415 protein-coding genes, 7 tRNA genes, 9 pseudogenes and 1 riboswitch are annotated in these 413330 nt (G+C 68.8%); of the genes and pseudogenes, 213 read left to right on the forward strand and 218 right to left on the reverse strand.

The annotated features are described in order from the left end of the window. The first annotated feature begins 293 nt into the window (after positions 1-293). From ACTMTI_RS04615 to ACTMTI_RS04625, 3 genes are read left to right on the forward strand one after another with little or no spacing between them, the layout of a single operon-like run. Complete coding sequence (locus ACTMTI_RS04615; protein ID WP_441118352.1) at positions 294-1679, forward strand: alpha/beta fold hydrolase; 1386 nt, start codon at positions 294-296, stop codon at positions 1677-1679. Continuing rightward, a complete protein-coding gene (locus tag ACTMTI_RS04620; protein WP_441118353.1) occupies positions 1676-2173 on the forward strand; it encodes an RNA polymerase sigma factor in 498 nt (165 codons plus the stop codon). The genes ACTMTI_RS04615 and ACTMTI_RS04620 overlap by 4 nt, the downstream gene beginning before the upstream one ends. Then, positions 2161-2640 (forward strand): SRPBCC family protein, encoded by a 480-nt coding sequence (locus ACTMTI_RS04625; protein WP_441118354.1) that lies wholly within the window; start codon positions 2161-2163, stop codon positions 2638-2640. The genes ACTMTI_RS04620 and ACTMTI_RS04625 overlap by 13 nt, the downstream gene beginning before the upstream one ends. Before the next feature lie 209 nt (positions 2641-2849). On the opposite strand, the gene ACTMTI_RS04630 is transcribed toward ACTMTI_RS04625, so the two are convergent. Then, entirely contained in the window at positions 2850-3080 is a 231-nt protein-coding gene (locus ACTMTI_RS04630; RefSeq protein WP_441118355.1) for a hypothetical protein, read from the reverse strand. A gap of 323 nt (positions 3081-3403) precedes the next feature. Next, entirely contained in the window at positions 3404-3637 is a 234-nt protein-coding gene (locus tag ACTMTI_RS04635; RefSeq protein WP_441118356.1) for an ATP-binding protein, read from the reverse strand. Between the two features lie 303 nt (positions 3638-3940). Here ACTMTI_RS04635 and ACTMTI_RS04640 point away from each other — a divergent pair, with 303 nt between their 5' ends. Continuing rightward, positions 3941-4216 carry a hypothetical protein gene (locus ACTMTI_RS04640; RefSeq protein WP_441118357.1) on the forward strand — a complete coding sequence of 92 codons (276 nt, stop codon included), beginning with the start codon at positions 3941-3943 and terminating at the stop codon, positions 4214-4216. Positions 4217-4483: 267 nt separating this feature from the next. On the opposite strand, the gene ACTMTI_RS04645 is transcribed toward ACTMTI_RS04640, so the two are convergent. The 5 genes from ACTMTI_RS04645 to ACTMTI_RS04665 form a co-directional block, all read right to left on the reverse strand. Beyond that, positions 4484-5827, reverse strand: a complete 1344-nt coding sequence (locus ACTMTI_RS04645; protein WP_441118358.1) for a tyrosine-type recombinase/integrase — start codon at positions 5825-5827, stop codon at positions 4484-4486. Between the two features lie 160 nt (positions 5828-5987). Further along, a tRNA-Ser gene (locus tag ACTMTI_RS04650) sits at positions 5988-6074 on the reverse strand. Positions 6075-6084: 10 nt separating this feature from the next. Next, positions 6085-6522, reverse strand: coding sequence for a tRNA adenosine(34) deaminase TadA (gene tadA / locus ACTMTI_RS04655; RefSeq protein WP_441118840.1), 438 nt, complete (start codon positions 6520-6522; stop codon positions 6085-6087). A 31-nt stretch (positions 6523-6553) separates the two neighbouring features. Continuing rightward, entirely contained in the window at positions 6554-7030 is a 477-nt protein-coding gene (locus ACTMTI_RS04660) for a tRNA adenosine deaminase-associated protein (protein ID WP_441118359.1), read from the reverse strand. A gap of 17 nt (positions 7031-7047) precedes the next feature. Then, entirely contained in the window at positions 7048-7563 is a 516-nt protein-coding gene (locus ACTMTI_RS04665) for a tRNA adenosine deaminase-associated protein (RefSeq protein WP_441118360.1), read from the reverse strand. A gap of 147 nt (positions 7564-7710) precedes the next feature. On the opposite strand from ACTMTI_RS04665, the gene upp reads away from it, so the two are divergent. The 6 genes from upp to ACTMTI_RS04695 all read left to right on the forward strand — a co-directional run bounded on the left by upp (position 7711) and on the right by ACTMTI_RS04695 (position 11773). Next, on the forward strand, positions 7711-8349 hold the full coding sequence (gene upp / locus ACTMTI_RS04670; RefSeq protein WP_441118361.1) for a uracil phosphoribosyltransferase: 639 nt from the start codon (positions 7711-7713) through the stop codon (positions 8347-8349). Positions 8350-8550: 201 nt separating this feature from the next. Continuing rightward, complete coding sequence (locus tag ACTMTI_RS04675; protein WP_441118362.1) at positions 8551-8772, forward strand: hypothetical protein; 222 nt, start codon at positions 8551-8553, stop codon at positions 8770-8772. A 97-nt stretch (positions 8773-8869) separates the two neighbouring features. Further along, entirely contained in the window at positions 8870-9028 is a 159-nt protein-coding gene (locus ACTMTI_RS04680) for a hypothetical protein (RefSeq protein ID WP_164904046.1), read from the forward strand. Beyond that, positions 9025-9555, forward strand: a complete 531-nt coding sequence (locus tag ACTMTI_RS04685) for a PH domain-containing protein (protein ID WP_441118363.1) — start codon at positions 9025-9027, stop codon at positions 9553-9555. Before ACTMTI_RS04680 ends, ACTMTI_RS04685 begins: the two co-directional genes overlap by 4 nt. Before the next feature lie 96 nt (positions 9556-9651). After that, a complete protein-coding gene (locus ACTMTI_RS04690) occupies positions 9652-10998 on the forward strand; it encodes a helix-turn-helix domain-containing protein (protein ID WP_441118364.1) in 1347 nt (448 codons plus the stop codon). 100 nt (positions 10999-11098) lie between these two features. Further along, positions 11099-11773: a FadR/GntR family transcriptional regulator gene (locus ACTMTI_RS04695; RefSeq protein WP_441118365.1), complete on the forward strand. Its 675-nt coding sequence runs from the start codon at positions 11099-11101 to the stop codon at positions 11771-11773. Positions 11774-12138: 365 nt separating this feature from the next. Here ACTMTI_RS04695 and ACTMTI_RS04700 read toward each other — a convergent pair whose 3' ends face one another. Together ACTMTI_RS04700 and ACTMTI_RS04705 are read right to left on the reverse strand one after the other, a co-directional pair. Beyond that, positions 12139-12975 (reverse strand): SDR family oxidoreductase, encoded by an 837-nt coding sequence (locus ACTMTI_RS04700; protein ID WP_441118366.1) that lies wholly within the window; start codon positions 12973-12975, stop codon positions 12139-12141. Next, positions 12972-13259 carry an antibiotic biosynthesis monooxygenase gene (locus ACTMTI_RS04705; protein WP_441118367.1) on the reverse strand — a complete coding sequence of 96 codons (288 nt, stop codon included), beginning with the start codon at positions 13257-13259 and terminating at the stop codon, positions 12972-12974. Before ACTMTI_RS04705 ends, ACTMTI_RS04700 begins: the two co-directional genes overlap by 4 nt. Positions 13260-13321: 62 nt before the next feature. On the opposite strand from ACTMTI_RS04705, the gene ACTMTI_RS04710 reads away from it, so the two are divergent. Continuing rightward, the gene (locus ACTMTI_RS04710) at positions 13322-13804 is read left to right on the forward strand and encodes a MarR family winged helix-turn-helix transcriptional regulator (RefSeq protein ID WP_441118368.1); all 483 of its coding nucleotides are present in this window, start codon (positions 13322-13324) and stop codon (positions 13802-13804) included. Positions 13805-14008: 204 nt separating this feature from the next. On the opposite strand, the gene dnaN (ACTMTI_RS04715) is transcribed toward ACTMTI_RS04710, so the two are convergent. The 3 genes from dnaN (ACTMTI_RS04715) to ACTMTI_RS04725 form a co-directional block, all read right to left on the reverse strand. Further along, complete coding sequence (dnaN, locus tag ACTMTI_RS04715) at positions 14009-15106, reverse strand: DNA polymerase III subunit beta (RefSeq protein WP_441118369.1); 1098 nt, start codon at positions 15104-15106, stop codon at positions 14009-14011. Positions 15107-15227: 121 nt separating this feature from the next. Continuing rightward, on the reverse strand, positions 15228-15881 hold the full coding sequence (locus ACTMTI_RS04720; protein WP_441118370.1) for a LuxR C-terminal-related transcriptional regulator: 654 nt from the start codon (positions 15879-15881) through the stop codon (positions 15228-15230). Further along, the gene (locus tag ACTMTI_RS04725) at positions 15878-17308 is read right to left on the reverse strand and encodes a sensor histidine kinase (protein ID WP_441118371.1); all 1431 of its coding nucleotides are present in this window, start codon (positions 17306-17308) and stop codon (positions 15878-15880) included. Before ACTMTI_RS04725 ends, ACTMTI_RS04720 begins: the two co-directional genes overlap by 4 nt. Before the next feature lie 109 nt (positions 17309-17417). Between ACTMTI_RS04725 and ACTMTI_RS04730 the strand changes: the two genes are divergently transcribed. Next, entirely contained in the window at positions 17418-18323 is a 906-nt protein-coding gene (locus ACTMTI_RS04730) for an ABC transporter ATP-binding protein (protein ID WP_441118372.1), read from the forward strand. After that, positions 18320-19051, forward strand: a complete 732-nt coding sequence (locus tag ACTMTI_RS04735) for an ABC transporter permease (protein ID WP_441118373.1) — start codon at positions 18320-18322, stop codon at positions 19049-19051. The genes ACTMTI_RS04730 and ACTMTI_RS04735 overlap by 4 nt, the downstream gene beginning before the upstream one ends. 2 nt (positions 19052-19053) lie before the next feature. On the opposite strand, the gene ACTMTI_RS04740 is transcribed toward ACTMTI_RS04735, so the two are convergent. Further along, entirely contained in the window at positions 19054-19968 is a 915-nt protein-coding gene (locus ACTMTI_RS04740; RefSeq protein ID WP_441118374.1) for an SMP-30/gluconolactonase/LRE family protein, read from the reverse strand. 55 nt (positions 19969-20023) lie between these two features. Between ACTMTI_RS04740 and ACTMTI_RS04745 the strand changes: the two genes are divergently transcribed. From ACTMTI_RS04745 to ACTMTI_RS04755, 3 genes are all read left to right on the forward strand, one after another. Continuing rightward, entirely contained in the window at positions 20024-20455 is a 432-nt protein-coding gene (locus ACTMTI_RS04745; RefSeq protein WP_441118375.1) for an Lrp/AsnC family transcriptional regulator, read from the forward strand. 9 nt (positions 20456-20464) lie between these two features. Continuing rightward, the gene (soxR, locus tag ACTMTI_RS04750) at positions 20465-20971 is read left to right on the forward strand and encodes a redox-sensitive transcriptional activator SoxR (RefSeq protein WP_441118376.1); all 507 of its coding nucleotides are present in this window, start codon (positions 20465-20467) and stop codon (positions 20969-20971) included. A gap of 401 nt (positions 20972-21372) precedes the next feature. Next, on the forward strand, positions 21373-21825 hold the full coding sequence (locus ACTMTI_RS04755) for a GtrA family protein (protein WP_441118377.1): 453 nt from the start codon (positions 21373-21375) through the stop codon (positions 21823-21825). 82 nt (positions 21826-21907) lie between these two features. Here ACTMTI_RS04755 and ACTMTI_RS04760 read toward each other — a convergent pair whose 3' ends face one another. Then, entirely contained in the window at positions 21908-24412 is a 2505-nt protein-coding gene (locus ACTMTI_RS04760; RefSeq protein WP_441118841.1) for a replicative DNA helicase, read from the reverse strand. A gap of 286 nt (positions 24413-24698) precedes the next feature. Between ACTMTI_RS04760 and ACTMTI_RS04765 the strand changes: the two genes are divergently transcribed. Together ACTMTI_RS04765 and ACTMTI_RS04770 are read left to right on the forward strand one after the other, a co-directional pair. Continuing rightward, on the forward strand, positions 24699-26000 hold the full coding sequence (locus ACTMTI_RS04765) for an MATE family efflux transporter (RefSeq protein WP_441118378.1): 1302 nt from the start codon (positions 24699-24701) through the stop codon (positions 25998-26000). 239 nt (positions 26001-26239) lie between these two features. After that, positions 26240-27712 (forward strand): APC family permease, encoded by a 1473-nt coding sequence (locus ACTMTI_RS04770; protein WP_441118379.1) that lies wholly within the window; start codon positions 26240-26242, stop codon positions 27710-27712. Here the strand turns inward: ACTMTI_RS04770 and ACTMTI_RS04775 are convergent. From ACTMTI_RS04775 to rpsF, 7 genes are all read right to left on the reverse strand, one after another. Further along, the gene (locus tag ACTMTI_RS04775; RefSeq protein WP_441118380.1) at positions 27709-28452 is read right to left on the reverse strand and encodes an amino acid ABC transporter ATP-binding protein; all 744 of its coding nucleotides are present in this window, start codon (positions 28450-28452) and stop codon (positions 27709-27711) included. The genes ACTMTI_RS04770 and ACTMTI_RS04775 overlap by 4 nt on opposite strands. Before the next feature lie 67 nt (positions 28453-28519). Next, the gene (locus ACTMTI_RS04780; RefSeq protein ID WP_441118381.1) at positions 28520-29359 is read right to left on the reverse strand and encodes an amino acid ABC transporter permease; all 840 of its coding nucleotides are present in this window, start codon (positions 29357-29359) and stop codon (positions 28520-28522) included. Beyond that, a complete protein-coding gene (locus ACTMTI_RS04785; protein WP_441118382.1) occupies positions 29356-30198 on the reverse strand; it encodes an ABC transporter substrate-binding protein in 843 nt (280 codons plus the stop codon). Before ACTMTI_RS04785 ends, ACTMTI_RS04780 begins: the two co-directional genes overlap by 4 nt. A 309-nt stretch (positions 30199-30507) precedes the next feature. Continuing rightward, positions 30508-30954, reverse strand: a complete 447-nt coding sequence (gene rplI / locus ACTMTI_RS04790; protein WP_441118383.1) for a 50S ribosomal protein L9 — start codon at positions 30952-30954, stop codon at positions 30508-30510. A 14-nt stretch (positions 30955-30968) separates the two neighbouring features. Further along, entirely contained in the window at positions 30969-31205 is a 237-nt protein-coding gene (gene rpsR / locus ACTMTI_RS04795) for a 30S ribosomal protein S18 (protein ID WP_020543048.1), read from the reverse strand. A 63-nt stretch (positions 31206-31268) separates the two neighbouring features. Then, on the reverse strand, positions 31269-31832 hold the full coding sequence (locus tag ACTMTI_RS04800; protein WP_441118384.1) for a single-stranded DNA-binding protein: 564 nt from the start codon (positions 31830-31832) through the stop codon (positions 31269-31271). 78 nt (positions 31833-31910) lie between these two features. Further along, positions 31911-32201 (reverse strand): 30S ribosomal protein S6, encoded by a 291-nt coding sequence (gene rpsF, locus ACTMTI_RS04805; RefSeq protein WP_026214314.1) that lies wholly within the window; start codon positions 32199-32201, stop codon positions 31911-31913. A 198-nt stretch (positions 32202-32399) separates the two neighbouring features. Between rpsF and ACTMTI_RS04810 the strand changes: the two genes are divergently transcribed. Then, entirely contained in the window at positions 32400-32708 is a 309-nt protein-coding gene (locus ACTMTI_RS04810; RefSeq protein WP_441118385.1) for a hypothetical protein, read from the forward strand. A 46-nt stretch (positions 32709-32754) separates the two neighbouring features. Here ACTMTI_RS04810 and ACTMTI_RS04815 read toward each other — a convergent pair whose 3' ends face one another. Then, positions 32755-32934, reverse strand: a complete 180-nt coding sequence (locus ACTMTI_RS04815) for a hypothetical protein (RefSeq protein ID WP_441118386.1) — start codon at positions 32932-32934, stop codon at positions 32755-32757. A 74-nt stretch (positions 32935-33008) separates the two neighbouring features. Here ACTMTI_RS04815 and ACTMTI_RS04820 point away from each other — a divergent pair, with 74 nt between their 5' ends. Further along, a complete protein-coding gene (locus tag ACTMTI_RS04820) occupies positions 33009-33752 on the forward strand; it encodes a deoxyribonuclease IV (RefSeq protein WP_441118387.1) in 744 nt (247 codons plus the stop codon). 63 nt (positions 33753-33815) lie between these two features. On the opposite strand, the gene ACTMTI_RS04825 is transcribed toward ACTMTI_RS04820, so the two are convergent. The 4 genes from ACTMTI_RS04825 to ACTMTI_RS04840 form a co-directional block, all read right to left on the reverse strand. Continuing rightward, positions 33816-34880, reverse strand: a complete 1065-nt coding sequence (locus tag ACTMTI_RS04825; protein ID WP_441118388.1) for a mannosyltransferase family protein — start codon at positions 34878-34880, stop codon at positions 33816-33818. Then, the gene (locus ACTMTI_RS04830) at positions 34877-36199 is read right to left on the reverse strand and encodes a glycosyltransferase family 87 protein (protein ID WP_441118389.1); all 1323 of its coding nucleotides are present in this window, start codon (positions 36197-36199) and stop codon (positions 34877-34879) included. Before ACTMTI_RS04830 ends, ACTMTI_RS04825 begins: the two co-directional genes overlap by 4 nt. After that, the gene (locus ACTMTI_RS04835) at positions 36196-38679 is read right to left on the reverse strand and encodes a transglycosylase domain-containing protein (protein WP_441118390.1); all 2484 of its coding nucleotides are present in this window, start codon (positions 38677-38679) and stop codon (positions 36196-36198) included. The genes ACTMTI_RS04830 and ACTMTI_RS04835 overlap by 4 nt, the downstream gene beginning before the upstream one ends. A gap of 235 nt (positions 38680-38914) precedes the next feature. Beyond that, positions 38915-39301 (reverse strand): DUF5318 family protein, encoded by a 387-nt coding sequence (locus ACTMTI_RS04840; RefSeq protein WP_441118391.1) that lies wholly within the window; start codon positions 39299-39301, stop codon positions 38915-38917. A gap of 134 nt (positions 39302-39435) precedes the next feature. Between ACTMTI_RS04840 and ACTMTI_RS04845 the strand changes: the two genes are divergently transcribed. Further along, the gene (locus ACTMTI_RS04845; protein ID WP_441118392.1) at positions 39436-40020 is read left to right on the forward strand and encodes a helix-turn-helix transcriptional regulator; all 585 of its coding nucleotides are present in this window, start codon (positions 39436-39438) and stop codon (positions 40018-40020) included. Between the two features lie 13 nt (positions 40021-40033). Next, entirely contained in the window at positions 40034-41113 is a 1080-nt protein-coding gene (locus ACTMTI_RS04850; protein ID WP_441118393.1) for an inositol-3-phosphate synthase, read from the forward strand. A 73-nt stretch (positions 41114-41186) separates the two neighbouring features. On the opposite strand, the gene idi is transcribed toward ACTMTI_RS04850, so the two are convergent. Beyond that, positions 41187-41771, reverse strand: a complete 585-nt coding sequence (gene idi, locus ACTMTI_RS04855; RefSeq protein ID WP_441118394.1) for an isopentenyl-diphosphate Delta-isomerase — start codon at positions 41769-41771, stop codon at positions 41187-41189. An 81-nt stretch (positions 41772-41852) separates the two neighbouring features. Between idi and ACTMTI_RS04860 the strand changes: the two genes are divergently transcribed. Further along, on the forward strand, positions 41853-43139 hold the full coding sequence (locus ACTMTI_RS04860) for an MFS transporter (protein WP_441118395.1): 1287 nt from the start codon (positions 41853-41855) through the stop codon (positions 43137-43139). On the opposite strand, the gene ACTMTI_RS04865 is transcribed toward ACTMTI_RS04860, so the two are convergent. Further along, entirely contained in the window at positions 43119-44519 is a 1401-nt protein-coding gene (locus ACTMTI_RS04865; protein WP_441118396.1) for a CCA tRNA nucleotidyltransferase, read from the reverse strand. The genes ACTMTI_RS04860 and ACTMTI_RS04865 overlap by 21 nt on opposite strands. Positions 44520-44748: 229 nt before the next feature. On the opposite strand from ACTMTI_RS04865, the gene ACTMTI_RS04870 reads away from it, so the two are divergent. The 8 genes from ACTMTI_RS04870 to trxA all read left to right on the forward strand — a co-directional run bounded on the left by ACTMTI_RS04870 (position 44749) and on the right by trxA (position 53640). Next, positions 44749-45195, forward strand: a complete 447-nt coding sequence (locus tag ACTMTI_RS04870) for an aminoacyl-tRNA deacylase (protein ID WP_441118842.1) — start codon at positions 44749-44751, stop codon at positions 45193-45195. Between the two features lie 50 nt (positions 45196-45245). Further along, a complete protein-coding gene (locus tag ACTMTI_RS04875) occupies positions 45246-47357 on the forward strand; it encodes a DUF6049 family protein (protein WP_441118397.1) in 2112 nt (703 codons plus the stop codon). Beyond that, positions 47354-48964, forward strand: a complete 1611-nt coding sequence (gene murJ / locus ACTMTI_RS04880) for a murein biosynthesis integral membrane protein MurJ (RefSeq protein ID WP_441118398.1) — start codon at positions 47354-47356, stop codon at positions 48962-48964. The genes ACTMTI_RS04875 and murJ overlap by 4 nt, the downstream gene beginning before the upstream one ends. 152 nt (positions 48965-49116) lie before the next feature. Further along, the gene (locus ACTMTI_RS04885) at positions 49117-50628 is read left to right on the forward strand and encodes a protein kinase family protein (protein WP_441118399.1); all 1512 of its coding nucleotides are present in this window, start codon (positions 49117-49119) and stop codon (positions 50626-50628) included. Between the two features lie 15 nt (positions 50629-50643). Next, on the forward strand, positions 50644-51279 hold the full coding sequence (gene sigM, locus ACTMTI_RS04890) for an RNA polymerase sigma factor SigM (RefSeq protein ID WP_441118400.1): 636 nt from the start codon (positions 50644-50646) through the stop codon (positions 51277-51279). Beyond that, entirely contained in the window at positions 51269-52189 is a 921-nt protein-coding gene (locus ACTMTI_RS04895; protein ID WP_441118401.1) for an anti-sigma factor family protein, read from the forward strand. The genes sigM and ACTMTI_RS04895 overlap by 11 nt, the downstream gene beginning before the upstream one ends. A 193-nt stretch (positions 52190-52382) precedes the next feature. Continuing rightward, positions 52383-53315, forward strand: coding sequence for a thioredoxin-disulfide reductase (gene trxB / locus ACTMTI_RS04900; protein WP_441118402.1), 933 nt, complete (start codon positions 52383-52385; stop codon positions 53313-53315). 10 nt (positions 53316-53325) lie between these two features. Continuing rightward, positions 53326-53640 (forward strand): thioredoxin, encoded by a 315-nt coding sequence (gene trxA, locus ACTMTI_RS04905; RefSeq protein ID WP_441118403.1) that lies wholly within the window; start codon positions 53326-53328, stop codon positions 53638-53640. A 101-nt stretch (positions 53641-53741) separates the two neighbouring features. Here trxA and ACTMTI_RS04910 read toward each other — a convergent pair whose 3' ends face one another. Then, entirely contained in the window at positions 53742-54359 is a 618-nt protein-coding gene (locus tag ACTMTI_RS04910) for a GNAT family N-acetyltransferase (protein WP_441118404.1), read from the reverse strand. Positions 54360-54514: 155 nt separating this feature from the next. Between ACTMTI_RS04910 and ACTMTI_RS04915 the strand changes: the two genes are divergently transcribed. The 3 genes from ACTMTI_RS04915 (at position 54515) to ACTMTI_RS04925 (ending at position 58835) form a co-directional block, all read left to right on the forward strand. Further along, the gene (locus tag ACTMTI_RS04915; protein ID WP_441118405.1) at positions 54515-55861 is read left to right on the forward strand and encodes a PLP-dependent aminotransferase family protein; all 1347 of its coding nucleotides are present in this window, start codon (positions 54515-54517) and stop codon (positions 55859-55861) included. A gap of 444 nt (positions 55862-56305) precedes the next feature. Beyond that, positions 56306-57262, forward strand: coding sequence for a D-alanine--D-alanine ligase family protein (locus tag ACTMTI_RS04920; protein WP_441118406.1), 957 nt, complete (start codon positions 56306-56308; stop codon positions 57260-57262). Positions 57263-57788: 526 nt separating this feature from the next. After that, positions 57789-58835: a threonine aldolase family protein gene (locus tag ACTMTI_RS04925; RefSeq protein WP_441118407.1), complete on the forward strand. Its 1047-nt coding sequence runs from the start codon at positions 57789-57791 to the stop codon at positions 58833-58835. Positions 58836-59584: 749 nt separating this feature from the next. On the opposite strand, the gene ACTMTI_RS04930 is transcribed toward ACTMTI_RS04925, so the two are convergent. From ACTMTI_RS04930 to rpmH, 8 genes are all read right to left on the reverse strand, one after another. Further along, positions 59585-60547 (reverse strand): ParB/RepB/Spo0J family partition protein, encoded by a 963-nt coding sequence (locus tag ACTMTI_RS04930; RefSeq protein WP_441118408.1) that lies wholly within the window; start codon positions 60545-60547, stop codon positions 59585-59587. A gap of 430 nt (positions 60548-60977) precedes the next feature. Next, a complete protein-coding gene (locus ACTMTI_RS04935; RefSeq protein ID WP_441118409.1) occupies positions 60978-61913 on the reverse strand; it encodes a ParA family protein in 936 nt (311 codons plus the stop codon). A gap of 137 nt (positions 61914-62050) precedes the next feature. Continuing rightward, positions 62051-62722, reverse strand: a complete 672-nt coding sequence (gene rsmG / locus ACTMTI_RS04940) for a 16S rRNA (guanine(527)-N(7))-methyltransferase RsmG (protein ID WP_441118410.1) — start codon at positions 62720-62722, stop codon at positions 62051-62053. Between the two features lie 330 nt (positions 62723-63052). After that, on the reverse strand, positions 63053-63541 hold the full coding sequence (locus tag ACTMTI_RS04945; RefSeq protein WP_441118411.1) for a Jag family protein: 489 nt from the start codon (positions 63539-63541) through the stop codon (positions 63053-63055). 20 nt (positions 63542-63561) lie between these two features. Next, a complete protein-coding gene (gene yidC, locus ACTMTI_RS04950) occupies positions 63562-64512 on the reverse strand; it encodes a membrane protein insertase YidC (protein ID WP_441118412.1) in 951 nt (316 codons plus the stop codon). Positions 64513-64516: 4 nt separating this feature from the next. Continuing rightward, positions 64517-64795, reverse strand: coding sequence for a membrane protein insertion efficiency factor YidD (gene yidD, locus ACTMTI_RS04955; protein WP_441118413.1), 279 nt, complete (start codon positions 64793-64795; stop codon positions 64517-64519). Then, the gene (gene rnpA / locus ACTMTI_RS04960; RefSeq protein WP_441118414.1) at positions 64792-65133 is read right to left on the reverse strand and encodes a ribonuclease P protein component; all 342 of its coding nucleotides are present in this window, start codon (positions 65131-65133) and stop codon (positions 64792-64794) included. The genes yidD and rnpA overlap by 4 nt, the downstream gene beginning before the upstream one ends. Before the next feature lie 83 nt (positions 65134-65216). Further along, the gene (gene rpmH, locus ACTMTI_RS04965) at positions 65217-65354 is read right to left on the reverse strand and encodes a 50S ribosomal protein L34 (RefSeq protein ID WP_043614899.1); all 138 of its coding nucleotides are present in this window, start codon (positions 65352-65354) and stop codon (positions 65217-65219) included. A gap of 486 nt (positions 65355-65840) precedes the next feature. On the opposite strand from rpmH, the gene dnaA reads away from it, so the two are divergent. The 10 genes from dnaA (at position 65841) to ACTMTI_RS05015 (ending at position 78361) form a co-directional block, all read left to right on the forward strand. Next, positions 65841-67382: a chromosomal replication initiator protein DnaA gene (gene dnaA, locus ACTMTI_RS04970; protein ID WP_441118843.1), complete on the forward strand. Its 1542-nt coding sequence runs from the start codon at positions 65841-65843 to the stop codon at positions 67380-67382. A gap of 534 nt (positions 67383-67916) precedes the next feature. After that, positions 67917-69056 (forward strand): DNA polymerase III subunit beta, encoded by a 1140-nt coding sequence (gene dnaN / locus ACTMTI_RS04975; RefSeq protein ID WP_441118415.1) that lies wholly within the window; start codon positions 67917-67919, stop codon positions 69054-69056. 46 nt (positions 69057-69102) lie between these two features. Then, complete coding sequence (gnd, locus tag ACTMTI_RS04980; RefSeq protein WP_441118416.1) at positions 69103-70047, forward strand: phosphogluconate dehydrogenase (NAD(+)-dependent, decarboxylating); 945 nt, start codon at positions 69103-69105, stop codon at positions 70045-70047. A 62-nt stretch (positions 70048-70109) separates the two neighbouring features. After that, positions 70110-71354 (forward strand): DNA replication/repair protein RecF, encoded by a 1245-nt coding sequence (gene recF, locus ACTMTI_RS04985; RefSeq protein WP_441118417.1) that lies wholly within the window; start codon positions 70110-70112, stop codon positions 71352-71354. After that, a complete protein-coding gene (locus ACTMTI_RS04990) occupies positions 71344-71844 on the forward strand; it encodes a DUF721 domain-containing protein (RefSeq protein WP_441118418.1) in 501 nt (166 codons plus the stop codon). Before recF ends, ACTMTI_RS04990 begins: the two co-directional genes overlap by 11 nt. A 402-nt stretch (positions 71845-72246) precedes the next feature. Continuing rightward, complete coding sequence (gene gyrB, locus ACTMTI_RS04995) at positions 72247-74190, forward strand: DNA topoisomerase (ATP-hydrolyzing) subunit B (RefSeq protein WP_441118419.1); 1944 nt, start codon at positions 72247-72249, stop codon at positions 74188-74190. Between the two features lie 21 nt (positions 74191-74211). Further along, positions 74212-76710, forward strand: a complete 2499-nt coding sequence (gene gyrA / locus ACTMTI_RS05000; RefSeq protein WP_441118420.1) for a DNA gyrase subunit A — start codon at positions 74212-74214, stop codon at positions 76708-76710. Positions 76711-76713: 3 nt separating this feature from the next. Next, a complete protein-coding gene (locus ACTMTI_RS05005) occupies positions 76714-77406 on the forward strand; it encodes a DUF3566 domain-containing protein (protein ID WP_441118421.1) in 693 nt (230 codons plus the stop codon). Positions 77407-77540: 134 nt separating this feature from the next. Beyond that, a tRNA-Ile gene (locus tag ACTMTI_RS05010) sits at positions 77541-77614 on the forward strand. Between the two features lie 333 nt (positions 77615-77947). Beyond that, a complete protein-coding gene (locus ACTMTI_RS05015; RefSeq protein WP_441118845.1) occupies positions 77948-78361 on the forward strand; it encodes a class I SAM-dependent methyltransferase in 414 nt (137 codons plus the stop codon). A gap of 55 nt (positions 78362-78416) precedes the next feature. On the opposite strand, the gene ACTMTI_RS05020 is transcribed toward ACTMTI_RS05015, so the two are convergent. From ACTMTI_RS05020 to ACTMTI_RS05045, 6 genes and pseudogenes are all read right to left on the reverse strand, one after another. Beyond that, entirely contained in the window at positions 78417-78908 is a 492-nt protein-coding gene (locus ACTMTI_RS05020) for a tyrosine-type recombinase/integrase (RefSeq protein WP_441118847.1), read from the reverse strand. Next, positions 78887-79327, reverse strand: a pseudogene (locus tag ACTMTI_RS05025) (phage integrase central domain-containing protein); the annotation flags it as partial. The pseudogene ACTMTI_RS05025 and the gene ACTMTI_RS05020, both read right to left, overlap by 22 nt. Before the next feature lie 36 nt (positions 79328-79363). Continuing rightward, a complete protein-coding gene (locus ACTMTI_RS05030) occupies positions 79364-79768 on the reverse strand; it encodes a hypothetical protein (RefSeq protein ID WP_441118422.1) in 405 nt (134 codons plus the stop codon). Beyond that, positions 79669-80307, reverse strand: coding sequence for an AAA family ATPase (locus tag ACTMTI_RS05035; protein ID WP_441118849.1), 639 nt, complete (start codon positions 80305-80307; stop codon positions 79669-79671). The genes ACTMTI_RS05030 and ACTMTI_RS05035 overlap by 100 nt, the downstream gene beginning before the upstream one ends. After that, positions 80304-80804: a bifunctional DNA primase/polymerase gene (locus tag ACTMTI_RS05040; protein ID WP_441118423.1), complete on the reverse strand. Its 501-nt coding sequence runs from the start codon at positions 80802-80804 to the stop codon at positions 80304-80306. The genes ACTMTI_RS05035 and ACTMTI_RS05040 overlap by 4 nt, the downstream gene beginning before the upstream one ends. A 97-nt stretch (positions 80805-80901) precedes the next feature. Continuing rightward, positions 80902-81214: pseudogene (locus ACTMTI_RS05045) on the reverse strand (bifunctional DNA primase/polymerase); the annotation flags it as partial. Positions 81215-81722: 508 nt separating this feature from the next. Here ACTMTI_RS05045 and ACTMTI_RS05050 point away from each other — a divergent pair. From ACTMTI_RS05050 to ACTMTI_RS05060, 3 genes and pseudogenes are all read left to right on the forward strand, one after another. Continuing rightward, a complete protein-coding gene (locus ACTMTI_RS05050; protein ID WP_441118424.1) occupies positions 81723-82538 on the forward strand; it encodes a CPBP family glutamic-type intramembrane protease in 816 nt (271 codons plus the stop codon). Positions 82539-82562: 24 nt separating this feature from the next. After that, positions 82563-82921 (forward strand): annotated as a pseudogene (locus ACTMTI_RS05055) (ISAzo13-like element transposase-related protein); the annotation flags it as partial. Positions 82922-83112: 191 nt separating this feature from the next. Then, positions 83113-83652 (forward strand): hypothetical protein, encoded by a 540-nt coding sequence (locus tag ACTMTI_RS05060; RefSeq protein WP_441118425.1) that lies wholly within the window; start codon positions 83113-83115, stop codon positions 83650-83652. A gap of 232 nt (positions 83653-83884) precedes the next feature. On the opposite strand, the gene ACTMTI_RS05065 is transcribed toward ACTMTI_RS05060, so the two are convergent. Both ACTMTI_RS05065 and ACTMTI_RS05070 read right to left on the reverse strand, forming a co-directional pair. Further along, the gene (locus ACTMTI_RS05065; protein ID WP_441118426.1) at positions 83885-84268 is read right to left on the reverse strand and encodes an SCO4402 family protein; all 384 of its coding nucleotides are present in this window, start codon (positions 84266-84268) and stop codon (positions 83885-83887) included. A 10-nt stretch (positions 84269-84278) separates the two neighbouring features. Next, positions 84279-84443 carry a hypothetical protein gene (locus tag ACTMTI_RS05070; RefSeq protein ID WP_441118427.1) on the reverse strand — a complete coding sequence of 55 codons (165 nt, stop codon included), beginning with the start codon at positions 84441-84443 and terminating at the stop codon, positions 84279-84281. A gap of 9 nt (positions 84444-84452) precedes the next feature. Between ACTMTI_RS05070 and ACTMTI_RS05075 the strand changes: the two genes are divergently transcribed. Continuing rightward, positions 84453-84881 carry a CPCC family cysteine-rich protein gene (locus tag ACTMTI_RS05075; protein WP_441118428.1) on the forward strand — a complete coding sequence of 143 codons (429 nt, stop codon included), beginning with the start codon at positions 84453-84455 and terminating at the stop codon, positions 84879-84881. Between the two features lie 447 nt (positions 84882-85328). Next, entirely contained in the window at positions 85329-85706 is a 378-nt protein-coding gene (locus ACTMTI_RS05080; protein ID WP_441118429.1) for a hypothetical protein, read from the forward strand. Between the two features lie 234 nt (positions 85707-85940). Here ACTMTI_RS05080 and ACTMTI_RS05085 read toward each other — a convergent pair whose 3' ends face one another. Next, positions 85941-86828: a LysR family transcriptional regulator gene (locus tag ACTMTI_RS05085; protein WP_441118430.1), complete on the reverse strand. Its 888-nt coding sequence runs from the start codon at positions 86826-86828 to the stop codon at positions 85941-85943. Positions 86829-86920: 92 nt separating this feature from the next. Between ACTMTI_RS05085 and ACTMTI_RS05090 the strand changes: the two genes are divergently transcribed. Both ACTMTI_RS05090 and ACTMTI_RS05095 read left to right on the forward strand, forming a co-directional pair. Further along, complete coding sequence (locus ACTMTI_RS05090) at positions 86921-87823, forward strand: DMT family transporter (RefSeq protein WP_441118431.1); 903 nt, start codon at positions 86921-86923, stop codon at positions 87821-87823. Continuing rightward, positions 87820-89034, forward strand: coding sequence for an MFS transporter (locus tag ACTMTI_RS05095; RefSeq protein WP_441118432.1), 1215 nt, complete (start codon positions 87820-87822; stop codon positions 89032-89034). The genes ACTMTI_RS05090 and ACTMTI_RS05095 overlap by 4 nt, the downstream gene beginning before the upstream one ends. Positions 89035-89282: 248 nt before the next feature. Here ACTMTI_RS05095 and ACTMTI_RS05100 read toward each other — a convergent pair whose 3' ends face one another. After that, positions 89283-89744, reverse strand: coding sequence for a winged helix-turn-helix transcriptional regulator (locus ACTMTI_RS05100; protein ID WP_441118433.1), 462 nt, complete (start codon positions 89742-89744; stop codon positions 89283-89285). A 96-nt stretch (positions 89745-89840) separates the two neighbouring features. Between ACTMTI_RS05100 and ACTMTI_RS05105 the strand changes: the two genes are divergently transcribed. Both ACTMTI_RS05105 and ACTMTI_RS05110 read left to right on the forward strand, forming a co-directional pair. Continuing rightward, on the forward strand, positions 89841-90503 hold the full coding sequence (locus ACTMTI_RS05105) for an NADPH-dependent F420 reductase (RefSeq protein ID WP_441118434.1): 663 nt from the start codon (positions 89841-89843) through the stop codon (positions 90501-90503). A 424-nt stretch (positions 90504-90927) separates the two neighbouring features. After that, complete coding sequence (locus ACTMTI_RS05110; RefSeq protein ID WP_441118435.1) at positions 90928-92883, forward strand: endo-1,3-alpha-glucanase family glycosylhydrolase; 1956 nt, start codon at positions 90928-90930, stop codon at positions 92881-92883. A gap of 74 nt (positions 92884-92957) precedes the next feature. Here the strand turns inward: ACTMTI_RS05110 and ACTMTI_RS05115 are convergent, their stop codons facing one another. The 3 genes from ACTMTI_RS05115 to ACTMTI_RS05125 form a co-directional block, all read right to left on the reverse strand. Further along, positions 92958-93191 (reverse strand): hypothetical protein, encoded by a 234-nt coding sequence (locus ACTMTI_RS05115; protein ID WP_441118436.1) that lies wholly within the window; start codon positions 93189-93191, stop codon positions 92958-92960. 142 nt (positions 93192-93333) lie between these two features. Beyond that, entirely contained in the window at positions 93334-94284 is a 951-nt protein-coding gene (locus tag ACTMTI_RS05120; RefSeq protein WP_441118437.1) for an endo alpha-1,4 polygalactosaminidase, read from the reverse strand. Between the two features lie 307 nt (positions 94285-94591). Beyond that, the gene (locus ACTMTI_RS05125; RefSeq protein ID WP_441118438.1) at positions 94592-95350 is read right to left on the reverse strand and encodes an IclR family transcriptional regulator; all 759 of its coding nucleotides are present in this window, start codon (positions 95348-95350) and stop codon (positions 94592-94594) included. Between the two features lie 96 nt (positions 95351-95446). Between ACTMTI_RS05125 and ACTMTI_RS05130 the strand changes: the two genes are divergently transcribed. From ACTMTI_RS05130 to ACTMTI_RS05140, 3 genes are all read left to right on the forward strand, one after another. Further along, positions 95447-95851, forward strand: coding sequence for a hypothetical protein (locus ACTMTI_RS05130; protein WP_441118439.1), 405 nt, complete (start codon positions 95447-95449; stop codon positions 95849-95851). 82 nt (positions 95852-95933) lie between these two features. Continuing rightward, positions 95934-97493 (forward strand): serine hydrolase domain-containing protein, encoded by a 1560-nt coding sequence (locus tag ACTMTI_RS05135; protein WP_441118440.1) that lies wholly within the window; start codon positions 95934-95936, stop codon positions 97491-97493. A 142-nt stretch (positions 97494-97635) separates the two neighbouring features. Further along, the gene (locus ACTMTI_RS05140) at positions 97636-98421 is read left to right on the forward strand and encodes a MerR family transcriptional regulator (RefSeq protein WP_441118441.1); all 786 of its coding nucleotides are present in this window, start codon (positions 97636-97638) and stop codon (positions 98419-98421) included. 208 nt (positions 98422-98629) lie between these two features. Here ACTMTI_RS05140 and ACTMTI_RS05145 read toward each other — a convergent pair whose 3' ends face one another. Further along, positions 98630-98923 carry a type II toxin-antitoxin system Phd/YefM family antitoxin gene (locus tag ACTMTI_RS05145; protein ID WP_441118442.1) on the reverse strand — a complete coding sequence of 98 codons (294 nt, stop codon included), beginning with the start codon at positions 98921-98923 and terminating at the stop codon, positions 98630-98632. A 72-nt stretch (positions 98924-98995) separates the two neighbouring features. On the opposite strand from ACTMTI_RS05145, the gene ACTMTI_RS05150 reads away from it, so the two are divergent. Then, on the forward strand, positions 98996-99547 hold the full coding sequence (locus ACTMTI_RS05150) for an MFS transporter (RefSeq protein ID WP_441118443.1): 552 nt from the start codon (positions 98996-98998) through the stop codon (positions 99545-99547). After that, positions 99532-100065 carry a hypothetical protein gene (locus ACTMTI_RS05155; RefSeq protein WP_441118444.1) on the forward strand — a complete coding sequence of 178 codons (534 nt, stop codon included), beginning with the start codon at positions 99532-99534 and terminating at the stop codon, positions 100063-100065. Before ACTMTI_RS05150 ends, ACTMTI_RS05155 begins: the two co-directional genes overlap by 16 nt. Before the next feature lie 138 nt (positions 100066-100203). Here the strand turns inward: ACTMTI_RS05155 and ACTMTI_RS05160 are convergent, their stop codons facing one another. Then, positions 100204-100380, reverse strand: coding sequence for a hypothetical protein (locus ACTMTI_RS05160; protein WP_441118857.1), 177 nt, complete (start codon positions 100378-100380; stop codon positions 100204-100206). Between ACTMTI_RS05160 and ACTMTI_RS05165 the strand changes: the two are divergent. Both ACTMTI_RS05165 and ACTMTI_RS05170 read left to right on the forward strand, forming a co-directional pair. Next, positions 100339-100572 (forward strand): annotated as a pseudogene (locus ACTMTI_RS05165) (NAD(P)-binding domain-containing protein); the annotation flags it as partial. The gene ACTMTI_RS05160 and the pseudogene ACTMTI_RS05165 overlap by 42 nt on opposite strands. A 28-nt stretch (positions 100573-100600) precedes the next feature. Beyond that, positions 100601-100942 (forward strand): hypothetical protein, encoded by a 342-nt coding sequence (locus tag ACTMTI_RS05170; RefSeq protein WP_441118859.1) that lies wholly within the window; start codon positions 100601-100603, stop codon positions 100940-100942. Positions 100943-101027: 85 nt separating this feature from the next. Here the strand turns inward: ACTMTI_RS05170 and ACTMTI_RS05175 are convergent, their stop codons facing one another. Further along, positions 101028-101636, reverse strand: coding sequence for a TetR/AcrR family transcriptional regulator (locus ACTMTI_RS05175; RefSeq protein WP_441118445.1), 609 nt, complete (start codon positions 101634-101636; stop codon positions 101028-101030). Positions 101637-101716: 80 nt separating this feature from the next. Between ACTMTI_RS05175 and ACTMTI_RS05180 the strand changes: the two genes are divergently transcribed. Next, positions 101717-102919, forward strand: a complete 1203-nt coding sequence (locus ACTMTI_RS05180) for a DUF418 domain-containing protein (protein WP_441118446.1) — start codon at positions 101717-101719, stop codon at positions 102917-102919. A 10-nt stretch (positions 102920-102929) separates the two neighbouring features. Here the strand turns inward: ACTMTI_RS05180 and ACTMTI_RS05185 are convergent, their stop codons facing one another. Both ACTMTI_RS05185 and ACTMTI_RS05190 read right to left on the reverse strand, forming a co-directional pair. After that, complete coding sequence (locus ACTMTI_RS05185) at positions 102930-104216, reverse strand: M1 family metallopeptidase (RefSeq protein WP_441118447.1); 1287 nt, start codon at positions 104214-104216, stop codon at positions 102930-102932. Then, positions 104213-108046 (reverse strand): Pls/PosA family non-ribosomal peptide synthetase, encoded by a 3834-nt coding sequence (locus tag ACTMTI_RS05190; RefSeq protein WP_441118448.1) that lies wholly within the window; start codon positions 108044-108046, stop codon positions 104213-104215. Before ACTMTI_RS05190 ends, ACTMTI_RS05185 begins: the two co-directional genes overlap by 4 nt. A 204-nt stretch (positions 108047-108250) precedes the next feature. Here ACTMTI_RS05190 and ACTMTI_RS05195 point away from each other — a divergent pair, with 204 nt between their 5' ends. The 3 genes from ACTMTI_RS05195 to ACTMTI_RS05205 all read left to right on the forward strand — a co-directional run bounded on the left by ACTMTI_RS05195 (position 108251) and on the right by ACTMTI_RS05205 (position 110203). After that, the gene (locus ACTMTI_RS05195; RefSeq protein WP_441118449.1) at positions 108251-108418 is read left to right on the forward strand and encodes a hypothetical protein; all 168 of its coding nucleotides are present in this window, start codon (positions 108251-108253) and stop codon (positions 108416-108418) included. Between the two features lie 110 nt (positions 108419-108528). Further along, a complete protein-coding gene (locus ACTMTI_RS05200) occupies positions 108529-109323 on the forward strand; it encodes an SDR family oxidoreductase (RefSeq protein ID WP_441118450.1) in 795 nt (264 codons plus the stop codon). Positions 109324-109516: 193 nt separating this feature from the next. Further along, a complete protein-coding gene (locus tag ACTMTI_RS05205; protein WP_441118451.1) occupies positions 109517-110203 on the forward strand; it encodes an L-2-amino-thiazoline-4-carboxylic acid hydrolase in 687 nt (228 codons plus the stop codon). Positions 110204-110224: 21 nt separating this feature from the next. Here the strand turns inward: ACTMTI_RS05205 and ACTMTI_RS05210 are convergent, their stop codons facing one another. From ACTMTI_RS05210 to ACTMTI_RS05220, 3 genes are read right to left on the reverse strand one after another with little or no spacing between them, the layout of a single operon-like run. Beyond that, positions 110225-110587, reverse strand: coding sequence for a hypothetical protein (locus ACTMTI_RS05210; RefSeq protein WP_441118452.1), 363 nt, complete (start codon positions 110585-110587; stop codon positions 110225-110227). Next, positions 110581-111021, reverse strand: a complete 441-nt coding sequence (locus ACTMTI_RS05215) for an acyl-CoA thioesterase (RefSeq protein WP_441118453.1) — start codon at positions 111019-111021, stop codon at positions 110581-110583. The genes ACTMTI_RS05210 and ACTMTI_RS05215 overlap by 7 nt, the downstream gene beginning before the upstream one ends. Before the next feature lies 1 nt (position 111022). Continuing rightward, the gene (locus ACTMTI_RS05220) at positions 111023-111655 is read right to left on the reverse strand and encodes a TetR/AcrR family transcriptional regulator (protein ID WP_441118454.1); all 633 of its coding nucleotides are present in this window, start codon (positions 111653-111655) and stop codon (positions 111023-111025) included. Positions 111656-111770: 115 nt separating this feature from the next. On the opposite strand from ACTMTI_RS05220, the gene ACTMTI_RS05225 reads away from it, so the two are divergent. Together ACTMTI_RS05225 and ACTMTI_RS05230 are read left to right on the forward strand one after the other, a co-directional pair. Beyond that, positions 111771-112760: a pirin family protein gene (locus tag ACTMTI_RS05225; RefSeq protein ID WP_441118455.1), complete on the forward strand. Its 990-nt coding sequence runs from the start codon at positions 111771-111773 to the stop codon at positions 112758-112760. Between the two features lies 1 nt (position 112761). After that, a complete protein-coding gene (locus tag ACTMTI_RS05230; RefSeq protein WP_441118456.1) occupies positions 112762-113094 on the forward strand; it encodes a tetratricopeptide repeat protein in 333 nt (110 codons plus the stop codon). A 60-nt stretch (positions 113095-113154) separates the two neighbouring features. On the opposite strand, the gene ACTMTI_RS05235 is transcribed toward ACTMTI_RS05230, so the two are convergent. Continuing rightward, positions 113155-114360 (reverse strand): cytochrome P450, encoded by a 1206-nt coding sequence (locus ACTMTI_RS05235; RefSeq protein WP_441118457.1) that lies wholly within the window; start codon positions 114358-114360, stop codon positions 113155-113157. A gap of 32 nt (positions 114361-114392) precedes the next feature. Then, on the reverse strand, positions 114393-114989 hold the full coding sequence (locus tag ACTMTI_RS05240) for a TetR/AcrR family transcriptional regulator (protein WP_441118458.1): 597 nt from the start codon (positions 114987-114989) through the stop codon (positions 114393-114395). 92 nt (positions 114990-115081) lie between these two features. Between ACTMTI_RS05240 and ACTMTI_RS05245 the strand changes: the two genes are divergently transcribed. After that, positions 115082-115327 (forward strand): hypothetical protein, encoded by a 246-nt coding sequence (locus ACTMTI_RS05245; protein ID WP_441118459.1) that lies wholly within the window; start codon positions 115082-115084, stop codon positions 115325-115327. Positions 115328-115610: 283 nt separating this feature from the next. On the opposite strand, the gene ACTMTI_RS05250 is transcribed toward ACTMTI_RS05245, so the two are convergent. The 4 genes from ACTMTI_RS05250 to ACTMTI_RS05265 form a co-directional block, all read right to left on the reverse strand. Then, positions 115611-116894 carry an MFS transporter gene (locus ACTMTI_RS05250; protein ID WP_441118460.1) on the reverse strand — a complete coding sequence of 428 codons (1284 nt, stop codon included), beginning with the start codon at positions 116892-116894 and terminating at the stop codon, positions 115611-115613. A 19-nt stretch (positions 116895-116913) separates the two neighbouring features. Then, entirely contained in the window at positions 116914-118386 is a 1473-nt protein-coding gene (locus ACTMTI_RS05255; protein ID WP_441118461.1) for a DNA-3-methyladenine glycosylase 2 family protein, read from the reverse strand. A 226-nt stretch (positions 118387-118612) separates the two neighbouring features. Beyond that, positions 118613-119260: a class I SAM-dependent methyltransferase gene (locus ACTMTI_RS05260; RefSeq protein ID WP_441118462.1), complete on the reverse strand. Its 648-nt coding sequence runs from the start codon at positions 119258-119260 to the stop codon at positions 118613-118615. Between the two features lie 38 nt (positions 119261-119298). After that, a complete protein-coding gene (locus tag ACTMTI_RS05265) occupies positions 119299-119937 on the reverse strand; it encodes an FMN-binding negative transcriptional regulator (protein WP_441118463.1) in 639 nt (212 codons plus the stop codon). A 34-nt stretch (positions 119938-119971) separates the two neighbouring features. On the opposite strand from ACTMTI_RS05265, the gene ACTMTI_RS05270 reads away from it, so the two are divergent. Further along, positions 119972-121300 carry an aminotransferase class I/II-fold pyridoxal phosphate-dependent enzyme gene (locus ACTMTI_RS05270; RefSeq protein ID WP_441118464.1) on the forward strand — a complete coding sequence of 443 codons (1329 nt, stop codon included), beginning with the start codon at positions 119972-119974 and terminating at the stop codon, positions 121298-121300. Here the strand turns inward: ACTMTI_RS05270 and ACTMTI_RS05275 are convergent. Beyond that, complete coding sequence (locus ACTMTI_RS05275; RefSeq protein WP_441118465.1) at positions 121206-122618, reverse strand: MFS transporter; 1413 nt, start codon at positions 122616-122618, stop codon at positions 121206-121208. The two genes, ACTMTI_RS05270 and ACTMTI_RS05275, sit on opposite strands and share 95 nt — an antisense overlap. 780 nt (positions 122619-123398) lie before the next feature. Between ACTMTI_RS05275 and ACTMTI_RS05280 the strand changes: the two genes are divergently transcribed. Continuing rightward, a complete protein-coding gene (locus ACTMTI_RS05280; protein ID WP_441118466.1) occupies positions 123399-124271 on the forward strand; it encodes a hypothetical protein in 873 nt (290 codons plus the stop codon). A 123-nt stretch (positions 124272-124394) separates the two neighbouring features. Here the strand turns inward: ACTMTI_RS05280 and ACTMTI_RS05285 are convergent, their stop codons facing one another. Continuing rightward, positions 124395-125045 carry an HNH endonuclease family protein gene (locus tag ACTMTI_RS05285; RefSeq protein ID WP_441118467.1) on the reverse strand — a complete coding sequence of 217 codons (651 nt, stop codon included), beginning with the start codon at positions 125043-125045 and terminating at the stop codon, positions 124395-124397. 548 nt (positions 125046-125593) lie between these two features. Here ACTMTI_RS05285 and ACTMTI_RS05290 point away from each other — a divergent pair. From ACTMTI_RS05290 to ACTMTI_RS05300, 3 genes are read left to right on the forward strand one after another with little or no spacing between them, the layout of a single operon-like run. After that, a complete protein-coding gene (locus ACTMTI_RS05290) occupies positions 125594-126973 on the forward strand; it encodes an FAD-binding oxidoreductase (protein ID WP_441118468.1) in 1380 nt (459 codons plus the stop codon). Between the two features lie 48 nt (positions 126974-127021). Then, a complete protein-coding gene (locus tag ACTMTI_RS05295; protein WP_441118469.1) occupies positions 127022-127849 on the forward strand; it encodes an FAD binding domain-containing protein in 828 nt (275 codons plus the stop codon). A 9-nt stretch (positions 127850-127858) separates the two neighbouring features. Next, complete coding sequence (locus ACTMTI_RS05300; RefSeq protein ID WP_441118470.1) at positions 127859-130570, forward strand: molybdopterin-dependent oxidoreductase; 2712 nt, start codon at positions 127859-127861, stop codon at positions 130568-130570. A gap of 42 nt (positions 130571-130612) precedes the next feature. Here the strand turns inward: ACTMTI_RS05300 and ACTMTI_RS05305 are convergent, their stop codons facing one another. After that, positions 130613-131290, reverse strand: a complete 678-nt coding sequence (locus ACTMTI_RS05305; protein ID WP_441118471.1) for a macro domain-containing protein — start codon at positions 131288-131290, stop codon at positions 130613-130615. 315 nt (positions 131291-131605) lie between these two features. Between ACTMTI_RS05305 and ACTMTI_RS05310 the strand changes: the two genes are divergently transcribed. After that, positions 131606-133222, forward strand: a complete 1617-nt coding sequence (locus tag ACTMTI_RS05310) for an ADP-ribosyltransferase domain-containing protein (RefSeq protein WP_441118472.1) — start codon at positions 131606-131608, stop codon at positions 133220-133222. A gap of 582 nt (positions 133223-133804) precedes the next feature. Beyond that, positions 133805-134641 (forward strand): M23 family metallopeptidase, encoded by an 837-nt coding sequence (locus ACTMTI_RS05315; protein ID WP_441118473.1) that lies wholly within the window; start codon positions 133805-133807, stop codon positions 134639-134641. Between the two features lie 284 nt (positions 134642-134925). Here ACTMTI_RS05315 and ACTMTI_RS05320 read toward each other — a convergent pair whose 3' ends face one another. The 3 genes from ACTMTI_RS05320 to ACTMTI_RS05330 all read right to left on the reverse strand — a co-directional run bounded on the left by ACTMTI_RS05320 (position 134926) and on the right by ACTMTI_RS05330 (position 138209). Next, positions 134926-135330: a hypothetical protein gene (locus ACTMTI_RS05320; protein WP_441118474.1), complete on the reverse strand. Its 405-nt coding sequence runs from the start codon at positions 135328-135330 to the stop codon at positions 134926-134928. A 191-nt stretch (positions 135331-135521) separates the two neighbouring features. Next, positions 135522-136910, reverse strand: coding sequence for a serine hydrolase domain-containing protein (locus ACTMTI_RS05325; protein WP_441118475.1), 1389 nt, complete (start codon positions 136908-136910; stop codon positions 135522-135524). A gap of 123 nt (positions 136911-137033) precedes the next feature. Beyond that, positions 137034-138209, reverse strand: coding sequence for an MFS transporter (locus ACTMTI_RS05330; protein ID WP_441118476.1), 1176 nt, complete (start codon positions 138207-138209; stop codon positions 137034-137036). A gap of 136 nt (positions 138210-138345) precedes the next feature. Between ACTMTI_RS05330 and ACTMTI_RS05335 the strand changes: the two genes are divergently transcribed. Further along, positions 138346-138510 (forward strand): hypothetical protein, encoded by a 165-nt coding sequence (locus ACTMTI_RS05335; protein ID WP_441118477.1) that lies wholly within the window; start codon positions 138346-138348, stop codon positions 138508-138510. A 10-nt stretch (positions 138511-138520) separates the two neighbouring features. Here the strand turns inward: ACTMTI_RS05335 and ACTMTI_RS05340 are convergent, their stop codons facing one another. The 4 genes from ACTMTI_RS05340 to ACTMTI_RS05355 form a co-directional block, all read right to left on the reverse strand. Then, complete coding sequence (locus ACTMTI_RS05340) at positions 138521-139735, reverse strand: cytochrome P450 (RefSeq protein ID WP_441118478.1); 1215 nt, start codon at positions 139733-139735, stop codon at positions 138521-138523. 173 nt (positions 139736-139908) lie between these two features. Beyond that, positions 139909-140361: an iron chaperone gene (locus ACTMTI_RS05345; RefSeq protein WP_441118479.1), complete on the reverse strand. Its 453-nt coding sequence runs from the start codon at positions 140359-140361 to the stop codon at positions 139909-139911. Between the two features lie 100 nt (positions 140362-140461). Continuing rightward, entirely contained in the window at positions 140462-141073 is a 612-nt protein-coding gene (locus ACTMTI_RS05350; RefSeq protein WP_441118480.1) for a glyoxalase, read from the reverse strand. 78 nt (positions 141074-141151) lie between these two features. Beyond that, positions 141152-141508, reverse strand: a complete 357-nt coding sequence (locus ACTMTI_RS05355) for a VOC family protein (protein WP_441118481.1) — start codon at positions 141506-141508, stop codon at positions 141152-141154. A 177-nt stretch (positions 141509-141685) separates the two neighbouring features. Here ACTMTI_RS05355 and ACTMTI_RS05360 point away from each other — a divergent pair, with 177 nt between their 5' ends. The 6 genes and pseudogenes from ACTMTI_RS05360 to ACTMTI_RS05385 all read left to right on the forward strand — a co-directional run. After that, a complete protein-coding gene (locus ACTMTI_RS05360; RefSeq protein WP_441118482.1) occupies positions 141686-144499 on the forward strand; it encodes an ATP-binding protein in 2814 nt (937 codons plus the stop codon). Between the two features lie 252 nt (positions 144500-144751). Beyond that, positions 144752-145318 (forward strand): RNA polymerase sigma factor, encoded by a 567-nt coding sequence (locus tag ACTMTI_RS05365; protein ID WP_441118483.1) that lies wholly within the window; start codon positions 144752-144754, stop codon positions 145316-145318. Beyond that, complete coding sequence (locus ACTMTI_RS05370) at positions 145311-146348, forward strand: CU044_5270 family protein (protein WP_441118484.1); 1038 nt, start codon at positions 145311-145313, stop codon at positions 146346-146348. Before ACTMTI_RS05365 ends, ACTMTI_RS05370 begins: the two co-directional genes overlap by 8 nt. Positions 146349-146419: 71 nt before the next feature. Further along, positions 146420-147265 carry a hypothetical protein gene (locus ACTMTI_RS05375; protein WP_441118485.1) on the forward strand — a complete coding sequence of 282 codons (846 nt, stop codon included), beginning with the start codon at positions 146420-146422 and terminating at the stop codon, positions 147263-147265. 168 nt (positions 147266-147433) lie between these two features. Next, positions 147434-147769: a hypothetical protein gene (locus ACTMTI_RS05380; protein ID WP_441118486.1), complete on the forward strand. Its 336-nt coding sequence runs from the start codon at positions 147434-147436 to the stop codon at positions 147767-147769. A gap of 61 nt (positions 147770-147830) precedes the next feature. Next, positions 147831-148698 (forward strand): annotated as a pseudogene (locus tag ACTMTI_RS05385) (IS5 family transposase); the annotation flags it as partial. A gap of 50 nt (positions 148699-148748) precedes the next feature. Here the strand turns inward: ACTMTI_RS05385 and ACTMTI_RS05390 are convergent. From ACTMTI_RS05390 to ACTMTI_RS05400, 3 genes are all read right to left on the reverse strand, one after another. Next, positions 148749-149591 (reverse strand): calcium-binding protein, encoded by an 843-nt coding sequence (locus ACTMTI_RS05390; protein WP_441118851.1) that lies wholly within the window; start codon positions 149589-149591, stop codon positions 148749-148751. 810 nt (positions 149592-150401) lie between these two features. After that, positions 150402-150548 (reverse strand): hypothetical protein, encoded by a 147-nt coding sequence (locus ACTMTI_RS05395; RefSeq protein ID WP_441118487.1) that lies wholly within the window; start codon positions 150546-150548, stop codon positions 150402-150404. A 348-nt stretch (positions 150549-150896) separates the two neighbouring features. Next, on the reverse strand, positions 150897-152072 hold the full coding sequence (locus tag ACTMTI_RS05400; RefSeq protein ID WP_441118488.1) for a glyoxalase superfamily protein: 1176 nt from the start codon (positions 152070-152072) through the stop codon (positions 150897-150899). A 395-nt stretch (positions 152073-152467) separates the two neighbouring features. Between ACTMTI_RS05400 and ACTMTI_RS05405 the strand changes: the two genes are divergently transcribed. Beyond that, the gene (locus ACTMTI_RS05405) at positions 152468-152890 is read left to right on the forward strand and encodes a hypothetical protein (protein WP_441118489.1); all 423 of its coding nucleotides are present in this window, start codon (positions 152468-152470) and stop codon (positions 152888-152890) included. Between the two features lie 121 nt (positions 152891-153011). Here the strand turns inward: ACTMTI_RS05405 and ACTMTI_RS05410 are convergent, their stop codons facing one another. From ACTMTI_RS05410 to ACTMTI_RS05425, 4 genes are all read right to left on the reverse strand, one after another. Next, entirely contained in the window at positions 153012-154082 is a 1071-nt protein-coding gene (locus tag ACTMTI_RS05410; protein WP_441118490.1) for a hypothetical protein, read from the reverse strand. A 221-nt stretch (positions 154083-154303) separates the two neighbouring features. Further along, positions 154304-156094: an FtsX-like permease family protein gene (locus ACTMTI_RS05415; RefSeq protein WP_441118491.1), complete on the reverse strand. Its 1791-nt coding sequence runs from the start codon at positions 156092-156094 to the stop codon at positions 154304-154306. A gap of 5 nt (positions 156095-156099) precedes the next feature. Further along, a complete protein-coding gene (locus tag ACTMTI_RS05420) occupies positions 156100-156840 on the reverse strand; it encodes an ABC transporter ATP-binding protein (RefSeq protein WP_441118492.1) in 741 nt (246 codons plus the stop codon). Further along, the gene (locus ACTMTI_RS05425; protein WP_441118853.1) at positions 156837-157349 is read right to left on the reverse strand and encodes a PadR family transcriptional regulator; all 513 of its coding nucleotides are present in this window, start codon (positions 157347-157349) and stop codon (positions 156837-156839) included. Before ACTMTI_RS05425 ends, ACTMTI_RS05420 begins: the two co-directional genes overlap by 4 nt. A 309-nt stretch (positions 157350-157658) precedes the next feature. Between ACTMTI_RS05425 and ACTMTI_RS05430 the strand changes: the two genes are divergently transcribed. Further along, positions 157659-158717, forward strand: coding sequence for a TolB family protein (locus ACTMTI_RS05430; RefSeq protein WP_441118493.1), 1059 nt, complete (start codon positions 157659-157661; stop codon positions 158715-158717). 120 nt (positions 158718-158837) lie between these two features. Here the strand turns inward: ACTMTI_RS05430 and lgt are convergent, their stop codons facing one another. Next, positions 158838-159668 (reverse strand): prolipoprotein diacylglyceryl transferase, encoded by an 831-nt coding sequence (gene lgt / locus ACTMTI_RS05435; protein WP_441118494.1) that lies wholly within the window; start codon positions 159666-159668, stop codon positions 158838-158840. 112 nt (positions 159669-159780) lie between these two features. Between lgt and ACTMTI_RS05440 the strand changes: the two genes are divergently transcribed. Next, the gene (locus ACTMTI_RS05440) at positions 159781-160917 is read left to right on the forward strand and encodes a sensor histidine kinase (RefSeq protein WP_441118495.1); all 1137 of its coding nucleotides are present in this window, start codon (positions 159781-159783) and stop codon (positions 160915-160917) included. Next, a complete protein-coding gene (locus ACTMTI_RS05445) occupies positions 160917-161549 on the forward strand; it encodes a response regulator (protein ID WP_138715474.1) in 633 nt (210 codons plus the stop codon). Before ACTMTI_RS05440 ends, ACTMTI_RS05445 begins: the two co-directional genes overlap by 1 nt. A 170-nt stretch (positions 161550-161719) precedes the next feature. Here the strand turns inward: ACTMTI_RS05445 and ACTMTI_RS05450 are convergent, their stop codons facing one another. Beyond that, on the reverse strand, positions 161720-162499 hold the full coding sequence (locus tag ACTMTI_RS05450; RefSeq protein WP_441118496.1) for a L,D-transpeptidase: 780 nt from the start codon (positions 162497-162499) through the stop codon (positions 161720-161722). Positions 162500-162686: 187 nt separating this feature from the next. On the opposite strand from ACTMTI_RS05450, the gene ACTMTI_RS05455 reads away from it, so the two are divergent. The 3 genes and pseudogenes from ACTMTI_RS05455 to ACTMTI_RS05465 all read left to right on the forward strand — a co-directional run. Next, the gene (locus ACTMTI_RS05455; RefSeq protein ID WP_441118497.1) at positions 162687-163547 is read left to right on the forward strand and encodes a hypothetical protein; all 861 of its coding nucleotides are present in this window, start codon (positions 162687-162689) and stop codon (positions 163545-163547) included. A 528-nt stretch (positions 163548-164075) separates the two neighbouring features. Continuing rightward, the gene (locus tag ACTMTI_RS05460) at positions 164076-164723 is read left to right on the forward strand and encodes a hypothetical protein (protein ID WP_441118498.1); all 648 of its coding nucleotides are present in this window, start codon (positions 164076-164078) and stop codon (positions 164721-164723) included. A gap of 30 nt (positions 164724-164753) precedes the next feature. Further along, positions 164754-165065 (forward strand): annotated as a pseudogene (locus ACTMTI_RS05465) (IS701 family transposase); the annotation flags it as partial. 39 nt (positions 165066-165104) lie between these two features. Here ACTMTI_RS05465 and ACTMTI_RS05470 read toward each other — a convergent pair. Continuing rightward, positions 165105-165533: a hypothetical protein gene (locus ACTMTI_RS05470; RefSeq protein ID WP_441118499.1), complete on the reverse strand. Its 429-nt coding sequence runs from the start codon at positions 165531-165533 to the stop codon at positions 165105-165107. Between the two features lie 374 nt (positions 165534-165907). Next, on the reverse strand, positions 165908-166246 hold the full coding sequence (locus ACTMTI_RS05475) for a MiAMP1 family antimicrobial peptide (RefSeq protein WP_441118500.1): 339 nt from the start codon (positions 166244-166246) through the stop codon (positions 165908-165910). A 941-nt stretch (positions 166247-167187) separates the two neighbouring features. Between ACTMTI_RS05475 and ACTMTI_RS05480 the strand changes: the two genes are divergently transcribed. The 6 genes from ACTMTI_RS05480 (at position 167188) to ACTMTI_RS05505 (ending at position 174332) form a co-directional block, all read left to right on the forward strand. Continuing rightward, a complete protein-coding gene (locus ACTMTI_RS05480; protein WP_441118501.1) occupies positions 167188-170661 on the forward strand; it encodes a WD40 repeat domain-containing serine/threonine protein kinase in 3474 nt (1157 codons plus the stop codon). Positions 170662-171004: 343 nt separating this feature from the next. After that, the gene (locus ACTMTI_RS05485; RefSeq protein ID WP_441118502.1) at positions 171005-171376 is read left to right on the forward strand and encodes a replication initiator; all 372 of its coding nucleotides are present in this window, start codon (positions 171005-171007) and stop codon (positions 171374-171376) included. Between the two features lie 113 nt (positions 171377-171489). Continuing rightward, positions 171490-171810: a type II toxin-antitoxin system Phd/YefM family antitoxin gene (locus tag ACTMTI_RS05490; RefSeq protein ID WP_441118503.1), complete on the forward strand. Its 321-nt coding sequence runs from the start codon at positions 171490-171492 to the stop codon at positions 171808-171810. Then, complete coding sequence (locus ACTMTI_RS05495) at positions 171807-172217, forward strand: type II toxin-antitoxin system VapC family toxin (protein WP_441118504.1); 411 nt, start codon at positions 171807-171809, stop codon at positions 172215-172217. The genes ACTMTI_RS05490 and ACTMTI_RS05495 overlap by 4 nt, the downstream gene beginning before the upstream one ends. Before the next feature lie 396 nt (positions 172218-172613). Beyond that, positions 172614-173168, forward strand: coding sequence for a hypothetical protein (locus ACTMTI_RS05500; RefSeq protein ID WP_441118505.1), 555 nt, complete (start codon positions 172614-172616; stop codon positions 173166-173168). 282 nt (positions 173169-173450) lie between these two features. Continuing rightward, positions 173451-174332: a hypothetical protein gene (locus ACTMTI_RS05505; protein WP_441118506.1), complete on the forward strand. Its 882-nt coding sequence runs from the start codon at positions 173451-173453 to the stop codon at positions 174330-174332. Positions 174333-174508: 176 nt separating this feature from the next. On the opposite strand, the gene ACTMTI_RS05510 is transcribed toward ACTMTI_RS05505, so the two are convergent. Continuing rightward, positions 174509-174652 carry a hypothetical protein gene (locus ACTMTI_RS05510; protein ID WP_441118507.1) on the reverse strand — a complete coding sequence of 48 codons (144 nt, stop codon included), beginning with the start codon at positions 174650-174652 and terminating at the stop codon, positions 174509-174511. A 64-nt stretch (positions 174653-174716) separates the two neighbouring features. Here ACTMTI_RS05510 and ACTMTI_RS05515 point away from each other — a divergent pair, with 64 nt between their 5' ends. The 4 genes from ACTMTI_RS05515 to ACTMTI_RS05530 all read left to right on the forward strand — a co-directional run bounded on the left by ACTMTI_RS05515 (position 174717) and on the right by ACTMTI_RS05530 (position 176793). Then, positions 174717-175199, forward strand: a complete 483-nt coding sequence (locus ACTMTI_RS05515; RefSeq protein ID WP_441118508.1) for a hypothetical protein — start codon at positions 174717-174719, stop codon at positions 175197-175199. A 66-nt stretch (positions 175200-175265) separates the two neighbouring features. After that, the gene (locus tag ACTMTI_RS05520; RefSeq protein ID WP_441118509.1) at positions 175266-175694 is read left to right on the forward strand and encodes a DUF6086 family protein; all 429 of its coding nucleotides are present in this window, start codon (positions 175266-175268) and stop codon (positions 175692-175694) included. A gap of 84 nt (positions 175695-175778) precedes the next feature. Next, on the forward strand, positions 175779-176294 hold the full coding sequence (locus ACTMTI_RS05525) for a hypothetical protein (RefSeq protein WP_441118510.1): 516 nt from the start codon (positions 175779-175781) through the stop codon (positions 176292-176294). Positions 176295-176358: 64 nt separating this feature from the next. Further along, a complete protein-coding gene (locus tag ACTMTI_RS05530) occupies positions 176359-176793 on the forward strand; it encodes a hypothetical protein (protein WP_441118511.1) in 435 nt (144 codons plus the stop codon). Positions 176794-176962: 169 nt separating this feature from the next. On the opposite strand, the pseudogene ACTMTI_RS05535 reads toward ACTMTI_RS05530, so the two are convergent. Next, positions 176963-177161 (reverse strand): annotated as a pseudogene (locus tag ACTMTI_RS05535) (ISAzo13 family transposase); the annotation flags it as partial. A gap of 205 nt (positions 177162-177366) precedes the next feature. On the opposite strand from ACTMTI_RS05535, the gene ACTMTI_RS05540 reads away from it, so the two are divergent. After that, entirely contained in the window at positions 177367-177642 is a 276-nt protein-coding gene (locus tag ACTMTI_RS05540; protein ID WP_441118512.1) for a hypothetical protein, read from the forward strand. 515 nt (positions 177643-178157) lie between these two features. On the opposite strand, the gene ACTMTI_RS05545 is transcribed toward ACTMTI_RS05540, so the two are convergent. The 4 genes from ACTMTI_RS05545 to ACTMTI_RS05560 form a co-directional block, all read right to left on the reverse strand. Beyond that, the gene (locus tag ACTMTI_RS05545; protein ID WP_441118513.1) at positions 178158-179063 is read right to left on the reverse strand and encodes a S41 family peptidase; all 906 of its coding nucleotides are present in this window, start codon (positions 179061-179063) and stop codon (positions 178158-178160) included. Between the two features lie 22 nt (positions 179064-179085). Beyond that, on the reverse strand, positions 179086-179250 hold the full coding sequence (locus ACTMTI_RS05550; RefSeq protein WP_441118514.1) for a hypothetical protein: 165 nt from the start codon (positions 179248-179250) through the stop codon (positions 179086-179088). A gap of 328 nt (positions 179251-179578) precedes the next feature. Next, positions 179579-179962 carry a hypothetical protein gene (locus ACTMTI_RS05555; protein WP_441118515.1) on the reverse strand — a complete coding sequence of 128 codons (384 nt, stop codon included), beginning with the start codon at positions 179960-179962 and terminating at the stop codon, positions 179579-179581. A gap of 1301 nt (positions 179963-181263) precedes the next feature. Then, complete coding sequence (locus tag ACTMTI_RS05560) at positions 181264-182079, reverse strand: class I SAM-dependent methyltransferase (protein WP_441118516.1); 816 nt, start codon at positions 182077-182079, stop codon at positions 181264-181266. 271 nt (positions 182080-182350) lie between these two features. Between ACTMTI_RS05560 and ACTMTI_RS05565 the strand changes: the two genes are divergently transcribed. The 6 genes from ACTMTI_RS05565 (at position 182351) to ACTMTI_RS05590 (ending at position 186253) form a co-directional block, all read left to right on the forward strand. After that, a complete protein-coding gene (locus tag ACTMTI_RS05565) occupies positions 182351-182557 on the forward strand; it encodes a hypothetical protein (protein WP_441118517.1) in 207 nt (68 codons plus the stop codon). 272 nt (positions 182558-182829) lie between these two features. Further along, on the forward strand, positions 182830-182979 hold the full coding sequence (locus tag ACTMTI_RS05570; RefSeq protein WP_441118518.1) for a hypothetical protein: 150 nt from the start codon (positions 182830-182832) through the stop codon (positions 182977-182979). 500 nt (positions 182980-183479) lie between these two features. Beyond that, a complete protein-coding gene (locus tag ACTMTI_RS05575) occupies positions 183480-184862 on the forward strand; it encodes a replication initiator (protein WP_441118519.1) in 1383 nt (460 codons plus the stop codon). Next, the gene (locus tag ACTMTI_RS05580; RefSeq protein WP_441118520.1) at positions 184859-185059 is read left to right on the forward strand and encodes a helix-turn-helix domain-containing protein; all 201 of its coding nucleotides are present in this window, start codon (positions 184859-184861) and stop codon (positions 185057-185059) included. Before ACTMTI_RS05575 ends, ACTMTI_RS05580 begins: the two co-directional genes overlap by 4 nt. After that, a complete protein-coding gene (locus tag ACTMTI_RS05585) occupies positions 185059-185787 on the forward strand; it encodes a hypothetical protein (protein WP_441118521.1) in 729 nt (242 codons plus the stop codon). Before ACTMTI_RS05580 ends, ACTMTI_RS05585 begins: the two co-directional genes overlap by 1 nt. Further along, positions 185759-186253, forward strand: a complete 495-nt coding sequence (locus ACTMTI_RS05590) for a tyrosine-type recombinase/integrase (RefSeq protein ID WP_441118522.1) — start codon at positions 185759-185761, stop codon at positions 186251-186253. The genes ACTMTI_RS05585 and ACTMTI_RS05590 overlap by 29 nt, the downstream gene beginning before the upstream one ends. A gap of 57 nt (positions 186254-186310) precedes the next feature. Here ACTMTI_RS05590 and ACTMTI_RS05595 read toward each other — a convergent pair. The 3 genes from ACTMTI_RS05595 to ACTMTI_RS05605 all read right to left on the reverse strand — a co-directional run bounded on the left by ACTMTI_RS05595 (position 186311) and on the right by ACTMTI_RS05605 (position 187265). Continuing rightward, positions 186311-186386: transfer RNA gene (locus tag ACTMTI_RS05595), tRNA-Ala, on the reverse strand. Between the two features lie 15 nt (positions 186387-186401). Continuing rightward, the gene (locus ACTMTI_RS05600; protein ID WP_441118523.1) at positions 186402-187130 is read right to left on the reverse strand and encodes an HAD-IA family hydrolase; all 729 of its coding nucleotides are present in this window, start codon (positions 187128-187130) and stop codon (positions 186402-186404) included. 15 nt (positions 187131-187145) lie between these two features. Beyond that, positions 187146-187265 (reverse strand): DLW-39 family protein, encoded by a 120-nt coding sequence (locus ACTMTI_RS05605; RefSeq protein WP_020542320.1) that lies wholly within the window; start codon positions 187263-187265, stop codon positions 187146-187148. Between the two features lie 695 nt (positions 187266-187960). Here ACTMTI_RS05605 and ACTMTI_RS05610 point away from each other — a divergent pair. From ACTMTI_RS05610 to ACTMTI_RS05620, 3 genes are read left to right on the forward strand one after another with little or no spacing between them, the layout of a single operon-like run. Next, positions 187961-188176 carry a heavy-metal-associated domain-containing protein gene (locus tag ACTMTI_RS05610; protein ID WP_441118524.1) on the forward strand — a complete coding sequence of 72 codons (216 nt, stop codon included), beginning with the start codon at positions 187961-187963 and terminating at the stop codon, positions 188174-188176. Next, positions 188173-189159: a hypothetical protein gene (locus ACTMTI_RS05615; RefSeq protein ID WP_441118525.1), complete on the forward strand. Its 987-nt coding sequence runs from the start codon at positions 188173-188175 to the stop codon at positions 189157-189159. The genes ACTMTI_RS05610 and ACTMTI_RS05615 overlap by 4 nt, the downstream gene beginning before the upstream one ends. 29 nt (positions 189160-189188) lie before the next feature. Further along, positions 189189-191402, forward strand: a complete 2214-nt coding sequence (locus tag ACTMTI_RS05620; RefSeq protein WP_441118527.1) for a heavy metal translocating P-type ATPase — start codon at positions 189189-189191, stop codon at positions 191400-191402. Here the strand turns inward: ACTMTI_RS05620 and ACTMTI_RS05625 are convergent. Both ACTMTI_RS05625 and ACTMTI_RS05630 read right to left on the reverse strand, forming a co-directional pair. Further along, entirely contained in the window at positions 191395-192609 is a 1215-nt protein-coding gene (locus tag ACTMTI_RS05625) for an MFS transporter (protein WP_441118529.1), read from the reverse strand. The two genes, ACTMTI_RS05620 and ACTMTI_RS05625, sit on opposite strands and share 8 nt — an antisense overlap. After that, entirely contained in the window at positions 192610-193050 is a 441-nt protein-coding gene (locus ACTMTI_RS05630) for a carboxymuconolactone decarboxylase family protein (protein WP_441118530.1), read from the reverse strand. Positions 193051-193117: 67 nt separating this feature from the next. Here ACTMTI_RS05630 and pdxR point away from each other — a divergent pair, with 67 nt between their 5' ends. Then, the gene (gene pdxR, locus ACTMTI_RS05635; protein ID WP_441118531.1) at positions 193118-194521 is read left to right on the forward strand and encodes a MocR-like pyridoxine biosynthesis transcription factor PdxR; all 1404 of its coding nucleotides are present in this window, start codon (positions 193118-193120) and stop codon (positions 194519-194521) included. Here pdxR and ACTMTI_RS05640 read toward each other — a convergent pair. Continuing rightward, positions 194477-194995, reverse strand: coding sequence for a universal stress protein (locus ACTMTI_RS05640; RefSeq protein WP_441118532.1), 519 nt, complete (start codon positions 194993-194995; stop codon positions 194477-194479). The genes pdxR and ACTMTI_RS05640 overlap by 45 nt on opposite strands. Positions 194996-195124: 129 nt before the next feature. Here ACTMTI_RS05640 and ACTMTI_RS05645 point away from each other — a divergent pair, with 129 nt between their 5' ends. From ACTMTI_RS05645 to ACTMTI_RS05655, 3 genes are read left to right on the forward strand one after another with little or no spacing between them, the layout of a single operon-like run. Next, on the forward strand, positions 195125-198331 hold the full coding sequence (locus tag ACTMTI_RS05645; protein ID WP_441118533.1) for a BTAD domain-containing putative transcriptional regulator: 3207 nt from the start codon (positions 195125-195127) through the stop codon (positions 198329-198331). Between the two features lie 24 nt (positions 198332-198355). Beyond that, positions 198356-198517 (forward strand): hypothetical protein, encoded by a 162-nt coding sequence (locus ACTMTI_RS05650; RefSeq protein ID WP_441118534.1) that lies wholly within the window; start codon positions 198356-198358, stop codon positions 198515-198517. A 49-nt stretch (positions 198518-198566) separates the two neighbouring features. Next, entirely contained in the window at positions 198567-201158 is a 2592-nt protein-coding gene (locus ACTMTI_RS05655) for a LuxR C-terminal-related transcriptional regulator (protein WP_441118536.1), read from the forward strand. Here ACTMTI_RS05655 and ACTMTI_RS05660 read toward each other — a convergent pair. Then, the gene (locus ACTMTI_RS05660; protein ID WP_441118537.1) at positions 201155-201874 is read right to left on the reverse strand and encodes a hypothetical protein; all 720 of its coding nucleotides are present in this window, start codon (positions 201872-201874) and stop codon (positions 201155-201157) included. The genes ACTMTI_RS05655 and ACTMTI_RS05660 overlap by 4 nt on opposite strands. A gap of 63 nt (positions 201875-201937) precedes the next feature. On the opposite strand from ACTMTI_RS05660, the gene ACTMTI_RS05665 reads away from it, so the two are divergent. Next, the gene (locus ACTMTI_RS05665; protein ID WP_441118538.1) at positions 201938-202540 is read left to right on the forward strand and encodes a cadmium resistance transporter; all 603 of its coding nucleotides are present in this window, start codon (positions 201938-201940) and stop codon (positions 202538-202540) included. A 12-nt stretch (positions 202541-202552) separates the two neighbouring features. Here the strand turns inward: ACTMTI_RS05665 and ACTMTI_RS05670 are convergent, their stop codons facing one another. From ACTMTI_RS05670 to ACTMTI_RS05700, 7 genes are all read right to left on the reverse strand, one after another. Then, positions 202553-202729: a hypothetical protein gene (locus ACTMTI_RS05670; RefSeq protein WP_441118540.1), complete on the reverse strand. Its 177-nt coding sequence runs from the start codon at positions 202727-202729 to the stop codon at positions 202553-202555. Positions 202730-202772: 43 nt separating this feature from the next. After that, entirely contained in the window at positions 202773-203048 is a 276-nt protein-coding gene (locus ACTMTI_RS05675) for a hypothetical protein (RefSeq protein WP_441118541.1), read from the reverse strand. Further along, positions 203048-203392 carry an ArsR/SmtB family transcription factor gene (locus ACTMTI_RS05680; RefSeq protein WP_441118542.1) on the reverse strand — a complete coding sequence of 115 codons (345 nt, stop codon included), beginning with the start codon at positions 203390-203392 and terminating at the stop codon, positions 203048-203050. Before ACTMTI_RS05680 ends, ACTMTI_RS05675 begins: the two co-directional genes overlap by 1 nt. A gap of 78 nt (positions 203393-203470) precedes the next feature. After that, positions 203471-204814, reverse strand: a complete 1344-nt coding sequence (locus tag ACTMTI_RS05685; RefSeq protein WP_441118544.1) for a hypothetical protein — start codon at positions 204812-204814, stop codon at positions 203471-203473. 49 nt (positions 204815-204863) lie between these two features. After that, on the reverse strand, positions 204864-204986 hold the full coding sequence (locus ACTMTI_RS05690) for a hypothetical protein (RefSeq protein WP_441118545.1): 123 nt from the start codon (positions 204984-204986) through the stop codon (positions 204864-204866). Between the two features lie 22 nt (positions 204987-205008). Continuing rightward, positions 205009-205404, reverse strand: a complete 396-nt coding sequence (locus tag ACTMTI_RS05695) for a hypothetical protein (protein WP_441118546.1) — start codon at positions 205402-205404, stop codon at positions 205009-205011. Between the two features lie 2 nt (positions 205405-205406). After that, positions 205407-205805 (reverse strand): hypothetical protein, encoded by a 399-nt coding sequence (locus ACTMTI_RS05700; protein ID WP_441118548.1) that lies wholly within the window; start codon positions 205803-205805, stop codon positions 205407-205409. A gap of 261 nt (positions 205806-206066) precedes the next feature. Here ACTMTI_RS05700 and ACTMTI_RS05705 point away from each other — a divergent pair, with 261 nt between their 5' ends. From ACTMTI_RS05705 to ACTMTI_RS05715, 3 genes are read left to right on the forward strand one after another with little or no spacing between them, the layout of a single operon-like run. Then, positions 206067-206426, forward strand: coding sequence for a hypothetical protein (locus tag ACTMTI_RS05705; RefSeq protein ID WP_441118549.1), 360 nt, complete (start codon positions 206067-206069; stop codon positions 206424-206426). A 46-nt stretch (positions 206427-206472) separates the two neighbouring features. Next, positions 206473-207630, forward strand: a complete 1158-nt coding sequence (locus ACTMTI_RS05710; protein ID WP_441118551.1) for a sensor histidine kinase — start codon at positions 206473-206475, stop codon at positions 207628-207630. Positions 207631-207652: 22 nt separating this feature from the next. After that, positions 207653-208294, forward strand: a complete 642-nt coding sequence (locus ACTMTI_RS05715) for a LuxR C-terminal-related transcriptional regulator (protein ID WP_441118552.1) — start codon at positions 207653-207655, stop codon at positions 208292-208294. On the opposite strand, the gene ACTMTI_RS05720 is transcribed toward ACTMTI_RS05715, so the two are convergent. Then, positions 208295-208726, reverse strand: a complete 432-nt coding sequence (locus ACTMTI_RS05720) for a VOC family protein (protein ID WP_441118553.1) — start codon at positions 208724-208726, stop codon at positions 208295-208297. 31 nt (positions 208727-208757) lie between these two features. Between ACTMTI_RS05720 and ACTMTI_RS05725 the strand changes: the two genes are divergently transcribed. The 5 genes from ACTMTI_RS05725 (at position 208758) to ACTMTI_RS05745 (ending at position 211958) form a co-directional block, all read left to right on the forward strand. Beyond that, positions 208758-209552, forward strand: coding sequence for an MBL fold metallo-hydrolase (locus tag ACTMTI_RS05725; RefSeq protein WP_441118554.1), 795 nt, complete (start codon positions 208758-208760; stop codon positions 209550-209552). A 36-nt stretch (positions 209553-209588) separates the two neighbouring features. Next, entirely contained in the window at positions 209589-210176 is a 588-nt protein-coding gene (locus ACTMTI_RS05730) for a PadR family transcriptional regulator (protein WP_441118555.1), read from the forward strand. Positions 210177-210284: 108 nt separating this feature from the next. Continuing rightward, entirely contained in the window at positions 210285-210662 is a 378-nt protein-coding gene (locus ACTMTI_RS05735; RefSeq protein WP_441118556.1) for an SgcJ/EcaC family oxidoreductase, read from the forward strand. Continuing rightward, a complete protein-coding gene (locus ACTMTI_RS05740) occupies positions 210659-211000 on the forward strand; it encodes a hypothetical protein (protein WP_441118557.1) in 342 nt (113 codons plus the stop codon). Before ACTMTI_RS05735 ends, ACTMTI_RS05740 begins: the two co-directional genes overlap by 4 nt. A gap of 10 nt (positions 211001-211010) precedes the next feature. Beyond that, complete coding sequence (locus ACTMTI_RS05745; protein WP_441118558.1) at positions 211011-211958, forward strand: GNAT family N-acetyltransferase; 948 nt, start codon at positions 211011-211013, stop codon at positions 211956-211958. Here ACTMTI_RS05745 and ACTMTI_RS05750 read toward each other — a convergent pair. From ACTMTI_RS05750 to ACTMTI_RS05760, 3 genes are read right to left on the reverse strand one after another with little or no spacing between them, the layout of a single operon-like run. Continuing rightward, positions 211945-212316: a Rieske (2Fe-2S) protein gene (locus ACTMTI_RS05750; RefSeq protein ID WP_441118559.1), complete on the reverse strand. Its 372-nt coding sequence runs from the start codon at positions 212314-212316 to the stop codon at positions 211945-211947. The genes ACTMTI_RS05745 and ACTMTI_RS05750 overlap by 14 nt on opposite strands. 45 nt (positions 212317-212361) lie before the next feature. Further along, entirely contained in the window at positions 212362-213717 is a 1356-nt protein-coding gene (locus tag ACTMTI_RS05755; RefSeq protein WP_441118560.1) for a sensor histidine kinase, read from the reverse strand. A gap of 8 nt (positions 213718-213725) precedes the next feature. After that, positions 213726-214397, reverse strand: coding sequence for a response regulator transcription factor (locus ACTMTI_RS05760; protein WP_441118561.1), 672 nt, complete (start codon positions 214395-214397; stop codon positions 213726-213728). Between the two features lie 123 nt (positions 214398-214520). Here ACTMTI_RS05760 and ACTMTI_RS05765 point away from each other — a divergent pair, with 123 nt between their 5' ends. Then, positions 214521-215003, forward strand: coding sequence for a hypothetical protein (locus tag ACTMTI_RS05765; RefSeq protein ID WP_441118562.1), 483 nt, complete (start codon positions 214521-214523; stop codon positions 215001-215003). On the opposite strand, the gene ACTMTI_RS05770 is transcribed toward ACTMTI_RS05765, so the two are convergent. Both ACTMTI_RS05770 and ACTMTI_RS05775 read right to left on the reverse strand, forming a co-directional pair. After that, a complete protein-coding gene (locus ACTMTI_RS05770; protein WP_441118564.1) occupies positions 215004-216080 on the reverse strand; it encodes a hypothetical protein in 1077 nt (358 codons plus the stop codon). A 92-nt stretch (positions 216081-216172) separates the two neighbouring features. Further along, positions 216173-216619, reverse strand: a complete 447-nt coding sequence (locus tag ACTMTI_RS05775; protein WP_441118565.1) for a YtxH domain-containing protein — start codon at positions 216617-216619, stop codon at positions 216173-216175. Between the two features lie 210 nt (positions 216620-216829). Between ACTMTI_RS05775 and ACTMTI_RS05780 the strand changes: the two genes are divergently transcribed. Together ACTMTI_RS05780 and ACTMTI_RS05785 are read left to right on the forward strand one after the other, a co-directional pair. Beyond that, positions 216830-217366, forward strand: coding sequence for a peptidylprolyl isomerase (locus ACTMTI_RS05780; protein WP_441118567.1), 537 nt, complete (start codon positions 216830-216832; stop codon positions 217364-217366). Between the two features lie 146 nt (positions 217367-217512). After that, positions 217513-218379 (forward strand): rhomboid family intramembrane serine protease, encoded by an 867-nt coding sequence (locus ACTMTI_RS05785; protein WP_441118569.1) that lies wholly within the window; start codon positions 217513-217515, stop codon positions 218377-218379. 291 nt (positions 218380-218670) lie between these two features. Here ACTMTI_RS05785 and ACTMTI_RS05790 read toward each other — a convergent pair whose 3' ends face one another. Then, positions 218671-218916: a cell division protein CrgA gene (locus ACTMTI_RS05790; protein WP_441118570.1), complete on the reverse strand. Its 246-nt coding sequence runs from the start codon at positions 218914-218916 to the stop codon at positions 218671-218673. Between the two features lie 145 nt (positions 218917-219061). Here ACTMTI_RS05790 and ACTMTI_RS05795 point away from each other — a divergent pair, with 145 nt between their 5' ends. Genes ACTMTI_RS05795 through ACTMTI_RS05805 form a run of 3 tightly spaced genes read left to right on the forward strand, consistent with a single transcriptional unit; the run spans position 219062 to position 220447 of the window. Beyond that, positions 219062-219715 (forward strand): class E sortase, encoded by a 654-nt coding sequence (locus ACTMTI_RS05795; RefSeq protein ID WP_441118572.1) that lies wholly within the window; start codon positions 219062-219064, stop codon positions 219713-219715. A 1-nt stretch (position 219716) separates the two neighbouring features. Further along, complete coding sequence (locus tag ACTMTI_RS05800; protein WP_441118573.1) at positions 219717-219875, forward strand: hypothetical protein; 159 nt, start codon at positions 219717-219719, stop codon at positions 219873-219875. Then, on the forward strand, positions 219872-220447 hold the full coding sequence (locus ACTMTI_RS05805) for an anthranilate synthase component II (RefSeq protein WP_441118574.1): 576 nt from the start codon (positions 219872-219874) through the stop codon (positions 220445-220447). The genes ACTMTI_RS05800 and ACTMTI_RS05805 overlap by 4 nt, the downstream gene beginning before the upstream one ends. A gap of 131 nt (positions 220448-220578) precedes the next feature. Here the strand turns inward: ACTMTI_RS05805 and pknB are convergent, their stop codons facing one another. From pknB to ACTMTI_RS05840, 7 genes are all read right to left on the reverse strand, one after another. Continuing rightward, complete coding sequence (pknB, locus tag ACTMTI_RS05810; RefSeq protein WP_441118575.1) at positions 220579-222432, reverse strand: Stk1 family PASTA domain-containing Ser/Thr kinase; 1854 nt, start codon at positions 222430-222432, stop codon at positions 220579-220581. Between the two features lie 84 nt (positions 222433-222516). Further along, a complete protein-coding gene (locus tag ACTMTI_RS05815) occupies positions 222517-223887 on the reverse strand; it encodes a serine/threonine-protein kinase (RefSeq protein WP_441118576.1) in 1371 nt (456 codons plus the stop codon). Between the two features lie 21 nt (positions 223888-223908). Next, positions 223909-225369 carry a peptidoglycan D,D-transpeptidase FtsI family protein gene (locus tag ACTMTI_RS05820; RefSeq protein WP_441118578.1) on the reverse strand — a complete coding sequence of 487 codons (1461 nt, stop codon included), beginning with the start codon at positions 225367-225369 and terminating at the stop codon, positions 223909-223911. Beyond that, positions 225366-226784: an FtsW/RodA/SpoVE family cell cycle protein gene (locus tag ACTMTI_RS05825; RefSeq protein ID WP_441118580.1), complete on the reverse strand. Its 1419-nt coding sequence runs from the start codon at positions 226782-226784 to the stop codon at positions 225366-225368. The genes ACTMTI_RS05820 and ACTMTI_RS05825 overlap by 4 nt, the downstream gene beginning before the upstream one ends. After that, positions 226785-228083, reverse strand: coding sequence for a Stp1/IreP family PP2C-type Ser/Thr phosphatase (locus ACTMTI_RS05830; RefSeq protein WP_441118582.1), 1299 nt, complete (start codon positions 228081-228083; stop codon positions 226785-226787). It lies immediately after the preceding gene. Continuing rightward, positions 228080-228550, reverse strand: a complete 471-nt coding sequence (locus ACTMTI_RS05835) for an FHA domain-containing protein FhaB/FipA (protein ID WP_441118583.1) — start codon at positions 228548-228550, stop codon at positions 228080-228082. The genes ACTMTI_RS05830 and ACTMTI_RS05835 overlap by 4 nt, the downstream gene beginning before the upstream one ends. 17 nt (positions 228551-228567) lie before the next feature. Then, positions 228568-229308, reverse strand: coding sequence for an FhaA domain-containing protein (locus tag ACTMTI_RS05840; RefSeq protein ID WP_441118585.1), 741 nt, complete (start codon positions 229306-229308; stop codon positions 228568-228570). A 201-nt stretch (positions 229309-229509) separates the two neighbouring features. Here ACTMTI_RS05840 and ACTMTI_RS05845 point away from each other — a divergent pair. Continuing rightward, positions 229510-229592: transfer RNA gene (locus ACTMTI_RS05845), tRNA-Leu, on the forward strand. 348 nt (positions 229593-229940) lie between these two features. Here ACTMTI_RS05845 and ACTMTI_RS05850 read toward each other — a convergent pair. Together ACTMTI_RS05850 and ACTMTI_RS05855 are read right to left on the reverse strand one after the other, a co-directional pair. After that, positions 229941-230960 carry a hemolysin family protein gene (locus ACTMTI_RS05850; RefSeq protein WP_441118587.1) on the reverse strand — a complete coding sequence of 340 codons (1020 nt, stop codon included), beginning with the start codon at positions 230958-230960 and terminating at the stop codon, positions 229941-229943. Next, entirely contained in the window at positions 230957-232315 is a 1359-nt protein-coding gene (locus tag ACTMTI_RS05855; protein ID WP_441118589.1) for a hemolysin family protein, read from the reverse strand. The genes ACTMTI_RS05850 and ACTMTI_RS05855 overlap by 4 nt, the downstream gene beginning before the upstream one ends. Positions 232316-232822: 507 nt before the next feature. On the opposite strand from ACTMTI_RS05855, the gene ACTMTI_RS05860 reads away from it, so the two are divergent. Continuing rightward, positions 232823-233875 (forward strand): LCP family protein, encoded by a 1053-nt coding sequence (locus tag ACTMTI_RS05860; RefSeq protein ID WP_441118591.1) that lies wholly within the window; start codon positions 232823-232825, stop codon positions 233873-233875. 94 nt (positions 233876-233969) lie between these two features. On the opposite strand, the gene ACTMTI_RS05865 is transcribed toward ACTMTI_RS05860, so the two are convergent. Further along, positions 233970-234623 (reverse strand): GOLPH3/VPS74 family protein, encoded by a 654-nt coding sequence (locus ACTMTI_RS05865; protein WP_441118593.1) that lies wholly within the window; start codon positions 234621-234623, stop codon positions 233970-233972. A gap of 23 nt (positions 234624-234646) precedes the next feature. Here ACTMTI_RS05865 and ACTMTI_RS05870 point away from each other — a divergent pair, with 23 nt between their 5' ends. Then, the gene (locus tag ACTMTI_RS05870) at positions 234647-235267 is read left to right on the forward strand and encodes a TenA family protein (RefSeq protein WP_441118595.1); all 621 of its coding nucleotides are present in this window, start codon (positions 234647-234649) and stop codon (positions 235265-235267) included. A gap of 4 nt (positions 235268-235271) precedes the next feature. Next, the gene (locus tag ACTMTI_RS05875) at positions 235272-236150 is read left to right on the forward strand and encodes an Fpg/Nei family DNA glycosylase (RefSeq protein WP_441118597.1); all 879 of its coding nucleotides are present in this window, start codon (positions 235272-235274) and stop codon (positions 236148-236150) included. A 147-nt stretch (positions 236151-236297) separates the two neighbouring features. Here ACTMTI_RS05875 and ACTMTI_RS05880 read toward each other — a convergent pair whose 3' ends face one another. Further along, on the reverse strand, positions 236298-237674 hold the full coding sequence (locus ACTMTI_RS05880; RefSeq protein WP_441118599.1) for an MFS transporter: 1377 nt from the start codon (positions 237672-237674) through the stop codon (positions 236298-236300). 77 nt (positions 237675-237751) lie between these two features. Between ACTMTI_RS05880 and ACTMTI_RS05885 the strand changes: the two genes are divergently transcribed. The 3 genes from ACTMTI_RS05885 to ACTMTI_RS05895 all read left to right on the forward strand — a co-directional run bounded on the left by ACTMTI_RS05885 (position 237752) and on the right by ACTMTI_RS05895 (position 240007). Beyond that, the gene (locus ACTMTI_RS05885; protein ID WP_441118600.1) at positions 237752-238186 is read left to right on the forward strand and encodes a winged helix-turn-helix transcriptional regulator; all 435 of its coding nucleotides are present in this window, start codon (positions 237752-237754) and stop codon (positions 238184-238186) included. Further along, the gene (locus tag ACTMTI_RS05890; RefSeq protein ID WP_441118601.1) at positions 238183-238506 is read left to right on the forward strand and encodes a rhodanese-like domain-containing protein; all 324 of its coding nucleotides are present in this window, start codon (positions 238183-238185) and stop codon (positions 238504-238506) included. Before ACTMTI_RS05885 ends, ACTMTI_RS05890 begins: the two co-directional genes overlap by 4 nt. A gap of 59 nt (positions 238507-238565) precedes the next feature. After that, positions 238566-238679, forward strand: a riboswitch (TPP riboswitch). Continuing rightward, a complete protein-coding gene (locus ACTMTI_RS05895) occupies positions 238670-240007 on the forward strand; it encodes a purine-cytosine permease family protein (protein ID WP_441118602.1) in 1338 nt (445 codons plus the stop codon). Its footprint overlaps the riboswitch before it by 10 nt. On the opposite strand, the gene ACTMTI_RS05900 is transcribed toward ACTMTI_RS05895, so the two are convergent. Next, positions 239967-240545 carry a methylated-DNA--[protein]-cysteine S-methyltransferase gene (locus ACTMTI_RS05900; RefSeq protein ID WP_441118603.1) on the reverse strand — a complete coding sequence of 193 codons (579 nt, stop codon included), beginning with the start codon at positions 240543-240545 and terminating at the stop codon, positions 239967-239969. The two genes, ACTMTI_RS05895 and ACTMTI_RS05900, sit on opposite strands and share 41 nt — an antisense overlap. 97 nt (positions 240546-240642) lie before the next feature. Here ACTMTI_RS05900 and ACTMTI_RS05905 point away from each other — a divergent pair, with 97 nt between their 5' ends. Then, positions 240643-242580 (forward strand): PAS domain S-box protein, encoded by a 1938-nt coding sequence (locus ACTMTI_RS05905; RefSeq protein ID WP_441118605.1) that lies wholly within the window; start codon positions 240643-240645, stop codon positions 242578-242580. 187 nt (positions 242581-242767) lie between these two features. Continuing rightward, on the forward strand, positions 242768-243202 hold the full coding sequence (locus ACTMTI_RS05910) for an ATP-binding protein (protein WP_441118606.1): 435 nt from the start codon (positions 242768-242770) through the stop codon (positions 243200-243202). Here the strand turns inward: ACTMTI_RS05910 and ACTMTI_RS05915 are convergent. From ACTMTI_RS05915 to ACTMTI_RS05940, 6 genes are all read right to left on the reverse strand, one after another. Beyond that, positions 243186-243827 (reverse strand): YidC/Oxa1 family membrane protein insertase, encoded by a 642-nt coding sequence (locus ACTMTI_RS05915; RefSeq protein WP_441118607.1) that lies wholly within the window; start codon positions 243825-243827, stop codon positions 243186-243188. The genes ACTMTI_RS05910 and ACTMTI_RS05915 overlap by 17 nt on opposite strands. A 76-nt stretch (positions 243828-243903) precedes the next feature. Further along, a complete protein-coding gene (locus tag ACTMTI_RS05920) occupies positions 243904-244104 on the reverse strand; it encodes a DUF6412 domain-containing protein (protein ID WP_441118609.1) in 201 nt (66 codons plus the stop codon). Beyond that, positions 244101-244271 (reverse strand): hypothetical protein, encoded by a 171-nt coding sequence (locus ACTMTI_RS05925; protein WP_441118611.1) that lies wholly within the window; start codon positions 244269-244271, stop codon positions 244101-244103. The genes ACTMTI_RS05920 and ACTMTI_RS05925 overlap by 4 nt, the downstream gene beginning before the upstream one ends. Positions 244272-244359: 88 nt before the next feature. Beyond that, positions 244360-245280, reverse strand: a complete 921-nt coding sequence (gene pheA / locus ACTMTI_RS05930) for a prephenate dehydratase (protein WP_441118612.1) — start codon at positions 245278-245280, stop codon at positions 244360-244362. Between the two features lie 64 nt (positions 245281-245344). Beyond that, positions 245345-245767: a DUF4446 family protein gene (locus tag ACTMTI_RS05935; RefSeq protein ID WP_441118613.1), complete on the reverse strand. Its 423-nt coding sequence runs from the start codon at positions 245765-245767 to the stop codon at positions 245345-245347. A gap of 22 nt (positions 245768-245789) precedes the next feature. Further along, positions 245790-246995 carry a glycosyltransferase 87 family protein gene (locus tag ACTMTI_RS05940; protein ID WP_441118615.1) on the reverse strand — a complete coding sequence of 402 codons (1206 nt, stop codon included), beginning with the start codon at positions 246993-246995 and terminating at the stop codon, positions 245790-245792. A 58-nt stretch (positions 246996-247053) separates the two neighbouring features. Between ACTMTI_RS05940 and ACTMTI_RS05945 the strand changes: the two genes are divergently transcribed. Continuing rightward, entirely contained in the window at positions 247054-249489 is a 2436-nt protein-coding gene (locus tag ACTMTI_RS05945; protein ID WP_441118616.1) for a hypothetical protein, read from the forward strand. Positions 249490-249682: 193 nt separating this feature from the next. Here ACTMTI_RS05945 and mptB read toward each other — a convergent pair. The 3 genes and pseudogenes from mptB to ACTMTI_RS05960 all read right to left on the reverse strand — a co-directional run. After that, a pseudogene (gene mptB / locus ACTMTI_RS05950) lies at positions 249683-250765 on the reverse strand (polyprenol phosphomannose-dependent alpha 1,6 mannosyltransferase MptB); the annotation flags it as partial. A 160-nt stretch (positions 250766-250925) separates the two neighbouring features. Further along, complete coding sequence (locus ACTMTI_RS05955; RefSeq protein WP_441118618.1) at positions 250926-251654, reverse strand: glycosyltransferase; 729 nt, start codon at positions 251652-251654, stop codon at positions 250926-250928. A gap of 133 nt (positions 251655-251787) precedes the next feature. Beyond that, a complete protein-coding gene (locus ACTMTI_RS05960; protein WP_441118620.1) occupies positions 251788-252135 on the reverse strand; it encodes an STAS domain-containing protein in 348 nt (115 codons plus the stop codon). A 328-nt stretch (positions 252136-252463) separates the two neighbouring features. Here ACTMTI_RS05960 and ACTMTI_RS05965 point away from each other — a divergent pair, with 328 nt between their 5' ends. Continuing rightward, the gene (locus tag ACTMTI_RS05965) at positions 252464-252772 is read left to right on the forward strand and encodes a hypothetical protein (RefSeq protein WP_441118622.1); all 309 of its coding nucleotides are present in this window, start codon (positions 252464-252466) and stop codon (positions 252770-252772) included. On the opposite strand, the gene ACTMTI_RS05970 is transcribed toward ACTMTI_RS05965, so the two are convergent. Together ACTMTI_RS05970 and ACTMTI_RS05975 are read right to left on the reverse strand one after the other, a co-directional pair. Then, positions 252762-253871: a sensor histidine kinase gene (locus tag ACTMTI_RS05970; protein WP_441118623.1), complete on the reverse strand. Its 1110-nt coding sequence runs from the start codon at positions 253869-253871 to the stop codon at positions 252762-252764. The two genes, ACTMTI_RS05965 and ACTMTI_RS05970, sit on opposite strands and share 11 nt — an antisense overlap. After that, positions 253871-254563 (reverse strand): response regulator transcription factor, encoded by a 693-nt coding sequence (locus ACTMTI_RS05975; protein ID WP_441118854.1) that lies wholly within the window; start codon positions 254561-254563, stop codon positions 253871-253873. Before ACTMTI_RS05975 ends, ACTMTI_RS05970 begins: the two co-directional genes overlap by 1 nt. A 137-nt stretch (positions 254564-254700) precedes the next feature. Between ACTMTI_RS05975 and serS the strand changes: the two genes are divergently transcribed. Next, on the forward strand, positions 254701-255963 hold the full coding sequence (gene serS / locus ACTMTI_RS05980; RefSeq protein WP_441118625.1) for a serine--tRNA ligase: 1263 nt from the start codon (positions 254701-254703) through the stop codon (positions 255961-255963). Here the strand turns inward: serS and ACTMTI_RS05985 are convergent. Both ACTMTI_RS05985 and ACTMTI_RS05990 read right to left on the reverse strand, forming a co-directional pair. Then, a complete protein-coding gene (locus tag ACTMTI_RS05985) occupies positions 255947-257263 on the reverse strand; it encodes a hypothetical protein (protein WP_441118626.1) in 1317 nt (438 codons plus the stop codon). The two genes, serS and ACTMTI_RS05985, sit on opposite strands and share 17 nt — an antisense overlap. 179 nt (positions 257264-257442) lie before the next feature. Continuing rightward, positions 257443-257646, reverse strand: coding sequence for a cold-shock protein (locus ACTMTI_RS05990; RefSeq protein WP_043619750.1), 204 nt, complete (start codon positions 257644-257646; stop codon positions 257443-257445). A 251-nt stretch (positions 257647-257897) separates the two neighbouring features. Between ACTMTI_RS05990 and ACTMTI_RS05995 the strand changes: the two genes are divergently transcribed. Beyond that, positions 257898-258668 (forward strand): HAD family hydrolase, encoded by a 771-nt coding sequence (locus tag ACTMTI_RS05995; RefSeq protein ID WP_441118627.1) that lies wholly within the window; start codon positions 257898-257900, stop codon positions 258666-258668. Here the strand turns inward: ACTMTI_RS05995 and ACTMTI_RS06000 are convergent. Both ACTMTI_RS06000 and ACTMTI_RS06005 read right to left on the reverse strand, forming a co-directional pair. Continuing rightward, positions 258665-259180, reverse strand: coding sequence for a bacterial proteasome activator family protein (locus tag ACTMTI_RS06000; RefSeq protein ID WP_441118629.1), 516 nt, complete (start codon positions 259178-259180; stop codon positions 258665-258667). The genes ACTMTI_RS05995 and ACTMTI_RS06000 overlap by 4 nt on opposite strands. A 5-nt stretch (positions 259181-259185) precedes the next feature. Further along, positions 259186-260142 (reverse strand): NAD(P)H-quinone oxidoreductase, encoded by a 957-nt coding sequence (locus tag ACTMTI_RS06005; protein WP_441118630.1) that lies wholly within the window; start codon positions 260140-260142, stop codon positions 259186-259188. Positions 260143-260257: 115 nt separating this feature from the next. Here ACTMTI_RS06005 and ACTMTI_RS06010 point away from each other — a divergent pair, with 115 nt between their 5' ends. Further along, positions 260258-262060, forward strand: a complete 1803-nt coding sequence (locus ACTMTI_RS06010; RefSeq protein ID WP_441118631.1) for a nucleotide-binding protein — start codon at positions 260258-260260, stop codon at positions 262058-262060. Positions 262061-262154: 94 nt separating this feature from the next. On the opposite strand, the gene ACTMTI_RS06015 is transcribed toward ACTMTI_RS06010, so the two are convergent. Next, positions 262155-262241: transfer RNA gene (locus tag ACTMTI_RS06015), tRNA-Ser, on the reverse strand. A gap of 24 nt (positions 262242-262265) precedes the next feature. On the opposite strand from ACTMTI_RS06015, the gene ACTMTI_RS06020 reads away from it, so the two are divergent. Beyond that, complete coding sequence (locus tag ACTMTI_RS06020; protein WP_441118632.1) at positions 262266-262619, forward strand: STAS domain-containing protein; 354 nt, start codon at positions 262266-262268, stop codon at positions 262617-262619. Between the two features lie 32 nt (positions 262620-262651). On the opposite strand, the gene ACTMTI_RS06025 is transcribed toward ACTMTI_RS06020, so the two are convergent. The 5 genes from ACTMTI_RS06025 to ACTMTI_RS06045 form a co-directional block, all read right to left on the reverse strand. Then, complete coding sequence (locus ACTMTI_RS06025; protein ID WP_441118633.1) at positions 262652-263500, reverse strand: NUDIX domain-containing protein; 849 nt, start codon at positions 263498-263500, stop codon at positions 262652-262654. A gap of 12 nt (positions 263501-263512) precedes the next feature. After that, entirely contained in the window at positions 263513-264250 is a 738-nt protein-coding gene (locus ACTMTI_RS06030; protein WP_441118634.1) for a M15 family metallopeptidase, read from the reverse strand. A gap of 104 nt (positions 264251-264354) precedes the next feature. Further along, entirely contained in the window at positions 264355-264591 is a 237-nt protein-coding gene (locus ACTMTI_RS06035) for a hypothetical protein (protein ID WP_441118635.1), read from the reverse strand. Continuing rightward, entirely contained in the window at positions 264588-265010 is a 423-nt protein-coding gene (locus ACTMTI_RS06040; RefSeq protein WP_441118636.1) for a hypothetical protein, read from the reverse strand. Before ACTMTI_RS06040 ends, ACTMTI_RS06035 begins: the two co-directional genes overlap by 4 nt. Then, on the reverse strand, positions 265007-266812 hold the full coding sequence (locus tag ACTMTI_RS06045; protein ID WP_441118637.1) for an MDR family MFS transporter: 1806 nt from the start codon (positions 266810-266812) through the stop codon (positions 265007-265009). The genes ACTMTI_RS06040 and ACTMTI_RS06045 overlap by 4 nt, the downstream gene beginning before the upstream one ends. A 100-nt stretch (positions 266813-266912) precedes the next feature. Between ACTMTI_RS06045 and ACTMTI_RS06050 the strand changes: the two genes are divergently transcribed. The 3 genes from ACTMTI_RS06050 to ACTMTI_RS06060 all read left to right on the forward strand — a co-directional run bounded on the left by ACTMTI_RS06050 (position 266913) and on the right by ACTMTI_RS06060 (position 270022). Beyond that, positions 266913-267473, forward strand: a complete 561-nt coding sequence (locus tag ACTMTI_RS06050; protein WP_441118638.1) for a TetR/AcrR family transcriptional regulator — start codon at positions 266913-266915, stop codon at positions 267471-267473. A gap of 154 nt (positions 267474-267627) precedes the next feature. Beyond that, complete coding sequence (locus ACTMTI_RS06055) at positions 267628-268935, forward strand: glycoside hydrolase family 6 protein (protein WP_441118639.1); 1308 nt, start codon at positions 267628-267630, stop codon at positions 268933-268935. A gap of 106 nt (positions 268936-269041) precedes the next feature. Further along, positions 269042-270022, forward strand: a complete 981-nt coding sequence (locus ACTMTI_RS06060) for an LLM class flavin-dependent oxidoreductase (RefSeq protein WP_441118640.1) — start codon at positions 269042-269044, stop codon at positions 270020-270022. Positions 270023-270025: 3 nt separating this feature from the next. Here the strand turns inward: ACTMTI_RS06060 and ACTMTI_RS06065 are convergent, their stop codons facing one another. The 3 genes from ACTMTI_RS06065 to ACTMTI_RS06075 form a co-directional block, all read right to left on the reverse strand. Beyond that, positions 270026-270481: a hypothetical protein gene (locus tag ACTMTI_RS06065; protein ID WP_441118641.1), complete on the reverse strand. Its 456-nt coding sequence runs from the start codon at positions 270479-270481 to the stop codon at positions 270026-270028. Continuing rightward, positions 270465-271232, reverse strand: coding sequence for a PAS domain S-box protein (locus ACTMTI_RS06070; RefSeq protein ID WP_441118642.1), 768 nt, complete (start codon positions 271230-271232; stop codon positions 270465-270467). Before ACTMTI_RS06070 ends, ACTMTI_RS06065 begins: the two co-directional genes overlap by 17 nt. A 67-nt stretch (positions 271233-271299) precedes the next feature. Continuing rightward, the gene (locus ACTMTI_RS06075) at positions 271300-271686 is read right to left on the reverse strand and encodes a hypothetical protein (protein WP_441118643.1); all 387 of its coding nucleotides are present in this window, start codon (positions 271684-271686) and stop codon (positions 271300-271302) included. Positions 271687-272044: 358 nt separating this feature from the next. Between ACTMTI_RS06075 and ACTMTI_RS06080 the strand changes: the two genes are divergently transcribed. Genes ACTMTI_RS06080 through ACTMTI_RS06090 form a run of 3 tightly spaced genes read left to right on the forward strand, consistent with a single transcriptional unit; the run spans position 272045 to position 277502 of the window. Continuing rightward, positions 272045-273826, forward strand: a complete 1782-nt coding sequence (locus ACTMTI_RS06080; protein WP_441118644.1) for a putative Ig domain-containing protein — start codon at positions 272045-272047, stop codon at positions 273824-273826. 14 nt (positions 273827-273840) lie between these two features. Further along, a complete protein-coding gene (locus ACTMTI_RS06085) occupies positions 273841-277206 on the forward strand; it encodes a putative Ig domain-containing protein (protein ID WP_441118645.1) in 3366 nt (1121 codons plus the stop codon). A 17-nt stretch (positions 277207-277223) separates the two neighbouring features. Then, the gene (locus tag ACTMTI_RS06090) at positions 277224-277502 is read left to right on the forward strand and encodes a hypothetical protein (RefSeq protein WP_441118647.1); all 279 of its coding nucleotides are present in this window, start codon (positions 277224-277226) and stop codon (positions 277500-277502) included. A 144-nt stretch (positions 277503-277646) separates the two neighbouring features. Here ACTMTI_RS06090 and ACTMTI_RS06095 read toward each other — a convergent pair whose 3' ends face one another. Continuing rightward, a complete protein-coding gene (locus ACTMTI_RS06095) occupies positions 277647-280877 on the reverse strand; it encodes an ATP-binding protein (protein ID WP_441118649.1) in 3231 nt (1076 codons plus the stop codon). A 108-nt stretch (positions 280878-280985) separates the two neighbouring features. Between ACTMTI_RS06095 and ACTMTI_RS06100 the strand changes: the two genes are divergently transcribed. From ACTMTI_RS06100 to ACTMTI_RS06110, 3 genes are all read left to right on the forward strand, one after another. Further along, on the forward strand, positions 280986-281747 hold the full coding sequence (locus tag ACTMTI_RS06100; protein ID WP_441118651.1) for an SDR family oxidoreductase: 762 nt from the start codon (positions 280986-280988) through the stop codon (positions 281745-281747). Next, the gene (locus ACTMTI_RS06105) at positions 281747-282178 is read left to right on the forward strand and encodes a nitroreductase/quinone reductase family protein (RefSeq protein WP_441118652.1); all 432 of its coding nucleotides are present in this window, start codon (positions 281747-281749) and stop codon (positions 282176-282178) included. Before ACTMTI_RS06100 ends, ACTMTI_RS06105 begins: the two co-directional genes overlap by 1 nt. 112 nt (positions 282179-282290) lie before the next feature. Further along, a complete protein-coding gene (locus ACTMTI_RS06110; RefSeq protein WP_441118653.1) occupies positions 282291-283355 on the forward strand; it encodes a serine hydrolase domain-containing protein in 1065 nt (354 codons plus the stop codon). A gap of 157 nt (positions 283356-283512) precedes the next feature. Here ACTMTI_RS06110 and ACTMTI_RS06115 read toward each other — a convergent pair whose 3' ends face one another. From ACTMTI_RS06115 to ACTMTI_RS06130, 4 genes are all read right to left on the reverse strand, one after another. Then, positions 283513-285084 carry an MDR family MFS transporter gene (locus ACTMTI_RS06115; protein WP_441118655.1) on the reverse strand — a complete coding sequence of 524 codons (1572 nt, stop codon included), beginning with the start codon at positions 285082-285084 and terminating at the stop codon, positions 283513-283515. Positions 285085-285306: 222 nt separating this feature from the next. Further along, positions 285307-286812, reverse strand: a complete 1506-nt coding sequence (locus ACTMTI_RS06120; protein WP_441118656.1) for a carboxylesterase/lipase family protein — start codon at positions 286810-286812, stop codon at positions 285307-285309. 164 nt (positions 286813-286976) lie between these two features. Further along, complete coding sequence (locus ACTMTI_RS06125) at positions 286977-287615, reverse strand: TetR/AcrR family transcriptional regulator (protein ID WP_441118657.1); 639 nt, start codon at positions 287613-287615, stop codon at positions 286977-286979. Further along, the gene (locus ACTMTI_RS06130) at positions 287593-288624 is read right to left on the reverse strand and encodes a hypothetical protein (RefSeq protein ID WP_441118659.1); all 1032 of its coding nucleotides are present in this window, start codon (positions 288622-288624) and stop codon (positions 287593-287595) included. Before ACTMTI_RS06130 ends, ACTMTI_RS06125 begins: the two co-directional genes overlap by 23 nt. Before the next feature lie 657 nt (positions 288625-289281). On the opposite strand from ACTMTI_RS06130, the gene ACTMTI_RS06135 reads away from it, so the two are divergent. Continuing rightward, entirely contained in the window at positions 289282-290307 is a 1026-nt protein-coding gene (locus ACTMTI_RS06135; protein ID WP_441118660.1) for an ATP-binding cassette domain-containing protein, read from the forward strand. Next, positions 290304-291140: an ABC transporter permease gene (locus ACTMTI_RS06140; protein ID WP_441118661.1), complete on the forward strand. Its 837-nt coding sequence runs from the start codon at positions 290304-290306 to the stop codon at positions 291138-291140. Before ACTMTI_RS06135 ends, ACTMTI_RS06140 begins: the two co-directional genes overlap by 4 nt. Positions 291141-292835: 1695 nt before the next feature. Here the strand turns inward: ACTMTI_RS06140 and ACTMTI_RS06145 are convergent. Beyond that, positions 292836-294206: pseudogene (locus ACTMTI_RS06145) on the reverse strand (ATP-binding protein); the annotation flags it as partial. A 741-nt stretch (positions 294207-294947) separates the two neighbouring features. On the opposite strand from ACTMTI_RS06145, the gene ACTMTI_RS06150 reads away from it, so the two are divergent. The 3 genes from ACTMTI_RS06150 to ACTMTI_RS06160 all read left to right on the forward strand — a co-directional run bounded on the left by ACTMTI_RS06150 (position 294948) and on the right by ACTMTI_RS06160 (position 299280). Further along, complete coding sequence (locus tag ACTMTI_RS06150) at positions 294948-296936, forward strand: sugar transferase (RefSeq protein WP_441118663.1); 1989 nt, start codon at positions 294948-294950, stop codon at positions 296934-296936. A gap of 810 nt (positions 296937-297746) precedes the next feature. Further along, on the forward strand, positions 297747-298100 hold the full coding sequence (locus ACTMTI_RS06155) for a hypothetical protein (protein WP_441118665.1): 354 nt from the start codon (positions 297747-297749) through the stop codon (positions 298098-298100). An 895-nt stretch (positions 298101-298995) separates the two neighbouring features. Next, complete coding sequence (locus ACTMTI_RS06160; protein ID WP_441118861.1) at positions 298996-299280, forward strand: hypothetical protein; 285 nt, start codon at positions 298996-298998, stop codon at positions 299278-299280. Positions 299281-299382: 102 nt separating this feature from the next. Here ACTMTI_RS06160 and ACTMTI_RS06165 read toward each other — a convergent pair whose 3' ends face one another. From ACTMTI_RS06165 to ACTMTI_RS06180, 4 genes are all read right to left on the reverse strand, one after another. Continuing rightward, positions 299383-300039 (reverse strand): 4a-hydroxytetrahydrobiopterin dehydratase, encoded by a 657-nt coding sequence (locus ACTMTI_RS06165; RefSeq protein WP_441118667.1) that lies wholly within the window; start codon positions 300037-300039, stop codon positions 299383-299385. Positions 300040-300256: 217 nt separating this feature from the next. Beyond that, positions 300257-300655 carry a hypothetical protein gene (locus ACTMTI_RS06170; protein ID WP_441118668.1) on the reverse strand — a complete coding sequence of 133 codons (399 nt, stop codon included), beginning with the start codon at positions 300653-300655 and terminating at the stop codon, positions 300257-300259. A 155-nt stretch (positions 300656-300810) separates the two neighbouring features. Beyond that, the gene (locus tag ACTMTI_RS06175; protein ID WP_441118670.1) at positions 300811-301389 is read right to left on the reverse strand and encodes a 2'-5' RNA ligase family protein; all 579 of its coding nucleotides are present in this window, start codon (positions 301387-301389) and stop codon (positions 300811-300813) included. Positions 301390-301404: 15 nt separating this feature from the next. Then, positions 301405-301848 carry a hypothetical protein gene (locus ACTMTI_RS06180; RefSeq protein ID WP_441118671.1) on the reverse strand — a complete coding sequence of 148 codons (444 nt, stop codon included), beginning with the start codon at positions 301846-301848 and terminating at the stop codon, positions 301405-301407. Between the two features lie 785 nt (positions 301849-302633). On the opposite strand from ACTMTI_RS06180, the gene ACTMTI_RS06185 reads away from it, so the two are divergent. From ACTMTI_RS06185 to ACTMTI_RS06195, 3 genes are all read left to right on the forward strand, one after another. Further along, complete coding sequence (locus ACTMTI_RS06185; protein ID WP_441118673.1) at positions 302634-302828, forward strand: hypothetical protein; 195 nt, start codon at positions 302634-302636, stop codon at positions 302826-302828. Positions 302829-302971: 143 nt separating this feature from the next. Further along, positions 302972-303334, forward strand: a complete 363-nt coding sequence (locus tag ACTMTI_RS06190; protein ID WP_441118855.1) for a DUF4189 domain-containing protein — start codon at positions 302972-302974, stop codon at positions 303332-303334. Between the two features lie 232 nt (positions 303335-303566). Next, positions 303567-303746 (forward strand): hypothetical protein, encoded by a 180-nt coding sequence (locus ACTMTI_RS06195; protein WP_441118674.1) that lies wholly within the window; start codon positions 303567-303569, stop codon positions 303744-303746. Here ACTMTI_RS06195 and ACTMTI_RS06200 read toward each other — a convergent pair. Continuing rightward, a complete protein-coding gene (locus ACTMTI_RS06200) occupies positions 303736-304179 on the reverse strand; it encodes an HIT family protein (RefSeq protein ID WP_397057548.1) in 444 nt (147 codons plus the stop codon). The genes ACTMTI_RS06195 and ACTMTI_RS06200 overlap by 11 nt on opposite strands. 161 nt (positions 304180-304340) lie before the next feature. Here ACTMTI_RS06200 and ACTMTI_RS06205 point away from each other — a divergent pair, with 161 nt between their 5' ends. Both ACTMTI_RS06205 and ACTMTI_RS06210 read left to right on the forward strand, forming a co-directional pair. Beyond that, the gene (locus ACTMTI_RS06205) at positions 304341-304502 is read left to right on the forward strand and encodes a hypothetical protein (protein ID WP_441118676.1); all 162 of its coding nucleotides are present in this window, start codon (positions 304341-304343) and stop codon (positions 304500-304502) included. Between the two features lie 56 nt (positions 304503-304558). After that, a complete protein-coding gene (locus ACTMTI_RS06210; protein WP_441118677.1) occupies positions 304559-305158 on the forward strand; it encodes a GNAT family N-acetyltransferase in 600 nt (199 codons plus the stop codon). A gap of 190 nt (positions 305159-305348) precedes the next feature. Here ACTMTI_RS06210 and ACTMTI_RS06215 read toward each other — a convergent pair. Together ACTMTI_RS06215 and ACTMTI_RS06220 are read right to left on the reverse strand one after the other, a co-directional pair. Continuing rightward, positions 305349-305421, reverse strand: a tRNA-Arg gene (locus ACTMTI_RS06215). Between the two features lie 297 nt (positions 305422-305718). Next, positions 305719-306948, reverse strand: coding sequence for an RNA-guided endonuclease InsQ/TnpB family protein (locus tag ACTMTI_RS06220; protein WP_441118679.1), 1230 nt, complete (start codon positions 306946-306948; stop codon positions 305719-305721). A 137-nt stretch (positions 306949-307085) separates the two neighbouring features. On the opposite strand from ACTMTI_RS06220, the gene ACTMTI_RS06225 reads away from it, so the two are divergent. From ACTMTI_RS06225 to ACTMTI_RS06235, 3 genes are read left to right on the forward strand one after another with little or no spacing between them, the layout of a single operon-like run. Then, positions 307086-308339, forward strand: coding sequence for a sensor histidine kinase (locus tag ACTMTI_RS06225; RefSeq protein ID WP_441118681.1), 1254 nt, complete (start codon positions 307086-307088; stop codon positions 308337-308339). 40 nt (positions 308340-308379) lie between these two features. Next, complete coding sequence (locus ACTMTI_RS06230) at positions 308380-309009, forward strand: response regulator (RefSeq protein ID WP_441118683.1); 630 nt, start codon at positions 308380-308382, stop codon at positions 309007-309009. Positions 309010-309027: 18 nt separating this feature from the next. Further along, positions 309028-309357, forward strand: coding sequence for a hypothetical protein (locus tag ACTMTI_RS06235; RefSeq protein ID WP_441118685.1), 330 nt, complete (start codon positions 309028-309030; stop codon positions 309355-309357). 66 nt (positions 309358-309423) lie between these two features. Here ACTMTI_RS06235 and ACTMTI_RS06240 read toward each other — a convergent pair whose 3' ends face one another. Further along, the gene (locus tag ACTMTI_RS06240) at positions 309424-309612 is read right to left on the reverse strand and encodes a hypothetical protein (protein ID WP_441118686.1); all 189 of its coding nucleotides are present in this window, start codon (positions 309610-309612) and stop codon (positions 309424-309426) included. A 93-nt stretch (positions 309613-309705) separates the two neighbouring features. Here ACTMTI_RS06240 and ACTMTI_RS06245 point away from each other — a divergent pair, with 93 nt between their 5' ends. The 4 genes from ACTMTI_RS06245 to ACTMTI_RS06260 are packed head-to-tail and all read left to right on the forward strand — an operon-like array spanning position 309706 to position 312464. Continuing rightward, positions 309706-309981: a hypothetical protein gene (locus tag ACTMTI_RS06245; RefSeq protein ID WP_441118687.1), complete on the forward strand. Its 276-nt coding sequence runs from the start codon at positions 309706-309708 to the stop codon at positions 309979-309981. 4 nt (positions 309982-309985) lie between these two features. Beyond that, positions 309986-310717: a prolipoprotein diacylglyceryl transferase gene (locus tag ACTMTI_RS06250; RefSeq protein ID WP_441118688.1), complete on the forward strand. Its 732-nt coding sequence runs from the start codon at positions 309986-309988 to the stop codon at positions 310715-310717. After that, positions 310714-312231: a radical SAM protein gene (locus ACTMTI_RS06255; RefSeq protein ID WP_441118689.1), complete on the forward strand. Its 1518-nt coding sequence runs from the start codon at positions 310714-310716 to the stop codon at positions 312229-312231. Before ACTMTI_RS06250 ends, ACTMTI_RS06255 begins: the two co-directional genes overlap by 4 nt. Then, on the forward strand, positions 312228-312464 hold the full coding sequence (locus tag ACTMTI_RS06260; RefSeq protein ID WP_441118690.1) for a hypothetical protein: 237 nt from the start codon (positions 312228-312230) through the stop codon (positions 312462-312464). The genes ACTMTI_RS06255 and ACTMTI_RS06260 overlap by 4 nt, the downstream gene beginning before the upstream one ends. A 52-nt stretch (positions 312465-312516) precedes the next feature. Here ACTMTI_RS06260 and ACTMTI_RS06265 read toward each other — a convergent pair whose 3' ends face one another. Genes ACTMTI_RS06265 through ACTMTI_RS06275 form a run of 3 tightly spaced genes read right to left on the reverse strand, consistent with a single transcriptional unit; the run spans position 312517 to position 314670 of the window. Beyond that, positions 312517-312981, reverse strand: coding sequence for a MaoC family dehydratase (locus ACTMTI_RS06265; protein WP_441118691.1), 465 nt, complete (start codon positions 312979-312981; stop codon positions 312517-312519). A gap of 10 nt (positions 312982-312991) precedes the next feature. Further along, complete coding sequence (locus tag ACTMTI_RS06270; RefSeq protein ID WP_441118693.1) at positions 312992-314188, reverse strand: TolB family protein; 1197 nt, start codon at positions 314186-314188, stop codon at positions 312992-312994. Next, a complete protein-coding gene (locus ACTMTI_RS06275) occupies positions 314185-314670 on the reverse strand; it encodes a SigE family RNA polymerase sigma factor (protein ID WP_441118694.1) in 486 nt (161 codons plus the stop codon). The genes ACTMTI_RS06270 and ACTMTI_RS06275 overlap by 4 nt, the downstream gene beginning before the upstream one ends. Before the next feature lie 221 nt (positions 314671-314891). On the opposite strand from ACTMTI_RS06275, the gene ACTMTI_RS06280 reads away from it, so the two are divergent. Beyond that, a complete protein-coding gene (locus ACTMTI_RS06280; protein ID WP_441118696.1) occupies positions 314892-316073 on the forward strand; it encodes an AAA family ATPase in 1182 nt (393 codons plus the stop codon). A 103-nt stretch (positions 316074-316176) separates the two neighbouring features. On the opposite strand, the gene ACTMTI_RS06285 is transcribed toward ACTMTI_RS06280, so the two are convergent. Beyond that, positions 316177-316968, reverse strand: a complete 792-nt coding sequence (locus ACTMTI_RS06285; protein WP_441118698.1) for a MauE/DoxX family redox-associated membrane protein — start codon at positions 316966-316968, stop codon at positions 316177-316179. Positions 316969-316973: 5 nt separating this feature from the next. Then, positions 316974-317921, reverse strand: coding sequence for a hypothetical protein (locus ACTMTI_RS06290; RefSeq protein WP_441118699.1), 948 nt, complete (start codon positions 317919-317921; stop codon positions 316974-316976). Positions 317922-318138: 217 nt separating this feature from the next. On the opposite strand from ACTMTI_RS06290, the gene ACTMTI_RS06295 reads away from it, so the two are divergent. Beyond that, entirely contained in the window at positions 318139-318630 is a 492-nt protein-coding gene (locus ACTMTI_RS06295) for a SigE family RNA polymerase sigma factor (protein ID WP_441118701.1), read from the forward strand. On the opposite strand, the gene ACTMTI_RS06300 is transcribed toward ACTMTI_RS06295, so the two are convergent. Continuing rightward, positions 318627-319178: a MarR family winged helix-turn-helix transcriptional regulator gene (locus ACTMTI_RS06300; RefSeq protein WP_441118702.1), complete on the reverse strand. Its 552-nt coding sequence runs from the start codon at positions 319176-319178 to the stop codon at positions 318627-318629. The two genes, ACTMTI_RS06295 and ACTMTI_RS06300, sit on opposite strands and share 4 nt — an antisense overlap. Before the next feature lie 101 nt (positions 319179-319279). Here ACTMTI_RS06300 and ACTMTI_RS06305 point away from each other — a divergent pair, with 101 nt between their 5' ends. After that, the gene (locus tag ACTMTI_RS06305) at positions 319280-319840 is read left to right on the forward strand and encodes a YceI family protein (RefSeq protein ID WP_441118704.1); all 561 of its coding nucleotides are present in this window, start codon (positions 319280-319282) and stop codon (positions 319838-319840) included. A gap of 165 nt (positions 319841-320005) precedes the next feature. Next, a tRNA-Ser gene (locus ACTMTI_RS06310) sits at positions 320006-320094 on the forward strand. 88 nt (positions 320095-320182) lie between these two features. On the opposite strand, the gene ACTMTI_RS06315 is transcribed toward ACTMTI_RS06310, so the two are convergent. The 4 genes from ACTMTI_RS06315 to ACTMTI_RS06330 form a co-directional block, all read right to left on the reverse strand. Then, positions 320183-320773 (reverse strand): tyrosine-type recombinase/integrase, encoded by a 591-nt coding sequence (locus ACTMTI_RS06315; RefSeq protein WP_441118705.1) that lies wholly within the window; start codon positions 320771-320773, stop codon positions 320183-320185. A 76-nt stretch (positions 320774-320849) separates the two neighbouring features. Next, complete coding sequence (locus ACTMTI_RS06320) at positions 320850-321239, reverse strand: hypothetical protein (protein ID WP_441118706.1); 390 nt, start codon at positions 321237-321239, stop codon at positions 320850-320852. A 138-nt stretch (positions 321240-321377) separates the two neighbouring features. Further along, positions 321378-321686 (reverse strand): hypothetical protein, encoded by a 309-nt coding sequence (locus tag ACTMTI_RS06325; RefSeq protein ID WP_441118708.1) that lies wholly within the window; start codon positions 321684-321686, stop codon positions 321378-321380. A 215-nt stretch (positions 321687-321901) separates the two neighbouring features. Further along, entirely contained in the window at positions 321902-322504 is a 603-nt protein-coding gene (locus ACTMTI_RS06330; protein WP_441118709.1) for a hypothetical protein, read from the reverse strand. 272 nt (positions 322505-322776) lie between these two features. Between ACTMTI_RS06330 and ACTMTI_RS06335 the strand changes: the two genes are divergently transcribed. The 4 genes from ACTMTI_RS06335 (at position 322777) to ACTMTI_RS06350 (ending at position 324843) form a co-directional block, all read left to right on the forward strand. Further along, positions 322777-323055: a hypothetical protein gene (locus tag ACTMTI_RS06335; RefSeq protein ID WP_441118711.1), complete on the forward strand. Its 279-nt coding sequence runs from the start codon at positions 322777-322779 to the stop codon at positions 323053-323055. Then, complete coding sequence (locus ACTMTI_RS06340; RefSeq protein ID WP_441118712.1) at positions 323046-323441, forward strand: type II toxin-antitoxin system VapC family toxin; 396 nt, start codon at positions 323046-323048, stop codon at positions 323439-323441. Before ACTMTI_RS06335 ends, ACTMTI_RS06340 begins: the two co-directional genes overlap by 10 nt. Positions 323442-323627: 186 nt before the next feature. Next, positions 323628-324152 (forward strand): orotate phosphoribosyltransferase, encoded by a 525-nt coding sequence (gene pyrE / locus ACTMTI_RS06345; protein ID WP_441118714.1) that lies wholly within the window; start codon positions 323628-323630, stop codon positions 324150-324152. Between the two features lie 136 nt (positions 324153-324288). After that, a complete protein-coding gene (locus tag ACTMTI_RS06350) occupies positions 324289-324843 on the forward strand; it encodes a DUF6461 domain-containing protein (protein ID WP_441118716.1) in 555 nt (184 codons plus the stop codon). A 45-nt stretch (positions 324844-324888) separates the two neighbouring features. Here the strand turns inward: ACTMTI_RS06350 and ACTMTI_RS06355 are convergent, their stop codons facing one another. Beyond that, positions 324889-325470 (reverse strand): helix-turn-helix domain-containing protein, encoded by a 582-nt coding sequence (locus ACTMTI_RS06355; protein WP_441118718.1) that lies wholly within the window; start codon positions 325468-325470, stop codon positions 324889-324891. A 74-nt stretch (positions 325471-325544) separates the two neighbouring features. Here ACTMTI_RS06355 and ACTMTI_RS06360 point away from each other — a divergent pair, with 74 nt between their 5' ends. Next, complete coding sequence (locus ACTMTI_RS06360; protein WP_441118720.1) at positions 325545-326873, forward strand: erythromycin esterase family protein; 1329 nt, start codon at positions 325545-325547, stop codon at positions 326871-326873. 42 nt (positions 326874-326915) lie between these two features. Here ACTMTI_RS06360 and ACTMTI_RS06365 read toward each other — a convergent pair whose 3' ends face one another. Beyond that, positions 326916-327440 carry an SET domain-containing protein gene (locus ACTMTI_RS06365; protein ID WP_441118721.1) on the reverse strand — a complete coding sequence of 175 codons (525 nt, stop codon included), beginning with the start codon at positions 327438-327440 and terminating at the stop codon, positions 326916-326918. A 168-nt stretch (positions 327441-327608) separates the two neighbouring features. On the opposite strand from ACTMTI_RS06365, the gene ACTMTI_RS06370 reads away from it, so the two are divergent. Beyond that, the gene (locus tag ACTMTI_RS06370; protein ID WP_441118722.1) at positions 327609-328127 is read left to right on the forward strand and encodes an SH3 domain-containing protein; all 519 of its coding nucleotides are present in this window, start codon (positions 327609-327611) and stop codon (positions 328125-328127) included. A gap of 84 nt (positions 328128-328211) precedes the next feature. Here ACTMTI_RS06370 and ACTMTI_RS06375 read toward each other — a convergent pair whose 3' ends face one another. From ACTMTI_RS06375 to ACTMTI_RS06385, 3 genes are all read right to left on the reverse strand, one after another. After that, entirely contained in the window at positions 328212-328580 is a 369-nt protein-coding gene (locus ACTMTI_RS06375) for a VOC family protein (protein WP_441118724.1), read from the reverse strand. Between the two features lie 17 nt (positions 328581-328597). Beyond that, the gene (locus ACTMTI_RS06380) at positions 328598-328975 is read right to left on the reverse strand and encodes a VOC family protein (protein WP_441118726.1); all 378 of its coding nucleotides are present in this window, start codon (positions 328973-328975) and stop codon (positions 328598-328600) included. 138 nt (positions 328976-329113) lie between these two features. Beyond that, complete coding sequence (locus ACTMTI_RS06385) at positions 329114-330238, reverse strand: S1 family peptidase (RefSeq protein WP_441118727.1); 1125 nt, start codon at positions 330236-330238, stop codon at positions 329114-329116. Positions 330239-330420: 182 nt separating this feature from the next. Between ACTMTI_RS06385 and ACTMTI_RS06390 the strand changes: the two genes are divergently transcribed. Beyond that, positions 330421-330921, forward strand: a complete 501-nt coding sequence (locus ACTMTI_RS06390) for a hypothetical protein (RefSeq protein ID WP_441118728.1) — start codon at positions 330421-330423, stop codon at positions 330919-330921. Here ACTMTI_RS06390 and ACTMTI_RS06395 read toward each other — a convergent pair. The 9 genes from ACTMTI_RS06395 to ACTMTI_RS06435 form a co-directional block, all read right to left on the reverse strand. Beyond that, positions 330915-332048 carry an MFS transporter gene (locus tag ACTMTI_RS06395; RefSeq protein WP_441118729.1) on the reverse strand — a complete coding sequence of 378 codons (1134 nt, stop codon included), beginning with the start codon at positions 332046-332048 and terminating at the stop codon, positions 330915-330917. The genes ACTMTI_RS06390 and ACTMTI_RS06395 overlap by 7 nt on opposite strands. A gap of 98 nt (positions 332049-332146) precedes the next feature. After that, complete coding sequence (locus ACTMTI_RS06400) at positions 332147-332614, reverse strand: MarR family winged helix-turn-helix transcriptional regulator (protein WP_441118730.1); 468 nt, start codon at positions 332612-332614, stop codon at positions 332147-332149. Positions 332615-332677: 63 nt separating this feature from the next. Further along, on the reverse strand, positions 332678-333472 hold the full coding sequence (locus ACTMTI_RS06405) for a putative hydro-lyase (protein WP_441118732.1): 795 nt from the start codon (positions 333470-333472) through the stop codon (positions 332678-332680). Continuing rightward, positions 333469-334434, reverse strand: a complete 966-nt coding sequence (locus ACTMTI_RS06410; protein ID WP_441118733.1) for a biotin-dependent carboxyltransferase family protein — start codon at positions 334432-334434, stop codon at positions 333469-333471. The genes ACTMTI_RS06405 and ACTMTI_RS06410 overlap by 4 nt, the downstream gene beginning before the upstream one ends. Next, the gene (locus tag ACTMTI_RS06415; RefSeq protein ID WP_441118734.1) at positions 334427-335041 is read right to left on the reverse strand and encodes a 5-oxoprolinase subunit B family protein; all 615 of its coding nucleotides are present in this window, start codon (positions 335039-335041) and stop codon (positions 334427-334429) included. Before ACTMTI_RS06415 ends, ACTMTI_RS06410 begins: the two co-directional genes overlap by 8 nt. Before the next feature lies 1 nt (position 335042). Then, positions 335043-335822, reverse strand: coding sequence for a LamB/YcsF family protein (locus ACTMTI_RS06420; protein ID WP_441118736.1), 780 nt, complete (start codon positions 335820-335822; stop codon positions 335043-335045). A 22-nt stretch (positions 335823-335844) separates the two neighbouring features. Beyond that, entirely contained in the window at positions 335845-337119 is a 1275-nt protein-coding gene (locus tag ACTMTI_RS06425; protein ID WP_441118738.1) for an MFS transporter, read from the reverse strand. 368 nt (positions 337120-337487) lie between these two features. Next, positions 337488-337721, reverse strand: a complete 234-nt coding sequence (locus ACTMTI_RS06430; protein ID WP_441118740.1) for a hypothetical protein — start codon at positions 337719-337721, stop codon at positions 337488-337490. Positions 337722-337793: 72 nt separating this feature from the next. Next, positions 337794-338303: a VOC family protein gene (locus ACTMTI_RS06435; protein WP_441118741.1), complete on the reverse strand. Its 510-nt coding sequence runs from the start codon at positions 338301-338303 to the stop codon at positions 337794-337796. Positions 338304-338363: 60 nt separating this feature from the next. Here ACTMTI_RS06435 and ACTMTI_RS06440 point away from each other — a divergent pair, with 60 nt between their 5' ends. The 6 genes from ACTMTI_RS06440 (at position 338364) to ACTMTI_RS06465 (ending at position 344643) form a co-directional block, all read left to right on the forward strand. Beyond that, complete coding sequence (locus ACTMTI_RS06440; protein WP_441118743.1) at positions 338364-338819, forward strand: MarR family winged helix-turn-helix transcriptional regulator; 456 nt, start codon at positions 338364-338366, stop codon at positions 338817-338819. Positions 338820-338878: 59 nt separating this feature from the next. Next, positions 338879-339067: a hypothetical protein gene (locus ACTMTI_RS06445; RefSeq protein ID WP_441118744.1), complete on the forward strand. Its 189-nt coding sequence runs from the start codon at positions 338879-338881 to the stop codon at positions 339065-339067. 126 nt (positions 339068-339193) lie between these two features. After that, entirely contained in the window at positions 339194-340612 is a 1419-nt protein-coding gene (locus ACTMTI_RS06450; RefSeq protein ID WP_441118745.1) for a xylulokinase, read from the forward strand. Positions 340613-341075: 463 nt separating this feature from the next. After that, positions 341076-341753 (forward strand): DUF998 domain-containing protein, encoded by a 678-nt coding sequence (locus ACTMTI_RS06455; protein WP_441118746.1) that lies wholly within the window; start codon positions 341076-341078, stop codon positions 341751-341753. A gap of 56 nt (positions 341754-341809) precedes the next feature. Beyond that, complete coding sequence (locus ACTMTI_RS06460; RefSeq protein WP_441118748.1) at positions 341810-344272, forward strand: nitrate- and nitrite sensing domain-containing protein; 2463 nt, start codon at positions 341810-341812, stop codon at positions 344270-344272. After that, a complete protein-coding gene (locus ACTMTI_RS06465; protein ID WP_441118750.1) occupies positions 344269-344643 on the forward strand; it encodes a DUF742 domain-containing protein in 375 nt (124 codons plus the stop codon). The genes ACTMTI_RS06460 and ACTMTI_RS06465 overlap by 4 nt, the downstream gene beginning before the upstream one ends. 423 nt (positions 344644-345066) lie before the next feature. Here the strand turns inward: ACTMTI_RS06465 and ACTMTI_RS06470 are convergent, their stop codons facing one another. The 6 genes from ACTMTI_RS06470 to ACTMTI_RS06495 form a co-directional block, all read right to left on the reverse strand. Next, positions 345067-345639 (reverse strand): GTP-binding protein, encoded by a 573-nt coding sequence (locus tag ACTMTI_RS06470; protein ID WP_441118752.1) that lies wholly within the window; start codon positions 345637-345639, stop codon positions 345067-345069. Next, positions 345620-345982, reverse strand: a complete 363-nt coding sequence (locus tag ACTMTI_RS06475; RefSeq protein ID WP_441118753.1) for a DUF742 domain-containing protein — start codon at positions 345980-345982, stop codon at positions 345620-345622. Before ACTMTI_RS06475 ends, ACTMTI_RS06470 begins: the two co-directional genes overlap by 20 nt. Further along, positions 345979-346386, reverse strand: a complete 408-nt coding sequence (locus ACTMTI_RS06480; protein ID WP_441118755.1) for a roadblock/LC7 domain-containing protein — start codon at positions 346384-346386, stop codon at positions 345979-345981. The genes ACTMTI_RS06475 and ACTMTI_RS06480 overlap by 4 nt, the downstream gene beginning before the upstream one ends. A 13-nt stretch (positions 346387-346399) precedes the next feature. Then, entirely contained in the window at positions 346400-348502 is a 2103-nt protein-coding gene (locus ACTMTI_RS06485) for a sensor histidine kinase (protein ID WP_441118757.1), read from the reverse strand. A 164-nt stretch (positions 348503-348666) separates the two neighbouring features. Continuing rightward, positions 348667-349524 (reverse strand): PrsW family intramembrane metalloprotease, encoded by an 858-nt coding sequence (locus tag ACTMTI_RS06490; protein WP_441118758.1) that lies wholly within the window; start codon positions 349522-349524, stop codon positions 348667-348669. Continuing rightward, the gene (locus ACTMTI_RS06495; RefSeq protein WP_441118759.1) at positions 349521-351158 is read right to left on the reverse strand and encodes an FAD-dependent oxidoreductase; all 1638 of its coding nucleotides are present in this window, start codon (positions 351156-351158) and stop codon (positions 349521-349523) included. The genes ACTMTI_RS06490 and ACTMTI_RS06495 overlap by 4 nt, the downstream gene beginning before the upstream one ends. Before the next feature lie 327 nt (positions 351159-351485). Here ACTMTI_RS06495 and ACTMTI_RS06500 point away from each other — a divergent pair, with 327 nt between their 5' ends. After that, positions 351486-352106, forward strand: coding sequence for a hypothetical protein (locus tag ACTMTI_RS06500; RefSeq protein WP_441118760.1), 621 nt, complete (start codon positions 351486-351488; stop codon positions 352104-352106). 32 nt (positions 352107-352138) lie between these two features. On the opposite strand, the gene ACTMTI_RS06505 is transcribed toward ACTMTI_RS06500, so the two are convergent. After that, the gene (locus ACTMTI_RS06505) at positions 352139-354175 is read right to left on the reverse strand and encodes a glycosyltransferase family protein (protein WP_441118762.1); all 2037 of its coding nucleotides are present in this window, start codon (positions 354173-354175) and stop codon (positions 352139-352141) included. A gap of 52 nt (positions 354176-354227) precedes the next feature. Then, positions 354228-355358: a non-hydrolyzing UDP-N-acetylglucosamine 2-epimerase gene (wecB, locus tag ACTMTI_RS06510; RefSeq protein WP_441118763.1), complete on the reverse strand. Its 1131-nt coding sequence runs from the start codon at positions 355356-355358 to the stop codon at positions 354228-354230. Positions 355359-355413: 55 nt separating this feature from the next. Here wecB and ACTMTI_RS06515 point away from each other — a divergent pair, with 55 nt between their 5' ends. The 6 genes from ACTMTI_RS06515 (at position 355414) to ACTMTI_RS06540 (ending at position 362967) form a co-directional block, all read left to right on the forward strand. After that, positions 355414-357084: a glycosyltransferase gene (locus tag ACTMTI_RS06515; protein WP_441118764.1), complete on the forward strand. Its 1671-nt coding sequence runs from the start codon at positions 355414-355416 to the stop codon at positions 357082-357084. A 133-nt stretch (positions 357085-357217) separates the two neighbouring features. After that, positions 357218-358465 carry a nucleotide sugar dehydrogenase gene (locus tag ACTMTI_RS06520; RefSeq protein WP_441118765.1) on the forward strand — a complete coding sequence of 416 codons (1248 nt, stop codon included), beginning with the start codon at positions 357218-357220 and terminating at the stop codon, positions 358463-358465. A 19-nt stretch (positions 358466-358484) separates the two neighbouring features. Next, positions 358485-359573, forward strand: coding sequence for a glycosyltransferase (locus ACTMTI_RS06525; protein ID WP_441118767.1), 1089 nt, complete (start codon positions 358485-358487; stop codon positions 359571-359573). Between the two features lie 33 nt (positions 359574-359606). Continuing rightward, complete coding sequence (locus tag ACTMTI_RS06530) at positions 359607-361403, forward strand: DUF4434 domain-containing protein (protein WP_441118768.1); 1797 nt, start codon at positions 359607-359609, stop codon at positions 361401-361403. 47 nt (positions 361404-361450) lie between these two features. Next, positions 361451-362116 (forward strand): NUDIX hydrolase, encoded by a 666-nt coding sequence (locus tag ACTMTI_RS06535; protein ID WP_441118770.1) that lies wholly within the window; start codon positions 361451-361453, stop codon positions 362114-362116. Positions 362117-362235: 119 nt separating this feature from the next. After that, complete coding sequence (locus ACTMTI_RS06540; RefSeq protein ID WP_441118771.1) at positions 362236-362967, forward strand: class I SAM-dependent methyltransferase; 732 nt, start codon at positions 362236-362238, stop codon at positions 362965-362967. 27 nt (positions 362968-362994) lie between these two features. On the opposite strand, the gene ACTMTI_RS06545 is transcribed toward ACTMTI_RS06540, so the two are convergent. Then, on the reverse strand, positions 362995-363648 hold the full coding sequence (locus tag ACTMTI_RS06545) for a GNAT family N-acetyltransferase (protein WP_441118773.1): 654 nt from the start codon (positions 363646-363648) through the stop codon (positions 362995-362997). A gap of 109 nt (positions 363649-363757) precedes the next feature. On the opposite strand from ACTMTI_RS06545, the gene ACTMTI_RS06550 reads away from it, so the two are divergent. Continuing rightward, positions 363758-364663, forward strand: coding sequence for a glycerophosphodiester phosphodiesterase family protein (locus ACTMTI_RS06550; RefSeq protein WP_441118774.1), 906 nt, complete (start codon positions 363758-363760; stop codon positions 364661-364663). A gap of 3 nt (positions 364664-364666) precedes the next feature. Here the strand turns inward: ACTMTI_RS06550 and corA are convergent, their stop codons facing one another. Next, the gene (corA, locus tag ACTMTI_RS06555; RefSeq protein WP_441118776.1) at positions 364667-365776 is read right to left on the reverse strand and encodes a magnesium/cobalt transporter CorA; all 1110 of its coding nucleotides are present in this window, start codon (positions 365774-365776) and stop codon (positions 364667-364669) included. 358 nt (positions 365777-366134) lie between these two features. Here corA and purD point away from each other — a divergent pair, with 358 nt between their 5' ends. The 5 genes from purD to ACTMTI_RS06580 all read left to right on the forward strand — a co-directional run bounded on the left by purD (position 366135) and on the right by ACTMTI_RS06580 (position 372519). Beyond that, positions 366135-367349 carry a phosphoribosylamine--glycine ligase gene (gene purD, locus ACTMTI_RS06560; RefSeq protein ID WP_441118778.1) on the forward strand — a complete coding sequence of 405 codons (1215 nt, stop codon included), beginning with the start codon at positions 366135-366137 and terminating at the stop codon, positions 367347-367349. After that, positions 367346-368182, forward strand: a complete 837-nt coding sequence (locus ACTMTI_RS06565) for a phosphoribosylaminoimidazolesuccinocarboxamide synthase (RefSeq protein WP_441118780.1) — start codon at positions 367346-367348, stop codon at positions 368180-368182. The genes purD and ACTMTI_RS06565 overlap by 4 nt, the downstream gene beginning before the upstream one ends. A gap of 78 nt (positions 368183-368260) precedes the next feature. Then, a complete protein-coding gene (gene murA, locus ACTMTI_RS06570; protein ID WP_441118781.1) occupies positions 368261-369526 on the forward strand; it encodes a UDP-N-acetylglucosamine 1-carboxyvinyltransferase in 1266 nt (421 codons plus the stop codon). A gap of 201 nt (positions 369527-369727) precedes the next feature. Further along, entirely contained in the window at positions 369728-371017 is a 1290-nt protein-coding gene (locus ACTMTI_RS06575; protein WP_441118783.1) for a GTP cyclohydrolase IIa, read from the forward strand. 563 nt (positions 371018-371580) lie between these two features. Beyond that, positions 371581-372519: an EamA family transporter gene (locus ACTMTI_RS06580; protein WP_441118784.1), complete on the forward strand. Its 939-nt coding sequence runs from the start codon at positions 371581-371583 to the stop codon at positions 372517-372519. Here the strand turns inward: ACTMTI_RS06580 and hisC are convergent. Continuing rightward, a complete protein-coding gene (gene hisC, locus ACTMTI_RS06585) occupies positions 372516-373574 on the reverse strand; it encodes a histidinol-phosphate transaminase (protein WP_441118785.1) in 1059 nt (352 codons plus the stop codon). The two genes, ACTMTI_RS06580 and hisC, sit on opposite strands and share 4 nt — an antisense overlap. Positions 373575-373694: 120 nt before the next feature. Between hisC and ACTMTI_RS06590 the strand changes: the two genes are divergently transcribed. Continuing rightward, positions 373695-375074: an ATP-binding protein gene (locus tag ACTMTI_RS06590; RefSeq protein ID WP_441118786.1), complete on the forward strand. Its 1380-nt coding sequence runs from the start codon at positions 373695-373697 to the stop codon at positions 375072-375074. A gap of 56 nt (positions 375075-375130) precedes the next feature. On the opposite strand, the gene ACTMTI_RS06595 is transcribed toward ACTMTI_RS06590, so the two are convergent. From ACTMTI_RS06595 to fbaA, 3 genes are all read right to left on the reverse strand, one after another. Then, entirely contained in the window at positions 375131-376414 is a 1284-nt protein-coding gene (locus ACTMTI_RS06595) for an adenylosuccinate synthase (RefSeq protein WP_441118787.1), read from the reverse strand. Between the two features lie 107 nt (positions 376415-376521). After that, positions 376522-376932, reverse strand: a complete 411-nt coding sequence (locus tag ACTMTI_RS06600; RefSeq protein ID WP_441118789.1) for a DUF3151 domain-containing protein — start codon at positions 376930-376932, stop codon at positions 376522-376524. A gap of 34 nt (positions 376933-376966) precedes the next feature. Continuing rightward, positions 376967-377989, reverse strand: coding sequence for a class II fructose-bisphosphate aldolase (fbaA, locus tag ACTMTI_RS06605; RefSeq protein WP_441118790.1), 1023 nt, complete (start codon positions 377987-377989; stop codon positions 376967-376969). A gap of 109 nt (positions 377990-378098) precedes the next feature. Between fbaA and ACTMTI_RS06610 the strand changes: the two genes are divergently transcribed. Beyond that, on the forward strand, positions 378099-378809 hold the full coding sequence (locus ACTMTI_RS06610) for a DedA family protein (RefSeq protein ID WP_441118791.1): 711 nt from the start codon (positions 378099-378101) through the stop codon (positions 378807-378809). 52 nt (positions 378810-378861) lie between these two features. After that, complete coding sequence (locus ACTMTI_RS06615; RefSeq protein ID WP_441118792.1) at positions 378862-379278, forward strand: hypothetical protein; 417 nt, start codon at positions 378862-378864, stop codon at positions 379276-379278. On the opposite strand, the gene pyrE (ACTMTI_RS06620) is transcribed toward ACTMTI_RS06615, so the two are convergent. Next, positions 379275-379808 (reverse strand): orotate phosphoribosyltransferase, encoded by a 534-nt coding sequence (gene pyrE / locus ACTMTI_RS06620; RefSeq protein WP_441118793.1) that lies wholly within the window; start codon positions 379806-379808, stop codon positions 379275-379277. The two genes, ACTMTI_RS06615 and pyrE (ACTMTI_RS06620), sit on opposite strands and share 4 nt — an antisense overlap. Positions 379809-379969: 161 nt before the next feature. On the opposite strand from pyrE (ACTMTI_RS06620), the gene ACTMTI_RS06625 reads away from it, so the two are divergent. Together ACTMTI_RS06625 and ACTMTI_RS06630 are read left to right on the forward strand one after the other, a co-directional pair. Then, entirely contained in the window at positions 379970-382285 is a 2316-nt protein-coding gene (locus ACTMTI_RS06625; RefSeq protein WP_441118795.1) for a sigma-70 family RNA polymerase sigma factor, read from the forward strand. A 187-nt stretch (positions 382286-382472) separates the two neighbouring features. Next, on the forward strand, positions 382473-383792 hold the full coding sequence (locus tag ACTMTI_RS06630; RefSeq protein WP_441118856.1) for an NYN domain-containing protein: 1320 nt from the start codon (positions 382473-382475) through the stop codon (positions 383790-383792). A gap of 137 nt (positions 383793-383929) precedes the next feature. Here ACTMTI_RS06630 and ACTMTI_RS06635 read toward each other — a convergent pair whose 3' ends face one another. Then, positions 383930-384559, reverse strand: a complete 630-nt coding sequence (locus ACTMTI_RS06635) for a response regulator (RefSeq protein ID WP_441118796.1) — start codon at positions 384557-384559, stop codon at positions 383930-383932. A gap of 3 nt (positions 384560-384562) precedes the next feature. Beyond that, the gene (locus ACTMTI_RS06640) at positions 384563-388738 is read right to left on the reverse strand and encodes a HAMP domain-containing protein (protein WP_441118798.1); all 4176 of its coding nucleotides are present in this window, start codon (positions 388736-388738) and stop codon (positions 384563-384565) included. Positions 388739-389209: 471 nt separating this feature from the next. Between ACTMTI_RS06640 and ACTMTI_RS06645 the strand changes: the two genes are divergently transcribed. Continuing rightward, positions 389210-390403: a PP2C family protein-serine/threonine phosphatase gene (locus ACTMTI_RS06645; protein WP_441118800.1), complete on the forward strand. Its 1194-nt coding sequence runs from the start codon at positions 389210-389212 to the stop codon at positions 390401-390403. Positions 390404-390556: 153 nt separating this feature from the next. On the opposite strand, the gene ACTMTI_RS06650 is transcribed toward ACTMTI_RS06645, so the two are convergent. From ACTMTI_RS06650 to rho, 3 genes are all read right to left on the reverse strand, one after another. After that, the gene (locus tag ACTMTI_RS06650; protein ID WP_441118801.1) at positions 390557-392323 is read right to left on the reverse strand and encodes a S9 family peptidase; all 1767 of its coding nucleotides are present in this window, start codon (positions 392321-392323) and stop codon (positions 390557-390559) included. A gap of 144 nt (positions 392324-392467) precedes the next feature. Continuing rightward, entirely contained in the window at positions 392468-393511 is a 1044-nt protein-coding gene (locus ACTMTI_RS06655; RefSeq protein ID WP_441118803.1) for a putative RNA methyltransferase, read from the reverse strand. A gap of 175 nt (positions 393512-393686) precedes the next feature. Beyond that, positions 393687-394790: a transcription termination factor Rho gene (rho, locus tag ACTMTI_RS06660; protein ID WP_441118805.1), complete on the reverse strand. Its 1104-nt coding sequence runs from the start codon at positions 394788-394790 to the stop codon at positions 393687-393689. A 392-nt stretch (positions 394791-395182) separates the two neighbouring features. On the opposite strand from rho, the gene ACTMTI_RS06665 reads away from it, so the two are divergent. From ACTMTI_RS06665 to ACTMTI_RS06675, 3 genes are read left to right on the forward strand one after another with little or no spacing between them, the layout of a single operon-like run. Next, positions 395183-395326, forward strand: a complete 144-nt coding sequence (locus ACTMTI_RS06665; protein ID WP_441118807.1) for a hypothetical protein — start codon at positions 395183-395185, stop codon at positions 395324-395326. A 10-nt stretch (positions 395327-395336) separates the two neighbouring features. Further along, positions 395337-396077: an MBL fold metallo-hydrolase gene (locus ACTMTI_RS06670; RefSeq protein WP_441118808.1), complete on the forward strand. Its 741-nt coding sequence runs from the start codon at positions 395337-395339 to the stop codon at positions 396075-396077. Positions 396078-396129: 52 nt separating this feature from the next. Next, complete coding sequence (locus ACTMTI_RS06675) at positions 396130-396618, forward strand: NUDIX domain-containing protein (RefSeq protein ID WP_441118810.1); 489 nt, start codon at positions 396130-396132, stop codon at positions 396616-396618. Here ACTMTI_RS06675 and ACTMTI_RS06680 read toward each other — a convergent pair. Beyond that, the gene (locus ACTMTI_RS06680; RefSeq protein WP_441118811.1) at positions 396577-398478 is read right to left on the reverse strand and encodes a sensor histidine kinase; all 1902 of its coding nucleotides are present in this window, start codon (positions 398476-398478) and stop codon (positions 396577-396579) included. The two genes, ACTMTI_RS06675 and ACTMTI_RS06680, sit on opposite strands and share 42 nt — an antisense overlap. A gap of 62 nt (positions 398479-398540) precedes the next feature. Between ACTMTI_RS06680 and ACTMTI_RS06685 the strand changes: the two genes are divergently transcribed. Further along, positions 398541-398963 (forward strand): hypothetical protein, encoded by a 423-nt coding sequence (locus ACTMTI_RS06685; protein ID WP_441118812.1) that lies wholly within the window; start codon positions 398541-398543, stop codon positions 398961-398963. On the opposite strand, the gene ACTMTI_RS06690 is transcribed toward ACTMTI_RS06685, so the two are convergent. Beyond that, entirely contained in the window at positions 398956-399306 is a 351-nt protein-coding gene (locus ACTMTI_RS06690; protein WP_441118814.1) for a hypothetical protein, read from the reverse strand. The two genes, ACTMTI_RS06685 and ACTMTI_RS06690, sit on opposite strands and share 8 nt — an antisense overlap. Before the next feature lie 73 nt (positions 399307-399379). Between ACTMTI_RS06690 and ACTMTI_RS06695 the strand changes: the two genes are divergently transcribed. Further along, the gene (locus ACTMTI_RS06695) at positions 399380-399907 is read left to right on the forward strand and encodes a DUF6886 family protein (protein WP_441118815.1); all 528 of its coding nucleotides are present in this window, start codon (positions 399380-399382) and stop codon (positions 399905-399907) included. On the opposite strand, the gene ACTMTI_RS06700 is transcribed toward ACTMTI_RS06695, so the two are convergent. From ACTMTI_RS06700 to xylA, 7 genes are all read right to left on the reverse strand, one after another. Beyond that, the gene (locus tag ACTMTI_RS06700; RefSeq protein WP_441118816.1) at positions 399873-400844 is read right to left on the reverse strand and encodes a ketopantoate reductase family protein; all 972 of its coding nucleotides are present in this window, start codon (positions 400842-400844) and stop codon (positions 399873-399875) included. The genes ACTMTI_RS06695 and ACTMTI_RS06700 overlap by 35 nt on opposite strands. A gap of 20 nt (positions 400845-400864) precedes the next feature. Beyond that, positions 400865-401593: a glycosyltransferase family 2 protein gene (locus tag ACTMTI_RS06705; protein ID WP_441118818.1), complete on the reverse strand. Its 729-nt coding sequence runs from the start codon at positions 401591-401593 to the stop codon at positions 400865-400867. 60 nt (positions 401594-401653) lie between these two features. After that, positions 401654-402193, reverse strand: coding sequence for an AAA family ATPase (locus ACTMTI_RS06710; protein ID WP_441118819.1), 540 nt, complete (start codon positions 402191-402193; stop codon positions 401654-401656). Further along, positions 402190-403791 carry a lysine--tRNA ligase gene (gene lysS, locus ACTMTI_RS06715; RefSeq protein WP_441118820.1) on the reverse strand — a complete coding sequence of 534 codons (1602 nt, stop codon included), beginning with the start codon at positions 403789-403791 and terminating at the stop codon, positions 402190-402192. The genes ACTMTI_RS06710 and lysS overlap by 4 nt, the downstream gene beginning before the upstream one ends. Positions 403792-403916: 125 nt before the next feature. Beyond that, a complete protein-coding gene (locus tag ACTMTI_RS06720; RefSeq protein ID WP_441118821.1) occupies positions 403917-405017 on the reverse strand; it encodes a Gfo/Idh/MocA family protein in 1101 nt (366 codons plus the stop codon). Beyond that, complete coding sequence (locus tag ACTMTI_RS06725; protein ID WP_441118822.1) at positions 405014-405757, reverse strand: sugar phosphate isomerase/epimerase family protein; 744 nt, start codon at positions 405755-405757, stop codon at positions 405014-405016. Before ACTMTI_RS06725 ends, ACTMTI_RS06720 begins: the two co-directional genes overlap by 4 nt. Continuing rightward, on the reverse strand, positions 405754-406905 hold the full coding sequence (gene xylA, locus ACTMTI_RS06730) for a xylose isomerase (RefSeq protein ID WP_441118823.1): 1152 nt from the start codon (positions 406903-406905) through the stop codon (positions 405754-405756). The genes ACTMTI_RS06725 and xylA overlap by 4 nt, the downstream gene beginning before the upstream one ends. A gap of 89 nt (positions 406906-406994) precedes the next feature. Between xylA and ACTMTI_RS06735 the strand changes: the two genes are divergently transcribed. Continuing rightward, entirely contained in the window at positions 406995-408107 is a 1113-nt protein-coding gene (locus ACTMTI_RS06735; RefSeq protein ID WP_441118825.1) for an ROK family protein, read from the forward strand. 53 nt (positions 408108-408160) lie between these two features. Continuing rightward, entirely contained in the window at positions 408161-408601 is a 441-nt protein-coding gene (locus ACTMTI_RS06740) for a GNAT family N-acetyltransferase (RefSeq protein ID WP_441118827.1), read from the forward strand. An 80-nt stretch (positions 408602-408681) separates the two neighbouring features. Here the strand turns inward: ACTMTI_RS06740 and ACTMTI_RS06745 are convergent, their stop codons facing one another. The 3 genes from ACTMTI_RS06745 to ACTMTI_RS06755 form a co-directional block, all read right to left on the reverse strand. Continuing rightward, positions 408682-409668 (reverse strand): exo-alpha-sialidase, encoded by a 987-nt coding sequence (locus ACTMTI_RS06745; RefSeq protein ID WP_441118828.1) that lies wholly within the window; start codon positions 409666-409668, stop codon positions 408682-408684. A gap of 65 nt (positions 409669-409733) precedes the next feature. Beyond that, positions 409734-410615, reverse strand: a complete 882-nt coding sequence (locus ACTMTI_RS06750) for a dihydrodipicolinate synthase family protein (protein ID WP_441118829.1) — start codon at positions 410613-410615, stop codon at positions 409734-409736. Between the two features lie 46 nt (positions 410616-410661). Then, complete coding sequence (locus ACTMTI_RS06755) at positions 410662-411339, reverse strand: GntR family transcriptional regulator (protein ID WP_441118830.1); 678 nt, start codon at positions 411337-411339, stop codon at positions 410662-410664. 169 nt (positions 411340-411508) lie between these two features. On the opposite strand from ACTMTI_RS06755, the gene ACTMTI_RS06760 reads away from it, so the two are divergent. Next, positions 411509-412846: an MFS transporter gene (locus ACTMTI_RS06760; RefSeq protein WP_441118832.1), complete on the forward strand. Its 1338-nt coding sequence runs from the start codon at positions 411509-411511 to the stop codon at positions 412844-412846. 68 nt (positions 412847-412914) lie between these two features. Then, positions 412915-413241 (forward strand): hypothetical protein, encoded by a 327-nt coding sequence (locus ACTMTI_RS06765; protein WP_441118833.1) that lies wholly within the window; start codon positions 412915-412917, stop codon positions 413239-413241. The last annotated feature ends 89 nt before the right edge of the window (positions 413242-413330 follow it).

The raw sequence follows: 413330 nt of genomic DNA on the forward strand, positions 1-413330 counted from the left end.
CGGGATTCCGGCCTCGCATAGAGCGTCGTTCACCAGGTGTTTGCTGCCGCCGATGAGCGCCGCAATCTCGGCCGTGGTCGTGTGTTGGTTTATGTAGAGACGGAGGAGATCGCTTCCCGGGATCAGAGTGATCGTTTCCCAGGCGGGCGCACGGGCTTGGGAGATGTGCTGTGTCGCTCCTGCGGCAGAGGGGATCTTCCGCGTTCCACGATGTGATCTCCATCACCCATGGAACCTGGGCCAGGACGGCGTCCTCTTCCCGGCGACATCCCAGCACCACCGAAAGGGTCACCGTGACCAACGCTCCCCCCTTCGACCCACTCACCCGCCGGGCCGGGCAATTCGCCATCATGTTGCTCGGCACCGACGCCATCCTCCACCTGTACTGGCTGACCGGGGCGACCTGGCCGTTCCGGGACCAACGCGCCCTGTCCCTGGCAGTGCTCGGATACCCCGCGCCGTTCACCGCGAGAGTCCTCCTGCCGCTTGCCTTGCTGCTCACCACGGCAGCACTCGCGCTGTGGTGGCGCCTGCGCCACGGACGGGGCGGCGTTGCGGGCAGACTTGCCCACCTGGTCGCCCTCGCGGTGGCCGTTATGGCGACCGCCCAACTCCCCTTCCGCACCGACTGGGCGCTCGGGTTCGGCAGCCCAACCGCCGGGCAGGCTTTCTACTGGCTCAACCTGCTGCTGTACCTGCCCGCCTGCGCCGCACTCGCCCTGGCTGCCTACCGGATCGCCCGGCACGGGATGGTGAAGGGCCAGTGGGCGCACCGGCTGGCCCTCGGGCTGCCCCTGCTGCTCACCTCGGGCATCGCGTTCGCCGCCTTCACGTTCTCCCCCGGCTCGGGCACCTACCCCGCCCCGCCCGACGCCAGGTCAGCGTTCCTGGACACCGGCCTGGCCCGCTTCCACTACCTGCGGGAAGGCTCCGGCCCGCCGCTGGTGTTGCTACCCGGCGGGACCGCCACCACCTATGCGTGGGAACCGGAGCTGAAGGCCCTGGCCGCGAGCCACACGGTGTACGTCGTCGACCTTCCCGGGCAGGGATACACCCAACTGCACGATCCCGGCTTCGCCTACGACCTGCCCGCGATGGAAACCGCGATCGGAACGTTCCTCAACGCGGCCGGCCTGGCTCGCACGGACCTTGCCGGGCACTCCTGGAGCGGGGGCTGGGCCCTGTCGTACGCCCAGAGCCACCCCGAGCGTGTGAACCGGCTCGTGCTGCTGGCCTCCTCCGGCCTCGATGTGCCCGACATCTTCAGCTGGGAGATTCTCAAGATCCCGGTGATCGGGGAACTACTGGTCAACTTCGGCTATTCCGAAGAGGCGGTGCGCGCGAGCGTCCCGGGCCTGTTCGCCCACCCGGAACGCGCCACCCCCGAGCTGGCTGAGGCGTTCTGGCGGCCGTTCACCGCCACGGAGAACCTCAGATCGGTGTACGAACTCGAACGCGGTCTGGACTGGCGGCGCACCCAGAACCGGATGGCGAACACGACCCATCCGACGCTGATCGTGTGGGGCGAGCAGGACACCATCCTGCCCTCCTGGCAGGCCGCCCGGTTCGCCAAGCTGATGCCCAACACCGAGACGCACGTCCTCGACGGCTGCGGACACGCCATCACCCTCGACTGCCCCGACGAGGTGACCTCGCTCATGAAAGCCTTTCTGTCGTGACTCCCGTCGACATCGAGCTGGTCCAGCGCGCCCGAGGCGGGAACACCCTCGCCATGGCCGAACTCCTGGACCTCCTCGCGCCATACGTGGCACGCGTCTGCGGCCCGATCGCGTTGTCCAGTGGTCCCGACGCCGCCCAGGAAACACTCATCGCGGTGTTCCGGGGCCTGCGCAACCTGTCTCGCCCGGAGGCCCTGCACGGCTGGGTGCGTGCCATCGCGGTACGGGAGGCGGTGCGCATCGCCCGCCGCGATCGCCGCACCGAGGTTGCCGACCTCACCGAGGTGCCCGCCCGGAACGACCCGCTCCTGGCCTCCGACATCCACGACACCCTGGCGCGGCTGTCGCCCGAGCACCGCGCGATCCTGGTCCTGCGTGAGATCGAGGGACTCGACGAGGAGAGCGCCGCGGCACTCCTCGACATACCGAAAGGCACCGTCAAATCACGGCTCGCCAGGGCGCGAGCGAGTTTCCGGAAGGCATGGTCGTCATGACCGAACAGTGGCCGATCGCCCATGTGGACGAGATCGCGCGCTTCCGCGCGCTTGCGGCGGGTGTGTACGGCGCGGCGGTGACCGAACGAGTCATCCCAGCCGCGTTCGAGGCGGTGTGGCGGCTCGTCTCCGACTTCGAGGGGACATTCGGGCTGATCGAACCCGACATGCGACGTGTCCGTGTGACTATCCACGAGGGGGACCGGATCGAGCTCGACGCCCGCAGCCGCTGGGGTTTCCGGGCTCACCTGGTGGGGGTGCACCGGCCTGGCTGGTTCTGGGCGCAGAGCCGGTTTCTGCTCATAGGGATCGCCTGCGCGCCGGAACCCGGCGGCGGCACCCGGATGGCGCTCACCGGAGGGGTACGCGTTCCGGGGCGGGCCGCTCTGGTTCCGCTTGGTGTCCGTAACGCGGCGACAGCAACCCTCGACCGCTTGGAGCGGCAACTCGCCCAGAACAGCCGATGAGTGACGGTCTCTACCAAGCCGGCCAGCAGCACGAATTCGTCCTAGGAGCGTGATCGCGCATGTCCCTCAGCCGAGCCACGCCAACGCGCTGCAGTGCTCCGCCATCTCAAGAACGGCCCTGGGTGGGTGTTCACGCCGTCTGGCGACCAGGCCGGTGTGCACCGCTTTTCGTTGAAGATCGCTTCCCGACTCGTTCCTGTCGACAACGCTTAAGACGATTCGCCGCGCACGTTGTAGCTTCGATCTGCGGCAGCTCGCCCGGGATTCGGATCGGGGCGCCGGCCCTTGTCGGTCACGTCTCCCTCCCTGCCAAAATGGACAGAGGCTGCAAACGGGCATGAAACTGTCTGATCGCCCGGCCGCCGGATGCGGCTGATGTACTCCGCCAGTTCGGCGCTGTTGGTGCGATCGACCTCGTTATCGATCGCGATCAGGCTCACGCCGGGAAGATGCTGATGGGCCAGCATCAGTGACCCTGGAGAAGCTCCCGCTGAGCGAGGCAAAGACTCCCCGGAGGCATCCATGCGCGCACCATAAACCTTCCGCCGTGACGCCGATACCCCGCCACATTACGGATTCGGCAACCTCTGTTGAGCGGGCACGTTGACACCCGCGGCGGATTGGCGACGCACGTGCAGGCTTAGCAAGGAGCCTCGGCCGGTCTGCTCCAGGACGACCGCATCGCAAAAACGCTGGATCACCCACAAGCCGAACCCATGCGAGGCGGTCGAGTCGATATCGGCGCCAGCCAGATGGCCGGGAGTCAAGCGGCCCCGCGGTCGAGGACTTCCACGGCTATCCCGTCTCTGGTCCTGCGGGAGGTGACCATCCCCGCCTTGCCGCCGTGGTCTAAAACGTTGGTGACCGCCTCATTGACCGCCAACACCAGATCGTCCAGCCGATGGCCGCGTAACCCGCTGTGGTGGCCGTGGATGCGGACCAACTCCCGGATCAAACCCAGATCCGGGCTGATAGGACAACGTACCTCGAGCTCCACACGCATGATCGTCTCGAACCTGAGCCTGGCGGTCGCCGGCCTCGCTAAGAAACCAAAACGAGCCCTGCCGCTCTATGCGGCAGGGCTCGTTCGGTGCGGGCTGGCACTAGCTCGCGTGATCCATTGCGGCCTGTGGCGTCCTTATGGCGATTTCATGGCGGCTCGGATCATCATGAGGTCTCGATGCACTACGGCCGACCGTCCGAGCGTCCCCCACTCACGCCCCGGAGCCACGTTCACGGAGTGGAGGACGACAAGCCGAATGCTTGCAACCTCACGCAAGCATTAAGGAGAGGACCTGTCATGCTACGCAAGCCCACACAAGCCCTGGCCGTTCTCATCGCCGCAACGGCAGCCGCGGTGAGCCTAACCGCCGCTCCGGCCAGCGCCGCGCAGCCCGCCCTCACCTCCCCCGTCGCGCCTTCCGGGTGGGTCCACAAGAGCGACCACACGTACAAGTCAGACTGCGAGCGCCACGGGCAGTGGGAGTGGAGGTACAACGGCGCCATTGACTGGAACTGCCACGTCGTCCATTCCGGGTCGGCCCGCTACTACCAGCTCTTGGTTCTCTACCCCTAACAGTCACCACCTCAATATCACGATGCCGGGGCGGCCTTCGGGTCCGTCCCGGCATGTTTCGACAACGAGGTGAGACGGACCCGCCTGACCGCTCGCTCCGCCCATCTCCCCTGGCAGAACCGGAGCGTTGCCCCAATCCCCTTCCAGGGCCCTGGACCCGGCCGCCGCAGCGCCAAGGGGCGCCCTGGCCACCCTGAACAGCGGATCGTCAAGGCGCCTGGGCGGATGACCCGTGATCTACTGATAGGTCACATTTGAAGCCACGACCTAGGCCGGGATGGCGTGCAGGAGATTGGCCACGGCCTTCTTCTCCTTCTTGGTCTTCTTTCGCTTCTTCGGCTGGCGGCCGCCCATCACGGCGTCCAGGATGTTGGCCGCACGCTGGTCTGCCTCCGGCGTCAGGTGCCCGTAGATGGCGCTGGTGACGAGCACTGAGGCGTGGCCGAGGCGGCGGCTGACAGTGTCCATGGAGACGTTGGCCGCCAGGAGTTCGGTGGCGTGGAAGTGACGCATCTTGTGCAGCGTGGCCGCGGTGATGACGCCAGATTCTTGCGCCAGATCGACGACCTTGGTCCAGGTGCGTGACCAGCCGTTGGAGTGCAGGATGCCGCCCCTGGGCGCGGTGAACAGCAGCCCCTGCGGCGGTAGGTCCTCCATGCGGCGCTGCAGCATGAACAGCGCGCTCTTGGGGATACGGATGGTCCGCAAGGCGGTGTCGGTCTTGCCGTAGTTGGCTCGGTACAGCTCACGCGGCTCGCGCCGCTCCTTGATCGCCCCGGCCACGGTAAGCAGGCGCCGCTTGAGGTCGATGTCGCAGCGCCGCAGAGCGGTCAGCTCCCCGAAGCGCAGGCCCGTGGCGATGGCCAGCGTGACGAGGTCGCCGGCGAACTCGCTCACCTGGTAGGCGAGCGCGATCCAGTATGCGATCTCCTCGGCGGTCGGCACCTCGTCGCGCGTCACGGCGCGCACCGACTTTTCCGGAAGCCGAACGCTGTCGCAGGGGTTGGCGTCGATGAGGCCCTTGACGCTGGCGTAGGCCAGGGTCGGGGAGATGATCCCGCCGTGGATGTTGTGGATGGTTTTGGCGGAGTACGGGACCAGCTCACCCTTGACCTGGTGCGTGCGCCCCTGCATCCAGGTGACCCATGCCTGGTCGACGTCAGCGGTGTATTCGGTGACAGGCAGCCCTCCGAGCGGGCCGACGCGGGTGCCGTCCTCCAGGGTGACGATGGCCGTACGGACGTGCCGATCGAACTGGCGCCGGTAGCCGATGCGCTGCACTTCCTCGGCCGGGTGGTTCGGCTGGTTCAGATACCGGTCGAGGACCTCGCCCAACGTGGGGACGTCGGCGGACTGCTCGCACCGGCCGCGGCCGGTCGGGGCGGGCTCGGTCTCGGGCCGCTGGTCGATGCAGATGCCCCTGCAGCGCTTGGGATAGCCCGCCGGACGGTTCTCTTCGGCCAACTCGACGAGGTTCTTGAAGTGCTTTGCGATCGCGTGCAAGTCGCACGTTTCGCTGTCACGTCCGTTCTCGCGCTTGCCGTCGATGTACCAGACGACGCGGTAGCTCATGCGCCCCTTGACGCCCTTGCGCGGTTCGATCGATGCCATTCTCTGGCGTTCCTTCCGGGTCGGAAGGTGAGCGACCACCGCCACCGGGAGACCGTCTGCGTGATCACGGCTGAGGGCTGATGCCCCCAAATGCCCTCATGATCTTGGCAGACGAAGGGCCTCCGACCTGTTGATGCAGGTCGGAGGCCCAATTTAGCGGCGGTGGTGGTGGGATTTGAACCCACGGATGAGTTGCCCCATCACACGCTTTCGAGGCGTGCGCCCTCGGCCACTAGGCGACACCACCGCGCACGAGCTTACCGGATCCTTCGAGTGGCGAAGAACTGCTTTAGTACGGCGGAGCACTCCTCCGCCAGTATCCCCATGACGACCTCGGGCCGATGATTGAGCCGGCGATCGCGTACGACGTCCCAGAGCGAGCCCACGGCCCCGCCCTTCTCGTCGACGGCGCCGTACACGATCCGATCGACCCTGGCCAGCACCGCCGCCCCCGCGCACATCGTGCACGGCTCCAGCGTCACCACGAGCGTGCAGCCGCTCAGCCGCCACTGCCCGCGCCGCGCGGCCGCCCGCCTGAGCGCCAGGACCTCGGCGTGCCCGGTGGGATCGGCGGAATATTCCCGGTCGTTGCCCGCTGCCGCCAGGACCTCGCCGTGCGGGTCGAGCACCACCGCACCCACGGGGATCTCCTCCCTGGCGGCCGCCGCAACGGCCTCCGCCAGGGCCAGGCGCATGGCCTCCTCGTAGGTCACCGGTCTCGCGGGGTCACCGCAACCGGTCGAGCTCGTCGGCGAACGACAGCCGCTCGGCGATCACCGACAGGATGTCGGCGGGCAGCATGCCCTCTTCCATGCTCAGCTCGAGCAGCTCTTCGGAGGTCACGCCCAGGTCGCTGAGCAGCTCGAAGTCGCCGGCCGGGCGTACGCCGAGGCCGTTGCTCTCCTTGTCGGGCGTCACTCCGGCGAACTCGGCGAACAGCTCGCCCAGACTGTCGGAAAGAACGGCATGCGCGTCCGAAAGGAACACGCGCGGCTCCTCCTCGTCCCGGTATCGGGCGATGGCGAACCACTCGTCCTCGACCTCGACGCAAAGCAGGGCCAGCTCGTCACCCGTCAAGCCCAGCGCCTCCGTGACGGCGTCACCCAAGTCGTCGACGATCTCGGCGTCGCTGAGATCGACCTCGGCACCGCTCCAGCCGTCGGAGGTCCTGACAAAAGCCGCAGAGAAGGTGTTGGACGCCATGTCCGCGCTCCAGGGGGTTAGCCGAAGACCGACTCAATGGCACGCTCGAACGGCTCGGAGAAGCCGAGCCGCGCGGCGATGCTGGACAGCACATCTTCGGGCAGCAGATCGATGTCGCCGGAGAGGATGCCCAGCTCCATCTCGTCCAACCCGAGATCGGCGAAGATCGACAGATCTCCGGCCGGGAGCACGGTCTCCTCATCCTGGAGGATCTCGTCGAGCTCCTCCTCGTCGGGCACGGGCACGTCCAGGTAGTCGAGCACCTGCTGGGCCAGCGGGAAGTCCCATGAGGCGGCGATGTCGGACAGGAACACATCGACCCGATCGCCCAGGACCCGCAGCGCCACGAAGAACTCGTCCCCGACGGCCACCAGGCCGATCGTGCCGCTCTCGCTGGGCTGCTGGCGCAGGGCATGGATCAGCCCCTTCAGGTCGGACGTGAGCGCGCCAGGCAGCAGCTCGGCGTCCCACCTTTCATCCTCGCGATAGACCACGATGGCGAAGTCAAGAGCGTCTTCGTCTGTCATCGCCATCCCCACCCGATTTCTGACACGACAGATATCACCAAGGCCCAATCGTTCCAGAACCGGGCACGATGCGTGTGCCTCTCCGACCAAATTGTGATCAAAACCGATACCGTGAGGTGCCGCCGTGTACCCCACAAGATAGCGTTGTCCTCTATGGAGACCCTCGTCGTCGATCATCCGCTCGTGGCGCACAAGCTCACCACACTGCGCGATGTCCGCACCGATTCACCTACCTTCCGCAGGCTCGCGGACGAGCTGGTGACGCTGCTCGCGTACGAGGCCACCCGCGACGTGCGCGTCACCGACGTCACCGTCGAGACGCCGGTCGCCCCCGCGAACGGCGTGCACCTGGCCAAGCCATATCCGCTGGTCGTGCCCATCCTGCGGGCGGGGCTCGGCATGCTCGACGGCATGACCCGGCTGCTGCCCACGGCCGAGGTCGGGTTCCTCGGCATGATCCGCAACGAGTCGACGCTGCAGGCCGAGACGTACGCCACGCGGCTGCCCGACGACCTGTCCGGGCGGCAGTGCTTCGTGCTGGACCCCATGCTGGCCACCGGCGGCACGCTGGCGGCGGCCGTGCAGTTCCTGTTCGACCGGGGGGCCGTGGACGTCACTGCCATCTGCCTGCTGGTCGCGCCCGAGGGGCTGGCCTACATGGACAAGGTGTTCGCGAACTCCGGCAAGCCGATCCGTGTGGTCACCGCCGCGCTCGACGAGCGGCTCAACGAGAGCGGCTACATCGTCCCCGGCCTCGGTGACGCGGGCGACCGCCTCTACGGCGTCGTCTGAAGCGGGTTCTCTCAAGCGGGTCGTCTGACGGCTGCTGCCGTCTGACGTGCTGCCGTCCGAAGCGGAAGCTGTACGGGGTCCGTCCCAGAAGCCCTCTTTCCATCACACAGGGTGGCCTCTTCGTTACATACTGTGGTTGGGTGGGTACGAAGAGACATGAAGGCAACTTCCGCATGCGCGTGGGGGAGCACGATGAGCGACATGCCCGGTGCAGAGGCCAATCCGAGTCCGTACGCGGTGGTGGAGGCGGTGCTGCGCGAGGAGTTCGCCGGCGTCCACTCCACGACCACGGTAACGCGCTGCGTCGAGGCGGCGCACTACGGCGCGCTGGAGGTCACCGGCTACGCCCATCCGAGCCTTGTCGAGCGCATCGCGCGCAAGCACCTTCACGTCCTGGCTCTGGTGGCCAGTGAACGTGGCTAAGCAAGATCAAAACTAACTCGCCAAGTCACCTTTACCCCGGCATCCGGGTGGGTAATGTATACGGCGGGTGGTGTGGGTAAGTGGCACGGAGGCGACGGTGCAGGTCAAAAAAGTCCTCACATACGGTGGTATCGCATTTGTGGCGTACTACCTCTTGGCTCGACCAGCTGACGCCGCTGACGCGGTGAAGGGGGCGTTCGACACGGTGTTCAACGCGGCCGACTCGCTGGCCCAATTCGTGAACAACCTCTCATGAGACTTGTGACCCACGGGGACTCCGCCCCGGCGTCGGTCAACCGCTACCTCCTCCCCCACGAACAACAAGTCCTCATGGTGCGGCGGCACCCTGCCATCCTGCTTCGCCCCGTCGCCGAAGTGTTCGGCGGCCTGATCATCGCCGGACTGCTCAGCAGGTTCTTCGGCGGAGGCGAATCGGGTGGCACGGCGCTCGTCGTGGTCTGGTGGCTGTGGCTGCTGCTTCTGATCCGTTTCGTATGGAAAGTCGCGGAGTGGTCGGTCGATTACTTTGTGGTGACTTCCAAACGTATGTTGCTGACTACTGGACTGATCACGCGCAAGGTCGCGATGATGCCCTTGGGCAAGGTCACCGACATGAGCTTCCAAAGATCTCTGCTTGGGCGCATGCTCGGTTACGGTGAGTTCATCCTGGAGTCGGCCGGTCAGGACCAAGCCCTGTCCACGGTGGAGTACATTCCGTATCCGGAGACCTTGTACCTCGAGGTCTGCCAGATGCTTTTTCCCAGCGGCGACAGCGACGATTAATCTCCCCGCGGCAAATTCTGCACGCGGGGATACCAGATTCGGCTACTTCATGCAATCATTGCGTGTTGTTGACCCTTCCCCGCCTTGAGAGATGAGATGCCGAGTCAGGGAACCATCGGTGACCGCGTCCGAGGATTGCGGCTGAACAGGCGGATGTCGCAGGCCCAACTGGCCGGACCCGACCTGTCTGACAGTTATGTCTCGCTCATTGAGTCGGGCAAGCGCACGCCGACTCCTGTCGTGGCCAGGTTGCTGGCGGAGCGGCTCGGGTGCACGACCGAGTTCCTTCTGCACGGCATCGAGCCTCGCCAGCGCATCGACACCGAGCTCGGGCTGCGGATCGCCGAGCTCGAGCTGCAGCACGGCGATCCGGCCGTCGCCGCCGACCGGTTCACGGAGATCGTGAAGGCGGCCGACGAGGAAAACGCCATGCTGACCGCGCACGCGCGGTTCGGCAGGGCGCGCGCCCTCGAGGCCCAGGGTCGTCTCGGCCAGGCCGTGGAGGCGTTCGAGCGCCTGCGCAGGGAGGCCGCGGCTCACCCCGAGCGGCTGGCCGACCTCCCGCTCACCATCGCGCTGAGCCGCTGCTACCAGCGGGCGGGCGACCGGCTGCGCGCCCGTGACCTGGCCTCCCACGCACTGGAGCAGGCCGAGCGGCTGTCCATCACCGAGGGCGAGATCGCCATCGATCTGGCCGCCGCGCTGGTCGAGTCACGCAGCGAGCGCGAGAGCGACTCCCCCGAGCTCGCCTACGTCCAGCGCGTGCTGGAGGTCAGCGGCGTTCCGGTCAGTGTGGACCGTTCCCGTGAGATCAAGGCTCTGTGGCACGCGAGCGCCGCCGCCGCGGCCGGCGAGGACTCCGCGCTGGCCGTGCGCCTGGCCGACGATGCGATCATGGCCGGTCGCGAGGCGCGGCTCGCGCTGCAGCTCGCCAAGGCCGCCATGCACTGGGCCAGGATGGCCGCCGCGCCGATCGACGAGGCCGAGCGGCTCATCACGGCCGCGTCCGGTGTCTTCGCCGCCCTCGCAGGCGCCACGCGCGAGCACGGCGAGAGCCTGATCGTGCACGCGCGGGTCCAGCTGCGGGCCGGTGACCTCACCCGCGCGGGTGAGCTGGCCGGTGCGGCGCTGGAGCTGTCGTCCGACCATTACTCCGGCACGACTCCCGCCGAGGCCCGCCTCGTGCTGGCCACCGTGGCGCTCGACCGGGGCGGCGACGCGTCCACAGAGCTCAGCACGGCTCACCAGCTGCTCGACACGCTGGGCCGGCCGGTGTTCGGCTCCGACAGGCGGGCCGCCCGCTGCTGGCGCGAGCTGGGCGACCTCTATGGCAGGGTCGGCTCCACAGCGCAGCAGACGGCCGCCTATCGTAAGGCCCTGGAAGCCGCCGGAGTTCGCTCTGCCATGGCAGGAGTCACGGTCGGCGCCGACGTTTCCCGCTGAGCCTCCAGGAACGCCAGATTTGCTGTTTTGAGTCTGGAATAATTAGGGTCGACCAGTCATTGACTCATAGGATGATTGGTTTCCCCGGAGGAGGCGGACTGTGAGTCTGCGTACGGCGCAGCGGGCTTCGCTTGTCGACCAGGTGATCGACCAGCTCAAGGAGCAGATCACCTCAGGGTCGTGGCAGATGAACGGCAAGATTCCGACCGAGACCGTGCTCGCCGAGCAGCTCGGAGTGGGGCGTAACACCGTTCGTGAGGCCGTACGCGCGCTCACGCATGCCGGGCTGCTCGAATGCCGTCAGGGGGATGGCACTTACGTCCGCGCGACCAGCGAGCTGTCCGGCGCGATGCTCCGGCGGTTGAAGCAGGCAGAGCAGCTGGAGATCCTGGAAGTACGCCGCGCGCTCGAGGTCGAGTCCGCGCGCCTGGCCGCTACCCGGCGCACGGACGAGGACATCATCCGCATCGAGGCCGCGCTCGCCGAACGGGACCGAGCTTGGGAGCTGGACGACCCCGACTCCTTTGTCGAGGCCGACCTGGCCTTCCACATGGCGGTCGCGCACGCGACGCACAATCTCGTCCTCATCGACCTGTACGAGGACTTCTCGGCGGCGCTGCGGGCCAGCATCACGGCCGCGGGAACGTCGCTGAACAAGAGCTACATCCCGCATGACGCGATCGCCAGGGCCATCGCGGCCGGCGACGCGACCGCCGCCGAACGGGCCGGGCATGCCTGCATGGAGCACATTCTCATCGCCCTCACCGAGTCCTGAGGTCCATCCAGCCGCCGGGCCGCCTTGTCGGCAGCCGCGCGCCGCACTGCTCGCCGCCGCCGCCGAGACGCACGGCCAGAGAGGCGGCGGCATGCCAGGGGTCACCGGCCTGCTGAGGCGTGCTGCTCGACATCGGCTTGCGGCCGTCCGCCTGTGGACGACGTCTGGCCACCGGTCGCGCCTGGCCATGCGACCAGGCGTGCCCATGGCCGGCAACGCTGCGGCCGGCCCGCCGACATGGCCGGGCATGCCGGCCAAGCGTGCCAGGGTCGCACACGCGGTCACGACCCCCAGGTGTGCAGGGCCGCCCGTCACTCTCACCGCCGGCGCTTACCCGCTCAGCGGGGCCCCGGTAGCACCCGCCGTTATGACCGCAGCCGGTCGGCGTGGTCCCGCGCGAAGTCGGCGAACGACCTGCCGGGACGGCCCATCACCTCCGTGAACGCCGGGGTGGTGTAGTCGCCCCACCCCTGCGCGTACGCCGTGAGGTATTCCCCGGTGACCGCGGCGATCCACTCCGGCAGCCCGGCCGCCAGCATCGAACGGCAGGCGTCGTCCGGCGTGACCGGCTGGTAGGCGATCGGCGTGCCGAACACCTGCTCCATCTCCGCGGCGGCGTCCCGTAGTGAGATGCTGGCCGGGCCCGTGAGAGTGTAGGTCTTGCCCTTGTGCGGCGTGGGATCACGCAGGACCTCGGCGGCGAAGTCGCCGATGTCACGCACGTCGATCAGGCCCAGCTTGCCTTCGCCTGTCGCGCTGTAAAAGGTGTCGCCATTCACCGAGCCGAAAAGGTTCTGCATGAAAAAGGCCGGGCGGATGATGGTCCAGTCGAGTCCCGAGGCCGCGAGCTCGACGTCCGACAGGGCGTGCAGCCGGCCGTTACGGGTGGGCGCGTCGTGGGCGGCGCCGATGGCCGACATGCGCACCACGTGGCCCACCCCGGCATTCCTGGCCGCCCAAACGGCGTTCATGCTGGCGTGCGGAGCCTGCGGGCCCATCGCGGTCAGCAGCCACAACGTGTCCACGCCCTTGAACGCCTGGTCGAGCGTGGCCGGGTCGTCCAGGTCGCCGACCGCCACCTCCACGCCTGACGGCGCCTTCGCCGCGTCCCGCACCAGAACCCGCACGTCGTCCGTGCCCGCCAGCGACCGCAGCACGGCGCTGGAAACGGTGCCGGTGGCACCAGTGATCAAGATGGTCATTGCGTTGTCCCCTCTTCCATGGAAACGAGCTCGTCGATCAGGTCGAAGAAGGCCCGGATGCCGGGCAGGTTGGCACCTTTGGCGCGGGAGGCAGCGAAGTCGGCGGCCGAGCGCCATTCCACGATGTCCAGCCATTCACCGTCGGACACGCGGACCAGCTTCGCCCCCAGGAATCCGGCCCGGTCGGCCTGGAAGTCCGCGATCATTCCCGGTCGGGCCGCCAGCAGCTGGCCGGCCCGGTCGGGAGAGACCCGGAACCTGGTGAGTTCCACCGTCGTCGTCATGCCACTACGATATAGTATGAACTAGTGACCATCAAACTTAGTGACTAATTGGAGAGTGTGAGGTGCGCAGGAGCCAGCGCAAGCAGGAGGAGCCCGATCTGGGCATCCTGTCCAGCCGAACCCTTTTCGGCCTGCAGCGGGAGCTGTTCAAGCGGCTGTCCGAGCAGGGGCATTCGCAGCTCAGGCCGCGGCATGGTGCCGTGATGGCATATCTGGACGAGGAAGGCAGCCGGGCCACCGACCTGGCCGCGCAGTCCGGGCAGCACAAGCAGGTGATCGGCACACTGGTGGACGAGCTGGTCGAGCTCGGATACGTGGAACGACAGCCGGATCCGGCCGACCGCCGGGCCAAGCTGATCGTGCCCACCGAGAAGGGCCGAGATCAGATGGCCAAGTCGGACGCCGTTCTCGTCGAGATGGAGGCGGCACACGCGCGAGCCGTAGGCGAGCAGGCATACGCGGACTTCAAGCGCGTCTTCAAACTGATCGTCGAACGCCAGACGACCACGGGCCAAACCGATTCGTCCACCGCGCCTCCGAAGTGACCCCGCCCCCTGGGGTGACGCACCCCGACCGCAGCCGGCCGGCGCTCGCAGGATAGGCGCCGGTGCCCGTTAGAGAGAGGCACAGGTGCCCGTACGCCGTTGCGGCGGCCGGCCCTGTGCGGGTCAGAGGGCGTCTCCCTGGAGGCCCTCAGCCCCGCACGATGGATGGCGCCCCCTTGGCCCCGCCGTAACAAAAAGAAAGATCTACGGCTGGCGGAGGGACATGACCAGGTAGCGGAAGGCGGAGGCGGCGTCGCCGGGGACCTCCTGGATGAGGGCGGGCCTCGTCGGCGACTCCATGTTGATGCGGGCCAGCTCGCTCTCGATCCCCGTCAGCCCGTCGAGCAGGAACTGCGATTGGAACGCGATCTCGATGTCGTCACCACGTAGCTCGCACTCGACCACCTCGGCCCCGCGCCCGATGTCGCCGCCACCAGCCTGGATCAGCACCTGGCCCTGTGTGAACGACAGCCGGATCGCGGTGTTGCGCTCGGCCACCAGGGCGACTCGCTTGATCGCGTTGACGAACGGCACCACCGCGACGTCAGCCCTGATCGACCAGTCGCTGGTCAGCCTGGCGCGATAGTCGATGAACTGCTCGTCCAACAGCCGCACGGTCGTGCTGCGCCCGACGCTCTCGAATCCGGCCACGCCGTCGCCCATCGCGATCGACACCTCGCCGCCGCGCAGGGACTTGGCCACCTCGACCAGCACCCGCGCCGGCACCATGGCGGAGACGGCGAAGCCGGGACTTGCCGGCCGCCAGGCGAAGTCGCGGGCGGCGATGCGGTAGCGGTCGGTCGCCGCCATCGCCACGGACTCGCCCTCGATGTCGACCCTGATGCCGGTGAGCATCGGGAGCGTGTCGTCGCGGCTGGCCGCGGGCGCGACCTGGCCGACGGCGGAGGCGAAGACGCCGCCGCCGATGGCGCCGATGCTGGGCGGCATCGCAGGCATGGTCGGGAAGTCCTCGACCGGCATCGTGATGAGCCCGAACTCGGCGCTCCCGCAGGTCAACACCGCCTCGGCCCCATCGGTGACGATCTCCACGTCGTCGGCGGGCAGGCTCCGGCTGATCTCGGCGAGGAGCCGGCCCGGGATCAGCACCCTGCCCTCCTCGGCCACGTCGGCGTCGATCATGGCCCGGGCGGAGACGTCGTAGTCGAACGCGGACAGGCTGAGCTCCTCGCCTGCCTCCAGCAGCAGCCCGGACAGAACGGGCACCACAGGGCGGCTGGGCAGGACTCGGGCAGCCCACGCCACCGCATCTGCCAGTACATCGCGGTTAACCCGGATCTTCACCTGTTACACCCCTTCGTCGCGCCGTGCCTCTATGAAAATAGCCGAGGCGACCGACAACACCGGGCGCGTTCAGCCGCGGCCGCGAGGGCTTCCCGTCAGCCGGTGCTATGAGCGCTTCCCGTCAGCCACGGCTGTTGAGGTAGGCGAGCACGGCCAGCACGCGCCGGTTGTCGTCGTCCGAGGGCGCGAGGCCCAGTTTGGCAAAGATGTTGGCGGTGTGCTTGGCCACGGCGCTCTCGCTGAGATAGAGCCGCTGGGAGATCGCGGCGTTGGACCGCCCTTCCGCCATGGCCTCGAGCACCTCCCGCTCGCGCGGCGTGAGCGCGGCCAGCGGCTCGTGCCTGGCGTTGCTGGCCAGCAGCTTGGCGATCACCTCCGGGTCCATGGCGGTGCCGCCCGCGGCGACCCGGCGTACCGCGTCGATGAACTGCTCGGCGTTGAAGACCCGGTCCTTGAGCAGATAGCCGATCGCACCCGAGCCGTCGGCCAGCAGCTCGCGGGCGTACAGCTGCTCGACGTGCTGGGACAGCACGAGGATGGGCAGCCCCGGCACCGACTTCCTGGCCGCGAGCGCGGCCTGCAGGCCCTCGTCGGTGAACGTCGGCGGCAGGCGCACATCCACGATCGAGACGTCGGGGCGCAGCTCGAGCAGGCCCTTCAGCAGCTCGGGGCCGGACTCCACGGCGCCCACGACCATGAAGCCATGGGCCTGCAGCAGGTGGACGAGCCCGTCTCTGAGCAGGTAGAGGTCTTCGGCGATGAGCACGCGGTTCATGAGCACCAGGGTTTGGTCGGGGTCGCTTCCGCCATCCACTGCTCCCGGTTGTGGGTCGCGGGGATGCGGATGGCCATGGCATGCATGGTAAGCCCGAGCGCGATCATGCCGATGATCACCGGCCAGTGCCAGACCTCGGGAAGGTGCAGCGCGAGGAACCAGGACTTCTCGTCGAAGTCGATCACCTTGAAGATGGCCGGCACGAACCCCTGCGGGAAGGTCGGGCACCAGGCCGTCGCCCACAGGAACGTGACCAGGATCGCCTTCCGGCGGGGGAGCTTGGACAGGTTGCCCGACCAGTGCTCCGGCAGCGCCCTGGGCATCTCCATCATCACCGTGGTGGGGCCGCCGGGCGGGCTGTTCAGCGCGAGCACCCCGTCGAACGCGGACAGCCGCCGTTCGATGCCGGCCAGGCCGCTGCCCTTGGCCGGGTCGGCGCCGCCCATGCCGTCGTCGGTGACCGTGATGCGCAGGTCGGCGCCGCTGGAGCTGATGTCCACCGTCGCCGACCGGGCGTCGCCGTGCCGGGCGGCGTTGGAGAGCAGCTCGCTGACGGCGAAGTACGCCGCCGCCTCCACCGGCGGCTCGGGCCGATGCGGCAGGTCCACCTCCACGGTGACCCGCAGCGGGCTGTCCATGGCCAGCGCGCGTACGGCGTCACCGAGCCCGCGCTCGGCGAGCACCGGGGGATGAATGCCGCGAATGACCCGGCGCAGCTCGGACAGCGTCTCGGAGGACGCCTCCCTGGCCTTGGCCAGCAGCGCCTTGGCCGACGCGGGATCGTTGTCGACGAGTTGCTCGACCGCGCCGAGCGTCATGCCGATCGCCACCAGCCTGGCCTGCGTGCCGTCGTGCAGGTCGCGCTCGATCCTGCGCATCTCGGCCGCCTGGGAGTCGGTCGCCAGGTTGCGCGTGCGCTTGAGGTGGCTCACCTGGCCGGCCAGCCGGCTCGCGGCGGTCGCGCCGAGCAGCAGATCGCTCCAGAGCGCGTAAAGGCGCAGGCCCTGCGGGGGGAGCAGGATGAACAGCGGCAACAGCGCCACCTTCACCAGGGGGTCCAATAACAGCCAGAGATCGTCGCGCCAGGTGGCCGGGTCGCTGATCAGCCACTTCCAGCGATCGTTCCAGGCCGGAATGCGCGGCGATCTGTAGAGGGTGCGGTCCGAGCGGTACATCCCGTCCGCCTGCGGCACCGGTGGCGGGGGCTTGGGCAGGTACGGGGCCTCGATCGGGAGGTCCGTCCACGCGCGCATCAGCCGCCTGTTGAGCTCGGCCAGCCTCCGGACCATCCGGGCCTGCGGCGGGAACAGGAAGACCATGCCCATCGCCACCGACAGGACCAGCATGACGACGGACAGGAGGATCATCGGCACCTCGACGACGAGCAGCGCGAGAAGCACCGTGATCTGACCGAACCTCCGAAGCATGCCTTCAGTGTGCGACAGGGGACCGTGCAGGGTCACTGCACCTAGGTACACCCTTGCCGGGCATCTAGTCGGATTCCGCCGTACCTCCGGCGTTCCTAGCGTCGATGCCATGAAAATCATCGAGGTCAGGAACCTGCGGAAGCGGTATCCGAACCACCTGGCGGTCGACGACGTGTCGTTCGAGGTCGCCGAGGGGGAGATCTTCGGCATCCTGGGCCCGAACGGCGCCGGCAAGACCACCACCGTGGAATGCGTCGCGGGCCTGCGGGCGCCGGACGGTGGCACCGTACGGGTTGCCGGGCTGGACCCCCAGCAGGACCGGGACGAGCTGCGCAAGGTGCTCGGCATGCAGCTCCAGAGCGCCGCCCTGCCAGAGAAGATCAAGGTGTGGGAGGCCATGGACCTCTACGCCTCCTTCTACCCCGACCCGGCCGACTGGTCCGAGCTGGTGGAGCGGGTCGGGCTCGGCGGCAAGCGCGACACCACGTTCAAGAAGCTCTCCGGCGGGCAGCGCCAGCGGCTGTCCGTGGCGCTGGCGCTGGTCGGCAAGCCCCGGGTGGCGGTACTCGACGAGCTGACCACCGGGCTGGACCCCCAGGCCCGCAGGGACACCTGGGAGCTGGTCGAGCAGGTACGCGATTCCGGGGTGACGATCGTGCTGGTCACCCACTTCATGGAGGAGGCCGAGCGACTCTGCGACCGGCTCGCGCTCATCGACGCGGGCAAGGTGGCCGCCACCGATACTCCCGCCGGTCTGATCGCGCAGGTGGGCGGGGAGCAGCGGGTGCGGTTCCGGCCGTCCGTGCCCGTCGACGACGCCGTGCTGCTCGCCCTGCCCGAGGTGCGTGAGGTCAGCAGGAGCGGCGGCCACGTCGTGGTGAGCGGCTCCGGCAACCTCGCTCCCGCGGTCACCCTCGCCCTGGCCCGGCACCAGGTCGTCCCCGAAGACCTGCGCACCGAACAGGCCACGCTCGACGACGCGTTCCTCGCACTCACCGGAAGGAAGCTCTCGTGAAGAAGATCCTCATCGTGGAGGCCAAGCTGCACCTGCGCGAATGGCCTTTCATGCTGTTCACCATCGGGCTCCCGGTCGGCCTCCTGGTCGTGCTGGGACTCAGCATCCCGATGATGACGAAGGTCGGGAACGCCGGCGACCGACCCGTGGACACGCAGATGCCGAGCATGATGACGCTGCTCGCGCTGCTGGTTCTCGCCTGCAACGTGGTGCCCGCGGTGCTCACGACCTACCGCGAGCAGGGCGTGCTCAAGCGGATGTCCACCACGCCCGTGCACCCGGCGCGGCTGCTGGGCGTGCAGCTCCTGATCAATCTGGCCGTCGGCGCTGTGTCCACGACCATTCTGATCGTGGTCGGGGCTCTGGTGTTCGACTCGCCGGCTCCCCGGCAGTGGGTGGGGTTCGTCCTGGTCTTCCTGCTCGGCAGCGCCGCGCTGATGGCCATAGGGCTGGTGATCGCGGCTTTGGCGCCCAACGGCAAGGCCGCCCCGGGGATCGGGTCGGTGGCGATGTTCCCGCTGATGTTCCTGGGGGGCATGTGGGTGCCGCGCGATGTCATGCCGGAGGGGCTGCGCGCGGTCAGCGACTACTCCGTCGCGGGGCCGTTCGCCCAGGCGCTCAAGGACACCTGGGCGGGGCAGGCCCCACAGCTCCTGCACCTGGCGGTGGTGGCCGCCGGGCTGCTGATCTTCGGCGGGCTGGCCGTGCGGCTGTTCCGGTGGGAGTGAGGCTAGCGCCCGGCCCAGACCGGGCGCGCACCGGTCACGTTGGTCATCAGCGAGTAGAGCGAGGTCGAGGCAGCGATGAACATCCTGTTGCGCTTGAGCCCGCCGAACACCAGGTTGGCGGTGAACTCGGGCAGCTTGAGCCGGCCGATCAGCGTGCCGTCCGGGTCGTAGCAGAGCACCGCCTTGCCGGCCGCGGTCCAGATCCGTCCGGTGTCGTCCAGCCGTATCCCGTCGAAATTGTCGTCCTCGCCGCCCACGGCGAAGACCTTGCCGCCCGCGAGCGTGCCGTCGTCACGCACGTCGAACACCCGCAGATGCCGCTCCCTGGTGTCCGCGACGTAGAGCCGGCGCTCGTCCAGCGAGAAGGCCAGGCCGTTGGGCCTGACGAAGTCGTCGGCCACGACGCGCACCTCGCCCGTCACCGGGTCGGCGCGGTAGACGTGACAGCCGTCGATCTCCTGCTCGGCGGCGAAGCCCTCATAGTTGCTGAGGATTCCGTAGGGCGGGTCGGTGAACCAGATGGAGCCGTCGGAGCGGACGACCACGTCATTGGGGCTGTTGAGGCGCTTGCCTTCCCAACGATCGGCGATCACCGTGATGGAGCCGTCGTGCTCGGTACGGGTGACGCGGCGGTTGCCGTGCTCGCAGGAGATCAACCGGCCCTCGCGGTCGAGCGTGTTGCCGTTGACGTAGCCGGACGGCTGGCGGAACAGCCCGACCGCGCCGCTCATCTCGTCCCAGCGCAGCATCCGCTCGTTGGGAATGTCGCTCCAGACCAGGAACCGGCCGGCGGGGAAGTAAACAGGGCCTTCCGCCCAGCGGGTGCCGGTGTGGAGCACCTCGACCCTGTCGTCTCCGCCGATCGCGGCGAACCGCTCGTCGAGCACCTCGAACTCAGTGGGAATCGTCTCCGTCATGCGTCCACCATACGCTGTTCGGTCATTCCGACATAACACGAGATATGATCCTTTGGTGGATGATATCGACAGAATGCTGATCGGTCTGCTCCAAGAGGACGCGACACGCTCGTACGCCGTGCTCGGCCAGGCGGTCGGCCTGTCCAGCGGGGCCACGCACGAGCGGGTACGCAAGCTGCGCGAGCGCGGCGTGATCAAGCGCACCACGATCGAGGTCGACCAGGCCGCGCTGGGCCGGACGGTGACGGCGTACGTGCTGGTCGAGGGCAGCACGTGGATGGGCGACAGCTCCGATCGGCTGGCGGCGATCCCCGAGATCGAGGAGGCGCACGTCATCGCCGGTCCCGCGTCGATGCTGCTCAAGGTCCGTACGGCCGGTACGCGCGACCTGCAGGACGTGCTGCGGCGGGTGTTCGACGTGGAGGGCGTGACCGGAACGCAGACGGTCGTCGTGCTGGAGACGTTCTTCGAAAGAACCCTCAAGTAAGCTTCAGGAATGACCAAGGTCGCCTGGAACACCAAGGAACTCACCGTCGGCCAGCTCGCGGAGCGCAGCGGCGTGGCCGTCTCGGCCCTGCACTTCTACGAGGCAAAGGGGCTCATCGAGAGCCGGCGCACCGCCGGCAACCAGCGCCGTTACAGCCGGGACAGTCTGCGCAGGGTCGCGTTCATCAGGCTGGCGCAGCGCATCGGCATCCCACTGAAGACCATCAAGGACGCCCTGGCCGAGCTGCCGGACGAGCGCACCCCCACCCGTAACGACTGGGCCAGGCTGTCGGCCGCGTGGCGGGGCGAGCTGGACGACCGCATCGAGCAACTGCAACGGCTACGCGACGACCTGACGGAATGCATCGGGTGCGGCTGCCTGTCGCTGGATCGGTGTCCGGTGGCCAATCCGCACGACCGGCTGGGCGATGAGGGGCCGGGCGCGCGGCGCATCGACACCCACCTGTGCCCGCCGCAATCCTCGCCCTGCTGCGTCCCCGCCGCCACGACCGGGTGATCGGCCCGCAGCTCCCCTTCGCCCGCCTTCGATCCCCAGCCGCGACGACACCACCGAGACCGAGCCGCCCTTCCGCCATGGGAACCTCGCGACCGCGACGCGCCTCGACCACGTCTTGTCCCGCCATATCCGGAGCGTACGGATCTGCGGCCCCCACCCCACGGATCACAAAGTCCCGTAAGCCCGACATCGCAGAGCGTTGTCAAAGCACATGATCACGCGGATTTGTCGCCAGGTACGGTTCCAGCCGGACAAGCCGTGTCCGTCAGTCTTGCTACCAGGGTGTTCGGCTGGTGAGAAGATCGGGGGTGCTCCGAATAGCAAACGCAGTACTCGCAAGATTACCGGAACCGCTGCACGCACTTGCGCTGAAGCACCGTGAACTGCTGAAGTTCGCGGTGGTGGGTGGAACAGCGTTCTTCGTGGACAACACGATTTTCTATGGGCTGAAGCTGACCATTTTGGAACCGAAGCCGGTGACCGCGAAGATCATCGCGGTGCTCGTGGCGACGATCGTGTCCTACGTGTTGAACCGCGAATGGTCGTTCCGGACCAGGGGCGGCCGTGAGCGCCGTCACGAGGCGGCGTTGTTCTTCCTGGTCAGTGGCGTCGGTCTAGTGCTCAGCTCCGCGCCGCTATGGATCTCCCGGTACGTATTTCGCCTGGAGACCCCGGATGTGAGCCTGGTGACCCAGGAGATCGCCGACTTCATGAGCGCGCAGATCATCGGCACGCTGATCGCCACGGTCTTCCGCTTCTGGGCGCTCCGGAAGTGGGTCTTCCCGGACGAGAAGGCCGAGTCCGGCAGCGTGCGGCCGGCTCCCACTCCCGATTCCACGGAGGAGGCGGCTTGATGGCAGCGAACCCAGAAGCCGTTTCGGCGGTTGGACTGCTTCATGCCGCCCTCACGGAATCGCGGATCCTACAAGTTGAGCCTCAGTGCTGGGCCATGTCCACGAAACGACTGTAATGACCCTGGAAGGCCACCGTCACCGTGGCCGTGGGGCCGTTACGGTGCTTGGCCACGATCAGGTCGGCCTCCCCCGCCCGCGGCGACTCCCGCTCGTAGGCGTCCTCTCGGTGCAGCAGGATCACCATGTCGGCGTCCTGCTCGATGCTGTTGTGGACTGATATGCCGTTGGCCACGAAGTTGTGCGTGCCGAGCACAGTGGCGTCGTATACCGGCTGCTCGCCGAGGGTTTCCACCGAGTCGATCTCGTCCCAGAAGACATCGTTCGTTGCCAGCATCTCCAACTGGGCATCATCCAGAATTGCGGCTACTCTCCCTAGCCGCGCCCGGCTGGGCGCATGCTTCCGCAGGGTGCTTCCACAGAACTGAGTACCGCGCTTGGCCGCGAACGCCCGATGGGGCACGCCCTTCTCCGTCAGCACATCACGGACGTGTGCCCAGACTTCCCGGGGAACGGTGTCGAGATTGGTGTTGCCGCTGAGCGTTCGCAGCATAGCGACGCAGCGGGTGGCCTGCTTGGACCGCTCGCCATGCACTCCCACCTCGTCCAGGAAACGCAGCTGGTTCTCCGCCCCGTAGATATGCAGCTGGTAGCACACCCGATGGTCGCCCTTCCGGGTCTCCTTCACACGGGTCATCACGTTGAAGCGCAGCAGCAACCGGGCGACGTCATCGACCAGTCGGCGACTCGTTGAAGCGTAATAGACCCGCGCCTGGCGAACCTTTTCGTCCCACCAGACGCACCCGTCGGTCGCCCACAGGTGTCGAAGGAACAGCGCAATCTGCCCCGTTGGGAGCGAAAAAACATCGTCCGGAACGGACTTCTCGTGACTCCGGAGGCCGAAGTGCTTGGCGGCCTGCGTCATCGTCTCCAGGCATGCTTCGTCAACGCTCGCGTACCGGATCGGCCGCCCCTTGACGAACGAGCCATCACCGATCATGTGCGCGAGCATCACAACCTCATCATCCCGCCAGGCGCGGCACTTCTCGGGACCCGGGACATGGCGCGGAATCGCCACCCGCGTTCCGAGCTGGAGCTCCGCCAGGGGACGCCAACCGTCGTAGGTCAGGAAGGGATGGTTGGCTGACGCCTCGACCTCACGGCCGGACTTCAGCCGCAGCCGGAAGACCTCCTTTACCCCACTGGGGAAGACGTGCGTCATGATGCGCGGCACGAGTCGTAGATTCTCGTCAAGGGACCACACGGGGATGTCGCGCGCACCGGACTCCAGCATTTCGCCCAGTGAAACCTCTGCACCCGTATCGGCTCTTAGGATCCGGGTGTCCGCGGTCAGGCAACCCGACTCGCGCAGGTCGCTGACCGCCGGACGCTTGTCTGTACGCTGCTCGGGACCACGGTTGAGCTGGGAGATCGCGATGACGGGGACCTCGAGCTCCTTGGCCAGCAGCTTGATCGCACGAGAGATCTCCGAGACCTCGTTCTGGCGGCTCTCGGTCTTCTTCGGCGAGCTCATCAGCTGGAGGTAGTCGATGACCACGAACCTCAGGTCGTTGCGCTGCTTGAGCCGCCGGCACTTGGCCCTGATCTCCATCATCGACATATTGGGCGAGTCGTCGATGAACAGCGGCGCCTCCGCGACCTCGCTCATCCTGCGGGCCAGGCGGGTCCAGTCGTCGTCGCCCATCGTTCCCGACCGCATGGCGTGCAGCCCGACCCGGGCCTCGGCGGACAGCAGACGCATGGTGATCTCGTTACGGGACATCTCCAGGGAGAAGATGACCGTGGTCATCCCATGCTTGATCGCCGCAGAACGGGCGAAATCCAGACCTAGTGTGCTTTTTCCGATGGCGGGCCGGGCGGCCACGACGATCATCTGGCCCGGGTGGAGGCCGTTGGTGAGCGAGTCGAGGTCCTGGAAGCCGGTGGGCACGCCGACCATCTGGCCGCCCCGGCTGCCGATGGCCTCCAACTCGTCCAGGGCCCCCGGCATGATGTCGGCCAGGGGCGCGTAGTCCTCGGAGGTGCGGCGCTCGGTGACCTTGTAGATCTCCGCCTGGGCGCGGTCCACGAGGTCGTCGACCTCTTCGTTCTGGCCGCCGTAGCCGAAGGAGACGATGCGGGTGCCGGCCTCGATGAGGCGGCGCAGGATGGCCTGCTCCCTGACGATCTTGGCGTAGTAGCCGGCGTTGGCCGCGGTGGGGACGACGGCCGTGAGCGTGTGGAGGTAGGCGGCGCCGCCCACCCTGGCCATCTCGCCGCGCTTTTGCAGCTCGTCGAAGACGGTGACGGCGTCGGCGGGCTCTCCCCGGCCATAGAGGTCGGTGATGACGTCATAAACCATCTGGTGCGCGGGGCGGTAGAAGTCGTCGGAGCGCAGGATCTCCACGACGTCGGCGATCGCGTCCTTCGACAGCAGCATGCCGCCCAGCACCGACTGCTCCGCCTCGATGTTGTGCGGCGGGGTGCGCTCGAAACCCGGGCTTGCGCCGGTTTCTTCGTCAATGCTCACCGCGCCCCCTCGTACAACCTTGCAGGCGGTCGCACCACCCCCACTTGTAGTCGACCGGTGTGACAGTTTCGCGGAGTCGGGGGTCCTTCGGCAACGTGGCCTGTGGACAACGCTGTGGTCAAGCTGTGCACTACTGCCCCCAGGGTGTGAAAGGCCTGTGGACAGTACCTGGGGATAACTCTTGCCGATATCCACCGAACCGCACCTGACCTGCTAGAACGCTATCCACCGGCTGTGGAGGAAAGAAAGTTTGGCCGACACGCCGTGTAATGGCCATAATGGACGAATGCCCATTACATCCAGAGATCGGGAGATTCTCCGGCTCGCCGTGCCCGCGTTCGGGGCGCTGGTGGCCGAGCCGCTCTTCCTGCTCGCCGACTACGCGATCGTCGGTCACGGGATGGGCACCACAGCGGTGGGCGCGCTGGGGGTGGCGGGCACCATCCTGGCCACGCTCGTCAACCTGTGCGTGTTCCTCGCCTACGGCACGACGGCGTCCGTGGCGCGCCAGACGGGCGCGGGCAATCACACGCGGGCCATGCGCAGCGGGGTGGACGGGATCTGGCTGGCGCTCGGCATCGGCGTGGCGCTGATCGTCGCATGCTGGCCGCTGGCGCCGGCCATCGTGGAGTTATTCGGGGCGAGCGCTGGTCAGGCCGCGCAGGCGGTGACGTACCTGCGGATCAGCCTGCTGGGCGCGCCGGGGATGCTGGTCGTACTGGCGGGCACGGGCGTGCTGCGCGGGCTGCAGGACACCGTCACGCCGCTGGCGGTGGCCGTGGGGTCGTTCGTGCTGAACGCGGCGCTGAACGCCTGGTTCGTGCTGGGGCTGGAGTGGGGCATCGCGGGGTCCGCGTGGGGCACCGTGCTGGCGCAGACGCTGGGTGCCGCCGTCTACCTGGTGGTGGTGGCCAGGGGCGCGCGCCGGTCGGGCACGCCGCTCACGCCCGATCTGATCGGGATCAAGCGGGCGGGCACGGCCGGGTTCGCGCTGCTCATCCGCACGGTCTGCCTGCGGGTGGTGCTGATCGTGGGCACCGTGGTGGCCACCAGGATGGGCGAGGCCGAGTTGGCCGCGTACGCCATCGCCACCCAGGTGTGGACGCTGCTGGCCTTCGCGCTGGACGCGATCGCCATTGCCGGGCAGGCCATCACGGGACGCGCGCTCGGCGCCGGAGACGTCGCGGCCACCAGGGCCGCCACCAAGCGCATGGTGCAGTGGGGCGCCTGGTCCGGTCTCGCGCTCGGCCTGCTCGTCGTCGCCGCCAGGCCGGTGCTGCCCGGGCTGTTCGACGCCGATCCGCTGGTCGCCGAGCTGCTGCTGGCCGTGCTGTGGCCGGTGGCGCTGTTCCAGCCGGTGTGCGGGGTGGTGTTCGTGCTCGACGGCGTGCTGATCGGCGCGGGCGACCAGCGCTATCTGGCGTGGGCGGGGGTGTGGACGACGCTGGTGTACCTGCCTGCCGCCTTCCTGGCCGCCGACTTCGGCGTGGCCGCCCTCTGGTGCGCGCTCGGCGCGTGGATGATCGCCCGCCTGGTCACCCTGGTACGCCGCGCCGCCGGCACTGCCTGGCTGGTAACCGGGGCGTAGGCCACTGGACGTGGCCTACCGTAGGTGCAAACCTCGCAACCTGCGGCAAGCCGCTGAACGCGGCCTTCCGTAGGTGCAAACCCCGCTACCTGCGGTAAGCCGCTGAACGCGACCTACCGTAGGCGCAAACCCCGCTACCTGCGGTAAGCCGCTGGACGCGGCCTACCGTAACCTTCCCGTGCTTGCTGTTGTCCAAGTGGTGAGACATTGTGGGCGAGTTCCCTGAGGCGGGGTGTTCCTTGTCCACGATTCTTCGACGACTTTCTCCTTCGGAGGCGACCGGACTGCGCACCGGCGCCCGGCACAGCCTGGCCGAGCACTACCGTCCGGCTGACCTGATCGTGCTCGGGCTCGGCGTGACGATCGGCGCCGGCATCTTCTCCATCGCCGGCCGGCAGGCGGCCACCACGGCGGGTCCCGGCGTGATCCTCTCCTTCATGATCGCGGGGATCGCTTGCCTGCTGGCCTGCCTGTGCTACGCCGAACTGTCGTCCACGATGCCGACCTCGGGCAGTGCCTACACCTTCACGTACGTCATCTTCGGCGAGGTCTGGGCGTGGATCATCGGCTGGGCGCTGATCCTGGAGCTGCAGTTCGCCGCCGCCGTCGTGGCCAGGGCGTGGGGTGAGATCGCGGTCGGCGCCCTCGTGAACGCCGGCGTACGCGTGCCGAACCCGGAGCTCGTCGCCGACGTCCTCGTGTTCGTGATCCTGGTGCTGCTCACCGGCATCGTCGCGCTGAACGCGCGGGTCGGGCTGCGCGCGCTGTGGGTCATGGTGGCCGCCAAGCTGCTGGCCATCGGCGCGGTCATCGTCGTCGGCATGTCGCACATCCGCGTGGCGAACTTCGGCGACTTCTACGTCCCGCCCAAGACGCTGCCGACGGCGCCGGTGACCGTTCTGGAGATGTTCTTCGGGGAGGGCCAGGCCTTCGGCTGGTTCGGGATCTTCGCGGCGGCCTCGGCCATCGCGTTCGCGTACATCGGGTTCGACGTCGTGGCGACCGCGGCCGAGGAGACCGTCAACGCGCCGCAGGCGGTGCCGCGGGGCATGATCCGCAGTCTGGTGATCGCCACCATCATCTACATCGCGGTGGCCCTGGTCATGGTGGGCATGGTCTCGTACACCAAGATCTCTGTGGAGGCGCCGCTGGCCAGCGCGTTCCGCGCGGCGGGCGTGGGCTGGATGGCACACGTCATCGACGCCGGCGCGGTGCTGGGGCTGACGACGGTGATCCTGGTGCTGATCGTGGGGCAGACGCGGGTGCTGTTCTCGATGGCCCGCGACGGCCTCATCCCCCGCGCCCTGGCCGTGGTCAGCCGCCGCTACCACACGCCATCCCGGGTGACACTGGTGATCGGGGCGATCGCGATCGTGCTGGCGGAGTTCGTGCCGGTGCTCACCCTGCAGGAGCTCGTGGTGATCGGGACGCTGTTCGCGTTCGGGTTCGTGGCGGCCGGGGTGATCGTGATGCGGCGCCGCATGCCGGACCTGGAGCGCGGGTTCCGGGTGCCGCTCTCGCCGCTGCTGCCGGCGCTCTCGCTGCTCGCCACGCTCTGGCTCATGGTCAACCTGCGGGTGCTGACCTGGGCGTACTTCGTTCTGTGGATGGCCTTCGGCCTGCTGGTCTACCTCGTGTACGGCCGGCGCCACAGCCTCCTGGCCCGCCCGCGCTTCCCGGTCGAACACATGCGGGGCAGGCACCGGCGCTAGAACCGCCCCGATTCGAGCACGCTGCGCAGGAACTCCCTGGTCCTGACGTTCTCCGGCGCGGTGAAGATCTTCTCCGCAGGGCCCTTCTCGAGCAGCACGCCGCCGTCGAGAAAGCACACCGTGTCCGAGATATCGCGGCAGAAGCTCATCTCATGGGTCGTGAGGATCATCGTCATGCCGGAGTCCTTGAGCTCCCTGATGATCCCCAGCACCTCGACCACCAGCTCGGGGTCGAGCGCCGAGGTGACCTCGTCGAGCAGCATCAGCCTGGGCTGCGTGGCCAGCGCCCTGATGATGGCCACCCGCTGCTGCTGCCCGCCGGACAGCTGGTCAGGGTACGCCCGCGCCTTGTCCGCCAGCCCGAACCTGCCCAGCAGCTCGTGAGCCTGCTCCTCCGCCTGCTCCCTGCTCACCTTGTGCACCCGGCGGGGCGCGAGTGTGATGTTGTCCAGCACCGTCATGTGCGGGAACAGGTTGAACGCCTGGAACACGATGCCGAGCCGCTTGCGCACGTCGTCGACGTCCACGCGGGGATCGGTGATGTCCTCGCCGTCGAGCAGGATGGCGCCGTCGTCGACCGTCTCCAGCAGGTTCACGCAGCGCAGCAGCGTGGACTTGCCCGAGCCGGAGGCCCCGATCAGGCTCACCACCTCGTGCGGGTGCACCTCCAGGTCGATGCCGCGCAGCACGCTGTGGCCGTGGAAGTTCTTCCACACCCCATCGATCGTCAACAAGGTCATGCGCCCTCCTTCGCCGGGCCCATGACCCTGACAGGGCTGTGTCTGATTGTTCGCTCGCTGCGCTCACTCATGCGCCGCGCCTCCTGCGCGTACGGGCGGCCAGGTGGTCGGTGAGCCTGGCCATGGGGATGGTGAGCAGGATGAACAGCAGCGCCGCCGCCAGGTAGGGCGTGTAGTTGAACGTGCTGGTCACGTGGATCTGCGCCTGCCTGAGCGCCTCCAGCGGGCCGATGGTGGCCACCAGCGCCGTGTCCTTCTGCAGCGAGACGAAGTCGTTGAGCAGCGGCGGCACGACCCTGCGGGTGGCCTGCGGCAGCACCACGAACCGCATGGTCTTGCCGTGGCTCAGCCCGAGCGAGCGTGCCGCCGCCACCTGGCTCGGATGGATGGATTCGATGCCGGAACGGAACACCTCGGCCACGTACGCGCCGTAGGAGAGCGTCAGCGCGATGATGCCCAGCGTCGCCAGGTCAGAGGGGATGCCCTGGAGCCGGAGCGCGGGCAGCCCGAACCCGATCAGGTAGATCACCAGAATCGTCGGCACGCCGCGGAAGATGTCGGTGTAGAGCGTGGCCAGCGCTCTGATCGGAAAGAACGCCGGCGTCTTGATCCCCCTGGCCAGCGCCACCGCCAGCCCGACCACCAGGATCAGCACCTCGGCGATCAGGAAAATCTTGACGTTGAGCAGGAACCCGCTCAGCACGTCGGGCCACGCCTTGGCGAACTCCTCCGGGTCGAAGAATTTCTCCTGCACCCGCGGCCAGCCGGGCGAGTTCGTCACCACCCACACGACCAGGACGATGAACACCACCGTCGAGGCCGTCGCGATCGAGGTCGAGCGGCGGGCGCGCGACCTGCGGATCCGCTCCCGCGCGACCTGCCGCTCGGACTTGACCCACTCGCTCATCGCAACTCGGGGGCGCCCGCGGCCGAGCCGAGCCACTGCTGCTCGATCTTGGCCAGCTCACCCTTCGACTTCAGCGCCTCCACGGCCTTGTCCACGCAGGGCTTGAGCGCGCTGCCCTTCTCCATGACCAGCCCGAACTCCTCCGGCGCGCCACCCGTCGAACTGAACTGCCCCACGATCTTGGAGTCCTCGACCTGCGCGGCGGTCACGTAGAACGCCGTCGGCAGGTCCACGACGAGCGCGTCCACCTGCTTGTTCTTCAGGGCGTTCACGGCGTCGATCTGCTCGTTGTAGACATTGGGGTCGGCAGCCGGCTTGATGACGTCCTTGACGGCGCTGAACGAGGTCGTCCCCACCTGCACGCCGATCTTCGCGTCCTTCAGCTCGGCCAGAGTCTTGGCCTCGGCGTACTTGCCACCCTTGACGGCGACGATGGCCTGCTGGACGGTGTAATACCCCTTACTGAAGTCGACGGCCTTGGCCCGCGCAGGAGTAATCGACACCTGATTGATATCGAAATCGAACTGCTTCTCCCCAGGCGCGAATGCCGAGTCGAACTTGACCGTGGCCCACTGGACTTCGCTGCGGTCAAAGCCCAGCTCGCCGGCCACGGCGAACGCCACCGCACTCTCGAACCCCTGCCCGTTGCTGGGGTCGTCGTCCTTGAACCACGGCTCAAAGGCCGGCTTGTCGGTGCCGATGGTCAACTTGCCGGGGTTGAGGAGCTTGAGCTGCTCCTTGGTGCAGGCTGTGGACGAGGTCGGACTGGCCGTCGTCGTGCTCGCCGTGTTGTCGACGGGTGCACAACCAACAACCGCCACGGCCAGCGCGAGCAGCATGAGGGGACGGGCCATGGCCAAGCCTCCAGGGGGAAACATGCGAAAGAACGACGGCATTCTACGCGGGCCCGGCTTGGAAGCAGCTTCCGAGGGTGCCCCTAACCACGGCAAACGGCCAAGATGAGCTCGCGTAACGGCGCCCAGCCGGTGAAGGGTCAGAGGCCGTTTCCCTGGAGGGCCATCAGCCGAAGTGCGGCGGGGGTCGGCCACGGCAGCGCGTGAAAAATGGAAAGCCCGGGGTCGGCCACGGCAGCGCGTAAAGAATGGAAAAGCCCCCCTCCGTACGGAGAGGGGCTCTGATCACAGAGATCAGCCAGCAACAACCTCAACATCCACCGAAGCAGACACTTCCGGGTGGAGCTTGACGGTGATGCGGTGGGAGCCGACGTTCTTGATCGGGTTGACGATCTCGATGCGGCGACGGTCGAGCAGCGGGCCGCCGGCGGCCTTGACGGCGTCGGCGATGTCGCCCGTGGTGATCGAGCCGAACAGGCGGCCGGACTCGCCCGCGCGGGTGGTCAGCCGGACGCGCAGGGCGCCGAGCTGGCCGGCGACCTCCTTGGCGGTGCCCATGTCGCGGATCTCGCGCGCGTCGCGCGCCTTCCTGATGGTCTCGATCTGCTTTTCGGCCCCGCGGGTCCAGCGCATGGCGTAGCCGCGCGGGATGAGGTAGTTGCGGCCGTAGCCGTTCTTGACCTCGACGACGTCGCCGGGGGCGCCGAGGCCGGAGACCTCGTTGGTGAGGATGAGCTTCATATCGACAGGCCTCCTTAGCGCGCGGTGCTCGTGTAGGGCAGCAGAGCCACCTCACGGGCGTTCTTGATCGCGGTCGCCACGTCACGCTGGTGCTGGGTGCAGTTGCCCGTCACCCGGCGCGCACGGATCTTGCCGCGGTCGGAGATGAACTTCCGCAGCAGCGCCGTGTCCTTGTAGTCGACGTAGGAGATCTTGTCGTGGCAGAACAGGCAAACCTTCTTCTTTGGCTTGCGCAGTGCCGGCTTTGCCATCGTGGTGCTCCTTTCAGAGCCCCGCCTTCCGGGCGGGAATGGACTCGGACTGATGGACAGGATTTAGAAGGGAGGCTCGTCGCTGAAGTCGCTGCCGCCGCCGCCGAAGCCGCCACCGCCGCCACCCTGCTGGCCGCCGCCGTAGCCGCCGCCACCGCCGCCGCCCTGGAAGCCACCGCCCTGGGGCGGGGCGGGCGACGCGGAGGCCCACGGGTCGTCGGCCGGGCCGCCGCCGAAGCCGCCACCGCCGCCACCCTGCCGGGAGGTGCGGTTGACCTTGGCGGTGGCGTTACGCAGGGACGGGCCGACCTCGTCGACCTCGACCTCGTAGACCGTGCGCTTCTCGCCTTCCTTGGTCTCGTAAGACCGCTGCTTGAGCCGCCCCTGAACGATGACCCGCATCCCGCGCTGGAGGCTCTCGGCGGCGTTCTCCGCCGCCTGCCGCCACACGTTGCAGGTCAGGAAGAGGCTTTCGCCGTCCTTCCACTCGTTGGTCTGTCGATCCATGAACCGCGGAGTGGACGCGATGCGGAATCGAGCCACGGCTTGCCCCGTCGGGGTGAAGCGCAGCTCCGGGTCGTCGACGAGATTGCCGACGATGGTGATTACGGTGTCGCCTGCTGCCATGGCTAGCGCTCGCCTTCCTGCACGCCTTCGCTTGGGTTACGGCTCAGAGTACGGGTCTCCCCCGACAAAAGCCGAGGGTTAGTGCACGTCCGGACGCAGGACCTTGGTGCGCAGGATGCCCTCGTTGAGGTTCATCTGCCGGTCGAGCTCCTTGACCGTCGCGGGCTCCGCGGACAGGTCGATGACGGCGTAGATGCCTTCCGACTTCTTGTCGATGTCGTAGGCGAGCCGGCGACGACCCCAGACGTCGACCTTCTCCACGGTGCCGCCGTCGTTGCGGACCACGGTGAGGAACTGGTCGAGGGACGGCGCGACGGTGCGCTCATCGAGCGAAGGGTCCAGAATGACCATTACTTCGTAACGACGCATGCGGGACTCCAACCTCCTCTGGACTTTTGCGGTCACGACACTCTGCCGTGACAGGAGGACGCTGACGCTTGACCGGGGCGCCCCTTTCGGCGCCGCCGGGCGATGGATCATCCATCACAACGCAGCGTGCCCAGGTTACCAGGCACGAGTAGGTGGGAAGGCCTTTAAGAAACCAAGGGGGTGGTGGGATTGCCACATGTGCTTCAGCCCTCCGAAAGGGAGCGGTTCAGGCTCAGGCTCAACACGGACGGACGTCCCCACCCGGTCGAGAACCTCCTGGCCGTCGCCACGCTGGTGTGCGGCGTGGTGGCGTTCGTCTCGACATTCTGGGTGGCCGCGCACGCCATCTCGAGCTGGTTCGGCACGCTCGGCTTCGGCGTCGGTCTCTACTCTCAGTACGTCTCGGCGACCACGCCGCAGCGCACACTCAACATCGTCGGGATCGTGGGATCGTTCGTGGGGGCCGCGCTCGGCATCGCCCACGGCGGTTTCCTCCCCCATCCATGAGCGACGGCCCCGGCTCGCATGAGCCGGGGCCGTTCGTCTATGCCGTTCACCCGCCGATGTGCAGGTCTATTCCGAGCAGGACGAGGAACCAGAGGAACACCGCGAGCAACGCCTCGGCGAGGTCTCTGAGCAGCCCTGGCGTGATGTAGTCGTACAGCCAGGCGACGTAGATGCCTACGATGACGTAAATCAAGACGATCAGCGCTCGTAAGCGCCAGCGGCTCATGTTGTTTTCTCCTCATGTAGGGGGCGCCTGCCGACTTCCCTAGGGCGCCCCGCACAAACGGTTAAGCTCCTGACATGCTGCGAATCGGAGCTCACGTCGACCAGGACGACCCCGCCGCTCACGCCGAGGAGGTGGGGGCCGAGGTGGTGCAGTTCTTCCTCGGCGATCCGCAGGGCTACGACAAGCCGGTGCTGCCGGCCAAGCCGGTCGAGGGTGTGGACGTCTACATCCACGCCCCTTATCTGATCAACGTGGCCACCACGAACAACCGCATCAGAATCCCCAGCCGCAAGCTGCTGGAGCAGCACCTCAAGGCTGCCGCCGGGCTCGGCGCCAAGGCTTTGATCGTGCACGGCGGCCATGTCAACAAGAACGACGACCCGCAGACCGGGTTCGACAACTGGCGCAAGGTGTTCGAGCGCATGGAGTGCCCGATCCCCGTCCTGATCGAGAACACCGCGGGCGGCGGCAACGCGATGGCGCGCAAGCTGGAGCGCATCGCCCGGCTCTGGGACGCGCTCGACGGGTTCGACGTGGGTTTCTGCCTCGACACCTGCCACGCCCACGCGGGTGGTGAGGAGCTGATCGGCCTGGTCGACCGGGTCAAGGCCATCACCGGCCGCATCGACCTCGTCCACTGCAACGACTCGCGCGACGAGTTCGACTCCGGCGCCGACCGCCACGCCAACCTGGGCAAGGGGAGGATCGACTCGGAGCTGATCCTGGCGGTCTGCCGGACGGCCGGGGCGCCGATCGTGGTGGAGACGCCCGCGGAGGGCCAGGCTGAGGACATCGCGTTCCTGCGGAAGAATCTCTAGAGATTACACACAGCCTGTGGATAACTTCCCTGGATTACGGAGACGCAGAAGTGGGTATAGGGACTAGCCCGCCCACGCTCCGCTGAGGAAGCGGGTGGCGTTGACCAGCATGAGCGGCCCGGAAATCACGGCATAGAGCGCGATGACCCACGCCCGCCTGGTGGCGACCTTGGCCATCAGCACCCACAGCGGAAACCACAGCAGCAGCGAGCGCGGGATCGACAGGTAGTACGCCGACGTCATCAGCGCCGCAGCCTGCGTCCCCGTGTAGACGAGCTCGCTCCACCTGCGCAACATGAGCAGCCAGACCAGGACGGCGACGGCCACGACGGCTCCGGTGATCTCCATGCGGAAGGCCACCGCGAAGTCGTCGGCGCCCATGGCCGAACGCCAGGTCGTCTTCCACGCCTCCCACGGCCACTCGAACTCGCGCCCCCAGCCGGCCTCCTGCGCGTGCTTCCAGGCCAGCCAATCGCCCGACCGGCTGTAGTGGTAGTACGAGTACGCCACCAGCGGCGCGAACGGCACCACCAGCCACCCGGCCCGCCGCGGCGACTCCTTGCTCGCGAAGAACTCCACGACGAGTGCGACCGCGAGGAACAGCCCGGTGATCCGCACGCAGGAGGCCCCCGCGGCCAGCAGCACGGCTGCCGACCACTGCCCCCGCCTGGCGGCGAGCCAAGCGGGGATGGCGAAGGCCAGGAAGAGCGACTCGCTGTAGCCCGCGGCCAGGAACACCGCCATCGGGAAGGCCAGCAGCGCCAGCACCGCCATCCAGCCGTTCGCGCCTTCGAGCTCGGCCAGCCTGGCCAGCGACACCATGGCCACCGCGCCGGCGACCAGCGAGATCAGCAGTCCGGCCGCCGACCAGTCCGGCACTACGAGGTGCACCAGCCGCAGTATGGCGGGCAGCCCGGGGAAGAACGCGGGTAATCCCTCGTCCACCGGCTTACCGGGCTCGCCGTCGTAGCCGTACTGCGCGATCGTGATGAACAGCCCGGCGTCCCACTTGCGCCACTTGCCGGCGTACTCGCCCAGCGTCACGCCGAGCAGCGTCGCAACCAGCAGTCCGGCCCGCGAGCCGAACCAGAGCAGCAGCGCGTCCCGGGCGGCCGAGCGAGTGATCATCGCCCGACGGACACCAGCGTGAACCGGTCACGAGCGTCGTCGAAGACGCCGCCGACCTGGTCGTCGATGTCCGCCTGCCGCACCACGTCCTTGTCGGGACGCAGGATGTCCCGCACCACGAACGCCATCATGATCCCGATCGTGATGATCCGTCCCCAGACGGCGGTGAAGTATGTGTCGTCACCGATGCCCAGATCGTTCCTGCTGAGCGGCGGCTGGGAGAGCAGATAGAGCCAGATCGCGGCGAAATACCAGATCTCGGCCAGCTGCCAGAGCGCCAGCGGCTTCCAGTTGGGCCTGGCCAGCACGGCGAACGGCACCAGCCAGAGCACGAACTGCGGCGACCACACCTTGTTCGTCATCATGAACGCGGCCAGCGCCAGGAAGCAGATCTGCGCCAGCCTGGGCCGGCGCGGCGCGGCCAGCGTGAGCACGGCGATGCCCAGGCACAGGACGCCCAGCGACACCATGCCCAGCGTGCTGACGTCGCTCTCGCCCAGGATGGGCCAGCCCTTGTTCTGGAAGAACAGCCACGGCGATCCCCAGTCGACCCCGCGTTCCTGGGAGAAGACGTAGAACCTGCGCCATCCCTCCCAGGCGAAGATCATGAACGGCGCGTTGACCACGATCCACGTGCCCGCCGCCGCCGCCATCGTGACCAGGAACGGCCGCCATCGCGCGGTACGCAACGTGAGCAGGAACAGCGCGCCCACGAACATCAGCGGGTAGAACTTCGTCGCGATCGCCAGCCCCAGCAGCACCCCGGCGAGGACCTGGCGGCGCCGCCCCCAAGCCAGCAGCATGCCCATCGACAGCGCACCCGCGACCAAGTCCCAGTTGATGTACGCGGCCAGCACCACGGCGGGCGAGATCGCGTACCACAGCGCGTCCCACCGCCTCGTGGGCCCGGCCACCGCGGCCATCAGCAGGACACCGATCACCAGGCAGATGCCGAGCAGGATCACCGTCAGGTCGTAGAACCTGACCGCCTGCGCGACCTTGTCGACCTCCAGTGCCCGGGCGATCCAACTGATCACCTGCATGACCTCGCCCAGCACGACCGGGTATTCGACCTGCTTGTCGAACGGCACGTGGGCGAAGTAGGGGTTTTGGGTCGCCAGCTCCCTGTCGAAGTAGAGCGGGTAGATGTCGGTGTAGCAGAAGTTCGTGTACGTCGTGACCTGGTCGTTCCAGCCGCCGGTGCGGCACGGCAGCCGCACCACGTACGCGAGGGTCGCCCCCAGGGCCGCGATCAGCCCCAGGGGGAGGAAGGGCACCGCACGCGCCATCAGCGGGACGCGTACCTGCGTGCTGGTCAATGGTCCTCAGGTCTGGTGGACATCGGCTCCCGTCCTGAGGGCCTCGGATCCGGAACGTTGCCGCCGCCGCCGGACACGCCTCCGTCGCTGGAGGTCTGGGGGAATTCGGGGCCGCCGCCGAGGTCGTCTTCGTTGGTGGGCACGTCATCGTTGGTGGTCTCGTCGTCGCACGGGGCGATGAGGCAGTCCTGGTCGACGCCCTGGTCCTCGTCGAACGGGTTTTCCTCGTCGAACGGGTTGTCGCTCGGGGTGGGCGACGGCGTGGGAGTCGGGCTGGGCACGATGTTCTCGGGCAGCCCGATCTCGGCCCTCGCGGGGAACTGCTCGATCGGCTTGCCCTCGTGCGCGGCCAGCATGAACTTCTGCCAGGTGATCGTGGGCGGGCCGGCGCCCTCGAAGCCCAAGCCCACCTCACGGGCGGCGCTGTAGGGATTGTCCCCGTTGTACTTCGGGTGCGGCTTGCCGTTGGGCGTGGTGGGGCAGGCCGAATTACTCAGGGGCCGGACGACCTTGCCGGTCTTCGTCACGCACTGCTCACGGTAGAACCCGACCGCGGCGGAGAGCTGCGGCGTGTAGCCGACGAACCAGGCGCCGTTCTCGTCGTTGTTGGTGCCGGTCTTGCCGGCCGCCGGCCGGTTGCCCAGGCCCTTGCCCCGCGCGGTGCCGCTCCTCAGCACCTCCTGCATGGCCACCGTGGCGTCGGCGGCGACCGCGGGGTCGATGACGCTCTTGGCGACCTTCACCTCGGGGTAGACGACCTTGCCGTTCAGCTTGACGTCCTTGACCACGTGGTAGCGGGTGTACTTGCCGCCGTTGGCGAAGATCGAATAGCCGGCGGCCTGCTCGACCACGGTCACCGGTGCGCTGCCGATGGCGAACTGGTAGTGGTGCTTCTTGACGTCCTCTTCCATGCGCGCCTGGTTGAACCCGGCCGCCTCGACGAGGTTCTTCACATCGTCGAGCTGGTTGGGCAGCGCGAACGCCATCGACACGAACGCGGTGTTGACCGACTCGGCGGTCGCCTTGACCACGTCCACGGCCCGGCCGACGTTGTGGCTGTTCTTGATGCCGCCCGCCTGCTGGCCGGGGAGCTCCTTCGGGACCGTCTCGTTGCCCGGCACGTAGCTCTTGAGCGAGTATCCGGCCTGCAGCCAGGCGGCCAGCACATAGGGCTTGAAGGCGGATGCGGCCTGCTTCTTGGCGTCGAAGGGCTCGTTGAACTGGTCCTTGACGTAGTTCGAGCCGCCGTAGAAGGCCACGACGCGGCCGTTCCTCGGGTCCACCGCGGCCAGGCTGCCGTGGAATTCCTTCGACATGTTATTGCTCTTCATCGTGCTGGTCACCGCCTCGCGAGCGGCCCGCATGAGCTTCTTGTCGAAGGTGGAGTAGATGTCGAAGCCACCGCTCCGGACCTCGTCGGGGGTGAGCAGCCCGCGCTGCTTCAGCTCCTCCAGGACCTGCATCACCATGTAGCCCTTGGCGCCGCCCAGCTCGTTATTGTTCGCGTCGTTCTCCAGCTTGGGGAACTTCGCGGTCTGCGGGAGATTGCCGTATTTCTCCGGCCATACCGCCGCCATGTTCCTGATGACGTCGTTGAAGCGGCTCCTGAGCGCGGGCTCGTCGGCTGCCCAGCCCGGCTGCTGGATCCGCGCGGCGAGATAGGCGCCCTGCTCGGGGGTCAGCTTCGCGGCGGTGGCGTTGTCGCCGAAGTACGCCTTCGCGGCGGCCTCGACACCCCAGGCCCGGCCGAAGTTGACCGTGTTGAGGTAGGTCTCGAGGATCTGGTCCTTGGTCATGGTGTCGTCGAGCTTGACCGCGACGAAGATCTCATCGATCTTGCGCTTGATCGAGACCTCCTGGCTGAGGCCCTTGAAGTAGTTGCGGGCCATCTGCTGGGTGATCGTCGAGGCGCCCTGCAACTGCTGCCCGGTCGCGGTCATCCACAGGGACCGGGCCATGCCGGGGATCGAGATGCCGGAGTCCTCGTAGAAGGTCTTGTTCTCGATGGCGATCGTCGCTTCTCTGACGTTCTCGTCCATCTGCGCGAGCTTGACGATCTCCCGCTTCTTGCCGAGATGGGCGATCACGCTGCCGTCGCTGTAGTAAATGGTGCTCTGCTGCGCGGTGGCATCGTCCTGGGTGAGCGTGGGCACCGTGGTGTTGGCGTACGCGACCATGATCATGCCGAACATGCCCGCCGAGAGGACCACGATGGCGGCCACGACGATCTTCCAGCTCGGCACGAACCTGCGCCAGCCGCCCCCGGCCTTCTTGGCCGGCGGCCCAGGAGGCTCCGGCGGCCCGCCGCTCTCTTTTCTGCGCGAGCGCCGCGGCCCCTCGCTGACCATGGTCTCCTGGTTACTCACCGTGCGCGGATCCTGGCGGGCGCGCGAGCGCGAGCGCGGCTGCGGCTGCTCGCCGCGCGGCGGCAGAGGATTGTCGCGCCGGGTGGGCGCATCGTCGTACGGCTGCGCGGGCATGGCGCCCGTCTGCTCGAAGGCGGCTTCCGGACGACGCGGCGGCTGAGCCGCCGCTCCCCCGCCGGATTCGCCGGTTTGAGGGGGAGGGCCTTGGGGCACAGAACGGGATGAGCTGGAGCGACGGCGCCTTCCCGGGCGTGGCGTCCCCTCATTCATGCTGTTACTCACACGTCCTCGCATCGTCGTCGGAACAGAAACGGCGGTTGGGCGTGAGGTTCCTCGCCGCCCTCGGTCTTCACGCTTGGCCGACGAGGTCAGGCGGTCCGTTTCCGAGGACGTACGAAACCGTCAGGTAGTTCCAGGAACAACCTTGGCAGACCTCGACGACGTACACCCGGAACTCATCGTAATCATGGGCCATGGCCGCGACTTCCGATGCGACCTTTGCCTGACCGGCATGCCGTCCGAGGGAGTCCCCGTAGACGTAGGTCACGTTGGTGACGTTCTCCTTCTCGCAAACCGGGCAGAGGCGTTCGGTCGGCTCGCCGAAGTGCTGCGCCGCGCGAAGGAGGTAAGGCTGTGCGTCACAGACGTCACCGCGCGAGGTTCGCCCGGTACGCAAGGAGCGGACCACCGCCTTCTTCGCAAGGCCGTAATCCACCACCCTTCGCTGTGACCACATGAGCGTCAGACTACGGCGTTTTAACGGATCATCCCAACGCCTTGGCAAATCCACTGATTGCAGCCATATAGCGGGGCGACGTATCCTCAAGATGTATCGGCTCGATACATCGACGCGAGAGGGGGGCGGTTCCCATGGCCGGCGGGCAGGGCAGGGTCTTGGAACTGGCCGTGCTCGGGTCGCTGCATGAGACCCCGCTGCATGGCTACGAGCTGCGCAAACGACTCAACGCCTTGCTGGGGATGTTCCGCGCGTTCTCCTATGGGTCGCTTTATCCCTGTCTGCGATCGCTGCTGACCCAGGGCCTCATCGCGGAGGAGCAACCCGCTCCCACCACGATCGTGGGCGGCAGATCGAAGATCGTTTACAAGCTGACCGCGGAGGGCAAGGAACGCCTGCAGGAGTTGCTGACGCAGGCCGGGCCTTCCGCTTGGGAGGACGAGAGCTTCGGTGTGCACTTCGCGTTCTTCCGGCACACCGAGGCCGAGGTTCGGTTGCGCATACTCGAAGGCCGCCGTAGCCGGCTTGAGGAGCGGCTCGACGCCGTGCGGACGGCACTGGCGCGCACCAGGGAGCGCCTCGACAGTTACACGCTCGAGCTGCAGCGTCACGGGCTCGAGTCGGTAGAGCGCGAGGTGCGCTGGCTGAACGAGCTGATCGCAACGGAGCGTCGGGCCTCGGAAGGGCCCGAGAGCAACACCACGTCAACTGATGAGTAAGGGAGCGAGTGCGATGGGTTCGGTTCGCGTGGCCATTGTCGGTGTCGGCAACTGCGCGTCGTCGCTGGTCCAGGGCGTTCACTACTACAAGGACGCCGACCCGGACACACGGGTCCCGGGCTTGATGCACGTGAAGTTCGGCGACTACCACGTCGGTGACGTCGAGTTCGTCGCGGCATTCGACGTGGACGCCAAGAAGGTCGGGCGCGACCTTTCGGAGGCGATCGTCGCCAGCGAGAACAACACCATAAAGATCACGGATGTGCCGCCCACGGGGGTGACCGTCCAGCGCGGCCATACCTTCGACGGCCTGGGTGAGTTCTACCGGGAGATCATCGAGGAGTCCGACGAGGAGCCCGTCGATGTGGTCCGGGTGCTCCGTGACAACCAGGTCGACGTCCTGGTCTCCTACCTGCCGGTGGGCTCGGAGGAGGCCGACCGCTTCTACGCCCAGTGCGCCCTGGACGCCAAGGTGGCGTTCGTGAACGCGCTGCCGGTCTTCATCGCCTCCGACCCGGAGTGGGCGCAGAAGTTCACCGACGCCGGCGTGCCGATCGTCGGCGACGACATCAAGTCGCAGGTCGGCGCCACGATCACGCACCGTGTGCTGGCCAAGCTGTTCGAGGACCGCGGGGTGGAGCTGCTGCGCACCTACCAGCTCAACTTCGGCGGCAACATGGACTTCATGAACATGCTGGAGCGCAAGCGGCTCCAGTCCAAGAAGATCTCCAAGACGCAGTCGGTCACCTCGCAGATCCCGCACGAGATGGGCAAGGCCGACGTCCACATCGGCCCGTCGGACCACGTGCCGTGGCTCGACGACCGCAAGTGGGCCTACGTCAGGCTGGAGGGGCGCTCGTTCGGCGACACGCCGCTCAACCTGGAGTACAAGCTCGAGGTCTGGGACTCGCCGAACTCGGCCGGCATCATCATCGACGCGGTACGCGCCGCCAAGATCGCCCTCGACCGGGGCATCGGCGGGCCGATCCTGTCGGCGTCCTCGTACTTCATGAAGTCGCCGCCCGAGCAGTTCTCGGACGACCACGCTCGGGAATACGTCGAGAAGTTCATCAGGGGCGAGGTCGAGCGCTGAGCACCTGAACCACGGCGCCGCGCCCATGCCTGGGTGCGGCGCCTTCTCACGGGCGAGCGCCCGGCGGCGGGCCTTAGAGGCGGGCGGCCGGGGGCAGGTCGGTGGCAGGGGCCGGTTGCCAGGTCAGCGGGTCCGAGCCGAGCTCGGCCAGCAGCGGCACCTGCTCCCGGCACCAGGGCGAGATCGCCAGCAGCCCGTTCTGGACGCCTTCGGCGAACTCCTTCCACGGCATCCACCGCGTCTCCCCCACCTCATCGGGATTGGGCACGGCAGGGGTGTCGGCCGTGACCCGGTAGACGGGGCAGAGCTCGTGCTCGACGATGCCGTTGGCCATGACGGCGCGGTAGGAGAAGGCCGGGAGCATCAGGTCGGCCCGGTCGACGGCGAGCCCGAGCTCGTACGAGAGCCTGCGCAGGACCGCCCGGTCCAGCGCCTCCCCCGGCAGCGGGTGACCACAGCAGCTGTTGGTCCAGACGCCCGGCCAAGTGATCTTGTGGTCGGCCCGCTTGGTGAGCAGCACGCGGCCTTCGTGATCGAAAACGTAGCTGGAGAACGCCAGGTGGAGTGGGGTCTCGCGACCGTGCACCGACGTCTTGGGCGCGGTGCCGAGCGCGTGCCCGTCGCGGTCGACCAGCACAACGTGTTCCTCGATCGTCACGCTATGAAGCGTACGAGACGGTGCCCACTGCTCGGAACCTCGGCCGACCTGTCCGCCATCCTAGAGGGCTAGGCTGGCGGCGTGTCATTCGTCGCCGATCTCCGCGTGGTCCTGCGAGGCAGGGACTTCAGACGGCTGTTCAGCACGCGTCTGGTCTCCCAGTTCTCCGACGGGATCTTCCAGTTCGGCGTCACCGGGTTCGCCTTCTTCAGCCCCGAGAGCCAGACGACCGCGCTCCAGGTGGCCGTGGGGCTGGCCGTGCTGCTGCTGCCGTACAGCATCCTCGGGCCCTTCGTCGGGGTGTTCATCGACCGCTGGTCGCGCCGGCAGATCCTGATGGTGGCGCCGCTCGTGCGCGGCGCCCTGCTGCTGATCGCCGCGGGGCTGGTCGCCGCCGACGTGCCCGACGCGGTGTTCTACGGGGCGGCGCTGGCCGTGCTGGGGGTCAACAGGTTCTTCCTGGCCGCGCTCGGCGCCTCGCTGCCGCACGTCGTGCCCGCGGAGCGGCTGATGGCCGCCAACGCGGTCACGCCCACGTCGGGCACGGTCGTCACGTTCGTCGGGGCGGGAGTGGGGTTCCTGCTGCGCGAGGTGTTCGGCGGCCAGGACTTCGGCGTGGCGCTGCTGCTGGTGATCTCGGGCGTGGTGTTCGGGCTCAGCGCGCTGGTCGCCCGGACGATGGACCGGCAGCTGCTGGGGCCCACGTACGACCCCAAGAGACCGCAGGCCCGCCAGGCCGTGCGCAACGTGCTCGTCGGTCTGGCCGACGGCGCCAAACACCTGGTACGGCACCGTACGGCGGTCGCCACCATGGGCGCGATGGCCGCCCACCGCTTCTTCTACGGCATGGCGACCGCGCTCGGCATCATCCTCTACCGCTACTACTTCACCGACGGCGACGCCGACCTCGCGCTGCGCGGCGTCGGGGTGGTCGTGGCCACCTCCGGCGTCGGCTATTTCCTGGCCGTGATCATCACCCCTTACGCGACCGAGCGGTTCACGATCGAGCGCTGGGTGCCGATCGCGCTGTCCGTGGCCGGAGTGCTGACGGGCGCGCTGGTGCTGCCGTTCCAGGAGTGGGGGCTGCCGGTGGCCGGGTTCGTGCTGGGCGTGGCCGGGCAGAGCGTCAAGATCTGCGCCGACACCACGGTCCAGCGCGACGTCGAGGACATCTATCTGGGCCGCGCGTTCTCGATCTACGACATGCTCTTCAACGGCATGTACGTCCTCGCCGCGGCCCTGTCGGCGGCCATCCTGCCGGCGAACGGCAAGTCGTACCTCGCCGTCGTGATCATCGCGGTCGGATACCCCGTCGCGGCGCTCCTCTACCGGATGATCACAACGTCGTCACGCGCCCACGTCGTTTGACCTGGCCCACTCCAGCAGCGCCGCGGTGGCTTCCTCCTTGCCGAGCATGCCCTTGTCGAGCCTGAGGTCGAGCAGGAACTTGTAGGCGCGCCCCACCACCGGTCCAGGGCCGATGCCGAGGACGCGCTGGATCTCGTTGCCGTCGAGCTCGGGCCGGATCTTGGCCAGCTCCTCCTCTTCGGCCAGCCGGGAGATGCGCTCCTCGAGGTGATCGTAGGTACGCGCGAGCGCGATCGCCTTGCGCTTGTTGCGCGTGGTGCAGTCGGCCCTGGTCAGCTTGTGCAGCCGGGTCAGCAGGTGACCGGCGTCGCGTACGTAGCGGCGCACGGCGCTGTCGGTCCACTCCCCGGTGCCGTAGCCGTGGAAGCGCAGGTGCAGCTCGACCAGCCGGGCCACGTCGGCCACCACGTCCTTGGGGAACTTCAGCTCGGCCATGCGCTTCTTGGTCATCTGGGCGCCGACCACCTCGTGGTGGTGGAACGACACCCGCCCGCCCACCTCGTGACGGCGCGTCTTCGGCTTGCCGATGTCGTGCATGAGCGCCGCCCAGCGCAGGACCCGGTCCGGCTTGCCGTCCTCCTCCTGCGCGATGGCCTGGTCGAGCACGGTCAGCGTGTGGTCGTAGACGTCCTTGTGCCGGTGGTGCTCGTCGATCTCCAGGCGCAGTCTGGGCAGCTCGGGCAGCACGTGCGCGGCCAGCCCCGTCTCGACCAGGAGTCGCAGCCCCTCGCGCGGGTAGACGCCGCAGATGAGCTTGTCGAGCTCGTCCCTGATGCGCTCGGCGGAGACGATCTCAATGCGCTCGGCCATCGCGGTCATGGCGGCCACGGCCGCCGCGTCCACGGTGAACCCGAGCTGTGAGGCGAACCTGGCGGCCCGCAGCATGCGCAGCGGATCGTCGTCGAACGACCGCTCCGGCGTGCCCGGGGTGCGCAGCCGCTTGGCGGCCAGGTCCTCCAGCCCGCCGTACGGGTCGGCGAACTCGTGCCCTGGCAGGCGCACCGCCATCGCGTTGACCGCGAAGTCGCGCCGCTCCAGGTCGGCCTCCAGCGTCTCGCCGTACATGACCTCGGGCTTGCGCGACTTCGGGTCGTACGATTCGCTCCGGTACGTCGTGATCTCGATCAGCCAGCTGCCTTTGCGCAGGCCGACCGTGCCGAAGTCGATGCCGATCGTCCATACGGAGTCGGCCCAGTCCCTGACGATCTCCAGCACCCGTTCGGGGCGGGCGTCGGTGGTCAGGTCGAGATCGTTGCCAATGCGGCCGAGCAGGATGTCGCGCACGGGACCGCCGACGAGGGCCAGCTCATGGCCCTTCGCGACGAACAGGCGGCCCAGCTCATCGGCCACCGGGGCGATCTTGCGAAACAGATCGGTCATGGCCTGCTGCTGGCTTTCGGTCAGAGTTGAGTCGGACAAACCGGGTCGGTCCTTTGTCATTCCGGAACATATCCCCCGAGCCACACCAGGTCCGGGTTACCGTCGGTCAAGGGACCGTCGGGGGCAATGGCATCGAGGCAAGGAGGCCTATATGAAGGACGCCCTCGCGATCCACCGCTGGCTCCTCGCACACCAAGTCCACCATGAGATCGTACGCCTTCCGCGTCCCATGACTTGCGCGGAAGAACTGCCTGAGACGCTCTCCGCGGCACCGGAGAGGTGCTTGATGGTCACGGTGTTCGAAGTCGCCACCAGGGTCGGCCGCGAGGCCGTCATCGCGGTCGTCTCCTCCGTGGCGGCTCCGCCGCGGCCGGAAGCCGTCGGTGGAGCGCTCGGTGTGCGCCAGGTGCGGCCTGCTCCTGCGCACGTCGTCAACGCGGCGAGCGACTACGCCGACGGGCTGGTCTGCCCGCTGCTGCTGCCCGAGTCGCTGCCGATGTTCATCGACGACCGGGTGTCGGCGGACACTGAACCCGTCTTCACCACCACCGGCGAACGTCACACCGCACTGTCCATTCACGCCCTCGACCTGCTGGCAATCCTGCCGGGCAAGACGGTCGACCTTCGCGGCACACGCCTTAGAGGATCACGTGAGGCGGTCGCGGGGCGGCACTGAACCCGTACGATTGCGGGCGTGCGTCGTCGTACTCCAGCTCGGACATCAGCGTGATCCGTAAGGCCACGCTGCTCGCCGTGCTGTCCGCCGCGTTGCTCGCCCCCACGGTGGTGGCGGCGGCGCCGGACCCTGCTGCCGCAAAAACGGGCACGCAAGCGAGCAGGCTACCGTTCACCGTCACGATCACCTCGATCTCGCCGGACGTGCCGAAGAGCATGACCGACGTGATCAAATTCACCGGTACGGTCCGCAACGACAGCGGCGCGCCGCAGACCGGCCTGCGGGTGCGGCTGCGCTACACGCAGCAGAGGTTCACCGACCGCGCGTTGATGGCCGCCTACCAGACCGACCAGAACCCCGCGACGCTTCCGGCGACCCCCTCGGACTCCTCGGCCATGGACCTCGAGCCGCTCGCTCCCGGCGCCCAGGCGCGCTGGGAGTTCACCGCGACACCCGTGCAGATGGGGATGCGGACGTTCGGCGTCTACCCGATCGCGGTGGACGTGTCGCAATACAGAGTTTCGCTGGCGGCGCAGCGGACGTACCTCACCTACGCGCCGCCCACGCAGCCGAAGCTGCCGAGCAACAAGCTGGCCGTCGCGCTGCCCGTCATCGACCAGCCGCACCGGGCGACCGACGGCAACCGGTTCGTGGATGACAAGTTGAGCCAGGCCATCACCGGCAAGGGCCGCCTGGCCGACCTGGCCCTCATCGCCCAGGCCGCCCCCAAGCAAGTTACGTGGTTCTTCGATCCCGCGCTGCTGGACGACGTCAGCACGATGCGCGAGGCGTACAAGGTCAAGACCAAGCACGGCGACGAGGACAGACCGGCCAACGCCGCGGCCGGGCAGTGGCTGACGACCATGAGCACCGCGCTGGCCGCCTCGCCCGTGGTCGCGGTGCCGTACGCCGATCCCGACGTGGCAGCGCTGGCACATCAAGGGCTGGACGCTCTGCCCAACCGGGCGATCCAGCTCAGCGCGCAAAAGGGCAAGGCGCTGCTCAACCGCGACGTGAAGACCAACATCAACTGGCCGCCCGCAGGTCTGCTCGACCCTGACGCGCTCGACCTGCTCTCGGTCGCCGACACCAAGGTCGACACGGTCCTGCTCAACTCCACCAATCTGCCGCCGCAGCCGCCCGTCGCGTTCACGCCCGACGCCGCCGCCACGCTCGACTCGGTGAACGGGCCCGTCACCGCGCTGGTCGCGGACGCCGAGCTGAGCCGCCTGTTCGAGCCGACGACCTCCACGTCCATGCTGCTCAGCACGCAGCGCTTCATCGCCGAGACCGCGATGATCGCCGCCGAGCCCGGCCAGACCCGGCCCAGGTCGCTGGTCGTCGCCCCCTCGCGGCACTGGGATCCCAACCCGAAGCTCGTCACCGGCCTGCTGAAGACCGCGGACAGGCTGCCGTGGCTGGAGCTGACGCCGCTGGAGTCCGTCAAGCCGGGCAAGGCACCCGTCCCGCGCGCCGGCCTCACCTACTCCCAGGAGAACCGCAAGGAGGAGCTGAGCGAAAAATACCTGACGCCGGTCAAGGACGTCAGCTCCAAGGCCCAGCTCACCGCTCTGATCACGGCGACGCGGACACCGTCGGCCTTCGACGCGGCGGTGCTCAGGCTCACCTCGTCGGCCTGGCGCAACCGCACGCGCGTGGGCCGCTCGGTGACCAAGCAGGTGACCACCGCCGTCTCGGACCAGATCGACCAGATCGAGATCTCGGGTCCGGACCGGCCGCGCACGATGGCCGGCAGCAACGGAGTGGTGCCCATAAGCGTGCGGAACCTTCTGAAGGTCCCCGTCACCCTCTACATCGACGTCAAGTCGAACAACCGCAAGCTGCTGCAGGTCAACTTCCAGCAGGAACAGCCGCTGACGATCGGCCCGGAGCAGAGCGGGACGGTCAAGGTGCCGATGAACGCCAGCATCAGCGGCGGTGACGCGACGGTGACCGTCCAGCTCAAGACCGCCGACGGGCAGCCGTACGGCAAGCCGCAGCGCCTGACCATCCGCACCACCGGCTACACCGGCATCGCGTTGGTGATCGTCGGCGCGGCGCTCACCGTGATGCTCGCCGCCGTGGTGACGCGGATCCTGCGGCGCAGGTCGGAGCGGAAGGTCGCGCGGGCCGTCAAGAACCGGGAGAGTGAGACCGTATGAGCCGCATGCTGCGGGCCAGCGCCATCATGGCGGCGGGCACGATGGTGTCCAGGGTCACGGGGTTCGTGCGGACCATGGTGCTCGCGTACGCCATCGGCACGAGGGCGCTGGGCGACGCCTACAACGCGGCCTACGCCATCCCCTACAGCATCCTGGACCTGCTGCTCCTGGGCGTGCTGAGCAGCGTGGTGGTGCCCATGATCATCCGGGCCCAGCAGCACGACGCGGACGGCGGCCGGGCCTACGAGCAGCGGCTGCTGACGATCTCCACGGTGGCGCTGGTCGCGGTGGCGGTGGCCGGGGTGTTCGCGGCGCCGCAGCTCATCAGCCTCTACACCGACTGGGAGCCGGGCAGCACGAAGTTCGAGGTCGCGGTCATGCTGGCCCGCTTCATCCTGCCGCAGCTCGCCTTCTTCGGGGTCGGCGCGGTGGCGGGCGCCATTCTCAACACGCGCGACCGTTACGGCGCGCCCATGTGGGCACCGGTGCTCAACAACGTGGTCGTCATCTGCGTGTTCCTGGCCTATGTCGTGGTCATCCCGACCGGCAGGGACGACGTCGAGAAGGTCGGCACCGGAGAGCTGGCGCTGCTCGGCCTGGGCACCACGGCCGGCATCGTGGCCCAGGCCGTCGTCCTGATCCTGGCGCTCAGGCGGGCCGGGTTCTCTTTCGTGCCGCGCTTCGACGTGCGCAACGCCCGGCTGGGCGAGATGGCCAAGGCCGGCGCCTGGACCATCGGCTACGTGATCGTCACCCAGCTCGGTTTCCTGCTGACGACCAACCTGTCCAGCGGGGCGGGCGACGTGGTGGCCGGGCACGGCATCAGCGCGTACACACTGGCGTTCCAGCTGTTCCAGCTGCCGTACGGCGTCATCGGCGTCTCGGTGATCACGGCCATGCTGCCGCGGATGAGCAGGGCCGTCGGGGAAGGCCGCTTGGACGACGTGCGCAGCGAGTTCGGGTCGTGCGTGCGGCTCATCTGCGCGCTCATGGTGCCGGTCTCGCTGCTGCTCATGGTGCTCGGCCCGGCGATCACCGTGCCCATTTACGGACACGGGGCCAACACCGTGCCCGACGCCATCTACATCGGCAACGTGCTGCAGGTCTACGGGCTGGCGCTGGTGCCGTTCGCGGTGTTCCAGCTGCTGCTTCGGGTTTTCTACAGCTTCGGCGACACCCGTACGCCGGTTTTCGTCGGCGCGGGCACGACCGTGGTCAACGCGCTGCTGATGGTGCTGTTCACCATGGCGCTGCCCGCCCGTTACACGGTGATGGGGCTGGCGCTGGCGTACGCCATCGCGTACGGGCTCGGCGCGGTCACCGCCTGGTGGCTGGCCAGCCGCCGGGTCCATGGGCTCGGCGGCTGGACCATCGGCATGGCGCTCACCAGGATGTACCTCGCCTCGATGCCCACGGCCGTGCTCGCGCTGGCCTCGGTCTGGGTCGTCACGCAGATCTTCGGCGGGCTCGGCTTCGTCAACTCCTTGATCGTTCTGGCCATCGGCGGCGGCCTCGGATTGCTGCTCTACCTCGGCGTCGCCCACAGAATGCGCATCCCGGAGGTCAACTCCATCGTTGGGATGGTCGCGAGACGGGTAGGTCGGTAAAGAAACTCGGCACTACGATGGAGCCCGACACGCGCGAATGGAAGCAGGAGGGGCGTGGGCGGATCCACCCGGCATAGCGTGCCTTCGTGGGACACCACCACGCAGGTGAGTCGAGTCATGAGAACGCCCGATCGGCCAAGCGGAGTGAGCCTGTGAGCACGTCGGCCGTCGAACCCGGCACCCGTCTTGCCGAGCGCTTCAGGCTTGAGGACCGCGTCAGCGAGTCAGACGGCGCGACCCTGTGGAAGGCCATCGACGAGATCCTGGCCCGACCGGTGGCCGTGCACACCTTCGCGCCCGATTTCCCCCGCGTCCACGAGGTCGTCACCGCCGCCCGCGCCGCGAGCAGGCTGACCGACCCTCGGCTGACGCAGGTGTTCGACGCCGCCGAGGACGACAAGCACGCCTACGTCGTCAGCGAGTGGGTCACCGGCGAGACGCTGACCGACCTGCTCGCCTCGGGGCCGCTGGAGCCGGAGCGCGCGGCCGGGCTGGTCGCCGAGGCGGCCGAGGCGCTCACGCACGCCCACGAGGCGCAGCTCTACCACCTGTGCCTGCGCCCCGCGCATCTGGTGTGGACGACCGGCAACACGGTCAAGGTCCTCGGCGTGGCCGTCGACGCGGCGATGTACGGGCTCACCACCGACCAGCCCGCGCTCGACGACGCCGAGGGGCTGGGCCGGCTGCTCTACGCCGGGCTGACCGGACACTGGCCCGGCGATGAGGAAGAGGGCGGGCTGCCCGCCGCCCCCATGACCGACGGGCACTTCTGCACGCCCCGCCAGGTCACCGCCGGTGTGCCCGGCTACCTCGACGCGGTGACCGTACGCGCGTGCCTGCCCGAGTCGCGCAGGGGCCACGGCGCGCTGTCCAGCCCGTCCGAGGTCGCCGCGGCGCTGGCCGACGTGGCCAGGCCCATGCCGATTCCGATCTCCTACCCCTCGACACCCGCGGTGGCCTCCGCCTCGCACACCGAGGGCCTGGACATCGCCCATCGCCAGAAGCTCACCGTTCCCCCGCCGCCACCGCCGGTGCAGCGCCGGCCGCCGAGCAACGGCAGCACACTCAACCGGGTGCTGATGACGCTGGTCGTCCTGCTCGTCATCGCCGCCGTCGGCGTCGGCGCGTGGACGATCGGCCGCAGCCTGGGCAGCCCGACCACTCCCGAGGCCAAGACCGCCAGCCCGAGCGCCTCCACCTCGACGTCGGCGCCCGTCCAAGTGATCAAGCCGCAGAGGGCCCAGGATTTCGACCCGCTCGGCGACAAGAAGGAGAAGCCCGAGAAGGCCGCACTGGCCATCGACGGCAAGCCGAGCACCTTCTGGGAAACCGAGGGCTACACCAGCGCCGAGCTCGGCAACATGAAGAAGGGCGTCGGCCTGCTGCTCGACATGGGCAAGTCCGTCCAGATCAGCGACGTGGTGGCTACGCTGTCCAACGCGGGGGCCGCGACCGTCGAGCTCAAGGTGGGCGACTCGCCCGATCTCGACGCGCTGAAGACGGTGGCGACCGACAAGGACGCGGCGGGCAAGACCACGTTGAAACCTGATCAAGCAGCAACCGGCAGGTACGTTTTGATCTGGTTTACGCGTCTTCCGGCAGAAGCGGGGGAGTTTCATGGCACCATCTATGAAGTAGTGGTGCACTCTCCCGGATCGGCATAATCAGGAATCTCTCTTGTGAACTCCCCACCCGAGACACCCTCAGCAGCGGAGCGGCCGGCGGTCACAGACGCCGAGCTGCTGACCGCGCACATCAACGGGGATCCTCACGCCTTCAGTGAAATCGTCAAACGGCACCGCGACCGCATGTGGGCGGTCGCCCTCCGCACGCTCGGTGACCCGGACGAGGCCGCCGACGCCGTGCAGGATGCCTTCGTCTCCGCATATCGCAAGGCCGCCACGTTTCGCGGCGAGGCGGCCGTCACGACCTGGCTTCACCGCATCGTGGTCAACGCCTGCCTCGACAGGATGCGCCGCAAGTCCGTCCGGCCGGTGGCCGACGACGAGCTCATCGAGGCCGCCGAGCGCGAGACCCCGCTGCCTGACCAGACCCTCGAGCGCGAAGTCTCCATGGAGGTTTCGGCCGCTCTCAAACTGCTGCCCCCCGACCAGCGGGCGGCATTGGTGCTTGTCGACATGATGGGATATTCCGTCGAAGACGCAGCTCACGTGCTAGAGGTCCCCAGCGGGACGGTGAAGAGCCGGTGCGCCCGCGGCCGCGCGAAACTTGCCCCAATTCTTTCGCATCTGCGGAACCGAACGGACCTCAATCGCGTCTCATCCGCGAAGGGAGCAGAACTTCGTGACGGGTGATACGCACTACGATCTGGAAATCCTGGCCGAGCTGGCCGAGGGTCTCCTAGACGCCGCCACGGCGCGCCGGGTCCGCGAGCATCTCGCGGTCTGCGACCCATGTGGGGAGCTCCTGGCCGACCTGGCAGCGGTTCGCGAGGTGCTCGCGGCCACGCCTACACCGGCCATGCCGATGGGCGTCGCACTGCGCATTGACAAGGCCCTGGCGGCCGAGGCTGAGTCTCGGCGCGGAGGTGTCGGCCTCGTGGAAGCACCCGACTGGGATGAGCTCATGCGGGACGCCCCGTGGGAGCGGCCAGTCGAGGTGCCCATGCGATCGGCGGCCGATCCAGAAGAAGCCGTCCCCGAGCCCGTACGCCTCGGGGTGGTCTCTGATGACGGCATCATCGTCCCGGCCCGGCGCAGGTCCTCGCACCGGCGCCGATGGGCGATGCCCGCGGTCGCGGCCGCGGCGGCCGCCGCGGTGGTGGGCACGGCAGCCTTGGTCTCGACCAGCCTGCTCGCCTCCGGAGGTGATGGCGGCAGCGCGCCACCGCCTCTCGCGCAGCCTTCCGAGACGGTGCCCAAGACCCCTCTGAAGGCCAAGGCCAAGGCCATGCCGTACCAGCTGACCGACAGCGGCTACAACTACAGCAACAATGAGCTGCGACAGCCGCTGGAGAAGTTCTTCGGCTTCGCCCAGGCCCGGGGCGGCGACGCCTCCAGTGCCGACCAGGCCGCCAAGTGCGCGAGCAAGGTCGCCACTCGGAGCAAGCTCGCCGTCTTCGCGGTCGACCAGGGGCAGTACAACGGGCAAGACGCCCTCATCGTCGCCTCCTGGAAGAACGAAGCGGCCAAGAAGATCCGCATCGACATCGTCGACCCGTTCAACTGCAAGAACCTGCGCAAACCCACTCTGGGTCGCTGGTAGGCCCCTACTCCAACGTCAGAGCCCGCTTCGGCGGGCTCTTTCGTTTGTCCGGCGTCGCGGATGACGTGGCGAAAGAGCCCGTGCGGACACCGGCTCTTTCGCCTTGTCGTGGCGTTGTGGGTAGGGCGGGGAATCACGGCGGCCTAGGATCTGTTGACGCCGGTGCAACGACAGACGAGGAAGGCGTGGAGCGTTGAGCGACGTTCGTAACGTGATCATTATTGGATCCGGCCCAGCTGGCTACACCGCGGCCGTCTACTCCGCGCGCGCCGAGCTCAAGCCGCTGGTCTTCGAGGGCTCCGTCACAGCGGGTGGCGCGCTCATGAACACCACCGACGTGGAGAACTTCCCCGGTTTTCCCGACGGGATCATGGGTCCTGACCTGATGGACAACCTGCGCAAGCAGGCCGAGCGGTTCGGCGCCGAACTGGTCGCCGACGACGTCGTCGAGGTGGACCTCAACGCCAATCCCAAGGTCGTCAAGACCCACACCGACATCTACTACGCCAAGTCCGTCATCCTGGCCATGGGCTCCGGCTACCGCGAGCTCGGCCTGCAGAACGAGAAGCGGCTGTCCGGCCACGGCGTGTCCTGGTGTGCGACCTGTGACGGGTTCTTCTTCCGCAACAAGGACATCGTGGTCGTCGGCGGCGGCGACACGGCGATGGAGGAGGCCACGTTCCTGACCCGGTTCGGCCGCATGGTGACGGTGGTGCACCGGCGCGACACGCTGCGAGCCAGCAAGATCATGCAGGAGCGGGCGTTCGCGAACGAGAAGATCCGCTTCGTCTGGGACTCCGAGGTCGTCGATGTGCTCGGCGACACCAAGGTCGAGGCCGTGAAGCTGCGCAACGTCAAGACCGGCGAGGAGTGCGAGCTGGCCACCGACGCGCTGTTCCTGGCCATCGGCCACGACCCGCGCACGGAGCTGGTCAAGGGCCAGATCGACCTCGACGAGGACGGCTACATCAAGGTGGCCGCGCCGACCACGGCGACCAACATCGACGGTGTTTTCGCCGCTGGTGACGTCGTCGACCACACCTACCGCCAGGCCATCACCGCGGCCGGCACCGGCTGCGCGGCCTCGCTCGACTCCGAGCGCTGGCTCGCCAACAACGAGAAGTAAGGAGCGCACCGTGAAGGCTGTCACCGACGCCACTTTCGCCGCCGAAGTCCTCAAGAGCGACAAGCCTGTGCTGGTCGATTTCTGGGCCGAGTGGTGCGGCCCGTGCCGTCAGGTCGCGCCCATCCTGCAGGAGATCGCCAACGAGCACGGCGACAAGCTGGAGATCGTCAAGCTCAACATCGACGAGAACCCCGAGGTTCCACGCCAGTACGGTGTGCTCCAGATCCCCACGTTGAACGTCTACAAGGGTGGCGAGGTCGTGAAGCAGATCATCGGCGCCAAGCCGAAGGCCATGCTGCTCCGCGAGCTCGAGGGCATCATCTAGCTCGTCCATCGCGGCGCGCTTCCGCCCGGCAGAAAGCCCCTCACGGTCTCCGCGAGGGGCTTTCGCATGTTCAGTGTGCTCTGGAAAGCTCTCAGGGGTCCTCAGACGGGACGTAGAGCGCGTTCCGGGCTCATGGAGCCGAGGAGCCGCTCCAAGGCCACCTCGACGTCCTCGCGCCACGAGACGGCGGTCTTGAGTTCCAACCGGAGCCGCGGGAATCGCAAATGCGGACGAACCGTCTTAAACCCGACAGAAAGCAAGTATTCAGCCGGAACTACGCAACTAGGTTCTTCCCACTTAAGGTCCCCAAAAGCTTCAATCGCCTTGACCCCACGCCGCGTCAGGTCTTTGGCCACGCCCTGGACCAGCATTCGCCCGAGCCCGCCACCCGAGAACTCGGGAATGATGTGGGCCGTCATCAGCAGCACCGCGTCGGCGCTGACCGGTGAGGTGGGAAAGGCCACCGAGCGCGGGGTGTAAAGCGGCGGGCTGTACATCACGAACCCCGCAGGCACCCCGTCGACATAGACGATTTTCCCGCAGCTCCCCCATTCCAGCAGCGTGGCGGAGATCCAGGCCTCCTTCTCCAGCCCAGGGTCCCCCGACTCCACGGCACGTTCCCCGCTGAGAGGATCGAGCTCCCAGAACACGCACCTACGGCAGCGCCGCGGCAGATCTTCAAGATTGTCCAGGGTTATGTTGACCAGCCGGCGCGACAACTACGGCCCCTATCGTTGACCCGGAAAAGCGCGCGAAAACCGCGTCCCCAACTGGCATGGTAGCTCAGTGAAGATGGAGCCAGCGGACACCACGACGGTCGAGCCCGGTCACGTGCGACATGTCGGGCTGGCGTAATCTGGTATTTCCACGCGATATGACACCTAGGAGGTGGGCCGTGACGGAAGAGCTGGATCACGGTCAGACACCCGCGACCCAAGGGTCGCGCATCGACGCCTACGTCGATCGGTATGCCGCGCGAGCTACCGGGATGGTCGCCTCCGAGATCCGAGCTCTCTTCGCCGTCGCGTCGAGGCCCGAGGTGGTCTCGCTCGCCGGCGGCATGCCGTACGTCACGGCTCTTCCCCTCGACATGGTCGGCGAGCTGGTCTCCGACCTCGTCACCACGCGCGGCACCGTCGCGCTGCAGTACGGTTCCGGCCAGGGTGACCCGCACCTGCGTGAGCAGATCTGCGAGGTCATGCGGCTGGAGGGGATCCACGCCGGGGCGAACGACGTGGTCGTCACCGTCGGTTCGCAGCAGGCGCTCGACCTGATCACCCGGATCTTCATCGACCCGGGCGACGTGGTGCTCGCCGAGGGTCCCTCGTACGTGGGGGCTCTGGGTACGTTCGCCGCCTACCAGGCCAAAGTGGTCCACATCGCCATGGACGATCAGGGCATCGTGCCCGAATCGCTGGCTCAGACCATTTACGCGCTGGAGACGGCGGGGGCTCCCATCAAGTTCCTCTACACGATCCCGACCTTCCAGAACCCGGCCGGCGTCACGCTGAACATCGCCCGCCGCCAGCAGGTGCTCGACATCTGCCAGCGGGCCGGGGTGCTGATCATCGAGGACAACCCGTACGGGCTGCTCGGCTTCGACGGCGAGCCCATGCGCGCTCTGCGGGCCGACAATCCCGATGGCGTGGTCTATCTGGGGTCGTTCTCCAAGACGCTCGCCCCCGGCTTCCGGGTCGGCTGGGCGCTGGCCCCGCATGCCATCCGAGACAAGCTCGTGCTCGCCATGGAATCGGCCGTGCTGTCGCATTCGTCCTTCACCCAACTGGCCGTGGGCCAATATTTGGCCACGCAGCCGTGGCAGGAGCAGATCAAGTCGTTCAGGGAGCTCTACCGGGAGCGCCGCGACGCGCTGCTGGACGCTCTCGAGTCCCTGATGCCGCCCGAGGTCACCTGGACCCGCCCGGGCGGAGGGTTCTTCGTCTGGGCGTCCCTTCCCGAAGGGCTCGACTCGAAGGCCATCCTGCCGCGGGCGGTCGCGGAGCGGGTGGCGTTCGTGCCGGGGACGGGGTTCTTCTCCGACGGCAGCGGGGCCCGGCACATGCGGCTGTCCTTCTGCTTCCCCGAGCCGGATCGCATCCGGGAAGGTGTGCGGCGGCTCGCTGGGGTGATCGAGCAGGAGATGCAGCTGCGGGACACGTTCGGGACGGGCTCGGTACGCGATCACCTCGGCGTGGACACGCCCGGGCCGGATCTGGCCTAACGGATTTTCGCGAGATTCGACGTCGCCCGGTGACCGGCGTTACTCCGGTCACCGGGCGACGCACCCTCATCCCTGGCGCCGCATTACCGTGACGGCCGTTGACGCCGCACCATCATGGGCGCGATGCCGCCGTGATCGTCGCGCGGGCGCCATCGCACCATCGTCGGCGCGGAGCACGCTCCCCCGCGGGCTCGTGGACACCGTGCGCGCATCGACGTGCGGGCGCGACCACAGCTTGTCCACCACCATGATCGCGCGAACACATCAGGTCCCATCGGTGAGCCGACAGCGTGGATAGACAGGAACCTCTTGACGGGCCGGCACCGTCGCCGAGCAGCGCTCCGATCCCTTCTGGGCAGAAACGCGGGAGAAACCACCTCACGTACACCATTCACCCCCGACGCCGGTACGGTTGGACAGCGTGCGATCAGCGGAGGAGTTGTGATGAGCGATCTGGGCCACGTGCTTGTGCTGGCCGGAGGCCTCTCCTATGAGCGGGAGGTGTCTCTGCGCTCGGGTCGCCGAGTGAGCGAGGTGCTGCGCGCGACAGGCATCGATGTGGAGGCCAGGGACACCGACGCCTCCCTCGTGCCCTCCATCCTTGCCGACCCACCGGACGCGGTGTTCGTGACCCTGCACGGCGGCGCCGGTGAGGATGGCGCGATCCGCTCCGTTCTGGAGCTCCTCGACGTCCCCTACGTGGGCGCCGACCCGGACGCCTGCCGCGTGGCGTTCGACAAGCCGACCGCCAAGGCCGTCGTCCGCTCGGTCGGGCTGTGCACGCCGGAGTCGGTCACCCTGCCGAAGGAGACGTTCCACGACCTCGGCGCCACGGTGGTGCTCGGGCGCATCGTGGAGCGGCTGGGCCTGCCCCTGTTCGTGAAGCCCGCCCGTGGCGGCTCCGCGCTGGGCGCCTCGATCGTACGGACGGCGGGAGAGCTTCCCGCCGCGATGGTCGGCTGCTTCGCCTACGGCGACACCGCGCTGATCGAGCGCTACGTCGAAGGCGTGGAGGTGGCGGTCTCGGTGGTGGACCTCGGCAACGGCCCGGTGGCGCTGCCGGCCGTGGAGATCGTGCCGGACGAGGGCGTGTACGACTACGCGGCCCGCTATACGGCCGGGCACACCGAGTTCTTCGCCCCCGCCCGTCTGTCGGCCGCGGCGGCCACGGCGTGCGCCGAGACCGCGGTGACGGCCCACACCGCGCTCGGTCTCCGTGACATCTCCCGTACGGATCTGATCGTCGACGCCGCGGGAGTCCCGCACTTCCTTGAGGTCAACGTGGCCCCCGGGATGACGGAGACCTCGCTCCTGCCGATGGCCGCCGAGGCTGCCGGACAGGATCTCGGCAACCTCTGCCGCACGCTTCTCCAGAACGCCGCCGCCCGTTCCCGTACCTGACCGCGCACCTCCTCCGGCGCGTCGCCGTCCGGCCCTTGCGAACGTCGCCAACCGCTGCCGCTCCTCACCTCTCCAGCGCACCGCCAACCGTTCACTCGACAAGCCGCCGCCGGCTCGTGCGCGCCGTCGGCCCGCTCCTGTCGCCCTTCCCCATCGGCTGTCACCGTCGCCACACCATGGCTCACGGGCACTGGCACTGGCACGGGGCAGGGGCACGGGGCACGGGCGTGACCGTCGCCCTGCGCCGTCCTGGCTGGCTTGCGTCGATTCACCAACGGCACGGGCGCGCGCAGGAGGCTTCCGCAGCCGACGAGCCCGACGCACCCGCAGTCGGTCCGGACATCGTTCAGGGCCGGCCGCAACGCCTGCGTGGATCGCGACGCGCGTCGCCGTAGGGGCAGATCGCCACCGCTCGAGCGAGACCGTTGCGCCGATCACCGCCGCCCGCACCGTCTCCTGACCAACCGGCGGCGTGTGTCGGGCGGGGACCGGCTACCGGGAAAGGCGGTGAAAGTAGCCTTACAGCGTGCTGATCAATTCGATGTATCCAAAGAGTTTCGCCAGCGACAACCACGCAGGCGTGCACCCGGCCATCCTCGAAGCCATAGCGGCGGCGAACCACGGAGACGCGCCCGCCTACGGAGACGACAGTTGGACCGCCGCCTTCGATGACAAGATCAAGGAGGTGTTCGGCGCGGAGGCGGAGGGGTTCGCGGTGCTCAACGGAGCGGGCGCCAACATGGTCGGTCTGGCCCTCATGCTCGGTCGCTACGACGCCATCATCTGTCCCGACAGCGCCCACATCGCCACCCATGAAGCGGGAGCAGCCGAGCGCCTGCTCGGCGTGAAGCTGATGACGGTGCAGACCGAGCACGGCAAGCTCCGCCCAGGCGACATCGAGGCCCGCTTGGGCGGCGTCGGCAATCCGCACGAATCGCAGCCGACGGTCGTCTCCATTTCCCAGGCCACCGAGCTCGGCACGTGCTACTCCCCCGACGAGATCGCCGCGCTCGCCGAGGCGGCGCACGCGGCCGGTCTGCGCCTTCACGTGGACGGCGCACGACTCGCCAACGCTGCGGCCTTCTTCGGCTGCGACCTGAAGACCATCACGACGGATGCCGGGGTGGACGTGTTCAGTTTCGGCGGCACCAAGAACGGCGCACTGGCCGCCGAAGCCGTGGTGGTCCTCGATTCTTCGCTGACTGGCGCCGTTCCCTTCCTCCGCCGCCAGTCCCTCCAGCTCGCCTCGAAGATGCGCTTCATCTCGGCCCAGCTCTCGGCTCTCCTGACGGACGACCTTTGGCGCAGGAACGCGACGCATGCCAACCAGATGGCCACCCGCTTGGCCGACGGCATCGTAGACCTGCCCAGCCTGTCCCTGACTCAGCCCGTCGAGTCCAACGCCGTCTTCGCCGCCCTCCCACCCGCCGTCGCGGAGACGCTGCGGCGCCGCTATCAGTTCCACTACTGGGATGAGTCGGCCGGCATCGTCCGCTGGATGACCGCCTTCGATACCACGCCCGGACACGTTGACGACTTCCTGGACGACATCCGCAAGGCAGCCACCATGTAGTTTCACGCAAGCTCTCGGCACCGTTTCACGTGAAACACGTCGCGGTCAGGTTCACTCTCCCCCGCCACCGGGCGCCCGCTCCCCCACCACCCCCACGCGCGACGCGCGGTGCCCGACGCCCGGTGCCCGACGCCCGACGCGCGGTGCCCGACGCCCGGCGCCATGCGCCATGCGCCATGCGCCATGCGCCATGCGCGACATGCCAGGCCCGACAGGCAGCGCCCGATACGCAGCGCCCGATGCACCACGCCTGATGCACGACGCTCGACACGCCACGCCCGACACGCCGCGCAGGGCCCGACACGCAGCACTCAACGCGCGGCGCGCGGCGCACGGGTGCCCGGCGCACGGGTGCCCGGCACACGGGTGCCCGGCGCACGGGTGCCCGGCGCACGGGTGCCCGGCACACGGAGCCCACCCGTGACGCTCGACGCACCCAAGCGTGACGCTCGGCGGCACACGACGCCCAGCGCCCACTCAGGACACCCATGCAACACCCATACGTTCGGCACGCGACGACCGGCAGCGGGCCGCCCGGCACGCGGCATGCGCCATCCGGGCGCACACCGCCACCAGGGTTGAGCAGCGAACGGCGGCATGGCCAGTAGTTCTGTCACAAGCCCGGTTTCACGTGAAACAAGGGCGCCGCCTCCGAAGGTCGGCGACAGGGCGCGCCTCTGCGGACGCATGAGCCGGGAGCGCTTGTTTCACGTGAAACATGAGGAGCCGGTTTCACGTGAAACGGCGGATCAGTCGCCCGCTTCTCGCATCGCACGGACCGCCTCAGGCGCCATGGTGCCGATGATGCGTTCAAGGTCGTCGATGGTGGCGAACTCCACCACGATTCGGCCCTTGCGGGCCCCCAGGTCGACTTTGACCTTCGTCTCGAAGTGATCCGAGAGACGGTCGGCGAGGTGGGTCAGGCCGGGCACCGAAGGCTTGGCCCCCTGCCGTTTGCGGGGCGCCGTCTTGGCGGCCTTGGCGCTCCCCATGGAGACGATCTCCTCGACCTCCCGGACCGAGAGGAGCTCAGCGACGATTCGCTTGGCGAGCTGAATCTGCTCCTCGGAGGACTTCAGGCCAAGGAGCGCTCGGCCATGGCCGGCGCTAATGACGCCCGCGGCAACCTTGGGCTGGATTTCGGGCGGGAGGTTCAGGAGGCGGAGAGTGTTGGTGATGTGGGAGCGCGATCGGCCTACCTTCTCGGCCAACTGGTCGTGCGTGGCCTGGAAGTCGTCAAGGAGTTGCCGGTACGCCGCGGCCTCTTCAAGAGGGTTCAGCTGCTCGCGCTGAAGGTTCTCAATGAGCGCGTCCCGGAGGAGATCGGTGTCCTGCGTGTTGCGGACGATCGCGGGGACCAGGTCAAGCCCTACCTGCTGGCACGCGCGCCAGCGCCGCTCACCCATGATCAGCTCATACTGCCCACCACCGACCGGTCTGATCACGATCGGCTGCAGCAGGCCTACCTCATGGATAGAGTCCGCCAACTCTTTCAGCCGCTCTGGGTCGAAGATCTTACGCGGCTGCCGCGGGTTCGGGACGATCGCATCGAGAGCGACCTCCTTGAAGTACGCGCCGGCAATCGGCTTCGGGCCGGTCTCCCCCGTTGATCCATTGGCCGGGCCCGCCACCGCTCCCGTGCCATCAACGATGGGACCGGTCGGGATGAGCGCCCCGAGTCCCTTGCCCAATCCCCGCCGCTGCTGACTCACTGCGTCTCCTCATCCACCCCGGCTGATTCCGGTCACTCCAGGAGAGGTTACCGTCGTGGGCCCAGCAGGGTGCCCCCTCGCCGCACACCTGTCCCCTTGGATTTACCCCGACATGGTCACAAACCTGCCCAACCCGCGAATGACCGACTTCCGGCCTCGGGCTTGCGACCGCTCTTCGGAGGGTGCGGCGTATCAGCGCGGCGAATGAACGGCCCTGACTCGGTCTTACGAGCGCATAGTTTCAGCAGCGGCGCTCGCGAGCGCATCGCAAAGGGCGAAGCGTCACGCCCACGCCCAAAGCTCGGCGGGAACGGGCCGGCGTATGGGAGGGCGGCAAGTTGTCTGGCAGCACCCACAGGCCCATGATCTCCACGCAGGGGACCAACACCCAGACCTGTGAACGCAAGGCGACCCAGGAACGAGGAGCAGGTCAGGCCACGTTGGCGCGGTGCGCTATCTCGCGGGCCGCGTCCATGTAGGCCATGGCACCGCTGGAGCCCGGGTCGTACGTCATGACCGACTGCCCATAGCTGGGCGCCTCCGACAGGCGGACGCTGCGCGGGATGACCGTTTTGAGCACCGTGTCACCGAAGTGCGCCCGGACCTCCTCCGCGACCTGGGACGCCAGCCGGGTGCGGCCGTCGTACATCGTCAGGACGATGGTGGAGAGCCGCAGCGTCGGGTTCAGGTGGGCCTTGATGAGGTCCACGTTCCTGAGGAGCTGGCCGAGGCCCTCCAGCGCGTAGTACTCGCACTGGATGGGGATCATGACCTCCTCCGCGGCCACCAGGGCGTTGACCGTGAGGAGACCGAGGGAAGGCGGGCAGTCGATGACGATGTAGTCGAAGTCGATCGAGTCGTACGCCGCCAGCGCCCGACGCAGGCGAGCCTCCCTGGCCACGAGCGAGACCAGCTCGATCTCCGCGCCCGCCAGATCGATGGTCGCCGGCGCGCAGTAGAGGTTCGGCATGTCCGGGACCTGCTTGACGATGTCCGCCATGGGCAGATCATCGACCAGGACCTGGTAGACGTCCGGGACGTCGCCACGGTGCTCGGTCGCCAGCGCTGTGGAGGCGTTGCCCTGCGGGTCCAGGTCCACCACGAGGACACGCTGGCCGTTCATGGACAAGGCGGCGGCAATGTTCACCGATGTGGTGGTCTTGCCTACGCCCCCCTTCTGGTTGGCCACCGCGATCACTCTGCACTTGGACGGTCGAGGCCAGACCCCGTTGCCGTCGCTGGGGGCCTCGCCGGACTGGGCGGCCGTCTGGGTTGCGGATGTTTCACGTGAAACCACTGAGCTGAGCGCCTCTCGTACCAACGGCGAATCACCGGGGTTCAGGGGGGTCGGGGTCACGATGGCCATCCTTTCAACCAGTGGTGTGCCGGTGCCGGGAATTTGCTGTCGCGACACGCCCATTTCGGGCCAGCCAACCCCGGTCGGGCTCTCGGCAGGACGGTTGCCCGGCCATCCAAGACCGCATGACGCGACTGGCACAACCGTCACCTCCTTCGTCGCCGCCTGGCTCGCTCCGGAGCGCGACCCGCTACGACCCGAACCAATGTTGCAGGCGGCTCGACCTTACCGCGCCCGACGGTCACAAGCTCAGCCGTTCGCGCTCCGCTGTCGCGCAATTCGGCTTCCGCCTCGGCCAGCTCCTCCGCGGCCCGCTCCCCCTTCATGGCGATCAGCTCGCCACCCTCGCGGAGCAGTGGCATCGCCCATTTCAGGAGGCGGTCGAGCGGCGCCACCGCGCGGGCGCTGGCGACGTCGAACTCGCGCTTGCCCGCCAGCTCCTCCGCCCGCCCGCGCAGCACCTCGACATTGTCCAGTTTGAGCGCCTCGACGCACTCCTCAAGGAAGACGGTGCGGCGGAGCAACGGCTCCAGCAGCGAGACCGTGATGTCGGGTCGCACGATCGCCAGCACGAGCCCCGGCAACCCGGCCCCGGACCCGATGTCCACCAGGCGTACGTCCGGCGGCACGATCTCGGCGACCACCGCGCAGTTGAGCAGGTGACGATCCCAGATCCGCGGCACTTCCCTCGGCCCCAGCAGCCCTCGGACGACGCCGGGACCAGCCAGCAGTTCGGCGAACGCGTTCGCGCGAGCCCAAGCCTCCCCGGCGAAGACGTCCCGCGCTATGTCCGGCGGCGCCGGAAGCTCATCGCTCACTGATCGGTGGCCCTTTCTTGGTGCTGGGGGTCGTAGCCGGGCATGGATCGCTCCGCAGGGGATGGCCCTACCTACCCAAGGCTAGATGTGCGATCACAGGGGAAGACTAGCGGGCTAGGTCTGAAAGAAACCTTGGAGCGCGCCGCCGGGAGGGCTACATGATGCCGCCCATTCCGACGCCGTCCAACGGCACGCGGCGGGGGATCGATAGCGATTAATCTCACATCTCACGTACGGAGCGCGTACGAGGATAAAGGGGATAAAACGCGAGAACGGCCGCCTACCGCGCTCTCAGGCGGGCAGACGGCCGCATCGGATGGCAGGCCCTGCTCAGGCAGGCAGGATCACCACGTACCGGTGAGGCTCCTCGCCCTCGGACTCACTGCGGAGCCCGGCGGCCGCCACCGCGTCGTGGACGATCTTGCGCTCGAAGGGCGTCATGGGCTGCAGCGACTTCGGCTCGCCCCGCTCCTTGACCTGGTTGGCGACCTCGGTGCCGAGCTTGGTCAGCTCGATCCGCCGCCGCTCGCGGTAGCCGGCCACGTCGAGCATCAGCCGCGACCGCTCCCCCGTCTGCCGGTGCACGGCCAGCCGGGTCAGCTCCTGCAGCGCCTCCAGGACCTCTCCCGCCGGCCCCACCAGCTCCGTGCTCTTGAGTCCCACGACGGAGACCAGAGCCCGGTCGCCTTCGACGTCCATGTCGATGTCGCCGTCGATGTCGGCGATGTCGAGAAGGCCTTCGACATAGTCGGCAGCGATCTCGCCTTCCTGCTCCAGCGCACTGAGATCAGGAGCCTTCTCCTGCTCGGCCTCGGTCATGGCCGGCCTCTCCTTCGTGTTCACGACTTCTTGCTGCCGGTGCGCTTGCTGCGGGACTGGCGGCTCGGCTGCTGCCTAATGATCTTAGGCTCTGGCGGCGGCGGGGGAGCCTGCTCTTCCGGCGCGGTCTTGCGGAGCTTGGCGATCAGACCCTGCTTCGGCGGCACGGGGATCACGTTGCCCTTGGCGTCGTACTGGGGCATCGGGTGCCGGCTGTAGAACCAGTGCTGCTGGCCCAGCGTCCACACGTTCGTGGTCACCCAGTACATGATCAGACCGAGCGGGAAGTTCAGGCTGAAGAAGGCGAACAGCGGAGAGATGTACATCAGGATCTTCTGCTGCTGCGCCATGGGGTTGTCCGGCATCTGGGCCATGGAGCGGGTGACGCTCTGCCGGACGGTGAGGAAGGTCGTCAGCGAGCTGATCGCGACGAAGATACCCAGGACCACCTTGGTCTGTACGACACCCGCGTCGAAGCTCGCGATGTCCGCCGAGGACATGAAGAAGTTGGCGGGCAGCGGTGCGCCGAAGATGTGCGCGGCCCGGGCGCTGTCGACCAGCTCCTGCGTCATGCCGTACTTCGGATGACCATTTGCCATGTTCTGGAGCACGGTGAACATGGAGATGAAGATGGGGAACTGGGCCACGACGGGCAGGCAGCCGCCGAGCGGGTTGGCGCCGGCTCCCTGGTAGAGCGCCATGACTTCCTGGTTCATGCGCTGCTTGTCGTTCTTGTAACGCTTGCGCAGTTCCTGCACCTTGGGGGCGAGCTCCTGCATCTTCCGCGACGAGCGCATCTGCTTGAGGAAGAGCGGGAAGATCAGGATCCTCATGAACACGGTAAGCGTGACGATCGTCAGCGCCCAGGTCAGCCCGCTGTCCGGGTTGAGGACCGTGCTGTACGCAGTATGGATCCAGATGATGACTTGGGCTACGGCTTGATACAGCCAGCTCAGCCAGGACAGCTCCACCGAGCTATCTCCCTTGCGTTTCGTGAGACCGGACCGGGCGTGGGGGCACCGGGTCTATACCTCCGGGATGGAATGGGTGGCACCGCCCGATGCGCCGGACAGTCAGCCATGTGCCGCGCAATGCTCCATGCACGGCAATCGCTTCGAGTCCGTATGCGCTGCACGATGGGTAGAAACGGCAGCGCGGACCGAGCATCGGGCTGATGAACGCCCGATAGAACCGGATCGGGATGATCAACACCCGAGCAGCGAGGCTCGGCACCCCTTGCGCCTGCTCCGTCATTTTTGTCCACCCGTCGAGGACTCGCGCCGCCTGAGCAAACGATCCAGCGCTGAATCGAGCTCGGCGGCCAGGTGCTCGAATCGCGCGGACGCGGCCGGTGGATTGGCGCGTACCACAAGCAGGCTACCTCGCGGCAGCCGGTCGAGACGGTCCCGCATCAGGTGTCGGAGCCGTCGCTTGACCTTGTTTCGGGTAACGGCGCCACCGATGGCCTTGCTCACCACGAAACCCACCAGAGGTGCCTCTTCCCCAGAAATGTTGAGATGCACCACCAGCGTGGGACGGCCCGCGCGCTTGCCGCGCCGGACCGCCGCCTCGAATTCTTCCCCGCGTCGCATGCGGGATTTATGGGACAGCACCGTATACGCCTAACGCCCGCCGGCGAGGTGCACCGGCGGGCCGACTATCGGGCGCGGGACGATCAGGCCGACAGCTTCTCGCGGCCCTTACGGCGGCGAGCGGCGAGGATGGCGCGACCGGCCCGGGTGCGCATCCGCAGCCGGAAGCCGTGGGTCTTCGCGCGGCGACGGTTGTTCGGCTGGAAAGTACGCTTGCTCACGGGTGGGCTCCAGGCTTGAAGGTGCGCCGCAGGGACGCTTAAGACACATGGATGGGCCTGCCAAAGAAGCGAGGGCACGCGAAATAGCCGTCGCGTGACAAGCCGACCGTCGTACGTTACGGGGGAAGTGCGCCCCAGGTCAAACTGGACCGGTTATCCACTGATCCACAGGCCGGTTTTCCACCGCCTGGCGCCGTCCACAGCATGTGCACCCGGGTGCCACTACGCTGTGGACAACGTCTTGAACACAGCTGTGCACAAGGCTACTGTCGGCCCTTCCGGACCCGCCGAAACACTGTGCACAGCTTGTGGAGATCCTGTGGAGGGCCTGGGCATGAAGCTCGGCCGGCACGCTGTGGACGATGAGGCCGCCGAGTAACCGGGCGGCCCCACCATGTGGATAAACGATCGCGGGGGGCCGCGAGAGGGAGTAGGGGGAACCGCACTGTGAACAGTGTCGACCTTGGCGCGGTATGGGCGAGGGCCCTGGGCAACTTCCTCAATGAGAACGTGCCGATCCAGCAGCGCACGTGGCTGTCGATGGTGCGCCCGATCGCCCTGGCCAACGACACGATCGTGCTCGGCGTCCCCAACGACTTCCTCAAGGATCTCATCGAGGGCAAGCTGCGCTCCCTCGTGGCGCACGCGCTGTCCCAGGAGCTCGGCCGGACCATGCGGCTGGCCGTGATGATCGATACGACGGCGCCCGAGCAGCCTCCGGGAAGCCCTCATCAACAGCCTGTGACTCACAGTTATCCCCAGGGTGTGGAGAGTCAGCTACGTTATTCACAGCCTGCGCAACCGCAGCACCAGCAGGCATCGGAGCCTCCGCAGTTCTATTCTCCACAGCCGGAGGCGGACCGGATATCCACCGAATATCCACAGCCGGGCTTCGGTTTTGAACAGGCGCAGCCGTACTCACAGCCTGTGGAAAAAGCGCCGGAACCGGCGCCGAACCGGTGGGAAGCCAAGAGCAACAAGCCCAGCGAACCGGCCAGGCTTAATCAGAAGTACACATTCGAGACATTCGTCATCGGCGCCAGCAACAGGTTCGCCCACGCGGCGGCCGTGGCCGTGGCGGAATCCCCGGCGAAGGCGTACAACCCGCTCTTCATTTACGGAGATTCCGGGCTGGGGAAGACGCACCTGCTGCATGCGATCGGGCATTACGCACAGAGCCTGTACGACGGCGCGCGGGTCAGGTACGTGAGCTCCGAGGAGTTCACCAACGACTTCATCAACAGCATCCGCGACCACAAGGCCGACGGGTTCCGCGGCCGCTATCGGGCGATCGACATCCTGCTTGTGGACGACATCCAGTTCCTGGAGGGCAAGGAGCAGACGCAGGAGGAGTTCTTCCACACCTTCAACACGCTGCACAACGCCAACAAGCAGATCGTCATCTCCAGCGACCGCGCGCCCAAGCAGCTGATCACGCTGGAGGACCGGCTGCGCAATCGGTTCGAGTGGGGTCTGATCACCGACGTCCAGCCGCCCGAGCTGGAGACCCGGATCGCCATCCTCAGGAAGAAGGCCATCCAGGAGGGCCTGGCCGCGCCGCCCGAGGTGCTGGAGTACATCGCCAGCCGCATCTCCACCAACATCCGCGAGCTCGAGGGCGCGTTGATAAGGGTCACCGCGTTCGCCAGCCTCAACAGGCAGGGCGTGGACCTGCAGCTCGCCGAGGTGGTGCTGAAGGACCTGATCACCTCGGAGTCCGACACCGAGATCACCATCGCCGCGATCATGAGCGAGACCGCCAACTACTTCGGCATCAGCATCGACGACCTGTGCGGCACCTCGCGCAGCCGGGCGCTCGTCAACGCCCGGCAGATCGCCATGTATCTGGCGCGGGAGCTGACCGAGCTGTCGCTGCCGAAGATCGGTCAGCAGTTCGGCGGCCGCGATCACACCACCGTGATGCACGCCGAGCGCAAGATCAGGTCGCTCATCGCCGAGCGCCGGTCGATGTACAACCAGGTCAACGAGCTGACAATGCGGATCAAGCAGACACAGCGTGGATCTTGATAGTCATGCACAGCCTGTGGAAAACACTGTGGACCAGCGGAAACGCCGGAAGAGCGCGGCCGTACGCACTGCAATGCCGTGAAAAATCCACCCACAAGGGCTGGGGACAACGGTGGGGACATCCCCGCGAGTTCTGGGGATGAGCAGTGGATAACGTGTGGACAGCCTGTGAACAGCCGATCTGGGGCTCCAGAAGGGTCCTTTTTACCCCGTGGATAACCTGTGGAAACCTCGTGGATAACCCCCGGTTCCCGGTGGATGAGCGCACCATGATCTGGGGACGGCCTGTGGGCGAAGATTCGTCATCCCCAGGCGGCGGAGTTACCCCCAGGCTTCACCCACACCGGCAGTGGATGAAAACATGGCGGTTGACCAGCCACAACGCTGGTTGTCCACAGTTCCCACAGCCCCTAGTGTGATGACCTCTTATCTCTCTTACTAAGAAACTCAAAGACCCATAGAGGGGTTCTCCCGGAGCCAAGGTGCGGGAGAGTGGATCCTTGAATCAGCGACGAACCCAGGAGGCCGATCACCGTGATGTTCCGAATCGAGCGGGACGTACTCGCTGAGGCGGTGGCATGGACGGCACGCAGCCTCCCGGCGCGCCCGTCGGTGCCCGTTCTCGCCGGCATGCGCCTGGAGGTCACGGAAGAGCAGCAGCTGAAGCTGTCCGGATTCGACTACGAGGTCTCGGCGGAGGTGACGCTCGAACTCCACACCGGTGAGCCGGGGGTCGTCCTGGTCTCGGGCAAGCTGCTCGCCGAGATCACCCGAGCCCTTCCCGCACAGCCTGTGGATTTCGTGGTGGACGGCGCCAAGGCGGTCGTCACGTGCGGCAGCGCGCGATTCACCCTGTTGACCATGCCTGTGGAGGACTACCCGTCGCTCCCGGCCATGCCGCCGGCCGCGGGCCGGGTCGGCGCCGACGTGTTCGCCTCCGCCGTCGCCCAGGTAGCCGTCGCCGCGGGCCGGGACGACACGCTGCCGATGCTCACCGGCGTGCGGATGGAGATCGAGGGCGACACCGTGACCCTCGCCGCGACCGACCGCTACCGGCTGGCCGTGCGGGAGCTGAAGTGGCAGCCGGGGCAGCCCGACTTCGCCGCCATCGCCATGATCCCCGGCAAGACGCTCGCCGACACGGCCAAGGCCCTCGGCACGACCGGCGCCGAAGTGGAGATCGCGCTCAGCTCCGTCGGCGGCACCGGCGAGGGCATGATCGGCTTCTCCAGCGCGGGCCGGCGGACCACGACGCGGCTGCTCGACCCCGAGTTCCCCAAATACCGCTCGCTGCTGCCCACCGAGTTCTCCGCGCGCGCCGACTTGTCCACAGGGTCGTTCGTCGAGGCGGTCAAGCGAGTGGCCCTGGTCGCCGAGCGCAACACCCCCGTACGGCTGGCGTTCAAGAGCGGGGAGGTCGTCCTGGAAGCGGGCAGTGGCGACGAGGCGCAGGCCGTCGAGGCGCTGCCGGTGGATTACGACGGCGAGGAGATGAACATCGCTTTCAACCACCAGTTCTTGCTCGAAGGGCTCGGAGCCATCGACTCCGACATGGCACGGCTGCAGATGACCACATCGACGAAGCCCGCTATCCTCACCGGCGGAAAGCCTGTGGAAGACGGAGCCGTCACCGACTACCGTTATCTGATCATGCCCATCCGCCTGTCAGGCTGAACCTGTCATCGGGGATGATGGAAGCCTGACAAGGGGGTAGGACAACATGCAGATCGGCATGGTCGGACTGGGCAAGATGGGCGGCAACATGGCCGAGCGCCTGCGCCGCGGCGGTCATGAGGTTGTCGGCTACGACCGCGATCCGGCGATCAGCGATGTGACCAGCCTGAAAGACCTGGTCGGACGGCTTCAGGCACCACGCGTGATCTGGGTCATGGTCCCTGCGGGCCAACCCACCCAGTCCACGATCGACGACCTCGGCGAGCTGCTCGACGCGGGCGACATCGTCGTCGACGGCGGCAACTCCCACTACGTGGACGACCAGAAGCACGCCGCCGAGCTGGCCGGGAAGGACATCGGCTTCATCGACTGCGGCGTCAGCGGCGGCGTCTGGGGCCTGGCGAACGGCTACGCGCTCATGTGCGGCGGCGACCGGGCCAATGTTGACCGGCTGATGCCGATCTTCCAGACGCTCAAGCCCGAGGGCGAGGACGGCTTCGTGCACGCCGGTGAAGTCGGCGCCGGGCACTTCGCGAAGATGGTCCACAACGGCATCGAATACGGCATGATGCAGGCGTTCGCGGAGGGCTGGGAGCTGCTGGAGGCCTCCGACATCGTCAAGGACGTCAAGGGCTCCTTCAGCAGCTGGCGCACCGGCACCGTGATCCGCTCCTGGCTGCTCGACCTGCTGGTGCGGGCGCTCGACGACGACGAGCACCTCGACCAGCTCCGCGGCTACGCGCAGGACTCCGGCGAGGGCCGGTGGACGGTCCAGGCCGCTGTGGACCACGCGGTCCCGCTGCCGGTCATCACCGCCGCCCTCTACGCCAGGTTCTCCTCGCGGCAGGACGACTCCCCCGCCATGAAGGTCGTCGCGGCGCTGCGCAACCAGTTCGGCGGCCACGCGATCACCTCGACGGAGGGCAGCACCGGCAAGGGCGCCGACGCTCCGGGCGCGGACGTGACGCCTCTGCGCGAGAGCGAGCGCTAGTTTTCCACAGGATCGCATGCCGGTGACCCCGGTGGCCGTCGGAGCCCACTAACCTTCGTGGGGTGCATGTCGCCCACCTGTCGCTGACCGACTTCAGGTCCTACGCCTCCGTGGAGCTCGGCCTCGAGCCGGGCGTCACGGCGTTCGTGGGACCCAACGGCCAGGGCAAGACCAACCTGGTCGAGGCCCTCGGCTACGTCGCGACGCACTCCAGCCACCGGGTGGCGAGCGACGCTCCGCTCGTACGCCAGGGCGCGACGCGGGCGATCATCCGCTGCGCCGTCCACAGGGACGACCGGCGGGCGCTCATCGAGCTGGAGATCAACCCGGGCCGGGCCAACCGCGCGCGGCTCAACCGCTCCCCCGTGTCGAGAGCGCGCGACGTCGTCGGCCTGCTGCGCACGGTGCTGTTCGCGCCCGAGGATCTGGCGCTGTCCAAGGGCGACCCGGCCGAGCGCCGCCGCTTCCTCGACGACCTGCTGGTGGCCAGGGCGCCCAGGTTCGCCGGCGTCCGCGCCGACTACGACCGGGTGCTGAAGCAGCGTGGCGCGCTGCTGCGTACGGCCGCGCAGGCCCGCAGAGGCGCCAGGAGCCCCCGGCGGGCGGAGAGCGACAGCGCGTTCACCGCGGCGGGCGCGGGCGACGTGCTGAGCACTCTGGAGGTGTGGGACGCCCACCTCGCGAGGCACGGCGCAGAGCTGCTGCGGGCGCGGCTGGAGCTCATCGAGGCGCTGCGTCCCCTGGTGGCCGGGTCCTACGCCGCGCTGGCCCCGGCGAGCGCTCCGGCGACGCTGACGTACCGCAGCACGTTGTCCACAGGTGGGGATGCGGACGAGGGTGCCGCCGAGCACGAAGCCCCCGGTGGGCAGGGATCTTTCGATACACAGACGTTATCCACAGACTTGGGGAAAACCCTTGAAGAACGTCTGCGGGAGCGGCTACTGGAGGTCCGCTCGGCAGAGCTGGAGCGCGGAGTCACGCTCGTCGGCCCGCACCGCGACGACCTGCTCCTCGGCCTCGGCGATCTCCCCGCCCGCGGCTACGCCAGCCACGGCGAGTCCTGGTCGTTCGCGCTGGCGCTGCGGCTGGCCGCGTACGACCTGCTGCGGGCCGACGGCGGCGACCCGGTGCTGATCCTCGACGACGTGTTCGCCGAGCTCGACAGCCAGCGCAGGCGCCGGCTCGCCGAGATGGTGGCGCCGGCCGAGCAGGTGCTCATCACCGCCGCCGTGCCGGACGACGTGCCCCGTGAGCTGACCGGGGCGCGATTCGATGTCGCAGAGGGGAGCGTGACCCGTGTCCGTTGAGGACGACCCCACGGCCAAAGGCGTCGCCATGGCCAGGGAGAAGCTCGCCCAAGCCAAGGCCGACGCGGCCAAACGCGGGCAACTCCCCCGGCGTGAGCCCAGGCGCAGGGCCGCCGGGCCACGCAGAGAAAACGGCGACCCCCAGCTTTTCGGACGCGCGATCGCCGATCTGCTGGCCGATCGCGGCTGGGAGCGGTCGGCCGCGGTCGGCGGCGTGTTCGGGCGCTGGGCCGACATCGTGGGCGCTGACCTGGCGGCCCACACCAAACCCCAGTCCTTCGAGGACGGCGAGGTGCTGATCCTGGCCGACTCGACCGCCTGGGCGACGCAGGTCCGGCTGCTCGCGCGCACCCTCGTACGCAGGCTGAACGAGGAGCTCGGGGACGGCACGGTCAAGAAGGTCAAGGTCAAAGGGCCGCAGAACGCGCCGCGACCTTCAGGTGGCTTGCGGGTGACCGGAAGCCGCGGCCCAGGTGACACCTACGGATAGCCGCGTCCAGCGGCTATCCGCAGCAGGCGCTTCGCGCCGCTACGGATAGCCTCGTCCACCCGCACCCGCAGCAGGCGCTTTTCACCGCTGCGGTTAGGCGCGGGGGGCGATCAGACCGCCGCAGAGGCGATAGGCCCCCGTTCCGGAGGGGGGATGCTTGCCTGGGGGGCAAATCGAGCTAGAGAGCACCACAGGCGCGTTCATTGCCACCGCGGGCCTCCGGAGGCGGTAGAATGCAAAAGGATTCCGGACACGTCCGCTTGCGTGTCACCCCGGCAGCAAGCCGACTCCCCTGGGTGACCGCGCATCGGGGCACTCACGACGGTGACGGGCACGGCAGGGGCAGCTTTGCATTTCGAAGGGCCTCCCCCGCCGCGTGTCCGCGGCAGGAGGATTTCGCAGTTGTCCTACGACGCTAGCTCAATCACCGTACTCGAAGGGCTTGAGGCGGTTCGCAAGCGCCCGGGTATGTATATCGGCTCCACCGGGGAGCGCGGCCTGCACCACCTGGTCTACGAGATCGTGGACAACGCGGTGGACGAGGCCCTGGCCGGTTACGCCGACAGGATCGACATCACGCTGCTCGCCGACAACGGCGTACGCGTGATCGACAACGGCCGCGGCATCCCCACCGGCATTCACCCGGTGGAGAAGCGCTCGGCCGTCGAGGTCGTGCTGACCACGCTGCACGCGGGCGGCAAGTTCGACAGCCAGTCCTACGCGGTCTCCGGCGGCCTGCACGGCGTCGGCTCGGCCGTCGTCAACGCGCTGTCCACCGCCATGGACGTCGAGGTCAAGCAGAACGGCCACTACTGGCGCCAGCGCTACGAGCACTCCAAGCCCGTCGCGCCGCTGGCCAAGGGCGAGGGGACCGACGAGACCGGCACCACGATCACGTTCTGGCCCGACACCGAGATCTTCGAGACCACCACCTGGAACTACGAGACGCTCTCGCGGCGCTTCCAGGAGATGGCCTTCCTCAACAAGGGCCTGACGATCACGCTGACCGACGAGCGTCCCGACCACGTCAACGGTGAGTCGCACCGCGTCGAGTACTACTACGAGGGCGGCCTGGCCGACTTCGTGCAGCACCTCAACACCAAGAAGGAGCCGGCGCACGCGTCGATCATCTCCTTCGAGGAGGAGGGCGACGGCATCGCGGTCGAGATCGCCATGCAGTGGAACAACTCCTACTCGGAGTCGGTCTACACCTTCGCCAACACGATCAACACCGCCGAGGGCGGCACCCACGAGGAGGGCTTCCGCGCGGCGCTGACGACGATCGTCAACCGCTATGCGCGCGAGCAGAAGTTCCTCAAGGAGGGCAAGGACGACAACCTCAGCGGTGAGGACGTCCGTGAGGGGCTGACCGCGATCATCTCGGTCAAGCTGTCCGACCCGCAGTTCGAGGGCCAGACCAAGACCAAGCTGGGCAACACCGAGGCCAAGTCGTTCGTGCAGAAGGCCTGCAACGACCACCTGCGCGACTGGTTCGAGCGCAACCCCGGCGAGGCCAAGGACATCATCAACAAGTCGCTGCAGGCTTCGCGCGCCCGCATCGCCGCCCGCCAGGCACGCGACCTGACCAGGCGCAAGTCGTTGCTCGAATCGGGCAGCGGCCTGCCGGGCAAGCTGGCCGACTGCCAGTGGAACGACCCGGAGAAGTGCGAGCTGTTCATCGTCGAGGGCGACTCGGCCGGCGGCTCGGCCAAGGGCGGCCGCGACTCGCGCTTCCAGGCGATCCTCCCGATCCGCGGCAAGATCCTCAACGTGGAGAAGGCGCGGATCGACAAGGTCCTCAAGAACAACGAGGTCCAGGCGCTGATCACAGCCCTGGGCACCGGCGTGCACGACGAGTTCGACATCGCCAAGCTGCGCTACCACAAGGTCATCCTCATGGCCGACGCCGACGTCGACGGCCAGCACATCAACACGCTGCTGCTGACGTTGCTGTTCAGGTTCATGAGGCCGCTGATCGAGGCCGGCCACGTCTACCTGTCCTGCCCGCCGCTCTACAAGATCAAGTGGGACCGCAAGGGCGAGGACGCCTCCTACGCCTACTCCGACAGCGAGCGCGACGCGGTCATCGCCGAGGGCATCGCGAACGGCAAGCCCGACCCACGGCCGCGGGACAACGTACAGCGCTTCAAGGGTTTGGGCGAGATGAACGCGGGCCAGCTCTGGGAGACCACGATGAACCCGGAGACCCGGCTGCTGCGCCAGGTCACGCTCGACGACGCCGCACAGGCCGACGACCTGTTCAGCGTGCTCATGGGCGAGGACGTTGAGGCCAGGCGCGACTTCATCATCCGCAACGCGCGCGACGTCCGTTTCCTCGACGTTTAGCCAGAAAAAGGATCATCACCTGTGACGGACGTGAACACCACTCCCCCGGCTGACCGCATCGAGCCCGTAGACATCCAGTCCGAGATGCAGCGCAGCTACATGGACTACGCGATGTCGGTCATCGTGTCCAGGGCGCTGCCGGACGTGCGCGACGGGCTCAAGCCGGTCCACCGGCGGGTGCTCTACGCGATGTACGACGGGGGCTACCGTCCCGACCGCGGCTACTTCAAGTGCGCCCGCGTCGTCGGCGACGTGATGGGCACCTACCACCCCCACGGCGACACCTCGATCTACGACGCGCTGGTACGCCTGGCGCAGCCGTGGTCGCTGCGATATCCGCTGGTCGACGGACAGGGCAACTTCGGCTCGCCCGGCAACGACCCGGCGGCGGCGATGCGCTACACCGAGTGCAAGCTCGCGCCCATCGCCATGGAGATGCTGCGGGACATCGACAAGGACACCGTCGACTTCCGTCCCAACTACGACGGCAAGTCGCAGGAGCCCGACGTCCTGCCGGCGCGCTTCCCGCAACTGCTGGTCAACGGCTCGGGCGGCATCGCCGTCGGCATGGCCACCAACATCCCGCCGCACAATCTCCGCGAGGTGGCGGCGGCGGTCAAGTGGTACCTGGAGAACCCCGAGGCCAGCGACGAGGAACTGCTCGAAGCCTCGATCAGGCTGGTCAAGGGGCCAGACTTCCCGACGAAGGCGCTCATCGTGGGCCGGCGCGGGATCGAGGACGCCTACCGGACCGGGCGCGGCTCGATCACCATGCGCGCCGTGGTCGAGGTCGAGGAGGACAAGGGACGGCAGGCGCTGGTCGTCACCGAGCTGCCCTACCAGGTCAACCCCGACAACCTCGCCCTGAAGATCGCCGAGCTGGTGCGTGAGGGCAAGCTCACGGGCATCGCCGACGTACGCGACGAGAGCTCCTCGCGGGTCGGACAGCGCCTGGTGATCGTCCTCAAGCGGGACGCGGTCGCCAAGGTCGTGCTCAACAACCTCTACAAGCACACCCAGCTCCAGGACACCTTCGGCGCCAACATGCTGGCGCTGGTCGACGGCGTGCCCCGCACGCTGCGCCTCGACCAGTTCATCCGGCACTATGTGACGCACCAGATCGAGGTCATCGTCCGCAGGACCCGTTACCTGCTGCGCAAGGCCGAGGAGCGCGCCCACATCCTGCGCGGGCTGCTGAAGGCCCTGGAGCGGCTCGACGAGGTCATCGCGCTGATCCGGTCCTCCGACTCGGCCTCGCACGCCCAGCAGGGCCTCATGGGGCTGCTGGAGATCGACGAGGTGCAGGCGCAGGCCATCCTGGACATGCAGCTGCGCAAGCTGGCCGCTCTGGAGCGGCAGGCCATCCAGGACGAGTTCGACTCGCTGATGACGCAGATCGCCGAGTACAACGCGATCCTGGCCAGCGAGGCCCGCCAGCGGGAGATCATCAACGAGGAGCTCGCCGAGGTCGTCGGCCGCTACGGCGACGAGCGCAAGACCGAGATCATCGCCTACGACGGCGACATGTCGGTCGAGGACCTCATCGCCGAGGAAGAGGTCGTCGTCACGATCACCCGCGGCGGCTACGCCAAGCGGACCAGGACCGACCTCTACCGGGCCCAGAAGCGGGGCGGCAAGGGCGTACGCGGCGCGCAGTTGCGTCAGGACGACATCGTCGACCACTTCTTCGTGACCACCACCCATCACTGGTTGCTCTTCTTCACGAACAAGGGCCGGGTTTACCGGGTCAAGGCGTACGAGCTGCCGGACGCCGGGCGCGACGCGCGCGGCATGCACCTGGCGAACCTTTTGGCCATGCAGCCCGACGAAACAGTCATGGAGGTTCTCGACCTACGCGACTACGACGTCGCCCCTTACCTCGTCCTGGCCACCCGCAGCGGCCTGGTCAAGAAGACGCGCCTGGCCGAATACGACTCCCCCAGGTCGGGTGGTCTGATCGCGATCAACCTGCGGGAGGACGACGAGGTCATCGGAGCCCGCCTGGTCTCCGAGACCGATGACCTGCTGCTGGTCTCCAGGGGAGCCCAGTCGATCAGGTTCACCGCCTCCGACGAGGCACTCCGTCCCATGGGGCGGGCGACCAGCGGTGTCATCGGCATGAGGTTCCTCGAAGGTGACGAACTTCTTGCCATGAATCGGCTCGCCGATGGTCAAGATGTGCTTATCGCCACGAAGGCTGGGTACGCAAAACGGACGCCAGTGGAGCAGTATCCAGTTCAGGGCCGCGGCGGTAGAGGGGTGCTGACGGCGAAAATCGTGAGTGCCCGTGGCAAGCTGGTCGGAGCAGTCATGGTCAACCCAGAGGACGAGGTTTTCGCGATCACGTCCGCCGGCGGGGTGATCCGGACGAGTGCCGGCGAGATCAAGCAGTCCGGCCGCCAGACCATGGGAGTGCGATTGATGAATCTCGCTGAAGGCGACAGCGTGGTGGCCCTCGCCCGAAACGCGGAGTCGATGGAGACTTCTGTGGACATTGAGGAAGACGGGGGAGGAGAGTAGTCCATGAGCGCCCAGGGTGGCCCCGCCAGGACAAAGGCGGCTTCGGGCAACGGACAGCAACCGAAGAAGCCCGCAGAAACCGAGATTTTCAACCCGGTAGACGACGGCCAGGACACTTCGCCCGCGCAGGGCAAGGCCGTCCCGGCCAAGGAGGCCGCGCAGCAGAGCCGGGGGCAGGCGCCTGCGCCGGCTGGGCCTCCTGCTCCGCCTGCGGAGGGCAATGACACTGTTCGCGTCCGCCCTTCGCTGGCCACCGAGGCCCCGCCCGCCATCGAGTTGCCGAAGAAGAAGTCGTCGAACGCCGGCGGTGGCCGGCTGCCCCGCAAGGCCCACCTGGTCCTGCGCCGCGTCGAGCCGTGGTCGGCCATGAAGTTCAGCTTCGTGGTCTCGCTGGTCTGCTTCGTGGTGCTGTTCGTGGCGGTCGCAGTGCTGTACGGCGTGCTGTCCGCCCTGGGGGTGTTCGACTCCATCGTGGAGCTGGTCAACCAGCTCGGCCAGGGCGAGCAGGGGCAGAGCTCGATCCCGATCGACATCGCCTCCTGGTTCGAGCCGGTGCGGATCCTCGGATACACCGCGCTGATCGGTGCGGTGAACGTGGTCCTCATCACGGCTCTTGCCACGCTGGGGGCAGTCATCTACAACATCGCCTCTGACCTGGTCGGAGGCGTTGAGGTGACCTTCAGCGAGGCCGAATAGCCGCGGTCGGCGAGCGCTCGCGCCGTGCTCGGGGGTTGAGTACGGCGCGAGCAGCACGCTGGAGGCGGTAAGCTTTTTCTCGTCGAACAACCGGTTCGCCTCCAACCTGCGGATGCGATAACGTCGGTGTGCGCGGGGCTATAGCTCAGACGGTTAGAGCGCTTCCCTGATAAGGAAGAGGTCCCAGGTTCAAGTCCTGGTAGCCCCACCCAGTTGACCAGCGAAAAGGCCGCTTTCCGATCTTCGGATAGCGGCCATTCTGCTGTCTGCGTGTCTATCTGCGTGACTGCCGTTCCCGACTCGGTCTGTCGTGAGGATCTTCTGTAGTCCATCATGGCCCGATGAGCGTGCGCTATGACGATGTGATCGGCCCCCTTCGAACGGCCTACGACGGCGGCGCCAAGCGTCGTGACGGCAGCGGCAAGCCGCGGTGGAAGCTGGCGGAGCGGGCAGCGTTCCTGAGCCGTGTCCGAGACAACGACGGCAGGCAGATGCTGGAGATCGGTGCCGGAACAGGCCCTTTCAGGACAGCGGCTTGGATGTGGTCGCTGTCGACCTGTCGCCTGCGATGGTGTCGCTGTGTCGAGAGAAGGGCCTTGAAGCTCATGTCATGGACTTCCTGCATCTCGACTTCGCGCCTGAGTCGTTCGATGCGGCGTACGCACTGAACTGTCTGCTGCACGTGCCCAACGGTGATCTACCGGCGGTGCTGGAAGCTGTTCACGCACTTCTGCGACCTGGCGGACTGTTCTTCCTTGGCGTTTATGGCGGTGGCACCTTGCGCGGAGAAGGTCCCTTTGACGGGGACGACCACGAGCCTCCCCGGTTCTTCTCCTTCCGCAGCGATGAGGAGATTCAGGAGTTCGCGAGTCGGTTGTTCGAGATCGCGGACTTCCACATCGTGGGGTCGGATGAACTCCGATTCCAGTCACTGACGCTGCGTCGTTCGCGGTAAGCCATTGCGATGGCCAGACCCGCACATTCATGCGGGACTGGCCATCGTTCATCGTTCATGTGTCAAAGATGCGGTCCATGACCACCGCTCCCCCTTGGAGGACGGGGCGGATCTGCTTCCGGTAGACCAGCTCCGTTACCGCCGTACTGCTGTGCCCGACCAAGCGGGAGATCTCCTCCAGGGGCGTCCCGTTGTCGGAGAGCAGGGATACGAAGCTGTGCCGCAGCTCTCGGGGCGTCCACTCCGCAGGCTTCAAGCTGGTGTGCTTGATGACCCGGCGGAACGCACGCCGGACGTTAGCCGCGTCCAGCTCGGTTCCGGCGTTGGACGCGAACACCAGGCCGTGCGCTGACCAGGCATCGCCCTGCTCCTTCTGCTGGACTTCCTGTTGCTCGATCAGCACGTCTACGCACCGTTTGGGGAGTGCGAGAGTGTGCCGTGACTTGCGGGTCTTGGTGTCTCCCCCGTTCCGTACGGAGCGCCCACACGGCGACGTACGGCGGTATCGGTGGGGTGCCGTCGAGGTTACCCGCGAGGTCCACGTGATCCCATCGGAGCGCGCGAAGCTCCTTCGTGCGCGCTCCGGTCAGGAGAGAGACCACGATGTAGGCGTACAGGTTCTTGCCCTCGGCGGCCTTGAGCACCTCTTCGGCCTGAGCCATCGTGAGCGCCTTGGACGGGCGCCCTTCCTTGCGGGACTCGGCACAGTTCAACGACATTCCGGCGGACCTTGTCCCGCGCCATGGCGCGCTTGATGATCCGATTCAGACACGAGTGGAGCCGTGCCACGGTGCTCGTGCTGTGCGTCTTGGCCTTGCCTGCCAGCCACTTATCCACATCCTGTGCGCTGAGATCACGGAGCTTCCGTTTCCCCAGTGCCGGGATGATGTGGGTCCTGACCAGGGTCGTGTTCGTCGCGACGGTGCTCGGGCCCAGCCCGCTGAGCCCGTAGGCCAACCAGTCGTTCGCGGCTTGAGCGACGGTGGACTCCCCCGGCTCTGGTCAGAGGCGGTTTGGGGACAGCTGGGGACAGCCGACGCCTTCGGCGATGTCCTTGGGTGGGCTGTTCGGGTCGCTGCGCAGGTAGCGGGCGATGGCCGCGCGGGTCTCCCCGAGATGGTGATCCTCGGGCGGTCCGTCGAGTAGGTGCCAGGTGCCGGTGTCGGCTTGGCAGGACAGGGCGGGTTCGGCCTCTTCCACATCCCTCCCTGTGATGTGGAGCACGCCGTCGGCGGTCCCTCGGGCGCGCCTGAGCACCAACGTGGAGTCAGCGGCACCGGCCAGGCCGTTGGTGCCGGAGACCTGTTCTAGGAAGTCGTCGGAGCCCATCTTGCGGACGTGGTGCACGAGCACGACGGCGACGCGGAAGGTGTCGGCAAGGCGCTTGGCGTACCCCCATCGCGGCATAGTCGGCGTCGTAGGCCGATAGGCCGGGCAGGGTGGTGCCGCGTACCTTGGCGAACACGTCGATGACCACCAGGCGCGCCGACGTTGCGCTCCAGCCAGCGCGCGATGTGCTCAGCCCCGCCGGTCGGCAGGGTCGGGCACGAGGTGGCCAGCGTGAGTTGAGCGGGCGCGGGCTGGCCGTGCAGGATCTTGGCCATGCGGGACTGGAGACGGCGCGGGGTGTCCTCCAAGGCGAGGTAGAGCACCGGGCCGGGCTCCACCGGGATGGAACCCAGGGCCTTGGTCCCGGCGGCGACGGCGATAGCGGTACTGAGTGACAGCCAGCTCTTGCCGACCTTGGGCGGTCCGGCCGGCAGGGTGAGCCCTTCGGCGATGATGCCGGGCACGGCGTACTTGGTCTCGGGGAAGGTCATGGACATAAGTTCGTCGGCGGTCCACGAGGTGCGGAACGGCACCGCCGGCGCATCGGGCAGGTTGGGCGCGTGGACGGCATCACCACGGACGAGGTGCAGGTGAGAAGGCCGGTCAGAGCTGTTCATGCGGCTACCGTTCGCGGCCTGCGGGCACCGGCCTTGAGCCCTGAGGCGATGGTCCGAGACGCTTCGCCGTACGGCTGGCCGACGCCCTGAGCGGCGTTGAGCAAGAGCGCGGTCACCTCGTGCTCGGACAGCGCGCCACCGGCCACGAGCTGACCCAGCGCGACGGAGGCGCGGTAGAGGGCGACGTTGTGGCCGTGCTCGGGTGAGCTGGTCACGCGCCCCAACTCGCCGTTGATGGCGGCTTGCAGGTAGGCCCTGTGCCGTTCGGTGTTGGCCAGGTCCACCAGCACCGGGCGTTGTGCGGGTAGCGGGGCCGGGGTGAGCAGGTCCGCCAGCCAGGGCGGCAACGGCGCGGGAGGGGCGGCGTTGACCACGTCGTAGGTGCCGTTGCCGTCGCTGGCGATCACGGAGCTGCCGGGGCCGACGACGTACCCGCCATTGGCGCGCGTGTCGATCAGCCAGGCCAGGCCACCGTGTGAGCCTTGGGTGTTGCCCAAGCTCAGGCCGTCTGGGGCTATGTATTACAGGTGCGTTCCTCCCCGGCGGGTGCGGACTTGGAAGGTCTCCAGCGGGAGGCCAGCCGTGCTGTTCGCAGATCGCGGCCAGCACATCGGAGCCGTCGCCAATGCCGGACCGGTCCCACTCGGGCGTCGGCCTCTCGCCGGGCTTGGGTACGTCGAGGTCGAGCACCACGAGCCGGGCCGGGCCGGTGGCGATGCCGACGTTGTACGGCTGACGCGCCCAGATGGCGCGGATGGCGTCGGGGTCGGTGGTGTTGCGTTCCTTCCATGGCCAGCCCCTTGAGCGGCTCCTTGCCGCCGGGCACGAGCGGGAAGACGGGCCAGCCGCGCGCGGCGGCGGCCAGGGCGTAGCGGAGTTGGTCAGTGCGCATCGGCGGTGGCCACATCACTCCCGGTGGGCGGCGAATGGAAATCCCGGTAGACGGCCTCTTGCACGCTGGGGTGCCGATTCAGACCAGGCTGACCTGATCATCGACCCGCACCGCCGTCAACAACCCCTCCACGGAGAGCACCATGCCGCGTTTCGATGCCGTGGGGCCCGACGAAGGAGGTCCTGCGGCTCCGATCGCCCCCAGCCACGTCCCAGCTGTTGAGCGCAGCGAATATGTCCGCGCGGCGCGGACAGAATGTCAATGGCTCGCACGGATCTGAATGTCAGTGACCGGAGCGCTGTCGTCTGCGGTGGTCTGCCATACGGTCTCGGCGTCCGGGGCTGCGTCGCCCTACAGCAGCTCCTGGAGATAATTCCGATCCCCGTCGAACCCGCGACGCGGGAGCGACCCGATAGCTCCCGCCCGGTCCGCACCCACCGTAACCTGCGCCTTTCACGGCGACTCGAAGCCGTATCAGGGCGATGTCAGCTCCGTGTTGGGTCGCGGGGCCACCATTCTCGGCATGGATACAGCAATGCGGCCCCCGGCCGACACCCAAGGCGTCCGGCCGAAAGGCTTCGTCGCGAAGCTCCTCGCCGACCGTCACTCCGTCCCGTTCTCCATCGCACTGCACCTGGTGCCCGGCGCGGTCATCGTCGCCGTGTACGCGTTCATCGCCGCCCCCCTGGTCCGGGCGATGGACTTCCCGATCTTCCTGGCCTGGGCCATCGCCCTCGCGGTTGTGCTCTTCCCGCTCCAGCTCTTCCTGCTGTGGCTGGGCAAGAAGCAGACCGGCCGCTTCACGATGAAGGGCATCGTCCACTACCGCGACAAGCCGGTCTCGCGCGGCAAGGCCTTCTGGCTCGGGGCCGCGTGCCTCGTGTGGATGACCGTGGTCTCGCTCTCGCTGACCCCGCTGGACAACATCGTCTACGACTGGTTCTTCACCTGGGTGGACTACCAGGGCGCCGGCCCCGACGGCACCGCCTACCTCCAGGGCTACTCGCAGGAGCTCGTGCTCACCACGCTGCTCATCTGCGCGCCATTCACCGGCTTCACCCTGCCCCTGCTCGAGGAGTACTACTTCCGCGGCTTCCTACTGCCCCGCCTCCCGCAACTCGGCAAGTGGGCCCCGTTCTTCAACACCTTCTTCTTCTCGGTGTACCACTTCTGGGCCCCTTGGACGGTCCTGTCGAAGCTCGTCTTCCTCTACCCGGGCATCTGGCTCGCTTGGAAGAAGCAGGACATCCGCATCTCGATCGCCATGCACCCCGGCTCGGCGCTGCTGATGACCGTGGTCGGCGTCATCGCCCTCGCCTCCGGCGCCTACTCGATGTAAGACCACCCAAACGAGGCGTGCCGTCCGCTGGCCGAGGGCCGGATGCATCGCTCCGGAGCGGGCCGCAAGCGCGCGAGCAGGTCGACCCCGGGCCGCCCACGGCGCTGGATGCGCTGGTGGAGCCGGTCACTCGGGGCGATCCGGAGTCGCCGCTGCGCTGGACGGCGTGGTCGTTGAACACGCTCGCCACCGAGTTGACCCGCCAGGGGCATCCGGTCAGTGACGACACCGTGCGGCGACTGCTGATCGAGGCGGGGTACTCGTTGCAGGGCAACGCCAAGGTGCTGGAGGGCAACCAGCAACCGGACCGCCATGCCCAGTTCGGGTGCATCCATTCCCAGGTGACCGCCTCCATGGCCGAGGGCGAGCCGGTCGTGTCGTTATCTTGGGTGACTCTTGGTAGTCAGGCATGTTTGGTAAGTAAGGTTGGCGCCTGTACTAGCCTCACAGATATCTAGGGGTCTTCAGGCATGTCAGGCATGTCAGGTGCTCTGCGCCCTTCCTGGCCGGGCGCGGGCGGGATCCGGTTCGGACAGATCGGACCTGGACCAGCAACCCCGAGGAATGCACCCGCATGACAACCAGTGCTCAGCAGCTGATCGAAACGGCACGTCTCGCACCGCTGGCCGGCCCGTTCGACTGGGAACAGGTCGAGCACCGGCTCGGGGCGCCCGTGCCGCAGGACTACCGCAAGCTTCTCGACGCAGGGGGTGGCGGACTCTGGCTGGACTACTTGAGGCTCTACGTTCCGGCGCCCGGCCCCGGTCTCAAGCACGTCGATCTCGAGCGGTCGGGGCTGGAGTTCGAACAGCTCCAGGACCTGTTCGAGGACGAGGTCGTGGGACCGCCCGACGATCTCGACCCTGATTCCAGGCTGCTGCCCTGGGCCTCGACCGGCACGGGGGTCACGCTCTATTGGCAGGTCTCACCCGAGGCGGCGGCCGATTCGTACCCGATCCGGGTCTCGGACCGGAACGGCGACGTGTGGGAGAGGTACGACCTGCTCACCACCGACCTTCTCCTGGGAATCGTCCAGGGCGAGGTGCACAGTGAGCTGCTCAACGAGTCGTGGATGGAACGCGACGTGCTCTTCAAGCCCTACGCCGACGAGTAGCGCGGTTCGGGCCCTGCTCTGAAACTGCGGCAGCTTGCAACCTCACGCCTTTCGACCATCCACCTGCGCGCCGAACGCGAGCAGCCTCTCTCTGCGATGAACGCCGCCTTACCCTGCTCGCGGTGACGGCGCGCGAACCGGTCGGAGCCTGACGCTCCCATGTGCAAGGGGGCGGCCGGTTGATACCTCGTCGTGGCTCTGGGGCGTCTTGGAGCCGTCGTCACATGTGCTGTCAGTCGGACGACAAAGCTGTGTGGGCAGCCTCAGCCGAATACAGGACATTGATCCATCCAGGATGGTCGAGGTAGGCGTTGTCCGGAGCGGCGGGGCCAAGGTCATCGAGGACGCGTAAGAGGGCGTCCACGACCGTCTGCACGAGGTCGGCTTCTCGTTGATCAAGGAAAAGGTGTGGGATCAGTGCTCGTGCGCCGTGTTGGTCGATGAAGGTGTCGTCGATGAGCCAGTGCACGGCAGCGGTGAGGTCCGGCCATCCTTTCCCGAATCGCCAGTGTTGGTCCTGGTAGGCCCGGTCACCCAGGGCTCGTAGTGCCTCGAGCACGTCCTTGCGTCGCTCTGGCCACTGCACCCGCTGTTTGCCTGGATGTTCTTCCTCCACGGGTGCCAAGCTACTGCGGGCTTGTCGATGTCCCGTTGTCGTGGGCGTGGTGGTCGGCGATGATGGCCTCTTCCAGTGGGGAGCTCCAGCCCTTGACCCCCAGGGCCTTGGCCTGCTTGCCCTTCGGGTGGACGAGGCGCGGGAAGATCGGGTGGCGGGGGGTGCTGCGGGTCATAATGGGCCAATGACTGCCGCCGACCATCCCACTCTCGATGAGATCAAGAAGCGGAGAGACTGGATCTTGACATTGGTGAAGGCCGGCGGACGTCAGGCCCTGCTGTCTCTACCGCAAGGCGAATACACGTGCCCATGCTGCTTTCACCCGACCTTGCGTATGCGTGGCTACTTTGAGTTCTGTGAAGAGTGCGACTGGGAAGATGATGGCCAAGACGACCATGATGCGGACGTAGTGCGCGGCGGTCCCAATGGCTCTCAAAGCCTGACCGAAGCCAGACGCATCTATTCGTGCGTATCACCGTTTGCCGCCGTTAGAACCATGACGGCAACACCTCCGAACATCTTCGGTCGCCACCAAGATCACCTGTCACCAGGTGACAGAGATCAGTTCACATCGACAGCAGGCGACCCTCCAAGCGGGCCCGGCCAATCTTAAGGTGAACGTTGCAGGGTTGCCTCGCTTGAGGCTACTGCTCGGCCCGTAGGCATGGCTGAGCCCCGCGAGGGCTGTGTCGCAGCGGATGAGGCGTGAGCTCCGGCGGTAGGCCGATCCCGTCCGGGAGGCGGTGATTCGGTCACTGACCTCGAGCGGCTGCACTCGGCCTTGCCGCTCGGTCAACCACAGGGCCGGGTGGTCCGGGGCGCCGAAACCGCGGCCGGATGTTCGCCACGTGATCCTCGACCGCCTCCCCCACCCAGGGAGGTGCTGACCAGCCGTTTCGGCGTCGAACGCATCGCGTGCAATGAACATCCCCTCAATGGTCGGATCCTAAGTGTGTGTGTCTAGGCGGCGAATACTGGGTGTCATGCCTTTTGTCATGGCGGCTGGCTGGTCCAAGATCGGGGATCGAGCGGCGACTGATCCGCTCAGCTTGAAGGGGGAATGATGAAGAAACTGATCAAGACGGCAGTGGTCGGCATCGGTGTGGCGGCGGCGAGCCTCGCTCTCGCACAGCCGGCCTCGGCCGCCTCGTTCAGCTGGAACGTCGGCGACGGCGTCGTCACCTACGACGACGGTGCGGACAGCATCTGCGCCCGGGCGTACACCGGCGAGGGCTCGCGCTGGGTGGAGGTGTCGCTGGCTCCGGTCAACGGGGGAGGCCCCTCGTACACCTGGAGGGACACCACCAGCACCTCCGGCCCCACGTGCCGGAGCCTGGCCACCGCTTACGAGGACACCTATTACCGCGCCACGGTCAGGACGTACTGGGGCGAGCGGGGCACCATCGTGCCCCGCGGTAGCAAGACCTTCTACAGCTAATCGCGCGGGCGGCGGCGCGGCAGCGCGTCGTCGCCAACGCCGCCCTCAAAGCTCTCTCTGCGAAGTGAGCGTTCACACAAGCCGAAGGGATGGGCGAGGGTCGGCGTCACCGAACATGAGGCGTAGGCGGGGAAGCCCTCGATCCAACGGATGTGCTGTCCAGCGTCGGCGTCGAGCACCGCAGAGAGGTCAGCGGCATCCTCGCCCCATCCCGCCGCATCGAGGTGAATGTCCTCAGGCTGCCGCGGCTTGGAGCGCGGCCAGGAGTCTGGCGAGAGGGAGATGGGCCGCCGACGTCTCCCGGATGGCCGCCTGGATCGTCCGTACGGGCTCCGGCCCGCGCACCCTGCGGACCACGACGCCGGGATGGCGGTTGGCCAGCCCCATCCTCGGGATCAGGCCGACCCCGAGGCCGGCGGCGACGAAACTCTGCGCCGTCGTGTAGTCGTCGCTTTCGACGACGACCTGCGGGGTGAAGCCGGCAGAGGCGCAGCCGGCGAGCAGGACGTCCAGGCAGGGCCCGGGTGACTCGCTGCCCACCCACGGCTCGTCCGCCAGCTCGCCCAGGTCGATGACCCGGCTGCCCGCCAGCCGGTGTCCCCTGGGCAGGACGGCATGGTACGGGTCATCGAGCAGGTGGATCAGGCGGACGCCCCCGTGTGAAACCTCGCGAGGAGCGACCACGATGGCCAGGTCGGCCTCGCCCCGCGTCACCTCCGGCAGCGGGTCGCCGGGATCGGTCACCCGCAGATCGATGCCTACGTCCGGGTGTTCCCGGCGGAAGCCGGCCAGGGCGGGTGCCATCAGGGTGGCGCCCGCGGTGGCGAAGTAGCGGATCACCAGCCGTCCCGCGCGCCCGGCACGCAGGTCGGCCAGCGCGGTCTCGGCCTCGGCCAGTTGCCTGCCGATGACGGCGGCGTGCTCGCTGAGCAGTCGCCCGGCCGCGGTAGGCCGGACGCCGCGGCCGGCGCGCTCCAGCAGCACCATCCCCGCCTCCCTCTCCAGCACCGCCACCTGCTGGCTGACGGCGGAGGGGGTGTAGCCGAGGTTGGCGGCCGCGGCGGTGACCGATCCGCTGGTGATGACCTCGCGCAGGAGTTGCATCCGTCGCACGTCAAGCATGTAGCCCAGCTTAATGGTCCGCCATAAATCTTCACTTGTCCTGCGAGGTTCTCTTCGGGCAGCCTTCCTCGTGGAACGGGGGAGGAAGAACAGTGACCAGACGATCGTCGGCGCGGATGGCCGTACTCGCACTGCTGTGGGGGTCGTCCTTCCTGTGGATCAAGCTGGCGCTGGACAACGGGCTCACCCCGGTGCAGATCACCGTCATCCGGGCCGCGCTCGGCGCGGCCGTCCTGCTCGGTCTGGCCCGCCTGGCCCGGCAGCGCCTGCCGCGGGACCCCTCGACGTGGGGACACCTCGTGGTGGCCGCCTTCTTCTGCAACGCCCTGCCGTTCTTCCTGTACGCCTTCGGAGAGCAGAGCGTCGACTCGGGGGTGGCCGGCGTGCTGAACGCGACCACCCCGTTGTGGTCCCTGCTGATCGGGCTGCTCATCGGCACCGAGCGCGGGCTGCACCCACTGCGGCTGACCGGGCTGCTGATCGGATTCGCCGGCACGTTGCTGATCTTCGCCCCCTGGCGCCAGAGCGGTCTGCTGAGCTGGGGAGCCCTTGCCCTGCTCGGCGCCTCGGCCAGCTACGCCGTCGCCTTCGCCTACATGGGACGCAAGCTGACCGGCAAGGGCACCGAGCCGCTGGTCCTGTCCGCCGCCCAGCTCCTCACCGCCACCGGGCTGAGCGCCCTGGCCCTGCCCACGACCGACACGGCTGCGACAGATCCCAACTCGACCGCTGTGCTCGCCGTCGTCCTGCTCGGCGTCCTCAGCACCGGGATCACGTTCTACCTCAGCTACCGGCTCGTCGCCGACGAAGGCGCCACCAGCGCGGCCACGGTCGGCTACCTCCTGCCGATCGTCTCCGTCGCGCTGGGGACGATCGTCCTGGGCGAAAGACTCGGCCTGCGCGTCCTGATCGGAATGCTGGTCATCCTGTCCGGTGTGGGCCTGGTCCAGAAGTACGGGCGCCCCTCCGTCGCAGAGGATGTTCCAGTCAAGTGATCACGGATTCCCCGTGGCGGACGCCCGACTTTCGCATCTTGTTCACCGCGACGGCGCTCAGCCAGCTCGCCGCCAACATCGGCTACGTCGCCATCCCGCTCATCGCCGTGACCGCCCTCGACGCCCGGCCCGGCCAGGTCGGGACACTCGCCGCGCTGAGCACCATCGCCTTCCTCCTCATCGGCCTGCCGGCCGGAGCATGGGTGGACCGCATGCGTCACCGGCGCGTGCTGATCCTGGCCGACCTGGCCCGGGCCGTGTTGCTCGCCTCCATCCCGCTCGCTTGGTGGGGGGACGTCCTGACGTTCGGGCAGTTGTTCGCCGTCGTTCTGCTGACCGGCGGCGCCACCGTCTTCTTCGACGTCGGCTCCCAGAGCGCGCTGCCGCGACTGGTCGGCCGGGACGGCCTCGTACAGGCCAACGCCGCCGTGATGACCCTGATCGCGGCCGGCAACGTGGCCGGGCGAGGCGCGGGCGGCGGGCTCGTCCAGTTGCTCACCGCGCCCGTGGCCGTGATCTGCGCGGCAGCCGGTTACCTGGCCTCGGCCCTGCGGCTCACCGCCCTGCGCCACACCCCTGCCGCGCCGGCCGCCGAGCGGCCCGCCCGGCTGGGCGCACAGATCGCCGAAGGGCTACGGCACGTCCTCGGCCACGGCGAACTACGCGCCCTCGCACTGACCGCCGCGCTGACCAACCTCGGCTCACAGATCATCAACACCGTGCTCCCGATCCTGTTCGTCGGCGACCTCGGCCTGCCGGCAGGAGCGCTCGGACTGTTCTGGGCAGCCGGTGGAGCCGGCCTGCTGCTCGGCGCCCGGTGCGCGCGGCCGATCGCCGAGCGCCTCGGCCACGGCCGTGCCCTTGCCCTGGCCGGTCCGCTGCTGGCGCCCACGGGGTTGCTGGTGCCGCTCATCGACCGCGGCCCCTGGTTGTGGCTGGCGGGAGCCGGCTGGCTGCTGGCCATGACGAAGACGGGCATGGACAACGTACTAGGCGTCAGCCTGCGACAGCGGATGACGCCCGACGCCCTGCTCGGCCGCATGAACGCCACCTTCCGTTTCCTGCTCACCGGCGCATTGGCGGTCGGCGCCACCGTGGCAGGCGTGATCGGCGAACTGGCCACCGTGCGTGTCACTCTCTGGGTGGGTGGGGGGTTCCTGGCGGTCGCCTTCCTGCCGGTCTTCCTCTCCCCGCTGCGCGCCCGCCGCTGACTGCCGGCCGGGATCCAGGTGCTGATCGCGCACAATGTACGTCCGCCCGACCGCTTCTCAGCTCCCTGCGTGATCCGACCTTCTCGGGCCGCTCCCAACTCGTCCGTCCACTGAGCATCGGCGGTCGAAGCGCCGGGCGCTGTCCATCGCCGATCTCGGCCTTACGGACTCAGCCTCGCGGTGCACGCCGAGCTGCTGCGCAACCCCAAGCGGCTGTCCGGTGAGCACGGTCACGACCACGATGATGGTCAGTCTGACAGCATCGCCGAAGACGCCGATGGACCGGGACTGGAGCGACTCGGACCGTCAGCGGGCTCCTCGGTGGCATTGTTTTTCGACAGCGTGCGCATGCCCTGCGATTGAGCGTCAAGAAGCTGCTCGCCGTACTCGATCGCCCAGGCGCCAAGGGCCTTCATCGGGCCATTGACCAGGCTTTCACCCAGTAGGGTCAGTCCGTACTCGACGCGCGGCGGGCCTCCCGAGTAGGTACGGCGGTCGATCAGACCATGGGCGAGCAGGCGGCGCAGCGTCTCGGTCAGCACCTTGTCGCTCATACCGCCGATCGTGGCACGCAACTCGTGGCGCCGACGTGGCCCTGGACGAAGCGCGGCCAGTACGACCGGATCCCACATGTGTGCGAACAGGTCGGTCGCCGCACGCAGACGACAATCGGCGACGAACTCGCCATGGTGAGATCCTTGATCGCTCATTCTTGCCATGGTCCCACGCTCGTTACGTACCGATCGGTGCATATCGCCGTCCTACGGTTGCTGTCGACCTATCCATCAGGAACGGAGGGCGGGACCATGCGCATCGGGATTTTGGGAACCGGGACCTTGGCGGAGGCGCTGGGCAGTAGCTGGGCGCATGCCGGACACGAGCTGACGATCAGTGGACGCTCGCAGGACAAAGCCCAGGCACTCGCCGAACGGTTGGGTGGTGCGGCACGTGCGGCAAGCCCACGGGATGCTGTCACCGAATGTGACGCCGTACTGCTTGCTGTGCTGTGGGACGGTGTGCGAGACATTCTGCGCAGTGCGGGCGCAGCAGAGGGGACGCTTGATGGGACACCGCTCATTGACCCCACCAACGCGGTAGAACACGGCGTCGGCGTCCTGTTGACCGAACCCGGCAGTTCGGGGGCCCATCAGGTTGCCGAGCACGCCCCGGGAGCGCAGGTCGTGAAGGCTTTCCATCTCTTTCCCGCTGAGCAATGGACTCGGTCTCCCGACAGCGGCGAGGCACCCGTGACCGTGGCGATGTGCGGCGACGATCCGGCAGCACTTCGGATCACCGGCCAACTTGTGCGCGACGCAGGAGGCGTACCGGCCGTATTGGGTTCGCTGGCCCGGGTCCGTCAACTCGAGGAAATTGCGGGCTTCGTCATCGGGCTCGCATTTGCCGGAATCGACCCTGCCTCCGCAGTACCCCGCGTCCTCACGAGTGGAGCCAACAACGCTGCAGGCTAAGCCCGTCATCCGCCCCTGGTCATCGCAAGGTCACCACCCCGGCACTCGTTCGGACGTAGAGCACGCCATCGCCAGGCAGCACGGCCAGGCTCCTCCTCGCGCTGGAGTCCGGCGGCGACCTCGGCCACGATGACGTCGCTGATCTCCAGGAGACGTGCCCCGGCCGCAGGTCAAAGGCCTCCAGCACGCACGGCATGGGGGCCGAGGAGGGCCGGTCGGCGGCGTCGCTGGGGGTGGTGGGTCATCCGTGCCGCGTTGGACCAGCCGCGTCCGTTGCCTCACCGCCCGTGGACCGAAGAAATTGGCAGCGTTCCAATAGGTGATTTTTCCGGAAAGCAAGTACGGGTGCTTGATCTTGCTTCATCCTTGGCCACGCCAGGCGACTCCGCCTCGTCGGAGCCGTGCCGAGAGCCAAGGGAGTTCCATGGTCAACCGATATCGGACACTGCTGACGGCAGTGGTGACCCTCGCCACGCTGGGAACCGTCGCCGTCACCCCCTCGCAGGCGTCCGCCGTCGCGCCGGTCAGCGTGACCTTCGCCGCCGCGGAGGACGTGTTCATCAGCCAGGCCGAGCCCGCCAAGAGCTTCGCCACCGCGACGTGGCTGAGCGTCTGCGGCTCCGCCTGCAGCGGCGCCACCGCGGGGCAGCGCATCGCCCTGGTCCGCTTCAAGGTCGCCGGCATCCCGGAAGACGCCGAGGACGTCAAGGTCACTCTGGACGTCGTCTCGGCCAGGACGACCGACACCACCATCTCCGCCCGCCAGGTGTCGGGCACGTGGAGCGAGGCCGCCACCACCTGGAACACCCGGCCGACGGTCGACGAGACCGCCGTCGGCTCGCACACGGGCTTCACGGCCGGCGCGACGGCCAAGCTGGACGTCTCATCGGCCGTCGAGGGCGACGGCACCTACGCCTTCGCCCTCACCGGGACGGCCGCCACCACGACCGTCCTGATGTCCTCGCGCGAGACCGGGAACCGCGGTCCGAAGCTGACCGTCACCTACACCGAGGGAACCGGGAGCGAGCAGACCGACGGGCCGCTGCCGTTCACCCCGGCCGGTACGGCGGCGCTGCGTGCTTCAGGCAAGAAGGTGTTCGCGCACTACTTCACCCCGTACCCGCTCTCGCTCGACAACCAGGCGCCCGCGAGTGACTACTACGCCAGGAACTACCTCAAGCCGGAAGGCGAGAGCGGCAAGCATGCCGCGTACGGCGGGTTGCTCCGCGACCGGCCGCTGGGACGCGACCCGATCACCGGCGACTACGCGCTGGCTGACTTCAAGACGGAGGTGAAGCAGGCCATCGCCGCGGGACTGGACGGCTTCACCGTCGACATCCTCTCCGTGACGAGCGCGCACTGGACGCGGGTGCAGAACCTCATCAAGGCCGCCGAGGCCGTGGACCCCGGCTTCAAGATCGTGCTCATGCCGGATACGAACGGGCTGGCCTCGGTGGACAGCGCCACCCTCGCCACGGCCATGGCCAAACTTGCCGCGTCGAAGTCGGTCTACCGGCTCGCCCACAACCGCCTGGTCGTCGCCCCCTTCAAGGCCGAGGGCCGCACCGCCGCCTGGTGGTCCGACTGGATGAAGACCATGGAGACCGAGCACGGGATCAAGGTAGCCCTGGTGCCCTGCTTCCTCGACTTCAACAGGTACCGCGACGCCTTCGCCTCGATCAGCTACGGCTTCTCGAACTGGGGCAACCGCAACCCCGCCGGCAACGCCGGCCTGGGCACCAACATCGACCGCGCCCACAGCATGGACAAGATCTGGATGCAGCCGGTGTCCGTCCAGGACGAGCGTCCCAACCAGGGCATCTTCGACGAGGCCGGCAACACCGAGAACCTCCGGGCCTCCTGGAAGGGCGCGATCGACGGCAAGGCGGACTGGGTGCAGCTCACCACCTGGAACGACTATTCGGAGAACACCCAGTTCGCCCCCTCCAGGAACGCGGGCTGGACCTATCTGGACATCAACGCCTACTACCTGACCTGCTACAAGCTCGGCTGCCCGAAGATCACGAACGACACGGCGTACCTCACCCACAGGATCCAGCCGGTCGCGGCCCAGCCGACGTACGCGCAGACCAAACTCATGAAGCTGCGCAGCGGCAGCACGGCGGCCCGCGACACGGTCGAGGTGCTCACCATGCTCACCGCGGCGGGCAAGGTGTCCGTCACGATCGGCGGCACGACGCAGACCTACGACGCGCCCGCGGGAGTGTCCGCCAAGACGTTCCCGCTGAAGGCGGGCACCGCTTCGGCCACCGTGTCCAGGAGCTCCACCACGGTGGCGAAGGTGGTCTCGCCGTACGCGATCATCGCGACGCCGTACGTACAGGACCTGCACTACCGCGCGGCGTCGAGCGAACGCTGACACAGGACGCCAGATCCCCAGCCTGGTTGGGGATCTGACTCCCGCCTGCAGGAGCTGTAGTGGGGCGCAGGCGGTCAAGCCTCGATCGGCCCAGGCCGCTCTTCATCGCTTGTGTTCCAGGAGATGCGCCGGCAACGCGGACGCTGCCGGGTTGGTCGGGCTGGGCGCCCGGCCGACCAGAACCACGGTTCTTGCCGGGTCGGCTGGCGGATCTTCACCCGGGGCAGATCCGCTCGTTCGGCGATCTGGCGCGGCAGATCGGCGCCATCGAGCGTGAGGTAGGCCAGATCCAGCTCGCGCGCCAGCAAGGCGTCGAGCAGGCCGGCAACAAAGGCGTCTCGGACGGAAATCTGAATCCCCGGCCGCGTGTGGTGGAAGCCGCCAGCTCGGCGGGCAGGTCTACGCCGGCCAGGGGCTGGATGGTGGCCCAGCTCCGAGCGGGGCCTCCGGTCACCTACACGGCTTGTACGGCTTGTCGTACAGCGAGTAGTCGGACGGCTTCTTCAGGGAGTTGAACTTCAGCTTCTTCGCCTTGCCGCAGAAGCTCGCCGGCGAGGTTTCGTACTCCACCTGGAAGACCGGCTTGCCCGCCTTGACGAAGGCGCTCAGCTCGGAGCACTCGTCGAACTCGAAGCACTGCTCGTTGATCGCGTAGTCGAAGCTCGACACCAGCTCGTCGACCTGGCTGAGGTCGTTCTTCAGCGCCACGGACAGGCCCTTGCTGTGCGCCAGGTCGGCCAGGGCCCGGTTGTAGATGAGCTGGGTCGCGGGGCTGATGGTCCAGCCGGTGACCTTCTTGCCCTCCTCGTGGGCGTTGACGACGTCGAACTCGACCCCGTCGAACCCGGCCTGCACGCACTTGTCGACGCGGGCCGCCATCATCTTCAGCAGGAAGTCCCGCTGGCCCTTGTCGTTGTTGATGTTCGCCCAGCGCTCGTTGGGGAACTCCGGGCTGAACGGCTTGCCGAGCAGCGAATTGCCGTGGCTCGCGTGCCAGTCGGTGAACTGCTTGTAATCGGGACGGAACTCCTCGATCGAGCCGGCGTCGATGTAGCAGATCGCCTTGGCGCCCCGGGCGTGGATGGCCTTGACGGCCGCCGTGTTGAGCGTCTTGTTGTTGCCGGTGACCTCCTCGGCGGCGTACAGGTCGATGTCGAAGACGGTAGGCCGCACGCAGGCGCCGCCGCTCTGCGGGACCTCGCAGATGTCGACGTTGATGCCGCCGGTCGAGGCGTAGGCCGGGTTGCCCTGGAGCTGGTACTGCCAGCGGCTCTCCACCGGCGGACGCCAGATCGCCGCCGACTCCGATGCCTGGGAGGGGGCCGCGAGGCCGAGCGCGGCAGTCGGCATCAGGGCCGTGACCACGGCGAACCGGGTTAAGAGCGTTCGGAGACGAGTCAACACAATCACCCTCTATTCCGTATTGCGGAATGGAATTCCAGCGACAAGGAAATCGGTGAGCCAGCAGGTTGTCAACCCATCACTTGATCTTGTTACTGCCGGTAACCGTGGCACACGTCGCGAACTGTAGGCTTCCGTATTACGGAACTTCTGTCCTTATAGCGGACGAGATCATTATACTCGTCCGCGCGCGGCGGATCACGCCCGCCGTGCTCTGCGGAGGGGTGAGCCTCGCCGGCTGCGCCTGGTGCGCGGTAGGGGTTGGCGGGCAGGCGGGTGACGGGGGAAGGGCAGCGCCACCGGCGTGTCAGACCTGCTCGGCGACCGCTCGCCGCAGGCGGTGGCCGACCTGTTCCATCCTGGCCGCGGACATGCGGTCCTTGATCGCCGTCACGCTGACCGCCGCGACCGGCGCGTTCCTGCCCATGAAGACGGAGGCCGCCACGCACCGTACGCCCGGTTCGTTCTCCTCCAGGTCGAGCGCGTAGCCGCGCTGGCGCACCTGGTCGAGGTGAGTGGCCAGCTTGGCGGGGTTGGTGATGGTGTTGCGGGTCCTGCTCGCCAGTGGGCCGAACCGGTCGGACCAGGCCCTGATCGCCTCGTCTGTCGGGTATGTCCAGGCCAGCAGAGCCTTGCCGACGCCCGTGCAGTGGGCCGCGTCGCGGCCGCCGATCACCGAGGTCATCGTTATCGTCCGCACAGCCTCAACCTTGTCCAGGTAGACGACCTCGCCGCCGTCCAGCATGGCCATGTGCACGGTCTCGGCGAACTCCTCGCTCAGCCGCAGCAACAAGGGGCGCACGAGGCTGCGCAGGTCCATCGTCTCGTAGAACCTGAAGGCCGTGGCCAGCATCTCGGTGCCAAGGAAGTACGGCCCGCCGGGTTCTGGCTGCGCGGCGAACCCGCGGTGCTTCAGTGCGCCGAGCAGGCGGTGCAGTGAGCTCTTGGGCAGGCTGAGCCGGGTGGCGAGTTCGTCGAGCGTAACGCCCCTGCTGTGTTTACCGATCTCCTGCAGAATCAGCAGGGCACGGTCGACGCTCCCCACCGGGGATTGGGCCTCGGTCACCACCCTCTCCTCTCTGTTCCGCCTTACGGAATGCTAGCGCGTATAACGGAACCAAGAGCGCCCGCCCGCGGTCTACCTCTGGTCCGAGATCCCCAAGTGGGCGCGCCGCAGCCGCTGGGACGTGGTCGGGACGCCATCGAGGGCGCGTTCTCCGGCGGCCGCATGGACGGCCTTCCGGAGGCGTTCGCGCTCGCCATCAGCACGCCCGAGCCGCCGGTCGGACGCTTCTCCGACATCCACCGCCGCGCCCCCGGCCTGGAGGACGCGCAGGCCGGTCAGGATCTCGCCGGCCTCGGCCATGTTGCGTGCGAACCGGCCGAACTTCGTCGTGGTCAGTACCACCTGCCGCCCCTGACGGCCGCCGCAGCGGAGGTGACCGCGGCGAGCGCGTTGTCCAGCCCGAGCCGTGTCGTGCCGGAGAACGATCACCCGACGGGGACGGCGTCCTGCTCCCGAAGTTGTCCCAACCCCGAAAGTAGTTGTGAGCTAGATCACGGTTGAGGTTGACCTTGGGTCAGGGTGGAAGCTCGTCGCAGCGGCACGACGCCGACCGGACATAACAGATTTAAAGGAGCAAACCACCATGTCCATCGCCCTTTCCGGCCAGGACAAGAGCACCCTGCGGACCGCCGCGTACGGCGCCGTATCGCTGATGGCCGCCGCCACCGGCTCGCCCCACAAGGCCGCCACGAATGCCTCCATCGCCCTGACGTCGGCGACCGGTCTGGTCGGGCACGTGCTCGCCGCGAAGGCCAAGGACATCGAACTGAAGGGCAAGACCGTCGCCGAACTCGCCGACCGGGTGCTGCCGGCCCTGACCGCAGCCATGGAGCTGCTCGGCAAGCAAGCTCCGGCAGAAGCCGACAACTTCCGCGGCACCATCCTCCTCGCCATCGAAGCCGCCCAGGTCCACCAGGACAAGCCCAGCACCACCACGGCCGAGATGGCCCGCAAGATCACCGCCGCCCTCGACGCCGCCGGGATGGCCACTGCGGACAGCGGGGCTGCGTCGGCGGCTGCTTCCGGGCAGGATCGCCCGGAGCTGCAGAAGGCGATCGAGGAGATCGTCGATTCCGGTTTCGTCGGGGTGTCGCTGCGCGTGCACGATGAGCGGGGCGAGTGGGTCGGCAGCGCCGGGGCGGCCGAGCTGGGCGGGACCGCGAAGCCACCGACGAACGGGCATGTCCGGATCGGCAGCAACACCAAGACCTTCACCGCGACCCTGGTGCTGCAACTGGTGGCCGAGGGCAAGGTCGGGCTGGACACCCCGGCGGCGGACTACCTGCCCGAGTTCGGGCTGGACGAGCGGATCACGGTGCGGATGCTGTTGCAGCACACCAGCGGGGTGTTCAACTTCAGCGGCGAGGTCTACGACGACGGGACGGTCGTGCCGGGGATCCCCATCCCCTACGGCACCACGGGCAAAGAGTGGGTGGACAACCGGCTCAAGACCTACCGGCCGCAGGAACTGGTGGAGCTGGCGTTGTCCAAGCCGGCGCGGTTCGAGCCGGGGACGGGCTGGAGCTATTCCAACACCAACTACGTGCTGGCCAGGCTGCTGATCGAGAAGGTCACCGGGCGTTCGGTCGCCGAGGAGATGCAGCGGCTGATCCTGGGGCCGCTCGGGCTGTCGGGCACTGTGGTGCCGGCCGCCTCGCCGGAGATCCCCGAGCCGCACGCCCACGCCTACTACCGGTACGAGGACGCCGGCCAGCAGAAGACGATCGACATCACCCGCCAGAACCCCTCCTGGATCTCCAGCGGCGGCGACATGATCTCGACCACCCAGGACCTCCACACGTTCATCTCCGCGCTGATGGGCGGCAAGCTCCTGCCGGCCCCGCTGCTGGCCGAGATGTGCACCCCGCACCCGACGGGCATCCCGAACATGGACTACGGCCTGGGAGTGTTCGTGGTGAACACGGACGGCGGCGGCACCGTCATCTCCCACAACGGCGCCGCCGTGGGCCACGCGGCGCTGATGTACAGCACACCCGACGGCAGCAAGACCCTGACCGCCGCGCTGAACTGTGTGGACGACGCCGACCTGTCCATCGCGACAGCTTTCCTGAACGCCCAGCAAAGGCTCGTCAACGAGGTGTTCTGCGGTGGGCAGGCCGATCCGGCTCAGCCGGCGGACTGAGCACCGGTGACCCGTACGCCTCGAAGGGCGACCCCTTCCGGTCGTGCATCAGGTAGAACGCGGACCGGGGCCACGCCGAGCTCAACGGGCTCGGCTGTGGCGTGTGTAGTCGCCGAGCTCGAGCACAAGGCAGGCTGAGCAGATGAGGAACGGAGTCACGATCGGGCAGGCGGCGGCATTCGTCGGCGTCACGGTGAAGACGGTGCGGCATTACCACAAGCTCGGCCTGGTCGAGGAGCCGGAACGCGACAGCTCCGGCTACCGGCGGTACGGATCGGCCGATCTGTTGCGGCTGGTGCAGGTCCGGACGCTGGCCGCCGCCGGGGTGCCGCTGGCCGAGATCGGGCCCCTGCTCGACGCCGATGCCGCGCTGTTCGCCGCCGCACTCGCCGACGTCGAGCGGCAGCTCACCGAACGGATCGAGGAGTTGACCGCGCGACGTGACACGCTGCATCGGCTCGCCGATGGTGACCGGGCTCTGCTGCCCGACCGCGCTGTGGCGCTGCTGGAGCGGATGCTCGGCCGCGGATTCCCCGCGGACGAGGTGGCGGCCACCAGGGAGGGCTGGGTGCTGGCCAGGGCCCTGGTCCCAGAAGGCTTCGACGACTACCTCACCCATTTCGAGCACGCCCTCGAAGACACCCGGCTCGTCGCCTTGACCAAGCGCGCAGCCGAAGCCGCGGCCTGGGAACCGGACGACCCCCGCATCGCCGAGCTCGCCACCGCCGCGGCCGACCACTACCTCGCCAACCCCGCACTGCTGAAGACCGTGACCGGCTTGCAAGCCCGCACCGAGGCCGCGGCCCGGTACACGCTGATCGCCCACCACGGCGAAGCACAGACGCCGGCCGCGGCGCGGCTGGCCGCGCTTTTCGAGACCAAGCTCCGCGCCGCCGGCATCCATATCCCCAGACCAGACTCCCACTGACCGCGCCGTGCTCCGGTCCTTCGGCCCGGCGACCGGCCGGGGCCTGCCCACGGACACCGCTGGAGCGACTGCACGGTGTCACGCCGGGGGGTGCCGCCCACGATCAGTACCGTGTCCAGGGTCGGGGCGCGGATCAGAACAGCGTGTCGCGAGAGCGCGATGCCTTGTCGACCTACGTCTTCGACGCCCTGGGTGCCTCAGAGCAGATTCAGCAGGAGGCGTCGCCCGGCGGACTGTCCTGTGCCGCGATGTCCAAACGGCGTGGCGGCGCAGCAGGCGGTGGCCCGGCCCGGTCGAACGACGACCGCCCCAGGGTGATGACCTGCTCAGCGCCGCTGCCGTCCATCGCCTGAAGCCTTTCCAGATCGGCGATCGACACCAAAGCGACCACCGGCTTGCCATGTCGGCTGAGCACGATCCGCTCGCCGCCGTAGGCCACCCGCCCCATCAGCTCGGCCAGCTGGGCGCGCGCCTCGGTGAAGGGCACTGCCTCGGCATCCATGTCTGCACAGTACTGCAGTTCCGTACAACTCGGCATTGTACATTTTTGAAAAAATGTACAATAATCGCGATCATGAGTGAGTCACTGTGCCGCAACCGCGACTTCGTCCTGCTCTGGAGCGCCACCTTGGCCTCGACGCTGGGCTCCCAGGTCGCCTCCGTCGCCTACCCCCTGCTGGCGCTGGAGCTGACCGGTTCGGCCGGCCACGCCGGGCTGATCGGCTCTGCCGCGATGGCCGCCGGCATCGCGCTGCGCCTGCCGGCGGGCGCCCTGGTCGACCGGTGGGATCGGCGGCGCACGATGCTCAGCTGCGATCTCATGCGAGCCGCTCTTCTCGCCGCCACCGTCGCCGGTTCGCTGCTCGGGTTGCTCGACTGGCGGATGCTGCTGGCCGCGGCTGTGATCAGCGGCGCCTGCGGGGTGTTCTTCCAGCCGGCGGAGACGGCGATGCTACGGCGCGTGGTTCCCGCCGAGCACCTGCCTCAGGCCCTCGCGCACAACGAAGCCCGCCAGTACGGAGCCTCGATCGCCGGCCCTCCGCTGGGCGGCCTGCTGTTCAACCTGGGGAGAACGGTCCCTCTTGCCGGAGAGCTCCTGGCTTACCTGCTGTGTTCTCCGCGCTGACCTTCACCGCGATCGTCGCCGCCCGGCAGAGCGGCGCCGCACCGGCCGATGTCGGCCTGATGATGGCGATCTCCGGCGCCGGGGGACTGCTGGGCGCGCTGGCCGCCCCCCGGCTGCAGCAGCGCAGCCCGGCGGCGGTCGTCCTGGCGATGTTCTGGGTCGCCGCCGCGGCCATTCCCGCGATGGCCGTCCATCCCACCGCCTGGGCCATCGGACCGCTGCTGGCCGCGGCGTTCTTCCTGGCCCCGGCGGCCAATGCGATCTTGTTCACCTACCAGATGACCATCACGCCCGACCACTTGCAGGGCCGAGTGATCAGCAGCCTCGCCCTCATCGGCAGCGCGGTGACCCCGGTCGGGCCGCTCGCCTCGGGACTGATCCTGGACCGCTGGGGCGTGACGGCCGCCCTGCTGTCGATCGCGTCCGTCATGGCGGTCGTGGCTTTGGGCGCCACGTTGAGCCGCACCATCCGGCATCTGCCCCCGCTGGCCGAGGCCGAGGCCGTGGCTGCACGTTGAGCGATGCCCTGCGAACCATCCTGGATCACGGAGTGGTCCTCGATGGGGAGGCGGCCGACTCCAGCGTGGTGGAGTCGCATCCCTGATAGGGCCGAGACACACGCCGTTCGGTGGCATCTAGCTCCCCAATCAGCACGCTCACTCCCTCTTGACCTTCATATCGGTGTGAACGTTGAGGATTCTGCCATGACCACCAACCCGCTCGAGGAAGAGCACATGATGCAGAATCGCGATGCCGCCCACACTCCCGTGACGGTCATAGGCCTGGGTCTGATGGGCCAGGCGCTGGCCGGAGCGTTCCTGCGCGACGGGCACCCCACGACCGTGTGGAGCCGCACGGCAGCTAAGACTGAACAGCTCGTCGCTCAGGGCGCGAGGCTCGCCGGCTCGGTCGGCGACGCCGTCGCGGCCAGCCCGCTCGTGATCGTCTGCGTCTCGGATTACGACGCCGTGCACGAACTCCTCGATCCGCTGGGCGAGGTCCTGGACGGTCGGGTCCTGGTGAACCTGACTTCCGGTACGTCACCAGGTGCCCGTGAGACCGCCGAGTGGGCGGCGCGGCGGGGCGGCACCTTATCTCGACGGCGCGATCATGGCCATCCCTTCGGCCATCGGCACGGCGGACGCCGTCATCCTCTACAGCGGGCCGCGGTCGGCCTTCGACCTGCACGAGCCGGCCCTGAGGAGCCTGGGCGCGGGAACGACGTACCTTGGCGGCGACCACGGCCTGTCGTCGCTGTATGACGTGGTGACCGCACTGCTCGGCCACGAACAGGCAAGCGCTGCCGACATCCACGCAACCGCCCAGGAAGGCCTGCGGCTGGTGCGCGAGAAACGCGAGATGCTGCTCGCCCTGCTCGCCGCCAACCGAGAATAGGAAACAGGCCGGTCGGCCTCACCGCCACGTGGTGTTCACGACAACGGGCTGCGGGACGGATCCCCAGGACGGTGCCGCCGGGAGGTCATGACGTCGCCGGGCCGAGTCCGATCGCGGGCAGGATGGCCTGGTCGACGATGGCTTCGAGGTCGGCGTCGCTCGGGAGCGCCCCGGTGTCGATGAGGCGCTTGGTGACGAGGGCCTCGCCGATGTCGACCACGACCGGCGTGAGCAGTTCGGCGGGGAAGCGGCCGCGTTCGGCGTAGTGGTGCAGCACGGTGCTGGTGAACGTGCCGCCCCGGTGGGCGAAGACTCGCTCGAACAGCGCCTGCGACACCTCCGGAGTGCGCTGGGGGTCGGTGAGGATGGCCGAGACCGCGCGGCCCGCCGGACTGAACGCCCAGTCGACCATGAGCTTGAGTGCACGGACCAGGTCGCCGCGCAGGTCGTCGGCTCCCGGGGTCGGCTCCTCGACCGGGTGCATGTGGTAGAGCGCGTCCAGGAGCACCTCGATCGGGTCGGACCAGCGGCGGTACAGCGTTGTGCGGGGCGTCGCCGCCCGCCTGCCGATCCCGTCCATGGTCAGGCGCCCCACCCCGACCTCCGCCACCTCTTCCAGCACGGCGGTGTGGATCGCGTTGATCAGCTCCTCGCCGCGCCGGCGGGTCCGTGTGTTGTGGTCGCCCATCGTCATCCCCGCTTGCTTAGGTACACGGCTGTAGCTTATCGTGTGCCGCATAAGCTACATCTGTGTATCTAATTTCAGGGATAGCCATGTCCATCGCTCCGCCGGCTCCTGCTCAGGGGGCCGTGCCCATCGCGCACCGGTCGCTCGCGCCCGATCTCGCGCGAGGATTGATGCTGCTGCTCATCGCCGTGGCGCACGCGCACATGTACCTGTCCGGCCACCAGAGCGGCTTCCGTGGCTACGCCCTCGACGGCAGCGCCGTCGACCGGCTGGTCGCCGGGGTCCAGATCCTGCTCGTGGACGGGCGTGCGCTCCCCATGTTCGCCGCTCTGTTCGGCTACGGGCTCGCCCAGCTGACGAACCGGCGGCTCGCCGCGGGCCGGAGCTGGCCGCAGGTGCGGCGGGTGCTGCGGCGCCGGAGCCTGTGGCTGCTGGCGTTCGGGTTCTGCCACGCGCTGCTGCTGTTCTTCGGCGACATTCTGGGGGCGTACGGGCTGGTCGGGCTGGTCCTCGTCGGGTTCGTCCGGCGCGACGACCGGGCCGTGTTGCGGGCCGCAGGCGCCGGGCTCGTCCTGCACGTCGCCGTGGTGGCCGCGTTCGGACTGCTCACCGTCTCCGCGCCCAAGGGCGACACGCCTGCCGCGATGGCCGACCCCATCGAGGCGACGGTGATGCGGCTGATCGGCTGGATCGCGATGACACCCACGTACTTCGCCGCGAGCGTTGTGTCGGCGTTCCTGCTCGGGATCTGGGCGGCCCGCCGGCGGCTGCTGGAGGAGCCCGCCGCGCACCGGGCGCTGCTCTCCAGGGTCGCGGTGGGCGGCCTGGGCGCGGCGGTCGTCGGCGGGGTGCCGCTGATGCTGATCGACACGCAGGTCTGGGCACCGCCGACGGCCGTCTCCGTGTCCATGTACGTGCTGCACAGCCTGACCGGCATCGCCGGCGGTCTCGGGTACGCGGCGGTAGTCGGGCTGGTGGCGGGGCGCACGGCTCCCGGCCCGGTGGTCAGGGCGCTGGCCGCGTGCGGGCAGTGGTCGCTGACCTGCTACCTGCTGCAATCGGTGGTCTTCGTCGCGGTGTTCGCGCCGTACCTGGGAGGTCTCGGCCCGCGCGTCGGCGACGCCGCCGCCTCGGGGATCGCCGTGATCACATGGTTGAGCACCGTGGCGCTCGCCGCACTGCTCGCGCCGCGCGGGCTAAGGGGGCCGGCGGAGACTCTGCTGCGGCGGTTGACGTACGGTCATCGCGCCGCGAAGCGCAGCGGTCGCGGGGCTGGGCATGGAAATTAGTCGCAGGGAATCAATGGCGCGGCGACGGGCCCAGGGGAGGAAGCGGCTTGTCATGCAGCCAGGCGGACAGCAGCGGTCCGACCGGGCGCGAGGTGTGCCGCTGGACGTGACCCGCGAACTCCTGAGTAGTGACGCTCCCGTGCCGGCGCTCGGCGGTCCAGGCGCGCAGGGCGAGGAAGAAGACCTGGTCGTCCAGGGCACGGCGCAGAGCGTGCAGGGTGAGTGCGCCCCGCTTGTAGACGCGGTCGTCGAACAGCACCGCCGCGCCGGGATCCGCCAGGATGAAGTCCTGCGGGAGCAGCGCGAGCCGGTGGTGCCAGCGCCTGGCGTGGTCGTCGGCGGGCGGGCCGCCCGAGGCCTCCGACCAGAGCCACTCGGCGTAGGTGGCGAAGCCCTCCTGCAGCCAGATGTCGCGCCAGCGGGCCACGGTGAGGCTGTTGCCGAACCACTGGTGCGCCAGCTCGTGCGCGATCAGGCGTTCGCACCCGCGCACGCCGTCGACATGGTTCCGCCCGAAGATCGACATGCCCTGGGCCTCGACCGGGATGTCCAGGTCGTCGTCCGTCACCACGACGGTGTAGCCGGTGAACGGATAGGGCCCGAACAAGTCGGCGAACAGCGCCATCATCTCGCCCTGGCGGCCGAAGTCGTGCCGCACGCGCGTGGCGAGGCGCGCCGGATGGGCCAGGCGGGTTCCGGCGACCTCGGAGAGCTGGTAGCGCCCGATCTGCACGCTCGCCAGGTAGCTCGCCATGGGCTCGTTCTGCTCGTAGATCCACGTCGTGGTCCCGGCGGCGCGGCGCGTGGCGACGAGCACGCCGTTCGCGATGACCTGGTACGGCGACGCGGTGGTCACAGAGATCCGGTAGGACGCCTTGTCGCCGGGCCGGTCGTTGCACGGGAACCAGGAGGGCGCGCCGATCGGCTGGCCGGCGACGAGCGCGCCATCGGTCAGTTCCTCCCAGCCCAGGCCGCCCCAGGGGCTCGGCACCGGTACAGGGCTGCCCGAGTAGCGCACCTCGACGAGGACGTGCGCTCCCGCCGGCAGCGGCCTGGGCAGGGTCACGCGGAGCTTGCCCTGGCCGTGCGAGTAGCGGGCCGAGCCGCCGTCCACGGTGACGCCCGAGACCCGGAACCTGCCGAGGTCCAGGTCGAGGGCGTTGAGGGGTTCGGCGGCGGACACCGTGAGCCGGGCCGTGCCGTCGAGCCGGTTGGCCGGGACGCGGTATTTCAGGGTCAGGTCGTAGTGCGAGACGCCGTACCGGTGGTCGCCGTGCTGTGGGAAATAGGACGTCATCGCCACGCCGTGATGGGGTTGCCGAACCACCGGGCCCGGTCTGGCACGATCTCGCCGCGCATGACCAGCGAGGCGGGCCCGATCGTGGTGTCGGCGCCTACCCGCGCGGCCGGCAGCACCACGCCGTGCGGGCCCAGCGTCGCGCCGGCCTCGAGCGTCACCGTGTCCATGCTCATGACTCGGTCATGGAACAGGTGGGTCTGCAGGACGCAGCCCCGGTTGACGCATGCCCCGTCGCCGAGTGTCACCAGATCCGCCTCGGGGAGCCAGTACGTGTCACATGTGACCCCATGTCCAATGCGTGCCCCGAGTGAGCGCAGCCACACGTTCAGTGGCGCGGTGCCCAGCCAGGGCCGCGCGAACCAGGGCGCGGCCAGCACCTCGACGAAGTTGTCCGCCAGCTCGTTGCGCCACACGAACGAGCTCCACAGCGGCTGGTTCCCGATCCCGATCCGGCCGACCAACGCCCACTTGGCGGCCGTCGCGACGGCCGCCGCGGCCACCCCGGCGGCCAGCATGACCACGCCGCCCAGGGCGGCCGCGGCGGCGAAGCCGTACCGTGCCGCGAGCCCTTCGAAGGCGGCGGCGACCAGGACGGCGAGCGCGACCGCGCACATCGCGGGGACCACGCGGAACGCCTCGACCAGCGCGCGGGCCGCCTTGTATCGTGCGGGCGGGTTGTAGGTCCGGCTCCTGTCGGCCTCTTCGGCGGTGCGGCGCAGCTCCATGGGAGGCATGCCCACGTACGAGGAGCCGGACTTGGCCTTCTTCGGCGCGGCCGACAGCACCCCGACCAGGCCGTCCTTGGGCACCTTGCGGCCGGGTGCGGTCATCCCGGAATTGCCCAGGAAGGCGCGCTTGCCGATGCGCGCCGACGCGATGTGCATCCAGCCGCCGTCGAGCTCGTAGGGGGCGACCATCGTGTCGTCCGCCAGGAAGGCGCCGTCGCCGACCGACGTCATCGTGGGCAGCGCGAGGACCGTGGAAAGCTCGACGCCGCGGCCCACCTTCATGCCGAGCGTCCGCAGCCACGCGGGGGTCAGGACGCTCGCGTACAGCGGGAAGAGCCAGACGCGCGCCGAGGCCATCAGCCGTCCCGTCGCCCAGGCCTGCCACGCCTGGCGGCTGTGCACGGGGTGGTGCCCCGGGCGCAGGCGCAGCCCGAGCAGCCGCACGCTGACCAGCGTGATCAGGGCGAAGGCCGCCATACCGGTGATCGTCGCCAGCGGCACACCGGTCAGGGCAGCGGCGAGGGCCTCGCCGAGCGTGCGGGCGTCCCGGGCGAACGCGGCGAGCACCGCGAGACCTGCCCCGGCCGCGACCGCGGGGAGCAGGCTGAGCGTGATGGCGGTCAGGACGTACATCGACGCCCAGAAGCGCGAGCGGGCGGCTCGCTCTCCCGGCTTGCGAGACTTGCCCTGCCTGAACGCCGGCGCGCCGGCCCAGAGCTCGCCCGAGGGTACGGTGCCGACGACTGCCGATCCCGGGGCTATCCGGGAGTTCTTTCCGATCCTCGCGCCGGGCAGCAGCGTCGCGCGGGAACCGACGGTGGCGCCGGCGCCGATCCGGATCTCGCCGATGTGCAGCAGGTCGCCGTCGTACCAGTGGCCGCTGAGGTCGACCTCCTGCTCGACCGACGCGCCCCGGCCCAGCCTGAGCAGTCCCGTGACGGGCGGGGGCGAGTGCAGATCGGCGTCCGCGCCGACCTGGGCGCCGAGCAGCCGGGCGTACCACGCCATCCAGGGCGCGCCGGCCAGGTCGGGGACGCCGAGCCTGGCCGCGAACTGCTCGGCGAACCACAGTCTCAGATGTACGCTGCCACCGCGCGGATGGCTGCCCGGCCGTACGCCGCGCAGCAGCAGCCGGGCGAGCGCCGCGGACAGGCCCATCCGCCCCATGGGGGTGACGAACGCCAGCGCGCCCAGAGCCACCCACCACCATGACAGAGCCGGTGCCCACGGCGGCGCGAGCAGGTTGTTGAGCGCGGCGAGCAGCACGATCCAGCGCATCGCGCCGACGGTGAGCAGCGGGACCATGAGCAAGGACTGGATCAGGGCAGCGCGCCGGGGCATGGGGACCACGGGCGGTCGCGCGGGCTCGCGTTCACCTCTCGCGACCAGGAGCCGTGCCAGCCCGGCGAGCGTCGGCTGCGCGTACACGTCGCCCACCGCCACATCCGGATAGTCGGGGCGCAGCACGGACACCAGCCTGGCCGCGGCGAGGCTGGTGCCTCCGTCGGCGAAGAAGTCCGCGTCGGGTCCCTCTGGCGGCACGCCGAGGATGCCGGTCCACCGCTCGGCCAGCAGCGCCTCGGCCGGGCTCCACTCGGCTGCGGGCGCGGGCGGCTCGGCCAGCGGCCAGGGCAGCGCGTCACGATCGATCTTGCCGGAGGTCCTGGTCGGGAGGGAGTCGACCACCGCAAGGCGCGGCACCAGAGCGGCGGGCAGCGAGCCGGCGAGCAGTTCGCGGGCCTCAGCGATGTCGAAGCCGGGCCCGGTGACGACGTAACCGATGAGCACCTGGTGCCCGCCACCCGCGGTGCGGACGGCGGCGGCCGCGCCGGTGACGCCGGGCAGCGCCTGTAACGCCGCGTCCACCTCGCCCAGCTCGATCCGGCGCCCGCCGAGTTTCACCTGGTCGTCGGCCCGGCCGACGAAGATCAGGCCCTCGGAATCGGCCCGTACCAGGTCACCGCTGCGGTAGGCGCGTTCCCAGCCCAGCGACGGCAGCGGCGCGTACTTCTCGGCGTCTTTCGCCGGGTCCAGGTAGCGGGCCAGGCCCACGCCTCCGATGACCAGCTCGCCGGTCTCGCCCATGGCCACCGGCTCGCCCGAGTCGTCGACCACCGCCAGGTCCCACCCGTCGAGGGGCAGCCCGATGCGTACGGGGCCGTCGCCCGTGAGCCGCGCCGCGGACGCCACCACCGTCGCCTCGGTGGGCCCGTACGTGTTCCACACCTCCCGACCCGGTACGGCCAGCCGCTCCGCCAGCTCGGGAGGGCACGCCTCGCCGCCGAAGATGAGCAGCCGGATCCCGCCGAGGTGCTCGACGGGCCAGAGCGCGGCCAGCGTCGGTACGGTCGAGACGGCTGTGATGCGCTGGGCGGCCAGCCAGGGTCCCAGGTCAATCCCGGTGCGCACCAGGGCCCTGGGCGCGGGCACGAGGCAGGCGCCGTGCCGCCAGGCCAGCCACATCTCCTCGCATGAGGCGTCGAAGGCCACGGAGAGACCGGCCAGCACCCGGTCGCCGGGGCCCAGCGGACGATCCGGCAGGAAGAGTCCCGCTTCGGCGTCGACGAATGCGGCCGCGGACCGGTGCGTCACCGCGACGCCCTTCGGCCTGCCGGTGGAACCGGACGTGAAGATGATCCACGCGTCGTCGTCCGGAAGGGGCGGCGTGGCAGCCGTCCCCGCGCCGCCGTGAACCGTCAGCTCGCCGGTGAGGACGGCGTCGACTCCGGCTTCGGCGAAGACCAGTTCGGCCCGTTCGTCCGGGTCGTCGGCGTCGACGGGCACGTACGCGGCACCGGCCGCGAGCACGGCGAGGATGGAGACGTACAACTCGGCCGTCCCCGACGCGATGCGCACGCCGACCCTGGCCCCGCGGCCGACCCCGGCTTCCGCCAGCTCGGCGGCGACCCGGTCCACCTCGGCACGCAACGAGCGGTAGTCGAGGCACACGGTGCCGTCGTCGAGCGCGGGCGCCTCCGGGTGCAGGCGCGTGGTCTCGTCGAGGATGTCGAGCAACGTGCGAGGTGGCGGCGCCAGCAGGCCGGCGGGATAGACGGCGGAGACGATTCTTGGGCGTAGTTCGGCCGAGTTGCGAGACAAGCGCTGCTCCCTGAGTCAGATAGTCGGTGGCGCCTGCCCTGGGAGGGCATAAGCCCGGCATCCGAATCATCCGCCACCATCGTGGCGTTCGCGCCACCCCCGTGCTCAACGGCCTCTGTGGCCGACGCTATTCCGGAGCCACTCTGGGTGTGTTCCACGTCATTTGCAACTGATGACCAAGCGGTGGCCGCCAGAGTGGCGGGCATGAAGACGAAGAAGATCATCCTGGTGGCGGCGCTGGCCGTCACCGCGGTCCTGGCCGTCGCCGCCGCCGCTGCGGCGGCCGCACCGCAGCGTGGCGGCTCCGGCATGCTCGCCGCGACCGACGACGGCAAGGGCGAGTACGACATCAAGGACGTGCCGCACGCGTGACGGCCGCGCCGGGAGTCCCGCCCGAGCAGCGGATTCGCCCGGGTGTCACATTCCTCCCTCGCGCCGGGTCAGCGCACTAGAGGCCCACGAAACGAGCGAATGAGGAAGCCATGACGTCACAGATTCTGGTCACCGGCGGGACGGGCACGCTGGGGCGCCTGGTGGTGCCGCTGCTGCGGGAGGCCGGCTGCGCGGTGCGGGTGCTCAGCCGGGGCGGCCACCCGCACGAGGCCGGCATCGAGTACGTGACCGGCGACATCTCCACCGGTGAGGGGCTCCAGGCGGCGGTGGACGGGGTCGAGACGATCGTGCACTGCGCGGGGAGTGCCAAGGGAGATGAGGTCAAGGCCCGGAACCTGGTGCAGGCGGCGTCGCGGGCGGGTGCCCCGCACGTGGTGTACGTCTCGGTCGTCGGCGCCGACCGGGTTCCGGTCGTCAGCGGCGTCGACCGCGCCATGTTCGGCTACTTCGCGGCCAAGCGGGAGGCCGAGCAGATCATCGCCGAGTCCGGACTGCCGTGGACCACGCTGCGCGCCACCCAGTTCCACGACTGGGTTTGGCTGACGCTGGGGCTGATGGCCAAGCTGCCGGTGCTGATGACGTGGGGCGGTGTCCGGTTCCAGCCGGTCGACACCGGTGAGGTGGCGGCCCGGCTGGTCGAGCTCGCCCTGGACAAGCCGGCCGGGCTCGTGCCGGACATCGCCGGGCCGCGCGTGCACAAGATGGAGGACCTGGCCCGCGACTACCTCAAGGCCACCGGCAAGCGCCGGCTGGTCCTGCCGGTCCGGAGTCCGGGCAAGGCCGCGGCCGCGTTCCGCGCCGGTGCCAACCTCGCTCCCGACCACGCCGTCGGCCGCCGTACCTGGGAGGACTTCCTGGCCGAGCGGGTGCGCCGAGGCCGGTAGGGCGAGGCATGGCTGGACATGATCGCCGAAGGCGTGGCAATCTGGCCGGGACAACATCAACACAAGCTTGTCAGCGCCTGGTCGGTCGGTGGAGTGCGCTGGCGTGCTCGCTCGGTCGCGAGCACGGCCAGTCGTGCCTCCAGGCAGGATCACGGTCGTGTACGCGTGCCGAGCCGTACACGAAAGGACCGTCATGTCCACCGACCAGTTCGGCCTCGCCGAGGGCGGCTACGTCCCCGATCCCGATCGCGACACCGCCCTCCTGCTCGACGCCTTCTACGACCACCTCGCCGCCATCCTGCGCGAGCACGCGCTTCCCGGCGAGCTCCTGACCGCCATGCGGGCACGTCAGGAGGAGCTCGAAGCGGCCGGCCAGCACTTGATCGTCGACGAGCCGGCCCGCTACAACCTGCGCTTGACCGTGGCCTTGGCGGCCGCGTACCAGGTTCTGCTGCCCCGGCTGGGGCGGGAGGCGGCCGTCGCCGCCGTGCGCGAGGCGTTCATCGAACCGCTCGGCGACACCATGAAGGAGGGGACCCGGGCGATGCTGGACGCCGCACCGGACCCGTTCCAGGCCATGGTGGCGCTGAGCAAATCGCGTGAGGAGCAGGCGTTCGGGAAAGGGTTCGTCTTCGACCGGCCGGTCGACGACGATCAGCGCTATCACGTCGACGTCCGCCGGTGCTTCTATCACGACGTGCTGGTCGCCAACGGGGCGCCGGAGCTGACGCCGGCCATGTGCGCGTTCGACGCCAACTGGATCGAGGCCATCGAACCTGACAGGCACGGCTTCCGATTCGACCGCCGTACCACCATCGGGCTGGGTGGCACACACTGCCCCTTCCATTTCACCCGGAACCGGGAAGCGGGACAGGCCTGAGCCCGCCCCTCTGCTCCCGCGTCAAAGGGCTCGCCACAGGGCGGTTTTGTCCAGCGTGTCGATCTGCCAGATGCGGGAGCGGAGGGTGCCCCGGTGCCGGTATTCGCGCATGATCTGTACGTGCGCGCGGAGCCGGACGAACTCCTGGAGATCGCCCTCGTCGCGCCACACCGACAGCGAACCCACCCGGCGGGTGGCCAGGTCCGTCCACAGCCACATGCCCACCGCGCCCGGCAGCGTCGGCCACAGGCGGCTGAGTGACCGGCCACGCCGGGCGATGCCGGGCAGGTCGAGGATCCGGTTCGTCCGGAAGTCGGTCAGTGCGGCCACCAAGGGGCCGGGCTGTGCCGCCGCCGGACCTGCGATCCAGCGTGACCTCAGCACGGCGCCGCCGCCGCGAGCATCAGAGGCGCGGCAGCGGCGCGGAGCTCGTCACTGAACGGCGCCGGCCGGAAGGTGGCGGGGTCCAGGTTGACGTTGACGCGATAGCCCTCCGCGTGCACCACCGCGCCATCCGCCGAGAGCACGCGGAACCCGTACACCCCGCTCGTACGGCCAAGGCGGTCGATCCAGAAGTGCACCAGCGGCTCGCCCACCCCCGCAATGGGGACGTTGTAGGTCACCTTGAACTCGCGCACGGCCAGGAACACGTCCTTGAACGCCGACACGGCGGCGTCGGGAGCCCAGCCGAGCCGGCGCCAGTAGGCGGTGATCGCCCGCTCGACCAGCAAGGCGTAGCGGGAGTTGTGCAGCAGGCCCATCGCGTCGAGGTCATCGAAGTGCACCTGGACCGGCTCGCGAACGCCGAATTCGATCATGTCAATCCTCCGGGAGCAATTCGGGGTGAGGGGAGAGGGCACGCAGGCGCTGCAGTACGCCACGGCGGGCACGGACGAGGGCAGGCGGCCCGTCGAGCAGCCGGGAATGGATGATGACCATCTCGCCGAGTGCGTCGATCTCGTAGGCGAGCTGGGCCGGATCCACGCTCTCGACCAGCTCGCCCCGCTCCACGGCGGCGACCACGAGCCGGCGGATGAACTCCTGCCACTCGCTCATGGCCCGCGCGAGGCGGTCGCGCACCGCTCCGGGCCGGTCGTCGAACTCGGCCTGCACGGCGAAGAAGAAGCACCCACCGGGCAGCACGCCATCGCCGTAGAACGTCAGCCGCGCCTCGTGCAGCGCGAACAGGCGCCGCACGCCCGCGGGGGCGCGCAGCGCGGGCTCCGCCACCTGCTCGGTCCATTGGCGGGTGGCCCATTCCACGGCATCGAGCTGGAGCTGCTCCTTGTCGCGCCAATGCGCGAAAAGTCCGGACTTGCTGATGCCGGTCGCCGCCGCCAGCCGTCCCAGGGAGAGTCCGGCCAGCCCGTCGATGGAGGCCAGCTCCACCGCCTGCTGGAGGACCGTCTCGCGGCTGCGCATCCCACGCAGCCGCCGGCCGTCTTCTGTCATGCGACCAGACTATATTAACGACCGGTCGGTCATGTAGTTCGGGTCCGGGGAATGCCTGATGATGCCCCGGTGTTCAGGCGAGCAGTGATTGAAGATTCAACAGTCAGGAGAGATCATGCCCGCCATCACCGCCGACACCCTGACCCTGCCGCGCGTCGCCGTACCTGACCCGGCCGCCGTCGGACGCCGGCCCGTACGGTCGGTGACGACCGCGCCCAGCGGGTTCGAGGGCGAGGGCTTCCCGGTACGGCGCGCGTTCGCCGGCGTGCCGCAGTCCCTGCTGGACCCGTTCATCCACATGGACCAGATGGGCGAGATCGAGTACGCCCCCGGCGAGCCCAAGGGCACCCCCTGGCACCCGCACCGCGGCTTCGAGACCGTCACCTACATCATCGACGGCATCTTCGAACACCAGGACTCCAACGGCGGCGGCGGCACGATCACCGACGGCGACACCCAGTGGATGACCGCCGGGTCCGGGCTGCTGCACATCGAGAAGCCCCCGGAGCACCTGGTGGTCTCGGGCGGCCTGTTCCACGGCGTCCAGCTGTGGGTCAACCTGCCCCGCGCCCACAAGTTCCACCTGCCCCGCTACCAGGACATCCGCGGCCGCCAGGCGGCGCTGCTCGCCTCGGCCGACGGTGGCGCGCTGCTGCGCGTGATCGCCGGCGAACTGGACGGGCACGCCGGTCCCGGCGTCACGTTCACCCCGATCACGATGGTGCACGCGACCGTGAGCCCCGGCGCGCGGCTGGAGCTGCCGTGGAACCCCGGCTTCAACGCCCTCGCGTACGTGCTGGCCGGGCAGGGCTTCGCCGGGGACGAGCGCAGGCCGGTACGCAAGGGGCAACTGGCCGTCTTCGGCCAGGGCGGGGCGCTCACCGTCGCCGCCGACCAGACCCAGCCCCAGGCCGAGCCGAACCTGGAGGTGCTGCTGCTCGGCGGGCAGCCGATCCGCGAGCCGGTCGTGCACTACGGCCCCTTCGTGATGAACAACCGCGCCGAGATCATCCAGGCGATGGAGGACTACCAGGCCGGCCGCCTGGGCGTCGTCCCCGCCGACCGCGTTCCGCACGCCGACGGGCCCGTCCCGGGAGAGGAGTGACATGCTGACCGAGAAGCTGGCCGAGGAGTACGAGCGCGGCCGCCTGTTCTTCGGCTCGGAGGACTACATCGGGGCCGCTCGCATCCTGGCCGAGGTGGTCGCGGCGGCCCCGGACAACCTGGCCGCCCGGCTGCTGCTGGCCCGCGCCTACTACCACTCGGCCCAGCTCGGCCGGGCCGAGGCCGAGCTGCGGCTGGTCCTGGAGCGCGACCCGGCCGAGGGGTACGCGCATCTGCTGCTCGGCCGTACGCTGCAGCGCCAGAACAGGCCGAAGGACGCCGAGCCGTACCTGCGCCTCCATGCCGCTATGACCGGAGAGACTTCTGGGGGATGAGGTACGCCACGGTGCTGGACCCGGACAGGCACCGGCACCGACCTGTACGCCACGCTTCCGTCATGAGCTGAAGCGGACGGGCATGTGCTTGATGCCGTTGATGAAGTCCGAGCGCATCCGCCTGACGGGACCGGCGTGCTCGGCGGCGGGGAAGCGGCGCAGCAGCTCCCTGATCATGCTGCGGATCTGCAGCCGGGCCAGGTTGGCGCCCAGGCAGAAGTGCGGTCCGCCGCCGCCGAACGTCACGTGGTCGTTCGGGTCGCGCCGGATGTCGAACGTGTGGGGGTCGGTGAAGATCTCCTCGTCATGGTTGGCGGAGGCGTAGAAGGTGACCACCTTCTCGCCCGCCGCGATCGGCTGGCCGCGAAGTTCGGTGTCCCTGGTCGCGGTGCGCCGGAAGTTGTGGATCGAGGAGCCCCAGCGCAGGAACTCCTCGGTCGCGGTGCGCCACAGGTCCTCGTCGCCGAGCCCGGCGGCCAGGTCGCGGTAGCTGTCAGGATGGGTGATGAGGGCGTTCATGGCGTGCGCGATGAGGTTGCGGGTGGTCTCGTTGCCCGCCACGAACAGGATCACGAAGAACGAGTCGATCTCGTCTCTGGTCAGCCGGTCGCCGTCCACCTCGGCCTGCACCAGGGCGGTGATGATGTCATCGCGCGGGTGCTTGCGCCGCTCCTCGACCATCCCGTCGCAGTACGCGAACGCCTCGGCGGCGGCGATCTCGCCGTCCTCCGGCGTCGAGCGGAAGTCGGGATCCTGGAATCCGACCATGCGGTTGGACCAGTCGAAGATCAGGGCATGGTCCTCTTCGGGGACGCCGACCAGGTCGCAGATCGTCTGGAGCGGCAGGTACTGGGCCACGTCCTCGATGAACTCCACCTCGCCGCCCTTGTCCAGCACGGCGTCGGCGATCTTTTCGGCGCGCCGCTGGATCGTGCCCTTGAGCTGGGCGATCATCTTGGGCGTGAAGCCCGCGCTGATCAGCCGGCGGTAGCGGGTCTGCTTGGGCGGGTCCATGTTCAGGAGCGTCAGGCTGGCGATGGCGATGAACTCGGGCGTCTGCGTACGGATGAACGCGGTGCCGAGCTGGGTGGACCAGGTGTGCGCGTCCCGGCTGATCGCCTTCACATCCTGATATTTCGTGATAGCCCAGAACCCCGTGTCGTCCGGCACCTCGTGCCAGTAAACGGGCGCATTGCGGCGCAGGTAGTCGAACTGGTCGTGCGGGACCTGGCGTTCCCAGGTGTCTTCGAGCAGGTCGATTCGCATGGATGCCTCCTTCGGCGCGGGCGTTGGCCTCGTCAGTGCAGCCCGAGCAGGTCGCGCAGGCTCTCCACGACAGCCCGCGCCTCGACTGCCGGGGGATCGAGCCGGTGCTGCAGTGCGCAGCCGATGAGCACGCCGAGCACCGCCACGGCCGTCTCCTCGGGGGATCGGCGGAGCGGCACGCCCGCCGCCTCGGCCCAGCCGGACAGCCCTTCGGCGAGCCGGGCGCGTACGTCGGCGTACCGTCTGGCCAGCGGCTCGGCGATGGCGGGAGCGCGCGCGCCGTGCAGCCACAGCTCCATCTCCAGCAGGAGCCATGACGCGCCGCGATCGTCGTCCTGGCGGGTGAGGGCGGCGAATATGGCGGCCAGCCGCTCGTCGAGCCCGGTGATCTCCTCTTCGAACCCGGCGAGCAGTTCGGCCGCGGCCTGCTCCTTCCACACCTCCAGCAGAGCCAGGAGCAGCCCTTCCTTGCCGCCGAAGTGGTTGTAGAGCGCGCCGGTGGTGCGGTCGGCGGCCTCGGCCACCGCCTCGGCGGAGACGGCGTGGAATCCCTTGCGCGCGAACAGGTCGGCCGCCGCGTCGATCAGCCGCGCCCGCGTCTCGGCCCGCCGCTGATCCTGACTAGGCATCGACCCGATCCCGGCGAATATCGGAATCCCTACATATATCCATGACCCGATATAAGACCCTAGCGAGCGCTTGGTCAAGAACTGTCGGCCACATGCTGTGCACCGTCTCCGACCTGCCGGAGCTAGGGGACTTCGTGCTGCACACCGACCAGGACACACTCGCCCGCCGGATCGAGGCGGACGATGCGGCGGCCTCGAATTGGCGGATGAAGCACCTGCCGGCCTACCGCGAGGCCTTCCCCTGGCTCAGCCGGGAAGGCCACGTCGTGGACACGACCGGCACTCCGCCGGCCCAGGTGGCGAGGAGCATCGCGGCCGGCGCTGGACTGACCTTCTGAGGGCATTCGGACCGCCCGTCACGGTGGATGAGCGGTCTCGTCGTCCACAGGCTGTGGACCGCGTGCTTCGTGAATCAGGAGGAAGGGGGACGACCTCCTCGGGATCCCTACTTTTCGTGGCCCGGCCCCGCTCTAACACCGGCCACATCGGGGTTGTGCTGCGGCAATGCCAGGCCGGCCGATGCTGACGGAGCGTTGGCCCGACGTGCGGGCGGCGCTGTGGTGAGGCCACGCGTGCCAGGCTTTATCCACAGGAGGCGCGAGTTATCCACACCCTGTGGGTTCAGCGCTCCCGGGAGGCTTCCGGTGCGGCGATGATGACGTCGTGATCGTCGTCGCGGTGGCCTCCGATCCGCTGGAGGCCGGGATCCATCTCGGGCATGCGGTTCTCGCGCAGCAGGAGCAGACCGAGGGCCGGCACGCCGGCCAGCGCGGTCATCAGGATCGCTGCCGCTGGCAGATTGCCTGCCACCAGCATCGGCGTGACGAGGGCGGCGCCGATGGGCGGGGTTGCCTGCATCATCGTGCGAAAGACGCTGAAGACGCGGCCGCGCTGCGATGGGGGGACACGTTCCATGCGCAACGACTGCGCCCATACCGTCATGGGGGCGCTGAACGTCCCGACGATGAGGAACGCCGCCGTGACCGGGACCCAATGGGGAGTCCCCAGCACGGCGAGGATGCCTGCGGCGGCCACGAGCTGGACGACGGCGATCGCGGCCGGCCTGCCGATCCTGGGGCGCCAGGCTCCCGCGACGAAGCCGCCCAGCAACTCGCCCGCCGACAGGGCGGCCATCAGGAGCGACAGGGTGGCGCCGTTGCCCGGAAGCTGCTCCTTGGCCAGCCATGGGGCCACCACCATGGTCATCGCGCCTTCGGCGATGTTGAACGCCATGAAGGCCAAGGTCGTACCGACGAGGACCTTGTCGCGGAAGACCGTGGTCTTGGGACGGGATTTCTCGATCTGCTGAGGGTGGGGCCGCAGGGGCGTGCGGATCCGCATGAGCGCGAAGGCGAAGCAGGCGTAGGTGGCGGCGTCCAAGGCCAGCAGGTTCGCCGGGCCGAGCATGGTCAGGAGAGGGGCGGCCAGCGTGAAGCCGATGATTCCCGACAGGGAGTAGCTCACGGACTCCAACGCGTTGGCGGCGTCGCGTTGCCCGGGGGCCACCAGGTCCGGGAGGGCCGCGGGGACTGCGGCCATCGGGACCATTTTCAGCAGGCCGTACACGGCTGCGACCACGAACGGGAGCCACTCCGGCACGCTGCCTACCCCGGCCGCCAGCGGGATCGACGCCACCACGAGACCACGCAGGACGCTGTCGGCGATCAGGATCGTCCGCTTGTCGAAGCGGTCGAGCACGGGACCGGCCGCCAGGCCGCCGATCAGGACCGGGGCGGTGTAGCAGACGGCCAGCAGGCCCAGCTTCGCGGTGCCATCCCGCTGGGCCAGCACGAGCCAGGACAGCGCGATGAACGTCATGCTGTCGCCCATCACGGAGACGGAGGCGCCCAGCCAGAGGCGGCGGAAGTCCGGTTTGGTGGTGAGGAGGGACCGATAGGTCGACATGGGGTCCTTACTGACGTGCTCAGGTGGAGGGGATCCGTCGCAGGTGCTGCATTGCGTACGAGCGCCACGGACGCCACCGCGGAACCCGCTGTTCCGCCGCCGGTCCGAGGCGGCGGAGACCCGCTCTGACCGCGGGATCGGCGGGCAGGAAGACGTCGGGGTCGCCGAGGGCTCGCATGCGGAGGCGTGCCACGGCCTCCGTCTCCATGCCCGGCAGGGCCAGGAGCTCGCCTTCGACGTGGGCGCGGTCGGTCTCGGGGCCCAGACGCACCGTGCCGGCGGCCGAAGCCCGGGCCAGGGCGGCGACCGGGGCCGGCACGTCCGCGTTCGCCAGCACCTCCATGCTGGGGAAGGCATGGGTGATGCGTTCAGGCGTCGCGGCGGTTCGTTCGAGCGGGGTGCCGTAGTGCTGGATCAGGTGGGCCAGCACGGTCCGGCCGGCGGTCGTTTCCTCGTTCACGATCGCGCGTATCGCCATCTCGGCCGCGTCCACATGGCCGGGCACCCGCCTGCCGGGGGCGGCCGCCACCAGGGGAGCCAGCAGCGGGTCGGCGCTCAGGTGGTCGTTGATGTCGCGCGGGTCGGCGTCCAGGTCCAGGAGGCGGCGGCAGCGCCGTACCGCGGCCGGGAGGTCTTTGAGGTCGTCGAGCCGCAGCTCGCAGGACACGTACGACTCCCCGGGCCGGAGCGTGACGATGCCCAGGCCGTGGGGGAGGGCGAGGGCCCGGCGGTAGAAGTCGTCGCCGGCCTCCTCCAAGCCGGGGATCGCCCGCGCGGCCAGATACCGGAACAGGTCGGTCAGGTCCAGAGGTGGGCGGTAGGTGAGACGTAGGTGGAGCATGCCATGCGTCCGCCGGTGCGTTCCAGGAAAAGCCGTGGGCGTGCCGTCAAGTGGCCGGCGGGATGGCGTTCGGTGCTTGGGGCGCAGCGCGGTGGGCGTCATGCCGTAGACCTTGCGCATGGTGTCGTTGAACTGGCGGATCGTGGAGAAGCCTGCGGCGAACGCGATCTCGCCCGCGGGCAGATCGGTGGTCTCCAGGAGCGTCCTGGCGTTGGCGGCGCGCTGCGCCCTGGCGAGTGCCTGAGGGCCCGCGCCCAGGTCGGCGATGAGCTGGCGGCGTAGTTGACGCTCGCTGTAGCTCAGGCGGGCGGCGAGCCCGGCGACGCCTTCCCGGTCGACGAACCCGTCGGCGATCATTTGCATGGCGCGGCCGGTCACGTCCGCCCGGATGTTCCATTCGGGGGAGCCGGGAGCGGTGTCGGGGCGGCAGCGCTTGCACGCCCTGAAGCCTGCCTCCAGGGCGGCCGCGGAGGACGGGTAGAAACGGACGTTCTCGCGTTTGGGCAGCGCGGCCGGGCAACTCGGGCGGCAGTAGATGCCGGTGGTCACGACGGCGACGAAGAAGCGGCCGTCGAAACGGCCGTCCCGGCTCCTGAGCACGGCGTACGCGTCATCCTCCGCGAGTGTGCGCCCCTCGTCGTCTGCGAGCATGTGTCCCACTCTTCCGGCTCGTCCGCCGGTCGCACTAGTGACGATCGGACATCGAGCCTGGTGGGAGCGGATGTGCGGCAAGCCGCCGGCCATGCCGCTGCCTCATACGAGGCGGCCGCCATCGACACTCGAGCACCTGCTCGCGATCCGGACCGGCGTGCGGAGTCATGCGTTCAGCGCGGCGGCCGCACCTTGACCACGAGCGGGACAGGGCCTGGTCAGGACGCTAAATGTGAGCAATCAGTGCATAGCGTTCGTCGTTCACGGGGCCGCCCCACAGGTCGGCTTCATCGCTGAGTGGTTCGATGCGCAGACCGGTGACGAGCGGCCGCACTGCGGAAGCCAGGTCGGCGGAGCTGACGCCGCCGTTCCAGGGCAGCGATGCGGCTCCCGGCACATAGGCCTGTCCGGCCTCGGCCCAGCGCCCCTCCACCAGCACCAGCCGGCCGTTCGGCCGCAGCCGGGCGACCCACTCGCGCAGCGCCGCCTGGGGGTCGGGCAGGGTCCAGAGCAGGTGCCGGCACAGCAGGAGGTCGAACCGCGCCTCGCCGGTGGGCGGGACCGCGGCGTCGCCGACCAGGAACCGCCCGGCGAACCCGGCGGCCGCCAGCTTGGCCCGTGCCTGCTCGATCATCTGCGGTGCCAGGTCCACGCCGGTCACCCGGTGCCCGGCCGCGGCCAGCAGCACCGACAAAGAGCCGGTGCCGCAGCCGACATCCAAGACGTCGGCCGGATCGGCCGGCGCCCACGTGCGCAGCAGCCGATCCCACGCAGCGCGCGTGTGCTCGGCTCGCAAGCCGTGGTCGGGTTCGTCGTCGAATGCCCGCGCGGCGGCATCCCAGTAGTCAGTGATAGCGGAGGTGAGCTCGGTCATGGGGACGATCCTGTCAACAGCCACCGACAAAGCGACGGCTACCTGGGCTCGCCTGGATCTGGCGCCATCCGCCTGAGCTGCTGCGTTCGCGCCCCGGCATCCCCTGGAAGGTCTCGCTTCGCGAGCCCGGCGGCGATCTTCTCGCGGAACTCGACCGGCCGGTGGTCGTCGTACTTGAACTTGGCCCGCGTCTCCACCACCTCCAGCCGCAGCCCGCGGATCGCGGACAGCATCTTGCGGTACGGCCCCGCGTCGGCGGCCATCTCGCCATAGCCGCCGTCAGGCTGGTGGTGGGCGAGCTGGCGGCGCAGGATCTCCGCCTTGCCCTCCTTGTCGTCCACGATCCCCGCCCGGCAGGTGAGCTGCACGGAGGCGTAGTAGCTGGTCGGCACGCCGTTGCCGGGGGAGTCCGAACGCCACGTGGAAGGGATGTAGGCGTAGTCGTCGTGCACGCTCACCACCACCACGGGGTCGGCCTCCAGTGCCGCCCAGATCGGGTTGGGCCTGGCCAGGTGCAGCACGACCTCGTTCCCGCCGTCGAACAGGAAATGCGTGGGCACCACCACCGGCGGGCCGCCGTCCACGCCGTTGGCGGCCAGTTGCCCGAAGTCGCGCGTACGCAGCCAGTCCCGCCACTCGTCGCGGTCGCGAGCCGCATCCCAGGGATGAATGAGCACTCGAACTCCTTTGTATTGGTACATAATGTGATTTGTGCTAGAAAGGTATCGAATCACCGGTCAGACAGCCAGCGAGATCGCGGCCGGCGTCGAGGCCGCTGTGGCGGACGGCCGGCTGCCGCCCGGCGCGGCGCTCCCCCCGGTACGCGAGATGGCCGCGATGGCCGAGGTCAGCCCCAACACGGCGGCGGCCGCGTACCGGCTGCTGCGTGAGCGCGGCATCGTGGAGACCGCCGGGCGACGCGGCACCAGGGTCAGGCCGCGTCCGGCCAGCACGGCACGCGAGGACATCCGCATCGAGGTGCCCCCGGGCGTACGCGACCTGTCCAAGGGCAACCCCGACCCCGACCTGCTGCCGCCTCTCTACGACGCCCTCGCCGCCGCGGCACGCGCGCATAGGGAGCGCCCTGCCATGTACGGCACAGGCGACGACGAGGAACTCCTCGCCCTGGCCGGGGCCCGGCTGCGCGCGCACGGCGTGCCGGCGGCGCCGCTGGCGGTCAGCTCGGGCACCCTCGACGCGGTCGAACGCGTACTGGCCGGCCACCTGCGTCCCGGCGACGCGGTCGCCGTGGAGGACCCGGGCTGGTCGTCCCTGCTCGACCTGGTCGCCGTGCTCGGCCTGCGCCCCCTGCCGATGCGGCTGGACGACGAGGGGCCGCTGCCCGACGAGCTCGGGCGGGCACTGCGGGCAGGCGCGCGAGCCGTGGTGATCACGGCCCGTGCCCAGAACCCGACCGGCGCGGCCGTCACCGCGGAGCGCGCCGCCGACCTACGGGCGCTGCTGGCCGCGCACCCGGGCGTGCTGCTCCTCGAGGACGACCATGGCGACAGGTTCGTGGACGTCCCCCTGCACCCGCTGGCCGGGGTCACACCCCGCTGGATCCTCGTCCGCTCGACGGCCAAGGCCTACGGTCCCGACCTGCGCCTCGCCCTGATCACCGGCGACCCGGTCACGCTGGGCCGGCTGCGCGGCCGGCAGCGGCTGGCCGCGGGCTGGGTGAGCCATCTGCTGCAGCGGGCGGTGGTTCACCTGTGGCGGACGGAGGCGGTCGACGCGGCCGCGGTGGCGGCCTCGTACGCCGAGCGCCGGGACGGCCTGGTCGCGGCGCTGGCCGCGCGCGGCATCCCGGCGCACGGCCGCACCGGGCTCAACGTGTGGGTTCCCGTCGCGGACGAGGCCGCGGCGATCACCCGGCTGCTGGCCCGCGGCTGGGCCGCCGCACCGGGCGCGCGCAACCGCATCGGCACGCCGCCGGCGCTCCGCCTCACCATCTCCCCTCTGCGCCCTGACGACATCCCGCCGCTCGCCGACGACCTCGCCGCCGCGGTGCGACTGCCGTCGCACGGCCGGTACGGCTGACCGTCATGCGGACGGCGTAGGCCAGCACGCCGAGCGCACCCGTGACCAGCACCGCGACCCCGGCCAGCGTCGCGGCGTCCCATCCGCCGTCCAGCGCGCCGAAGAACGCCGCCCCGGTGACCGTGCCGCCGAGCACCCCACCGGCCTCCTGCACGGTCCCGAGCACCCCGGCCGCGGCGCCCGCGCGCTCCGGCCGTACCCCTGACAGGACGGAGGAGATCAGCGGCGACATCAGCAGCCCCATCCCGGCGCCCGTCACGAGCAGTGCCAGAGCCACCTGGTACGGCGCCGCGCCCACGAAGTGACCCAGCAGCCCCAGCCCCAGCAGCACCACCGACGCGGCCACGATCGGCGGCACCCGGCCGGCGCGCAGGGCGCCGAGTAAGAACCCGGCGTTCAGCGCGGTGCACACGGCTCCGGCGGCCAGCGGACCGAGCCGGAGCCCTTCCTGCAGGTACAGCGCGAGCACGAACGACAACCCCGCCGACGTGCCGAACAGCAACGCCACCGCCACCAGCCCAGCCGCGAACCCGCGCTCTTCGAACACCGCCAGATCGAGCAGCGGTGCCCGCCCGGCGGCTGCCAGCCGACGCTGCCGCCGTACGAACGCGGCCAGAATCGGCGCCGCGCCCGCCAGGCACAGCCACGTCCACGGCGGCCAGCCCTGCTCGCGCCCCTCGACCAGCGGCAGCACCACGGCCACGAGCCCGGCCCCGACCAGCGCCGCCCCGGCGAGATCGAGATCCCGCCGCGTGCCGGAGCCGCCGGTACGGGGAAGCAGCCGCCCGGTCAGCGCCAGCGCCGCCGCGCCGATCGGCACGTTGACCAGGAAGCAGGCGCGCCAGCCCAGCTCCAGGGGATCGGCCGCCACGAGCAGGCCGCCGATCGCCTGGCCGCTCACGCCCGCCAGGCCGACGGCGCTGCCGTACCAGGTGAACGCCCTGGCCAGGGCCGCGCCCTCGTACATGACGCCGAGCAGCGCGAGCACCTGCGGCGCCAGCAGCGCGGCCGCCACGCCCTGCGCGACCCTGGCCGCCACCAGCGACACCGCGTCGGGGGCGAGGCCGCACGCCGCAGACGCCAGCGTGAACAGCGCCAGCCCGGCCGCGAACACGCGCCGGTGGCCGTACAGGTCGCCGAGCCGCCCGGAGACGATCAGGCTCGCGGCGTACGCGAGACCGTATCCGGCGATCACGAGCTGGACGGCGGCGTCGTCCGCGCCCAGGTCGGTCCTGATCGACGGCACGGCCAGGTTGGCGACGAAGAAGTCGAGCGTGGTCATGTACACGGCGACGAGCACCACGGGAAGGGCGATCACGGGACTCCAGGGGAGTGAGGGAGCAGTGAGAGAACACCGGCGGCTGCCGGATGGTTGACCTCACCCTGGAATGGCGGCGTTTCGATCGCCTGCGGATCGGCTACGGGCGGCCCCCGTCAACCGATCGGCGGATGTTGCCGGCCGCGCCCGTCGGCGAATCTCAGAGCGCGCCATCGGCGACCTCACCCCGATGGCGCCAGCGGTCCAGGCGGTTCGCTACGGCTGGGCCGGTGGCGAGACCTCGCCGCCAACGCTGGGCGTCATGGTCGCGATCTCGCTCGTCGCGGGCGGCGTCGCCCTGCGGACGCACTGGTGTGCCCCGCCTGCTGCATGTGTTCGCCAAGCTGGGGGCGCAGGACCGGGCGGCCGCGGTGGCGGCGGCGTACGAGACCGGCCTCCTCCAGCCGGCCGCCGCCGGCTGACCGCCATTGAAGGACGACTCTACGAGCCGTCCTTACAAGGTTCCACGGGGTGCCTTACTTGGAACGCACTAATTACGGCTGATTGCCGACGTGCAGTCCGAGAACGTTCCACTCAGCGAGCTCGTCTGTCAGCCGAGCGAGCATTCTTCTGTTGAACCATCGCGGAACATGACCTTACGCGCAGACCTGCCGAAACGTGAACATCCCTCTGGCTAGGTGTCCATCTTGTCCCGATTCCTGAGGATTTCTGACACGGCAATGTTGCGATCATGGTGACGATTGGTCAACTCTCCCTCATTCTCTGTTATGGTCCCTACTTGCCAGAAATTGGGACAGCCTTTACCCACATAGGAGGATCATGAGGAGCAAGAAGAGGATCGTCGCTCTCGCCACGGCCCTGGCGGCGGCCACCGCTCCCCTGCTGGCCATCGCCTCCCCGGCGGTCGCCGAACCCACCAAGACCACCACCACCCAGACGGCTCAGAACCTGCCGCTGGACTGGCTTTCCCTCGACGCGCTCAGCGGGACCCAGTTGCTGCAGCGCGCCAAGCAGCTGCTGGGCAAGGGCTACGTCCCCTCGGCGTTGAGCGTGACCAACGCGGCCAACCCGCAGTACACGACCGTGTGGATCAAGGACGCCACCAGCAAGGTGAACATCCTGCAGGGTCTGACCGGCACTGACCTGACGAAGCGAATCACCGAGCAGCTGAAGGCGGGTTACCAGCCCAAGCTGATCAGTGGTACCGGCACGGGCGCGAACGCGGTCTTCGCGGCGGTCTTCGAGAAGACCACCAACCAGGTCAAGTCTCAGCTGAGCATGACCAAGGAGACCTTCGTCAAGGTCAACGCCGAGCTCACCGCCGCCGGCCTCAGCCTCGCCTCGCTGGACGTGTACGGCACCGTCGAGAGGCCGCTCTACGCGGCAGTCTGGGTCGCCGGTGCCGCCGGGGGAGCCGTCCAGGTGACCCTGGGCCAGACCTTGGAGCAGCGCGGCCAGGAGCTCGTGGCGAAGACGAAGCAGGGCCTGCGTCCCGTCCTCATGTCCATCGAGCCGGGCAAGCTCTACACCACCGTGTGGAGCAAGGGCAGCGCGACCGGCGTGAAGGAGTACCTGGACCTGTCCAAGGTGACCTACACGCTCCAGGCCACCAAGCTCAAGGCGCTGGGCTACCTGCCGCAGTGCCTGGACATCGAAGGTGGCACGATCGCGGCGATCTGGAGCAAGAGTTAAGCGCCGGTGAACCCACGGCCGCCTATCGCGTGGTGCTGAGTCCGGCACAGGAAGAGTGTGCCGGACTCAGCACCACGATAGTGCAGGCCGGCGCCGACCGCGTGGGCGTCGGACGGCCGCGCTTCACCGCCCGCAGGTGCGGAGCATGTTGATCAAGGCCACCTTCTCCCGCGAGGTCACGAAGAGCCGGTAGTGATGTTTCACGGTGACCCATGAGATCGCGTAGCGGCACCAATAGCTGCGTCTCGGCGGACGCCAGCTCTGCGGCCCTTGGCCGCCCTTGGCGATGTTGGCGGAGTGACTGACCACTCTGAGCTCTGGACGAGTGAGGTCGTTGGCGAAGGCGCGCCGCCGCGCCTGGCTCCACTTGCTGGCGCCAGAACGCCAGGCGTACGAGAGCGGCACGACATGATCGACGTCGACCTTCTTTTCGCTCTTCAGCCACTTACCGTCGTACGGGCTGTACCAGACGCCCTTGACGGGATGACAGGCCGCGTTTTTGCGTACGCGCCGCCCGTCGCGAGCCAGCACCATCTCGCGCGCATCGCACTTGCCTTTGTGGTGAGCCCACCGGGGCTGGAACCGCCGGTGGCTGTACCCACGGATCGATAATGGCCGGGCGACTTTCAGCTGGGCCAGCATGCGGAGGGCCAGAGCTCTTGCCTCGGCCTGTGGCCGCTTGCGCGTGTCGGCTGCCGCCCATGGGACAGCGATGATCGGGATGGCCAAGAGGGTGAGTACGGCGACCTGGACCATCCGTCTCAAGAAGATCATGCTTCCACTCCTACCCGGAAACTCCCCGCCGATGGCGATCGGCGCCATCTTGACCGGGGCCGTGCCGACGCCCCGCACCCGTCCGGCCTGACCTGTCCGCAGGTTGTCCGCCCTGGAAGCCGGCCGCCTGCACCGCTGCGATCGGGCGCTTCGGTGAGAACTGGACGATAAGCGGAATTGCCGGGCCTTGCGTTTTGAAAAATCCTGGACACGAAGTCCTGCACTCCCGTATCGCAACCTCCGACAGGTAAAGTGTGGCCGAAATTCCCGCGGGGTCGGCAGTTATGTGTTATTCATTGCTGCGCTTCTTTTCTGGGTGGCCCGGAGCTAGACTTCCCAGGTGAGGCCTCATGTGGATCGTAGGCTCCGTGGGTGCGGGAAACTTCTCACCGTTTCCTGGCGAACAGAGCTTGTGGTGATCGTGTTTCGTTTCTCGAGTGTCCACCCATTGATCAGGTGGCTGAATTCGAGGTGCGAAGGAAGCCGCTCGACGAGATTCGTGCGTTGCCGGAGCTTGGGCTGGACCATGCGGCCACCCGGAGGTTCACATGTCCGAACGTGAGCTGGTCCGAGACCTTGACGGGCTGCTCGTCCGGCGAGGAGACGCCGGCTACGAGGACCTCAGGGCAAGAATGGTGTGGAACGGGCTCAAGCCGGAGCGGTTCCCCGACGTGATCGTCCGGGCCGCCTCCGAGCAAGACGTGCTGTCAGCGGTCAGGCTCGCCCGGTCCACCGGCTTGCGGATCAGCGTGCGAGCGGGCGGGCACAACTGGGTCGGCGCAGCGCTACGCGACGGGGGCATGCTCATCGATCTGTCGCAGCTCGGAGGGTGCACCATAGACGCCGCCTCAGCCACGGCCAGCGTGCAGCCCGCCTCCAGAGGCAGTGATCTCGCTCCGGCACTTGCCGAGCACGGGTTGGCCTTTCCCGTAGGTCATTGCGGATCCGTCGCACTGAGCGGCTACATCCTCAGCGGCGGCCTCGGCTGGAACCCCGGAGTGTGGGGTCCGGCCTGCCTGAGCCTTCTCGAAGTCGAAACCGTGACCGCGAAGGGCGAGATGCTCCGGTGCAGCGAGCACGAGAATTCCGACCTCTTCTGGGCGGCACGCGGAGCGGGGCCTGGCTTCTTCGCCGCGGTCACCCGGTTCCGTCTGGGGCTGCACCGTCTCCCGACGGCGATCACCATGAGCAGCTACGTCTTCCCGCTCGCGGATGTGGCGGATGTGACTTCCTGGGTGTCCGAGATGGCGGCACTGCTCCCTCCCCTTGTCGAGCTGAGTGTCGTGCTCGGCACAGCACCGCCGACCTTGACGACGATCGCGCCGGGAACGAAGGTGGTCGTCGTCACGGCCACCGCCTTCGCCGGCTCCCAGGACGAGGCGGTCCGATCTCTCGGAGCGTTCCAAGTCTGCCCACTCGCAGGGCGGGCGCTGGCCGGTGTGACGGAGGAGCGGTCGACCTTTGACGCCCTCTTCGAAACCTCCGGCGCGCTTTGGTCGCAGCACCACCGCTCGGCCGCCGACACTCTCTGGTCGATGGAAGATCTCAGCGCGCTGTTGTCGGTGCTGGCAGACGACGTGGCCCAGGCTCCGTCTGACAAGTCCCTCGTTCTCGCGATCATTCCTCCTGCTCCCCCCGGGGAAGTCCCGTTGCCCGAAATGGCCTTCTCGATACTGGGCAGAAGCTATGTCGTCGGTTACGCGATCTGGCAGGACCCCGCGGACGACGAGATCAACATCCGTTGGCTGCGCGAGGCGATGAGCAAAGTCGAGCCGCTGGGGGTCGGGCACTACATCGCGGAGACCGACCTCCTGGCCGCTCCCACCCGAGCCGAGCGATCGTTCGCGCCCGAGACGTGGGAGCGCCTGCGGGAGGTGAGAGCGCGATGGGATCCCGAAGGTGTCTTCCAGCCCTTCCTGCATTCGTGAAGTCGCAAGCCGGCGCGAGGAATCCCGAGATCGACGAGGAGGCCACAGGTGGATCTGAACACCGTCACCTCGGTCGTGGAGGCGCGCGATCTCGGCGAGGCACAGACGTGGCAGCCGGGGGACGCGTGGCTTGCCGGCGGCACATGGCTGTTCTCCGAGCCGCAACCGGGGCTTCGCCGGCTCCTCGATCTGGCGAGTTTCGGCTGGCAGCCACTGCGGATCGATGAGCGGGGGCTGGAGATCGCCGCGACCTGCACGCTGGCGCAGCTCTACGGGGCGGTGACGCCACCTGACTGGAGAGCGGCGACGATCATCGGCGATTGCTGCCGGGCGCTGCTCGGTTCATTCAAGGTCTGGAACGTAGCGACCGTGGGCGGCAATCTCTGCCTGTCGTTGCCCGCCGGCCCGATGATCTCACTTACGGCGTCACTCGACGGCATCTGCACGATCTGGACGCCGGAGCACGGCGAGCGGCAGGTGGCGTGCGTCGACTTCGTCACCGGGGCACAGCGCAACGTGCTCGAACCCGGTGAGCTGCTGCGCTCGATCATGTTGCCGGTTTCCGCGCTGCGGTCTCGGACGGCATTCCGCCAGATCTCGCTGAGCCCGCATGGCAGGTCCGCGGCATTGCTGATCGGCAGGCGGCAGCCCGACGACGGCTCGTTCGTCCTGACGGTGACCGCCTCGACCGTCCGTCCGATCCAGCTGTCATTCCCCGACCTGCCCGATCCATCAGACCTCGGTGCCGCCCTGCGGCGAGAGATCCCCCCGGAGCTCTACCACCGCGACGTGCACGGTGCGCCGGAGTGGCGCAGGCACATGACCGTCGAGTTCGCGGAGGAGATCCGGCGCGAACTGTCGAGCAAGGGGACCTAGGGGGCAGCGATGAAGATCGAGGTGAATGGCAGGACTTTCAGCGAGAAGCCGCGCCCGGGGCAGTGTCTGCGGACGTTCCTGCGCGACCTCGGCTGGCTCGGCGTGAAGAAGGGCTGTGACGCGGGCGACTGCGGTGCGTGTACGGTGCACGTCGACGGCGTGCCCGTGCACAGTTGCGTGTTCCCCGCTTTTCGCGCGGTCGGCCACAAGGTGACGACGGTCGAAGGACTCGCCCACGACGGCGAACCGCATCCGATGCAGCGCAACTTCCTCGCCGCGCAGGGCTTCCAGTGCGGTTTCTGCACTGCCGGGATGCTCATGACGGCAGCCGTTCTCAGCGAGGACCAGCTACGCGATCTGTCCCAGGCTTTGAAGGGGAACCTGTGCCGGTGCACCGGCTACCGCTCGATCGAGGACGCGATCAACGGGGTGGCGCACGTCGAGGAGTCCGGGCCGGGGCAGTCGTTCGGGTGTAATGTGCCCGCGCCGGCCGGTCCCGAGGTGGTGACCGGTATGGCCCGCTACACGTTGGACTTCGCCCCCGACGGTCTGCTGCATCTCAAGCTGCTCCGCTCGCCGTACGCGCACGCCCGCATCGTGGAGATCGACAAGAGCGCCGCGCTGGCCGTCCCCGGAGTGCACGCCGTACTCACCTTCGAGGATTCGCCGCGGCGGCTCTTCTCGACCGGACGTCACGAGAACTCGGAGGTCGATCCCGACGACACGCTGGTGTTCGACGACGTCATCCGCTTCGCCGGCCAGCGGGTCGCGGGCGTCGTGGCCGAATCCGTGGCCGCCGCGGAGGAGGGATGCCGTCGGCTGATGGTCCGCTACGACATCCTGCCCGCCGTGTTCGACCCCGAGGAGGCGATGGCGCCCGGCGCCCCCGTCCTCCACGACAAGGGGCCCGAACAGCGCATCGCGCATGCCGAGCGCAACGTCGCCGCCGAGGTGCACGGTGACATCGGCGACGTCGAGACGGGCTTCGCGCAGGCCGACGCGGTGCACGAGCAGAGCTACTTCACGCAGCGCGTTCAGCACGTGCCTCTTGAGACGCACGCGTCGATCGCCTGGCTGGACGAGTCCGGCCGTCTCATCGTGCGGTCGAGCACCCAGGTGCCGTTTCTCACCCAGAGGGCGCTGTGTGATGTGTTCGACCTGCCGGCGGAGAAGGTGCGTGTGCTCTGCGGTCGCGTCGGCGGCGGGTTCGGCGGCAAACAGGAGATGCTCACCGAGGACGTCGTCGCGCTGGCGACGCTGCGCACGGGACGGCCGGTGCAGCTCGAGTACACCCGTGAGGAGATGTTCGTCGGCGGCACCACCCGCCATCCGGTCACCGTGCACGTCAAGGTCGGCGCGCGCCGCGACGGGACGCTCACGGCCATCCAGCTGCGTACGGTGTCGAACACCGGCGCGTACGGCAATCACGCCGCCCAAACCCTGTTCCACGGCAGCAACGAGTCGATCGCCGTCTACCGCTGCCCGAACAAGAAGGTCGACGGCTATGCCGTCTACACCAACACGCCGCCTGCCGGTGCCTTCCGCGGGTACGGCCTCAGCCAGACGATCTTCGCGGTCGAGTCGGCGATGGACGAGCTCGCCCGCGAGCTCGACATGGACCCGATCGCATTCCGCGAACTCAACGTCATCAGACCGGGCGACGAAATGGTGTCCTTCAGCACCGAGCCGGACGACGTCCAGATCGGCAGCTACGGCCTGGGGGAGTGCCTCACCCTCGTCGCCGAGGCCCTGCGCGAAGGCAACGGGGTGCGGCCGCCAGGCGGCGACTGGCTGGTGGGTGAGGGCGTGGCGCTGGGGATGCTGGACGCGACCCCGCCGCACGGGCACTGGGCCGACGCGCGGATCAGGCTGATGGCCGACGGCGTTTACGAGCTGGCTGTCGGCACGGCCGAGTTCGGCAACGGCACGACGACTGTGCACCAGCAGATGGCCGCCACAGCGCTGGGCACGGTCGTCGACCGGATCCGCATCGTTCAGGCCGATACCGACCTCGTCGGCCACGACACCGGGGCGTTCGGTTCGACCGGGACGATGGTCGCGAGCCTGGCGACCCTGCGTGCGGCGCAGGCGCTACGTGAGCGAATCGTCGCCGCCGTGGCCGAGCACGCCGAGGTGGACCCGTCGGCCTGCGACCTCGACGGCGGCCATGTGCGCTGCGACGGCGTGCGTGTCGCCCTCGAGGATGTGTGGTCCGCGATGCGGGCAGCGGGCCGGGAACTGTCCGCGGCCGGCACGTATGGCGGCTCGCCGCGTTCGGTGACGTTCAACGTTCAGGGCTTCCGGGTCGCGGTCAATCCCCGGACCGGCGAGATCAGGATTCTGCAGAGCGTTCATGCGGCCGATGCCGGCCGCGTCGTCAATCCGATGCAGTGCCGGGGGCAGATCGAGGGCGGGGTCGCGCAGGGCCTGGGCGCGGCGATGTACGAGTCGATGATCGTGGATGACGCCGGACACGTCACCACGAAGACCCTGCGCAACTACCACATCCCGGCCTTCGGCGACGTGCCCAGGACCGAGGTTCACTTCGCCGGCACCTTCGATGTCATCGGCCCGCTGGGCGCCAAATCGATGAGCGAGAGCCCGTTCCTTCCGGTGGCTCCCGCCCTGGCCAACGCGGTGCGGGACGCCACCGGGATCCGCTTCGGTTCGCTCCCCCTGGCCCGCGACCACGTCTACCTGACCATCGCGCGTGACGCCTGAGGTCCGACTCATGCGCGGGTTGGATGAGTCGCGTTCACCTCGTCAACCACGCGAGCGGGGCGGCTGGGGCGGCTTGATCCGCACCCGCTCCTCCTCCGGGCGGCTCTCGATGTCGCCGAGTTGCTCGCGGATCGTCTTCCGCAGGTCGTCGTAGTCCCAGAAGTAGTAGTCGTTGAACAGGGTGTAGCCGGTCCACATCAGGTTGGCGCACACCCGCGGCGGCACCTTGCCCGTCGCCGCGCCCATGCCGACCAGCGCCACCGACTCGATGCTGCCCGGCTCCTTCTCGTTCTGCATGTGGATGGCCTGGAACGCGGCGGCGCACGCCAGAGCCACGTTCAGCGTCTCGCTCACGTTCTGCACCGACTGCTCCATCGTCGGCGTCGAGATCAGGAACTTGGGGTTGGTCGCCCCGGACGGTACGCACACCGCGCTTCCCACCGGCAGCGACCCTCCGAACTGATCGCTGATCGCTCGCTGGACGCGCAGCTGGATCCCCGCCCCGAGATGCCGCTTGATGACCGCATCGACCCCGCCGTCCATCCGCCCTCGGGAGTTCGTCGGGCTGACCCAGGCATCGACGTGCTGGTCGAGGATGGACCCCTGGTGGATCTCGACCTCGGGAGTGTCGGCGAACGCCGCACGCCACGCCTCCACCACTTTCGCGTTGACGTCCGCCAGCACCACCTTGAGCAGCGGTTTCACGAGCTTGACGGCCATGGCTCACTCCGGTCTCGGGGAGGGGGGTTGATCCAACGTCCCCGAAGATACCGCGCCACGCGGGCGAACGTGATGTTGGTTGGAGCTTCGGAACGATCTCCGCGTTTGCGGACGTACGGCCTCCGGGTTACTCTGCCATGATCCTTCCGCGGACCATGCCTTGAAGAAAAACTGACGCCCGCGACAGGAGAGCCCACCCACTCCAGTGGGTGGGCTTTCTGGTTCTCCGACATCGCACCGGGGTCTTCGCGCGGCGTAATTCCCCCAGCCCTCGACCACCCGTGCCGTCACCGGCACGGCTCGCCGGAGCCCACGATGAGCGACACCAACGTCCCCACCCCGCCGGACCCGAATGACCCGCTGGCCCTCGCCGAACTCTTCAAGGGGGGCGGCGAGCCGTGGCTGCCGCTCTTGAAGCCGGTCATCGAGGCGCAGCCGGCCGCGGCCACGTTCATCGGCCCGGGCCGCAGCCCGAACGTCGTGCCCGTCCGGGAACTGACCTTCCAGGCGCTCAAGCCCAACCCGCCGCACAAGTGGAAGGTCGTCGTCTTCGGCCAGAACCCGTACCCGCGGGCCGAGAGCGCCACCGGCATCGCCATGTTCGACAACACCTTCCACGACTGGGCCGACAGCCAGTTCGGCAAGGTCATCACCATCCGCTGCATCATCAAGGCGGCGGCGATGTGGAAGCACGGCATCCCCAAGAAGACGCCGATCGCCGACATCCGCGCGCTCCTGAAGAAGCACGACACCGTGCAGCCGCCGGAGTGGTTCCAGGCGATGCTCACGCAGGGCGTGTTGCTTCTGAACGCGGCACTCACCGCCAGCGGCGACGGGACGATGGCCGCCGGCCAGCACACCGCGTTCTGGCGACCGGTCGTCGAGAAGCTCGTCGAGGAGATCCTGAGGGCCAAGCAGAACGCCGACGAGGCCGACCGGGGCGTGGTCTTCGCGTGGTGGGGGGTGCACGCCCGCAGCCTGAAGGAGGTCGTACTCCGGCTCCAGAAGAAGTATCCCGAGGTGGAGGTCTGGCACATTGACCACCCCAACCCCGCGGCACAGGGCGACATCTTCTGCGACGGGAACCACTTCGACGCGGTGAACACGGCGCTCAAGGCGCTTGGAGCCAACGAGATCGACTGGCTGCCCAGCAAGGGCTGGAACAAGCTCACGGCGCAAGCCGGTGGGGCGGACGCCGACACGGCCGACCGCATGGGGGCGTTCATCGCCTCCACGATGGAGTTGCACCAGCTCTACCTCGAACGGCTCGCCAGCGTCAAGGACGAGGGGCTGGTACTTCCCGCGATCACCGGCGTGTTCGACACCCCGCTCATGGACTTCCGCGAGGCTGTCGCGCCGGTGGCCAAGCTGCTGTCGGGCCTCGACCGGCACGTGAAGCAGTCGCACCAGTTCGGCGAGATTCAGGTGAGCGGCGGGGCCGGCGGCCTGTCCGCCGACGAGGTCGCGGCCCTCTACCTCTACACCTGCGAGTCGGCGTTCTATCGGCAGATCAACGCCACCCTGCGCAACCCGGACCGTACGCGGATCGTCCCGTACCTCCCGTACCTGCGGCTCTTGTTCTCGGCAGTGTCGCGTCTGCCGGCCCGCAAGGAGCCGCTGTGGCGTGGGGTGTCGCTGGACCTGCGGGCGCAGTACCCGCTCGGCCGAACCGTGACCTGGTGGGGCGTGTCCTCGTGTACGTCCAAGCTCAGCGTGGCCCAGGCGTTCCTCGGCCGCCGCGGCAAGCGGACGCTCTTCGAGGTGCACCCCGTACGTGCCGTGGGGATTCGCAGTTTCTCCGCGTTCACCGGCGAGGAGGAGTTCATCCTCGCCCCCGGCACGCAGCTCGAGGTGACCGATGTGAAGACCGAGCGCGGCGGCCTGTGTACGGTGAAGCTCACCGAACTGCCCGAGCAGTGCCTGGTGGCGTGAGCAACTGCAGCATGATCATTACTGCTGCATAAGACGGAAAGGCCACTTTCCGATCATGGGGAGTGGCCTTTTATTCGGTTCGGGATAAGAGGTGACCAAATTGATGATTTTGGGCGTCCATAAAAGCAATGCCCCTCATTGGCTTAGCTGAAGGGTGCTACCACAAACTGCCCCTTGATAGGCGCGCTCTCGCTTTCTGCCTGCTTGGGGAGTCATCTGGACGCCGGACCACGGCTCGATCGTCGCGGACTGCCCGGTTCGGGCTCGACGCCGAACTCGAAGAGCCGCAAAATTTCATGTCACAGAGATTGATGAAAAGAACTTTCAAGGATATGTTCACGATCGACCCGTCCTTCCCCAAGGGCGGTGAGATGTCGAAATGTTCCCTGACCGCGGCCCTCTCTTCCCATCGAGCCTGATCACCCTGCCGCCAACGTAGTTCTGCCGCCATGGGCTCATCGACATCGAGGAACTGGGCGCCTAACCGTATCCCCCCATACGCACCTGTTCAGAGAGGTGAGCATGCCCACAACCGGCAGACCGACCTGGCCGAAGACTTTCAGATCCGCGATCACTGCCCTGTTGGTCGCTCTCGCGGCAGCGCTGATCCCCCAGGCCGCCTCAGCGCAGGGCATCAGCGTCCTGGCTTCTCACAAGAGCCCGTTCAACTGCGGGAAAACCTTCTATGCCAACAACTGGTACCCCGGCCACAACCCATCGGGTTCTCTCGACTGGCAGGACTATGGGGGCGATGACATCGACGGTGAAACCGTACGTGCCACCGCTTCGGGGACCGCGTACTTCTACGACGCGGGAAGCACGAGCTACGGCAAGTGGGTAGAGGTCCGTCACGGTGACGGCACCAGAACCCGCTACGCCCACCTCGCGACCATGGTGAGGTCTGCAGGCAGCTCGCTGAGCGTCGGCCAGGGCACCGCGATCGGGACCGTCGGCTCGACGGGCGGCTCCGGCGCTCCGCACCTGCACTACGAACAGCGGACCTCCACCGGCGCGATGGACACCAGTCCGACCGTAGACGGCGTGACCGTGTCCTTGGGCCAGAAGAAGGCCATCACGAGCACGAACACCTGCGGCAGCAACCCCCACACCCCTGAGGAGGTCTGCGGCAGCGGTTACTCGGTCATCGACTCAGCCGGCCTTACTGGTGGTCGCACCTACCTGCTCTACAACTCGGGTAACGGCAACAACTGCGTCGTGACGCTGAAGACGACGAACCTCGGCTCACCGTCGTCGATGTCGGCCTTCCTGGAGCCGCAAGGGGAGAGCAGGACGACCGACTCGGGCAGCTACGGCTACTACGCGGGGCCCGTCAGGCGCGACGCGGCCGGACAGTGCGTCAAGTGGGGCGGCTCGGTCGGCAGCAGCTCATTCACCAGCCCCTTCGAACACTGCGATTGAAGCGCGTGACCCACTTGATGGCCGGCCGCTGAAGGAGCTGTTGAAGCGTTACTCCAGCGACTGATTTCCTCACCCGCACACATGTCAAAGGCCACTTCCCGATTCTGGGAAGTGGCCTTTGACCTGCGATGGACCCCAGCGGATGTCCATCGAACCGTCGAACTTCCGGCCCGGTCCACGGGCGGAAGCGGATCCGTACCGCAGGGCGCCGCCAGGCGCGAAAAGCGATCTGTGGGCGGCGCGAGTACGGCGCCGTCATCCCGAATTGGACGCCGGCGGCCGGCTCAGCTGCAGCGCGCGACGCGGGACACGGAATACGGCTTGTAGACGGCGGCGTAGAACTTCTTCTTGCCCTTGGTGTGGGCGTTGACCGTCATGCACCGGTACTTGGCGGCCTTGTCGCCGACCGAGCCCTTCCTCACGAACATGATCTTGACACTGACCTTGTGGCTGCAGTGGTTGTTGAAGTAGATGGTCGCGGTCGTGTTGCCCTCGCCCCACGAGTAGTTGGCCGACTTGCCCCTGGGCCTGGTGCAACTGACGCTGTCGCGCTCGACCCCGGCTCCGGCCGACACGGTAGCGGCCTTCGCCGCATTCGTCTGTGCGGAGGCTGCCGTTGCCGGGGTCAGCAGCATAGCCGCCGCAGCAGCGGAGCCGAACAAAACGGATGCGAGCTTCTTGCGGTTCATGCTTCAACCTCTTAGAGCAAATAGATCTTGGGCCGAAACCACCATATCGGTCATCCCAATACAAGGTAAAGTTTGGGTCTGTCTATTCGTCAAGCAGCTGGTCAACCAGTGTGTCGTCCAGGACGTGGGCCGACCTCCACGGTGGACCCATGCGGCTCACCGCCGGCAGCCGGGCACCGCGCGGCGCTTCATCAGGTTCGTAGCCGTGCTGCGCCCCAGAGACGTGCGGCGACGACCGTAAGGCCCGCGGCCGCAGCCGTCACCAGCCAGACCATGAACGTCGGGTAGAGGTAGGCCAGCTGGATCCACATGGCGTCGCGTCCGCGCGCCAGCACGCGATGGATCGGGGCGAGTGTCACGCACAACACGAGCGGGACCAGGTACGGCGCCAGCCGCCATAGCTGCCATCCCGTACGGCGCGCGGCCCATCGCCGGGCACGTACGGCGCCGCGCGCCGCGAGCCCGATGGTCACCAGCGTGAGCAGCGCGAAGAGCACGTCGGTGAGGAGCAGGGACTGCGTGGAGGGCAGCTGCGGGGTGCCGCCTTCGATGATGGCGACGATGCCGGTCATGAGGGCGTGCGCGTCCGAAAAGGCCATGCCGGTGTTGGCCATGACGGCGACGCCGTAGCCGGATTCCGGCATCAGCAGCTGGTGAGCAGTGGAGGTGAACAGGTCGCCGCCGTGCTCGATCACGGGGGTGCCGCGTCCGGTATTGCCGATCATCCACCCGAGGGCGTACTCCTCGTTCTGCTTCGACGGAGTGCGCATTTCGCGGACGGCCTTCTGAGACAGGAGCCCGGTGTTCTGCGCGATCAGCCAGCGCGCCATGTCGTTGGCGGTGCTGAGGATTCCGCCCGAGCCGTTTCCGAACCCGGTGGGCTCGGGTAAGGCGACGGCCTGGCCGAGAACGTACAGGTAACCGCGTGCGCTGCCGGGCAGGTCGCGATCGGTGTTGACGGTCGTGCTGCGACGCATGCCGAGGGGTTCGAACACGTTCGCGTCGAGGTAGTCCGCAAACGGCCGGCCGCTGACCACCTCGACGAGCCGTGCGGCGACCTGGTAGTTGGTGTTGTGGTAGCTGAAGGCGGTCCCGGGATCCGTGGCGAGCCTCGCCGTCCTGAGCCGGGCCACGGCGCCTTCGAGCGTGTCCGGCTGTGGCAGGCTCTTCTCGGGGAAGGCCGAGTCGGCCATGCCCGAGGTCTGATTCAGCAGCTGACGTATGGTGATCTTCGTGGCCCGCGGGTCGGCCATCGTGAACTCGGGCAGGTAGCGGCGCGCCGGTTGGTCCAGGGCGACCTTGCCCGTCTCGGCCAGTTGCATGACGGCCAAGGCGGTGAAGGACTTGCTGACCGAGGCCACCGCCATGGGAGTGTCGGCGGTCACGGGATCGCCGGCGGCGGTGTGACCGTGCCCGGTGGCGTGGATGACCTCGGCCCCTTTCGTGATCGCCACCGCGACCCCCGGCAGCCCTGTGGCCTCGCGGTACTGCTCGACATAGGCGTCGACAGACGTCGGGACCGACGCTGCGGTGTTGGGCGTCAGGGCGAGACAGATCGCGGCAAGGGTGGTTCTGAGCACCTGCCGAAGCTACTTAGGCCCCTGGCCCCTTCACCATTGCGGGAACCCTCTGCGTTTGTTACGGGAAACTGCTACGCATGCGCCACCCGAAGGCCGAACACATCCGCATAGCCGGACGCAGGATCAGCCGGATCTCGTGAGCGACCACAGGGACGCCGCCATGAGGAGAGCAGCCAGCCCGCCGCAGATCATCACGATCGAGACCGAGAAGGCGTCGACGACGGCACCGCCGAAGAACGCGCCGAGGGCGAAGGTCGCTTGGAACGAGGAGGTGAAGACGACCGTGGCGGCTTCGGGCGTGTGGGGGGCGGAGTTCATGAACAATGCCTGCGAACAGACGGGCACGCCGCCATAGGCCAGCCCCCAGAGCACGAGCAATACGACGGCGCCGACGGTCGTGGTGCCGATCAAGGGCAATGACAGGGTGGTGGCCGCGATGAGGCAGCCGCAGGTCACGAAGGCGTGTCGCAGACGTGTGGCGGCGGCCTTGCCGGCCAGGAAGTTGCCGGCGATTCCGGCGATGCCGTACGCCAGCAGGACGGCGCTGACGGCTGCGGGATGCAGGCCGGTGACGTGCTGGAGAAAGGGCGTGACGTAGGTGTAGGTGCCGAAGTGGGCCAGGACGATGAGGAAGGTCGCCAGCAGGGCGATTTTGGCACCCCGACCACGCAGCAGGTCGAGCAGGACGCGAGGGCTGGTGACCTGATGCGCGGGCAGCGGCGGAAGCAGCATCAGCAGCGCGACCAGGACGACGATGGCCAGCGCGGCCAGAGCGAAGAAGGCGGTTCGCCAGCCCGCGAGGTGCCCGATGAAGGTCCCGGCCGGTACGCCGAGCACGGAACCCAGCGGCACGGCAGAGAAGATCAAAGCAGTGGCGGCGCTGACGGACGGCGGCGGCACCAGGCGGCCGCCCAGTCCGGCCCCGATCGACCAGAATCCCCCGATGACGAGGCCGACGAGCACCCGGGAGACCAGCATGACCCAGTAGGAACTCGCCACGGCAGCCAGCACGTCGGCGACGGCGAGCACCGCCATGAGGACGCACAGCATCACCCGGCGGTCCAGGCGGGCGGTGGTCAGCGTGACGGCGGGCGCGGCGATCGAAGCGACGATGCCGGGCAGGGCCATGGTCAGTCCCGTGGTGCCGTCGGAGATGCCGAAGTCGGCGCCGATGTCGGTCAGCAGGCCGATGGGCAAAATCTCGCTGGTGACGATGGCGAAGATGCCCAACATGAGCGAGGTGACCGCGAGCCAGTCGATGAATGGCGAGCGGGGTCGGGTGAGCGTGGTCGTTGACATGGTTCCCGTTCAGGCAGACGCACGTGGACTACGGCCACCCAGCCAATCAACGATGAAGCGGCAGACGCTGGCAGCTTTCAGACGCAACCGTCGCCGGGACAGCACCTGGTGAGCCGCGCGCGCTTTGGTGCGCACCGTGCTGCTCGACTCTGGTGACGCACCCGATCAGCACCCGTTGTCGCTACGGGCCTTCGACAAGGTCACCACCGAACTCGACGTCGTACGCGTCGGCCGGCGCCGCCGCCCTACCCGGGCCGAGGCCGACCGCTGCCTGGGACGACGACGCCGCGCGGTCAGGTGATCATCCGTACTCAGCCTCCCTTGACCGGGAGCCGGAGGGGGCGATAGATCAGTCCGTCATTGGTCCACCGCAGGGTCGACAAGTCCTCTTGGGCACGGAGGGTGGGCAGCCGCGTCACCAAGGCGCGGAAGGCTTCCTGCAGTTCCATCCTGGCCAGATTCGCCCCCAGGCAGTAGTGGGGACCGTGGCCGAACGCCAGGTGCGGGTTGGGCGCCGTCCCGGCGAACCTCTGGATGTCGAACCGCAGTGGATCGTCGAACGCCGACGGATCGTGGTTGGCGCCCGTGGGGTTGGGCAGCACGACGGTGCCCTTCGGGATCACGCCGCTGGACAGCTCGATGTCCTCGGTGGCCCGCCGAAGCAAGCCGTTCCCCCCGGGACCTTCGCAGCGCAGGATCTCCTCCACCGCCGATTCCAGGAGCTCGGGTCGGGCCGCCAGCTGCGCGTACTGCTCAGAGTGGCACAGAAGGCGGAATGCGCCCCGGATGATGATCGATGCGGTGGTCTCGTGCCCGGCCATGATCAGCGTGAAGACCATGTGGGTCAGCTCCGCCTCACTCAGCCTGTCCCCCTCGTCGCGCGCCTCGATGAGCAGGTCAATGAGATCGTCTCCCGGTCTGACCCGGTGCTCCGCGACCAGCTCGCCGGCGTACGCCATGAACGCGGCGAATCCCTCTCCCCTGGCCTCGGCGCTCGCCTCAGAGGTGGACAGGAACATCTCCGTCCAACCGCGGAACTGCTCGAACCGGTCCATCGGGACGCCCAGCATCTCGCAGATCACCCGCGCGGGCAGTGGCAGGGCGAAATCGGCGACCATGTCGAACTCCTGGCCGGCCGCGTCGATCAGCTCGTTGGCGATCGCCGCTGCGCGAGGCCGCCAGCGCTCGATATGCCTGGGAGTGAAGGTGCCTTGCATGATGCGGCGGTAGCGCGTGTGCTCCGGCGGGTCCTGGTTGATCAGTGCTGCGGGGTCGTCCTCGAGGGCGGTGCCGCTCACCATTCTGGGAAGGCCGGGTGCCCGCAGGTTGCGGCTGCTGGCCGGCGAGGTGAGAAGGGCACGGACGTCCTCGTACCTGACGATCATGGGTACCTGGTCTCCGCTCGGCATCGTGGTGGGCTCCATCGGAGCCTGGGCGAGCCTGCGGACCAGGTCAGGGGAGGGGGTGCCGAACGGACCGGGTGGAAGGTCCGGCCAGGGCCATGTGGTGCTGGACCGTGCTGCCATGAGCGCCTCCTGGCGATGCCGTCCAACGAGCCCCCTGAACGTACGAAAGGGCCCGTAGCCGGTCAATGCCTCAGTGGCCACATCTCCCTTGAGCGCCCGCGTAGAAGCCGAAGACAGAAGATCGCCAAGGGTTGATGGTGCGAACGCCCCGCACCGAGATCGCCGGGCGCGCCTCAGCTCACCGCCTGCTTTACCAGCGCGCTGATCCGCGCCTCCACCTCGGGCGTCACCTCGGTCAGGGCGAAACCGGCAGCCCACATCGTGCCGTCGTCCAGGTTCGCCTGGTCGCTGAACCCGAGCGTCGCGTAGCGCGTCTTGAACTTCTCCGCGCTCTGGAAGTGGCACACGATCTTGCCGTCCAGCGCGTAGGCAGGCATCCCATACCAGAGCTTCGGCGCCAGGACCGGGGCGCTGGCTGTGATGACGGCATGGACGCGCTCGGCCATGATCCGGTCCGAGTCCTGCATCTCGGCGATCTTCGCGAGCACGTCCCGCGCCGCCTCCGCCGCCTTGTCCGCGCGTGAGCTGCGGCGCGCTGCCTTCTTCTGCTCTTGGGCGTGGTCCTTCATCGCGGCCCGCTCCTCGGCCGTGAATCCCTTGTATGTGCTGCTTTCGGTGCTGCTCATGGCAGATTTCCCCCTTGAGGATCTTGATATTCGGAGTCTTGCGAAGGGACCTGATGGTCCTCTACTCGGGTCGGTGCCGTCGAGGTCGCCCCGCCGCGCCTCAGACGGACGCGGTCTCCCAGACGAACCCGTCCGGGTCGGTGAAGAGCCCGGCATCGCTGCCGATCACGATCCGGTGCGATCCAGTGCCCTCCTGGGAGACGCCGGTGTCCTTGGCGAGGGCGCGGCGCGGGTAGAGCGCCAGCGTGACGGCCGACGACGGGGTGTCGAACTCGACGTACTTGCCGCCGAAGCTCTTCGCCACGGCCAGGCCGCGGTCGACGTAGAACCGCTTGCTCGCCTTGACATCCGCCACTCCCAACAGGAGCGCGACCTGGTCGATGTGCTGGGCGGCAGGGCCGGTGTCCTTCTTCTTCGAGGTCGCGATCTTGCAGATCGTCCCGTCCGGGGCGCGTACGACGCCGCCGTAGCCCCAGAACCCCTTCGTGGCCGGCTTCAGCGTGGTGGCGCCGGCGTCGAGGGCGGCGCCGATGAGGGCGTCGACGTTGCCCGGCTGGGACGCCACGAGTGACAGCGCGAACCCACGGAAGCCGGTCGTCGGCGCATCCGAGGCGCGTACGTTCACGTAAGGGCCCAGGCCGAAGGCTTTGTAGAAGGCGTCCGCGGCCGCGGGGTCGGGAACTTCCAGGGTGACGGATGCGAAGGAGGTCATGGCAGGTCCTTTGAGCGAGGGGGGTTTGTCGTCTTGTCGGGGGCCGCTACGCGGCGGATATGGGGGGCAGGCCGGTGCTCACCGGTCCTGCAGGAGCCCGAGGACGTTGCCGTCGGGGTCGGTGACAGTGGCCACCAGGCGGCCGCCGCCGACGTCGTGCGCGGCCTCCTTCACGGTGGCACCCGCGGCGGTCACCTCGGCCAGCTTCGCCTCGATGTCCGGCACGTGCCAGTAGGCCACCGGTGAGGTCATGCCCTGCGGTCCACCGCCCGGCACCAGCCCGATGTGCTGGCCCTCGGCATCGAAGCCGACGTAGTAGGACGAGTCGGCCTGCGGCGGGACGCCGAGCAGGGCGGCGTACACCGCCTTGGCCTTCGCCAGGTCGGACACGGGGTGCAGCACGGTCTTGATTCCCTGGGTGGGAGAGCCGGTCATGGTCACTCCTGTAGTCGTGGGTCGCATCGACCCGCTGTGTGCGTATTCACAGCTTTCCTTCCGGCCAGGCCGATCCACATCCGTGGTGACCACGGAACCGCCCACGGATCGGCGGCACGGATCGGACACCGTGGCCACTGCGGATGGGGGCGCGGAGGGATGCGGCAAACTGGGGCAATGGTGACAGGAGTGGAGATCTCGCCTCGAGAAGCCGAGGTGCTGGAACTGGTCGGGGCCCATCTCAGCAACGCCGAGATCGCGGCACGGCTGTGCATCTCGGTGCGTACCGTGGAGAGTCACGTCTCCTCGCTGCTGCGCAAGCTGGAGGTGCCGGATCGGCGGGCGCTCGCCCAGCGTGCACCCGAGCCGGCCGGCGCCGGCCCGTCTCACCCGGCACCGGTTCTGCCGGCCCCGCTGACCTCGTTCATCGGCCGGGTGAACGAACGGGCCGAGCTGACCGAGATGATCAAGGCGCACCGCCAGGTGACCGCGATCGGTCCCGGCGGAGTGGGCAAGACCCGGCTCGCGTTGGCGGTGGCCGCGCAAGCAGCCGGCGAGTACTCCGACGGGGTGTGGTTCGTCGACCTCGTCCCGGTCACCGATCCGGGCGTGATCGCGACTGCGGTCGCCGGGGCGCTCGGCCTCGGTGAGCAGCCCGGTCGCGACATGACCGAGTCCGTGGCCGCCGCGCTGGCCGACCGTCATGCGCTGCTGGTGCTGGACAACTGCGAGCAAGTGGTGGACGGGGTGGCGCTCTTTCTCGAGCGGCTGCTGGCGACGTGCCCTCGAGTGACGGTGCTGGCGACCAGCCGGGCCCGGCTGATGGTGCCCTTCGAACGGGTGTATCAGGTACCACCGCTGTCGCTGGCCGTCGACGGCGAGTCGGACGCGGTCGCGTTGTTCATGGAGCGGGCGGCGGCGGTCGGCTGGCCGCTGGATCCTCCACTGCACGACCAGATCGCCTCGATCTGTGAGCGGCTGGATGGAATGGCGCTGGCGATCGAGCTGGCCGCCGCCCGGTATCCCACGCTCGGGCTGGACGGCATCACCGCCGCCCTGTCCCACCCGCTGCGGATGCTCACCGGCGGCTCCCGTGCCGATGAGCGGCACCGTTCGGTGCGGGCGGCGCTGGACTGGAGCCATGCCCTGCTGGAGCCGGGCGACCGGGCGCTGCTGCGCCGGGTGTCGGTGTTCGTGGCGCCGTTCACCGTTGCTGCGGCGGCGGACGTCACCGGGTCCGAGGAAGGCCTGGTCGCCGACGGGCTGGCCCGGCTCGCCGAACAGAGCCTGCTGATGGTGACGGCGTCCGCGAACGGTACGAAGTACCGAGCGTTGGAGACCATCCGACAGTACGCGACCGAGCGGCTCACCGAGGCCGGTGAGCTGGCCGACACCCGAGCCCGGCACCTTCGCTGGTGCCTGGCCAAGGCCGCCGACCTGGCGGTGGTGGGAGCGGACTGGCGGGCCCGGTTCGACGCGGTTGCGGACGATCTCCGCGCCGCCCTGGCCTGGGCGGCCGACCAGCCGGAGCAGCATGCGGACGCGCAGCGCATCGCCCGGCGTCTGGCGGAACTGACCTTCAACCGCAACCTGATCGGCGAATCCCAGCAGCGATACGAGCAGGCGGCCGCGCTCGCCGACGACCCCGCCACCACCGCATCGATGCTCCGGCACGCCGCGGCCGTGGCCGGCTGCCGGACGCGTGGTGATGACATGTACCGCCTCCACCGCGCCGCCGCGGACGCTGTCCGCCGAGCTGGGGATACCGCCGCCGCCGCCCGCGACCTGGCGACCGCCGCCACAACCGCGTACCGGTTCTCGAGCACGTTCGTGCAGATCCCGCCCCGGGAGGAGGCGATCGCACTGATCAGCGAGGCGCGGGATCTGGCCGGTGACGACCCGAACGCGCAGGCGGCGGTGGCGCTGGCCGAGGCCGGGGTGCTCACCGACGCGTTCGGCGCCGCTCAGGGCCCGCCCGACAACACGGTGCCAGAGACGCTTGCGCGCGCCGAGCGAGCGGTCGAACTCGCGCGCCGTACCGGCGACCCGCTCGCCGAGTCCGCCGCACTCGACGCGCTCACCGCCGCCCAGAGCTGGGCCGGTGACACGTTCGCCACCGCGGCCACGGCCCGGCGCCGGGTCATGCTGCTGTCGTCCACACCGGATACTCCGGCCGGCACGCACGAGCTGATCGACGCGCTCGGCATGGCTGCCCAGACCAGCCTCGGCGCTGGGAACCTGCCGGGCGCCAACCGGTGGGCACGGCAACTCGCCGACCATCCGTCACTGGCCGAGGTAGGCCACCGTGCCACGAGCTGGCTGCTGGTCGCCGACGCGCTGGCGGGCAACGTTGACCAGGCGCTCACCGGTAGCACGCGGTTCCTCGACGCGTGGCAGCGGGCGGGTAGCCCAGCCACGTTGGCCCTCGGCCCGGCGGCGGCGGCAGTGGCGATGATCCACCACCTCCGCGACGACCACGACGCCGAGCGCGAATGGCGGACGCTCCTGGATCGGCTCGGCGACACACCTGAGCGCACCTACGGCTATGGGGCTGTCTTCGACGCGATGAGGCTGCTTCACCGTGGGCAGGGCAGGAAGGCTCTGGAGCGGATGGCGCCCGAGCCCGGCGAGGTATGGAAATGGGTCACCTGGATCTGGCTCCACTGGTACGTGGCGCTACGCGCAGAGGCCGCCGTGCTCGCCGGGCGCCCCGACGCTCGCGACCGCCTGGCCGACGCCCGGACCATCACGGCCGGAAACCCGGTCGCCAGCGCCATCGTGGAGCGTGCCGAAGCACTTCTCGACAATGACCAGGAGCGACTGCTCGCCACGGCAGACGCCTTCGACGCCGCCGGCTGCCGGTACCAGTCGGCACGGACCCTGGTGCTCGCCGACGGCGACCATGCCGCCCGCGGCGCCGCCGCGCTCGCCGACCTCGGCCTCGCCCCGATGGCTCCTGCCCTGACACCGATGATGACCTCAGAGCGATAGTCGCTGAGTTTGATCTGGCGGATCCTACTCAGCGACTGTCTGCCGCCCCTCGACGACCGGAAATATCGCGAGGACATGGACGTAGCCGATCAAGCGGTCGCCACGGTGGACCCCGATCAGGCCCCCTCTCCCAGTGGCGGCCCGCGGAGAAACATCGGCCCCGGCGTGAACTCTTCGGCGGAGCAGCGGTAAATACAGGCGAATCTGCCCGCTTGCCGCATCTGGGCACCGCGTGAAGGAGCTGACCAGTCCATGGCCGAACCGGCGACAGCCGAGGCCGCCGACACCGACCTGATCCGCCGATCGTTGCGGGAGCCGGAGGCGTTCGCCACAGTGTTCGACCGGCACGCGCCTGCCCTGCACCGCTACGCGGCCCGCAGGCTCGGTTACGACTCGGCCGAGGACGTGGTGTCCGAGACGTTCCTGGCAGCGTTCGAACACCGGCACCGCTACCAGCCCGGCCAGGCCGACGCCCGGCCCTGGTTGTACGGCATCGCCTCGAACGTGATCGGCAAACGGCGGCGGCGCGAGGTGGCCCGCTACCGCGCGTACGTGCGCGGCGGCGTGGACCCGGCGGAGATCACCGGTGGGCCGGTGGAGGACGGAGTGGGCACGCTCGCGGTCAACAGGCCGCTGGTGGCGGCGCTGGCCGGGTTACGCACCGGGGACCGGGACGCGCTGCTGCTGGTGGCGTGGGCGGAGTTGACGTACGAGGAGGTGGCCGAGGCGCTGAACGTCCCGGTCGGGACCGTGCGATCCCGGCTCAACCGGGCGCGCAAGAAGGTCCGCCAGGCACTGGAAGGGGCAGACCATGGATGAGATGGAGGAGCTCGGCCGGCTGTGGGCCAAGATCCCCGAGGCGACCGAGCGTGACCTGGCGGGCTCCCGTGCCGCCCTGGTGTCCCGGTTCGACCGTCCGCGCCCCAGGTGGCGTACCTCGCTGCCGATCCGGCGCGTCGCCCTGGTCGGCGCGATGGCGGTGACGCTCACCGCCGGCATCCTCGTCACCGAGGTGGGTCTGGGCGGCTCCGGCCCGCACACCCCCGGGTACCTGCTCGCCGCGCCTCCGGCCGACGCCAAGGCGCTGCTCAACCTGGCCGCGCAGGCCGCCGCCGACCAGCCTGACACGGTGCCGGCCCGCGGCCAGTACGTCCACACCAAGAGACTGGCCCAGCGCAGTCTGTACACCGAGGACGAGTCGGGCCGGACGCAGTACGCCAAGGTGCTGGTCAACGAGGAGCGCTGGGAGGCCGCCGACGTGGGCAAGCCCTGGCTGAGCCGTGAGCAGGGCCTGTCAGCCACGGGACCGGCGCCCCGGTATCTCTGGGACCACGGCTCCGAGGACATTGTGTACGAGCCGGCGGCCTGCCCCGGCCAGCCGGCCTACGCCCGGCTGAGCGCCTGGCCGACGGACCCCGCCCAGGTGCGCGCGAAGATCGTGGCCGACACGGGCGAGGAGCCGCTGCGCATCTGGTCCTCCCTCCAGGGCCTGGTCGCCGAGTCCGTGGTACGTCCCAGCCTGGGCGCCGCGCTGTACCAGGTGGCCGCCGGGCTGGACGGCATCGTGCTCATCCCCGATGCCGTGGACGCCGCCGGCCGCCCCGGCCTGGCCGTCGCCATGGACGAGGGCAACGGCACCCGGTCCGAGCTGATCTTCGACCGGCGGACCTATCGCTACCTGGGCGAGCGCACGGTGAACACCAGGGACCGCAAGGTGAAAACGCCCTCTGGCGGCGAGCACACCGAGAAGAAGGGCGCGGTGAACGGCACCGCAGTGCTCGCCGTCGATCTCGTTCCCGGGCTGCCCGAAGTGTCGCCGAAGGCGTCCCGCATGAAGATCCCCTGCTGAGACTTCCCCCGATCCGGCCTTTCTGCCGGAAGTTCTGTTTCGCATGTCCACACAGATGAAGGAGTTTTGCCATGTTCATCGCAGCGAAGGCCGTCGCGGTCACCCTGCTCATCGCTTCGTCCGGCGGTCTCACCTCGCCGGAGACGGAGGCCGCGTACAAGAAGAAGGCCGCCATGGAGGAGACGAGGGTCGCCTGCATGCAGGAGCAGGGCTTCACCTACCTGGCTGAGCCGGTCATCAAGCGCACGTGGCAGCCCGGGGAGCGCGAGCGGCTGACGGGCGACTATGAGGCGCTGCGCGCGTACCGGGCCAAATACGGGTTCGGCGTCTGGTCCAAGGTCGTCTATCCGCGCGACACGGTGGTCAACCCCGTGTCGGGGGAGAACCCGAACAACGAGAACCTGATGGCGATGTCGGCGGAGGAGCTGAAGAAGTGGCGCGCCGCCGACGACGGCTGCTTCGCCAAGGCCGCCAAGCAGCACCTGGGCAAGACCGTCACCTCGTACTGGGACGACTACCTCACCAAGCTCAACGCGGCGCTGGACAAGTCCTTGGTCCCGCTCGACAAGGACAAGCAGCTCGCGCAGCTCGGCGAGCGGTTCGCCAAGTGCCTGGGCGTCAGCCCGACCAAGCCCTCGGCCTTGGCCGAGCTCGGTCAGTCGCAGTACACGAAGCAGGCCACGGAGGTCGCCAAGAAGCAGCACAAGGGCCCGCTGCCGAAGGTGCCCAAGGGCCACATCCTGATCATGAAGCCGCTGCTGAAGCCGGAGGAGGCTAGGCCGTACCTGGACAAGGAGATCAAGGCGGCTCTGAAGGACCTGGAGTGCGGGAAGTCCTTCTACGCCGTTTACTCGCCCAAGGCCTGGGCGGCCAAGGAGCGGGTGTACCAGGAGTTCGCCGTGGACCACGCGCTCTGACCCGGGAGAGGACGCGCGCGAGCGAGCCGGCCGACTGCCTGGCCCGTATCCGCAGCGAATGTCGGCAACACTGGTGCCCACCACCAGCAGTCTGACCAACCCGGTGAACCTGAGTGGTCAACGCATTAGTCTGATTCCGGGACGACTCGGACGGAGGCGCAGACGCAGATGAGCGACACCGACCCCCACGTCCACGTCGAGCAGAAGGTGATGCAGGCCAGCGCCGGTGGCCGCAATGCGACCGTGTCGTTGTTGGGCCTCGTGCCCGACGCACCGAGTGTCGTCACCACCGGTTGCGGACTCCAAGTGCCCTATGCGATGACCTCTCCTCGTCCGGAAAGCGTCACCTGCCTCGCCTGCCGGGAACACGCTTCCCGGGAGCACCTGCGCTTCGCCGAGCAGGTGGAGCGCCTGAGCCGGTGGCCTGGCGCACCCCTCACCGGCGAACAGGCGGCCAAGGCCGCGCAATGGGCCCGGGACCTCGCGAAAAGGTTCTCCGGCTAGGCCGTGTCCCGTGATCTTTGGCGCCGGTTTGGTGTAGATCATTAGCGTGGATGAGGAACGTCTGAAACGTCATGATCTGACCGATGAGGAGGAGCGGCTGGAGCCGCTGCTGCCGGTGAGCACGGGCTGGGGCGCGCGGTGGAACGACCACCGGACAGTGATCAACGGGATCTTCCACCGGACGCGGACAGGCACCCGTGGCGGGACCTGCCGCCCTGCTACGGGGCGTGGAAGACGGCCTGCAATCGGCATCGCCGCTGGTCACTGGATGGGACCTGGGCACGGATCCTCGATGAGCTGCGGGCGGGGTGCGATGAGGCCGAGGGTGAGGACTGGACGGTCAGCGCCGACTCCACGGTGGTGCGCGCCCACCAGCACGCGGCGCGGCATGCCCCGGCCCTGGACATCCCGTCAAAGGGGCCGATAAAGATCACGAACGGGTGACGTCGAGCCGGGAGGCGCTGGGCCGCTCCCGAGGCGGGTTGTCCACCAAGATTCACCTGGTCGCCGACCGGCGCTGCCGTCCGATCGCCCGGCTCACCAGCCCTGGCCAGCACGGTGACTCGCCCCGCTTCATCCCCCTGATGGAGTCCATCCGCATCCAGCGGCGCGGGCTGGGCAGGCCGCGCAAGCGGCCCGCCCGCGCGATGGGCGACAAAGCCTACTCCTCACGGGGAAATCGCGCCTACCTGCGCAGACACGGTAATCAGGCGGTCATCCCCGTCAAGGAGGATCAGAAGGCCAACCGGGGCTCGGCCGGAGGCCGCCCGCCCAACTTCGACGCCGAGCGGTACAAGGAGCGCAACACCATCGAGCGCTGCGTCAACAAGCTCCGCCAGTATCGGGCCGTGGCCACCCGCTTCGACAAGCGCGAGCGCATCTACCAGGGCACCCTCGATGTCGCCTCGATCCGGATCTGGCTCCGGGACCCCTCACATGATCACGGGGCACGGCCTAGGTCGGGGTCAGCCGCCGCAAGTCAGAGTTCGCATGAGACCTTGGTTTCCGCGGTGCAGGTGTCGATGCCGTTGCCGCCGTTCGCGCTGTCTGTGCCTTCACCGCCGCGGAGAACGTCGGCTCCGAGATCGCCGAAGAGCTGGTCATTACCATGCTGGCCGAAGATGACGTCGATGCCGTCGCCGCCGTGAATGGTGTCGTTGCCATCGGACAGCTCGTCGGTGGCAGCGCAGGTGGTGAGGAGACCCGCCGTAACTGTCCCGCGTTCGCCGCAGATGAAGTCGGCGCCATCGGTGCCTTCCTGAGCACCTCCGCCTCCATGGATGGTGTCAGGACCGATCGCGCTCCCGATGATGTGATCCGCACCGGGTCCGCCGAAGAGCTTCATGCCGTATCCGGCTCGCCGGAGGCAGTGCAAGACCAGTTCGTAGTCGACGTAGCCGGCTCCGCCGCAGATGCGATCGTTGCCCAGCCCGCCGTCGATGGTGGAGAATGACGCCCCGCCGCCGTTCCCGCCTTCGGAGATGAGGGTGTCGTTACCCTCGTTGCCTTCGATAATGCCCCCTTCGTGATGAGGGGAGTAGATGCCGCCGCCGCCGACGATGTGGTCGGCACCCAGGCCACCCTGGATCAAGCCATTGTTGCCGCCCAGGGCATTGATCCTGTCATTGCCGGGGCCGCCATGGATCACGCCGGTCTTCGTGTTGCCCTCGATCCCCGCGGGGGAGAGGTTGATCGTGTCGTTTCCGTTGCCGCCGTTTATGGTGCCGGCGTTGTTGATGCCGCCCGTATTCGAGTAGTTGATCTCGATGGTGTCGTCGCCCTCGAGTCCGCTGACGGTGTAGCCGGCCTGGTTGGCGAGCATGCAGATGATCTTGTCGTCTTCAGAGGTTCCATTAACGATTTTGTCTGGCCCGTAAGGCACTAAGACGTCATTGACGAGACACCCCGCCTCGGCCAATGCGGGTGCCGGCGCAGCCAATACCACCCCTGTGGTCAGTGTGCCCAGGGCGAGGATGTGGGTGACGGAGGTACGGAGACGGGGAGTGCGACCTGACTGCATGACTTTCCCTTCCGTGAGGGTAAGGCAGAGCGAGGGGCACGAACTATAACCAAGATCTTGCTGTCCGCATGGATGAGCCTAATGATCGAATGATCAGCCGTGTAGCTGAATCGGACAGAAGGCTCAGAGAGTATTGAGTTCGCACTGCACGGCGGGATGACCCTTGCGGCGTAGGTATCTGGTGCCGTCCTGAGGCCGGGCGAGCACGGCGGCTCCGCGACCCAGTTACATGATCACGGGACACGGCCTAGTGCGGTGACCACGCGATAGCCAGGGCGAGTGTCCCCGACCCGGACGCCGTGATGATCAGCGCCCGGCGCACCCGGATCGACTCATGCCCGCCCCGGCGCACAATCTGCTGCAACCGGCGTCCCTCGTCCTCACTCAACCGCCGCGCTCTGACCGGCTCTGCCATCCACATACCTCGCCCTCCAGCTGCGGCGCTCCCGCTGAGGAACGGCTTTCCGCCCGGTGTCTCCGGTGGGCTCGTCCCCAAAGCTGAAAGCTGAACCGCCACCCTGGCCTTTGGGCTAAAACTTTTATGGATCACCAGCGGTGCGACCGCGGTAACTCCCGATGAGCTTTCGGCCCGTGGCAGTACGACCCGTAGTATTAATTGGACCAGGTGTAACCGTTGGTGGTGGCCTGGCCTCCGCCAGGCGTTTCGACCACGGCATGGGCCGGGCTCGCGAATGCGATGCCAGCGGCAATAATCGCCGCGGTGATGAGCATTTTCTGTGCTCTGATTTTTGAAGCCACGGGACACCTCCGAATGCGAAATTTCAGGCGATCCTGGTCTCGCCAAGGCTCAACCGAAGTGATCGTACATAAGTAATCGAATCACGACAAGGCTACAATTTGGGACATGTCCCATTGTGTAGATTACTGTCGGCATTACCCCATATAGCCCTGATTTCTCGTGATCTTCCTAATCGCCGTAACTGTTCCGGAGACCCGCGGCCTGCTAGCCGTACTCCTCCTCGCCCGGCCACGCTCGCTCGAGGAGGTCCTGCGCTGGTCCGCATGGCGCCGTCGCCGCCAAGCGATCGACCGCCGCTGCCACTACCAGCGCAGATCTCCACCATGACCTCAACCTGCTCCGGAGTACTAGCCCGACAGCACCGCCACGTCGAGGAGCCGCTCCAGGGCGGTCCGGGTCGGCAGGTGCGACAACAGGTGCCTGACGTTGCGGTCGGCGTGCCGCCTGTCTTCTGGATCGCGGGCGTCCATGGCGAGGTGGAGCTGCCCGAACACGTAGTTGCACACAGCGGTGACGCCGCCCCGGAAGATGCCGGGATCCAGCAGCGGGAGCGAACCGGCCGCCTCGCCGTACCCCTCGACCATGGCACGCGCGCCGGCCACGTTCACGCCGCCGGAGGGGTCGACGGCCCAGTTCATCAGGGCCTCGCCCAGCTCCCAGCCCGGCGGCTGGCCGCCCGCGTGCTCCCAGCCCACGACGATCAGGCGGCCGTCGGTCCCGAGCCGCGCGTTCCCCGGTCCCAGGCTGTTGTGGCTCAGGACGGGTTCCGGTGTGGGCGCGTCCTGCCCGATCGTGCTCAGCTCCACCAGGGTGGGCACCGCGGCGGTCAGCTCGTCCGCCCAGGAGGCCTGCCTGGCCCGCGCGATCGCGGCCAGTTCCGGCCAGGTCGTGTCGGTGAAGCGGAAGGCGTGCCAGGGGCTGACCCGGTCCACCGGCAGGGCTAGCCCGTGGACGGTGGCCAGGACCGTGCCAACCGAGCGGGTAACCGCGGCGCTGGCCGGGGCCACCAGTGGCGGCCCCGGGTGCCGCCACTCGCGCACCCGCCAGCTGTGCCCGCCGATCGACTCGACGACCGCGCCGGAGCGGCTGCGGACCGGGGTGGGGAGCAGGACGCCCGCGGTGGCGGCAGCCAGCTGCAGGTCGACGTCGGTGTCGGCGTCGACGATGGGATGCCAGGTGTCCATGGTGCGGACCGCCCAGCGGCCCCGGTCGGTTTCCAGCGACCACTGGCGGCCCATCTCGTCGGCCCTGGCCAGCGATCGCATCTCGCCGGTCACCCGGCCAAGGCCATAGCGCTCGGCGAGCTCGTGGGCAAGTGCCGGGGCGGCTGTTGCGGCACTGCCGCGCCTGCGATCGACCTCGGCCTTCAGCTCGGGCCAGTCGCGGAAGCCGTACTGCCGGGCCAGGGCGGTCTGGGCGGCGGCCAGCGAGACCGACGGGCTGCTGTCGCGCAGGCCGGCCAGCAGTTCCTTGGCCTGGCGGCGCAGGTGGTCGAGATTGGGGTTGTCGGGGAGCGTCTTCACGGAGAACACCTCGCTCTTCACCCGGACTCGCACGGGCTGGACAGAGCTGTGGCATCCGTCGCTCAACCGAACAGAACGGGGTGGCTTCAAGCCTTCCGGCGAGTCTCGGCGCGATCCCCTGCGCGCTCCGCTCGACAATAACCGCAGCAAGACCGCACGTGTCAAGACCTCGGCCATTCCAGACGAGGACATGGATCGGCCATGCGAGGTGGTCCTACTTGAGAGGTGCATCCCGGCTGAGGTGCTCAGTCGAGCCATCGAAGAAGTTGCCGCCCTCGCCGGACACGCGGGAGCGAGCTTTCGACCCGACCGTCAGCGAAACGACTTTTACGTGGGCGGAGGGTGCCCCCACGAGAGGATGATGTACGGAGATCACGAGAGAAGGGCAGGCGCCGATGAATTCTGCCCCCCAACCCGAGGCTCTGGACGCTATGCCCGACGTGCCGACCTCGCTGTTGCGACTGGCGGAGACGCTGGTGATGCTGGCCGCCTCCGCCGACGAACAGGTCGCGTGGGCTGCCCGGCACCAGTGGCACGCGGACGAATTGGCGCTCGACTTCGACTGGGCGCACGGGTGGGTGCCATGGAGTGTCGACGCACGATCACCGGCACTTTTGCCCCCGGTGCTTCACGACCTGTTGCAGCGCATCGACGACTGCTTGGCGGAGATGAGTGGTGAGGACAACGCCGACAAGTGGACCCCCGAAGGGCTCGCCACCGATCCCGGATGGGCCGCGGTCCGGCATCTCTCCTGCCAGGCACTCACCGAGATCGCCACGCTGGGTCTGATCGCCATCCCCTCGCCGGCGGATCTGTAGAAACAACCAAGGTCTACCGGGAACTCACGTGGACGTATGCGAGGTGGTCGCCGAGGCGGGCGACGGATCCCAGGCCGATACGCCCTCCAGGGAGCGGCCGACCTCGGCTACTACGGTGTCGTCAGGATGCTCGACGCGACCGCGGAACCGGCTCGGCAGTGACCGCGTTGGGCAGGAACAGCGCCCCGAGCGCCAGCCCGATCAGCCCGGCGATGACCGGCGCGCCGGTCCACAGCTCGGGCACGGCAGGAAGGCCGCCGCCTGTGGACGAGGCGACTCCGATGTACAGCGACCAGGTGGCGAAGGCCGACAGCCCGGCGAAGGCCCAGTAGGCGGCGCGCCGCTCACCCGACGGTCGCAGCCAGCGGATCAGCAGGTCGCTCACGAACCCGGCGGCCACGAACGACAACAGGATCGGCAGGTTGCGGAACGCCGCCTGGGCACCCGGCATGAGCACCATGATCGTGTACACGACGGTCACCGAGCCGAACGGCAACAGCCAGCGGCGCACCAGGAACAGCACAGGGCTGAGCATGATGACGTTGGTGATGACCATCGCGACGGCTACCTGCGCGGCGCCCGGGCCCACCGCCACAGGGCCGCCGCCCCGCGGGCCGCCGCCGCCCGCGTTCTGCAGCATGGACAACGCCCGGACGATGCCCTCGGGGCGGTACTGCATGGCGTCGCCGTACGACAGGAACAGCGACACCAGCGTGGTGGCGAACGCTAGTCCGAGCAGCGCAGGCAGCAGGCGGCCGAGCGAGGGCCGGGTGCCGACGTCGGGGGCGTTCCACGCCGAGCGCAGCGGTGTCGTGATGATGAGCATCATCGTCACGACGAGGCCGAGGTGTGACGGGCTGAAAAAGATGTCAATGGTCGTCTCGATGCCGAGGATGGTGTGCCACATCATGTCGGCGAACCCGAAGGCGGCGAACGCGGGAATCGCTACCAGCCCGGCGAGATAACCGGTGGGGACGGCCGCCAGCCCCTGCCGGCCGGCGCGCACGTTGCGCCACACCTGCCAGATGATCCAGCCGGAGACCACAGCGAAGCCGGAATAGAACACCGCGTGCCATGGAGTGAAGAACGTCTCCAGCTCCGCCCCGTTGCTGTGCGCCCAGGCGTCGATCATCAGTCCGACCCCGAACCAGATTCCGAGCAGCGCCGTCACGAAGTCTGTCCTGGGGGACACCCATCCGCGGGGCTCCCTCGTGTCCGCCATGAATCGCCGAGCGCCGGCGGCGTCAGATGCCACTTCGTGATTCCTTTCCGTCGATCAAATCGATTCATTCAGACGCCGGTGGCCGAGCGCCCGTCGGCAAACGCTGGTGGGGCGGATGAGGTCTCTACGGGGTTGGGCGGGCCTCGGTCCGCTGAGCGCCGCTGCCGTCGGCGCCTGCTGAGCGGGGCCGGTCAGGCTGTTTCGGCGCTGAGGGCCTGCGCCACGGGCCGGCGGGCCGCCAGGCGTGCGGGCAGGGCGGTGAGTGCCGCCGTCGCCAGGAGGGTCGCGAGTGCGGCGCCGAGCAGCCAGGAGGAGGGGGGTTCCACTGCATTCCTGGCGGCGAAGAGCGAGAGCAGGCCGACGCCCAGAGGGACGCCGATGACGGCACCGGGCAGGCTGGGCAGGAGCTGGGTGATGGAAAGCCCCGCGGAGATCTGCCCTGGGGTGGCGCCGAGCGTACGTGCGATGGCCATGTTCGCGCGGGCCTCTATGGCAGTGGTCCAGGTGAACGTGATGGTGTTCACGACGGCGAGTGCGATCAGCAGGATGGTGACGGCGAGCATCAGCTGGCGGTCGTGCTCGCCCCGCAGGTTGGGCAGGGCGGAGGAGCCATCCAGGCCGTAGCCCCTCTCCGGCTGGGCGTAGAGGGTCAGCAGGGCGACGATCGCGATCATTGTGGTGGCGGTGGAGCACGCCTGCAGCACGGCGCGGCCCGGCCTGCGGGCGGTCAGCCGCAGCCCGAGCAGCAGCGGCGTGGGCAGCAGCGCGGACAGCGCGGTGAGCCAGGGTCGGTGACGGGGCTGGTGCGCGGTCGCGGACAGCGCCGTGACGGTTGCCGTACGCATGGCCCGCAGCGTGGGACGCAGCGTGGACAGCACCGCCACCGCCACGGCGAGTACGGTCGCCGCGACCACGGTGGCGCCGGTCGGCCCGGCGGCGTCGCCGATCCGGCTGGCGGTGGGGCTGGCGATGGCGGGCACGGTCAGGCGGGCGATCACCAGCCCCAGCGCGTCGCCGACCAGCGCCAGCGACAGGTACTCGGTGAGCAGGACAGTGGCGATCAGACCCGGGGTCGCGCCGACGGCCTTGAGCAGCCCGGCCCGGCGTGTCTGCTCGGCGGCGCGTCCCGCGGCCAGCGCCGCCACTCCGGTGATGGCCAGGAAGCTGAGCAGCCAGCTACCGACGACCAGGATCGGTTGACTGTTTCTGAGGATGACCATGTCCTGTTTGGCGGTGAACTGCCAGGAGTGGACATTGATCCTGATGGTGGAGCCGCGGTGGGCGTCGCGGAAGGCCTCGGTCGCGGCGGGGTCGCGCAGCTTGAGGTCCAGGGCCAAGGTCACCGGGAGATCTTGGGACGACGCCAGGGCCCGGGCATCTGATCGGGTCATCCAGGCCAGGCCGCTGTAGTCGCTGGGGCCGCCGCCCGGCCCGATCTGCGCCGCCCAGGGGTAGATGGAGGTGGCCGCGGTCACGGCGATCCCGACGACGGGGTACGACCGGCCGGCGATGGTGACGCGGTCGCCGACGCCGACGCCCAGCGCGGTGGCGAAGCCGCGTTCGAGGACCGCGCCGCCGGAGCGTACCCAACGACCCGAGATCACCAGCGGCCGGTTGACCGCGCCGGACGTCTCGGCGAAGCCCTGCACCACCACTGGGGACGACGTGGAATCGCGCGTGGTGAGGTCGGCGTAGACGATGCGATAGGGGCCATGGTGGGCGACTACTTCGGGAGCGTCTGCCAGCGCGGCCAGGGCCGAGGTCACGGCGGGGCCCGTGTCGCCGGAGAGTGCCACCACATCCGGCCCGGCGGTGGCCGCGCGGGTCTGCTCGTACAGCGCGTCGCTCACGCCGCGCAGGGACAGGCCCAGAGCCAGCGTGGCGGTGGCCACGGTCACCGCGAGCAGGAGCATCGCGGCCTGGGCCTTGTGCCGCCGCACGTCGGCCAGCACCAGACGCACGACGAGCACGATGGAGCCCATGACGTTCAGCCCTCCAGCCCGATCAGCCCGCCGAGCCCGCGCGTGTGGGAGCCGGCCAGCCGGGTGTCGTCGACGAACATCCCGTCGCGCATGGAGACCAGCCGATCCGCCGTGGCCGCCACCCGCTCGTCATGCGTGACGATCACGAAGGTCTGCCCCACGGAACGCAGTTCCTCGAAGATCCTCAGCACATCGAGGGTCGCCGCGGTGTCGAGGTTGCCGGTCGGCTCGTCGGCCAGGACGACCAGCGGGTCGTTGACCAGCGCGCGAGCGATGGCGACCCGCTGACGCTGCCCACCGGACAGTTGCGACGGCAGATGCCGGCCACGGTCGGCGAGCCCGACCCGTTCCAGCAGCAGGCTCGCGCGCCGCCTGGCCTGGCGGCGCGAGCGCCCGGCCAGCAGCGCGGGCAGCTCCACGTTCTCGGCCGCCGACAACTCCTCCACCAGATGGAAAGCCTGGAAGATGAACCCCACCGACCGGCGCCGCAGCCGCGCCAAGGCCCGCTCGCTCAAGGTGTCGATGCGCCGCCCGGCCACCCACACCTCCCCACCGGTGGGCCGCTCCAGGCCACCCAGCAGGTGCAGCAGAGTGGATTTCCCGCAGCCGCTGGGCCCCATCACCGCCAGCGTCTGTCCCTGAGGCACCTCCAGGTCGACCTCGTCCACCGCGCGGACCCGGCTCTGCCCCTGACCATGCGTCTTCACCAGGCCGCAGGCCCGGACCGCGGCACTTGACACGTTCATCCACCCTCAACTTCGTCATCGACCTTGGACCAGGCCCGCTCACAGGCATCCAGCCAGCGCAGGTCCGCCTGCAACCGCAGCACGACCCCTTCCAGCAGCAAGCCGGCGCTCGATCCCGCCGGCTCGGCCAAAGCCGCGTGCTGCGCCTCACGCAAGCGGCGCAGCAACTCACGGCGCTGCGCCGCCACCAGCTCCACCGGGTCGGCCAGCCGGGCCGCGGCGGCAGCGGCGAGCTTGAGATGAAACTCCGCCAGGTCCGGTTTCGGCCAGCCCACCTCGGCCAGCCAGGCGGCCACCCGTTGCTGCCCGGCCGGCGTCAGCGCATAGACCTTGCGCTCCGGCCGCTCGGGCAGGCCGTCCGCCCGCTCACAGACAAGGAGCCCCGCTTTTTCCAGCCGGGCCAATGTCACATAGATCTGGCCGGGGTTCATCGACTCGCCCAGCGGGCCAAGACTCCGCCGCAGCCGAGCGCGCAAGTCGTACCCGTGCGACGGTTCTTTGGCGAGCATCGCCAGCACTGCGTCTTGCACTCCGCCCCCTAACGGTTAGCCAATAGATAGCGGTTAGCTGCAAAAGGTGTCAACTGCTGTACGCCTGGACATGCCGGCCCCTGGCTTGGATCCGTCCACATGGCGGACGAGGGCGAGGTCGGCCCTCTGTCCGAGCTGCGGGGCAGAGACGGCGCGCGTTTGTCATAGGAACACCGCTTGAATGTCTGGCTCTGATGAGTCTCCATGAGCTGCCACGGCGGGCCCGGGGTGGACCTAGCATGACCTTCCTTAGTAAGGCTTCTCTTTCCGACAGCCAGGAGAGATCGCATGCTCGGTCGTTCCGTGTCCAGCCTGGTGGGCGCACTCGTGCTCACCACCACCACTGCCACAGCCACCGCCTCGGCTGCTGTGCCCGCGCCCCAGCCGACCAAAGGCCCGTTACCTGGTGTAACGGAACGGAAGGGAAACGACCAGGTCGGAAAGGGTCAGGCCGCGGTCGTCGCCGACCTGAACGGCCGCCCTGTCCAGTTCACGTCCTATAGCACCGTCAACTTCCAAACTCGGGGTAACCCGTTCGTGCTGTGGGCGTGGCAGCCGGACCGGCGGCGGTTCATCAAGACCGACTACGGGGAGGTCGCGGTCTCCCCCGACGGACGCTGGACGGTCGCGCATCTGGAGTCGCCAAGAGAGCCGGGCAAGGACCGCCTGCGGATCCTCGACCGAACCACCGGCAAGAGCCGGGACGTCGCGATCCAGCTCACCGAGTACACCCCTGCCGACACCGAGAACGGCGGCATCCAGTATCCCCAGATGCGCTGGCCCCGGTGGTCGCCGGACGGCCGGAAACTGCTGTTCACTGTCAGCTTGGCCCGCCAGGGCGACCGCTCGGCAGGAGTCCTGATCCTCGATCTGCCTGACTTCACGCCCCGCTTCATCAAGATCCACAAGGCGCTGGTCACTGTCGGCGGTTTCGAATGGAACCACGACGGCACCCGCTTCCTGGTCAGGCACGGCAGGCTCGGCGGCACGACCGTCCGCCTGTACGACCTCCAGGGCAAGGCCGCCAGGGAATATCAGGTGCGAGGCAGGCCGGGCGGTGACGGGCGCGGGGTCTTCTCTCCCTCCGGCAAGCGGTTCGTCACCGCCTGCCTGCCGCTGGAGAAGGCCGCCTGTGTGTGGGACGCGGTGACCGGCAAGGCCGTGACGAGGCTTCCCATCGTCGCGGGCGCACGGCCCACCACCCTCGGCTGGTACGACGAGAAGCACCTGCTCATCTCCACCGCGGCCGGCATCGGGATCGTCGACCTGAAGGGCCGGGTTACCGAGACGCTGCTCAAGCTCGGCAAGAAGTCCGAGATCTACCCGCACTTCAGCGCTCTGAAATAAGGCCCTGACTCACTCTCGAATCTGATCTTGTTTTACAGCGCCCTCGACGGCGCAGGAGCGCCACCTGCTGCGACGACAGCCGGCGGGCTGGCCGACCACCCCCACGTGACGCTTCCCCCGTCACGCATGTCCATGAGGAAGCCCGCCGCCTGGTCGATCCGCTGGAGCGACCTTTCGCGTGGCGGTGAGGTACGTGACTGCAGCCGTAAAGGCGAGCAGTGCGGTCCAGTCGTTGAGGCGCAGACCGAGGATGTGGTGGGTGGGGTCGATGCGGAGCCACTCGATCCAGGCGCGACCGGCGGTGTAGGCGGCGGCGTAGAGCGCGAATGTCCGGCCACGGTCGAGCCGGAACCGCCGTTCGGCCCAGACGACGAACCCCGCCACGCCCAGGTTCCACAGCGACTCGTAGAGGAAAGCCGGATGGTAGGTGGCAGTGGATTCCATACCGGGTGGCCGATGGGCGGGGTCGATCTCCAGCGCCCAGGGCAGGGTTGTCGGCCTGCCGTACAGCTCCTGATTGAACCAGTTGCCCCAGCGGGCGATCGCCTGCCCGAGCGCGATCCCGGGCGCGACGGCGTCGGCGAAGTCGCGCAGCGCGATGCCTCGCCGGCGGCAGGCCAGCCACGCGCCCACCGCGCCGCCCGCGACGGCGCCCCAGATGCTGATCCCGCCCTCCCAGATCGCGAACGCGCGCAGCGGGTCGTCGCCGGGGCCGAAGTACTGCTGCCAGTCGGTGGCCACGTGGTAGAGCCGGGCACCGACCAGGCCGAACGGCACGGCCCAGGTGGCGATGTCCCCGACCGTGCCAGGCTCGCCGCCGCGAGCGACCCAGCGGCGCTGGGTCACCCAGATGCCGACGAGGACGGCGAGCAGCATCAGCAGGGCGTAGGCGCGGATCGGGAGCGGGCCGAGGTGCCAGACGGCTTGGGTCGGGCTGGGGATGGCGGTCACGCCGTCGAGTCTGGTTCCGGCACGGCGGCGCCCGCATCGAGCGGAATGCCGATTACGTGATCAGTCGACTGGTTGATGCCGAGCGGACGGGTGGTTGATTATCGTCGGCGGTGTGGAGTCCTGGGAGCGGTCGCGGCGCCGGTGGCAGCACGCCTTCTTCGCCTCATGGCTGGTGCTGACCTCGGCTGGACCCCTGACGGAGGCGGGGCAGGTACTCCCGGTGGTGCTGGTGGCCGGGCTGGCCGCTTGGTATGCGGTGTGGTTCGTGCTGCGCACGCCGCCTCCGGATGACGTGCCCGCGCCATACGTGCTCGGCGGTGGGTTGCTCTGGCTGGGGCTGTTCGCCATCGATTCCTCCTTCCTGGTGGTCGCGCTGAGCGTGCTCGTGCCGTACTGCATGGACGCCGTGCGGGTCGGGCTGGTCGCGGTGGTGTCGTGTGCCGGGGGCTGGCTGTGGCATCGTTTCCACGTGACCGGGTCGATCACCTGGGCCGAGATCGTCATCGCCCCGCTGATCGCGATCAGCGGGGCCACCGCGGTCGGGTACATCAGCTCGGTGTCCCGGCAGAGCGCCGAGCGCAAGCGGCTCCTCGACCGGCTGCAGGCCGCGCAGGAGGCGCGGGCGGCGGCCGAACGGCAGGCGGGCGTGGCGGCCGAACGGCAGCGGCTGGCCCGCGACATCCACGACAGCCTGACCCAGGGGTTCGCCAGCGTGGCGATGTTGCTGGAGGCGGCCCAGGCGACCCTGCCGGACAACAAGCACCTGACCCAGGCGCTGCAGGCGGCACGGGAGAACCTTGCGGAAAGCCGCCGGGTGGTGAGAGCGCTGCGACCCGGCGAGCTCGACGAGGGTGGCCTACCGGAGGCCCTGCAGCGGCTGTCCGGCCGGCTGTCGGATGAAACCGGTATCGACGCGCACACCGTGATCACCGGCAAGCTCCGGCCGCTCGAAGCCCAGGCCCAGGCAGAGCTGCTGCGCGTGGCGCAGGAGGCGGTCGCCAACGTTCGCCGCCATGCCCGCGCCGAGCAGGTCACGCTGACCCTGTCGTATATGGAGGACCTGGTCGTGCTCGATGTCCACGATGATGGCGACGGTTTCGATCCCAGGCGGGCCGCCTTCGGGCACGGCCTTTCGATCATGCAGGAGAGGATGGAGCAGCTCGGCGGCACGCTGCTCGTGGAAAGTGCCCCGGGTGCGGGCGCCACAGTGGTGGCCAGCCTCCCAGCGGTGGCTTTGAGCGGGGCATGATGACCGTCCGGGTCCTGATCGCCGACGACCACCCGGTGGTCCGCGACGGCATACGGGCGATGCTCGGCACCCAGGACGACCTGGAGGTGGTCGGCGAAGCGGTCTCCGGCGCAGATGCGGTGCGGCTGGCGCGCGACTTGCGGCCCGACGTCACCCTGATGGACCTGCAACTGCCCGAGATCGACGGCGCGACGGCGATCAGCCGGATCCGCGAACATGACCCAGGCGCCAAGGTGATCGTCCTGACCACTTACGACACCGATGGCGACATCTCACGCGCCATCGACGCGGGAGCCATCGGCTACATGCTCAAGGACGCCGGCCGTGAGCAGCTGTTCGACGCGATCCGGGCGGCGGCGCGAGGGGAGAGCGCCCTGTCGCCGGCGATCGCGACCCGAGTGTTGTCGTGGGCGCGTGCCGATGCTCCCGATGCCCTCAGCGGTCGGGAGGTCGAGGTCCTCGGCGCGGTTGCCCAGGGAATGAGTAACAAGGCCATCGCCGCCCACCTGTGCATCAGTGAGGCCACGGTCAAGACCCACCTGCTGCACATCTTCGCCAAGCTTGGCGTGGACGACCGCACCGCCGCAGTGACGGTCGCCGCTTCCCGCGGCATCATCCGGCTGGGCGGTTAGCGGCTTCAGCTGAGATCAGCGGTGAGCCGGCCGCGCAGCCGTACCGGATCGAGCTCGCGCGACTCACGCTGAGGCTTGGATCAGCGGCGAGTGGGTTCCGAACGAGGGCGACGGCCAGCACCCAGCAAGCGTCGACAGTGGCGAGGACCCGTTGGCCGCCGCCCTCGTCCTCAGGGGGCGATCAGAACCGGAGTCCCCAGCGGCAGTCCCGCCAGCACCTTGAGCGCGTGGGCAGGCACCCTGATGCAGCCGTGCGTGATCGCCTTGCCGAACACCTTGCGGTCCGGCCAGCCGTGGAAGGCGACTGTGCCGGGACCGCCGCCGAAGGTGTCGAGCGTCGGCGAGTGCGTGCCGAGGGGCAGGATCAGCGGGCTGTAGGTCTTCTTCTTCGGTGACATCAGGGCCAGCAGGAAGGTTCTGCCCACCGGGGTGGGGGTCTCCGTGCCGCCGATGGCCACTGTCCAGGTGCCGAGCTTCTTGTTCGCGTTCATCACGGTCAGTTGCCTGGTGCTCAGCTTGACAATGGCACGGTAGTGGCTGCGCGCTTTCTTCAGGCCCTTGGCCTTGATCCAGCCGGTCACGTGGTTGGGCTTGCTGGGCAGGAGCACGCGGTACCAGCCCTTGCGCGTCTCTACCACAGGGACCCAGGTCTGACTGCCGAGCTGCTTGGCCGGGAGGGTGGCCGCGGGCTTGCCGCCGGGCTGGGCGTAGACGGGCACCGTGCGTGCGGGATGGACCACGATGCCGCTCAGCTTGCCGTAGGTGTCGGTGTCCTGTGGGAGGCCGCTCAGTTCCGTGTACGTGGTGGCCTGGGGGAGTGCGGTCGCCGTGACCGAGGCGCTGGCGGCGAGGGTGGCGGGCGAGGCGGCGACGCTGGCGGGGGTCGAGGCGATGAGGCTGATGGTGGCGAGCGCGGTGCCGATGAGTCGGCGGGGGGCATCGAGCGGCACGTTCGGCTCCTGGGTTCTCTGACACTTACGACATGAACGTAACCTTCTGGCCCCGTTAGATAACGGTTTGGAACGTTTGAAGATCCTCGGCCATAGGTGTGACATTTTTACACAGATGAGCCCTTTGAGGCTCCAGCTCTCTCATACACCCAGAGGTGCGGTCGTGACACCCCCCAGACTCTCTTTAGTGCATCGCTGGATCACAGCGGCACTCCTGCTCGCAGTGGCAGCGTTCACGGTGCTCGCCAGCTCCAATACGGCCTCAGCTGGAGCGGTCCAAGGCAAGCCGCCCGGCGACAACGGCGACGTCAAGATCCACAAGTGGACGACGCCGGAGGACGACCAGCGCAACGAGCCGCGCGTGTGCGTGTTCTATCTGGTCGGGTTCAACTTCGACGCGGCCGAGCAGGTGAGCTGGAAGATCAAGTCCTGGCCGCCCACGGGTGACAGGACCACGGTCAAGAGCGGCACCCTCGTGCTCGACAAGGATGGGCATGGCCGTACCGTCGACATGACCCTGCCGAACGGGCACTACAAGCTGTTGTGGGACTTCGCGGGCAAGCATGGCGCGCCCAAGCACAAGGTGTTCTGGGTCAAGTGTGCGCCGACGCCGACGCCCACGCCGACGCCGACGCCGACGCCGACGCCGACGCCCACTCCGACGGTCACGCCGACGCCGACGGTCACGCCGACGCCGACGGTCACGCCGACGCCGACGGTCACGCCGACGCCGACGGTCACGCCGACGCCGACGGTCACGCCGACGCCGACGGTCACGCCGACGCCGACGGTCACGCCGACGCCGACGGTCACGCCGACGGTCACGCCGACGCCGACTTCCACACCCACTGCGACGCCCACTCCCACGCCGACGCCCACCTCGACGCCGAGCAACACGCCGACCCCCACCCACCCTGGTAAGGGTGATCACGGGACGGTGACCCACGACTGGATCGAGTGGGACGCGGACGTCACGCAGACACCGGACGAGCCCAAGCCCGCGCCCACCCCGACGCCGGTGAAGACTCACATCCCGGTCACTGGCTGACACACGAACCGAACGACTGAGGGCCCGGATCAACGCGATCCGGGCCCTCCGTCGTCTGCTCACCTCCAGAGGAGCATGCGCACCATTTCGCGATCTTTGTCGGTGCGGAGCACCAACGAGATTTGGCCCCACCATCGTGACTTGGAACTCCTATAGCGACGGCGAGCCGCCACTCAGTTGATCATCTAGCTGGCTGGAACTGATAGCTAACTTTTCGCTTGTCGCACCTCTGGCGAGCCACAAGGTAGTGATGCGTTGCGCCGCCTGGCCGCCTTCCCATGACCCCACCTTCGCGTCGCCGTCGATGGGCGCGGACCTGGACGATGAGGGAAACTCCGGCGCGGCGTCGAACCAATGGTCGTGTAGTGGCATCCAACAAGATCGCAGCATCAGAAGGGACTCATGTGATCATCCGGTTGAGCGGCACCTTCCGGGCAGGCAACCATGGCACCTCAATGGGCCTTTCACTAGGCGACCGGGGCTGCGCATGACGCAGGGTGCCCTCGCAGCCGTGAGCGTTTCCCAGGCATGGTGATCCGCAAACGCTCCCCACGCTCCACGCAGCGAATCGACGTGACCTGCCTTCCCGAAGACGTCGTGGCGCTCATCGACGCCCTCGAGCCTGGTGAGGACCTGGTCCTCACGCGTGACGGCGCGTCGATCGCGACGATCTCCAGCACCATTGACCTGGTCCAAGGCGCCATCGTCGATCGCGACGCGCCAGATGAGGCCAACGATCAAGCACCGATCGACTACGAGAGCGTGACAGTCGTGGCCACCGCGATGGAGCTGTCGACCGCGGCTCGGGTTGCGCTGTCCACCCAGCTCGGGGCGGACTACGTAGTGCTCGATATGCATGCAGCTCCCGCGACAACCGACGTGCTGCTGGTGCCTCCAGGCAGCCCGCAGTTGATCGCAGCGCTCCGATCGATGTTCCCGAAAGCTCGCATCATCGTCACCGAAATCGAGGACCACGAACTCGGAGTTCAGTACCACGGCCCAGTCCGACGACTACTTGACGCCGGTGCTGATGCGTACCTACCTCCGGCGACCCTCCCACTCCTGGCCAGGCAGCTCGACTACACACTGAATCAAGGGCGCGAGATCGCTGGCGGGGCCGCGACACCACTGCAGATCGCACCGACCGTGGAGCCGGCAGATCCAGACGACGAATGACCCCGCGCCTCTTCGCCGGGCCGCTCCGCGCAGCCGGGCCGCCGCTGGCCGCTGATCCGCCGCCACCGCCGCACCGGCGAGATGGCCTTCTTCCGCTGCTACGCACCCCGCCCGGTGCCGCTGCCGGTCTTGGTCAAGGTGGCCGGCACGCGCTGGCGCATTGAGGAGTCGTTTCAGACCGGCAAGGGCCTGACCGGCCTGGATGAGCATCAGGTCCGCACTTGGACCTCCAGGTCTCGGTGGACCACTCCGGTCATGATCGCCCATGCCTTCGTCTTGCATTGGTCCCGCTGGCGGCGCCGCCATCAGGCACGCGCCCGAACCAGCCATTACAAACGACAACCGCTTCTGAGCTATGAAGATCAGGATCTGCGGTTGATACTAGGAGATCTCTTTGAGAAGCTCGGCGAGGATATCCTGCGCCTTGGCATGGCCGGCTTCAGCCGCGCGGCGCATGTATGGGATGGCCTTCAATACCGCGTCGCGTTCGTAGTCTCGTTCGTAGAGTCGATCGCTCAACTCGACCATCGCATCGACGTTGCCCGCCTCGATCGCTTGGAGGTAGACCTCGTCGATTTCCTCCGCATCGGCCACCTCGGCCAGCACATCGATGTAGTTGCTGAACGAAATCGTGTCGCTGCGGTCGACGTCGAACGCGCGTTGCAGCAGGTTTATCCCTTCACCATGTGGCACTTGCAGGTCATAGAGTTCGAGGGCAGCCAGTTGGCTCAGTAGTCCGACATCATCGGGGGTGTCCTGGAGCTCCTTGCGGCAGCGCTCCTTGAGCTTCTCGATGTCGGCTTCGTCCATGTCCTCCAGCCTCACGGCCCCTCCAGAATCGTCGGGTGATCACGACACCCTAAGACGCCAGGGCGGGGTGCAGCCACCGATCAACGGCAAACGGGACAAAGGCTGAGTGACGGCCCCCGGGGTGCCTCAGTCGTGCAGGCAGATACACGGCTTGGCACGTGATCAAGCGGCTGACCTCTTCCTTATCAGCTCGACCACCCTGCCCGTGGCGGACCTTCCGGCAGGCTTGGAGACGAGATCAGAGTGAGAGATCATCAGGTGTTGTGCCGTCAACGTTGCCGTCAGTCCGATGCGCGGAGCCGTCGCCTGGTTCTCCCCCGTCCTCCTCGTAGCTGCCGATCCCGGGGCGAGGTCGTCGTGTCAAGAGGCGGGCGTCAGCACACCTTGAAGATGCTCTTCCAACCGACGACCGTCTTCTGCTGCGCGTTGCCCTTGGTGGGCAGCGTGAAGTGCACCGGCCCTCTGGCGTTGATCTGGTTGTGCATTCGGCCGGCCTGGCCGGAGCCGTACCACTTGTACGACCCGCGGTAGCGGAGGTTGGTCGTGCCGCACGTGCTGATGACCTGTGTCCGGCCGGTGAAGCCCGGCCCTTCGTAGGCCACGTACATCGAGCCGGGGGCCGCGGACATCGAGGCGTTGGCGGCACCGCCCATGATGGTGACCAGGGCGGCGGAGATGGCGGAGACGAGGGCGATTCTCTTGATGCTCTTCACGGCGATCCTCCGGATGCGTCTCAACTAATTACCAAAAGTATTCTTTATGTCACTTTGAGTAGAGAAGTCCCGGGACGCTTACCAATCGCGCGGGCACAGAGCCCGAACGCCGCAGCCGTAGATGCTCGGTAGCAGACGACGAGCTTGGGCTCGCCGCAGGAGCGGGCAAGGGACCGTCCCTTTCGTAGGTTTTCCTAACGAGAGGAACATATGGACCAACACTTAATCGTCGCTTGCGCCCCAGTTACACCACACGTGACAACTGGGTGTAAAGCCACCGTGCGGGGCACTCGGCGACAACGGCGGTGATCACCCGGTGGGCTGGGGCTGAGGAACGAAGTCCCGGCCGGTCGATCGCCCCCAACCCCGTGTGATGGCCGGCCACAGCCTGGCGATCGCCGTGCTGCATATGTGCGGCGGCGGCGCGGAGGGGAGGAGCGATCTTGCTCGATCTGCGGAGACGCAGCTCATGGCGCACATCATCGATCTCGATCCAAGCGTGGCCGAAACCGCGTCTCTCCCGTGTGGATATGCCGCCCGCAGCGCCTCGAAAGAGATCCGTGGGTGCTTGAGGAGTGGCGCTACGAAGAGGACGAGTAGGTCCTGACCTGCGCGTCCAGCGACACCTCGCCCGGCCTGCTCGCTTTCCCCGGGTCGATGGCCGGCGGGCGAGCAGGTCCTTACCTCAGCCGCTTACGGACCTCAGCGGTTTCGTGATGGTGCGCCACGCGTGGAAGACCTGCCCGGGACAGCCCTTCAGGACCCCATCTGGGAACGCTCCGGCCACACCGTCCGAGGCCGCGACGGCTGCCGCGTCCGGATGGCCACGCCTGAGTGAACATCCGCCTTCACGAAGTTGATTCACTGGGTCGTGGGAGGAGGACGGGGCCAAACCCCCTTAGTGTGACAACTTCCGCGATAAAAATGATATCTAACCCGCCATGGAAGCGCTGAGCGCGGGGGATCCCCAGCGCATCGGGAATTACTGGCTCGCCGGACGGCTCGGTGCGGGCGGGCAGGGAGTCGTGTACGACGCCTACGACGCGGACGGGAACCGGGTCGCGGTCAAGGTGCTGCACGCGGCCGGCGATCCTGCGGTCCGCGACAGGTTCGCGAAGGAGACGACGGCCACGCGGCGGGTGTCGTCGTTCTGCACGGCGCGCGTGCTGGCCGCCGACCTGGACGGGCGCAGGCCGTATTTGGTCTCCGAGTACGTGCCGGGGCCGAGCCTGGGTGCGGCCGTGCGGGGCGGACGTCGGTTCACCGGTGACGACCTGTACCGGCTGGCCACGGCGGTGGCCACCGCGCTGACGGCGATCCACGACGCGGGAGTCGTGCACCGTGACCTCAAACCGGACAATGTGCTGCTCGGTCCCGACGGCCCACGGGTGATCGACTTCGGCATAGCTCGCACGCTCGACATGTCGCTCACCAGGACCGGCGAGGTGTCGGGCACGCCGGCGTACATGGCGCCCGAGGTGTTCATCGGGGAGCGGGCGGGCGCGCCGGCCGACGTGTTCGCGTGGGGCGCGATCATGGTGTTCGCCGCCACGGGGCACGAGCCGTTCGCCGCCGACAACCTGGGCGCCGTCATGCACCGGGTGCTGTCGCACCGACCCGACCTGAGCGCCTTGCCGTCACGCCTGGCCCCCCTGGTCGAGGCGGCCATGGCCAAGGACCCGGCGGCCCGTCCCACGGCCCGCGACCTGCTGCTGGCGCTGGTCAGCGGGAACGGCGCCGACACCAAGGGGCTGCTGGCGGCGGGCAGCAGTACCGCACGGGGCGTGCACGGGTCGGCGCCGCAGGGCGATCCCGCTCTGGGGACGATCGCCGAGGACGCCTACGAGTCGCTGAACCCCGAGGAGCGGGAGGTGGTGGCCGAGGTGTTCCTGCGGCTGGTGGCCGTCGGGGAGGACGGGCACGAGACCGGACGGTCGGCCGGGTATGACGAGCTGTTCGAGGGGCGCCCTGAGCAGGAGTCGGCGGCAATCAAGCGGGTGCTGGACGCGTTCTCGTACGTGATCGTCAGCGGCGACGGCACGGTGTCCCTGTCGCGCCCCGGCCTGCTGCGTGCCTGGCCGAGGCTGCGCATGTGGGTGGACGCCGACCGCGACGGGCTGGCCATGCTGAACAGCGTCAACGCCGCCGCCCGCCACTGGGCCGAGAACGGCAGGCGCGACGCCGACGTGCTCCAGGGCAGCCGCCTGGAGCAGGCGCTGAGCTGGGCCGCGACCGGTCGCCGGAACGTCACGTTGACCCCGTTCGAACGAGAGTTCCTGCGCGCCGGCACCGACCTCACCAGACGGCGGGTCAGGCGCAGGACGCTGACCACGGTCGCGCTGGCCGGGCTGCTGGTGGTGTCGCTCGTGGCCGGCGGGCTGGCTGTCTGGCAGCGCCAGGAGACGGCACGGCAACGCGACATCCTGGCCGCCAAGCAGGCGGCCGCCGAGGCGGACCGGCAGCGGACCATCGACCCGTCCCTGGCGATGCTGCTGAGTGTGGCGGCCTGGCGGATCTCACCGGCGCAGCCGGAGGCCCGCTCCAGCCTGACGGCCTCACTCCAGCAGCATGAGACGGCCGTCTTCCACGACCAGCCGGTCAAGGGCGTGGCACGGCGGGTGCTCAGCCGTGACGGCCGCACGCTGGTCAGCGCCAGCGAAGGCGGGGTCAACGTGTACGACGTGCGCACCGGCAGGCCAACGGCGAGCTGGCCCCAGATGACTCTGAGCGGGACCATCGCCTATCCACCAGCGCTGAGCCGCAGCGGGCGGCTGCTGGCCGAGACCACTACCGAGAGGCTCGGTGTCTGGGACCTGAAGACCGGCAGGAAGCTGCTCGAACGGCCGCTTCCCACATCGACCGAGTTCGGCTACAGCGCCGTGTTCGGCGAGCACGAGACCACGCTCACGGTGCTGTACAGCATGCATGACATCCACTACCTGCTCGACGTCTCGACCGGCAAGCGGTTCGGCAAGGCCGTCTTCGAACTCCGCGGGGAGAAGGCGGTGAGCCATCCGCTCGTGGATCCCACGGGCAGGCGCCTGTTGCTGCCGGGAGACCGCCTCGACCAGATCGCGCTGCCCGGGTGGCGGATGGAGCGGCCGTTCTCCACCTGTGCGGCTCGCCCCAAGGAGGTGGCGTTCAGCCAGGACGGCAAGACGCTCGCCTGCAGCAACGGGACAGACATCGCCCTCGTCGACGCCGCCTCGGGCCGCGCCCTCGGCGACACGATGCTCTGCCGCGCCTGCGGGTCCGACGGCCACTTGCGTTTCAGCCCGGACGGCCGGCACCTCGCCTCCTTCCTGGGAAGGGATGTGCAGGTCTGGGATCTGCACACCCGGAACATGGTGCTCGACTATCGCGCCGAGGGCGATCTGACCGACGTCGCGTTCGACCCCGACGGCAGCACGCTGCGGTACGTCGTGGACGACGCCGTCGTCAGCCTGGACCTGCGGCCGCGCACCCACGCGACGGCCGTGCCGGGATTGACCTACCTCAGTGGCGACGGCAAGTGGGCCGCGATCATAGCCGACAAGCAGCTTCGGATCTGGGACATGGGCGCGGGCAAGGAGACCGGCCGCCTCTCCGTCGATACCGAGAACGAGGAGCCCGCCGACTTCTTCGGAACGAAACTGGCCGTCAAGGACGTCAACGGCAAGGTCACGCTCTGGGACCTGCGTACCCTGGCGAAGCTCTGGTCGGTACGGGTACCCGGGAAGAACGGCATCCCCAGCGACGTGCACTTCACTCCAGACGGGCGGCGGCTCGCGATGACCGTCGTGCACGGGCGGAGCCCGGTGTTCAAGGAAGTGGTGCTCGACGCCGCCGACGGGCACGTGCTGAGCTCGTTCGACACGAAATTCCGAGGCGGGCCTTTCCTGCCGGGCGGCACAGCGTACGTGTCGCCGGATAGCGGCAGGTTCATCGACGTCGGCACCGGCAAGCCGGTAGGCGCCGGGTTCGGGCCCCCGGACGCGCTCGCGATCAGCAGGAGAGGGCTCCTCGCCGCGTACGAGAGCACTACCGGGCGAGTGGAGCTGTGGAATGTCGACGGGCCGGAGGCACTGCGCCCCGCCCTGCCGCGGGCCGCCGACGAAGTCGATTTTCTGGCCTTCTCACCCGACGGCAAGACGCTCGCCACCGCCTCGACGCACGGCCTGCTCCAGCTCTGGGACGTCGAGGCCAGGCGACGGCTCGGCGGGTCCTACCTGCTGCAGGAGGGCCAGCCGTGGTCGCTCGCGTTCAGCGCCGACGGGGCGGCCGTGTACGTCGGGATGGAGAGGGCCGTCCGCGGGGTTCCCGTTGGCGGAGAACGGGTCGCGCAGGAGGTGTGCGCGCGGGTCGGGCGCTCGCTGTCGCCCGCCGAGTGGGAGCGGTACCTGGGCGGAGCGCCGTACCAGAACGTCTGCCCTTAACGGAAGGGGGCGGGCACGGGATGCTCGCCTCAAGCCCTCCGCATGTGAACTGTTCAGCCCTGGCAGTTCTCCCACTTCCTGCGGCCGCCCCAGGCCTCAACGCGGCCGCTCGGGTCGCGGGTCCATCCGGCGTACCGCACGCACTTCCAGGCACCGTCGATGTGCCCGGTCTCGGCGTAGTACTTGTACTTCCCGTCGCCTCTGCCCTCTGGTCTGCTTGGACTTGTCCTGGGCGAGTCAGTGACACTGCGGCGTGCCAGGCTGGATAAGGCGAGCATGCTGAGCGACCTATCACCAAGTGTGGTGGCCGCCCTGCGATCGAGTCCGCTTCGAGGATGATCACTTGCCCGTCTGGCAAGACGGCGTCGGTTACCTCGATCCGATCATGGGTGAAGTCCTGCCGGCGTGGGACCAAGCTTTCGACGAGCTGGACCAGGACGACGCGGCCGAGCCGCTGCATGTGGTCCGCTTCGGAGATCAGGTGGACGTGAAGGGCGTGCTCGCGGGCACTCCGGACGCGGATCAGTGCATCCGCTACCTGTCGAAGTACCTGACCAAGAACCTCGGTGACGCCCTCGACGGGCTTGATCTTCGCCGGACCGGACAACGGGGCGCTGCGCAACACCAACTTCAACCGCCGTGTCTGGGCCAAGGCGCTCCAGCCCCGTTGCTGTACTTCTTTGCTGTACAGCAACCTCTGCGTCGGCCCGGGTAGCGATCTCGCGCCCATCCGGTCGCTCCCCACTCGCTACTGCCCCTTCGGGCTCGATGAGTGTCCAGGCGTGGCACTTGGTAGCACGGCATGGCACAACGCAGTAGACTTCAGATGTGAGCACTCCTGGTCCTGACCGCTCCCATGAGATATCTCAACGCGACCTGCGTAACCGGTCGGCGGAGATCATGGATGGCCTGGAACGTGGGGAGCGATACGCCGTTACCCGCAATGGCCATCACATCGGTGATCTGGTCCCTCTCCGCCGCCGGCGCCGGGCCGTTTCCCGCGCTGAGTTCGCCGCCGTGTCGCGTGGCATGCCCCGACTGGACGACCGTAAATATCGCGAGGACATGGAGCGCCACGTCAACGACGATCTCTACGATCCTTACGATCGCGCATACGGCCGACGCGAATTCACTGAGGACGAGGGATGACCCACGCCCTAGGGCTCCTCGACACCAACATCCTCATCCTGCGCGCCGGCATCGATCCCGACGAGCTCCCCGATGAGATGCTGATCAGCGCCATCACCACAGCGGAGCTCTCGGTCGGCGTCTTGATAGCGACAGGACCGCAGGAACTCGCCCAGCGAATGAAGATCCTGCAGACCGCCGAAGCCGAATTCGACCCGCTTCCCTTCGACGACACTGCTGCCCGCGAGTACGGCCAGTTGTGGACGGCCGTCATCGCCTCAGGGCGCAAACCACGCCCCCGCACCGCAGATCTGATGATTGCCTGTGTGGCAATCGCGAACCGGCTCCCTCTGTACACCTGCAATCCCAAGGATTTCAAAGGTCTGGACCATCTGATTACGGTAGTTCCGGTCACTCGCCCCCAGTGAATGACACAGAGGTGCCTTGTGGCAGCTGTACAAGATCAAAAGGCCGCTTCCCGATCATGGGTAGTGGCCTTTGACCTGCGGTGGAGCCTAGGAGATTCGAACTCCTGACTTCCTGCTTGCAAAACGGTCTGATCTTCAAGCGCAACGGCCTTGACCTGCGCTGAGGACTGTCCGCGAGTGACCGTGGTTGACCGCTGCTGACCGCCCTTAATGGCACGACGATCACGCCCGCCCACCTGCTCACCTCGGCGCGACGCGCACTTCGCCGGCCTGGTCCTCCCGTCCGTCGTCCACCGGCCCGCTCAGCTTGTCCCGGGTACAGGCAGGGCGATGTTCGTCCTTCACAGTCCGGCCTCGTGGTGGACGTGTCTCTCGCCCTGCGGCTAGTGTGCGCTCGTGCCACTGACTGATTCCGAGATCGCCGCCCAGCTCGCGCCCGCTGGGCTGCTCTTCATCCGGCGAGTGGAAGGAGAGGTCCGGCAACCTCAATTGCCAGCGGGACGTTACCCCTCAAGCGCTCGACCCGAGGATGGCCGATTCGACTCTCGGCCGGACGAGATTCCCGATGTCGACGACCTGGACATGCCTGTCAAGGTCAACGCGAGTTGGTTCCGGATGGCGTCGGAGTTCGGCCTCTTCAACGAAGAGCGCGAATTTCTGCTGCTAGTCAACTACGCAGACGAAGAGGACGAGTGGGAGGACCACTACGGATGGGTCCAGGTGCGTCTTCTTGACGAATGGGACCTTGCTGCAAGCGGGGTGGAGCAACTGCGCAGCTGGATCGCCGGGACGTTCACACCTCGTTTCGTTCCGGAGTTCCGCATGGTGTCCCTTGACGGCCAGACGATCATCGAGACCACTGTGTGGGGAAAAGGCACCGTCAGCACCATCGCCATCCGGCCCTCTGCTACCGCTTCTGCCAGCGGTACTGAGGAGACTGCTCGAGGTTAGGCGCAAGATCTTGGTGGCTACTCGGTTGGCCGCCATCCGAACTGCCTACGGCTTTACAGCGCGTGACCGTTCCTGCGCTTACACGGCTTCTGACCTGCGGCGTTTGTATGTCACAGCGCTTGCGCCGCCGTGATCATTACACGCATATTGCACGGCGCCACGCGCACGTCCTGCGGGTTGCACTACCTCATCGAGGGCTGACACTCGAACTGCGTCATAGACAATCGAACCCTCATTCTGTCGGTGCACTGGCTTATGGTGTGCTGCCTGACGGTATCCGTAATGATCGGAGACGAAGACGTGGGCCTGACGACGCCCCCGGCGCCGTTCGACGTGGCGAAGCTCTTTCCCGAACTGGCCGGCCAGAGCAAGATCGCTGTCCGGCTACACCCGCGTCCCGGAGCGCCTTCGCCTACTGATAGTTCCATGGGCGGCCCGCTGCTCTGGCCCATCGGCGACCCTTGGCCGTTCTGCACGTCTCCTGACCACGAAGGCTTCACAGGAGCACAGCCGATCGCGATGGTGCCGATCCTCCAACTCCACGCCCGGGACGTACCCGAGCTGCCGTTCCCGCCGGACACGGACGTCTGCCAGATACTGTGGTGTCCCTTCGTGCACGAGTCCGACTTTCGGCCGGTGGTACGCGTGCTCTGGCGGAAGGCGAGCCTCGTCGCAGAGCCCCTCACCGAGGTTCCGAAGCCCGTGGCCAGCGAGGAAGGACTTCTCCCCCAGCCGTGCGTGCTCTCACCCGAGCGGGTCAAGGAGTATCCGGCCTGGGAGAAGTCGGCAGAGCTGGCCGAGAAAATCAAGGAATGGGAATCGTCGCTGGACGATGCGGAAGATTGGAGTTACTACTACCATCTGTCGGCTGCTCCGGGCACAAAGGTCGGCGGATGGATTGACTGGATCCAATCCCCCGAGACCGTCACATGCGGCCAGGGCCATGAGATGGTGCATCTGCTGACGATCGCCAGTTGGGAGCACGATCCCGGATCCGCGACGAGGTGGGTACCGCTTGAGGAGCGGCACCTCCTCAGCTCAGACTTCGACCCAGAGCAGATGGGTCCCTCCGGACTCATGATCGGCGATGCCGGCGCAGCTTATCTCCTCGTCTGTATGGAGTGCCCTGATCGACCCATCGGCAGCGTCGCCCAGTGGTCGTGAAGTTGCCTGATGGAGTCTCTGACGGTGAAGCGGCAGGCAATCGAATGCCGCGCTACCAGCTTGGAAACTGCATCGAGTACGGCCCGCTGGGGCGCTGGGCTGGGCAAGAAGCCGGTCCTGATAAACCGTGGTTGCCCCCTCGTCACCCCTCTTAATGGCCGCTAATAGCCCGACGATCAGCCCGCGAGCTGGTGTTTCTCGCGCGACGCGCGCATCAGGCCCCCTACCTCAGCCACTGATAGGTTCGCGATGACGAGCAGGCCCTCGGCGATCATCCCGGAGCCGGAAGAGCCCCAGCCGGGGGCAATCAGGGTCGTCACTTGCACGTTTCTTTCCAGAGTGGCCAGGATCGGTCTGTCTCACTCTCACAAGAAGGGATGCATCGTGCGCTTCGAGCTGTCGCCACCATTTGGCGCTGGTCCCGTCCGAATTGGGATGTCACATGCAGATGCACACGCTGCGTTGGAAGCACTTGGGACGCCGGAAGCTTATGGCTCCGGCTGGGTTGTTCACCGGTCCTCTTCTGGCGCCTCCGTGTTCGCATACTTCGACAAGCACCAGGTAGTAGAAGCCATTGAGATCTACACCCCAGTAGCCGGCGCGGATGAGTGGGACCGTGTTCTCTGGGCGGAGTTGGATGTTTTCGCCACACCCGCGGAAGAGTTGGTGACGCAGCTTCGGCAGCGTACAACGGTGATCGAGGAAGAGAACGGACACAGTTACACCTTGCCTGAGCTTCTCTTGGCCTTTTGGCGCTCTATTAAGCCTGAAGCAGAGGACGACCCCGAGGGGAGACAGTTCGAGTCCGTCCTAATAGCTCGGCCGGGTTACTACGATGGACCCGCGGCGATACCCGGGGATGCGTAGGAAGCGGCAACCTTCGGGCCCAACGTCGCAGCCCGAGCGGCGGGCGCCGTGGAACGCGAGGAGAACATGAGCCAGTATTTCCAGGTTGTCGATCAAGTCCTCTGGAACCCCTCAAACGGAGTCGCTGGCCTGTTCATGCGATCTGCTGAGGCTCTTGCCCCCGAGACGGGATTGCCGACGGGGCTCGGCCCTATGGTGAGCGACGAATGCGAGGTTGACCTGGCCGCCTTCGCGGCCTTCGTGAGTGCACTTATCGAGCGCTACGAGCGTTCGAACCATCCCATCCTGCACTCACTCATGGAGGGCTTCATAGCGACGGCCCTCGTTCTCGTCGAGCGCGGCGGAGCAGAACTGCCCGTGTCCAATGCAAACGATGGCGGCTGGAGGGATGTGCAGGTGAGCGAGCATTCCGCGTGGCCGCCAGGTGGCCAGGTACGTGATGTTGAGCGATGGGCGGCCCTTTCGGAGCAGCACGCTCGGGCAATGCCATACTGAGGCTCCTACGACACTCGACCACATGATCAATGGAAGAGCGACACAGGCGCGGAGTACGCCCGGGGCTCAGGTTCCCGGCTGGAGTTGGACAAGGATCATCCAGTTGTCCTCGTCCTTCGTGTAGGTGGCTCGAACCCTGTACTGGCCAGGCTCGAGATCAATAATGAGTCGGTCGTCAGGCTCCAGCTCAGCACCGGGAATGGCGGAGCCGAAGAGCACGACCGTCTGCCCTGTAGGTCGACGTTCAACTTCACGGCGGCCGAGATGGAAGTGCTGAACAGGCTCTCCGACTTCATGGCGGCCCAGGAATCTTCCATGGTGGCTGGTCTGAAGGTGGCCGGTGAGGAGGTGTCGTTCGCCAACCCGATATCACAATTCGGCACCCACGGCGTGTGTGACGACGACCCATGGATCATCCCGGTAAATTTCGAGGACACCGGTGGTGGCGACTTCGGCGATCTGTCCGACTGCCTAGTGAACGACAATGGCAGATGCGCGAGCCGCACGTCCATGCATCCGAACGCCAAGGGCCTGGCAGCCTACACCCAGGTTCTCCAGAACCACCTTGCCGACCCGGCAGTCAATTACACCGGCTGGTAGGCCGTAGGTGTAGAGAAGTTTCCAGCGTACCGCGCAGGCCGGGCCAGCGCGGTACGCTTACGACATGAAGGGCAAGAGGTGGCCCCGGTTATCCACTGTCACTCTGACGTTGTTGTTCGCCTTTGTCTTGGGCATTATCATCCTCCCCTATCTGTTGTACGGAGCGATCATCGAAACCGGCATCGAGACGCGTGCCGAGGAAGCGCTGAGAAGCTATATCCAACGACTCGACCGGCAACTCAAGAAAGATCCTTCGGGAGACTCCTGGCGGCAGACGCGAGGGCCCGGGGTGCTCAAGGCAAGTCGGCCCGACGAAGGTTCGCTGGTGATCTCGACGGCGGTTACCGTTGAGGCGGGGGGCATATTCTTCAACTCGGGATACGAAGTTCGATGTTATGACATCGTCTTCACTAACATTGGAGAAACCGAGCAGGAGCACGATTTGCGAAAAGTGCCGGGATGCCCCCAAGAACTGCGCGGGCCAGGCGTCCCACTTTGAGCCCGTGACGCTCTTCAAGGACAGCGTTCCTGCTCGCGGCGGGAACGTCCGTTGTCGTCTCATGAGCCGTACCCGTCCAGCCTCAGAACTCGCACCTGGAAGGCCCTTCTCCAGATGAGTCATCGCCTCACAAACGCGGCAAGGGCCTCAGCTAAGGGACCGCAGAGAATCAACACGCCGATTTGACCTTGGTGGCGGCCTTGGAGTCTTCGGCAAGAACGCGTGCGTACAGGACCGTAGCGCTACTGGCGGGGTGGGCGCGGGGGTGATGTAATGTTGCGCTGATCGAGCAGCTCGCCGATGTGGTGGGTGGTGCGGTGGACAGTGGTGCGGCTGGTGGCGAACAGTACCGCCAGGGGTTCGAGGGCCTTGGCTTTCTCCCGGTCTCAGCGACTGCCTGGCCAGAACTGCAGGAGAAAGACCTCGGCCTCGTAGTCTTCGCTCCCAACTCGAAGTACTCGACGTCCTCCGGCTCCAGCGCAATCTCACGAGCCGACAGCCTGACCTGCCAGCGCATGTCGCGCGCCCAGGTCAATCTCTAGCGGGCTCGCCACTTCGTCATCATCCTCGAGCGTGGAAGCCCTGCGCTGCCTGCGAATCGCCCGCCGTTCGGCCGTCGACCAGCGCCAGATGAAGGCCCTGATCGTCACCGCCCCCGACGGCCTGCGGGCGCAGCTGCGCGGCCTACCCGCCGGCAAGCTCGTCCACGAGCCCATGGCGGCAAGCACGAACCCGACCACCGACCCGACGGGAACCGTTATGAACTGGCCCATGCCCAGGGCCATGAGCACTGCGAACCGCGCGTGCTCGAAGCCGTCGCCACGTACATATGATCGTGGACTGGGTTAGTTGCTGTGCTACCTCGGCTGAGCGCGTAGCTGTACTTTGCAGCTGTACAAGATCGAAAAGGCCACTTCCTGATCTAGGGAAGTGGCCTTTGAGCTGCGGTGGAGCCTAGGAGATTCGAACTCCTGACTTCCTGCTTGCAAACGAAGTTCAACGCATATTGCATCTGGAGTTGGTCCTGCTCGGATGGGCCGGGGTGTCCAACGTCGTGCGGGAGTGTCTGCAACGGTGCCCAGGCGTTGTCACGCAGTTTGACACTCAACGCTCGCCACGGACCCGGGGCGGACTGGGGCCGGCTGAGTTGAGGAACGAATTTTGGCTCCACCTGACGAAGTCCGCTGGACCCACCGGGGTGAAGCGGATTCATGTCCGGTGAGAACTGGCCCCACCCCGGGGTGCCTGGTTTGAAGCATGAGTTTTGGTACCAACCTCAGCGCGGTCCGGTACCAGACCCGGAGCTCCAGTCGCCTTGATCACGAACGACGTTTGGTACCACCCTGTCGATGAGCTGGACTGCGTCAGCCTGCCAGTCGGGCGAGGGCCAGTGCGTGTGCGTGGTCGAGGGATTCCGCGGCAGCGCAAGGGACGTCCGGCTGCACACCGGTGCCCTCCCAGTTCGCGCCGGAGACGGGGTTGATGGCGCGGCCGGTGGGGACGGTGGCTTCCAGGTGGGGGTGCACGGTCCAGCCCTTGCACGGGTGTGCGCCGCCGCGGGTCTGCTCGCCGACGACAACAGCGCGGCCGAGCTGCTGCAGGTCGTAGGCCAGTTCCTCAGCGGCGGAGAAGGTGCTGTCACTGGACAACACGTACAACGGTTTGCTGCCGCCGAAACGCGCGCCGGGAACGTGCGGCAGACTCCAGGACTGCTCGCTGCGCTCGCCGCTGCGCCAGTACATGGTGTTGAGGTGGGTGCGCTCGTCCAGGAGGTAACTGCAGACGAAGGCGACGGTGTCCGGGTCGCCGCCCCGGTTGTTGCGAAGGTCCACGATCAGCGCCTGGGCGCGGGAGGCCAGGGTGAGCGCGGCGCTCAGCGGTTCGGCGGCCCACTCCAGCGGAAACAGCATCGGCGCCATCTCCACCACGGCGACCCCTCCGTCGAGCAACTCCACCCGGGGCGCACCGCCCAGCGAGGTGTCGAAGTCCCGGCGGATGGAGTCCAGGGTTGCCACGCCCTGCTTGGGGGACACCGGGTCGGCGTGGTGCTTCAGTCTCAGGTGTTTGTCGTCGTTGACGGACTGCAGGTCCGTGGTGACCAGACGGGCGAGTTCCTCGGCACCGTCGACGTCATAGGCGCCCTCGGCGAGGCGTCGTTGTAGCAGGTCGGCGAGCTTCTCGGCTATCTCGGGGAAAACATAGTGCTCGGTCAGCAGTCGGGCTGTCTCGTCGATGACAGGGGCGGGCTGAAGGTTCGTAAGAGTCGTCATGGCAGGGAGTAGAGCACTGCTCTTACGAAAACGTCAAAGACGTGTAGACACCTTCGGTATGCGTGATCAGCCTTCCCAGTTGCCACCTCCTGAGGATGTTCTGGAGATTGGCGCGCCTGAGCAGTTCGCGGCGCTCGCCCACCCGTTGCGTCAGCAGTTGCTCTTCACCCTGGGCCACCAGCGGCACAGCCCGACCACTCCGAAAGCCCGCCCCCCACCTCACCGGCCTTCGGGGCGACGGCCGCTGGGGTGGGGGGCCAAATCTCACTGGTGATCAAGCCATGATCGCCAGTGATGGGTGGAGCCAGAAACCGCCGGTAGGTGGGGCCAGGATTAGCTGGTGAAATCAGCCGGCGCTCTTCGTCCCGAACTCGTGGCGTTGAGGTTGAGTTTCGGCTTTTGTATGCGGATGACGCCATTAGGGCCAGGAACGAGAGTTCCTCGCGCCACGGCACGCTCTATTGCCTGTGAGACGCGCTCTTTCGTGGGCTCTACTGTAGCCATCCGCATACTTCTCACCAGCGTGCTCCGAGTTGGTGGAAGGTCGTGTTGGTCTGGCCGGCGTTACGGAGGATGTAATTGCCTGCCGGCAGGTTGCTACAAGTCCAAGACTGGGCCGGATCCTGCAAGTTGTAGTACAGGTTACAGTCCGTCCACCGCCCATGGTGCTGCAGGTTCCAATGACCTGTACCGGTTCCGTCGGCGTCGACATCGATGCTGATCGTTCCACCGGGGAAGTTGTAGAAGTAGAGGTTACAGATTGGAAATATTTCACCAGGCTCAGCCTGGCAACGCTTCGTGGGATTTGCCGTCGCGGCTGCCGCAGGAGCGGTTGTCACTGCAAGCATACCTAGAACAACGGCAGCGGATGAGAGTACTGATGCGATGGTCTTTCGCATGAAACTCCTATTGATCAGGATTGCTAGTCAGTGTCTTCGGACCTGCTCTTGACGATAAACGAGTCTGCCGTCGCATTACCATTAACCTTACTGCCAAATAGCGCCTGATTCCTGCCACTCCTATTGCTGTGGTGTGGTTTGCAGATGAACTGCGACCTTGCCTGATAACCGGTCCTCGCAGGCGTCAGCTACCTGCAGAGTGGAAGCGGTCGTGAGGGCATCTCCTCGTCGGGCAGGCGTAGCCATACCGGGCCGGACGCGCCAGGGCAAGCCGCCGTTCGCGTGTACATGTGTCCCGGTGAGCTTCCTCGCGCGCTGGTTGTCCTGCTCGCAGGCGGCGGCTTGCCCTGGTGCGGCTGGTCTGGTGTCCCTTGTGGTGCCCGGCGAGGAGATGCCCACAGGGAACCTCCGCCCGACCTGCACATTCGTGTGATCTTGGTCATCTCCGAGGAGGGCCGGGGTTTGGGGCGGAGCCCCATTCCTTCTTTTCATCTTCCCCACGGTCGCGCATTCGCCGCTTCACCTTTGATCGGTGCCTACGAGTGTGAGGGCTTTCGCCATCTTCGTCGTGGGCGTGTTGAGCCGTGCGGGTGGCGTGCCGTGGCCTTCACTGTGGGCGCTGGGTTGGTGAAAGACCTGGGAGGAGAGCGATGCGCTCAAGCCGTACCTGGGCCATCACTACTTGGGTGGTGCCGCTTGCGGCACGCGCGCCGCCGCGGCGGGACCGGCCGGAACGAGCCGAGCCCGCCGCGAGCGAGCGCGCAGGGGCCGGGCTGCCTGATCGACTGTCCTTCGCGGCGGGGTGCGTGTCTGCAAGGCGGGTCCGGTGGTGATGGGCTGGGGAGGCTGACGCTTGGTCCTCCTGGTAGTCATCATCCCGAGCTGGTGGAGGTTAGGTGAGTCTCCGTGCTGCAACACCGTCCCAGCTCCGATGATCCTCCCCCGGACTTCGGTGGAAGCCCTGCGTCTGCATGCTGGCCATTTCTCGATCTTCATCGTTGCGGGGAACGTCCAGCACACGCCTCCCGTCCGTGATCACGGTGTGCCCGCCGCTGCGCGGCGGGCTTGAAGACGTGAGGAAACTTGTAACAGGCTGACCTGGGGCATCAGACCTAGACAGACCTCAGCCATCTCTGTCCTGTCTCGGGACATGCTTGACAGGGGAGTCCTAAGACATGCTAGACACCGGTGCCGTGTTCCAGCGTCTCGTGAGGCGGTGTTCTGCACGTGGCGCGTTTCGGGGGCGGGGAATGACGCTGGTCGATAACGCGACGAGCGTCCGCAGTACTGAGGTCGGCGCGTTAGAACCGGAACCGCACGATGCGGGTGGACCGTCTCATGCCCGGCAGCAGGTTCATGAGGCGGTACATGCGGCGTATGTTCGCGGGTGCCTTGGCCATCAGCACCGGTGAGTCGTACATCGGCGCCTCGTCGACGTATTCGAGCCGCGGGTGCCAATCGGCCAGCGCGGCCGGGTCGTTGAAGCCGCAGTGGAACTGGGCGTCGTATTTGCGCAGCGAAGGGTCCCATTTCGAGGTTCGCCACGCCCAGACCGGTACCGTGTCGAACTGTATTTGGCCGGTGGGGAAGGCGTCGACGACGCCGGTCAGCAGCCGCTGGACGTCGGTCTCGGTCAGGTAGGGCACCAGTCCCTCGGCGATCATCAACACCGGTCGGCCGCGGGGGATGCGTTCCAGCCAGGTCAGGTCGGTAACGCTGGAGTCGATCAGGGTGTAGTGCTCGCGGGGCGGCAGGAATTGTTGCCGCAGTTCGATGACGGACGGGTAGTCCAGGTCGTACCAGTCGACGGTGGCGGGCGGATCGATCCGGTACACCCGGGCGTCGAGGCCGCAGCCCAGGTGCAGCACCACCGCGTCGGGGTGGTCGGCGAGGAAGCTTCGGGCCCAGTCGTCGTGGGCCTTGGCGCGCACCACGGCGGCGAGGCCCATCTGGCTTGTGCCGAATCTGCGGTTGTCGTATTCGGGGTCGAGGCGGCGCATTGCCTGCTCAGCGTATTCGTCGCCGAGGATCGGATCCGGCAGTCGGTTGTCCAGTGCTTTGGCCCTGAGGACGGGGCTGAGGGTCTTCTGCACTCCGACGAGTTCAGTGTCCTTCACGACAGCGACGTTACTCGGCGATACCGCCCTGGCCATCCGACTGCCCGACGACGTCCGCATCGTCCGGCGCACCACGACTCAGGCCGTCCGCAACATCAAAGCCGCGGCCTAACCCAGGGAAGGTGACCTATGTTTTCGAGGGCACCCGTCAAGCATGTCCTGGGACAGAACTGTCAATCATCTCGTGGGACTAGACAGACATCGGGCACCTCTGGCACCTGGGTTATATGAGGCTGACTCCGTCGTGGTGCCGGATGGCGGGTGTTCCCTCGTGGAGGGCGTCAAGGATGCGGACGGCGAAAGCTTCGCTCACCATGTCGCGGATCTCGTCCTCGGATGCCCAATGGAAGTCTGTGACTTCGTCGTTGATCACGAGGTTGCCACCAGCTGCTCTGCAGCGGAAAACGAGGGCAACGACACCACGGATCATGTTCTTGTAGACACCGGCGAGAGCCAAGGGCTCGTCGCTCGCAAGTAGAAAAGCTCAAGGCGGCTACGCGTGAGCTGGACAAAGCTCTGAGGACGGGCACTCGGAAAGAACAAGCACGATGTCACGCAGTGCTTGCCGCGGCCTACCGGAATTCGACGCACGACGAGATCAGCGCCGCCATCCGCGCGTCTTAGCGGCGGACATGTAACGACTCGATTGTAAAAGGGGTGCGCGCCCGCGGAACGGCTCAGCTTGGCCGCTCATACCCGTCCCGCAGGGCGCGCTTCCTTCACCTGCCATCAAGCAAAGGAGATTCCAGTATGAAGCACGAACCCACGATGCGCTGTGTCCGCTGCGGCGGCAAGCGCACGCTGCGTGGCCACATAGACGTTTTCCCCTGCCCGCGCTGCAAGGGCACCGGCCGCCTGTCACTGGAGGACCTCCGTCCCGGGGAGGTGGCGGGGCTATGAGGACGCCGGCGCTGCCGCGGACCACGCCGGACACCTGGCGGTGCGGTCACTGCAAGACGGTCAACTACACCACCGCCATCTTCTGCCGGAGGTGTGGCCAATGAGCACCAAGACAGCGGTCCGCTGCTCCTCCTGCCGCGGCGTCGGCTGGGTGGTGTGCTCGGTCTTTGACCGCAGAAGTGTCCGGGGTTGGCGGCGGTGCGATGAGTGCGACGCAACCGGCTGTGCCCGGTGCAAGAGTTCGGGCGAGGTGGAGGCGGAGCGGTGAGCCGCTACCGGGTCGCGGTGACCGAAACCTACGCCGACGACGTCACGGACAACCCGTGGAGCGTGGATCGGCGCGTCACGACTGCTGAGGGCGCCTCCTGTCAGCGTCCCGTCGAGGTCAAGGCCAACGGTCAGCGTCGGCTCATCGCTTGCGGTTGTCGTCTTCCCGCTGATCGGCAGTGCGATGCCTGCCGTGTCCGCGTCCAGGTTGTCGAGCTAAGGAGGGTTCGAGGGTGAGCACGCCTGCGTTGCTCGCTGAGTGCGTCGGGCCGGTCGTGCGTGACCTGGCCCGGCGCTCTGGCAAGGACCTGTCACGCTGGGTCGAACAGGTCCACCGTCTGGGCGGCTGCACCGAACCGGTCCGTTTGGTGGGCGAGACGATGACGCTCGATGCCGTCTCGGGCGAGATCGTCTGCAGCTACAGCACTGCGGGGGAGCCTCACGGGCAGCTTCTGGTGCGCTGCGGCAACCGGCGCGCCTCCCGTTGCCCCTCCTGCGCCGAGCTGTACCGGCGCGACACCTTCCACCTGATCCGGGCCGGGCTGCTCGGCGGCGCCAAAGGCGTGCCGGCCAGCGTCCGCAGCCATCCGCGGGTGTTCACCACGCTGACCGCGCCTTCGTTCGGGCCGGTGCATCGCGGCCCCGACAAGAACGGCGTCCGGAGGGTGTGCCATCCCCGCCGCAACGGGCTCGCCTGCTTCGAGCGGCACAAGGCCGACGACGACAGGATCGGCCAACCGCTCGACCCCGACTCCTACGACTACGTCGGGCACGTGCTGTGGAACGCGCACGCAGGCGAACTGTGGCGCCGCTTCACCATCTACCTGCGCCGCCACCTGGCCGCCGCCGCAGGGCTGACCCAGACGGCGTTCAACAAGGCAGTGCGGGTCTCATTCGCCAAGGTCGCCGAATACCAAGCCCGCGGCGTGGTCCACTTCCATGCCGTCGTCCGCCTCGATGGCCGCACAAGCGACCCGGCGGATGTGGTTGAGCCGCCGTCGTGGGCCAGCCTGGAACTGCTCGATACCGCGATCGGCTCGGCTGTGGCCGCGGTGCGGCTGAAAGCGCCAGACCTCGGCCAGCCAGCCAAGGAACTGGTCTGGGGCCGCCAGGTCGACGTCAAGCCGATCGAAACCGGTGAGCTCGACGGCCACTTGTCAGAGCAGGCTGTGGCCGCCTACGTCGCCAAATACGCCACCAAAGCTGCCGAGACCTCCGGCACTGTGGATCGCCGTATCCACGCTCATGACCTGTCCCGGCTACACGAGCACGGCGCCAGCACGCACGCCGCGCGTCTGATTCGCACCGCGTGGCGACTGGGCAACCCGCAGGCGCACCCGGAACTGACCGGGCTGCGGCTGCGCAAGTGGGCTCACATGCTCGGCTTCCGCGGACACTTCTCCACCCGATCACGCGCCTACTCCACCACGCTCGGCGCGATCCGGGATGAACGCGCCACCTACCGGCAAACGCAAGACCTGCCTGGTCGTACTGAGATGCGCGAGGAATCCACGCTCGTGCTCGCGCACTGGAGCTTCGCCGGCCAGGGCTATACCGCAGGCGAGTCGCATCTTGCGGCTGTGCTTTCTACGACGGCGAAGGGGGGAAGCCCATGATTGACACGGCTGAGGACATCAGGCTGTATCGAGTCCGAGATGTTGTGAGGCTCCTTGGGCAGAGTCGTTCCTCGGTCTATGAGCTGATTCGCTCGGGTCGGTTGAAGTCGGTCAAGGAGGGGCGGACTCGTCTCGTTACTGCTGCTGCCATCGGCGAGTACATCGCACTGCTTGAGCGAGAGATGGAAGCAAGCTGATGGTCAAGAGGAGAAGTCGCGGAGACGGCGGACTGCATTGGGACGAAAGTAGGCGGCGGTGGATTGCCTCGCTGACGGTGGGTTACACGCCTGCGGGCAAGCGCATCGTCAAGAGGGGAAGTGGTAAGACCAAGACTGAGGCCAAGGACAAGCTCAAAGAGATCGTCAGGGATTACGAAGACGGCCTGGCGATTGCACCGTCCGATTACACCGTGGCTGATGCTGTCATCTACTGGCTGGAACACGGATTGAAGGGGCGAGACGCGAGAACCGTGCAGCTCTATGCCGGGTTTGTTCACCTTCACGTCATTCCGGCGCTTGGTGCGCGCAAGCTTCGAGATCTGTCGGTGGAGGACGTGGACACGTGGTTGGCGAGCAAGGCCACAGTCTTGAGCACACGGACCCTCAAGCTCATCTACTCCGTTCTGAATCGCGCCGTGAAGAACGCCATGAAGCGGGACAAGGTCAAACGAAACATCGTTGACCTATGCGATATCCCGGAAGGGCGGCCTGGTCGTCCATCATGCGCGCTCAGCTTCAAGCAAGCGGCGGCCGTGGTCGAGGCAGCAGAGCAGGCAGAGGTACGCATACGCGCCTACATTTTGCTGTCACTGCTCACCGGCGCGCACAGAGGAAGTACGCGCGCTGACCTGGCCGCATGTGGTGGCGTTCGACGAGAACAGGCGGGCCTGGCTGCCTGTGGGCGAGATCGGATGGGAACATCGTGAGTTCGCGATCTACGTCTGGCGATCAGTCCGCAAGAAGGGCGATACGAAGACCGTGAGGTCGCGTCGCACCCTGAAGATGCCGGCTCGCGTTGTTGAAGCTCTTCGCCTGCTCAGCGAGGCTCAGGACCGGGTACGACTCGCTGCGGGCGACTCGCGGACGGGTATGGGGCTGGTCTTCTGTACTAAGACCGGCACAGCGCTGAGCGCCACAAACGTACGGCGCGACTTCCGAAGGGTGCTGGACCGCGCCGGTCTGACCAGCGCTGAGTGGACGCCTCGCGAGCTAAGGCACAGCTTCGTGTCGCTTCTGTCGGATTCCGGGGTCCCGATTGAGGACATCTCACGACTGGTAGGCCATGCAAACACCGTAGTGACGGAGACGGTCTATCGCTTCCAGCTCCGGCCTGTCCTGCTGGAAGGGGCAGAGGTCATGGACAACATCTTCCCCGCGCGCGGGGACACATAGTCACTCAATTAGTCACGCACCCCCGCCTAGTGATCACTAGCGGGGGTGCGTTCTTACTGGTGGAGCCTAGGAGATTCGAACTCCTGACTTCCTGCTTGCAAAGCAGGCGCTCTGCCAACTGAGCTAAGGCCCCTTCGACGAAGATAGCTTACCGGGCGGAGGAAGCCACCTGCGTCGTTCCGAGGTCGTCGCTCAGCACCAAGCTTGGAACGTCGATGATCGAGTCCAAGATGTGCGTTGCGCCGCCCTTCAGTAGTCGCTCCCGGCTGTGGACGCCCGTCATCAGCCCGGCCACGATCGACGCGCCGGCTCGCTTGCCGCACAGCATGTCGTTTTCGGAGTCGCCGATGACCGCCACGTTCTTTACGTCCCCCACGCCCAGCCGTAGCACCGCGTGCAGGACCATGTCGGGCCAGGGGCGGCCGCGGCCGCCGGCGTCCTCCGGGGAGATGGCCAGGTCGATCTTGTCGTGCCAGCCGAGCACGCTCAGGATGCGGCTCAAGGTCCCGCGGCTGAAGCCGGTGATCAGAGCGAGCTTGATTCCGGTCCCACGGAGTTTGTCGAGAACCTCCGTGACTCCGGGCGTGGGTACGAGACCCGCCCGCTCCAGCGCACCCTCGTAGGAACGCTCGAACGTCAGGTTGGCCGCCTGCGCCTGGGCCTCGTTTCCGGGGAAGATCCCGCGGAAGACATCGATCTTGGGGCAGCCCCGGGACCGGTGCACGTGAACCATGGCACGCGCGTACGCTCCGGTCCCGGGCACTATGCCCTGGGTCGCGATCGCCTCGGCGAAGGCGCGCTCGACCATGACGATGTCACCGACCGTGGTGCCTGCGAGATCCAGGCACACCAGCTTGATGGGGACGATGTCACTCATCGCCTCGCCGGTCGGTTAGTTCTCGCTGCCGGTCGCCTCGGTCCAGAGATCGAGCTCTGCGCGGTCGGCCTGCACCTTACGCCAGATCAGCAACCCCCCAAGGGCGATCAGCGCCAGAACGAGCAGCTTCTTCACGGTGTGACCCCACTTCTTCGACGGCCTCACCTGCCGGGGTGAGACCCAACGGTTGACATGCAGCCTAGCAAGGGATGGCTGCGGTCCCTGTGTTGTGCACGGACCACATGCGTGGAATGTGCGAAGAACGAGTGTTGAGCCCCAGGTGAGGGCACCATACCCGTCCCAACTTTGACATCGACATCATCGATATCGATCTCTTTGACGGCGAGTCGCCGTAGCAGCCACTCGTCGTAGCAGCGACTCGCCGTAGCAACGGCTCATCGTCGCGGCGGTGACTCGGGCGACGTCTCGATCATGCCAAATATCCCGCCTCAACGCGCGGACGCGCCGGGTTCTGTCAATGCCCAGGGTGCAGGTAGAGGTTCCGGGCGGTCTCGGCGTGCCGTACCCACCCGGGGGTATGCGACTGTATAGCTCATGCACGGCTCCCATCTGCGGTTTCGCTGCTGCTCCCTGGTCGCGATGAGCCTGATCTCGGCATTTGGGATGTCTCTTACTGGTATCCGGGTAATGATGGCGGCTATGTCGGGCGCGCCTGGGCTCCTCGGCACACAGTTAGCCGTACGTGAAAAGGTTTTGTGAGCTGGATCACAGAAGCCGTACGAGATACCCTAGGGGGGTACGGTGTTACACTCGGACGAAGACGGGCACCCGCATCGGACGCGAAGACTTGCAAGGCTAAGGAGACCGCGATGAGCACCGCCGCCACCTACACCGTCAAGGGCATGACCTGCGGACACTGCGTGAGCTCGGTGAAGGAGGAGGTCGGCGAGGTCGCGGGGGTCACCTCCGTGGAGGTGGATCTGGCCGGCGGCCTGCTGACGGTCGGCAGCGACGAGCCGATCGACGAGGCGAAGATCGCTGCAGCGGTAGAAGAGGCCGGATACGAGCTGGCGGGTCGCTCATGAACGCGGCCGCCAAACTAGGCACCTACGTCCTGGGGCTGGCCGTCGTCTTCGGCGGCGCCCTGGGCGCGGGGCGCGTGGTCGGCCCGACGGCCGATCCGGCGCCGGCCGAGGACCACGCCGCGATGGCCCCCGCCGACAGCCAGACCGCCGGATCCGCCGACAGTCACGCCACCGCACCGGCCGGGGAGCCCACTGCTGGCGGGCACGGCGACGAGCACGCCACCACGCAGCCGGCGAAGACCGATACCCCTGGCGGGTTGCAGGTGTCGCAGGACGGCTACACGCTCAACACGATCACCCCGGTCGCGATCGGAGTGCCGATGGACTTCAAGTTCAGCATCATCGGCCCCAACGGCAGGCCGGTGACCGACTACCAGGTCGAGCACGACAAGAAAATGCACTTTATTGTCGCCTCCCGCGACCTGATGAGCTTCCAGCACGTACATCCAGATATGACCCCTGACGGCACCTGGTCGGTCAAGCTGACGCTTCCGAAGGCAGGCGCGTACCGCGCGTTCGCCGATTTCGTCCCCAAGGGCGGCGAGAAGCTCACGCTCGGCGCGGATCTGCAAGCCGCGGGCGACTACCGGCCCGAGCCGCTTCCGCACGTCAGCCGCACGGCGACCGTCGACGACTACACTGTGAACCTGGCCGGCGACCTGGTCCCCGGCCAGTCCAGCAAGCTCACCCTCACGGTCAGCAAGGGCGGCGTGCCGGTCAAGGACCTGCAGCCCTACCTCGGCGCGTACGGCCACCTGGTCGCCCTCCGCGCCGGCGACCTCGCCTACCTGCACGTCCATCCTGAGGACAGCAAGAAGGCAGGACCGGAGATCACGTTCTACGCCGAGGTGCCGAGCGGCGGCGACTACCGGTTGTTCCTGGACTTCCAGCACGAGGGCAAGGTCCGTACGGCCAGCTTCACCGCCGCGTCGCTGCTGTCCGACGGGCACGCCCCTTCGGCCACTCACGACCACAGCCACTGAACGCACGGGATGCGAAGAAAGGAGAGGTGATGTCTTCCCTCACTGAAGGCAGAGCTGTCGAACTCACGATCGGCGGCATGACCTGTGCGTCCTGCGCGAACCGGATCGAGCGCAAGCTGAACAAGCTCGAGGGCGTGACCGCGACGGTCAATTACGCGACGGAGAAGGCGAAGGTCACCTTTCCTGACGGGGTGGACCCGCAGCAGTTGGTCGCCGAGGTGGAGAAGGCGGGTTATACCGCCGCGTTGCCCGCCCCGCCGGCCGCTGAACCCGCTGAGTCGGAGGATGAGCTGCGGTCGTTGCGTCAGCGGCTGGTCACGGCGCTGGTGCTGAGTGTTCCGGTGATCGCGATGGCGATGATCCCGCCGTTGCAGTTCACCAATTGGCAGTGGCTGTCGCTGGTGCTGGCGGCGCCGGTGGTGGTGTACGCGGGCTGGCCGTTCCACAGGGCGGCCTGGACCAACGTGCGGCACGGCGCGGCGACGATGGACACGCTGATCTCGATGGGTACGCTCGCCGCGCTCGGCTGGTCGGTGTGGGCGCTGTTCTTCGGTACGGCGGGCATGCCGGGGATGACGCACCCGTTCGCGTTCACGATCACGCGCAGTGACGGCTCCGGCAACATCTACCTGGAGGCGGCGGCGGGGGTGACGGCGTTCATCCTGGCCGGCCGTTACTTCGAGTCGCGTTCCAAGCGCCGGGCGGGCGCGGCGTTGCGGGCTTTGATGGAGCTGGGTGCCAAGGATGTGGAGCTGGCCGACGGCCGGCGCGTCCCGGTCGAGCAGCTCGCCACGGGTGATCGGTTCATCGTGCGGCCGGGGGAGAAGATCGCCACCGACGGTGTGATCGTGGAGGGCAGCTCGGCGGTGGACGCCTCGATGCTGACCGGCGAGTCCGTGCCTGTGGAGGTCAAGCCTGGTGACGCGGTGACCGGGGCGACGGTGAACGCGGGCGGCCGCTTGATCGTCGAGGCCACCCGGGTCGGCGCGGACACCCAGCTCGCCCAGATGGCCAGGCTGGTGGAGGAGGCGCAGACCGGCAAGGCGCAGGTGCAGCGGCTGGCCGACCGGATCTCGGGGATTTTCGTGCCGATCGTGATCGCGCTGGCGGTCGGCACTCTGGGGTACTGGCTGGGCACCGGGGACGGCGCCGGGGCGGCGTTCACGGCGGCGGTGGCGGTGCTGATCATCGCCTGCCCGTGCGCGCTCGGGCTGGCCACGCCGACCGCGTTGCTGGTGGGCACCGGCCGTGGCGCCCAGCTGGGCATCTTGATCAAGGGGCCGGAGGTGCTGGAGTCCACCCGCCGGGTCGACACCGTGGTGCTGGACAAGACCGGCACGGTCACCGAGGGCAGGATGACGCTCGTCGCCGTCCACCTCGCCGAGGGACAGAGCCGCGAGGAGGTTCTCAGGCTGGCCGGCGCGCTGGAGCACGCTTCCGAGCATCCGATCGCCCGGGCCATCGCGCGGGCGGCACAATCGGAGGCCGCGGTGGATGCGGTCGTGGAGGATTTCGTCAACGTCGAGGGGCTCGGCGTGCAGGGCATCGTGGACGGTCACGCGGTGCTGGCCGGCCGTCCCCGGCTGCTGGAGGAGTGGTCGCAGCACTTGCCCGAAGAGCTGGAGCGCGAGCTGGCCGAGGAGCAGGCCAAGGGCCGCACCGCGGTGGCGGTCGGCTGGGACGGTCAGGCCCGCGCGGTGCTGGTGGTGGCCGATGTGGTCAAGGCGACCAGCAGGGAGGCCATCGAACAGCTCAGGGCGCTGGGGCTGACCCCGGTGCTGCTGACCGGCGACAACGAGGCGGTGGCCAAGACGGTCGCGGCCGAGGTGGGCATCGATGAGGTGATCGCCGAGGTGCTGCCCGCCGACAAGGTCGACGTCGTCAAGCGGCTCCAGGCCGAGGGCAAGGTGGTGGCCATGGTGGGCGACGGCGTCAACGACGCCGCCGCGCTGGCCCAGGCCGATCTGGGGCTGGCGATGGGCACCGGCACCGACGCCGCCATCGAGGCGAGCGACCTGACCTTGGTCCGCGGCGATCTGCGGGTGGCGGCCGACGCGCTACGGCTGTCGCGCCGCACGCTGTCGACCATCAAGGGCAACCTGTTCTGGGCCTTCGCCTACAACGTGGCCGCCCTGCCACTCGCGGCGCTGGGCCTGCTCAACCCGATGATCGCGGGCGCCGCGATGGCGTTCTCCAGCGTCTTCGTGGTCAGCAACAGCCTCCGGCTACGCCGCTTCAAGTGAGCCGACCCGCCCATCTGACGGCCGGTGCCATCGCGGCGCCGGCCGTCAGGAACACCACCCCCAGCAGCAGCCAGCCGACCGTCCCCCCACCGAGCACGAGCGCCGTGAGCGCGACCGGCCCCAGCATCCTGGCCACGGCCACGCCGGTGCCGAAGAACCCCTGATACTGGCCCTGCTTGTCCTCCGGGGCGAGCGCGAAGCTGATCTCCCAGGCCCCCGCGGCCAGCAGCATCTCGCCGGCGACCAGCAGCGCGGCCGCGACCAGCAGGAACGCCCACCCGTACGCGCTCAGCGCGAACACCGCACAGGCTCCCAGCATCACCAGCCCGGCACGCCGCACCGATGAGGACGCATCCCGCAGCCCCTTCACCCGCCTGGCCATCCGCACCTGGAAGACCAGCACGCTGCCCGTGTTGATCAGGAGCAGCACGGACACCACCCAGCCGGGCGCGGCCGTACGTTCGGCGATCCAGAGCGGCACGACCACGGTGAGCAGCGGCATGTAGAAGAGCATCACCGCGTTGATCAGCGTGACGGCCGCGTACGGCCGGTCCCTGAGCACCGCCATTCTGGGCCCGGAATCGGTGACCCGGACCGCGGCAACCGCAGGCAATCTGAGCAGCAGCGCCGCGGCCACGAGGAAGCTCAGCGCGTCGATCGCGAACAGCGTCAGATACGCCGAAGCCGTGTCGAGGTACAGCGCGAGCCCGCCCATGGCGGCGCCGACGGCCAGGCCGCCGTTCAGTGTGGCCTGGAGGAGCGCCCGCACCGTGGTCCGCTGCGCGGGCTCGACCAGCCCGGCGAGCAGCGCCTGCCGGGCCGCCGACAGGCCCGTCTGCGCGATGCCGTACAGGCAGGCGACCAGCACGAACGGCGCGAACGACCGGACGAACACGAACGAGGCCACCGCCGCCGCGGTCGCCAAGGCCAGCAGCACGGCGACGCCGCGCGGGCCGCGCCGGTCGGCCAGGTGGCCGAGCGGCACACCGGCCATCGAGCCGGCGGCCCAGCCCAGCGTGAGGCCGAGGCCGATCTCGGTGGCCGACAGGCCGACGATCCTGGAGAAGTAGAACGCGGAGGTGACGAGGTAGATCCCGTCGCCGACGGCGTTCGCGAACTGGGCCTGAGCCAGGATGCGGCGCGCGGCCACGACGTATGCGGTGGACCGCGGCCAGCGGTCCACCGCGGGTGGCGGCCGGAGTCGCACCTAGGACTCCGGCGTCATGCGGGTGGCGACGCCCATCCGGTTCCAGGCGTTGATGGTGGCCACGGCCACGACCAGCGCCGCCAGCTCCGGCTCCGTGAAGTGCGCGGCGGCCTGCTGCCACACCTCGTCCGTGATGTCGCCGGTGGAGAGCCGGGTGGCGGCCTCGGTGAAGCCGAGGGCGGCCCGCTCCTGTTCGGTGAAGAACGGCGCCTCCCGCCACACCGCGACCGCGTGCAGCCGGGCGTCGGTCTCGCCCGCCTGCTTGGCGTCCGAGCTGTGCATGTTCACGCAGTAGACGCAGCCGTTGATCTGGCTGGCGCGCAGGCGTACCAGCTCCAGGAGGGGCTGGGGAAGGGTGCTGGCGGCGACGAACCTGTCCAGCCCCGCCATGTGCTTGTACGCCTCGCCGGCGAGCGATCCGAGATCCATGCGTTCTGTCATGCGCTCATCTTGGGTCTCCATTTGTCCCGTTGTAAGCTCCAATTTTCGGCAAGTTGATTGGGCCAAGATGGACCTCCACATCAGCCTCGACGGCCGCGGTGACCTGGCCGCACAGGTCTACCGGCAGCTCCTCGACGCCATCCTCGACGGCAGGCTCAGATCGGGCGAGCGGCTGCCCCCGACCAGGGAGCTGGCCCGCAGGCTGGAGATCTCCAGGAACACGGTCGCGCTCGCCTACGACCGCCTCGTGGCCGACGGATTCCTGGTGGGGCGCGCCGGCGCGGGCACGTTCGTGTCGGCCGAGCCGGTACGGGGCCGTGCGGCCCCCAAGGGTGTGGTCCTGCCACGCGCGCTCTGGCGGGAGATCCGGCTCCCCGGCCCCACGCCGAACGCCCCATACGACTTCCGCGTCGGCGTGCCCGACCCCCATCTGTTTCCCATGGAGACGTGGCGCCGGCTGGTGGCCCGCGAGTTGCGGGTCGGCACGGCCGCTTACAGCGACCCTTCAGGACATGAGCTGCTTAGAGCGGCTATTTCCCGGCATATCGGCATCAGCCGCTCGGTCCACGCCGGCCCCGGCGACGTACTGATCACGAACGGCGCCCAGCAGGCGCTCGACCTCATCGGCCGCGTCCTGATCGAGCCGGGGGCCTGCGTGGCGGTCGAGGAGCCCGGCTACCCCCCGGCCCGCCTGCTGTTCCGCTCACTTGGCGCCCGCGTCGCAGGAGTCCCGGTCGACGCCGAGGGCATCGACGTCCAGGCCATCCCGAAAGCCGCCCGCATCGTGTACGTCACCCCGTCCCACCAGTTCCCTCTGGGGACGCCCATGTCGCTGGCCCGCCGCGCCGCCCTCCTGGCCTGGGCCGAGCGCCGCAAGGCGGTGGTGATCGAGGACGACTACGACAGCGAGTTCCGCTTCGGCGAGCGCCCGCTCGAACCCCTCCAGAGCCTCGACCGCGCAGGCCGGGTGATCTATGTCGGCTCGTTCTCCAAGACCCTGCTCCCCATGCTCCGGCTGGGCTTCCTCGTCGCCCCGGCCTCGCTGGCCCCGGCGCTGCGCGCCGCCAGGCAGCTGTCCGACTGGCACGGCGAGCTGCCCACGCAGGCGGCCCTGGCCCGGTTCATCGACGAAGGGCTCCTGGCCAGGCACATCAGGAAGGCGACCCGCGAGTACGCTGCCCGCCACGCCATGGTCGCCGAAGCCCTGGCCGCCGACGACCGCCTGCGCCCGGTCCCCTCCACGGCGGGTCTGCACCTGTGTGCCCGCCTCGCGCCCGGCGTGTCCGTACGTACCGCGCCCGGCCTGGCGCTGGAGCGGCTGGAGGCGTACTGCGGTGAGACCCCGGCCCAACCCGGCCTGGTCCTGGGCTATGGAGCGATCACGCGGCAGCAGATCCCCGGGGGCCTCGAACTGCTCAGCAGATCGCTAATGATGTCGGCGGCTCCAGAACCGCCGAGCTCGCTCCCCTGACATCTCCGGGTCGTCGGGCGGCGAGGGCTGCTGCACGATCACGACTGTGGTCCGCGCGTGCCGGGCGCAATACATGCTGGTGGACGGCAGGAAGATGCGGCTGAGCAGGCCGCGCCGTCCCCGTCCGAGCACCAGCAGGTCGCCCTCGCGGGCCAGGTCGACGAGGTGGTAGCCGGGATCGCCGACCCGGCCGACCACGGCCGTCGTGAGGTCGTCGGGCACTCCGCCCGCGACGTCGTCGAACACCCCCGCGACGACTTCGGCGCAACGGGCATCCTCGCCCTGCCTCAGTGCGGCCTGGACGGGTAGCGCCTCGGGGAAGGGATGGACGGGCGCGCGACTGACGTGCACGGCGACCAGGGCCATCCGGTGCAGCCTGGCCGCCCCGATGGCCCAGGCAAGCGCCCAGCGCGAGGCCGGGGACTCGTCCACCCCCACGATCAGCCTCGCACCGCCGGGCAGGTCCTGTTCCACGGTGCCTCCTGTAAGAAGTACGACAATAGTGCGCCTACCCACTGGTTACCGGGAGGTGGCACTTTGCGAACTCTGGAGTCTCCAACGGAATTCTGGAGTCGCCGACGAAGGCAGGCGTAGCATGCGGTGGTGGAACGAGGGTGGGTGCAACCCCGTCCCGCCCTCGACCGGCGGCTCGACGGGGCGCTGACGCACAGGCTCACCTCGCTCGTGGCGACGACGGGCTACGGGAAATCGATCGCGCTGGCCGGGTGGAGCCAGGCCGTGGGCGCGGTGCTGCACCGGCTCGGGCCCGCCGACCGCGACCTGCCCACGCTGGCCGGGGCGGTGGTCGCGGCGCTGTCTGAGGCGGTGCCCGGGCTGCCCGCCGACCTGGTCACGGCCGCGCAGGCGCCGCTCGGCCCCGACGCCGACGAACTGTCCAGAGCGGCGGCGCTGGCGGGCGCGCTGGCCGAGGCCCTGGCCCGGCGGCTGCGGCGGGCTCTCGCCGTGGTCTTCGACGGCGTCGAGGCGATCGCGGGCGCGCCGGGCTCCGTGCGCTACGTGGAGACGCTGGTCCGCGCCGCGCCCAGACATCTGCACGTGGTCACCGCGTCCCGGGCGCCGCTGCCGTTCCCGACCGCCCGGCTGCGTCAGGACCACGAGGTGCTCGACCTGGACGCGACCGATCTGGCGCTCACTCCGCAGGAGACCGCCGCCTGGGTCCGCGACCGGCTGGGCGAGGCCGGCGCCGTCGTCGCCGGCACGCTGCACGAGGCCTGCGGCGGCTGGCCGGCCGCGGTCCAGGCCGCGCTCGACGCGCTGACCCGCGAGGACCCCGCCACGTGGCCGAGCACCGCCGCGAGCCTGGCCGCCAACTCCGCCACGCTTGAACGCCTCACGCTCGACGCGTTCAAGGACCTGCCCGTGGCCATGCGCGAGCTGCTGCGAGCCGCCACCGTACTGCCCGTGCTGACCGGCGATCTGGCCGTGGTCCTCGGCGCGCCGCCCGACACGCTGGACTCGCTGACCAGCCGCGGCCTGTTCCTCGAAACCGTGCAGGACGGCCACCGGCTGACCCAGACCAGCGCGCACGTCCTGGCCAGGCACGCCCCGCTCGACCGGCACGAGGCCCACGACGTCGCCGCGGTCGCCGCCCGCTGGTACGTCGAGCACGACCAGCCCGAGCTGGCCCTGCGCGCCGCCGTCGCGACCGTGCACCCCGGCCTCGCGGCCTCCCTCCTCGACTCGTACGGCCTGCGCCTGGCCGAACGCGCGGACGTGGTCGCCGCTCTCGACCTGTTACCCGAGGCGGCCAGGCGATCTCCCGCGATGCTCAAGCTGGCCGGCATCGCCGAACAGAACCGCGGCCACTGGAACCGCGCCCGCGACCTGCTCGCCCACGCCGCCGCAGGCCCCGCGTTCGACGCGTTCGTGGCCCGGCGGCTGGGCTTCATCGATCACCTGCGCGGCGATTACGACGCGGCGATGGCCATGTATCTAAGGGGCCACGAGTACGGCTTCCCGCCCGCCGACGCCGCCATGTGCGCCGCCTCCGCCGCCTCCGTGCTCTGGCTGAAGGGCGACCGCGCAGGCTGCGCCGAGCTGGCCGACAAGGCCCTGGACCAGGCCGGCAGCCTGGGCGACGCGGGCGCACTCGCGATGGCGAACACCGTGCTGGCCATGCTCGCCGCCCTCGACGGCGACCGCCGCGCCAACGACGCCCACTACCTGCGGGCTCTGGAGTACGCCGAGCGCGCCGGCGACGTCGTCCAGCTCATCCGCATCCACGCCAACCGGGCCTCCCGCTACCTGGACGAGGGCGCCTACGCCGAGGCCCTGGCCGAAACGGATTTCGCGGGCAGGCTGTCGGACCTGGTGTCGTTCGCCCCCTTCGCCGCGCTCAACGCCGCCAACCGGGCCAAGGCGCTGATCGGGCTCGGCCGCCTGGAGGAGGCCGCCACCGAGGCCGCCGCCGCGGTGGCGGGGTGGGAGGCGATGGGCTCCAAGCTTGTCGGCTACGGCCTGGACCGGCTGGCGGAGGTCCACGCGCTGCGCGGCGACCGCGCTGCGGCGATCGCGATCTACCGGCGGGTCGTCGCCGAGACGCCGGCCGGCGACGTGCAGAAGCTGTCCAACGGGCTCAACTCGCTGGCCGGGCTGCTCGCCGACGAGGACCCCGAGGAGGCCGTCCGGGTCGCCGAGCAGGCGCTGGAGCACGCCGACGGCATCGCCGGCGTGAGCGCGCGGGTCGTGAGCGCCCGCGTGGCGCTCGCCGCCGGGCGGCTCGACCGGGCCAGGGCGATGCTGGACGAGACCGAGCCCGTCGCGGTGCGGCGCAGGGACCACGCCGCGCAGGCCGCCATCACCGAGCTGCGCGCCCAGCTCGACGGCGACCCCAAGCTCGCCGACGAGGCCGTGCGCAAGTGGGCGATGCTCGGCGATCCGATCGGGCAGGCCAGGGCCGAGCTGGTCAGAGCCGCCCTGGCCGATCCCGCGACCGGCCGGGCCGCCGCCGGGGAAATACGCGAGCGCATGCACGCGATCGGCTGCCGGGCGCTCGACGACCGGATCGACGCGTTGATCGCCCGCGCCGCGCCGGAGCCGGGGGCGCGGGTGGTCGTCGAGACCATGGGAACGTTCCGCGTCCTGCTGGGCGGCGTGCCCGTCGCACGTACCGCCTGGCAGTCGCGCAAGGCCCGCGACCTGCTGAAGATCCTGATCAGCCGCAGAGGGAGCGGCATCAGCAGGGAGCGCCTGGTCGAGATCCTTTGGCCGGAGCAGGAGGGCGACGCGGTCGGGCTGCGGCGGCTGAACGTCATGGTGTCCACGCTGCGCGCGGTGCTCGACCCCGGCAGGGAGCGGCCCCCCGACGACGTCGTGGTCTCGGACGAGGGCGCGCTGCGGCTGGATCTGTCCAACGTCGACGTCGATGTCGAGAGATTTCTGGATCTGGTGGCCGATGCCGTACGGCTCGACCAGGCCGGTCGTACGGCCGAGGCGCTGGAGCGGTGGGCGGCGGCCGAGAGCGCGTACGGCGGGGAGTTCTGCGAGGAGGACCCCTACGCCGACTGGGCCGTGGGCCTGCGCGAGCAGGCCAGGCTGGCGTACGTGCAGGCGGCGGCCAGGCTCGCCACGGCACGCGCGGGCGAGCGGCGCTACGACGAGGCGGCGCGCTACTGGCTGCGGCTGCTGGAGCGGGACCGCTACGACGAGCGCGCGCACCTGGGCCTGGTGCGGGTGCTGGATCTGGCGGGCCGCCGCGGCGACGCCCGCCGGCGCTACCAGCTCTACGCCGAACACATGCGGGAGCTGGAGGTCGAGCCCGCCCCCTACCCTCACCTGAACCAGACCTGAACCGTCCGGAGAGATGGTGGCCGGGTGAGAACGGTCATCGTACGGCTGGTCGAGCCCGAACAATCCGGCGGCCAGCTCCGCGGGCTGCTCGAAGAGGTCGGCGGCGAGCCGGTGCCGTTCAGCGGGACCGAGGCGGTGATCGACCTGTTGCTCACCGCAGCCGGGCTGAAGCGCGAAACGTCCTGAACCTCCCGCGAACCTCCTCTTATCACCATGGCAGGTGAGAGGAGGCACGATGAGCGAGCAGCTGGGGAGCGGATGGCCGTTCGTCGGGCGAGGGGGGCCGCTCACGACCGTACGGGAGGCACTGCGGTCGGGAGCAGGCGTGATGATCGCCGGTGACGCAGGGGTGGGCAAGAGCAGGCTGGCGGGGCAGGCGCTGGCCGGGCTGAAGGGGTACGCGGTCGTGCGCGCGCTGGGCACCGAGACCGCGTCGATGATCCCGTTCGGCGCGTTCGCGCACGTGCTGACGGGGCCGCCGCAGGGCGGCGAGAACCTGCTGCGCTGGGCCACCCGCCACCTGCGCGGCACGGGGCGGGGCGAGCTGCTGGTGAACGTGGACGACGCGCACCGGCTGGACCCGGCCTCGGCGGCGCTGGTGCACTATCTGGCCGAGCGCGGCGAGGCCACGTTATTGGTGACGGTACGCACCGGCGAGCCGCAGCCGGCGCCCGTGACCGCGCTGTGGAAGGACGAGCTGATCGCCAGGATCGAGCTGCCGCCGCTGATGGAGACCGAGGTCGGGCAGGTGCTCGCGGAGGCGCTCGGCGGCGAGGTGGCCGCGGCGACCGTACGGCATCTGGCCAGGGTCAGCGGGGGCAACCTGCTCTACCTGCGCGAGGTCGTGCTCGGTGGCCGCGCCTCGGGGTGCCTGGCCGAGCTGGACGGCCAATGGCGCTGGCGGGGCGAGCTGTCGATGACCACCAGGCTGCACGAGCTGGTGAGCGACCGGATCGGGCACCTCGACCAGGACGAGCGCGAGGTGCTCGAGCTGGTGGCGTTCGGCGAGCCGCTGGGCGCCGCGCTGCTGGAGTCCCTGACCTCGGCGCGGACGATCGAGCGGGTCGAGGCCCGCGGCCTGGTCGTGGCCGTGGGCGAGGGCAGGCGGGAGCACGTCCGGCTCGGTCACCCCCTGTACGGCGAGGTGGTCCGCGCCGACTGCGGTACGCTGCGGGCGCGGCGGCGCCGGCGGATGCTGGCCGAGGCTCTGGAGGCCACAGGGCTGCGGCGGCGCGAGGATGAGCTGCGGGCGGCCGTGTGGCGGCTGGACAGCGGCTCGGCCGCGAGTTCGCCCGAGATGCTGCTGTCCGCCGCGGGCCTGGCCTTCGCCCGGCGTGACCCCCGGCTGGCCGCGCGGCTGGCCAGGGCCGCGATCGACGCGGGGGCCGGGGTGGCGGCGGTGGCGCTGCTCGGCCAGGTGCTCATGGTGCTGGGCGACGCGGACTCCGCGCTGACCGCGCTGCGCCAGGCCGCGAAGACCGCGGTGACCGAGAGCGAGCGCGCGCAGCACGCCTTCAGCCTGGGCATCAACCTCGCCTGGGCGGGCGCGGACGCCGAGGCGAGCCGGGTGCTGGACGGGGTCGCGGCGACGCTGGCGGATCCGGCCTGGCGGCAGGAGGCGCACATCTACCGTGGCGTGGCCGACTTCCTCGCGGGGCGCCTCACCGGGGCGGCCGGGTCGCTGGCGCAGGCCCTCGCGTGCACGCCCATGACGGTCAGGGGCGCGGCGCACGCGGCCGGTCTGGAGGCGTGGATCGACGCCTACTCGGGGCGCTTCGAGCGCAGCCTCACGGTCGCGGAGCGGGCGCTGGCGGGTGTGGCAGGCTGGGGCGACGAGGCGCCGCACGCGCTGCCGACGCTGCTGGACGCGCGGTGTGCGGCGCAGGCGTTCTCCGGGCGACTGGAGGCGGCCGCGCGCACCGCGGAGGAGGGCATGGGGCTGGCCGCCGGCGAGCTGTCGGTGTCCGGGTTCGGGGCCTATCGGGCGCTGGTCAGCAGGCTGCGCGGGGACGCGGAGGGAGCCACCAGGTGGTGCCGGGACGACGCGGCCAGGCTGCCGGTGCGCACGCCGTACCTGGGCCGGTGCCTGGGGGAGCTGGCCCACGCGCTGGCGCTGCTGGGCCGGACGGCGCAGGCCCGTACCACGCTCGCGGAGGCGGAGGAGCTGGCGGCGCGCTGGCCGTTCACCCGGCAGCCCGTGCTGCAGGCGGCGGTCTGGGTGGCGGCGGCGGGGGGCGATCTGGACGAGGCGGTGCGTCTGTGCCTGTCGGCTGCCGACCTCGCCGAGAAGCACGAGCAGCTCGGCCCGCTGATGTTCGTGCTGCACGACCTGGTGCGGCTCGGCATGCCCCAGCTGGCCGCCGACCGGCTCTCCGCGCTGACCGAACGCGTGGAGGGGCCGCTGGCCGGGCTGCTTGCCAGGCACGCACGGGCCACGGGGGACCCGGGCGAGCTGCGGGTGGTGGCGGAGGAGTTCGAGCGGCTCGGCATGGTGCTGTACGCGGCCGAGGCCACCGCGCAGGAGTCGGCCGCGTACCGCCAGTCAGGGCGCGGCACCCTGGCCAGGGGCGCGCAGACCAGGGCATGGGCGCTGGCCAAGCGCTGTCCGGGGGTCACGACGCCCGCGCTGGTGGAGCTGGCCACGCCCGAGCTGACGCCGCGCCAGCGGGAGATCGTCCAGCTCGCCGCGGCCGAGTTGACGAACCGGCAGATCGCCGCGCGGCTGACGCTGTCCACGCGGACGGTGGCCAACCACCTGCAGGCCGCCTACGACAAGCTCGGCGTGAACGACCGCACGGAGGTGGGCCGCCTGCTGGCGGCGCTCTAGATCAGCTTGAGGAGGCCGTCGTACAGGGTGTCCCGCTCGGCCTCGGAGAGCGTCCGGTACGGGGCGGCGGCCCGCAGGTTGGTGTCCGCCTCGATCCCGGCACGCAGCGGCCCGTCTCTCAAACCGACGATCTCGGCCACGGACAGGCCCGCTGCCTGCCAGGCCGCGGCATGCGCGTCCGCGCGGTGATAGCGGAGGGCGGCGAGCCGGTTGAACAGCAGCGCCCCCGGCGCCGCCCCCTCCGGCTCGTACGGGGGCGCCACCAGCGCCAGCGCGCCGCCCGGCACGCGTTCGGCCCGGTCCAGCACCCTGCCGGCCAGCCCGGCAAGCCCCGGCAGGTCGTGCCCGGCCCAGACGCGTTCGGCCGCGGCGGTATGGACCTCGTAGAGGCGGTGGACGAACTCCAGCCCTGTCTCCGTCAGGCGCAGCAGGCCGTCGCGGTCCTCTGCCAGCGTGCCCTCGCGAAGGTGCTCCCGGATGCCGTCCTCGTGGCCGGCCGCGTCGGCGTACCGGTAGATCGTGGCCAGGTGCGGGCGGGTCACCGGGCGCAGGGGGAGCGCGAACCGCAGGTCGTACAGCAAGCCCGGGGTCACACCGGAGGTCTCGGCGAGCTTGGTGGCCGCCCGGCGGGCCGAGGCGTGCACGTTGACGTGGGCCGCGTCGATGATGGGGGCGATCGCCGCCGAATACTCCGACAGGTCCTGAAATTTCGGCATCGGCGGTAATTATGCCTTGGGGGTGCTCGGCGAGGTGGCGTATCGGCAGGGACGACCACGATCATGACAGGCGTGAACCCGGGCATCGTCGGGCAGGCCGTCGGCCTGTTCGCCATCACCAACGTCGACGACCTCGTCATCCTGGCGCTGTTCTTCGCTCAGGGAGCCGGGCACCGCAACGCCGCCCTGCGGGTCTTCCTCGGGCAATACCTGGGCTTCGCCGCGATCCTCGCGGTGTCGGTCGCCGCCGCTCTGGGCGCCACGCTCCTGCCGGAGTCGCTCATCCCGTACCTCGGCCTCCTGCCTCTGGTCCTGGGATTGAAGGCCGCCTGGGAGGCCTGGCGCGACCACGGCGATCCCGAGGAGGCCAGGACCGGGCCGGGTGGCCCCAAAGCGCTGGAGGTCGCCGCCGTCACCTTGGCCAACGGCGGTGACAACCTCGGCGTCTACGTCCCGGTCTTCGCCACTTCCGGCCTCGGCGGCATGAGCGTCTACGCGGTCGTCTTCCTCGTCCTGGTCGCCGTCTGGTGCCTGGCGGGCAGGTTCTTCGCCACCCGGCCGCTCGTCGCCAAGGCGCTGAGCCGATGGGGGCACATCCTGCTGCCTCTCGTCCTGATCGGGATCGGGCTGCTCATCCTCATCGAAGGCGGCGCCTTCGGCCTCTAGCGGCCGAGCGCCTCAGTCGAAGTCGAAAATCGAGTGCTTGTCGTAGAAATGCAGGATGTAGCGGCATCGCATGCAGATCATCAGCGTCATGCGGTGCGACGTGATGCCCCATCTGCTGTCGAGCCGGCCCTCCTCCTGCTGGAACTCGGTGCCGTGGCAGAGAGGGCAGGCTAATTGCGGAGTCGTCATGCGAGAAGAACGAGCGGTTGGAACGCCGGGTTCCCCGGCCTCGTCACTCGACCGTACGCAGGATCTGCTCGATCGACGCCGTACGCGAGCGCAGCTCGGCCAGGTCGGCGGCCACCCGTTGCTGGGCGTCCATGGTGTTCTCGGAGAGCTGCTCGAATCGGCGCACGAGCTGCCGTAAGTCCTCAGCCTGGTCGGCCTGGAGCTTCGCCTTCCGCGACTCGAACATGCCCACGATGACCACCGCGAGCAGGAAGGCGACCAGGACCAGCACCCCGAGGTAGAAGATCACCTCGGGCCAGGACATTGCCCCATCCAGCATCAGGAGTGCTCCTCGGCTCCGGGACCCTTCTCCGGGTCCGTCAGTGTCTTCGCCGCCTCGGCCAGCGCACGCGCGGTCAGCTGCAGATTGAAGTCCGTGACCTCGTAGTACTTCATGGCCTTGCCGTCCTCCGACAGCTCCAGGCTGCCGACGATCAGGCCGGCCGCCTCGAGCCGTCGCAGGTGCATGTGGAGGAGCGGGCGGCTCACCCCGATCTCGCGGGCCAGGTGGCTCACGTAGTCACGGCCGTCGGACAGCTTCGCGATGATGCGCAGCCGCAGCGGGTTGGCCAGCGCCGCCAGCATCTCCACCAGGTCGTCGCCGGTCGTCCCGGCCGTAGTCATGAGTTCCCATCAGGTGTAAGAAAGTCTTTACGGTCGAACCGTAGCATTCGCCATTGCCGGGCGGCAACGGGCGCCAGGTCAGTGCGCGCGACCGGCCACGGCTTCCCGCTCCCGCGCGGAGAGCGCGCTCTCGCCGGTCGGCCGGGTGCCCAGGGTCAGGCCCAGTGCCAGGCAGATCAGCGGAATCGCCGGGATCACGTACCGCACGTCATAGGCCGCCAGGAAGGGCGGCGCGGCGATCAACGCGAGCGCCGCCAGCGCGGGCAGCAGCGCGTCGGGCTGCCGCCGCACCAGCGCCAGCCCCAGCGCGGCCAGCAGGGCCAGCACGAGCAGCGGGAACGGCACGTAACCGAACCGCTGGTAGGCGCGCAGCCACCCGGCGTACGGCTCGACGACCCGCGTGGCGGCCGGCCCGGCCTCGTACGACTCCGCCACCCCCCGCACCGACTCGCTGATCGGCCGCTCGGCCGAGGGAAGTTTGTACGGGGTCTTCTCGTCCACCGCCGTACGCTCCCAGCGCAGCAACCGCGTGAGATCGGTCGCGACCGCGCCCGCATAGCCGCCCGGCTGAGCGAGGATGGCCTGCCTGGCGAACTCCCCGGCCAGCTTGTTGCGGTTGTCCGCGCCCGGGACCTTGAGCAGCGGCGAGAAGCTCTCCCACAGCCAGTGCGGCGGATAGGGACGCTCCTCGACCGGCATCCGCGGGCAGAGCACGGCCAGCCGCTCCGGCGGCTTGATCACGTCGCAGTCGGCGAAGCTCATGGTCCTGGACCACAGGAAGTTCCCGTCCGCCTCAGTGAGCGCGAACTTGCCCTTCTCCGCCTTCGTCCAGGCGGCGTACGCGCCCAGCGGGATCACCCCGGCCACGACCAGCGCCAGCAGCGGGCGCCAGCCGTACCGCCTGATCAGCAGGTAGCCGGCCGTCAGCACCAGCAGCGGCAGGCCGATCGTCCTGGTGATCCCGGCCAGGCCGAGCAGCATCCCGCCGACGGCGGCCGTGGCCGGGGTGACGCGCCACACGATGAGCGCGATGGCCGCCGTGACCAGCACGATGAAGATCGCGTCGGCCATGATCATGTGCTCGAGGAGGATGAGGAACTCGTCGTACAGCAGCGGGGTGACCAGGAGCGTGGCGCCCCAGCCCGGCAGGCCGCGCCGCCTGAGCAGGGCGTACACCGCCACCGCGAGCGCCAGCCCGAGCAGATGCTGTAAGACCGTCACCAGCGTGAGGCTGTGCGCGGGGCGCAGCAGCGCCAGCAGCAGGGAGTAGCCGGACGGCCTGGTCGTGCCCGGCGTCAGCTCCTCGCGCAGGAACGCGAACGAGTCGCCGTAGAACAGCAGCGCAGGCGGGAATCCGAGCACGGCGAGCACACGCAGCCCGATGGCGGGCAGCAGGGCGATGACCAGTGCGCGGTGGGCCAAGGTGGTTCTGCTCCAACATGTGCGGGGTTCTCACCATAGTGCTCTCCCGTCACCGAGCAGGCAGTCCCACGGCCGGACCGAGCCGCGCCCGGTAGCAGTCGATGATTTTCGCCAACTCGGAGCTGTCGGCCGCGAACCTGGCGATCCGCATGGAGGCGATGGTGGCCGTCACGGGTCGTGCCCCCGCAACACCCTTAATTCTGCTCGGGAAGCGCGTCGATGAGGACTCCCGGGTCGAGATTGCGCAGGATGTCCGCGCGGTCGGTCAGGATCGGCCACTGGGTGGCGCGCCCGCAGAGGACGACATGGCCGGCCGTGATGTCGCTCGACCCGTCGAGGATCTCGGCGATGTCGGGCACCTTGCCCTCGGTGAGGTCGTCGACGTGCACGGCGGGGCTGCTGATCAGGTCGAAGAGCTCGATCTTGGTGGAGAGCGGGACGATCGAATAAACGAGCGCCAGGGCCGTCGCGGGAATGCACAGACCTCCGCCGCGATAGAGGCAGAGCGCCGCGATGCTACGGGAATGGTTCGTCTTCGCGACCGCGATCTCGACGAGCGCTCCGACGTCGAGTACCCGCCCAGGTAGCATGATCAACCTTCTTGATGGGGATGCAGGCCGAGCTGGAACATCACGTCGTCGGAGATCCGGTCCACCTCCAGTGCGTCCGCCGCTCGATCGAGGTCCTCGCGCTGCAGGTTCCAGCGCTGGATCAGGATGGTGGCATGGGTCATCGTACTGACCTCGCGCTCGACCGCGGCGCGAACCAAGTCGGAAATCGTGCGGCCGTTGGAGTGGGCTTTCCGATGGAGGGCATCGAATGTGGGCTTGTCTAGATTGACGATTATCGATGCTTTTTCATCGGATCGGGGCGCCGGTTCCGCGGGGATCCGTGAGGACGACATCAACCAGGACGAAGGTGTTGGCGTGCTGGAATCGGTGGATTTGTCGTCGTCCGCGCTGTTTCGTCGTGACGGTATCGGCATCGCCATACGTACGAAGGTAGCCGCGTCGCCCCGCCAGTAACAGTCGTTCGACCCGGCTACTGCGAGGTGTCACCTGGAGTCACGCGCCGCGCCCGGAGCTGACCGCGGCATGCGACCAACGTGTCCGGAGGGTACGCATTTCGTGCGCGAGACGTTCCGCCGAGGTAAAACCGCATTGTGGCTAATGGAACCCGAAAGCCCCCGCGCCAAGGCGACAGCCTTTATGTACGGTTCCAAGTCCGCTATTGCGGACGGCTGGGCGTGCCGGTGGGCATCTTCGCCGCCTGTCACCACCTTCGCCGGGACGGCCGCCTCACCTCGGAAGACGATGCACTCTTCAAGGAGGTCGACGACTGGTTCATCACCTGTTTGCCTTACCCCCCTTTCTACGCCGATGGAAATTCCGTCCGCGCCGTCCCCTGGTTCAAGCCCACCGCGACCGCCCTCATCGCCGCCCTGGCGCCCCTGGAGGATCTCCTCCATCGATACGGCGTCCCCTGCGACGTCGTACGCTCACCCGACCCCGGCACCATCGTCTACGAGGACGAATTCCAGATAGGCGTCCTGCCTTACGTCAGAGAGCCGGCCGGTCCTGTGAGCCCGCTCCGCTGCGCCGCTGAAGGGTAGACCCAGCACTACTGTCCGCCCTTCCACCAGCGGCTACCGTCACAGGGTGCTCAACAGGACCGCGCTGGAGGCGCTCACCCGCCGGCCGCTGCCGTTCCTCAGGTCGGCCTGGCCCTGGCGGTGCGCGGCGTACCTGCTGGGCAGCGTCGTCCCGGGCGCGGCCACAGCGCTCACCGCCGCGGCCGTCCTGGCACTGCCGATGCCTCTGGGCTTCGTCGCGGGCGCGGGCGTCCTGGCGGCGGCCATACTGCCCGTCGCCTGGTTCGAGCGGCGGCGGTTGCGGCTCGTCGACGGCGTGCCCTTGCCCGAGACGCCGGACCGGCGCAGACGCGAGGCGGGGCTGGCGGTCATGACGCTGCTCGCCATGTGGTGGATCGACCTGCTGATGGTCGCGTTCACCTGCGCCGGCCCGGTGGTCCTCATGCTCACGCCCCTCGTCCAGCCGGAAGCGTCCGTGCTCCCTTCCGTCGTGGCGGTCGTGGTGGGCGTGCTGCTGCTGCCGGTCGCCGCGTACACGATCGCGGCCTGGGGCGGCGCCAGGGGCGCCATGGTGCGGGCGATCCTCGCGCCCGCGGGGCCGGAGCTGAGCGAGGTGCTGCGGTCGCGGGCGCGGCTGGTGGACGCGTTCGAGATGGAGCGGCGCAGGATCGAGCGGGACCTGCACGACGGCGCCCAGCAGCGGCTGGTAGCGCTGTCGATGACGCTCGGCATGGCCCGGCTCGACCTGCCCGAGGACTCGGAGGCGGGCCGGTTGGTCGGGCTGGCGCAGCAGCAGGCCAAGCAGGCGCTGGCCGAGTTGCGTGAGCTGATCCGCGGGGTGCACTCGCAGATACTCACCGACCGCGGACTGGCGGCCGCGGTACGCGACGTGGCCGGCCGCTCGCCCGTCCCCATCCAGGTCGACGTCGAAATGCCGGAAAGGTTGCCCGCGCCCGTGGAGGTCACCGCGTACTACGTGGTCACCGAGGCCCTCGCGAACGTGGCCAAGCACAGCGGAGCCACCAGGGGCGCCGTCACCGGCCGGGTCGAGCGCGGAACGCTGGTGGTCGAGGTGCGCGACGACGGGCACGGCGGCGCCGATCCGGCCAAGGGGACCGGACTGACGGGGCTGGCCGACCGGCTGGCCGTGGTGGCGGGCAGGCTGTCCCTGTCCAGCCCGGCCGGCGGGCCGACTCTGGTCCGGGTGGAAATACCGTGCGCGTAGCAACGACCATCGTGGAGATCCAGTGCGTGTAGTGATCGCTGAGGACGCCGTCCTGCTCAGGGAGGGCCTGGTGAGCCTGCTCGAACGCTTCGGCCACACCGTGGTCGCGGCGGTCGGCGACGCGCCCGGCCTGCTCGCCGCCGTCGCCGCGCACCGGCCCGAGGCCGTGGTGACCGACGTGCGGATGCCGCCCGGCTTCGCCGACGAAGGGCTGCGGGCCGCGCTGGAGCTGCGCGCCCGGCATCCCGCCCTGGCCGTGCTGGTGCTCAGCCAGTACGTCGAGCAGACCTACGCGGCCGAGCTGCTGGAGTCCGGCGACGGCGTGGGCATCGGCTACCTGCTGAAAGACCGCATAGGCGACGTACGCGAGTTCGTCGACGCGCTCGGCCGGGTGGCGGAAGGCGGCACGGTCGTGGACCCCGAAGTGGTGCGCCAGCTCCTGCGGCGGCGGCGCGACCCCCTCGACAGGCTCACCCCTCGCGAGCAGGAGGTGCTCGGCCTGATCGCCGAGGGGCGCTCGAACATGGCGATCGCCAAGGAGTTGTTCGTCAGCGAGGCGGCCGTGGCCAAGCACATCGCGAACATCTTCGCCAAGCTCGACCTGCCGCCGGCCGCCGACGGGCACAGGAGGGTCCTGGCGGTGCTGGCGTACCTGCGGGGTTGATCAGCTGACGCAGAACTCGTTGTCCTCCGGATCGGCGAGGGTGACCCACCAGTTGGGCCCCTGGCGGCCGCGGTGCAGCTCCTTCGCGCCCTTGGCGGTCAGCCGCTCGACCTCTGACTCGATGTTGCCCGCACCCACCCGGACGTCGAGGTGCACCCGGTTCTTGACCGTCTTGGCCTCGGGCACGAGCTGGAACAGCACCCGCGGCGCGCGTTCGAGACCGTCGGGATGCCGGATGGCCGCGCCCGACTTCCACACCAGCGCGCCGCGGTGCGTGGTGGCGTCGTCGTCGGTGGCGTAGCCCTTCCCGATCATCTCGCGGATGAACGCCTCGTCCTGCGGCTCCACCTGCCATCCGAGGGCGTCGGCCCACCAGTCGGCCAGCGCGTGCGGGTCGCTTGCGTCGATGACGACTTGGAAGTCATATGTCATGCCACTGATCCTAAAAGTAGGGTTAAGTGGCATGAACGAGCAGTGGCAGGAGATCGGCGACCGGGTTTTCGTCCGGCGTCATGAGTCCTTCGACATGAACACCGGCCTGATCGTGGGGGACGGGCACTGCTTGGTGCTCGACACGCGCACCTCCCACCAGGAAGCGGCGGATCTTGTCGAGGCGGTCAGGAGGATCACCGCCGCTCCGTGGACCGTCGTCAACAGCCATTCCCACTTCGACCACTACTTCGGGAACGCGATCTTCCGCCCGGCGGAGATCTGGGGCCACGTCAGGTGCGCCGAGGAGATCGAGCAGTACGGCGAGCAGCACCTCGCGGACGTCATCAAGAGGCTGCCGGAGCGGCGCGAGGAGCTCGAGGAGGTCACGATCGTGCCGCCCGACCACACGTTCGCGGCCGCGGCCAGCCTCGACATCGGCGGCCGCATCGTGCACCTGCGGTACTTCGGGCTGGGGCACAGCAGCAACGACGTGGTCGTGCACGTGCCCGACGCCGGGGTGGTGTTCGCCGGGGACCTGGTCGAGGAGGGCGCGCCGCCGGCGTTCAGCGACTCCTATCCGCTGGACTGGCCGGCCACCACGGCGGCGATGCTGGAAGAGATGCCCGAGCTGGTGATCGTGCCGGGGCACGGCGCGGTGGTGGACCGGGCCTTCGCGCAGGCGCAGCAGGCCGAGCTGGCCCTCGTGGCGGAGCTGGCCAGGCAGGCGCACGTGGCGGGCCTGCGCGATTCGATCAAGCTCTTCCCGTATCCGGAGGACGTGTCGAGGGAGGCCATCGCCCGGGCCTTCCTGCAGCTCGACGCTTAATGCTATATTGCATTTTGCAATATAGCGGGAGGCAGCATGGCGCGACGCCACGACCTGGTCGGCCTCACGGTGCTGGCCTTGCTCACGGTGCGCTCCGCCCACCCCTACGAGCTGCACCGCTTCATCGTCGACACGCACAAGGACTACATCACCGGCCTGCCGCGCAGCCTCTACCACGCGGTCGAGCGGCTGGCCCGGGATGAGCTGATCACGCCCGCCAAGACCGGCCGCGAGGGCCGCAGGCCCGAACGCACGGTCTACGAGATCACCGAGGAGGGCCGCGCGGAGCTCGCCACCCGGTTGCGGCAGCTCCTGGAGAAGCCCGATCCCGACCGGCGCGCGTTCGTCGCGGCCGTCTCGCTCATCGGCTGCCTGCCGTCGGCCGACGCGCAGCGCGCGCTGCGCGGCCGGGCGGCCGCGATCGAGGGCACGCTGGCCGGGATGGACGCCCACCTGCGGGCCATGGCCGAAAGCGGGCTGCCCGCGATTCTCATGCTCGAGGTCGAATACGAGAAGGCGCTCTACGCGGCCGAGCTCGACTGGATCAGAGGGGCGCTCGACCGGCTCGGCGAGGGAGAGCTCGACCGGCTTCAGAAGGAAGGGCTCGACTCGGCGGAAATCTAAGGGCCGCCGGGGTGCGCCAACACCCCGGCGGCCGACATCCGAACAAGGCGCCTGCCCTGCCCGAACGCGCATTCCCAGGATAGGCGCCGCGACCAAGGGAGCTGTGCCATGTCCGCAGAGATCGTCCACCTGCTCGCCCGGATGGGGGAGACGTGGAACGCCGGCGACGCGAGGGCGTACGCCGAGCTGTTCACGCCGGACGCCGACTACATCACGTTCTTCGGCCTCCACCTGGAGGGCCGGCAGGCCATCGAGGACGTGCACCGTGAGCTGTTCAAGACCTCGATCAAGCTCGAAGAGGGCGGCCAGGAGCCGCGGATCAAGCGCCTCTCCGACGACGTCGCCCTGGTGATCAGCGGTGGCGGCTCGACGGTGAACGGCGAACCGGACCCCAGTCGCGCGTCCATCGTCACGCTCACCGCGGTGCGCACGCCCGAGGGCTGGCGCCTCGCCTCTTTCCAGAACACCCGGGTGAGCCGGCCATGAGGAAAATCACCGAGGTCGCCGGGGTGATCGCGGCGCCCGTCGAGCAGGTGTGGCCGATCCTCCTGGGCGAGCGGCCGGACCACGTGAGGAAGACGGAGATCGGCGAGCACACCGTCGCCTACCAGGGCGGATGGTGGTATCGCGGCGAATGGTCGCTCGCTCCCCATCCCGAGGGCACGCGCGTCGTGCACCGCGTCTATGACGTGGCGGGCCCGTACTGGGCCGTGGCGCTGGCCAACAACCTGTTCATCGGCTTCCGCGAGCGTACGCGCCGGTCGTTCGCCGAGGGCATCACCCGCATCGCAAACCAGTTGGGGTGCGCCGCACGGCTCACCTAGGCTGCCCGTCATGGAGTGGGGACCGCTGACCCGGGAGGACGCCCGGCCGCTGGCCGAGTTGTGGACCGCGATGGAGGCCGAGGACAGGACCGGCGAGGTCTACGGCGTCGACGACGTGGACGAACAGCTCGCCCACCACCTGATCGATCTGGCCGAGGGCACGATCGCGGCCAGGAAGGGCGAGCGGATCGTCGCCTTCGGCTATCTCCCGGTCAAGCAGTCCGCCGACGAGGTCCACATGATGCGCTTATGGGGCGGCGTCCACCCCGACTACCGCAGGCGCGGGCTCGGCGGCCGCATCGTGGACTGGGGCATCCGCACGGCGCCGGGGCTGAGCGCGAGAGCCTTCCCCGGCGTCCCGGTGGAGCTCCACCTCACGGCGTACGACGGCCGGGTCGGCATCACGGCGCTGGCCGAGCGCGCCGGGTTCGCCGCCGTCCGGTCCTTCGCCCGGATGGAGCGGGACCTGTCCGGCGACCTGCCCGTGCTCGACCCGCCCGCCGGGGTGTCCATCGCCGCCTGGTCGCCGGATCTGGACGAGGGCGCCCGGCACGTACGCAACGAGTCGTTCCGCGACCACTGGGGCAGCGTGCCGCACACGCCGGAGAGCTGGCGCGGCCACATCGTCGGATCGCGGAACTTCCGCCCGGAGGCCTCGTTCGTGGCCCTGGCCGGCGGTCGCGCGGTCGGCGTGCTGATCACTCACTGTTTCGACACCATGCCCACCCGCACGGCCTGGATCCAGATCATCGGCACGCTGCGGGAGTGGCGCGGCAAGGGCGTGGCGAGCGCGCTGATCGCGCACGCGCTCGCCGCCTTCACCGCTCAGGGGTACGAATCCGCCGGACTCGGCGTCGACGCCGACAACCCCACGGGAGCCGTCGCCGTCTACCGCCGCGCCGGATTCGAGATCATCAACCGGAGCACGGCCTACGCGCTGCCGCTCACGCCAGGCTGATCTTCCCCTTCGAGACCTTGATCTTCTTGCGGGCGAGCGGCTTCTTGGCGGGGCCGTTCACCGCCGCCCCGGTCGAGGCGCTGAACTTGCTGCCATGGCATGGGCAGTTGATCGTGCCCTTGCTCACGCTCGCGAGCGTGCAGCCCTGGTGCGTGCACTTGGCGCTGAAGCACCGGTAGACGCCCTTTTTCGGCTGTGTGATCACGTACTTGCCTTTGATGATCTTGCCGCCGCCGAGCGGGATGCTCTTGGTCGTGGCCAGCACGGGACCGGCCGCCTCCGCCCGTCCCGGCCACAGGAAGACGACTCCGGCGCCGGTGGCACCACCTCGGATGATCAATGCACGGCGTGTGAGCATAGTTGCCTCCTTGAACTATCCACACGTTCGCGCATCACCCGTGGTTCAGGTGTGACTTAAGGGAAATCTGGCGATAAATCCGCCGCCTGCGTACACGAGCGTCCCCCCGTGCCGGGTCGCGATGTCCCGCGCGATCGGCAGTCCCAGCCCGGCGCCGCCGGCGTCCCTGGCGCGTGCCTCGTCGAGCCTGGTGAAGCGGTCGAACACCGCCTCGCGCTGCTCGAACGGGATGCCCGGGCCGTCGTCGAGCACCTCCAGCACGGCCTCGTCCGCCTCGGCGCGGACGCGTACCCGTACGGCGGAGGCGGCGTGCCGTACCGCGTTGTCGGTCAGGTTCGTCACCAGGCGGTCGAGGTGCGCGCGCGAGCCCTTGAGCACCACGTCCGGCTCGATGTCCAGCTCCACCCGCACGTCCGGACGCCTCCTGACACGCAGGGCCTCCTCGGCCGCCACCTGGCCGAGGTCCAGCTCGGCGGTGCGCAGCGGCTCGCCGGCGTCCAGCTTGGCCAGCAGGAGCAGGTCGGCGGCGAGGGACTGCAGGCGCTCGATGTCGGCCAGCGCCTCCTTGGTCAGCTCACTGGGCTCGGCCAGCTCCAGCCGGGCGCGCAGGGTCGCGATGGGGCTGCGCAGCTCGTGCGCCGCGTCGGCGACGAACCTCTTGTGCGTCTCCACGGCCGTCTCCAGCCGGTCGAGCGTGCCGTTCACGGTGGTGGCGAGCGCCGCGATCTCGTCCTTCGAGCCGGGTACGGGCACGCGCTGGTGCAGGTCGCGGGCGGTGATGTGGGCGACCTTGGCCCGGATCGCGGCCACCGGCGCGAGCGCGCGGCCCACCGAGAACCAGGTCATGACGGCCACCACGAGCAGCACCGCGGGCACGCCGGGCAGCAACGCGCCGTACAGCGTGCGCAGCGCCTCCTCAGCGGCGTCCAGCGACACCCGCGAATACACCATGGCGGGGCCGGTCGCCGTGGACACCTCCACCCCGGCGACGGCGTACTGGCCCCGCTCCGCCCACTGGCTGCCCATGATGGCCTTGTCCGTGGTCAGCAGGAGGTCGGGATCGGCGATCGTGGTGGCCACCGCGCCGCCACGCAGGTGCACCACCCCTGCCTGCGGCTCACCCGGGGGCATCTCGGGCGGGGTGCCGGGAGCCCTCGCGATCTTCAGCGCCTGCGCGTACGGCGCCGCGGCCACCGCTTTCTTGACCGCCTCGTCGTCCGCGCTGCTCACCAGGCTGCCGCGCAGCGCCACCACCAGCACCAGGGCGACGACGCCCAGGGCGAGCGCCACCGCGAGCGTCGCCGCCGCGGTCGCCCGCAGCCGCACGGAGGAGAGCCCGGCGGCCCTCCGCCCCCACCTGAGCCCGCTGTCGGCCCGTAGCCGCCTCACGACGCTTCCCATCGGTAGCCTCATGACGCCTCCAGCCGGTAGCCCGCCCCGCGGACGGTCATGAGCGTCGTCCGGGCGAAGGGCAGGTCGATCTTGCGGCGCAGGGCGCTGATGTAGACCTCGACGATGTTCGGATCGCCGTCGTAGGAGAAGTCCCAAGCCTGGGCCAGCAGCTCGCTCTTGGAGACGACCTCACCGGGCCGGCGCGCCAGCGCGTGCAGCACCGCGAACTCTTTCGGCGTCAGCCCGATCTCCACCTCGCCCCGGCGGCATCGCAGCCCGGCCGGGTCGATCACCAGATCGCCCACGCTGATCGACACAGGCCGCTCGCGCCCGCCCCGCCGCACCAGCGCGCGCAGCCGGGCCAGGAGCACCACGTACGAGAAGGGCTTGGCCAGGTAGTCGTCGGCCCCGTTGTCGAGCGCCTCGGCTTCGTCGTAGATGCCGTCCTTGGCGGTGAGCATCATGATCGGCGTCCAGTCGCCCGACTCGCGAAGCCGGGAGCAGACCGCGTACCCGTTCATCCTCGGCAGCATCACATCCAGAACGATCACGTCGTACGCGTTCTCGGTGGCCATCCACAGCCCGTCGCGCCCGTCGTGGGCCACGTCCACGGCGAAGCCCTCGCCTGCCAGCCCACCCTTGATCAGGTCGGCCAGCCGCTCCTCGTCCTCCACCAGTAGCACTCGCACGCCGTCAAGAGTGCCGCACGTCACCTAAAGCCAACCTGAAGATCGTTTTGGGCCTCTTCAGGATCGTTTCAGGTACGGCGGGCCAGTCTCGGGGCGTTCGATCGTTCTCAGTGAGGAGAATTCATGTTCAAGCGACGTCTCGCGGTGCTCGGCGCGGTCTGCGCGCTCGCGCTCACCGGTCTGGCCGGTTCCGCCCTGGCCGACGATCCGCACTCCACCGCGGGCGCCAAGGTGACGTGCACGACGAGCGACGGCAGGACCATCGAGCTTCCCGAGCTCCAGCCGGGCAAGCCGGCGGGCATCATGGCCGGTCCCGACGGGGAGGTGAAGCCGGTCGATCCGGACGAGATCGTGAAGGAGGCCGTCCCGGCGGAGAAGCTGCCCGAAGGGTCGGAGGAAATCCTGATCGAGAAGACGGATGGCGACGCGGTGCGCGTCCACCCCGCCAAGCCGGGTGAACTCGCCGACGTCAAGGCGATCAAGGTGTTCAAGGGCAAGGCGGTCAAGGTGGCCGAGGGCGAGGACGGGCCCTCGGCCGTGGCCGAGGCTCTTGAGGGCGGCGAGCCCGGCAAGATGGTCAAAATCGTCTGCAAGAAGCCCGAGTAGTCATCCGGTGAACGACGGGTGCGGCCCGAGCGCCCAGTACTCGTAGAGCCCGTGGCCGACGAGCCCGTCGTACTCGAAGCGTCCGACGGCGTCGACCAGGCCCCACATCCGCCCGGCGTCGTCGGGCAGTCGGTAGGTGACACCCTGCACGACGGGCCCGGGACCCTGGTACATCCCGTGCTTCCAGTCCTGCTCCAGCCCGTAGCCGGTGCCGACCATGAGGTGCACCGGCAGGAGAGGAGTGCAGCGCACGTCGAACGGTTTGCCGCCGGGCGGGGAGAAGGTGATGGTGGCCTCGACGACGTCCCGGGTGCCGGGGGCGTAGACGGGGCGGTAGTCAGGCCGGCCGAGATACTCCTCCTCCCGCCCGTCCGACCAGACGCGCACGGCCTCCTCCAGCACCCGGCGGCCGCGCTCGTCCTCCTGGACGATGCACAGGATGGCGTGGTCGTCGAACTGCATCGGCGCGTACAGCCAGTAGAACGTCCCGGGGTTCTTGGCCTGGATGCCGGGTGGCTCGGGCTCGCCGACCGGCCTGATGCCCCAGGAACGGTCGCGGGTGCCCTGCCAGCGGTCGGGGGTGACCGGTATGTCGTCCCCGCCGATCCTGATGTTTCCGGACCAGCGGCCGGTCTGCGCCAGCCGTACGGAGTCGAACATCACCCGCTCCTGCCACCGCAGGAAGTGCCGGGGTTCGAGCGTCGCCGGGATCGTGCCCTCCCAGAGGAGGTCGAAGGACAGGTCATGCTCGTTCGGCTCCAGGACGACCCGGAGCCGCTTGAGCCCCTCGACGACCTCGACGCGGAACGGGCCGATCTCGGTGTTCATCCGGTCGGCGCCGAGCTCGCGCGAGGCCCGCACGACGCGGTGCAGATCGCGGTGGCGTACGCAGGCGAAGGCGTCGGTGACGCCCAGATTGGGGTACTGGCCGAGGCCGACGATCAGCATCAGCTCGTCGGTGCCCGCGTGGCAGTTGAAGTAGTAGCGGTCGTAGAAGTTGCGGTCGGAGGTGGCCACGTGCCGCATGACCTGGGCGGCCTGGTGCACGGGGTAGTCGTCGAGCGGTGACAGCGCCATGCCGGGGTTGTAGCAAGCGCTTGGTAGAACGTCAACGGGGCCGAACACAGCGGAAGCGCGCCCCCCGGTCGAGGGCGCGCTTCCGGGCGAGATCAGGACATCTTGCGGGATGCCTCGTCCGCCTTGTTTGACACATTGGCGGCCATCTGGTCTGCCGACTGTGTGGTCTTGTCCGCCTTCTCGTTGACCCAGCGTGACGCATCAGCGGCGGATTCCTTCATGTGCTCGGTCCACTGCTGGGCATTGCGGCGGTAGAACAAGAAGCCGATCGCCCCCACCGCAACACCGGTGATCAGGGCGAACGTCGGCCATCGCCGCGACTGCGGCGTCTTGGGCTCGATCTTTCTGGCCGCCGTGGTCAGCATCGAGCTGACCCTGGGCGCGACCTGGTCCTCGAACCCGTGCGCCGCGGACCTCAGCCGCGGCGCCGCCCAATAACGGGCGTCTTCGATCCGCTGGGCGGCGGCCACCTTGGCCTGGCCCGCCACGGGCGCCATGCGGTAACCGGTGCGCATGGCCTGGGCCTTTGCTCGGCCCATCCACGTGGCTGGTACTTGTATTACCACGCGGCGTCTTCTCATTGTCAGGGACACGACAACCTCCCCTGTCGTTGGGGCCCCGAGCCTGACCTTCCCTGGACAAGGCGGCTCAATCATGACCGGCCGTGGGAGGATGGCTCTGGAGGCTGTTACGGTCGTAGTCCTCAAACATCACAAATCAACCCTGTTATAGAGGGGGGCAGCTGTCTCGTGGCTGAGAAGCTGATCGCAAACCTGCAGACCAATCGCGGAAATATCAAGGTGGAGCTCTTCCCGACGAAGGCTCCCAAAACGGTACGGAACTTCGTGGAGCTGGCAGAAGGCTCCCGCGAATGGACGCACCCGGGCACCGGCGAAAAGAGCACCGCTCGCTACTACGACGGCACGATCTTCCACCGGGTGATCTCCGGCTTCATGATCCAGGGCGGTGACCCGCTGGGGCAGGGCATCGGCGGCCCCGGCTACGAGTTCGACGATGAGATCCATCCCGAGCTCTCCTTCGACCGCCCCTACCTGCTGGCCATGGCCAACGCGGGCATCCGCTTCGGCAAGGGCACCAACGGCTCGCAGTTCTTCATCACGGTCGTGCCGACGCCGCACCTCAACCGCAAGCACTCCATCTTCGGCGAGGTGATCGAGGGCCAGGACATCGTGGACGCCATCGCCAAGACTCGCACCGACCGCCGTGACCGGCCGGTGGAGGACGTCATCCTGGAGTCGGTCACCATCGACCGCGTCCAGGCCTGACCTGCGCGTCGAGAGGGGCGGGCAGGACGCGAACGGCCCCGCGGCCCCGTACGGTGGCTCGCCTGGGCACGTGCGGCGCGACCAGCGGTTCATGCTGGGATCTCGCGCGTAACGCGGCACCCGCGTGCACGTCATAGGCTTTCGTCATGACCAGCCAGCCGCCCAGCCCGCCCCCTCAGCCAGAGCAGCCGGCTGAGGCCGTGCCCACGTGCTACCGGCACCCCGACAAGGAGACGTGGGTACGCTGCCAGCGCTGTGATCGCCCGATCTGCCCCGACTGCATGCGCGACGCGGCCGTCGGCTTCCAGTGCCCCGAGTGCGTGGCCGAGGGCAACCGCGGCCTCCCGCAGGCCAAGTCCGTCTTCGGTGGCGGCGTGGTCCGCACGCCCTTCGTGACGTACGCGATCCTCGTCATCAACGTCCTGGTCTTCGGCGCCCAATACCTCACAGGCGACGAGGTGACGCTGCAACTGGCCATGTGGCCCAACGGCGTCGCCATGCTGGACGAGTACTACCGGCTGATCAGCGCCGCGTTCGTCCACGGCAGCGTCTTCCACATCCTGTTCAACTGCTGGGCTCTCTACGTCGTCGGCCCCTATTTGGAGCGCGCCTTCGGCCACGTGCGCTATGTGGCGCTCTACCTGGTCAGCGCCCTCGGCGGCTCTGTGCTCGGCCTCTGGCTCGACCCGCTCAACCAGCCCACGGTCGGCGCGTCCGGCGCCATCTTCGGGCTGTTCGGCGCGGTGTTCGTGGTCGGGCGCAGGCTCAACATGGACGTGCGCGGCATCGCCGCGCTCATCGCGATCAACCTGGTGATCACTTTCGTGGTCTCGGGCATCAGCTGGACCGGCCACATCGGTGGACTGATCACCGGATCGCTGCTGGGAGGCGCGCTGGCCTACGCCCCCAAGAGCAACAGGACCCTCTGGCAGATGCTGACCATCGCGGCAGCGCTGGTCGTGCTCGCCGTCCTCGTGGTGGTCAGGACATCAGCCATCATCGGGGCGGCCTGACACGGCCCGGTCGCCCTATGCCGCCGCCTTTCCCCGCTATGGTCGCCGCTCCTCCAGGCCGCCGCCTTCCCCCGCTCTGGTCGCTACGCTCCCGCCGCTCCTCCAGGCGACGGCACTCCCACCTGCACATGGCCTCACTTCGTGAGGCGGGCTCGGTCGCCCGACGCCGCCGCCTTCCCCCGCTCTGGTCGCTACGCTCCCGCCGCTCCTCCAGGCGACGGCACTCCCTCGCCGGGGGGCGGGGCCATCCGCTCGTGTGTCCTCAGCCTGTGGAAAAGGCTGTGGAAAGAACTAGCGCCAGCGGGTGGAAAGCACCACACCGAAGATGATGAAAACAAACCCGATCAGCAGGTTCCAGTTCTGGAGATCTTCGAGGAAGCGCGTGTTCGGTGCAATGTAGTAGACCGAGATCCACAGGATGCCGATGATCCATGAGACGACCATCGTGGGCGCCAGCCAGCGCGGGCTGACCTTGACCTGCTGGGTTCTCTGCGGCGGCGTGTAAACCGCCTTCTTGCGAGCCTTGGACTTGGGCACTGGGTAACTCCTGCTGAGGGCCTGGGCATCCGGATTGTCCGCAGGCTCTTTGTCGAGCCTAGTTGAAGTGTGGTCCAGGATAGTCGCCACGCGCATGTCATGGCGATCCCGGGCTGCCGCGTCTCCTCCGCTTAACCTGATTCGCATGCGGGCCATGCTCCGGGCCGTGGGGGAAACGAGCATCACCGCGGGCCTGATTCTCATGTTGTTCTGTGCTTATTTGCTCTGGGGGACCGGTTCCTACACCGAGAACCAGCAGCTGCGGCTCCAGCGCGAGCTGGCGGGCGACCTTCCGCCTGCCGGCGAGTCAGCGCGCGGAAAGACGGACGGCGAACGCAGCCGCCTGGGGAAGATCCGCCTGGGCCGGGCCGTGGCCATGCTGCGCATCCCCAGGCTCGGCCGGGACTTCCGGTACGCCGTGGTCGAGGGCGCCGGAGTCGAAGAGCTCAAGAAGGGCCCTGGGCACTATCCCGACAGCGCCATGCCCGGCGAGATCGGCAACTTCGTCGTGTCGGGGCACCGGACCACGTACGGGGCGCCGTTCAACGAGATCGACAAGCTCAAGAGCGGCGACGAGATCATCGTCGACGCCCGGGAGGCCCGCTACACCTATCGCGTGGTCTCCCAGGACATTGTCCAGCCCGATGAGATCGACGTGGTCGCGCCCGTGCCAGGCAGGCCCGGTATGCGCCCGACCAGTCCCTTCATCACGCTGACCACCTGCCATCCCAAATACTCGGCCGCCCAGCGGCTCATCGTCTACGGCATGCTCAACAAGACCGAGCCGAGGAAGGAGTGACATGTACGCCTGGCTCTGGCGCAAGCTGCCCGGCCGCACGCGTACCAGGGTGCTGACGGCCGCTGTTCTGGTCACCGTCGTGGTCGCCGTACTGTGGTATGTCGTCTTCCCGCTGTTCGAGCCCATGGCGGAGCTTGAGGAGGTGACCGTCACAGAATGAGCCGCGTGCTGGTCGTGGACAACCACGACAGCTTCGTCCACACCATCGTGCAGTACCTTCGCGTGCTCGGCGCCGACTGCGACGTGCGGTCGCGCGACGACGTACACGTGAGCGACGCCGATGGCTTCGACGGCGTGCTCATCAGCCCGGGCCCCGGCACGCCGGAGGCGGCCGGCGTCAGCGTCCCGCTGGTGCGCCACGCGGCCGAGCACGACCGGCCGCTGCTCGGCGTCTGTCTGGGCCACCAGGCCATCGCCGTCGCGTTCGGCGCCACGGTGTCCCGCGCGCCGGAGCTCGTTCACGGCAAGACCAGCGCCATCGCCCACGACGGCAAGGGCGTGTTCGAGACGCTGCCCTCGCCGGTGCGGATGACCCGCTACCACTCGCTCGCCGTGCTGCCGGCCACCGTGCCGGCCGCGGAGCTCGACGTGACAGCGCGCACCGATGACGGGGTCATCATGGGCCTGCGCCACCGCCGGGCGCCCATCGAAGGCATCCAGTTCCACCCCGAGTCCGTGCTGTCCGAACACGGCCACCGGCTGCTGGAAAATTGGCTGCGCCGAACCCTGTAACACACGTCGGTCGGCCGGCGACTAACAAGTGAGCGTCCCCGCCGTTGCCCCCGAGCGGCGGGGGCGTTTTTGCGTGGAAAGGGCCGCCCGCCCCGCTCGGGGGACAGGCGGCCCTTCTGCCGCTCAAGGTGTCAGCCGGTGAGACCGCCGTCGCCGAGCGGATCGTCCTCGGTCGGCTCCTCCGACGGGAACTCCGGCTGGTCGTCCGTCGGCTGGTCGGTCGGGACGTCGGTGCTCGGCTCCTCCGTCGGTTGCTGCTCCGGCCCCGTGGACACCACGATCGTCACCGTCGTGTTCGGCGCCAGCTTCTCGCCCTCGCCGGGGTTCTGCTGGATGACCGTGCCCTCGGGCTGGTCGCTGGGCTGCTCCTGGACCTTCGTCCTGAAGCCGGCGGACTTGAGCTGGGCGGTGGCGTCCTCCACGGTGAGCCCGAGCACGCTGGGCACCTCGCTCAGCTGCTTGGGCACGAAGAGGGTGACGGTGCCGCCCTCTTCGACCTCCTCACCGGCCTTGGGACTGGTGTCGACGACCGTGCCCTGCGGCTTGGTCGACGCCCTGGTCTTGAGTACGCCGCGCAGGCCCTTCTCATCCAGTAGCCTCATGGCTTCCGCCTGCTGCAGGCCGATGAGGCCGTCGGGCACCTGGACCTTCGGCGGGCCCTTGGACACGAAGAGCTTGACGGCCGAGCCCTTGTCGACCTTGGTGTTCTCAGGGGGATCCGTCTTGATCACGGTGCCCTTGTCGATGTCGGAGCTGGCCTCCTGGACGACCTGGACTTGAAAGCCGAGGGTCTTGAGCTGTTCCTGGGCGAACGCCGACTTCTGCGAGACGAGGGACGGGATCGCGATCTTCGTGTCCGTCGGCGTGGTCTTGTTGCCGAACACCATGTAACCGACCGTGACGAACCCGCCGATGATCAGCAACGGGATGATGATCCACAGAGCGGTCTTGAGCGCGCCGCCACCGCCACCGCCGGCCGCCCGGCGCCGCCCGCCACGGCCTCCGCCGTCGCCGCCCTCGTAATCGTAGGGCGGGACCGCGCCGGTGCGCTGCGTGGCCGGGCCCGTGGCCGCCTGCGTGGCCGTCATCATGCGCGTGCCCTGGCCGTAGTTGCCGGTCATCGCCATCGTCTGGGCGTCGACCGGCATGCCGGTCATCGCCCGCTGGATGTCGGCCCGCATCTCGCTCGCGTTCTGGTAGCGGTGGGCCGGGTCCTTGGCCATGGCCTTGAGCACGATCGCATCGGCCCACTGCGGGATCTCAGGGTCGATCTGGGACGGCGGGATCGGCTCCTCGCGCACGTGCTGGTAGGCGATCGCGACGGGAGAGTCGCCGGTGAACGGCGGCTGCCCGGTCAGCAGCTCGTAGAGCACGCAGCCGGTGGAGTAGATGTCGCTGCGCGCGTCGACCCGCTCGCCCCGCGCCTGCTCGGGCGAGAGGTATTGGGCGGTGCCGATCACCTGCGCCGTCTGCGTCATCGTGGCCGCGGAGTCGGCCATCGCCCGCGCGATGCCGAAGTCCATCACCTTGACGTCGCCGGCCCGGGTGATCATCACGTTGGCCGGCTTGATGTCGCGGTGCACGATGCCGCCGCGGTGGCTGTAGTCGAGTGCCCGCAGGATGCCGTCCACGAGCTCGGACGCGCGCTCCGGCAGCAGCCGCCGGTCCTGGCGCAGCAGGTCCCGCAGCGTCCTGCCGTCGACGTACTCCATCACGATGTACGGCACGGGGGCGCCCTCGGAGACGTCCTCGCCGGTGTCGTAGACCGCGACGACGGCCGGGTGGTTCAGCGAGGCCGCAGACTGCGCCTCACGGCGGAACCGGGCCTGGAAGGTGTGATCGCGCGCAAGGTCGGAGCGGAGGGTTTTGATCGCGACTATGCGGTCCAGCCGGATGTCTCGGGCGCGATACACCTCGGCCATGCCGCCGCGCCCGACGACACCGTCGAGCTCGTAACGACCTCCGAGTAGCCGAGGCTGAGTCATTTCCTGCACTGTCCCTTACCGTTCATCTTGGGTACCGGCCTGCACGGGGGGGCCGCCGGTGTCCATCATCGACCCCGTGGCGCGTCACGTCTCCTCCTTGGGCGGGTTTGTGTCACCCGGATCAGGCGAGGCGGTCGGTGTCGGAGTTGTCGGTGTAGTGGTGGGCGTTGGGGGTGGCGTGGGTGCGGTGGTCCTGGTCGTCGGCGTCGGTTTCGGCGTCGGCTTCTTGGTAGGAGTAGCCGACTTGCTTACGGTAGCCGACCGCGAGGCTATCGGCCTCGGTGACTTCGCCGGAACCACGGTGGGCCCACGGGTGCGCGTCTTGGTCCTGGAGGGTCGTACCTGCTCAGGAGTCAGCACCGTCGACTCGGTCGGATCGGCCGACCCGACCGGCTCGGCGGCCTCGGGCGCCGTCTCCGCCGGCTGGCGGGCGGCGAACGTGATGGCGCTGAGCCCCACAGCGGCCACGCATCCCGCCGTGGCGACCATGGCCAGCGTCTTGGCGCCTTTGTGTCGCCTGCCCGGCCCCTCCTGCACAGTGGTGACCGGGGCGAGGCTGTCGGTCGCCCAGTCCTCCTCCGGCGCCGGCTCGCGTACGCGGAAGCCCGCCGGGTCGGTCAGCATGCTCAGCTCGGCGCCCCGCTCGCCGCCGACCAGCGCCTCGCGCAGCACGTAGGCCCGGTCGGCCGCCTCCAGCGCCGTGGCCGGGCGCTGCGCCGGATCCTTGGCCAGCAGCGTCAGGACGAACTCGCGCACCGGCGCCGGCACGTCCACGCCCAGCGGCGGCGGCTGCTCGTTGAGGTGCAGCAGGGCGATCGCCACCTGGCTGTCGCCCTGGAACGGGGTGCGCCCCGACAGGCACTCGTAGGCCACCACGCCCAGCGAGTAGAGGTCGGTCGCGGGTGTGAGCGGGAACCCCTGAGCCTGCTCGGGACTGACGTATTGAGCGGTCCCCAGCACGGTGCCCGTCTGCGTCACCGGCGCCGCCTCCAGAGCGCGCGCGATGCCGAAGTCGGTCACCTTGATGATGCCCTCAGGGGTGACCAGCAGGTTGCCCGGCTTGATGTCGCGGTGGATGATCCCGGCCGAGTGGGCCGCGTGCAGCGCCCTGGCGGTCTGGTGCACCACGTCGAGCGCCACCTCGGGCCCGAGGGGCCCGTTGCGGGAGAGGATGGCCGACAGCGGCTCACCGTGGACCAGCTCCATCACCAGGTAGGCCAGGTCGTTCTCCTCGCCGTAGTCGAAGACCTGCGCCACTCCCGGATCGGCCAGGGCCGCCGTGATCCTGGCCTCGTTGCGGAACCGCTCGCGGAACGTGGGGTCGGCGTGGATGTGGCTGCGCAGGATCTTGACCGCCACCTCGCGCCCGAGCAGCTCGTCACGGGCGCGCCACACTTCGCCCATACCGCCCGTGGCGATGCGGGAGACCAGGAGATAGCGGTTACGGAGCCGCATGATCCAGCAGGTTACCGTCAGTCACTTGTTCAGCACCGCCTCCAGCACGGCTTTCGCGATCGGCGCGGCGGTGTGACCGCCGGTGGCCTCCGCGCCGACGTTGGCCGCGCCGGACTCGACGATGACCGCCAGCGCCACCTGCGGGTCCTCCGCGGGCGCGAAGGAGATGAACCAGGCGTGCGGCGGCTGGCCGTCGGCCGTCTCCGCGGTGCCCGTCTTACCCGCTACTTGGACGCCCGGCACCTGCGCCAGGTTGGCGGTGCCCTTGCTGACGACGTTCGCCATCATCTCGCGCAGCTTGCCCGCCGTCTCGGAGCTGACCGCCTCCGACAGCTCCTCGGGCTTGGCCTGGTCGATCGTGTCGCCCTTGGCGTCAGTGATCTTGTTGACGAGGTACGGCTTCATGACCGCGCCGTCGTTGGCGATGCCCGCGGCGATCATGGCCATCTGCAGCGGCGTCATGCGGTTGCTGTTTTGCCCGATGGAGGCCATCGCCAGGGCCGCCTTGTCGTAGTCGCTCCCGAAGTCGCTCTGGGCCACCGACATCGGCACGCCGATCTGCTGGCCCATGCCGAACTTCTCGGTCTGCTCCTTCATCTTGTCGAAGCCGAGGTCCATGCCCATTTTGCCGAACGGAGTGTTGCAGGACTTCTCCAGCGCGAACGAGAGCGTCACCTGACCGGAGCCACAGGCCGCGCCTCCGTAGTTGGGCAGGCTGAGGTTCGTTTGGGGCAGGGGTAGCCGCTGCGGCGCCGCCACAGTGGTCTGCGGGCCGCGCGAGGAGTCGTCCTCGAGGTAGGCCGCCATCGTCACGACCTTGAACGTCGAACCGGGCGGGTAGGTCTGCCCGATGGTGCGGTTGAGCAGCGGCTGGGTCTTGTCCTTGGCCAGCTCGTCGTAGCGGCTGAACACCTTGCCCTTGTCGGTGCCCGACAGCTCGACGGGGTCGTACGTCGGCAGCGAGACCATCGCCAGGATCCCGCCGCTCTTCGGGTCGAGCGCGATCACGGCGCCCCGCTTGCCGCTCTTGCGCAGCGCGTCGTAGGCCGCCTTCTGCGCCTTGGGGTTGATCGTCAGATCGACGTTGGCGCCCCTGGTGGGCTCGCCGGTGAACAGGTCGATGCTCCGCCGCAGCAGCAGGTCGGCGCTGGAGCCGTCGAGCAGTCTGTTCTCGCTCGCCTCGATCGCGCTCGCGCTCTCGGGCGAGAAGAAGCCCGTGACGTGCGCGTAGAGCTTGGCCTCCGGGTATTGCCTGATGAACCTGAACTCTTTGCTCTTGGTCTCGACGGACTGCGCGAGCACCTCTCCGCCGGCGGTGATGCGGCCACGCTCGATGGCGTAACGATCGAAGAAGTTGCGGGTGTTGCGCGCGTCCGAGCGCAGTTCCTCCGCTTTGACCGCCTGCAGAAAGTTCACGTTGATCATCAGGAGCGCGAACATGGCCAGGCAGGCCACGGCCACGCGCTTCAGGGTGCCGTTCATCGCTGGAACACCTGCGTCAATCCTTCGTTCTGGATCGCCTGGGGTGGGGGGCGTCTGGCGGCGTCTGACGTTCGTACCAGGAGCGCGATAAGGATCCAGTTAGCAAGCAGGGCCGAGCCGCCCTGCGACATGAACGGCGTGACGAGTCCGGTCAGCGGGATGAGGTTGGTCACGCCGCCGACGATGATGAACACCTGCCACGCCAGGATGAACGACAGGCCGCCCGCCAGCAGCTTGGAGAACGGGTCGCGGGCCGCGAGCGAGGTGCGCAGGCCGCGCTCCACCAGCAGCGCGTAGATCATCAGCAGCGCCATCAGGCCCGTCAGGCCCAGCTCCTCGCCCGTCGCGGCGAAGATGAAGTCGGAGAACGACAGCGGGATCAGCTTGGAGTTACCCTGGCCGAGTCCGGTGCCCAGGATCCCGCCCGCGCCGAATCCGTACAGACTCTGCATGATCTGGTAGCTCTTGCTGCACATCGGGTCGCCCGGCGGGTCCTGCTGGCAGATGGGGGCGTTGCCGTAGTAGATCGGGTTGGTCGGATCGAGCCAGGCGTCGAAGCGGGCGCCGACGTGGTCGAAGACCTGCCCGGCGAGGAAGGCGCCGCCGACGAAGAGCAGCACGCCGATCAGCACCCACGAGGTGCGCTGGGTGGCGATGTAGAGCATCGCGATGAACGTGCCGAACAGCAGCAGGGAGGTGCCCAGGTCCTTCTCGAAGACCAGGACGAGCAGACTCAGCACCCAGGTGGCGAGGACCGGACCGAGGTCCCTGGCCCTGGGCAGGTCGATGAACAGCAGCCGTCGCCCGGCAAGGGCCAGCACGTCGCGCTTGGCCACCAGATAGCCGGCGAAGAAGACGACCAGGGCCAGCTTGGCGAACTCGCCGGGCTGGATGGAGAAGCCCCCGATGCGGATCCAGATCTTGGCGCCCTGCACCTCGCTGAGGCTGCCGGGCAGCAGCGCGGGGATCGCGAGCAGGACCAGGCCGACGGCGCCCGCGGTGTAGGTGAGGCGCTGGAGCATGCGGTGATCGCGCAGCACGATCAGGGTGCCCGCGAACATGACGACGCCGATTCCGGTCCACATGATCTGGTTGGTGGCGGACGCGCCGGCCATATCGGCGGCCTCTAGGCGGTAGATCATCACCAGGCCCAGGCCGTTGATCACGGTCACCAGCGGCAGGATCAGCGGATCCGCCCACGGGGCGAACTTGGCCAGCACGAGATAGGCGGCCAGCATCAGGCCGCCCAGGCCCAGTCCGTACGTCAGCATGCCCGCGGGCACTCTGCCGTCGATCGCCAGGCCCACGTTGGCGTAGGCCGCCATGACGATCAGCACCGCGAGGGCGAGCATGAGGAGCTGGGCCACGCGGCGCTTGGCCGGCATCGGGACGGGGGAATCGGCGACTTCGCTCATCTACTGCTGTTTCGTCTTGGTCGCGCTCGCGGACGGTGACGGCGAGGCGCTCGTGGTCGCGGTCGTGGGCGTGTCGCTCTTCTGGTCCTCGGAGAACTTCAAGGCGTTGATCCTTGTCAGCCCTTCGTCGACGGTGGTGACGGGAATGCCGCTCTTGATCAGCGCCTGATCGGCCTCGGACAGCATGGAGAGCTTTCTGCCCGTGGGCTTGGAGACGTTGAAGAGCTGGAATGGCCCCAGCTCCCTCTTGATGCCCTGGAACACGACCACTTCGTCGCCCCTAGCGCCGACGAAGAACTGGTCCTGAGTCCACTGGTATCCAAAGTAACCGCCGACGCCGAGGGCGGCGCTGCCTATACCGAGCACGGTGACCAGCACGGGCCACACGCGACGACGCCTGCCCGACCGCCGGGACGCCTGCGCGACCGGCTCGTCGAACTCGTCATCGGTGATCGCCGGCTGGGGTGCGGTCACCGCGCCAGGTCGCCCCGGCGAGGTGTCCTGCGGGTTCCCGCGCAGCCGGGTCATGCCCGCGGCGCCGACGATGGCGGCCTCGGCGGGCACCTGCTGCCCATCGGCGATCTCCAGGACGTCGGCCAGCACGCACGTGATGTTGTCGGGCCCGCCGCCCCTGTTGGCCAGGTCGATGAGCTGGCGTACGACCTCCTCCGGGTCGTCGATGTTGGTGAGCGTGGCATGCAGCGTCTCCGCGCTCACCACACCGGACAGCCCGTCGGAGCACAGCAGGTAGCGGTCGCCTATCTGCGCCTCGCGGAGCGTGAGATCGGGATCGACCTCGCCGCTGCCGTCGAGTGCCCGCAGCAGTATCGAGCGCTGCGGGTGCGTGGCGGCCTCTTCCGGCGTGATGCGCCCGTCGTCGACGAGCTGCTGCACCAGTGTGTGGTCATGGGTGATCTGGTAGAGCTCCCCGCGCCTGAGCAGGTAGGCGCGCGAGTCGCCGACATGCACCAGGGCGACCTGGGTGCCGCTCCACAGCATGGCCGTGAGAGTCGTGCCCATGCCCTTGAGGCTGGGATCCCGCCCCACCATCTCGTGCAGCCTGCGGTTGGCGTCGCGTACCGCTGCCTCGATGGCGTTGAGCAGGTCACCCCCCTGTTGGGCCTCTTCCAGAGAGGCCATGGCGGCGATGGCGACTGAGCTCGCCACCTCGCCGTGTGCGTGCCCGCCCATGCCGTCGGCGACGGCGAGCAGGCGGCCGCTAGCGTACGCCGAGTCCTCGTTTCCTTCGCGGAGGAGGCCGACGTCCGAGCGGGCGGCGTAGCGGAGTGCGATGGTCATTTGCGCAATTCAATGACTGTTTTGCCGACGCGGATCGGAACACCGAGCGGCACCGGGGTCGGGCGGGTGACTTTCGAGCGGTCGAGATATGTGCCGTTGGTCGAACCGAGATCTTCCACGATCCACTGACCGTCCTGAGGAAATAGCCGGGCATGCCGGCTGGAAGCGTAGTCGTCGCTGACTACCAGCGTGGCGTCGTTCGCCCGGCCAATGGTGATGGGCGTCTCCGTAAGATCGATGGTGGTGCCTTGCAGCGGGCCACCTGTGACGATGAGCTGGCGTGGCTCGCCCTTCTTGCTCTTGGGCTTGGCCACGGCCTTGGCAGGCTTGATGCCTTTGCGTGGGCCCGCAGGAGCCGTGCGTGAACCGAACAAGTCAGTCCGGATCACGCCGACTGCGGCAATGACGAAGAACCACAGCACCGCCAGGAAGGCGAGCCGGATCAGCAGCAGCGTGAGCTCGGACATGGACCGTTTGTCTACCCCTAATCGCGCCGGAACACCAGAGTCGTGCGCCCCAGCGTCACTCGCGTGCCGTTCTGGAGCTCGATCCTGCGTACCGGCTGGCCATTGACAAAAGTGCCGTTCGTCGATCCCAGGTCGACGAGAACCACGAGCTGGCCCTCGACGCGCAACTCCGCATGGTGTCGCGACACTCCTGGGTCGACAAGACGAAGATCGCAGTCGGTGCCCCTGCCTAGCAAGGTCACCGGAGTGGTGAGCTCGTAGGAACGGTCGCCCTGCGGGTCGTCCTGAGTGGAGACGAGCAGCCTCGGCCGCCCGTTGAACTCGTTGGGCCGGGACGGAGGCAAATCGCTCGCCGGCTGGCGGATCTCGTCCTGCTCGACAGTCGCGCCGCGGATGACCCCCGACCTGATGCGGAACAAGCCCACAGCCAGGTCACCGGCGGTCTCGAAGCGAACCCGGACCGGTCCCACGAAAGAGTAGCCCTGTTCTTTGGCGTACTCCCTGGCGAGGTTGGCCAGCTCATGGCTGATGCTGTCGGCGTAAACCTCAAGCCGCTCGCTGTCGGTCGTGGACAGCTCAACCACGAAGTCGTTGGGCACGAGCGTGCGACCTTGAGCGACGATCGCCGCACGCTCATCCATCTCCCGCTGAACCGCGCTGGCGACCTCGACCGGCTGAAGGTCAGATTTGAACGCCCGCGCAAAGGCTCCCTCCACCAAGCCTTCGAGCCTTCGCTCGAAGCGCTGAAGGACTCCCACCGGGTACCTCCCTTCCTCCGTGCATATGATCGCGGCCCCCAGACGCGTCCGGCGCCCGGTTTCCGCTCGTTCCACTTCGCGGGTCCTGGCCGCTCGTCGGCAAGTCGCGCCCAGCTCCTCCGCTCCCGTGTCTTATGCGATCGTATCCGGGTTCAGTACCAGTGGCTGTTCCGTGCTACTGTTTCTCCGCACCCAACAAACGGGCGGGTGGCGGAACGGCAGACGCGCACGGTTCAGGTCCGTGTGTCCGAAAGGACGTGAGGGTTCAAATCCCTCCTCGCCCACTCGGTGACTGGGGACCCCTGGTCGCAGACCTTATAGGTCTGCTTCCGCGGGTCCCCTCGTCGTTTCTATCCGGGGGATAACCCCCGGACCCCCAGCGTCTTCCGGGGGAGGTCCCCCGGACCCCCCAATCGGGGGGCGGGCCCCCCGTTACCCCCCCATCGCTGCTGCGGGCCGTCTTGCTGCTGTGGGCTCCTGCTTGCTCTGGCAGACCACATTGGCGAAGTGGGCTCTGGAGCGCAAGGGGGCCGGGCTTCTTTTCAAGTACCGGTTGGTAACGGCTGAGGGCGTCTTTGGACGGTATCTGTGGGTGGTTGCATCCTGGTTTCGGGTGACTTGATCAGTGTGTTTTACGTCACAGCCAAGGTTCTGGTGTCCAGTAGTTCGCCCAGCAAGTCTGTCAGGCTCACCATTCCGATGACAGAACCTGATTGGTTCGTTACCAAAGCAAGGTGGGCTCTTGCCTCCTGAAGGGCCGTCACCGCCTCCGGGACCTGGGTCAGGCAGGCCAGTCTCGGCAGGGGGTGGCTCAGCTCCTCGGCCGTGCTCGACGGGTTCAGCAGGGCGTCTCTTGCGTGCAGGACGCCCTCTATTGCTTCTGGGGTTCCCACCAGGAGTCTGAGGTGGCCACTGGCTGCCGCTGTCGCTCTGATCTGGGCCGCCGTTGCCGAGGACGACACCATGACGGCCCGGCCGATCGGGACCATCAGGCGTTCTATGCCCTCCGCTTGCAGGCGCAGCGCTCTGGTCAGGAGGTCGTGTTCCTCTCTGTCCAGCAGGCCCATCCTGCCTGACTCGCCTACCAGCATGGCGAGCTGGCGTGGTGTGCGGGTGGTCGCCAGTTCGTTGCGGGGTTGCACGCCGAACAGCCGCAGGATGCCGTTCGACATGGCGTTCAAGGCCGAGAGCAGGGGGCTCATCAGCGTGGTGAAGGCGCGGAACGGCAGCGTCAGGATGAGGACCGCTCGTTCCGGATGGGTCAGGGCCCAGGACTTCGGGGCCATCTCGCCAATCACCATGTGCAGGAACGTCACGAGCGCCAGGGCGATCGTCAGGGCTATCGGCAGGCGCAGTGACTCTGGGACGCCCGCTGCGGCGAAGAGCGGCTCCAGAGCGTGTTCTATGGCCGGTTCCGTGACCTGGCCCAGGCCCAACGTGCTCAGGGTGATGCCCAGTTGGGCGCCGGCCAGCATGAGGGAGAGTTTGCGGCTGCCGCCCACGGCTGATTTGGCGGCTACTTTCAGCAGGCGGTTGCCGCTTGCCGCGAGTTCCTCCAGGCGGTGGCGCTTGGAGGAGACGAACGCGAACTCCGCCGCGACGAACACGGCGTTGAGCACCAGCAGCGCGAGGCTGATGACGAGCATGGTCATCGGGTCGCCTCCGCGGGCTCGGCATGCTGTACGGGCGCCAGGCGTACCCATTCGGGCACCCGGCGGTTCAGCGACATCACGGTCAGCCGGGCCAGACGCTCGTCGCCGTCCTCGGCGAACGGATCGTCGGTGACCTGGCCGACGGGCACGGTCACCACGTCACCCGGGTCCGGCATCCGCGCCAACCTGGCCAGAACCAGTCCGGCGAGCGTGTCGTAGTCGTCGCTCTCCGGCAGGGAGATGCCGGTGGCGCGCTCGACCTCGTCGAGCCTGAGCCAGCCGGGCACCTCCCAGACGCCGCCCGGCTGCTCCACGGCGCTCACCGGGTCGGGGTCGTTCTCGTCGAGCAGTTCGCCGACCAGCTCCTCGGCCAGGTCTTCGACGGTGATGACGCCGGCCAGGCCGCCGTACTCGTCGATGACGCAGGCGATGTCGTCGTTGGCCGAGCGCATCCTGTCCAGCACCGTCGGCAGTGGCAGCGAGTCGGGCACGAGGAGCGCCGGACGGGTGATGGTGGTGATCAGGGCGTCGTCCAGGCCGGACGCGAGCAACTCGCGCACGCCCGTCACACCTGCCACGTCGCCGTCTTCGCTGACCACCGGGTAACGGGAGTGGCCGCACTCGCGCATGACGCCGAGCAGGTCGGAGATCGTCTGCGTGTCGCGGAGCACCACCACGCGCGGGCGGGGCACCATGATCTCCTCCGCTGTGCGGTCGCCGAACTCCAATGCTCGTTCCAGCAGGTCCGACAACCTCGGGGGCAGCTCACCCGCCCGGGTCGACTCCTCGATGATGCGTGAGAGCTCTTCGGGGGTTGCGCCGTGCTCGACCTCCTCGACCGGCTCGATGCCCACGAGCCTGAGCAAGCCCGTGGCGGCCGAGTCGAACAGACGCACGACCGGGCCCACGATCGCCAGGTAGACCAGGGTCGAGCCGGCCAGGAACTTGGCGACCGGCTCCGGCCGGGCGATGCCCAGGTTCTTCGGGGCCAGCTCGCCCAGCACCATCTGCACCACCGTGGCCACGAACACGCCCGTGGCCACGGAGACCCCGGTGATCGCGGCGTCGGACAGCCCGGCGTCCGCCAGCAACGGCCGTACGATCACGGCGATCGCGGGCTCGGCCAGGAAGCCGACCAGCAGCGCCGTGACCGTGATGCCCAGCTGGGCGCCGGAGAGCATGAAAGACAGCCGAGAGGTGACCTGAAGCGCCTTTTGCGCGGCGGCGTCACCCGCGGCGGCCTGCTCGCGCAGGAGACCGCGGTCGGCGGCGACGAAGGCGAACTCCTGGGCGACGAAATAACCGGTCGCCGCGGTAAGGAGGAACAGGGCCAGAAGCCCGAGATAGGCGCTCACCGCAGTGAGTCCTCAGAGGAACCCGTGCCCCAGCACGGGCGAAGACTCCACGGGTCCGGAGCGGACACGATCATCCCTTCGATAGAGGTCGTCGATAACGTAACGAAACAGGTGGCGTCTATGTTTCCGCGGTAACTCTCCGTCATTCCGGAGTGTGCGGTGATGATCTCCACCTGCGTTACCCTTCGCTGGTCCGAGTAGTTTTCCCTAGACAAAGCTTGAGCCGGGGTCTGCACTTACGGGGGGTTCGACGTAGCGTCTATGGCAAAGCGAAGGGAAGAAGGCGAAGTGTCTGAGGACGACCGGACGAGGGCAATGCGCTCGCCAGGCGACGGCCGACCACTGCCTCCGAGGCAGAGTGACGGCCTGCGATCTGGCGGTGCTCCCGCCTACCAGGTCCCGTCCAGCGGGGCACCCACACATAAGCTTCCCGCCGCTTCCCCGGTCCCCGAGGCGCCCCCTCGGGCTCCCGGGCAGGACCAGCCGCCGCCCAGGGCTGGTTCGCGAGTGTACGGCAAGGCGCGGTCGGGGCGGAGTCCGGTCAAGCCGCTCAGGAGTCCCGACGAGCCGTCGCAGAGAGGCCCGCGTGGGCCACGCAAGCGTCCGTCGGGCAAGACCATCCTGAAGATCGTCGCGGGGCTGCTGGTGGCGCTCCTCGTGGCGGCGGTGGGCATGTTGTTCTGGATCAACTCCCGGCTGACCGGTATCGACGGCGTGCTGGAGGACTACACGGGACGTCCCGCCGACACCCCGGGCACCAACTGGCTCCTGGTCGGCTCCGACAGCCGCAAGGGCCTGTCGGCGGCCGAGCGCAAGAAGCTGGCCACGGGACGCGCCGTCGGCCAGCGCACCGACTCGATGATGCTGCTGCACATCCCCGAGGGCAGTGACAAGCCGACGCTGGTCAGCCTGCCGCGCGACTCGGCGATCACCATCCCCGGCAAGGGCCGCGACAAGCTCAACTCCGCCTACGCCATCGGCGGCCCCAAGCTCCTGGTCCGCACCGTGGAGTCGGCCACCGGGATCCGCATCGACAACTACATGGAGATCGGGTTCGCCGGATTCGTGGACATCGTGGACGCCGTGGGCGGGGTCGAGATCAACGTACGGGCCGCCGTGGACGACCCCAAGGCCGGGCTGAAGCTGAAGAAGGGCCCGCAAGTGCTCAACGGCGCCCAGGCCCTCGGATACGTACGCACCCGCAAGGGTGGCGCGCTGCCCGACTTCGAGCGGACCAAGCGGCAGCGGCAGTTCCTGGGAGCCGTCGTGAAGAAGGCGGCCAGCCCTGGAGTGCTCCTCAACCCGTTCACGTCGATCCCGCTGGCCATGAGCGCCACGGACGCCGTCGAGGTCGACAGCGGCACCGGGGTGTTCGACATGCTCTCGCTGGGACTGTCCATGGGTGACAGCCCGGTGACGACGGTGGTGCCGTTCGGCGGGAACGAGGCCGTCCCTAGCGGCGGCACGGCGGTCAAATGGGATCGCAACAAGGCCCTGGCCCTTTTCGACGCCCTGAAGAACGACAAGCCGGTTCCGAAGAGCATCCTCGACGCCGGCTGAGGCTCCTCACTGTCATCCGTCGTCCTGCTGGGTGGCGCCGCCCCTGTCCCGCTGGGTGGCGCCGCCTGCCCGGGCGTCGTCCGAGTGCGCGTGGTCAGCCGCCGGTGGCGCCGGCGCCACCGGCCGCTGCCGCGCTGATGGCCGCTACGGCGGCGGCGTTGATGGCGGCGATGGTCTTGGCGACCGCGTCGGCCGCCCAGGCGCCCTCGGCGATCTCCTTGATGCGTTGCTTGCTCGCGCCCGGGAACGCTTTGCGATCGAACTTGGCCGCGTGCATGATCGCGATCAGGACGGCCGTGCGGGCGTCGGGATCGGCCCCGGCCAGCACGGCCGACACGCGTTCCCTGACGTTCGCCTCCACCCCGGGGTGCGTCTCCGGCCAGCGGGTGACCGGGAAGATGCCCATCACCTTGGCCCGTTCCTCGGCCAGCACGCCCGCCGCCACCAGCTTGGTGAGCAGGCGCTTGCGCAGCTTGGCTGACTGCAGCCGCTGCACCCACCACGCGGGCTTGCGATTCCTGCGCTCCTCGGCGATGCGGGTCAGCATGGCGTCCAGCTCGTCGTCCCCGAGCGGCGCCGGGCTCTTGACCATCACCTTCTTGTCCGACAGGTCGACCCGCTCCTCGATGGCGAGCTCGGCCAGGATCGCGCCGGCGAGCGCCGGATCGAGCTGCATCGAGTTCATGAGCGGCTTGCCCTCCTCACTGTAGGCAAGCAGGAGGAGCTCCTCGGCGATCGTCACACGCATGCTTCGACACTAACCTCCCCACCATGACCATCTCGGAGAAGTTGCACGCCATCGGCCGCCCGTTGCTCCAGGTCCAGCTGGAGCACCCCACCGTGGCCGGGATCGCGAGGGGCGACCTGCCCGAGCCGGTGTTCCGGTCGTGGCTGGAGCAGGACTACCTGTTCCTGCTGGACTACGTGCGGGTGTTCGCGCGGCTGGCCTGGCAGGCGCCTGATGAGCATCTGGGAGACCTGGTGGACCTGGCGCACACGACGTATCACGACGAGCTGAGCCTGCACCGGTCGCTGTCGGCGGAGTTCGGGGCCGATCTGGAAGGGGCGGTGAAGGGGCCGGCGTGCGCGGCGTACACGGCGTTCCTGCTGGAGTCGGCGGCGTCCTACGGGGAGGGGCTGGCGGCGCTGTATCCGTGTATGTGGGGATATTCGAGTCTCGGGCAGATCCTGGCGGAGAGCCCGCCTGCCGAGCCGCGATATCGGGCATGGGTGGATACGTACGCGGATCCGGGGTTCGCGGCGCTCACCGTGCGGATCGCGCAGATGATCGACGAGGCGAGCCCCGATCCCGCCAGGGCGGAGGCGCTGTTCGCCGAGGGGATGGCGCACGAGCTGGCGTTCTGGACTGTCCCGGTGCGCGACGTACCCTGATGGCATGCCGGAACTTCCCGAGGTGGAGTCTCTGGCCCACTTCCTGCGCGAACGGGCGGTGGGCCGCACCATGCTGGGCGTCGACGTGGTCGCGATCCAGGCGCTCAAGACGTTCGACCCGCCGGTGACCACGTTGGGCGGGCTGACGATCACCGGTGTGGCGCGGCACGGCAAATTCCTCGACTTCGACTGCGATGGCCTGCACCTGGTCATCCATCTGGCCCGCGCGGGGTGGCTGCGCTGGCGCGACGACCTCTCCGGCGCGAAGCCGGTCCGGCCGGGGAAGGGCCCGCTCGCGGTACGGGTGCGGCTGGCGCCCGACGACGAGGGCCTGGCGCCCGGGTTCGAGCTCACCGAGGCGGGGACGCAGAAGCGCCTCGCCGTCTATGTCACGAAAAATCCGGACGAGATCCCCGGCGTCGCCGCCCTCGGCCCCGACCCCCTCGCCGACTCCTTCACCGTGGACGCGCTCAAGCGGATCGTGGGCGGCAACCGTACGCAGATCAAGGGGCTGCTGCGGGACCAGAAGATCGTCGCGGGCATCGGGAACGCCTACTCCGACGAAGTGCTGCACGCGGCCAAGATGTCCCCCTTCAAGATCGCGGCCACGTTGACCGATGCCCAGATCGCCGACCTGCACGAGGCCATCGTCACCACCCTGCGGGACGCGGTCGAGCGCGCGCACGGGCTGGCGGCCAAGGACCTGAAGGCGGAGAAGAAGTCGGGACTGCGCGTCCACAACCGGACCGGGCAGCCCTGTGACGTGTGCGGTGACACCATTCGGGAGGTCTCGTTCGCCGACTCGTCCCTCCAGTACTGCCCCACCTGCCAAACAGGCGGCAAGCCGCTCGCGGATCGCCGCCTTTCCCGACTCCTGAAGTGACGGGCTGCGAACCACGGCACCAGGCCGAGCATGCGCTCCGTCACGGCGCCCGGCCCGTTGGCCTTCACGACCGGCCATGACAGACGGTCACTGGCTGCGGCGCGTGCGGTGACCCCGGCAGCGCCGTAACGGAATTCACGTTGAGAGTCACACCTTGACCGGGACGCGGGCCCGGCCGCGGAGGCCGGTCGCCGCAATGGCGGTTGCGAGCAGCGTGGTCGCCAGGGGGACCGTCAGGGCCGTGTGGAGGGCTGTCAGGCCTGTCCCCGTGCTCAGAGCGGCCACGTTGACCGCGGTGACCAGCGACAGTCCCAGAGCCGCGCCGAACTGGAACGAGGAGTTGATGAGGCCGCCCGCCAGGCCCTGCTCGTGCTCGGCGATGCCGTCCGTGGCCACGATCGTCAGCGGACCGTACACGAAGGCGAACATCAGGCCGATCAGCAGCATCGAGGGCAGCATGGCCGCGTACGTCCAGTCCAGGCCGACGCCGCGGAACAGCGCGAAGGCCAGCAGGCCCGACACCAAGCCGGTGAAAATGACCCTGGCGTTGCCGTAGCGGTTGACCAGCCACGGGGTGAGCGTCGGCGCGAGGACCACGTCGGCGGCGGCCGCCAGCAGGGCCAGGCCCGTCTGGATGGCGGACCAGCCACGCAGCTCCTGCAGGTAGAGCGTGACCAGGAACTGGAAGCCGAAGAACGAGGCCGTGAGCAGGGCGGCCATCAGGTTGGCCCGGACCAGCGGACCCGACCGGAGTATGCCCAGGCGGACCAGGGGGTTCGGGGAGCGGCGCTCGACCGCCACGAAGGCCGCCAGCAGCGCCAGGCCGCCGGCGAAGACCGCCGCGGTCAGCGGCACGCCGTCGGCGGGGTGCTCCAGCCGCACCACGCCGTAGACCAGCAGGATCATCGCGCCCGTGATGAGGATCCCGCCCGCCACGTCGAAACCCGCGACTGCGGGGCGCCGCGTGGCGGGCTCCTTGAGCAAGGGGATCGCGGCGAGCAGGATCGCCAGCGACAGCAGGACCGGTGCGAAGAAGACCCAGCGCCAGCCGAGCGCGGTCAGCAGCCCGCCGATCACCAGGCCGAGCGCGAAGCCGCCGGCGGCCGTCCCCGCGTAGACCAGCAGGGCCTGGTTGCGCTGCCTTCCCTCGGGGAACGTGGTGGTGATCAAGGAAAAGCCGGCCGGGGTCATGAAGGCGGCGGCGACCCCCGTGACGAACCTGGCGACCAAAAGGATCCAGCCCTCCGTCGCGAAGCCGCCGAGCCCCGAGAAGAGCAGGAACACCCCCAGCCAGAGCAGGAACATGCGGCGGCGGCCCAGCAGGTCGGCCGCGCGCCCGCCGAGCAGCATGAAGCCGCCGTAGCCGAGCACGTACGCGCTCACGACGCCGCTCAGCATGCCCGTGGACAGGCCCAGGTCGGCACGGATGGACGGGAGGGCGACGTTCAGCATGGCCACGTCGATGCCCTCGAGAAAGATGGCACCGCACAACACGGCAAGTACACCCCAGGAACGGGCAGGCATGACAAATCCCCCGGTTACGTATAGGCATGTCGGTTCTCTCTTGTAACCGTCCACATCTTGGGCCAGCATGAAATGTCATGGAAGACGGCACTTTGAAGTCACTTAGTTACTGCGAGAGCACCGTGGACGACGACTACGACGTGCGGCAGTGGGACACGCGGGAGGACTGCGAGGTCCGCCAGATACTCGACCGCATCGCCGACAAGTGGTCCCTGCTGGTCATCGCGCTGCTCGACTGCCAGAGCCTGCGCTTCACGCAGCTGCGCCGCGAGATCGACGGCGTCAGCCAGCGCATGCTCACCGTGACCCTGCGTCAGCTCGAACGAGACGGCCTGGTCTCCCGTACGGTCCACCCCGTCGTGCCGCCCAGGGTCGACTACGCGCTGACGCCGCTCGGCCGTACCCTGCACCAGACCATCAAGACGCTGGTCACCTGGACCGAGGAGCACCAGGAGGAGGTCGCGGCGGCGCGTGCCGCGTACGACGCGCGACGCGAGATGATGGAGACATGACCGTACGTGAGATCGATGCCAGTGCCGTTCCCGACGATGCCTACCTGCTCGACGTCCGGGAGCAGGACGAATGGCTGGCGGGGCACGCTCCGGAAGCCGTGCACATCCCCATGACCCAGATCCAGGAGCGGGTGAGCGAGGTGCCCGCGGACCGGACGGTTTATGTCGTCTGCCGGGTGGGCGGACGGTCGCTTCAGGTGGCGGCCTGGCTCGGCCGGCTCGGGCATGACGCGGTCAACGTCGGCGGCGGCATGCAGTCGTGGGAGGCCGCGCGCCGCCCCATGATCAGCGAGACCGGGCAGGAGCCGTTCGTCGCCTGACTGTGATTCGCCCACTATGGCGATTCGGCGGCCATTGAGGCATCATAAGGGCGCAAACTTCAGATCGTCGCGGGAGCTCGGGGTGCCGGGCTGAGAGGGCAGCTACTCATCCGCTGCCGACCGCCTGAACCTGTCCGGGTAATGCCGGCGTAGGGAGTGTGCGATGACGCATGTCGCCGACGAAGTTCCGCTGACCCTGGAGGGCGCGCCGCCGAAGACGCTGGGCGTCCTCGACCAGGGCGCGCTCTGGGCGAACCTCGGCGTCAGCCTCCTGGGCTTCTCCGGAGCCCTCTACCTGCTCAACCCCCTCGGCAACGCGCCGCTCAGCCTGGTCGCCGCGCTCACCGCCACCGTGGTCGGAAGCCTGATCGGCACGTCCATGGTGGGCCTGTCCGCCATCCCCGGCACCCAGACGGGGCAGCCCTCGATGGTGCTGTTGCGCGGGCTGTTCGGGGCCAAGACGTCCTACGTGCCCACGGTGCTGAACATCGTGCAGATGCTCGGCTGGGGCGCCTTCGAGCTGTGGGTGATCGCCCAGGCCGCCACGGCGATCTTCGGAGGCGTGCCGTACCAGGTGTGGGTGATCCTGGCGGGCGTGGTCACCACGGCGCTCACGATCTGGCCACTGGGCTCGGTACGCCTGCTGCGGCGGTACGTCACCATCGGGGTGATCGTGTCGATGGTCTGGTTCACGTGGTTCTTCGTGTCCGAGGCTCCCGCGCACACGGGCGGAAGCTGGACCGCCTTCCCCGCCGCCGTGGACTACGTGATCGCGCTGTCGGTGTCGTGGGTGCCGATGGCCGCCGACTTCGCCCGGCACTCCAGGTCGAGCCGGGCCGCCTTCACCGGCGTGGTCGGCGGCTACACGCTGGCCCAGGTGGCCTGCCTGGGGCTGGGCGTGTACGCGGTCGCCATCGTGGGGGCGGCCGGGGTGGAGGCCGACCCGACGTCGGTGTTCAGCCCGTTCGTCGCGGTGCCGCTGGGCGCGCTGTTCTTCGCCATCCTGGTGCTGCGCGAGACCGATCAGTCCTTCGCCAACGTCTACTCCACCACCGTGTCGCTGCAGAACCTGATGCCGCGCGTGGACCGGCGCGTCTTCTCCACCGCCATCGGCGTGCTCACTGTCGCGATCGCCCTGGTCGTGGACGTCACCTCGTACGGCGCGTTCCTCGGCGTGATCGGGGCGGTGTTCGTGCCGATGTTCGCGGTGCTCGCCGTGGACTACTTCGTCTTCGCCCGCTCCGACCGCTGGAACACCGACGAGAACGCGCCCTCGCGCTGGTCGATGCTGGTGCCGTGGGCGCTGGGCTTCATGGCCTACTGGCTGACGACCTCGACGCTGACCGTTCCCTGGTGGGACGAGTTCTGGGTGGGCGCCCGCAAGGCCATCGGCTTCACCCGGGAGCCGTGGATGAACGGCGCGCTCGGCGGGGCCTTGGTGGCCGCGCTGGTCACGCTGCTCATCGGCCTGCTGCTGCGGCGGCTCGCCGTTCGACGTTGAGCAGGTGCTGCTTGGCGGCCGCGCCTCCGGCGTAGTCGCCCAGCTCGCCTTCCGCGCGAACCACCCGGTGGCACGGCACGACCACGCAGACGGGGTTGGAGGCCAGCGCGTTGCCGATCGCCCGCAGCGCGCGCGGCCTGCCGATGCTCGCGCCGATCTCCTCCAGCGTCGTGGTCGTGCCGTAGGGGACCGCCATCGTCTTCTGCAGCACCGTACGGGCGAAAGGCGTGGCCAGCGTCAGGTTGACCGGCGTGGCGAACGTGCGCAGCCGGCCGGAGAAGTAGGCGTCCAGCTCCCTGCGCACCGGGTCGAGCCGGCGCGGATCCGGCCCGATGAACGTGCCCACATGCCTGCTGACCAGCGCGAAGACATCGTTTTCCGGCTCGAAGCTGCACGCGACGATGCCCTTGCCGGTCACGGCCAGCACCAGCCGGCCCACGGCGCCGTCGTAGGTGCCGAACGCGATGTCCGGCGGTGTCTCACCTCGATAGGTGCTGGAGGTCACGCGCAGCAGGGCATCCAGATCGCCGCTCGTCATGCCTCCACCCTTCCCCGGCTCCCGAGAAATCGCCGTGACCGCAGCGTATCGGACGGATCGCCCGACGCACCCACGCTGCCACGTGCACTATGGAGGAGTGGGGGACGAATGGGCCGGTAGTGACGACGAGATCGCTCGCGCGGTGCTCGCCAGCTCACCCAACGCCGTGGTGGCGCTCGACAGGGACCAGAGCGTGCTGGTCTGGAACGACGCCGCCGAGCGGCTCTTCGGCTGGTCGGCGGAGGAGCTGCTGGGGCGCCGGGCGCCGATCGTGCCGTCGGAGCTGACGGCCGAGCACAACGCCGTGCTCGAACGCGTGCGCACCGGCGGCCAGGTGTCCTTGCGTACCAAGCGCCTGCATCGCGACGGAAGCGTGCTCGACGTGCGGGTCGACATCAGCGGGCTGCGCCTGGGCAGCGCCGTGGCCGGCTACGTCTGCGTGCACCACCTGGCCAGGACCGACGAGGTGGCGAAAAACCGCATGGTGCGCCGGGCCAGGCTGGTGCGCAGGCTCACCGATGTGGTCGGCGACATCAACTCCGACCTGGAGCTGTCGGCCGTGCTGGACCGGATCTCGGCCAGCCTCACGGAGCTGACCGGGGCGGACGCGGGCGGGTTCGTACTGATCGAGGGGGATCGGCTGCGGCTGGTCAGCACGTACCAGCTGCCGGACGCCATCAGGGGCACCACCACCGACCTGCGCACGAGCCTGGTGGATCGGCTCTTACGCACCGGCAAGACGGTGCTGCTCGAGTCGAGTGGCCTGGACGACCTGGTGTGGGCGCGCCTTGAGGGGCTGCACACGATCGCGCTGGGTCTCGCCGCCGTGGGCGGGCGGCCGTACGGGGCTCTCTACGCGTTGTTCGCCCGGCGCACGCCCGGACATCTCGAATTGGAGTTACTGGAGCTGCTGGCCGGGCACGCGGGCATCGCCGTCGGCAACGCGGTGGCCTATCAGGAGGCGGTACGCCAGCGGGCGCACGAGCGGGCCGTGTTCGACGCCAGCGCCGACGGAATCGCCGTGCTGGACGAGTCCGGGCGCGTCGTGCGATGGAACCCGGCCGCCGCCGAGCTCACCGCGTTCCCCGCCGAGGCCGTCGTCGGCGGACCGCCGCCCTTCCCGCTGCCCAGGCCGGGGGAGAAGCTCACGTTCCAGATGGAGAGCGGGCGGTGGCTGGACGTGGTGAGCGCGCAGATCGAGGAGACCGGCGAGGTCGTCATCGACTTCCGCGACGTGACCACGGCCAAGGAACTGGAGGAGGCCAAAGACCTGTTCCTGGCCACGACCAGCCACGAGCTGCGCACGCCGATCACGATCGTCCGGGGGTTCGCCAGCACGCTGGACTTGCGCTGGGACAAGATGAGCGATCTCGAGCGGCGCTCGGCCGTGCACACGATCGCCGAGCGGGCCAGGTCGCTCGGGCAGCTCATGGACCACCTGCTGCTCGGCGCCAGGGCGGGAGCGGACGAGCTCAAGGTGCGGATCGAGGCGTTCGACCTGGCCGAGCGGATCCACGCGGCCACGCTGGGGCTGCCCGTGCTGTCGGACAAGCATCGGGTCGAGGTGATCATCCCCGACGGGCTGCCGCACGTGCTGGGCGACGCGCTGGCCACGGACATTGTGCTGGGGCAGCTGCTGGAGAACGCGTTCAAGTACTCGCCGAAGGGCGGGCTGATCAGTGTCGAGGCCTGGCCGGAGGACGGCAACGTGGTCGCGGTCGTCGACGACGAGGGGATCGGCATCGCCCCTCCCGACCGCGAGCGAATCTTTGAGAGGTTCGTCCAGGTGGACAGCGGCGACCGGAGAAGGTTTGGTGGAGTAGGGCTCGGTCTTTACATCGTCCGCAGCCTCGCCAGGGCACAGGGAGGCGACGTGAGCGCTCATCCGCGACCCGGCGGTGGCACCAGAATGCGTCTCGTTTTGCGAGGCAGTGCCGCCGCCGGCACCGAGGGGCGACAGGATCGAAGCGACCGGAGCGACGAGGAATGGCGGCGGATCCAGGCCACCGAGGCGTCTCGCGAAGTGAGGCCATGAACACGCCCGGCTATCCCTATCGGATCCGACACACCGTTGCAGTAACGGCGTGGTCACGCTTGCGCTGATCTATCGTCCAATGTGTACAAGCTGTGATCGAGATGCGGTTTCTGGGACCGAGTAACGGGGCATTTCGGTCGTACCGGGGAGTGTTCCCGCGGGGGGCACAGGGAACGGGGAGGTGGGTGTGTCAAGCGTGGTGCTGCTGCCGTACGCGCCGTCCAGCGTCGCCGTTGCCCGCCAGCGTCTGAGCACTGACCTGCAGGACAGCGGGGTCTTCTCCACCGCGATCGATGACGCCGTGCTCGTGGTGAGCGAGTTGCTGAGCAATGCGCTGCGGCACGCGCACCCCCTGCCGTCCGGGATGGTAAGGGTCGCCTGGCTTCGTAGTGACGATCACATAGAGGTGGCGGTCAGCGACGGGGGCGCGGCCACCGAGCCACGCGCCGGCCGCCCGACCCTGTCCTCACTCGGGGGCCGGGGGCTCGGGATCGTGGAATACGTGGCCGAGAGCTGGGGCGTGCGCCACGACGGGGACACCACAACAGTCTGGGCCATCCTGCCCGCTCCCAACGGATCGATGAACGGGCAGGTCACAGCGGCCCTCAAAGAGGCCGGGTAGCCAGCACGGCACGCTCGCCGGTCGCCCAGGCCGTGGACACGAGCAGATAGAGCCCGGCCGCCAGCGGAAGCACGAGCACGGCCAGCACCGAGCCGTACGGCATCAGCCGCATGATCTTCTTCATCAGCTCGGGCTGCTCCTCGACCACCTTGATCTGCCTGGTAGACAGCCATGCCACCGCAATGACCAGCGCGATGACCACAACAAAGACCAAAACCTGTGGACTGGCCAGACCGTAATTGGCAATAACCCCGGCCACCTGCTGACCCAGCGGCGCGCCGAAAAGGTCATGCCCGGCCAGCGCGGTCGGATGCGTGGCCACCCGGTACATCAGCCACATGAACGGCAACTGCGCCAGCGCCGGCAGGATTCCGGCGAACGGCGAGCTGCCTTCCTTGGCGTAGAGCGCGGAGGTCTCCCTGGCCAGCCGCTCGGGATTGCGGGCGAAGCGTTTGCGGAGCTCCAGCAGCTTGGGCGCGAGCCGCTCCCGGATCTTCGCGGTGCGTGCCTGACGTACGTTGAGCGGCAGCAGCAGCAGCCGCACGGCCACCGTGAACAGCACTATCGCGAGCGCCGCACTGCCCCCGGACATGCTGATGACGAACGTGACAAGAGAATCGATCATGAGCCCTTCAAACGATGACGAGATGGATCAGGGCTCACGACATGCCGAGCCCCGCTGGATCAATAGCGGGGTGTGGCTAAGGGGCGCGTGGACGCGGGCGTCCGGCCGCGTCGGGGTCGCGCTGGCGCAGAAACGCCGTACGGCGCGCGTAAGACAGCGGAAAGCCCGGCGGCTCCCCACTGAGGGCGGGCAGCAACGTGGCCGCCCACACGGCCAGCAGCAGGATCGCCATCATGGTGATCCCGACCAGCCACGGGTCGATCAGGAACAGCGTCAATGCGACCGGGACTTGCCCAGCACGGTGACCGCGATGAAGACGAGCAGCGCGACCACACCGATGACCAGGGCGATCTTGAGCAACCCTGCCAGCAACGGCAGCAGGAAGTTGAAGACCACGAAGAGACCCAGCAAGGTCCCCATGACGAGCATCACGACTCTACCCATGGAGCCACCGTACGTCCTCGGAGCATGATCCGCGAGGTTTATGACCCTAGACCTTCCCAAAGGGAAGCTCTCGCCGCCGGTGAGGGCGTCAGACCTGGCCGGCGCGGATGCGGGCGAGCCATTCGCCGGCCTCGCCGAACTCCGCGTCCGACGTGCCGCGCTTGATCTGCGGCGCGATGCCGTCGGCCCGCGGGTAGCTGCCGAGGAAGCGGACCTCGCCGCAGATGCGGTGCAGCCCGGCGATGGCCTCACCGACCCGGGCGTCGGCGACGTGCCCCTCGAAGTCGAAGTGGAAGAAGTAGCGCCCGATGCCGTCACCGGTCGGCCGCGACTCGATGCGGGTCAGGTTGACCCCGCGCACCGAGAACTCCGTCAGCATCTCCAGCAGGGCGCCCGGGTGGTCGTCGGCCAGGAAGACGACCAGCGTGGTGCGGTCGGAGCCGGTCGGCTCCGGCAGCGGACGCGGACGGCTCACCTTGACGAACCTGGTCACGGTGTCGGACCTGTCACCGATGTCGGTCGCCAGCTCGACCAGCCCATAGTGCTCGCCGGCGATGCGGGCGGCGATGGCTGCGTCGTAGGGGGAGCCCGGCAGCGAGACCTCGTGGGCCGCGGCCGCCGTCGAGGGCGCGGCCACCACGACGGCGTCGGGCAGCTCACGGGCGATGAAGGCGCGGCACTGGGTGATGGCCGCCGGATGCGTGTAGACCCGCTTGATGTGCGGGATCTCGGTGCCGGGCCGGGCCAGCAGGGAGAACTGCACGGGCAGCAGCAGCTCGGCGGTGATCAGCAACGGCTCGCCCCAGGCGAACTCGTCGAGCGTCGTGGTGATCGCACCCTCGACGGAGTTTTCCAGCGGGACGACGGCACCGTCGGCCTCGCCTGCGCGGGCGGCGTTGAGCGCGGCGCTGACCGTGGCGCAGGGCAGCCGCTCGGCGGTGGGGTCAAGGAGCCGCAGGGCCTCTTCGGTGAAGGTCCCCTCGGGTCCGAGATAGGCGAGTCGGGGCATGCATCAAGAGTAACCGCAGGCTGGCGGGCCTGCGGCCGTTCCGCCGAGCGCGTGGCGCGGGCCTTCAGAGCGAATCGGAGACCCGGCACGAAACCTGCGGCCCGAGCCCCAGCCTGGCCGCACGCACCGCCTCTTCCTCCTCGGGCGACAGCGGCTGCTGATGGCCCTTCCCGCCCACCACAGGACGAACGTAGGTCCGCGTCTCGCTCCGGCCGTTGATCGAGGTCAGAACGATGCCGTCACCCAACCCGTTGATCATCGCCACCGAGAACGACAGCCGCCCGGTCATCTCGGAGAGCGCGTCGTACCGGCAGACGGCCACGTCCCTGATGGCTCTGAGATCACCCATGCCCTCGCTGCTCTGCCTGGCCAGCATCCGCCGGCAGTCCTCCACCGTGGCTCTGGCCTGCCGGAGCGCCAGGTAACCGATCAGTACGCCACTGACCCCGGCCACGACGCCCACGATCAACCATGTGGTAATGAGCACGTCACAGAGGGTAACGTCTCGGTCAGGCGATCTCCCGCCGTTTCGGCAACCAGGACACCAACAACCACACCAGAGCCAAGGCGCCCAGTCCGAACCCGTTCTGGACGATCTTCCCGAGCACCAGGCTCACCCCAGGGATGTCCGCGGCCTTCAGCGAAACCCCCCACCACGGGACCGGCACCACGTAGTACAGCCACACGCCAGCCGCCACCCACAGCCTGACCCGGTCACGCCCGTCTCCGGCGATCGCGCCGAGCACCACGACCACCCAGGCCAGGTGGTGGATCCAGGCCACCGGCGACAGCAGCACGGCCATCAGCCCGACGAGCGCGACGGCGGTGACCGGGTCCTTCGCTTTGTACGCGTCGCGGGCGCCGCGAAAGCCGTACCAGCCGACCGCGGCCACGATCGCGAGCCACAGCACGGACGTCAGCCCGTCCGGCCAATAGAGGCGGAGGAGCATGCCGCGGATCGACTGGTTGGTGGTGGCCTCGTTCGCGCCCAGCCGGGTCGGGTCGAGCAGCGCCGAGAACCAGAAGTCCGCCGCGTCCTGCGGAATCACCGCGAACGGCAGCAACGTGAGCACCGCCGCCACGAACGCCGCCATGAAGAACGTCCGCCACTGCCGGGTGACCAGCAGATAGATCAGGAAGACGCCGGGCGTCAGCTTCACCGCCGTGGCCAGCCCGATCAGGAACCCCCTCGGCCACCACGGCCGCCGCGCCACGCAGTCGGCCAGGCACAACGCGACCAGCATGATGTCGACCTGCCCGAACCGCACCTGGTCCCTGATCGGCATCAGGTAGGTGCAGGCCACCATGAGCAGCGCGAACGCCCACGGCACGTACTTCCGCAGAGACTCACCGCTCAGCACCTGCCTGAACGAGAACCCCACGGTCACGGCCAACGTGACGAAGATCCCGGCGGTCCACACCCATTGGGCCGTCTCCCAGGACATCTTGGCGAGCACCACGGCCAGCATCGCCGCGATGGGCGGGTACGTGAACGGCAGCAGCTGCGGCGCGGGCGTGAAGTAGTCGTAGACCGGCCGCCCTTCGAGGAGCACCTGCCCGCCGGTACGGTAAACGTCCAGGTCGACCAGCCGTTGATCGTCCGGGTTGGTGAGCCATGTCAGCACCAACGGCGACACCGCAGCCGCGACCACGAGCGCCACGACCGCCCACGCCCACCACTGCCGCCGGATCACCCGCACCTCGCCACTTGTCATGATGCGGCACGTTACCGTGGCTTGTGTTGATCGAGGGGCAGACGCTGGGGGTCCGGACATGCCAAACGACGCCATGCCAGGCCCGTACAACGGCTGGTACGGGTCGCGTCGCGACGCGCTTGCGCAGGCGCGTCGCGTTCGGCATGCGCGGGCGCGCCGGCCCTTTGGCCGCGCGGCCCGGCCTGCCTTCGCCACGGCACTCCTGCTCGCCCTGTCCATCGCAGCACTCCTCGCCCCGGCGACCGCGCACGCGGCCCAGGCAGAGGTGCTGCGGGAGCACACCGCCGTGGCCGGGGTGGCGCCAAATCATGTAGCCCAGGCAGGCACGGCGCAGGAGGACGCAGCCCGCGCGGGGGCGGCGCAAGGGCAGGCAGCCCGAGGGCGGGTGGCGATTGTCGGGGTGCCGGGGCTCGAATGGAGCGACCTCGACCAGGCGCGAACCCCCAACCTGTGGAGCCTCGTCAGCCGGGGCGCCTCCGCATCCCTCTCGACCCGCGCCGTACCGCCCCCGGACCGCGGCATCACCTGCCCCACCGCCGGCTGGATGACCGTTTCCGCAGGCCAGCGAGCCGGTACGGCAGGCAGCGGCTGCCCCGCGCCCGCCGCTCCCGATCCCGTGGGAGCCGGCGCCGCAATCCCGAACTGGCCGGCCCTGGCCGCATACCAGTCCGAGACCGGTTACGCGGCGCAGCTCGGCACCTTGGGCCAGTTGGTGACCGACGGCGGGGGCCGGGTCGCCGCCGTCGGCCCGGGCGCCGCGATTGGCGCGGCCGACAAGTCCGGCAAAATCGCTAAATACGCCGCCACCGCTGACGCCCTTGGCGACCCGACCCCGTACAACCTGATCGTCCTCGAAGTCGCCGACCTCGTGAACGCCTGGACCCAGCAGCCGGTCGACGAGTACGGCGTCCCCACCCCGCTGCCGGCCGTGGCCCGGCAGGCCGCCGTGGCCCGGGCGGACCAGCAGATCGGCGCTCTGGCCGGCAAGCTGCCACCCGACACGACCATCCTGCTGGCCGGTGTCTCCGACGTGACCACGAACGCCCATCTCCACGTGGCGATCGCGACCGGCCGGCCGTTCCCGCACGGCTACCTCACCGCCACCTCCACCCGCCAGGACGCCCTGGTCACGATCACCGACCTCACCGCCACCGCCATCCAGCTCCTGGGCCTGCAGGCCCCCCGCGAGGTCGTCGGCCGCCCCTGGCAAGCCGGCGGTCCCGCACCCGCCACGGCGGCCGAGACGGTGACGGAGCTGGCGGACGGCGATCTGGCCAGCCAGGTCCTCCGCGAGGTCCGCGGGCCGTTCTTCACCGTCCTGGTGACGGTCCAGCTCCTCTTCTACGCCTGGGCCGCCCTCGCCCTCCGCCGCCGCCGTTCCACGAACCCCCCACGCGCCGATCTGGCGAGCAGCTCCAAGCTGCTGAGAGCCGTCCAGGTCGTCGCCGTCGTCAGCGGGGCCATCGCCGTCTCCACGTTCCTGGCCCAGCTGGTGCCCTGGTGGACGCTGCCCGTGCCGATGCTCTCGGTGATCGTGACGATCCTCGCCATCGCCGGCCTGATCACCGGAGTCGCGTTCGCCGGTCCTTGGCGGGCTCACGTGCTGGGCCCGCTCACCGCCGTCGCGGCGATCACCTCGCTCGCTCTCCTCATCGACGTCATGACCGGCTCCACCCTGCAGGTGAACGCCGTAACCGGCTATGAGCCCGTGACCGGCGGACGGTTCTACGGCTTCAGCAACATCGCGTTCGCCGTGTACGCCACGGGCACCGTCCTCGGGCTGGCCGGAGCGGCGCAGTGGCTGCTCGGCAGGGGCGTGTCCAGGCGCGTGGTCGTAGCGGTATGTGCTCTGTACGGGGGATTCGCGGTCTTCGCGGACGGGTGGCCGGCGTGGGGCGCGGACTTCGGCGGCGTGCCGGCGTTCGTGATCGGGCTGGCCGTGTTCCTCATCCTGCTCTCCGGCAAGCGCGTGTCGGTGCTGAGGCTCCTGCTCGTCGGCCTGGCGGGAGCGGTGCTGGTCAGCGCGCTGGCCGTGTTCGACTGGCTGCGTCCCGAGGCCCAGCGGACCCACCTGGGCGCCTTCGTGCAGCAGGTGATCGACGGTCAGGCGTGGACCGTCGTCGGCCGCAAGTTCAGTGCCATGATCGGCGTGACCGTGGGCAACTGGTCGCTGACCCTCCTCTCGCTGGTCGCGCTGGCCTTCCTCTTCCTGGTGCTGGCCCGTCCTTCGCGCTGGGGCGCGGCGGCGCTCGGTCAGGCCTACACTCTGGCCCCCACGCTCCGGGCAGGCCTGTTCGGCGCGCTGACATGCGCTTTCGTCGGCTTCCTCATCAACGACTCGGGCATCGCCATCCCGGCTATGGCACTGACGGTCGCCGTCCCGCTGACGCTGGCGGCGTGCGTTCGCGCCCTGCAGCTCGCCACGCCCACACCACCAGAGCAACGGTCAGGGCAAGGAGCACCCAGGCCATCTGAGGCCGGACCACGGTCCTGAGCCAGTCAAGGTCCCCGGGCTGATCCTCGACCCGGGCAGGCAGGTAGGCGAGGGACAGGGCCAGCAGATGGACGACCACGAACCCGTCCACCGCCGAGGCGGCCACGAGCGCCAGCATGCCGAACGCCAGCCCGTCGTACCAGGGCAGGACGTATGGTGTCGCGAACACGTACGCCACCGCCAGCCCCGCCGCCACGACCGGCGCCTCCATCCCGCCCGTGCTGTGCGTGCGTGCGGCCAGGCGGAGCAGCGACCATGCGACCAGCGCGAGCACCAGAAGAGAGCCGACCTGGATCTCGCCCCGATAGGCGCTGCCGGTGCCCACGACGGACTGGAGCCAGCCCTGGACGAGCTTCCAGAACGAGGCATGCGAGATCGCCTTGCTGGTGCGCGTCACCGGCGCGATGGCCTCCGGCCCGGCGATGGCGTACCCGGCGATCACCAGCGCGAGCGCGCACGCCGCCATGAGCGCCAGGCGGGCGGGGCGGCGGCGCAGCTCCCAGGCCGGGCCCAGGGCCACGAGTCCGGCATTGAGCTTGATCGCCACCCCCAGCCCGAGCAGGGCTCCCGCGCCCACGGGGCGGCTCCTGGCCAGGAGCGCGGCCACCATGCAGGCGATGGCGAGGGTGTCCACATGCAGGCCGGCGACCAGGTGGTAGAGCAGGAGCGGGTTGGCCGTCCACAGCAGCGCCGCCCGCCCGCGTCTGACCGGGTCGTGCCGGGTGAAACGGTCGATGAGGAGGCCGGTCGCGATGAAGGCGGCGGCGTTGAACAGCGCCAGCACGAAGATCGTCAGCCGTAGCGAGTCGCCGCCGATCCAGCTCGCCACCGCCTGCAACGCCGTCGCCACGGGGCCGTACACGCTCGGCTCCTCACGCCACGGCTCCTCGACCGCGCCCGCGATGGGGTCGCCCGCCAGGTCGACGGCCCCATGTGTGTACGGGCTGAGGCCGAGGGTCACCGTGCGGCCGTACGCGGCGTAGTTGAGATGGTCGCCGGAGCCAGAGGGAGGCAGGAACGCGAGGATCCCGGCCGCCATGCAGCCGATCGTGACGAGAGTCCGGGCGTCGGCCGCCGTGCGCAAGGCGGCCAGGAGGCCGAGGCCGCCGAGGACGATCGCCGCCGCGGCGAGGACGATCACCAGGTGCGGGTCGGGGTGGACGTCGAGAGAGTACGGCGGGTGCCAGGCGGGTCCGCTCAGCGCGGGGACCATGGGCGACGGGCCCAGCAGTCCGATGGTGATCGTCAGCAGGATCGAGGCACCGATCGCCCCCATGGCCACGCTCGCGAGCCGGCCCCGTGCCTTGTCGTGCCGAGTCTCCGAAGTCACCCGCAAATTCCAGCACACCCGCCCGATGCCTTCGGCCCGCGCCCACAGCCCGGCTGCACATTTCCGGCAGAGCCGATCATGCGAAGTGACGAGGCCAGGGATGCGGTCAGCGTTTGGGGCGGACTTTGCCGAGGTTTTGGGTGACGAGGGGGTCCCGCGTGGCCAGCGCGCGCGCCACGTCCCGGAGCTGGATCGCGCGGTGGAGCTGCGCGCGCCAATCCGTTCCCGTGGCGCGGTGCGCCATTTCCACCTCGACCTGCGCGATCCGGTATCGCTTGCGCAGCAGGTCGATCGTCAGCGCGGTCTCCACGCCGAACCCGTGCGCCAGCGGCCGGGCCGCCTCGAAGGCGGCTCTGGTGAGGCAGCGCTGGCCGTTGAGCGGCTGGGCGAGCTCGTAGCCGGTCGCTCGCCGGATGCCTTCCTTGGACAGGCGCACCACCAGGCCGTGGCCGCCCAGCTTCACCCTGGTCGCGAACACGGCGATCGTCATGTCGGCCTCGCCCGCGCGTATCGGCTCGATGAGCGGCGCCGCGGCGGCGGCCGTCGCGCCAAGGTCGGCGTCGAGGAAGAGCAGGTGACGCGGGGCGGCGTCCTCGTCGAGCAGGCGCACGGCCTCCGCTCCGGTCTCCATCGCGGCGGCCTTGCCCCGGTTGCGGCTGTGCCGCACCACGCGGGCGCCCGCCGCGCGGGCCGCCCGCCCGGTCTGGTCCCTGGAGCCGTCGTCCACGACCACGACGAGGCCCACGCCGGGCAGGGCCGCGGCCGCCTTGACGGTGGCCGCGATGCGGTCGGCTTCGTTGACGGCCGGGATGATGACCGCCGTGTCACCGGTCACTGATCGTCACTCCATCGCACAGACAACGCCTCCACCCGAGTCCCCGGCCGACGCGGCTCCCTCTGGGCACGTTAGCAGCGCGGCGGTCCGACGCGACCCCGCACCTGTCATGCCGTCGAAGCCGAGGGCTCAGTCAGGATCCCTCGGTTATGAGGAACTCCCGCGGCACCTCCTCATGCACGGTGAACACCGAGTCCAGCCCGGTGACCTGCAGGATCTTGCGTACGGCCGGACGCGGCGCGGCCACCTCGAGGGCCCCGCCCCGCTCCTTCATCCGTTTGAGCGCTGACAACAGCACATTCATCCCCGTGGAGTCGCAGAAATCCACGGCGGACATGTCGATGACCACCCGGCTCGGCCCGTCCTGCAGCAGCCGAGTGAACTCGGATTGCAGGTGGGGCGCCGTGTAGAGGTCGATTTCTCCGGTGACGGAAACGAGTGCGCACCCGGCATGTGATCGGGTCGAGACCTTGAGCTCCACATGGGCAGGCTAGCGGGGCGGAGGCTTCCGGTCACGTTGTCACGCCGATAGGGCAACCACAGGTTTTTGTCCTCCGTTTGGGCTCCATGGAAACGGAGAGTACGCGAAGCTTGACAGCGTGATACCGGAACCGTCACCGCGAGATCCCGAAGTAGGGGCTGGGGCACGACTCACGGGCCCCGCGTCGATGAACGCCGAGAAACCTGAAGATCCTCAGCGCCAAGGGCTCCGCGAGCGCCTGGAGACCATCCTCATCCGCACAGAGAAGGCGACGTCATGGCATGAAGAAGCCGGGCGACTCCGTGTCCTGGTCAACCACGAAGGCTACGTGCCCATCCGGACCCGGCTGGCGACCGAGGACCTCGATTTCCTCGCCGGCGCCCGTACGGACCTGCTCAGGTTCGCCGAGCTCGGGCTCCGGCTGCTCGACCTCCACCAGCCGCGGGACGCGGGCGGCATCACCAGCGACACCGCCCACCCGATACTGCGGTGCCGGAGCTGCATGTGGCGCTGGCCCTGCCCGACCTTCCGGGCGATGTCGGAGTCGTTCGGCACGCGGCCGGAGGCCGACCGGATCGCAACAGCCGGCCCGGAGGAGGAGCCGCCGGCCGTGAGGGGATCGGCCGTCAGCCGCTGACCAGGGGAAGCCGGATCTCGAACCGGCATCCCGGCCCGTCGTTGACCACCTCGATCACTCCGTGGTGCGCCTCTACGATGCCCTGCGCGATGGCCAGCCCGAGCCCGGCGCCACCGTCAGCGGTAGGAGTGCGAGCCGCCTCCCCCCGGAAAGCCACGTCGAACACCCGGGTCAGATCCTCCTCGGGGATCCCTCCGCAACAGTCCGTGACCGACAGGCACGCCATCCCCTCGTCCACTCCGGCCCGCAGCACCACGGTCCGGTCCGAGGGCGTGTGCCGGATGGCGTTGACCACGAGGTTTCCCAGAGCCCGCCCCAACGCCCCCGCGTCGGCCTCCACCGGTACGGTCGCCGCCGCCTCGGCCGTGAGCACCACGCCTTTGGCTCTTGCGAGCGGCTCGGCGCCGGCGAGAGTGTCGGCGACGAGGTCGGCCAGCCCGATCCTGGCCCGCGAGAGCCGCAGCGCACCCGCGTGGATGCGCGACAGCTCGAACAGGTCGTTGACCATCGACGACAGCCGCTCCACCTCCAGCTTGATCTGCCTGTGGTAGCGCGCGGTCGTCCCGGGATCGGACACGACCCCGTCTTCCAGCGCCTCGGCCATGGCGCGCATCCCGGCCAGCGGGGTGCGCAGGTCGTGGCTCACCCAGGCGACGAGCTCGCGCCGCGCCCCTTCAAGTGCCCGCTCCCGCGCGTACGCCTCCTCCAGCGTGTTGGCGATCGTCTGCAGCTCGGCGGGCAGTCCCTGGGGGGCGACGAACGGCAGCTCGCCCACGGCCGCCACGAGCCGCCTGCTCTCCCGCACCACCCGCTTGGCCAGTACGAACGCCACCCCCAGCCCCACGAGCCCGCCGACGGCCACCACGCTGAGCACGAAGTCCTTGACCGGTCCCTCGATGATCATCTTCATGGTGATCGCCACCACGCCGGCCAGCGTGGCCGCCACGGCGACCACCACGACCACGGCCATCATCACCCCGATGGACCTGGTGCGCAGCCGCCACATCAGCCAGATGCCCGCGAGCGCCACCAGCAGCCCGAGCCCCGCGGCGACGGCCACGACGACCGGCAGCTGCTCGGCGGACACGGCCGGCGACATCAGGAACCGCCTTCCAAAGGCTCGTACCGGTATCCGACCCCCCACACCGTGACGATCCTGCGTGGCGCGGTCGGATCGGGCTCGATCTTCTCCCGCAGTCGCCTGACGTGCACGGTGACGGTGGACGAGTCGCCGAACGACCATCCCCAGACCTGGTTCAGCAGCGCCGAGCGGCTGAACGCCTGGCGCGGGTTGCGCATGAGGTAGGCCAGCAGGTCGAACTCCCGGGCGGTCAGCATCACCTCGGCCCCACGCAGCCGCGCCTCATGGGCGCCCACGTCCACTACCAGATCCCCGTCACGCAGCACCCCGGTGCCGCCGGTGACGGAGGCGCCGCGGGCCCGCCGCAGCACCGACTGCACGCGCAGCGCCAGCTCGCGCGGGCTGAACGGCTTGGTCACGTAGTCGTCGGCGCCCGTCTCCAGGCCGACGACCCGGTCGATCTCCTCGCCGAGCGCGGTCAGCATGATCACCGGCACCGGCCAGCGCTCCCTGAGCTTCCTGCACACCTGCAGGCCGTCGAGCTTGGGCAGCATCAGGTCGAGCACCATGAGGTCCGGCGGCTGCGCCAGCGCCCTGCGCAGCGCCTCCGCGCCGTCGCCCACGCACTCGACGTCGTGCCCGTCGCGCTCCAGATAGCGGGCCACGACCTCGGACACGGTCGGATCGTCCTCGACCACCAGGATGCGCATGTTCACGACTCAACGGTACGGCTCCGCGCTCTCGAAGCGGCGCGGATGTCATCGCTTCGTAAGCGGTCCGCGGCGCGGGCACTCGCGTGAGGCAAACCAAGGGGCGGGTCGCCGTCCCGCGAAGGTAGCCTTTCCTTGTGATTGACCTGCGTACCCTTCGTGAGGATCCCGACCGGCTACGGGCGTCGCAGCGTGCCCGCGGTGAGAACGACTCTGTCGTCGACACGCTGCTCGACCTCGACGAGCGCCGCCGATCCGCGCTGACCTCGTTCGAGACTCTGCGCGCGGAGCAGAAGAGCATGGGCAAGTCGGTCTCCAAGGCGCAGGGCGAGGAGAAGGCCGCGCTGCTGCAGCGGGCCAAGGACCTCGCGAGCCAGGTCAAGGCCGCCGAGGCCGAGGCGGAGAAGCTCGGGGCCGAGCTCGACGGCCTCCTGCAGTCGGTGCCCAACCTCGTCGAGGAGGGCGCGCCGCCCGGCGGCGAGGACGACTACGTGGTGCTGGAGACCCACGGTGAGCCGAGGGTGTTCGACTTCGAGCCCAAGGACCATCTGGAGCTCGGCGAGGCGCTCGACGCCATCGACATGGAGCGGGGCGCCAAGGTGTCCGGCGCGCGGTTCTTCTTCCTCAAGGGCGTCGGGGCGCGCCTGCAGCTGGGCCTGCTCAACATGGCCATGCAGCAGGCGATCGAGGCCGGGTTCACGCCGATGATCACGCCGGTGCTGGTCAAACCGGAGACCATGCAGGGCACCGGCTTCCACGTGGCCCACGACAAGGAGATCTACCGGCTCCCCGAGGACGACCTCTACCTGGTCGGCACGTCGGAGGTGTCGCTGGCCGGCTATCATGCCCAGGAGATCGTCGACGGCGCCGCGCTGCCGCTGCGCTACGCGGGCTGGTCGTCGTGCTTCCGCCGCGAGGCCGGCTCGTATGGCAAGGACACCCGGGGCATCATCCGCGTCCACCAGTTCGACAAGGTGGAGATGTTCTCCTATGTGCGCCCGGAGGACGCGCACGAGGAGCACCAGCGCCTGCTCGCCTGGGAGAAGGACATGATGGCCAAGATCGAGGTCCCTTACCGGATCATCGACACGGCCGCGGGCGACCTCGGCATGTCGGCCGCCCGCAAGTTCGACTGCGAGGCGTGGATCCCCACCCAGGGCCGCTACCGCGAGCTGACCTCGACCTCCAACTGCACCGAGTTCCAGGCCCGCAGGCTCGCCGCCCGCTTCCGCGACAAGGACGGCAAGCCGCGCCACCTGGCCACGCTCAACGGCACGCTGGCCACCACCCGCTGGATCGTGGCGATCCTGGAGAACCACCAGCAGGCCGACGGCTCCGTGATGGTCCCCAAGGCGCTACGGCCATACGTGGGCCTCGACGTGCTCACTCCGGCCAAGTAGGGGGCGTCCGGGAGCTCGCGCGGCGGGCGTCGCTCCTGACGAGGGCGACGCTCCCCAGCAGCACCAGGGCGGTCAGCAGCACGGCCAGCACGACGGCGACCCAGTAAGGTCCGGGCGTGCCGGCGGCCCAGCCGTGGAAGGGCGTGGAGACGCTCATGTAGACCAGTGGCGCGGCCAGCACCCCGACGGCCACGGGTGCGGGCCGCGCCCGCCCGGCGATCAGCAGCGCGAAGCACACCACGATGCCTGTCAGGATCGTGCACACGCCGACGAGCCTTACCCAGGCCTCCAAGTCGCCTGGAAGGCGGAGCTGATCCGAGTTGCTCAGGGCGAAGAAACTGAGGCAGGCGGCCGCCGCGAAGCCCAGGTAGACGCCGTGATGCCGGCGCAGCCCGGCCCCGGCGGCCCCGAACAGCGTGCACCCGGCCAGGAAGATCGCCACAAAGATCTCGGGAGACAGGTCCACCGGGTTGTTCTCGGTGCCGTCCGGCCAGCCCACCCGCCGCCACGTACCCGCCACGTCGCGGACCAGGATGCCGTCCAGGCCGTTCGCGACGACCACGACATGACCATCGGGCCGGGCCTGCACACCGAGGGCCATCGAGCGCAGCCTGGACGCGTCGTCGTACCGCCTGGTGAGGCGCTTGAGGTCGTCCCCGGACGGTGACCACGACGGACGCCAGGTGGTGCCGGCGTCGTCGGACTGCTCCACGGCCATCCGGCCGGGCACCAACCGGTAGCAGCGCGTCGCCTGATAGGGCACGCACCCGGCGGGCGGCCGGAGTTCGTCCTGCTGATCGCCGCTGTCCGACCAGGTGAGCCCGCCGTCCTCGGAGGACCAGGCGGTCCCGTAATCGGTGGATACGGTGATCCGGCCGTCCTTCACGTGGACGGAGTCGGCCGCGGGCGGTCCGGCGGAGGAGGACGTGGCGGTGACCGCCAGCACGGCCATCGGCATCGTCACGATGATCCGCCACCGTGCGGAGGAAGGGGCCGTGAGGCTGCGGCGGCGTACCCACCAGGCCAGGGCGAGCGCCGGAAGGGCGAGGAGGTCCGTAGGATCGGCCAGGACGCGCGATGGGCCCGCCACGAGGGTCCAGGCATGGGAGGCGAGCTCAGCGCCCGCCTCCGTGGTCTTCACGAGCGCGAACGCCACCCCGGTCAGCACCGTGGCGGCCAGGTCGGCCCGGCGCCAGAAGAGCAGCGCCAGCAGGGCCGGCGCCACGACCAGGCCGGCCACGTCGCTGAGCTTGCCCGTGAGGAGCCCGGGCCAGGCCTGTTTGAGCAGGTGGTCGTTCACCAAGAGCACGATTACCCCGGCAACGGTCACGGGGTGGCATAACCACGCGTACCTCATATAGAGGTCGATGGAGGAGGACGCCGGGTGGTTCAGCGGTTGTCCCACCCGTGACCAACCCGACACACGCAAAAGACCGAGGCCCGCTGGAAGCGAACCCCGGTCTGTCTAGCTGTTACAGGTCAGATGGCTCGGACCTGAGAGGCCTGCGGCCCCTTCTGGCCCTGCGTGATCTCGAACTCGACCCGCTGGCCGTCTTCAAGGCTGCGGTAGCCGTTGCCGACGATCTCGGAGAAGTGCACGAACACGTCCGGCGCACCGCCGTCCGGGGCGATGAAGCCGAAGCCCTTCTCGGCGTTGAACCACTTGACGGTTCCCTGAGCCATAAAAGCTCTCCCTCAGGATGTGAATCTATGGGACCCACACCTCGTGGGTCCCGGTGTGTCGTACAGCAAGCACCCCGGGGTGGCTCAGACAAAGTCATGCTGGTTTTCACTACGGGATCAGCTAATACAACGCTTCCACATCTAACACCATTCTGGCGCGTTGGTGTTCCCGTCCCTAGGAAGATTTCTGTCAGGCGGCATCACCGGGCAAACTGGAACCTGTTATGCAGAGCCTTCCCGCACCGCGTCTAGTGGCCACCGACCTCGACGGCACCGCGTTGCGCACGGACGGAACCGTGTCTCCGCGCACGGTCGCCGCCTTCGGCAGAGTCGAGGAATCGGGGTCTACGCTGGTGTTCGTCACAGGGAGGCCGCCGCGGTGGATGGGTGGGGTCGCCAATGCGGTACGTCACCACGGGATCGCCATCTGTGCGAACGGAGCGCTGATCTACGATCTGCATACCGAACGGATAGTTGAATCTCACCTCATCACCGTCGACGTACTCGAGGAAGTCGTCGCTCAGCTACGAGCGAACGTGTCCGAACTCGTATTTTCGGTCGAGTATGAAGTGGGTTTTGCACATGAGTCCGATTTCCTGCTCGGTGGCCTGGATCGTAAGGGCGCCGGAGCGGTGTGTGTCGACTCGGTGACATCGCGTCCATGCGCCAAACTGCTGGCCCTGCACCCGCACATGGGCGCCGACGAACTTCACGCCACTGTCCACGAGCTGGTCGGCCATCTGGTGACCGCCACGCACTCCAGCGGGAGGGGCCTGATCGAGATGAGCGCCCAGGGCGTGACGAAGGCGACCGCCCTGGCGGCGCTCGCGGGGCAGCACGAGATCAAGCGGTCGCAGGCCATCGCGTTCGGTGACATGCCGAACGACCTGCCCATGCTGAGCTGGGCAGGCACGTCGTACGCGGTCGCGAACGCGCACCCCGACGTGCTGGCGGCGGTCGACCACATCACCGCGGCCAACAACGACGACGGCGTCGCGCAGGTATTGGAGAAGCTGTTTTAGAGGTAAGGGCCCGAGCCGTGCGGTCGCGGCTGCTGGTCATCGCCCTGCGGCACACCGGGCAACGCTCTGCGCATCTGCTCCAACTGGGCACGGGCGGCCATCTGCTGCGCGAACAGCGTGGTCTGGATGCCGTGGAACAACCCCTCCAGCCAGCCGACGAGCTGGGCGTGCGCGATGCGAAGCTCGGCGTCGCTCGGCGGCGCGCCGTTCTCCTCGGTGAACGGAAGAGACAGCCGCTCCAGCTCGTCCACCAGCTCCGGCGCCAGGCCGTCCTCCAGCTCCTTGATGGAGGACTGGTGGATCTCCTTCAACCGCTTGCGGCTGGCCTCGTCGAGCGGGGCCGCGCGGACCTCCTCGAGAAGCTGCCTGATCATGCTGCCGATGCGCATCACCTTGGCGGGCTGCTCGACCAGGTTGGTGACCGAGCGGTCGTCTTCGCCGTTATCGCCCTGACTTTGGAAGTCGGGGCCCACCACCACGATGTGGGGGGTGTTGTTGTCCTCAGCATTCATAACACTCACCGTACTAGCAGGATCTTGCCGACGTGCTCGCCCGAATCCAACATACGGTGTGCCTCGGCCGCTTCCGCCATGGGAATCTCGGCGTACACCACGGGACGCACGGCACCGGCGCCGACCAGCGGCCAGACGTTGTCCACGACGCTCCGGACGATGACGCCCTTCTCGTCGACCGGCCGCGCGCGCAACGTGGTGCCGTGCACGGACGCTCGCTTGGCGAGCAGGGCGCCGAGATCGAGCTCGGCCTTGCGGCCGCCCTGCAGGCCGATGACCACCAGCCGGCCGCCGGTGCGGAGTGCCCGTACGTTCCCCGCGAGGTATTTGGCGCCCATGATGTCGAGGATGACGTCGGCCTTGACCTTCTCGGCGAAGTCCCCCTCGCGGTAGTTGACGACCTCGTCGGCGCCCAGTTGCCGGACACGCTCGGCCTTGTCCGCCGAGCCGACGGTGGCGACCACGTGCGAGCCGAGCGCCTTGGCCAGCTGCACCGCGAACGTCCCGATTCCGCTGGCCCCGCCGTGCACCAGCAGCGTCTCGCCCCTGCGCAGCCGCCCGACCATGAACACGTTGGACCAGACCGTGCACGCCGCCTCGGGCAGCGCGGCCGCCACCGGCAACGGCACGCCGTCCGGCACCGGCATCACCTGTTGCCAGGGGACCGCTACGCGCTCGGCGTAACCGCCGCCGGCCAGCAGCGCGCACACCTCGTCCCCGACCTTGAACTGCTCGACGTCCGCGCCCACTTCGGCGACCACGCCGGAGACCTCCAGCCCCGGGTACGGAGGCGCGCCGGGCGGCGGGTCGTAGAATCCGTTGCGTTGATGGACGTCGGCGCGGTTGACCGCCGAGGCGGCCACGTCGATGAGCACGTCTCCGCGCTCGAGACGCGGCTCGGGCACCTCGCGCCACTCCAGCACCTCGGGCCCGCCGGGCTCGATGATCTCAATGGCTCGCATGCGAACCACGGTAGCCGGGCAAAGAACTTGTGGGTTGCCGGGCTGCACGGTAACCAAGAGCGTTAACCTGCAAGAATATTTGCTACCCCTTTAGACCCACCCGAGGGGGAACACGGTGGCAAGACACGATCGAGAAGAATCTCTCGAGGAACAGCTGGCATGGCTGGACGCGATCAAGGACACGGAAGAGGCTCCGGTCCCGGTCAGCGCCTCGACTGCTTCTGCCGACGAGCCCATCGCCTCGCCGTACCCCAAGGACCCGTGGGGTTTGGTCTCCACGCAGCCCGACACGCCGACGCCGCCGCTGTTCCGCGCGGCCGTCGACTCCGTGTACGGCGCCGAGGCGGCCGAGGACCTTCCGGAGGCGGAGAGCGAGGCCGGGGAGTGGCTCGGCAAGGCCGGCACGACGGAGGAGCCGAAGGCGCCGCCGTCGCAGAGCCAGGAGGGCACGGATCCCTTCCTCGCCCCGCTCAAGCCGTTGCCGCGGCCCGACGACACCGACACCCACACGCTGTCGTTCACGCCGCAGGAGATCGGCAAGCCGGAGGAGGCGGAGGAGACGTGGCCGAAGCCTGACTGGTCGCGGCCGGCCGAGCCGTCCAGCGCGGAGCCGCGGCGCGAGCCGCCCGAGGAGCCGGCCCAGGCTGAGAAGGAGGAGTCGTGGGCCGAGACCCAGCCGCGCAACGAGCTCCTGAAGTGGACGGAGCCCAAGGAGCGTCCGGAGCCGGTCCGGCCCCGGCTGGAGCCGGTGGAGCAGCCCCCGGAGCCGATCCAGCAGCGGCCGGAGCCCACGCACCAGCGCACCGAACCGGTCCTGCAGCGGCCGGAGCCGCTGCGGCGCCAGGAGCCGGAGCGTCCCCAGTGGACGGAGCAGCAGGAATGGCGACCGGCGGAGCGCGAGATCCCGCCGCCTCCCGCGCCGCGCCGCCGCCCGGCCCCCATCCCCGTGTTCACCGCCCCGCCCAGGCCGCCGGCCACCGGCCGGCCGACCGCCGAAAGCCTCGACCCGGAGTTCCTGCTACGCGGAAGGCGTAACGCCCCTTCCAAGGGCTGGCGCCGCCTGGTCTACAAGGCGTCGGGCGGCTGGATCAAGCCGGGCGAGCCGCCGGAGGTCCGCCGCCGCCGCGAGCTCGTGGCCAGGGCCCGCACCCCGGTGACCACAGGACACCACCGCGTGGCCGTGCTGAGCCTGAAGGGCGGCGTGGGCAAGACCACGACCACGGTCGGTCTCGGCGCCACTCTGGCCCAGGTGCGGGGCGACCGGGTCATCGCCGTGGACGCCAACCCCGATCGGGGCACCCTCTCCGACAAGCTCGTCCTGGAGACCTCGGCCACCGTGCGCGACCTGCTCAATGAGCGCGACCAGGTCAAGCGGTACGTCGACATCAGGGCGTTCACCTCGCAGGCGCCCTCGAGGCTCGAGGTGCTCGCCTCCGACCGCGACCCGTCGGTCTCCGAGGCGTTCAGCGGCTCCGACTACCAGGACGTCGCGCAGGTGCTGGAGAACTTCTACTCGATCTGCATCACCGACTGCGGCACCGGCCTGCTCCACTCCGCCATGGGCGGCGTGCTCGGCCTCGCCGACCAGATCGTGCTGGTCAGCTCCCCGTCGGTGGACGGCGCCAGGGCCGCCTCCGCCACCCTCGACTGGCTGGAGGCACACCACTACGCCGACCTGGTGAAGAACGCGACCGTGGTGCTGTGCAGCGTCAGGCCGCGCTCGAAGTCCGCGGTCGACATCAAGAAGCTGGAGGCGCATTTCGCCGCCAGGTGCCGCGCGGTGATCCGGGTGCCCTACGACCCGCATCTGGAGGAGGGCGCGGAGATGGACCTCGACCGGCTCCAGGAGACGACCAGGGACGCCTATCTCCAGCTCGCCGCCTGCGTGGGCGACGGGTTCGCGGGCCTGCGCGAATGACGACGAGAAATCTGCTACGTGGACTGCCGCTGCGGGCCTTGACCAGGCACCGCAACGGGGCGGCAGTCCAACGAGCAGGTTTCTCGTCGTTCGGCGGAGGGTGTGGGATTCGAACCCACGAGGCCATCGCTGACCTGGCCGCTTTCAAGGCGGCTGCACTCGTCCACTATGCGAACCCTCCCGTGCGGAAACCACGATAGCGGCTGTGGTGACAGGGGTGTACGTTCAGGAGGTGGCCGATCTCAACGTCGAGGTGGAGCGCGGGGAGCCCGGAGTGCTCGTGCGCCTCGACGGCGATCTGGACAAGCTCACCGCGCCGCTGCTCCAGGAGCACCTGGTGAAGCTGTTCGCCGAGGGTCGGGTGCAGGTCGTGGTGGACGCGACCCGGCTGGAGTTCTGCGACTCCAGCGGTCTTTGGACACTGGTCGAGCACCAGCGCAGGGTGGCCGCGCACGCCGGGTCGTTACGCCTGGTCGGGGTGCACGGCGTGCTCCAACGCGTGCTCGACGTGACGGGCCTCAAGGCGGTCTTCGACAGCGTCCACCCCGCGGAGCTGTGACCACGGCCGGTGCCGTGCTTCACTCACCCTGGCTACCGCCGGCCGAGCTGGGACAGCAGCCATTTCGGGCCCACGGTTTCGGCACCCAGCTCGCCGACCCGCTCCTTCAGCCCTCGATCCGCGGTGACGACCACCACGCGCTCCCACGGCCTGGCCTGGCGCACCACGCCCACGATCGCGTCGTCCCCGCTGCCCGTGGCCGCGACCACCTGGATCCCCGGCACGTCCGGCACGCTCCTGGCCGCGCCTTCCACGATCGCCACCACCCTGGGGAACCACTGCGCCAGGATCGGATGCGCGAGCCTGAGCCCCGCCACCTCCTGCAGCAGCCGGGTCGCCGCCCCCACCCGGTCGCGCCACCAGCCGTGCTCGGCACGCGCGCCGACGATGTTCGCCACGTCGAGCACAATGGTCTCCGGCTTGAGCATGCCCTGGACCTCGCCCCACGTCGCCGCGAACCCGGGATGCAGCCGCCGCGCGGCGACCTCGGGCAGGGCCAGCCAGCGCATCTCGCTGCTCTCGTTGTTGGCGGGCGCCGCGGCCAGCCGCTCGGCCGACTCGGCGATCACCGTCTCGAAGGTCCAGCCGCCGTGGTCGTCGAGGTAGACGCCCTGCACCCGCAGCCCTTCGGCGCCGAGCGCCGCCTCCTCGTGCGCCTCGCGCAACGCGCTGGCGACGGCGTCCTCGTGGCTGTCGCGGGCCCCGCCAGGCAGCCCCCACGTGCCGCCGTGGTGGCTCCACCAGGAGCGTTTCTGCATGAGCACGTACGGCACGCCGAGGTCGTCATGGTGTACGACGAGGAGCCCGGAAGCGCCGTGCACCCCCCAATGCCGGTGTCCTTGTGAGCACTGCGCCCAGCCGTCGCCGTCCTTAGCCGCCATGGGGCGATTGTCTCAGCCTCCGCCCTTGGAGAAATGCTGGTAGTCCTTTGCACCGGACCAGTAGCCGCCCCACTCCCAGCCGACCTGTGTGAAGGCCTTGACCACCTTGTCACCGGGATTCACAACACCCTTGCCCTTCATTGGGCGTTTGGTGTACTTTTTGGCATTTTCGTGTGCTGTGCTACCGCTTGCGGTGACATATGGATTTTCGCGGGGATTGATATCGATTGCTTCGCCGTAGGCGTGGTTGGACCAGTTGCTTGACCCCGTAGCACGGCGGCAGTTGAAGGCCGAGGTGTTGTCGACCTCGATCGAGGCGAAGTCGTCCGCTTTGTACGCGTCCACCAGCTTCATCTGTTTGATGGGCCAGCGCCACGAGTACAGCTTCCTGAAGACCGTCACGATGTCGTCGGTGACGGTCGAGCGCACGACCAGCTCGCCCGTGTGCGGTTTGTTGTCGAACCCCCAGTAGGTCATCGTGATCAGCCGCAGGTCCCGGTAGTGGACCGGGCAGCCGGGCCGCCACGAGTAGGGCAGCCGGTCGCGCGCGATCTTCGAGACCTTGGCGCTGAACGCGGGCGGGGCGGTCGGACTCGGCGTGGCCGTGTCGGGTTTGGGCGTCGGCGAGCCGGGCGTCCCGGATGCGGGAGCGGATGTCAGGGGCTCACGAGCGGGCGACGCGACCGGCTCCGCCGCGCCACACGAAACGGACGCGAGCACCACGAACGCCATGGTGGCAGCACGTTTCATCCAGCCAGCCTATGCGACGTCTCACCAGGTCAGGGTATTAACCCCCAAGTCGCGCGCCGGGCCGCCAGTAGCCCCCCGACACCGCGGCGGTGACGGGCGAACGGTCAGCCGTCCGCGTGCTTGCCGCGCCGGGCCAGCTCGCGGAGGGCGTCGGCCGCGTAGGTCACGAGGGACGCGAACGAGAGGACGGCGATCGAGCCGCCGACCCACAGGTCGTTGACCGTCGCGTCGGCGTACGCGGCGCCCCTCGGCTGGTAGCCGACCGCGAACGGGGCGGCGACCAGCCACAGGCCGCCGAGGAACAGCAGGACCAGGGCGGACACGCCCAGCTTCGCCTTCATCGGTTCTCCTCGATCCCGGCCAGGGACGGCTTGCCGTTCTGGCGGTGCTCGCCGGTTCCCTGGGTCCTGTTCAGGTCCTCACGCAGCGCCTCGACGAGCGGGGCCAGCAGGCTCGCCAGCTCGGCGGACGACGCCTGGGGCGCGGCGGGCACGGGCTCGGGCTCCGGTTCGACCTTGTGCGGCCGTACGATCACCAGGCCCCGCGTCACCAGTTCCTCGTGGATGGCCAGGGCGAAGCTGATCACGCCCACGATCCCCACGACGGCCACGCCCAGACCGGTGAAGAACTCGGATTTGGTGGGGTCCGTCCAGCCGGCGTTGTCGGGCTGGGTGCCGAGGGCGTAGGGGGCGATCATCAGCCACAGCCCGGCCAGTGCCGTCAGGGCCGCCGCGACGGCGCCCACGAACTTGCGAATCATTGCGAGATTCCTCCTGTTACGAGGTCTTTCCGCGGCGACCTGACCTGCGCGATCAGCGCGCGCGAGGTGGGACGCAGCACGTTCTGCGCTACCGACCTGGCACGCTCGCGCTCGGAGCGGCCGTCCGGCGGCGCCATCCTGGCGACCGCGGTGAGCAGCGCGGATTGCTCGCCGTTCACCCGCTCGATGCGCTGAGCCACGAGCTCCAGCAGGAGCCCGGCCAGGACCAGGTCGTCCTTGCTGAGCGGCTCGGGCGCCGGCGGGGCCGCCGCGCCGCCGCGCAGCGGCAGCTCCTTGAGGAAGACCGTGGCCACGAGTCCGATCAGCGCGACGGGTACGCCCACGATGAACACGGTCTCCAGCCCGCGCGTGAACGACTCCAGCACGATGTTCTTGATCGGCCCCGGCAGTTGCTGGATAGCGCCCGGGGTGCCGAGCTGGAGGTCCGATCCGCCGGGCAGGCTGATACCTGCTGCGCTGAGCATTGCCGCCATCTCGTCTTGGAGCCGGTTGGTCAGGATCGCGCCGAACGCCGCCACGCCGACGGCGCCGCCCAGCGAGCGGAAGAACGAGACGCCGGCCGTGGTCGAGGCCATGTCACGCGGCTCGGAGCCGTTCTGGGCGGCCAGGATGAGCATCTGCATGGACAGGCCGAGGCCGAGGCCGAGCACGCCCACGTAGAAGCCGATCAGCCACTCGCCGGAGCCCACGTGCAGCCGGGACAGCAGGAACAGCCCGACGGCCACGATCAGCAGGCCCGCGACCGGGAACATTTTCCACCGGCCGGTCCTGGCGACGATCCTGCCGGAGATCACGCTGGCCAGGAAGAGTGCCATCACCATGGGCAGCGTCATCAGCCCGGAGTTGGTCGGGCTGAGGCCCTTGACGATCTGCAGGTACTGGGGCAGATAGATCATCGCGCCGTACAGCGCCATGCCGACGCACAGCGCGGCGAGGCTGGTCAGCACGAACGTACGGTTGCGGAACAGCCTGGGCGGCAGGATCGGGTTGCGCGCGGTCCGCTCGGCCGGCACCGCGAGCGCCAGCGTCAGCAAGCTGATCGCGCCAAGGGCATAGGTCCAGGGCGAGTTCCACTCGAACTCGTTGCCGCCGAGCGTCAGCAGCAGCATGAGCGCGCCGGCGCTGGCCGTGATCGTGGTCGCGCCCCAGATGTCGATCGAGGTGCTCCGCTTGATGTCCGGCAGCCGTAGCACCTTCTGGATCACGATGAACGCCACCAGCGCGAACGGCACCACGACGTAGAAACACCAGCGCCAGCCGAGCCAGTCGGCGTCCACGATGAACCCGCCGAGCAACGGCCCCGCGACCGTGGAGATGCCGAAGACCGCCCCCATGTAGCCGGAGTACCGGCCGCGTTCACGGGGCGAGACGATGTCCCCCAGGATCACCTGGGCGAGCGCCGACAAACCTCCGACGCCCAAGCCCTGTACGGCCCGCGCCGCGATGAGCTCTCCCATGTTCTGGGACAGACCGGCCACCATCGACGCCGCGACGAACAGCCCCAGAGCGGTCTGGAAGAGCAGCTTGCGCCCGAAGACATCGGACAGCTTGCCCCACAGCGGCGTGGACACCGTCATCGTCAGCATGGTGGCGCTCGCCACCCATGAGTACTCGTCCTGACCGCCGAGCTCCCCCACGATCGTCGGCAGAGCCGTGCTCACCACCGAAGTCGAGATCATCGACGTGAGCATCGCGAGCATCAGCCCGGACATGATCTCGAGGATTTCGCGGTGAGAGTAGTTCCGCTTCGCGGGGGAGGCGGTCTGCGCTGGGGCTACCAAGACACCAACATCCCCTTCGTACAGATTTCGACTGAATTGAGTATACGCCTGTTTACTTGCCGGGCGGCAAGTAGGGGGTGCTGTTAGTAGAGTGCGGGGCATGGATGCCCAGGTGACCGAGGGCAGGCCGCGCGACCGCGAGGCCACCCGGGAGCGGATCCTGCGGGCGGCGCGCACGCTGTTCGGCGAATACGGCTACGAGCAGGTGACGGTCCGCATGATCGCGGCCGCGGCGGAGGCCAACATTGCCCTGGTGGGCCGCTATTTCGGGTCGAAGGCCGGGTTGTTCGGCGCGGTGCTGGACGGCGAGCCGACGATCGCCACGATCTTCGCGGGCGACAGGGAGGGGCTGCCGAGGCGGCTGGCCGAATACGCGGCCGAGCGCATGCGGCACCCGCCCGAGAGCCCGATCCTGCGCGCGCTGGAGCGTTCTGCGCTCCACCCCGAAGTCCAGGAGGTGGCCCGCCGGCGCCTGATCACGGCCGTGATGGAGCCGCTGGAGGCCCAGCTCGGCGGCCCTGAGGCCCATGCCAGGGCGCACATGGCCGCGGCGATGTTCCTGGGCATCGGCGCCATGCGCCGCCGCCTCGGCCCCGAGGCACCGACGGCGGCCGACCTGGACCGGCTGACCGCGGTCTTCCAGGCGTGCCTGGCCGAGTGAAACTTTCACCCCCGGCATGGCGCCAGCCTGCGGATACGCGTCCATGAGCGATCGGAGGTCTTTGACCGTGCGGTGACGCTCCCTACCATCCGGGGTACCGGTGGGAGCGCTCCCACATGACCGACGGAGTGATTTCATGTCTCGCAGAAGGCCCATGTTGGCGGTGCTCCTGACGGCGGCCGCCATGGCCGCGGCAGGGGCGGTCGTCCTCTCCTCGTCCACCGCCCAGGCCGCCGACTCCGCTTTCTATGTGGATCCGCAGACCAACGCCGCCAAGTGGGTGGCCGCGAACCCGAACGACAGCCGTACCCCCGTCATCAGGGACCGGATCGCCGCCGTGCCGCAGGGCAGGTGGTTCGCCACGTACAACCCCTCCACTGTGCGCAGCCAGGTCGACGCGTACGTCGGCGCCGCCGCGGCGGCGGGCAAGATTCCGATCATGGCCGTGTACGCCATGCCGAACCGCGACTGCGGCGGCCCAAGCGCGGGCGGCGCGCCCGACCACGCGTCCTACCGCGCCTGGATCGACCAGATCGCGGCCGGGCTCGCCGGCCGGCCGGCGACGATCGTCCTGGAGCCGGACGCCCTCGCCATCATGACCAACTGCATGAACGCCGCCGAGCAGGCCGAGGTCAAGGCCTCCATGGCGTACGCGGGCAAGAAGCTGAGGGGTCAGGCCAAGGTCTACTTCGACATCGGGCACGACGCCTGGTTGTCCGCCGGGGAGGCCGCCTCCAGGCTGGCCGGCGCGGACGTCGCCAACAGCGCCGACGGCATCGCGGTCAACACCTCGAACTACCGCTCGACGCCCGGGCTGGTGTCGTACGCGAAGAACGTGATCGCGGCGACCGGTGTGTCCAGGCTGAAGGCCGTCATCGACACCAGCCGCAACGGCAACGGCCCGGCCGGAAGCGAGTGGTGTGACCCAGTCGGCCGCGCGACGGGCACCTGGAGCACCACCAGCACCGGTGATGCGGCCATCGACGCCTTCCTCTGGGTCAAGCCGCCCGGCGAGGCCGACGGGTGCATCGCGGGCGCGGGCCAGTTCGTGCCGCAGCGGGCGTACGACCTGGCCATCGCAGCCCCGCCGCCGGTGACCCCCACCGTCACCCCCACGGTCACCCCCACGGTCACCCCCACCGTGACGCCGACCACGGGACCGGCGGGCTGCACCGCGACCTACAAGGTGACGGGCCAGTGGCAGGGCGGCTTCCAGGGTGAGGTCACCGTGAAGGCGGGCTCGTCCGCCATCTCCGGCTGGAAGGTCGGCTGGACGTTCCCGAACGGGCAGACGATCTCGCAACTCTGGAACGGCACCCTCTCCGGCAGCGGCACCGTCACTGTGACGAACGTCACCCACAACGGCGCCCTGCCCGCCGGCGCCACCACCACGTTCGGCTTCCTCGGCAACTGGACCGGCCAGAACGGCATCCCGTCCCCGGTCACCTGCACCACCTCCTGAACTCTCGCTGGGCCCCCGCGCCGGGGGCCCAGCGAAATAACCGCGCCTTCCCGGCTGTTGCCAACAGCCAGGTCCCAAAGCCCGATCGGCGAAAGGCGCGTCCCCCATGGCTCTGCCGCTGTCCATCCTTGATCTGGCGCATATCGGCGAGGGCGAGACGGCGCGCGACAGCTTCACCGCGAGCGTGGCCCTGGCGCAGCGCGCGGAGGAGCTCGGATACAAGCGCATCTGGTACGCCGAGCACCACAACATGCCGAGCATCGCCTCCTCGGCGACCAGCGTGCTCATCGCTCACATCGCCGCACACACCCGGACCATCCGCCTCGGAGCCGGCGGCGTCATGCTCCCGAACCACGCCCCGCTGACCATCGCCGAGCAGTTCGGCACCCTGGAAACCCTGCACCCCGGGCGTATCGACCTCGGACTCGGCCGGGCGCCCGGCAGCGACCAGCAGACCATGCGGGCCCTGCGCCGCACTCCCTCGTCCGCGGACGCGTTCCCGCAGGATGTGCTGGAGCTGCAGGGATACCTGTCGGGCGAGTCGCGGATTCCGGGCGTGGACGCCACCCCTGGCAAGGGGACCGACGTGCCGCTGTACATCCTCGGCTCCTCCCTGTTCGGCGCGCAGCTCGCCGCCACGCTGGGGCTCCCGTACGCATTCGCCTCCCACTTCGCCCCCGCCGCGCTGGAGGAGGCCGTCGCGCTCTACCGGCGCGAGTTCAAGCCGTCAGCGCAGCTGGCGGAGCCGTACGTGATGGCCGCGCTCAACGTGATCGCGGCGGACACGACCGAGGAGGCGCAGGAGCAGTTCCTGGCGGCCAAACGGCTCAGGGTGAGCAGGTTCCTCGGGCGGGGACGCACGTTCACGCCCGAGGAGGCCGACCTGATCCTCGCGTCGGCGGCCGGGCAGCAGATCCTGCAGATGACCAAATACTCCGCCGTCGGGGACCCCGGCGAGGTGACGAAGTATGTCGGCCAGTTCGCCGCGCACGCCCAGGCCGACGAGCTGATCGTGGTGTTCGGCGCGCCCGGCAGGAAGGCGTGGCTGCGCTCGGCCGAGCTGCTGGCCCAGGCGCACGGGCTCTAGCTTCTATCGCGCCTCGCGCGGGCCGAGCGAATGAGGGCCGGTGGTCTCGGAGAAGGGCACCGGCGACAGCCCCGCCGCGACGAGCTGGGCCCGCAAGGCGATCACGGTACGTTCGAGCGCGCGGATCTGCGCCTGCAACCGGCGGCTCTGGTCGCGCATCGCGGTCGAGGTGCTCTGCTCGTTGGCCAGATCGGCAGTGAGCTGCGCGGACTGGCTCTGCACCCGAGCCATCTGCTTCTCCATCTGGCTCAGCGCGTCCTCGTAGATCGTCTTGGCGCGCAGGAACGCCTCCGCGTCGACCTTGGAGCGTTCGAGCTCCGCCTGGCGCTCGGCCTGCATCAACGCGGTCTGCTGCGTCTTCTTGTTGGCGTCGGTGGCCGAGCGGAAGGCGAGGTAGGCCACACCGAGCGGGACGCCGCCGACGGCGAGCTGGAGGAGGATGTCACTCAGCCCGGACATCGCGGCCTCCTCCCACTGGCCTGATCACCCCGGTGTAGGTGATGCCCTCATCGCTGTGCCAGGCGTTGACGGTCAGCGCGATGGGGAACTCGCTGCCGTCGCGACGCAGGCCGACCAGCGGAATGATGCGCCCGGCCAGCTCCGACCGTCCCGTGGAGTGCACCCTGGCCAGCCCGGCGGCGTGCTGCTCGCGGAAGCGGCGCGGCATCAGGACCGTGAGCGGCCGCCCGACCGCCTCGTCGGTGCTCCAGCCGAACAAGGCCGCGGCCTGCGGATTCCACGACAGGATGACCCCGGAGGCGTCGGCGACGACCACGGCCGCCGAGCCGGTCTCCGGGAGCCGGTCGACGGCGACGGCCTCCGGCCAGGTGGCGATCAGCGCGAGCCAGCCGCCGAACGCGAGCCAGACGGCGCCGCCGACCCAGCCGCGCGGATTGTCGCCGGTGAACGTCGAGAGCAGGTAGACCAGGCCGTACAGCAGGAGCAGGGCCGTGGCGGCGGCGAAGGCGACCCGGTCCGAGCGCATGAACGTCTGCACCAGGCACAGCGTGCCGATGACGCCCCAGGCCAGCGCCCAGACGGTCAGCGGGGCGACGGACGCCAGCATGGCGTAGGAGGGGGTGGCCCGCTGGTCGGCCGGCGCGAACGCCAGGGAGACGGCGATGGCCAGGCACAGGAGCCCGACGAACGCCAGAGAGGCGCCGCGCCGCCCGATGCGGTGCACGACTCGCGCGACGGCTTCGTTACCCACAGTCGCAAGGTTAATGCATATAGTTAGCCCCGGATGGGGATTATCGTGACTACTCCCAGCGGTCTGTTCAGCCCGAACGCCGGATGACCGGCACGAACCCGCCCCGCGCCCGTCCGCTCTCGGCCAGGGACGCCCAGTCGTGCGTCGTGCTCCGCGGATCGACGACCACCACGACCGCACCCCCGGCCCGATCCACGGCGCCCAGCCAGTCGAAGCGCTCGTCGGCCTCGTCCGGATGCGTGATCCCGTCGACCAGGAGCCCGAACGTGCCTGGACCATCGACGATCGAGAAGGTCAGCCCAGGCACGAATTCCCAGCCTGTGCAGGTCGACGGTCTACCGGCGACGAGCTCGAACTTGGGGAGCTGGACGACGGGCTCGGCCGAATAGAGGACGAGCGTCGGCATGGCGCCGCCGACGTAACAGGCATCCTCACGGGGGATACGGGATGGCACGCCCAAAGTATGCCATCTGTGACCACGCGATTACGGTGAAAGTCTTCCCGAGGAGCCGGGGAATGTCGGAAGGGGCATGGCCATGGACGACAGCCATCCCGCACAGGTGCCACCCTGCCGCGAGCCCGCGTGGGTGGAGCGGCTGCGATGAGGTCGTGCGGCCCTCATCCTCTCCCCAGGGCTGCAGACAATGCGCCGAAACATATTCGAAGCAGAGGTTTCGGTCGACCGGTTCCCCTATAGGGACATGCGCGATATATCTACGCAGGGCGCTGGAAAGCGGTTTCCGGTGCCATAAGGCGACATGTCAGCAGAAATCGGACGAGTACTCGAACCCTCACCCCGAAGGAACCCCCCAATGACGGACCGCCACGGCATCGGGTTCACCCGGCGCACTTTCATCCAGGCCGCGGGTGCCACCGCCGCCACATACTCCTTGATCAACACGATGGCCGGTGCCGCGAGCGCGGACGACAGGCCCGAGGTCGCCGACCGGCTGGTGGTGTACCCCGTCCCGGCCGGGGTGCCGACCAACGCGAGTTTCTCCGTCAAGGCCCGCACCCCGAACGGCCAGTGGCAGCCGGTGCCCGTCCTCCGCGGCCTGACGAAGACGATCAACGAAAAGACGGGCGCCGGCATCGTTCGGAACACCTCGGTCGCCACCTTCGACTTCAACGGCACCGTGGAGGTCGAGGTCACCTCGTCCAAGGGCGCCATCGGCTCCGCGCGGATCCGCCCGCTGTCGTACGACATCAAGCACGAAGTGGCCGGGGACACCGTGCGCTTCGCGCTCAGTGAGCCGCGCAACCTCTCCATCGAGATCGACGGCGAGATCTTCGACAACCTGCAGCTGCACGCCAACCCGATCGAGGCGCAGCGGCCCGAGCAGGACGACCCCGACGTCATCTACTTCGGCCCCGGCCTGCACACCGTCGCCGACAACGTGCTGATGGTGCCCAGCGGCAAGACGGTGTACCTGGCCGGCGGCGCGGTGCTGAAGGCCCGGGTGGAGTTCAACAAGGTCGAGAACGCCCGGCTGCTCGGCCGGGGCATCCTGTGGAACGCGGACGGCGGGATCACGGCGGCGTTCTCCAAGAACATCGAGATCGACGGCATTCTGGTGCTCAACCCGCGCACCGGCTACGCCTGCACCATCGGCCAGTCCAAGCAGGTCACCGTCCGCAACCTGCACTGCTACAGCAACGGCCAGTGGGGTGACGGCATCGACGTGTTCAGCAGCGAGGACGTCCTGATCGAAGGCGTGTTCATGCGGAACAGCGACGACTGCATCGCCATCTACGCGCACCGCTGGGACTACTACGGCGACACCCGCAACATCACCGTGCGCGACTCCATCCTCTGGGCCGATGTCGCGCACCCGGTGAACATGGGCACGCACGGCAACCCCGACAAGCCCGAGGTCATCGAGAACGTGGTGTTCAGCAACATCGACGTTCTCGACCACCGCGAGCCCCAGATCCTCTACCAGGGCTGCTTCGCCATGAACACCGGTGACAGCAACCTCATCCGCAACATTCGCATCCAGGACGTGCGGGTGGAGGACATCCGCTGGGGCCAGCTGATCAACATGCGGGTCATGGCCAACCGGTACAACTCCTCCCCGGGCCGGGGCATCGAGGACGTGTACGTGCGGAACCTGAAGTACGACGGCAAGCGCGCAAATATGTCGGTCATCGTCGGCTACGACGCCGAGCGCCCCGTCAAGAACGTCACCTTCCAGAACCTGGCGATCAACGGCACGGTCATCGCCGACACGATGCAGAAGCCCCGCTGGTACCTGACCCAGGACATGGTGCCGATGTTCGTCAACGAGCACGTGAAAGACCTCCGCTTCCTGGACTCCGCCGCGGCCGCGGCCACCGTCACGCCCGGGATCACCAGCGCGGGCGAGGCCGCGGCCACCGCACGTCAGATCTTCAACCACCTGATCACCGCGACCGCGCTGCCGACGTCGTTCAACGCCGATGGCCTGCCGGCGGGCCTCACGGTCGACAAGAACACCGGCCTGATCTCCGGAACCCCGCAGGTCCCCGGTAGCTACACGGTCACCGTCTCGGCCACGAACAGCGTGGGCACGGCGACGAAGTCCCTCGCCCTCACCGTGCGGCACCCCGCCTGATCAAGGAGTCACCCGTGCCTTCCCTCAGCCGACGGTCGTTCCTCGGCGTGGCGGGGCTCGCGACCGTGTCCGGAAGCGGGCTGCTGTCCGCTTCCGCCACGCCCGCGTGGGCCCTGAACGCGGAAGAAGCGAACGCGGACAAAGCGTTCGCCTTCGCGCATCCAGGTCTCCTCCACTCCCGCGAGGACCTGGACCGGATGAAGTCCGCGGTCGCGGCGAAACGCGACCCGATCGCCGCGGGCTTCGCCGCGATGGCCGCCCACGCGCGCTCCCAGCACACCTACACCGTCCAGAACACCGGGCAGATCACGACCTGGGGCCGCGGCCCCACCAACTTCGCGAACCAGGCCGTCGCCGACGCGGCCGCCGCGTACCAGAACGCCCTGATGTGGGCGATCACCGGTGACGTGCGCCACGCCGACAAGGCCCGCGACATCCTGGACGCCTGGGCCGCCTCCCTGACCGGCGTCACCGGCGCGGACGGGCAGCTCGGCGCCGGACTCCAAGCTTTCAAGTTCGTCAACGCCGCCGAGATCCTCCGGCACACCGGTTACGACGGCTGGCCCGAGGCGTCGGTGCAGCGCTGCGTCCGCTCCTTCACCGACGTCTGGTATCCGGCGGTGTCCGGCTACTGCCTGTACGCCAACGGCAACTGGGACGTCGCCGCGCTCCGCACGATCCTTGCCATCGCAGTGTTCTGCGACGACAGGGTGATGTTCGAGGACGCCATGCGGTTCGCGGTGGCCGGGGCGGGCAACGGCTCCGTGCTCCATCGCATCGTCACGGCCGCCGGGCAGGGCCAGGAGTCCGGCCGCGACCAGCCCCACGAGCAGCTCGCGGTCGGCCTGCTCGCGGACGCGGCCCAGGTCGCCTGGCAGCAGGGAGTGGACCTCTTCGGCTTCGCAGGCGACCGGATCCTCGCCAATTTCGAGTACTTCGCCCGCTACAACCTCGGCGATGACTCCGTGCCGTTCACCGCCGACCTCGACCGCACCGGCAAATACATCAAAACGGCCGTCTCCGACCGGCAGCGCGGCGTGTTCCGGCCGCTGTGGGAGATGGCGTACGCCCATTACGCGGGACGCCTCGGCAAATCCGCCCCCTACACCGAGAAGGTGATCTTCCGGGGTGCGGGCGGGTCGCGCGTGGTCGAGGGCTACAACGACGACCACCCGTCCTGGGGAACGCTCACCTTCGCCGGTACGGAGCGCGGCTCCGGGCTGCCGGCCGGAGCGCCGACCGCGCCGGCCGGTGTGACGGCGGCGTCCGGCGGCGCCGGGACCGACGTGACGTGGCCGGCGGTCGTCGGCGCCCAGACCTACGCCGTGTGGCGGAAGGAGCCGGACGCCGACGCGTACACATTGCTCGCGGACGAGCTCACCTCGACCTCGTACACGGATCACACCGCAGGCGCGGGCCGCGCCTGCGCGTACACCATCACGGCGGCCAACGGCCAAGGCACCGGTCCCCGGTCGCTGCCCGCCGTGGCCGCCGCTGGACTGCCTGCGCCCTGGCGTACCGACGACATCGGTGATGCCCGGCCGAAGGGCTCGACCGGGTACGACGGGGAGCGCGTCACCATGGAGGCGGGCGGCACCGGAATCGCCGGGACCGCCGACTCCTTCCGCTTCGCCTGGCTGCCGCTGCCGGGGGACGGCGCCGTCACGGCCCGGATCGTGTACCCGCTCAGCTCGCAGTACTCCCAGGTGGGCGTCATGGTGCGCGGCTCGCTGGAGGCGGGCGCCCCACACGCGGCGATGCTGCTGCAGGGTCTGCCGCTGCACGCCTGGAGCGGGGTGTGGACGGTGCGGACCAAGCCCGGCGGCACCACGCGCGGCACCGGCTCCATACCCGTGCCGCCGTCCCAGCGCCCGGCGATCTCCGTCAACGCCGCGTTCCCGATCTCTGAGCTGGGGCCGCTGCCCGAGTCTGCGACGCCGCTGGAATCCCCCTACGTGGAGGCGGCGGGCGACGGCTACCGGCTCCGGATGCCCTACTGGGTGCGGATCACGCGCAAGGGAGCCGTCCTCACGGGGGAGATCTCGCCGGACGGGCACGAGTGGACCAAGGTGGGATCGGACGAACTGCCGCTGGGCGGGCACACCTTGGTGGGACTCGCCTTCACCTCGTGCCTGGGGGTCGCGGAGGACTATGCCGAGACAGGCACGGCCTGCTTCGACAACGTCACGGTGGAGTCCGGGTCCACCGGCTGGTCGGTCTCGCAGCCGCAGGGTGGCGTGAGCGAGGTGCGGGCGGCGGGGGACGACTCCGCGGTCCAGCTCGCGTGGCGGGACGACGACCTGTCCGGGCGGTACACGGTGTGGCGGGGGGACACGGAGCGTGGCACCTACCGGGTGCTGGCCACCGGCGTCGCTCCGGTCGGCTTCGGAACCCGCACCCGGTTCAGGGACGCCACCGGCGTACCCGGCCGCACGTACCACTATGTCGTCGCGCGCGGCAACACAGCCGGAACGGGGCCGCGTTCGCGGCCGGTGAGCGCCGTGATGCCCCAGCCGTCCGCGGCGCCCGCGCTGTCCGTCCCCAAGGCCGCGTACGGCACCGCCGCACGGCCGTTCCGCCTGCTCGTGCGCGCCACGGGCGATCCCGTACGGTTCACGGCGACGGGGTTGCCCGGCGGGCTGAGCATCGATCCCCGAACCGGTCTCATCACCGGGACCCCTGCCGCGGCCGGGGAGTACTCCATCCAGCTGACGGCGGAGAACGCGAGAGGCTCGGGAACGGCGGCACTCGCGCTGACCGTGGCCGCCGCCCCACCCGCGCCCTGGGCGTACCGCGACCTCGGCGACGTGGTCCACGACGAGCGGCTGCTCGGCGCGTACGGCGTGGTGGTCGTCCGCACACCCGGGATCACCCACCATGACGACGGGGTCTTCACCGTGCGCGGCGCGGGCGCTGACATCAACGTCAACGGGCAGGGGGCGAGCGCGCATTTCGCTTACGTGCCGCTGACCGGGGACGCGGAGTTCACGGCCCGGCTGACCCGCCCGACCGGCCAACCCGGCCGGGTGGGGGTGGTGATGGCGAAGTCCCTCAATCCCTTCGACCTGATGGCCGGGACGGTGGTGGCCACCGGCGGAAGCGGCGCGTGCCAGTTGATCCGGCGTGCCAAGGTGGCCGGCAGCGCGCCCGCGGTGAACGGCCCGTCGTTCTCCGAGGCCCCGCTTTGGCTGCGGCTGCGGCGCAGGGGCCTGGTCTTCACCGCCTCCGTGTCGGGGGACGGCGAGACCTGGACGACGGTGGGCGAGGACACCCTCGCGGCCTTCGGCGACGCCCCGTACTACGCGGGCCTCGCCGTGACGTCCGGGAGCCCGGACACCCTCGCCACCGCCGTATTCGACCAGGTCACGTGGCGTAGCTGAGGCACATCGGTGATCCCGTGCAGCGCCATCCTCCGGACGGCGATGCACGGGCGATCCGGGCAGGCCGTACGGATCGGCGGCTCATGCTGCGGGCCTTCGGCTGGGCCGCCGCCGACCACCCCGGCAGGGACCTCTACCTGGAGGTGCTGCGCGACAACGCCCCGGCGCGGGCGTTCTACGAGCGGATGGGTGGCGAACCCGGCAAGGAGTTCGTGGAGCAGGCCGCGGGCGGGGTGGAGCTCGACGTCGTCGAGTACACCTGGAGCCCGCCGGCCATGGCCGCCGCCTCCCGGTGATGGCGCGATGCTGTCTTCCACTCGGCAGAACGGCGACGGAGCACGCCGGCTTCGGAGCGCAGTCAGCACGGTCACGTTCATCGAGGTGGTCACCAGGGGACCCGGTTGGCGCGGGTCGCGGGGCGGATGTCCTCGCGGTCGTGGCTATTCGACGGGTTGAGCGGCGCCCGCAGCGGACTCGGAGGCGAAGAGCTCCTCGCCGAGGGCGCGGCGGACCGCCGCCGTGATGCGGTCGACGTCGCCGCGTTCGGCCGGCGGTAGCGGAGCGCCGGCGGATGCCCGCGCGGCGGCGGCCGTACCGAGGAGCCAGGCCGCCCGCTGATGACGGCCGGCGAGCGCGTGGGCCCCGGCGAGCCCTTCCAGGGCGAGCGCGATGGCCCGGGGGTCGCCGGTTGCGCGGGCCGCGGCGTGTCCTTCCTCGTGCAGGGCCATGGCCGCACGGGCGTCGCCGCGCTGCTCGGCGATGAAGCCCAGCTCGGCCAGGATCAGCGCGGTCCCGTTGTCCGGGGCGATCTGGCGATTCCAGTCGAGCCAGGTGCGCAGGCGCGCCTCGGCCTCGTCCAGCCTGCCCTGGCGGCGGGCGCCGAGAGCCAGGCCGATCTCGGCGAGCTCCTGGGCGAGGGTGTTCGACTGCTGCGCCGCCTGCTCCAGGGCGCGGAGGTGGAACTCCCCGGCCGCGGCGTGGTCTCCCATGAGCAGCGCGGTACGGCCGAGGGCCGACAGCCGGTACGACATCTCGCTCCACAGCCCGAGTTCCTCGGCCATGCGCAGACCGTCCCGGCGCAGGCGCATCGCCCGGTCGTAGTCCCCGGTGATCTCGGCCAGCGTGCCCAGCAGGTTAGCGGCCTGGATCTGGCCCCACCGGTCGCCGACGTCCCGGAACATCTCCAGGCTGCGCGAGCCGTCGCGTTCCAGCGTAGCCAGGTCGCCGCGAACCAGGGCGTGCTTGGCGCGGCTCATCAGCGCGGCGGCTACGCCCCAGCGGTCGCCCGCGGCCCGGAACTCGGTCAGCGCCTGTCGGACCCCGGCCTCGACGGCGGCCAGATCGCCGAAGTCGATCGACGCGTGGGCCCGCAACCACCCCGCCATGGCGCTCGCGGCGCCACCTGATGCCGCCCCGTTCCCGGCTTCGGCCGGCTGCCCTGCCCGCTCGTCCTGGGGCTGTGGACCGGTGCCGGCCAACATCGCCAAGCCCGTTCGCCAGGTCTCCGCCGTGGCCCGCGCTTCGAAGGTGGCTGCGTCGTCGGCCTCCAGCGCCGCGGTCAGTGCGCAACGTCCCTCCCCGAGCCGGCCCGTCAGAACCCAGTACCAGGCCAGGGAGTTGGCCAGGCGGATCGCCGCATCGCCGGCGCCGTCGTGGATGGCGCCGTCGAGTGCGGCGCGCAGATTGGCGGCCTCGGCGTCCAGCCGCCGCAGCCACAGCCGCTGGTCGTGCCCGCGCAACCGCGGCTCGGCACGTTCGGCCAGACCGGTGTAGTGATCGCGGTGCCGCCGCCTGACCAGGTCGAGTTCTCCTGCCTCGCCCAGGCGCTCCAGGCAGTAGGCGGCGATGGACTCCAGCAGCCGGTATCGGGGCGTGCCGCCGTCGTCCGCCATGACGACCAGAGACCGGTCCACCAGGCGGCCGAGCAGGTCCGCCAGGTCCGCCGCGGCCACGCCATCGCCCGCGCAGGCGCGCTCCACCGACTCCAGCGTGCATCCGCCGACGTGGACGGCCAACCGGCGCAGCAGGACGCGTTCGGGCTCGGTGAGCAGGCTCCAGCTCCAGTCGATCACCGCGCGCAGGGTCCGCTGCCGGGCCGGGACGTCGCGCTGCCGCCCCGCCAGCAGCCGGAACCGGTCGTCCAGCCGGTTCTCCAGCTCGTGCACACCTAGCGTGCGGACCTTGGCGGCGGCCAGCTCGAGCGCCAGCGGGATGCCGTCGAGCCGGCGGCAGATCGCCTCGATGGCCTCGGCGTTGCCCGCGTCCAGGGCGAACCCCGGCGCGGTGGCCGCCGCCCTGGTCACGAACAGCCGGACCGCGCCGGACGCCTCCAGACCGGCCACGCCGGCGCCGGGAGCGGGGAGGTCCAGCGGCGGCACCGGCAGCAGTGCCTCGCCGGACAGTTCCAAGGGCTCCCGGCTGGTGGCCAGGATGCGCAGGCCGGGCGCGGCCTTGAGCAGTCGGTCGCAAAGGGCGGCGACGGGCTCGACGACGTGTTCGCAGCCGTCGAGCAGCACCAGCGCGCGCTTGTCCCGCAGCGCGGAGACGAGCCGTTCGGCCTGGTCGGCCGGGCCGTTGCCGTCGTCGCGCAGGCCGATGGCGCGGGCGATCGTCTCGGCCAGCTCCGTCTCTCGCGCGGAGCGTTCCAGCGCTCCAAGCTCGACCAGCCACACCCCGTCAGGTACGTCGCCGAGCGCCTGCCCGGCCGCCTCCACCGCCAGCCGGGTCTTCCCCACGCCGCCCGGGCCGGTCAGCGTCACCAGCCGTGCCTGCGCCAGCAGTGACGAGGTGCGGACGACGGCCTCGTCACGGCCGATGAGTTCGGTACGCGGTGCGGGCAGGTTCGTCCGCGAACGGCCGGCGGCCTCCGGCGTGCGGCCCTGCCCGTGAACCGCCTGGCGGAGAGCGGCAGGCGGCGCAGCCCTCAGCGCGGGGTCCTGGCGGAGTACCGCCTGGTGGAGGGCGGCCAGCTCCGGAGCGGGCTCGACGCCGAGCTCCGCGTCGAGCAGGTCGCGCAGCTCCCGGTAACTGGCCAGCGCCTCGGCCTGCCTGCCCGCGCCGTACAGGGCCCGGACGTGCGCCGCCCGCAGCCGCTCCCGCAGCGGATGGCGGGTCACCAGGTCGCCGAGCTCCGCGGTCAGCAGGCTGTGGTCGCCGAGGTCCAGCCGCGCTTCTGCCAGGTGTTCCAGGGCGACCAGCCGCTCCTCCTCCAGCCGCGCGGCCGGCGCGCGGGCGAACTCCAGGTCGGAGAAGTCGGCGAACGCCTGACCGCGCCACAGGGCCAGGGCGTCCGTCAGCAGCGTGGCCCGCTCCCGCGGGTCCTCGGTCCCGTACGCGCGGGCGACGAGTGCCGCGAAGTCCCCGGCGTCCACCGCATCCGGGCCCACGCGTACGGCGAACCCCGCCGGCTCCGACGTCACGAGGTCGCGTCCGCCCGGCTCGGCGTCCTCCAGGGCCCGGCGTAGCTGCGACACCTTGGTATGCAGAACCGCGGCGGGTTTGGCCGGCAGCCGCTCGCCCCACAGGTCGTCGATCAGCCGGTCGGCGGGCACCGTCCGGCCCCGGCGCGCCAGCAGGGCGGCGAGCAGCAGCCGGACTTTGGCCTCCGGCACGCGCAAGTGCCTGCCGTCCGCCGTCCACACCGCCAGCGGACCGAGCACCCCGAAGCGCATGCCGTCACAGTAGCCGAGCGAAACGGATCCAGAAGTCCACCACAATCCCGCCGAAAGCCGCCTGCGCCACTGTGGAAGCACTAGATCGCCATATGAAGGACAATGATCATGACGCGATACGCAGGCAAGAAGGCCGTCATCACGGGCGGCACGCACGGCATGGGACTGGCCATCGCCAAGGCCCTGGTGGACGGTGGCGCGGAGGTCCTGGTAACCGGCCGAAACGAGGCCGCACTCGCACGGGCCCGCGCGGAGCTCGGGGCCGCCGGGCACGCGGTGCGCTCCGACGCTGCCGACCTGGCGGACATCGACGCCCTCGGGGCGCAGGTCGAGAGCACGTTCGGCCGGATCGACGCCGTGTTCGTCAATCACGGCATCGCCGAGCCGGAGATGCTGGAGCAGGTGACGGAGGCGTCCTACGACCGCCACTTCGACATCAACGCCAAGGGCTCCTTCTTCACCGTCCAGCGGCTGGCCCCGCTCATCGGCGACGGCGGCGCGATCATCCTCACAACTGTCGCCAACGACCGCGTGTTCCCCGGTATGAGCGCCTATTCCGGCTCGAAGGAGGCGTTGCGGGCGTTCGCCCAGGTGTGGGCGGCCGAGTTCCTGCCCCGGCGGATCCGGGTCAACGCGGTGGCGCCCGGGTTCATCAAGACTCCCACCATGGGCGTGGCCGGGATGTCGGAGGAGGAGCGGGCCGCGTTCGAGAAGCAGGGTGACGAGGTGACGCCCCTGGGCCGCAACGGCACCGTGGAAGAGGTGGCCACGGCGGCGCTCTTCCTGGCGTTCGACGCGACCTTCAGCACGAACGTCGAGCTCGCGGTCGATGGCGGGTTCGCCCAGGGCATCACCGCGGGGGACCATTGATGTGGGACGACGCCGCGGACAGCCCCGACCCCTCGGTCGCCGGGCACGTCCGCCGCTACCTGGCCACGGAGGGCCGTGACGGCTACCTGGAAGGAGGGGTGACGAACCTCGTCCTGACCGTCAAGGGCAGGAAGTCGGGCCGGTGGCTGCGCACGGGGCTGTTCTTCGGCGAGGACGACGGCCGCTACGTCCTGGTCGCGTCCGGCTCGGCCGTGACCCACACGCACCCCGCGTGGTACCTCAACGTGGTGGCGAACCCGGAGGTCGGCGTGCAGATTCTCGGCGAGCGGTTCGCCGCCCGCGCGCGTACCGCCGAAGGGCCGGAACGGGAGCGGCTCTGGCGCGTGATGACCGAGCTCGCGCCGGTCTACCGGACCTACGAGGCCAGAAGCCGCAGGCGGATCCCCGTCGTGGTCCTGGAGCACATCTGACTCCCTGATCCAGCTAAGCAACCGGAGTTGACTAGCCCTAAATTAGTCAACTACGGTTGCTTGCGTGCCTGCGCGGAACCCCCGCGTCCTGGGCGCGAACAAGGAGATGGGAATGCGTAAGTTCGGTAGGAGCGGTCTGCTCGTCCTCGCCCTGGCCGTGGCAGGGAGCGCCATGACGACCACGGGGGCCTCCGCGGCGACGGGCCGCCATGACAACCTCCAGCGGGTCCTGGACCAAGCCGTGGCGGGCGGCGGCGTTCCCGGGATCGTGGCCGACGTCCGCGACGGCCGTACGCGATGGTTCGGGACGGCAGGTGTGGCTGACATCGAGACCCGCCGCAAGCGGCAGCCGCAGGAACGGTTCCGCATCGGCAGCCTGACCAAGGCGTTCACGGCCACCGTGGTCCTGCGACTCGTGGCGGAGCGCAAGCTGAGCCTGGACGACACGGTGGCTGAGTGGGCGCCCGGCATGGCCGAGCAGGCAGGGGCGGACGGCCGCACGATCGCCATCCGGCAGCTGCTCAACCACACAAGCGGCATCCCCGACGCCATCCCCGGCCAGGAGAGCCCGGCACCGGAGAAGCCGGGGAAACGCTTCATCTACTCCAAGGTCAACTACACCCTGGCCGGGTTGATCATCGAGAAGGTGACGGGGGCGAAGCTGTCCGACGAGATCGCGCGGCGCATCGCCCGTCCACTCGGTCTGACGGGCACCTACCTGCCGGAACAGGAGACCGCGATCCGCGGCCCGCACCCGCGCCACTACACCAAGCTTCCTGACGGGACGATCCAGGACGTGACCGAGCTGGACCTGAGCTGGGCCTGGGCGGCCGGCGGCATGGTCTCGACGACCGCGGACATCCACCGATTCATGGGGGCGCTGCTGGGCGGGCGTTTGCTTCCGGCGGCGCAGCAGCGGGAGATGTTCACCATGGTGTCGACGAAGGGGGCGGACTGGATCCCCGGGACCCGGTACGGGCTGGGCGTCTACTCCCAGGAGCTCCCGTGCGGGGCGACGGTCTGGGGCGGTGGCGGCTCGATCTTCGGTTCGTGGACGTACGCGATGGGCAGCCGCGACGGCGGGCACCTGGTCGTGACCAACATGAACGGCGACTGGAACGACCCGATGACCACGTCCGTCAACCTGCTCCAGGCACGATTCTGCGCCCGCCACTGATTCCCGCCAGCCCCTGGCAGGGTCCCATGTCCGCCACCTTCATCGACGGCGTTCGCGTGTCGTCGTGGCCGCCATCATCGCGCCCCTCGTCCTGCGCGATGCCAAGAAGAGGGGCTACGGCACGGTGGAGCAGAAGCGGCGTCCCACTCCACCGACGTCACGCCGGTTTCATCGAACCGGATTCCTCGAGCTCGCCGGTGCTGTCCGCGCGGGCCGGTAGGAGCAAGGCGGTGACGACCACGACCACGGACAGCACCGCGCCGATGATGAAGGCCAGCCGCATGCCGTCGAGGTTGGCGAGCTGCTCCGCAACCCCCGCGGATCTCAGGACATCGGCTCGCGCGCTCATCACGGTGATCACGAGCGCGGTGCCGATGGCCGCGGAGACCTGTTGCAGCGTGCTCAGGATCGAGCTGCCGTGGGAGTAGAGCGGCGGCGGAACTGCTCCGAGCCCGAGGGTGAATACCGGGGTGAAGGTCGCGGCCAGACTCACCATCAGCAGCGCGTGCAGACCGAGGAGCTGCCAGAACGGCATGGTCATCGTGACCTGGGTGAAGCCGGCGAGCGCGAGCGTGATCCCGATCGCGCCGGGGATGACCAGAACCCGGCCGCCGAACTGGTCGAACAGGCGGCCGACGGTCGGACCGAGCAGCCCCATCGCGAGGCCGCCCGGCATCACGAGGAGTCCGGTCTGCAGGGCGCTGAGCTCGCGGACGTTCTGCAGGTACAGCGGCAGCAAGATCATCGAGCCGAGCATCGCCATGAAGGCCACCGACATCAGGATCAGCGCGACCGTGTAGGTGCGGTGGCGCAGCGTACGCAGGTCCAACAGCGGCACGCCGCGCTTCTGCAACGACAGCTGGCGGACGACGAAGACGGCGATGGCGACCAGGCCGGCCGCCACGATCGCGGCGGCAACGCGGACATCACCGCCCTCAAACCGGCTGAGCCCGTAGACCAGGCCGCCGAAGCCCGCAGCCGCGGTCACCACGCTCAACCAGTCGATGGTGCTGAACTGGGGCTCTCCGACGTTCTTGAGCTGCTTCAGGCCGCGCCATGTGATCACGGCGGCGATGGGGAGCACCACGGCGAACAGCAGCCGCCAGGACCCGAATTGGAGGATGACTCCCGAGACCGCCGGGCCCATTGCGGGCGCGACCGAGATGGCCAGGGTGACGTTGCCCATCACCCGGCCCCGGTCCGCCTCGGGCACCACCTGCATCAGCGTGGTCATCAGCAGTGGCATCATCACGGCCGTCCCGGACGCCTGGATGATGCGGGCGCCCAGCAGCAGCTCGAACGTCGGCGCGACGGCGGCCAACGCCGTGCCGAGCAGGAACAAACCCATCGCGGTGGCGTACGCGTGGCGGGTGGACACCCGCTGCAGGAACCATCCGGTGATCGGGATGACGGCGGCCATGGTCAGCATGAAGGCGGTCGAGAGCCACTGCGCGGTCTGCTCGGTGATGTGCAGCGCGCCCATCAGCCGAGGGATCGCATTGATCATGATCGTCTCGTTGAGGATGACCACGAACGTGGCGAGCACCAGCAGCCGGATCACGGCCGGGGTGCGACCTGAAACGGCGGCCGCGGGTTTGGCGGGTGAGTCGAGCTGTGGGCTGGGCACGGCACCTCGATTGGGGTTGTCTGACATGACACGGTCGTGGCTGGAGTCCCAGCCTTGGGTCCCACTAGAAGTTGTGGTCATGCACAGACTGACCTGCGCCACCGACAAAACCCATCGACCCCACACAACATTCCGGCAAGTGATGCGAAATGTCACCCGATTTTCACCGGGCGACGATCTCCAGATCGTGCGAAGGAGCACTCGTATCGCTCCATGGCCTGGGTGAACACCTCGCACGCCACACGTCCCGAGGGCTGGGCCACCACGGCAGCGAGCACTAGGAACCTCGGCCCTTCTCTCCCGGCTTCGGCGGACAGACACCTCTCAGGGCATGCGTGCCCAGAAGTCGAGGTGGTGTTCGGCCGGATAGTTCGTGGCACCGATGTGTTCGGGTGTCAGGGACTGCACATGGCCGCTGCCGAGGCCAGGCCAGACGGGCAGACCTGAGCAGGTGGGATCGCCGTGGGCGGCGAAGGCCGTCCAGTAGCGGTTCATCCGGTCGCCGAGCCGGCGTTGTGCGGCCGACAGCGCCGGTGCGCCGGGGAAATCCAGTTGGTACGCCAGGTCGCTGGAGTGCTGGGCGCCGGTGGGGAAGTCGGGAAAGGGGATGAGCGGCGGGGCGTTCCGGTCGGCGAACTCGTAGAACCAGGTCGGGGTGTGTGCGGCGAAGGTCCGGCCGAGGGTCCAGGCCGGCCGGGCCCAGGCTCGGTCGGTGCAGATCTGCGCCCAGGCGAGGGCCGGGGTGGGGAAGCGGTCGAGCGAGTACTGTTCGGCGACGGCGTGGGCGGCGTCGCCGAACGCTTCGGCGAGCAGGGCCGGATAGCGTTCAGCGGTGACCGGGTTCCCAGCGAGCTGGGAGAAGAGGCCAACGAAGAACCGCGCTTCGTCGCGGGTGGTGCCCAGCATCAGCGGTATTTTGTGGAAACGTCCGGCGAGCAGAGCCTGCTCGGGGGAGCCGGGCAGGACGGAGCCGCCGAAGGCCGGTCGGATGAAGGCGGCCGAGGCCTGGAGCAGGTCCGCCACCGGGACCTGCCGGAGCTGCGCGAGGGCCGCTTCGGGAGTGCTGCCCGGGGTGACCCAGCCGTGCTGGGCCGCGGTGGCGGCGCCGAGCCGGTCGAGTTCGGCCGTGGGGATCCATCGTGGCGGGAGTGCGGGAACGCCGGGAATGAGGGTGTGCGCCGGGGTCGAGTCGAGCACCGCGAAGGCGCTCTGCAGGATCGCGCGGTGGAACAGCCCGGCCGACGCGGGTGACGTCAGGTGGGCGGCGATCATCAGGGCTCCGTAGGACTCTCCGGCGAGGGTCACCTTGGCCGGGTCGCCGCCGAAGCGCGTGATTTCGCGCTGCACCCAGCGCAGTGCGGCCTGCTGGTCCTGCAAGCCGTAGGTGCCGCCATCGGTCAGGCCGGGGTGGCCGAAGCAGCCGAGCACGCCGAGCCGGAAGTTCGGCGCCACGACGACGACGTCACCGGCGAGGGCAAGCCGCCGGAAGTCGTAGCCGGCGGCGGTTCCGTTCGTGCCGCCGCCGCCGTGCAGCCACACCACGACCGGGCGGCCGGTGCCCGGGGTCCCCGGCACGGTGACGTCCAGGGTCAGGCAGTCCTCGTCGAGGGAGGTGATGTCGGCGAAGGACTGGGCCAGCTGGGGTGCGGGGGTCGCGGGCTCGGTCGCGTCCCGGATCTGTGGCCATGGCGCGACGGGCGCGGGCGGCCGCCATCGCCGCTCCCCGATCGGTGGTGCGGCGTAGGGGATGCCGTGAAATGTCAGGTGACTGTCGTGCCGACGGCCGCGGACGGCGCCGCTGCTCAGCTGCACGGTCGCGGACGGGCTCATCGCGTGTGCCTTCCGGCCTGCGGGCGGGTACGGATGGTCGCCGCGCGGGACCGAGGTAGCAATATGATCATATTGCTACCATAGCAGTACGACCTTATTGTTTTCGTGTGGCGATCGTGCGCAGCGTCATCGCGGAGACGTCCGGTGATCGTACGCAGCGCGCGTCACCGCGGGGATGCCCGGCGATCGTGCGCAGCGCAGCGCCCGGTGAACACCGTGGCGACGGACAGGCGGAGCACGTCGCATGCCGGAAAGGAGCCCGCGCCCGACAGCGCGACCTGATCGGCCAGCCCTTGCACGGTCGCCAGAATCATGCGGGCGGCGAGCCCCGCGTCGACGCCGGGCTCGACCTCGCCGCACCGCCTGCCGTTCTCGATCGCCGCCGTGACATGGTCGAGCATGTCACCGCCGGCCCGGCGGGCGACCTCGGCGAGCCCGGCGTGATGCAGGGCCTGGGCCTGCAACCCCTGCCGGACGCGGTACTCGACCTCCCGCTCCGGGTCCAGCGGCAGCAACTCGGCCAGGCTGTTGAGCAGCAGGTCCCCGATCGGCAGACCGGCAGCCTCACCGTCGCGGACCCGGATCTGCACCCGCTCGCTCATCCGGCTCACAGCATCTTCGAACGCGAACCGCAGCAGCACGTCCTTGCTGGAGAAGTAGTGCTGGATGAGCCCGACCGAGATCCCGGCCTCGGCCGCCACCCGCGAGAACGAGACGCCGGCCACGCCCTCCACGGCGAGCAGCCGCTGAAACGCCCGCGCGATCTGGGCCCGACGTTCATCATGATCGGCAACCCGCGGCACCCCGACATGCTACAGCCGCACCGCGTTCGTACGCGGTCTCCAAGACCTGCTTACGGGCCCCAGACTCTTGAGGGAGCGTCACCAGTGTGGAGCGCGACGGAGAACACGCGCCCAGCTCCGCGAACACGTCGGCCACCCCGTACAGCCGGCGCGGCACCCGCTCGATCGGCGCCACCCGGCTGACCTTCCGCGCCAGCGCGGCCGCCTGGACCAGCGCGCGGCGGCGCCCGTGGGCGGCGCCGACCGAGCACGGCCGCCCCACGACCTCGGCGACCGCCCGCACCAGCGCCAGCCCGGACTCCTCGGCCGCCGCCCGGCGCTCCGGCCGCGTCGCGTGATACGGCACCAGCGCCACGAACTCGTCCGGTTCCTGCCACCCGAACGGCATGCGGTGCCGCTGCAGCAGGGTGCACATGACTTCCTCCCGGCATTTCTTCGGCGGCTCCGTGGCCACCCGCACCACCGTGACCAGATGGTGCTCGGCCACCGCCATCCCGAGGCTGCCGGCCAGCTCGCCGGCCATCGGGTCGTCGTGCAGCACCATGGTGGCCAGCAGGTGGACGCGCGATGCCGTCGGCAGGAACCGCTCGTACCCCCGGAAGTAGCCGCGGGTGTAGGCAGCCTGCGCCGCCGTGCCGTGCCGGGCCAGCCAGTCGATCACGCGCATCGTGTCGGTCAGATCGCCGGGTCCGGCCGCCTCGGAGATCTCCCGCAGTGTGAAGGCGGCGTGCAGCGCGAGCGCACCGCGCTGGCAGGCCGGTGCCACGCCCTGCGTGCCGCGCTGCTCGCCGACCGACTCGATGAAGGCCAGGTCGCTTTCCAGCAGCGGCTCGCCGGAGGCGGCCAGCTCGGCCGTCCGGCGCCGTACGACGACCGCGAACTCCATCATCGACCCCCGCGATCTGGGCTCGATCGCCTGGAAGCCGGCGATCTCGCCGACGCAGGCGTCCACCACTTTCCTCGCGTTGTCCTCGGCCCGGCGTCTGAGCATGCCGAAGAGGTCCCCCATGTTGAATTCTCCCCGTGACGTCGCCGTTGTTCATGTCTCCCTGAAACGCGCAGTCAGGTATTCGTCGGCCGCGTTGTTTCGTATCAGTGGGTTTTTCGGGCGTTGCCGGTCACCCCTCAGAAAAAGGCGCGGAGACAGGTACGGAAGGGGTGCTCCTGGATTTCGGACTACCGAATTGCGATGAAATTTTCATTTCGATGACGTACTTCCCGCGGCCCGCCGCCTGCTTGGAGTTGTCGGTGAGCCTCTGCGATGTTGGCCATCGCTAAGACGGTGTCGATCACGGGCGGATGCTTCCCGCCTCGGCGGACGCGGTGAGTTCGGCGATGCGACCGGGCACGCCGAGGCATGGGAGAGGGACGCAGGCCTGGTGAAGCTGCTCGAGTCCGCTACTGAGGGCCCCTTCCTCGCCCAGGCCGCGATGTCGGTGCCGTGCGGTCGTATGTGCCGGTGTTGCTGTACGGCACTGCTGGACACCACGTCCATGGACAGGACCCATGTCTCTGCCTGGCAAGGGATGCAGCCAAGGTAGGCCCGAAACCCGCACTAGGCCGCCTGGACCAGGTTCTCGCCGAAGAACGCAATTCGCGGAGCTCCCGGCAACCGGTGAAACCCGGTCGAGGGTGCCGTGAAACCGGCGTCGCCAAGAGTGAAGCCATGAGCATCACAGAACTCGGACTTACCGGGGGCGGCCCGGCCCCCGACGCGGGCACCGATCTGGCCGTACGTGCCGAAGGGCTGGTGAAGACGTTCGGCGAGCACCGTGCCGTCGACGGGATCGACCTGGACGTACGCCCCGGTGAGATCTTCGGCGTCCTCGGCCCGAACGGCGCAGGCAAGACCACCACGCTACGGATGCTGGCCACCCTCTTGAAGATCGACGCGGGCCGTGCCGAGATCTTCGGGGTCGACGTGGCCGGCAACCCGCACGTGATCCGCCAACTGGTCGGCGTCACCGGACAGTACGCGTCGGTCGACGAGAACCTGACTGCCCGCGAGAACCTCTGGCTCTTCAGTCGCCTGCAGGGCATCGCCGCGCCGCGCGCCCGGCGCATCGCCACCGAGCTGCTGGGCCAGTTCGGCCTGGAGGAGGCCGCCGACAAACCGATCGCGCAGTTCTCCGGCGGCATGCGCCGGCGCCTCGACCTGGCAGCCAGCCTGATCACCAGGCCACCGCTGATCTTCCTCGACGAGCCGACCACCGGTCTCGATCCGCGCACGCGCGGCCAGATGTGGGACACCATCCGAGGGCTGGTCGCCGACGGCTGCACAGTGCTGCTGACCACGCAATATCTGGACGAGGCCGACCAGCTCGCCGATCGTATCGCCGTCATCGACCACGGCCGCAAAGTCGCCGAGGGCACCCCCGACGAGTTGAAGACCGCGGTCGGCAACTCCGCCCTCCAGTTGCTGCTCCCCGAGCCGGGCGAGGTGCCCGCGGCGGTGGAGGTCGTGCGGCGCGTCCTCGGCTCCGAACCGGTCCTCAGCCCGGAGCAGGGCCGCCTCAACGTCGCCCTCGACCGGGCCGACCTGGCCGCGGACGTACTGATCGCGCTGCGCACCGCCGGGGTGTCGATCTCCTCGGTGAGCGTGGCAAAGCCCAGCCTGGACGAGGTGTTCCTCGCCCTCACCGGCCACGAGACGGACGGGGACGGCGAGACCGGCACGGAGGAGAACCGATGAGCACCATGATCGCACCCGCCCGCGAGGCGGTCCGGGCCGCCGACCGCGTGGCGGCCGCCCGGCGGCGCGTCTCCATGGGGGAGACGCTCAGCCAGACCCTGACGATGGCGTGGCGGGCGGTCAAGAAGATGCTCCGCAATCCGGAGCAGTTCTTCGACGTGGCGCTGCAGCCCATCCTGTTCACCGCGATGTTCGCCTTCATCTTCGGCGGCGCCATCGCCGGCGACGTGGAGAGCTACCTCCCCCTGATGATCCCCGGCATCCTCGCCCAGACCGTGCTTACGACGTGCATGGCCACGGGCACGCAACTCCGCGAGGACATGGAGAAGGGTGTCTTCGACCGGTTCAAGTCGTTGCCGATCGCCCGGATCGCGCCGCTCGCCGGCCCGATGGTGGCCGACCTCCTGCGTTACACGATCGCGGCCACTCTGACGTTCGCCATGGGCCTGGTGATGGGCTACCGCCCGGGCGGCGGAGCGGGCGGCGTGCTCGCCGCCATCCTGCTGGCGATCTTCACGGGCTGGTCTCTGGCGTGGGTCTTCACCTGGGTCGGCACGATCGCCCGGAGCGCCCAGGCCGTGCAGGGCATCTCCATGATGATCTTGTTCCCGCTGACGTTCCTGTCGAACGCGTTCGTCCCCGTCGACACCCTGCCCGACTGGCTGGCCGCGTTCGTACGGATCAACCCGGTCTCACACCTGGTCACGGCCGCCCGCGACCTCGCCAACAGCGCCCTCGTCAGCGGAGAGGTGGCCTGGACACTCCTGGCGTGCCTGATCGTCATCGCGATCTTCGCGCCGCTGTCGGTACGCAGCTACAAACGGCACATGTGACCCCCGCCCGTCGCGGCCGGAGATCTGCTCGACGAGACTCCGCGCCTCGTCGAGCAGCTCGGAGCCGCGTCGATCGCCGTACTCGGCCCGCACAGCGGCGATCATCCCGGGCGCGGCCCGCTCCGCATACGGTTCGATCCGCTCGAAGGTCATGCTGGGCATGCTGTTGTTGTAGGCGAACCGCTCGGCCAGCACCAGTAACCCGATCGCGTCGCGGGCGGCCATGGCCCCCCGCAGCAGCCCCCAGGCGCCGAGCGCGAAGAGCATCGAGCCGCACAGCGGGTAGTCGAGGACGGGGTTTCCCACGGCCATCAGGTCGTAGCCCCGGACGGTGGAGAACAGCTCCTCGCCGTACCGGACGTCTTCCGGTGGGGCGTGGTACGCGTATGCCGTCAGGGCGACCGACTCCGCGAGGATCGTCCACGGCATGACCTCCGCGCGCGGCACCCCGGGCAGGCGCAGGTCGCGCGCCCGCTGGACGGCCAGGCGGTATTCCGCGAGCGCGGCGGCCGTCTCGCCGCGGGCGAGGGCGAGCTCGGCTGTGCACAACGAGACGATCGCCACCCCGCCGAGCACTGCCTCGTTGTCGTTGATCCGGATGATCTCGGCGAGCTCGGCCTCCGCGGTGTCGAGGTCGCCGTCGGCGAGCGCGGAGACCAACAGCACCGCGCGGAGCTGGATCTCGTCGTCGGTGGCGCCGAGCCGGCTCAACACCGGGATGGCGGTCCGCGCGTGTCCGACCGCCCGTCGGCGGTCGCCGAGCTGCATGACAAGGTGGGCCAGCACGGCGTGCGTGATCGCGGGGAGCCACGGCCCCACGTCCATGTCTCCGCGGAGCATCGTCAGGGTCCGCTCGGCGGCCTCGATCGCCCTGATCGCGTCTCCCGCGTTCTCCAAGACGTGGACGCTCGTCTGCGTCGCCGCAAAGGCCACGTCACGGTCGGCGCTCCGGCACAACTCCGCCAGCCGGCGGAGCACGTCGGCGCCTTGGGCACCGTCGCACGCGAGCACCACCGTGGCCATCGCCGCCAAGCGGGGATCCGTCGTGTCAGTGGTGGGCAGCGTACGGAGGAGGTCGCGCAGCGGATCGCTGCGGCGGTCCTCGATGATCATGGTGTTCATGAGCGTGATCAGCATGGCGGCCTTGGTCACCTCGACGAGGTACGGCGGCGGCACCCAGCCGTTGATCACCTGGGCGATCGCGTCCCGGTGAACGAGGATCCGGGGGTGGTCGCCACGGACCGACCACAGCGCGCCGACGCCGGCCACCAACTGGACCGTCGTGACGGGATCGGGCTCGCCGAGAGCCTGCCGGAGGAGATCGGCGAGGTTGCTCTCCTCGGCGCGCAACGCGTCGGCTGCCGCGAACTGCGCCGGGCTGAACAGCTTGGAGGCGTGTTCGAGGGCGTACGCCGTCGCCCAGGCCCGCTGCGCCGCCCGAGCGGGCGCCTCCTCGCCGGCCTCCTTCAGCCGTATCCGCCCAAACTCCCTGACGGTCTCCAGCATCCGGTAGCGGAGGCCGTACGTCGTCTCGCGGACGCTCAGCATCGACTGCTCGGTCAGCGCGTCCATGACGTGCAGGGCGTCCGGGCCGAGTACGTGCTCGGCCGCGGCCAGCGTGAAACCGTCGCCGAACAGCGACAACCACCGCAACGCCCGCCGTTCGGGCTCGTCCAGCAGATTCCACGACCAGTCGATGACCGCGAGCAGCGTCTGGTGCCGGTCGGGGGCCGTACGGTTCCCGCCGCGCAGCAGGGCGAACCGGTCCGCCAGGCGCCGAGAGATCTCCTCCACCGACATCACCCGCACCTTTGCCGCGGCCAGCTCGATCGCGAGCGGCAGCCCGTCGAGGCGGGCGACGACCTCCTCGACCACTCCCTCGTCGATCCGCACACCCGGGCGGGCGGCCGTGGCGCGCTGGCGGAACAACTCCACCGCGTCGCCCGTGGGCAGCTCGCCGAGCAGGTAGACGCGTTCGGCGGGGATCGACAAGGGGGCGCGCGAGGTGATGAGCACCCGCAGGTCGCGGGTCGTCACGGTCAAGAACGCCACCAGGTCGGCGACGGCCTCGATCACGTGCTCGCAGTTGTCCAGGATCAGCAGCGCCGGAGCCTGGTCGAGATGCTGGGCGATCCGGGCGCGAACGTCGGAGCGCTGCTCGGCGGTCAGAGCACGACGCCCGCTGACCGAGTCCCGAACCCCGAGCGCCGAGCCCACCTCGCCCACTACGCCCTCCGGCGAGGAGACGCCGACGAGTTCGACGAAGTGAGCGATGGGCTGCGCGGCGTTCCTGCCGACGACATGAGCCAGCCGCGTCTTGCCGAGCCCGCCAGGGCCGATGGTGGAGACCACCCTGTTGGTCTGCAACAGGGCGTGCACCGCACGGATGTCGTCGTCGCGGCCGAGCAGCGAGGAACTGTCGAACAGGATGCCCTCACGCACCGGCCGATCCGCGACGAGGAGTTCGGCGTACACGCGGACGAGCTCAGGCCCTGGTTCGGTGCCGAGCCGCGCGACCAGGCCCGCGCGATACCGTTCGTAGCGCTCCAGAGCAGCGGCGGCACCTCGTACGGCGGCCTCGCTGCGCAGCAGGCAGGCGAGCAGTTCCTCGTCGTGCGGCCGCTCGGCCGCGGCCTCCTCCAGCAGCGGCAGCGCACCCTCGTGAGCGCCGCTCCGGCCGCGCGCGATAGCCGCCACCCGTCGCGCCTCGGCCACCCACTCTGCTGCGACGCCCCTCAGCTCAGCGAGTGCGCCCGTGGCGCCATCCAAGCCGCCGGCCATGAGACCCATGGCCTCTTCGGCGCGGCGACGCGCGAGCGCCATGTCGTCCTCGCCCAGTGCGGCCCGTGCCTGCTCCACCAGCGCGCCAAGCAGCAGCGCGTCCACCTGACCAGCGGGCGGCCCGAGCCGGTACCCACGTGGGATCCGCACCACGACGTCGGCGCAGGTCGCCGCCCTGGTCCGCGAGACGACCACCTGCAGCGCCTTCGTTGGGTGGGCCGGCGCCTCGTCGGGCCACAACTCCTCGACCAGGCGCTCGTCACTAACCCCTGCACGCCCGTGCATGGCGAGCACGGCCAGCAGGGTCTGCGCGCGATCGCCGACCACGCGCACACCCCGCCAGCGGACGCCGTCGAGCAGGACCAGTGCGGGGGACACACCCTCAGCTTACGGACGAGTTCGGCGGTGTAGCCGCACTCCCGGCAGTCAGGGCGGTCATATGGGTGAGGACTACGGCCAAGTAGCGACGGGACCAGAGGGCGTTGACTCATGATCTTACTGGCTGTATAAATGGTGTATTTCATGTGGCATTCGTCCCGGGCGACGACATCGACATCTGATGTGGGGATCGCTTGCCTCGCATTTCTGCCTTAGTGGAAGGAGGATGCTAAATATGCGCCTTCGCACAGTTTCGTGGGTACAGGATTCTCCGTAGCCGCGGTCACGGGAGTTGGCGCTCCGGCGCCGCGCGGCAGCCCCACCCAGGCGACGGCCGCAGGCGACTGGGCCTTCGTTCACACTTACCCACCTACTCTGAGTGCATCGATACCGGCCAGACATACCAATGCGAAGGATGGAACTGCAAAATGCATCGGCTTTTGGTCGAACGAGCTCTTTATTCAGCAGTGGCAATTTAAGTCGCGGCTTCGTCTGGTCCCCAAGACGCTCGCCATCGGCGGGTGTGCTATGTCGCCGAACGCGCGTCAACCACCACTGCGTCGAGCCTTGCCGGCCGACAGTGAAGGCGGTCCCGCCATCCGTCGGCGTAGATGCTCCGTTAGAGATTGCGAGCGTTTGCTGTAGATCATGGAGTTGAGGAACATCGCCGCCAACGATCCGGCCCATGCGGGGGTACTGATATTCGACCCGGAGAACTGGATCAGCGCGGGCAAAGGCGTCCGGAAGGCCGCTGATGATCTGGCCGAGGGCGTGGACGAGTTCTGCCGGGCGATGGATGAGCGGCCCTTCGGTCAGGACGATCTAGGCCGGGCGCTGTTCGAGGGCGATCCCGAGGCGGGCCTGCCGGGGTTCGCTCGACTACGTGACGACCTGCTGAAAGACCTGGTCGGGGCGGTGAACCTGCTACGCGTGATGGCGGCCGGGATGGTCGTCGCCGGCTGCAGGTATGCCGCAACCGAGGACTTGAACGCCAGGATGATTGCCGCCGGGGGCAGATATGCCGAAGCCGGGGAGGCGACCACCGAGACCCCGTACGCGCAGGGGTGCCCGCGATGGCTGACGGATCCGGATGTGTACAAGCCCGAGCTGGGCCCGAGCGGTCTGCCGACGACCACACCAGCGCCTGCCTTCGTGAGCCAGGCGATCTGGTTCCTCGAATCTGTAGGAGCCGGGTCCGCGTGGCCGGATGGCGATCTCGCCGGTGTGGCGCGGCTGGTGTATGCCGCGACGACGGTGGGACGCGTGGTCGCCGACGTTCAGGAGCAGGTCGCCGGGCAGGCCGGGCGGGTGACCGGGGCCGGGTCCGGGCTGGCCACGGCTGTGTTCGGACGGGCCGCGCGGGTGGTGCACGGCGAGAATGGGCAGCTGGCGGACCTGCATCGGCGGTGCACGCATCTCGCCGACAGCGGCCAGATCGGCTACGACGCGATCGTGGAGGCCAGACGGCGATTCCTGGCATCCGCGGCGTTCGTGGTGACACTGATGCTCATCGCAAAGCTACTGGCCCCCCGGCTCGGCCCGCTCCTCGAGGTCGTGGTGAAAAAGCTGCTCCGAACGGAGGGCCAGGTACTGCGGATCATCTTGCTGATCATCCGTCAGGCGGCGTTGGGCGCGATGTACTCCGGCGGATTGAGCGCGATCAACCAGCTGTTCGCCACCGGCAGCATCGATGTCGGGAAGCTGGTTCGGGATATGTTGCACGGAGCGCTCGCCGGCGGGTTGATGGCCGGTGCGCACGCCGGGCTGCCCGCGTTGCTGCGCCGACGCGGACCCGCGCTCACCGGCCTGGCCGAGGCCATGGAGTCGGCCACATGGGAGCGGGCATTCTCCCGGATCATGGTCGGCGGGGCGGTGAGCTCAACCGTGCTGGCGACCACGGGATGGGCCAGCGGCGCAGGCTGGGATTGGAAGCACGCCGCTGAGATGGGCTTCGGCATGGCCGCACTCAGCACCGGCGCGGGTATCGCCGCTCGGTCCTGGCCTGCCCCAGGCTATGCGAGCCTGCGGGGCAGAGACTGGAAGCAGAGCCCGGCCAAGCGGTGGCATGACATCAAGTGGGCCACCGGGATTTTCCTGATCACTGCTCCCGCGAACGCCATCTACGCGCTCGCGAAGTTTCTCGAGGACGGAAGGAATCCCTTCTTCCTCCAGAAACGGGTTGGCCAGTTCGGCCGCGAGTTTGACATGGCCAAGGGCCGTACGATGAAGATAACCGACGGCACGAAAGGCGGTAGCGGCGAACGTACGATGGTCGGTGATGAGTGGTCGCAAACCACTCTCGACGAGACCGTCCAAATGCCCTTCAACGTCATTATCAAGGGAAACATGTCGGTCGTGAACGACCGACCGCTATTGATCCCCGACAGAGAGAGAACAATAGCGGCGCTCGGGCCCGTCCTGGGGCCACGCTGGAACGAAGCGGATCTGGCTGGAAAGCCCGGGTGGCTCGGCGCATTCCCCAACAAGACCGTCGAGCTAAATCTCAAGCAGGGGACATTCGCGTACGACCTTCAACGAGGCTTCACGGGCCTCTGGCATGACCAGCACGCGAGCCTGAAATTGGACCGGGAGATCGTCGGGAAATTCCTCTCCACTTACTGGAAGCGCATCCTCTAGGCTCGATCTCTCTCGCGAGGCCGAGGGCCGTAGGGCGCTCCTCGAAGCACTGGTGCGCCTCGCCGTGCGAGCCGCGTGGGAGCCCATCAAGAAGATGATCGACGCTACCGGAATCCCGGAGTTCCAACGGGCGTGTCGGATCCTCGCCGTCCTGATCTGCCCGGCACCCGAGAAGCATGAGGCCGTCCAGGACGGCGCCCTGCTTCCCTTGGCGAAAGTCTTCCCTGCGGACTGGATTCGCCGCCTACAGGAGGGTTTTGGCGGCGTCTGACCAGAGCGGCCGGCGGCTCGGAGGATACGAGCTGCTGTAGGAGACCGTCTGCATGCGGCTACGTAGCTGTACGACGCTGCTGTACGGCCACGAAAAGGCCCTCCGGAATGATCACGAAGGGCCTTTGACCTGGAGTGCGGCCGAGAGGACTCGAACTCCTACCCTTCTGATCTGTAGCCAGTTCGAGATCGTCTACGGGCGTCTACGGGCGTCTACGGGCGTCTACGGGCGTCAGAAAATGTCTGTTGAGAGGGAATCTGGCCACGGGGATTCCACCATCGTCCATGGTCGTCCAGAGCGTGTTGTCAGCATCCACGTAAGCAAGATCGACGATCCGGCGGCACGGTCTTGACGCCTGAGCCGAAGGCCGGACTCTTCATCCGGTAGAGGTCTATCCTGACGATTACGCGATCCGGGACCTGCCGCCAGCAACACACGGACGCCGGCCACCTACATCAAGGCGTTCGACCTGCGATTCCAGGGTGGAAAGGGTTCAGCGGGATCGGTAGCGTGGAGACGTAACAGCTTGGAGGTCAACGATGTCCACCCCGCATCAAGACAGCGAGGCACTGATCCCTCGCCCTCCACTGACCACCGCTGCCCTCCGAGCGGCAGTTGCTCAGATCGCTCCGGCCTACCTCAGCCAGTTTGTTGACCACCTCGACCAGGCGACAGAGCAGGCGGCGCGGCAGAGCACCGTGGCACCTCTGCAGAACTTCTTGCAGCAATGGGGCGAGTTTGTGGCGATTCAGCGCTACCCTGCCCGAGCGGCCCGCCTGCACGCATTGGAGACGGAAGTCGCCACCGCCACCGACAGAGTCAAGTTGGACTCAGCCTTGGCCGAAATCACCGAGATCACGGCATCCGCGCGCCGAGAGGCCGTCGGTGAGTGACGCCTGGACCTGGGAGTACAACCCCGACGCAGATCATGTCATTGCTGTGCTCCCTCCGACCGTAATCCTTGAGGTTGAGCGGCTTGCCGGCCAACTCGCAGTCCTCGGGAGGGACGCGATCCGCGCAGGCAGAGGCCCACTGCATGGGGGAGGTCTTCGAACGCTGGATCTGTTCGGTGGCCGTGGATTCTTCAACTTCATCGTCGCGGAGCATTTGCGCCTTGTGCTGATCGTTCGCGTTACCTGGATAGATTGACGCGACCTCGCCTGCCCACGCCTCCACGAGACGGCCGCGGCTCTGGAATGCGTCCTCGCGGTCCATCCCCATCCACGATCGTCCAGGGATCTGCCGGATGGCATGCTCCTAGAACTCATAGGAGGGCCGCCGTATCCAATCGGGCCTGAAGGCGCTCCGGGGCCATCATCGGCCCTGCTGAGCCGCTGTGGCATAGAACCGTCTCCACACTTTCATTGCTGCGGCCAGTCTCTACTTCGACGACCACATCATTGACGTCACGCTGGACATTGAGGTTCATGCGCGTGAGGAACTGCGCGGCGCTCTCCGACGGATCTTCTCTTTCGGGCGGCCAGACGCATTCCCTCGTCGCCTGGAACTGTAGTTAGGGCACACGCGCGTTCCCATGCCTTGGTCTGCTTGGGTCTGCCTGGAGGTCAGCTCGCCGTACTCTGCCGCAGATCCTGCACTACGACTGAGCCGACCATGGGATGTCCTGCACACCACTCGCCATGCAGGGTCCACACCCTCAAGCGAAGGAGCGATTGCCGCGCCCGGAACGAAATACGAGCGGTCGAGCTCGTACGTCGCCAGCGTTCCGTCTCTTATGGGAGAGACGATCGCCCGCGGAGGGGCCAACGGCTGCGTACCGACCAACTCTTGGCGATAGCCGCGCCCCTCCGCCGGGCGCTGCAGGCGGCATCCGCTCAGACCATCACCGTGCCGGGCGAGCAGACGGCCGCCCTCCTGGTGGCCCAGCTCGCCTTGATCAGCATCCGGTGCCACCTCGACTCCCGAGCCTTCTACGAGCGCAAACGTGCCGAAGGCAAGCTGCACACCCAGGCCGTGCTGGCCCTGGCCAGGCGACGGGTCAACGTGCTGTGGGCACTCATCCGCGACCGGCGCTGCTACGCGGCAATCCCGCCACGTCCTCAAGCGGCATAGCGGTTCACCTTGTGTCGGCGTACGGGTTCCTGTGCGGAGCCGGCTACGACCGGCCAGATGACGCCCTTGTTCTGCTGCCAGGCCGCGGACAGGTGTCGGCTGCTACCAGCCACGGGCCTGCCAGGTACACAGGCAGGCTCGGTTGCCTTCGGGGTCGGCGAGTACCCAGAAGCTCGGCGCCTCCGCGTCGCTGACCAGCGTGCCGCCGGCGGCGAGCGCCGCGTCTATACGTGGCTGGACCTGCGCGGGATCCACCCACACGTCGAGATGCCAGCGCTGGCGGGGTTCCTCGCTGCCGGACGTCTGGAACCACACGGTCGGCAGAACGTCGGCTGGGTCGCGGAGTTCGTCGCCGATGTCGGGGCCGGACAGATGCTCCATCGCCAGCACCGCGGCCCAGAACGGCAGAATCGACTCTCCGGCCGGGGTGTCGAGGGCGAGCTCGAGCCGGGAGACGTTCGAGGACTCCAGCTGCGCCCCGGCGTCGGCCGCGATGGAGGAGATGATGCGGGCCAACCGGACATCGCGGTCTGTGACCGCGCGCTCGTCGTGGCTGGTCAAGCGAACGTCTACGTGGGTGTAGCGCAGGTTGAGGTCGGGATGATGGTTCATCTCCTCGGCTGCCGCGCCGATGGCGTTGACGACTGAGAGCCCGGTCGGGAAGTTCTTGGTGTGGATACGGGTCTGCAGGCCGCCGAGCAGGTACGCCCACCCGTCCAGCCCTTCGTCTGCGATCTGCTGTCCGGTCAGCTTGCTCATACGACATCCTTGCATGTCAGGCACCCGACGACGAGCCAGTCATGGATCTAGACGTTTACCCGTTCTCAGCTCCGCTCCCGAAGGAGTGCGCCGACACCTTGACAACTTCATTGAGAATCGTCACGGCCTCAGCGCAGTCGCTGTCGATTATCAGCTGAGTGACGCGACGAGGCCCGCGGTCGACGGCTGCACGAGCAGGCGTTGAACTGCCGCTACATCAGGCGCGGGATTCGCTGAACCAACGCCCAGCCGAGGGCAGGAGAAGCAAGACGACGACTGTCCAGGTGAGTACGCCATGGCCGAACACCGCTTCCCAAGTCACGGTGGAGAAGAGGGCCAGATCGAGGATGCCGGCGCCTAGCACCAGCAAATGCACGGCGATGATTACCCACCGTAAGTACTTTCGGCGGCTCGACCATCGGCTCAACAACCACCCGAAAAGGGCGGTGCTTCCTGCGGCGTAAAACAGGGCAGGCAGGATGCCCCAATCGAAGGTGGAGAAGGAGCCACCCAGCGTGGCCGCCCCCACCAAGCCGAAAGCCACTTCCAGGGTGACGATGAATCGAGTCGCTTTGAGAGTGCCTGGCATCGGGGGTGCCTTGACGGTGTTCGCCACAGCCCCATTCTGATGGACAACGCTAATCGCGCGCCGTGCGCACTTCCTCATAGGCTGCCCCACGCGCCCGGAGAGGCCGCACGCCCGCCCGGACCGCCCGGCCGCCCGCCGCCCAGCGGGCGGCGGCTTGAAGCCATATAGAAGGTTGTAACCACTCAGCCGCCGCCAGGCCCGCCACGCCTCCCCTTCCTCCATTCAGGTGCGCTGTCGGCTCCCATAGGTACGACCGTGTGGGTGTTCCAGCGGTACACCCATTCGGGCTCAAGGACTCGGTTCTGGACGATCAGTGCGACGCGATCGACGTACACTTTGACCGGCTCGGCTTCGACACCGCTCAGCGTCTCCACGTAGGGCTGAGCTGGTCCTGGCGTGTTGATGTAGGTCAGGCTCACTTGTGGACGGAACCCTTTGACTCGCTCAGCCGCTGTAGGCGCCGCGCCTGTCACTTCGGCGATGCCGTTCCTGATCTCGCCCCAGAATTCGTGCAGTGGCTCTCCTGGTGTGAGTGCCAGGACGACGGCTTCACCTATGACAGCGGGCCGATCGAAGGTGAGTTCCACCGGCGCGAGCTTGCCAGCCGTACGGCCACGGCCTGGGTGATCTGGTCTGATCCGTAGGGAAGGGCAGATGCCTCGCCGACCACGTCTGTCCCTGCTCAGGTAGTAGATACGGTCCGGTGGCGTGTGATCGTGTGAGACGGTGTTGCTGTACGCGACTGGTGTACACCACTTCACTGGACGCGACTCACTTCACCGGGTGAGCTTCACGGCAAATACCGGGAAGGTGTGCTCGACCTGCTCGTCCGGGCCGGCATCCTCCTCGGCGGCGACCTCTCGCAGATCAGTCCACGGCACCACACCCGGCAGTGCGTCCGCGGCCATCAGTGCGAGCACAGGTGAGGGACTGTCCACAGGCCGAAACCTGCCCCGGAACGGCAGATCATTCGGCTCGGCAGAGGCCGCCGAACACCGTAGCTGGCCGGCCTGCTCGTCGTACCAGGCATAGAACGTCACGGGCCCGGCGACATCAGCGAACCGCGCACCGAGCCGCTCACCGACCGCGACGAGAGCCTGCTCCACGGGCCCCGCGTCGAAGCTCTCCGGGGTGAAGCCGAACGTCATCAGATTGCCGCGAGCCTCCACGTTCACATTTCCCCGGTCGAGAACCAGTTCCTCATCCACGAAGGACAGCACAAGCCGCGCGAGACTTCCCGACACTCACCATCTCCGACCACCGACATGATCCCCGCACCAGAGCGACTCTCCCATGCTCCGGACCACCGGAGCTATCCACCAGATCAAGGCGATGCGTGCGGCTGCTTGTCCGCCGGCTGTGTGGACCGCAGGGGTGCCATCAGTTGGCGAATCCGTGGGGTCGTAAGTGCTCGATCGCGTCGGGCTGAGTTCGCGTCCACTGTGTGCAGACCGCCCAACGCACCGGGGTTCCGTCCTTCTCTTCGAGTAGCACGTCATGGTTACCGACTCCACCGCATGCCCCCGCTTCCCCGTGCGCGCTGCACCGGCCAGCGGCCCTGTCCGTGTCGTTGGGGAACCGATCCGGATCGTGGTCGCGAAAGATCTTGACGATGGTGGATTCCATCTATCCACGGTCCGCCGGGTGATGCTGTCCGTCTATGGGATAAGTGATCGCGACCGTCCGCATTTTCAGACGGAGCAATCAACCCGGCGCGGCTGATCGAGACCGTGGTCAGGAACGTGTGGATGGTAGCCACGGTGAGTCCGGGTGCGGGGACGTTGCTGGTGAGCGGCAGGCTCGGTCATCCGCGCGTCGCCGCACCGCTTAACCTGCATGGATGGAGTCTTCGGCAGGCGCATAGCTCGGGTTCCGCATAGGTTGCCGGCGCGTCGAGACTGGCCTTGGCGAAGCGGCCACTGGCCGAGCGCCGCTCGCTGTCGTCTCCTGCGTGACGTGGCGGGCATGCTGCCCTCGTTCGACTACGCGCCCAAACACTTCCGCCGTGCGCCCGTCCGAATGGGACGAGTGCAACAAGGCGTCCTTCCTGGAGGGCTACGCCAAGGGCGGTGGCTCGCTGGATGAGATCCTCCTGCGTGCCTTCGAGCTGTCCAACGCGGTCAACGAGGTCGGCTACGAGGCGCGCGATCGGCCCACCTGGCAACCCATCCCGCTGAAGTCCTTCACATCCCTCCCTTGATCATTTATCGGTTTAAGTGGTTTGCAAGTGGTACACAGCAGGCTCTCCTCATCAGCACAACGCTGCCGTCCGCTTGGATGGCACGAAGGGGAACCACCATGCAGTTTGGCAAGAAACTCACTGCCATCGCCGCTTGCGCCTTCATGGCGAGCGGGGTGCTGGCCACGGCGTCTCCCGCAGCAGCTGTTGCCGCTACGGCGGGGGAAAGTGCAGCACGTTACTATTACGGTGCCATCGCCGTGTCGCGGGACGGCCGTGTCGGCAGGTCCTGGGACTACAGAACAGCGGCTGCCGCCAGAAAGCGGGCAGTGAGGGAGTGCGGCCGCTCCAGCTGCAAAGTCCTCACCACATTCGTCAACGGTTGTGGCGCTGTCGCCTACAACTCCAGGAGAAACGTCTACTGGGGCGGCAGGGGGAGTACACCCGCCAGAGCGAAAAGGAACGCTATAGCCAACGCGGGCGGCGGCCGCTGGATCGCCTATCAATGCACCAAACGATACCGCTAGCCTCGATGAGTCAGCCGTGGCGATCATTGATCGTTTAACAGGTGCCGAGTTGCTGGAGATCGACGACTAGTTTCAGGCGCCCGAGTGCGCGTCGGCAGCTACGAATACGTGACCCTGCTCAAGAGCGCGTGCTTGTGGAGATAGATCAAGTGGGGCCATCCTTCGCGGGTGGCCCCACTGCTACGTCAGGATTGCGGAACGCCCGACAAGCCTGCTGCCGCGCAGTCCGGAGTTGAACGACATCGAGCGGGGCTGGCGCGCGGCGAAGTACGAGGACTACCCGCAGCGCGCCCAGACCGACGTCGATGCCATCGGCGAAGCTGTGGACCGGGCCATGACCCGGCAACGAGGTCGGATCCGAGGATCAGGACGAATGGACCATCTGCACGCGCGCCTGCTGGCTAGGGGTTGAGTGCAGCGCGCAGCCGCTCCGCGTAGGCACGGCGACGGTCGGCGGGGAGCCAGTCGGGCTGTGGGGGCGTGCCGTAGAGGTCGTCGCCGGGGTAGCGGGGGAAGAGGTGCTGGTGGAAGTGCCAGACATCTTGGTTGCCGGCGGGCTCGTTGTGCTGGCGGGTGGAGACACCCGCGCAGTCGTAGGCGGTGCGCATGGCGCGGGCGAGCATTCGGGTGGCGTCGAAGATCGCGTGGCCGTCGGCGGCGGGGAGGTCGTAGAGGTTCTCGTGATGGGCGACGGGGATGATCAGCAGATGTCCCGCGTTCCGCGGCCACCAGCGGGGGCAGATCATCGCGAAGACGCGCTCGTCGCGGTAGACCACGTCGGGTTCCCGGTCCGGGGTCAGGTGGCAGAACGGGCAGTGGTAGCCGGCGGGTTCATGGTTGTGCACCGGGCGCCTCCCTGGCTGGTTGTCGGCGTCCGTGGAGTCTAGTTTCGGCGAGGCTCGCTGCGGTTTGCGCCCTGAAGGGGTGTGGGGAACTTCGCGGGTGACCGGCCAGGACGACTCAAGCCACCATCCCCGGCAGCTCTCCATGATCGGCGCTGAGAGGCATGCTCCTCGTGCTCGGCCAGTGCTCCAGCACTTTCGAACTGTTCGCCTGGCCCCACCCCATCGCCGGGGCGCTGGCCCTGCTCTCCCAGGCCCGCCTGCCTGGCCGGGGCGGCCCCGGCACGACTCCGGCGCGGGAGCCTGCCCAGCCATACTCTCCTTGACGACCTGGTGCGTAATTGCCTCGCGCACGAGCCGCCCCGCGATCTACCCTCGCGGCATGACGTCACACGATGCGCCTGAAAGCTCCCGGATCGCTCCCGATGGTGCCGGGCTGGTGATCCGGCAAGAGACCGCTGACGATCACCGAGATGTGCGCGAGGTTCATACGCGCGCCTTCGGTGACAGCGAGCGGGTTCCCGGGCTCGTGGAGGCACTTCGCGTTGCGGAGGCTGCGTTGGCGCCGATGTCCTTCGTCGCTACCGTTGATGACCGGGTTGTGGGGCATGTCCTGCTGAGCGCGACGCGGGTGGACGCTCCGCGCCGGATCGTGGACGTCCTGTCCCTGTCACCGCTGGGCGTGGTCCCGGAGTTCCAGTGTCAGGGGATCGGTACTCAGCTCATCGCGTACGCCCTTGAGGCGGCCGACAGCCAGGGTGTGCCGTTGGTGTTTCTGGAGGGTTCGCCACGTTACTACGGCACGCGCGGCTTCGAGGGTGCCAGCGCGGTGGGCTTCCGTTCGCCGTCGCTGCGCATCCCTGAAGCCGCGTTCCAGGTCGCCCGGTTGTCCGCTCACGAGCCGTGGATGACGGGCACCTTCGTCTACTCAGAGGCCTTTTGGGCCTTTGACTGCGTCGGCCTGCGTGAACCCGAGGACTGAGGGGCTACCCGACTCGACCTGAACGCGCCTTCGGCGGGTTCGGCTTCATTCTGCGGAAGGCATCACAGGAGCAGTGGGAGTCACCGGGGAGCCACGGTGTTAGCAGAGGTGTTAGCAAGATCCCGAGATTGTTCTGACAAACACTAAGGCCCGCTCCCAGGTTTCCCTGGTAGCGGGCCTTTCGCATGTGCGCGGCCGAGAGGACTCGAACCCCTAACCTTCTGATCCGTAGTCAGATGCTCTATCCATTGAGCTACGGCCGCTCGCTGCGTAAGCAAGCATAGCGGGTTCTGAGGAGTGCCTCGACCCAGATACCGCGATCAAAAGTTCACCGGCTCGATCCTTCGCTACCAGGGGCGCGGCTGGTCGGTCAGGTCAAGGCGATCGAAAGAACCCTGAGCAGGCCCTGGATGGATCTCATGGGCGCGACGAGGATGTGGGGGCGTGTTGATCGGGCACGTCGGCTGCGGCAACAGGCCTGTGGATACATCGAAGTGTGTATCCACAGGCGGGTCCCTCGCAGGAGGGAAGCGGGGGCCGGAGGTGGTGGGATGGGGACGTCAACTACCACCGGCTGAAGCCGGTGGTTTGCTCTCACGGTCCCGTCTGGCTGAAGGGAGGCCGGTAGCGTGTGGCTGGTTGACAGCAGCCCAGCCCGCAGCGCCGCGTGCGGCGATGTTGCGGGCCGCGATGTGGTCGGCGTGCCCAGCGAGGCCACATCCGGTGCAGACGAACCGGCCCCGTGCCGGCCGATTCGCTCTGGAGACACACCCGCAGTCGGGACAGGCCTGCGAGGTGTGGGCCGGGTCGACCAGCATGAAGGCGACTCCGGCGCGTTCGGCCTTGTAGCGGGTGAACGCGATCTGCTGGGCGAGGGCCCAGTTGTGCAGGGTGCGCCGCTGGAGCCGGTGAGCCCTTACCCGCCCGCGGATGCCCTGCAACTCCTCCAGGGCGACCCCGCGGCCGGTGCGTTCGGCTTCGCGCACCACGTGTTTGCTGATTTGGTGGTTGAGGTGGGTCATCATCCGGTGCTCGCGCCCGGACAGGCGGCGCAGCACCCGCCGCGCCGCAGGAGTGCCCTTGGCCTGCAGGCGGCGGCGTTGGCGATGCCGCCGCTCCCGCAACGTGCGCACATGGCCGTTGCCGCCGATCGGCCCAGGCAGGGCGGGGCCGGGCAGCACCGCCCCGTCGGAGGTGACCGCCAGGTTGGCCACCCCTTGATCCACCCCCACAAAGCCGTTGACCGGCTCGCACACCGCCGGCTTGGGCAGGGTGACGGCGACCTGCAACAGCCACACCCCACGCCGGAAGATCAGATCGGCCTCGCCGATCGGCAGCGTGTCGACGGCCTTGAGGTCCTCTTCTCGGCCGGTGTACGGGACGGTGACGCGGCCGGTGGGGGTCCACAGCGACACGGTGCGGGCATCCCGGTTCCAGCTCATCAGCCGGGCGTCATAGGGAATGGCGCCGTGCGGGCGGAAGATGTGAGCACGCTTCTTGGTGGCGCGCCGGTTGGCGTAGGCCCCGGCGACCCGGGCGATGGCCCGCACGGCCGCTTGGGCGCCCAGCCCGGCCACCTGTGCGCGGACCGGATGGTAGGTGAGCCGGTGCAGTTCCAGCACGGTGAAGGTACGTTGCTGCCAGGACAGGCGGGAGACGACGGTGGCCGCCTGATTGGACACCAGCACCGCCGCGGCCAGGGCGTCGGCCTGGGCCAGGGTGGGTGCGAGCCGGAACTGCACCACCGAGGGCAGGCCTTGCCGCTTGGCGGCAGAGCGGCGGATCGCCATCGCGCACCTTCTGTCACTTCGGTCTCACTCACCGCGCATATTACTTACTGTTACCGAGCTTTTCCATACTGTTTTCGAAAGGAGGGGTGGCGTTTCGTCCCGGTCCTGAAGAACCGAGTCTCCGCGCCACAATTCAGATGAAGCGGGAGGTGTTAGGGGCCGGGGTGGCCTTCGCGGTCGGCGTGGTGCTGATCGCGGGCCGGGCTCACCTCGAGCGCGATGTGCCCGCGTGGGTGCTCGTCGTGCCGTTGGCGATCACCTGTGCGGCGGTGTTGGTACGGCAGCGGGCCCCACTCGTCTGCCTGGGGCTCGGGGTGATCGGGATCACCTTGGACGGGTTCGTGGGGCCGTCCCTGGGGACCGTTCTCGTGTTCACCGACAATCTCTACGCCGCCGCGCTCTACGGGCCGGCCGGGCTTGCTCGGGTGCTGCTCAGCGTCACCGCTGCGCTGGCGGTTGCCGGTGGGGCGGTGGCCGGGTTCATCGCGGCGGATTGGCGGATGCTGGCCGTGATGGGGGTGCAGGCCGCGTTGGTGCTGGTCACGCCCGTTACCACTGCTCTGGTCCTGCGGGAGCAGCGGGATCGGGCGGCGGTCGAGCGGGTGCGGGCCGAGCAGGTGGCCCATCTTGCGGAGCTCGATCGGCAGGCGGCCATCGCGGCCGAGCGTACGCGGATGGCTCGCGAGCTCCACGACATGATCGCCAATCACTTCAGCGCGATCGCCATCCAGTCCACGGCCGCGCTCTCTCGTAAGGATCTCGACCCGGCGACGGTGCGGAAGGTCATGGAATCCGTACGCGAGAACAGCGTGAAGGGGCTGGCCGAGATGCGGTCCATGATCGGGCTGTTGCGGCAGGAAGGGGATGAGCCCGAGGCGACTCGGCCGCGGCTGGCCGACGCCGAAACCTTGGTCGAGAGGGTACGGCGCGCGGGGCTGGTCGCGGAGTTCCGTGTCGAAGGGGAGGCTTGCGAGCTGCCCGCCTCGGTTGACCTGGCCGGCTATCGGATTCTGCAGGAGGCGCTCACCAACGCGCTCAAGCATGGGGACTCGCCGGTCGACGTCGTCGTCTCGTACGAGCCTGCGCAGGTTGTGGTGAGTGTCGAGAACGCGGTGAGCGAGCGCGGGGCGCGGTTGCCTGGGGCGGGGGCCGGGTTGATCGGCATGCGGGAGCGGGCCTCGCTGGTCGGGGGTTCGTTCGAGGCCGGGCCTCAGGGTTCCGTCGAGGCCGGGGGTCGAGAACTTCAAGCCGGACCTAGGGCGAGGGGCGGTGGCGGGTGGCGGGTGCTGGCCGTGCTGCCTACTTCCCCGTCCCCGTCCCCGTCTTTGACTCCCAAGGCTGCTGATGTGGATCGATCGGTCCCCGGACCGGTTGGCTCGCGTCGGCGATGAGGGTTACACGTACGGCGTTGCGAGTGCTGGAGGCAGGACGGTGACCATCAGGGTGCTGATAGCCGACGATCATGCGGCGGTCAGGGCAGGGATCGTGTTGATCCTCGACGGCGTGGCGGACATCGAGGTCGTCGGCGAGGCGGGTGATGGGGAGGAGGCCGTGGCCCTGGCCCGGGAGCTGCGGCCGGATGTGGTGTTGATGGACGTACGCATGCCGCGCCTCGACGGCATCTCCGCCACCAGGGAGCTGGCGGGGGTCAGCGATGTGCTGATCCTTACGACGTTCGACGTCGACGAGTACGTTTTCGGCGCCCTGAGGGCAGGCGCGGCCGGCTTCCTGCTGAAGAACACCGACGCCGACGCGCTCGTCGAGGCCGTGCGACTGGTGGCGCAAGGGGACGGGATGATCTCGCCCGGGGTCACGCGGAAGTTGATCGCGGCATTCGCCGAGCAGGCGCCGCGCAGAGGGCCGGAGGGTGATGTGGGGAGTTTGACACCTCGGGAGAGGGAGGTGCTGGCCTGCATCGGACGCGGGATGTCCAACGCCGACATCGCCAAGGAGCTGGACATGGCGGAGGCCACGACGAAGACGCATGTCAGCCGGGTGCTCAACAAGCTGGGACTGAAGAGCCGGGTGCAGGCGGCGATCTACTACTCTGAAGGCGCTTAGAGCCGTAATGTGAGCGGCGTGACCATGCCGCCCTCGCCACCGCCCTCCTCCGAGCCACCTCGCCAGACAGGGCTGATCATCGGGCTGGCCTGCACTTCGATCTTCGGCTATCTCGTCATCAATCTGGCCGTGGGTCTGGCCGTGGTCAGCCTGGAGACGACGACGGTGGCGATCGCGGTCGCGGCCGGATTCCTGGCACTGTTGGGCCTCGGCGCCGGGCTGACGCTCGTACTGCTGCGAAAGCCGTGGTCGGTGGGGGTGGGACTGGGGCTGATGATCGGGTGGACGCTGGCCTCGATCGTGTCGGCTGGATACTGCACGGGGCTCAATCCCGAGATGTACAGATGATGGACGCTTTGATCGGACGTCAATTGGCGGCTCCTAGTCTGACGACGACGACTTGGAGGTAGCCGATCAATGACCGCGCCACCACCGCAGGACCCGGGCAATCCCGAGCAGTTCCCTCCAAGGCAGGCAGGGCACGGGCAGCCGTCCCAGGGTGAGCCCGCACCTGGTCAGCAGCCGCCGTACGGTCAGCAGCCGCCGTACGGTCAGCAGCCGCCATACGGTCAGCAGCCGCCATACGCGCAGCAACCGCCACACGGCCCGGCGGGGTACAGGTATGGGGCCGGGTCAGGGTACGGGCCGCCGCCACCCCCGCCCACCGGCAATTCCACAGGCCTGCTCATCGGCCTGATGTGCGCCGGCCTGGCCCTCTACAGCGTCATCAACGCCATCGTCGGCTTCTTCATCTTCGTAGCCGCCATGGACGCCAACGGCGCCGGCACCGCCTACGTAGCGGTCGGCGCCGCGGTGCTCGTTCTCATCGGCCTGGGCGCCGGCATCGGCCTGCTGTTCATACGCCAATCCTGGTCCAAGGGCCTGGGCCTCGGTCTCATGATCGGATGGGCGCTCTGGTCGATCCTGTCCGCCGGTCTCTGCACCGGCCTCAACCCGGGCCTGTACGGCTGACACCATGCCCCTCCACGAGATATTCGTCGGCCTGGGCGTCTTCGTGGCCTCCGTCGTCTTCGTACGCGAGGCCAGAAAACGCGAAGCCCTCACTGAGCAGTCGCTGATAGCCGTCACCGGCGCCCTGGTCGGCGGGGCCATCGGCATGCGCCTGGCGGGCTGGCTCGAGACGCTCGACCTCAAGGACCTCTGGCTGTACGGCTCCCGCAGCATCCTCGGCGGCCTGACCGGCGCCTACGTGGGCGTGCTGATCGCGAAAAAGATCATCGGCTACAAGGAGCGCACCGGCGACCTGTTCGCCCCGGCCGTGGCGCTCGGCATGGCGGTCGGCAGGATCGGCTGCCACCTGACCGAGGCGCCGGGAAGGCCCACGGACCTGCCCTGGGGCGTGCACGCCGCCGCCACCACCCCCGAATGCCCCGGCTGCCTGGCAGGCCAGGCCATGCACCCGTCGTTCGTCTACGAGATCATTTTCCACCTCGCCGCGTACGCCGCGCTCGGCTGGGCCCGCAAGCGGCTCACCCAGCCGGGGGAGTTGTTGACGCTCTACCTCGCCGGGTACGCCGCCTTCCGCTTCCTCGTCGAGTTCACCAGGGCCAACGAGACGCTCTGGCTCGACCTGACCGGCCCGCAGTGGTTCCTGATCCCGGGCGTGCTGCTGCTCGCGCTCAGGCTCGGGTACGGCTGGCGGCGCGGCTACTACGATCCCCTCTTCCAGCGGAAGGTCCTGATATGAGTGCAGGGATGGGTCTACGGGCCGACCGGATTCTCAGGTACGTCAACGCGTTCTGCCCGCGCTGCCATGGCCGCGACCTCGACCGGGTCGAGCGGCTGAGCGGCTATCTGGCCGAACGCGACGGTCAGGTCTGGCTGGAACGCGGCTGCCGCGAACACGGACTGATCCGGACTTTGTATGACGAAGATCCAGAAATCCTCAAATACCTGGAGGAATGGACCGCCCCCACAAAGCAGCACATCCCAGACCTATCCGGGAACTTCGCTCCGATCCCCCTCGCCTACCTCCAAGGCCTCCCCGAGATGCAGACCCAGCACACCTGCATTCTCCTGGAGGACATCGCCGAGACCTGCAACCTGCGCTGCCCCACCTGCTTCGCCGACAGCAGCCCTGACCTGGCCGGCGTCGTCCCCGTCCCCGACATCCTCGCGAACGTGGACCAGCGCCTCAAAAGGGAGAACGGCAAGCTCGACGTCCTCATGCTGAGCGGCGGCGAGCCCACCCTCCACCCCGAGCTCAAAACCCTTCTCGCCGAGCTCGAAGAGCGCCCGATCACCCGCATCCTGATCAACACCAACGGCGTCCTCCTCGCCAGGGACGACTCCCTCCTCGATCTCCTCACCGAGCACAGGGAGCGCGTCGAGGTCTATCTGCAGTACGACGGCTCATCGGCCCACGCCTCAAAACACCACCGGGGCGGCGACCTGCGGCAGTTCAAGACGCAGGCCGTACAGCGCCTGTCGGAACGCGAGATCTTCACCACCCTCGTCATGACGGCCGCGCTGGGCGTCAACGACGGCGAGATCGGCGACGTCGTACGCCTCGCGCTCGACACCCCGTACGTCGGCGGCGTCTCCCTGCAACCCCAGTTCGGCTCGGGCAGGTCGGGCGTCATCGACCCGGCGAACCGGCTCACCCACACCGGCGTCCTCAAGCGCCTCGGCCCGCAGACCGGCGGCCTGGTGACCTGGCGCGACCTGACCGCCCTGCCCTGCTCCCATCCCCACTGCTGCTCGGTCGGCTACCTGATCCGCGACGACGCCCGCCAGTGGCGCTCCCTGACCGCGCTGATCGGCCACGACCGCCTCAAGGAGAACCTCGGCCTGGTCTCCAACCGCATCGCCGACTCCGAGATCCCGCGCGAGCTGCGGCTGGCCGTCCAGGAGTCCCTGCTCGGCCTGCTGTCGGAGCAGTCGTCACTGTCGCACCCGCAGATCGGCGACCTGTGGCGGGACATCTGCGAGAACTGCGACCTCGGCATCTCCACGCTCCTCACCCTGGCCTCGTCGGCGCTGCCCGGCAGGCGGCGCAAGCTGCGCAGGATGCTGGGGGAGCGGGTGGTGCGCATCACGGTCAAGCCGTTCATGGACATCTCGACGATGATCGAGGAGCGGCTCACGCAGTGCTGCGTGCACGTGGGCACGCGCGCCGAGCAGGACCAGTGCGCGCCGTTCTGCGCCGTGCAGGCCTGGCCGCAGCTCTCCCGGCAGCGGCTGTCGGCGGTGGCCCGGTGAAGGCCCAGCCGTACGATCCGCTCCGGCTGTGCGTGTACGCGACCGTGGCGCTGCTGGCCTGGCTGCTGGGGCCGTGGGCGGTGCTGGGGTTCGCGGCGCTGGGGTTCGCCGGTTACTGGAAGGCGCGTCGAGCCGGATTGACCCGGAGCAAATGCCTGCTCAGGGACACCCGGCTCGTGCTGGCCTACCTTGCGCTGCTCGCCGTCGTGGCCATCGTGGCGATCATTGTGTGACCGCGGCGATAGGGATCGATGAGCGCGCGTCAGTGTTGCACGTGAAACATGATCACTCGGTGGGGGCGGGGACGTAGAGGCTGAGCGTCTCGGCGATGCAGGCCGCGCGCTTCTCGCCCTCGACCTCGACCGATATTTTCAGGTTGGACAGGTAGCCGGCCGGCGTCCCCTTGACGTCGATGAGCTCGCCTACGGCCCTGATGCGCGCGCCGACGGGCACCGGCCGGGGGAAGCGGACCTTGTTGAGTCCATAGTTGACGCCCATCGCGATTCCCTGCACCTCGACCATCTCGTCCATGAAGGAGGGCAGCAGCGAAAGGGTCAAATAGCCGTGGGCGATCGGGCCGCCGAACGGCCCCTCCTTCGCGCGCTCCACGTCCACGTGGATCCACTGGTGGTCGTCGGTGGCGTCGGCGAAGAGGTTGACCTGTTCCTGGGTGACGGTGCGCCACTCGGTCGGGCCGACCTTCTCGCCGACGGCCGCCTTGAGCTCCTGAATGTTCACGAAGGTCCGCATGGTCTGAACGCTATTGCGCGGGCGGGACGGCTGCCAAGTTGAGCACGCGGTACGTGCCGGGCTTGCCCGCCCAGTAGATGACCGTGCTGGGCTGAGCAAGCATGCCGAGGGAGATCCCCCTGCCGCTGATCGCGGCCGATCGGCCGGTCTCGGTGTCGTAGACCCCATTCTTGAGAGCCACGAACCGGTCGAGGATCGGCGGCATCGAGATCGGCTTCGGATCGCCGAAACCGTCGAGGCCTCGCGTCATGGAACCGTCGATCCGCTGGAGGAAACCGCCCGTCCCGTCACGGCCGAAGCACCAGCGAGGCCCACAGCGCAGCCCCTTGGTCCCGGGCCGGACGGTGACGTCGATCGTGGATCCGGATCTCAGATCGACGACCTTGGTCTGGTTGCGGTCGTCATTGGAGGCACCCGGGAGCGCGTTGCTCGCCCACGGCCACGTGACCAGGTACAGCTCCTCCCCGGTGGGGATCCGCTCAGGGGCGCCGCCCGCGAGGGGGATGCGCCACGTACCGGGCAGCTGACCAGCGCGGCTGGCCCATCCCGACCAGATGATCTGGTCCCCGTCGATCGCGATCGCGCTGATGCCGGCCTGGTCGCCGTACAGCGTGGTGACCGGCCTGGCCTTGCCGCCGGTCAGCGGGACCGTCCAGATTTCCCGCATCGGCTGTCCGTTGCTCGTGCCGTAGGAATGCCAGGCGACGTTCTTTCCGTCGGTGGTCAACGTCGGCGCGGTGAAGGTCCGTGGCATGGATATGTCGGCGACCACGCGGGACCTCTTGGCGGCGGAGTCGTACACCTCGATCCTGCCCGGCTTCTCCGGTGATTTCGCCAGGAGCAGGACCTCAGTGGCGCTGATGCTGGTGATCGGGTGGTAGCGCATGCCGTCGGCGTTCTTGTCGGGCATCGTGAAGACCGCTTCGGGCCAGAGCTTCTCCACCGGCACGGGCTTGCTCAGAAGCCGGTCAAGTGTCACGGCGGGACGTGGGGTCGTGGCCATGTCGACCTCGCCGTCGCCCGAGAGGACGATGCCCCTGACCCCCACGCTCAGCACCACCACGGCGGCCGCGGCGGCGAGCATCCGCACCCGCCGCCGGGTCCTGCGCCGGCGGCGTGCGGCGACGCCCGCCAGCAGATCACCTTCGCCGGGAGCATGCTCGGCCGCGGCCCGCAGCGCACCCGCCAGCTCGTTCTCTGTCCTCATGACCGTCCCCTTTCGAGCACCGCCGGCTTGATGCGCAGCGCGTTGAGCGCGTGGAATGCCTGGCTTCGCACGGTTCCTCGGGAGATGCCGAGGATCTCCGCTATCTCCTTGTCCGGCAGGTCCTCGTAGTAGCGCAGCACCAGGACGACCCGCTGCCTGCGCGGCAGCGTGGCCAGCTCTTTCCAGAGCTCGCCGAAGGTGTGGTCGTCGGTGTACGAGCCCTCGGGGAGGTCGTCCGTCGCGCGCTCCCTGCGCCTGCTGCGCCACCAGCTGATGTGCTGCCGAGCCATGATGGTCCGCACATAGGACTCCGGGTTGTCCTTGTTGCGCACCTTGCGCCATGAGCTGCTCAGCTTGAGCAACGCCTCCTGCACCAGGTCGGCCGCGTCATCGGCGTTGCCGGTGAGCACGTAGCCGTACCTGAGCAGGGCCGAGCCGCGCGCCCGGACGAAATCCTCGAACTCCACAACACCCAGACGCACGGAAGGGTCCGCACTGTTGCAAAGATCTTTTACTCGAAAGCATCGCATAGGTGTTCGAGTCCGCGCTACAGTTCTAGATACCGCAATCGAACACGGGTTCGGCCTGGTGAGAGGGGGTGTGTCCGATGACGGTGCTCGCGACCGCCCCTGCTCGGACACGCCGTAGCACTTTCTTCCCAAATCTAAGACGGCCGCTATATCCGGCAATAAAGTCCGAGAGCGTGGACCCTGTGCGAAACCCCTACGCCCCCGGCGCCGGACAGCGTCCGCCGGAGCTCGCCGGCCGTGATCGAGAGCTGCAGCAGTTCGAGGTCGTGCTCGAGCGGGTGGCCCGTGGCCGTCCCGAGCGCAGCATGGTCGTCACCGGCCTGCGGGGCGTCGGCAAGACCGTCCTGCTCAACACCTTCAAATCCATGGCCATGCAGCGGCTGTGGGGCACGGGCAAGATCGAGGCCCGGCCCGACCAGTCGATCAGGCGGCCCGTGGCCGCCGCCCTCCACATGGCGATCCGCGAGCTGGCCCCGCGCCATCGCGCGCCCGAGCGCATCGAGGAGTTCCTCGGCGTGCTCAAGGCGTTCGCGATGCGCGATCCCGCCGCGGCCAAGGGCACGTCCCACTGGTCACCCGGCATCGAGGTGCCCGCCAGCCGCGGGCGCGCCGACTCGGGTGACCTGGAGATCGACCTCACCGAGCTGTTCGTCGACGCCGCTGGCGTCGCCACCGACCTGGCCGTCGGCATCGCGCTGTTCATCGACGAGATGCAGGACGTGCCGGCCGCAGACGTCTCGGCGCTCTGCGCCGCCTGCCACGAGCTGTCGCAGACGGGTGGGCCGCTGATCGTCGTGGGCGCCGGGCTGCCGCACCTGCCGAGCGTGCTGTCGGCCAGCAAGAGTTATTCGGAGCGGCTCTTCCGCTACGCGCGCATCGACAAGCTCGACCGGGAGGCTGCCGATCTCGCGCTGATCCTGCCGGCGCGTGAGGAGGAGGTGGAGTTCACCCAGGAGGCCCTCGACGCCCTCTACGAGGCGGCCGACGGCTATCCCTACTTCGTGCAGGCGTACGGCAAGGTCGCCTGGGATCTCGCGCCCCACAGCCCGATCACGATCGACGACGTCAAGGTCTCGGCACCCGAGGCCGAGGAGGAGCTTGCGGTGGGGTTCTTCGGCAGCCGCTACGAGCGCGCCACCCCGGCCGAACGCGACTACATGCACGCCATGGCACAGATCGGCGACGAGCCGGTCGCCACCTCGGACGTGGCCGACGCCCTCGGGCGAAAGCCGTCCAGCCTCTCACCCGCCCGCGACAGCCTCATCAAGAAAGGGCTCATCTACAGCGCCGAGCGCGGCCTGATCGCGTTCACGGTGCCGCACTTCGGGAAGTTCCTGCGCGCTCAACCGGTCTGAGCGGCGCCCCTAGACCTCTATTGGGCTGTCTAGTGGGGAAGCTAGACAGCCCAATAGAGCCATATCGCCATGCCTGTCGAGGGAAATCTACGGCTCTATAGCGTCAGGCCGATACTGGCGTATATTCCGGCAGAGATCCGCTGTCCTCCGCGCTGACCACGGCCATCCGCACCACCGGGCGCCGCCCGCTGAGATAGACCGCGAACACGACGTCATCCCGAGCGTGGTTCTGGAAGACGAAGAAGCGCCAGCACAGCTCCCGCCAGCTGTCGTACGGCTCGGCCGAGGCCAGCTCGTCCCGGTGGGCCCGCCAGGTGCCGCTCGCCCGGAGCCTGACCAGCGTGACCGACTCGGCGGGGGCGCGACGCTGTTCGCACGGCGCGCGGAACCGTACGCGGTCGATCATCTCCTCGATCTCCGGCGACAGCGCGGCGAGCACGGCCACTCCCACGATCATCAGCCACGACGGGTGGGCCGCCGCCTCCCAGCCGGTCACCGGCGCCCACACCGACATCCCCGCCATCGCGGTCAGCGCCACCGTCCTGCCGATCGACCGCAGCCCGACCGGCGCCGAGCTCACCTCGCCGAAGCACCCGCAGCCCGCATCGGGCCGCCGCCTGCGCAGCTCCAGCAGTACGTACGTGGACAGCGCGAAGAACACGGCCGTAGCCCACCGGAAGATCGGATGGGTGCTCAGCAGCAACCCGGCGGCCAGCACCAGCTCGCCGAACGCGCAGATCAGCAACGCGGGCACCTGCATGCGTTCAGGCACCAGCACCGCCGGCCCCAGCCTGGACAGCCCCCCCGGATCGCCTCCGGACCGCACCGTGGCGAGCTTGGCCACCGTGCCCATGACGAGCAGCACGATCAGAATCGGCAGCTGCGACTCCAACACGCGTGTCACCCCAATCCGATCTGAGCGTTGAAACACCCTTTCACCAAGTCGCCGCCGAGTTCCACAAAGGAGAACGGCGACAGCTCGGCGATCCGCCCGCGCGGTGAGGTGTCGCACTCGACGCAGCGATCGCAGAAGAGCCCCGCCACGCACCCGCACGACACCACCGGCACGTTGGCGGAGCGGCTGGAGCAGACGTTCCTGACCTGGAGGAGGGACCCGATCGCCAGGTACGGCAGGCCCGTGCACGAGGTGCCGGCCTGCGGGCAGCCGGCGTCAGAGCGCTCCAGCACGGGATAGGCCGCACCCCGCTCTTCCTCGTCGAACGTGTCCGACCAGGTCGCGGTGCCGGAGACGCGCGACTGAAGGCCTGCGTAAGCGGGCGGCGGGGCCGGTACGGCGCGCGCCGGGTAGGCGGGCTGCGAGGTCGCCGGCAGCAGGGCCAGGCCGGTCCCGTTCTGCCTGATGCCGATCGCGTCGAACAGGTAACCGGGCTCGAACTTGGGATGCCGCACCTGCAGCCGCCCCGACGCGCGGTAGGGGATGACGATCGTCCGGTGCCCGCGATGCGGTCCGCAGTCCAGCTCCACCGTCAGGTCCCTGCGCCCGCTGATCGACAGGATCGTCCCGGTGATGCGGGTGGTGTCCGCCCAGATCCGCTCGACCACGCGCCCCTCGCGCAGTGTCCGCATCACGACCATCGAGCCCGTGGGGAGGTCGGCGGGGGCGGTGTCGGCGCCGTGCCAGGCGGTGGCCCACGGCGCGATGACGAGCCGGTCCTCCGTGCCGTCCGCGGTCTCGATGATGATCAGATGTGGACTGATGTCCAGGATCTCGCCGGCCACGGCACGTAAAGGTTCTCCGCTGCCCGGGTCCGGGCCTGGAACGCCGGACTCGCGGCCGAGCGCGGCCGCCGCGAGCACCCGCCGGCGCTCGACGCTCGGATAGCCCATCCGCCCCTCCCTCGTCGGATACTAGGTTCACACGAGTTGGGGGCGGCTCACGCCGGACTGGCACAGACGAGAGCAAAATACGCATCCCCTGGGAAGGGTGTTGACATCCGGTGGCGGAGAAACCGCCACCGACCTTGACCTTCCTTTATCGTCGGCGGGCCGAAACCTGAATTCAGGTTCAGGCCTTATAGGGCATCAGGCTGCGATTCTGGCCACGATGCAGACCACCGGATGGGAAGACGAGTTCCGCGAGTACGTCAGGACGCGCGGTCCTGCGCTGCTGCGCGCGGCTCACCAGCTCACCGGGCACCCGCTGGACGCGGAGGACCTGCTGCAGAACGCGCTGACCAAGACGTACCTGGCCTGGGAGCGCATCGAGGACCGGGGCGCGCTGGACGGCTACGTGCGGCGGGCGATGGTGAACATCAACATCTCGCAGTGGCGGCGGCGCAAGATAGAGGAGTACCCCTCGGACGAGCTGCCCGAGATGACGACGACCCAGCCGGTCGCCTGGGGGGACGTGCACGAGCAGCTGGAGCAGGCGTTGGAGGCGCTGCCCGAGCGGATGCGGGCGGCCATCGTGCTCCGCTATTACGAGGACATGACCGAGCCGGAGATCGCCAGGACGCTGGGCGTCAGCATCGGTACGGTCAAGAGCACGGTGTCACGGGGAATGGCCAAGCTCAGGGCGGCCTTGGGCCTGAGCTAGAAGGTCGCGGCGGGGGCGGAGGCCGGCGTTTCGCGGACTTCCCCGGCTTCCTGCATGCGTAGCGCCTCCGGCGCCTCCTGGGCTTCCTGGGCGCCGGCCGTGGCGCAAGGCCGTACTACAGCCCTGATCTTCCGCAGACCGCACAGGAACGCCTCCAGTTCCTCAGCGCTCAGCAAGCTCGTGAGGTAGTCGTCGATGTCCTGGAGATGCTGCGGCAACACCGACTCCAGCCGCTCGCGCCCGGCGTCGGTGAGCGCGGCATAGGACGCCCGGCGATCGCTGGCGCATGCCTTCCGCTTCACCAGCCCTTCGCGTTCGAGCCGATCGACGACCCTGGTCATGCCGCTGGTCGACAGCCCGGTCTGCGCGGCGAGATCACTCATTCGCAGCGCCTGGCCCGGCGAGCGGGCCAGCCGGATGACGGTCTCGAAGTCGATGTCCGACAACCCCGCAGCAGCGAACACCGGCTGGAATCTGGCCATGAGGCCGGCATGCACCTCGGTCAGCAGCCCTACGGCCGTCAGCCGGGAGTCGTCAAAGTTCGTCACGTTCACACCTTAGCCGACGATAGTTGACGCGAGGAATATTCCTCATGTAGAAATTTGTTGCCGCAGACATCCGCACCGCAAGCTTTCTGAGGAGAACCCCGATGAGCACCCGCACCTGGGAGTCCCTGGCCATCCCCGCCGCCGGCACCTACAACCTGGACGTCGCCCACACCCGCATCGGCTTCGTGGTCAAGCACATGATGGTCAGCAAGGTCCGCGGCCACTTCGGCACCTTCACGGGCTCGGTCACGATCGCCGAGAACCCCCTCGAGTCCACCGCCGAGGTCACGATCAAGACCGGCAGCATCGACACCGGCATGCCCGACCGCGACGGTCACCTGCGCAGCGACGACTTCCTGTCCGCCGAGAAGTTCCCGGAGATCACCTTCAAGAGCGCCCGCGTGCTCGGCCACTCCGGCGACGAGTTCACCGTGGCCGGCGACCTGACCATCCGTGACGTCACCAAGGAGGTCACGCTCACGGTCGAGTACGGCGGCGCCGGCACCAACCCCTGGGGCGCCCAGGTGTGGGGCTTCTCGATCACTACGGAGTTCGACCGCGAGGACTTCGGCCTGACCTGGAACCAGGCCCTGGAGACCGGCGGCGTGCTGGTGGGCAAGAAGGTCAAGATCGAGATCGAGGGCGAGGCCAACCCGGCCTAACCTGTGGTTATCCACAACGCGAAAGCCCGCCCTCGATCTGGGCGGGCTTCATCCACAGACAGTTACCCACAGGCTGTTGATAACTCTTGGTGGAGGCTGGCAGGGCAATCGCTTTGCCGCCTCGCCAGAAGGCCGGTACGCTGTGCTGAGCCGCAATGGCTTCCGGGAGGATTCGCCTAGTCAGGTCTATGGCGCCGCACTGCTAATGCGGTTTGGTGGCAACACCATCCGGGGTTCAAATCCCCGATCCTCCGCACGTGAAAGGCCCTCTCCCTTGGTTGGGGAGAGGGCCTTTGTGATCTCTGAGGGCATCAGGGTTGCAGTTTGGGTTGCAGTTGCCCGTCAGGGCCGGCCCCAGAGGGCCTGATCCATGCGATCTCTGGCGTCCTTCATCTGAAGGATGGCCACGTGGGTGTAGCGCTCTGTGGTCGTCACGCGGGTGTGGCCGAAAATCTCCTGCACGACGCGGATGTGGACACCTTGCTCGATCAGCAGGGTTGCCGCGGTGTGCCGGGCGTCGTGGACTCGGGCGTCTCGTACGCCGGCCTGCTTGAGGATGGACTTCCACTGCTTCCAGTCCTCTGTACGCTCGATCGGACCGCCGAGCTGCGTCGTGAAGACCAGATCATGGTCCGTCCACTTATCCCCAGCCTTGAGCCGTTCGCCGGCCTGGATCTTCTTATGGGCCCGTAGGAAGGCCAGGAGCGCCGGCGGGCACTGGAGGGTGAGCTTGCTCTTGCCCTTGCGTTGCCGAAAGACCAGGCCGCCGCCACTGCGCTTCGGGCACTTGTCGGCGTGGCTGGTGCAGTCCTTCGGACACGAGCGCTTGTAACAGCGGTGAGAACGCTTCTTGCAGTCCGGCTTGCAGTCGCGGTCGTGCCGGTGCTCCTTGCAGTTCTTCTTACATGCCTTGCGGAAGGATTGGACAACCATTCATGTCTTGCGTGGATCAGACGCGGGCCGGCTCCCCCGCGCGCCTGCACGGCGTGCGGGGGAGCCGCGAGGTTGGTCAGGTGGTGATTGTCCTGCTCCCGCGACCCACCCAAGTGCCGCGCTCGCCCCAGTACGACTTGGCGGACACACTGAGGCTGGTGTTCTCCGAGACGTAGCTGCTGTTCAGGTATACGCACGTGCCGCCCGAGTGGCCGTAGTAGTCGTTCTTGTCCGTGACAGTGACCGACCTACCGCCGCCGGTGGGAGTAATCGTCGCTGTAACCTGGCGGGCGCCCTCGGAGTCGTACGCCCGCACGCAGAACTTGTTCGTGCTGTCGCGGTAGGAGATGGCGCCGTCGCCAAAGGTCCACGAGAGGTCACTCGCCATCGCCGGCTGCGCCATCGCAACACTTGATGCGACCAAGGCAGCGCCGACCACAGCGGCCTTGAGCAGATTCTTCATCATGATTTCCTTCCGTCCGGACGGATCCTGATACCGCCCGAAAGGGAGTATCTAGCCGCCGACTAGCGGCGCCTTAGCGCCCCGCTAGCGCTGCGGGCCATGCCGTTCGGCACACCTTGCGCACCTCTTCCACGGCGTTCTCTAAGGCGTCGACGGTCGCGAGATCACCGGGTACGGCAGCGATTCGGCGAGCAGGGTGGAGTTGTGGGAGTGGACCTTCCACTCGATCGGTTCGCACCGGGCGGCGAAGATCTCCTGCTGGCGGCGGATCAGTCCCGCCAGGTCGCCGTAGGCGAGAGCAGCGTGATCGACGGATCCATGAGTGCCGTAGTGGATTCGCACCAGCGGTCCATCCCGCTCGACTACGGTCCCCCACGGCAGCTCCTGCGGCACCAAACCCCGTAACTGATTCTCGTACGCGGATAACAGCACCTCAGCTGCTCCGGTCACGCCGTCCACCCCCAGGTCAGCCCCGACCAGACCTTATGCCAGGGAGCTGATCAACCAACGGCTTGTACGCTCGCTCGTACATTGCTGTGCACCTGCAGCAGTACGCCGACACTTCTCCGAGTCGGGCACCGCGTGACGCCCTTGGTCTCTGGAACTGATCGTCATGGGGGCGCCAGGCCGAACGGCAACCCCCAACAGCGTGTAACCAGACACGACTAGCAGACTCCGGGAAGCTTGCACACCTTGGCGGCCATCTTCTTGGCGTTCTTGATCAGAACGCCGGGCTGGTACACCGCTGCGGTGTCCGCGTAGATCATCAGGGCGCTTCCCCGGCGGGCGACGACGCCCGAGAGCGTCTCGTTCACGTAGCCGTCCTGCCAAGTCGTGTAGCCCATGCCCGTTGCCTCGTCGCCCACCCTGACCTTGCTCGTCCGCCAGCGAATCTTCAGCTGCGGCGCCGCCGGATCGCCCGTGCGCGCACACCTCTTGACGTCGGCGCGCAGTTGCGTGAGCGCGGCGTGCGCGGCCCGGGGGCTGCTGTAGAGGATCAACTGCTCGGAGGAGCTGTTGGGCGCGCTGCTCCAGTACGTGATGGTGCGGGCGGCCACCCGGCTGGCGTCGGCGGCGCGGCGCCGGTTGCAGGGGTTCAGTTCCAGCGGCCTGGTGAGCTTGTCGCTGATCTGCCAGCCCATCTCGGAGGCGTCGCCCTGCGACAGCGGCGTGCGCGCCGCGGGCTCGGTCAGGAGGAAGTTCTTCGGGATCTCGGTCGCTGCCGCCGGGGAGAAGGCCAGCAGCACGGAGAGTGTCACACTGATCATGAAGCGTTGGACGCTGGCGGATGCGCATTAGTTCTGAACTGGTTCGATGAAACCCTGCAGACGCCGGTTCCGCTGGAAGTAGCCACCAACCACACGGGGGTCGGTTCCCGGGATGGGGCGCCGCTCTGGCTGCTAACGGCTTTGGAGCGATGATCTGGTGGATTGGATTCGGGTGGACGATCGGCGCATCTCGGTCGTCTGGCGCGACGGCCGGGTCATGGGCACGGTTGCAGGCTCTGAACGCGCTGAGCATGTGCATGTAAAATGAAGGCATGGCTAGGAACATGCAGATCCGGGATGTTCCCGACGACATCGCCGACGCCATCGCAGCGCGAGCCCGTGCCAAAGGCCAGTCCGCGCAGGCCTACATGCTGGGCCTCCTGGTGGCGGATGCGCGCCGTTCCCGCAACATCGACCTCATCGCCCAGTTCGAGGGGCGCGACGACGGCATGCACGGTGCTCCGGGGCGGACTGCGGACCTCGTCCGCGAGGCACGGAACGAGCGGGAAGAGCAACTTGCGGACACCACTGGAGACTGCCGGTGCTCGTGATCGATGCCTCCGTCGTGATCAACGCCCTGGCTGACGATGGAGAAGCCGGCCGTGCGGCACGTAAGGCCATCATGACGGACCCCGCCTGGATCGCGCCTGGCCACATGCCGAGCGAAGTGGCCCACGTCATCACCCGTCTCGTCAGGCAAGAACTGATTACCCAAGCTCGTGGGCGGAGCGCCTTCGATGCGCTCGCCCAGATCCAGATCGAGCTGGCGGACATCCGGCCTCTCCTCCCTCGCATCTGGGAATTGCGCGGCAACATCAAGGCGTACGATGCCGCCTATGTGGCGCTGGCCGAGGCTGAAGGCTGCCCCCTGGTAACCGGTGATGCGAACCTTGCTCGCCTCCCGGTGAGCATCGGTTGCGATATTCGTTTGGTGTAGCACAGCCATGCGTTGTGATCATCGTGCGGTGCACGTCCTCGGTACGGGCCCAGATCCCAGCCGGCACCTGGAGATGGACTCCCGGCAGCTTGAGCTTGGGGCAGGTGCCCTCCGGGTAGTTCTCACCGGCCGAGCCGGCTGTCTGTTCTGCGGAGACACTGCGGCTGTCTGGAAGACTGGGTGCCTGTGACGCGCTCTGACCTGGCTCGCAGAATTCATTCCGCGGCCCACCTCACTGGCCACTTCGTGCTCCGCTCAGGGCGCACGGCTACCGAATACTTCGACAAGTACAGGTTCGAGGGCGATCCCGTTCTCCTGGATGACATCGCTCGGGCGATGACTCCTCTGGTCCCGGGGGATATCGAGGTGCTGGCCGGGCTCGAGATGGGCGGGATCCCGGTGGTCACCGCCCTCGGCCGGCACACCGGCCTGCCTTGCGCGTTCGTTCGCAAGCAGGCCAAGACGTACGGGACCGGCCGCCTGGCCGAAGGTGCCGATGTGGCGGGGCGGCGGGTTCTGGTGGTTGAGGACGTTGTCACCAGCGGCGGCCAGATCGTCCTGTCGACCGCCGACCTCCGCGACCTTGGGGCCCAGATCAGCGAAGCATTGTGCGTCATCGACCGCGAACAGGGCGGTAGAGAGGCGCTGGCCGCAGAAGGCATCGGTCTTTCGGCATTGCTGACCGCCACCGATCTGCGCGCTACAGCTTGATCCACGGAACCGGCCACCATCTCCCCGGTCGGAAATGGGCGTTTGCGTGCTGGTCGAAGTCGCTCACGGCGGCACCTGCCCAGGGCGGAAAGTTTGTCGGCCCTCTCTGCCACGATCACCGCAAGTTCGATCGTCCATGAAAGGCATGCTGGTGAGCGGCGCGACGGCAGAAGAGTACGAATGGCTCTATCAAGAGTTCACCGATGGTGTCGGCGACACCTGGCTCTGCGTCAGCTTCCTGCGAGGTCTGTCCCCTCAGGAGGTGCTACGTCGGATCGACGTTGTTCCCGGGACAGTCGGCGATTTCGGGGTCGAAGCGTATAACGCTGACGGCGGAACGGTTCTGGTCGACTACGGATGGGGCACGTCGGTCGACGCGGCACCAGCGCTCCTGTCGTCGGGTACGACGATGGCCACGGTGGTCGCCAACATCAAGCATGACGAATTCCGGCTCCTCGTCGACGGGGATCTGATCACCAAGTTCGATGTGTACGGCTACTCCTTCCGCCATGGAGAAGTTCCCGAGCATCTTCTTCCCGACCTCGTCGAGCTGGGTCTCGACCGTGATGACCACACCGACGATCCCATCCCGCCGGCTCTCGCCTTCGCCTCGCGCGCCACCGGCGTGCGTTTCTCGCCCAGGCAATACGACCGAGATGCCCTGACCGGATCGAGCGACCACCTCCAGTGACCCGCGTCCGTTCGGCTGCCGTAGTTTCGACCGGCATCGCTCAGGTCAGGACAGGCCGGGATCGTGCCTGCCGGCCTGCTCGTCGGTGCCGTGCTGTGGTGGTTGCTCGGTTGGGAAAAGGATCGTGCTCAGCAGGTGGGGGCGGCGGTCCGGTGCCGGTTCGTTGGTCATCTTGGTACGGATGACGCTCGTCAGTTGGGCGATCAATTCGTCCAGTTCATCCTGGTTGAGCCAGAGGGGGAACTGCCGGTAGGACACCGAGTCGGCGGTTGGGTCGGCGCCCTCCCGGTCGAGGTAGGCGTTGAACTCGGCGAGCAGGGCCGCCATGGCGGCGGCGAATCCGTGGCGGTGGTCGTCCAGGGACATCGACGCGGCCGCGTCGGCGTCGATCATCGCCCGCTCGCGGCGCAGCCGGTAGTGGCGTTCCACGGCGCCGTGCACCCGCTGTTCGCTCTCCACCTCCAGCAGTCCCGACTCGGCCAGCAGGGCCACGTGCCGGTACACGGTCGTCTTGGGGACGTCGGGCAGGCGAGAGCACAGGTCGGACGTGGTGCGGGCGCGTCCGCCGGACATGGCGTGCACGATGCGCAGCCGGACCGGGTGCAGGAGCAGGTCGAGCGTATCCACTTCGGTACGATCCCACATCTGGTACCGTTCCCAAAGTTGGGAATGGCGCTTACCTGCAAATGAGGAGCTGGGAAATGACCAGGAAAGCGGCGGCGGCGCCGGTCCGGATGAGTGACGAGGCGGTGATCCCGCTGGCCACGCTGGATCCGAGGGGGCCACTGGACGATCTCGAATGGCTGGACGAGGCGATCGGCGACGCGCGGGTGGTGGCGATCGGCGAGAGCGGGCACTACAACCGCGAGTTCTATCGGCTCCGCCACCGCCTGCTGCGCTATCTGGTCGAACGACATGGGTTCAGCGCCTATGCGATGGAGTCGGGATTCGTCGAAGGGCGGCTGGTCGACGGCTGGGTCCGAGGCGGCGAGGCGCAGTTGAGTCAAGTCCTGGCGAACGGCATGACGTCGCTGATGGGGCTGTGGACCCAGATGCGCGCCCACCTGGAGTGGATGCGACAGCACAATCTCACGGCCGCGCGCCCGGTCGGCTTCTACGGCATCGACCTGTCCGGCTCGAACGTGTCCCTGCTGCCCGGCCTGGACGCGGTGATCGCCTATCTCGCGGAGGCCGATCCGGAGCATGTCGTCGATTCGGGCATCCGGGAGACGGCCTCGGCGTTCGCGGCGACCTCCGCGTTCTCCATCCCCGAGGCCTTCGCCGCCTACGGGAGGCTTGCTCCCGAAAGCAAGGACGCGTTGACGGCCGGCCTTGCCGGTCTCGCGGCACGCATGACGGCCCGGCGCCTGGACTATGTCCGGCGGACGACCGTCGATGAATATGAGCGTGCTCACCGCTCGCTGAGCCTCACGGTCACCATCGATGCGGTGGTCCGGGAGCTCTCAGGCGGCAGGCCGGACGGGATCGCGGCCGACATCCGTGATGCCGCGATCGCGGACACGGTCGAGTGGATCCTGCGCCGGGAAGACCGGATCGTCGTCGCCGCCCACAACGGCCACATTCAACGCTGCCCCGTCGCCCTTCCCGGCATGCCCCCGTCGACGACGACGGGCATGCATCTCGCGGCTCGGCTGGGCATGGACTACCTGGTCATCGGTACGACCTCGGCGACCGGCCACACCCTCACCACCAGCCCTGGCTTCTACGCTGGCGAGCTCTTCGAGGAAATGGGGACACCCCGGCAGGGGAGCCTCGACGCGCTCATGGCCGCCGGCCACGACGGGCCTTTCGCGACCGATCTGCGGCGCCTGTCGCCGGCCGACGCCGAGGCCGTGCGGACGGTCTCCCAGCAGCGGGTCGGCGGCTTCTATGCCGACTTGAGCCCGCTGGACGCCTTCGACGTCGTCGTCCATCTCCCCCACGTCACTCCGGCCGAACCCGACCGGGCCGCCCTCGCTCACGCGCCCCGCGACGTACAGGAGGCGTTCTCCCGGTGGAAGCCGGAGTGATGCCGGGGTGATGTCCCGCAGCATGGGCGTGACCTCGTCATGCTAAGGAGTGGATGGGCCCTGGAGGTCGGCGCGGATCCGGCGGAGCAGGGGCGGACTCCAGTGGTCGCCGTACGCGCGTCGCAGGTGGGGGAGGCGCCAGTCCCGGCCGGTTACGGTGCCTCGGCAGAGGGCGGTGCCGCAGCGGCAGGTCATCGTCCATGACTCGATGCCGGTGTGGGTGGCGTAGTCGATCGTCAGTTCCTCGCCTGGGCTGATGGGCCTGCGGGCGACGATCGTGATCGCGTCGGTGTGCAAGAGGTTGGGGTCGCAGGAGTGGTTGCCGTATCGCACCGGGTGTGCGGGGTCGAGCAGCAGGTGCCGGCCGTCGTCGACGGTCAGGCTGCTGTACGGCGGGGTGAGGGTGGCCAGCGTCGCGTCGTCGATCAGCTGTCCGCCGAGCCGGATCACGATCTCCCCCGCGTCGAGCGGCGTGGTGGCGAACAGTCCTTGGCCCTCGATGGCGGATGGATTGACCTGGGCGCTGGGAGTGAGCCGGCTGCCGGCCGGAAAATGAGAGTTTCTCATAGTGGCGGTGCCCCCTTAAGGCTGTGATCGCCCGAGAGGTTGATGTATTGGTATCCGTTGGTTGATGGGGATTTGCGCAAACAATATTAGCGGAAACGCTGAGGAATATGGTGCCGTCGCGGTGTAGCCTGCGTCACGAAGGGGGCTGTGTGCAGCGAGAGAGGTTTTATGCCTGGTTCCCAAAACGTCGCAAAAAATGCTTCGGGGTCGAGTTCGCCGACGGATGACACGGCGGGCGGAAAATGCGATCCGTCGGTGATCGCGGCATGGATCGGTGCCTGCGCCACGGTCGTCGCGGCTGCGATAGGAGCTTGGGTGGCCGCCACGTCGGAAGAGGCTGATCCGACGCCGGCTCCTTCGTCTTCAGCGCGCGGCTCGGCGACGACGCCGCCGGCGGGCTCGCCTGTCCGGGGCCGGGTGGAGACGAATCTCAACGCACGGGGGGAGCGGGTGACGTTGAATATCCGAGTCAGCCCTGATCCCCGAAGTGCGAAAATCGGCACGGCCGAGCACGGGGACGAGCTGGATATCGTCTGCGCTCTGACTCATGGTGACTCACATAAAAGTCCCGCGGGGGATTGGACCACTCGCTGGTACAAAGTCCCGGTGGAGGCCGGGTTCGGTTACGTGAGCGAGCATTATCTCGATCCCGTCGCGGGTGCGCGCGTTCCGCGGTGCGACGACTGAGAGGGCGCGCGCGTTCCGCGGTGCGACGACTGATGAGACAGCCGCGGTGGGGCCCTCCCCGGAGGCCGGGAAGGGGCCCGCTTTCTACTGTTGCAGGACCGACAGGACGTTTCCCGCCGGGTCCTTGAACCAGGCGATCAGCGGGCCGCCGCCGCGGAAAACGCCCTTCTCGTCCTGATCGAAGCCGTCGTAGCGCTCGAAACGCACCCCCCGCGCCACCAGCTCGTCAACCGCCTTCTCGATGTCCTCGACGGGGAAGTTGAGGATCGTGTAGGTGGCCGGCGTGTGGTTCTCCTTCGGGTAGACGAGGATGTCCGTGCCACCCGCTATGTGGAGCGTCAGCATCCCGTTCGCCTCCGAGACCCGGATTTCGAGGGTCTCGCCGTAGAACTTCTTCGCCGCCTCGATGTCGTTCACCGAGAAACCGCTGAACGCCTTCGTCGTGCCGAACATGATTGTTTCCCCCGATGTCACATGGCCGCGCGGTGGGCCTCGCTGAGCTGGATGATCTGTACGTAGTTGCCGTCCGGGTCGATCGCGGTCGCGAACAGGCTGCCGTCGCGGTCCTCAAGCTCCGCCAGCCACGTCACGCCCACGCTCTCCATGCGGGCGACGATGGCGCGGGCGTCGGCCACGTCGAAGTTCAGTATCACCCTGCCGGGCTCGGGATTCTTGTCGGAGACGTCCTCCCGCGTGTCGATGAGCAGGTGGAAGTCACCGAACTTGAGCACCCGGTACGCGTTGACGTCGGTGTTCTCCGATGGGTCCAGCGCGGCGGCGTACCAGGTGCGCAGGCGCTCGGGGTCCGTGCTGGCGAGCAGCAGGCTGCCCAGGATGGGGCTCGTCATCGACTTGCTCCTCTGTCGTCGTGTACGTGCTTTCAACGGACAGACTCGCCAGCCGGCCAGAACTCATCGCCGAGCGCCCAAAGCCCAAAAAGCCGCGCAGCGTGCCCGGGTCTGGTGGGCACGCTGCGCGGGTTTCGGTCAGCCGGTTGTGAGCGTGAGACTGTACGCGCTCAAGATCTCATTGACCGGCTGGTGGTACGTCGTGCCGCCGATGCTGCAGTTGCCCGAGCCGCCGGAGGTGACGCCCTGGGCCTGGCTGCCGGAGATGAACGAGCCGCCGGAGTCGCCCGGCTGGGCGCACGCGCTGGTGCGGGTCAGGCCGTTGACCGTGCCCTGCGCGTACCTGACGGTGGCGTTGTGCTGCTGGATGGTGCCGCAGCGCCAGCCGGTGGTCGAGCCGGAGCGGCAGATGGACGCGCCGACGGCGGCCTGGGTGGAGCCGCGGACGATCACGTTCGCGCCGCCGGAGCCGCGTACCCACGGCCGCGGGGTGTTGCCGGGGGCGGCGACCCACGCGTAGTCGTTGCCGGGGAAGGACGAGCCCTGGAAGGTGCCGGTGGGGTTCGTGGTCCTGGCGCCGGTCCGGCCGCAGTGTCCGGCGGTGACGAAGCCCGGAGTGGTGCCCCTGGTGACGGAGAAGCCGACGCTGCAGCGGCTGGAGCCGATGTAGAACGGCATGCCGCCGATGATGTCGATGAACGTCATCGGCTTCTCGGCCGTCGCCGACACGGTGATCACGCTCTTGTCGACACCCGCGGCCGTGGCCAGGGCGTCGGCGGCCTCCACGGTGGGGGCCTGGACGGAGACGCTGTTGGTCTTCACATCGACGTACCAGAGCGTCGCGGCGGCCGTGGCCTTCCGCGGAGCCTGGTCGAGTTTCTGCAGGACCGCGTTGAGCTCGGCCAGCGTGCGCTTGACGAGGACCGGCTGCGCGCCCTGCGCCTCGATGGCGGCGGTGGCGTTGGGGTCGGTGGTGGCGACCATGAGCTTGGAGGCGTCGTCGTTCAGCCAGGCGCCGCCGAACGACGCTCCGAGCTGGGCGGTCAGCGAGGACTCGACGGCCGCGGCGCGTTCTTCGTTGGCCAGCCGGGTGACGACTTGTTCCTCTGTGAGGCCGAGGTCGCGTTCGAGCGCGTCGATCACTGAGGGGGGAGCTGGGGAGGCGGATTGAGGTGCTGGGTCAGCTGCTGCGGGGCTGAGGGGGGTGGCCAGGCAGGCGGCGAGGATGACGCCGCCGACCAGCGCACAGCGCTTACTCAACATGTGCACTCCTCGGGTGGGGGTGCTGTCAAGTTAACGGCTGGTACGAAGTCCGTCAGATACCAAAGCGCCCCTATTTCGGTGATATGGCCGGTTTTCGGCTACGCAGCAGAACCAGACATTTCCCCTTTAAAGGGTGGGGGTGCAAATAGCTCGCTAGGGTCCCGTTGCTGGAGGTGTTCTCTATGCGTAACGGTGTTCGTCATTTGCTCGGCGTCGGCGTGGGACTGCTGGCCACACCCGTGATCGCGGCCGGTCTGGCGTACGGCTCCGCCGATCGCTTCATGCCGCGAGCCGCCATCGACTGGATCGCGCTGGCCCCGTTCATCGCCGCGGTGGTCGTCGTCGGTGTCCTGGCCGGTTCGAGATTGTCGCCGCTCGCCTCGCTGCTGCCCGGTCTGGCTTTCACGGGAATCTGGGTGGCGGTGCTGGTGCGCATGGGGAGGGGTGGGGACGGCAGGCTGTGGTACGAATTCGTGCCGGACCAATATCTCGGGGGCTACACGACGCTGCTCCACACCTGGTCGCCCGCGATCGGCTGCGTATTGCTGGCCGCCTCGCTGTTCCCCGCGAGATGGCGGGCGGCGGCGAAACCCGCGTCTCGTCCGGCGGCCGAGCCCGTGCCGCCTCCGGAGGAGGTCCCCGTGCCGCCGCCCCTGCCCAAGCGGATCCCGTCCCGTCACTGAGCAGCCGCCATGAGCGCGATGAGCACGTACGGCGCCACGAGGATGGCGAACGTCACGCCGTGCGACACGTACGACGAGGCCGCCCCGTAGGCGAGATAGACGCCCAGCGTCACCAGGTTCGTGCCGAGGCCGGCGACCGACGTCACGGTGGCCCTGGCCGTGCCGCTGATCCGCTCCTGGAGCCGCGCGTCCGCCACCACGCCGGCCAGCTGGAAAACCCCGAACGCCACGGCGATCAGCGCGAACCCGGCCGGATGCCCGCTCATCGCCCCCGCCGCCATGGCGAGCGCCGCCAGCGCGATCGTCAGGGCGTAGGCGCGAGCGGGCATGCGCCGAGCGGCCCCCGACAGCAGGCCGCCCGCCGTGGCGCCGATCCAGACGAGCAGGATCAGCAGCGGAACGGCGGTCTTGGCCACGCCCGTCTCGATTCCCAGGAAGGGCACGTACTCCTCCAGCGCTCCCCAGATCGCCGTCACGAACGCGACCAGCAGCACCGCGTTGAGCACCCCCCGGTCCGTACGGGCCTCGGCGATCCCGGCCCGCAACACCGCCGAGTAACTTCCCGCCGCGCCGGTGGCCGGCGTTCTGTGCTCGGGGAGCGCCAGCGCCGTGGCGGCGCACACGAGGCAGGCCACTACGCTGGCCACCCCCACGGCCAGGTAGCCGCCGACCGCGAACACGGGCACGGCCAGCCCGATCGCCACCGCGTCCGCGACGAGGCCGGCGGATTCCGCGCGGCCCATGACGGCGGCGTACCGGCTCTCCTGGCCGAGACGCTCCAGCTCCTCATAGGCGAGGGCCTCGAAAGCGCCGGAGACGAGGGCACCCTCGGCGCCCCACAACACGAACCCGAGGGCGAACACCCAGTAGGAGGGGAAGAGGATCCACAGTGCGAAGCCCGTGCCGGCCAGGAGCGGGCCGAGGCACAGGAGCAGCCGCCTGGACACCGTGTCGGCCCAGGCGCCGGACGGGACCTCCAACACCATGCCCGTCACCGCCCAGATGACGAACAGCGACGAGGTCTCGGCCACCGATAACCCGGCGTCGGCGAACAGCAGCGTATAAACCGGGTAGAGCAGGATGAATTCGCCGAAAAACGCGTAAAGGTACAGCGTTGCGACAAGCATGAGGCCTTCCAGGGGACGAGTAGGGGCTCCGAGTGCTTGCCGCCTCGGAGGCCCACGCGTCCCGCGCCGGCCCCTGGTTATGGATCAATGTCGCCAGGTCATGCCTGCGAGTCTAGTCCACCGCACGCCTCGATCCGGGCCCGGAAGGGGCGGCGTTCCAGCGCCTCCACCGTGGCCCGCAGCACCTCCATCAGGGGTACGGGCAGCTCCGCGTCCAGCTCCCGCGCCGCCTGCTCCGTGGCCGCCCACTCGGCCTCGATCAGGGGAAGGGCGGCGTGGGCCTTGGGGGTGAGGTGCACGATGCGGTGCCGGGCGTCGGCGCCCTTCTCGAGAGTGACCAGGTCGCAGCGGCGCATCTGGATCACGGTCTGGCTGGCCGCCGAATGCGTCACTCCGACGGCCTTGGCCAGGTCGCGGATGGCCATCGGACCCTCCGACACCAGCGTGCGTACGTAGGCGGAGAAGCGGGGGCGGTATTCGGGCATGCCGCGCTCGGCGTAGATCTCCGCGATCGCGCCGTCCATCAGCTCCTGGACGTGGCGCAGCAGCGTCCCCTGTCCGGTCATGGGCCCCAATGTAATAGCCCTGTTGGATCGAGGGGAATATGCGTGGGCATGGTCGGTGGGCGGTCAGGGGATCTGGTAGGAGCTGTCCCGGACGTCGGTGATGGCCATGAAGCCTGGAGCGTGCGCGATGGCGAAGGGCGGTCGCGACTGCATCACCGCCGCCTGCGGCGTCACCCCGCATGCCCAGAAGACCGGGATCTCGCCCTGCCGTACCTCGACCGGATCTCCGAAATCGGGCCGGTCGAGATCGGCGATGCCGAGCGAGCGCGGGTCACCCACGTGCACCGGCGCGCCGTGCACGGCCGGGTAGCGGGAGGTGATCCGTACGGCGGTCGCCACCAGGCCGGCGGGTATCGGGCGCATGGTCACCACCATCGGCCCGGACAGTTCCCCGGCGGGCCGGCAGGCGCGGTCGGTGCGGTACATGGGCACGTTCGTCCCCGCCTCGATGTGCCGCACCGGAACGCCCGCGTCCAGCAGCGCGGCCTCGAAGGTGAAGCTGCAGCCGATGAGGAAGCAGACGAGGTCGTCACGCCAGTAGGAGGTGACGTCGGTGACCTCGGCCACCGGTTCACCGTTCTCGTAGACCCGATAGGCCGGCAGGTCGGTGCGCAGGTCGCCGCCGAAGATGGACGCGGAGACGGCGCCCGGCTCGGTCACGTCCAGCACCGGGCAGGGCTTCGGGTTGCGCTGCGCGAACAGCAGGAAGTCGTAGGCGCGGTCCTTGGGCAGCGCGATCAGATTCGCCTGCGTCCACCCGGCCGACCAGCCGGAGGTGGGGATGCGCAGGCCGTCGCGGAAGAGCAGCCGTGCCTGCTCCGGGCTGAGCGGTGCGGGATCGGTCACGGTCACTGTCATGATGCCTCCTGCGGATGTCGGGATCGGAAGGACTGCGAATCGCTGATCCGGAAGCGGATGCGCTGCCCGGGCCGGGCCTGGGCGGCGCGATCGAGGTCGGGGCCGCACACCACCGCGATCACCGGGTAGCCGCCGGTCACCGGATGGTCCACCAGGAAGAGCGTGGGCTGGCCGGACGGTGGCACCTGCAAGGCACCCGGCACCACGCCCTCGCTCGGCAGCTCGTCGTCGCGGGCCCGGGCCAGGTGCGGGCCGCGCAGCCGCATCCCGACCCGGTCGCTTTCGACGGTCACCTCGTACGGCTCCGCGCACAGCGCCACCAGCGCCTCGGGCCGGAACCAGTCCTCGCGCGGGCCGGGCCGGACGGTCAGCATCAGGTCCCCCCGAGCGGGATCCGGCACCGGCGCGAGATCGACGATGGGGAAGGCCCGTGGCGGCGCTCCGATCGGCAGCAGCGTGCCGCGGGCCGGCCGGTCCGGGCCGAGCCCGGCGAGCGTGTCGGTGGAGCGCGAGCCGAGCACTTCCGGGACGGCCACTCCGCCCCGGATCGCCAGATAGGTACGCAGCCCGCTCGCAGGCAGGCCGAGCCGCAGTATCGCGCCGTCGGGCAGGCGCTCGACCGCGCGATGCCCGATAGCGTGCCTGCTCCCGGCCGCGTCGGTGACCGAGGCGCGGCAGGGCGCCCCGGTGAGCGCGATCAGCAGGTCGCCGTGCGCCCGTACGGCCAGCCCGCCCAGAGTGATCTCCAGGGCCGCGGCGCCCTCCGGATTGGCGACCAGCCGGTTGGCCAGTCGCAGCGCGCCCCGGTCGGCCGCGCCGGAGCGGCCGACGCCGAGCGCGGCATGCCCCGGCCGGCCCAGGTCCTGCACCATCGTCATGGGCCCGGGGGCCAGCACTTCGAGCGCCCGTACGGGGGTGGCGCCGCCGGTCTCGGCGCGCAGGGCGGATTCCCTCTCAGTCATGGGGCACCTCGGCGAACCGTACGCGGACACCCGGCCGCAGCAGCGCCGGGGGACTCGCGCCGAGGTCCCACACCGTCACGTCGGTATGCCCGATCAACTGCCAGCCGCCGGGGGATTCCCGGGGATACACGCCGCTGAACTCCCCGGCCAGCGCGATCGACCCGGCCGGCACGCGGACGCGCGATTCGCTGCGCCTCGGCACCACCAGCCGCGGATCGCCGCCGATCAGGTAGCCGAAACCGGGAGCGAACCCGGAGAAGGCCACGGTCCACGGCGTCCGGGTGTGCGCGGCCACCACCTCTCGCTCCGTCAATCCGGTCAGCGCCGCCACATCGGCCAGGTCGGCGCCGTCGTACACCACGGGAATCTCCACCTCACCCATGCTCGCCCGGCGTCCGGCGGCGGGCCGGACCGCTCTGACGGCCGATTCCACCTCACTGGGGGAGGTGGGCGGCTCGAAGCGGACCAGCACCGTGCGCGCCGCCGGGAGTACGTCGGTGACTCCCGGTGGCGGGTCGGCGGCGAGCGCATCGTAGAGCTGGACGACTTCGTCCAGGTCGCGTAGTTCGACCAGGAGTGCGGTGTCGCCGTAGTGGCGCAGCCTCACCTCACCGGTTCCCTTCGGTGAAGGGCGTCAGCTTGACGCCCATGGCGGAGAGCGTGTCCCGCACTCGCCGGGCCATGGCGACGGCCTGCGGACTGTCGCCGTGCACGCAGATCGACCGGGCGCGCACGGTCAGCGGGCTGCCGTCGATCGCCTCGATCGATCGCCCCAGGGCCATGCGTGCGCAGCGCTCCGTCACCGCTACGGGGTCGTGCAGCACCGCGCCCGGCTCGCGCCGCGGTACGAGAGTGCCTTCAGGGGTGTAGGCGCGGTCGGCGAAGCACTCGGTGACGGTGGTGAGCCCTGCCTCGGCGGCCTGGCGCAGCCAGGCCGAGCCGGGCAGACCGAGCACGGGCAGGCGCGGGTCGTAGGCGCGCACCGCCTCGACCACGGCGGCGGCCTGGGCTTCATGACGCACGATCGCGTTGTACAGCGCGCCGTGCGGTTTGACGTAGCCCACCCGGGTGCCCGCGACGCGGGCGAAGGCGTCGAGGGCGCCGAGCTGGTAGAGGATGTCGTTGGTGAGCTCCTCGGGCGGCACGTCGATGAACCGTCGCCCGAATCCCGCCAGGTCGCGATAGCTCACCTGGGCGCCGATCACCACGTCGCGTTCTGCCGCCATCTCGCAGACGCGCCGCATGATCATCGGATCGCCCGCGTGGAAGCCGCAGGCCACGTTGGCGCTGGTGACGATCGACAGCAGTGCCTCGTCGTCGGCGAGCTCCCACCTGCCGAAACCCTCACCCAGGTCGGAGTTGAGATCGATGTGCGTCGGATCGCACACGGCCGGTTCCTTTCCGCGCCCGCTAGGCCAGGGCCTGGGCCCGCGTCTCGGGCAGTCCGAACAGGGAGACCACGGCGATCCCGTAGGCCGCGGCGCCGAACAGCATGGCGCCGCCGATGCTGCCGCCCGTGGCGAGGAAGCCGATGATCGTGGGGAAGAACGCCCCCAGGCCGCGGCCGAGGTTGTAGGTGAAGCCCTGCCCGGTGCCCCGGAGGTGGCTGGGGTAGAGCTCGGACAGGAACGCGCCGAACCCGCTGAAGATGGCGGAGGAGCAGAAGCCGAGCGGGAAGCCGAGGAAGAGCACGTACTCGTTCGCGCTGGGCGGTAGCTGGGTGTAGAGGATGATGAGCGCGGCGCTGAGCACCGCGAAGATCATGAAGGTGTTCTTCCGCCCGATCCTGTCGGTGAAGTAGCCGCCGGTCAGATAGCCGCAGAAGGCGCCGCCGATGAGGAAGGCCAGATAGCCGCCGGTGCCGATCACAGTGAGCCCCTTTTCCGTCTTCAGGAAGGCGGGCACCCAGGTCGCGAGCGTGTAGTAACCCCCCTGCACGCCGGTGGCGAGGAGCGAGGCGAAGACCGTCTTCCGGGCGAGGTCGCCTGCGAAGATCTGCGAGAGCGAGCCCCGCCCCTTGGTCTCGCTCGTCTCCTTGAAGACGGGCGGGTCGCTGATGTTGCGACGCACGTAGATCACCAGCAGCGCGGGCAGCGCGCCGGTGAAGAACATCACCCGCCACGCCAGAGTCTCGTCGACGAAGCTGAAGATCCAGGTATACGCCACGACCGCGAGCCCCCAGCCCACGGCCCAGGAGCCCTGGATCATGGCGACGGCACGCCCGCGATGGCGGGCGCTCGCGTACTCGGCGATCAGGATCGCTCCCGCCGCCCATTCGCCACCGAAGCCGAGTCCCTGCAGGGCGCGGAAGACCAGCAGGGTCTCGTAGTTGGGCGCCAGCCCGCACAGTGCGGTGAACAGGGCATACGCGACGACCGTCACCATCAGCGTCTTCACCCGGCCGATGCGGTCGGCGAGGATTCCGGCGGCCGCGCCGCCGAACGCGGAGGCGACCAGGGTCGCGGTCGACAGCAGGCCGGTCTGCCCCTTGTCGAGGGCGAAGGTCGCGGAGATCGCGACCAGGCTGAGAGGGAGCACCCAGAAGTCGTAGGAGTCCAGCGCATAGCCGAGGTATGCGCCCTTGAACGCTTTCTGGCCCTGTTTGCCGAGCGTCTTGTACCAGGCGAAGGCGCCGGTGCTCTCTTCTGATCGTCCATCGGCCGTCGCGGTTGCCGGTTCTGTCATGGAGCACCTCGTTCGTCGTGCTGGTCGCAGGGGGTGAGGGGAGACCAGCTGAATTCAACATAAGGATTGTTGAACGATCTGACAAGAGGTTTGTTTGACGACCGTGTTGGCTTGAAGCCCGGCGGATGCCACCGGTGATGGACGTGCCGGGTTGCTCTCCCGGGAGAACCTGCTGGTGGATGAGCTCCACCGCGGCATGGCGGCGGGCGGCTGAGATCTAGCGGATGCGGCACACCCTGGAGGTGGCGGCTTTGCGCACGTTCACGCCGCTGCCCGGCGGGGCGTGGGGCGCCGCCGGGCCGGCGTTCATCCCGCTCACGACCGTGCGGGCACTGGGCAGGCCGGCGCGGGGCGGCGACGCGTACGGGTTAGTCGTCGTCCTCGTCCAGCGAATGCAGGACGCGCTCGAACGCGTCGCTGACCGGCCGCAACGCCTGCGAGAACGCGTTGACCAGCGGACCGAAGATCTCCGTCATCTCGGTCATGAGGTCCGGACTCTTGTTTTCGGGAGGCGCCCAGCGCATGGCGTCGGCGCTCAGCGTCTCCCACTCCTCGACGACGCCGTCGATGGCGTCGAGCACGTGATCAGGATCGCTATGCATGACCTTCTCCGCGGCAGAAGAAGTCTGATACAGCCACGGTACTTCAGGCCGGGATCGACACGCCCGACCGCCTCACGCCGGGATCGACACGCCCACGCCGCCACGCGTCTGGGCGCCGTACCTCTCCTTGTCGGCGGTCAGGTCGAGCGGGCGGATGCCGGCGCGGGCGGCCAGCGTCTCGGCGGTCAGCAGCGAGGCCGGCACCAGCCACGACACCTCGAACTCCAGCCCGTCCGGATCCTTCGCGTACAGCGCCTTGGTGGTGCCGTGGTCCGACGCGCCCACCAGCGCGCCGAGCTCGGACAGCTTGACCGCGATCCGCTCCAGCTCCTCGAGGGTGTCGACCTCCCATGCCAGGTGGTAGAGGCCCACCGAGGTGCGGCCGGCCGGCGACGGCGCCGCGTCCTCGCCGATTTGGAACAGGCCCAGGTCGTGGTCGTTCGACGAGCCGGCGGCCTGCAGGAAGGCGGCTCCCCGCATGCCCATGACGACCTCGAAACCGAGTGCCTCCCGGTAGAAGGCGACGCTGCGCTCCACGTCACGAACGTAAAGGACCGCGTGGTTGAGCCGCTGGACCGGCATGATGATCCCCTTTCCGCAGAATCTGACCCAAGTATATGAGCGTTCAAGTAAATTATGGGCATGACTCGATGGCTGGATGAGGACGAGCAGCTCACCTGGCGGAGGTTCCTGGCGGCGACCCAGCTGATCAACGAGGCCCTCGACCGTCAGCTGCAGCGGGACGCGAGCATGCCGCACACGTACTACATGATCCTCGTGGCGCTCTCCGAGGCTCCGGGGCGGTCGATGCGGATGAGCGAGCTGGCCGCCAGGGCACAGTGCTCACAGAGCCGTCTTTCGCACGCTGTGGCGCGCCTGGAGGAGCGCGGGTGGGTGCGCCGCGAGCGCTGCCCCGCCGACCGCCGCGGCAACGTCGCCGTGCTCACCGACGACGGATACGCCGCGCTCGCCGGCGCCGCGCCCGGGCACGTCGAGCAGGTGCGGCGGAGCCTGTTCGACGTGCTGACGCCTGAGCAGGTACGCAGCCTCGACGAGATCTGCTCGGCCCTCGTCTCGGGGAACACGCGGGACGGGTAGCGGGCAAAGTGTCGTCCGGAGGCCGTAGCGTTCTGCCGTACCCGAACGAGGAGAGGCCGATGCACGACACCGAAGAGGCGCTGTTCAGGGCGGTCCATGGGATTGCGGGCCGGTTCGCCGGAAGGCCCGTGCCCGTGGTGATGGACGCGCTGCTGCGCGACCTGCCCAAGGCTCCCGGCCTCGAGGTGGCGGAGATACGCAAGATCGCCGAGGAGATCAGTGTGGGGCGCGATCCATCGGGCTTGTGAACAACACGTCATAAGGGGAGCATCGAGACGTGTGCGAGCCTTCGATCCCGATGAGTCCGATTCGCGCGGATACCATTTCACGCATCTCAACCAGCTTGCGCTGGAGCACTTGTTAGGAGTTCGTGGGTGACGCTGGTCGCTGGGGTCGATTCATCGACGCAGAGTTGCAAGATCGTCATTCGTGACGCGGAGACGGGCAGGCTGGTGCGGGAGGGCCGGGCGCCGCACCCCGGCGGCACCGAGGTGCACCCGTCCCACTGGTGGGCGGCGTTGCTGCAGGCCATCGAGGCGGCCGGTGGGCTGGACGACGTGGCCGCCATCAGCGTGGCGGGGCAGCAGCACGGCATGGTCTGCCTGGACGAGTCCGGAAATGTCGTACGCGACGCCCTGCTGTGGAACGACACCCGCTCCGCCCAGGCCGCCGCCGACCTCGTCGCGGAGCTGGGCGGGCCGCAGGTGTGGGCCGACGCCGTCGGATCGGTGCCCGTGGCCTCGTTCACGGTGACCAAACTGCGGTGGCTGGCCGAACACGAGCCTGACAACGCCCGGCGTACGGCGGCGGTGTGCCTGCCGCACGACTGGCTCACGTGGCGGCTGGCGGGCGCGCTCGCCTCCGGGCCCTTCTCCCCTTCGGCCTGGCGCGAGGCCCCGCTGCCGCCCCTCGACCACCTCACCACCGACCGCGGCGACGCCTCGGGGACCGGCTACTGGTCGCCGTCGACGGGCGCATACCGTACGGACCTGCTGAAGGCCGCCTTCGGCGCGGTGCCGCTGCTGCCACGAGTGCTGGGGCCGACGGAGGAGGCCGGCGGCGCGGGGCGGGTGCTGATCGCTCCCGGTACGGGCGACAACATGGCCGCCGCGCTGGGCGTGGGTGCCCGGTCCGGCGACGTCGTGGTGTCGCTCGGCACGTCAGGCACCGTCTTCGCGGTCGCCGAGTCGCCCAGCGCCGACCCGACGGGCGCGGTGGCCGGGTTCGCCGACGCCACGGGGCGGTTCCTGCCGCTGGTGTGCACGCTCAACGCCGCCAGGGTCATGGACGCGGCCGCCCGCATCGCCGGGGTCGGCCTCGATGAGCTGAGCGACCTCGCGCTCCAGGCGCCTCCGGGGGCGGACGGGCTGACGCTGGTGCCTTACCTGGAGGGTGAGCGCACCCCCAACCGTCCGACCGCGACCGGCTCCATCCACGGACTGACCCTGGCCACCTCGACACCCGCCCACCTCGCCCGGGCGGCGATCGAGGGCATGCTGTGCGGCCTGGCCGACGCCTTGGACGCGCTGGACATGCGGCCGGAGCGGGTGCTGCTGATCGGCGGCGCGGCCCGTTCCGAGGCGGTCCGCCGCATCGCTCCCACGATCTTCGGCGTTTCGATCAGGGTGCCGCCGCCGGCCGAATACGTCGCCAACGGCGCCGCCTACCAGGCCGCGACGCTCGTCACGACACCGGACTGGCAGTCGGAGGACACCGCGACATACGAAGGCCAGGCGGTGCCGGAAATCCGCTCCCGCTACACCCTCGCCACCGCCCACATCCTCGACCAATAGAGGCTTCTCCACGTCGGTGCTGTCTTCTTTTCTTTACGGCGGTGCCGAGGTAACCGCACGCGCCGTCCTCGGTTTCCGTCTGTCATGGCCGGTCGTGAAGGCTCACGGGTGCTCGCCGTGACGAACGCGATCTTGGCAGGGTTCCGTGGTTCAAGCGGGCACCGAGCCGGTCGATCGGCGGGTCGGCGGTGTGGCGGGGCTCGGCGCGATGGGGGTGGTGGTCAAGGGGGCTCGATGGGGGCGGTGGTCACGGTGGGCTCGAAGAGGCTGGTGCCCGGGCGCCGTTGCGGCGGGGCGGCGGGGAAGCGGGGAAGCGTCTCCCTGGAGGGCCGGTCACCCGGGTCGGCGGTTGGTGCTCACTTGGGCGACCGTGAAAACTCCTGAAAAAATCAGGGTCGGGGTAGGGGTGGGGTGGGGGTAGGGCCGGATGTGGGGAGCGGCCCGGGGCGGGAGAGTTGGGCCCATGACCGCAGCCAAGAGGCTCTACCCCCTGATCGCCAGTGCCTCGATCCTGTTCTCGGTGGTCGCGGTGGTGGTCGGGCAGTTCGGTCCCGACCCCTACCTGGACCCCCTGAACGTGACCGTGAGCGAGTACGCCGTGTCCGACCGCGGGGGCGTCACGGAAGTCGCGATGGCGGTTCTCGGGATCGGGTCGCTGGTGCTGCTGGCGGGGCTGCGCGCGGCGGGGGCGCCGGTGCGCGGCATGCCGGAGCGGCTGCTCCTGGTGTGGTCGGGAGCGCTGGTGGTGGCCGCGATCGTCCCGACCACACCTATCGGGCAGAACCTCGACCTGGCGGCCCAGGTCCACCGGTACGTGTCCGTGGCGGCGTTCGTGGCTCTCCCGGCCGCCGGGGCGCTGCTGGTGCCGAGACTGGCCGCGAACGCCGACTGGAAGCCCGTGGCGAGGGTCGTGGAGTGGGTGGCGCTGGCCGGCGGGTTCGGGCTGCTGGCGATCACGTACGTGGCCATGCCGGGCGATCGGGTGATGATCGGTCTCGTCGAGCGGTTGTTGCTCGGCGCAGAGGTGGCGTTGCTCGCTGTGTTGGCGGCCTGGTCGGTGCGGTTGACGTGGCGGCGGAACCGGCGCCCCGAAGCCGCAAATTTCCCGACATATCACAGAATTATCGCTAGCCGACCTTAAAACCACCCGTTTCAATGCTATTCTCTCCCGCGATCTTCTATCCGGGAGCAGGTGTCATGGCATCGGGCAGATCCATCCGATTCAAGATTTCGACGCTGCTCGTCATCCCCTTGGTCTCCCTGATCGCGCTTTGGGGTTTCGCCGCGAGCACCACGTCGGGAGAGGCGCTCAACCTCCTCAAGGTCGAGACCATCTGGACAGGGGTCATCAACAACACCGACGGGCTGGTCGGCAACCTCCAGACGGAGCGGCTGGCTTCGGCCGAGCGGATCGCGGGCCGGGTCTCGGACCCGAACGCGCTGGCCAAGGCGCGGGCCAAGGTCGATACGAACAGGAAGAAGCTGTCGGAGCAGGCCCTGTCGGAGGACACGCAGTCCGCGCTCACGCAGGACATGAAGAACCAGCTGCAGACCGTGTTCGGGGCGATCGACCGGCTGCCGGACATCAGGCGCAAGGTGGACGACCGCAGGCTCACCCCGAGCGCCCTCGTCACCGAGTACGCGAAGATCTCCGACGAGGTCCACCTCCTGTATTCCAGGCTCACGATGAGCACCGACGTCGAGCTCTCCCTCCAGGCGCAGGGACTGATCACCGCCGACGAGGCACGCGAGCTGCTGAGCCGCGAGCACGCCCTGATCATCGCCACGAACGGCCGGGCCGGCGAGCAGGACCTCCACATGCTGTCGGCCATCGACGGCACCAGGTCGCACCTGTTCCCGAAGGCGCTGGCCAACCTCGACACCGAGCTGCGGGCCCCGTTCGAGAAGCTGTACTACTCGCCCAAGCACTTCACCATGGAGAACCTGGTCGAGAGCTACATCTCCGGCGAGCCGCTGGACGTCGAGGTCTGGCGGGGCGTCGCCGACCAGGTGCAGAAGGAATACAACGAGGCCATCTGGCGCACCGGCGACAAGCTGCTGGCCAGGATGGAGCCCGCGGGCATCGGCATCGTCGTGCAGGCCGCCGTCGCCGGCGTGCTCGGGCTGATCGCGGTCATCTTCTCGGTCGTCATCTCGATCCGGTTCGGCCGCCGGATCACCCGCGAGCTGGCGACGCTGCGCCGTACCGCGCTGGACCTGGCCGAGATCAGGCTGCCCGACGTCGTGGCGAAGCTGCGCAAGGGGGAGCGCGTGGACATCGCGACCGAGGCCCCGCCCATCAGGGTGGGCCGCAACGCCACCAGCGAGATCGGCGACCTGGCCGCGGCGTTCGACAGCGTGCAGAGCACGGCCGTGGACGCCGCCGTCGAGCAGGCAAGGCTGCGCGAGGGCCTGTCCGAGGCGCTGCGAAATCTGGCCAGGCGCAGCCAGTCGCTGCTCCAGCGCCAGCTCAAGCTGCTCGACGAGATGCAGCGTGAGACGGAGGAGCCGGAGGCGCTGGAGCGCCTGTTCAAGCTCGACCACCTGACCACCCGCATGCGCCGCCACGCCGAGGGCCTGGTGCTGGTCTCGGGCGGCACCGCGGGCCGCAGGTGGCGCGGCGCCATCCCGATGGAAGACGTGCTCAGCGGCGCGGCGGCCCAGGTGGAGGAGTACACCCGGGTACGCGTCTACCCGATGCCCGAGGGCGGCGTCTCGGGTGGTGCGGTGGCCGACCTCATGCACCTGTTCGCCGAGCTGATCGAGAACGCCGCCGCCTTCTCCTCGCCGAGCAACGAGGTCTCCGTGCGCGGCGAGATGGTCGGTAGAGGCTTCGCCGTCGAGATCGAGGACCGCGGCCTGGGCATGGACGAGCCCACCCGCAAGGCCATCAACGAGCGCCTGGCCAGCCCCCCGGAGTTCGACGCCTCGCATACGGAGCGGCTCGGGTTCGCGGTGGTCGCCATGCTCGCGGCCAGGCACGGCATCAAGGTGACGCTCAAGCCTTCTCCGTACGGTGGGACCACCGCCATCGTGCTCGTGCCCGGATCGCTGGTCGAGCCGATGGCGACCCCGGTGCAGCCGCTGGAGTTCGAGTCCGTCTCCGTGTCGGTCGTCAGGCCGGAGAGCACGGACACAGGCGAGCTGCCGCGCCGGGTACGCACGGGGCGGCGCGCTGCCGGCCCCGTGCTTCCGCAGCAGGGGCACCAGGACTCGGGCCTGCCCCACCGCGAACGGCCGGCCGGCCTCGAACGACCCGCCGGCATCGAACGACCCGCCGGCATCGAGCGGCCGACGGGCATCGACCGGCCCAGCGGCCGAGATCGGCCGGCCGGCCTCGACCGGCCGACGGGCGTTGATGGGCCGACGAGCCTTCCGCAGCGCGAGCGGCCCGCGGGTCTGCCGCAGCGCGCGCGCTCGACCGGGCTGCCGCAGCGCGAGCGGCCGACGAGCGTGCCGCAGGCCGATGAGCCGACGAACCTGCCCCGCCGCCAGCGGCAGACCAACCTGCCGCAGCGGCTCCAGCAGGCGCCGCCCCCCACCCCGCCGACCGCCGAAGAGCGCTCGCCGGAGGAAGCCAGGGCATTGCTCTCCTCGCTCCAGTCCGGCTGGCAGCGCGGGCGGCAGGACAGCGATCAGGATGGGGGATCTCGACCGTGAGCCGCGAGCACGAGTGGGTTGACGACGACGCAGGGCCCGTCGTGCGGCCGTACGCGGTCGCGCGCGGGCGCACCAGGCCCGCGTCCTCCGCGCTCGACCTGCTGGCCACCGTCGTTTCGACGGGAATGCCCGCCCCGCCCAACGCCGAGCTCAGCGCCCAGCACCGGCGGGTGATCGCTTGCCTGTCGGGGAAGGGCAGGCCGGTCGTCGAGGTCGCCTCTGACGTGGGCCTGCCGGTCGGCGTGGTGCGGGTGCTGCTCAGCGACCTGCTGGAGCACGGCCTGGTCTCGGTGCGCCAGCAGCGCGAGAAGGGCTCCTCGCCGACGGAGAGCCTCCTCCGAGAGGTGATCAACGGTCTCAGAGCACTCTAGGAGCGCCTGAGAGCCCCGGAGAACGCCGGAATTCCCGTCCAGGGGGTCCGAATTCCGCCCGAAGGCGCCGGAGACCGTACAAGGGCGTCAGAGTCTGCCCGAGGACGGCAAAGCCCGCCCAAGGCCGCCACGGTCTGCCCGAGGTCGGCAAAGCTCGCCCAAAGCCGCTAGAGGCTGACAAAGCTCGCCCAAGGGCGCCAGGGTCCGCCTGAGGCCGGCAAAGCTCGCCCAAGAGGGCGGACATCCGTCTGGGCGAGTGGGAACCCGCCGAGGCCACTGGAGCGCGGCCGAAGCCCGTCCCGGAGACGTGGGTCCGCCGCAACTGTGGGTCCGCCGCAACTGCCGAGGGGCGGCCGTAGAGCCCGCGTCAGGCGGCGGGGCGCACCTGAAGGACCACAGAGTGCGAGCCCCGCGGCCAGCGGCCTAGTTCGCCGAGGTCAGCGTCCTCAAGGAGTGCTCGACCAAGGTGATCATGACTTCCTTGGCCGACGTACGCCGCCGCACGTCGCACAGCATCACCGGCACGTCGTCGTCCAGGTCGAGCGCGATCCGCACGTCGTCCACGCTGTGCCGGTCGGCGCCGTCGAAGCAGTTGACGGCCACCACGAACGGCGTGCCGCGCTGCTCGAAGTAGTCCACGGAGGGGAAGCAGTCGGTGAGCCGCCGGGTGTCGGCGATCACGACCGCCCCCAGCGCCCCGTAGGACAGCTCGTCCCACATGAACCAGAACCGCTCCTGCCCGGGCGTGCCGAACAGGTACACCACGAGCCCGTCCCGGATCGTGATGCGCCCGAAGTCCATGGCCACCGTCGTGGTGGTCTTGGTCTCGACGCCGTCGGTGTCGTCGATGCCGATCCCGCGGTCGGAGAGCACCTCCTCCGTGCGCAGTGGCTTGATCTCGCTGATCGACCCGACCAGTGTGGTCTTGCCGACGCCGAACCCCCCGGCAATGAGAATCTTCAGCGCGACGGGGTCCTCAGAGAGCACGGAGTCCATTGATCACTTCCTTGAGAATGCGCTCATTCGTCCGCGTCCCTCCGGAGGAGGCTGACGTCACCGAGATGAGGCCGTGGTCACGCATGTCGCCGAGCAACACCCGGACGACGCCGACGGGCAGGTCGAGCTCGACGGCCAGGTCGGCCACCGAGATCGGGTTTCGTGCCGCCCGCAGGATGAGTTGCTGCTCGGGACCGAGATCGCCTGGCGGGTCGCCGATGGCGCGCACGGTCGCGACGAGGTCGAACGCGTCCCCGGAAGAGCGCGTGCGGCCGCGGATGAGGGCGAAGGGCCGGACGACCGGCCCCGCCTCCTCATCGAACCACTGCGGGCTATCGCTCATGACGCTCCAGCGCGCGGGTTGGTGGTGATGTGCTGGCCCACCCGCTTGACCAGCATCGCCATCTCGTAGGCGATGTGCCCGACGTCCACGTTCGCTTCCGCGATCACGGCCAGGCAAGTCCCCTGTCCCGCCGCAGTGACGAAGAGGAACGCCGACTCCATCTCCACGATGGTCTGGCGCACGTCGCCGCCGCCGAAATGGCGCCCGGTGCCGCGGGCCAGGCTCTGGAAACCGGCGGCCACGGCTGACAGGTGCTCGGCGTCCTCCCGGCTCAACTCCTTGGAGTAGCCGATGGCCAGGCCGTCGGTCGACAGGATGACCGACTGGCGCACGGCGGCGACCCTCGAGGCCAGGTCGTCCAGCAACCAGTTCAGCTCACCAGTGTTGGTGGTCGGCACACTCATGCATCCCCCTTACTCATGGCCCCTCCTCAGAGGCTTCTTCTTTGGCGCGTTGAGTTCCCCGCTGGAACGCGGAAAACAAGTCGCGTACCTCGTCGGGAGAGCGTTCGGCCGGTTTCTCCGGCTCGGCCGGTTCCGGCGTCGCCTCCTGGAGCTGTGGCGCCAGATTAGTCTGGCGGACTCGCCTGGGCAGCCCGGCGTGGGTGCCCGAGGTGACCACCGCGAGCGCCTTCTTCCTCGTACGGCTCGGCAGGGCGGCCATCTCGCCGCCGTCGCCCGCCGTCAGGGCCGCCTGGTCGGTCACCATCGAGCGGGGCACGAGCACGATGGCCGTCGTGCCGCCGAAGGGAGAGTGCCGCAGCAGCACCTTGATACCGTGCCGCGCGGCCAGCTTGGCCACCACGAAGAGGCCGAGCTTGTCGCTGTCGGCCAGATCGAACTCGGGCGGGTCGGCCAGCATGGCGTTGTAAGCGCCGTATTCGGCCGGGGACAGGCCGAGCCCCTTGTCCTCGATCTCGATGGCGTAGCCGTTGCTGACCTGGTCGCCGCGGATCTGGACGACGGTGTCGGGAGGCGAGTAGATGGTGGCGTTCTCGACCAGCTCGGCCACCAGGTGCGTGATGTCCGCCGCGGCGATCCCGTCGAACGCGCCGGCCGGCATCGTTTCCACGGTGACCCTGGTGTAGTCCTCGACCTCCGCGACCGCGGCCCTGACGATGTCGACCGCGGGCACCGGCTTGCGCCACGCCCGCGCCGGCGCGGAGCCGGACAGGACCATCAGGCTCTCCGCGTGCCGCCGCATGCGCGTGGTCAGGTGGTCGAGGCGGAAGAGCTCCTCCAGCCGGTCGGGATCGTGCGTGCGCCGCTGCATGCCGTCCAGCAGCGCGAGCTGGCGGTGCAGCAGGCCCTGCTTGCGCCGGGCGAGGTTGAGGAAGACCTGGCCGACCCCGTGGCGCAGCGCGGCCTGGCCGACCGCCGCGGTCACGGCGGTGCGCTGCACGGAACCGAAGGCCCTGGCCACGTCGGTGATCTCAGCGGAACCGCTCACCTTGATCGCCTTGGCCTCCTTCCGCACGTTGATGTCCTCGCCCCGGCGTAGCCGCGCCACGATGTCGGGCAGCCGCTCCTCCGACAGCTCGACCGCGACCGCCCGCAGTCCACCGAGCTCGCCGGCCAGACGACGACCGAACCGTACAGAGATGATGATCGACGCGAGCACCGCGATCAAGCCGACGCCGCCCGCGATCGCGATCTCGACCACGGTGGACGTGGCGGCCTCGGAGGTGCGCTCGGCCAGCACCTCGGAGGCGGCCAGGCCGTGCTTGTCGAGCTGGGAGGTCAGCCGGTCGATCGCCTCGGTCCATTCCGCGGCGTCCGGCGGCGGGGCGCCGGTCCTGATGATCCGCGCCTCCATGGTGGCGAAGGTCTGGAACGGCTCCGACGCGAAGACCTGCTCGTACGGCCTCCGCATCGGCACGTCGAGCCCCGCGAGCCCGCGCGCGTGCAGGAACTTCCTGGAGGCGGCGTACTCGGTGAAGGCGGCCGCCTCCGGCCCGGTGAGCCGCTGGTCGGCCAGCGCCCCGATGATGAGGGCGTGCTCCCTGGCGATGTACTCCCTGGCCATGCCCATGGCCTGCAGCGAGGAGGCCTGCTGGAGTATGGCCAGGTCGGAGACGACGACCAGGTGGTCGTAGAGGATGAAGATCGAGTCGAGGATGTGGTTGTACTCGTCCAGCCCGGACAGGCGCGAGCCGAGGCCGTTGTCGATGTCGGCCCTGATCGGGCCGAGCCGGTCGAGCGCGGTCAGCAGCGTGTCGAGCGGGAGGCGCAGATCCCCGCCGATCGCGCTGCCGGCCTCCGTGACGGCTTTGCGGAAGTCCGTGACGGCCTGGTCGGTGCGGGTCCGCTGGCCGCCGAGCACCTCGGTGAGCTCACGCGTCGTAAGCGCCTCGGCGGAGCGCACGCGCTCGGCCTGGAGCTGTAATCCCAGGTCCGTGGAGGTGACGCCGAGAGTGCTGTAGAGAGTGTTGGCTCGGAGCAGTGACTGGGCGTCGCCCATGGTGAGGTTGAGCACGAAACCCCAGAGCGCGCTCAGAGACAAGAGGGGTAGCAACAGCAATAGAAAGATCTTGAACCGAATTGACCGGTTTCGCGAGCCCATGTCCCAACCTCGAGTCGGGGGCATTTCCACACCGTGTGTAAATACACCTCCGAAAGATCGCACAGGAGACTAGCACCGATTATGCGTCCGGCGCAGTGGGAGCAACACGTTCATTACCGTGATTATTGGGACAAGATCTCGCGTCTGCGGCGTCCGGAACGGACGGTCATCCACAGCCAGCACAGCGCGACCAGGGATATCGCGACGAGCCCCGCCCAGTTCACCAGGGTGTAGACGTGCACCTGCCACTCGGTCACGTGCGGCACCCGGCCGATCCGCAGCAGCGCGAACTGCCATGCGTGGCCGGTCAGCGCCAGCGTGACCGCGATGGCGATGGCGTTCATCGAATCCCACAAAGCGTGCAGGAGTGAGACCCCGAGGTAGCTCAGCATGACAGTGGTCGTGAGCCGCCCCGCGGCCGCGAACAGCACGCCGCCGAGGATCGCGGTCCACAGGCCGTGCCCGACCGGCGCCAGGATGCCGCGCAGCACCTCGGTCTCGACGAGCTGCCTGAGCGACAGTCCCTCGGAGGTGAAGAGCGCGTTGAAGGCATAGCCGGCGCTCTCGAAGGCGGCGAATCCGAAGCCGACGGTCGCGCCCAGGATGACGCCGTCCATGGTCGTCCGCTTGGTCATGTGCCTGGTGACGAACATCAGCGCCGCCAGCTTCACGCCCTCCTCGATGAGGCCGACCACCACGTACATCCCGATCGACGGGTGGACGAGCCAGCTCTCCAGCAACGAGGCGCCGAGCACGCCCAGCGCGCCGCCCACCACGAACGCCACGAACAGCAACTCGACCGTGACGCGCGGCGAGCGGCCCCGCCCGTACGCCCAGACCACGAACGTCACCGGCACCAGGAAGCTGCCGAACAGCACCACGGTCGGCACGAGGTTGGAGTTGCCCGTCCAGTTCGTCACGACGACGGTGGCCAGCCACAGGACGAGCCCGATCAGGAAGATTCGCTGCCAAAGCCTCATCGCACCAGTTCCTCCACGGCTCTGCAAGCGGCGATGACGGCCGCGTCGGCGCGGGCGGCGGGCACCGCGTCCGAGCCGGCGATCGCGATCCTGCCGAACCGCCGGCGCGCGGCCTCCGCCGGGAACGGGCCGTCGGGGTAGAACGCGTGCCACGGCCGGCAGTATTCGGGCGCGTTGCCGTGGCCCCACCTGTCGACCGTGATCGCCTCGATGTCGCGTGCCGGGTCGAACCCGCCGGGTCCCAGCAGCCGGGCGAGCTGGTCGCGGATGGTGTGCTCCAGGCGCTCGTAGGGCGTCCTGAACAGCTCGCGCCGCCCGGCCACGGAGCCTGCCCCGGGTCCCAGCTCCGACCGGCACGGCGTGGCCAGCAGGCGCACGTGGGCGGGCTCGCCGGCGCGGCTCGGGGGATCGAGCTCGGACAGGCACCAGTAGGCCCCGGTCCAGCGCACCCGCCGCACGCCCGCCCGCCACCAGGCGTCCCCGTCGCGCAGCCGTACCGTGGCGTGCAGCAGCGGCACCCGGACCGCCGCGCTCAGCGCCTCCCGCTGGTAATGGGGGAGATCGGGCACGAGGTACGGGACGACCGCGCTCCAGCAGGCCAGGATCACCGCCCCGGCCTCCACGGTCATGACCTGGTGGCCGTCGAAGTAGCCCACGGTCGCCGCGGCGGCGCCGTCGCGTACCGACACCACCGGGCTCGACAGCCGGAACCGCACCCGGCTCTCCGGGCTGTCGAGGGAGGCGGCGTCGGGGATCATCCCGGCCACCATCGCCCGCATTAGTGCCTGATTCCCCTCGGAATAGTGGTAAATGTCGTGATCGGTAAGTCCCCATTCCTGCTTCACCGTCGGCGAGTTGAATCGCGATGGCTTGTCCGCATCGAGCCCCAGCCCCGCGAATCCCGGACAGCCCGTGCCCCAGGCGTCGATCGCGCCGAACGCCCGGGTGTCGTAGCCCCACTTGTGGCAGGACATGGTCCGGCAGAACCGCTCCACGTCGGGGTGCGCGCCGCAAACCTCCAGCAGGAAGGCCGAGTACGTCAGCTCCGCCAGCCGTTCCTGTTTGCCCTCCGGTGACAGCCCGGGGAACCAGTCGGGCGGATCCCGCATGAGCATGCGCAGCTCATCCCTGGCTCGCTCGGCGATCGGGAGCCGGCCGACCCAGTCGGCGGTGAGCCGGACCAGCGTGTCCGTGCCGAAGCTCTCCTCGTCGCACATCACGCCGTCGGCCAGGCCCGTCTGGGGCCGCCCGTGGAACACCGCCCGGCGGGCCTGTCCACCGAGCTCGTCGTGGTTGTCGAGGACGAGCACGCGCGCTCCCGGCTCGCGGCGCAACCACTCGTGGGCCGCGCTCACGCCGCTGAGACCGCCGCCGACCACGACGAGATCGTAAGTCTCGCCGGTGGGCTCGGGCGGGCCCGCGTGCGGCCAGAAGCGGCCGTCCCGTAGCGCATGCGGCACGCTGAGCGCCTGCGCGGCGCCGCCGCGGTATCCCGTGGGTGCAGGCTCCATCGTGGTCTCCTGACGCGTCCTGCCCGCGATCACGCCTCCCGCGGCGCTCACGGCCACGCCGTCGAAGAAGTCGCGGCGGGAAATGGGCTGGTTCATCCCGAGGTCGCGTGGAATCAAGCTCATGGCGCGATCATCATCAGTCCGGCCAAAAGCCGCGCAGAGCCACGCAGTGCTTCGAGAAACATTTTGCGCGCCCTATTACCGCGAATGCCTCGTCGCCATCGGCGGGGCTTCGAAGCTCCTGACCAGCGGGAGCAGTGAAACGGAAATACCTCCTAAAGTCACTGAATCCCGCGAATAGCGACGTTACCCGGCCGTCGATCTCCGTATCCACTAGCGTTTTCGACAATGCCGCCAGAGTGAATTGGAGAGCGCATGCTAAAGGCCATTTCTGGCATATGTCTGAGCGTGTTGGCGATTGCCGGATGCGCGTCCGGCAATGCGTCACCGGTGCCCGCCGCCTCGGCGCCGCCGAAGTCGCCGTCGCCGTCGTCGTCCGCCGAGTCCGCCAAGCTGCGTGCAGCGCTGCTGCCGGTGCCCGCGGGGATGCGCGTCGCGTACGGCCCCGAGCTGGGCGCCTTCGGCTCGCTCAAGTCCACCCAGCAGGGCCTGGCAGCGGTGAAGCAGGCCCGGCTGGAGCGGCCGGAGTGCGCCGCGGCCGGCCAGCTCGACGCCGCCAAGCCGGACGTCGCGGGGGCGCCCGCGGCGGTGATCGCCTTCTCCGCGGCCCGCGGTTCGATCACCCAGGCCGTGGTGTCGCTCCCGGCGCCGGCGTTCCCCGCCGAGCTGCCGAAGCAGTGCGCCACCTACAAGGCGAAGGTCGGCGACGCCGAGGTCACCTATCGGACCCGCGCCCTGCCCATGCCGACCAAGGGCGACCAGTCGCGGGCATACCTCACCACGGCGACCGGTGGCAAGAAGAACGCCGAGCTCCGGCAGATCGGCTCGGTCATGATCAGGCGCGGCAACCTGATCATGAGCATGCTCGTGGTCGGGCAGAAGGTGAAGCCGGCCGGTCTTTACGAGCTCGCCACCCTGGCCGACCAGAACCTCGCCAGGGCGACCCGCTAACACGCGGACAGGCCCCTGCCGGGAGCGAGGGGTCAGATCAGGACGTGCGCGTCCGGTCTGCCGACGAAGGCGAACTGGGCGTTGCGGGTCAGCTTGATGTGGTCGGCCTGCCACGTGTGCATCGAGGCGTCGGCGCTGCGCCAGTAGACGAAGTTGAAGCGGTCCGCCGAGTAGATCTTGACGGAGTCCTCCTTCAGCCGCCGCACCAGGTCGGTGTCCTCGCCGCGGGTGATGTCCGCGAACCCGTACGAGCGAAACATGTCGGCCTTGCCGAGGAACGTACCGCCCTGGACGAGGAAGGAGTAGCGGTGCTCCAGGCCGGGCAGCCGGAGCATCGTGGTGTTGCCGCCCTCGAAGTACGCGTAATGCGCACCCTTGCCGACCAGCTCCGCGTCCGAATAGTCGAACGCCCGGACCAGGTCCGACAGGTAGTGCTCCCCGTACAGGTTGTCGTCGTCCATCTTGGCGATCAGGTCGCCCTCGGCGGCCGCGATGCCCAGGTTCATGCAGGCGCCGAGCGACAGCTCCGCGGCGGCGGGCAGGACCACGACGTCCGTGATGCCCGCCATCCGCGCCTTGTCGGCGACCACCACCGGGTCGATGTCGAGGCCGTGCAGCACCATGACGAGCTGCAGCGGACGGTGGAGCTGCTTGGCCACCGATGAGATCGCGTGCTCGATCTGGGCGGCGCGGTTGGTGGGCAGCACGACCGAGATCGAGCGCGTCCTGGGGTGCACCTGGTGCCCGAGATCCTGGAGGATCTGGTCCACGCGGTGCGAGAACAGGTGCTTGTCGAAGACCTCGCGCATCGCCAGGTGCCCCATCCTGGCCCGCAGCTCGGGACTGTTGATCAGGTGCAGGACCTGGTTGTACGACTCGACCGGCTCGCGCGCGATCGGGATCAGGTCGCCGAAGGTCTCCTCGACGGCCCGCGACCACCCGGACACGACGGGCGTCGCGCAGGCGGACAGCTCGAAGACCCGCCGCGCGCACATGGTCGGCGAGTCGAGCACCGAGTTGACGTTGAGGAAGACCTTGTACATCCGGTACGCGGCCAGCATCTGGTCGTAGGGGAGCTCGCCCACGATGTGCGGCCGGTACTTCTCCGGCCAGGCGTACTTCTCGTCCACCTCGCCGTTGCGCGCGAAGATGTGCAGCCCCAGCTCGCGCACCGGATCCAGGACGGTCTCCATCTGCTCGCGGCGCTCGGGGTGCTTGTCGCGGAAGTACATCCCCGCGAAGACCACGTCGTGCAGCCGGCCCTGGCGCTGCTGGATCGGGTTGTGCACGCGCGGCTGTGCGGCGAACTGCAGCACATCAACCCGGTCGTGTCCCAAAATTTCCCGATACTTCGGGAGCATGTCGCCGTCGCACGTGAACACGTAGTCGAACAGCTTCGCCGTGTCGATGAAGAAGTCGAAGTTCGGCGGGTCCTCCTTGTTCCAGAAGACCGTCGGGATGCCTTCCTGCCTGCACCAGGCCACCAGGTCGCGCAGCGGCTCCTTGGGGGCGTTGGTGCCGGTCATCTGGTAGCGCCAGCGGCCCTGGTTCCCGTGCCAGGCCGACTCGCAGAACAGCAGGTCGGGCCGCTTCTCCGCGAAGATCTCCGGCCAGTCCTTGAGCCCGAACTCGATCTGGTCCCACTCGTAGCGGAAGGCCATCCTGGAGAAGTCGTCCAGGATCACCGCGACCTTCAGGTCCGGCCTGTTCACCGGCCCCTTCGGCCATTTCGCCGGCGGCACCTCGACCAGCGGCGGCCGGGTGTTCGCCGTCTCGATCGCCTCCGTCACCGGGGTGGGGGGCTTGGGCGCCTTCTCCTTCGACCGGACCGCCTCGACGATCTTCCCGGGGCTCTTCGAGCCCAGGGCCTCACCCAGCTTGTAGGTCCGCTTCGCCTGCGTGGCCTCCAGTTTCCAGGTGGCGTACGCGGCCTTGGCCTCGGCGATCTCCAGCCGCCGCCGCAGCTCCCTGACCTCGGCCTCGTACCGCTCGACGAGCTTGCGCTCCTCGGGGAGCCAGTTGACGGGTCCGAGGCGCTGGAACGCGGGCTGTTCGGGGGATTCGGCCATGGTGATACGCCTTATCGCTCAGAGGTATGTCATGGTAAGGGGTAAGCGAAGGCTATTCGGGGCGTTTGGCCTGGGAAGCGGGCGCCAGGTTGTCGCCCTCGAGCCAGGCGGAGATCACCTTGGCGATGCGCGGCCCGGCCTGCCCGTCCCACAGCACCGGCAGCTCGCCGGCCGGCGTGGCGGCGCCGTCGGCCAGCGCCTTCTCCGCCGCCGCGGGCAGGAGCGCGGGCGTGACCAGCCGGTTCGTGCCATGAGTGATCGTGATGGGCCGCTCGGTGTTGGGCCGCACGGTCAGGCAGGGGACGCCCAGCATGGTCGTCTCCTCCTGCACGCCGCCGGAGTCCGTGACGACCAGCGCGGCGCCGCGTACGAGTGAGAGGAACTCCACATAGCCCAGCGGCTCGATGACCTTGATCGACTCGCCGTCGACGAGTCCCGCCGCGGCCAGCCGCGCCTTGCCGCGCGGGTGGATCGGCACCACGATCGGGATCTGCCGCGACACCTCGAGCACGGCGTCGACCAGCTCCTTGGCGGCCTCGGGCGTGTCCACGTTCGCGGGCCGGTGCAGGGTCGCGACGGCGTATCGGGCCGGCAGGCCCAGCCGCGCCACCACGGGCGCCGGGTCCAGCGCCGGCAGCGCGGAGAACAGGCTGTCGATCATGGGGTTGCCCACCAGGTGCACCTTCGACGCGGGCACACCCTCGGCGGCCAGGTAGGCCAGGGCCTCGGGGGAGGTGGCGAAGAGCAGGTCGGCCAGCGCGTCGGTGACGACCCGGTTGACCTCTTCCGGCATCCCCCGGTCGAACGAGCGCAGCCCCGCCTCCACGTGCGCGGTCCTGACGCCCAGCTTGGCGCAGACGAGGATGGCGGCCAGCGTCGAGTTCACGTCCCCGTACACCACGACGAGGTCCGGGTCCTGCGCCTGCACGACCTCCTCCAGGCCCACGAGCAGGGCCGCGGTCTGCTTGGCGTGGCTGCCGGAGCCGACGCCCAGATTCGCCACCGGATCCGGCAATCCGAGGTCGGCGAAGAAGACGTCCGACATCAGAGCGTCGTAGTGCTGACCAGTGTGGATGATGCCCTGCCGCACGCCGAGTTCACCGAGTGCCCGCACCACCGGGGCCGCTTTCACGAAATTGGGACGAGCGCCCAACACGTGCAGGACCAGGGGGTTCTCCCTCATTGACCTCGCCTTTCATAGCGGAAGGGAAAAACGCTGCCTATGGTACGGTCACCGCGTGGCATCCGACGCCAGTCGTCAAGACTCCTCTAAAGTTTCCGCGAAGTCCGCCCGTGCCGGCGTCGGTGGACTTCTCAAGGGGTTCGTTCAGCACCCGATCATCGTCTCCCGCGTCGTCGCGACGAAGGTCAGATCCGACCCCGTCCGCGTGGCTCAGGCCGCCGCCGACGCATTACCGCCCCGGCTGCGTCCCGTCGTGGGCAAATTCGCCTGGCCCGCCGCGCGCAGGGCCCGGCGCATGGTGCGCAAGTTCGGCATGCGCGTGGTCAGGGCGCCGTGGAACGAGGCCAAGGAGCACTGGAACGCCGGCCGGGTCACCGAGGCCGCCGCGGTGCTGGAGGCCCACACCAAATACCCCTTCGTCAAGCGCAGGGCCGCCTACTACCGGGGTGAGCTGGCCGCCATCGGCCCGGACCCCATCCCGCCGGGGCCCAAGGTCGCCATCCTGGAGCGCGTCCAGGGCCGGGTGATGCATCTGGTCACCAACGCGCTGCCGTACACGCAGGCCGGATACACCGTCCGCACCCACCGCATCGTCACCTCGCAGCAGGCCGCCGGGCTCGACCCGCACGTGGTCACGAGCTGGGGTTGGCCGATGATGCAGGGGCACGCGGACGCGTCGCCGTACGAGGAGATCGACGGCATCCCCTACTACCGGCTGCTGCCGGACGGGCACGGCGAGGTGCCGTTCGAGATGCGCGGGCGCATGGTCAGGGGCGCCGACGCGGTCACCACGCTCGTCGCCCAGCTGCGGCCGCAGGTCCTGCACGCCGCCACCGACCACCGCAACGGCTCGGTCGCGCACGCCGTGCGCGACAGGACCGGCACGCCGTTCGTCTACGAGGTGCGCGGCTTCCTGGAGGAGACGTGGGCCTCCCGCGACCCGATCCGGGTCGGCAGCGAGCGCCATCTGCTGCAGCGCGAGCGCGAGGCGTTCCTGATGCGCGAGGCGGACGCCGTCGTCACGCTGGCCGAGACGATGGCGACCGAGATCGTCGAGCGCGGCGTGCCCAGGGAGAAGATCCACCTGGCGCCCAACGCCGTGGACGACACGCTGCTGACGGCCCACTATGACGGCGCCTCGTTCAGGACCGCGTACGGCATCGAACCCCACGAGATCGTCGTCGGCTCGGTGTCCAGCATCGTGGCCTATGAGGGATTCGCCACTTTGCTCCGGGCCGCCGCGCTGCTGCGTGACGGCGGCACGCCGGTGCGGGTGCTCATCGTGGGCGACGGCGCCGAGCGCGACAACCTCCTCGAGCTGGTCGCCGAGCTGGGCCTGAGTGACGCCATCCTGCCCGGCCGGGTCGGCCCGGAGGAGGCGCTGCAGGCGCAGGACGCCATCGACATCTTCGCCTGCCCCCGCGAGGACCTACGGGTGTGCCGACTCGTTACGCCATTGAAACCCGTCGAGGCGATGGCGCTCGGCAAGCCGGTCGTGCTCAGCGATCTGCCCGCCCTGTCGGAGCTCGTCGGCTCCGACGGCGCCGGGATGCTGGTGCCGCCCGGCGATCCGGCGGCGCTCGCCAAGGCGCTCGCCGGGCTCCGAGAGGACCCCGCCAGGCGTGCGGAGATGGGCGAAGCGGGTCGCGCGGAAGTGGCCGCGAAGCGTACGTGGAGCCGCGTGGCAGAGACTTATCAAGCTCTATACCGATCGCTTGCCGAATGATGACCTTCGCATTCCGTGCCAGTTGTGACGGGTTCGGTCGCATTAGGCGTGAGCTAGGTGGACTTGAGATAACCTTTGCCACCATGAAGTGTTGTTTCCGGCTCCTCAAGGCACAGCTGTGACAGAAATCGACTTGGCTGTCATCGGTCTGGGCTACGTCGGCATGCCGCTCGCCAAGGAGGCTGCCGCCGCCGGCCTGCGGGTCGTCGGCGTGGATGTCGACCCCGCCAAGGTCGACGCGCTCACCGCCGGTCAGTCCTACATCGACGACCTGACCGACGCCGACATCGAGCACATGCTGGCCCATGGGTTCACCGCCACGCTCGACGAGACCGTACTGGCCCGGAGCAACACGATCGTCATCTGCGTGCCCACTCCGCTGGACGAGGACCACCGTCCTGACCTGTCCGCCGTGGAGGGCGCGACCAAGGCCGTCGCCCGCAACCTGAGCAAGGGCACGCTCGTCGTGCTCGAGTCCACCACCTGGCCGGGCACCACCGACGAGGTGGCCAGGCCGCTGCTGGAGAGCTCGGGGCTGACCGCCGGCGAGGACTTCCACCTGGCGTTCTCGCCCGAGCGCATCGACCCGGGCAACCCCAAGTTCGGCCTGCGTAACACGCCCAAGGTGGTGGGCGGCTACACGCCGACCTGCCGCGACCGGGCGACCGCGTTCTACGGGCGCTTCATCGAGCAGGTGGTGCCGGTCAGCGGCACTCGCGAGGCCGAGATGGCCAAGCTGCTGGAGAACACCTACCGGCACGTCAATATCGCGCTCGTCAACGAGATGGCGATCTTCTGTGACGAGCTCGGCATCGACCTGTGGGAGTCGATCGAGGCCGCGGCGACCAAGCCGTTCGGCTTCCAGAAGTTCCTGCCCGGCCCGGGCGTCGGCGGGCACTGCATTCCCGTCGACCCGTCGTACCTGTCGTACACCGTGCGCAAGCTCGGCTACCCGTTCAGGTTCGTGGAGCTGGCGCAGGAGATCAACGAGCGGATGCCGTCCTACGTGGTGGCCCGCGTTCAGCGCTTGCTCAACCGGCATAAAAAGCCCGTAAACGGGGCCAAAGTCGTTATGCTCGGCGTCACCTACAAACCAGACATCGCCGATGAACGGGAAACACCGGCACTCCCGGTGGCGCGTGCCCTGCTGGAACTGGGCGCCGAGCTCTCGTTCGCGGACCCGTACGTCAAGGAGTGGTCAGTCGACGGCACCCCGGTGCCGCGTGAGGAGGACCTTGCCGAGGCCGTGGTCAACGCCGACGTGACGCTGCTGTTGCAGCAGCACGCCGCGTTCGACCTCGACATGGTCGAGGCGAAGGCCAAGCTCGTGCTGGACACCCGCGGCGTTCTCGCCGAGGGTGAACGCGTCGAGCGGCTGTAGCGACGGAGGGCTGCGCGCAGTGCACGTGCTCGTCATGACGGTGGTGCATAACCCCGAGGACGCGAGGATCCTGCATAGGCAGATCCGTGCCCTTGTGGATGCCGGTCATGAGGTCACGTATGCTGCCTCGTTCACCGCGCACGGGGTCGTCCCGAGACCGTGGGTCACCGGCGTCGATCTCCCCAGGGCCGTCCAGCGCAAGCGGGTCGCGGCCGTGTGGGCTGCCCGCAGGGTGTTCAAGCGCATGCGGGACAAGGTCGACCTCGTCCTCATCCACGACCCCGAGCTGCTGTTCGCCGTGTGGGGGTTGCGCAACAGACCGCCCGTGGTGTGGGACGTCCACGAGGACACCCCCGCCACGCTCTCGCTCAAGCCGTGGCTGCCGTCGCTGCTGCGACCCCCCGTGCGCTTCCTGGCCCGCCTGCTGGAAGGCACCGCCGAACGCCACATGCACCTGCTGCTGGCCGAGACGGCCTACGCCGGCCGGTTCAAGCACGCCCACTTGATCGTGCCGAACGAGACCTGGGTGCCGGACTCGGTGACGCCTCCCGGCGACGACCGGGTGGTCTATCTCGGCTGGCTGTCCAGGGCCCGGGGCGTCAATGAGGCCGTCGAGGTGGCCAAGCTGCTGCAGCCGTACCGGGTGGCCGTGGAGCTGATCGGCTACGCCGACCCGCAGAGCCGTCCGGTGCTCAACCAGGCCGTCACCGAGGGCCTGCTGGAGTGGCGCGACTTCATGCCCAACGACGAGGCGCTCAAGCGGCTCGACGGGGCGCTGGCCGGACTGTCGCTGCTGCACGACGAGCCGAACTACCGCCACTCGATGCCCACGAAGATCGTGGAGTACATGGCGCACGGCATCCCCGTGATCACCACCCCGTCGCCGCGTGCCGTGGAACTGGTGGAGCGCTACGACAGCGGTGTCGTCGTGCCCTGGCAGGACCCCAAGGCCGTCGCGCAGGCCGTGCTGACGCTGCGCGACGACGTACGCGAGCGGCGGGCGCAGGGCGCTCGCGGCTACGCGGCGGCCCGTGCTAACCACCACTGGCCCAACTCGGCCAAGCGCTTCGTCGCTCAGCTGGAGTCCTGGGCCGGGGTCAAGCGATAGCCGGCTACTTTCGAGGGCGGTAGGTTCCTGAACGTGCGCTGGCTTTTTCTGCTCGTGGGCGCAGCAATCCTGGCAGTGATCGCCGCCGTGGTCATCGTCATCATGCCGTCCTCGACCGGCAAACCGGCCACGACGGCCGGCAAGTCTGCGACACCCAAGCCGTCGAGGACCGAGCCGACGCCGAAGGTGAGCGAGTTCACCGACGGCTGCGGAACGTTCGAGACCAAGGAACGCGCCCCATACGCCGTCACCGGCTATTGGATCATGCCCAAGTCCAACCGCTGCACGTGGCGGACCCAGTTGCAGGAGATCCACGATGTGGGCGGCGACACCGTGGTCAGGATCGGGTACGGCCTGCAGTTCCGCACCCTCTCCGACACCGGCGAGATCCTGACCAGGGACGGCGAGCCGGACTCGCTCTACAAGGCCTGCGAGGAGGACGGGCTCAGCTGCCACGACGCCGCCGAGCGCGAGCTCAAGCAGGCCAACCGCGGCAACAGGATCGGCCGCACGTACGTCTACAGGACCGACGAATCGTTCAGCCCCGAGCTGTTCCGCTGCCCCCAGATGGAGCGCAGCATCGAGGCGGGCAACCGGATCTACTACCTGCTCATCACCCAGCCGGACGGCTCCGACGACGCCACCTGCGACTTCTCCAGCAAAGGCGCCTCCTACGACCTGATCCTGGTGACGGGCTCGGACAAGGACAGCCTGAGCGAGCTGCTCGACCTGGGCGACCAATTCGGCATCCAGGTCTTCCCCGCGCTGCCGCTCGCCCCGCGCGATCCCAAGGTGCCCACCAAGGCCTACAAACACCACGTCGGCACCCTCACCACGCTGACCCGGCGCATCCTGCAGGACTACGGCGCCCGCTTCGCCGACCGGGACTCACTGGGCGGCGTCTACCAGCCGTTCGAGGTCCAGATGTCGGCCAGCCTGGCCACGAACCCGACGCTGGAGGTGTACGCCGACCAGCACAAGATCGTCGAGCAGGAACTGCCGGGCAAGCCCATCCTGATCAGTCCCTACATGGACGCGCGCAAGCGGGTCGGCTTCGGCCAGACGCCCAAGCAGGTGGCCGAGGGGTTCAAGGCGCTGGCGAAGACCGGAGTCGGCATCATCGCCCCGCAGGACAGCCGCGGCACCGGCAAGGTGGGGCTGTTCTGGCCGGACGAGCGCGACAGCGAGGTGGATCCGCGGCTGCGGCCGGTGGTCGGGGAGTCCACGTACGGGACCGCGTACCACGGGTCCACGCGCGACTACTACCGCGAGATGTCGGCCGCCCGCGAGGAGATGGTCGAAGCCGGCTACCAGGTGGACCTGTGGGCGAACGTCGAGGCGTTCGAGCCGTCGGGCAAGGAGCCGTGCACGCCGCAGGGCACCCGCGGCAAGACCGACAAGAAGCGCCTGGACGAGGCGGTCACCATGGCCGGGCGCTATGTGCAGAAGGTCGTCTCCTATATGTGGAGCGACTTCATGACCTGCGGTAAGCCGTCGCTCGAAGAAGAGATCCTGACGGACTGGCAGCGCCCGATCGCGGTCGACGCGATCAGGCAGCCCCGTGACATCCAGGACGGCGTGGAGGTGCGCGGCTACAACTTCAAGGACAGCACGATCACCGTCCAGTGGTCCGGCGGGACGAAGGACCTGGTGGTGTCGGCGGTGGGCTGGCTGGACATGGAACCGCTGGACCTGCCGAAGGGGATGGCCACGGCCTGGGTGCCGTTCGACTGGACCCAGGTGCCGGTCGGTGAGTGGGTCAGGATCACCGTCAAGGGACCTTCCGGCCAGCCGTCCACGGAGCCGTTACACGTCCGTATCACGGCCTAGGAGCTGTGGCTCGCTCCCCATGTCAAGGTACGTGTAACGTGCCGTCCATGGTCCCGAGCGTCCCGGTCAGCGTCGACCTGGTCGTCCTAACCGTGCGCTGCCACGCGCTGAGCGCCCTCGTATGGCGCCGCGACAACCCGCCGTTCCTCCGGCGGTGGTCGCTTCCCGGCGGCTTCATCCAGCTCGACGAGGACCTCCCCGCCGCGGCTCACCGCATCCTCGCGGAGCGCGCCGGCCTCCCTGGGGCGCCGGTGCACCTGGAGCAGCTCCAGACCTACGGCTACCCCGACCGCGACCCCCGCCAGCGCGTCCTGAGCGTCGCTTACCTGGGGCTCGCCCCTGACCTGCCGGCCTCGGAGAAGGCCCACATGAGCTGGCAATCGGTGGACTCCCTCACGGCCATGGCCTTCGACCACCGCCGCATCATGCTGGACGGCGTCGAGCGGGCCCGCGCGAAACTGGAGTACACCTCGCTGGGGGCGGCCTTCTGCCCGCCGGAGTTCACGGTGGCGGACCTGCGCCGCGTCTACGAGATCGTCTGGGGCCGCTCGCTGGACCCCAGAAACTTCCACAGGAAGGTCACCAAGGCGGAGGGCTTCCTGGTGGAGACGGGGGCCACGACGACGCGGGACGGCGGCCGCCCGGCCAAGCTCTACCGCCGCGGCCCCGCCGAGCTCCTCCACCCGCCGATGCTGCGCAGCCTCAAGGAGTAAATCCGGCGCGACACATGTCCGCGGCTTCCGCCCCGGTGGTCCGAATGGCACCCTTGATCATGTGATGCACAGGTGCCGGGGGCTCGATCGTCCCCCGCGGTGAGCAAGGGGAGGACGCGATGGGAGCGGCACCCACCGCCCGGTACGACGGGCTGGCCGACTGGTACGAGGAATACAACGCACCCGCGGCCGAGGCGAATCGCGCGGCGATCGTCGAGCTGCTCGGCGTGGGCGAAGGCCCGTGCCTGGACCTGGGATGCGGAGGCGGGCTCTACTTCGACGCGATCCGCGAGACCGGGCGGAGCGTGGTCGGTCTCGACTACTCGGCCGATCAACTTCGCATCGCCCGGGCCAGGACCGATGGACTGCTGCTGCGGGCCGATGCCGCCGCCCTGCCCTTCGCCGACGGCGCGTTCCCGACGGTGGCCGCGCTCTGGATCTCCAGCGACGTCGACGACTTCGCCGCCGTGCTCAAGGAGGCCGCCCGCGTGCTGGAACCGGGCGGGCTGCTGGTGTACTACGGAGTACACCCCTGTTTCAACGGTCCCCACGTCCAGGCGGGCGAGGGTGAGTCCCGTATCGTCCACCCGGTCTACCGGGAGGCCGGCCGGCATCGCGACGCGCCCTGGTGGGGACAGAACATCAGGCGGCGGGTCGGCATGAGCCATCTGCCCCTGGCGGATTTCCTCAATGCCTTCTTGGACGCCGGCCTGGTCATCGGCCGCGTCGGAGAGCCACAGAACCACCCGGTCCCATGGATCCTGTCCGTCCGGGCACACCGGCCCGCTGAGGGCGGGCGGGCGGCGCCACCACCGGCCGCGCCCGCCGCGGCGCGCCAAGTCCTTCGATGACCTGCGGCCGAACGCGGAGGAGGCGCCTCAGGCTGAGGTCAGGACCGCCGCCGTCATAGGGGTGTGCAAGGTCCAGCCAAGGGTGCGGTAGAGGGCTTGGCCCTCCGCCGTCGCCACCAGGATGCCCGTCTGCGCCCCCATCGAGGCGGCCGTCCGCTCCAGCGTGCGCATGATGACGGTGCCGAGCCCCCGGCGGCGGTGGTCGGCCGCGGTTTCCACCTGGTCCACGGTGGCCGTCGTGCCGGCCACCGCGAACTGACCCCGTGCCGCCACCTCGCCCGCCGCCGTCAGCAGGCGTGCCACCGTCACCCCCGCCCTGGTGGTGACGGCCAGCGTGTAGCCGGACGGGATCTGTGGGGACGGGATACGGGGCAAGGGGGCGGTCATCATGAACTCGCGGTCCTTGACGGCCCACCTGGGCGGCAGGAGCGGGGCGACGGCCTCGGCGGGGGCGCAGAGCTTGAGCCAGGTTCCCGGCGTCGTGAGCGCCGCGGTCAGGTGGCGGAGGATCTCCGGAGTCGGGGTGGGGACGACGTGCCGGGCCACGTGGCCGGGCAGGCCGACGTCCACGCGCAGGCCCCATGGCTCGCGTACGGGCTTGGGGGCGTTGCGGGAGATGACCCAGCCATTGACCCATGCCCGGACTGTTGCGGGATGTGCCGTTTTGAGAACCTCCATCATAGAGAACAGCCTATTGTTCGCCCGTTACCGCACGACCGGGCGTAGCAGGATAAAAAGGACACGGCGTGGCACCGCCTAGACGTGCCCCCAGCCAGGTAGGGTCCCCGTTGTGCGCGTTGAGATTCATGGTCACCGGGGTGCGCGGGGCCTGTGGCCGGAGAACACCCTGCCGGGTATGAGCCGCACGATGGAGCTCGGCGTTCATGCGCTCGAGCTCGACGTCGCGCTCACCGCCGACCGACGCCTCGTGCTCACGCACGATCTCACGGTCTCCGCCGTGACCAGCGCCGACCGCCGGCCGCTGCACGCCGGCGATCCGCTCTTCCCGTACGTCGGCAAGCCGATCAACGCCCTCACGCTGGCGCAACTGCGCACGCTCGACGTGGGCGTACGGCTGCCGCGGCATCCCGACGACCCCTTCGCTCTGACCCAGGTCGCCATGCCGGAGACCAGGATGCCGACGCTCGGCGCGGTGCTGGGGCTGGTGAACGCCTACGAGGCGGAGAGCGTACGGCTGCACGTCGAGCTGAAGTCCGATCCCACCAGGCCGGAGCTGACACCGGATCCCGAGATGTTCACCGAGCTGCTCCTCGACGAGCTGGACCGGCACGGCAGGCTGGGCAACGCGGCCATCCTGAGCTTCGACTGGCGGATCATCCGGCACGCCGCCGCGCTGGCGCCGGGCACGCGGCGGTTCGCGCTGATCGAGCTGGACACCCTGCACTGGCACGACGACCTGGGCGACGACGTGCCCGCGGCGGCCCGCGCGGCGGGGGCCACCACGCTCTCGCCCGAGCACGTGATGGTGGACGAGGCGCTGATGGCGCAGGTGGCCGCGGCCGGGCTCGACGTGGCGGTCTGGACGGTCAACGAGGCCGGGCTGGCGGGCAGGATGCTGGATCTCGGCGTGGCCGGGATCGTGACCGACTATCCCGATCGGATGCGGGAGCTGTGGCGGGAGCGCGGGCTTGAGCTGCCCGAGCCGGTCGGCCCGCTCAAGCCCGTCGGCGTATAGGGACTACAGCCAGCCGTTCCGGCGGAAGCCGCGGTGCAGGAGGACGCACGTGGTGATCATGACGGCCAGCACTGCCGGGTAGCCCCAGACCTGATTGGTCTCCGGCATGAAGTCGAAGTTCATGCCGTAGATGCCGGCGATCATCGTGGGCACGGCCATGATGGCCACCCAGGAGGAGATCTTGCGCATGTCCTCGTTGGCCAGCGCGTTCGAGCGGGCCAGGGCGGCCTGCAGGATGGAGCTGCACAGCTCGTTGGAGGACTCCACCTGCTCGCACACCCGGGACAGGTGGTCGCCGACGTCGCGGAAATACTCGCGCATCTCCGAGGGGATCACGCGGCGCTGGGGCAGCGCGGACAGCGGGGCCTGCAGCGGGGTGACGGCCCGCTTCATCTCCAGCATCTCCCGCTTGAGCTGGTAGATCCGGTTGATGTCGCGGGAGCTGACATCGGCGAACACCGTCGCCTCGACCTCTTCCAGCTCGAGCTGCATGAGGTCGGCGACCTGCAGGTATTGGTCGACGACGTGGTCGGAGATGGCGTGCAGGACGCCCGCGGGCCCGCGGTTCATCAGCTTGGGCTTGTCCTCAAGGCGGTCGCGGACCACGGTGAGCGGGCAGTGCTCGCCGTGCCGCACCGTGACCACGAAGTCCACGCCGAGGAACACCATGATCTCACCGGTGGCGATGATCTCGCTGTTGTCGGTCAGCTCGTCGTGGTCGAGGTAGGCGATGGTCTTGAGGACCATGAACAGCGAATCGCCGTACCGCTCGACCTTGGGCCGCTGGTGCGCCTTGACGGCGTCCTCGACGGCCAGCGGGTGCAACCCGAACACCTCGGAGAGCCACTCCACCTCGGGGGCCTCCGGCTCGTGCAGGCCCACCCAGACGAAGGCCCTGGCGCCGTCGGCGGTGTCGTTGTGTGCGCGTACGAGGCCGAGCGCCTCGACGATGCCCGCCGCCGCCACCTTCTTGCCCTGGACGTAGGCGCCGTATTCGACGAGGGAGTCGACCGGGGGCACGCGAAGATCACGCACCGGCTTGGTGAGCTGGTGTACGGCGCGTGGCGGTACGTGGTGACGGTTGATGCGACGGAAAAGCGTGGACGAGCGCATGGCAGTCCCTTTCCGCCCGACCTGGCACGCTCCACGCGCGACGAAAAGTCACCTCAATCAACACACATGCGTGGAGGCACGATCAGGCTGCCGGATTGGAGTGGTCGGGGGCATTCAGGTCGTACGTGTGGAAGCACGTACTGCTGGGATCACCAGGATTCATCCCGGACCACCTCCAATCACACGAGACGCCGCAAAGCTGCCCTAACTTACCACGGGCGGGTGAACTTATCTGACCATACCTGCCGGAGAGCTCCGGGCTGAGGCAGAACTCCACAAAGATTGCCGCCTGTTCCGGCATTTGGTGTGCTGGAGACCGAAGCCGACGCCTGGTCACGGGCCTGCGACAATGGACCGCGTGCGCGTTCTAGTGATTGGTTCCGGAGGGCGTGAGCACGCCCTGTGTCGTTCTCTCAAGCTCGATCCCCAGGTCACCGAGCTCCACTGTGCCCCGGGCAACCCGGGCATCGAGGAGGTCGCGACCGTCCATCCCGTCGACCCCCTCGACCCCGATCAGGTGGCCGGGCTGGCCACGCGGCTGCGGGCCGACCTCGTGGTGGTGGGGCCGGAGGCGCCGCTCGTGGCGGGGGCGGCCGACGCCGTGCGCGAGGCGGGCATCGCCTGCTTCGGACCCACTCGCGAGGCCGCCATGATCGAGGGCTCCAAGGCCTTCGCCAAGGAGATCATGACGGCGGCCGACGTGCCGACCGCGCGGGCCAGGACGTGCGTCACCGAGGCGGAGGCCGCGGCCGCGCTCGACGAGTTCGGGCCGCCCTACGTGGTCAAGGACGACGGCCTGGCCGCCGGCAAGGGCGTGGTGGTCACCGGCGACCGCGAGCAGGCGCTGGCCCACGCGCTGGCCTGCGAGCGGGTGGTGATCGAGGAGTTCCTGGACGGTCCCGAGGTGTCGCTGTTCGCGCTGTGCGACGGGAGCACGGCCGTGCCGCTGCAGCTCGCTCAGGACTTCAAGCGGGTCCACGACGGCGACCAGGGGCCCAACACCGGCGGCATGGGGGCCTACACGCCGCTCCCGTGGGCTCCCGAGGGGCTCACCGAGCAGGTCATGCGGGAGGTCGTGCATCCGACGATCGCCGAGCTGTCCCGGCGCGGGCTGCCGTACCAGGGGGTGCTCTACGTGGGGCTGGCCCTGACGGCGAAGGGGCCGAAGGTGGTCGAGTTCAACGCGCGCTTCGGCGATCCGGAGACGCAGGTGCTGCTCGACCGGCTGGAGACGCCGCTGGGCGGGCTGCTGATGGCGTGCGCGACCGGCGAGCTGGGGCTCGACCCCGTGTTCAAGGACGGTTCCGCTGTGACGGTGGTGATCGCGGCGGAAAACTACCCGGACACGCCGGTCAAGGGCGACGTGATCACGGGGCTGCAGGAGACCGAGCACGCGTACGTCGTCCACGCCGGCACCAAGCGCGAGGGCGACGACATCGTCTCCAACGGCGGCAGGGTGTTGAGCGTCGTGGGCAACGGACCCGACCAGGAGAGCGCGCGCAACAACGCCTACGACCTCGTCGGGCGGATCACGCTGCGCGGCTCGCACCACAGGACGGACATCGCCCGATGAAGCTCGTGCACTCCGGCAAGGTTCGCGACCTTTACGAGACGGACGACGGCCTGCTGCTGATGGTCGCCTCCGACCGGATGTCGGCGTTCGACTACATTCTGGAGCCCGACATCCCCGACAAGGGGGCCATTCTCACGCAGATGTCGTTGTGGTGGTTCGACCAGCTCAAGGACGTCGTGCCCAACCATGTCGTGGCGCCCGGCGACGACGCGCGCAGCGTGCTGTGCAGGCCGCTGACGATGGTGCAGGTGGAGTGCGTGGCGCGGGGCTACCTGGCGGGCGGCGGGCTCGACGAATACCGGACCGACGGCATGGTCTCGGGCGTGCGGCTGCCGGACGGGCTGGAGGACGGCTCACGGCTGCCCGAGCCGATCTTCACCCCGTCCACCAAGGCTCCCCTCGGGCAGCACGACGAGCCGATCTCCTATGAGCAGGTCGTGGCGGAGGTCGGCGCGGAGACGGCCGCGGAGCTGCGGCGGATCACGCTGGCCGTCTACGCCCGCGGCGCGGAGATCGCCCGCGAGCGCGACATCATCGTGGCCGACACCAAGATCGAGCTGGGCTGGGGCGCGGACGGCGTGCTGACGCTCGGCGACGAGGTGCTCACGCCCGACTCCTCGCGATTCTGGCCGGCCGACCAATGGCAGCCGGGCTGCGGGCAACCTTCTTTTGACAAGCAGTTTGTGCGCGATTGGTTGCTATCGCCCGAATCAGGATGGGACAAATCCTCCGGAACCCCACCACCTCGCCTTCCCGACCATGTGGTCGAGCGCACTCGGCAGCGATACCTAGAAGCGTATGAGCGCGTCACGGGGGTTCCCTTTAGCGGATGATTCGGCTGGGTCATGTGGTGTTAGCGACTACTGTTGGCCCGATCGAGCCTCACCGTTGATTTCCAAGGAGCCGCACGAATGGTCCGTTACCGCGTGCGCGGTGGCAACGCACTGCGTGGAACCGCGTTCATCCAGGGCGCGAAGAACGCCGTGCTGCCCATGATCGGTGCGGCTCTGCTCGCCGCGAAGGGCCGCACCGTCCTGCGCAACGTGCCGATCATCGAAGACGTCCGCCGCGCGGTCGAGCTGGCCGAGGCCGTCGGCGCGTACGTCGAGCTGCACGAGTCCGAGCGCACGCTCGTCATCGACGCCTCCAGGCTGACCAGCGCGGTGCTGCCCGCCGAGATCGCCAGGCGCTTCCGCGGCTCGGTCCTGTTCACCCCCGCGCTGCTGCACCGGCTGGGTGAGGCGATCGTGGAGGGAGTCGGCGGCTGCAATCTCGGCAGCCGCAACCTCGACTTCCACTACCTCGGCTACAAGCGGCTGGGCGCGATCGTGGACGAGGGCGAGACCGTCATCCACGTCAAGGCGTCCGGGCTGACCGGCGCGACCCTCTACCTCGACACCCCGTCACACACCGGCACCGAGAACCTCATCATGGCCGCCGCCCTGGCCAGGGGCACGACCGTGATCGAGAACGCGGCGCTGGAGCCCGAGGTGCTCGACGTCATCGACATGCTCACCAAAATGGGCGCGCGCATCAGCGGGGGCGGCACCGGGTTCATCACGGTGGAGGGCGTGGAGGAACTGCACGCCGTCGAGCACACGGTGATGCCCGACCGGCTGGACGCGGGCGTCTTCGCGATGGCCGCGGCGATCACCGGCGGCGAGCTCAGCCTCGTGGGCACCGGCCTCGACCTGGGCGTCGTACGCTACAAGCTGGAGCAGATGGGCGTCGACTTCGCCCGCGAGGGGGCGGTGCTGCACGTCCGCTGCGACCGCACGCTACGGCCGATCAACATCATCACCGACACCTACCCCGGCTTCGCCACGGACCTGCAGTCGCCGATGATGACCGTCGCGGCGCTCGCCGACGGCACCAGCTACATCCACGAGCGCATCTTCGACGGCAGGTTCGCGCTGGCCGGGGAGCTCAACAAGATGGGTGCGAACGTCGAGGTCGACGGCAGCCGGGCCATCGTACGCGGCCGGACGCCGCTGACCGGGACCCAGGTGACGGCGCACGATCTGCGTTCGGGCATCGCTCTGGTGCTCGCCGGGCTCGCGGCCGAGGGCGAGACGCTCATCGACTCGGGTTACCTCATCGATCGCGGCCACGCACATCTCGCCGCCAGAATGCGCGCTCTCGGCGCGGACATTACACGAGAGATTTCCGAACACTAAAAAGCGCCAGAAAAACCACGTTGAGCTGCTAAGACTTCTTGACGGACGGTCAACCACTACGGCTTTCCGGAAAAGTCGGGCGTGACATTACGGCCCCCGCGAGCGATCGTTCCAAAAGAGAGCACTGCAACGGACGGCAGGATGGGACGAACATTGGTCGAGAGGGCCGAAGAAACTCCCCGAGTGTCACGCCCGGGCGCTATGACACCGGATCTAACCATTGGCGTGGTCGGACCCCACGACTTGGTGGAGCGGGTCATGCTGATGGGTCACGCCGCGGCACCGCTGCCGTGTCGTCTTGTGGCGGCCGCCTACCGCGACGAGCAGGAGGCGCCGGACAAGGTGACACGACTCGGTCCCGGAGTCGACGCATGCCTGTTCGCCAGCCCGGTCCCTTATGACCTGGCCAGGCGTTCCGGTGTGCTGACGATGCCCGCGACGTACGTCCAACTCGGCGGAGCAGCATTGGTGGCGGCGTTGGCCAAGGCCGCGCTCGACACCCGCATGGACCCCCAAAAGGTCAGCATCGACGTGGTCAGCAGGGCCGATGTCGAGGAGGCTTACACCGACCTCGGCATTCCCGCCACCGACGTGCACAGTCGCGACGAGCCGGGCGCCACCGGCACGATCGCTGCCTACCACGAACGCCTGGCGCGGCAGGGCGCGACCACGGGAGCGCTGACGTGCCTGCCCGCGGTGGCCGAGCGCCTGAACGCGGCGGGCGTCCCGGTCATCAGGATCAGGGCGACCTCGGCGGCGGTCCGCACGGCGCTGCACACAGCGGCGCTGCTCGGAGCGCATCATCGGCTGGAGGAGTCGCAGCTGACCGTGGTGCTGGTGGAGGTGCCGACGCTGCGCGAGCCCGTGCGCCGCGCCGCGCCCCGCTACTGGCGCGACGAGCTGCGGCTGTCGCTGCACCGGCTCCTGGTCCAGGAGGCGAACCGGATCAACGCCACCGTGTGGCCGATCGACGATCACAGCTACCTGGTCACCGCGACCAGGGGCTCGATCGCGGCGGCGACGGACGGGTTCAGGGTGTTGCCGTTCGCCGCCAGGATCAGGGACGAGCTGGGACTGGCGGTCGAGGTCGGCGTGGGAATGGGGCGTACGACGCACGACGCGGAGTCGCACGCGCGGGCGGCACTGGCCCGCACGCAGGCGGGCAAGCAGGCACAGGGGTTCGCGGTGGACCGCGAGGGGCGGGCGCTCATCCCGGCCCCGCGGATGCCACCTGCCGGGTCCACCGCACTCAAACCGAAGGGGGTGGAGGTGCTGGCCCGGCTGGCGGCCAAGCTCGAAGGCGGCGACACGGTGGTCGACGCGGAGGGCGCGGGCAAGATGCTCGGGGTCACGCCGCGCACGGCTCGGCGATTGCTGCGCACGCTGGTTGACGAGGGACTCGCGTGGCCGCTTCCGCCCAACCGCACACCGCAGCCGGGCAGGCCGCGGCAGCTGTATCGGCTCATCGTGGAGAAACTCGGTCCTCGGTGATCCCGGGTCCGCCGTCCGCGTCTCGCGGGCGGCGGACCCTTTATTAAGATCATCTTTTACGGCAGGCCGAGCCGGCGCCACCCGGCGTACTCCGGCTGAGGGCCCTCCAGGAGACGCACTCTGACCCTTCAGCGGTGACCCGCCGTTACGGCGCTGTGTGGGCCTGCGGGCGGGTGATGGGTGGCCCCGGGCGGGCACCTGCTTTGACATGCGGTGTCAGGGTCGCGAACTTGCTCATTGACTCTTGTGAACTTATTGGTTGACCCGAGGAGATGCGGGTATGTTCTCGGACGCCCCCGATCGACGAGATTCGGACGGGGGCACCAACTTTTTCTGACACCGGCCCTCGCTCCTAGTCGGGCGAGGTTTACGCCGTTTCGGGCATATGGGCACTCGCCGGGTTTTGGCCCATGGTGGGCGGGCCCCCGAAGGTGGCTGCGCGGGGCTGTAGGGGCGCTGGAGCGCCTGCAGGCGCGAGCGGGAGGGTCGGGTCCGGGATGATGCGATTCGGGGTCTGATATCCGCAGGTGATCAGTCGGTGTTGCCCGGTATGGTCATGAGCCATGAGGACAAACACCACTGACAGCCGTTCCCCGCTCTTGGTCTGGGGCGCGCTGGCCATCGTCTACGTGGTGTGGGGCTCGACGTACCTCGGCATCAGGATCACCATCGAGACCATGCCGCCGATGCTCAGCGGCGCGTTGCGGTTCGTCACCGCGGCGTTGCTGCTCGGGGGGTTCCTGCTGATCAGGAAGGGGCGGGCGCCGTTCCGGATGTCGGCGCGCCAGTTCGGCGGGGCCGCGCTGGTCGGGTTACTGCTGCTGACCGGCGGGAACGGCATGGTCGCCGTGGCCGAGCAGCACATCTCCAGCGGCCTCGCCGCGCTGCTCGTCGCATCCGTGCCGCTGTGGCTGGTCGTGTTCAGGATCGTGGCCAGAGACCGGCCCGCGCTGCTGACCTTGGCGGGGGTGCTGGTCGGGTTCGGCGGGGTCGCGGCGCTGTCGTTGAACGGCGGTGGCGAGGCGGCGAACACCACCGGGATCGTGGTGATCCTGGTGGCCTCTCTGTCGTGGTCGATCGGCTCGTTCCTGTCAGCGCGGATCCCGATGCCGTCCAACGTGTGGGCGGCCAGCACGATCGAGATGGTGGTCGGCGGCGCGGGGCTGGTCGTGGCCGGCCTGTCGATCGGCGAGCGGCTCGACGTCGCGGCGATCTCGGGGCGTTCCTGGGTGGCGCTGACGTACCTGGTGCTGGTGGGGTCGCTGGTGGGCTTCACGGCCTACACCTGGCTGCTGGGCAACGCGCCGATCTCACTCGTCTCGACGTACGCGTACGTCAACCCGGTCGTCGCCGTCATCCTGGGCGTGCTCGTGGTCGACGAGCACGTGACGGCGCAGATCGTGGCCGGCGGCCTGGTGATCCTGGTGGGCGTCGCGCTGGTGGTGTCCACCGAGCGACGCGCCAGATCCAGGACGCCCGAGCCCGAGAAGGTCGGCGTTTAGCGGGGAAACGCCTTGGCGGCGGCCAGGAACGCGTCGTTCGCCTCGGGATCGCCGATGGACACGCGGGCGCCCTCCCCGGCGAACGGCCGCACCGCCACCCCCTCCACCGCGCAGGCCGCGGCGAAGTCGAGCGTGCGCTCGCCGAGCCGCAGCCAGACGAAGTTCGCCTCGCTGTGCGGCACCGTCCACCCGTCCGCGATGAGCGACTCACGGACCCGGGTGCGCTCCTTGACCACCCGCTCGACCCGCTCCAGCAGCTCGTCCTCGGCCTGCAGCGACGCGACGGCGGCGACCTGCGCGAGGTGGTTGACGGCGAACGGCACGATCGTCTTGCGCACGGCGGCGGCCACCGGCTCGTGCGCGATCATGTAGCCGACCCGCAGACCCGCCAGCCCGTAGGCCTTCGAGAACGTGCGTACGACGCCGACGTTGGGCCGGTCGCGGTAGAGCGTGAGGCCGTCGGGGACGTCCTCGTCGCGCACGTATTCGCGGTAGGCCTCGTCCAGGACGACCAGCACGTTCTCGGGCACCCTGTCGAGGAATGCCTCCAGCGCGCCGCGCCGGATCGCGGTCCCCGTGGGGTTGTTCGGGTTGCACACGAAGATCAGTCGCGTGTCGCCGGTGATCGCCTCCGCCATGGCGTCCAGGTCGTGGTCCTCGCCCGCCAGCGGCACCCGTACGGACCGCACCCCGGCCAGGTCGGCGAGCAACGGGTAGGCCTCGAACGACCGCCACGCGTACACGACCTCGGCCCCGGGCTCCGCCACCGCCGCCAGCAGCTCCTGCGCGACCGTGACCGACCCCGGGCCGAGCGCGACGTGGCCGGAGGGCACGGAGTGGCGCTCCGCGATCGCCTCGGTCAGCTTGATCGCTCCCGCGTCCGGGTAGCGGTTGATGTGGCGCGCCCCCTCGGCGATCGCCTCCACCACGGACGGCAGCGGGTCGTACGGGGACTCGTTGGACGAGAGCTTGTACGACCGCCCGTCGGGGGCCGCGACGGCCTTGCCCGGCTTGTAGGGGGCCATGGTGTCCAGGATCTGGCGGAAACGAGGCATGGCCTTACCTTAAAAGGCGCAGCGTGATGAGGCACGCGCCGGGCTCGCGGGGCGCGAGTAACCGACATTTTTGTCGGCGACGCCAGCGTCGCCGACAAAAATGTCGGTTGCTCTGGAGTCATGGACTTCGTGGGCCGGAGGGACCAGCTGCGCACGCTCCAGGAGTGGTGGGAGGAGCCCAATCCCCGTCCCGCGCTGATCTGGGGGCGCCGCCGAGTCGGCAAAACGGCCCTGCTCCAGCACTTCGCCAAGGACAAGCGGGTGATCTTCCATACCGGCGGTGGCCGGACCCCGCTGTGGGAGTTGAAAGAACTGTCCGCGCGGACGGCTCCCGTGGTCCCCTCGGCCACGCGCGACCTTGTCAACCGCCCCTATCAGACCTGGGACGAGGTCTTCGACCACCTCAGCAGGGAAGCGGTGGGGGAGCCTCTGCTGCTGATCCTCGACGAATTCCCCGAGCTCATCACCGCGGCCCCTGAACTCGAGGGTGTCCTACGCGCCTTCCTCGACCATTCGCACGGGCGAACAAACCTGCGGATCATCGTGTGCGGCTCTGCCGTACGGACGATGCAGTCCATTCAGGAATACCGGGCGCCACTCTACGGGCGTTTCGATCTCACTATGCAGCTCCATCCCTTCCGGCCCCATGAGGCCGCGGAGATGCTGCCCGAGTTGTCGCCCGCGGATCGGGCGCTGGTGTACGGCATCGTCGGCGGCATGCCCCTCTATCTGGCGTGGTGGCGATCCGACCTGTCTGTCGAGCGCAATCTCGCACGCCTGGCCTGTCATCCCGACGCCAAGATGATCCGGGAGGGTGACCTGGTCTTGGCGACGGAGGCGGGAAAGGGGATCCACCTAGCCGCGACGCTCCAGGCCATCGCCGAGGGCTACACCAAGCACAACGAGATCGGCGACGCCACTCGGGTGGATCCCACCAGGACCCTCAACGATCTTCTCGCACTCCGGCTCGTCGAGCGGATCCAGCCGGTCACGGAGACCGTACGCAGCCGTCGCAAGATCTACCGGATCGCGGACAACTTCCTCGCCTTCTATCTCGGCGTCCTCTCCCGCGTCATGCCCGAGATCGATCGCGGTCTCGGCGAGACGATCCTCCCCGTACTCATCGACTCCTTGAACGACCATCTCGGCGGCGCTTGGGAGGAGACCTTCCGTGACCACCTTCGGCTGCGGGCCGCCCAGATAAGCCCGGACGTCGTGGCTGTCGGGCGGTGGTGGCAGGCGGACGGACAACACCAGATCGACGCGGCTGTGCTGGCCGGTCGCTCCCGGAAGCCGATCATGGTAGGTGAGGCGAAGTGGACCAAGAAGGTGAACGCGAGCCGGATCGTCACAGGGCTGGCCGCGAAGGCCGGGCACCTGACCGAAGACATCGAACAGCTTCGTTTCGCGGTTTGCGCGCGGGACGAGATCACCCATGCGCCTCCCGGCACGCTGTGCGTGACAGCGGCCGACATTTTCGCCCTCGAAACTGACGTCTGAGGCAGGTCGCCGTTCACCCCACCGTGGGGATGGAAGGCTCCATCCCCACGGTCCGGTCAAACGAGCGGGCGCACCACGACGGTCTGGTCGCGGCCAGGACCCACGCCGATGGCGGAGATCGGCGCCCCGCTCATCTCCTCCAGCGTCCGCACGTACGCCTGAGCGTTCGGCGGCAGGTCATCGAAGGACTTGGCGCTGGTGATGTCCTCCTGCCACCCCGGGAACTCCTCGTAGATCGGCGTGGCGTGGTGGAAGTCGGTCTGCGTCATCGGGATCTCGTCGTGCCGCACCCCGTCCACGTCGTACGCCACGCACACCGGGATCCGCTCCAGCCCCGACAGCACGTCGAGCTTGGTGAGGAAGTAGTCGGTGATCCCGTTGATGCGGGTCGCGTACCGCGCGATCACCGCGTCGAACCAGCCGCAGCGGCGGTTGCGGCCGGTGGTGACGCCGTACTCGCCGCCGGTCTGGCGCAGCCAGACGCCCATCTCGTCGGTCAGCTCCGTCGGGAAGGGCCCGGAGCCGACCCGGGTGGTGTACGCCTTGAGGATGCCGATGATCTTGGTGAGGCGGTTCGGCGGGATGCCGGCGCCGGCGCACGCGCCGCCCGACGTGGGCGACGACGACGTGACGAACGGGTACGTGCCGTGGTCGATGTCCAGCAGCGTTCCCTGTCCGCCCTCCAGCAGCACGAACTTGCCCTCGTCCAGTGCCTTGGACAGCACCAGCGAGGTGTCGGCGATGTGCGGCTTGAGCCGTTCGGCGTAGCCGAGGTATTCCTCCAGCACCGCCTCGGGGTCGATGCCGCGCCGGTTGTAGACCTTCGTCAGCACCTGGTTCTTCTCGGTCAGGGCGACTTCGATCTTCTTGGCGAGGATGCCCGGATCGAGCAGGTCCTGCACGCGCACGCCCATGCGGGCGATCTTGTCACCGTACGCCGGCCCGATGCCGCGGCCGGTGGTGCCGATCCTGGCCTTGCCGAGATATCGCTCGGTGACTTTGTCGAGCGCCTTGTGGTGCGGCATGATCAGGTGCGCGTTCGAGGAGATCAGCAGGCGCTCGGCGGAGATGCCCCGCGCGGCCAGGCCGTCGATCTCACTCAGCAGCACACCCGGGTCGATGACCACGCCGTTGCCGATCACCGGAACCACTTCCGGCGACAGGATTCCCGTCGGTAGCAGGTGCAGCGCATATTTCTGGTCGCCGATGACAACGGTGTGACCCGCGTTGTTGCCACCCTGATAGCGGACGACGTAGTCGACGTCGCCACCGAGCAGGTCGGTGGCCTTGCCCTTGCCCTCATCGCCCCACTGGGCACCAACGAGAACGGCAGCCGGCATGGTTCAGTCTCCCGTGCACAAAACGAAAACCCCTGACGCAAGCGCGACAGGGGCTCTTGCGTAGTGAGACTACCCGAACGTGCCCATTCGTCCCAAGGGAAGGGTGACTATCCCTTGGTCAGCGCGTCGTAGCCGGCCTCGGTGCTGTCTTTCAGGAACTGCAGACAGCGCTCCGCTTCGTCCTTCTCGCCGATGGCCTGGGCCGCCCTGTAGAGGGCGTACAGACAGCGCAGGAAGCCGCGGTTGGGCTCGTGCTCCCACGGTATCGGCCCGTGCCCCTTCCACCCGCTGCGGCGGAGCTGGTCCAGCCCGCGGTGGTAGCCCGTGCGCGCGAAGGCGTAGGAGGTGACGGCGTGGCCCTGGGCGAAGTATTCCTCCGCCAGCGTGGCCCAAGCCGTCGGGTAGGCCGGGAATCGGGCGGCGACGTCGGCGGCCTTGGCCCCGGCCTCCAGCGCCTCCCTGGCCTCGGGCAGGTCCGGCAGGTGAGTCGGGGGCGGCCCGGCGAGAAGGTTATCCATAGGACAAGTCATACCCGCCGGGCCGCACAAGTGGCTAGGAGATCTTCGTCCCAGCGCTCTTGAGGCTCTGGCACGCCTCGACCACGCGGGCCGCCATGCCGACCTCGGCGGCCTTGCCGTACGAGCGCGGGTCGTAGGTCTTCTTGTTGCCGACGTCGCCGTCCACCTTGAGCACGCCGTCGTAGTTGCGGAACATGTGGTCGGCGATCGGCCTGGTGAAGGCGTATTGGGTGTCGGTGTCGACGTTCATCTTGATGACGCCGTAGGAGATGGCCTCGTGGATCTCCTCGAGCAGCGAGCCTGAGCCGCCGTGGAAGACCAGGTCGAACGGCTTTTCCTGGCCGTATTTGGCGCCGACCGCGTCCTGGATCTCCTTCAGCACGCTCGGCCGCAGCTTGACGTGACCCGGCTTGTAGACGCCGTGCACGTTGCCGAACGTGGCCGCCAGCATGTAGCGGCCCTTGTCGCCGACGCCCACGGCGTCGGCGGTGGCCAGCGCGTCCTCGGCGGTCGTGTAGAGCTTCTCATTGATCTCGCCGACGACGCCGTCCTCCTCACCGCCGACGACGCCGATCTCCATCTCCATGATGATCCGGGCCCGCGCGCACTTCTCCAGCAGCTCCTTGGCGATCTCCAGGTTCTCCTCCAGCGGTACGGCGGAGCCGTCCCACATGTGCGACTGGAAGAGCGGGTCGAGGCCCTTGGAGACCCGCTCCAGGGAGATGTCGATCAGTGGCCGCATGAAGCCGTCGAGCTTGTCCTTGGGGCAGTGGTCGGTGTGCAGGGCCACCGTGACCGGGTATTTCGCGGCCACGACCCGGGCGTACTCGGCCAGCGCCGTCGCGCCCGTGACCATGTCCTTGACGGAGGCGCCGGAAAGGAACTCGGCGCCGCCGGTGGAGACCTGGACGATGCCGTCGCTCTCGGCCTCGGCGAAGCCGCGCAGGGCGGCGTTCAACGTCTGGGATGAGGTGATGTTGATCGCCGGATAGGCGAATCCACCGGCCTTGGCCCGGTCGAGCATCTCAGCGTAGACCTCTGGAGTCGCAATAGGCATGATTCATCTCCCTGAGAAGTTACGGCTTCGCACCAGGCTCAGTATCTCGGCTCACTACCCGCTGTGGTAGATACAACGCGTGCGTCGCCGCTACGGGTAGGCTCTCGGCGTGGACTGGCTTTGGAATCTCCTCGACCCGACGTGGTGGCTCACGATTCTCGGCGCATTCGCCACGGTCGGCGTGCTGGCCATCATCTTCGCCGAAACGGGTCTGCTGCTCGGGTTCTTCCTGCCCGGTGACTCGCTGCTGGTGGCCGCGGGGATTTTCAGCTCGGCGTCGGTGGCCGCGGGAATGGGCATCGCACCGCTCTCGCTGCCCGTGCTGTTGATCGGCACGCCGCTGTGCGCGATCGCCGGCGCGCAGCTCGGCCATTTCCTGGGCGCGCGATTCGGCCGCAGGCTCTTCGACAAACCGGATTCGCGGTTGTTCAAGAGGGAGCACGTGCTCCGGGCAGAGGAGTTCTTCGAGAAGTTCGGCCCGGCCAAGGCGGTGATTCTGGCCAGGTTCGTGCCGATCGTGCGGACGTTCATGAATCCCGTCGCGGGCGTGCTGGAGATGCCGGCCAAGCGTTTCCTCCTGTGGAACGTCATCGGCGGCGTCGTCTGGACCGAGGGCCTGATCCTGCTCGGCCACTTCCTCGGCGGTCAGGTCGATCCCAAGCAGATCGACAGGTACATCCTGCCCGGCGTCTTCCTCATCGTGTTCATCTCGCTGATCCCGATCATCGTCGAGGTCGTCAAGAAGCGCCGGGAGAACAAGCGCCTCCCCTCGCCCCACGGCAAGCACCACCGCGTGCCGTCGGGCGACAGCCAACACTGACGGGCCACACCGAAGTACGCTGCCCACTGTGGGACGCCACAGGTCAGATCCGATGGGCCTCGCCCGCCTGGCGCTCGTTGTCCTGGCGGCAGGGGCCGTGGTGACACTCCTGGTCATCGGCGGGCGCGCGCTGCTCGATTCGGGCGGCGCTCCGGCGCAGCCCGAGCGCGAGCGCGCTTCCGCCCTCGCCACCACCGACGCGGTCACGGAACAGGCCAGCGCACAGGTCCCGACCGTGCGCATCGAGTGCCTGGCCGAGACCTGCCCCATCGTCACGGTGCGCGTGCCGGGCGGCGACGTGCTGCAATACCGCGAGATGAGCAGGGGCGAGGAGGTCAGCTACTTCGAGCCCGAGCTGGACGTCGTGCTCAGCGACGCGGGCACGGTCCGCGTCACCGAGAACGGCAAGCCCCGGAAGCAGGGCGAGACGGGCGCGAGGGAAGCTTTCACCGTCCGCGCGCCGGGCTAGAGCCCCAGGTCTTCCAGCGTGAAGGCGGAGCGGTAGTCGAGGCCCTCGGCGGTGATCCGCTCCCGCGCGCCCCGATCCACGATCGTGGCCACGGCCACCACCTCGGCCCCGGCCTCCCGCAGCGCCTCCACGGCGGTCAGCGGCGAGGCGCCGGTCGTGGAGGTGTCCTCGACGGCGAGCACCCGCCGCCCCTTGACCTCGGGCCCTTCGATCCTGCGCTGCATGCCGTGCTGCTTCTGCGCCTTGCGCACCACGAACGCGTCGAGGGTGCGCCCCTGCGCCGCCGCCGCGTGCAGCATCGCGGCCGCCACCGGGTCGGCCCCCAGCGTGAGCCCGCCCACCGCGTCGTAGTCGAGGTCAGCGGTCAGGTCGAGCATCACCCTGCCGACGAGGGGCGCGGCCACGCCGTCGAGGGTGATCCGCCGCAGGTCGAGATAGAAGTCCGCCTCCATGCCCGAGGAGAGGATGACCTTGCCGTGGACGACGGCCTTCTTCTTGATCTCGGCCAGCAGGTTGTCGCGATCTGTCATGCGACCAAGCTTAGGGTCCGGTCCTGCGCCCGACCTCAGGGCCCGGGCGTCCATTGCACCGTCAAAGGCAAAGACGCGGTCGAGGGTTAGTCAGGACGGGGAATGCGGAATGATTGCGCGAGGCAACGTCGCGTAATCGTGAGGTCACTATGGGTGTCGAAGTGCCGCAAAGCGACGCAGACCTGCTTCAGGCGGCCAAAGGGGGAAACGCCGTCGCCTACGGGCAGCTCTACGAGCGCCATGTCGCCGCGGCCCGCGCGCTGGCCCGGCAGCTCGTCAAGGGCACGGAGGTCGAGGACGTGGTCGCGGAGGCGTTCACGAAGATCCTCGATCTGGTCGGCAGGGGCATCGGTCCCGAGTCCGGTTTCCGTACTTACCTGCTGACCGTGGTGCGGCGCACGGTCTACGACCGCTCCAGGATCGAGAGCCGTCAAGTGACGACGGAGGAGATCGAGGACTACGACCCCGGGGTGCCGTTCGTCGATCCCGCGCTGGTCGGGCTGGAGAAGTCGACGATCGCCAGGGCGTACCTGTCGCTGCCCGAGCGGTGGCGGGCGGTGCTCTGGCACACCGAGGTGGAGCGGATCAAGCCCGCCGAGGTGGCGCCGTTGCTCGGGTTGTCGGTCAACGGCGTGGCGGCGCTGGCGTACCGGGCGCGCGAAGGGTTGCGGCAGGCGTGCCTGCGGCTGCAGCTGCGTGCCAAGCCGCGGCGCGAGTGCCTTCCCGTGCTCGGCAAGATGGGCGCGTACGTCAGGGGCGGGCTGGCCAGGCGCGACTCCAAAGAGGTCGACGAGCATGTGAGCGGCTGCGAGGAGTGCCACGGCGTGCTGCTGGAGCTGGCCGACGTCAACCGGGGGTTGCGCGTCATGGTCGGGCCGCTGATCGCCGGACCGCTCTTCGGCGGCTACGCGGCCGAGCTGGGCAAGTCGGCGGGCGGCGGCGGTGGTGCGGTCGGGCTGCTGCGCCGGCTGCGGCGGGCGCCCACGCACCTGCAGGTCGTGGTGGCGGGCGGCGTGGCCGTCGCGGTCGCCGCGGCGGCCACGCTCCTGCTGGTCTCCGACGACAAGCCGGTCAGGAAGCCCGCGACCGCGCCGATCGCCCAGCCGCCCGAGCCGGTACGCCCGGCGCTCCCGCAAGCCAAGTCCGCCGAGCCGCCCGAGCGGGTCCCGCCCCCCGTCAAGACCGTGAAGCAGCCGGGCAAGGCGCGGCTGCGCGCGACGATCGACCCGCTCGGCGCGCTCGTACGCGCCCAGCCCGGCATCATCGGCATCCGGCTGCGTAACTACGGCGAAGCGCCCAGCGAGAAGCTGGCCGCGCTCGTGGACCTGCCGCCCGGCGTGACGCTCATCCCGACGAGCCGCCACCACCAGGCCGCCTCCCTCGACCCCGTGGGCACGGTGGACGGCTGGGCCTGCCGCCCGTCCAGCGGCGGCGCCACGTGCTCAAGGGAGCCCTTGGCGGCAGGGGAGGGAACGGCGGTGTTCCTGCGCGTCCTGGTCGCTCAAGAGGCGCCGGAGGGCGCGGGGCCCGCCGTGCGGATCGCGGGCGGCGCGCAAGAGGTCAAGGCGCGGGCGGAGGAAGGCGTACGCGCGACGGGCGCTCCCGCCAGGTTCGCCACCGAGGGCAAGGTGACCGTGCGGGCGATCGGCAACACGCTGCTGAGCTGCCCCGAAACGCGGGCAGGCTGCGCACAGGCCCGGCGCCGCCAGGGCGACCAGCGCGACAACGACCTCTGGCCGATGACCGCGATCGACCGGGACGACTCGCCGGGCACCGCCGTCTCGAGCGCGGCCGAGCTGTCGCTGCCGAAGGGCGGCCGGGTCGTGTGGGCCGGGCTCTACTGGTCGGCGAGCGGCGATCACGCCGGGCCCATCAAGATCCGGCCACCGGGGCGGCGGAAATACGTGACGATCCGGCCCGGGCAGGTGACGTTCCGCGAGCTGCCCGCGGGTCCCGTCTACCAGGCGTTCGCCGACGTCAGCGCACTGGCCGCCAACGCGCGCAGGAACGGCACGTGGTGGGCGGCAGACGCCCCGTTGGAGGAGGGGGTGTCGCGGCATGCCGGATGGAGCCTGGTGCTGATCGTGACCGATCCCGCGGAGCCGTACGGCCAGGCCGTGGTGCTCGACACGGCCACCGTGGTCGGCGGCGCGGTCCGGCGGGTGCGGATCCCGCTCGGCGGGCTGACCCCCGCGGCCGCTCCCGCCAGGGCCGAGCTGGTGACGTGGGAAGGAGACACCGATCTCAAGGGCGACAAGGTCTCGCTCGGCACCGGCGCCATCACCCCCGAGGGCGGCGACCGCGCTGTCGCGAACGTCTTCGACGGCTCGGCGAGCGGCGCGGGGGAGCTGACGTTCGGTGTCGACGTCGATACGGTCCGCGCTGAGCTGGGGGTCGATCCCGGGCTGACGATCGCCACGGACAAGGATGTCGTCCTGTTCGGCGTGGCCGCGCTGAGCGCGCGTGCGCGATCGTGATTGAGATTAGGACAAACTGGTACGGTCTGCCTGAAAGGTCTGGCGTCGCGGCGAGCGGGTGCCGAATCGTCGGGATAAACCCTCGCACGATCACCTGCTTTCATTACCCTGAGAGAGGGCCGCCGAAGTCCGGTCTCTGACGGTGCAGAGCCAGCTAGGTCGGACCACCAGGAAAGGGGCGGTGTCAGTGGATCGCTGCGCGCTGTTCGTCGACGCTGGCTATCTGCTGGCTGATGGCGCGATGGCCGTGCACGGCACGCGTCATCGCGAAGCGGTTTCCTGGGACTACCCAGGGCTGCTCCAGTTGATGACCAGCCTGTCGCGCGAGCGCACCGGCCTGCCGCTGCTGCGGTGCTACTGGTACGAAGCGACGGTCGAAGGCCGCCGCACGCCGGAGCACGACGTATTGGCCGACATACCGGGCCTCAAGCTCAGGCTGTCGCGCATCCGCCCGGGCCGGCGCGAAGGCGTCGATGCCCAGGTCCATCGTGACCTGATGACGCTCGCCCGCAACAACGCCATCTGCGACGCGGTGGTCGTGAGCGGGGACGAGGACCTGTCGCAGGTCGTGTGCGACGCCCAGGACCTCGGCATCAGGGTGAGCGTGATCCACATTGCGGCGGACGGCGGTTGGGCCGTCTCGCGCTCGCTCCGGCAGGAGTGCGACGACCTCGTCGAGTTGGGGGCCGCCCACCTGCGGCCGTACGTCAGCCTGCTGTCAGGCGTCACCGAATCGTCCAACGGACACCACCAGCCGCTCAGCAACGGTCAGGCCGCACATTCGCTGCCGCCGTCCTCGCTGCCCTCATCGCTGCCCCCGGCCTCGCCGTCCTCCAGCGGCAACCACGCCGCCGGCTCGACCGCTGGTCCCAGCCAGCCGTCCTCCAACGCACCGTCGTCCGGGCGTGGATCGTCGTCCACGTCCCCCGTGCTGCCCACCTACGCGAGCTTCCAGCAGGAGCAGCCGCCCGCCACCCCGCCGTCCGCGGCCCCGATGACCGGCCCCATGCAGGCGCAGTCACCGTCGTCGTCCCATTCGGGGCCGCACTCGGCTTCGCCGTCGCATTCGGGTTCACACTCCGGGACGCACTCGGGTTCGCAGCCGGGTTCACACTCGGGTTCACACTCGGGTTCGCATTCGCCCAGCACCGGGCAGTTCGCCGCGCCGTCCACCGGGAGCTATCAGCCCGCGCAGCTCGGCCCGTACACCGGGCCGCAGCCCGCGCCGGTCAGTCCGCCGTCCGCCGCCACCGCGGGTGCCACGACGCTGGCCGACGCCGTCAAGGCCGCCCACCGGGAGGGGCACGACTTCGGCGAATCGGTCGCCCGCGACGCCCCGGCGCTGTGGCTGGAGGCGGTGCTGGCCCGCAAGCCGCGCATGCCCTCGGACCTGGAGGCGCGGCTGCTGCAGGGCTCGTCCCTGCCGATCGACTTCCTGCTGCACGATGAGGTACGCCACGCGCTGCGGCGTGGCTTCTGGGACGCCCTCGAACGCGCCCGCCACTGACCCACCCCTCACCGCCCGCGCCGCGCCCCGGCTCCTGCGCCGCCCGGCCACGCCGCCTGCCGATTGCGGCACCGCCGCAGCGTGGCGTCCCTTCCCCAGCGGCGTTCGGGGTGTGCCGTCCGTGTGCCGTCCGGGCGCTAGGACAGCGCGTCGAAGCCGGCCCGGAGATGAGTGACCCGGTCCGTCAGGTCCGACAGCGGGGCGGCCAGCGCCGGGTCCTGGGACTTGCGGGCCAGCTCCCGGATCCTGGCCAGCTCGTCCTCGACCGCCGTCAGCCGCCGGGACAGCTCGGGCAGCACCGAAGCATGATCGCCAGTCCCGGGCGGCAGCTCGCCGGTGAGCCGCTCGCGCAGCATCGACGCCTGCTCGGCGAGCCGCTTGTTCATGTTGTACAGCTCGGTGAACACCGACACCTTCGCCCGCAGCACCCACGGGTCGAACGGCTTGGTCAGGTAGTCGACCGCGCCGGCCGCGTAGCCGCGGAAGGCGTAGTCGGGCGCGCTGTCCACCACGGTCAGGAAGATGATCGGGATGTTCCTGGTCCGCTCGCGCCGCTTGATGTGCGCCGCTGTCTCGAACCCGTCCATGCCCGGCATCCGCACGTCGAGCAGGATGAGCGCGAACTCCGTGTTGAGCAGCGCTTTGAGTGCCTCCTCACCCGAACGGGCACGCACCGGCACCAGGTCGAGCGAGCTGAGTATGGCCTCCAGAGCGATGAGATTCTCCTCGCGGTCGTCGACCAGGAGAATCTTTGCGCGGTCCGGCATCGATCACGACCCTTCGGCTGATGAGCCGGACGTGGCTCCCCGGCTGCGGTTGAGCCAGCCCCGCAGGCGTTCGAGCAGGCGATCCACATCGACCGGCTTGGGCACGTAGTCGGACGCGCCCGAGGCGATGCTCTTTTCGCGATCGCCCCTCATGACCTTAGCGGTCAGCGCGATGATCGGCAGGTCCGCGAACTGCGGCATGCGCCGGATGGCCGAGGTCGTGGCCCAGCCGTCCATCTCCGGCATCATGATGTCCATCAGCACGAGCGCGACGTCCTCGTTCCGTTCGAGCTGCTCGATCCCCTCCCGGCCGTTCTCAGCGTAGACGACGGTCGAGCCGTGCCGCTCCAGCACGCTGGTCAGCGCGAACACGTTGCGGATGTCGTCGTCCACGATGAGGATCTTCGCGCCGTTGAGCGGATCGTCGCCCTGCCACTGGCTGGGCGTCTCGAGCGGCGGCTCGACCAGCTCGGGCATCGGCAGGTCCAGCGGCAGCGGCGGCTCGGGCACCGTGGTGGCGGGCTCGTCGGACGGCGGGGACATCAGCTGCCGGCGTGCCGCGCCGCCGTCGGTGGCGGCCAGCGGACCGGTGTAGGAGGCCGGCAGGTAGAGCGTGAACGTGCTGCCCTTGCCCAGCTCGCTGTCCACGTGGATCTCGCCGCCGAGCAGCCTGGCGATGTCCCGGCAGATCGCCAGGCCCAGGCCCGTGCCGCCGTATTTCCGGCTCGTGGTGCCGTCGGCCTGCCGGAACGCCTCGAAGATGACGTCCCGCTTGTCGGGCGCGATGCCGATGCCGGTGTCGATGACCTGGAAGGCCAACAGGTCCTGAGCCTCGTGCAGGGTGTCGTCGTCGAAGTCGACCCCCGGGGGCGCCATCGTGACGCGCAGCTTCACCTCGCCCCGCGGCGTGAACTTCACCGCGTTGGACAGCAGGTTACGCAGCACCTGCTGCAGTCGCTGCTCGTCGGCCCGCAGCTCCTGCGGCACGCCGGTATCGACCTCCACATGGAACGACAGGCCCTTGTCCTGGGCCAGCGGCGCGAAGGCCGCCTCCAGCAGATCGACCATCTTGGGCAGCGACACCTGGATGGGGTGGATGTCCATCCGGCCCGCCTCGACCTTCGACAGGTCGAGCATGTCGTTGATCAGCTGGAGCAGCGCGGAACCGGCGCTGTGGATCGTACGGGCGAACTCGACCTGCTGCGAGGTCAGGTTGCCCTCGGCGTTCTCGGTCAGCAGCTTGGCCAGCACCAGCAGGCTGTTGAGCGGCGTGCGCAGCTCGTGCGACATGTTGGCGAGGAACTCGGACTTGTAGCGCGAGGACACCGCCAGCTGCTCGGCGCGCTCCTCCAGGGTGCGGCGGGCCTGCTCGATCTGGAAGTTCTGGATCTCGATCGCGCGGTTCTGCTTGGCCAGCAGCGCCGCCTTGTCCTCCAGCTCGGCGTTGGACCTGCGCAGCTCCTCCTGCTGGCGCTGCAGCTCGTCCGAGCGCTCCTGCAGCTCGCGGGTGAGCCGCTGCGACTCGGTCAGCAGGTCTTCGGTGCGGGAGTTGGCGATGATCGTGTTCATCGTGACACCGATGGTCTCGACGAGCTGCCGCAGGAAGTCGAGGTGGACCTCGCCGAACGGCGTGAACGAGGCCAGCTCCAGCACACCGAGCACGCGGTTCTCGAACAGGATCGGCAGCACCACGATCTGCGCGGGCGTGGACTGGCTGAGCCCGCTGTCGATGGTGATGAACTGCGGCGGCACGTCATCGAGCACGATGTGCCTGCCCTCGGCCGCCGCCTGGCCGACGATGCCCTGGCCGATGGAGAAGCGCTGGCGCGGCCCGCGGCCGGGGCGTACGCCGTAGCCGCCGATCAGCACCAGCTCGTGGTCGCCCTCGGGGTCGATGCCGTAGAAGGCGCCGTAGCGGGCCGACACCAGCGGCGTCAGCTCGCTCATCGTCAGCTTGGCCACCTCGAACAGGTCGCGGTGGCCCTGCATGAGCCTGGAGATGCGGGCCAGGTTGGACTTGAGCCAGTCCTGCTCCTGGTTGGCCTGGGTGGTCTCGCGGAGGTTGGCCACCATCGAGTTGATGTTGTCCTTCAGCTCCGCCAGCTCGCCCTGCGCCTCGACGGCGATCGAGCGGGTCAGGTCGCCGCGCGCCACGGCGCTGGTCACGGTCGCGATGGCGCGTACTTGGGTGGTGAGGTTGCCGGCCAGCTCGTTGACGCTCTCGGTGAGCCGCTTCCACGTGCCCTCGACGCCCTCGACCCGGGCCTGGCCGCCGAGCTGGCCTTCCGAGCCCACCTCGCGGGCGACTCGGGTGACCTCGGAGGCGAACGACGAGAGCTGGTCGACCATCCGGTTGATGGTGGTCTTCAGCGCCAGGATCTCGCCCTGGGCGTCCACGTCGATCTTGCGGGTGAGGTCGCCGTTGGCGACCGCGGTGGTCACCTCGGCGATGTTGCGCACCTGGTACGTCAGGTTGTTGGCCATGAAGTTGACGTTGTCGGTGAGGTCCTTCCACACACCGGACACGCCCTGGACCCGGGCCTGGCCGCCGAGCTGGCCCTGCGTGCCGACCTCGCGGGCGACTCGGGTGACCTCGTCGGCGAAGGAGGACAGCTGGTCCACCATCGTGTTGAGGGTGTCCTTGAGCTGGAGGATCTCGCCCTGCGCGTCGACGGTGATCTTCTTCGACAGGTTGCCCTGGGCCACCGCGGAGGAGACGGCGGCGATCTGGCGCACCTGGGAGGTGAGGTTGTTGGCCATGGAGTTGACGTTGTCGGTGAGGTCCTTCCAGACCCCGGACACGCCGCGTACCTGTGCCTGGCCGCCGAGCTGGCCCTCCGTGCCGACCTCGCGGGCGACTCGGGTCACCTCGGAGGCGAACGACGACAGCTGCTCGACCATCGTGTTCATGGTCGACTTGAGCTCCAGGATCTCGCCCTGGGCGTCCACGTCGATCTTGCGGGTGAGGTCGCCGTTGGCCACGGCCGTGGTCACCTGGGCGATGTTGCGCACCTGATAGGTGAGGTTGTTGGCCATGGAGTTGACGTTGTCGGTGAGGTCCTTCCAGACGCCCGACACGCCCTTCACCTCGGCGCGGCCGCCCAGCTTGCCCTCGGTGCCCACCTCGCGGGCCACGCGGGTGACCTCGTCGGCGAAGGAGGACAGCTGGTCCACCATCGTGTTGAGGGTGTCTTTGAGCTGGAGGATCTCGCCCTGGGCGTCGACGGTGATCTTCTTCGACAGGTTGCCCTGGGCCACGGCCGTCGCCACGGTCGCGATGCTGCGCACCTGGGAGGTGAGGTTGTTGGCCATGAAGTTGACGTTGTCGGTGAGGTCCTTCCAGACCCCGGACACGCCGGTCACCTGCGCCTGGCCGCCGAGCTGGCCCTCGGTGCCGACCTCGCGGGCGACTCGGGTGACCTCCTCGGCGAAGCCGGACAGCTGGTCCACCATCGTGTTGACGGTGTTCTTCAGCTCGAACATCTCGCCCACGGCGTCGACCGTCACCTTGCGGCTCAGGTCGCCCTTGGCCACCGCGGTCGTCACGACCGCGATGTCGCGCACCTGCGCGGCCACGCGGGACGACATCGTGTTGACGGCCTCGGTGAGATCGCGCCAGCTTCCGGACATGCCGCGCAGGTTGGCGCTGCCGCCCAGCCGGCCCTCCGTCCCGGCCTCGCGCGCCACTCTGGTGACCTCGGAGTTGAACAGCGCGAGCTGCTCGACCATGCCGTTGATCGCCTTGCCCAGGCGGCGCACCTCGCCGCGGGCCGAGCGGTCGAGGTCGATGCGCCGTGACAGGTCGCCCTTGGCGACCGCGTCGATCACGTCCGCCGCGCCGCTCACGGGGCTCACGAGGGCGTCGATCAGCTGGTTGACCGACTCGACACTTTCCGCCCACGCTCCGACGCCGGGACCGGGCGTCAGCCGCTCGCTGAACCGGCCTTCCTTGACGACCTCTCTGCGGACGCGTACGAGCTCGTTCGCGAGGTGCTCGCGACGGTCGGCCACCTCGTTGAGCAGCAGCCGGACCTCGCTCATGATGCCAGGGGGCGCATGAGGCACCCGACGCCGGAAGTCGCCGTCGCGCCAAGCGAAGAGGGTCTCCAGAATGGGGACGAGATCCGACTCGGTATAGGTCCTCTCCTCTGGGGTTGGCGCGGCCTTGGCCGTGGTCATGGGGCCTCCTTCACTCGCTGCGGGCTCCGGCGAGTGATTCAAGTCTGTCACGATGAGTAGCTCGCAGTCCTGTCCTTGGATTTACCCCAAGTCAGAGCCAAGTGTGGTAGGCACGTGGGGATGAGTGCTTCTCCCCATGCGGTGCTGGCTGCGACCTTCGCGCCCGGTGCGACCGCTGTGACGGCTGCGATGAGGTTCACGCGCGAGGTAATGACCGCGTGGGCCACCGGTGGCGTGCTCCATACCGCCGAGCAAGTCGCGGGAGACTTGACCGAACAGGTCGCTGACGAGCCATTTGAGGTGATTTGGAAGCATTTCGGGGATGCTGTGCAGGTCGAATTGAGGCAGCGAAGCGTCTCACAGAGTGATCCAAAAGCTCCTTCCGTGAACGTCGAAGAGTGGGGAGTCACCTTCACGGGCGATTCCCGTGTCCATTGGGCAAGGCTCACGCTACCTGGCTCAGGAGACAGGGTGGCGGCGGAATGGCTGGAAGAGAGCGCCAGAGGGCCGCATTGGCTGGGGTTCCTGGCTGACGCGAGCGACCTGCTCGCGGGCACTCTAGATCCCGACATGGTTCCCGCGATCATCGCTCAGATCGTGGTGCCGCGGCTGTCGAGCTGGTGCGCCGTCTACACCTCCGACAACGCCGTCGGCCCGCCGCGGCTGGTCTATCTGTGGCACGCCGACGAGGCCAGGATCGACGGCCTGCGCGAGCAGCTCACGGAGGTGGACGTCGCCGCCGCCGGCACCCGGGTCACCTCCACGATCCACCTGGCCGATGCCCAGGTGCTCGCGGTGCCGCTCACCGCGCGCGGGCGCAGCCTCGGCATGATGTGCCTGGGCCGGCCCGACCGCTTCCCCGACGACGTCATCCAGTTCGCCGAGGACATCAGCAGGCGCGCCGCGCTGGCCATGGACAACGCCAGGCTCTACGCCCAGCAGGCCGCCGCCAACCGCGCGCTCCAGCGCAGCCTGCTCCCGCCGAACGAGCCCGAGGTGCCGGGCCTCGACTACGGCGTCATCTACGAGCCGGCGGGCGAGGCCAACGAGGTCGGCGGCGACTTCTACGACCTGTTCAAGTCGGGCGACGACTCGTGGCGGTTCGCGATCGGCGACGTCTGCGGCACCGGCCCGGAGGCCGCCGCCGTGACCGGGCTCGCCCGCCACACGCTCCGGCTGCTCGCCCGCGAGGGATACGGCGTCGCGGCCGTGCTCGGCCGGCTCAACCAGGCGATCCTGGAGGAGGGGGAGCGGGCGCGCTTCCTGACGTTGCTGCACGGCGACATCACGCCTGTGGAGAGCGGCCTGGAGATCCGCATGGTGTCGGCCGGGCACCCCGAGGCGCTGCGGCTCAAGCCGAGCGGCAAGGTGGAGGCGGTGACCACGCCGCAGTCGTTGCTCGGCGTTTTCCACGAGGTCGTGTTCGAGGCCGACACCGTCCATCTGGAGCATGGCGACGTGCTGCTCGCGGTCACGGACGGGGTGACCGAGCGGCGCTCGGGCGGGCGGCTGCTCGACGACGACGGCGGCCTGGCCAAGCTGCTGGCCGAGTGCGCGGGGCTGTCGGCCAGGGCGGTGGCCGAACGCATCCGCAGGGGCGCGGCCGAGTTCGCCTCGGAGCCCAGCGCGGACGACCTGGCCATCGTGGTGCTGCGCGCCCGCTGACCTCTTGGCCTCCCGCGCCGTCGCGGAGTCGTGGGCGGTGTGGTGCTCGATTGGACGCCTCCCGGTGAACGGCGATGCGCGCGCATAGTGCCAACAGGAGGGGCCGACGATCAAGACGGCCGGGTGGGCCAACTCTTTACGATCTGTCAAATGTCAGAGTGAAACCACGTGCTTTCTGGCGAATTCGAGCTGGACGGCGATCTGCGCGATCCGCTCGGACACCACGAGGGATCCGCGCATGGCGTCATAGGTGTACACCTCGTGTTCGCGCCCGTGCTCGGCCAGCTTGGCCACGTACTTCTCGATCTGGCGCAGCGGGCAGCGGGTGTCGTTCTCGCCCGTGAGGATCAGCAGCGGGCTCTTCACCTGGTCGACGTAGGTGATCGGGGAGCTGGCCGCGTACCGCTCGGGTTGTTCGCCGGGCGAGCCGCCGAACAGCGCGCGGTGGTAGGCGCGCAGGCTCTCCGCCTCGTCCTCGTACGAGGTCTGGTGGCAGGCGATCGGTACGGCGGCGATGCCGGCCGCCCACAGGTCCGGCTGGGTGCCGAGGCCGAGCAGCGTGAGATAGCCGCCCCAGGCCGCGCCCGCGAGCACGGTCCTCGCCGGGTCGGCGATGCCGCGCTCGACCACCCGCCGGCGTACGGCGGCCACGTCGGCGAGCTCGATGTGCCCGACGTCGCCGTGCAGCGCGTCGCGCCAGGCCGAGCCGTAGCCGGTCGAGCCGCGGTAGTTGACCCGCACCACCGCGAAGCCCGCGTCCACCCAGGCCGCGACCTCGGGCGAGAAGACGTCGCGGTCATGTTCCGTCGGGCCGCCGTGCAGCAGGAAGACGGTCGGGTACGGTGCGATGCCGGCCTCGGGCGTGGAGACGAGCGCGTGGATGCGGCCGCCCTCGCCCTCGACGTCGATGTCCTCGACCGGGACGCTCGGCGGGGCGGGCGGGCCGCTCGGGTTGACCACGACCTGGCCGTTGCTGGAGCGGATGACCGGCGGGCGGGAGGCGTTCGACCAGAGGTATTCGACGTGGCCGCCGGGCCGCGGCGCCGCCTCGTCGATCACGCCGTGCGGCGTCTCGATGAGCGTCAGGTCACCGCCGCCCAGGTTGTAGCGGTGCAGGTAGCTGCGGGCGCGGTCGTCGCGCAGGATCAGCAGGCCGCGGCCGTCGGCGTACCATTCGGCGTTCAGCTCGCCGGGGTCCCTCAGCCAGATCTCGCGTTGCTCGCCGGTCAGCGGGTCCCAGACGAGGGGCTCGTTGCGCTGGCGGCGTTCGTGCAGGGCGAGCAGGCGGCGGTCGCCCACGACCGGGGCGAAGCTCAGCCCGATCACGCCCTTGCCGGGGCCGTCGTACAGCTCGCCGACCGTCTCGCCGTTCTGGCGGACGACGCGGAGCGCAGGGTGACGGAAATCGCCGTACTCACCGTGATTTATCGCGATAAGAGAGCCGTCGAGGGACATGTCGGTTACCCACGCGGCCTCCGTGTGCTCATAGAGCAGCCGGTACGGCTCGCCGTCCCGTACCAGGTGGATGCGGAACGTACCCTCACTGGCCAGGCTGATCGCCGCGACGCCGGTCGTGGACAGCGCGATGCCGCCGGGCTGGCCCGCCGGCAGACCGGGGGCGACCGGCTCGTCGGGGCCGCCGCTGAACGGCTGGCGCCACCACACGCCGAACTCGTCGCCCTCGGTGTCGGCGAACCAGTAGATCCACTGCCCGGTGGGGTCGATGGCGGCGAACGCGGTGCCCTTGGGCCGGTCGGTGACCTGGCGGGTGGTGCCCGTCACGCGGTCCCAGGCGTAGACCTCCCACTTGCCGGTGGCGTTGGAGCGGTAGATGGAGCGGTTCGGGGCTTGGGGAGCCCAGGAGGGCAGCGTCATGCGCGAGGCCCGGAACCTGGCCTGCCAGCGTTCCTCCGCCTTCATCCGCCGCGCCCCCTCCCGTTGATGTCCCGGCCCACCGGGCTCGGGATGCCGTCCAGTATTGCGCCTGTATGGGGTAAATGCTTGGGAAATGTGGGGGAATTTCGGACTAAATGCCCCATCAGTAACACCAGTCGCAGACGTCCGTCAAGGCGCAGGTCTTGATCGGGGTGCGGGCTCGAAGATAGATAGGTGGAACCTTGCGCGCGTTACTACTTTCTCCCGTCCTTTTGCCACATTCTGGGAGATATATGCGGCGATACGCCTGTCAAGCTCTGTCGGGTCGGTGTGCCACGCGCTCGGGCCCATGCCGACCGCCTGGGCGATGCCGACGTGGCCGAGCTCCATGTCGAACTCGATCGAGCGGCGATCGATCTCGGCGAAGCCCGCCATGCTGCGCGCGACCCTGCGCTCCTTGTCCTCATCGACGGAGAGCAGCCCCAGCTCCTCCACGAGCGGGCTCAGGTGCGCCCCGGCGGGCGTGACGACCACCACGGCGCCGTCCGGCCGCAGGATCCTCCTGAACTCGGGACCGTTCCTGGGCGCGAACACGTCGATCACCACATCGGCCACCCCACTCCGGATGGGGAGCGGCCGCCACACGTCGGCCACGAAGGCGCCCGCCCTCGGGTGCACCCGCGCCGCCCGGCGTACAGCGTGTTTCGACACATCGAAAGCCATCCCGATGCCATCGCTCACGGCATTGAGCGCGGTCGCCAGATAATGCCCGGTTCCCGCGCCGGCGTCGACGATCACCGGCGCGGCCCTGCCCGCCACGCGATGATCCTCGACCTTCTTCCGGTCAGGCACAGGACCTTCTGCTGGTCCCAGACCGTAACCGGCCTCCATTCCCGCCCCACGGTACGCCTTGAGCTCGCCGCCGTCATTCGTTTCTGTAGAGGACTCACGTTTTCCCGAAACGTTCTGTGCGGCCGTACGTATCCGCACAGTCTCGGCCACGGCGTCAGCCAGCGGGGCATAATGCCCGGCGGTCAGGAAATCGGCCCGCGCGGCCACCATCGCCGCACTGTCGGCGGTCCCCGGCGGCCTGGAGCCGACGAGCAGGCTGACGTATCCCTGCTTGGCCACGTCGAACGCGTGCCCGTTCGCGCACCGCAGGGCGTGCTCGTCCAGCCGCACGTCGGCGCCGCAGACCGGGCAGATCAGATATTCGACGATGTCGGCCAACATGCGGCCCATTCTCGTGTACGACCGACTCGCCCTCGGCCCTGCGTGCGCCCCTCGGGTACGCGGCCGACCCCCTGCGTGACCGACCCGGCTGTGCGCGATGCCGTCGTGGTGCCGCTTCGGCGCTCACGTCGGGTCGCAGGGTGGCGCGATGGTGGAAAGACGAGGCCGCGACGCGTCAGGCGCTCGTCTCGAGGAGGAAAGCGGCGTTGGAGGAGGTGGAGCGGAGCTTGCCGACGAGCATTTCGAGCCCTTGCTGCTTCTCGAGCGCGCCGAGCATGCGCCGCAGCCGCCAGATCACCTGCCGCTCCTCCACGTGCAGCAGGATCTCCTCCCGCCGCGTCCCCGACGCGTCGAGGTCCACGGCGGGGAACAGCCGCCGCTCGGCCAGCTCGCGGGTGAGGTGCAGCTCCATGTTCCCCGTCCCCTTGAACTCCTCGTACAGGCTGTTGTCCATCCGGGAACCCGTGTCCACCAGCGCGGTGGCGAGGATGGTGAGCGAGCCGCCGCCCTCGACGTTGCGAGCGGCGCCGAAGAAGCGCTTGGGCGGGTAGAGGGCGCCGGCGTCGATGCCGCCGGTGAGTATGCGCCCGCCGCCGGGCGCCAGGTTGTTGTACGCCCGCCCCAGCCGCGTCAGCGAGTCCAGCAGCAGCACCACGTCCCGTCCGGCCTCGACGAGCCGCTTGGCCCGTTCGATGGCCAGCTCGGCGACGGCGGCGTGGTCGCGGTCGGGGTGGTCGAAGGTCGAGGAGAAGACCTCGCCGTCGATCGTGGCGCGCATCTCGGTGACCTCCTCGGGCCGCTCGCCCACCAGCAGGACCATGAGGTGGACCTCGGGGTGGTTGCGGGAGATCCCGGCGGCCAGTGCCTGCAGGACCATGGTCTTGCCGGCCTTCGGCGGCGCGACGATGAGGCCGCGCTGCCCCTTGCCGATGGGCGCGAACAGGTCGATGACGCGGGTGCTGAGCGACTCGGTCTCGATGGAGAGCCGCTCGGTGGGGTGGATGGGTGTCAGGTCGGCGAAACTGGGACGGCCGCGCCACTGGGCGGAGCCGTTGACGGATTCGACGCCGACGAGCTTGTTGCCGGCGAAGGACGCGACGACGTGGTCGCCGGGCCGCAGGTCGTACTGCCGGATCTTGTCGGGAGGCAGGCGTACGTCGTGCGGTCCGGGCAGGTGTTCGGCCCGGATGAACGCGGATTTGTCGCGTACGTCCAGGAGGCCGCTCACCTGTCGGACGGGCACGTCCGCACGCTGCTGTGGAATGGTGTGCAGAGACATGGTGAAACCCTTTGGGGAATGCGCCGGACCCCATGCAAGGGGTGGCGAGTGGTGAAAGGAAGCCCGGCCCGTCGAAGAGGGGCGGGGCGATGATGAAGATCAGCGGAGCTCGAGCTCGACGCTAGTGGGAACATACCACACGATCTACGCCATCAAACGCCTAGCACTGTTGGGCTATTCCCGGGCCGTTCCCGTGTCTTTCCCGGCAAGTGCGGGCCAGGCGCGTGACAATGTTCTTCTCGACTCCGTACTGCGAGGAAAATTACCGCGCCCCGTGTGTCGGAGGGCACTGAACCCCCAGCTGAGCAGCGTCATCGTGTCAAGTGACATGCAGGACCCCTGCAACTGGTTGAGGGTTCCATAGCACCAACAGAACTCCTTGGGGGAGCACCATGAAGACCGTCAACCGTTGCCCGCGGTGCCACCACGAGCTCGACGAGGGCCCGATCATCTACAGGTGCGCGCACTGCTGCCGCGCCGTCTACGCCGCCGACCTCGAGAACGAGTACGTTCCGCGCCAGCCCGTCGCTGCGTAGTCTGAGGCGCATGCCGCATCAACCGATAACCGTGTCCGGCGTCGAGGTGACACCGCTCTGCGACGCCGTGGGCCCGATGGGTGCGGCGATCCGCCGCCCGCTCGCCGAGATGTTCCCCGGTTCCGGGCTCCCGGACGAGCCCTGGGTCCTGCACTTCCACTGCTATCTGCTGCGTGCGGCGGCAGGCCGCCTGACCCTGGTCGACACCGGCATCGGCGGCGCCGACTCGCCGGCGTCCAGTTGGGCGCCGGTTCCCGGCACGCTGTTCGGCGAGCTCGCCGCGGTGGGCGTGACGCCCGCCGAGATCGACACCGTCGTCCTCACGCACCTGCACAGCGACCACGCCAGCGGCGTGGTGCTGGACGGCGGGCCGGCGTTCGCGAACGCGCGCTACGTGCTCCAGCAGGCCGAGCTGGACGCCGCGCAGGGCCAGGCGCTCGACCGGCTGGTCACTCCGATCAAGGGGCAGCTGCACGTCGTCGAAGGCCAGGCCGAGGTCGCGCCGGGAGTCCACGTGCACCTCGCGCCCGGGCACACCCCCGGCCACCAGATCGTCAGAGTGGGCGACGTCGCCGTGACGGGCGACCTCGTGCTCCATCCCGTCCAGCTCGACGACCCGGGCGTGCGCTACCTCTACGACGACGACCAGGAGGCGGCCGCGCGCACCCGCGCCGAGGTGCTCGGCGCGCTCAGGGCAGAGCGGGCGATTCTCGCCACCGCCCATTTCAGCGAGCCGTTCCTGCGGCTCTGAGCGTCCCCTGTGTCAGCTGCTGTGCCGCTCCAGGTTCTGCCATAGTGCCTGCATGAGCGATTTCTGGGACACGGTCAACCGGGTGATCACCGGGGCGGCGGCGTACATCACCGATGAGCACGGCCGGGTCCTGCTGGTCGACCCCAACTACCGCGACCACTGGACGTTCCCCGGCGGCATGATCGACGCGGGCGAGCACCCCGCGCAGGCGTGCGCCAGGGAGATCGCCGAGGAGCTCGGGCTCGAGGTCGAGGTCGAGGTCGGCGCTCTGCTGACCGTGGCCTGGACGGACGGCCTGCCGAACATCCCTTATTCGCTGGTCACCTTCACCTTCGACTGTGGCGAGATCGCTTCCGACACGCCGATCACGCTCCAGGCGGAGGAGCTGGACGACTACGGCTTCTTCACCGTCGAGGAGGCGGAGCAGCGGCTGGCGAGCCATTCCTACCAGCGGCTGCTCGCCACGGCCGCCGCGCGCGACTCCGGCCGGCTGACCTATCTACCGCCCGCTCAAAACCGGTTGATCAGCCAGGAGGGTTGAGGGCAGGGCCACCATCGAGGTCAGGCCCCCGTACGGCGAGGGCGCCAGGGTGACCTTGATGCGGTGTCTGGCCGCGAGCCTGCTCACGACGAACAGACCGAGCCGGTCGCTCTGCGCCAGATCGAACTCCGGCACCTTCGTCAGCCGGTCGTTCAGCTCGTCGAGCTCGACCCGCGGCAGGCCGAGCCCGCGGTCCTCGATCTCCACCATCAGGCCGTACGGCGTCATCGTGCTGCGCACGTCCACCTTGGTCTGGGGCGGTGAGAAGAGAGTGGCGTTCTCGATCAGCTCGGCCATCAGGTGGGCCACGTCCGTGACCGCCGCGCCCAGCAGCGCGACGGGCGGCGGCTGGAGCACCTCCACCCGCTCGTACTCCTCGATCTCCGCCACGGCCGCGCGCAGCACGTCGACCATCCGCACCGGGTTGCGCCAGCCGCGCCCCGGAGCCTGGTCGGACAGGATGATCAGGCTCTCGGCGTGCCGGCGCATGCGGGTGGTGAGGTGGTCGAGCTTGAACAGGTCCGCCAGCATCTCGGGCTGCTCGGTGGCCCGCTCCATGCTGTCGAGCTGGAGCAGCTGCCGGTGCAGCAGCGACTGGTTGCGCTTGGCCAGGTTGACGAAGACCTGGTTGACGCCGTGCCGCAGCCTGGCCTGGTCCACCGCGGCCTCGACGGCCGTGGACTGCACCTGGTTGAACGCGTGGACGATGTCGTCGACCTCGGCGGTGTGCGTCCTGACCTCGATCGGCGCGATCTCGGCGGGCGTGGGGCGGCCCGTGTTCGTACGCAGTCGCTCGACCAGCCCGGCCAACCGCACCTCGGCCAGCTCCGTGGCGGCGTCGCGGAGCCCGGCCAGCTCGCGCACCAGGCGCCTGCGGAAGCGGAGCGAGAGCATGATCGAGGCGATGACGGCGATCAGCCCCAGACCGCCCGCCACGCCGACCTTGACCAGCATGCCGATGGCGGCGGGCGTGACCCTGCCCGTGATCGCCTTCACGGCCGCGGCCTGATTGCGCTCGACCGCCGTCCACAGGTTCTGGCCGTCGATGGGCCAGGTGGCCGCCGTGGCCGGCAGGCCGTTGGCAGCCGCCTGCCCCTTGATGGCGTCTTCGGTGGCCAGGAACTCCCGGTAGACGGGCGAGGTCGCGAGCTTCGCGTACGGCCCCCGCAGGCCGCCGTCCAGATGCGAGAGCGCCTGGGAGTAGAGCAGCCGCCTGGTGGCGACCATCCCCGTGAACGCGTCCCGCTCTCTGGGCTCGACCCTGCCCTTGGCGAGCACCGCGGCGATCAGCGCCCGCTCCCGCGACAGCACGTCCTTGGCCTCGCCGAGCATGGTCACCGCCCTGGCCTGCTGGTAGAGCGCCATGTCGGGGACCAGGACCATGGCGTCGTACATGCGGAAGGACGCGTCCACGATCTCGCTGTAGCGGTCGATCACGTCAACCGGCGCGACGCTCGCGCCGTCCACCTCACGCCGGACGTCGGCGAGCTGGTCGAGCTTGCGGTTGAACGCGGTGAGCTGCGCGATCAGCTCCGGCGACAGGTCGCGTACGTTGCCGGCCAGGCGGCGGAAGTTCGCCACGGCCTGGTCGGTCTCGCCGCGCCGTTTGGCGAGATCGTCCGCGCGCCGGCCGCGTACCAGGAACTCCACCGAGGTCAGCCGCTCGTCCTGCAGCTTGATGTTGATCTGCTCGGACGGGACGGCGAAATTGGTGGCAAGATCGTTGATCGCCAGCAGGCGGACGCCGTCGCCGCCGGTCAGGCCTGCCGCGAACGCCCACAGTCCCGCGAGGGACACCAGTGGGACGAGCAGCAGAATGAGGAGCTTCACAGCGATGGGACGGCCACGCTTGGGGGGCATGCGACCTCCGGGTGCATGATGAGATCGCCTCGCAGAGTACACCCCCTTTTGGAAGGATTTCTGTGCGTCTTCCGCGTTCTTTCTCCGGCTGGACCATCGCGGTTTTCGGTTTCCTCGCCTTCGCGCTCGGGCTGCTCGGGCTGATCTCGCCCGGAACGCTCCTGGCCATGCTGGGTTTCGAGGTGCTGGAGGTGCGCCCGGCCGGTGACTACACGCTCGTCTATATGGCCGCCTCGTCGATGGCGGCGGTGAACATGGGCGTTTATTACATGTTCGCGGCGTCTGCGAACTACACGCCGTTCTTTCGGTGGACCGTGCCGTTCCGGCTCGTGACGTTCGCGGTCTTCAGCACGCTGGTGCTGACGGGGGCGGCGCCGGCGAAGTTCTTCGGCGTCGGGCTCTGGGAAGGGCTGGGAGCGGTGATCACGGGGTACGCGCTCTGGCGCGAGGGCAAGCTGCTGCCCTCGCGCCAAGGCGTCATCTAGATTCCTCGGAGCCGCGGGCCACGAGGCGGTCGCCGGAGTGCTCGTGTTCGAGCCGCCGTTCCAGATCGCGCTTCTCGTCCTCCAGCTGGGCCACCCGGCTGGAGGCCTCGGCTCTGGCGCTGCGCATCCTGCGGTGCTGCCTGGCCGTCCGACGCGAGCCCGAGCCCAGCAGCCAGAGGCCCAGCAGCAGCACGGCCGTGGTGGCCGCCCCCGCCAGGAACATCTCCAGGTGGTTGAGCTCGAAGGTGTATCCGAAGAGGATGTACCTGCTGCTCTCCTCGGTGGCGACCAGGGCGATGGCACCGCCGGCGAGCAGGACCAGGATCAGACCAAGGAAGATCATCCAACTCACCCCTTGTCGTCAGAGGCGTTTCTCCTGCCCTTTCGCCGGTGGTGTATGCGCAATGATGACGTTCATGAGACCCGAGCCAGGCCAGGTGCTCCACTTCTCTGAGGACCCCACCATCGAGCGGTTCGTGCCGCACGTCGCGGTGACGACCTCGCTGACCGAGCCGTACGTGTGGGCGGTGGGCCACGACCGCTGCCCCGACTACTGGTTCCCGCGCGCCTGCCCGCGAGCGATGGCATGGACGGGGCCGCACACCACCGAAGAGGACGCGGCCCGGATCATCGGCGCGGGCGGCGGCGATCGGGTGCACGCCGTCGAATACTGCTGGCTCAAGGCGATCATGGACGTGCGGCTGTACGCCTACCGGCTGCCCGCCGACGACTTCGAGCCCATCGGCGACCCGCCGCACGCCCTGATCTCCAAGGTCCCCGTCGAGCCGCTCGGCCCTCCGGAGCCGGTCGGCGACCTGCTGGAGCTGTACGAGGAGGCGGGGATCCAGCTACGCGTGCTGGCCAACCTGTGGTCGTTCTGGAAAGAGGTGACGGCGAGCACGCTGGAGTTCAGCGGGATCCGGCTGCGCAACGCGCGTCGATGAGCGCGGTGAGCCGCTCCAGCGGCATCGAGGCGGGCGGCAGCTGCTCGCGGGCGTGCCTGTTGGCCTCGCTCTGGAGCACCTCGTTGATCGGGGTGGGCACGCCGTGCAGGCGGCCGAGCAGGACGATCTCGCCGTTGAGGTAGTCGGCCTCGATGGAGCCGCTGCCCCTGGCCAGGCTCTGCCACGACGACCCGCCGCCGCGGGCGATGCCCTCGATGGGGCGCACGTCGACCTTGTGGCCGCGCACCTGGCGCTCGTCGTCGACGGTGGAGTAGGCGATGCCCGCCGTGTTCAGCACGGTCATGGCCTCGGCCTTGGCCCGGTCGACGACGGCGGCCATGCCGTCCGCGCGGCCGACGAGGGCCTCCACGGCATTCGCCAGGTTGCTGATCAGCTTGCCGTGCTTCCATCGCATGACGTCGGGGACGGCGCGGCCCACGAGGCCGTGCTTGCCGAGGTCCGTGGCGATTTGGCCGGCGAGGTTGTCCACACCCTGTGGATAACATCCGACCTGCAGCATGCCGGAGTACGGGTGCCCGTGTGCGGCCACCACACCGGGCTCCAGATGCTGGGCCGGCAGCCACACGCACATGCCGTAAACATGCTCGAACCGCCGCAGGACCATGCGCTCGTTGGCGACGCCGTTCTGGGCGCACACCACGGGCAGGCCGGTCGGCCAGTCAGCCAGCGCGGAGATCGTGTCCTGCGACTTGGTGGCCAGGACGAGCACGTCGTCGTCGCGCGTGGGGATGGGGCCGTCGGCGGCGGGGATGTCGAGGGTCTCAGAGGTCTCGGGGGTGATGAGGCGTAGGCCGTCGCTTTTCAGCGCCCGGTAGTGCGCGCCTCTCGCGATGAGGACGACGTCGTGCCCGCCTTGAAACAGGCGGGCGCCGATGGTTCCTCCGACTGCCCCTGCCCCGATCACTATGTAGCGCATTGAAAGAGGATGTCACTCCTTCATTTCGCCAGCGCGACCTGGGTCTGCGTCGTCACGGCGGTCCCGCGCGCCCGCTCCCGCAGGATCGTCTTGAGCACGCGCCAGCCGTCACGCACGGCGTGCAGGTTGCTCGTGCCGTGGATCCGGGAGCGCTCGTGGCTGGGGACCTCGCGGATGACGAGCCCGGCCTGGGCGGCGCGGACGTTCATCAGCGTCTCGATTTCGAAACCGTCGCAATCGAGTTCCATGGCCTCGAGGTGGCGCGCCCAGAAGGCGTTGTAGCCGTAGCAGAGGTCGGTGTAGCGGGTGCCGTAGAGGACGTTGGTCAGTCTGGTGAGGACCTTGTTGCCGAGCGAGCGCCACGGGCTGAGGTCGTCGGAGCCGCCGCCGGGGGCGTACCGGGAGCCCTTGGCGAAATCGGCGCCGTCGAGCAGCGTGGCGACGAAGGAGCCGATCTCCCGGCCGTCGGTGGACCCGTCGGCGTCGATCATGACGATGATGTCGCCCCTGGCGGCCTGGAAGCCCTCGATGAGCGCGTTGCCCTTGCCGCGCCGGCTCTGCACGACGACCCGGAGGTCGGGGCGCAGCCTTCGTGCCACGGCGATGGTGTCGTCGGTCGAGTTGCCGTCGACCAGGATCACCTCGTCGATCCAGTCGGGCAGCGTGGCGAAGACGTGAGGAAGGTTCTCGGCCTCGTTCATCGCCGGAACGATGACACTGACGCTGGCGGCGGAAGGCTGCTTGTTCATGAGTACAAGGTCCTCCTCCGCACATGCAGCCCACTTGACACTGCCTTGCATAGATCGCTGTTATATGTGATCATTCTCGATTCTGGCCTCCGCGGCCCTGGAGACGATCTCGTCCACGGTCTCGTCCGGCGTCTGCCGCGAGCTGTCCAGCCACAGGCCGAGGCGGGGAGTGTCGCGGCGCAGCGCGTCGTCCAGGTCGGCCACGGTCCAGTCTCCGTAGCCCGTCTTGGCGCGCTCCCGCTCGCGGCGCTCCACCGCGGCCACGCCAGGGGCGAGCACGACCACGTGGAGGGGACGGGCGCGAATCAGCTTCGTGCACCGCTCCAGGTCCGCTCCGAGGATGACGTCCTGGACGATCGGGGTGAATCCGGCATCGAAGTACAGGTCCGCCACGGTGGCCGCGATCCGATAGCGCAGGTGGAGCTGGCGCACCGCCTCGTCGCTCTCCTCCGGCGTCATGTCGGCGCGGCCGGAGACCACCATGCGCCGGAACATGTCACCGCGCACGTGAGCCGCCCGCGGCAGCCGCTCGGCCAGGGCCTGGGCCACGGTCGACTTGCCCGCGGCCGAGATGCCGCTGATCAGCACGGCGCCGTTCACGCGCCGACCAGTTTCCGCACCCGGTCGGCGCCCACGGCCAGCAGCAGCGTGGGGAGCCTGGGTCCGGTGTCACGGCCGATGAGCAGGCGGTAGAGCAGGGCGAAGAAGGCCCGTTGCGCCGCCTTCAGCTCCGGGGTCGGCGCGGCGTCGGCGGGCAGTCCCGCCTGGCGCTTCGGCACGCCGTACACCAGCGTGGTGAGGCCGTCGAGCGACCAGTCGTCGAGGCCGTCGGCAAGCAGCCGCAGCGACTCCCGCTCGACGGGGCCGAGCGAGTCGAGCAGCTCCTCGTCCGGCGACTCCCGTACGCGGGTGCGCTGCTCGGCGGGCACCTGGCCGTCGACCCAGCGCTGCGCCTTGTCCAGGCGCGGGCGGGCCTCGTCGAGGCCGGCCACCGCGTCGAGGTCGCGCAGGATGCGCAGGGTCTGCTCGGCGTGTCCCGTCGTGATGTCCACGATGGAGGCCAGCGTCCGGTACGGGATGGGATGCGCGGTGGCGGGCAGCGGACCCTCGGCCGTGCGTACGGCGCGGTCGTACGCGGCCAGCTCGGCGGGCTGCGCCTGGCCCGCGGCGACTTTGCGGCCCACGGCGTCCCACTCGTCGTAGAGCCGCTGGATCTCCTGGTCGAAGGCGATCTTGAAGGACTGGGCCGGTTTGCGGCGGGCGTACAGCCAGCGCAGCACCGGCGCCTCCATGATCTCCAGGGCGTCGGCCGGGGTCGGCACGTCACCCTTGGAGCTGCTCATCTTGGCCATGCCGGCGATGCCGACGAACGCGTACATGGGGCCGATCGGCTGCTCGCCGCCGAACACCTCGCGCACGATCCGGCCTCCCGCCGTCCACGCCGAGCCCGGGGAGTGGTGGTCAACGCCCGACGGCTCGAAGATCACGCCCTCGTACGCCCACCGCATCGGCCAGTCGACCTTCCACACCAGCTTGCCGCGGTCGTGCTCGGCCAGTCGCACGGTCTCGCCGAAGCCGCACTCGCAGGTGTAGGCCAGCTCGGTGCTCTCGTCGTCGTACGCGGTCACCGTCGTGAGGTCGCGCTCGCACAGCTCGCAGTAAGGCTTGTACGGGAAGTAGTCCTCCACCTGCTTCGTCCGGTGGCGCGACAGCTCGGCGTCGATCGTGGCCCGCTCGCGCACGGCCAGCAGGATCTGCTCGCGGTAGGCGCCCGAGGTGTATTGCTCGGTCTGGCTGATGCCGTGGTAGCGCACCCCCAGCTCGGCCAGGGCCTCGATCATGGGGGCCTTGAAGTGCTCGGCCCAGTTGGCGTGCGTGCTGCCCGGAGGGGCCGGCACCGAGGTCAGCGGCTTGCCGACGTGCTCGGCCCAGGCCGGGTCGATGCCCGCGGGCACGCGGCGGAAGCGGTCGTAGTCGTCCCAGGACAGCAGGTGCACGCATTCGCGCCCGCGCCGCCGGATCTCGTCGGCGACCAGGTGGGGGGTCATGACCTCGCGCAGGTTGCCGAGGTGGATCGGGCCCGACGGGCTCAGGCCGGAGGCGCACACGATGGTTTTGCCCGGAGCGCGCCTCTCCGCCTCGGAGATCACTTCATCCGCGAACCTGGACACCCAGTCGGTCTCGCCACGTGCAGCCATCGCGCCATTCTTGCGGCTCGGCCCGATTCAGGCGAACACTTTGGGTCGGCCCGGCAGGCGTCGAGGCTCGCCCGGAGGTACGTCGTGCCCCGCCCGAAGGCCCCGTGGCCCTCGGGCGGAGTCGGTCACAGCGTGCCGGAGTAGGGATCCCAGTCGTGGGCCAGAGGCTCCGGGGCGGCCACGGTGGTGGTGATGGGGCGGAACTCCGAGCGTTCGCCCGAGTCGATGATCGTGGTCATCAGCTCCAGCACGTGCAGCGCCAGGTCGCCCGAAGCCCGGTGCGGCGTGCCGGTGCGGATCGACCTGGCCATGTCGAGGACGCCGATGCCGCGCCCCGCCGTGGTGCCGGACAGCGGCAGCTCCCGCCAGTCCGCGTCATGCAGGCCGCGGGCCAACAGGGGTCCCACGAAGGTGTTGGGGTCGGGAAGCGACAGCGCGCCCTCGGTGCCGATGATCTCGATCATCGCGCGCCTGATCGGCGCGTCGAAGCTGAACGTCGCCGCCGCCGTCGCCGCGCCCGGGAAGTCGAGCAGCGCGTTGACGTGAGTTTGCACATCCACGGGGAAGATGCTGCCCTCCTTCGGCCCCGAGCCGACGACCCGATGCTCGCGGGCCCTGCGCGTGCCGGCCGCCACCTGGGCGACGGGGCCGAGCAGGGACACCAGCGCGGTCAGGTAGTAAGGGCCCATGTCGAAGAGGGGACCGCCGCCGCGCTGGTAGAAGAACTCGGGGCTGGGATGCCAGGATTCCGGGCCCAGGGTCTGAAAGGCCGCCGTGACGGCCACCGGCGTGCCGATGAGGCCCGAGCGCAGGGCGTGCAGGGCGGACTGGAGCCCGGCGCCGAGGAAGGTGTCGGGCGCGCAGCCGATGCGCAGGCCGAGGTTGGCGGCCTCGGCCATGACCTTGGCCCCCTCGTCCAGGTCCAGCGCCAGCGGCTTCTCGCCGTACACGTGCTTGCCGGCGCGCAGCGCCTCCAGCGCGACGGCCCCGTGCGCGGACGGGATGGTGAGGTTGACGACGATCTCGACCTCGGGCACGGCGAGCACCGTGGCGAGGGTCCCCGACACCGGCACGCCGTACTCCTGCGCGACGGCGGCGGCGCGCTCGGTGTCGATGTCGGCGATGCCGAGCACCCGCACGTCGGGGAAGGCGGTCAGGTTGCGGAGGTATTGGCCACTGATGTTTCCGGCGCCGATCAGGGCGACGCCGACGGGGCCGTTGCTCAAGAGCTCTCCAAGGAGGTGAGGTAGGCGTGGCTTTCCGCGAGAGCGGTGAAGATGTCGGTCGCGCACTCGTCGAGCTCGACGATGCGCCAGGCGTCGGGCGCGGCGGCGAGGATCTCGGGCACCGGCATGACGCCGCTGCCCACCGCGGTGTGCGGTTCTCCCTTGACCCCCGGGCCGTCCTTGACGTGCAGCGCCAGCGTGCGCTGCGCGAGGCGGCCGAGCAGGGCGGGCACGTCGGCGCCGCCCACGGCCGCCCAGTAGGTGTCGATCTCCAGGAACACTTCGGGGGCGAGCAGGTCGGCCAGCGCCTCGATGGCGTGCCGGCCCTCGACCTGCGGTTCGATCTCCCACCAGTGGTTGTGGTAGCCGATCCGCATTCCGTGCCCGGCGGCCTGCTCGGCCAGGCCGTTCAGCAGGTCGGCGGTGCGCTGGAGGCCGTCGCGCGTGGTGAACTCCTCGTGCGCGATGCCGCCCGGGATGATCACCAGATCGGCGCCGACCGTGGCGATCGCGTCGAAGACCTCCGCGGGCTCCTTGCTGAGCAGCGCGTACGCGTGCGTACTTGACACGCTCAGCCCCAGGTCGTCGAGCAGCCGGCGGAAGCCCTTGGGATCGGCGGTCGGGTCGAAGGGCTCCACGGCCCAGTAGCCCATCTCCGCGATCCGCCGCATAGTGGTGTCACGATCGGCGGCCAACGGCTCCCTGACGGTGTAGAGCTGGACGCTGATGGGTTTCGTCATCCACGTACCCCCAGGAGGTGCTCGAGCGCGAGCTGGTTGAGGCGGGTGAAGTGGAAGCCGCGCACGGCCGCGGCCTCGGGGTCGAAGTCGTCCTTGGCGAGGTCCTGCCACGTCTCACCGGCGGCCAGGGTGGGCTGGGCGAGCTCGTCCACGCGCGAGGCGCGCAGGGCCTCCTGCACCTCGGGGTCCTGGCGGAACTTCGCGGCCTTCTCCTTGAGGATCAGGTACGTGCGCATGTTGGCGGCGGCCGAGTCCCACACGTCCTTGGGGTCCTCGGTGCGCAGCGGCTTGTAGTCGAAGTGGCGAGGGCCGTCGTAGCCGGCGTGCTCCAGCAGATCCACCAGGAAGAACGCGCTCTTGAGGTCGCCGTGGCCGAAGATCAGGTCCTGGTCGTACTTGGGGCCGTGCTGGCCGTTGAGGTCGATGTGGAAGAGCTTGCCGTGCCACAGCGCCTGGGCGATGCCGTGCACGAAGTTGAGCCCGGCCATCTGCTCGTGGCCGACCTCCGGGTTGAGGCCCACCATCTCAGGGTGCTCCAGCTCGTTGATCAGCGCCAGCGCGTGGCCGATCGTGGGCAGGAGGATGTCGCCGCGGGGCTCGTTGGGCTTGGGCTCGAGGGCGAAGCGGATGTCGTAGCCCTTGTCGAGGACGTACTGGCAGAGGAGGTCCAGGCCCTCCTTGTAGCGGTCCAGCGCGGCCTTGACGTCCTTGGCCGCGTCCGACTCGGCGCCCTCGCGGCCGCCCCAGCACACGTACGTCTTCGCGCCCAGGGAGGCGGCGAGGTCGAGGTTGCGCATGACCTTGCGCAGGGCGTACCGGCGGACGTCGCGGTCGTTGCTGGTGAACGCGCCGTCCTTGAACACCGGGTGGGTGAACAGGTTCGTGGTGGCCATCGGCACCTTCATGCCGGTCTCGTCCAGAGCCTTCCTGAACGCGGCGATGGCCTTGTCACGGTCGGGCTCGACGGCCAGCAGGTCGTCGTCGTGGAACGTGACGCCGTACGCGCCCAGCTCGGAAAGCCGGTGCACGCTCTCGACCGGGTCGAGCGCCGGCCTCGAGGCGTCACCGAAGGGGTCGCGGGCCTGCCATCCCACGGTCCACAGGCCGAAGGTGAAGCGGTCATCAGGGGTCGGGGCGAATGCGGTCATTTCCTGCTCTCCGTGTGATTAGTCCATAATCTGTACATAATCCTGAGGAGGTGGACCGGGTGTCGTCAAGGGGAGTCCGGCATGATTCCATGCGAGCCCGTAACCTGGCCGTAGTACTCGATGCCATCCACCGAACAGGACCTCACACTCGGGCCGCGCTCGCTGAGATGACCGGGCTCACCAAGACCACCGTGTCCAGCCTGGTCGCGGACCTGCTGGAGGCGGGCGTGGTGACCGAGAGCGGCGCCGTGCGCGGCGGTGAGCGGGGTCGCCCCGGGGTGGCGGTGAGCCTGAGCGGGCACCGGATGGCCACGCTGGGGCTGGAGATCAACATCGACTACCTGGCCGCCTGCGTCGTCGACCTCACCCGCACCGTACGGTTGCGCCGCACCCAGCCGGCCGACAACCGCAACTCGAATCCCGCCGACATCCTGCAGCGGCTGCGCGACCTCGTGAAAGAGACCACGGCCGAGGCCGAGGCGGCCGGGCTGCGGATCATCGGCGCGGCCCTGGCCGTGCCGGGGACCGTCGAGGGCGGGGTGCTGCGCAGCGCGCCGCATCTCGGGTGGCGGGACGTGCGGGTGGCGGACCTGATCGACCTGCCGTTCGCGATCGACAACGAGGCGAACCTGGCGGCGCTCGCCGAGCTGTGGTTCGGCGCGCGGGCGGCGGACTTCCTGTACGTGTCGGGCGAGATCGGCATCGGCGCCGGCCTGGTCGTGGACGGCACGCTGTTCCGCGGCACCTTCGGCCTGGCGGGCGAGCTGGGCCACGTCGTCGTCGTGCCCGACGGGCCCGGGTGCCGGTGCGGCGGCCGGGGCTGCTTGGAGGTGTACGCGGGCCAGGACGCCCTGCTGGGGGAGGTGACCTCAGTCGCCGCGCTGGTGGAGCGGCTGGAGTCGGGTGACCGGCTGGCGCTGGAGGCGTGCGAGCGGGCCGGGCACGCCCTCGGCGTGGCGCTCACCTCGGCGGTCCACCTGCTGGACCCGGGCCGGATCGTGCTCGGCGGCATCTTCGCGCCGCTGTTCCCCTGGCTGGAAGGGCCGGTCGCGGACGGGCTCGGGTCCCGGCTGGGGCAGATGCGAGGCACGCCGCCGGCCCTCGTCGTGTCGGAGATCGGCGCGGACGCGGCGGTGCTGGGGGCGGCCGGGCTGATCATCCAGCGGATCATCGCCGACCCGGCACAGGTGCTCGGCCTCTAGCGGCGACGGGTGGTCCACACCTGGCGAAACCGGGCGAGTTCTAGCATGTCGGCATGCTGATCGAGGAACGGACCGCTGCCGACGGGGACCTGACCGCGCTGCTCGACGCGGCCTTCGCGGAGCTGGTGGCCCGCTACGGGCCCGAGGGGCGCTCGCAGGTGCGGGCCGGGGCCAGGTATCTGGTGGCGTCGGTGGACGACCGGGCCGTCGGGTGCGGCGCCGTCCAGCCCGTGGACTCCGGCACCGGAGAGCTCAAACGCATGTACGTGCTGCCCGAATATCGTGGCCGGGGCATCGCCAAATCGCTGCTGTCGGCGCTGGAGGAGCTGGCCGCCGGGCTGGGGTATCGCCGGCTGCGACTGGCGACCGGCGTGCGGCAGCCCGAGGCCATCGCGCTGTACGAGCGGTGCGCGTACGTGCTGACCGAGCCGTACGGCAAGTATGTGGACGCGCCGCTGACCCGCTGCTACGCAAAGGCCCTGGCTCAGCAGTAGCCCAGCCGGCGAGCGGGATGCGCTCGTCCGCGACGAGGGGAGGGCGCACGCGGGGAATGGTCACGTGTCCGGACGCTACTTCAGCGACGGCGCATGGCCTTTTCCAGGAGGGGCAGCCGGGCGAGGACGATCCCCCTGCGCTGCCAGGTGTAGGTGATGAGGACGTGGTCGGAGGTGACGACGGCGGAGGGATAGCTGTACTCGGCGACGCCGCTGGTGACGACGCCGGCATCGCCCGGCGCGAAGCCCGCTGCGGCGGGCTCCAGGAGCCGCGGCACGGCCGGATCGACGGGTACGACGCCGTCGTCCACGACCGGCCCCGCGTGCCAGGTCAGCCCGTCGTCGTCCGACAGCGAGACCACGAGCGGGCAGCGGCTGCCCCACGACTCGGCGGCCGGGTTGTGCACGCAGGCCACCCGTCCCGACGGCAGCGCGACCGCCGCGAGGCCGCTGTTGTTGTTGGGCAGGCTCGTGGGCTCGGCAGGCGACCAACTGCGCCCGGCGTCGAGGGAGACCGAGCGGTACGCCCGGCCCTCGGTGCTGCGCATCAGCGCGACGGGGCCGCTCGCGCCCCACCACAGCGCGGGCTGGATGTGCCCGGCGCCGGTCAGCGCGTCATGGTCCACCGGAATCGGGGCTCGGGTCCAGGTCAGGCCACCGTCGTCGGAGACGTCGACGAACGGATCCCAGCGCGGCCGCTCACCCCACTGCTCTGTCGAGCCGGGTGCCAGCCAGCGCCGGCCGCCGGGCGCGAGCAGGGGCGGGTTCTTGACCGGTCCGCGGCCTCCGGATCGATCTCCGGGGACGAGCTCGCGTACCGGCTCCCACGTGGCGCCGCCGTCGTACGAGCGGGTCACCAGCGTGATCCACTCGGAGATGCGCGCGCCTGCCTTGCAGAACAGCCACAGTGCGCCGTCAGGGCCCGGCGCCAGCACGGGGTTCCAGTGCGCGACGTCCCTGCCGGTGTCCAGGGTGCTGGTCCGGCCGCCGTGGGCGATGCGAATGCGGTTGTCGGGCGTGCCCTCCCTCGTCCCGGCGAACCACGCGACGACGGGAGCCCCGTTCACCACGGCCAGCGTGGACGCGTGGCACTGCCTCCGGCGTGGGTCGTCGACCGTGACGAATTCCCGCTTCATCGGGAGGCGCGCGCTGCCAGCCGGGCGATGTGGTGCCGCGTGTCCGGGCCGATCTCGGGAGCGGGCATGCGCAGGGCGCCGGTGCCGCGGCCCAGGTGGTGCAGCGCCAGCTTGATGCCTTCCACGGTGCCGCCCAGCGCGGCCAGCACCTCGTCGGCCCGCGCCTGCGCGGAACGCTCGGCGTCGGCGTCCCCGCCGGCCACGGCGTCGGCGAGCATCGCGAACGGCTCAGGGAACGCCGCTGACAGTCCCGAGACGACCCCGGCCCCGCCGTGCCGGACGACCTCGGCGAGCCTGGTGTCCGCGCCCGACCACAGCCGGGCCTGCGCCGGCAGCGCCGCGCGGTATTCGCCGAAGCGCTCGGCCGCCAGCCCGCTCAGCTTGGCCCCGGCCAGCCCGGTCTCGGCGGCGATCGTGGCGAGATCCGCGGGCTCGACGACCACGCCGGAGCGCTCGCTGAACAGGTAGCCGTAGACGGCGGCCGGCCCCGCCGCCGCCGCCACCGCGGCGAAGTGCCGCAGGACCGCGCCGGTGTCGGCAGGCAGGTAGTACGGGGTCAGCGCGGCCAGCCTGCGCGCACCCAGCGCGACGGCGTCGCGGGCCAGCGCCACCGCCTCCCGCGTGGCCGCGGCTCCCACGTGCACCACGACCCGGTCGGGCCCGAACACGGCCAGCGCCGCCTCGGTCACGGCGTGCCGCTCCGCGTGGTCGAGAGCCGGGAACTCGCCGGTGGTGCCGCAGACGAAGACACCGTCGACGCGGCGGGTGAGATCCGTGAAGTGCGCCTTGGTCGTGGCATGGTCCAACTCGCCCGCCTCGTCGAAGAACGTGGGGACGGCGGCGAGGACCTCGGCGCGGCGCTGGCTGTTTTCTGACATGGCAAAGCCTCGGTTCGTCGATGGTGACAGGCGGATGGCGACCGGGTTAGAAAACGGGCTGCGGGCGCGGTCGCTCGCTCAGCGTCGCGCGGATCCGGCTGCAGGAGCCGTCGAGGTGCTCGGTGAGCGCGGCCAGCGCGGCCTCGACGTCGCCCGAGCGGACGATGTCGCTCAGGTCGGCGTGGTCCTTGGCGACGGGGACCAGGTCGCGGTCGGTGTTGGTGATCTCCAGCACCGTCGCGAACAGCGGCCGGTGCAGCGCCCACGTGGCGGTGAGCCAGCGGTTGTCGCCGATCGTGTAGAAGCCGCTGTGGAAGTCGAGGTCGGCGGCGGCGAACTTGGCGGCGTCGGCGGCCACGGCCGCGGACTGCATCTGCTCGAGCGCCGCGTCGACCGGGGTCCAGTCGGCGGCGTCGAGCCGCGTGATGGCCTCCTTGATGGCCAGGCTCTCCAGGGCACCGCGCAGCGAATAGAGCTCCACGAGATCCTCGTCGGACAGCCCTCGGACGAAGACGCCGCGCTTGCGCGTCTCGACCAGCCCTTCGATCTCCAGCTGGCGAAGCGCGTCGCGGACCGGTCCGCGGCTCACCCCGAAGCGCTCCGCGATCCTGCCCTCGACCAGGTGTGTCCCGACATTCAGCTCGCCGCGCACGATGAGCGAGCGGAGCTGGGCCAGCAGCTGATCCCCGAGCGGTGGATGGCGCAACGGATTGGTGATCGTCACCAGCCCTCCTCTCGTGTTCTCCGCTCGTACGGAGCCTACTCCGCAGCACTGCAGACGGTCAACGCTAACCGATGACCGTTGACGGTTAACCGTTTTCCGAGTCATAGTGTGCGACAACTGAAATCTCTGCGGACACTTCGGCCGAACCCCCAGCAGAAAGGGAGGCGCCATGGTCGCGACCCTTCCGAAGACAGACCTCCGCTACACCTGGAAGGTCACGGCCTCCAGCTTCCTCGGCAACACGCTGGAGTATTACGACTTCCTCGTCTACGGGACCGCCGCCGCCGTCGTCTTCCCCAAGGTCTTCTTCCCCGACGCCAGCGGCTTCGTCGCCACGCTCTCCGCCTTCGGCACGTTCGCCGTCGGCTTCCTCGCCAGACCGCTGGGCGGGCTCTTCTTCGGCAGCCGGGGCGACCGGCACGGCCGCAAGTCCACGTTGATGGTCACGCTCGTCGTGATGGGGGTCAGCACCATCCTCATCGGGCTCCTGCCGGGATACGCGACCATCGGCATCTGGGCCCCCGTCCTGCTGGTGGCCCTGCGGTTGCTGCAGGGATTCGCGGTCGGCGGCGAGTGGGGCGGCTCGATGATCATCGTGCTCGAGTCGGCGCCCCCGAACCGCCGCGGTTTCTTCAGTGCCTGGCCCAACACCGGCGGGTTCTCCGCGCAGATCCTCATCACGGGGGTCTTCGCCTACGTCTACACGCTCTCCGACGAGCAGTTGCTGAGCTGGGGCTGGCGGATCCCGTTCCTGCTGTCGGCCGTCGTCCTGGTCGTGACGTTCTGGATGCGGCGCAGCCTGCACGAGACCCCGGTCTTCACCAAGGCCGTCGCCGACGCTCCGGCCGCCGCGGAGAAGGCCGCCCCGAAGCACGGCCCCATCCGTACGATCTTCGTCGACGACTGGCGGAACCTGCTGCTGATCATCGGGCTGCGGTTCGCCGAATCGACGCCGTACTTCCTGCTCACGGTGTTCGCGCTGTCGTACGGCACCAGCACCCTCGGTCTGGAGAAGGGCCAGCTGAACAACGCGATCCTCATCGCCGCCGTGCTCTCCTTCGTCAGCCATGGCGTGTTCGCGGCGATCTCCGACCGGGTGGGGCGGCGGCCGATCTACTTCTTCGGCGCGGTCGTGGTGTTCGTGATGGCATTCCCGTTCTTCGCGATGCTGCACAGCGGGTCGATGGCGCTGATCGTGCTCGGGTACGTGCTGGTGCTCAACCTCGGGCACAACGCCATCAACGCCATCCAGCCGGCGTTCTTCGCCGAGCTGTTCCCGGCCGAGCGCCGCTACACGGGCGCGGCGGCCGGTCGCGAGATCGCCTCGATCTTCGCCGGCGGCCTGACCCCGTTCATCGCCACGGCGCTGGCCGGGTCGGACGGTGCCCGATGGCCGCTGGTGGCCGGGTACGTCATGGTCGGCGCGCTGATCACGATGTTCGCCGTGTACAAGGCGCCGGAGCCCTTCCGCCGCGACCTGAACGCCACCGGCACGACCGTCCGCTAAGTGCCGCCGGACCACCGCTGAGCCGCGGTCCCGAGGGCGTCCAGCTCTCCGGGACCGCGGCTCACCGGGTGCGTGTTCGGCTTTCGCGATCAGCGGCCACCAGCGCAGCGACCAGGCACGATCCCTACGCCGCGGTCTCCACGCCGGCCGAACGACTGGAGCCGGCGACCGACTCGGATGAACAACTGCTCGCGGTCGCGACGATCCTGGCCGAAGCGTTCCGGCTGGACTACGTACGGATGGAGATCGAGCGACCGAACGGAGACCGCTCCGTAGTGGAGCACGGGACGCCCCGCGGGCCCTCGGTGTCGCTACCGGTGGCCTACCGGGGCGAGAGCCGACCGCGCCGAGGCCATCGTCCCGGCCCGCGACGCCGGGCTCGGACGCTGACGTGAGGCTCGCATTAGCCTGCGGCTTTCACGGCGAATTTGAGCCAGCCTGATCGTTCACATAAGAAAAGTGCCCTTGAACTGGGAGGATCGGA

It is taken from the genome of Nonomuraea sp. H19 (genome assembly GCF_052068215.1).
Classification (GTDB): domain Bacteria; phylum Actinomycetota; class Actinomycetes; order Streptosporangiales; family Streptosporangiaceae; genus Nonomuraea.

Bases quoted from the DNA above. Each gene is read 5' to 3' on its own strand.
- ACTMTI_RS05330 (WP_441118476.1), bottom strand. From the start codon at position 138,209: ATGTCAACGACCACGCTCACCCGACCCCGCTCGCCATTCATCGACTGG.
- ACTMTI_RS06155 (WP_441118665.1), top strand. From the start codon at position 297,747: ATGTCCACCCCGCATCAAGACAGCGAGGCACTGATCCCTCGCCCTCCA.
- ACTMTI_RS05970 (WP_441118623.1), bottom strand. From the start codon at position 253,871: ATGTCGCCGGCCGTGTCCGCCGAGCAGCTGCCGGTCGTCGTGGCCGTC.
- ACTMTI_RS05375 (WP_441118485.1), top strand. From the start codon at position 146,420: ATGTTCATCGCAGCGAAGGCCGTCGCGGTCACCCTGCTCATCGCTTCG.
- ACTMTI_RS06330 (WP_441118709.1), bottom strand. From the start codon at position 322,504: ATGATCAGTGTGACACTCTCCGTGCTGCTGGCCTTCTCCCCGGCGGCA.
- ACTMTI_RS06435 (WP_441118741.1), bottom strand. From the start codon at position 338,303: ATGCCGGTCCAGCGGCTCAACCACGCGGTCCTTTACGTTCGTGACGTG.
- corA (WP_441118776.1), bottom strand. From the start codon at position 365,776: ATGCGCTCGTCCACGCTTTTCCGTCGCATCAACCGTCACCACGTACCG.
- ACTMTI_RS05180 (WP_441118446.1), top strand. From the start codon at position 101,717: ATGTCCATCGCTCCGCCGGCTCCTGCTCAGGGGGCCGTGCCCATCGCG.
- ACTMTI_RS05735 (WP_441118556.1), top strand. From the start codon at position 210,285: ATGTCCGCAGAGATCGTCCACCTGCTCGCCCGGATGGGGGAGACGTGG.
- ACTMTI_RS05235 (WP_441118457.1), bottom strand. From the start codon at position 114,360: ATGCGAATCGACCTGCTCGAAGACACCTGGGAACGCCAGGTCCCGCAC.
- ACTMTI_RS06725 (WP_441118822.1), bottom strand. From the start codon at position 405,757: ATGACGAAACCCATCAGCGTCCAGCTCTACACCGTCAGGGAGCCGTTG.
- ACTMTI_RS05885 (WP_441118600.1), top strand. From the start codon at position 237,752: ATGGAAGACGGCACTTTGAAGTCACTTAGTTACTGCGAGAGCACCGTG.
- ACTMTI_RS06040 (WP_441118636.1), bottom strand. From the start codon at position 265,010: ATGATTCGCAAGTTCGTGGGCGCCGTCGCGGCGGCCCTGACGGCACTG.
- ACTMTI_RS06080 (WP_441118644.1), top strand. From the start codon at position 272,045: ATGACGGACCGCCACGGCATCGGGTTCACCCGGCGCACTTTCATCCAG.
- ACTMTI_RS05460 (WP_441118498.1), top strand. From the start codon at position 164,076: ATGGTGATCCGCAAACGCTCCCCACGCTCCACGCAGCGAATCGACGTG.
- pdxR (WP_441118531.1), top strand. From the start codon at position 193,118: ATGGACCTCCACATCAGCCTCGACGGCCGCGGTGACCTGGCCGCACAG.
- ACTMTI_RS06440 (WP_441118743.1), top strand. From the start codon at position 338,364: ATGACTCGATGGCTGGATGAGGACGAGCAGCTCACCTGGCGGAGGTTC.
- ACTMTI_RS06140 (WP_441118661.1), top strand. From the start codon at position 290,304: ATGAGCACCATGATCGCACCCGCCCGCGAGGCGGTCCGGGCCGCCGAC.
- ACTMTI_RS04800 (WP_441118384.1), bottom strand. From the start codon at position 31,832: ATGGCAGCAGGCGACACCGTAATCACCATCGTCGGCAATCTCGTCGAC.
- ACTMTI_RS06445 (WP_441118744.1), top strand. From the start codon at position 338,879: ATGCACGACACCGAAGAGGCGCTGTTCAGGGCGGTCCATGGGATTGCG.
- ACTMTI_RS04865 (WP_441118396.1), bottom strand. From the start codon at position 44,519: ATGACCGATCTGTTTCGCAAGATCGCCCCGGTGGCCGATGAGCTGGGC.
- ACTMTI_RS04660 (WP_441118359.1), bottom strand. From the start codon at position 7,030: ATGGCGTCCAACACCTTCTCTGCGGCTTTTGTCAGGACCTCCGACGGC.
- ACTMTI_RS05990 (WP_043619750.1), bottom strand. From the start codon at position 257,646: ATGGCTCAGGGAACCGTCAAGTGGTTCAACGCCGAGAAGGGCTTCGGC.
- ACTMTI_RS06760 (WP_441118832.1), top strand. From the start codon at position 411,509: ATGGTCGCGACCCTTCCGAAGACAGACCTCCGCTACACCTGGAAGGTC.
- ACTMTI_RS04785 (WP_441118382.1), bottom strand. From the start codon at position 30,198: ATGCTGCTCGCGCTGGCCGTGGCGGTTGTTGGTTGTGCACCCGTCGAC.
- ACTMTI_RS05185 (WP_441118447.1), bottom strand. From the start codon at position 104,216: ATGACGTCCTATTTCCCACAGCACGGCGACCACCGGTACGGCGTCTCG.
- ACTMTI_RS06190 (WP_441118855.1), top strand. From the start codon at position 302,972: ATGGCGAGCGGGGTGCTGGCCACGGCGTCTCCCGCAGCAGCTGTTGCC.
- ACTMTI_RS04775 (WP_441118380.1), bottom strand. From the start codon at position 28,452: ATGACCTTGTTGACGATCGATGGGGTGTGGAAGAACTTCCACGGCCAC.
- ACTMTI_RS05530 (WP_441118511.1), top strand. From the start codon at position 176,359: ATGAAGGGCAAGAGGTGGCCCCGGTTATCCACTGTCACTCTGACGTTG.
- ACTMTI_RS06385 (WP_441118727.1), bottom strand. From the start codon at position 330,238: ATGTTGAGTAAGCGCTGTGCGCTGGTCGGCGGCGTCATCCTCGCCGCC.
- ACTMTI_RS05100 (WP_441118433.1), bottom strand. From the start codon at position 89,744: ATGAGCGATCAAGGATCTCACCATGGCGAGTTCGTCGCCGATTGTCGT.
- ACTMTI_RS05700 (WP_441118548.1), bottom strand. From the start codon at position 205,805: ATGGCGATGCCGATACCGTCACGACGAAACAGCGCGGACGACGACAAA.
- ACTMTI_RS05730 (WP_441118555.1), top strand. From the start codon at position 209,589: ATGGCGCGACGCCACGACCTGGTCGGCCTCACGGTGCTGGCCTTGCTC.
- ACTMTI_RS05745 (WP_441118558.1), top strand. From the start codon at position 211,011: ATGGAGTGGGGACCGCTGACCCGGGAGGACGCCCGGCCGCTGGCCGAG.
- ACTMTI_RS06475 (WP_441118753.1), bottom strand. From the start codon at position 345,982: ATGAGCGATAGCCCGCAGTGGTTCGATGAGGAGGCGGGGCCGGTCGTC.
- ACTMTI_RS05205 (WP_441118451.1), top strand. From the start codon at position 109,517: ATGTCCACCGACCAGTTCGGCCTCGCCGAGGGCGGCTACGTCCCCGAT.
- ACTMTI_RS06350 (WP_441118716.1), top strand. From the start codon at position 324,289: ATGAAAGGCATGCTGGTGAGCGGCGCGACGGCAGAAGAGTACGAATGG.
- ACTMTI_RS04725 (WP_441118371.1), bottom strand. From the start codon at position 17,308: ATGCTTCGGAGGTTCGGTCAGATCACGGTGCTTCTCGCGCTGCTCGTC.
- ACTMTI_RS06740 (WP_441118827.1), top strand. From the start codon at position 408,161: ATGCTGATCGAGGAACGGACCGCTGCCGACGGGGACCTGACCGCGCTG.
- ACTMTI_RS05695 (WP_441118546.1), bottom strand. From the start codon at position 205,404: ATGCTACCTGGGCGGGTACTCGACGTCGGAGCGCTCGTCGAGATCGCG.
- ACTMTI_RS05195 (WP_441118449.1), top strand. From the start codon at position 108,251: ATGAAGACGAAGAAGATCATCCTGGTGGCGGCGCTGGCCGTCACCGCG.
- ACTMTI_RS05150 (WP_441118443.1), top strand. From the start codon at position 98,996: ATGAGTGAGTCACTGTGCCGCAACCGCGACTTCGTCCTGCTCTGGAGC.
- ACTMTI_RS06480 (WP_441118755.1), bottom strand. From the start codon at position 346,386: ATGAGTGTGCCGACCACCAACACTGGTGAGCTGAACTGGTTGCTGGAC.
- ACTMTI_RS06250 (WP_441118688.1), top strand. From the start codon at position 309,986: ATGCCCCTCCACGAGATATTCGTCGGCCTGGGCGTCTTCGTGGCCTCC.
- ACTMTI_RS05630 (WP_441118530.1), bottom strand. From the start codon at position 193,050: ATGACAGAACGCATGGATCTCGGATCGCTCGCCGGCGAGGCGTACAAG.
- ACTMTI_RS06220 (WP_441118679.1), bottom strand. From the start codon at position 306,948: ATGGCGATCCGCCGCTCTGCCGCCAAGCGGCAAGGCCTGCCCTCGGTG.
- pknB (WP_441118575.1), bottom strand. From the start codon at position 222,432: ATGACTCAGCCTCGGCTACTCGGAGGTCGTTACGAGCTCGACGGTGTC.
- ACTMTI_RS05255 (WP_441118461.1), bottom strand. From the start codon at position 118,386: ATGCTCGCAGACGACGAGGGGCGCACACTCGCGGAGGATGACGCGTAC.
- ACTMTI_RS06400 (WP_441118730.1), bottom strand. From the start codon at position 332,614: ATGACCGGACAGGGGACGCTGCTGCGCCACGTCCAGGAGCTGATGGAC.
- ACTMTI_RS05305 (WP_441118471.1), bottom strand. From the start codon at position 131,290: ATGGCCGTCAAGCTCGTGAAACCGCTGCTCAAGGTGGTGCTGGCGGAC.
- ACTMTI_RS04645 (WP_441118358.1), bottom strand. From the start codon at position 5,827: ATGGCATCGATCGAACCGCGCAAGGGCGTCAAGGGGCGCATGAGCTAC.
- ACTMTI_RS05610 (WP_441118524.1), top strand. From the start codon at position 187,961: ATGAGCACCGCCGCCACCTACACCGTCAAGGGCATGACCTGCGGACAC.
- ACTMTI_RS05405 (WP_441118489.1), top strand. From the start codon at position 152,468: ATGAATTCTGCCCCCCAACCCGAGGCTCTGGACGCTATGCCCGACGTG.
- ACTMTI_RS05145 (WP_441118442.1), bottom strand. From the start codon at position 98,923: ATGGATGCCGAGGCAGTGCCCTTCACCGAGGCGCGCGCCCAGCTGGCC.
- ACTMTI_RS05340 (WP_441118478.1), bottom strand. From the start codon at position 139,735: ATGGCAGCACGGTCCAGCACCACATGGCCCTGGCCGGACCTTCCACCC.
- ACTMTI_RS04700 (WP_441118366.1), bottom strand. From the start codon at position 12,975: ATGACCATCTTGATCACTGGTGCCACCGGCACCGTTTCCAGCGCCGTG.
- ACTMTI_RS05430 (WP_441118493.1), top strand. From the start codon at position 157,659: ATGCTCGGTCGTTCCGTGTCCAGCCTGGTGGGCGCACTCGTGCTCACC.
- rpsF (WP_026214314.1), bottom strand. From the start codon at position 32,201: ATGCGTCGTTACGAAGTAATGGTCATTCTGGACCCTTCGCTCGATGAG.
- ACTMTI_RS06205 (WP_441118676.1), top strand. From the start codon at position 304,341: ATGCTCCTCGTGCTCGGCCAGTGCTCCAGCACTTTCGAACTGTTCGCC.
- ACTMTI_RS05720 (WP_441118553.1), bottom strand. From the start codon at position 208,726: ATGACATATGACTTCCAAGTCGTCATCGACGCAAGCGACCCGCACGCG.
- ACTMTI_RS05815 (WP_441118576.1), bottom strand. From the start codon at position 223,887: ATGCGGCTCCGTAACCGCTATCTCCTGGTCTCCCGCATCGCCACGGGC.
- ACTMTI_RS05740 (WP_441118557.1), top strand. From the start codon at position 210,659: ATGAGGAAAATCACCGAGGTCGCCGGGGTGATCGCGGCGCCCGTCGAG.
- ACTMTI_RS06100 (WP_441118651.1), top strand. From the start codon at position 280,986: ATGACGCGATACGCAGGCAAGAAGGCCGTCATCACGGGCGGCACGCAC.
- ACTMTI_RS05035 (WP_441118849.1), bottom strand. From the start codon at position 80,307: ATGAACAGCTCTGACCGGCCTTCTCACCTGCACCTCGTCCGTGGTGAT.
- ACTMTI_RS06410 (WP_441118733.1), bottom strand. From the start codon at position 334,434: ATGACTGAGAGGGAATCCGCCCTGCGCGCCGAGACCGGCGGCGCCACC.
- rnpA (WP_441118414.1), bottom strand. From the start codon at position 65,133: ATGCGACGCGGGGAAGAATTCGAGGCGGCGGTCCGGCGCGGCAAGCGC.
- ACTMTI_RS05795 (WP_441118572.1), top strand. From the start codon at position 219,062: ATGCGGGCCATGCTCCGGGCCGTGGGGGAAACGAGCATCACCGCGGGC.
- ACTMTI_RS05415 (WP_441118491.1), bottom strand. From the start codon at position 156,094: ATGGGCTCCATCGTGCTCGTCGTGCGTCTGGTGCTGGCCGACGTGCGG.
- ACTMTI_RS04935 (WP_441118409.1), bottom strand. From the start codon at position 61,913: ATGGCCATCGTGACCCCGACCCCCCTGAACCCCGGTGATTCGCCGTTG.
- ACTMTI_RS05665 (WP_441118538.1), top strand. From the start codon at position 201,938: ATGACAGGCGTGAACCCGGGCATCGTCGGGCAGGCCGTCGGCCTGTTC.
- ACTMTI_RS06665 (WP_441118807.1), top strand. From the start codon at position 395,183: ATGAAGACCGTCAACCGTTGCCCGCGGTGCCACCACGAGCTCGACGAG.
- ACTMTI_RS06315 (WP_441118705.1), bottom strand. From the start codon at position 320,773: ATGGTTGTCCAATCCTTCCGCAAGGCATGTAAGAAGAACTGCAAGGAG.
- ACTMTI_RS06600 (WP_441118789.1), bottom strand. From the start codon at position 376,932: ATGGATAACCTTCTCGCCGGGCCGCCCCCGACTCACCTGCCGGACCTG.
- ACTMTI_RS04850 (WP_441118393.1), top strand. From the start codon at position 40,034: ATGGGTTCGGTTCGCGTGGCCATTGTCGGTGTCGGCAACTGCGCGTCG.
- pheA (WP_441118612.1), bottom strand. From the start codon at position 245,280: ATGCCCCGACTCGCCTATCTCGGACCCGAGGGGACCTTCACCGAAGAG.
- ACTMTI_RS06580 (WP_441118784.1), top strand. From the start codon at position 371,581: ATGAGGACAAACACCACTGACAGCCGTTCCCCGCTCTTGGTCTGGGGC.
- ACTMTI_RS05520 (WP_441118509.1), top strand. From the start codon at position 175,266: ATGAGCCAGTATTTCCAGGTTGTCGATCAAGTCCTCTGGAACCCCTCA.
- ACTMTI_RS06210 (WP_441118677.1), top strand. From the start codon at position 304,559: ATGACGTCACACGATGCGCCTGAAAGCTCCCGGATCGCTCCCGATGGT.
- ACTMTI_RS05725 (WP_441118554.1), top strand. From the start codon at position 208,758: ATGAACGAGCAGTGGCAGGAGATCGGCGACCGGGTTTTCGTCCGGCGT.
- upp (WP_441118361.1), top strand. From the start codon at position 7,711: ATGGAGACCCTCGTCGTCGATCATCCGCTCGTGGCGCACAAGCTCACC.
- wecB (WP_441118763.1), bottom strand. From the start codon at position 355,358: ATGAGGGAGAACCCCCTGGTCCTGCACGTGTTGGGCGCTCGTCCCAAT.
- ACTMTI_RS06735 (WP_441118825.1), top strand. From the start codon at position 406,995: ATGCGAGCCCGTAACCTGGCCGTAGTACTCGATGCCATCCACCGAACA.
- ACTMTI_RS06470 (WP_441118752.1), bottom strand. From the start codon at position 345,639: ATGGACTCCGTGCTCTCTGAGGACCCCGTCGCGCTGAAGATTCTCATT.
- ACTMTI_RS06150 (WP_441118663.1), top strand. From the start codon at position 294,948: ATGGAGTTGAGGAACATCGCCGCCAACGATCCGGCCCATGCGGGGGTA.
- ACTMTI_RS04920 (WP_441118406.1), top strand. From the start codon at position 56,306: ATGAGCGATCTGGGCCACGTGCTTGTGCTGGCCGGAGGCCTCTCCTAT.
- ACTMTI_RS04625 (WP_441118354.1), top strand. From the start codon at position 2,161: ATGGTCGTCATGACCGAACAGTGGCCGATCGCCCATGTGGACGAGATC.
- ACTMTI_RS06065 (WP_441118641.1), bottom strand. From the start codon at position 270,481: ATGTCCGGGCTGAGTGACATCCTCCTCCAGCTCGCCGTCGGCGGCGTC.
- ACTMTI_RS06505 (WP_441118762.1), bottom strand. From the start codon at position 354,175: ATGGCCGAATCCCCCGAACAGCCCGCGTTCCAGCGCCTCGGACCCGTC.
- ACTMTI_RS05215 (WP_441118453.1), bottom strand. From the start codon at position 111,021: ATGATCGAATTCGGCGTTCGCGAGCCGGTCCAGGTGCACTTCGATGAC.
- ACTMTI_RS05005 (WP_441118421.1), top strand. From the start codon at position 76,714: ATGAGCGCCCAGGGTGGCCCCGCCAGGACAAAGGCGGCTTCGGGCAAC.
- ACTMTI_RS06000 (WP_441118629.1), bottom strand. From the start codon at position 259,180: ATGAATGCTGAGGACAACAACACCCCCCACATCGTGGTGGTGGGCCCC.
- ACTMTI_RS05925 (WP_441118611.1), bottom strand. From the start codon at position 244,271: ATGGGTAGAGTCGTGATGCTCGTCATGGGGACCTTGCTGGGTCTCTTC.
- ACTMTI_RS06680 (WP_441118811.1), bottom strand. From the start codon at position 398,478: ATGCCCCCCAAGCGTGGCCGTCCCATCGCTGTGAAGCTCCTCATTCTG.
- ACTMTI_RS04640 (WP_441118357.1), top strand. From the start codon at position 3,941: ATGCTACGCAAGCCCACACAAGCCCTGGCCGTTCTCATCGCCGCAACG.
- ACTMTI_RS05285 (WP_441118467.1), bottom strand. From the start codon at position 125,045: ATGATCTTCTTGAGACGGATGGTCCAGGTCGCCGTACTCACCCTCTTG.
- yidD (WP_441118413.1), bottom strand. From the start codon at position 64,795: ATGACGGAGCAGGCGCAAGGGGTGCCGAGCCTCGCTGCTCGGGTGTTG.
- ACTMTI_RS06380 (WP_441118726.1), bottom strand. From the start codon at position 328,975: ATGACGAGCCCCATCCTGGGCAGCCTGCTGCTCGCCAGCACGGACCCC.
- ACTMTI_RS04685 (WP_441118363.1), top strand. From the start codon at position 9,025: ATGAGACTTGTGACCCACGGGGACTCCGCCCCGGCGTCGGTCAACCGC.
- ACTMTI_RS06335 (WP_441118711.1), top strand. From the start codon at position 322,777: ATGGCTAGGAACATGCAGATCCGGGATGTTCCCGACGACATCGCCGAC.
- ACTMTI_RS06055 (WP_441118639.1), top strand. From the start codon at position 267,628: ATGTTGGCGGTGCTCCTGACGGCGGCCGCCATGGCCGCGGCAGGGGCG.
- ACTMTI_RS05670 (WP_441118540.1), bottom strand. From the start codon at position 202,729: ATGACGACTCCGCAATTAGCCTGCCCTCTCTGCCACGGCACCGAGTTC.
- ACTMTI_RS05200 (WP_441118450.1), top strand. From the start codon at position 108,529: ATGACGTCACAGATTCTGGTCACCGGCGGGACGGGCACGCTGGGGCGC.
- ACTMTI_RS06390 (WP_441118728.1), top strand. From the start codon at position 330,421: ATGCGTAACGGTGTTCGTCATTTGCTCGGCGTCGGCGTGGGACTGCTG.
- ACTMTI_RS04675 (WP_441118362.1), top strand. From the start codon at position 8,551: ATGCCCGGTGCAGAGGCCAATCCGAGTCCGTACGCGGTGGTGGAGGCG.
- ACTMTI_RS05870 (WP_441118595.1), top strand. From the start codon at position 234,647: ATGACCATCTCGGAGAAGTTGCACGCCATCGGCCGCCCGTTGCTCCAG.
- ACTMTI_RS04780 (WP_441118381.1), bottom strand. From the start codon at position 29,359: ATGAGCGAGTGGGTCAAGTCCGAGCGGCAGGTCGCGCGGGAGCGGATC.
- ACTMTI_RS05240 (WP_441118458.1), bottom strand. From the start codon at position 114,989: ATGCCTAGTCAGGATCAGCGGCGGGCCGAGACGCGGGCGCGGCTGATC.
- ACTMTI_RS06225 (WP_441118681.1), top strand. From the start codon at position 307,086: ATGAAGCGGGAGGTGTTAGGGGCCGGGGTGGCCTTCGCGGTCGGCGTG.
- ACTMTI_RS06375 (WP_441118724.1), bottom strand. From the start codon at position 328,580: ATGTTCGGCACGACGAAGGCGTTCAGCGGTTTCTCGGTGAACGACATC.
- ACTMTI_RS06320 (WP_441118706.1), bottom strand. From the start codon at position 321,239: ATGATGAAGAATCTGCTCAAGGCCGCTGTGGTCGGCGCTGCCTTGGTC.
- ACTMTI_RS04705 (WP_441118367.1), bottom strand. From the start codon at position 13,259: ATGACGACGACGGTGGAACTCACCAGGTTCCGGGTCTCTCCCGACCGG.
- ACTMTI_RS06460 (WP_441118748.1), top strand. From the start codon at position 341,810: ATGGCATCGGGCAGATCCATCCGATTCAAGATTTCGACGCTGCTCGTC.
- ACTMTI_RS05250 (WP_441118460.1), bottom strand. From the start codon at position 116,894: ATGTCGACCTATCGGTCCCTCCTCACCACCAAACCGGACTTCCGCCGC.
- ACTMTI_RS05825 (WP_441118580.1), bottom strand. From the start codon at position 226,784: ATGAGCGAAGTCGCCGATTCCCCCGTCCCGATGCCGGCCAAGCGCCGC.
- ACTMTI_RS05260 (WP_441118462.1), bottom strand. From the start codon at position 119,260: ATGACCGAGCTCACCTCCGCTATCACTGACTACTGGGATGCCGCCGCG.
- ACTMTI_RS05050 (WP_441118424.1), top strand. From the start codon at position 81,723: ATGGATACAGCAATGCGGCCCCCGGCCGACACCCAAGGCGTCCGGCCG.
- ACTMTI_RS06640 (WP_441118798.1), bottom strand. From the start codon at position 388,738: ATGACCACGGCCAAGGCCGCGCCAACCCCAGAGGAGAGGACCTATACC.
- ACTMTI_RS05030 (WP_441118422.1), bottom strand. From the start codon at position 79,768: ATGCCGCGATGGGGGTACGCCAAGCGCCTTGCCGACACCTTCCGCGTC.
- ACTMTI_RS05390 (WP_441118851.1), bottom strand. From the start codon at position 149,591: ATGCTCGCCAACCAGGCCGGCTACACCGTCAGCGGACTCGAGGGCGAC.
- ACTMTI_RS05940 (WP_441118615.1), bottom strand. From the start codon at position 246,995: ATGACAAGTGGCGAGGTGCGGGTGATCCGGCGGCAGTGGTGGGCGTGG.
- ACTMTI_RS06700 (WP_441118816.1), bottom strand. From the start codon at position 400,844: ATGCGCTACATAGTGATCGGGGCAGGGGCAGTCGGAGGAACCATCGGC.
- ACTMTI_RS05360 (WP_441118482.1), top strand. From the start codon at position 141,686: ATGGTGACAGGAGTGGAGATCTCGCCTCGAGAAGCCGAGGTGCTGGAA.
- ACTMTI_RS05585 (WP_441118521.1), top strand. From the start codon at position 185,059: ATGGTCAAGAGGAGAAGTCGCGGAGACGGCGGACTGCATTGGGACGAA.
- ACTMTI_RS05545 (WP_441118513.1), bottom strand. From the start codon at position 179,063: ATGACGACTCTTACGAACCTTCAGCCCGCCCCTGTCATCGACGAGACA.
- ACTMTI_RS04845 (WP_441118392.1), top strand. From the start codon at position 39,436: ATGGCCGGCGGGCAGGGCAGGGTCTTGGAACTGGCCGTGCTCGGGTCG.
- ACTMTI_RS05805 (WP_441118574.1), top strand. From the start codon at position 219,872: ATGAGCCGCGTGCTGGTCGTGGACAACCACGACAGCTTCGTCCACACC.
- ACTMTI_RS05555 (WP_441118515.1), bottom strand. From the start codon at position 179,962: ATGCGAAAGACCATCGCATCAGTACTCTCATCCGCTGCCGTTGTTCTA.
- ACTMTI_RS04945 (WP_441118411.1), bottom strand. From the start codon at position 63,541: ATGACCGAGGCCGAGCAGGAGAAGGCTCCTGATCTCAGTGCGCTGGAG.
- ACTMTI_RS06365 (WP_441118721.1), bottom strand. From the start codon at position 327,440: ATGAGAAACTCTCATTTTCCGGCCGGCAGCCGGCTCACTCCCAGCGCC.
- ACTMTI_RS06575 (WP_441118783.1), top strand. From the start codon at position 369,728: ATGACACCGGATCTAACCATTGGCGTGGTCGGACCCCACGACTTGGTG.
- ACTMTI_RS04825 (WP_441118388.1), bottom strand. From the start codon at position 34,880: ATGATCACTCGCTCGGCCGCCCGGGACGCGCTGCTGCTCTGGTTCGGC.
- ACTMTI_RS04835 (WP_441118390.1), bottom strand. From the start codon at position 38,679: ATGCCCGCGCAGCCGTACGACGATGCGCCCACCCGGCGCGACAATCCT.
- ACTMTI_RS05080 (WP_441118429.1), top strand. From the start codon at position 85,329: ATGATGAAGAAACTGATCAAGACGGCAGTGGTCGGCATCGGTGTGGCG.
- ACTMTI_RS05300 (WP_441118470.1), top strand. From the start codon at position 127,859: ATGAAGATCGAGGTGAATGGCAGGACTTTCAGCGAGAAGCCGCGCCCG.
- ACTMTI_RS05570 (WP_441118518.1), top strand. From the start codon at position 182,830: ATGAAGCACGAACCCACGATGCGCTGTGTCCGCTGCGGCGGCAAGCGC.
- ACTMTI_RS05505 (WP_441118506.1), top strand. From the start codon at position 173,451: ATGATCGGAGACGAAGACGTGGGCCTGACGACGCCCCCGGCGCCGTTC.
- ACTMTI_RS05680 (WP_441118542.1), bottom strand. From the start codon at position 203,392: ATGACTACGGCCGGGACGACCGGCGACGACCTGGTGGAGATGCTGGCG.
- ACTMTI_RS06430 (WP_441118740.1), bottom strand. From the start codon at position 337,721: ATGCATAGCGATCCTGATCACGTGCTCGACGCCATCGACGGCGTCGTC.
- ACTMTI_RS06005 (WP_441118630.1), bottom strand. From the start codon at position 260,142: ATGCGAGCCATTGAGATCATCGAGCCCGGCGGGCCCGAGGTGCTGGAG.
- ACTMTI_RS06495 (WP_441118759.1), bottom strand. From the start codon at position 351,158: ATGAGCTTGATTCCACGCGACCTCGGGATGAACCAGCCCATTTCCCGC.
- ACTMTI_RS06105 (WP_441118652.1), top strand. From the start codon at position 281,747: ATGTGGGACGACGCCGCGGACAGCCCCGACCCCTCGGTCGCCGGGCAC.
- ACTMTI_RS06030 (WP_441118634.1), bottom strand. From the start codon at position 264,250: ATGAAACGTGCTGCCACCATGGCGTTCGTGGTGCTCGCGTCCGTTTCG.
- ACTMTI_RS05615 (WP_441118525.1), top strand. From the start codon at position 188,173: ATGAACGCGGCCGCCAAACTAGGCACCTACGTCCTGGGGCTGGCCGTC.
- murA (WP_441118781.1), top strand. From the start codon at position 368,261: ATGGTCCGTTACCGCGTGCGCGGTGGCAACGCACTGCGTGGAACCGCG.
- ACTMTI_RS06110 (WP_441118653.1), top strand. From the start codon at position 282,291: ATGCGTAAGTTCGGTAGGAGCGGTCTGCTCGTCCTCGCCCTGGCCGTG.
- ACTMTI_RS05850 (WP_441118587.1), bottom strand. From the start codon at position 230,960: ATGACCATGCTCGTCATCAGCCTCGCGCTGCTGGTGCTCAACGCCGTG.
- ACTMTI_RS05310 (WP_441118472.1), top strand. From the start codon at position 131,606: ATGAGCGACACCAACGTCCCCACCCCGCCGGACCCGAATGACCCGCTG.
- rho (WP_441118805.1), bottom strand. From the start codon at position 394,790: ATGTCTCTGCACACCATTCCACAGCAGCGTGCGGACGTGCCCGTCCGA.
- ACTMTI_RS06290 (WP_441118699.1), bottom strand. From the start codon at position 317,921: ATGGGCTATCCGAGCGTCGAGCGCCGGCGGGTGCTCGCGGCGGCCGCG.
- ACTMTI_RS06490 (WP_441118758.1), bottom strand. From the start codon at position 349,524: ATGAGGCTTTGGCAGCGAATCTTCCTGATCGGGCTCGTCCTGTGGCTG.
- fbaA (WP_441118790.1), bottom strand. From the start codon at position 377,989: ATGCCTATTGCGACTCCAGAGGTCTACGCTGAGATGCTCGACCGGGCC.
- ACTMTI_RS06750 (WP_441118829.1), bottom strand. From the start codon at position 410,615: ATGTCAGAAAACAGCCAGCGCCGCGCCGAGGTCCTCGCCGCCGTCCCC.
- ACTMTI_RS06615 (WP_441118792.1), top strand. From the start codon at position 378,862: ATGGGCCTCGCCCGCCTGGCGCTCGTTGTCCTGGCGGCAGGGGCCGTG.
- ACTMTI_RS05755 (WP_441118560.1), bottom strand. From the start codon at position 213,717: ATGGGAAGCGTCGTGAGGCGGCTACGGGCCGACAGCGGGCTCAGGTGG.
- ACTMTI_RS05915 (WP_441118607.1), bottom strand. From the start codon at position 243,827: ATGATCGATTCTCTTGTCACGTTCGTCATCAGCATGTCCGGGGGCAGT.
- ACTMTI_RS05425 (WP_441118853.1), bottom strand. From the start codon at position 157,349: ATGCTCGCCAAAGAACCGTCGCACGGGTACGACTTGCGCGCTCGGCTG.
- ACTMTI_RS06255 (WP_441118689.1), top strand. From the start codon at position 310,714: ATGAGTGCAGGGATGGGTCTACGGGCCGACCGGATTCTCAGGTACGTC.
- ACTMTI_RS04690 (WP_441118364.1), top strand. From the start codon at position 9,652: ATGCCGAGTCAGGGAACCATCGGTGACCGCGTCCGAGGATTGCGGCTG.
- ACTMTI_RS05320 (WP_441118474.1), bottom strand. From the start codon at position 135,330: ATGAACCGCAAGAAGCTCGCATCCGTTTTGTTCGGCTCCGCTGCTGCG.
- ACTMTI_RS05765 (WP_441118562.1), top strand. From the start codon at position 214,521: ATGTTCAAGCGACGTCTCGCGGTGCTCGGCGCGGTCTGCGCGCTCGCG.
- ACTMTI_RS05900 (WP_441118603.1), bottom strand. From the start codon at position 240,545: ATGACGAGCGGCGATCTGGATGCCCTGCTGCGCGTGACCTCCAGCACC.
- ACTMTI_RS05890 (WP_441118601.1), top strand. From the start codon at position 238,183: ATGACCGTACGTGAGATCGATGCCAGTGCCGTTCCCGACGATGCCTAC.
- pyrE (WP_441118793.1), bottom strand. From the start codon at position 379,808: ATGACAGATCGCGACAACCTGCTGGCCGAGATCAAGAAGAAGGCCGTC.
- ACTMTI_RS05370 (WP_441118484.1), top strand. From the start codon at position 145,311: ATGGATGAGATGGAGGAGCTCGGCCGGCTGTGGGCCAAGATCCCCGAG.
- ACTMTI_RS05785 (WP_441118569.1), top strand. From the start codon at position 217,513: ATGACCAGCCAGCCGCCCAGCCCGCCCCCTCAGCCAGAGCAGCCGGCT.
- ACTMTI_RS04740 (WP_441118374.1), bottom strand. From the start codon at position 19,968: ATGACGGAGACGATTCCCACTGAGTTCGAGGTGCTCGACGAGCGGTTC.
- gnd (WP_441118416.1), top strand. From the start codon at position 69,103: ATGCAGATCGGCATGGTCGGACTGGGCAAGATGGGCGGCAACATGGCC.
- ACTMTI_RS06590 (WP_441118786.1), top strand. From the start codon at position 373,695: ATGGACTTCGTGGGCCGGAGGGACCAGCTGCGCACGCTCCAGGAGTGG.
- ACTMTI_RS04765 (WP_441118378.1), top strand. From the start codon at position 24,699: ATGCCCATTACATCCAGAGATCGGGAGATTCTCCGGCTCGCCGTGCCC.
- ACTMTI_RS05750 (WP_441118559.1), bottom strand. From the start codon at position 212,316: ATGCTCACACGCCGTGCATTGATCATCCGAGGTGGTGCCACCGGCGCC.
- ACTMTI_RS05110 (WP_441118435.1), top strand. From the start codon at position 90,928: ATGGTCAACCGATATCGGACACTGCTGACGGCAGTGGTGACCCTCGCC.
- ACTMTI_RS05865 (WP_441118593.1), bottom strand. From the start codon at position 234,623: ATGCGTGTGACGATCGCCGAGGAGCTCCTCCTGCTTGCCTACAGTGAG.
- ACTMTI_RS05355 (WP_441118481.1), bottom strand. From the start codon at position 141,508: ATGACCGGCTCTCCCACCCAGGGAATCAAGACCGTGCTGCACCCCGTG.
- ACTMTI_RS06455 (WP_441118746.1), top strand. From the start codon at position 341,076: ATGACCGCAGCCAAGAGGCTCTACCCCCTGATCGCCAGTGCCTCGATC.
- hisC (WP_441118785.1), bottom strand. From the start codon at position 373,574: ATGCCTCGTTTCCGCCAGATCCTGGACACCATGGCCCCCTACAAGCCG.
- ACTMTI_RS06695 (WP_441118815.1), top strand. From the start codon at position 399,380: ATGAGACCCGAGCCAGGCCAGGTGCTCCACTTCTCTGAGGACCCCACC.
- ACTMTI_RS06425 (WP_441118738.1), bottom strand. From the start codon at position 337,119: ATGACAGAACCGGCAACCGCGACGGCCGATGGACGATCAGAAGAGAGC.
- tadA (WP_441118840.1), bottom strand. From the start codon at position 6,522: ATGCGCCTGGCCCTGGCGGAGGCCGTTGCGGCGGCCGCCAGGGAGGAG.
- ACTMTI_RS06120 (WP_441118656.1), bottom strand. From the start codon at position 286,812: ATGAGCCCGTCCGCGACCGTGCAGCTGAGCAGCGGCGCCGTCCGCGGC.
- ACTMTI_RS06540 (WP_441118771.1), top strand. From the start codon at position 362,236: ATGGGAGCGGCACCCACCGCCCGGTACGACGGGCTGGCCGACTGGTAC.
- ACTMTI_RS06245 (WP_441118687.1), top strand. From the start codon at position 309,706: ATGTGCGCCGGCCTGGCCCTCTACAGCGTCATCAACGCCATCGTCGGC.
- ACTMTI_RS06545 (WP_441118773.1), bottom strand. From the start codon at position 363,648: ATGATGGAGGTTCTCAAAACGGCACATCCCGCAACAGTCCGGGCATGG.
- ACTMTI_RS06050 (WP_441118638.1), top strand. From the start codon at position 266,913: ATGGATGCCCAGGTGACCGAGGGCAGGCCGCGCGACCGCGAGGCCACC.
- rpsR (WP_020543048.1), bottom strand. From the start codon at position 31,205: ATGGCAAAGCCGGCACTGCGCAAGCCAAAGAAGAAGGTTTGCCTGTTC.
- ACTMTI_RS05445 (WP_138715474.1), top strand. From the start codon at position 160,917: ATGACCGTCCGGGTCCTGATCGCCGACGACCACCCGGTGGTCCGCGAC.
- soxR (WP_441118376.1), top strand. From the start codon at position 20,465: ATGACCAAGGTCGCCTGGAACACCAAGGAACTCACCGTCGGCCAGCTC.
- ACTMTI_RS05875 (WP_441118597.1), top strand. From the start codon at position 235,272: ATGCCGGAACTTCCCGAGGTGGAGTCTCTGGCCCACTTCCTGCGCGAA.
- murJ (WP_441118398.1), top strand. From the start codon at position 47,354: ATGAGCCGCATGCTGCGGGCCAGCGCCATCATGGCGGCGGGCACGATG.
- ACTMTI_RS04915 (WP_441118405.1), top strand. From the start codon at position 54,515: ATGACACCTAGGAGGTGGGCCGTGACGGAAGAGCTGGATCACGGTCAG.
- ACTMTI_RS05660 (WP_441118537.1), bottom strand. From the start codon at position 201,874: ATGCCGAAATTTCAGGACCTGTCGGAGTATTCGGCGGCGATCGCCCCC.
- ACTMTI_RS06405 (WP_441118732.1), bottom strand. From the start codon at position 333,472: ATGACAGTGACCGTGACCGATCCCGCACCGCTCAGCCCGGAGCAGGCA.
- ACTMTI_RS06270 (WP_441118693.1), bottom strand. From the start codon at position 314,188: ATGAGGACAGAGAACGAGCTGGCGGGTGCGCTGCGGGCCGCGGCCGAG.
- ACTMTI_RS06565 (WP_441118780.1), top strand. From the start codon at position 367,346: ATGAAGCTCGTGCACTCCGGCAAGGTTCGCGACCTTTACGAGACGGAC.
- ACTMTI_RS05140 (WP_441118441.1), top strand. From the start codon at position 97,636: ATGAGGAACGGAGTCACGATCGGGCAGGCGGCGGCATTCGTCGGCGTC.
- ACTMTI_RS05290 (WP_441118468.1), top strand. From the start codon at position 125,594: ATGTCCGAACGTGAGCTGGTCCGAGACCTTGACGGGCTGCTCGTCCGG.
- ACTMTI_RS06135 (WP_441118660.1), top strand. From the start codon at position 289,282: ATGAGCATCACAGAACTCGGACTTACCGGGGGCGGCCCGGCCCCCGAC.
- ACTMTI_RS05495 (WP_441118504.1), top strand. From the start codon at position 171,807: ATGACCCACGCCCTAGGGCTCCTCGACACCAACATCCTCATCCTGCGC.
- ACTMTI_RS06535 (WP_441118770.1), top strand. From the start codon at position 361,451: ATGGTCCCGAGCGTCCCGGTCAGCGTCGACCTGGTCGTCCTAACCGTG.
- ACTMTI_RS06690 (WP_441118814.1), bottom strand. From the start codon at position 399,306: ATGATCTTCCTTGGTCTGATCCTGGTCCTGCTCGCCGGCGGTGCCATC.
- ACTMTI_RS05800 (WP_441118573.1), top strand. From the start codon at position 219,717: ATGTACGCCTGGCTCTGGCGCAAGCTGCCCGGCCGCACGCGTACCAGG.
- ACTMTI_RS05350 (WP_441118480.1), bottom strand. From the start codon at position 141,073: ATGACCTCCTTCGCATCCGTCACCCTGGAAGTTCCCGACCCCGCGGCC.
- ACTMTI_RS06635 (WP_441118796.1), bottom strand. From the start codon at position 384,559: ATGCCGGACCGCGCAAAGATTCTCCTGGTCGACGACCGCGAGGAGAAT.
- ACTMTI_RS05365 (WP_441118483.1), top strand. From the start codon at position 144,752: ATGGCCGAACCGGCGACAGCCGAGGCCGCCGACACCGACCTGATCCGC.
- ACTMTI_RS05230 (WP_441118456.1), top strand. From the start codon at position 112,762: ATGCTGACCGAGAAGCTGGCCGAGGAGTACGAGCGCGGCCGCCTGTTC.
- ACTMTI_RS04720 (WP_441118370.1), bottom strand. From the start codon at position 15,881: ATGAACCGCGTGCTCATCGCCGAAGACCTCTACCTGCTCAGAGACGGG.
- ACTMTI_RS05675 (WP_441118541.1), bottom strand. From the start codon at position 203,048: ATGCTGGATGGGGCAATGTCCTGGCCCGAGGTGATCTTCTACCTCGGG.
- ACTMTI_RS05820 (WP_441118578.1), bottom strand. From the start codon at position 225,369: ATGAACGGCACCCTGAAGCGCGTGGCCGTGGCCTGCCTGGCCATGTTC.
- ACTMTI_RS05775 (WP_441118565.1), bottom strand. From the start codon at position 216,619: ATGGGCCGAGCAAAGGCCCAGGCCATGCGCACCGGTTACCGCATGGCG.
- ACTMTI_RS05075 (WP_441118428.1), top strand. From the start codon at position 84,453: ATGACTGCCGCCGACCATCCCACTCTCGATGAGATCAAGAAGCGGAGA.
- ACTMTI_RS06395 (WP_441118729.1), bottom strand. From the start codon at position 332,048: ATGCTTGTCGCAACGCTGTACCTTTACGCGTTTTTCGGCGAATTCATC.
- xylA (WP_441118823.1), bottom strand. From the start codon at position 406,905: ATGACCGCATTCGCCCCGACCCCTGATGACCGCTTCACCTTCGGCCTG.
- lysS (WP_441118820.1), bottom strand. From the start codon at position 403,791: ATGGCTGCACGTGGCGAGACCGACTGGGTGTCCAGGTTCGCGGATGAA.
- ACTMTI_RS05975 (WP_441118854.1), bottom strand. From the start codon at position 254,563: ATGCGCATCCTGGTGGTCGAGGACGATCCGACCGTGTCCGAGGTCGTG.
- ACTMTI_RS06655 (WP_441118803.1), bottom strand. From the start codon at position 393,511: ATGTTGGCCGACATCGTCGAATATCTGATCTGCCCGGTCTGCGGCGCC.
- ACTMTI_RS06650 (WP_441118801.1), bottom strand. From the start codon at position 392,323: ATGAAGGCGGAGGAACGCTGGCAGGCCAGGTTCCGGGCCTCGCGCATG.
- ACTMTI_RS06295 (WP_441118701.1), top strand. From the start codon at position 318,139: ATGCAGACCACCGGATGGGAAGACGAGTTCCGCGAGTACGTCAGGACG.
- ACTMTI_RS06370 (WP_441118722.1), top strand. From the start codon at position 327,609: ATGCCTGGTTCCCAAAACGTCGCAAAAAATGCTTCGGGGTCGAGTTCG.
- ACTMTI_RS05880 (WP_441118599.1), bottom strand. From the start codon at position 237,674: ATGCCTGCCCGTTCCTGGGGTGTACTTGCCGTGTTGTGCGGTGCCATC.
- ACTMTI_RS05835 (WP_441118583.1), bottom strand. From the start codon at position 228,550: ATGTCCGAGCTCACGCTGCTGCTGATCCGGCTCGCCTTCCTGGCGGTG.
- rplI (WP_441118383.1), bottom strand. From the start codon at position 30,954: ATGAAGCTCATCCTCACCAACGAGGTCTCCGGCCTCGGCGCCCCCGGC.
- ACTMTI_RS05345 (WP_441118479.1), bottom strand. From the start codon at position 140,361: ATGAGCAGCACCGAAAGCAGCACATACAAGGGATTCACGGCCGAGGAG.
- ACTMTI_RS05480 (WP_441118501.1), top strand. From the start codon at position 167,188: ATGGAAGCGCTGAGCGCGGGGGATCCCCAGCGCATCGGGAATTACTGG.
- ACTMTI_RS05655 (WP_441118536.1), top strand. From the start codon at position 198,567: ATGAGCGAGCAGCTGGGGAGCGGATGGCCGTTCGTCGGGCGAGGGGGG.
- ACTMTI_RS05280 (WP_441118466.1), top strand. From the start codon at position 123,399: ATGAGGAGCAAGAAGAGGATCGTCGCTCTCGCCACGGCCCTGGCGGCG.
- ACTMTI_RS05830 (WP_441118582.1), bottom strand. From the start codon at position 228,083: ATGACCATCGCACTCCGCTACGCCGCCCGCTCGGACGTCGGCCTCCTC.
- ACTMTI_RS04870 (WP_441118842.1), top strand. From the start codon at position 44,749: ATGACTTGCGCGGAAGAACTGCCTGAGACGCTCTCCGCGGCACCGGAG.
- ACTMTI_RS06305 (WP_441118704.1), top strand. From the start codon at position 319,280: ATGAGCACCCGCACCTGGGAGTCCCTGGCCATCCCCGCCGCCGGCACC.
- ACTMTI_RS06670 (WP_441118808.1), top strand. From the start codon at position 395,337: ATGCCGCATCAACCGATAACCGTGTCCGGCGTCGAGGTGACACCGCTC.
- ACTMTI_RS05220 (WP_441118454.1), bottom strand. From the start codon at position 111,655: ATGACAGAAGACGGCCGGCGGCTGCGTGGGATGCGCAGCCGCGAGACG.
- ACTMTI_RS05580 (WP_441118520.1), top strand. From the start codon at position 184,859: ATGATTGACACGGCTGAGGACATCAGGCTGTATCGAGTCCGAGATGTT.
- ACTMTI_RS05380 (WP_441118486.1), top strand. From the start codon at position 147,434: ATGAGCGACACCGACCCCCACGTCCACGTCGAGCAGAAGGTGATGCAG.
- ACTMTI_RS05085 (WP_441118430.1), bottom strand. From the start codon at position 86,828: ATGCTTGACGTGCGACGGATGCAACTCCTGCGCGAGGTCATCACCAGC.
- ACTMTI_RS04730 (WP_441118372.1), top strand. From the start codon at position 17,418: ATGAAAATCATCGAGGTCAGGAACCTGCGGAAGCGGTATCCGAACCAC.
- ACTMTI_RS06025 (WP_441118633.1), bottom strand. From the start codon at position 263,500: ATGGCGGCTAAGGACGGCGACGGCTGGGCGCAGTGCTCACAAGGACAC.
- ACTMTI_RS05245 (WP_441118459.1), top strand. From the start codon at position 115,082: ATGCTGTGCACCGTCTCCGACCTGCCGGAGCTAGGGGACTTCGTGCTG.
- ACTMTI_RS06095 (WP_441118649.1), bottom strand. From the start codon at position 280,877: ATGCGCTTCGGGGTGCTCGGTCCGCTGGCGGTGTGGACGGCGGACGGC.
- ACTMTI_RS05895 (WP_441118602.1), top strand. From the start codon at position 238,670: ATGACGCATGTCGCCGACGAAGTTCCGCTGACCCTGGAGGGCGCGCCG.
- ACTMTI_RS04840 (WP_441118391.1), bottom strand. From the start codon at position 39,301: ATGTGGTCACAGCGAAGGGTGGTGGATTACGGCCTTGCGAAGAAGGCG.
- ACTMTI_RS05175 (WP_441118445.1), bottom strand. From the start codon at position 101,636: ATGACGATGGGCGACCACAACACACGGACCCGCCGGCGCGGCGAGGAG.
- ACTMTI_RS04665 (WP_441118360.1), bottom strand. From the start codon at position 7,563: ATGGCGATGACAGACGAAGACGCTCTTGACTTCGCCATCGTGGTCTAT.
- ACTMTI_RS05135 (WP_441118440.1), top strand. From the start codon at position 95,934: ATGTCCATCGCCCTTTCCGGCCAGGACAAGAGCACCCTGCGGACCGCC.
- ACTMTI_RS06165 (WP_441118667.1), bottom strand. From the start codon at position 300,039: ATGAGCAAGCTGACCGGACAGCAGATCGCAGACGAAGGGCTGGACGGG.
- ACTMTI_RS06130 (WP_441118659.1), bottom strand. From the start codon at position 288,624: ATGGGGGACCTCTTCGGCATGCTCAGACGCCGGGCCGAGGACAACGCG.
- ACTMTI_RS05770 (WP_441118564.1), bottom strand. From the start codon at position 216,080: ATGGCGCTGTCACCGCTCGACGACTACCCCGTGCACCAGGCCGCCCAG.
- ACTMTI_RS05225 (WP_441118455.1), top strand. From the start codon at position 111,771: ATGCCCGCCATCACCGCCGACACCCTGACCCTGCCGCGCGTCGCCGTA.
- ACTMTI_RS05945 (WP_441118616.1), top strand. From the start codon at position 247,054: ATGCCAAACGACGCCATGCCAGGCCCGTACAACGGCTGGTACGGGTCG.
- ACTMTI_RS06705 (WP_441118818.1), bottom strand. From the start codon at position 401,593: ATGAACAAGCAGCCTTCCGCCGCCAGCGTCAGTGTCATCGTTCCGGCG.
- ACTMTI_RS06060 (WP_441118640.1), top strand. From the start codon at position 269,042: ATGGCTCTGCCGCTGTCCATCCTTGATCTGGCGCATATCGGCGAGGGC.
- ACTMTI_RS05060 (WP_441118425.1), top strand. From the start codon at position 83,113: ATGACAACCAGTGCTCAGCAGCTGATCGAAACGGCACGTCTCGCACCG.
- ACTMTI_RS05600 (WP_441118523.1), bottom strand. From the start codon at position 187,130: ATGAGTGACATCGTCCCCATCAAGCTGGTGTGCCTGGATCTCGCAGGC.
- ACTMTI_RS05105 (WP_441118434.1), top strand. From the start codon at position 89,841: ATGCGCATCGGGATTTTGGGAACCGGGACCTTGGCGGAGGCGCTGGGC.
- ACTMTI_RS05470 (WP_441118499.1), bottom strand. From the start codon at position 165,533: ATGGACGAAGCCGACATCGAGAAGCTCAAGGAGCGCTGCCGCAAGGAG.
- ACTMTI_RS06675 (WP_441118810.1), top strand. From the start codon at position 396,130: ATGAGCGATTTCTGGGACACGGTCAACCGGGTGATCACCGGGGCGGCG.
- ACTMTI_RS06595 (WP_441118787.1), bottom strand. From the start codon at position 376,414: ATGCCGGCTGCCGTTCTCGTTGGTGCCCAGTGGGGCGATGAGGGCAAG.
- ACTMTI_RS05420 (WP_441118492.1), bottom strand. From the start codon at position 156,840: ATGAACGTGTCAAGTGCCGCGGTCCGGGCCTGCGGCCTGGTGAAGACG.
- ACTMTI_RS04820 (WP_441118387.1), top strand. From the start codon at position 33,009: ATGCTGCGAATCGGAGCTCACGTCGACCAGGACGACCCCGCCGCTCAC.
- ACTMTI_RS05070 (WP_441118427.1), bottom strand. From the start codon at position 84,443: ATGACCCGCAGCACCCCCCGCCACCCGATCTTCCCGCGCCTCGTCCAC.
- ACTMTI_RS04815 (WP_441118386.1), bottom strand. From the start codon at position 32,934: ATGAGCCGCTGGCGCTTACGAGCGCTGATCGTCTTGATTTACGTCATC.
- ACTMTI_RS06035 (WP_441118635.1), bottom strand. From the start codon at position 264,591: ATGAAGGCGAAGCTGGGCGTGTCCGCCCTGGTCCTGCTGTTCCTCGGC.
- ACTMTI_RS05620 (WP_441118527.1), top strand. From the start codon at position 189,189: ATGTCTTCCCTCACTGAAGGCAGAGCTGTCGAACTCACGATCGGCGGC.
- ACTMTI_RS06265 (WP_441118691.1), bottom strand. From the start codon at position 312,981: ATGCGGACCTTCGTGAACATTCAGGAGCTCAAGGCGGCCGTCGGCGAG.
- ACTMTI_RS06360 (WP_441118720.1), top strand. From the start codon at position 325,545: ATGACCAGGAAAGCGGCGGCGGCGCCGGTCCGGATGAGTGACGAGGCG.